This window comes from Amycolatopsis sp. WAC 01375, assembly GCF_003947325.1.
Lineage (GTDB): Bacteria > Actinomycetota > Actinomycetes > Mycobacteriales > Pseudonocardiaceae > Amycolatopsis.
In genome coordinates, this window is the sequence record NZ_QHHW01000054.1 from 169,614 (window position 1) to 525,597 (window position 355,984).

A 355,984-nucleotide genomic window follows, 5' to 3' on the forward strand; every position below is an offset into this window, starting at 1 on the left:
CGCCGTCGGGGCGTTGTTGATGAGCGTCGCCCGCGCGCACCTGCCGCCCGAGCGTTCGACAGCGACGATCGCCGCGTTGTCGGTCGCCTCGACCGTGGGCATCGGGGTCGGCTATCCGGTGATCAGCCTTCTCGACCAACTCGCGGGGCTGCGTGCCGCGTACGGGTTCGGATTCCTCCTGTCCGCCGTCGCGCTGGTCATCGCCTGGCGGGCCCTGCCCGCCGAGGCGCCGGGTGAGCCGCCCCGGATCGACGTCACGGGCGCGGTGCTCCTCGCGCTGGGCACTCTCGGGGTCCTGCTGGTCATCGCCGAACCCACGATCTGGTCGGCCCCATGGCTGGCCGCCGGCCTTCTCGCCGGTTCCGCCGCGGTCCTGGCGGCATGGGCCTTCATCGAACTGCGCACCGCGGTGCCGCTGGTGAACTTGCGGCTGCTCGGCCAAGGGCCTCTCCTGCGCGCGAACCTGGCGATACTCGTGGCAGGCGCCGGTTTGTACCTGCTGTTCAGCCTGTTCACCCGCTACGTGCAGACACCCGGCGGCGCCCACTACGGATTCGCGCTTCCCGGTGTCGCCGCGGGGGCGGCCCTGATCCCGTTCTCGCTGCTCGGGTTCGCCGCGGGAAAAGCGGTGCCGCGTCTCATCGCGCGCGTCACCGAGCGGTGGATGTACGCGGTCTCGATCGTGATCGCCGCGGCCAGTGCCCTGCTGTTCGCCGTCGGCAACCAGTCGCTCGCTCTCGTCCTCGTGGCGATCGCCCTGCTCGGCTTCGCCGTCGGAGGTGTCTTCGCGGTGATGCCCAAGCTCGTTCTCGTCGGTGTGCCACCGGAAGAAACGGCGAGCGTGCTTTCGATCAACCAGATCGCCCGCAGCATCGGCATGGCCGTGGGCAGCGCACTTGCCGGGTTGCTGCTCGCCGCGGCCACCCCGAGTGGCGCGTTGCTCCCCACGCGGAACGGCTACCTCACCACGGCACTGTGGGCGTTGCCCCCACTCGCCGTCAGCGCGCTGATCATCGCCACGAACGGCTCTCCGCGAACGTCCTGACCCGTCAGTGCGGTGCGCGCTCCCAGACCGACACGTGTTTGGTGCTCTCGGCGGTGAACTCCGAGCGATCCCAGCCCGCCCAGCGGTGCTTCAGGCGCATCCCGGCGAGGCGTGCCATGAGGTCCATCTCGGCGGGCCAGGCATACCGGAAGGGGATACGACGAAACCGCCCCTGCCCGTCCGGTGTCACGGTGACGTGGTTCGACGTGAACTCCTGGGTGACCACGTCGTACTGGTCGAAGCCGACATAGCCGGGCGCCATCGCGAACGGGACGATGTCCTGCCCGGGCGGCAGGCGGCGCAGCTCCGGCAGACCCACCTCGACGACGAACAGCCCACCCGGCCGCAGATGCGCGGCCGCGTTGCGGAAGATGTCGACCTGTCCGTCCTGGGTGGTCACGTTGCCGATCGTGTTGAACACCAGGTAGACCAACGAATACTGACCGGCCACCCGCGTCTTCGTCATATCGCCGATCGTGACCTCGACGGCGTCGCCACCCGGCTTGTCCGCGATCCGCGCCGCCATCGCCCGGCTCAGTTCGATACCGCGCACCGGCACGCCGCGCGCGGCCAGCGGGATCGCGATCCGCCCCGTCCCGACGGCGAACTCGAGCACCGGGCCGTCGGCCAGGTCTTCGAGGACGTCCACCGCGGAGGCCACCACTTCGGGCGCGTTCGCGCCGCCCGGCGCGTCATAGCCCGCGGCGACACTCTCGGGGAACCAGCCGTCCGCCGGATCGTCTTCCGTGTTCGTCTCATCGATCACGGTCGCCGACGCTACGCCCGCGACCGGGCGCTTCTCATCCCGTTTTTCCCGTCACCGGCCGCGATCCCGCCTTTGCGGCCACGCCGGATGGCTGTTCGGTTCGGCCAGGTCCTCGAGGTAGGTGTACTCGCTGAAGTCGTCGTCCGTCGTGGGTGCTCTACGGGCGCGACGGGGTTCGGCCGGTGCCGTCTCCGCCTCGAGGCCCGCGGCGACCTCGGCCAGCAGAGGCCATAGTTTCTCCTGCGCTCTGGGCACGAACAGCGCCTGCGCGATCGGGTGCTCGCAGTTCCCGGCGGCGACCTCCTCCCAGCTGAACTTGCCGTCCCGGACACAGTCGGCCGCCCGGGCCAGCCGCGGCGGGACGTCAGGCCGTTCCGCCGCGCGGCGGAACACCTCGGCCGTGAACTTCGACGCGTCGACCACGCGCGCCACCTCCGTCGTTCTCCCGTCGCCAAACCGGAGTAAGACCCTACCTAGGGTCCCGCACCGGAAATGCGGCACATGATTCGGCGGCCCAGCTTCCCGCCGGCGTCGCCGGTCCGCCCGAGTACACCCGGTACGAGGACGAACCGGCAACACCACCAGCGGAAACCTGGATCCACCGACTTGTGCACCGCATTTCCGGTGCACGACACCAGCGGGCGGTGAGCAGCGGAATTCCCGGTGAAGCGTCAGCTCGACCCGGCCCGGTACCGCAGCAGCACGATCCCGGAAGCGAACGGCCGCTCCTCCACCAGCCGGAGCTTCGGGACACCGGTGGCGCCCTCGAACAATCGACGGCCTTCGCCGACCACGACGGGATAGACGAACAGCCGGTACTCGTCGACGAGACCCTCGGCGATGAGCGCCCGCACCAGCGAGATGCTGCCGGTCGTCACGATGTCCTTGCCTTCGACGGCCTTCAACCGCTCGATCTCCGAACGCAGCTCACCGGAGAGTACCGTCGTGTTCTCCCACTCCGGCTCCGTCAGCGTGCTCGAAACCACGTACTTGCTCACTGAGTCGAGATAAGCCGAAATGCCTGTCGTGTCATCGGTTTGCTTCGGCCAGTACCCGCGCATGTCTTCGAAGGTGACGCGTCCGAGGAGTAACGCGTCGGCGTTCTCACGTTGTTCGCGGAGCGCGGCCGGCACATCCGACTGGTCGACGTCCGGATCGGTGTCGCCGGGGCTGAACCAGTCGCCCGCCAGTTCGATGACGCCGTCGATCGTGCTGTTCTCCGTGACGATCAGCTCTCGCATGAACCCGACCGTACCGCCGGCCACCGACAAGAACGGACCGATGACCGAGCCGCCCGCGGCCGACACGTCAGGAAGCCGAAGTGTGGGTGCGACGGCAGCAAGCGCTCGTGCCGAAGGCATCAGGATCGTGGGCTACTCGATCATCGAGCCGTGAACCGCGGCTCCGTCCGCGCGGCCGAGAAAGCGGGCTACCGCAACGATGGACTGCTGCCCGCCCATCACGAGATCGGTGGTGTCCTGCGGGACATGCTTCTCTACGTCTCGCCGTGAACGGCGCGCCTCGACGGATACCAGGCCTCACCCGCGGGTTCGCCCGCCATGTTCCAGCTCCACGACACCTTCGGCGTGACGCGCGCGTAGATGCCCGGGCCGACGGCTCCCGTCCGTTCGATCGGATCGGCGGCCTCGCCATAGACCCGGACGCCGCGGGCGATGAACGGATCGAGTGAGACCAGATCGTCTATGAGCAAGGCGACTTTGCGTTGCCCCGCTTGGATGTTGCGGAACTTCCGGGTCGCGAGGACCGACGTGCCCACGCCGCCGACCCAGAAGTGCGTCCCGTCGAACTCGAACGCCAATGGGACGACGTCGGGCTGTTCGCCGTCCTCGGACAGCGTCGCGAAGCGGGCCAAGGGTTGCGAGCGCAGGTATGCGATCTCTTCCTCTGTGAAAGCCATGGCACCATCCTCCTCGTTCAAGCCGTCAGAACCTGCGCGTGATTGAGCACCAGCATGTCGGTGACGAAGCAGACCGGCGTACCGTCGGCCGCCCGGCCGATCCAGGTCGGATAGCTCCCGTCTCCCCAGCCGGCGGAAAACGCGATGATGTTGCCCTCGACGCCGTCCAGGGTGATGTCGACGTGGGGATCCGTCTCGGCGAACCTCTCGATGAGGTCGTCGTCCACCTCCTCGGGGAGGGCGGTGGCATCGGCGAAACAGCCCGTCCCGCTGTCCACGCCGTAGCCGTAGAACTCACCGTCCCCGAGGAAGAGCGGGTCCTGCCCCGGCCAGAGCGCGGCTTCCCACGTGGCGGCCGGAACGTCGGCGATGACGAGTTTGGCGGCGGCGACCCGTTCGTGGGTGGGTTCGTCGACGAACCGGATCACGACTAGCTCGACCCGGTATTCCCCTGGCGGCACGGTGACCGTGAACTGCCCGGTCTCCCGATCCAGGAAGGCCGGATCCGAGGCGACGAGCCTCCCGCTGGGCATGCGCAGTTTCCCGGCTTCCCGAAGCTCGACCTCGACAACGCCATCGTCTTTGTTCAGCGAAAACCGCGTGCCCGCGGTGAACATCTGCTCCAGGGCGGAAGGGCGCAACGGAACGGACGGCCGCCACGGGCGCTGGTCGACGGGGAGGGGCGGATCGGTTTTCGGAGCGTCCGGCGTTCGGAGGGTCAGCTCCCGCGCATTCGTGAAAGGTTTCCAGTCGCCGAAGGCGGGCTTCGGCATGGTCAGCTCGGACACCGGCTTTTGCACGCGGCCATTGCTGGAACCGCCGCCGTAACCCTTGGGGGCTCGATACACCCACCCCTCGCCGTCGGGACCGAAGGACATTTCCACGCGGCCGGCGCTCTGTTCGTCGAACTCCTCCTGGTCATCGAAGTGGTAGGTCCACTGCTCGATCTTCACCAGGAACAGGTCGCCGGTTTCGAGTACGCGGAACTCGTACAAACCGCGGCGCCTGCTCCGCTCATCGAACTGCACCGCGCGGGCGAAGCGGTGCTTCCACGCGATTTCGAGCAGCACCAGCGGCACCTCGGTACCGGGGCGCGCCAGCGCGACGGCGTACTGCTCTCCGGCGGCGTCGCGTTCCCGCGCGGTGCCGGGCGAAAGCCTCCCGGTCAACGCGCGGGCGGCCGGATCCCAGCCTTCGCAGTAGACGACGTCCAGCAAGGTCCCCTCAGACATGAGCGAAACCTAGCGGGTACCCCCGACAAAACTCACGCTTTCTCACGGATCGCGTAGTCACCGAAGGCCGGTTCCAACAGTTCGAAAGCCCGCTTGGTCGCCTTCGTGAGTGCCCTGGCGATCTCCTCGTTGCTCTCGCCGTCGTGCGAGCGCCGGAGGACCTCGCGGAAGAGCACGCGGTCGATCGCGTTGAGCTCGGCGGCCGCCATGATCGGGGTGACGTCGTCCGCGTCGGCCCCGGTCTCGGTCGCGAGCAGTTCGGCGAGTGCCGCTTCCCGCAGTTCGTGCAGTTCACGCAGCCGTGCGGTCAGGGTCGGGCTCTCCAGCACCATTTTCGCGAAGACCGGCCCGGTGAAGCCGATCACGGGTGAGTGCTCCGCCACCGCGTCCAGGAAGGTGCGCCGTAGCGCGGCCAGGGCCGACTCATCAGCCTTCCGGTCGCGGACGGCGTTCGCCAGCCCGTTCGTGAACTCTTCGTGCTGGTCGAGCGCCAAGTCCTCCTTGCGGGCGAAGTAGTTGGTGACGGTCTTCTTCGCGACTCTCGCCGCCGCGGCGATCTCGGCGATCGTCGTCTCCTCGAAGCCCTTCTCGATGAAGAGGAGCGTCGCCTGGTCGGAGATCAGCTGCCGCGTCTCCTGCTTCTTGAGCTCTCGCAAACCCACATCCGTGCTGGTCATGAGCGAAGTTTACCACCGTCGTAAAAATACCCTTGACTTCCTGTAGGCCGGATGTAAACTTACGTCCGTACTACCGACCAGTGAGAGAAGAGGCTCCTTGACCGCTCGAATCCCCCAAGGCAACGAAGGCACCAACCGCGCCCAGATCCGCCGGAACGACCGCCGTCATCAGCAGCCGTTCCCCGGCCGCTCGATGCCGGCGCGCCGCTCGACCGGCGTCCCGCGCCGCCGGTCGTACTGACCGATCAGCTCATCCGTCACCGCACTGCCGACCGAAGGGGATAACCCATGAACGTCCTTGCCTCCACCGTCTCGCTGACCGTCGACGACGTCGCCGCCTCCAGCCGTTTCTTCACCGAGCACTTCGGCTTCACCGAGCAGATGGCCGCGGAGGGTTTCGTCTCCCTCGGGCACGAAACCGCGAAGGTGACCATCGTGCTGCTCCAGGCGGGCATCGAGGTCCTGCCGGAGAACCTGCGGCAGCAGCGCGCGTCCGGCGTGATCGTGGCCTTCACGGTCGAGAACCTCGAAGCCGAGGAGAAGCGCCTGCGCGACGAAGGTGTCGAGATCACGTTGCCGCTGCGGGAAGAGCCTTGGGGAGAACGCCTCTTCATGGTCACCGACCCGAACGGTGTGCCCGTGGAACTCGTGGAATGGGTGCAGCAGTAGGAAAACGCCCGTCTTTCAGTGAAGCGAAGCGGGGCTTGGTCCACAGTGGACCAAGCCCCGCTTTCCGTTGTCTGTCCTACTTCATCGTGGCGAGCTGGATGAGGTTGCCACAGGTGTCGTCGAAGACGGCGGTGACCACCGGCCCCATGTCGACGGCGTCCTGGGTGAACTCGACGCCCAGCCCCTTGAGCCGTTCGACCTCTGCGTACACGTCGTCGACGGCGAACTGGGTGAACGGGATGCCGTCGCTCGCCAGCGCCTTTTTGAACGGCTTCGCCGCCGGGTGGCCGTCCGGCTCCAGCAGCAGTTCGACGCCGTCGGGGTCGGCGGGGGAGACCACGGTGAGCCAGCGGGCGTCGCCGGTGGGCACGTCGTGCTTCTTGGTGAACCCCAGTTTCTCGGTGTAGAAGTCGAGAGCCTTGGCCTGGTCGTCGACGAAGACGCTGGTGATGTTGATCCGGATCACGGGTTCGGTTCCTCTCGGTCGATGGGCCACCGCTCGACGATCGACCGCAGCGGGCTCGTGTCGAGGTGGTGGAACTTGTAGCGGCCCTGTCGCCGGGTGTGCACCAGGCCCGCCTGTTCGAGCATCGCGAGATGCTGCGAGATGGCCTGCCTCGAAGAGCTCAGGCCATGTTTCATGGTCAGCCTGCCGCAGATCTCGAACAGGGTCTGACCGTCCTTTTCGGTCAGCTCGTCCAGGATTGCGCGCCGCGTCGCGTCGCCGATCGCCTTGAACAGGTCGCCGTCCACGACTCAGTTATAGGCAAGCCGTTGCTTGCCTGTCAACTCGGTGGTCAGGAACCGAGGTAGCGCAGGATCGCCAGGACGCGGCGGCTGTAGCCGGCGGTGGTGGCCAGTCCGAGCTTGTCGAAGATGGCGTTGACGTGCTTCTCGACGGCGCTCAGCGACACGAACAGCGACTCCGCGATCCCGGTGTTCGTGTGGCCCTGCGCCATTTTCTCCAGCACTTCACGCTCCCGGACGGTCAGCTTCGCGAGCGGATCGGTGTGCGTGGTCCGCGCGAGCAGCCGCCGGACCACCTCCGGATCGAACGCCGCCCCACCCGCGGCGACCCGGTCGAGCGCGTCCAGGAATTCGCCCACCTGGGCGACCCTGTCCTTCAGCAGATAGCCGACGCGTTCGCCGTCGCCGGTGATCAGCTCGGCGGCGTAGCGCTTCTCGACGTATTGGGAGAGCACCAGGACGCCGATCTCCGGCCAGCGCTTCCGGATCTCGAGCGCCGCGCGAAGGCCCTCGTCCGTGTGGGTCGGCGGCATGCGGACGTCGGTGACGATCACGTCCGGCCGATACGCCGCGGTCGTCGAGAGGAGCGCCTCGCCGTCGCCGACCGACGCCACGACCTCGTGTCCCTCTTCGACCAGCAACCGGACCAGCCCCTCGCGCAGCAGGGTCGAGTCCTCGGCGAGGATCACCCGCACGGCAGCACCGCCGTCACCACGGTCGGCCCGCCGAGCGGACTGTCCACAGTGAACTCGCCGTCCGCGGCCGCGACGCGCATCGCGAGGCCGGAAAGACCGCCGCCGGACTCCCGCGCCCCGCCCGTGCCGTCATCGGTGATCCGCACCCGCACCCTGTCCCCGTCCCGCTCGGCCTCGATGTCGATCCGCGTCGCCGCGGCGTGCTTGATCGTATTGGTGACCGCTTCGGACGCGACGAAGTAGACGACGGTCTCGATGGCCGCCGGTGGCCGTTCCGGCAGGTCGACCCGCAGGTGGACCGGTACCCCGGAGCGTTCCGCGAGCGCTTCCAGCGCGAGGTGCAGCCCGTCCGAGTCCAGCGCGATCGGATACACCCGCCATGAGACCTCCCGGAGGTCTTCGAGGGCGCGTTGGGATTCTTCGTGCGCCTGCCGTAGCAGCTCCGACGCGTGGCCCGGATCGCCGGCGCGCCGCGCCCGGCCGAGCAGCATCCCCAGCGCGACGAGCCGCTGCTGGACGCCGTCGTGCAGGTCCCGTTCGATTCGGCGGCGCTCGCCGTTGACCGCCTCGACCACCTCCGCCCGGCTGGTCGCGAGTTCGGAGACCCGGCGGCGCAGCTGTTCTTTCTTGCTGGGGCCGAAAAAGCTCATCGCCAGCTTCTGGTCCAGCGTCGCGGCACCGAGGAGTCCTTGCAAGGAAAGGAAAACGAGCAGTGCGCCGAAGAGCGACGTGGTGACCGGGTCGTACCAGTCGGCAGGGGCGTCGCCGCCGGGCGACCTGCCGTCGAGGAGCTGATATCCGATGATCAGGCCGGATGCGGCCCCCGCCAGGATCAGGCCGAAGATCGCGGCGCTGAGCAGCCCGACGACGCAACGCGGGATCAGGTAGGCCATCGCGCGGCGGTCGGTGTAATCCGTCGCGTTCTCCATGCCGAAGTACTTCTCCAGCCGCTGTCGCTCCATTTCGGACAGTGTGCGGGCGCCAGAGAAGACGGGCCGCCGCAACGCGGGGACCGCGAGCGCGATGCCGCCGAAGAGCAGGTAGAACAACTCCGCGACCGCTGTCATGGCGCCGATCGCCAGGCCCAGCGTGCCGCGGAGCATCTTGCGCAGGTAGCGGCGCATCGCTGCCGGAATGGGCATAGCGCCAGGTTAGCGGGGTATCCGAAGGTCGGTATTGCGGTTTTCCGCAGTGATTTATGCCGCTTCACCGCAGGGTGCGGAACCCGGGCAATTCGTACGTTCGTTGGTACCCGCAGACGACCACGAAAGGCCGCCATGAACCTCCTCCTCGCCGAAACCGCCAACGAATCGATGGGCGGCCTCGCCGGCTGGGCAGTGTCACTGATGGACTCACTGGGAGGTCCTGGTGCCGCGATCATCGTCGGACTGGACAACCTGTTCCCGCCGATCCCGAGCGAACTGGTGCTGCCGCTCGCCGGGTTCTCCGCGAGCCGGGGGACGTTCACCCTGGTGGAAGCGCTGGTGTGGACCACCTTCGGCTCGGTCGCCGGCGCGGTCATCGTGTATTACCTCGGCCTGCTGCTCGGTCGCGACCGCACGCGCCGCTGGATGGCGAAGATCCCGCTGGTCAGGACCTCGGACTTCGACAAGACCGAAGCCTGGTTCCAGAAGCACGGTGCCAAGGCGGTGTTCCTCGGCCGGATGGTGCCGATCTTCCGGAGCCTCATCTCCCTGCCCGCCGGGATCGAACGCATGCCTTTCTGGCGGTTCCTGGCGCTGACCACGCTGGGCAGCCTGATCTGGAACACCGGGTTCGTCCTGGCGGGTTACGGCCTCGGGGAGAGCTGGCACCTGGTCGAGAAGTACGCCGGGTTCTTCCAGTACTTCGTGATCGCCGCCGTCGCGATCGCGCTGGCCCTCTTCGTGCTGAGCAGGCTGCGTGAGAAGAACCGCACGAATGCCTGAGCCGGTGCGGGGCGCCCAGCGCGGGCGCCCCGCACACGGTGGTCAGGAACGGAAGGGGCCGGTCACCTCGTAGGTGATCCCGCCGGAGGACGAACCGGAGGTGCCGCGTTGCGACGAGAAATACAGCCTGTTCCCGGCGGGGGTGAACGCGGGACCGCAGATTTCCGACGAGCTCTGGCCGTTGATCCGCAGGAACGGTGCCACGATGTCGTTCGGCGTGATGATGCAGATCTCCATGTTGCCGCCGTCTTCGGCGACGTACAGGTCGCCGGACGAGGTGCCGGTGACGTTGTCGACGCCGGTCAGCGGCGCCGAACCGGGGCTGACCAGCGAGTCGTCGTAGGCGAGTTCGTAGGTGCTGTTCGTCAGGTTGAGCTGCCAGACGCGGTTGTCACCCTTGGTGGTGAACCACGCGGTGTCGTTGGCGTAGTGCAGCCCTTCGCCACCGCTGAACCGCTTGGCACCGGAGACCTGGTTGCGGGTGGCGGTGGGGGAGCCGTCGGGGTCGGGCACGTTCGCCCAGGTGAAGCTGCCCGATGTCGCCGTGCCCGCCTTCAGCACCTGCAGCGTTCCGGAGGAGAGATTGCCCCAGGTCGTCGGGACGAAGCGGTAGAAGCAGCCGTCCGAGGTGTCTTCGGTCAGGTAGACGACCTTGCGCACCGGGTCGGCCGCGGCGGCCTCGTGTTTGAACTTCCCCATCGCGGGCCGCTGGACGGCGGCCGTGGCCGGACCGTTCGGCTGGCACTCGTAGACGAATCCGAGATCGATCTCCTCGCAGGAAAGCCAGGTGTTCCAAGGAGTCTTGCCGCCCGCGCAGTTCTGGCGCGTGTTAGCCAGGATGCGGTGGGCGCCGGTGATGTTCCCGCTCGCGTCGAATTTGACCGCGCTCGCGCCGCCGCCGGGGGTGATCTCCGAGTTCGACACGTAGATCCAGCCGCTGCCGTCGGCGAACACCGCGCCGCCGTCCGGCGCGTTGTGCCAGGTATACCCGGTGCTCGCGACCGTCTGGCCGGACCGGGCGATGACCCGGCTGGTGAAGCCCGCCGGCAACTGGATCCCGTTCGCGTCGGCCGCCTGAAGCGCGCCGTACGGGCTGGGTCCGTTCTGGGCGGGTGCGGCGAGGGCCGCCCCCGAGAGCCTGTTTCCGAACGCCGTGACACCGGCGCCGACCACGGCCGCGCGCAGGAAATTCCGTCGCTTCACTCATGCCTCCGAGACATCCGCTGATGTGGTGGTGCGGGAAGGAGCGGATCGGAGAGTACGGGCGGAACGGGACTTCCAGGTGAATTCGGGGCGTATTCACCGCGAGAAGGCAACTTTCGTAGGGAACCCTCGCCCAGCACTATTTCCCGGGCTTTGCGGAGCCCGGGCGCCTCGGCCCCGCCGCGTTGTTCCGCGACGGCCAAAGCGAGCAGTATCCGATCGAGTGAAGCGTATCCGCCATTGCGGTGGTGACGACGTCCGATCAGGTGACGCCAGCCGTCGAGATGTTCGTCGAGCCCGGGCTCTCCCGGAACGGCGCGGAGCAGGACCCGAAGCAGGACTGTCATCTGGTTTTCGTTACTGGGCAAGGTGTCGCGGGCCAGCGTGTCGGCCAAGGTGCTGCGGGATTGACCGGTCGCGGCGGCCAGCGCGCGGATGCTGAGGCCGCTTCGGTCGCGGAGCTCGCGCAAATGCGCCATGAACGTCGATTCCGTGTTCATCGGCGTGCCCGTGCGGGCACGGTCCGGCCGAAGACGGCGCTGAAGAGCCCGATCGCGCCCCCCGCCGCGATCGGCGCGCTCGTACCGGCGAAGGTCAGCAGTGTGGTGAATGTGGCGAGAACGCTCAGGCAGACGATCTGACCGGTCGAAACGCACCTGCGCCTCGGCCGCAACGGGGAAAGAATTCCTTGACTCATGGCCTTGCCCTCTCAAGGGTCACGCACCCCGGCTGGGTGGCACGCAATACACGTTATCAAAACGTGATAGGGAGTTTAAGGCGAGTCAATGTCCGGGTTCGTCCGGATTCCGGAATGCCGAAAGCCCCGGACCCTTGGCGGGATCCGGGGCTTCAGGGCTGTCGGGCCTCGCGCTGTTACGCCGCCTGAGCGACCGGAGCCGTCGCCGGGGCCAACGCGATGTCCAGCACGTCGCGGACGTTCGCCACGGCGTGGACGTCCAGCTGTGCCAGCACTTCGGCCGGGACGTCGTCCAGATCGGGCTCGTTGCGCTGCGGGATGATCACCGTCTTCATCCCCGCCCGGTGCGCGGCCAGCAGCTTCTGCTTGACCCCGCCGATCGGCAGCACGCGTCCGGTCAGCGACACCTCACCGGTCATCGCGACGTCCGACTTCACGACCCGGCCCGAAAGCAGGGATGCCAGCGCGGTCGTCATCGTGATGCCGGCGCTCGGCCCGTCCTTGGGCACCGCGCCCGCGGGGACGTGCACGTGGATGCCGCGGTCCTTCAGGTCGGCGACCGGAAGTTCCAGTTCGGCGCCGCGCGAGCGCAGGTACGACAACGCGATCTGCACCGACTCCTTCATCACCTCACCCAGCTGGCCGGTCAGTTGCAGCCCGGTCGAGCCCGACTCCGGATCCGCCAGCGACGCCTCGATGTAGAGAACGTCACCGCCGGCGCCGGTCACGGCCAGCCCGGTCGCCACGCCCGGGGTCGACGTGCGCTGGGTCGACGCGGGCAGCGAAGACTCCGGCAGGTGCCGCGGGCGGCCGAGGTAGGTTTCGAGCCCGTCGGCGTCGATCGTCAGCGGCAGCTCGACCTCGTCCAGCGCGACCTTGGTCGCCACCTTCCGCAGCACCTTCGCGATGGTCCGGTTCGCGTTGCGCACCCCGGCTTCCCGCGTGTACTCGGCGGCGATGCGGCTGAACGCGCCGTCGGTCAGCGTGACGTCGTCCTTGCCGAGACCGGCGCGGTCCAGCTCACGGGGAAGCAGGTGGTCGCGGGCGATGGTGACCTTCTCGTCCTCGGTGTAGCCGTCGAGGGAGACCAGCTCCATCCGGTCCAGCAGCGGGCCGGGGATGGTCTCGAGCGCGTTCGCCGTCGCGAGGAACACGACGTCGGACAGGTCCAGTTCGACCTCGAGGTAGTGGTCGCGGAACGTGTGGTTCTGCTCCGGGTCCAGCACCTCCAGCAGCGCGGCCGTCGGGTCGCCGCGGTAGTCGGCGCCGACCTTGTCGATCTCGTCGAGCAACACGACCGGATTCATCGAACCGGCTTCCTTGATGGCACGGACGATCCGGCCGGGCAGCGCGCCGACGTAGGTGCGACGGTGACCGCGGATCTCGGCCTCGTCGCGGATGCCGCCGAGCGCCACGCGGACGAACTTGCGGCCCATCGCCTTCGCCACGGACTCGCCGAGCGACGTCTTACCGACCCCGGGAGGGCCGGCGAGCGCCAGCACCGCGCCCGAACGTCGTCCGCCGACCGGGCCGAGCCCCGATTCCGCGCGACGCTTGCGCACGGCCAGGTACTCGATGATGCGTTCCTTCACATCGTCGAGACCGGCGTGATCGGCGTCGAGGATGGCTCGCGCGGCGGCGATGTCGTGGACGTCGGTGGTGCGCTCGTTCCACGGCAGCTCGAGGACGGTGTCCAGCCACGTGCGGATCCAGCCGCCCTCGGGGGACTGGTCGGAGGTCCGCTCCAGTTTGTCCACTTCGGACAGTGCGGCCTTCTTGACCGCGTCCGGCAGTTCGGCGGCCTCGACGCGGGCGCGGTAGTCGTCGTCGTTGGCCGTGCCGTCGAGTTCGCCCAGCTCCTTGCGGATCGCTTCGAGCTGGCGGCGCAGCAGGAACTCCTTCTGCTGCTTCTCCATGCCCTCCTGGACGTCCTTGCGGATGGTGTCGGTGACCTCGAGTTCGGCCAGCTGCTCACGGCTCCATTCGAGCGCCTTTTCGAGCCGTGTCGAAACATCGAGTGCGGAGAGCAGTTCGAGCTTCTGCTCGGTGTTCAGGTACGACGAGTTGCCCGCGAGGTCGGCGAGCGCGGACGGGTCCTCGACCTCCTGGACGGCGTCGATCATCTGCCAGCCGCCGCGCTGCTGGAGGATCGCGAGGACGACGCTCTTGTACTCGGACGCGAGCTTCGCCGAGTTGTCGTCGGTGGTCTCGGTGGCGACCTCGGCGTGCACCCAGCGGGCGGCGCCGGGGCCGTCGGCGATGCGGCCGACGACGGCGCGGCGGGTGCCGCGCAGCAGCACCGCGGTCTTGCCGCCGGGCACGCGCCCGATGCGCTCGACGGTCGCGATGGTGCCGAGTTCGGCGTACTCGCCGTGGACGCGGGGGACGATCAGCACCTCGGCCTTGGTGGCGGCGCTGGACCGGATCCCCGGGAAGGAAGCCTGGGCAGGCGTGTTGGCCTGGGCGGACTCCACCGCGGCCCGCGTCTCCGTGTCGGCGAGGTCGAGCGGGACGATCATGCCCGGCAGCACGACGTCGTCATCGAGCGGGAGGACGGGCAGGAGGCGGTTGTCGGTCATCTGTGCACTCCTCGGTTAGTTGAGTCTGCCTAGCTCAACTCTCCGATCGACCCGTTTGTTTCCTTTCCGCGTTCGCCGTCAGCGATCACCCACTCCTCCGACCTCTGCCCGGGGCGCGTCGCGTTTAGCCCCCTAAACGCGACGCGTTTCGGCCAGAGGTCAGATGTCAGGGGTGGACGGCGACTCCGCACCAGGCGAACGGCCGGGCACCTTCCTCGTCCCGTCGCAGGTCCCGCACCGGCCGCCAGTCGGGCAGGTGGACGACGCCGGGCTCCAGCAGCGGCCAGTCCCCGAAGAGCGGCTCGATCTCTTCGCGGTCCCGCATCCACACCGGGTTGCTCGTCTTCCGGTACTGCTCGACCATCCAGTGGAGTCCGTCGGCGTCCTCGCCGGTCTGGCCGCCGAAGCTCATATGCGACAGCCCCAGCCAGCTGCCCGGCGCCAGCGCGTTGCGGTAGGTCGCGACCAGCGTTGGCGGATCGTCGTGTGGCCCGGCGAAATGCAGGACGGCCATCATCATCAGGCACACCGGCTGCTCGAAATCGATCAGCCGCAACGTCTCCGGATGCCGCAGGACGTCCTTCGGCCGCCGCATGTCCGCGTGGACGATCCCGGCCCAGTCGGTCGCCTCGTGCCGCTCGAGGATCAGCTCCGCGTGCGCCACCGCGACAGGCTCGTAGTCGACGTACACGACCTTCGCCGTATCACCAGGCTCCAGTTCCTCCTGGAGGATCTCGTGCACGTTCCCGGCTGTCGGGACACCGGAACCCAGATCGATGAACTGCCGGATTCCCGCGTTCAGCGCGGCGCGCACGACCCGGTTCATGAACTCGCGGTTGTGCCGCGCACCCGGTTTGACCCACCGCCACTGCTTTTCCAGCGCGCGGGCGAACTCGCGATCGACCGCCCAGTTGTGGGTCCCGCCGAGGAACCAGTCGTAGATCCTCGCCGCGGACGGCTTTTCGGTGTCGACCCCGGTGGGTGCCACCGGGGCCGCGTCATCGTCCCTCGTCACAGAAACCCCCTGATCCTTCTGTGAAAGAGCTTATCGGGATCAGTAGACCGCCGGCCGCCGCTGCCAGTAGGTCCAGAGCGGCCGGTAGCCCTGCGCGTACCAGAACGGTGTCGAGCGCGGGTTGGCCAGAGCGTGGTGCAGCAGCACGGCTTCGGTGCCGCATTCGTCGAAGATCTGGTGCGCGTGCGCGGCGAGCGCCGTCCCCACCCCGCTCGAACGCGCCGGTTCGGCCACCGCCAGCGACGACAGGTAGCCGACCCGGTCGGCCGCGACCCGGCCGCTGACCCACGCCGTCTCGCCGGGGAACTGCACCCGCACCATGCCCAGCGCCCGGCCGTACAACTCGGCGATCCACAACGTCGGGTTCTCCCGGCCCAGGTGTTTCGACAGGTCCGCGGCGATCGTTTCCTCCGCGCCCTCGCGCAAGGTGACAGAACCGAACTGCGCGTCGTAACGCTGCAATTCCAGTTCGAGTCCGACGGCGGTTTCGAGATCATCCGCTTCGGCGGGCCGGATGTGCACTCCGGGAGTGGCGGGCGGTCCCGTCACGGCGAGCCGGTCGGCCGGGCGGACCGCGATCACCAGCACGGGCGCGAAGCCGCGGCGCAGCAATTCGGCCGAGCCGGGGGAGTCCCGGCTCGGCCGCACCACGGTCGCCGCCGTCTCGACATCCCCTGGTGGGGCCACGGTCTTCAGATGTTCATCCCATCGGGTGAGTAATGCGTCAAAGGCCGCTTCCGGGCGAGGGCCGGTGAGCCGCGCTTCGAGGCGATGTTCGACGAGGGCCCGCCACGGAGAGTCAGCAGAATCGGGACCCGCTTCAGTCCGTACCGACAATCCGGCGGCGGCCGAGTCGCCTTCTGTTGCGGAGAGTGACACGGCGCCCTCGGCAGGCTCCAGTGCAGGCATTTCGGGGAGCAGGGCGTCCACGGTGGCGAGCCGCTCGGCATGCCCGGCGGCGATGGCGTGGCTATTCATAGGGCTATTGAAGCCCCTACTGACGGGTCCGCAGGGAACTTCACGAGATTGGCCGGGGTGTGGCGTCAGGTGACTTCCGGTAGTCGGAAGGAACGCGAATAACGCTCCCATTTCACCCCTTGGTCCACGCAGGTCAGCGCGACGCGCCCATTGTTAACCCTGGGGTGATCTCATACTGTCTCGAATGGGACTTGGGTACGCCCTCCGGGGTACTGTATTGCCCTCGTCCCCGAGGTCGCGGTGGGACAAGACCGGTTGGGCAGCCGGGAAGGAAGGTCGGATGCCGGACACGAACGGCAGGCCCGGGAGCGCCGCACAGGCGACAGCGGGCAAGGGAGGCGCCGTTACGGAGGCTCGTACCGACGAGCGACGGTTCCGCGTCTACACCTTCGCGGTACTCACCATGGGCATCGCCGCCGCGGCCGCGGTCAGCCTCTGGCTGGACTTCGAGGCCTCGGACGATCTGTTGTGGATCGGGCCGATCCTCGCGCTCGCGTTCCTGCTCGCCGAACAGCTCGGCATCAACGTCGACGTCCGCAGCGGCATCTCGTGGACGATCTCGTTCACCGAGATCCCGCTGGTCATCGGATTCTTCGTCGCTCCCTTCGAAGTCGTGCTCGCCGCCCATCTCGCGGCGGGCATCGGAACACTGCTGGCCCGCAAGGTCGCGGGCCGCGTCCTCTACAACGCCGGCGCCTTCCTGCTGGAGATCACCGGCGCGTTCGCCGTGGCAGGACTGGTGAAACAGGCCTCCGGCGCCCACGACATGACCTGGATCGCCGCGCTGGCAGGCACTTTGACCGCGCCGCTGGTCAGCACGCTGCTCGCGCTCGCCGCCGTCCGCGTGCTGCGCCGCCGGATGCGGGTCAGCACCGCGATCCGGCTGACCGGCCGCATCCTCGTCGTCGGCTTCGTCAACGCTTCGGTCGGTCTTTCCGGTTATCTGGTCATTTCCGGTACGCCGAAGGCCTGGCCGCTCGTGCTGGCCGTCTTCCTCGGGCTCACCGCGTTGTACTGGGCGTACTCGGATCTGCTCCGCGAACAGCGCGACATGGAAGCGTTGTCCGACGTCAGCCTGATGGTCGCGCGATCCGGTCAACAGGCCGCCGCGCGGCCCGCCGGACGAGCCGACGAACTCGTCGGCGGCGTCGACGTCCGCGAGTGGGCGACCATCGCCGAACGCATCAAGGATCAGCTGGCCGCCGGCCGTGTCGTGCTCAGGCTGCGGCTGGAACCGAAGGACACCATGCGGATGGTCGTCGCCGGCGACGAACTCCCGCCCGTCGACCCGGCCGCAGACGACCCGTTGCTGCGCCTGCCCGGCGCGCACGTCCGGCATTTCCGGATCACCGAAGCCAATCCCGACGTCCGCTCCGCGTTGCTCGACCGCGGCGCGCAGGAGGCGCTCGTCGTGCCGCTGCGCAGTGCGAACCAGCTCCTCGGCGTCGTCGAAGCGCACGACAGGCTGTCCCGCTGGCGTGGTTTCGGCAAGTACGACGTCCAGCTGCTCGGCACGATGGCCAGCCACCTCGCGACCTCGCTGGACAACCGGCGCCTGCTCGCGACCCTGCGCCACGACGCCTACCACGATCCGCTGACCGGCCTGCTCAACCGGCCGGGTTTCCGCCAGGTCGCCAAGGAACCGTTGCGGGAACAGGTCGACGCGGTCGTGCTCCGGGTCGACCTCGACGTCTTCTCCACCGTCAGCGACGCCCTCGGCTACGTGTGGGCCGATCGGATGGTCATCGCCGCGGGCCGCCGGATCCGCGACGCGCTCGGCCCCGACGTCCCGCTCGCCAGGCTCGAAGGCGCGTCCTTCGCGGCGCTCCTCGTCGGCTGCGCGCCGGAACGCGCCCAGGCCGCCGCGGAGCTGCTTCGCGCGGAACTCGTCGCCCCGTACCCGGTGGACCGGCTCTCCGTCGAAGCCAACGCGATGATCGGTTACGCCACCTCGTCGGCGGAAGACGACGACCAGGTCGACGTCGACGGGCTCCTGCAACGCGCCGACGTCGCCGTCCGCGCGACCAAGGGCGGCGAAGAGGTCCGCGGCTACATGGCCAGCATGGGCCAGATCTTCATGCGCCGGTTCCAGATGGTCACGCAGTTCAGGCAGTCGCTCGAAGAAGGCCAGCTGAGCGTCCATTACCAGCCGAAGATCACCTTGCCGAACCGGCAGATCCAGGGCGTCGAGGCGCTCGTGCGCTGGGTGCATCCGGAGTTCGGCAGGCTCGGCCCGGACGAGTTCGTCCCGGCGATCGAAGCGGCAGGCCTCATCGGCGTCCTGACGTCGTTCGTGCTCGAAGAGTCGTTGAAGCGCGTGCGGAAGTGGCTCGACGAAGGCCTGCGCATCTCCGCCGCCGTGAACCTGTCGGTGCGGAACCTTGCCGACGAGGACTTCCCGACGAAGGTCGCCCGCGAACTCGACCGCTTCGGCATCCCGCCCGAGTTGCTCACCTTCGAGCTCACCGAGTCCGGTGTGATGTCCGACCCACAGAAGGCGCTGCCGATCCTGCGGGAACTGCACTCCCTGGGCATCGTGCTCGCCGTCGACGACTTCGGCACCGGTTACTCGTCGCTGGCGTACCTGCGGCAGCTCCCGGTCGACCAGGTCAAGATCGACAAGAGCTTCGTCCTCGGCATGGGCACGGACCTCGGCGACCTCGCCGTCGTGCGCTCCATCGTCGAACTGGGCCACTCGCTCGGCCTCACGGTCGTGGCGGAGGGCGTCGAGGAGGACGTCGCGCGGGATCAGCTCGAGGCGATGGGATGTGACGTGGCACAGGGCTACCTCATCTCGCGGCCGCTGCCGGAGGACCGCCTGGAGGCGTGGCTGCAAGCCCGCACGGCGCGCTCGCCCGGACGACACTCCGAGACCGTTTTGACCCTGCTGACCTGAGGTTTCGCGGTTAACCACCCCCCTGTTCCGACCCCTTCGAGGACTTGGTAATCTTTCCAAGTCCTCGCGAGAGGCAAGGCCCCTTTAGCTCAGTCGGTAGAGCGTTTCCATGGTAAGGAAAAGGTCTACGGTTCGATTCCGTAAAGGGGCTCGCAACCTCAGCCGCGTCACGCCTGCGTGTCGCGGCCAGGGTTATGTAAGGGCGGTGTAGCTCAGCTGGCAGAGCAAGCGGCTCATAATCGCTGTGTCGCCGGTTCAAGTCCGGCCACCGCTACGCGGTAATCCTGGGTATCCCAGGCCTAGTAGAGAAGGAAATGCTGTGGCTGCCACTGACGTGCGACCGAAGATCACGCTCGCGTGTGAGGAGTGCAAGCACCGCAACTACATCACCAAGAAGAACCGGCGCAACAACCCGGATCGCCTGGAGATGAAGAAGTTCTGCCCGAACTGCGGTACGCACCGGACTCACAAAGAGACCCGCTGAGCGTCTAGCGGTTCTACCTGTCTCACCCGAAGCCGTCCTGGTCAACCAGGGCGGCTTCGGGCATTTCGGGGTTCGGTAGCCTGCTCGGGTGGCCTTGGACCAGTCGTTCACCGGGCGGGTGTACCCGCCGACCAGTACCTATGAAGTGAGTCGCGAGAAGATCCGGGAGTTCGCCGACGCGCTCGGCGACACGAACCCGCTCTACCGCGACACCGAAGCGGCGAAGGCGGCCGGGCACCCCGACGTCATCGCGCCGCCGACGTTCCTCACGATCATCAACCTCGCCTCGATCAACGCGATCGTCTCCGACCCGGAGCTGGGTCTCGACTATTCGCGGATGGTCCACGGCGACCAGCGGTTCACCTACACGCGGCCGGTGCACGCGGGCGACGTCCTGTCGCTCACCACGTACATCGACAACATCATGACCCGCGCCGGGAACGACTTCATCAACCTGCGCGCCGAGATCTCCGGCGCCGACGGCGGCCCGATCGCCACCACGTACGCCCAGCTCGTGGTCCGAGGGGAGGGCGCGTGAGCACGTTCACCGCCGGAGAAGAACTGACGCCGCTGACCGTCGACGTCACCAGGGAGCAGCTGGTGCGCTACGCCGGCGCTTCGCTGGACTTCAACCCCATCCACTGGAACGAGGCCTTCGCCAAGGAGGTCGGCCTGCCGGACGTCATCGCGCACGGGATGCTGACCATGGCGCTCGGGGCGCGGCTCGTCACCGACTGGCTCGGCGACCCCGGCCGCCTCGTCGACTACTTCGCGCGCTTCACGCGCCCCGTGGTCGTGCCGAACGAGGGCGCCGCGACGATCGAGTTCACCGGGAAGGTCGCCGTGGTCAACGACGACGGCACCGCTCGCATCGACATCACCGCCAAGTTCGAGGGCAAGGCCGTCCTGGGCAAGGCGCAGGCGGTCGTCCGCGCCTGACCTCGAAAGTGATAGCAAGGGACCTTTGCTAGCGTCGCTTAGCATGCCTAAGCAAGCGAGAGCAAAGGTCCCTTGCTCTCTTTCCGCAGGTCAGCGGCACTTGAGGAGACCTGCGGTGGCTCGCGTAGGGACGCGAAGGTGCTTCGCGAGCTTAAGAAAGCCTGCTTCGCGCGCTTAAGCGGCTGTAAGGCGCATGACCGGACCAATGACGCCCACCGTGTGGATTTTGAGGCGTTGGATGACCTGAAATCCACACAGTCCCGCGTGACAGGTCCAGTCATGCAAGCGCGGACCCCGCCAAGCGCGGACCCCGCCAAGGGCGCGAGCCACCACACCTCAAGCGAGCCTGAGCAGCTTCTCGATGACCTCCGCCATGCCTTCAGCGCCCCGGGCGTTCGGGTGCAGTGGCGCGGCGGGCACCGAAGGCGCGGGGCCTTCGACCCATCGCCGGTTCGCGGCGCTGCACATGTCCCGTCCCTTGCTCGCGGTCGACATATCGGCGAAGCCCGCTTCGTGCTCCTTCGCCGTCTCCTGCAGCGCCGTGTTCAGCCGCTTCAGCGAGTCGCGGAAGTAGGCCACGTCTCCCGCGCCGACCGGCAGGACCGGCCAGCAACCGGCGTCGTCGTCCGGAAGCACCGTCGGGTACCCGACGACCACGATGCGCGCCGAAGGGGCCTTCGAGCGGATCTGGTCCAGGATTCCGCCGAGCCGGTCCGCCGCCGCGGTGATCCGCTCGACGAGCTGGTCGCGGCCGCCCGCGGTCAGCTGGGTCTTGCAGGGCGAAGCCGTCTGCTGCTGCGTCGCGCACTGGCTCGCGAACCCGACGAAGCCCACGTCGTTGCCGCCGATCCCGACGGTCACCAGCGTCGTGTCGCCATTGATGGCGTCGAGCTGCGGAGCGTTCGTGCCGTCACGGGTCTTCTGCTCGCCGGTGAGGTGTTCGGTCGTGGCGCCACCGCAACTGGCATCGACGAACTCGGCCGGACGCAGCTTCGCGGCCAGGAGGCTCGGGTAGTTGTTGTCCGAACGGTCGCAGCCCGCCGGCGCGCCCACGGGCCGTCCGGTGCCCGGCGAAGCCGTATAGGAATCCCCCAGCGCCACGTACCGGCCCGAGCCCTCCGAAGTGGTGACCCCCGCCGGTCTCACCGACGTTCCACGCTCCCACAGGTGGTAGGCGATCCCCAGGACGGACAGCACGATCACCAGGAAGAGGCAGCCCCCGCCAGTTTTCCGCCGCGTCACCCGTTCGTTGTACGCGACCTGGGTCACTTTTGTCATCGGTCCGACCGTCGGTGAAGCTCGGGTGAACGGGTGATCTCGGGTTGCGTGAGACGTGGATCACATCCAAGGTGGGCGGGTACCTGGCACCGAGGAAAGGCGAAAACGTGAGCCTGAACTTGAACAAGCTGGTCGACAAGGCGTGGGAGGACAAAAGCATCGGCGAGCTGCTCGACGCCCCGCCGTCCGCGCTCGAGGGCCTGACCAAGAAGCACGACGAGCTCCTCGCGGAGCTCAAGATCAAGACGATCCGGGACCTCGGCAACTGGAAGTACGCCGCGAAAGCCCACGCACTCATTCAGCTCGCCGACGGCGAATCCTGACTTCTGAAGGCCCTTCCCGGCGGGGAGGGCCTTCAGGCTGTCGGGACGAGGTCGCGCAGCTCGGCGGCGAGATCGAGGGCATGGGTGACGTCTCGCGCGAGGTAGTGCGGGTCGACGAAGGCCTCGGTGATCCCGGTTTCGGCGGCCGCCGCCAGCTGCGCGGCGACGTCCTTGAGGTCGGTGCCGGGTTTCGGGTTGATCCGCAGCACCCGCCGCAGCGCACCTGGGTCGCGGCCCGCCTTCTCGGCCGCGCTCACCACGGTTTCCCAGAGCTTCGCGAGATAGGGCGCGGGCAGCCCGGCGGGCAACCAGCCGTCGGCGCGGCGGCCGACGCGGTCCAGTGCCGCCGCCGAAAGCCCACCAAGCAACACGGGCGGATGCGGATTCTGTGCCGGTCGCAGCCCCACCTTCGACGCCGGGATCCGCCAGCGTTCGCCTTCGTGCTCGACCGGATCGCCGGTCCAGAACTCCCGAAGGACGTCGAGGAGCTCCTCCAGCTGCTTGCCTCGGCCCTTCCATGGCGTGCCCGTCGCGGTGTACTCGTCGCGAAGCCAGCCAGTGCCCAGCCCGACATCCAGCCGGCCGCCGCTCACCTGATCCAGTGAAGTCAGCATCCGGGCCAGCACCACGGCGGGATACACCGTCCCGGTGAGCGTGCTGGTGCCGAGCCGGACCCGTCGGGTGACGGTCGCGGCAACCGTCAGCAGGATCAGCGGATCCGCGAACGTGACGAACTCCGGCGGGTACGGCCGTTCCGGGGTGCCGCCGGGGTAGAAGTCCGACGGTGAGACCGGGGCCAGTACCCGATCCCCGACCCACAACGACTCGTATCCGAGTTCCTCGGCGGCCGCGGCGAAACCGGGGACGGCGTCCAGGGAAGCGAGGGGACCGTACTGCGGAAGGGCGATTCCCAGGCGCATCACGGTCACCGTGCTTCCGTGAGCAGCCGGCCCATCCTGGAGATCCCTTCGGCGAGATCGTTTTCGTTCAACGCATAGGAGATCCGGAAGTACCCCGGCGTCCCGAACGCCTCGCCGGGCACCACGGCGACTTCGGCTTCGCGCAGGATCAGATCGGCCAACGCGGCCGTGTCGGCCGGCCGTTCACCGCGGATCTCCTTGCCCAGCAAGGCTTTCAGGGAGGGGTAAACATAGAAAGCGCCGAGCGGCACCGGAGTCTCCACTCCCGGGATCTCGGAAAGCAGTGAAAGTGCCTTCTTTCGCCGGGAATCGAACGCTTCGCGCATCGCGTGAACGGCGTCGAGCGGACCGCTCACCGCGGCCAGCGCGGCCCGTTGCGCGACGTTCGAAACGTTGCCGCACAAGTGCGATTGGTACGCCGTCGCCGCCTTGACCACGTCCTGCGGCCCGAGCAGCCAGCCCACCCGCCAGCCCGTCATCGAGTACGTCTTCGCGACACCGTTGAGCACGATCGTCCGGTCGGCGAGTTCCGGGACCAGGACGGGCATCGAGGGCGCTTCGGCACCGTCGTAGACCAGGTGCTCGTAGATCTCGTCGGTGATGACCCAGAGGCCGTTCTCGTGCGCCCAGCGCCCGATCGCCTCGACCTGTTCGCGCGGGTACACCGCGCCGGTCGGGTTCGACGGCGACACGAACAGCAGCACCTTCGTGCGCGGCGTCCTGGCGGCTTCGAGCTGCTCGACGGTGACCAGGTAGCCCGTCGCCTCGTCGGCCGTGACCTGCACCGGGACCCCTCCGGCGAGGGCGATCGACTCCGGGTACGTCGTCCAGTACGGCGCGGGCAGCAGCACCTCGTCGCCCGGGTCGAGCAGTGTCGCGAACGCCGAGTAGACCGCCTGCTTGCCGCCGTTCGTCACCAGGACGCGGCCGGGGTCGACCTCGTACCCGGAGTCGCGCACGGTCTTCGCCGCGATCGCTTCACGCAGCTCCGGCAGCCCGCCCGCGGCGGTGTAGCCGTGATTGACCTTGTCGCGGACGGCCGCTTCGGCGGCTTCGAGCACGTTGGCCGGGGTGGGGAAGTCCGGCTGGCCGGCACCGAAGCCGATCACCGGACGACCCTGCGCCTTGAGCGCCCGGGCCTTCGCGTCGACAGCCAGCGTGGCCGACGGCGTGATGCCGCCGATGCGGGCCGAGACGCGGGAAGCCGGCGAAGGCGAGGGTGCGGGAGCGCTCATGGCGACATCGTGGCACGATCATGGGGTCGGCCGTGGGGGAGTTTCCTCGCGGAAGGCTGCTCCGCGCCGCTTTGAGGGGCGCGGTTGCGAAGCTGTTCCGGGGTTGCCGTAGACTTCTGGTCTCGGAACGCACTACGGTCATCCCCGCCACGGCGGTGGGGACGATGGAATGCGTCCTCGGGAGCTCCAGAGCATCGGGGTTCCAAAGGGGTGTAGCTCAATTGGCAGAGCAGCGGTCTCCAAAACCGCAGGTTGCAGGTTCAAGTCCTGTCACCCCTGCGTAAGCGAACTGGTGAAGGCGGAGGAGTGGTCGTGAGCGACAGCGACGCCAGCGGTGAGAAGGCGCAGGACGGCGCCGGGCAGAAGCCCGACGAACAGTCCCGCCCGGTGACCGCCGCTGCCCGGCGTGAGCGCCGTGCGTCCGCGCGCCCGTCCGGTAAGGCCGACGCCAAGTCGGACGACAAGACCCGCCCCGCCGGCAAGGCGAAGGCCGGGGACAAGACCGAGAAGTCCAAGGACGCCAAGGGCACGGCGACTCCGAAGCGCGACCGCAAGCCGAAGCAGGCGTCGATCTTCGCCCGGCTGATGCGCTTCATCCGCGAGGTCTGGGCCGAGCTGCGCAAGGTCATCTGGCCGAACCGCAAGCAGATGGTCACCTACACCGCGGTGGTGCTGGTCTTCGTGGTGTTCATGGTGGCGCTGGTGAGCGGCCTCGACCTGGCCTTCAAAGAGGTCGTCGGTGCCGTCTTCGGCAGCTGAGGCAGCCGTTCGCGGTGCTTGAGCGCATCGCACGGTGGCCTGCGCCACGGCAACCGATCAACTGAGAGGACGGAACGTGACCTCCGACAACGGCACAGCAGCCGGTCATGAGCTGACCGAGCTTTCCGACGAGCAGGTGCACGCGGCACTCGGCGACGAGCAGTCCGAGCACCTGGACTCCGTCGAGGTGCCCGCCGCAGGCGACGAGGTCGACGAAGCCGGAGATGTCGCGGAGGCCGAAGAGGCGTCCGACGAGACCGACGACACCGCAGCCGACGACACCGCCGCCGAAGCCGACGAGGACGTCGACCCGGTCGCGAAGATGCGCGCGGAACTCAACGCCGCTCCCGGTGAGTGGTACGTCGTGCACTCGTACGCGGGTTACGAGAACAAGGTGAAGACCAACCTCGAAACCCGGACCCAGACCCTGGACGTCGAGGACTACATCTTCCAGATCGAGGTTCCGACCGAAGAGGTCACCGAGATCAAGAACGGCCAGCGCAAGCAGGTGCAGCGCAAGGTGCTGCCCGGCTACATCCTGGTCCGGATGGACCTGAACGACGCCTCGTGGAGCGCGGTGCGCAACACGCCGGGTGTCACCGGGTTCGTCGGCGCCACGTCGCGTCCGTCGCCGCTGACCGTGGACGAGGTGCTCAAGTTCCTCGCGCCCAAGGTCGAGACGGCCACGCCCGCCAAGTCCGGCAAGGGCGAGGCTGCCGCTTCCGAGTCGCAGCTGGGTGGCCCCGCGGTCGAGGTCGACTTCGAGATCGGCGAGTCGGTCACCGTCATGGACGGCCCGTTCGCGACGCTGCCCGCGACGATCTCCGAGGTCAACGTGGACGGGCAGAAGCTGAAGGTCCTGGTGTCGATCTTCGGCCGGGAGACCCCGGTCGAGCTGTCGTTCAACCAGGTCTCCAAGATCTGACGGCTGCCAGACGGCCGGCAGTCCCCGCGTACTGGCAGGTGTGCGGGGGACTCAAGTCAGTAAGAAGGAACAAACGAAATGCCACCCAAGAAGAAGAAGCTTGCGGCGATCATCAAGCTGCAGATCAAGGCGGGTGCGGCCAACCCCGCGCCGCCGGTCGGTCCCGCGCTGGGTCAGCACGGCGTCAACATCATGGAGTTCTGCAAGGCCTACAACGCCGCGACCGAGTCGCAGCGTGGGGACGTCGTCCCGGTCGAGATCTCCGTGTACGAAGACCGCTCGTTCGACTTCAAGCTCAAGACGCCGCCGGCCGCGAAGCTGCTGCTGAAGGCCGCGGGCGTGGAGAAGGGCTCCGGCGAGCCGCACAAGACCAAGGTCGCCAAGGTCACTTGGGACCAGGTCCGCGACATCGCGAAGACCAAGGAATCCGACCTGAACGCGCACGACGTCGACCAGGCCGCGAAGATCATCGCCGGCACCGCCCGCTCGATGGGCATCACGGTCGTCGACTGAGCTTCACCCCCGCACCACCGTGGGAGAGCCAGTGCTGGCTCCAACACCACACTGATCCGTTGAAGAGTTAAGGACAGAAGCAATGCCCAAGCACAGCAAGGCCTACCGCAAGGCTCTTGAGCTGGTGGACCGCGAGCGGCTCTACGCCCCGCTCGAGGCCGCGAAGCTGGCCAAGGAGACTTCCTCCGCGAAGATGGACGCCACCGTCGAGGTCGCGATGCGCCTCGGTGTCGACCCTCGCAAGGCCGACCAGATGGTCCGCGGCACCGTGAACCTGCCGCACGGCACCGGTAAGACCGCCCGCGTCATCGTTTTCGCCGTTGGTGACAAGGCCGCCGAGGCCGAGGCCGCCGGCGCGGACGTGGTCGGCACCGACGAACTGATCGAGCGCATCCAGGGTGGCTGGCTCGAGTTCGACGCCGCGATCGCGACGCCGGACCAGATGGCCAAGGTCGGCCGTATCGCCCGCATCCTCGGCCCGCGTGGCCTGATGCCGAACCCGAAGACCGGCACCGTGACCCCCGCGGTCGCGAAGGCCGTGGCGGACATCAAGGGCGGTAAGATCAACTTCCGCGTGGACAAGCAGGCCAACCTGCACTTCGTCATCGGCAAGGCCTCGTTCGACACCGAGAAGCTGGTGGAGAACTACGCGGCCGCGCTGGACGAGATCCTCCGCGCCAAGCCGTCGTCGGCGAAGGGCCGTTACCTGCGCAAGGTCGTCGTCTCCACGACGATGGGCCCGGGTATCCCGGTCGACCCGGCCCGGACTCGCAACCTCCTCTCCGAGGACGCGTGAGTCTGAGTTAGACATCACTGAGAAGGGGGCGGTCCCGCTACGGCGGGGCCGCCCCCTTTTCGTGTTTGCTTGAGGGCATGCCTACCTTCGCGTCGTTCGACGGGCTTCAGCTCAGCTACACCGTTTGGGAAGGTAAAGGGCGTCCGGTGCTGCTACAGCACGGCTTCGCCGCGGACACGAACGCCAACTGGATCGCGCCGGGCGTCGTCGACACCCTCCAGGACGCGGGGTTGACCGTGATCAGCCTGGACGCGCGCGGCCATGGACGGTCGGCGAAGCCGCACGACGAGGCGAGCTACGGCGACGACGCGATGGTCCGCGACGTGTCGGCGTTGCTCGACACGCTGAACCTCGACGAGGTGTCGATGGTCGGCTACTCGATGGGCGCGATGATCGCGCTCGGCGCGGTGGCCGCCGACCCGCGGATCCGGTGCCTCGCGATCGGCGGGGTCGGTTCGGGGATCGTCGACTTCGGCGGGGTGGACACCCGCGTCGTCACGCCGGAGGCGATCAGTGAGGCTCTGCTGACGGAGGACCCTTCGACGGTTCCGCCGTCCTCGGCGCCTTTCCGGATCCTCGCCGACGCGTTGCGGGCGGACCGGATCGCGCTCGCGGCCGTCGCCCGTGGGACGGCGAATCCGAAACTGGACCTGACGGCGATCGCCGTGCCGACCCTGATCCTCGCCGGGGACACCGACCCGCTGGCCGCGGAACCCGAACGCCTTGCCGCCGCCATCGCCGGTGCCCGCCTCGTCCGCGTCCCCGGCGATCACATGGCCGCCGTCATGCACCCCGCCTTCGGCTCGGCGCTGACCGGCTTCCTGACCTCTCACGACCTCTGACCCGCGTCGCGTTTAGCCCGCTAAACGCGATCGGGCGCGCACTTGCGTTTAGCCCCCTAATCGCGATCCGGCGGCGCACTTGCGTTTAGCGGGCTAAACGCGATCCGGCGGCAGGAAGCGCAGGTCAGTTGCCGGTCGGGGGAGCGGGGCAGGGCTCGGGGGAGTTCGCGTGCCCGGTGATCAGCCACTGGCCCATCTCGACTTCCTGGAGGGTGAAGCTGCCCAGCAGGGGGCCTCCGCGGATGTTGTACCAGCACGAGTGGATCGTCAGGTTCTGCCGCGGGACCACGCTCGACATCGGGCGTACCGCGTAGATGTACGGCGTGATGTCGGTGACCTTGGCGTTCAGGGCCGGGACGGCGGTCGCGCAGTCCGGGTAGCCGAGGTCGCGGGCGAACTGGGCCTGCGCCTGCTCGCTCATCGACAGGCAGACCTTCTCGACCCGGGTGGCCGGCGGGTACGGCTTGCCGATCGTGTCGTAGATGGCCCGCACGGCCTCCCAGGGATTGGTCGAAAGCACCTGGTTCGTGTGGTGCTTGCCGCCGCCGCCCTGGACGAACGTCGCCGTGTCCTCACCGGCGTCGCTGGGGAAGATCTGCCGGTAGGCGATGGTGGCCCCGATGCAGATCAGCAGGATCACGATCACCCAGGCGAGAAGCTTCCCGCCCAGACGTCGCAGCCAACGCGGCGCGCGCGGCCGAGAGGCTTTGACGAGTTCGCCGTGCGGCGGTCCCGGAGGCACGGGCGGCTGTCCACCGTAGTGCTGGGTCACGGGCTGCGTGGGCTGAGACGGCACGAGGCCCTGCTGCTGTGCCTCGGTGAACTTCAGATAGTCCTGGAACTGCTGAAACTGCTGGAACTGGCGCAGTTGCTCCTCGTCCAGCCGGGGCGCGGGCTGACCCCCCGCCTTGGGCTCGATGTCCGTGCCGGGCTCGTTGCCCGGCTTTCCGTCATCACGCTGCTCCGCCACGTCACCATGATGCCTCGCGAGCCCGCCCGTGCACTCCGCCGGTCGCGTTTAGCGGGCTAAACGCGATCCGGCAGGGGCCCGTGCGGAGGCCGAAACAGGGTCACGTACTCTTGTCAAGGTTCTACCGAAGACCGCTGGTCTTCTCCTGGTCATCTGGCCTGGAGAACGAAGGCCCCGCTAGGGCGGGCGACCCGCGCAGGAGGAACGAGGCTCGCCGCGACGTTCACCGTCGCGTGCCCTGACGCCCCGCGCCTGTCTGCGCTGGGGCGTTTCGTCGTTTCAGGGCTCTCAAGGCCAGTGGACCACTAGCCAAGAGAGGAGGCGACCATGGCGAAGCCTGACAAGGAGGCGGCCGTCGCCGAGATCGCGGAGCGTTTCCGCACCAGCTCGGCCACAGTCGTTACCCAGTACACCGGCCTCTCCGTGTCCCAGCTGTCCCAGCTGCGCCGCGCTCTCGGCACCAGTGCCAAGTACCGGGTCGCGAAGAACACCCTCGTCAAGCGTGCCGCCACGGACGCGGGCATCGAGGGCCTCGAAGACCTGTTCGTCGGCCCGACCGCCATCGCCTTCGTCGAAGGTGAAGCTGTTGACGCCGCGAAGGCGCTTCGCGACTTCGCGAAGGACAACAACGCGCTTGTGATCAAGGGCGGCTACATGGACGGCAAGATGCTGTCCGTGGACGAGATCACCAAGATCGCCGATCTCGACAGCCGTGAGGTCCTGCTCGCCAAGGCGGCGGGCGCGTTCAAGGCGAAGCTGTCCCAGGCCGCCGCGCTGTTCCAGGCGCCGGCGTCCCAGGTCGCTCGCCTGGCTGCCGCGCTGGAGGACAAGCAGCGCAACGCCGGTACCGAAGCAGCCGAAGCACCCGCCGAGAGCTGAACACCCCCCCCACCCCGAACTTTTAGTTCGTTTCAGAGAGGAAGCCACCATGGCGAAGCTGAGCACCACCGAGCTGATCGACGCCTTCAAGGAGCTCACCCTTCTTGAGCTGTCCGAGTTCGTGAAGGAATTCGAGACCACCTTCGACGTGACCGCGGCCGCCCCGGCTGCCGTCGTCGCCGCCGGCCCGGTCGGCGCCGCCCCGGCCGCCGCCGAGGAGCAGGACGAGTTCGACGTCGTTCTCGAGTCCGCCGGTGAGAAGAAGATCCAGGTCATCAAGGTCGTCCGTGAGGTCGTCTCGGGTCTGGGCCTGAAGGAGGCCAAGGAGCTGGTCGAGGCCGCTCCCAAGGCCCTCCTGGAGAAGGTCGACAAGGAGGCCGCCGAGGCCGCCAAGGAGAAGCTCGAGGCCGCGGGCGCCAAGATCACCATCAAGTGATCCCGGGCGCGTCAGCGCCTACCGCAGCACCGTCGAAGGGGCGGGCATCCAGCACGGATGCCCGCCCCTTCGCTGTCTCCAGCCTCCGGGCCGGAGCGCCTTTAGCCCCCTAATCGCGACGCGTAGCCACGCTAAGTACCCGAGCGCGCCCAGGGCGCCGGATCGCGTTTAGCCCGCTAAACGCGATCCGGCGCGACGTCGAGCGACACCCCCGCTGACCTGCGTTTAGCCCCCTAATCGCGATGCGGTAGCGCCCCGACCTGGGCAGGGCCCGGTTGTGGATCTGCGAGCGGGAGTGACGTGCACTACGGTGCTGCAAGCGGTGCACGGGCCGGTGGCGGACTGCGCGAAAAGTTACCCGCGGGTCTGGCCAGAAAAGAAAACTGGTGAGTAACCTGTTCGCACTCAGCTCGTTGCACCTGGTTGACGCGGGTATCGCTGCGCGAACGCATGCGTCCTCTCGGGCCAGTGGCACGGGACGGCAGTGCGCGACGACGCGGAACAGCTCCTGGAGGTGCGATGGGTGCCGAGGTGGTCATCGAAGGTCTTTCGAAGTCCTTCGGTAAGCAGGCCATCTGGCGGGACGTCACGCTGACCCTGCCTCCGGGCGAGGTTTCGGCGATGCTCGGTCCGTCCGGAACCGGTAAGTCCGTCTTCTTGAAGTCGATGATCGGTCTGCTCAAACCGGACCGTGGCCGTTGCATGATCAACGGCGTCGACATCGTGACGTGCTCCGAACACCAGCTCTACGAGGTGCGCAAGCTCTTCGGCGTCCTTTTCCAGGACGGCGCCCTGTTCGGGTCGATGAACCTCTACGACAATGTGGCGTTCCCCCTGCGGGAGCACACGAAGAAGTCGGAGACCGAGGTCCGCCGGATCGTGCTCGAGAAGCTCGAGATGACCGGTCTCAACGGCGCCGACAAGAAGCTGCCCGGCGAGATCTCCGGCGGTATGCGCAAGCGCGCCGGTCTCGCCCGCGCTCTGGTGCTGGATCCGCAGATCATCCTGGTCGACGAGCCGGACTCGGGTCTCGACCCGGTCCGCACGACCTATATCTCCCAGCTTTTCCTGGACGTCAACGCGCAGATCGACGCGACGTTCCTGATCGTCACGCACAACATCAACCTCGCCCGCACCGTGCCGGACAACCTTGGCATGCTGTTCCGCAAGGAACTGGTCATGTTCGGTCCCCGCGAGGTGCTGCTGACCAGCGAGGAGCCGGTCGTCAAGCAGTTCCTCAACGGCAAGATGGACGGCCCCATCGGCATGAGCGAAGAGAAGGACTCGGCCCAGCTCGCCGCCGAGCGCGCGATGTTCGAGGCCGGTCACCACGCGGGCGGTGTCGAGGACGTCAGCGGGGTGCCGCCGCAGATGCAGCCGACGCCCGGCGTTCCGACCCGGATGGGCGCGATCCGCCGCAAGGACCGGGTCATGCAGATCCTGCACGGCCTGCCGAACGAGGCGCAGCAGAGCATCATCGAGTCGCTCTCTCCGGAGGAACAGCAGCGCTACGGCGTCCGCCCGCAGCGCCTCGCGACCGCCGGGCACCGGTCGGTGCCCGCCGAGAGCTCGATTCCGAACCATCACCAGGGGCAGCTGCCCGACGACCAGGTCGCCCACATCCCGCACCCCGGGAGAGCAGGCAACCACCGCTTGCGGCCACAAGATCCGGGGTCAGGTGGCGCGTGAGCTCTTCCGCTTCATCGGCGAAGATCCCCGGGATCGGCATGTTGCGCGAGACCGGGAACCTGTTCGCTCTCGGCCTCGACATCGTTCGTGGCATCTTCCAGCGCCCGTTCCAGCTGCGGGAGTTCATCCAGCAGGCCTGGTTCATCGCGAGCGTGACGATCCTGCCGACGGCGCTCGTCGCGATCCCGTTCGGCGCGGTCATCTCGCTGCAGTTCGGTTCGCTCGCCCGCCAGCTCGGCGCCCAGTCCTACACGGGCGCCGGGTCGGTGCTCGCCACCGTGCAGCAGGCCAGTCCGCTGGTCACGGCGCTGCTGGTCGCGGGCGCCGGCGGTAGCGCCGTCTGCGCCGACATCGGCGCGCGGACGATCCGTGAAGAGATCGACGCCATGGAGGTGCTCGGTGTCTCCGCGGTGCAGCGGCTGATCGTGCCTCGTGTGCTCGCGATGATGCTGATCGCGGTCCTGCTCAACGGCATGGTCAGTGTCATCGGCGTGCTCGGCGGTTACTTCTTCAACGTCGTCCTCCAGGGCGGGACGCCGGGCGCGTACCTGGCGAGTTTCTCCGCGCTGGCCCAGCTTCCCGACCTCTGGGTCGGCGAGCTGAAGGCGCTGATCTTCGGCTTCATCGCCGGGGTCGTCGCCGCCTACCGGGGACTGCACCCGTCCGGCGGCCCGAAGGGCGTCGGGGACGCGGTGAACCAGTCGGTCGTCATCACGTTCCTCATGCTGTTCGTGGTGAACTTCGTGATCACGCTGATCTACCTGCAGATCGTGCCCGGAAAGCTGGACTGACGCATGACCTTCCTCCAGGGCGCCAAGCGGGTCGCCAACCGTCCTTTGCAGACTCTGGACAACCTCGGCGACCAGATGTCGTTCTACGGCCGCGCGTTGCTGTGGACGCCGAGGACGCTTCGCCGCTACATGAAAGAAGTCCTGCGGCTGCTGGCCGAGGTGAGCTTCGGTTCCGGCTCGCTCGCGGTCATCGGCGGCACGGTCGGCGTGATGGTCGGCTTGACGCTGTTCACCGGTGTCCTCGTCGGCCTTCAGGGTTATTCGGCGCTGAACTCGATCGGCACTTCGGCCTTCACCGGCTTCCTGACCGCGTTCTTCAACACGCGTGAGATCGCCCCGCTGGTCGCCGGCCTCGCGCTTTCGGCGACGGTCGGCGCGGGTTTCACCGCCCAGCTGGGCGCGATGCGGATCTCGGAGGAGATCGACGCGCTCGAGGTCATGGGCGTCCCGAGCCTGCCGTATCTGGTGACCACGCGGATCATCGCCGGTTTCGTCGCGGTCATCCCGCTGTACGTCATCGGCCTGCTGAGTTCGTATCTCGCGTCCCGGTTGGTCGTTATCTACATCTACAACCAGTCCGCGGGTACCTACGACCATTACTTCGATCTGTTCCTACCACCACAGGATGTGCTGTATTCGTTCATCAAGGTGCTGTTGTTCAGCGTCTTGATCATCCTGTCGCATTGTTATTTCGGTTACCGGGCCTCCGGTGGCCCCGCCGGTGTCGGCGTGGCGGTCGGTAAGGCGGTCCGGCTGAGCATCGTCACGGTGTCCATCATGAACTTCTTCATCGGTTTCGCGATCTGGGGAACCGACGTCACGGTGAGGATCGCAGGATGATCGCGACAGTCCGGCGCAGGCTTCTCGGTCTGTTGCTCGTCGCCGTGCTCATCGGTGGAGTGGTGCTGAGCATCGCGCTGTACCAGCGGGCGTTCACGCCCGTGGTGAGCGTGAAGCTCCAGTCGGGCAGCATCGGGAACCAGTTGCTGAAGCAGTCCGACGTGAAGGTCCGCGGCCTCATCGTCGGTTCGGTGAAGGAGATCGCCGCGACCCCGGACGGCGCCGAACTCACGCTCGCGCTGAATCCGGAGTCGGCGAAACTGATCCCTCAGAACGTTTCCGCGCGATTCCTGCCGAAGACGTTGTTCGGTGAGCGTTTCGTTTCACTGGAGATCCCGGACGTGCCTTCGTCGAAGACGATCGCCGAGGGCGACGTGATCACCCAGGACCGCACGTCCGGCGCTGTCGAGCTGGAGCAGGCGTTCGCGCATCTGATGCCGGTCTTGCAGGCCGTCCAGCCGCAGAAACTGTCGAGCACGCTTTCGGCGATCTCCACCGCGCTCAACGGCCGCGGTGACCAGCTCGGCGACACCCTCGCGCAGCTCGGCAGCTACGTCGGGGAGCTGAACCCGCACGAGCCCAAGCTCCAGCAGAACCTCAAGGAACTCGCGAAGTTCTCGGACAACCTCAACGCCGTCGCTCCGGATCTGGTGCAGACCTTGGACAACCTGAGCACCACCACCCGCACCGTGGTGGACCAGAAGATGAACCTCGCGAACCTTTACGGCAGCGTCACCCAGGCTTCGGTCGATCTCCAGACGTTCCTGCAGAACAACGCCGACAACCTGATCCGGCTCGCCGACACGGCCCGCCCGACGGCGGAGCTGCTGGCGAAGTACGCGCCGGAATACCCGTGCGTGATCGGGCAGATGGCGGCGAACCTGCCGAAGATCGACAAGGCCCTCGGCAAGGGCACCGACCGGCCGGGCCTGCACGCGACCATCGAGGTCACCGTCAACCGCGGGCCGTACCTGCCGGGTAAGGACGAGCCGCGGTTCGAGGACAAACGCGGCCCGCGCTGTTACGACCTGAAGCAGTTCCCGGACCCGTTCCCGCAGTACCCGCCGGACGGCCCGATCAAGGACGGCAGCACGGCCAAGCCGCCGGCGAGGTCGGCGAACGACGGCCTCTCGCCGTCGAACGGCTTCGCGAACTACGGCGGCTACAACGGCAACGGCGGCGGGGCGCCCGGCGGTAGCCCGTCCTACAGCGCGTCCGAATCGGACTTCCTCGCGCAGCTGGTCGCCCCGCAGGTCGGCATGTCCGCTTCGGACGTGCCCGGCTGGGGCTCGCTGCTCGTCGGTCCGCTCTACAGGGGAGCGGAGGTGCACGTCCAGTGACTGGAACGGTAGTTGCGCCCCTGCACGAGAAGGTGATCGAGGCGCGCGCGCTCCGGCCGAAGGCCTCGCTATCGCGGAGGCGGGCCGCCTTCACCGCGCGACCGCCTGTCATGGCTGGTAGCCGCGGCCTGGCTACGCGATCGCGATCGCGCGCGGACGGGGGGAAGGCATGAGGGGATTGCTCGCTCCGCTGATCAAGCTCTGCGCCTTCATCGTCGTGACCGTGCTGTTCACGACGATCCTCGGGATCAGCATCGCCAACGTGAACACCACCAGCACCAACGCCTACAAGGCACGGTTCAGCGACGCGACCCTGTTGCTGCCCAACGACGACGTCCGCATCGCCGGCGTCAGGGTGGGGCAGGTCAAGGACGTCCGCATCGTCGACCGGCGCCAGGCCGAGGTCGAGTTCGAGGTCGACGCCGGCCGCAAGCTGCCCGCCGGGGTCACCGCGCAGATCAAGTTCCGGAACCTGGTCGGCCAGCGCTACGTCTCGCTCGGCCAGGGCACCGACTCTTCCGGGAAGAACCTGGAGCCCGGCGGCAACATCCCGCTGGAGCGGACCACCCCCGCGCTCGACCTGACGCAGCTGTTCAACGGGTTCAAGCCGCTGTTCACCGCGCTCAACCCGGACGACATCAACAAGCTGTCCTACGAGGTCATCCAGGTCCTGCAGGGTGAGGGCGGCACGATCGAAAGCCTCCTGAAGCACACCGCCTCGCTGGCCACCACGATCTCCGACAAGGACAAGGTGATCGGCGAGGTCATCGACAACCTGAACTCGGTGCTCGACACGGTCAACGCGCACACCCCGCAGCTGAACGACCTGATCGTCAAACTGCAGCAGCTGGTCTCCGGGCTGGCCGCGGACCGCGAGCCGATCGGCGACGCCATCGAGTCGCTCGGCACCCTCGCCCAGACCACGTCCGGTCTGCTCGGGGAAGCCCGTGAGCCGCTGAAGCAGGACATCGCCGCGCTCGGCACGCTGACGAAGAACCTCAACGACAGCCAGCCGATCGTCGAGCACTTCATCCAGTTCCTGCCGCAGAAGGTGACGGCGCTGACCCGCACGGCCGACTATGGCTCCTGGTTCAACTTCTTCGCTTGTGAGATGACGGGAGCCGTCGCCCTGCCTCCGCTGATCAACGAACCGATCAACCTGCCGCTGCTGCCGGTGAACCGGGCGAGGTGCACGGCATGAAGTCGTTCCAGAAACGCAATCCGATCCCGATCGCGCTGGTCGGCATCTCGGTGCTGCTGCTCGGTTTCCTCGCCGCCCTCAACTCCGAAGACCTGCCGGTCATCGGTGGCGGGACGACCTACAGCGCGGACTTCAGCGAGACTTCCGGCCTGCAGGAGGACAACGACGTCCGGGTCGCCGGGGTGAAGGTCGGCAAGGTCTCCGAGATCAAGCTCGACGGGGACAAGGTCCGGATCTCGTTCAAGGTCAAGGACGCCTGGCTCGGCGACAAGACCAGCGCGGCGATCAAGATCAAGACCGTGCTCGGCCAGAAGTACCTGGCGCTCGACCCGCAGGGGCAGCGCACGCTCGACCCGAGCACGACCATCCCGCGCGAGCGCACGGCGTCGCCGTTCGACGTCCTCGACGCTTTCCGCGGGCTTTCGCAAACCGTCGACGACATCGACACGACGCAGCTGGCGAAGAGCTTCGACGTCATCACCGAGACCTTCTCCGACACCCCGGCCGACGTGAAGGGCGCTCTGAACGGCCTTTCCCGGCTCTCGGACACCATCGCCAAGCGTGACTCGCAGCTGTCGAGCCTGCTCGCGAACACGCGGCAGGTCTCGCAGACGCTCGTCGACCGCGACGCCGAGTTCCAGAAGCTCCTGGCCGACGGCAACAAGCTGCTCGGCGAGGTGGCCAAGCGCAAGGACGCGATCTCCGCGCTGCTGGACGGCTCGCGCAACCTCGCCACCCAGCTCAAGGGCCTTGTCGACGACAACGACGCGCAGCTCGACCCGGTGCTCACCCAGCTCGACCAGCTGACCTCGATGCTCCAGCGCAACCAGGACGCCCTCGGCCAGGGCATCGCGCGGTTCGCGCCGTTCATCCGGGTGTTCACGAACACGATCGGCAACGGCCGCTGGTTCGACAACTACATCTGCGGACTGGTCCTGCCGTCGTTCGGCCCGATCAACGACAAGGGGTGCTACGAGAAATGAGTACCCGTCTCTCAGCCGGTCTCGCGCGGGGCTTCACCATCGCGATCGTGCTCGCGCTGGTCGTCGCCGGCGCGCTGTGGTGGACGCTCAAGGACGCCGGCCGCAACCACGTGACCGCGTACTTCGCCGGCACGGTCGGCCTCTACGAAGGCAACAGCGTCCGCATGCTCGGCGTCGACATGGGCACGGTCACCAAGATCCAGCCGATGGGCAACCAGGTCCGCGTCGAACTCGAGTACGACCGTTCAGTGGCCGTGCCCGCGGACGCGAAGGCGATCATCGTGTCGCCGTCGCTGGTCAGCGACCGCTACGTGCAGCTCGCCCCGGCCTACAAGGGCGGCCCGCGGATCGCCGACGGCGCCGTCATCGGCCTCGACCGCACCGAGGTCCCGCTGGAGGTCGACGAGCTCGCCGCGAGCCTGTCCCGGGTCAGCAAGTCGCTCGGGCCCAACGGCGCCAACAAGAACGGTTCGCTGTCGAACCTGCTCGACACCGCCGCGAAGAACTTCGACGGCAACGGGCAGGCACTGCACGACACGATCACGAAACTCGGCCAGGCCGCGGGCACGTTGTCCGGCAACAAGGACGACCTGTTCAAGACCGTCGAGAACCTCGGCTCCTTCTCGCAGACGCTGGTGAACAGCGACAAGCAGGTCCGCGACTTCGAGCGGCAGCTCGCCGACGTCAGCGGATTCCTCGCGGGGGAGCGGGAAAACCTTTCGGCCACGGTGAAGCAGCTGTCCGACACGCTCACCGCGGTGCAGGCGTTCATCGAGAAGAACCGCGACCGGCTCAAGTCCAATGTGGACAAGCTGGCCAGTGTGACCAAGGTGCTCGTGGACCAGCGCGGCGCGCTCGCCGAGATCCTCGACATCGCCCCGGTCGGCCTCGGGAACCTGGTCAACACCTACAACGCCTCGTCGGGCACGCTCGACGCGCGGGCCAACCTCAACGAGCTCACCCAGCCGCCGCTGGTGATGGTGTGCAACCTGCTCAAGCAGACCCCGGACGCGCTCGACGCACTGGGCGACGCGTGCAAGGGAGTCGCCGGACTGGTCGACGGGCTGGTGCCGTTGCCGTCGATCGCGCAGGTGATCCAGTCCTCGCAGGCGGGCCAGCTGCCGCCACTTCCGCTGCCGATCGCCGGGCAGCTCTACGGAACGGCGGCGAAGTGATGAAGAAGTCTCTCGCTCTTTTCGCTTCGGGAACCGTCGCCGCGCTCACGCTGAGCGGCTGCGGATTCAACGGGATCTACGACGTCCCGCTGCCCGGCGGCGCCGAACTCGGCGACCACCCGTACACGGTCAAGGTGCAGTTCCGGGACGTCCTCGACCTGACGCCGCAAGCCGGGGTGAAGGTCAACGAGGTCGCCATCGGCCGCGTCGAAGCGATCGGGCTGACCCAGGACGGCTGGAACGCCGAAGTCACCCTCCGGGTCAACGGCGACGTGAAGCTGCCGGCGAACGCGCTGGCCAACGTCAAACAGTCGAGCCTTCTCGGTGAGAAGTACGTCGAGCTGGCCGCGCCCGCCGACGGACAGGGCAAACTCGCCGACAACGCCGTGATCCCGCTGGCCCGCACGAACCGCAGCGTCGAGGTCGAGGAACTGCTCGGCGCGCTCTCGCTGCTGCTCAACGGCGGCGGGGTGGAACAACTCAACACCATCACCAAGGAACTCAACAACGCCACCACCGGCCGCTCGCCGGAGCTCAAGGCGCTGCTGAACAACGCCAACGAGCTGGTCACGAACCTGGACAAGCAGTCCGCGAACATCACGCGGGCACTCGACGGGCTGAACCGGCTCTCGCTCACGCTGAACGGCCAGAAGGACAAGCTGGTCGGCGCGGTCGACAACCTCGGCCCCGGCCTCGGCGTGCTGGAGCAGCAGCGCGGCCAGCTGGTGACCATGCTGAACGCGCTCAACCACCTTTCCGGGGTCGCCGTCGACACGGTGAACAAGAGCAAGGAAGACCTCGTCGCCGACCTCAAGGCGTTGCAGCCGACGCTGCAGAAGCTCGGCGAGGCGGGGGCGGATCTGCCCAAGGCGCTGGAGATCCTGTTGACCTTCCCGTTCAGCGACGCCGCCTACGACGGGGTCAAGGGCGACTACTTCAACCTGTTCGCGAAGATCGACCTGAACCTGAACGAGATCCTCAAGAACCTCGGCCGCAGCCGGGAAAACCCGCTCAAGGACGCCATCCCGGTGCCGGGGCTGACCGGCGGGACGGAGGGGCCCGGGGCGAATCCGCCGCTGCCGATCCCGGACAGCGTCGGAGGTGTCGCCGGTGGCCAGGCGGGCGCGCCGCAGGGTGGCGGGCAGCCGCAACAGACCGGACCCGCCGGGATCTTCGGCGTGCTGTCGGGAGGTGCCGGCTGATGCTGGTCCGTAGGACGAAGATCCAGCTGGTCGCGTTCGCGATCATCTCCGTGGTCGCCATCGTGTACGCGCTGATCCGGTTCGCCGGACTCGGCCAGGTCTTCGGCGACGAGGGCTACACGGTGAAGCTGCAGCTCAAGCAGTCCGGCGGCATCTTCCAGAACGCCGAGGTCACCTACCGGGGCTTCAACATCGGCAGGGTCGGCGAGCTGCGCCTCACCAAGACCGGGCTGGAAGCCGACCTCAACATCGCGCCGGACGCCCCGCAGGTGCCCGCCGATCTGGACGCCGTGGTCGCGAACCGGTCGGCGGTCGGCGAACAGTTCGTCGACCTGAAGCCGAAGAGCGACAAGGGACCGTTCCTGAACTCGGGTTCGGTCATCCCGGCCGACAAGGTCAAGACGCCGGTGCCCACCGAGCAGCTCATCGGCGACCTCGACAGCCTCGCGGCGTCGGTGCCGACCGACTCGCTGCGCAAGGTCGTCGACGAGTCGTACAACGCCTTCAACGGCACCGGCCCGGACCTGCAGCGGCTGCTCGACACCGCGCGGAGCTTCACCGCGACCGCGCAGGAGTACCTGCCGCAGACCATTCAGCTGCTGGAAAAGGGCGGGCAGGTCCTCGAGACGCAGAACGACATGGCGAGCTCCATGAAGTCGTTCAGCGCGGACCTCAACAAGCTCTCCGGCACGCTGAAGAACTCCGACGCGGACATCCGGAAGCTGATCGGGATCACCCCGCAGGTGGCGAACCAGATCAGCTCGGTGCTCGCCGAATCCGGCCCGGGGCTCGGCGCGCTGACGGCGAACCTGCTCACGACGTCGAACCTCCTGGTGACCCGGCTCGACGGGCTCGAACAGGGACTGGTGACGTACCCGATGCTGGCCGCGGGCGCGAACAGCGTCGCCAACGACGGCACCGCGCACCTGGGCCTGGCGCTCAACCTGTTCAACCCGCCTTCGTGCACCAAGGGCTACATCGGCCTCGACAAGTACCGCGAAGGCACCGACACGACGCCTCGCGCGCCGAAGGACGACGCCTACTGCGCCGAGCCGAAGGGCAGCCCGATCAACGTGCGCGGTTCGCAGAACGTGCCGTACAACGGGGTCCCGCAGATCCCGTCGCAGGGCGACGTCGCGGCGAACGCCGGCCGCTCGGCCGAGGAACTGGCCAGCCTGCGCGCGGCGCAGGGCATGCCGAGCGTCCTGCAGAGCCCGGGGGTAAGCCTGCCCACCCTCGGCACGCTGCTGGGCCTGCCCGGCTGAGCCCGAGACCGTATACCTACCCTGGAGTGTCATGAGTTCTTCTCGATCGCGGACCCTCGTCCTGGGGGCGGCGGCGTTCGCGCTGGCCGCCTTCGTCGCCGCGGCGATCTTCGGTGTCATGTGGGCCGTGGCCGCGTCGGACGACAACGCCGACCTGGCGCGCTCACGCGACGAAGTGGCCAAGGCGGGCGGCACCGCGATCAAGGCCTACACCGAGGTCGACTTCGAGAACCTCGACGAGTTCTTCAACCGCCAGAAGGCCGTCTCCGACGACAAGATGGCGGAGCAGCTGAAGCAGCTGGAACCGACCTATCGCAAGGCACTCGGTGACGCGAAGACCAAGGTCGTGACCACCATCCAGGACATCGCGGTCGAGGAACTCGACGACCACGAGGGCAAGGCGAGCTTCCTCGCCGCTATCTCCACCCAGGTCACCCAGGGCGACAAGGCGAGCTCGAAGGCGTTGCGCCTGGAGGTCTCGATGACCCGGGTCGGCGATGAGTGGAAGCTGTCCGGGATCGACAACGTGCCCCTCGTCGCGGCCGGTCAGTAAGAGCGTCACCTAGAACGGAGCCTCGTAGTGCCCCCCTCCCGCCGCCAGCCCCCTCGCAGCACTCCGCCGGTGCGCCGCCCCCGGGTGGCCGGTCTGCGACGGCCCGCAGCGTCTCCTGCTCCCGCCTCTCCGGAAGGCTCTGCTTCAGAGGTCGAGGTCGACGAAACGCCGGCGCCGGTCCGTCGCCCGTCGCCGCGGCCTGCGCCTAAGCCCGCACCTGAGCCTGAGCCTGAGGCCCTTGAGGCTGCTGAGGCTGAGGGGGCCGCTGTCGAGGCGCCTGAAGAGGCTGAAGTTCCCGAAGTTCCCGAAGACGAGGTTGTCGCGAAGCCGAGCCCGCGTGCGAAGGTCCGCGCGGCCGCCAAGGCGAAGCCGGACGACATCGAAGAGGCCGAGGCCGAGGTCGCTACCGAAGCCGATGAAGCGTCGGAGTCTGAAGAGGCTTTGGAGGCTGAAGAGTCGTCGGAGAGCGAGAAGAAGTCAGGCTCTCGTCAGCTGATTCTGGCGGGCGCGCTGGTCGTCGTCGGACTCCTGCTGGCCGCGACCGCCGTGCTCTTCAAGATCCAAGCCGACGAGGTGTCCAGCTCGACGAACAACACGGCGCTGCTGGACGTCGCGAAGACCGCGCAGGTCAAGGACCAGGTCGCGAAGGCGACCGAGGCGCTGTTCTCATACGACTACAACAACATCGCGAAGACCGAGACCGCGGCAGGCGATCTGCTGGTCAACGACGAGGTGCGGGCGAAGTACAACCTGCTGATGGGCGAGGTCAAGCGGCTGGCCCCGCAGCAGAAGATGGTCGTGACCTGCAAGGTCACCCGCAGCGCCGTCATCCGGCTGGAAGGCGACCGGGCCGACGTGATGGTGTTCGTCGACCAGAGCTCGACGCGGGCCGACACGAACAAGACCACCGCGGGAAGCGCGCAACTGCACTTGAACGCGGAACTGCAGGGCGACAAGTGGAAGATCACGGCGATGAACACCTACGCCGCTCCGCCCAACCCGGCCGCTTCCTCCGCGCCCGCCTCACCCCCCGCTTCCCCGGCCCCCTCCAAGTAGCGCGTCGCGTTTAGCCCGCTAAACGCGCTCCGACGCTACCGGCGCCCGACTGTCCGTGAAGGCCTCCTTGAGGGACCCAGAGTCCCTCAAGGAGGCCTTCACGGCTTTTCGCCAGGCCCCCTGACCCACTGACCTGCGTTTAGCGGCCTAAGTGCGATCTGGAGCCCGCCCTAGGTACCCAGCGCGGGCGTGCCGGGATCGCAGGTCCGTGAAGGACTCCTTCCCTACTCTGAGGGTAGGGAAGGGGCCCTTCACCTCATGCCGGGCTGAGGCAGCCCGAGCCGAGGCGGCCCCGCGCGTGAAGGCCCCCTTCCCTCGACTCAGCCGAGGGAACTCGGCCTTCACACCTTCCCGCAGTACATGAAGGGGTCCTTCATGTACTGGGGAGACCAGGCCTCACGCAAGAAGCGCCGCAGGTACCTAAGAGGAAGCTCGCCAGAACCCGAGTCGCCACTCACGCCAACCTCGCCTCCGCAGCCGCCCGAGACGCGTCGCGTTTAGCCCGCTGAACGCGATCCCCGCGCCCTTCCTGTGCGCCGCACCAGCCGACCCACCGGCCACAACCGCCACACGCCCCGAAACGTCCTGAGGAGCCCCGAACCACCCCCGCCCCGACCCGGTGACCCTCCGAGACGCCGCCCGGGCGGGATCGCGTTTAGCCCGCTAAACGCAGGTCGGCGCCCCAACGTCGTCACCTGCGCGTACCGGTCGGTAACCAGGATGATCGTCCTGTGAGACGCCTGCCGCGGAGCTTCTTCGACGCTGCGCCAACCGGCGGGACCACCGCGCGGCATCTTGACTCAGAGCCCCTGTGGGGTCACGCTTACTGGCAACGGTGAGAACCGGCGGTGCCCTTGCGGGAGGGACGGTCCGGGGAGGCCGAGGAGAGGCATACCTGAAGACGTTGCGAAGCAGGCTGGGCCCCATCAGGAGCGCCCCCTGGACAGACCGTGACGTTCGGGCTAGACTGCTTCTTTGCGCTGCCCTCTTTCAGGCTGCCCGGAGCCGGTAGTTAGGATAGTGGGCACACGGCACCCTTGACAGACCGCATCAGCTGTTGCTGACGCGGCTGCTCACCGCTCATTGTCCCCGGAAGGACGCATCTTGGCAGTCTCTCCCGCGAACCAGGCCACTGCTGCGACCACCTCGGCTGTATCTCGCTCGGAGTCCACGGGAATCCCGGGAGCCCCCAAGCGGGTCTCCTTCGCAAAGATTCGCGAGCCGCTCAGCACCCCGAACCTGCTCGACGTGCAGATCAGGTCCTTTGAATGGTTCACCGGCGACGAGGCGTGGTTCGAACGCCGCGTCGAAGAAGGTGAAGAAAACCCGGTCGGTGGCCTGGAAGAGGTCCTCAACGAGATCTCGCCGATCGAAGACTTCTCCGGATCCATGTCGCTGTCCTTCTCCGACCCGCGCTTCGACGAGGTCAAGGCCTCCGTCGAGGAGTGCAAGGACAAGGACATGACGTACGCGGCCCCGCTGTTCGTGACCGCCGAGTTCGTGAACAACAACACCGGCGAGATCAAGAGCCAGACGGTCTTCATGGGCGACTTCCCGGTGATGACCGACAAGGGCACCTTCGTCATCAACGGCACCGAGCGTGTCGTCGTGTCCCAGCTGGTCCGTTCGCCGGGTGTGTACTTCGACACCAGCGTCGACAAGACCACCGACAAGGACGTCTTCAACGTCCGCGTCATCCCGAGCCGGGGTGCCTGGCTCGAGTTCGATGTCGACAAGCGCGACACCGTCGGCGTCCGTATCGACCGCAAGCGCCGCCAGCCGGTGACCGTGCTGCTGAAGGCGCTGGGCTGGACCACCGAGGCGATCCGTGAGCGCTTCTCGTTCTCCGAGACGCTGCTCGCCACCCTTGAGAAGGACCACACCGCCGGCACCGACGAGGCGCTCCTCGACATCTACCGCAAGCTGCGCCCGGGCGAGCCCCCCACCAAGGAGAGCGCGCAGACGCTGCTGGAGAACCTGTTCTTCAAGCCGAAGCGCTACGACCTGGCCAAGGTCGGCCGGTACAAGGTCAACAAGAAGCTCGGCCTGACCACGCCGTACGACACCGGGACGCTGACCGAAGAGGACATCGTCTCGACGATCGAGTACCTGGTCCGCCTGCACGCGGGCGAGGACAAGGCGACCGTCGGCGACCAGGTCATCCCGGTCGAGACCGACGACATCGACCACTTCGGCAACCGTCGTCTCCGCACCGTCGGCGAGCTCATCCAGAACCAGATCCGCGTGGGTCTGTCCCGGATGGAGCGCGTCGTCCGCGAGCGGATGACCACGCAGGACGTCGAGGCGATCACGCCGCAGACCCTGATCAACATCCGTCCCGTCGTGGCGGCGATCAAGGAGTTCTTCGGTACTTCGCAGCTGTCGCAGTTCATGGACCAGAACAACCCGCTGTCGGGGCTGACGCACAAGCGTCGTCTGTCCGCCCTCGGCCCGGGTGGTCTGTCGCGTGAGCGCGCCGGCATGGAGGTCCGTGACGTCCACCCGTCGCACTACGGCCGCATGTGCCCGATCGAGACGCCGGAAGGCCCGAACATCGGCCTGATCGGTTCGCTCTGCTCGTACGCGCGGGTCAACCCGTTCGGTTTCATCGAGACCCCGTACCGCAAGGTCGTCGAGGGCCGCGTCACCGACCAGGTCGACTACCTCACCGCGGACGAGGAAGACCGGTTCGTGAAGGCGCAGGCCAACGCACCGATCTCGGAAGACGGCACCTTCGTCGAAGACCGCGTCCTGGTCCGTAAGAAGGGCGGCGAGGTCGAGCTGATCGACCCGCTGGACGTGGACTACATGGACGTCTCGCCGCGGCAGATGGTCTCGGTCGCGACGGCGATGATCCCGTTCCTCGAGCACGACGACGCGAACCGCGCGCTGATGGGCGCGAACATGCAGCGTCAGGCCGTGCCGCTGCTCCGCAACCAGGCGCCGTACGTCGGCACCGGTGTGGAGCTGCGCGCCGCGGTGGACGCCGGTGACGTGCTCGTCGCCGAGCAGTCCGGTGTCGTCGAGGAGCTCTCGGCCGACCTGATCACGATCATGCACGACGACGGCACGCGGAAGAGCTACGGACTGTACAAGTTCCGCCGCTCGAACCACGGCACCTGCTTCAACCACCGCCCGATCGTCAACGAGGGCGACCGGGTCGAGCAGGGTCAGGTCATCGCCGACGGCCCGTCCACCGAAAACGGTGAGATGGCGCTCGGCAAGAACCTGCTCGTCGCGGTCATGCCGTGGGAGGGCCACAACTACGAGGACGCGATCATCCTCTCGGAGCGCCTGGTGCAGGACGACGTGCTCACGTCGATCCACATCGAGGAGCACGAGATCGACGCCCGCGACACCAAGCTGGGCGCCGAGGAGATCACGCGGGACATCCCGAACGTCTCCGAAGAGGTCCTGGCCGACCTCGACGAGCGCGGCATCATCCGGATCGGTGCCGAGGTCCGCGACGGCGACATCCTGGTCGGCAAGGTCACGCCCAAGGGCGAGACCGAGCTGACCCCGGAAGAACGTCTGCTCCGCGCGATCTTCGGCGAGAAGGCCCGTGAGGTCCGCGACACCTCGCTGAAGGTGCCGCACGGTGAGACCGGCAAGGTCATCGGCATCCGCGTGTTCTCGCGCGAGGACGACGACGAGCTGCCCCCGGGCGTCAACGAACTGGTCCGCGTCTACGTGGCCCAGAAGCGGAAGATCCAGCCGGGCGACAAGCTCGCCGGCCGCCACGGGAACAAGGGTGTCATCGGCAAGATCCTCCCCGCCGAGGACATGCCGTTCATGGAGGACGGCACGCCCGTCGACATCATCCTGAACACCCACGGTGTCCCGCGTCGTATGAACATCGGCCAGGTCCTGGAGCTTCACCTCGGCTGGCTGGCTTCGCAGGGTTGGAAGATCGAAGGCAACCCGGACTGGGCGAAGAACCTCAACGAGGAGCTCTACGACGTCGACCCCGGCACGAACACCGCCACCCCGGTGTTCGACGGTGCCAAGGAAGACGAGCTGACCGGTCTGCTCGGCGCCACCAAGCCGAACCGCGACGGTGAGCGCATGGTCAAGCAGAACGGCAAGGCCACGCTGCTGGACGGCCGCTCCGGCGAGCCGTACCCGTACCCGGTCGCCGTCGGCTACATGTACATCCTGAAGCTGCACCACCTTGTCGACGACAAGATCCACGCCCGGTCCACCGGTCCGTACTCGATGATCACGCAGCAGCCGCTGGGTGGTAAGGCGCAGTTCGGTGGTCAGCGCTTCGGTGAGATGGAGTGCTGGGCGATGCAGGCGTACGGCGCCGCATACACCCTGCAGGAGCTCCTGACCATCAAGTCGGACGACGTGGTCGGCCGCGTGAAGGTGTACGAGGCCATCGTCAAGGGGGAGAACATCCCCGAGCCGGGTATCCCCGAGTCGTTCAAGGTGCTCCTGAAGGAGCTCCAGTCGCTCTGCCTCAACGTCGAGGTGCTGTCGAGCGACGGCGCCGCGATCGAGATGCGCGACTCCGACGACGAAGACCTCGAGCGCGCCGCGGCCAACCTCGGCATCAACCTGTCCCGCAACGAGTCGCCCTCGGTGGACGACGTCGTGCACTGACGGCTGTCCGAGGCGGGGCCTGCCTCCCGTGGGCCCCGCCTCGACCGCCAACCCCTCTAGTCGACTCAACCCCAAGGGGATGCAAAGACGTGCTGGACGTCAACTTCTTCGATGAGCTCCGCATCGGCCTCGCGACCGCCGACGACATCCGTCAGTGGTCCTTCGGTGAGGTCAAGAAGCCGGAGACCATCAACTACCGGACGCTCAAGCCCGAGAAGGACGGCCTCTTCTGCGAGAAGATCTTCGGCCCGACCCGGGACTGGGAGTGCTACTGCGGTAAGTACAAGCGGGTCCGCTTCAAGGGCATCATCTGCGAGCGCTGTGGCGTCGAGGTCACCCGCGCCAAGGTGCGCCGTGAGCGGATGGGCCACATCGAGCTGGCCGCCCCCGTCACCCACATCTGGTACTTCAAGGGTGTTCCCTCCCGCCTGGGCTACCTGCTCGACCTGGCGCCGAAGGACCTCGAGAAGATCATCTACTTCGCGGCCTACGTGATCACCGGTGTGAACACCGAGCTGCGGCACAACGACCTGCCGACCCTCGAGAACGAGATCGGCGTCGAGCGCAAGAACCTCGAGACCAAGCGTGACGCGGACATCGAGGCACGGGCGCAGAAGCTGGAAGCCGACCTGGCCGAGCTGGAGGCGGAGGGCGCCAAGTCCGACGTCCGCCGCAAGGTCAAGGAAGGCGGCGAGCGCGAGATGCGTCAGCTGCGTGACCGCGCCGGTCGCGAGCTGGACCGTCTCGAGGAGGTCTGGACGACCTTCACCAAGCTCGACGTGCGTCAGCTGATCGCCGACGAGCTGCTCTACCGCGAGCTCGTCGACCGCTACGGCGAGTACTTCACCGGCGGCATGGGCGCGGAGGCCATCCAGAAGCTGGCCACCGAGTTCGACGTCGCGGCCGAGGCCGACAACCTGCGCGACACCATCCGCAACGGCAAGGGGCAGAAGAAGCTCCGCGCGCTGAAGCGGCTCAAGGTCGTCGCGGCCTTCCAGGCCACCGGCAACGACCCGCGCGGCATGGTGCTCGACGCCGTCCCGGTGATCCCGCCGGACCTGCGCCCGATGGTCCAGCTCGACGGTGGCCGGTTCGCCACCTCCGACCTGAACGACCTCTACCGCCGGGTCATCAACCGGAACAACCGGTTGAAGCGGCTGATCGACCTCGGCGCGCCCGAGATCATCGTCAACAACGAGAAGCGGATGCTGCAGGAGGCCGTCGACGCGCTGTTCGACAACGGCCGCCGCGGCCGCCCGGTCACCGGTCCCGGTAACCGCCCGCTGAAGTCGCTGTCCGACCTGCTCAAGGGCAAGCAGGGCCGGTTCCGTCAGAACCTGCTCGGCAAGCGTGTCGACTACTCGGGCCGTTCGGTCATCATCGTCGGTCCGCAGCTGAAGCTGCACCAGTGCGGTCTGCCGAAGGACATGGCGCTCGAGCTGTTCAAGCCGTTCGTCATGAAGCGGCTGGTCGACCTGAACCACGCGCAGAACATCAAGTCCGCCAAGCGGATGGTGGAGCGCTCGCGGCCGCAGGTGTGGGACGTGCTCGAAGAGGTCATCACCGGCCACCCGGTGATGCTGAACCGTGCGCCGACCCTGCACCGTCTCGGTATCCAGGCCTTCGAGCCGCAGCTGGTCGAAGGCAAGGCCATCCAGCTGCACCCGCTGGTCTGTGAAGCGTTCAACGCGGACTTCGACGGTGACCAGATGGCCGTGCACCTCCCGCTTTCCGCGGAGGCGCAGGCCGAGGCCCGCATCCTGATGCTGTCGGCGAACAACATCCTTTCGCCGGCGTCGGGCCGCCCGCTCGCCATGCCGCGTCTGGACATGGTGACCGGTCTGTTCCACCTGACCCGCCTCACCGAGAACGCCGAGGGTGCCGGCAACGCGTACTCCTCGCCCGCCGAAGCGATCATGGCGTACGACCTCAAGGCGCTGAGCCTGCACGCCCCGGTCAAGATCCGCATCGTCGACCGTCAGCCCGCCAAGGCCGACGAAGCGGCGCTCGCGGAGAAGGGCTGGGAGCCGGGCAAGGCCTGGCTGGCCGAGACCACCCTGGGCCGCGTGCTGTTCAACGAGCTGCTGCCGGCGGACTACCCGTTCATCAACGAGCCGATGCCGAAGAAGCGTCAGGCCCTGATCGTGAACGACCTCGCCGAGCGCTACTCGATGACGCAGGTCGCGCAGACCCTGGACCGCCTGAAGGACGCCGGTTTCTACTGGGCGACCCGTTCGGGTGTCACGGTCGCGATCTCCGACGTCCTCGTCCCGACCGGCAAGAAGGCCATTCTGGACGAGTACGAAGGCAAGGCCGACCAGGTCGAGAAGCGGTACCAGCGTGGTCAGCTGTCGCACGCCGAGCGCAACAACGAGCTCGTCAAGGTGTGGACGCAGGCCACCGAAGAGGTCCACAAGATCATGGAGACGGCGCTGCCGGACGACAACCCGATCGCGATGATCGTGAAGTCGGGCGCGGCGGGCAACATGACGCAGGTCCGGTCGCTGGCCGGTATGCGTGGTCTGGTGTCGAACCCGAAGGGTGAGTACATCCCGCGTCCGATCAAGGCCAACTTCCGTGAAGGCCTGTCGGTGGCGGAGTACTTCATCGCGACGCACGGTGCCCGTAAGGGTCTGGCGGACACGGCGCTCCGTACCGCCGACTCGGGTTACCTGACCCGTCGTCTGGTGGACGTGTCGCAGGACGTCATCGTCCGCGAGGTCGACTGTGGCACCACCCGCGGCATCAACATGCCGATCGGTGAGGACATCGGCGACGGCAAGGTCCTGCGCGACCAGCACGTCGAGACCAGCGTGTACGCGCGGAACCTGGCGACCGACGCGGTCGACGCCAAGGGCAACGTCGTGCTCAACGCCGGTGACGACATCGGTGACCCGGCGATCGACAAGCTCATTTCGAGCGGGATCGCCAAGGTCAAGGTGCGTTCGGTGCTGACCTGCGAGTCGGCCGTCGGTATCTGCGCCACCTGCTACGGCCGGTCCATGGCGACCGGTCAGCTCGTCGACGTCGGCGAGGCCGTGGGTATCGTCGCGGCCCAGTCGATCGGTGAGCCGGGTACGCAGCTGACGATGCGTACGTTCCACCAGGGTGGTGTCGCCGGTGACGACATCACGACCGGTCTGCCCCGTGTCCAGGAGCTGTTCGAGGCCCGGGTCCCGAAGGGCAAGGCGCCGATCGCCGACGTCGATGGCCGTGTGCGCATCGAGGAGAGCGAGCGGTTCTGGAAGATCACGCTGATCCCGGACGACGGCAGCGAAGAGATCGTCTTCGACAAGCTGTCCAAGCGTCAGCGGCTCGCGAACACCCCGAACGGCCCGCTGGGCGACGGTGACCGCGTCAACGTCGGTCAGCAGCTGCTCGAAGGTACGCCGGACCCGCACGAGGTTCTGCGGGTCATGGGGCCGCGCGAGGCGCAGATGCACCTGGTGGACGAGGTCCAGAAGGTGTACCGGGCGCAGGGTGTGTCGATCCACGACAAGCACATCGAGGTCATCGTGCGGCAGATGCTGCGCCGCGTGACGATCATCGACTCCGGTGCCACGGACTTCCTCCCGGGCGAGCTGCCCGAGCGGACCAAGTTCGAGGCGAAGAACCGGGCGTCGGTCGCCGAAGGCGGCGAGCCCGCCTCGGGTCGCCCGGTGCTGATGGGGATCACGAAGGCCTCGCTGACCACGGACTCGTGGCTGTCGGCGGCCTCGTTCCAGGAGACCACGCGTGTCCTGACCGACGCGGCCATCAACGGCCGTTCGGACAAGCTCGTTGGCCTCAAGGAGAACGTGATCATCGGTAAGCTGATCCCGGCCGGTACCGGGATCAACAAGTACCGCAACATCCAGGTGCAGCCGACCGAGGAGGCGCGGGTCGCCGCTTACGCGATCCCGTCCTACGACGACGGCTACTACACGCCGGATGTCTTCGGCTCCACTCCGGGTGCCGCGGTTCCGCTGGACGACTACGACTTCGGCCGCGACTTCCGCTGATCCACCCCGCTCCACCCGAAGCGCCCCTGGCTCCCGGCCAGGGGCGCTTCGCTTTGCCCGCCCGCTCCGCTCCTCCGGCCGGATCGCGTTTAGCCCGCTAAACGCGATCCGGCGCCGGGCGAGGGCGACTTGCGTTTAGTCCCCTAATCGCGATCTGCCCACGATTCCGCCCGACTTGCGTTTAGCCCCCTAATCGCGATCCGGCAGGGCGGAAGCGCAGGTCAGCGAGGATCGGGAGACGGGGAAGTCGAAGTAGGTGTCCGGGAACGGTTCCCCGTTGAACGTGTAGTGCCACCACTCCTCGGCGAGGTTCCGGAACCCTGCCGCCGCGAGCGTGTTCTTGAACAGTTGCCGGTTCGCGCGGGCCTCCCCGGGGATCCGCGGATCGTCGGTGTTCGAGAGCGTGTCGTACCCGGTGCCCATGTCGGCCGTGTTGTCCGGGAACCGGTCCGGCGCGAAGCAGGGCACGAGCGTCTCGCCCGGTCGATAGGGGCGCTGCGGCCGGGGCGGCAGTTCCACGATCGTCAGGTCCACCGTGCTCCCGCGGCTGTGCCCGGACTTCTCGCGATGTACCCGTCGGCGAACAGCCGGTCCTTCGCCACGTTCGGGTAGAACTCCGCCTTCATCTGCTCGTCCGAGAGGTCCTTGGCCCATCGGACGAAGTGGTCGACGGCGCGTTGCGGCCGGTAGCAGTCGTACACCTTGAGCGTGTAGCCCTGCCGCAGGAGTCGCCGTTGGGCCGCCCGCAATCCTTCCGCGGCCTGCCTGATCAGGAGGCACAGCGACTGCACGTATCCGTCGGTCTTCCGGCCAACGCCCGTCTGAACGTCTTCGACATGGCCATGTCCCAGCGCTCCAGTGAAGTCAGAGTTCCCGGGATTCCATAACGAAACCATAACGGGCCTGTGGTCGCCGGATTCGGGTTACTGGTCCGTTGTGACCTGCCGTAGTGCCGCCAGGTGGCCTAATTCCCAGTGCGCGGAAAACCGCCACCCGTTCGGCCCAATGGCCCATCCGCATCGTGGGAAATTCACCCGGCCGTGTCGTGTCCCATTCTTTGATCACGAGATTGACACTCCGACGGCTTCACACGAGTATTTCGCCCATGCAATCCCCAGTCGCCCTGGTGTGGCGCCGGCACGTTGATCTGCGACAGCAGGCAAGCGCGCTGTGTATGGATTCCTGACCTATTCCGGGTTTGTCGCGCCGTACTGAATCAGCGTATCCGACACGGATGCGTCCGTTCCTCGTGCGCTGACGTTTTCCACTGTGCCGCAACGGTTCCCTGCGTGAACCGGCGGTTGATTGCTTCCCTTTGAATCGCGCCGGTGACGCCTGCGCGGAATAGGGGAGAGGTGTGCCGAATGTCCGGCGCTTCGGTAGCGAAAACAGGGAGAAAGAATGCTATCCAACTCGCCAAAGTGGCGAAAAGTGGTGATCGGCGCCATGGCGGCGGCCCTGGCCGTGGGCACGGTGACCTACACCGGCTCCACGACCAGTGCCTACGCCGACGTCCAGGTCGTCAAAGACGCGAAGAAGGCGGCCGACGGCAAGGAGTACTGGGTCCAGAACCACCTGGTGTCCAAGGACATCGCGGCGTCCCGGAGTGCGGACGGCAAACGCAAGAAGTGGCTGCTGGTCTGGGCCGGCGACGAGAACATCGCCGACACCCTGGTCAAGGACGTCAAGAACCTGCCGGGTTCGCTCGGCGGGGGCCTGAACAAGATCAAGAACGCGTTGCCCGGTCCGGACTTCCTCGCCGTGATCGACGCGACGCAGGGTTCGCCGACCTACGGCAAGGTCGTCAACACCGCCACCGTCGGACCGCTCGTCGAGAACGAGCCGCACCACATGCAATACGTGTGGCACAAGGGCGACACGATCTACGCCGGCGCGCTGTTCGCCGCCGCGACGTACGCCTTCGACGTCTCCGCGTTGCCGCAGCTGAAGCTCAAGGGCGTCAGCCTCCCGACCCAGACCCTCGGCGGTTCCGTGCCCGACGCGTACTGGGTGCTCAAGGACGGCACCGCGTACGGCACGTACATGGGCGGTCCGGTCGTTCCCGGCCCGCACACCTACGCCAACGGTTCCACGGTTGTGGGCAACGGTTTCGCCGGCAGCCCCGGCGAGGTCGTCCGCTTCGACCAGAACGCGCAGGTGCTTTCCGAGTCCCCCGCGGCCACCCCGCAGGGCGACAACAAGAAGCTGTGCGACAACCTCCCGCAGCTGGACAAGCCGACCTGCGCCAACCCGCACGGCATCCAGGCCCGTGAGGACCTCGACACCCTGGTCACCAGTGACTACGCCGAGCCGCGCAACATCATCCTCGACCCGGTGAAGCAGCCGTCGCCGTATCTGCGGCGGCCGACCGTCCGCACCTGGGACATCTCCGACCGCAACAAGCCGAAGCTCAAGGCGGTCTCGTACCTGCCGGACGGTCCTCGCGCCGATCCCGCCGACCCGCTGCACGCCGAAAGCCGCGCGGTCATGGAGACCACGGTGACGAACCTGCCCGGTCACAAGGGCGCGTTCGCCCAGACCATGCAGGGCGGCGCGGTGTTCTACACGCCGGACATCACCGCCAAGGAGCCGCACTGGATCCAGGTGTTCGACGACGGCGCGGCGAACAAGGCGATCCACCCGAACAACGACTCCAACGGAGGCGGCTCGAACGGTGGCTGGATCCAGACCAGCCCCGACGACAAATACCTCTACCGCGCGATCACCGGCCGCCAGAAGGGCGCGCTCGGTCCGGACGACCCCGGCACCACCGGCGGCGTCTACGTCCTCGACATTCGGAAACTCGTCGCCGCGGGCGACAAGGTCGAGAACATCAAGGGCCGGATCGACACGAAGGAGAAGTCGCAGCAGGGCGGTGGCGGCGACCTGCCGACCGTCGTCGGCGCGGCGCCGATCAACCCCGGCACGTCCGGCGGTGGCCCGCACTGGGGCGCGTACGACAACTTCGTGCTCGGTGAAGACGGGTACTACCACGAAACCGACAAGCCGCGGCATCTCGCGGTGTCGAACTACTTCGTCGCACGGTCCGGTTTGGACGGTGACCACAAGGTCAACCTGCTGAACCTCGGCGAAGACGGGAAGGTCGGCGTCGACCAGAACTTCCGGGACGAGTTCACCGGACAGGTCGGGATCAACTTCAACCGGAAGACCTGGCCGCACGGGTCCTTCGGCAATGCCAAACCGCACTCCGAACTGTTCGTCGTGGCGGACGCGGATCTCAAGTAACCCTGTTCGGCGCGGAAGGTCGTGGGTGGCGGGCACAGTCCGCCACCCACGACTCCGCCGATCTGCTCGGAGAAGGTCCCTATGGATCACCACGTCATACCGGCGAGCTCGGGTTCGGCCGGAGTCGACATCGCACTGGTCGTGCTTCGGCTCGGCCTCCTGCTGGCGACCGCTTTCCTCGCCGGAACGGGAATCCTGCGCCCGCTCGTGGGCGAGCTGCCCCGGCGTCTCCACCTCACCATCGCCGTACTGGGCGGGGTTTCGGCCGCGCTGGCCGCGATCTCCGCCTTCGCGACCGACGTCAATGTCATCGCGCTGATCGTGCATCTCGTGCTCGCGCTGGCGATTCCCGTCCTGATCCGCTGGCCGTCGGCAGGCCGCTGGGCGTCCCTCGGGCTCGCCGCACTGGTGGTGCTCGAAACCTCGCTCGGGCGGACGGGCGTCGAATTCGCCATCGACACCGTCTACGTCGCCGCGGCGGCCCTGTGGTTCGGTGTCACCGTTCTGTCCGTCTGGGTGCCCGCCGGGCAGTGGCGTCAGACGAACTTCCGGCTCGGCCCGCTTTCGCTGACCCTGGGCGGACTTCTCGTCGTCGCGGGTGCGGTCCAGCTGTTCTCCTCCGGTCTGGGGTTCGACCGCCGGATCTACGGCACGCTCTTCGGCCTCACGTTGCTCGTGATCGCCTTGCTGCCGCTCTTCGCCACCGTGGTCGCGGGATTCTTCTTCACAGGAACCGATTCCACGCGGGCTTACCGGTTCGGCGCGGCCGCCGTGGCCATCGGTTTCCTCGCCTGGAGCGCCCTCGCGGCCATTCCCAAGCCGCCCGAATCGCCGGTTCCCGGTGTCGCGCTGCTCGCGGACGCCGCCATCGGCGACCAGCGGTTCCCGGTACTCGTGAGCCCGCAGCGGCCCGGCAAGAACCTCGTCCACTTTCCCGCGAGCGCGGGAGAAGACCTGTCCGCCGGAATCGAAGGCGGCCTGGTCGGCAAGGCCATCGTGCGGCCCGGCGCCGAGGGCACCTGGGCCGAGGTCGACCTGCCGAAGGGCCGCAGCGACCTGATCATCAGCCGTGGCGGGGAGAAGACGACCATCGAGGTCGACGCGGGCGACGAGCAGGGGCACCCCATCGCCGACACGGACGCGCCCGAGTGTGCCTCGGCCGCGCTGGGCGGCCTGATCGCCGACCGCCGCGAGGTTCTCACCTCCTGCCCCGCGGACGGACTTTCGAGTGAGGACAGCGGTTCTCTCGTGAAACTCGTCGAGTTCCTCGCCGGGCGCAAGCCTGCCGCGCTCACCCTTGTCGAGGACACCTCGCCGCGCAGTGTGGCCGCCGCGAAACTGGTCCGCGAGACCGCCGCACGCTCCGGACTCGCGGTGCGGACCGAGGCGGGCGCGAACACCGCGCTGGTCGTCGTGTCCGGCTGGGCGGGCGGCTACACGGCGATGACCCGTGCGGCCGAGTCCCAGCGGCTCAAGCCGACCCACCAGTACGGCCTGTATCTGGCGCCCTGGTTGCTCAACGGGCCGATCGTCAACTCCGTCGCGAGCTCCTCGCTGCCGCTGAGGTTCGACCCGCGCGAGCAGGTCGCCGTCAGTTTCGCGGTCGCCGCGAACAACGCCTTCGGTGGCGAAAGCCCCACGCTCGGCGGCTTCCGGAACTGGCTTGGCGACCAGTGGAGGTCGATGAACGGCGACGTCCAGATCTTCGCGGCCGCACAGGTCAACGCCATGCCGATGTACCCGGGTGAACCGCACGCCGTCGGGATGATCGCCGACCGGAACTACGCGGGGCAATGGATCCCCGACGGCACGATCGTGCCGATCAGTTCGGTTCTGCGGTGAAGGATTCCGCTCGCTTCCAGCGGCGGTGAAAGGAAAAGGGAGAAGAGATGAAGCGAATCGCGGCCCGTGTGCTGCTGCCGCTCGCCGTCGCGGGCGCGTTGTCCGGACTCGCCGGCGGGGTCGCCTCGGCCGACCCGTTGCCGGGACTGCCGACCGGTGGCGGCGGCCCGGCGCTCTGGCTGATCCCCGGCGTCGACCTCGGCGGACTACTCGGACCGACCGTTCCCGTGCCAACCGACGTCCTCGCCCCGATCTACGGGATCATCACGCCGATTTCGTAAAAACCGTTACCAGTAAAGGAGAATCTCATGAAGAAGACCTTCGTTCGCGCGGTCACCGGTGCCGCGCTCGCCGGTCTCGTCGTACTCGGCTCGGCCGCTCCGGCGCTTGCCGCGCAGGATGCCCCGAACGATGTCGTGGTCGTCGACGAACCCGACACGAGCGAGCTCAACAACATCTGGACGTTCGCGCCGCTCGGCGTCCCGGTGCTCGGCCTCGTCCAGTCCCTCAACGGCGTCCCCGGCCGGCTGCTGCCGTCCTGACTTCCGCGGCGGCGCGGCTCCTCCGGCCGCGCCGCCGCTTTCGGTGAGGAGAACCGATGGCCGACAGACAACTGATCGGGCGCATCGCCATCGCGGGGATCGTGGTGGCCGCGCTCGCGACCTGTGTGGTGCTGCTCAACGGCGACGAAGAGCCGCAGGCCGAAACCGTGGCCGTCGTCGGCGAGCCGACCGGCGCCGCGCCGTCGCGGGAGCCGGACCGCACGATCACGCGGACGCTGAGCCGGCCGCAGCCGCAGCCGGTGTCGAACGACTGGCGGATCGTCTACGAGCTCGCCGGGACGGGGACGGCGACCGTGGTCTACGACTCGAACGGGCTGGGGCTCGTGCATCAGGAGTCGCAGGTGACGCTGCCGTGGCGCAAGGAGCTCACGTGGAAGAACACCGGCACTCCGCCGACCGTCCAGCTGATGGGGCAGGGCGAGGGCGCGGTCGAATGCCGGGTGGCCGTGGGCGGCGCCGTCGTCACGTCGGAGAAGTCCGCTCCCGGTGAGGTCGCGACTTGCGCCGGTCGGCTCGCCCCCTCCTGACTTGCGTTTAGCGGGCTAATCGCGATCCGGGCCCGGGCGCGCTTTCCGGCCCCCGTGTCGACTTTAGCGGGCTAAACGCGATCCGGCGGCGGGCGAAATTCGCTGGCCGGGGTAGGCAGAATGTAGCCATGACCTGGAGCTTCGAAGTCACCCCCGTCGATCACCCGGACGCCGCCCAGCTGCTGCGTGAGTACCTCGACGAGATCGCGTCCCGCTACTACGGGCGCCAGGTCACCGAGGAGGAGCTCGACGCTCTGATCGAGGAGCACCACAGCCGGAACCTGGTCCCGCCGACCGGCGCTTTCCTGCTCGCTTGGCGCGACGGGGTGCTCGCCGGTTGCGCCGGGTTGCGGGTCGCCGCGCCGGACATCACCGAGCTCACCCGCGTCTTCCTGCGGAAGTCCGAACGCGGCAAGGGCGGTGCGGCGCTGCTCGTGGCCGCCGCCGAGGACGTCGCCAGGGGACTCGGCGCCACACAGATCCGCCTCGACACCCGCGACGACCTCGTCGAGGCGAGGGCCCTGTACGCCCGCCTCGGTTACGAGACGGTCGAGCCCTTCAACAACGAGCCGTTCGCGCATCACTACTTCGCGAAGTCCCTGGCCCAGGCGGTGCCGGATCGCGTTTAGCCCGCTAAAGGCGACGCGGCCGCGGGGTGAAGGTCGCCTTGCCGAGGAGGGCACCGGCGAGGACGGGGGCCAGTCCGATCAGCAGCAGGATGACGCCGGTGTCCTTGCCCTCGATCAGCGGATGCCACCACAGCGGGGTCACGGCGATGTCGACGACGTCACCCCGCTCCGGGAACGTCCCGAACGACATCCACCGCAGGTCCTTGACCTCATGCGTCTCGCCGTCGAGTTCGTAGGTGCCGTCCACCAGGTTTCCGTTGCCGCAGCTGGTGCAGGTCGACGTGCCCGCCTCCGCGCGCAGCGTCGCGGTCACGGTGAGCCGCGCCTCGGGGGCGAGCCCGGTCAACGCGGTCAGCGAGTTCACCGCGAGCGCCAGCCCCGGCAGCACCAGCGCGAGCGCGACGACCGTGCGCGCCACCAGTGAAAGCGACGACAGCGGCTGACGGCCCGCCGCTTCCCGGCGCCGGTTGAGCGGGCCGCGGAGCCCGGCGAGCGGGCCTCGCCTTCCGCCGAGCCATCCGGTGTCGCTGGTGTCGGAAGCCGCTGCGACAGCACGGAAATCCGCGTCTTCCCAGTCCACTGTGGACGCGAGTATGGCCAGTCGCCGGGAGTCGGCGAACATCACCTCTTCGGTCAGCGTCCCGGCTTCGGAGGTCCACAGCGAGCCGCCGTGGAAGGCGACTTCGCGGACCCGGAACCACGAGTCGCCCTCCAGTAGCGCGCGAACGCCGGGGGAGAGCAGTGTCTTGGCGAACTCCGGATCGGACGTCGTCACGGTGAACCGGCGGTCGAACTCCGTGCCGGTCTCGAACCGCTGGAGCAGCGCGTCCGGCTTCGGTGCCCCGATGGTGTTCCGTGTGATGCGGGCGTCCTCCAACGGTGTGAACCGCTCCGGCTCGAAGGCGCCCGTGACCGGGGTGATGACGACCGACGGCACCTCCGGCGTCCGCAGCTGGATCAGGGCGTATGTCCCATCGATCAGGTCAGCTGTCCTGGCCAGGTCCGGGAAGTCCGCCGAGCCGCCGAGCCCGTACTCGACTCCGAGCAGCCGATGTCCGTTGTGCTCGAACTCGACGGCCGTCGCCACCGACTCGGGAGAGGCGTGGGTGACGGCGATCCCGCGTTGGGGGAGCACGCCGAAGCTCGGCTCACCGGTCCCGTCGAGCCTGCCGGTCCACGTCTTCTGCCGATGCCCCCGCCACGCCGCCAAAGCCGCGATCACCACCGGGAAGGCGAACCAGAGCCAGCCGGGCACCGCGCTGCCGGACCCGGCCGAGAGCCAGTACAGCGACGTTTCGGAGACGAGGATCCCGCAGAGCGCGTAGCTGACGGCCGCCGCCGTTGGCCGCCGTCCGTCGAAGCGCCCTCCGAGCAGCAACAGCCCCAGGGCCAGGGTGTACCCACCGGCGATGAGCCACGGCCCGGCCAGCTGATCGTCCATCGGGCGACCCTACTGGTCCATGTCGAGGTTCTCGCGGGTCTCCTCTTCGCTGTGGCGACCGCCGGTCCGGCCGTATTCCTGCCCGGTCGTGGTGGTCCTGGTGTTGTCGATGGCCTTGTTCGCGAAGTCGAAGGCAGCCTTGCCCTGGTACGCCGATCCCTTCGACAGATCGGTGGGATTGACCCCGACCACCTGCTTGATCGCCTGGTTCGGCACACCCTTGAGGACGTCCTTCGCGGCATCGCCGAACGTGCCGAGCTGGGTCCCGGAGTCCTTGGCGAACGCGCCGACGATCGCCTTCTCCTGGCCGGGGGTCATCCCGACCTTGCCGGCCTTCGTCAGCTTCGAACCCTGTTTGACCAGGTCGTCCGTCCACTTGAGCAGGAAGCCCATGAACTTGTCGAGCAGCTTGCCGAGTTTGCCGAGGTGCTTGGTGATCTTGCCCATCGCGCTCGCGGCCTTGGCGATCGTCGCGGTCATCGCGGCGGCCACCGACGAGCCGAGGCTGACGACGGAGGCGGCCAGCGCGGGCAGCCAGATGTAGATCGCCCAGGTGACCAGCTCGGAGATGATCGACTTGACGACCTCTTCGATGACGGTCATCACCATCGACCACATCTGCAGCGTCTCGGCCACCGTCCCGGCGCTGTTGCCGATGCCCTTGATGCCGACGGCGAAGTCGCCGAGCGCGTTCCGGGCGGCGTCGCCCGCGTCGCCCACCCAGTCCTTCAGTGACTCGTCGCCGGTCTTGACGAAGTCGTCGGCCAGCGTCACGAAGCCCTTGGCGATGTTGCCGAAGTTGCCGGCCGCGGTCTTGAGCGCCGGACCGTCGCCCGTGACGAAGTGCAGCGCGTCCTGCAGTGGCTGGATCAGCTCGATCAGGATGTTCAGGCCGTTGCTGACCAGCCAGCCGACCGGGTCGAGCACGAAGCTCGCGAGGTCCGCGCCAGCCCCCGCGATGAACCCGGCGCCGTCCTGGATCAGCTGCCCGCCCGCGGCCACGACGTCGCCGGGACCCTGCGCGGCGCCGAACTTCTCGTAGGCGTTGGCGACGGTGGTGACGCCCTTGCCCGCGATCGGCACCTTCTTCGCCGCGTCGAGCGCGTTCTTGCCGAAGCTGTCGTCACCCGTGATCTTGACGCCGCCGGCGATACTCGCCTTCTCGTCGGTCATGCCGTCCCCCAGCTCACTTCGGTCCGTCGATCTTGGCTTCGTACTTTCCCAGGGTGATCGTCGCGTCGTTTTCGAAGCCGTTGTAGATCGACGCCGCCTGGGTCATCTTCCCGGAGAACGCGTCGACCCCGGTCTTCATCAGTTCGAGCAGTTCGCGCAGATCGGCGAGCTTGCCGGTGTAGGTCTGCTTCACCGCGAGCCCGATCAGGCCCCACGACTTGTCCGTGACGTCGGCCTGGTCGACGAGGTCGCCGAACTTCCCGGCCTCGTCCTTGTAGTAACCGAGTTTGTTCGCGTAGTCGATCAAGGCCTGCGTTTTGACCGCGTGCCCGCCTGGTCCGGTCATCGGTGATCCTCCTCGTCGAACAGGTTCTTGAGGAACTGGTCACCGGGCGAGTCCCCGGCCGACGGCGGTCGTCCGGGAGCCGGTTCGTCCGACCGCCGGAGCACCGTTTCCTCGCTGAAGTCGTCTTCGTTCCGAGGGCGGCGGGCGGTGCTCGGTGGTGGCTCCTCCGACATCTGAGACCGCAGATCGTCCGTTGTGGTTCCCAACGCTTCGGCTTGGGCTTCGAGAACCTGTTCTTCGACGTTCGTATGGAACGTCCCGCCGAACTGCGCGTCGACGATCCCCGCCTGCTTCCGCGCCGCGTCGGCCACCGCGGTGTGCAAAGTGGACAGAATGGCGGCGCCGAGCTGTTGTGGTTGCTGCCGAAGGGCTTCCGGGCTGAGGCGGATGTCCTTCACGGACCCGCCGGGGCCCGCGACGACGGTGACCGAACGGTCCGGTGACGTCGCCACCGACTCCAGTTCGGCCAGTTCACTCTGCATCTCGCCGACCTTCGCGAACTGCGTCTCGGCCTGTTTGATCTTGGACTGGAATTTCTCGAATTCCGCGACGAGTTGTTCGAACTCGGCCGACATGGAGCCTCCCCGTGCTTGCGGTGCGTCGTCCGGTCATCAGCGGCGGCACTGTGACCGGTGTCATCGTGACCCATTCACCGCTTTGACGCGATGGTGTCCTTTCCGGATCCATCCGGCTCACCCGATAGGGGAATAGGTAGCGTGGTTCGCCGAGCAGGGCGGAATCAGTACGAGTGAGGGGAGGGCGTCGTGGACGCCGAGCAGCAGGAAAGCATCGAAGAACCCCGGCGGGGGAGTCACGCGGCGCCGGAGGGGGCTCCCGTGCATCCGTTGATCGATCTCTCGAGGGACCCGCATCCGGGCCGGGCGGACCACGCCAAACCCGACGAGGAATGATGGCTGGGCGCGCGGCGCCTCCGTCGAGGGCGGTGGCGCGGGCACGGATGGAGAACCGGTCCGAAACGCCGTTCCATCAGGTTCGCCGCGGCGTGACGCCCGGCACGATATAGTTATAGACCCCCCGATTTGGCCGGTCCGGAAGAGGCCGGGTATCTTTGGAGACCGTGCCCGGCAGGCGTCGGGCCGTCCCGTGTGCCGTGCGGCATGGACGGGGTGCTCAGGCATCCGGTCCACCGGCTTCGCCCACACGGGATCCGACGGAAAATCCCTACGGGAAGTTACCGGTCGCAAGACCGTGACGCGGGCCGACACGCCCGACCGCGGGGGCCGGAGACAACACGTAGTAGCAAGATCGCGAACAGAAAGCTGGTCCATTGCCCACGATCCAGCAGCTGGTCCGTAAGGGCCGCCAGGACAAGGCTGCCAAGCAGAAGACCGCGGCCCTCAAGGGGAGCCCGCAGCGGCGTGGTGTGTGCACTCGCGTGTACACCACAACCCCCAAGAAGCCGAACTCGGCGCTTCGCAAGGTCGCTCGTGTGAAGCTGACCAGCGGCATCGAGGTCACCGCCTACATTCCCGGTGAAGGCCACAACCTGCAGGAGCACTCGATGGTGCTCGTGCGCGGTGGTCGTGTGAAGGACCTGCCGGGTGTCCGCTACAAGATCATCCGCGGTTCGCTCGACACCCAGGGTGTCAAGAACCGTAAGCAGGCGCGCAGCCGGTATGGCGCGAAGAAGGAGAAGAGCTAATGCCCCGCAAGGGTCCGGCCCCCAAGCGGCCGCTGATCTCTGACCCCGTCTACGCATCCCCGCTGGTCACCCAGCTGGTGAACAAGGTGCTGAAGGACGGCAAGCGGTCTCTGGCCGAGCGCATCGTCTACGGCGCCCTCGAAGGCGCTCGCGAGAAGACCGGCACTGACCCGGTCGTCACGCTGAAGCGCGCCCTTGACAACGTGAAGCCCACCATCGAGGTGAAGAGCCGCCGTGTCGGTGGTGCCACCTACCAGGTGCCGATCGAGGTCAAGCCGGGACGTTCCACCACGCTCGCGCTTCGCTGGCTGGTTTCCTTCTCCGCGGCTCGCCGCGAGAAGACCATGATCGAGCGCCTGCAGAACGAGCTGCTCGACGCGAGCAACGGCCTCGGCGCCAGCGTGAAGCGGCGCGAGGACACGCACAAGATGGCCGAGTCCAACAAGGCCTTCGCGCACTACCGCTGGTGATGACCGCCCGGCTGCCGATCAAAGCCTTGCCGGGCCCCAATTTTGAGACAGGGGAACACTCTCGTGGCACGTGAAGTGCTGACCGACCTGAACCAGGTCCGCAACATCGGCATCATGGCCCACATCGACGCCGGTAAGACCACCACCACCGAGCGGATCCTGTTCTACACCGGGGTCAACTACAAGATCGGTGAAGTCCACGATGGCGCCGCCACCATGGACTGGATGGAGGAGGAGCAGAAGCGGGGTATCACCATCACCTCGGCTGCCACCACCACCTTCTGGGCCGATCACCAGATCAACATCATCGACACCCCGGGTCACGTCGACTTCACCGTCGAGGTGGAGCGTTCGCTGCGCGTGCTCGATGGTGCCGTCGCGGTGTTCGACGGCAAGGAAGGTGTCGAGCCGCAGTCCGAGCAGGTCTGGCGTCAGGCGGACAAGTACGAGGTTCCTCGTGTCTGCTTCGTCAACAAGATGGACAAGCTCGGCGCGGACTTCTACTTCACCGTCCGCACCATCGAGGAGCGCCTCGGTGCCCGTCCGCTGGTCATCCAGCTGCCGATCGGCGCCGAGAGTGAGTTCGAAGGTGTCATCGACCTGGTCCGCATGAAGGCGCTGACCTGGCGCGGCGAGGTCCAGAAGGGCGAGGACTACGCCGTCGAGGAGATCCCGGCCGAGCTCGCCGACAAGGCGGCCGAGTACCGGGAGAAGCTGGTCGAGGCCATCGCCGAGACCGACGACTCCCTGATGGAGAAGTTCCTCGAGGGTGTGGAGCCGACGGAGGCCGAGCTGAAGGCCGGTATCCGGAAGCTCACCATCGCCCGCGAGGCGTACCCGGTGCTCACCGGTTCCGCGTTCAAGAACAAGGGCGTGCAGCCCATGCTCGACGCGGTCATCGACTACCTTCCGTCGCCGCTGGACGTCCCCGCCGTCGAGGGCACGCTGCCCGACGGTGAGACCCCGGTCCTCCGGAAGCCGTCCGTCGACGAACCGTTCTCCGCTCTGGCGTTCAAGATCGCCGCGCACCCGTTCTTCGGCAAGCTGACCTACATCCGGGTGTACTCGGGCAAGGTCTCCGCCGGCGCGCAGTTGATCAACGCCACCAAGGAGCGCAAGGAGCGCATCGGGAAGCTCTTCCAGATGCACTCCAACAAGGAGAACCCGGTCGACGAGGCCCAGGCCGGCCACATCTACGCGGTCATCGGCCTGAAGGACACCACCACCGGTGACACCCTCGCCGACCCGCAGAACCCGGTCGTCCTCGAGTCGATGACGTTCCCGGCGCCGGTCATCCGCGTCGCGATCGAGCCCAAGACCAAGGCCGACCAGGAGAAGCTGTCCCTGGCGATCCAGAAGCTGGCCGAAGAGGACCCGACGTTCCAGGTCAACCTGGACGAGGACACCGGCCAGACGATCATCGCGGGTATGGGCGAGCTGCACCTCGAGGTGCTGGTGAACCGGATGAAGTCCGACTACAAGGTCGAGGCGAACATCGGTAAGCCGCAGGTCGCCTACCGTGAGACGGTGCGCAAGACGGTCGAGAAGCTCGACTACGTGCACAAGAAGCAGACCGGTGGTTCCGGTCAGTTCGCGAAGGTCATCGTCAAGCTCGAGCCGCTCGAGTCCACCGACGGTGCCCTCTACGAGTTCTCCAACAAGGTCACCGGTGGTCGCGTGCCGCGGGAGTACATCCCGTCGGTCGACGCGGGCGCGCAGGACGCCATGCAGTACGGCGTGCTGGCCGGCTACCCGCTCGTCGGGTTGAAGTTCACCTTGTTGGACGGCGCGTACCACGAGGTCGACTCTTCGGAAATGGCCTTCAAGATCGCCGGCTCCATGGCGATGAAGGAAGCCGCGAAGAAGGCCGGTCCGGTCATCCTCGAGCCGCTGATGGCCGTCGAGGTCACCACGCCCGAGGACTACATGGGCGATGTGATCGGCGACCTCAACTCCCGCCGTGGCCAGATCCAGGCCATGGAGGAGCGCGCCGGTACCCGTGTCGTCAAGGCACTGGTCCCGCTGTCGGAGATGTTCGGCTACGTCGGTGACCTGCGGTCGCGTACCCAGGGACGTGCCAACTACTCCATGGTGTTCGACTCCTACGCTGAGGTTCCCGCGAACGTCGCGAAGGAAATCATCGCGAAGGCGACAGGGGAGTAGTTCCCTCTCGCTCGCGGGCATAAGGAAAACTCCTGAACGTCCGCACCACCCACCGAGAAACGAATCTCCGTCTGACGACAGCCACGTCGGCCGGTGAGTAAGCAAAACAGTCCAGGAGGACATTCCAGTGGCGAAGGCGAAATTCGAGCGGACCAAGCCGCACGTCAACATCGGGACCATCGGTCACGTCGACCACGGTAAGACCACTCTGACCGCGGCGATCACCAAGGTTCTGCACGACAAGTACCCCGAGCTGAACACGGCGTCGGCGTTCGACCAGATCGACAACGCGCCGGAAGAGAAGCAGCGCGGCATCACGATCAACATCTCGCACGTCGAGTACCAGACCGAGAAGCGTCACTACGCCCACGTGGACGCCCCCGGTCACGCGGACTACATCAAGAACATGATCACCGGTGCGGCGCAGATGGACGGCGCGATCCTCGTGGTCGCGGCGACCGACGGCCCGATGCCGCAGACCCGTGAGCACGTGCTGCTCGCGAAGCAGGTCGGCGTGCCCTACATCGTGGTCGCGCTGAACAAGGCCGACATGGTCGACGACGAAGAGATCCTGGAGCTCGTCGAGCTCGAGGTCCGCGAGCTGCTGTCCTCCCAGGACTTCCCCGGTGACGACGCTCCGGTCGTCAAGGTCTCCGGTCTGAAGGCCCTCGAGGGCGACGCCAAGTGGGGCGAGAGCGTTCTCGAGCTCATGGCGGCCGTCGACGAGAACGTGCCGGACCCGGTGCGCGAGCTCGACAAGCCGTTCCTGATGCCGATCGAAGACGTCTTCACGATCACCGGCCGTGGCACGGTCGTGACCGGCCGTATCGAGCGTGGCCGCGTCAACGTGAACGAAGAGGTCGAGATCGTCGGCATCAAGGAGAAGTCGACCAAGACCACCGTCACCGGTGTCGAGATGTTCCGCAAGCTGCTCGACCAGGGTGAGGCCGGCGACAACGTCGGTCTGCTGGTCCGCGGTATCAAGCGCGAGGACGTCGAGCGCGGCCAGGTCGTCGTGAAGCCGGGCACCACCACCCCGCACACGGAGTTCGAGGGCTCGGTCTACATCCTGTCGAAGGACGAGGGTGGCCGTCACACCCCGTTCTTCAACAACTACCGCCCGCAGTTCTACTTCCGTACGACGGACGTGACCGGCGTGGTGACCCTCAAGGAGGGCACCGAGATGGTCATGCCGGGCGACAACACGGACATCAGCGTTGTGCTGATCCAGCCGGTCGCCATGGACGAGGGTCTGCGTTTCGCCATCCGTGAGGGTGGACGGACCGTGGGCGCCGGCCAGGTCACCAAGATCAACAAGTGATTTAGACGCCCCGTCCGGGGTCAATACACCCCCGGGTTAGGGGCGTCAAATCACGTGTGCGACACTATTCAGGTTGCTCGTCCTGGGGCGGCCGAACCTTTCGAGGTTCCGGCCGCCCTGGTATGAGCGGCCACGGTCCGCGGAGCACTTCCTTCGGGTGAGGCTAGCGGGCAAGGGCGTTTGAGACGGCGATAAGCATTCCGCCGGCTCGACGCCTCCTCACGTTGAGGAAGACCAGGCAAGACGAAGATCCCGCGGGATCCGTCTGTGCGTCGGGCTCGACACGCCCGACCGCGTGGACCGGGGACAGGGCCGTTGAACTGGGAAAACCTCAGCCAGACTGAGGTTTGAAAAGACAAAAGCGGCACGAGACGACAAGGAACGAGCAGCCACCATGGCGGGACAGAAGATCCGCATCCGGCTCAAGGCCTACGACCACGAGGCGATCGACACCTCGGCGCGCAAGATCGTCGAGACGGTCACGCGCACCGGCGCCCGTGTTGTCGGGCCGGTGCCGCTGCCCACCGAGAAGAACGTTTACTGCGTCATCCGCTCGCCGCACAAGTACAAGGACTCGCGCGAGCACTTCGAGATGCGCACGCACAAGCGTCTGATCGACATCCTCGACCCGACGCCGAAGACGGTCGACGCGCTCATGCGCATCGACCTGCCGGCGAGCGTCGACGTCAACATCCAGTAGCGGCTGGCGAGCGGCGGAGAGTAAGAGACTCATGTCTGACAGGCAAATGAAGGGCATTCTGGGCACCAAGCTCGGTATGACCCAGGTCTTCGACGAGAACAACCGGGTCGTCCCGGTGACCGTCGTGCAGGCCGGCCCGAACGTGGTCACCCAGGTTCGGACCCAGGAAACCGACGGCTACAAGGCCGTGCAGCTGGCTTTCGGCGCGGTCGACCCGCGCCGGGTCAACAAGCCTCGCACCGGCCACTTCGACAAGGCGAGCGTGACTCCGCGTCGTTTCCTTGCCGAGCTGCGTACCACCGACGCCGAGACCTACGAGGTCGGCCAGGAGATCACCGCTGAGGTGTTCGAGGCCGGTATCGAGGTCGACGTGACCGGTACCAGCAAGGGCAAGGGCTACGCCGGTGTCATGAAGCGTCACGGCTTCAAGGGCCAGGGCGCGAGCCACGGCGCACAGGCCGTGCACCGCAAGCCCGGCTCGATCGGTGGCTGTGCCACCCCGGGCCGTGTCTTCAAGGGCCTGCGCATGGCGGGCCGGATGGGCAACGACCGGGTCACCACGCAGAACCTGACTGTGCACGCGGTGCGTGCCGAGGACGGCCTGCTGCTGATCAAGGGCGCCGTGCCCGGTCCCAAGGGCGGCCTGCTGTTCGTTCGCAGCGCCGCGAAGGGTGGTAACTGAACATGACCAGCGTCGAGCTGAAGACCCCGGCCGGTAAAGCCGACGGCACGGTCGAGCTCCCCTCGGAGATCTTCGACGTGCAGGCCAACGTGCCCCTCATGCACCAGGTCGTGATCGGCCAGCTGGCCGCCGCGCGCCAGGGCACGCATGACACCAAGACCCGCGGTGAAGTCCGCGGTGGTGGCAAGAAGCCGTACCGCCAGAAGGGCACCGGCCGCGCCCGCCAGGGTTCGACCCGTGCGCCGCAGTTCGTCGGCGGTGGTGTCGTCCACGGCCCCACGCCGCGTGACTACACCCAGCGCACCCCGAAGAAGATGAAGGCCGCCGCTCTGCGTGGCGCCCTCTCGGACCGGGCCCGCGCCGGACAGCTGCACGTCGTCACCGAACTGGTGACCGGCGAGAAGCCGTCCACCAAGTCCGCCAAGGCCGTCATCGCCGCGGTGACCCAGGCCAAGCGCGTTCTCGTGGTGCTGCACCGCGACGACGAGCTGAGCTGGAACTCGCTGCGGAACCTGGCCGAGGTCCACCTCATCACGCCCGACCAGCTCAACACCTACGACGTGTTGGTCAACGACGACGTGGTGTTCACCAAGGCCGCTTACGACGTGTTCGTCGCCGGCCCCGTCCGGGGCAAGGGCGCGAAGGCTTCGGCTCGGTCGAGCGAGGTTGAAGGGAGTGACGAGCAGTGAGTGCGATCGCCATCCCCGATCCCCGCGACATCTTGCTCGCGCCGGTGATCTCCGAGAAGTCCTACGGACTGCTTGAAGACCACAAGTACACGTTCGTGGTTCGCCCGGACGCCAACAAGACCCAGATCAAGATCGCGGTCGAGAAGGTGTTCGGCGTCAAGGTGGTCAGTGTCAACACCCTCAACCGCCAGGGCAAGCGTAAGCGGACTCGCGCCGGCTTCGGCAAGCGCAAGGACACCAAGCGCGCCATCGTGACTCTTTCGGCTGAGAGCAAGCCGATCGAGATCTTCGGCGGACCCACCGCGTAAAGGACTGAGCTGACACATGGGCATCCGCAAGTACAAGCCGACGACCCCGGGTCGTCGCGGCTCCAGCGTCTCCGACTTCGCCGAGATCACTCGGTCCACCCCGGAGAAGTCGCTGCTGCGTCCGCTGAGCAAGACCGGCGGCCGTAACTCCAGCGGCAAGATCACCACCCGTCACAAGGGTGGTGGCCACAAGCGTGCGTACCGGCTGATCGACTTCCGCCGGAACGACAAGGACGGCGTTCCCGCCAAGGTCGCGCACATCGAGTACGACCCCAACCGGTCCGCTCGTATCGCGCTCCTGCACTACGCCGACGGCGAGAAGCGCTACATCATCGCCCCGGAGAAGCTCAAGCAGGGTGACACGGTTGAGAACGGCCCCCGCGCCGACATCAAGCCGGGTAACAACCTGCCGCTGCGCAACATCCCGGTCGGCACCGTGATCCACGCGATCGAGCTCCGCCCCGGTGGCGGCGCGAAGATGGCGCGGTCCGCCGGTGCCAAGGTGCAGCTGGTGGCGAAGGACGGGCCTTACGCCCAGCTTCGTCTCCCGTCGGGCGAGATCCGGAACGTCGACGTGCGCAACCGCGCCACCATCGGCGAGGTCGGCAACTCCGACCACTCCAACATCAACTGGGGCAAGGCGGGCCGTAACCGCTGGCGCGGCAAGCGTCCCACCGTCCGTGGTGTCGTCATGAACCCGGTCGACCACCCGCACGGTGGTGGTGAGGGTAAGACCTCCGGTGGTCGTCACCCGGTGAACCCGAACGGTAAGCCCGAGGGTCGTACCCGTCGCCGCAAGGCTTCGGACTCGATGATCGTCCGACGTCGCCGTACCGGCAAGAACAAGCGCTGAGCAGGGAGGTAGAAGCACATGCCACGTAGCCTTAAAAAAGGCCCCTTCGTGGACGACCACCTGCTCAAGAAGGTGGACGTTCTCAACGAGTCGGGCAAGAAGACCGTGATCAAGACTTGGTCGCGTCGGTCCACGATCATCCCGGATTTCCTGGGTCACACGATCGCGGTGCACGACGGACGCAAGCACGTCCCGGTGTTCGTCACCGAGGCGATGGTGGGTCACAAGTTGGGCGAGTTCGCCCCGACTAGGACCTTCAAAGGCCACATCAAGGACGACCGCAAGTCGCGCCGCCGCTGAGCGGGCACGAGAGAACAAGGAAGCTAGCGATGAACGCCCAGAACGACGTGGCCGAGGCATTGCCGACGGCTTACGCGCGGGCTCGCTTCGTCCGGGACTCGCCTACCAAGGTGCGCCGGGTGATCGAGCTGATCAAGGGACGTAGCGCCGCCGACGCCTTGGCCGTGCTCCAGTTCGCCCCGCAGGCGGCAAGCGAGCCGGTCGCGAAGGTGCTCGCCAGCGCCATGGCCAACGCCGAGAACAACCTCGATCTCGATCCGGACACCCTCTGGATCAAGAACGCCTACGCCGACGAGGGCCCGACCCTCAAGCGCATCCGTCCGCGGGCCCAGGGCCGCGCGTACCGGATCCGTAAGCGGACCAGCCACATCACCGTCGAGGTGGAGTCGCGTCCGAAGGCCGAGGCCAAGAAGGCACAGGGCAAGAAGAAGGCAGGTGGCCGGTAGTGGGCCAGAAGATCAACCCGCACGGCTTCCGCCTGGGTATCACCACGGACTGGAAGTCGCGTTGGTACGCCGACAAGCAGTACGCGGAGTACGTGGCCGAGGACGTCAAGATCCGGAAGCTGCTGTCCACGGGCATGGAGCGCGCCGGGATCTCCAAGGTCGAGATCGAGCGCACCCGTGACCGGGTCCGCGTCGACATCCACACCGCCCGGCCGGGCATCGTCATCGGCCGTCGCGGCGCGGAGGCCGACCGCATCCGCGGCGCGCTGGAGAAGCTGACCGCCAAGCAGGTCCAGCTGAACATCCTCGAGGTCAAGAACCCCGAGGCCGACGCCCAGCTCGTCGCTCAGGGTGTCGCGGAGCAGCTGAGCAACCGTGTGGCGTTCCGCCGCGCGATGCGCAAGGCGATCCAGACCTCCATGCGCTCGCCGCAGGTCAAGGGCATCCGCGTGCAGTGCGGCGGTCGTCTCGGCGGTGCCGAGATGTCCCGCTCCGAGCACTACCGCGATGGCCGCGTCCCGCTGCACACGCTGCGTGCCGACATCGACTACGGCTTCTTCGAGGCCAAGACGACGTTCGGTCGCATCGGCGTGAAGGTGTGGATCTACAAGGGCGAGCTCGTGGGCGGCCTCAAGGCCAGGGAGGCGCGTGACGCCGCCGCGGCCGCCGAGCGTGCCCCGCGCCGTGACCGTGGTGACCGTCCGTCCCGCCCGCGCCGTTCCGGTGCGTCGGGCACGACGCCGACCTCGACCGAAGCCGGTCGGGCCGCTGCCGCCGCCAAGAGCGACGACACCGCCCCTGCGGCCGTTGAGGCCCCGGCTGCTGAGACTGCAGAAAAGACGGAGGGCTGACACGTGCTCATCCCGCGCAGGGTCAAGCACCGGAAGCAGCACTCCCCGAAGCGCCACGGTGCCGCCAAGGGCGGTACGAATGTGAGCTTCGGCGAGTACGGCATCCAGGCGCTTGAGCACAGCTACGTGACCAACAGGCAGATCGAGTCCGCTCGTATCGCCATGACGCGTCACATCAAGCGTGGCGGCAAGGTGTGGACGACCATCTACCCGGACCGCCCGCTGACCAAGAAGCCGGCGGAAACCCGCATGGGTTCCGGTAAGGGTTCGCCCGAGTGGTGGATCGCCAACGTGAAGCCGGGCCGCGTGATGTTCGAGATCTCGTTCCCGAACGAGGAGACCGCCCGCGAGGCGCTCCGTCGCGCGATCCACAAGCTGCCCATGAAGTGCCGCATCGTGACCCGTGAAGGTGGTGAGTTCTGATGGCGAAGGCAGGTGCTGCCCAGGCATCGGAGCTGCGTGAGCTCACCGCGGAAGAGCTCGTTCTGCGTTTGAAGGAATACAAGGAGGAGCTCTTCAACCTCCGCTTCCAGATGGCGACCGGACAGCTCGACAACAACCGCCGTCTGCGCACCGTCCGCACGGACATCGCGCGGATCTACACGGTCATGCGCGAGCGTGAACTCGGCCTGTCCGTTTCCCCTGACGCCGAGAGTGAAGGTGCCGCATGAGCGAGCAGCCCAACGCTGAGGCGGCCCCCCGTAACGACCGCAAGGTCCGTGAGGGTTACGTCGTCTCGGACAAGATGAACAAGACGATCGTGGTCGAGCTCGAAGACCGCAAGAAGCACCGTCGTTACGCCAAGGTTCTCCGCAGCACCAGCAAGGTCAAGGTGCACGACGAGAACAACGAAGCTGGCGTCGGCGACCGGGTCACCCTGATGGAGACCCGCCCGCTGTCGGCGACCAAGCGCTGGCGTCTGGTGCAGATCGTGGAGAAGGCCAAGTAAGTAGGGCTCTTTTTGAGTCCCTTAGTTCCGCAAGGCTCGCGTTTCAGCGCGAGAACCAGCGCGACATACAGGAGTAGACGTGATCCAGCAGGAGTCGCGGCTTCGGGTTGCCGACAACACGGGCGCGAAGGAAATCCTTTGCATCCGCGTTCTCGGCGGCTCGGGGCGGCGCTACGCGGGCATCGGCGACGTCATCGTCGCCACCGTGAAGGACGCCATGCCGGCTGCCGGCGTGAAGAAGGGTGACGTCGTCAAGGCCGTCATCGTTCGCACGCGCAAGGAGCGCCGTCGTCCGGACGGTTCTTACATCCGCTTCGACGAAAACGCTGCTGTGCTCATCAAGAACGACAATGAGCCTCGCGGCACCCGCATCTTCGGCCCGGTGGGCCGCGAGCTGCGCGACCGAAAGTTCATGAAGATCATTTCGCTCGCGCCGGAGGTGTTGTAGAGCATGAAGGTGAAGAAGGGCGACACGGTCGTCGTCATCGCCGGCAAGGACAAGGGTGCCAAGGGCAAGGTCATCCAGGCCTACCCCGAGCGTGAGCGCGTGCTGGTCGAAGGCGTGAACCGGATCAAGAAGCACACGCGGATCTCCCAGACCCAGCGCGGTGCGCAGTCCGGCGGCATCGTCACCCAGGAGGCGCCCATCCACGTCTCGAACGTGATGGTCGTCGACTCCGACGGCAAGCCGGCTCGCATCGGCTACCGCATCGGCGAGGACGGCAAGAAGGTCCGGGTCTCGCGCCGGAACGGTAAGGACATCTGATCATGACCACCGCAGAGAAGATCGCCCCGCGCCTCAAGGTGCGGTACCGCGAGGAGATCAAGGGACAGCTCCAGGAGGAGTTCTCCTTCGAGAACGTCCACCAGATCCCGGGCGTCGTCAAGGTCGTCGTGAACATGGGTGTCGGTGACGCCGCCCGTGACAGCAAGCTGATCGAAGGCGCCATCCGCGACCTGGCCGCGATCACCGGGCAGAAGCCCGAGGTTCGCAAGGCTCGCAAGTCCATCGCGCAGTTCAAGCTGCGTGAGGGCCAGCCGATCGGTGCGCGCGTCACGCTGCGCGGCGACCGGATGTGGGAGTTCCTCGACCGGCTGCTGACCATCGCGCTTCCGCGTATCCGTGACTTCCGCGGGCTTTCGCCGAAGCAGTTCGACGGCAACGGCAACTACACGTTCGGTCTCAACGAGCAGTCCATGTTCCACGAGATCGACCCGGACGCCATCGACCGCCCGCGCGGTATGGACGTCACTGTCGTCACCACCGCCAACACCGACGACGAGGGCCGCGCGCTGCTTCGCAAGCTCGGCTTCCCGTTCAAGGAGAACTGAGTCGATGGCCAAGAAAGCACTGGTCCACAAGGCCGCGAAGACGCCGAAGTTCAAGGTTCGCGGTTACACGCGTTGCCAGCGATGCGGTCGCCCGCACGCGGTGTTCCGCAAGTTCGGGCTCTGCCGGATCTGCCTTCGCGAGATGGCACACGCGGGCGAGCTGCCCGGCGTCCGCAAGTCCAGCTGGTAAGAGTCTTTTTTAACTCCCACTTCGCCACAGGCCTTGCAGTCGATGCAGGGAACCAGGGCGAGAAAGGTTGACAGGTCACCATGACGATGACCGACCCCATCGCAGACTTCTTGACCCGTCTGCGTAACGCGAACTCGGCTTACCACGACGAGGTCGTGCTTCCCCACTCGAAGATCAAGGCGAACATCGCCGAGATCCTCAAGCGCGAGGGCTACATCTCGGGCTACCGCGACGAGCCGGGCGAGAAGCACAAGAACCTCATCGTGGAGCTGAAGTACGGCCCCAACCGTGAGCGCAGCATCGCCGGCCTTCGCCGCGTGTCCAAGCCCGGCCTGCGGGTCTACGCAAAATCGACCGAACTGCCGTCGGTTCTCGGTGGCCTCGGCGTCGCGATCATCTCGACGTCGTCCGGCCTCCAGACCGACCGTCAGGCCAAGCGAAACAGCGTGGGCGGCGAAGTCCTCGCCTACGTCTGGTAAGGAAGGGGGCACAGACATGTCACGCATTGGAAAGCTGCCGGTCGCCGTCCCCTCCGGGGTCGAGGTGACCATCGATGGTCAGCAGATCAAGGTCAAGGGGCCCAAGGGCACCCTTGAGCACACCATCGCCGAGCCGATCACCGTGGAGCGCGCCGAAGACGGCACGCTGCAGGTGAAGCGGCCCGACGAGGAGCGCACCAGCCGTGCCCTGCACGGTCTCACCCGGACGCTGGTCAACAACCTCGTCGTCGGTGTGACCGAAGGCTACGAGAAGAAGCTCGAAATCCACGGTGTCGGTTACCGCGTGCAGGCCAAGGGTTCGGACCTCGAGTTCGCCCTCGGCTACAGCCACCCGGTGAAGATCGAGGCCCCGGAAGGCATCACCTTCAAGGTCGAGACCCCCACCCGGTTCTCGGTCTCGGGCATCGACAAGCAGAAGGTCGGCCAGATCGCCGCGGTCATCCGCAAGCTGCGCCGCCCGGACCCGTACAAGGGCAAGGGCCTGCGCTACGAGGGTGAGAAGATCCGCCGCAAGGTCGGAAAGACGGGTAAGTGATCATGAGCGACACGACTACGAAGCGCAAGCCGGTCGGCAAGGACATCTCGACCCGCCGCCGCGTCGCGAAGGCCCGTCGGCACTTCCGCCTTCGCAAGAAGATCAACGGCACGGACCAGCGCCCGCGCCTGGTCGTCAAGCGTTCGTCGCGGCACATCGCCGTGCAGCTGATCGACGACCTCGCCGGCAAGACCCTGGCGTCGGCGTCCACCCTCGAGGCGGACGTCCGCGCGCTCGACGGCGACAAGAAGGCCAAGGCCGCGAAGGTCGGGGAGCTTGTCGCCAACCGCGCCAAGAACGCCGGTGTCTCGACCGTGGTGTTCGACCGTGGCGGTAACGCTTACCACGGCCGCATCGCCGCTCTCGCTGACGCCGCCCGTGAAGCGGGGTTGGAATTCTGATGCAGATGCTCGTGAATGGAAGGAAAGCCTGATGCCGGGACGTACACGGCAATTCGGCGGCGGACAGGGCGGACCCGGCGGGCAGGGCGGCAACGACCGCAATGAACGTCGTGGTGGCGGCCGGGATCGTCGCGACAGCGGTCGTGGCGGGGCCGGCCAGGACAAGACCCCGCACCTCGAGAAGGTCGTGACGATCAACCGCGTCGCCAAGGTCGTCAAGGGTGGTCGTCGCTTCAGCTTCACCGCCCTGGTGGTCGTCGGTGACGGCGACGGTCAGGTCGGCGTCGGCTACGGCAAGGCCAAGGAAGTTCCCGCGGCCATCGCCAAGGGCGTCGAGGAAGCGAAGAAGAACTTCTTCCGCGTTCCCCGCGTCGGTGGCACCATTCCCCACCCCATCCAGGGTGAGGAAGCCGCCGGTGTCGTGCTGCTGCGTCCGGCTTCCGCCGGTACCGGTGTCATCGCCGGTGGTCCGGTCCGCGCGGTGCTGGAGTGCGCGGGTGTCCACGACGTGCTGTCGAAGTCGCTCGGCTCCGACAACGCGATCAACATCGTGCACGCGACCGTGGCGGCCCTGAAGGGTCTGCAGCGTCCCGAAGAGGTCGCGGCCCGCCGCGGTCTCCCGCTCGAGGACGTCGCCCCGGCTCGGATGCTGCGCCAGCGTGCGGGTCAGGGGGTCTGACATGACTCAGCTCAAGGTGACCCAGGTCAAGAGCAAGATCGGCACCAAGCACAACCACCGTGAATCGCTGCGTACCCTCGGGCTGCGCAAGATCCGGCAGTCTGTGGTGCGTGAAGACACCCCCCAGGTTCGCGGCCTCATCCACACGGTCCGCCACCTGGTGGAGGTCGAGGAGGTCAAGGCATGACTGCCATCAAGATCCACCACCTTCGTCCGGCTCCGGGCGCGAAGCGCGAGAAGATGCGCGTCGGCCGTGGTGAGGGCTCGAAGGGCAAGACCGCCGGTCGCGGTACCAAGGGCACCAAGGCCCGGAAGAACGTGCCCGCCGGTTTCGAGGGTGGGCAGATGCCCATCCACATGCGGCTCCCGAAGCTTCGCGGCTTCAAGAACCGCTTCCGTACCGAGTACCAGCCGGTGAACCTGGGCGACATCGCCCGCGTCTTCCCGGAGGGTGGCAAGGTCGGCAACGAGGAGCTCGTCGCGAAGGGTCTTGTTCGCAAGAACAAGCTCGTGAAGGTGCTCGGGAACGGTGACCTGAACGGCGTCAAGCTGGACGTCACCGCCGACGCTTTCTCCGGCTCCGCCAAGGAGAAGCTCTCCGCCGCCGGTGGCTCCGCCACCACGCTCTGAGCTTTCTTCGCTCGCTTCACCGAAAGGCCCGCCAGGCTCCGCCAGGCGGGCCTTTCGCTTGCGCTCACCCCGTGCGCCTTTAGCCCCCTAATCGCGATCTGGCCTTTCCGCCCGGCGCTCGCGCCGACTTGCGTTTAGCCCCCTAATCGCGATCCCGGTGCGGGCAGCCCGTCCGGCCCCCGGATCGCGATTAGGGGGCTAAAGGCGCTCTGGCCGAGGAGGCCGGAGCATGGCGGAGGGGGGCCTGACCTGGGAGGATCGTGGGGTGGCCATACCTCCAGGGCAGGATCCGCAGCCCCCTCAGCAGGCGGATGCCCCGCCGATCGTCGTATCGGTCCCGGGTCCCATGGATCCCGCGGAAAGGCCAGTGCGGTCCGGCCGGCTCGAGCCCCGCAGGCTCGTCGCGGCGGGACTGGCGGCCTTGTCCCTGGTGTTGACCCTCATGGGCTGTCTCTTCCCGTTCTTCAGCACCGAGCATCGACTCAGCTTCGATCCCAGCGCCGAGGTCGTGATCGAGGTCGTGCACGGTGCGTGGGACCTGAAGATCATCCAACCCGACCACCCTCCACAGACGACATCGACGTCGCCCGTCGGCATCCCGCTCCTGATCGCCGCGGCGTTCCTGCTGGTGGCCACGGTCGCCAGTGTCCGCGCCGCCCGCCTCCGAGGTCCGGGCACTTTGGACCGATGGTTCACCACCATCGCGGCGGTATTCCTCGCGGGCGTCGTCGTCACCGCCGTCACGTTGGGGCTCGGACGCCCGATGGGAGAGGGCACTGGGGTGACGCTGACGCTGGAGGCGGGCATGTGGGCGCTCTTCGCCGCGGTCGTGACCGCGGCGGGTGCGGCTGTGATGAGCCACCGCGTCCAGCACGACGAGGTCTCGATGAACGGCGACCCGAGCCTCGCGGACATGCCCACACCGAAAGACGGCATCTCCATCACGGTGCTTCCGCCGGAGGCACCGTCGTCGGCACCGGACTATTCGGCGTTCGCGCCTGCGCCGCAATCCGGCGCAAAAGAGCGCGATTAGCCCGCTAAACGCGCTCGCGGCCGCCGATACGGTGGGGGAGGAGGTGGCCGATGACTTGGGTAGCGGTCTTTTTCGGAGCGGCGGTGCTCGTGGCTTTTACGCCAGGGGCGAACAATCTGCTCGGCCTGCACCACGGCATGACACAGGGGGCGTGGAAAGGGCTCGCCGGCCTGTTAGGCCGTTTGGCCGCATTCACGGTGTTGATCGCAGCTGTCGCGGCAGGGCTCGGACAGCTCCTCGCGGCTTCCGAACTTGCACTCACGGTGATCAAGTGGGCGGGCGTCGCCTACCTGGTCTGGATCGGCGGGCGCCTGCTGTGGTCGACGTTCCGGGCCGGGCGAACCGCGCTGGTCCAGGCGCCGCAGGGTACTGAATCCATACCGGCGCTACGGATCGCGAGGAAGGAATTCGTCGTCGCGATCACGAACCCGAAGGCGATCCTCATCTTCACCGCGTTCGTGCCTCAGTTCATCGACGCAGCTCACGGCTCCTTTTCCAGCCAGATCGCGATCCTCGGCGTCGTCTACCTGCTCGCCGAGTTCGTCGCGGGTGCGACCTACATCGGGGCGGGAGCGCTCGTGAAGTCGCTCCGGCTGTCTCGCCGCGCGAGTCGGAACGTCGACCGCGGCACCGGCGTCGTGCTCCTCGGGATGGCGGGCGCGCTCGCCGCTTCGAGCTCCTGAACCCCGTCCCTGATCACAGCGCGTTTAGCGGGCTAAGTGTGATCCGGTGGGGCCAGGAAAGTGAGTGACGACAAGGTGATCTGTCAAGGTTCCGGAGCGAGAAGCGCGAGTCGATCAACCTCGCGGACCAACCTTCGTCCGGAAAACCCACACGCACTGCGGACACGCCCAGTGAAGCTGTTAGAGTCGGCGACACGCTTCGGGACGAGTGTGCCCCGAAGCGTTCCTGGCTTGTGCCAGAAAGCTGTGTGTTCCCGCCGGCCCCAGGCCGGCCAAGCCGATCGTCGGTAAGACAGCCGACGACGCCGAGGAGGTTCCCCGCGTGCTCAGCGCCTTCCGCTCGGCTCTAGCGACGCCGGATCTACGTAAGAAGATCCTGTTCACGCTAGCCATCGTCGCGGTCTACCGAATCGGTGCCACCATTCCGGCCCCGGGTATCTCGTATTCCGCCGTGCAGCAATGTACGGAGACCGGGTCGCAGGAGGGCGTCTATCAGCTGCTGAACCTGTTCAGTGGCGGTGCACTGCTGCAGCTGTCGCTGTTCTCGACCGGCATCATGCCGTACATCACGGCGAGCATCATCGTCCAGCTCCTCACCGTGGTCATCCCGCGGTTCGAGGAACTGAAGAAGGAAGGCCAGGCCGGCCAGGGCAAGCTGACCCAGTACACCCGGTACCTGACGATCGCCCTCGCGATCCTGCAGGCCACCGGTGTGGTGGCGCTCGCCGACCGCAAGCAGCTCTTCCCGCAGTGCGACACCGCGATCATCCCGGACAACAGTGTCTACACGCTGGCCATCATCGTCATCACGATGACCGCCGGTACCGCCGTCATGATGTGGCTGGGTGAGCTGATCACCGAGCGCGGCGTCGGCAATGGCATGTCCGTCCTCATCTTCCTGAACATCGCGGCCCGGATCCCGATCGAGGGTGGCAACATCCTCAGCAGCGCCGGCCCGGTGGTCTTCACCCTGATCTGCGTGTTCGGCCTGGTGATCATCGCCAGCGTCATCTTCGTCGAGCAGGGCCAGCGCCGGATCCCGGTGCAGTACGCCAAGCGCATGATCGGCCGTCGCATGTACGGCGGAACGTCGACGTACCTGCCGATCAAGGTGAACCAGGCCGGCGTCATCCCGGTCATCTTCGCCTCGTCGCTGCTCTACCTGCCGGACCTGATCAGCCGCCTCGTCGGTGACGCCAACAGCAACGCCGGCTGGCAGGTCTTCATCCAGAACTACATCGTCAACCAGTCCAGCTGGGCGCACGTCCTGCTGTACTTCGCGTTGATCATCTTCTTCACGTACTTCTACATCACGATCACGTTCAACGTGGACGAGCGTGCGGAAGAAATGAAGAAGTTCGGTGGCTTCATCCCGGGTATCCGTCCGGGCCGTCCCACCGCGGAGTACCTCAGCTACGTCCTCGGCCGCATCACCCTGCCGGGCTCGCTGTACCTGGGCATCATCGCGATCCTTCCGAACTTCTTCCTGTCCGTTACCGGTAGCGGGAACAACCAGAACTTCCCGTTCGGTGGCACGGCTGTGCTGATCATGGTCGGTGTCGGTCTCGACACCGTGAAGCAGATCGAAAGCCAGCTGATGCAACGTAACTACGAAGGGTTCTTGAAGTGACGCGCCTGGTTCTCGTTGGCCCTCCTGGCGCGGGCAAAGGTACTCAGGCGGTAGCACTGTCGGAGAAGCTCCGGATCCCGCACATCTCGACCGGCGATCTGTTCCGCGCCCACGTGGGCGAGCAGACGCCGCTGGGCCAGGAGGCCAAGCGCTACCTGGATTCCGGCGAACTCGTGCCCGATTCGGTCACGAACGAGATGGTGCGCGAACGCCTTGCCGAACCCGACGCCAAGGTCGGTTTCCTGCTGGACGGGTTCCCTCGGAACACCAAGCAGGCCGACGTTCTCGGTGAGATCCTCGGCGAGGTCGACACCAAGCTGAACGCGGTCATCCAGCTCCAGGTCTCGGAAGACGTCGTCGTCGAGCGGCTGCTGTCCCGCGGCCGCTCTGACGACACCGAAGAGGTCATCCGTCGTCGTCAGCAGATCTACGTGTCCGAGACGGCTCCGCTGCTCGAGTACTACGCGGACATCCTGGTCACCGTCGACGGCGTCGGCACGGTCGACGAGATCTCCGCCCGCGTGCTGGAAGCGCTGCGCGACCGCACGTGAACCTCGGAGGACTGCGTGTACTGCAACGGCTTCGTCGTGGGCGCATGATCGAAATCAAGACTCCTGGCGAGCTCCAGGCGATGCGGGCCGCCGGGCTGGTCGTCTGGCGCACCCTCACCGCGGTGCGCGAGATCGCCAAGCCGGGGGCGACCACGGCCGATCTCGACGAACTCGCCGAGCAGACGATCCGCGACGCCGGCGCGGTGCCCTCGTTCAAGGGGTATCACGGCTTTCCGGCGTCGATCTGCGCTTCGGTGAACGAGCAGATCGTCCATGGCATCCCGTCGAAGACGCAGGCCTTGAACGACGGCGACATCATTTCGGTGGATTGCGGCGCCATCCTCGACGGCTGGCATGGCGACTCCGCGGTCACCCTCGCGATCGGTGAGGTGTCGAAGGCGGATCTGGCGCTTTCGGCCGCCACCGAGGCGGCGATGTGGGCGGGAATCGCCGCGGTGTCGTCCGGCGGTCGGCTCACGGACATCTCGCACGCGGTGCAGACCGCGGCCGAGAACGCGAGCCAGGAAGACGGCATCGAGTACGGGATGATCGTCGAGTACGGCGGTCACGGTATCGGGCGCCAGATGCACATGGACCCGTTCCTGCCGAACCTGGGCAAACCGGGCAAGGGCCCGCGGCTCAAGACCGGCATGGCGCTCGCGATCGAGCCCATGCTGACCGGTGGCGGCGGTGAGACCGTCGAGCTCGACGACGGGTGGACCGTCGTGACCGCGGACGGCTCGCGAGCCGCGCACTGGGAGCACACCGTCGCGATCACCGACGACGGCCCATGGGTGCTGACCGCCCCCGAGGACGCCTGACCTGGGCCTCTCCGCTCTCGGATCGCGTTTAGCCCGCTAAACGCAAGTGCGCCCCGACCTGCGTTTAGCCTCCTAAACGCGATCACCGGAGCGCGTTTAGCCCGCTAAAGGCGAAGGCGCCCGGATCGCAGTTAGCCCGCGAAACGCAAGTCGGTCCGCAGGCCGGCGCAGCGCTCGGGTCGCGTCGGCAGGGCCGCCGCCCGCTACCCCTATCGGGTGCACCTCGCCCGCAGAACGCGCCAGGTCGCAGACCCGCCGGAGCGCGTTTAGCCCGCTAAACGCAGGTCGGCCGGGGGCGTACGATGGTTGAGGTCGCAGCAGGCGGACTCAGGGGTCGTCTAACACAGTCACCCCCCGTTTGGGGCTCACGACACGGGTTGCGTACACTGTCAAGTCGGTGTACTCATCGCGCCCGGATCCTGCGCGCTCGTGAATTCTCGCGGACGGACATTGGACCCGGGTTGGAGTGTGCCGATGCACCACTCAGCCAAGCACTCAAAGCTCTGACTGATAGCACAGCGTAGCGACAGGAAATGCGGAGGACATGGGCAAGAAAGACGGGGCCATCGAGGTCGAAGGCCGCGTAGTCGAGCCGCTCCCCAACGCGATGTTCCGCGTCGAGTTGGAGAACGGCCACAAGGTCCTTGCACACATCAGCGGCAAGATGCGGCAGCACTACATCCGCATTCTGCCCGAGGACAGGGTCGTCGTGGAGCTCTCGCCCTACGACTTGTCTCGTGGTCGCATCGTCTACCGCTACAAGTGATCACGACGAGTTAGCACAAGCAGGAGAGCAGGAGACGTGAAGGTCCAGCCGAGCGTCAAGAAGATCTGCGACAAGTGCAAGGTGATCCGCCGTCACGGCCGGATCATGGTGATCTGCGAGAACCTGCGGCACAAGCAGCGGCAGGGCTGATCACTCGCACTCGTACAGAGTGGATTGACGGCTACACAATCTCCCCGCACCTGCCGGGCCGTGCGAACGGCCCGGTTCACCCTCGGACTTCAGGCCGAGGCCGGGACACCCGAAGCGCAAGCCAAGGGCACGACAGGCGAGTCGGTCCCGGAACCGGACGGGGAGCAGACCTGAAGATGAATTCTATGAAGGAGCATCAACGCCAATGGCACGACTCGCTGGCGTAGACCTCCCCCGCGAAAAGCGGTTGGAGATCGCGCTGACTTACATCTACGGCATCGGCCGTACCCGCTCGAAGCAGCTCATCGCGGCTGCCGAGCTCAACGCGGACACCCGCGTCAAGGATCTGAGCGATGACGACCTCGCCAAGCTGCGGGTCTACATCGAGGAGAACTTCAAGGTCGAGGGTGACCTTCGCCGCGAGGTGAACGCCGACATCCGTCGGAAGATCGAGATCGGGTGCTACGAGGGCCTTCGCTGGCGTCGCGGACTTCCCGTCCGTGGTCAGCGCACCAAGACGAACGCCCGCACCCGTAAGGGTCCGAAGAAGACGGTCGCCGGCAAGAAGAAGGCTGGCAAGAAGTGAGCGTCCAGGGCAAGAAGGTCGTGCAGATGGGCGGCGTCCGCCGTCGTGGCTCGGCTTGTGTCTCGCCCAAGGCGCTCTACGCCCGCCCGATGGCGCTCCGCAACCTGTACACCGACGCCGGTTCGATCATCCGGCGCGGACAGGCCGAAGCGGTCGCCGCTCACCAAGAGAACGCGCGCTAACAGGAGAACCCTCAAAACATGCCACCGAAGTCTCGTACTGCGGCGGGGGCCAAGAAGGTCCGCCGTAAGGAAAAGAAGAATGTCGCGCACGGTCACGCGCACATCAAGAGCACCTTCAACAACACCATCGTCTCGATCACGGACCCGACCGGTGCCGTGATCGCGTGGGCGTCGAGTGGTCACGTGGGCTTCAAGGGCTCGCGTAAGTCCACCCCGTTCGCCGCGCAGATGGCCGCCGAGAGCGCCGCCCGCAAGGCTGCCGAGCACGGCATGAAGAAGGTCGACGTCTTCGTGAAGGGCCCGGGTTCGGGTCGCGAGACGGCGATCCGCTCGCTGCAGGCCGCCGGCCTCGAGGTCGGCACCATCCAGGACGTGACCCCGCAGCCTCACAACGGCTGCCGCCCGCCCAAGCGGCGCCGGGTCTGAGGAACGGGGAGGAGTAAGAAGAAATGGCTCGTTACACCGGCCCCGCGACGCGTATTTCGCGTCGCCTCAAGGTTGACCTCATCGGCGGCGACCAGGCTTTCGAGCGTCGCCCCTACCCGCCGGGCCAGCACGGCCGCGGGCGCATCAAGGAGTCCGAGTACCTCCTGCAGTCGCAGGAGAAGCAGAAGGCTCGCTACACCTACGGCGTTCTCGAGCGTCAGTTCGTCCGGTACTACAAGGAAGCCGTCCGGCGTCCGGGTAAGACCGGTGAGAACCTGCTGCAGATCCTCGAGTCCCGTCTGGACAACGTGATCTACCGCGCCGGCATCGCCCGCACCCGCCGTCAGGCGCGTCAGCTGGTGAGCCACGGTCACTTCGTGGTCAACGGCGTCAAGGTCAACGTGCCCTCGTACCAGGTCAGCAAGTGGGACATCATCGACGTGCGGCCGAAGTCGTTCGCGATGCTGCCCTTCGTCGCTGCCAAGGAGTCGTTCGGCGAGCGTCCCGTTCCCGCGTGGCTCCAGGTTGTTCCGTCCAACCTCCGTGTGCTGGTCCACCAGCTCCCGGAGCGCGCTCAGATCGACGTTCCGGTCCAGGAACAGCTGATCGTCGAGCTCTACTCGAAGTGATCCATCACCGGGCCGGGGAAACCCCGGCCCGGTGTGGGCACGGGCGGCGGCGCCCGGAGTGCGCCGCCGTTTCGCCATCCCTTTCGGTGTCATATGGCGGGCGCCGTTTGGAAAGGAATTAGGAAAGATGCTGATTTCCCAGCGGCCGGCTCTCGGCGAAGAGACGGTCAACGAGACTCGCTCCCGGTTCACCATCGAACCGCTGGAGCCCGGCTTCGGCTACACGCTCGGCAACTCGCTGCGTCGCACGCTGCTGTCGTCCATTCCGGGCGCGGCCGTGACGAGCATCCGCATCGACGGCGTGCTGCACGAGTTCACCACCGTTCCCGGGGTGAAGGAAGACGTCACCGACATCATCCTGAACCTCAAGGAGCTCGTGGTCTCCTCGGAAGAGGACGAGCCGGTCACCATGTACCTGCGCAAGCAGGGCCCCGGTGAGGTCACTGCTGCCGACATCGTGCCCCCGGCCGGTGTCACCGTGCACAACCCGGATCTGCACATCGCGTCGCTGAACGGCAAGGGCAAGCTCGAGATCGAGCTCGTCGTCGAGCGCGGCCGCGGTTACGTTCCGGCCCTGCAGAACAAGCAGGCGGGCGCGGAGATCGGCCGGATCCCGGTCGACTCCATCTACTCCCCGGTGCTGAAGGTGACGTACAAGGTCGAGGCGACCCGTGTCGAGCAGCGCACCGACTTCGACAAGCTGATCCTGGACGTGGAGACGAAGCCGTCGATCACGCCGCGGGACGCTGTCGCGTCGGCCGGTAAGACGCTGGTGGAGCTGTTCGGTCTCGCGCGCGAGCTGAACGTCGACGCCGAAGGCATCGAGATCGGCCCGTCGCCGCAGGAGGCGGACACCATCGCCGCCTACGCGATGCCGATCGAGGACCTGGACCTCACCGTCCGGTCGTACAACTGCCTCAAGCGCGAGGGCATCCACACCGTCGGCGAACTGGTCTCGCGCAGCGAGGCCGACCTGCTGGACATCCGCAACTTCGGTGCGAAGTCGATCGACGAGGTCAAGCTCAAGCTCGTCGGTCTCGGCCTCGCGCTGAAGGACAGCCCGCCCGGGTTCGACCCGACCGCGGCCGCGGCCAGCTACGACGGTGAAGGCTGGTCCGAGGGCGTCGACAGCATCACGGACGGAATTTCGGACAACGGCCACGACGATGGCCAGGACTACGCAGAGACGGAGCAGCTGTAAGGCCAGCTTCGGCTCCCTCACCGGTAGGGGTGGGGGAGCCTCGGCCTCCAGCTGTGAGCTGAACGAGGAGAACCGATGCCCACCCCCACAAAGGGACCCCGTCTCGGCGGGTCGCCCGCGCACGAACGGCTGATCTTGGCCAACCTGGCCACCCAGCTGTTCGAGCACGGCAAGATCACGACGACCGAGGCGAAGGCCCGGCGGGTGCGCCCGCTGGCCGAGAAGCTGATCACGAAGGCGAAGCGGGGCGACCTGCACAACCGTCGTCAGATCCAGCGCATCGTGCGCGACAAGGATGTCGTGCACAAGCTGATCGCCGAGATCGGTCCGTTCTTCGCGGAGCGTCCGGGTGGCTACACCCGGATCACCAAGACGATGGCGCGCAAGGGCGACAACGCCCCCATGGCCGTCATCGAGCTGGTTGCCGAGAAGACCGTCACCGCCGAGGCCGAGGCCGCGCGCAAGACGAAGTTCGCGAAGGACGAGCCGAAGGCTGCCGCCCCGGCCGCCGAGGAGACCACCGAGGCCCCTGAGGTTGCCGACACGGCCGCCACCGAGGCTCCGGAGGCCACCGAGGCTCCCGCCGCCGACGAGGCCGCTGAGGCCCCCGCCGCGGACGCGGACAGCAAGAAGGACTGACGTCCTGACGGCACCGAACACCCCGGACGAGCCCGCCACTCCCACTGCGGAGGGCGGGCTCGTTCGTCTGCGTCTGGATGTCGCCTACGACGGCACCGATTTCTCCGGCTGGGCACGGCAGCCCGGGCGGCGCACGGTGCAGGGAGTCCTCGAAGAGGCGCTCGCGAAGCAACCTCCAGGAGCATCGGTCCCGAAGTCCGTCGTCGTCGCCGGCCGCACCGACGCCGGTGTGCACGCGTCCGGCCAGGTGGTCCACGTCGACGTGTCGCCTTTAGCGGGCAAAACGCGATCCGGTCGCCTGGAACTGGACGAGCAGGGCATTCCTGACCTGGGGCGGATGCGTCACCGCTGGAATCGGTACCTGCCGGGGGACGTGCGGGTGTTGGACGCCCGGGTCGCGGCGCCTGGGTTCGACGCGCGGTTCTCGGCCGTGCGTCGTCACTACCTTTACCGTGTTTCGGATGCGCCATGGGGCGTGGATCCGTTGCGGCGTCACGACACCCTGGCCTGGCCCCGTCCGCTCTCGGTCGATGCGATGAACGAGGCGTCGTCGGCTCTCTTGGGGCTTCAGGACTTCGCGGCCTTCTGTAAGCAGCGTGAAGGCGGGACGACCATTCGCGAGCTGCAGCGGCTCGAATGGCGGCGGACCGGTCCGTACGCGGTCGAGGTCGCGGTCTCCGCTGACGCGTTCTGCCATTCGATGGTGCGTAGTCTCGTGGGGGCCCTGCTCTTGGTCGGCGACGGCCGTCGTCCGCTCGATTGGCCCGGCGACGTTCTGGAGAGCCGGACGCGTGACAGCGCTGTCGCTCCCGCACACGGCCTGACGCTGATGGCCGTCGACTACCCGCCGGACACCGAACTCGCCGCCCGTGCGGATCAAACGCGGGCCATGCGCACCTCCTCCTGATCCGGTCGCGGCGCGGTTAGCGGGCTAAACGCGCCCCGGCGGGCCTGCCAGACGGCCTCGACGATGCCTTTGAAGTCGTTCGCCAGGTCATCCGCGGTGACGATGACGAAACGCCAGCCCTCGGCCTCCGCCCGTCTTCGCCGTTTGCGATCGTGGGCTCGTTGCTTTGGAGTGTTGTGCCATCGGCCGTCGTATTCGATGGCGACCCGGTACGTCTCGTCGCCGAGGTCGAGACGAGCGACGAAATGGCCAGTTCGGGAGAAGACCTCGAGCTGGGGTGTCGCGGTAATGCCGCCGGCGGCCAGCACGATCCGCAGTTCCGATTCCGGAGGCGACTCCGCGCGAGGGTCGGAGAGGCGCAAAGCGTGCCTGGCCAAGCGGATTCCTCGATTGCGGCGACCGTAGAACTCTCCATTAAGGTGCAGGTCGGTCAGTTTCTCGGCTCTCATGAACTGGTCCAGATCGGGGACGCCGATGCGGAGCCGTCGTACCCATCCGGATTTGCGAGGAGAAAGCCGGAGGAGCAGGTCCAGTGCGATTCGACTTCTCCGCGCGATGCGAATTCCGTTCCACGGCCTCGATTCTTCGGGTTTGACCTCGGTCCGCCGAATCTTGATACCGACGATCGGGCCGAAGCGTTGTTTCTCCGGTACGACCATCTCGACCGGATCATGGGGCTTGGCCAGCTGGACGCCCTGGACGGTCGCGGCCGATCGCCCGGTCAGCACGGCTTCCGGCGGTGCCAGTAACGCGGCCCCGCGGCACCGTAGTTCATGCGTGACTTCGACGTCAGCGCGCGTGTAGACGTCCTGGAACAGTCGCCGGACGCTCGGGCCACGCAGACGGCTGGCCGTAATCAGACCCGCCTTGCGTGCGTCTGAGCCGCGGAAGACTTCGGGGAGGTGAGATGAATCGAAGGGCTTGGTCATGCCGATACGGTGATCGACAAGACCGACAAGGCACGTCCGTCACTGCCTCTCGGGGGCGATTTATCCACAACCCCCGGCTTATCCACAGCCTGCGCGATTCCCTCTTGACGCCTAAACCTCACGCCCAGGTCGACTTTAGCGGCCTAAACGCGACGCGCGGCGGACGCAAGACGGGGGCACTGTCCGATATGGACAGTGCCCCCGCAGAGCGCGGTTAGCCCGCTAAAGTCGCCGCGTCGGATTAGTCGCCGCGACGTACGGGGCCCAGGATCTGCTGCTCTTTCGCCGTGGTTACCAGGCGAAGAGGGCGCCAGAGGTTTCGGCCCAGAGCGACGACCTGGTCGTCCTTCAACGTCGTGAGCTGCTTCATCATCTGGGGCGGGAGCCGCCAGATTCGCGCGGCGAGTTCGGCCTGGCCCGGCGGGAGCCGCTGCATCAGCACGAGGTCGGCCGCGTTCGCGGTCGCCCCGGCCTGCGGATGCAGGTACGGCAGCACGTAGACCGTCGTCTGCCACGGCGACCGCGGCGGGAACAGGTCCTGCGGGGTCGGCCCCCCGTCGGTCACGACCAGCAGCGGCGCGTCCTCGGACGGGCGCGGGAGGTCCACCGGCGACAGCCGCCGGATCTGCACCAGCGGCGAAGGCCTGCCGTTGGGCTGATTTCCCGCGGCCTGCGGAAGAACCTGCCACGCGGCCGGACGCCCGGTCGCCACGACGACCCACGCCCCGACCGCCATCGCGCGCAGCGCCACCTGACGAGCCAGGTACAGGCCACCGACGAGCACGATCCGGGTCGGCGCCGAGCGCAGCGCGGAGATCGTCAGCGGCTCGCCCTTGAGCCCGGAGCCGAGGACGATCCCGCCGCGATCACCGGAAGGGCTGATCGCATCGAGCATCGCCGGGTCGACGGTGAATTCCGGGGCGACACCGGCGCTCTGGCCGGCATCGCGCATGCGGGTGCTCATGCCGTGCCTCCGATCGGCAAAGTCGCGGAGAACCCGGAGATCTGCAGGCCGCGCAGCGGCGTCAACGCCACTCCCAGCCGGTCCGAGATGCCCTGCAGCCGCTGGTCGGCGGCGTCCAGTTCACGGGGATTCCGCGCGCTCAGTCGAACGATTCCCCGAAGGCCGATCTTGCCTTCGTCGGCGGACGGCGAGATCGACATCGCCACCGTCGCCGACAACGCGCGGACACTGGTCAGCGCGTTCAGGCTGCCGCTGATCTTGCCCTTCGGCCAGCTGGTGATCGCGTAGCTCGCGTGCCCGATGCCCGCCGCGGTGACGCCGGTCCAGCGCTCCTGCAGGCCGACCTTCCCCTGCGAGCCGGCGACCGCGGTCAGCTCCGCGGCCGAAATGCTGGACCGCAGCAGCTCGTCCGGATCGAGCGGCCGGGTCGGCACGCCTTGCGACTCCAAGGCGTTGCGCACCCGCGACAGCGCGCCGATCAGCGCGCGATGCGCACCGACGACGCCGCCGCCACGTTCGCGGATGGCGGCCGGGCACCGGCGCGGGTCGAGCCGGATGGCGACCCACGTAGTCCGCCGCGCGGCAGCGGGCAGCGGGCCGAGCACCTCCATGTAAGAGCTGAGGGCCGGAGAGTCCGACGGAAGCGCGGCGCTGCCCGGGTAGCAGTGCCAGATCATCTGGATCGAGTCGAGGACCACACCGCGGTCTTCGAGGCACGGCGCGAGCGCGGACAGCGGCAGGCTCGGCGCGCCACCCGCCTGGGTGATCAGCGCGGGCGCGGGTTCGACGAGCAGGACGGCGGTCCACGTCCCGTCGTTCCACGCGAGGCCGACCTGCTGACGTTCGTGGTCCACACCGTGCGCGACGACGAGATCGGGAACGGCGAGGCGAAGCAGGTTCACCCGGGCGTCGTCAGGGCCGGTGACGGCGTCCTCTTCGGCGGCGAGCGACTCGATGCTGCTCGGCGGAAGCGGATTCGCCACACGATCGTGTGAACGGAACATGTACCGCAGGGTGAGCCCGGCCCATTGGGTGAACCAGCGGCCGCCCCAGCGCAGGAACGCGATGATGATCGCGACCCCGAGCACGCCGATCGCGACGTACTTGAGCTTCATGTTGATCGCGAGCAGGACGAGGCCGATCGCGAGCCCGAGTTCGAGCACGACCAGGTTCGCCACCGGGAGCGGGCCGAGGTTGATCCCGCCGGTCCGGCGCCGCGTCGGCGCGGCGATCCGCGCCGCTGGAGCGGGCGGAGGGCCGGACTGCGGGCCGGGGCCACCGGACGGAGGACCGCCCGGGCCACCAGGCCCACCAGGACCCCCCGGGCCACCAGGGCCCCCTGGCCCACCAGGCCCGCCGGGACCCTTGGGGCCTCCTGGGCCTCCTGGGCCACCGGGGCCGCCAGGACCCTGCGGTCCGCCAGGCCCTCCAGGGCCGCCGGGACCGCGAGGAACTCCGGGACCTCCCGGGCCTCCGGCCGGGCCGCCCGGACCACCCGGTCTGCCGGGCCTTGGCGGCGGTCCCGGCGGACGACCAGGAGGTTGCGGCCCCGGAGGGCCGGGCGGACGTGGAGGAGTGGTGACGGACATCCGCGCTTTCTCTTCCCCTCGTGCGTGCTGCGTACCCGGAAAGCCGGTCCCGAGGAACTTGACACTAGCTGGAGTTGGTAGAAACCCCACACCAGACGGTCCCCGTACGGCTATCCTGCGGAACCGTACCGCGACGGGGAGGACTGTAGGTCGAGAATGCCATCAACACCGACTACTAAGTCTCAAGTTCAGGCTTATCAGTTCGTTCTGCGACGGATGCAATCCGCGCTGGTCCGTCGCGACGCCGTCATGCTCCACGACCCGATGCGCACGCACACGCGGGCCACCATCGTGGGGGTCGTGCTGGCCGCGCTGGGCGTCCTGGTCTTCGTCATCTGGGGCCTGCTGAGCCCGAAGCCGTCCGTGCCGGACGCGGGAAACATCGTCATCGGCGAGCAATCCGGAACGGTGTACGTCGTGGCCGGGAACCCGAAGAAACTGATTCCGACCTTCAACCTCGCGTCCGCGCGGCTGCTGATCATCGCGCAGTCGAAACAAGGGGCGCAGCAGGCGGGGGCCAAGCCTTCCGGGCCGACGCAGGCCTCCGAAGTGAAGAACCCCACAGTCGTCTCGGACGAACAGCTGAAGAACATTCCCCGCGGTCAGCTCATGGGCATTCCGAACGGCCCGCAGCTGATGCCGACGGAAAGCCAGCGTGTCTCCGCGGACTGGGGCGTGTGCGACGAGGTCATGTACGACCCGTCGGTGCCCCAGCCGGATCTGTCGAAGACGGAGACGACCGTCTACGCGGGTGTGAAACAGCTCGGGAACCGCGAACTCGGCCAGAACGAGGCGTTGCTCGCCAAGGGCGCCAACGGCAGGGAGTACCTGATCTACCGGCAGAGGCCGGATCCCAACCTCCGGAACGCGAACGCGGTCAAGGCCGAGATCAAGCCGGACGCGAGCGCCGTCCGTTCCGCGCTGAAGCTGTCCGACCAGCCCCGCGGTATCTCCCAGGGGCTGCTCGACGCGATTCCCGAGGTGCCGGAGCTGAAGCTCCCGACCGTCCCCGGGGACGGCGAGACCCCCAACTTCGAAATCGAAGGCATGAAGGTCGGCGACGTCTTCTCCACCGAACAGGCCGAAGGGCGGAAGGACTTCTACCTCATCACGAAGGAAGGGATCCAGCCCATTTCCCCGGCCGTCGCGGACATCGTGCAGACCGGGAAGAACGACGGCAGCACTTCGGTCATGTCCGTGCCGCTGGGCAAGATCCGCAACCTCACGCGGGTCTCCCAGGTCGTCGAACTCGACGCCTACCCCCAGACGGTGCCGACGGTGCTCAACGCGACCCAGGGTTCCCGGGTCTCGTGCCTGAGCTGGTCCATCACGGGCGACGGCTCCAACCGGGACGGGCACACGGCGGTGTTCGTCGACGACAAGCTGCCGAAGGGCAGGAACGCCGACGGTTCCGCGCCCGGCGTCAAGATCGGCACTCCCGGCCCGGTGGGCGCCCCGATCAACAGCTTCTTCATGGAGCCCGGTTTCGCGGCCGTCGTCCAGTCGGCGACCGGCAAGGAGACCTTCGACAAGGGACCGATCCAGCTGATCTCCGATCGGGGGATCCGTTACGGCATCCCCGATGCGGTGACGGCGGACTCGATCGGGCTCAACAAGCGGGTGCCCGCGCCGGAGTCCATCATCAGGATCCTGCCCACCGGCGCTTCGCTGAACACGCAGGACGTGCTCCGGACGTTCGACACCGTGCCGATCGACGACCGGGCCGGTTCGGTCGCCACGCAATCGCAGCAGGCTCCGGCGGGTAACTGATCGCGGGAACCCGCCGGACGGCGCGAGCGTCTCAACGCCCAAGCGGTATCGGGTGAGTGGAGGGTGCAGTGGCCGGCCTGAAGATCGACGGCGTCGTCGTCGGTGACTATGCGAAGCGGGTGGACGTGGCCGCCGGAGAGCTCGAGCTGGCGGCCACGGACGTGACCGGGGACGGTGTCACCGTCGAGTCCCACGGAACGTTGGGTGAGGAACTGGGCCTCGGCGCGTCCTACGGGCGCGCGGCGGAGGCCATCCGACGTCAGCTGGTGGAAGGCGCGGCCGCGCTGAGGTCGGCGTCCGAGGCCCTGCACACGGTGACCGCGCGGCATGCCGGGCACGACGACGAGGCCGCGCAGATGATCAAGCGCGCCGTGGAGCTCTGAACCGCATGATCGCCGAATCGGAGAACCCGACGGATTCCCTCCCGCACCCGATGGCGGCCGCCCGTTCGGCTGCCGCTCCCGTGGCGCCCCAGAGCGCGTTTAGCCCGCTAAACGCGCCGGGCTCGGGTGGTGAGGAGCTGGTCGAGGCCGCTGCGCCGCATCTCGCCTTCGTTTCGGAACTGTCCGGCCATCTGGGGCTGATCGATCCGGTCGAGGCCTACCTGTCCCCGCTGGCGGGGCGCTGGGAGGACTTGAAGGACGAGGCGGACCGGCTCCGGAAAGCGGCGAAGGCCTCGGGCACCGTTTCGAAAGAACTTGCCGAGGACCTCGGGCGCCTCGACGCCGGGTGGGCAGGCAAGGACGCTGACGCGTTCGTCACGTACATCGTGGACATCAACGCCGCGGGCTCCGACGTCGAAGACGCCCTCACCACCCTGGCGGGTTCGCTGGACGAGCTGGTGTTGTCGATCCGTCGCATCCTGACCGACCTCGTCGAGATCCTGGTCGACACGGCGGAGCTGACCTCCGAGACCGCGATGCTGCCGGTCGGTGGTGTCCGGCGCGCGCGAACTCAGCTGGAGGAGGCGCAGGAGTCGGCCAAAGCCCTCTACGAAGCCGCGCGCGACGTCCTCGAGGGCTTCGTGCGGTTTTGCGACGGCGTCGATGATCCTGATGCCGGCTCGCGAAGCATCGAGATCGCCCACCGCTACCCGCAGGACGAGTTCAAACTCCACGACGATTCCGAAGCGCCGGGTTCGCCGGTGCCGGAGAAGGCCGCCGCTGAGGTGGATTCCGGCGCTGGGTCGGACGAACAGTCGACGTCGCCGTCCTCGGCCGACGGCAGGAAGACCGGGTCGCAGGAACCGCTGATCGAGCAAGGCCAGGCCCCGATCCCGGAGGTCGCGCCCGTTCAGACCGCTCCGGCCCATGGGCAGGGCGTCGCCGGGGCGGGATCGGCGATGATGCCGATGGGGATGGCCCCCATGATGGGCGGCATGGGCGGGGGAGGCCAGACGGCTCACCAGTCGAAGACGCGGCCCGCTTCGAAACCGTCCGACGTGGTCGGCGAGCCCGGCCAGGTCGTCCCGCCCGTGATCGGCGAGGACGACGCCCCGGCGAAACCCGCTCCGAAGCCCAAGCCCGCCAAGTAGGCCCCCAGCGGCGGAGCGACTTTAGCGGGCTAACCGCGATCTGGGCGGCTCGGAGGCGAGTCCCGCTCGGATCACGTTTAGCCCGCTAAAGTCGACGCCTACGGGGTTTTGCGGGCAGGGGCAGCCGGCCGGTTGCGGCGGACCGAGTGGACCACGAACAGCGTGACGAGCAGCGCCACCAGGCCCCCACCGGTTCCGGCGAGCGCGACGATCATCGGGGCCGGATCGCGGTCGTTCGCGGGCGGCAGATTCGCGGGCAGCGGGACCGGCTTGGCCTTGTCCGCCTCCGACGGAACGATCGCCGTCAGCGCCGCGATCGGGTCGACGACGCCGAAGCCGACGAAGTTGTCCCGCCCGCCCGGTGCGGCCGGATGCTGCGCCGTCGCCTTGATCCGGTTCATCACGTCACGAGCCGGCAGTCCCGGGAACTTCGCCCGCACGAGAGCGGCGAGTCCGGCGACGTACGGCGCGGCGAAGCTGGTGCCCTGGATGGCACCGGGCTTCCCGTTTCCCTCGATCGTCAGGTTGGCGAGGCTGCTCGACCCTTCGGCCGGGTCCAGCGAGATGATCTTGGTGCCCGGAGCGGCGACACTGACCCACGGCCCGTTGACGCTGAAATCCGCGACACCGCCGGTGTCGTCGATCGCCGCGACCGACAGGACGTCGTCGGAGAACCACGGCGGCGTGACGATCATCTTGGGGGACTTGGGGTCCGGCTGATCGTTCTGCGGGCATTTCTCACCGACGTTGCCCGCCGCCGCGACGACGACCACGTTGTTCTCGACGGCGTAGTTCACCGCCGCCTGAAGCTGCTGCTCGCCGAGGGTGATGTTCCCGTCCGCCCGACGACAGTTGTCGACCGACATGTTGATCACCTGGGCGCCCTTGTCGACGGCCCGGACCACGGCCTGCGCGAGCGTCTTCAGCGTGCCTGCGGTCTTGCCCTGTTCCTGCTGCCGCCCGCCCTTGTCCTGACCCGGTGCGGTGCCGCCGACGGCACCGTTTCCCTGTGAGGACGGCGGAAGCTGGGATCCCGGATTGTTCGGCGAAGACGGCGGAGCGGCGCTGGACGCCGGCGGCTCGGGCTTCTTCTCCGCTTCCTCGTAGTTCTGGCTCGACTGACGGATCGACAGGATCGTGGCGTCGGGCGCTACTCCCCGGAACCCGATGCTCGCGTCGGGCGGATTCGCGGCGATGATCCCCGCGACCTCGGTGCCGTGGCCGTCGCAGTCCTCGAGCCCCGGTGCCTTGCCGCCGCCGGGGGGCGCGACGTAGTCACCACCCGATTCGACACGGCCTCCGAAGTACGGGTGCGCGGTGACGCCGGTGTCGATCACGGCGACCTTGACGCCTCCGCCGACCGACTGGGTGGCGCCGCGCATCAGCTGGTGCACCTTTTCGATCTGCAGGTACTCCTGGCCCCACGGACGGTTCTTGATGTCGACCTGGTCGCCGCCGAGCTTGCTGCGCTGCACGCACTCGGTCTTCTTCTCGTAGTTCTTGTCCGGCTTGCCCTCGTCCGCCGGCTTCTTCGACTTGTCCACCGGAGGCGGGGTCGCGAAGTAGCCGTCGGCGTCCGCCGCGACGCTGCTTTGCTGCGCCCAGGCGGGAAGCGCCACCGACGCCGGAGAGAGAACACCGATACCGGCCGCCAGCAGCACCGTTCCGGTACGCCCGGCGAGGCCGATGTGGCGGACGCGCGTCCCCCTGGACTTCCGCGCTACGGCCATCAGAGCATCATCCGATCGGGTCGTCACTTGAAGTTGAGGTGGCGCAGCGTCGTGTAGAGATCCATGACGCCGAGCGCCAGCGGGAGCACCGTCGCGATGAAGATGGCCTCGAAGATCTCCACGGTCCGCCGCAGCGGCGGCGAGAAGCGCTGGTTCGGGAAGATCACGCCGACCACGAGCGCGCCGGCGCCGATCAGCAGCAGCGCGCCGAACACGAACAGGACGCGGTTCAGCGGGCTCGCCGACCACATCCAGCCGAGCAGGATGCCCGCGCCGGACACCATGCCGGTGGTCAGGAGGGCGATCGCTTGCGCGCCGTTCGCGTACGCCCGCGCCCGCAGGAGCAGGACCAGCGTGGCGATCACGCCGAGAATCGGGCCGAAGACCGACGGAGACGTCGAGGCGATGATCGCGAACAGCGCGGTGGCCGCGCCGCAGCCGGTCAGCAGGCCGGTCATGTACTCGTGCGCGACCGCGGTACGGCGTTCGATGGCGCGGTAGTCCGGGAAGCCCGAGTCTTCCTTGAGCTCTTCGGCGCTACCGGGAACGTGCGGCGTCGGGAGGGCCGCGAGTTTGATCGTCGCGCGCGGCAGCAGCGAGATGCACGCCAGCGAGAACGCGGTGGCGCCGGCCGCGATGCCGGCGATCGGAGTGTCGATGAGCGTCGCGGCCAGGAACGTCAGCGCCGAGATCGTGGCCGTCGTCGCGGCCGCGATGAACGTGGTGATGCCGTGCCCGATGACGAGGATGCAGACCGCCGCCACGATGATCACGAGAGTGCTCGCGAGAAGCAGGTTCGCCCACAGGGACAACCCCGGCACGATGTAGAAGCCGCTGACGAAGGCCAGCGGAAGTCCGCCCGCCGCGGCGATCAGCACGCCGGTCGCTTCGGCCTTGTAGGCCTTGGCCAGTGTCGCGCCGATCGCGACGCATGCGATCGCGCCGACACCGCCCGCGATCGCGGCGGCGAGTGCGTTTCCGCCGTAGAACGACCCGCTGGTGAAGAGCGCGAGTGCCGCGAAGAACAGCGCCAGCCCGCCCGCGATGTGCCCGAAGCGGCGCGCCGTCTCCTTGGTCCACGGACGGAAACTGTCCGGGGACGACTCGGCGATCGCGTCGACGACGTCGTCGTACAGCGGAGGCGGCGGGTTCTCGTTGCGCTTGCGCAGCTGGAGGAGCTCGCCGTCGACGACACCGAGGGACGCGAGGGTCCGGCTCGGGTCGAGCGGCGCGTCGCCCAGCTTCGCGAGTGCCCAGCCGCCGTGGCGGGCGCCGCCGTCCGGCGTCGCCTCCTTCGCCATCTCCAACAGCATGGGCAGCAGGTCCGCCACCGCGACGTCAGCCGGCAAAGCCACGTCGATCCGGGTGCGTGGCGCGACCACCGTCACCCTGCTGAATACCGTCGTGCCCGTTGCCACTGCCTTCCCCCTGCCCTGAGAGTCTGCTCCCGGGGGAACCTATACCGAACCCGGGCGCCCACATCATCGACTGTCGGAAAAAGACCGGCAAAAGTAAGAGAGGCGACCTCCGAGCCCCTCAGATCAGCTGCCGGCGCGTCGACTTTAGCGGGCTAATCGTGACGCGCCGGAGCCGTGGGCACCTGAGTGGACCCCGGCCGCCAGATCGCGATTAGGGGGCTAAACGCACGTCGGGCGTCTGGGCCGCCGGATCGCACTTAGCCCGCTAAACGCACGTCGGCGGAGCCGGAGCCTTACACTCCCGGCATGCGTACGGCCCTCGTCCGGGGTCGTTCTCGGCGTTGTCCGGATTTCACCGGCCACGTTCGATAGGTTGTCTCGCGCACCAGTACGCGCACCAACGGTGGCCGCCATCGTCGAGTTTGAAGAGGGGTCCTTCGATGAGCACGCTGCAGTTCAAGAAGTCACCGCGCCTGGCGGCGCCTCGGCCGCCGGGTGGCGAGGTGCATCTCGAACCGCCGCCTGAGGTGCCGCGCACCATCCCGGGCAACATCGTCATGAAGCTGCTTCCCGCGGTGATGATCGTCGCCTCCATCGGGATGATGGTCTTCATGTTCACCACGGGTGGACGCAATCCCATGATGATGATGATGGGCGGCATGATGGTGCTCAGCACCGTCGGCATGATGGCCGGTGGCGCGGGCAAGGGCGGTGGCGCCAAAAAGGCTGAGATGGACGAGGACCGCAAGGACTACCTGCGCTACCTCGGCCAGATGCGCGACAGGGCCCGCGAGGCCATGGTCGACCAGCGTGCCGCGCTCGAGTGGGTTCACCCCGACCCGCAGACGATGTGGTCGCTGGCCGCGAGCCGCCGCATGTGGGAGCGCCGCCAAAACGACCAGGACTTCCTCCACCTCCGCGTCGGCCGCAGCTCGCACCGGCTCGCGACGCGGCTGGTGCCGCCGCAGACCGGCCCCGTCGACGAGCTGGAGCCGATCGCCACGCTCGCCCTGCGCCGGTTCGTCCGCGCGCACTCGATCGTCCCGGACCTGCCGACCCAGATCACCCTCCGCGGGTTCGCCGCGGTCAGCATGCAGGGCGACCGCGGCCTCACCCGCGGTCTCACCCGGGCGATGCTGGCGCAGTTGGTCACCTTCCACAGCCCCGACGACGTCCTCATCGCGGTCGCGACGGCGGGCCGCGCCAAGGAGGAGTGGGAGTGGGCGAAGTGGCTGCCGCACGCCCAGCACCCGGCGCTCGCCGACGGTATCGGCCAGCTGCGGATGATGGCCGGCTCGCTCGCGCAGATCGAGCAGTGGCTCGACGAGGAACTCCGTGACCGCCAGCGGTTCTCTCGCAACGCGACGCCCGCCCCGGACCAGCCGCACGTCGTCATCATCGTCGACGACGCCGAGGTCACCCGCGAGGAGCAGATCATCCTCGAAGAGGGTCTGGTCGGCGTCACCCTGATCGATCTTTCCGACTCCATCGGCAACCTCGCGGCCCGCCGCGGTCTGCGGCTGGTCGTCGAAGAAGACCGCCTCGGCGCGCGCAGCGCCGGCGGCGTCGAATGGTTCGGCCGCCCGGACACGCTCAGCGTGGTCGAGGCCGAAGCCCTCGCAAGGCTCCTCGCCCCGTACCGCGTCGGCACCGCCGCGCAGGACGCCGCCGAGGAAGAACCGCTGCTGTCCAACCCCGGTCTGCTCGAACTGCTGGGCATCCCCGGCGACCCGATGACCTTCGACGTCCAGCAGTCCTGGCGGCCGCGCCCGGTGCGAGACCGCTACCGCGTCCCGTTCGGCGTCGGCGAGTACGGCCAGCCGGTCGAGCTGGACATCAAGGAAGCCGCGATGGAGGGCATGGGCCCGCACGGCCTGTGCATCGGGGCGACCGGTTCCGGTAAGTCGGAGTTCCTTCGCACCCTGGTGCTGGGCATGCTCGCCACGCACTCGTCGAGCACGCTGAACTTCGTCCTCGTCGACTTCAAGGGTGGTGCGACGTTCCTCGGTCTGGACGCGGCGCCGCACGTCTCCGCGGTCATCACCAACCTCGCGGACGAGGTCACGCTGGTCGACCGGATGAAGGACGCCCTGGCAGGCGAAATGAACAGGCGCCAGGAAGCGCTGAAGAACGGCGGTAACTTCAAGAACGTCTGGGAGTACGAGAAGGCCCGCGAGAACGGCGCCGACCTCGACCCGCTGCCCGCGCTCTTCATCGTCTGTGACGAGTTCTCCGAGCTGCTGGCCGCGAAGCCGGACTTCATCGACCTGTTCGTCGCCATCGGCCGTCTCGGCCGGTCGCTGCAGATGCACATGCTCCTCGCGTCGCAGCGGCTGGAAGAGGGCAAGCTGCGCGGTCTCGACTCGCACCTTTCCTACCGCATCGGTCTGAAGACCTTCTCCGCCGCGGAATCCCGTGCCGCGATCGGCGTGCCCGACGCGTTCGAGCTGCCGTCCGTGCCAGGTGGTGGTTACCTCAAGTACGACACCTCGACGCTGGTCCGCTTCAAGGCCTCGTACGTCTCGGGCCCGTACCGGCCCGCGGGGATCAAGGCGGCGGGCCCGGCCGCGACGGTGGTTCGCGCGGACAAGCGCCCGCAGCTGTTCGTCCCGGACTTCGTCGAACTGCCGAAGGAGCCGGAGCCGCAGCAGATCGAAGCCGCGCCGGTGGAAGAGGCCAAGCAGGAGGAGGCCGTCGAGCCCAGTGAGCTCGATGTGATCGTGTCCCGGCTGATCGGCCAGGGCCCGCCCGCGCACGAGGTCTGGCTGCCGCCGCTCAAGGAACCGAACTCGCTCGACACCCTGTTGCCGAACCTGAACCCCACCGACGACCGCGGTCTTTCCCCGGTCGGGTTCTTCGGCAACGGACGGCTGCAGGTGCCGATGGGCATCGTCGACCGTCCGTACGAGCAGCGCCGTGACCTGCTGTGGGCCGACTTCTCCGGTGGCGCCGGGCACGGTGTGATCGTCGGCGGTCCGCAGTCGGGCAAGTCGACCATGCTCCGGACGCTGATCATGTCGATGGCGCTGACCCACACCCCCGAGGAGGCGCAGTTCTACGCGCTCGACCTCGGTGGCGGTACGTTGGCCGGTCTCCAGGGCCTGCCGCACGTCGGTGGTGTCGCCGTCGCCCGCCGCGAGCCGGACAAGGCCCGCCGGATCGTGGCCGAGCTGACCACCCTGCTCACCGAGCGGGAAGGCCGGTTCGGTGCCATGGGCATCGACTCGATGAACGAGTTCCGCAACCGCAAGCGGCGCGGCGAAATCAAGCCTGAGGAAGACGCCTTCGGTGACGCCTTCCTGATCGTCGACAACTGGAAGGCGCTGCGGGACGACTTCGACGAGCTGGAGATCTCGATCACCAAGCTGGCCACCCAGGGTCTTTCCTACGGTGTGCACGTCATCATCGCGGCGAACCGGTGGGCGGACATCCGGCCGGCGATCAAGGACATGATCGGTTCCCGGTTCGAGCTGCGCCTCGGTGATCCGAGCGAGTCGGACATCGACCGCCGGGTCGCGGTGAACGTCCCGGCCGCACGTCCGGGCCGCGGTCTCACCAGGGACAAGCTGCACCTGCTGACCGGTCTGCCGCGGATCGACGGCTCGAGCAACGCGGACGACGTCGCCGCCGGTGTCGCCGACGCGGTGGCGAAGATCAAGGCGGCGTGGAAGGGCCGTCCGGCGCCGCAGGTCCGCCTGCTGCCGGAGATGGTCACCTACGACGAGGTCCTGTCCATCGACTCCAAGCGCAACTCGAAGCTGGTGCCGATCGGCGTCAACGAGGAAGACCTCCAGCCGATCTACCTCGACTTCGCCTCCGATTCGCACTTCTACGCGTTCGCGGACGGCGAGTCGGGCAAGACGAACCTGCTGCGCCAGATCACCCGAGGCATCACCGAGCGGTACACGACGCAGGAAGCGGTCATCATCCTCGTCGACTACCGGCGCACGATGCTCGGCTTCGTCGGCGGGGACCAGCTGCTCGGCTACGCGGTGTCCGCCGCGCAGCTCGACAGCATGGTCAAGGACGTCCACGGGTCGATGACCCGGCGGCTCCCCGGTCCGGACGTCACGCAGGAGCAGCTCAAGACCCGGTCCTGGTGGACAGGTCCGGAGCTGTTCGTCATCGTCGACGACTACGACCTGGTCGCCACCCAGACGAGCAACCCGCTGAAGCCGCTCGCCGAGTTCCTCGCGCAGGCGAAAGACGTCGGTCTGCACGTCATCGTCGTGCGCCGCAGTGGTGGCGCGAGCCGGGCGATGTTCGACCCGATCCTCGGCAAGCTCAGGGAGATCGCGGCGCCCGGTATGGTCATGAACGGCTCGCGTGACGAAGGCAACCTCGTCGCGAACGTGAAGCCGAGCCAGATGCCGCCGGGCCGAGGCAACCTCGTGACCCGGAAGCACGGCAAGCAGCTCATGCAGGTCTCGTGGATCCAGCCGGACTGACCTCCCGCGGAACCAGGTGAGGTCCCGGCTGGGCGAGGGGTGACGACGACGATCTGCGGGAGTGGCTAGTGACTGTGCGGGTAGCGGTGGACTTCGGGACATCGAGCACCTGCGTAGTCGCCTCGATCAACGGCCGCGAGCCGCAGGTGGTCGTGGTGGACGGGCAGCCCTTGATGTCGTCGGCGGTCTACGCCGCGCCGGATGGGACGCTGTTCGTCGGCCAGGAGGCGGAACGGCAGGCGGCGGTGGATCCGTCGCGCTACGAGCCGAATCCGAAGCGCCGGATCGACGAAGGCGACCTGCTGCTCGGCGACAACGTCCTCCGCGTGACCGACGTCGTCCACGCCGTGCTGAAACGCGCGGTGACCGAGGCGCGCCGGCTCGCCGGTGACGCCGAGGTCGAGCTGCTCGTCCTGACCCACCCCGCCGATTGGGGCGCGACCCGGACCCGGCTGCTCCGGCAGGCGGCGGGCGGGCTCGCGCGTCAGGTCGCGCTCGTGCCGGAGCCGGTCGCCGCGGCGGTCTATCACGCGGCGACGTTCGCTCCGGCCGACCTCAACTCCGAGCGCACCGTCGAGTTCAGCGGCCGCCCCGGCGACGCACTGGCGGTGCTCGACCTCGGCGGTGGCACCGTCGACGTCTCCGTGGTCCAGCGCATGCCCGGCAGCCCGGCGGATCGCAGTTCGCCCGCTAAACGCGCCGGGTTCCAGGTGCTGGCCACCCGGGGGGATCCGAGCTTCGGGGGAGCGGACGTCGATCAGGCGCTCCTGGAGCACGTGGGTTCGCTGGTGTCGTCCGTCGATCCGCCGGAATGGCGGAAGCTCGTCGAAGGCCGCGAACTCACCGATCGGCGGCGCCGCCGTGTGCTGCGGCAGGACGTGCGCGGCGCGAAGGAGACGCTGTCCCGGCACGCGTACACCGACGTTCCGATGCCGCCGCCGTTCGCCGACGCCCACGTGACCCGGGAGGACCTCGAGCGGATCATCGCGGGCCCGCTCGGGCGCGCGGTCGAGCTGACCGTGGCTGCGATCGGCGATTCCGGGCTGCGGCCGAAGCAGCTGACGGCGATCTTCCTCGTGGGTGGGTCGAGCCGGATCCCGATGGTGTCCCGGCTGGTGCACGAGCGGACCGGTGTCGTGCCCACCACGCTGGACCAGCCGGAGACGGTGGTCGCCCGCGGTGCCCTGCGCGCGGTGCTGATCGACCCGGACCGGACGGGGTCGCTCGCGGGTTCCGCGGTCTCGCGCGTCGGCGGTGCCCCCGCGCCCGCCCCCGCCGACCGGCGCCCCGAAACCCCGCGCCCCCAGTTCCCGCCCGGCCCGCCCCCGCAGAGCGCGTTTAGCCCGCTAAACGCGATGCGGCAAGGGCCGCCGTCGCCTCCGATGGGACAGCAGGGGATAGCGGCCCCGCCGCCGTGGCGGCCGGGTGAGCCTTCCCGCGAGACCAAACCCGCCGAGCGCGGCGGGAAGGGCAAGAAGACGCCCTGGATCATCGCCGCGGCCGTGGTCGCCATAGCGGCGGTCGTCGGTGGCGTCCTCTTCACCGTCAACAGCGGGGAGGCCGAGCCCGAAGGCCGGACGCTCGCCCAGTACGACTATCGCTTCATCGCGCCGATGGACTGGACGCAAACCGACGACCGCGTCGCCAAACGTCAGGTGGTGATCCACCCGAGCGACTCCCTCACCGGCGACGACCTCGTGGTCGCCCAGGAGTACGTGATGGCCTACGACGCGACGGCCGACAGACAGAAACTCGTCGACGAACTCAGCTCCGGGGCACGGATGGAACCGCATAAGTACAGTGGCTTCAACGGCTCCGCGAACTACGCCGGCCGGACCGTCATCTACTACCGCGAGACCAAGCCGAGCGCGCGCGTCGACTGGTACGTCGTCGCGCAGGGAAAGACTCGCGTTCACATCGGTTGCCAATACGGCACCGGCTCACCGCTCGAACAACGCGTGAGCGCGGCCTGCGAGCAGGTCGTCAAAACGATGGTGGTCGTCAACTGAAGGGGGAGGCGAATGCCACCCGAACCCGAGACCGCCGCCGAACACTTCGCCCGCACAGGGCGTGACGCGGTCACTTATGCCCGGCAGGTCGCCCGCACGGCCAAGGCACGGTACGAACGCCGCCGGGGCGAGAACGCGGAACTGGCGAAGCAATTCGGCAAGGGACGGCTCGCGGGCGGCGAGACAGCGCCGACCCCCGCCGCTGTCCGGAACGCCGCGAAACGGTTCCGCACGGGGGCCGGTCTTCCGGTTCCCGCTTTGCCCTCAGCGGCGGACTTGGTTCCCCTTCGGCCAGAGCCGGCGGCCAGAAGGCCACGTGTGGGTGACGACGACGAGGACTTTTCGCAGTCGCGAATCATGAGCCGAGGCGATTGACCGACCCCTGTGCGTTTGCTAAATCGCGTGGTGAAGGCCCTTTTCGGCACGCGATTCGCGGCGTGCCGTCCGGGTTTCCGCGTTCGGTTCCCGCCGCGAGCGTTAACGCAAGCAACTACTTGAAACCAACGAGCGACAAGAGGGAACCAGACGTGGCAGTGTCTCCGTCGTAGGTCCGTACCAAACGAACTTCACCAAGTACGGATAAACCACGAACGAAGGGGGTAGCTCCCATGGCTGGCGGATTTACCGGGACAGTTGAGCAGTTCACTCAGTCCGAGAAGCGCGTGACCGAGGTCCGCGTCTCGATGGACCAGAACCTGAGCAAGCTTCGCGACAACATCGAAGCCACTCGCGCGGGCTGGACCGGCGACGCGGCGCTCGCGTTCAACAACGTGATGACGCGCTTCGACTCGGCGGGCCGCGGGCTCAACCAGGCCCTCCAGAACATCGGTGACCTGCTCGAGCAGGCCGGTTCGAAGTACAACGCGACCGAGCAGCAGCAGCAGGAGCTCATCAAGTCGGTCAACCAGGGCTTCGGCGTCCTCGGCTGATTCGGCTACACCGCACCAAAACCAAGACTTCTTATATCTGACTGGAGGAACTCATGGGCGAGATGAAGGTCGATTACGCCACGATCCACGCGGCGGCCGACGACTGCAAGAACACCGGCGGTGAGCTGGAAGGCCTCTTCGGGCAGCTGAAGAGCGACCTGGCCCCGCTGGTCAACACCTGGGACGGTGACGCGAAGGTCGCGTACATGGCCGCTCAGCAGGAGTGGGACAACAAGTTCGAGGAGCTCAAGCAGCTGCTCGCGCAGGTCGCCGGCGTGCTGCCGCAGCTGGCCGACGGCTACCAGAGCACGGAGCAGGGCGTCACCGGCCTGTTCTGAGTCTCACGCTCGGAACGAGCAACGGCGGGCAGGCATCTTCGGATGCCGAGCCCGCCGTTTCGTTTGTGTCAAAGGAAAAGCCGCGACGGGTTCCGTCGCGGCTTTCCGTGTCGGTGGAGGTCAGTGCGGCGAGCCGACCTCGAATTCCGGAGTGGTGTTCAGCACCCGGACGGTGACCTTCTTCTGCTGTCCCGAAAGATCGATCGAGCAATCGAACGTGGTCCCGTTCTCCACCCGTTGGCCGGAAGGACATGTCACGTTCTTCACGTCCGGCTCCCCGTAGTGCTCGTTGAGCACGCGGACGACGCCGTCCTGGACCGACTTCTCGTCGAGAGTGTCACCCGCGAACGCGCCGAGCAGCCAAGCCCCGACGCCGCCCGCGATCACGACGGCCGTCGCGATCCCGCCGATCAGCAAGGTCTTCTTGGAAACCTTGGGTTTCTTCGGGGGCTCCGAGCCGAAAGCGCCGAGCCCGCCGTACTGCGACGACTGTGCCTGCTGGGCGGGCTGGAAGCCTCCGCCGTACTGTCCCTGCGGGGGAGTGCCCGGAACCTGTTGCGGTGCTTGCCAATCCTGCTGCTGCGGCGCGGGCTGCTGCTGCGGTTGCTGCCACGTCGTGCCCGGCGCGGGTGCGGCGTTCTGTTGCCAGGGCCCGGAAAACGAGCCGCTGACGCCGGGCTGCTGCTGCCATTGGCCGGTGTAGGAACCGGTGGTCGCGGCATTGGGATCGTTCTGCTGCCACTGCCCGGGATGCGGCCCGGTCGCCTGGCCTTCCTGCTGCCAGCCCTGCTGCTGGTTTCCGGGGTTCGCCGGCGGCTGCCACCACTGCTGCGGCTGTTGCGGCTGCTGTTCCGTCATGCCTCAGACGCCTTTCAACTCGTTGAACCGGCGGTTGAAGTCGTCCTTGGCCGCCTTGTCCGGCAGCACGGTGATCTGCGAGGCGTCCGGTAGCTTCGGCAGGTCCTGGGTGCTCGCTTTGCCGGTGAAGCGGAAGTCGTAGCGCAGTTCGAGCTTGTGCCCGCCGCCCTCGATCTTGGCGTCCATCACGATCTGGTTCAGCGTCCCGTCCGAGTTGAGGGAGACGGTGGTCCGAACCGGGGCTTTCTTCATGTCGCCGGTGATCGCCCCGCTGATCGACGGCGGCAGGATCTCCACCCGTCGCTCCATGAACTTCCCGAACGGGATGTCGGCGGTCAGCTCGATCCGGTTCTCCGGAAGACTTTTCGCGCCCTTCACGATCTTCTTGTCCGCGTTGTAGGCCACGGCGATCGCGTCGGCCATCTTGCAGGCGGTGATGATCCCGACCCAGGCGCAGGGGATGGTCAGCCCGGTCTCCGACTTCGGCATCGAAACCCACGGCGTCGGGGCGAGGCTCTTGTAGACGGGGCCGAGGTACACGTATTCGACGGTCCCGTCGCCCGGGGTGTACCAGTCGATGCTGTCGTCCGGGTTCTTCTGCGAGCGTTGACGGCTGACCCGGCCCTCCGGGGAACCGGTGCGGGCGGACGAGATCGTGCTGCGGATGTACTTCTCGTCGAAGCGGAAGTAGGCGCCCGACTCGCTGGTGACGTCGCGCTGGTCGCCGATGGTGTCCTGCAGCTTGTTCATCGCCGTCTGGAACTTCGTGCCGACGTAGGTCGCCGCGTCGTCGCCCTTCGGCACGGCCGTGCCCGCGCGCCCCTGGCCGCAGGCGGTGGTGAGCACCAGCACAGCGCTCAGCACGCACAAGATGGTCGTTGGACGTTTCTTCATCGCCGTTCCCCTGAATCGAGTCCCCCGCGCGCGGTGCGCGTCCGGATCGTCTCATCCTCTCCCGCGAAGGACGATGCCGTGGGCGGTTCCGCCACACCGGCGAGGTACAGTTGCGGGGCGCCCGCCGGGCGCCGGTCCTAGTATGGGACCCCGGACCGACCCCCGCTTCGCAGTAGGGTCGGGCGTGGGGGTATCTTCATATGTCGTTGTGCGCTGCGGCGCGTAAGCGCTAGGCCCGCACAGAACCCACACGCAATGTTGACGACGAGGTAGACCCTTGCCCACGTACAGCCCCAAGCCCGGCGACGTCACTCGTGCCTGGCACGTGATCGACGCCGAGGATGTCGTGCTCGGCCGGCTCGCGACCGAGGTCGCCACGCTGCTGCGCGGCAAGCACAAGCCGACCTACGCTCCGCACGTGGACACCGGTGACTTCGTCATCATCGTCAACGCCGAGAAGGTCGCGCTCACCGGTAACAAGCGCGAGCAGAAGTTCGCGTACCGGCACAGCGGTTACCCCGGTGGTCTGCGTAAGCGCTCCTTCGGTGAACTGCTCGACACCAAGCCCGAGCACCTGCTCGAGAAGGTCGTCAAGGGCATGCTCCCGAAGAACAAGCTCGGCCGCGCCCAGGCGAAGAAGCTCAAGGTCTACGCCGGCGCCGAGCACCCGCACGCCGCGCAGCAGCCGCAGGCGCGCGAGATCACCAAGATCGCGCAGGTCGCGCAGTGAGTGAGGAACAGTCTGTGACCAGCACCGAGGAGACCGCGACCGAAGCCGTCGCGACCACGGAGACCCCCGCCGTCGGCGAGGCCGTCGCGACGAGCGAGACCCCCGGCACCGCGCGCCCGTCGCGTGCCGCCGGTGGCAACGCCCAGACCGTCGGTCGCCGCAAGGAGGCCGTCGTCCGGGTGCGCGTCGTTCCCGGTACCGGTGAGTTCAAGCTCAACGGCCGCACGCTCGAAGAGTACTTCCCGAACAAGGTGCACCAGCAGCTCATCCGTGAGCCGCTGGTGACGGTCGACAAGCCCGACTCGTTCGACATCTTCGCCAACCTGCACGGTGGCGGGATCTCGGGCCAGGCCGGTGCGCTCCGTCTCGCGATCGCCCGTGCGCTCGTCGAGGTCGACGCCGACGACCGCCCGGCCCTGAAGAAGGCCGGATTCCTGACCCGTGACGCTCGCGCCACGGAGCGGAAGAAGTACGGCCTCAAGAAGGCCCGTAAGGCTCCGCAGTACAGCAAGCGCTGATCGCGCCTCTGGCGCAACCCGCGGAAGCGCCCATCCGTCTCTCGGATGGGCGCTTCCGTGTTTCCGGGGTCTCGGCGTGCCCGAGGACCCCGTTGTCACAGCAGTCCCACGTGCCCCACGCGTTCGCCTTTAGCGGGCTAAACGCGCTCCGCGCGTCGCGTTTAGCCCGCTAAAGGCGAAACCGGGGGTACTGGCTAGGTTGTCGTGGTGGTTTTTCAAGGAGGTCGACAGATGGCTCGTCTATTCGGTACCGACGGCGTACGTGGCCTCGCCAACGAGGAGCTGACCCCGGAGCTGGCGCTCTCGCTCGCCGCCAGCGCCGCCCGCGTCCTCGCGGCCCACGACCGTTCGCACCGTCCGGTCGCGGTCGTCGGCCGTGACCCGCGTGCCAGCGGCGAGATGCTCGAGGCCGCCGTCGTGGCGGGTCTCACCTCCGCCGGTGCCGATGTGCTCCGCCTCGGTGTCCTCCCGACGCCCGCCGTCGCGTACCTGGTCGGCGCGCTCGAAGCGGATCTCGGCGTGATGATCTCCGCCTCCCACAACCCCATGCCCGACAACGGCATCAAGCTCTTCGCGGCGGGCGGGCACAAGCTCCCCGACGGGATCGAGGACGAGATCGAAGCCGGTCTCACCGCTCCCGTCGCCCGCCCGACCGGCCTCGGCGTCGGCCGCGTCAAGGACGTCGCGGACGCGGGTGACCGCTACATCCAGCACCTGCTTTCGGCCACCCCGCACCCGCTCGCGGGTCTGCGCGTCGTCGTCGACTGCGCCAACGGCGCGTCGTCCTTCGCCGCCCCCGAGGTCTACCGCAAGGCCGGTGCCGAGGTCATCGCGATCCACGCCGACCCCGATGGCGTGAACATCAACGAGCACTGTGGCTCGAATCACCCGGACGCGTTGCGCGCGGCCGTCGTCGAGCACAGCGCGGACCTCGGGATCGCGCACGACGGTGACGCCGACCGCTGTGTCGCGGTCGACGCCGCGGGTGAACTCATCGACGGCGACCAGATCATGGCCGTCCTCGCGCTCGCTCTCGCCGAGACCGGCGAGCTGACCAAGAACACACTGGTCGCGACGGTGATGAGCAACCTCGGTCTGCACCTGGCCATGCGCGCGCACGACATCAACCTCGTCACCACCGCCGTCGGCGACCGTTACGTCCTGGAGGAGCTCCGCGCGAGCGGGTTCGCGCTCGGCGGCGAGCAGTCCGGCCACGTCGTCCTTCCCGCCTACGCGACCACCGGCGACGGTCTCCTCACCGCGCTGCGGGTGATGAGCCGCATGGCGTCCACCGGCAAGTCGCTCGCCGAACTCGCCGCCGTCATGAACCGCCTGCCGCAGGTGCTGGTGAACGTCCCGGTGGCGGACAAGGCGGCGGTCGCCGTCTCGGCCGCGGTCCGCGACGCCGTCGGCGCCGTCGAGGCCGAACTCGGCGAAGAAGGCCGTGTCCTGCTGCGCCCGTCGGGCACCGAACAGCTGGTCCGCGTCATGGTCGAGGCCCCCGCGCACGACACCGCACAGGCGGCCGCGGACCGGCTCGCGGGCGTCGTCTCCTCCGCCTCGTAAGCCCTCTCACGATCTTCCCAAGTCGCTGCGCCCGGGTTACCGGCCCGGTACATTCCGTGTGCGTATACCTAGGGGAGGGTGACGGTGACGGGCAACGGGCACAAGGTCGATCCGGCGCAGCTGAACGAGGCCGCCAAGGTCCTGCAGGACCTGCCCAAGCAGGCTTGCGAAGGGCCGATCGGGGCGGTCGAGCAGATCAACCTGAACGCCGGGAGTTTCGGGCCCGCGCACGGGGACTGCTTCACCGGCTATTCCGCGAGCATCCAGCGCTTGGCGAAGTGCGCGCGCAGTTACCTCGCGGCCTCGGACGAGTTCGGCCGCAAACTCGCGGCGTCCAAGGACCTTTACCAGTCCAATGAGGACTCCAACGCCGCCGAGATGAGGAAGCACTGATGCCTCTCGCAGATGTCGGCGGCGACACCGGGCACGACATTCCCAGCCGGGCCGAAGTCGAGAAGATCCTCAACGACCCGAACATCGATCGCGACACCAAACGCGAACTAGCCCTCAACTACATCGACTACATCGAGGACGAGACCCCGGAAAGCTGTGGGTTCGCCAGCGAAGCCGAGCGGAACGGCTTCCGGGACCACCTCAAGTCGATGAACGGTGACTGGATCACCGAGGGGGACCTCGACTTCAATGACGGTTCCCTCGAAGAGGTCAAAAAGGCATACAAGACCGCGCAAGAGAAGTACGACGCGAGCCAGGCCGCCGGGCGGCAGGGCGATCGCGACGCACTGAACAGGGACGCGGCGAAGACCCAGGAGATCGCCGGCCGCGCCACCGAGACCGACCCGGGCTGCGCGAATTCGAACGACATCATGGTCCCCGGTCTGTCGGGATTCAAGGTCTACGAGATCTTCCACCCGGCCTACCTCCGCGCGCTGAGCCTGGCGGGCGGCGGAGCGGCCGTCTCCCTCGGCGAACTCCAGCGGCTGTACCACGAACAGGACAACATCCCGTTCAACCTGTTCAAGGCGAGCGCCGACGAGTTGACCGCGGTCAGCACGGCCGTCGCCGGGTCGGCGCAGGACGTCTCCGGGAAGCTGGGGAACTCGCTCGGCACCTGGGAAGGCGCCGCGGCCGAGCAGGCGCGTGCCTACCAGAAGGCCTATTCGGACAAGACCGGTCTGGTCGCCGAGGCCTTCAAAGCCGCGGGCGACGGACTTCTGCGGACCAACGCCTCGGTGGGCAAGTTCTGCCGCGAAAAGGTCGAGTGGCTGCAGAAGTGGTACACCGACAACATCGACGGCGCGACGGCGCAGGACATCGAGCGGATCATCCGCATCGCGGACGGCTCGTGCAGTCAGAACGACATCATCCACTGCATCAAGTTCCTGAGCATCGAAGCCAAGGACGCGTTCAACGACGACGGCGGCGACATCGACCAGAGCACCATCGACGAGGTACTCAAACCTCAGGCGGTCGCCTGGCTGAAGAACGTCTTCCTCGCCTGGTTCGGCAAGCACATCGAGAACTTCCAGCTGGTGTGCAAGAACACGCGCGACGCGATCAACGGCGCGTGGAAGGCGTACTTCGATTCACTCGGCCAGGTGGTCGAGAACCCGTTCGCGGACTTGGGCAAGACCCCGGAGACGGGTGGCGAGAAGCCCGTCGAGAAGGGCGGTGGCGGCAAGGACACCGGCGGTGGCGGCGGTCCGTCGTCGGGTACTGGTGGCGGCCCGTCTTCCGGTGGGGGCGGGGCAGGCCGCATGACGCCGAGCAATCACGAGAACATCCAGCCGGAAAAGCCCGAAGTGCCGGGCCAGGAGAAGAACCCGGTCACGGACAAGCCGCTCGACGTCGACCCGGCCACCGGGGAGCCGTATCCGATCGACCCCCGGACGGGTGAGGCGATCAAGAACGGCACCGAGGCCACCCGGCCCGAGCCGGTGACGGTCGAGCAGGGCGACCGCAAGATCTCCATGGCCGAGCCCGGCGCCGACGGGAAGATGGGCATCTCGGTCCAGGACGGCACCGGCCAGGCCAAGGACTACGACCTCGACTTCGGTGACGGCAAGGCCACGCCGGCCGCCGAGCAGCCGGCCAACCCGGGTCAGGTCCATCAGCCGGGCCCTGACGGCAAGATCCGCATCGAAGACGGCGGGCTCAAGATCACCGCGGAACGGCCGAACGGTCCCGACGGGCCGACACTGGTGACCGTCGACGACGGGTCGGGGCAGCCGTCGAAGTACACCTTGGGTGAAGACGACCGGAGCCCGGACTCCGCGCCGCAGCCCGCTGGAAGGCATGCCGCGGAAGGTGCCGCCGCGGCCCGGCCGGTCGAAGAGGTCGCGCGTCAGCAGGCCGAGCAGGGTGTCCGCCCGCACGACACCACGTCCGGCGGGACCGGCGGCGGAGCGCCCGCGCCGGTGCCAGGCCAGCCGGCCGAACCGGTGGCGGTGGCCGCGGACGGTGGTTCCGAATCGACGACGGCGCAGTCGTTGAGCGACCCGTTCGCCGGTGGGGACAGCGGTCTCGGCGACACGTCGGATCCGGCCGGATCCGGCGGCGGCGCGTCCGCTCCGTCGGCGCCGTCCGGACTCGGTTCCGCCCCTGGCGGGGGCGCCCAGGACCCGGCCGCGGCCGGTGCGGGGATGATGGGCGGCATGGGCATGATGGGCGGCGGCGCGGCCGGAGGCGGACAAGGATCCGGCGAAGACCAGCAGCGCACGTCCAGCGGATACCGGGTCGACGGCGGCCTGTTCGACACCGCGACGACGGGCAGCCGGATCAGCGGCTCGCTCGACGACGACGGCGTCATCGGTTTCCGCTAGCGGTCAGGGGAGGGATCAGTGAATCCTGAGGAGGATCTCGCCAGACTCCGGCACAAGCTGGCCGGGTTGGAGCGCGAGAACGGCGACCGGATGTACCTGGTCGACAACCGCGCGACCAAGGCGATCGAGGAGACCCGGGCCGCCGGCGACCAGCTCAAGCAGGAGACGAGCGCGGCGCTGACGGCACGACTCGAGCAGAAGAAGCGAGCGGAGGCCGCGGGCGGCTGGGCGACCGAGTCGACTCTCAGCGAAAAGGTCGAAGACGACGGCGACTTCGGGTTCGAGGAGGACGAGGCCGAGAACGAGCGCCGCGCCGGGTACCGGACGGCCGACGAGCCGCCGATCGCGTACTGGGCCGCTCCTCCCGTGCCGCCTCCACCTCAGCCGCCTCCGGCACCGGTCGCCGAAGAGCGTCCGACAGGGCGGCATCGGCGGGCGGCCGCACGCGGTGACGACGACGATTTCGCCGACACCGACTGGCTGGCGACCTGAACGGTCAGGTCCGCAGCGCCACGATGGCCCGCTCGACACCGTGGAAGACGGCGTGCGTCTTGTATCGCACGTCTTCGGCGACATGGTCGGGAGTCAGGACCTCGGCAAGGGCGCGAAGCGCCACTTCGCCCTCGGCGACCGCGACTCGTGAGCCGGGACAGGTGTGCCGTCCGAGGCCGAACGCGAGTTCGGCGTCGGGGCCAAGCGGGATGGCCAGTTTGTCCCCGGCGGCGAAGTCCTTGCCCGCCAAGGAGAACGGCGCGATCACGCGGCGGGCGGCGAAGCGGGTCGGGGCGATTTCGTGGATCAGGCCGCGTACGTCGTCGAGGACGTCTGGGCGGCGTAGGAGTTCGAGGCCGGCGAGGGCGAGGAAGTTCATGGAATTCTCGTACGCCGCGTGGGCGAGCATCACGGGCGTGATCATCAGCTCGTCTTCGGTGATCCGGCCTGCTTCGTGCGCTTCGCGGAGCAGCGCCAGCCCGCCGCCTTCGACGGCCGTCGCCTTGAGGAAGAACATCGCGACCCTGAGCGCGGCGGTGTCGGCCCCGGCAGGCCCGCCCGACCAGACGTCCAGGTTCGCGGCGGTCTCCGAAAGGTTCGTCAGCAGCTTCTCGCCGAGTGGCTCGACCGTGCCGAGCATCGCCTCCGTCACCCTGGCCGCCACCGGCCTGGCGAAATCGGCCACCAGGTCGAACCGCGAGAGCGACTTTAGCGGGCTAATCGCGATCCGGAGGTCGGTGAGCACGGCGTCCGGCAGGGGCTCCACCAGGGCGATGACCTCCTTGACGACAGCGCGCAGCCGCCGGTGGTCCGCGCCGTCCATCAACAGGAGGTTCGGGGTCTCGGCGGCGGCGCCACCCGGGTTCGAGCTGAGCTCGCGGTCGCGCAGCGCCTTGACGCGATCCGCCGGATCGTCCAGCACGAAGAAGTCGTCCACGCTCGTATGATGCCCATGCCGCGGCCGGAGGATGTGCCAGTGCCCTCGAAACCGTCATCAGTAGTGCCCGACGAAGTGTTGCGAACCCCGCTCGTGCACCGTCTGCTCGAGCGCGCCGAGGTCGAGCGTCCGGCGTACACCCACCTCGACTGCTCGAACCGGCACGAACCCGTCGAGGACACGCTGACCTGGGCCGAGCTTCTCGGCCACGTCCGCGCTGTCGCGGCGAAGCTGCGCGAACTGATCCAGCCGGGAGACCGCGTCGCGATCACGGCGCGGCAGGACCTCTCTTACGTCGTCGCGTTCTTCGGCGCGCTGTACGCCGGCGCCGTCGCGGTTCCGCTGTCCGCTCCGGACGTCCGCGCTCACCGCGAGCGGCTCGTCGGGGTGCTCAACGACTGCGACGCCGACATCTGGCTCACGTCGGAAGCCCTGGTCGAACGGCTGACGGAGTTCGCCGAGGCCGAATCGGTTCCTGCGCCGCGCGAGATCGTCGCCGTCGACACCCTGCCGCTGGATCCGGCGGACCGATCCCTGCCGGCACCGGTTTCCCCCGAAGACCCCGCCTACCTGCAGTACACCTCCGGCACGACGCGATCACCCGCCGGCGTGATCATCACGCATCGGGCGTTGTCGGCCGCCTGCTGGCAGATCTGCGACGCCTACGACGTCGACGAGCACACCACGTGCGTCGGCTGGATCCCGTTCTTCCACGACATGGGGCTGGCGCAGTTGCTCGCCGGGACGATGCACGCCGGCGGCCGGACGGTGTTCATCGCGCCGCTGGAGTTCATCCGGCGCCCGGAGCGCTGGCTGCTGCTGATGTCGTCGTATCCGAACACGCTCACCGCGGCCCCGAACTTCGCGTACGACCTGGTGACGGAGGCCGTGCCCGAGGCGAAGCGTGCCGAGTACGACCTCTCGACCGTGGCGATCGCGCTCAGCGGCAGTGAACCGGTCCGCGGGGCGACCGTCCGGGATTTCCTCGCGGCGTACGAGCCCCACGGCTTCCCGCGGGGCGCGTTCCGGCCGTCCTACGGGTTGGCCGAGGCGACGGTCTACGTCGCCAGCGGCGATTCCAGCGGCCCGGTGGTGACCGAAGTGGACGGCCGCGAGGTCGTCGAGATCGGCCGGCCACGGGGCCAGCGGGTCCGCGTCGTCGCCCCGTCGGATCGCGTTTTGCCCGCTAAAGTCGACCTGGGCGGGACGGGAGAGATCTGGGTCAAGGGGCCCAACGTGGCGGCCGGGTACTGGCGGCGTCCGGAGCTGACCGCCGAGGTGTTCGACGCCGAACTCGACGGGGAAGGCGGCTGGCTCCGCACCGGCGACCTCGGCACGATCCGCGATGGCAGGCTCTCCGTGACCGGCCGCCTGAAGGATCTGATCATCATCGACGGCCGTAACCACAGCCCGCACGACATCGAAGAAACCGTCGCCGCCGCCCACCCCGTCCTCGGGCCGGAGCGGGTCGCCGCGTTCTCGGTCGACGGCGACGAAGGCGAGGGCGTCGTCGTGGTCGCCGAGCGTGCGCGGAAGGCCCTCGACTTCGACGAATCCGAGATCGCGCGGGCCGCCACCCGCGCCGTCGCCGAGCGCCACGACGTGCGTCTCCGGGCCTTCTTCCTGGTGAAACCCGGTGGCCTGCCGCGGACCTCCAGCGGCAAGGTCGCGCGTTCCGCGGCCAGAACGCGGTACTGGACGCCGGATGGGACAGAATCCCCCCATGGCAGCTGACGCGAGCGAGTACGTCGACGAGATCAAGGCCCTCGTCTGCGAGACCTTCGACGTCGATCCGGACACCATCGACGAGAACACGCCCTTCGCCGAGATGGGCGTCGACTCGCGGCGCCGCGTCCGGCTCCTCGCGACGGTCGAGGTGGAGTTCGGCATCGACATCGACCTCGACGAGCTGGATCGCCTTGTCGACATCCGGGGCGCGGCGACCGTTCTCGCCGAGGCCGTCGAAGCGGGCGCGAAACCGCGAAAACGCGGCCTACCAGGCTTCTTGCGCCGAAATCGTTTGAGTTAGCAAAGGTGTGAATGTTCCTGCGGCCTCGATGACCGGTGGGTACATTCTGTGTGCATATGCGACGGCACCTGAGGCCACCGGCGTGCGTCGTAGGTAGGACAACGAGGCGGATACAGCGGGACGAAGGGGGCACCGGTCATGCCGGACGGGGGCTACAAAGCCGATTCAGAGGCGATGCTCACGGCGTCGACGTCGTTGGAGCGCGCAGCTGAGAACACGACGTCCGAGGCAGGGAAGGTGGGGCCGACCCAGGTGCAGCCTGCGGACTTCGGCCGGGTGCACAAGGACTACCAAAAGGGCTACGCCACCGGGATTCTCGCCATTTCCGACGCGATGAAGGGCTACGCGGGCCAGCTCACCCAGCTCGCCGGAGGGGTCAGTACCGCGTCGACTCGCTACACCTCATCCGACCAGGCGAACGCCGCGGCTGCCAACAAGGCGGGGACGCAATGAGCAAGTACACGTGGGAGCAGAAGAAAGCCCTCCTCGACGACCCGTACATCACACAGGGCACGAAGGACAAGCTGCTCTTCGGTGGCGACGACGCCTACGAGAAGGCCATCGCCGAGCGTGATTCGAACGCGGCCGCGGACAAGAAGCAGAAGACCGCCGTGGAAAAGGCGGACAAGGATCTCGACGCCATGTCCAGGCCGGCCGCGGGCGGTTCGACGACCAAGTCCGACCAGGTGCTCGACCTCGGGAATCCGGCGCTGAGCTTCTTTTCCGACTGGGCCGAGCAGGTCTGGAACAAGATGCCCGACCGGCCGTACGAGATCAATTACAAGACCGACGTCTGGGACCGGTTCCACGAGAACCGTGAGATCAACTTCCAGAAGATGTTCGACGAGGTCGAGGATCTCGGCGACGCCAAAAAGGCCGTCGAGCAGACCAGGACGGACGCGACTTCGGCGCTGACCACGCTCTTCCACGATTGGAAGGGGGAGGGCGCGACGGCCGCGAAGGTCAAATACGAGCAGCGGATCCAGCCCGACGCGAAAGAACTCGTCGCGCAGATGGACGGCGCCATCAAATTGGTGCCTTCGACCATCGACAAGATCTACAGCGCGCTCAAGCTGAAGGTCGACGAAACGCTGAAGCTGCGTGTCGACAAAGTCGCCACGGCGCCGCTGTTCACGGCGAAGCAGGTCGTCGAGATCGCGAACGGCAAGGTCGATTCCAAAGAAAAGCTCATGGACGTCGCGTATTGGCTCGACTCCGCGTGTCCTGGCAACAACCTCGCCGAACGGCTGCGTGACGACGACTGCAAGCTGAACGACGAAAACAAGGACTACGCGATCGGGGCCGCGAAGCAGTGGCTGAAGGGTTCGTTCGCCACCGAGTTCGGTGAGCGGTTCGAGAACTTCAAAAAGCTCTGCAAGAACGCGACGGAAACGATCAACACGCAGTATCACGAGCTTTCGCGGTTCATGGAGGACTACACGAACCCGTTCCCCGCGCCAGGGGCCGAGAAGCCGCCCGCCGACGACGGTAAGGGCAACGACAACGGCGGCAACGGCGGAGGGAACGGCGGCGGAAGTGGAAGTGGGAGCGGGAGCGGGAGCGGCGGTGGAAGCGGCAGCGGGGGCGGTGCCAGCACGCCGCCCGCCGCTACGGTCCCCGAGACGCCGAAGCCGGAGGACAAGCCCGCCGAGGGCACGAACCCGGTGACCGGCAAGCCGCTCGAGCTGGACCCCGAGACCGGCAAGCCGTACCCGATCGACCCGGCGACGGGTGAGGCGATCAAGGACGGCATCGACGGTCAGGACACCATGACCGTCCAAAAGGGCGACAACAAGATCGAGATGACCGAGCCGGATAAAGACGGCAAAATGGACATCAAGGTCGACGATGGCAAGGGCAACGAGAAGGACTACAAGCTCGACTTCGACGACCCGAAGGGCGAAGAAGGCAAGGACGCCAAGCCCGGCGAAGAGGGCAAGGACGGCGACTTCGGCCCGAAGGGCGCGGTCAAGGAAGGCGAGCCCGGCGCCGACGGCGTCTACCGGCCCGGCCCGGACGGCAAGATCCACATCCAGGACGGCAACCTCAAGATCACCGCCGAACAGCCCGACGGCCCGAACGGTCCGACCGTGGTGACCGTCGACGACGGCAAGGGCGAGCCGACCACCTACACCCTCGACGAAAAGGGTGAGAAGAAGGAACTCAAGCCCGGCGACGTCCTCGAGACCGATGACCTCAAGAACGGTCTCGACGACCGGAATCCCGGCAATCCGCAGCCCGGCAAGGTCGAAGACGTCCAGGCGATGCCCGCCCCGGCCGATGGCATCGCGCCTCCCGGTGGTGGCTTCAGCGCTCCGGGCGGCGTCGAGGTCGGTGTGGGTGTCGGTGCGGAAGGGACCGCCGCGGGGTCCGCGGAGGCCGGTGGTGCCGCTTCGGGTGCTGGTGGCGACGGCACCGTGCCTGCCGCCAGCGGCGGCGGAGGCGGCGGCAGCTTCGAAGGCGCGCTCGGCGGCGCCATCGACGGCGGTGCGGCGGCTTCGCTGAACGAAGCCGGTTCCCTCGAAGCGGGCATTCAGACCGGAGGCGGCGCGCAGCCTGCCGGGGCCGACGCCGGTCTCGGGGTGGCTCCCGGCGGGATGGACCCGGCGCCCGCGGCTGCCGGTGCGGGTGCCGGAAGCTCGCCCGCCGGAATGGGCGGCATGATGGGTGGAATGGGTGCCATGGGCGGCGCGGCCGGTGGTGGCGGGGGTGACACGCAACGCGGGTCGAGCCAGTACCGCGTCGAGGGTGGCATTTTCGAGACCAGTGGCGCGGGCGGCCGGATCAGCGGCTCGCTCGACGACGATGGTGGCGACCGTTCGATCAGTTACGAGCGATGATCGGTAGCCGGGGAACGAGGGAGGACCGATGAGCGCTGTTGACCGGCTGGCGGCCGCCATGTCCAGGCAGGACGCCGCCATCACGGAGCAGGTGGAGCAGCGCGGGCTGCGGGAACGGCATCTCGCCGATGCCAAGGCCCAGGCGGCGGAGACCATGCAGAAGGATGCCGCCATCCATGACAAGTACGCCGCCCACATGCAGGAGCTGGGGAAGCGGAGCAAGGAGGCGGGTGGCTGGCTGACCGGCAAGACGACCGCCGACCGCAGCCACACGATCGGCTTCGACATCGAAGACGACGACAAGCCGGACGCCCGGTTCGCCGAGTTCGGCGCGCGGCCCGACGCTCCGCGTCCGGCGCCGCTGCCTCCGCCGCCTCCTCCGGTCGCGCCAGGGGTGCCTGGGATCCCGGCGACGGTGGACGTCCCGCCCGCGGCGCCGACGCCGGCACCCGCACCGAGTGCCGCGCCGCCGGAAGAACCTGGGACGCCCGCGCGTCGTCGAGGTCGGCACGCGCGCGACGACAAGGGATTCGACGACGACGACTTCTCGAACAACTCGTGGATGGTCGACTGATCGGCTTCACCGCACTTCAGGGCCCGGCTCGCCAGAGCCGGGCCCTTTCTTTCGCCCACCTCGCCCCGCGGCGACGCGTCGCCTTTAGCGGGCTAAACGCGATCCGGCGCCGCGGTGCCCTCGTTCGGGGACGCGTCGCCTTTAGCGGGCTAAACGCGACGCGTAGGCAGGCTAAGTAACCGGGAGCGCGTCCGGGGCCAGATCGCGTTTAGGGGGCTAAACGCGCTCCGGAGCGGGTCAGGCGGCGGGTTCGTCCTGGGCTTCGATCGGGGCGCGTTTGACGTCGGCGTCCAGCAGGGGCTGGTACTTCGTCGTCCCCGTCAGGTGAGTGAGGAAGAACGCGGTGAACAGCGCCCTCGTCAGCTGCTGGGTCCCGCGATGCGGCTTCCCGTGCAGCAGCAACTGGCTCCAGTGCCTGCCCTCGGTGACCCCGAGGTGCGACGACTTCCCGAGCGTCCGCAGCTGCACCGGCCCGCCCCACGCGTCCGCGATGGCCTCGGCGTGCCCGACCGGCGGCGCGACCAGGTCTTCGCCCGCCGCGAGATGCAGGCCGGGTGCGGTCACCGACCGGGCCGACACGGTCGCGGGCGGCAGTGTCTGCGCGGGGGTGATGGTCGCGACGGCGCGGATCTCGGGTCGCTCGTCGTTCTCGGCGGCCTGCGCGGCGGCCAGCACCGCCGAACCGCCGCCGGTCGAATGTCCGGCCAGGCCGAGTTTCGCCGGATCGACGCTGATGCCGTCCGGTCCGAGGCGGACCGTCGTGATCAAGTCGAGCGTGGTGAGGAGGTCGCCGGCCAGCAGCCGGTGCGAAGGCAGCGGCCCGCGCTGGGTGGCCGGGGCCGCCGCGACGATGCCCCAGCTCGCGAGGTGCCGGAGCAGGTGCCGGTAGCTCCCGGTCGGCTGCAACCAGCCGTGGCCGAACGCGATCGCGGGCAGACCGAGCCCGGAACGGGGCGTGAACACGACACCGGGGAGCCCGACCAGGGCGAGGTTGCCGCGCAGAACCTCGTGCGGACCTGGGTGGGACAGCTCCGCGAGCAGCTGCTTGGGCTTGCTGGCCATGCTCGTGACCTTACTGCCCGCACCCCCGTCCGGCCCGCGCGCCGCCCCGCGCATCGCGTTTAGCCCGCTAAAGGCGACGCGCGGGCGCCCGGGCGAAGGGGCCGAATTTCCGTCGTTAGGCTGGTGGCCGTGTGTGGAATCGTGGGATACGTCGGACACCGCCCGGCTCTGGACGTCGTCATCGGCGGGCTTCGCCGGATGGAGTACCGCGGCTATGACTCGGCAGGCGTCGCCGTCCTCGACGGCGCGGGAGCGCTGAACGTCGAGCGCAAGGCGGGACGCCTGGCCAACCTGGAGACCCAGCTCGACACGGTCGGCAGGGACACCTTCACCGGCACCGCCGGAATGGGGCACACCCGTTGGGCCACCCACGGCGCCCCGGTCGACCGCAACTCGCACCCGCACCGCGACGCCTCCCAGCGCGTCGCCGTCGTGCACAACGGCATCATCGAGAACTTCGCCGCCCTGCGCGCCGAGCTCGAGGCCGACGGCGTCGAGATGGCGAGCGACACCGACTCCGAGACCGCCGCGCACCTGATCTCCCGCGCCTACACCGAGGGCGACACGAAGGGCGACTTCCCGGCCAGCGTCGCCGCGGTCTGCCGTCGTCTCGAGGGCGCGTTCACCCTGGTCGTGACCATCGCCGACCAGCCGGACACCGTCGTCGCCGCCCGCCGTTCGTCGCCGCTGGTGGTCGGCGTCGGCGAGGGGGAGCACTTCGTCGCTTCCGACGTCGCCGCGTTCATCGAGCACACCCGCGAGGCGGTCGAGCTCGGCCAGGACCAGCTCGTCGTGATCACCCGCGAGGGTTACGAGGTCACCGACTTCCACGGTGACGCCGCCCAGGCCAAGCCGTTCACCGTCGACTGGGACCTGTCGGCCGCGGAAAAGGGCGGCCACGAGTACTTCATGCTCAAGGAGATCGAGGAGCAGCCGGAAGCGCTGGCGAACACGCTGCGCGGTCACTTCGACGGCGGCCGGATCATCCTCGACGAGCAGCGCATCTCCGATCAGGATCTGCGTGACGTCGACAAGGTCTTCGTCGTCGCCTGCGGATCCGCGTACCACTCGGGCCTCGTCGCCAAGTACGCCATCGAGCACTGGTGCCGCCTCCCGGTCGAGGTCGAACTGGCCAGCGAGTTCCGCTACCGCGACCCGGTGCTGGACCGCGCGACGCTGGTCGTCGCCGTCTCCCAGTCGGGCGAGACCGCGGACACCCTCGAAGCCGTCCGCCACGCGCGCGAGCAGAAGGCCCGCGTCCTGGCCGTCTGCAACACCAACGGCGCGCAGATCCCGCGCGAGTCCGACGCAGTCCTCTACACGCACGCCGGTCCGGAGATCGGCGTCGCCTCGACCAAGGCGTTCCTGGCGCAGATCGCGGCCAACTACCTGGTCGGCCTGGCGCTCGCACAGGCCCGCGGCACCAAGTACCCGGACGAGGTCGCCCGTGAGTTCGCCGAACTCGAGGCCATGCCCGCCGCAGTGCAGAAGGTCCTGTCCACTGTGGACCAGGTCCGTGACCTCGGCCGCCGGATCGCCGACTCGAAGGCCGTGCTGTTCCTCGGCCGTCACGTCGGTTTCCCGGTCGCCCTCGAAGGCGCGCTGAAGCTCAAGGAACTGGCGTACATGCACGCCGAGGGTTTCGCCGCGGGCGAGCTCAAGCACGGCCCGATCGCGCTGATCGAAGAAGGCCTGCCCGTCGTCGTGGTGATGCCGTCGCCGAAGGGGCGCGCGGTGCTGCACTCGAAGCTGGTGTCGAACATCAGCGAGATCCAGGCGCGTGGCGCCCGCACGATCGTGATCGCGGAGGAGGGCGACGAGACCGTCCGCCCGTTCGCCGACGAACTGATCGAGATCCCGGCCGTCCCGACCTTGCTGCAGCCGTTGGTTTCCACGGTGCCGCTGCAGGTGCTGGCCGCCGAGATCGCCCGCACACGGGGGTACGACGTGGACAAGCCGCGTAACCTGGCGAAGTCGGTCACCGTCGAATAGAGACCGGAGGCGTCGTGCAGGGAATCTGGACCACGGAACGGATTCGCGCGGCGGAGAACCGGTTGCTCGCCGTCACTCCCGACGGCGAGCTCATGCGGCGAGCGGCTTTCGGTCTCGCGGTGCACGCCGCCGAAATGCTGGCCGAGCATACGGGTTCGGTGTCGGGGCGGCGGGTGACGTTGCTCGTCGGATCGGGAAACAACGGCGGTGACGCCTTGTGGGCGGGTGCGTTCTTGCGTCGCCGCAATGTGGCCGTCTCGGCGATCTTGTTGAAGCCTGAACGCGCGCATGGCCCGGGTTTGGCCGCCTTGAAGCGATCCGGTGGCAAGATCGTGTCCCTTGAGGACGGTCCACAGTGGATCAGCCGGGCGGATCTCGTCGTCGACGGGATCGTCGGTATCTCGGCGCGCGGGCCTTTGCGGCCGGACGCCGCCGCGCTGCTGGAGCACGTGAGTTCGCCGGTGCTGGCCGTGGATCTGCCGAGCGGGGTGGATCCGGACACCGGCGCCGTCGACGGTCCGGCGGTCGTGGCCGACCGGACGGTCACCTTCGGCGCGCTCAAACCGGTGCACGCCCTCGCGCCCGCGTCCTGCGGCGAGGTGTCGCTGGTGGACATCGGACTCCGGCTCAGTAAGCCCGACCTACAGCGACTCGACACGGAGGACGTCGCCGCCGCCTGGCCGATGCCCGGGCCGAGTGACGACAAGTACAGCCAGGGCGTGGTCGGGGTGGCCGCCGGATCGGCGACGTATCCGGGGGCGGCCGTGCTCGCGGCCGGTGCGGCGGTGCGGGCGACGTCCGGGCTGGTGCGGTACGCCGGTCATGCCGCGGACGTGGTGCGAGGCCATTGGCCCGAGGTCATCGCGACGGGTTCGGTGACCGACGCGGGCCGGGTGCAGGCGTGGGTCGTCGGCCCAGGGATCGGCACCGGAAACGAGGGCCGGGACGTGCTGCGGTTCGTGCTCGGCCGCGGCGTGCCGGTGTGCGCGGACGCCGACGCGACGACGATCATCGCGGGTTCACCCGACGTGCTCGACGCGCGCGATCCCGACACGCCGCTCGTGCTGACCCCGCACGCCGGCGAGTTCGAGCGGCTGATGGGTTCGCCGCCGGGGGCGGACAGGGTCGCGGCGGCGCGTTCGGCCGCGCGGAAGTACGACGCGGTCGTGCTCTTGAAGGGGTACTGCACGGTGGTCGCGGCGCCGGACGGGCGCGCGCTGGTGAACACGCCGCGGGGATCGTGGCTCGCGACGGCCGGTTCGGGGGACGTGCTGTCCGGTCTGGTCGGCGCGCTGCTGGCCGCCGGGCTCGACCCGTGGCTTGCGGCCGGTGCCGCCGCGCACGTCCACTCGCTCGCCGGTTCGCTGGCCGCCGACGGCGCCCCCACCTCGGCGTCCGGCATCCTCGCCGCGATCCCGGACGCCATCCGGTCGGCTCGGTCTCTCGCCTCCTGACCAGGGCGCCGACGCGCCTTTAGCCCCCTAAGTGCGCTCTGCGGGCGGGTGCCCTCAGAGCGCACTTAGCCCGCTAAAGGCGACACGACGGGGTCAGAGGGCGAGGCGAGAAAAATGCGGGAGTTATCGAGTTACGTGTTAACTCCAGGCGAATAATCTGGTAAGAAGCAGGTGTGAGCGCCGACACCCACCCCGCCGAGACCGCGATGGTCCGGGTCGTGAACGGTGTCGCCCATGTCTAAGACCAGGCCTTCGGACGCCGCCGTCGAGCAGCGACGCCAGGAGATCCTCGACCACGTCATCGCCACCGGCGAAGTCCGCATCGACGACCTGACCACCCGGTTCGGCGTCAGCCTCATGACGATGCACCGCGACCTCGACGAACTCGCCGAGCGCCGGCTCCTCCGCAAACTCCGCGGCAAGGTCGAGGCGTACCCCGCGACGACCATGGAGTCGGCAGCCCGGTTCCGTGACACCTTCAACCAGGCCACGAAGGACGCGCTGGGCGAGGCCGCCGCGGCGCACGTCCACTCCGGCCAGACCGTCTTCGTCGACGATTCGACGACGCTTTTCCCGCTGGTCCGCCGTCTCGGCCGGATCGAAGACCTCACCGTCATCACCAACTCGCTCGAAGCCGCCCGCATCCTCGGCCCGGCCAAGAGCGTCGAGGTCGTGCTGGCGGGCGGCCGCTACCACCACGAGTTCGACTCGTGCGCCGGCCCGGACGTCATCGCGTTCCTCGACCGCACGCACGCTGACATCGCGTTCGTCTCGGTCGCCGCGGTCGCGGTCGGCCGCCTGTTCCACCCGGTCCAGGACTACGCCGAGCTCAAGAAGGCCGCGTTGCGCACCGCCGACCGCAGTGTCCTGGTGGTCGACAACTCCAAGTTCGGCCGCACCGCCACCTACGCGTACGGCGACATCGGCGACTACGACCTCCTGATCACCGACGAAGAGGCGCCGACCGAGGAGATCGAGGCGGCGCTGACCGCGGGAACCGCCATCGAGCAGGTCGAATGCGCACCGGAGGGCCCGGAATATGAGTTCTGAGCTGGTCGCCGGAATCGACTCGTCGACCCAGTCGACGAAGGTCGTCGTCTGCGACGCGAACACCGGCGAAATCGTCCGCACCGGCCGTGCCTCGCATCCCGACGGCACCGAGGTCGCCCCCGCCGTGTGGTGGGACGCGTTCCGCGAGGCCACGGGAGGCCTGCTCGACGGCGTCGGCGCCATCGGCGTCGGCGGTCAGCAGCACGGCATGGTCACCCTCGACGAGGCGGGTGAAGTCGTCCGGCCCGCGTTGCTGTGGAACGACACCAGGTCCGCGAAGGCGGCCGAGGACCTCGGCGTCGAACTCGGTCCCGAGAACTGGGCGAAATCCGTCGGCTCGCTGCCGGTCGCCAGTTTCACCGTCACGAAGCTGCGTTGGATGGCGGAGCACGAGCCCGAACTGGCCGATCGCGTCGCCCGCGTCCTGCTTCCGCACGACTGGCTGACCTGGCGGCTGCTGGGTGACGGCGCCGAGCCGGTCACCGACCGCGGTGACGCCTCCGGCACCGGCTACTTCTCGCCCGCCACCGGCGAATACCGCAAGGATCTCCTCGCCCACGCCTTCGGTGGCCGCACGCCCGAGCTGCCCAAGGTCATCGGCCCCGCGGAAGCCGCGGGCCACACCCCGGACGGGATCCTGGTCTCGGCAGGCACCGGCGACAACATGGCCGCCGCGCTCGGTCTCGAACTCGCCTCCGGCGACGTCGTGGTCTCGCTGGGCACCAGCGGCACCGTCTTCGGCGTCTCCGAAACCGCGAGCGCCGACCCCTCCGGCATCGTCGCGGGATTCGCCGACGCCACCGGCCGCTTCCTTCCGCTGGCCTGCACCCTCAACGCGGCCCGCGTGCTCACGGCCACGTCCGCGATGCTCGGCGTCGAACTCGCGGAGTTCGACAAGCTGGCGCTCGCGACCGCGCCCGGTGCCGGCGGCCTCACCTTCCTGCCATACCTCGACGGCGAGCGGACGCCGAACCTCCCGGACGCCAACGGCACGCTCTTCGGCCTGACCCGCGCGAACATGACGCCCGAAAACCTCGCCCGCGCCGCCGTCGAAGGCATGCTGTGCGGCCTTGCCGCCGGTCTCGACGCCCTGCGCGAGCAGGGGCTCGAAGTCCGCCGCGTGCTCCTGATCGGTGGCGGCGCGCAGTCGGCCGCCGTCCGCGCGGTCGCGCCGATCGTGTTCGGCGTGCCCGTCGTCATCCCCGAAGTCGCCGAGTACGTCGCGGTCGGTGCCGCGCGGCAGGCGGCCTGGGCCCTCGCTTCCAGCACGGAACCTCCCCGCTGGCAGGAACAGCACGGCTACACCCCACTCGAGCCGACCGAAGCGGACAGCGCCGCGGGGCGCCGGATCCGGCGACGGCATCTCGAAGCCCGCGAACTCGGGCACGGCATTTCCGCGAAACCGAAAGAGGACTGAACCGATGGCCACGATCACCTACGACAAGGCGACCCGGCGCTACGCGGGCTCCGAGCGGCCCGCCGTGGACGCACTCGACCTCGAGATCGCCGACGGCGAGTTCCTCGTGCTGGTCGGGCCCTCCGGCTGTGGCAAGTCCACCAGCCTGCGGATGCTCGCCGGCCTCGAGGACATCGACGAAGGCGCCGTGTGGATCGGCGACCGCGACGTCACGCAGCTGCCGCCGCGCGCCCGCGACATCGCGATGGTGTTCCAGAACTACGCGCTGTACCCGCATATGACCGTGGGCCAGAACATGGGCTTCGCGCTGAAGATCGCTGGACGTCCGGCTTCGGAGATCAAGCAGAAGGTGCTCGACGCGGCCAAGCTGCTCGACATCGAGGACTACCTCGACCGTAAGCCGAAGGCGCTCTCCGGCGGTCAGCGCCAGCGTGTCGCGATGGGCCGCGCCATCGTGCGTGAGCCGCAGGTCTTCCTCATGGACGAGCCGCTGTCGAACCTCGACGCGAAGCTGCGTGTCTCCACCCGTACGCAGATCGCCGCGCTGCAGCGCCGCCTCGGCGTCACCACCGTGTACGTCACGCACGATCAGGTCGAAGCCATGACGATGGGCGACCGGGTCGCGGTCCTCTCGGACGGTCTCCTGCAGCAGTGCGACACCCCGCGCGCCCTGTACGACCGGCCCGCAAACGCTTTCGTCGCCGGATTCATCGGCTCGCCCGCGATGAACCTCGTCACCGCGAAGCTCACTGAAGACGGTGCTGAGCTGGGTGGCGCGCGCGTGCCGCTGCCCCGCGAGATCCTCGCCAAGGCCGACGGCGACACGGTCACCCTCGGCTTCCGCCCGGAGTCGCTCGAGGTGACCACCAGCGAAGACGGCACGCTGCCGATCAAGGTCGACCTCGTCGAGGAGCTCGGCTCGGACGCGTACGTCTACGGCAAGCTCGCCGAGACCGACGCCGAGGGCTCGAAGTCGAACGTCGTCACCCGCGTCGACCCGCGCAAGCCGCCGGTCATGGGCGACACCCTGCACCTGCGGATCCGTCCCGACGAGCTGCACGTGTTCTCCGCCACCGACGGGGCGCGCCTGTCCTGAGCCGGTTCGTGGGAAACTGGTGGTCGTTATGACCGCCAGTTTCCCGCGTGCCGAGGTCGTCATCGACCTGTCCGCCATCCGGCACAACGTCGTCCTGCTCGCTTCCCGTGCCGCCGGTGCCCAGACGATGGCCATCGTCAAGGCCGATGGCTACGGGCACGGAGCCCTCGAGGTCGCCCGTGCCGCCATCGAGGGCGGGGCCACCTGGCTGGGCACCTGCTCCCTCGGCGAGGCGCTCGCGCTGCGCCGGGCGGGGATCGGGGTCCGGCTCTTCAGCTGGCTCGACACTCCCGAAGCCGACTTCGCACCCGCGGTCGCCGAAGACATCGACGTCGCCGTGAGCTCCCTCGACGAGCTCGCCCGCGTGGCCGACGGCGCGCGCCGGGCGAGCGACTTTAGCGGGCTAAACGCGATCGCGCGGGTGCACCTCAAGATCGACACCGGGCTGTCCCGAAATGGCTGCCCACCTGCGGAATGGCCGGCGTTGGTCCAGGCCGCCGCGGCCGCGAAGCCGCTCATCGAGGTCGTCGCCATCTGGTCGCACCTCGCCTGCGCCGACGAGCCCGGCCATCCCTCCATCGACGCGCAGGCGAAGCGGTTCGATGAGGCCTACGACATCGCCCGTGCGGCCGGCCTCACCCCGATGCGGCACATCGCGAACTCCGCCGCCGTGCTGACCAGAGCCGACCTCCATTTCGACCTCGTCCGCCCCGGGATCGCGATCTACGGGCTGAACCCGGTGCCCACCGCCGACGATCTGCGTCCGGCGATGACCTTCAAATCGTCCGTCGTGCTCACGAAGCGGATCCCGGCCGGCGAATCGGTCTCGTACGGCCACAGCTGGACGGCCGAACGCGACACCACCCTCGCGCTGGTCCCGGTCGGATACGCCGACGGTGTGCCGCGGTCGCTGTCCGGGCGGATGGACGTCCTGCTCGCGGGGAAGCGACGGCCGGTCGTCGGCCGCGTCTGCATGGACCAGCTGATCGTCGACTGCGGAGACGACGAACCGGCCGTCGGCAGCGAAGTGATCCTCTTCGGTCAGGGCACGTCCGGCGAGCCCACGGCCAGGGAATGGGCCGACAAGCTGGGAACGATCGACTACGAGATCGTCACTTCGATGTACCGCCCGCGAATCCACCGGACGTATCTGGAGGCAGGCTCGTGACACCTTCACGAAGACTGCTGGCCATCGTCGGCGGCGTCGGTGCGGTCGCCACCGGCACCGCCGCCGCGATCGCCGTCGCCGCACAGCAGCGGCGGCAGAGTGAGGATCCGTTCGTGGACGAGCCGTTGGGGGATCTTGAACCGGACCGGACCTCGACAGTGGCGGCGGAGGACGGCACGCCGCTCGCGGTAGAGGAGATCGATCCGGCCGATGGGGGAGAACCGGAGCTGACCGTCGTCGGCGTGCACGGTTTCGCGTTGTCGAAGCGCTGCTGGCACTTCCAGCGGCGAGACCTCGCGTCGCTGAAGCTGCCGCGGGTGCGTCAGGTCTACTTCGACCATCGCGGGCACGGGCAATCCGGCGCCGCGACCGCCGAAACCAGCACCATCGAACAGTTGGCGCGCGACCTCGACATGGTCCTGCGCTCGGTGGTGCCGGAGGGACCCATCGTGCTCATGGGGCACTCGATGGGCGGCATGGTGATCATGGAGCTCGCGGCGGAGCATCCAGAGCTGTTCGACGACCGCGTCTGCGGTGTCGCGTTCATCGCGACCGCAGCGGGCGAAGTCGGCGCTCGGGGCCTGCCGAGATCACTGCTCTCGAAGTACAACCCCCTCACGCGCGGTGTCGGCGGACTGGCCGGCTGGCAGCCGGGACTCGTCGAGTTCGTGCGCGCGGCAGGCGGGCAGCTGACCCGGCAAGCCGTGCGGAGGCTGGCTTTCGGCAGTCGTGACGTGTCTCCGCGACTTGTCGACTTCATGCTGGAAATGCTCGAAGTGACGCCGGTACGCGGGCTCGTGAACTTCGTCGACACGCTCGGCAGTCACAACCGGTACGCCGCGCTCGCCGGGCTGAAGCACGCGCACGTGCTGGTCGTCGGCGGGGATTCCGACCGGTTCACGCCCATCGCGCACGCCGAGCGGATCGCGGCGGAGCTGCCGGACGCGGAGCTGGTGCGCGTCCGCGGCGCCGGACACATGGTGCAGCTGGAACAACCCGAACTGGTGAACAGCCACCTGATCGACCTGATGCAACGGTGCACGGGCACCGATGGTGAGACTTCCGAACGGCGGACCTGGTGGTGGCAACGCTGATGAACTTCGCTTTCCCGACTCCCGAATCGACGATGGATTTCGGTCGTGAGCTCGGACGTTCGCTGCGCGCGGGCGATCTGGTGCTGCTCGCCGGGCCGCTCGGGGCGGGCAAGACGACGCTGACTCGCGGGATCGCGGACGGTCTCGGGGTCGGCGGGCGGGTCAGCTCGCCGACGTTCGTGCTCGCCAGGGTGCATCCGGCGGGCGAGGCGGGGATCGCGCTGGTGCACGTCGACGCGTACCGGCTCGGTGGGGATCTCTCGCAGCTGGACGACCTGGACCTCGATACCGAACTGGAGCGGTCCGCCCTCGTCGTCGAATGGGGCGAGGGGGCCGCCGAGCGCCTCTCGGATGACTACCTCGTCGTGCGGCTGGAGCGTCGTGAAGACGACGTCCGCATGGTCACCCTGGAGCCGCACGGCACCTGGACGTCCCGCACGCCCGACTTGCGTTTAGCGGGCTAAACGCGATCTGAGCCCCGGGACCGCCGGAGCGACTTTAGCGGGCTAAACGCGATCTGCGGGCCGACCTGCGTTTAGCCCCCTAATCGCGATTTGGGCCGACCACGGCGCGAGCGATTCCCAGGTCGACCAGGTCCTGGGGGCGTAACCGCAGGCGGTCCGCGAGAGCGGGGACTTCATCCGCGGGCAGCTTGAGGATCGCCGCGGCCGCTTCCGGAGAGGTGACCGAGAAGTACGCGTCGGGCGTCACCCAGGTCGACCCCGGCGCCGCGAACGCGAGCGCGCCACCGGAGCCGCCTTCCCCGATCACCAGCGTCGTGATCGGCACGGCCGCGCTCGCGACCGCCTCGAACAACTCCGCGATCGCCGCGCCTGCCCCGGCCTGCTCGGCAGCCTCGTCGTTCGCCGCGCCCGGGGTGTCGACGAGGGTGAGGACCGGGATCCCGAGTCGCGACGCGAGCCGCACCAGACGCGCCGCCGTCCGGAAGCCCGCGGGCAGCGTCGGCGTCCCGCACTGCGCCGCGTACGCGATCACGCGGCCGCCTCGCCAGCCGAAGCCGCACAGGACGCCGGAGTCGACTCCGCCGCACCTGTCGCCCGAGACGTCCTCACGCCAGTCGAAGTACGTGTCGAGGTACTCCGCGGCCCTCGGTCGCTCAGCGGAGCGCGCCGCCTGGACCGCGGCCCAGCCGCTGTCGGGCAAGTCCGTCGTTCCGAGTGCGCCGGGCGGCTCGGCGGCTTCCGTCGTCGGCGATGTCAGCAAGCGCAGCCACCGTTCAAGCACCGCGGGAAGGTCGGCGGTGGCCACGATCCGGTCGACCTGGCCCCACGCGAGCTTCGCTTCGGCCGTGTACGCCTCAGCGGGCGCGCCGGTAGGCCGCACTCGAGAGCCCGCGAAACCGACCTGGGCCTCAGGCAGCGCGAGAACGACATCGGCGCTCGCACCGAGTGTCGCCCAGCCGCCGCCGGTGGTCGGATCACGCAGCACCGAGATCTGCGGCACCGACCGGGCGCCCGCCGCCGCCCGCGCTATGCGCTGCAACTGCGTGAGCGCGCGCATGCCTTGCTGCATGCGGCTTCCGCCGGTCGCGATCAGCGACACCACCGGCAACCGCGACGCCACGGCCCGCGCGAACGCCGCCTCGACGCGATCGCCGGTCCGCTGGCCGATCGACCCACCCAGGAAGCCGAACTCGAAGGCGATCACGACCGCCTCGACGTCGCCGATCTCGGCGGTCCCGCAGAGCACGGACTCGTCCTCGCCGGTCCGCTCCTCGGCGGCCTCGCGTGCCGAGCGGTACCCCGGCCAGCCGATCGGCCCGTCGTCCGGCTCATCGGAACGAGGAACGTCCAGATCCTCGAAACCGGTCGCGATCTCCTTGACGACGGACCGCGCCGACGGCCTGTTCATCCGAGCGCCCGCTTCATGACCTTGCCCATGTCGTTGCGCGGCAACGCTTCCAGATAGCGGACGACCCGAGGTCGTTTGTGCGGCGACAACAGGCGCGAGACATGGTCGGCGAGTTCCGACTCGGTCGGGCGCTCACCGTCCGGCACCACCCAGGCCACGATGCGCTCGCCGAGGTCGTCGTCGGGCTCGCCGGTCACCGCGACCTCCGCGACACCGGGGTGCTCCATGAGCGCGTTCTCGATCTCACCCGCGCCGATCTTGTAGCCGCCGCTCTTGATCAGATCCGTCGCCTTCCGGCCGACGATCTTCACGTATCCGGCCGCGTCGCGGGTCGCCACGTCGCCAGTCCGGAACCAGCCGTCGTCGAAGGCGGCTCCGGTCGCGTCGGGGCGGTTGAGGTACTCGGTGAACAGGTTCGGCCCGCGGACCTGGATCTCGCCGACGGTCTCGATCTCTTCGACGGGCTTTCCCGCCTCGTCGACGAGCCGCAGCTCGACGCCGCGCAGCGGGACGCCGACAGTGCCGGGGACGTGCTCGCCGTCGGCGCGGATGCTGGTGTTCATGAGGGTCTCGGTCATCCCGTAGCGCTCGATCACCCGCTGTCCGGTCGCCGCGGTGATGCGCTGGTGGTCGTGGACGGGCAGCGCGGCCGATCCGGAGACGAGCAGCCGGGCGCTGCTCAGCGCCTCGGCGAGCGACGGGTCATCGCCGACTTCGCCCGCGATGCGGTGATACATGGTCGGGACGCCGAACATCATCGTCGCCCCGGTGGCGAGTTCGCGTGCGACGCCTTCGGTGGAGAACCGGCCGAGATGCCGGACCGAGCCACCGCGTCGTAACGGTCCGAGTATGCCGAGGATCAGGCCGTGTACGTGGAACAACGGAAGGCCGTGGACCAGGACGTCTTCGGCGGTCCACGCCCAGGCGTCCTCGAGCGCGTCGAGGGTGGTCGAGATCGCGCGGCGGGGGAGGACGACGCCCTTGGGCGGGCCGGTGGTGCCCGAGGTGTAGACGATGAGCGCCGGGGCTTCTTCGTCCGGTTCCGCGGGGAGATCGACAGGTGCGCCTTCGAGGGGGATGTCGCGGCGCGGCAGGCCGTCGAGGCCGGGGGGCAGGTCGGCGCCCGATTCGGCGAGTACGAGGACGGGCTCACCGTCGGCGAGGATGTGGGCGAGTTCGCGCTCGCCGATCTTCGGGTTGAGCGGGATGGCGGGGACGCCGGCGAGCAATGCGGCGACCACGGCGATGCTGGTGTGCACCGTCGGTGTCGCCCAGATGGCGACGCGGCCGCTCGGCAAGTCGCGCGCGAGCGTGCCGGCGACGGCCGCCAGATCGGTGTACGTCAGGGAGGTGTCGCCGAAGCGGAGCGCCTCCTTGCCGGAGCCGCTCGCCAGCGTGGGGAACAACCGATCGGGCACCGTGTGACCTCCTGCTCGACTTCGCCGGCCGGGGCACGTGGCCCTCGCAGGACCGTACCGCGCTGCCCACCCGCACCCCTGCGACCTGCTTCACACCCTGCCGCCGGAGCGCCTTTAGCGGGCTAATCGCGCTCTGGCGGTCCGGAGGGCGGGAGCGACTTTCGCGGGCTAAACGCGATCCGGCGGCAGGGGAGCGGCCCCGGTGCCGGATCGCCTTTAGCCCGCTAAACGCGATCCGGGGCGCTGGTCGTAGGCTGGGTAACCGTGCTGGTACTGGCCATCGACACCTCGACCCCGGCGGTCACCGCGGGCCTCGTCGCCCTGGACGGCGACGCCCTCGAGTCGCGCGGCGACCGCGTCACGGTCGACCCGCGCGCGCACGGCGAGCTGATCACGCCCCACGCCCTCGAAGCCGTCAAGGCCGCGGGCGTCACGCTTCGCGACCTCGACGCCATCGTCTGCGGCGTCGGCCCAGGTCCCTTCACCGGCCTTCGTGCCGGAATGGCCACTGCCGCGTCGCTCGCCCACGCCCTCGGCATCCCCGCCCACCCGGTTTGCAGTCTCGACGCGATCGCCGCCGACGTCGCTCCCGGCGAAGCGCCCTTCCTCGTCCTCACCGACGCGAGGCGCCGCGAGGTCTACTGGGCTGCGTACGCGGCTGACGGCTCTCGCACCGACGGGCCGCACGTTCAGCGCCCAGCCGAGCTCGAGACCACCATCAAGGTCGCGGCGGGGGACGGCGCCCTTCTTTACGCGGATGCCCTGGGCGTCCAGCCGATCGAGCCGCGCTTCCCGTCACCCATCGGGCTGGTCAAGGCGGCCGACTTCGACCACGAGCCCGCCCCGCTCACCCCGCTCTACCTCCGCCGCCCGGACGCCGTCGAACCGGCCGCGCGCAAGAAGGTGACCACGCCGTGAGGCTGGAACCCTTACGCCGCAAGGATATCTCCCGCTGTGTCGAGATAGAGAAGATCCTCTTCCCCGGCGATTCGCCGTGGACCGCCTACGCCTTCCACGCCGAACTGGACGCCGGCGGCCACTATCTCGTCGCCCGTCCGGATGAAAGCGACGAGGTCATCGGTTACGCCGGGCTCGCCGTCGTCGGCCGTCGCGGCGATTACGAGACGAGCATCCACACGATCGGTGTCGACCCAGATCACCAGCGCAAGGGCATCGGCACCACGCTGCTGAAGGCGCTCCTCGACCGCGCGGACGAACTCGCCGCACCGGTGTTCCTCGAGGTCCGCACCGACAACGAAGCGGCGATCACGCTCTACGAGCGGCACGGTTTCGAACGTATCGGCCTCCGGAAGCGCTACTACCAGCCTTCCGGCGCCGACGCCTACACGATGGCCCGCCCGCGGGCCCAGGTCCGAGACGAGGTGGCGGGCTGATGCCGCGCATCATCATGGGCATCGAGAGTTCGTGCGACGAGACCGGTGTCGGCCTCGTCCGCCTGCACGACGACGACACGGTCGAACTCCTCGCCGACGAGGTCGCCTCCAGCGTCGACCAGCACGCCCGTTTCGGCGGCGTCGTGCCCGAGGTGGCCAGCCGCGCGCACCTGGAGGCGATGGTCCCGACGGTCGAGCGCGCGTTCGACAAGGCCGGGCTGAAACTGTCCGATGTGGACGCCATCGCGGTCACCGCCGGACCAGGACTCGCCGGCGCGCTCCTGGTCGGCGTCGCCGCGGCCAAGGCGTACGCCGCCGCGCTCGACATCCCGCTCTACGGTGTCAATCATCTGGCCGGGCACATCGCCGTCGACACGCTCCAGCACGGGCCGCTGCCCGACCGCTGCCTCGCCCTGCTCGTTTCGGGCGGCCATACGCAATTGCTTCTGGTGGACGACATCGCGTCCGAGATCACCGAACTCGGGTCCACTGTGGACGACGCGGCGGGCGAGGCCTATGACAAGGTCGCCCGCGTCCTCGGCCTGCCGTACCCAGGCGGCCCGCCCATCGACAAGGCCGCCAAGAACGGTGACGGCGCGGCCATCGCGTTCCCCCGCGGGATGACCGGTCCGCGTGACGCGAAATTCGATTTCTCCTTCTCCGGCTTGAAAACCGCGGTCGCGCGCTGGGTCGAAGGTGCCGAACGCCGCGGCGAGGAGATCCCCGTCGACGACGTCGCCGCGTCGTTCCAGGAAGCCGTCGCCGACGTCCTGACCATGAAGGCGATCCGCGCGGCCAAAGAACACGGAGTGGACACGCTGGTCATTTCCGGTGGTGTGGCGGCGAATTCACGGCTGTCCGAACTCGCCGCCGAGCGCTGCGCCGAGGCCGGGATCACCCTGCGCGTCCCGCGACCGCGGCTGTGCACGGACAACGGCGCGATGATCGCCGCGCTCGGTGCCCACGTGGTCGCCGCCGGACGGCCGCGGGCGTCGCTCGATTTCTCCGCCAATCCGGCGCTGCCGGTCCAGATCGTCTCGATCTAGCGCGATTCGGCGGCGGTGCGCGGCGCCGGGGCGAGGTTGAGCAGCTCCTCCAGCGCCGCCACCGACAACGCGGCGGCATTGCCATCCCCGTAAGGGTTTCCGGCGTGCGTCGGGTGGAGATCGCCGCGCAGGATCTTCGCCGCGGTGTCGGCGATGAGGCCGGTGTCCGTCCCGACCAGCCAGGCGCAGCCCGCCTCGATGGCTTCGCGCCTTTCGGTGACGTCTCGGAGCACGAGGACGGGCGTGCCGAAGGTCGGTGCTTCCTCTTGGATACCACCGGAATCGGTCAGGACGAGCTCGGCGAGCCGCAGCGCGCGCACGAGATCGGGGTATTCGAGCGGCTCGGTGATCGTCACCCGCGGTGTCCCGCCGAGCGCGGTCACGACCTGCTCCCGCACGTCCGGATTGGGGTGCACGGGGAACAACACCTGGACGTCGCTGTGCTCCGCGACGATCAGTTCGATGGCCGCGAGCGTGCGGCTCAGCGGCTCGCCCCAGGACTCGCGCCGGTGTGACGTCACGAGGACGAGGCGTTCGCCCGCTTCGGCGATCTCCATCTCCAGCAACGCGAGTGCGGTGTCCCTCGCCGGGAGATCACGTTCGGCGATCGCGATCACGGCGTCGACGACGGTGTTGCCGGTGACGGCGATCCGTTGGCGTGGAACACCTTCCGTGCGCAGCGCGGCCGCGGCAGACGGCGTCGGCGCGAGGTGCAGGGCGGCGATGCGCGAGATCATCTGCCGCGTCCCCTCTTCGGGGAACGGCGCGGCGAGGTCGTGCGTGCGCAACCCCGCTTCCAGATGCACGACAGGGATACCCAGCCAGAACGCGGCGAGCGCGCCCGCCAGTCCCGTCGTCGTGTCACCCTGGACGACGACCGCCACGGGCGCGACCCGCCGAAGCAGCTCGTCGAGCGCGGGAAGCACCCCGGAAACGAGTTCCGCCTGGCTTCCGGTGGCGCGCGGCGGGATGTCGAGCCAGGCGTCGACAGGCAGACCGAACGGGATCAGCGCCTGTTCGACCATGCCCTGATGCTGTCCACTGTGGACGACGAAGGGCCGTAGCCGCGGGTGCTCCGCCAAAGCCAGTGCCAGCGGCGCGAGCTTGACCGCCTCCGGGCGCGTCCCGGCCAGCAACATCACATCCACGCGTTCGCGCTCCTCATCCACGAGTTCGATTGTCCCGCAAAACGCGGGTGGCGGCCGCCGGCGCACGAGGGGCACACGCCGGCGGCCGGTCCGTCCGGGAAGCGTCAGCTCCCCATTTCGCCGAGCCGTTTCGTGCGGCGGTAGCCGGCGATGACCGCGATGGTTCCGAGAACCAGCAGGATCACCCCGACGGCCAGCCACCAGCCGACATCGGCCCCGGTGGCGGCGAGGGCACCCACCCCGCCACCGGCGACGCCGACTCCGGCGCCAGGCAACTTGTACATTTCGACCTCACTTCACCCTGGTCAGGCGGTGGTCGCCGGACGCCGGTTGCGAACGACGCGGATACCGACCGGGACGGCGACGGCACCGAGCAGGCCGAGACCGATCCACAGCCCCGCGCCCGAAGCGAGCGGCACGGGCAGGCCCGCCGGACCGCAGGTGGCCGACGAGACGATCACGTCGCCGGAACCGAGCGGGGTGAGGGCATCGCCGAGCAGCTTCACGTGGACGGCGTTGACCGTGAGGCTGCCGTCGCTGTTCTTGATCTGCTCGTTCAGGATGATCGTCGCGACGTTGACGGTGCCGAGACCGACCTTGATCTGCGTGTTCGGCGCGGGCGTCGAGTCGACGGTCCCCGCGCTGCCGAGGTTCGCGCCGACGAGGTTCGTCGCGCCCTGCACACCCTTCTGGGTCGCGGTGCAGGTGGCCTCGACGACCTTGATGCCGACATTGCCGAGCGCGCCCTTGAGCAGCGGCAGGCCGACATCGGCGGTGCTCGCCTTGGCCGTCACCGCACCGGAGTTGTCGTCACGTCTGGCTTCGGTGTTGATGGCGCCCGCGGTGAGTACACCGGTGAGGTCGACCTTCGCGAGGCTGTTGGCGGTCGGCCCGGAGGTCTTCGCCTCGGCGAGCGGCCCGGCCTTCACCGCGTCGAGGCCGAGGAGCTTCACATCGACCTTGACGCCATACGCGGAGCCGTCACCGGGGGCCGCCGAGGCGGGCGCCGCACCGGCGAGAGCCACGCTCGCCACCACAGCGGCGAGCAATCCGCCTCGTCGCAAGAGGTGCGTGTTCTTCAACTGGTCCTCCGAATTGATTCGTGGGGGTTTCTCTCAACTGCGGTCGGCACTCGGGCACAACCGTCGCGGACGAATCCTCAACTGGCCTGACTCGGCTCGCGGATCGTCTATCGCCGAGTGTTTCCCAAATTGAACGGAAAACTGCGAGGATCACCGGATCAGGTGGTCTTGCGGTCATTTATCGCAGGTCGCCGAAGGTGTCACCCTTTCGGCCTAGTCAGTTTCTCCACGATCGTGCCGAAAGGGCTCTTGATCACGTTCGAAACGTGAACCCCGGTCGGAAGGGCCGGTTCTCGCTGTCTTACTCTCGTCGGCGAGGTCTCTGTCCGCTTCGCCGAATCCCGTCGTCTGCTGCGCCTTTCCTGAGAGGGTCACCGTGGCCGTTGCGAGCACTCCTTTACCGAGTTCCAGCCGGTTTCCGCTGCGTATGGCGGTGCTGGCGGTGATCGCTGTCGCGGTCGGCCTGGTGCTGGCCGAACGTCTGTACCGGGTGTTCGAAGTGCAGCTTTCCGGGCTGATACTGAGGGTTATCACCACTTCGGGTGTCTTTGTCGCCGGTGAACGCGAAACGGTCTACTTTGGGTTGTCCGGCGATACTCCACTCGGGTTAAGAATGACGCCGGAATGCTCTTCGGCATTCATGTTGCTACCCCTGTTGCTGGTGACCGCCGTCATGTTGTATTTCCGTCCCAAAAATGCGAAGAGGCTGTTCTCTTCGTTGGCGATTTCCGCGATCGTCGTCATTCTTGTCAATCAGATGAGGGTTTTGGCGATCGTGGGGCTCGTGAACATGATGGGAATCGACGAAGGTTATTACTGGGGGCACACTCTGCTCGGCTCGATGGTCAGCGTCATCGGCGGCGCGGTCGCCCTCGTGCTGTTCGTCTGGCTGAGCACCCGCAAGCCGCGGGCCGAGCGCGGGACCGCCTGATGGGCGGCGGCTCGATCAAGATCCTGCTCGCGATCACGCAGGCTTTCGCGCTCACCATGAGCGTCGCGTTCATCGTGTACGTGGTCGTGATCGTCGTGCCGTACCTGCGGCGCAAACCCGCGCCCGTCGGTGACGCCGCCGACTTCACCTGGCACTTCTTCGTCCCGTGCCGGGACGAACAGACCGTCATCCGCGAAACGGTGCGGTACCTGCGTTCGACGTTCCGGCACGCGCACGTCTGGGTCGTGGACGACGACTCCGAGGACCGCACGGCCCGCGTGGTCAAGTCGATCTGGCGGCGCAACGGTGGCTACGACCCGTACCTGCACCTCGTTCCCCGGCGCCGTCCGGAGGCGAGGACGGGCAAGGGAGACGCGCTCAACGCCGCCTACCAGGCGCTCAACGACTGGATGGGCCCGGACGCGAGCCGTGACGACGTCGTCGTCGTGGTCGTCGACGCCGACGGCCGTCCGGCGGAGAACTGCCTCGAAGTGTGCGCCGCGGACCATCTCTTCGGCGACGAGACGATCGGCGCGGTGCAACTCGACGTCCGGATGGGCAACGCCGGCACCCGCCCGCCGGGGAAGAACTGGTTCTCGCGCGCCTTCGGGCTGAAGCTCGCCCAGATGCAGGATCTCGAGTTCCGTACGGCCATCGCGGCGATCCAGACCTCGCGCGGGTTCACCGGCACGATCTCCATGGGCGGCAACGGCCAGTTCACGCGACTGTCCGCATTGGACTCGATCGCGGGCGAGGACGGGCAGCCGTGGCGCGGTTCGCTGCTGGAGGACTTCGAACTCGGCGTGCACCTGCTGACCGCGGGCTGGCGGACCGGGTACACGCCGGACTCCCATGTGCAGCAGGAAGGCCTGTACAGCCTGCGGCGATTCCTGGTGCAGCGCACCCGCTGGGGCCAGGGCACGATGCAGTGCTCGCGGTATCTCCGGCGGATCTGGGATTCGCCGCATGTGAGCACGCTGGGCGCGGCGGAGATGATGTACTACCTCGCGCAGCCGTGGATGCAGCTGCTCGGCTCGCTGCTGTACCCGATCCCGTTCATCCTGCTGCTGTTCACCACGGCGGGGGATCCGGCGCGGATGTGGACGTGGTTCGCCGACGACGGCGCGTGGATCCTGTTCGCCATCTACGGCTCGTTCGGGCTGCTGCCCTTCATCGTGTGGGGCCCGATCTACGAGTTCAAATGCCTGAAGAGCCGCAATCTCCTGCGCGGGCTCGGGATGGGCTTCGCCTACGCGCTGTACATCTACACGTTCTACATCACGTCGTGGCGGGCGCTGTTCCGGCTGGTGCGCGGCCGCAACGGCTGGTCGAAGACGCGGCGGAACACCGAGCACGCCCCCGGGGTCAAGGTCGCGCTGGACTCCTGACCCGCTCCGCGCGGATCGCGTTCAGCGGGCTAAACGCGATCCGCGCGAGGGTCAGGCGGCGGGGAGGATGCGGACGTCGTCCGCCTTCACGAAGGCGATCCGGTGTCCGAACTGGATCTGGACGTACCTGGTCTTGCCCTTGACGACCACGTGGTTCGCCGGGTCGAACGTCGTCGCCGAGTAGTACTCGGAGCCGAGCATGTTCCCGAGCGAGTACCGCTGCCCGGCCGAGAACGTGTACGGCAGCGGGACGACCTGCTGCACCGGCACGTTCGCCGGGTACGCCTCCGCCTCCGGATACGCGCGCCCGAAGACCGGCACGGTCGCCAGTCCGGGCTTCGGCATGACGACCAGGCCGAACGCCGGGCTCGTCGTGCGCTGGTCGCGGAACCAGCCCTTCTGGCCGAGGTACCAGATCGCCGTCCAGCCGTCACGCCGCTCCGCGACCACGTACCGCTGGCCGGTCTCCGCCCGGCTGCCGATGTCGGAGACGGCCATCGTGCTCGCCGAACCGTCCGGGCGCAGGCCGATGTCCTTGAGCAGCGGCGCCGAGTCGGTCGGCTCGCTACGCAGCACGACCGAACCGGAACCCCTTGCCGGGCAAGGCTTTCCGGCGGTCTCACAGCCCGTGAAGGCGGGCTGGTTCGTGGCGAAGTCCGGCGTGATGGTCACCAGTGGCGAACCGGGACGGCCGAAACCGGACAGCGGCGCGCCCATCAGGTCGAAGTAGTGCGCCCAGTCCCAGTACGGGCCCGGATCCCAGTGCATGCCCTTGATGGTCGAGGGGATCGTGCCCGGGACGTTGTCGTGGCCGAGGATGTGCGCGCGGTCGAGCGGGATGTCGTACTTCCGCGCGAGGTAGCCGACGAGCTTCGCGGAGGTGCGGTACATCGCCTCCGTGTACCAAGTGCCCTTCGCGGCGAAGCCCTCGTGCTCGATGCCGACGGACTTCGCGTTCACGTACCAGTTGCCGGCGTGCCAGGCGACGTCCTTGGTCGGCACGTGCTGCGCGATCTGGCCGTCGGACGAGCGGATCGTGTAGTGCCAGCTCACGTACGTCGGGTCGGTGACAAGGTCCATCGCCGTGTCCCAGTAGCCCTCGGTGTCGTGGATGATGATGTATTCGACCTTCTGGCTCTTCGGCCGGTCCGCCTTGTCGTGGTTGCCGTAGTCGTTGTCCGGCAACTCCTGGTACGGCGCCGGCACCGAAAGGCACGAGACCGTCTTCGGGCACTCCGTCTTCGGGTTGCCGGCCTGGGTGCGCACGGGGCTCGTCGGTGTCGCGGCGAGGGTGACGTTCTGACCGTCGTCGGTCGTCCGGCTGACGCCCTTGGAGATGGTGTCGAAGACTTCGTCGGCGAAGGACTGCGCTCCCGCCGCGTCCTTCGCGCCGCTGTAGCGCGCGACGGCTGCCTTCCAGTCGCCGGTTTCGTGCTGGTACTTCGCCAGCAGAGCGGCGCCACCGCGGATGTTCTGGGTGGTGTTCGTGCGCAGCGTCGCGACGTCCTGCCCGATCAGCGAGGCCGCTTCGTCGATGGTCTGGAGGCCCGGTGGGGGAGGCTTCGGCGCAGGTGTCACCGGGAGTTTCGCGCGGCGGGCGTCGTCTCCGCGCGGATCCTCCTCACCCTCGTCGTGATGCGTGCCCGTGCCCGCTTCGCGCAGGTCGGTCAGGTGCATCGGGCCGTAACCGGCGGACGTGCTCGGAGTGCCGGCGTTGAAATCCCAGCGCGACTCCAGGAACGACACGCCGAGAAGGACGTTCTCCGGAACGCCGAACTCCTGCGCGGCGGCCGCGAAGTCCCGCTGACGCTGCTGATCCGCAGGGGCGGCTTCGGCGGGGACGGCGGCGAGAAGGCCGGCGGCGAGAGCGAGGACCGCGAGTCCGGCGGTCCGTTTGGACCGGCGCCGGAGCGGTTCGAGGGCGATAGGACGGAAGGGACGCGGCATGGGCGTAAACCCCCAGTGACTAGGTCTGCTGAACAGGACCGACCCCAATGGTCGGAACCTAACCAGAAAGCGGCCTGCTCCGTAAGGTCCCTCCAGATCGCGATTAGGGGGCTAAACGCGCTCCGGTGGCAGGATGGGGGCATGGCTGGGGTGGAGGAGCTTCTGCAGGAGAAGGACCATGTCTTCCTCGATTTCGACGGTCCGGTGTGCGACGTGTTCGCCAGGTTGCCGTCGAGCGAGGTGGCGGACAGGCTCAAGCGTCTCGTCGGACCCGATCTGCCCGCGGACGTGAACGCCTCCGCCGATCCGTTCGACGTGCTCCGATACGCGGCCTCGTGCGGTCCGAACACCGCGCATGTCGTCGAGCGGCAGCTCAGCCGCTTGGAAGGGGAGGCCGTCGCGCTGATCTCGCCGGCGCCCGGCGTCGCGGAAGTCCTTCGCGAGTGGGTCGCGCAGGGGTTCACGGTGACGATCGTCAGCAACAACTCCGTCGACGCGATCCGGTCGTTCCTCTCGCTGCACGAACTCGCCGAGCAGGTTCGCGGGATCAGCGCGCGGACGACGAGCGACCCCGCGCGGTTGAAGCCGCAGCCGATGCTGCTCGATGCCGCGGTAAGGGCTCTCGGCACGTCACCTCGGCAGTGCGTCATGGTCGGCGACTCGGCCGCGGACATCCTGGCCGCTCGCGCCGCCGGCGTCGCTTCGATCGCTCTCGCGACGACGCCGGCGAAGCGCAGGGCCCTCGCCGCTCTCAGCCCGGACGCCCTGGTGACGGATCTGGCCGACTTGCGTTTAGCGGGCTAAACGCGATCCGTCGTGGTCCGGCGGAGCAAAAGGGCCGGTCAGGAGCTCGGAAGCAACGTGAGAGGACCCTCCTTGCGAAGCTGGCACTCACATGGCTAGAGTGCTAATTGCACGGCCCGAACACGCCCCGGCACCCGCGACGGCGGGGGTGGTAGGAGCCGTAACTCATCCTGCCAACGCTTTCGACGACCGTGGAGGTCAACCCGGTGAGCGTGAACATCAAGCCGCTCGAGGACAAGATCGTTGTCCAGACGAGTGAGGCCGAGGAGACGACCGCTTCCGGCCTCGTCATCCCCGACACCGCCAAGGAGAAGCCCCAGGAGGGCAAGGTTCTGGCCGTGGGCCCGGGCCGCATCGACGACAAGGGCAACCGTGTCCCGCTCGACGTTTCCGTCGGCGACGTCGTCATCTACTCCAAGTACGGCGGCACCGAAGTGAAGTACAACGGCGAGGACTACTTGATCCTCTCCGCCCGCGACGTGCTGGCCGTCATCAACTGACGTCCGCTCTCAGCGCATGACGCCCCGGGCCCCGCATTGCCGGGGAACGGGGCGTTCGTGTTTTCCGAGCTTTAGAACTGGAAGGTAAGCGGAACACGCCATGCCCAAGCAGATCAGTTTCGACGAGGACGCTCGTCGCGCGCTCGAGCGCGGGGTGAACAAGCTCGCCGACGCGGTCAAGGTCACCCTCGGCCCGCGCGGTCGCCACGTCGTACTCGACAAGAAGTTCGGTGGCCCGACCATCACCCTCGACGGCGTCACCGTCGCTCGTGAGATCGAGCTCGACGACCCGTTCGAGAACCTCGGCGCCCAGCTCGCCAAGAGCGTCGCCACCAAGACCAACGACGTCGCCGGTGACGGCACCACGACCGCGACCGTGCTCGCGCAGTCGCTGGTGAAGGTCGGCCTGCGCAACGTCGCCGCCGGTGCCAACCCGACCGCGGTCGGCCGCGGCATCGAGGCCGCCGCGGAGAAGGTCATCGCGGTGCTCAAGGAGAAGGCGACCCCGGTCAAGGGCCGCGACAACATCGCCCAGGTCGGTACCGTCACCTCGCGTGACGCGGCTATCGGCGCCCTGCTCGGCGAGGCCGTCGAGCGGGTCGGCGAAGACGGTGTCATCACGATCGAGGAGTCGTCCACGCTGGCGACCGAGCTCGTGATCACCGAGGGTGTGCAGTTCGACAAGGGTTTCCTGTCGGCGCACTTCGCGACCAACCCGGAGGAGCAGAAGGCGATCCTCGAGGACGCCTACATCCTGATCGTCCGCGAGAAGATCTCGGCGCTGGCCGACCTGCTCCCGGTGCTGGAGAAGGTCGTCGAGGCCAAGAAGCCGCTGCTGATCATCGCCGAGGACGTCGACGGCGAAGCGCTGTCGACCCTCGTGGTGAACTCGCTGCGCAAGACGATCACCGCCGTCGCGGTCAAGGCGCCGTTCTTCGGTGACCGCCGCAAGGCGTTCCTGGACGACCTCGCGGTCGTCACCGGCGGCGAGGTCATCTCGGCCGAGATCGGGCACAAGCTGTCCGAGACCACGCTCGCCCAGCTGGGCAACGCCCGCCGGATCGTCGTCACCAAGGACGACACCACGCTCGTCGACGGTGCCGGCACCAAGGACGACATCGCCGGGCGCGTTTCGCAGATCCGCAAGGAGATCGAGAACACCGACTCCGACTGGGACCGCGAAAAGCTGCAGGAGCGGCTGGCGAAGCTCGGCGGCGGTGTCGCGGTGATCAAGGTCGGCGCGGCCACCGAGACCGAGCTGAACGAGCGGAAGCACCGCATCGAGGACGCCGTGGCTTCGACCAAGGCGGCCGTCGAAGAGGGCATCCTGCCCGGCGGTGGCTCGGCGCTCGTGCACGCGGTCAAGGAGCTCGACGGCGGCCTCGGCCTCGAGGGCGACGAAGCGACCGGTGTGCGCATCGTCCGCGACGCGCTGTCCGCCCCGCTGTTCTGGATCGCGACCAACGCGGGCCACGAGGGTGCGGTCATCGTGAACAAGGTTCAGGAGCAGAGCTGGGGACACGGCTTCAACGCCGCCACCGGTGAGCTCACCGACCTGCTGGCCGCCGGCATCGTCGACCCGGTCAAGGTGACCCGGTCCGCGGTGGCGAACGCCGCTTCCATCGCCCGGCTCGTGCTCACGACGGAGAGCTCCATCGTCGAGAAGCCGGTCGAGGAGGAGCCCGCCGCGGCCGGTCACGGCCACGCGCACTAGTTCCACCCCTCGAAGCGGGGCGGTACTCCCTCCGGAGTGCCGCCCCGTTTTGCTGTCCCGGGCCCCCTTGTCGGAGCGACTTTAGGGGGCTAATCGCGATCCGCCGGCAGGTGAGCGTGACCGCGGGCGGAGCGACTTTAGCGGGCTAACCGCGCTCCGGTGCCCGGAGACGCGGCGGCCGGACAGAGCGCGTTTAGCCCCCTAAACGCGATCCGGCGAGGTGGGCACTCAGGCCCGGCCGGAGCGACTTTAGCGGGCTAACCGCGCTCCGGTGCCCGGAGACGCGGAAGGGCGGCACCCCACCCGGATGCCGCCCTTCCGCGTCGCCGACTCGGCCGGATCAGCCGTTCGACATGCTCAATGTGCGCTTGTCCGCCTTGATGATGTGCTCGCGTTCCGATTCCGACAGTCCGCCCCAGATCCCGTACGGCTCGTGCACGGCGAGCGCGTGGTTCCGGCACATGGCCAGTACCGGACAGGCCAGGCACACGGCTTTGGCCCTCGCCTCGCGGCGGGCTCTGGCAGGCCCGCGCTCGCCGTCAGGGTGAAAGAAGGACGCGCTGTCCATGCCTCGGCACGACCCTTCGAGCTGCCAGTCCCATACATCCGCGTTGGGCCCCGGGAGCCTGCGTGTGTCCGCCATCCTGACCGCCTCCGTCATCCGGTCGAAGCGTTTACCTGCTCTGCTGCGCTGCGGATACTCCATTCGGTGCAACGGCGGTAACGTTAGAAGCGCGCCAATACTTGTTCAAGAGATTCAAGACGATTCAGCCGTTAGGCATCCCCCGGATGTGTGAGCGGTACTTTCCGTTCCGGTTGCCCCGGTCCCTGCCTGCCTGGATATTGGGTCGAGTGGGATCTCGGATCAGCAGTGAAGAACCCACCCTGCCGGTGGCCTCGGTCGCTCGCCGGCTCGGGGTCGCACCGTCCACCCTGCGCACCTGGGACCGCAGATACGGCGTAGGACCGAGTCGCCACACCAACGGCCGCCACCGCCGCTACGGCAGCTCCGACATCGGCCGTCTCGAACTGATGCAGCGCGCGTTGCTCCGCGGCGCCTCGACGGCCGAAGCGGCGAAGTACGCGCTTGAGCAGATGCCCCGGACAGCTACGGAGCCTCCGGAGACCGCCGTGGTCCAAGTGGAGGAGCGGGTCGCCGCGCCGCCCGCCGAGGATCACGACGTCCCGTCCCGGCTCGCCAGGCGGTTGAGCACGGCCGCGCTCGCGATGGACTTCGGCGCGGTGCAGCGCATGCTCGCCGACACGATCCGCGAACTCGGTGTGCTGCCCGCCTGGACCGGCGTCGTGTCGCCGGTCCTGACAGCGCTCGGCGCGCGCTGGCGCGGTGTCAGCGCCGGCGCGGAGGTCGAGTACCTGCTCGCCGAGTGCGTGTACGCCGCCCTCGTCCGCGCGACGCCGGTGCTCCGCGAGCCACGTAACCAGCGGCCGGTCCTGCTGACCTGCGTGCCGGACGAGCGTGACAACCTGCCCATGTACGCGCTCGCCGCGGCGCTCGCGGGACGCCGGATCGGTGCCCAGCTGTTCGGCGCCTCCCTGCCCGCGGAGGTGCTCGCGGTGACGGTCCGCCGCAGTGTCCCGGCCGCGGTCGTGCTGTGGTCGGGACGGCGTGCGACCGCGGATCCGCGCCTGTTCGCCAGGGTCTCGCGCGGCCGTCAGCGCAGCAGGATGTTCGCCTGCGGTCCGGGCTGGGATCCCGCCGCGCTCCCGGACAAGATCGAACTGCTCGGCGAACTGACGACCGCCGCCGACCGGATCGAGCATGTTCTTGTCGGTGCGAGGCGATAGAAAGGACGTATGGAAGCGTCCTTGCGGTCCGCCGCGTTCGGCGACGGCGTGCCGCCGAACTCCTTCGCGGTGCCCGCGTCGCCTCGCGGACGGCTGCTGGCCGCGATCGGGCTCGGTGGCCGCGGCCGGTACGCGGCGGCGGCCACGCTGCTGAACGGTTTGCGCGCGGGCAAGGATCCGGTGGTCGCGTCGCTGGCCGCGAGCACGCTGGCGTCGCATCGACGGCAGCTGGGTGGGCACGCGGCGGCGCTCGTCCTCGACGGTGAAGCGCTCGCGCTGGCGATCTCGGAGCCAGGAGGTGAACCAGACCCCGACGGTCTGGACGCCGAGGGAGCGCGGGCGGACGCGCTCCTGGGTCTCGCGGCCGACAATCTCGGGCGCGGCAGGCTGACCGCCGCCCGCCGGCTGCTGGCCCGTGCGGGCGCGCACACCGGCGACTGGCGGACCCGGACCAGGGCCGGTTGGGTGAGCGCGGAAATCGAACTGGCAAGTAACATTTCCCATGCGGGGATCGCACCTGCGGAAATGGCGCTGGAAACGGCGCGAGCGAGGGGCGCGTCCCGGCACGTCGTCAAATCACAGCTTGTACTCGGGGTGACGATCGTGAATGCCGGTTCCGCTGAGCGGGACCGCGCGAAAGTGCTGGTCGAGAGCGCTCGCGAAACCGCCGAGAGATACGAATTCAATTCACTTCTGTGGGTGGCATGCCTGGTGTCGGCCGACTTCTCGGCAGGACACGCCGATGAGTATCGATTCAGAGCGGCCGAACTGTTGCACGCAGTGTTACGGCACGCAGATCCTTGCGGGAGGCGGCTCGCACGGGAATCTCCGTGGGTCCCCCGCTGAGGGCGTCTAGCCTGTTGGAGGGCCCATTCCGGCAACCGGGCTAAGAACTTTCAAAAAAAGCCACCGGATCGTGTCAAGGTTCGGGCTAAAGCGTCCGATAGGGGAAGTGGAATGTCACCCGGCTGCAGGAAGGAAACCCCGTGACGACGGTCTTGATCTGCGACGACCGACGCAGTGTCCGCGAAGGGCTCACTCGAGTGATGTCCGCGGTCCCAGGGGTCAGTCGCATCGACTGCGTAGCGCACGGTGACGAGCTGCTGGCCCGGTACTCCCGTCAGCCGGTCGACGTCGTGCTGGTCGGAACCCAGCGCGCTGTCCCGACTGGCGTCGAAGCCACCCGGCGGCTCGTCTCGGCGAACCCCCAAGCGAACGTGATCGTGTTCGGCGCCCCGGACGACGCGGGCAGCATCGCCGCGGCCATCGCCGGCGGTGCCCGCGGCTACCTGCGCTGGGACGCCTCGCGTCCCGAGCTGGTCGCCGCACTGGCTCACACGCTCGCCAGCACCTCGGTGCCGGCGCCGCGTCAGCCGTCCGACCCCGGCGTTCAGCTCACCGAGCGCGAGCTTCAGGTGCTCCGTGGGATGAGTCAGGGCAAGAGCAACGGACAGATCGGCCGCGAGCTGTACCTGTCCGAAGACACCGTGAAGACCCACGCGCGCCGCTTGTTCCGCAAACTCGGCGTTCGGGACCGCGCACAGGCGGTCGCCCACGGATTCCGCCGTGGACTTGTTTCCTGACAACGCTTTCTTGTTTTCATTGCTGAGATTGCACAACGGGTGACGAACGGGCCGGGGGGTGTACCCCTGGCCCGTACCTGTGTTCCCCGTCACGCTTGGCGCATTTATCCTCACCGCTCGGGCACCCTGGCCCGAGCGTGTCCGCCTCAGGGTGGACCGTCGTACCCCACTGCGTTCCGGCTCGTTGAAAGTTCGACTACGAGCGAAGGGGACCAGGAAGACCCGGGTTCAGCGCGCTCGCCGGAAGGGCGGCGCGCCGATGACGGCCGTCAGCGAAGGCGGCGGGCCCGGGCGGTACGGTAGCTGTCACCGGTAGTGGTCTCCGAAGTCACACGCCGGACTCTTTGCACGCCTATACGTAACACTGGGACTGTTGTCTGCGATGGCCAATGTGGGGGACGGACTGGATGAGCCGGTCGCCGCTGCTGTTGAGGGTGATCCTCAAGCGGTCGAGCGGTTGCTGGCGGCCATCCGTCCTTTGGTAGTGCGGTACTGCCGCGCTCGGGTTGGCAGGCAGGAGCGTTCGTTCGCTTCCGCAGACGACGTTGCTCAGGAGGTGTGTCTCGCGGTGCTCACGGCATTGCCTTCGTACCGTGATCAGGGCCGCCCGTTCCTGGCCTTCGTCTACGGGATCGCCCAGCACAAGGTGGCCGACGCGCATCGCGCCGCGGCCCGCAACCGTGCCGAGCCGGTCGCCGAAGTCCCCGACGAGATCGAGGGCGGCGTCGGCCCCGAGCAGCGTGCCCTCCAGGGCGAGCTGAACGAGCGCATGTCGCAGCTGCTGCGCGTACTTCCCGACAAACAGCGTGAGATCGTGGTCCTGCGGGTGGTCGTGGGATTGTCCGCCGAAGAGACGGCCGATGCCGTGGGGTCCACTCCCGGCGCCGTCCGGGTGGCTCAGCATCGCGCCCTCGCGCGCCTACGTAAGGTTCTGGCCGCTGAGGAGGTGATCTGAGTGACCGATCGCGACCATCGGTTCTCCCCCGAGACCGATCGTGAACTGACGGCTTTCGAAAGAGGGCTGACGCCCTCGGAAGCAGAGTTCGCAGCTGATCTGTCGGCCGTCCAGGCCGATGACGCGCTGCTCGACGCCCTTGGTGGCTCGGATCCGAAGATGGCCGACGACCTCGGCGATCAGGAGCTGAACGCGCTGCTGCTGGCCTGGCGGCGTGACATCGACAGCGAACCGCTCGCGGAACTCGTCGACGTCGACACCGCCGTCGTCACTGTGAAGACCGCCGCGCTCGCCCGCAAACACGGGGGAAGACGCCGGCTGCTGGTCCCGGTGGCCGCCGCCGCGGCCGTCCTGGCCATCGCCTTCGCCGGTACCGGTCTCGCCGCGAAGGACGCGCAGCCTGGTGACACGCTCTGGGGACTGACCAAGGTGCTTTACGCCGACCACGCCCGGTCGGTCGAGGCCGCCGCGGCGGCCAAACTCGATCTCGAAAAGGCGAACCTAGCGCTCGCCGGTGGACGTCTCGACGACGCGCGCAAGGCGCTCGACGAGGCACAGGCCGCGCTGAGCCAGGTGACCGACGAAGAAAACCGCGACCAGCTGCTCGAACAGCACCGCCAGTTGAGTGCTCAGCTGCAGAACCCTGGGCAGCAGCCGCTGCCGCCGGATCAGCAGTCACCGTCGCAGACTCCGGTCACGACCACGCCTCCGCCCAGCCCGCAGCCGACCGCCCCGCCGACGTCGCTGCCAGGAGGCGGCAACCCCGGCACGAGTCTGCCGGGCACCACGACTCCTTCGCCGACTCCGCCGACCTCGTCCAGCGAACCGCCGCCCCCCACGACGTCGACGACACCGCCGGCCTCGGGGAACGATCCCGGTGGCTCGCGGAACGAGCCGACACCCGGTGCCGGAGCGCAGGCGCCCGCCGCAGGCGAGACGACGTAGCACCCCGAAGACGCCGAAGGGCCTGGTGAGATCGCTCTCACCAGGCCCTTTCGTTATGCGGCTCAGATCGCGTTTAGCCCGCTAAAGTCGAGCGACTTTAGCGGGCTAAACGCGATCAGTAGGCGCTCTCGTTGGCGGTGACACCGTCCGCGAACCCGCGGCAGTAGTCCCAGCTCACGTAGTCACCGGGGTTCGGATCGAACGCGGGCTCGTGCGGCCGCATCCGGCCGTCGGCGAGCAGCTGCTCGAGACTGGCGCGCAGCAGATGCCAGTCGTGGTAGTGGGGTTCGTCGCATTCACCGCAGTCGACCACGATCCCGCGTACTCCGCGCGGTTCGAGAAGCGCCTGGTAGACGGCGAGATCGGAGAGATCGGCCAGCAACTCGGTGCGCTCGTCGTCGCTGATCGGCTCGTCGAGCCGGTCAGCGTCGTCGATGAACGCGCGGGCCGGGTCGTCCGGGTCATCCGCGAACGGGTCTGGGGGCAACGCATCTTGCGGCACGCCTGCACGCTACCGGGCGCCCACCCGGGCCGGGCGGCCGCCCGGCCCGGATATCATGAGGGGCAGGCCCTCGCCGTGATGCCAACAGCCACGGCGGCCCCCATTAGTCACCGCTAGGAAGGCCGTTCGCCTGCTATGACCAGCGACAGCGTCACTGCCCCCGTCCCGAGCAAGTTCGCCATGCTCGGGCTGACCTTCGACGACGTGCTGCTGCTGCCGGCCGAGTCCGACGTGGTGCCCAGTGCGGTCAGCACCCGCACCCGGCTCTCCCGCAACGTCACCCTGAACATCCCGCTGGTCTCCGCCGCCATGGACACGGTCACCGAAGGCCGGATGGCGATCGCGATGGCGCGCCAGGGCGGAATGGGCGTGCTGCAGCGCAACCTGCCGATCGACGACCAGGCCGCCGCCGTCGAGGTCGTGAAGCGTTCCGAGGCCGGCATGGTGACCGACCCGGTCACGTGCTCGCCCGAGGACACCCTCGCCGAGGTCGACGCGTTGTGCGCGCGGTTCCGGATCTCCGGTGTGCCGGTGACGGACGCGGCCGGAAACCTGGTGGGCATCATCACCAACCGCGACATGCGGTTCGAGGTCGACCACACCCGCCCGGTGCACGAGGTGATGACGAAGCCGCCGCTGGTCACCGCGCAGGTCGGCGTCACCGCGGAGGCCGCGCTCGGCTTGCTGCGCCGCCACAAGATCGAGAAGCTGCCGATCGTCGACGGGGCAGGCAAACTGCGCGGGCTGATCACGGTCAAGGACTTCGTCAAGACCGAGCAGTACCCCAACGCCTCCAAGGACACCAACGGCCGCCTGATCGTCGGTGCCGCCGTCGGCGTCGGCCCGGACGGCCACAAGCGCGCGATGGCGCTGGCCGACGCCGGGGTCGACGTGCTGATGGTGGACACCGCGCACGGGCACTCGCGCGCCGTCGTCGAGACCGTCGCGCTGCTGAAGAAGGAACTGGGCGACACCGTCGACATCGTCGGCGGCAACGTCGCGACCCGGGCCGGCGCGCAGGCGCTGGTGGAGGCGGGCGCGGACGGGATCAAGGTCGGCGTCGGCCCCGGTTCCATCTGCACCACCCGCATCGTCGCCGGGGTCGGCGTGCCGCAGATCTCCGCGATCTACGAGGCCGACCAGGCGGCGCGCCCGGCCGGGATCCCGGTGATCGGCGACGGCGGCATCCAATACTCGGGCGACATCGCGAAGGCGATCGCGTCCGGCGCGTCCACCGTGATGCTCGGCAGCCTGCTCGCGGGCACCGCCGAATCGCCCGGTGACCTGATCCTGGTCAACGGCAAGCAGTTCAAGACCTACCGCGGGATGGGTTCGCTGGGCGCCATGCAGTCGCGCGGCCAGGCGAAGTCCTACTCGAAGGACCGCTACGCCCAGGACGATGTGCTGAGTGAGGACAAGCTGGTCCCCGAGGGCATCGAGGGGCGGATCCCGTTCCGCGGGCCGCTCGCGAACGTCGTCCATCAGCTGGTGGGCGGGCTGCGGTCCGGCATGGGTTACGCGGGTGCGTCGACGATCCCCGAGCTGCAGGAGGCGCAGCTGGTGCGGATCACCGCGGCGGGGCTCAAGGAGAGCCACCCGCACGACATCACGATGACCGTCGAGGCGCCGAACTACACCACCCGGTAGTCCGCCCTTTAGGACGCTTACGCGTTCGGTTCCGTTCTCGGGAGACTTGGTCCGCTGATCAAGTCTCCCTGGGAGGAACCGATGTCCTTTACTTCGCGGCGCACCGCGCTGGCCGTCTTCGCCGCCGCGGCCCTCGGGCTCGGCGGCGGAGTGGCGGCTTCCGCCGTCCCCACCGCTTCCGCGGCGCCTTCCGCACCCGAGGCCGCCGCTCTCCAGGCGTCACCGGGTGAGCTGTGGAAGCGCACCGAGCTGTACTTCGGGACGACGAAGCCGGGCGGCGGGGAGCTGACCGACGCCGAGTTCGCCGCGTTCACCGACAAGGCCGTCACACCGAGGTTCCCGGACGGGTTCACCGAGCTGACCGGGCGCGGCCAGTGGCGCAGTTCGGACGGGGTGATCTCGCGGGAGAGGTCGAAGGTGATCATCGTCGTGTACCCGTTCACCGACCGCGAGGCGAACCGCGAGATCGAAGAGATCCGGACCGACTACAAGAAGGCCTTCTCGCAGGAATCCGTCCTCCGGACCGACTCCGTGGAGAAGGTCTCCTTCTGACCCTCGAGTCCCACGTGCCCCACCCGAGCGCCTTTAGCGGGCTAAACGTGAAACAGGTGGGGCACGTGGGGCCGGTGTGACTTCGGGCCCGGTTCGGGTGCCCCGTGCGCAGGTCACCCACGCGGCCTAGCGACAATGGGGTGTAACGGTCGTCGGTGAGAAGGGACTTGACGTGCGGGATCTGGTCGAGATCGGCATGGGCCGCACCGCGCGGCGGGCGTATGACCTCGATGACGTGGAGATCGTGCCGTCGCGGCGCACCAGGTCGTCGTCGGTCGTGTCCACCGCCTGGCAGATCGACGCGTACCGGTTCGAGCTGCCGCTGGTCACCCACCCCACCGACGCGATCGTGTCGCCGGGAACCGCGGTGGCCGTCGGCGAGCTCGGCGGGCTTGGCGTCCTCAACGCCGAAGGGCTGTGGGCGCGGCACCCGAACGTCGAGGACGCGATCTTCCGCCTCGTCCGGGCGGCCGAGGACACCGAGGACCCGACCGCGATCGTGCGTGAGCTGCAGGAACTGCACTCCGCCCCGATCCGGCTGGACCTGCTGTCCGAGGCGATCAAGACCGTCCGCGAGTCCGGGGTCACGGTGGCCGCGCGGGTCAGCCCGCAGCACGCCGCCGAGCTCACGCCGGACCTGCTCGCGGCGGGTGTCGAGATCCTGGTCGTGCAGGGCACGATCATCTCCGCGGAGCACGTCCAGCGTGACGTCGAGCCGCTGAACCTGAAGGACTTCATCGGACGGCTCGACGTCCCGGTGATCGCGGGCGGCGTCAGCGACTACCGCACCGCGATGCACCTGATGCGCACCGGCGCGGCGGGCGTCATCGTCGGCCACGGGGCCAGCCGCGGCGTGACGAGCACCGACAGCGTGCTCGGGATCGGGACGCCGATGGCGACCGCGATCGTCGACGCCGCGGCCGCGCGCCGCGACTACCTCGACGAGACCGGCGGCCGGTACGTCCATGTGCTCGCCGACGGCGGGATGAGCGTGTCCGGTGACATCGCCAAGGCCATCGCCTGCGGTGCCGACGCGGTCATGCTGGGCGCGCCGCTGGCCGCCGCCTCAGAGGCGCCGGGGCAGGGGCTGTACTGGACGTCGGCGGCCGCGCACCCGTCGCTGCCGCGTTCGCGCGTGGCGCTGGGGCCGGACTACGCCGTCGACCTGAAGACGCTGCTCTTCGGGCCGTCCTCGGACGCTGAGGGCGTCGTGAACCTCTTCGGCGCGCTTCGCCGCGCGATGGCGAAGACGGGCTACTCGGACCTGAAGGAGTTTCAGCGGGTCGGCCTGACCGTTCGCCGCTGACGCTCGCTCCCCGGCCCGGATCGCGTTTAGCCCGCTAAACGCGATCCGGGCCGCTTTGCGTTCACGTGCCCCAGGAGTCACAGCAGCCCCAGGCGTCCCTCCTGTGTCACGTTTAGCCCGCTAAAGGCGCTCTGGCGGCCGGGGGCGGTAGTGGGCCGAGCCGAGCGCTCGGGCGATCTTTCGCTGGAGGTCCCGCAGGATCGGGAGGGTTTCGTCGTCCGCGAAGCCGGTGGTGATCGACCAGTCCATACCGGAGCCGAAGACGTCGCTGGCGAACACGATCTCCGTGGCGATCAGGCTCTTGCGCCATTCCGAGGCGCGTAGCGGTTTTTCGTCGGCCAGCGCCGCGCGCAACCTTCGCGCCTGCTCGAAGAGGTCGGGCACGTCCTTGAAGCCCATCGCGACGGCGAGGTCGTCGGTGCAGGCGGCCGGTCCACCCCATTCCGCCAGGCCACAGCGCAGTACCGTGCGCTCGTCACGCGTCAGGTCGATCGTCACCGGGGTATCCGTATCCACCGATCGATGATGCCTCAGCCGCGTTCGCGCATCCGGGTGGAAGGTAACTGGCCGGTAACTTACCTCTGGTCAGAAGTGGTGGCCGAGGTTACAGTCCAAGGTGTGACTGCCAGTAACACCACCACTGAAGGCGACTTCGACTACGACGTGATCGTCGTCGGCTCCGGGTTCGGCGGGAGTGTCGCCGCCCTTCGCCTGACCGAGAAGGGCTACCGCGTCGCCGTCATCGAGGCGGGCCGCCGCTTCGCCGACGACGAGTTCGCGAAGACGTCCTGGGACCTTCGCCGCTACGTCTGGGCGCCTCAGGTCGGCTGCTTCGGCATCCAGCGCATCCACATGCTCAAGGACGTCATGGTGCTCGCCGGCGCGGGCGTCGGCGGCGGCTCGCTGGTCTACGCGAACACGCTGTACCGCCCGTTGAAGCCGTTCTACGTCGACCCGCAGTGGTCCCACATCACCGACTGGGAGTCCGAGCTCGGCCCGCATTACGACCAGGCCAGCCGCATGCTGGGGGTCGTCACCAACCCCAGCGTCACGCCGTCGGACGTCGTGATGAAGGGCGTCGCCGAGGACATGGGCGTCGCGGACTCGTACCACCCGACGCCGGTCGGCGTGTACTTCGGCAAGCCGGGGGAGCGCGCCGAGGATCCGTACTTCGGCGGCGCGGGCCCGGCGCGCACCGGCTGTACCGAATGCGGCGCCTGCATGACCGGCTGCCGCGTCGGCGCCAAGAACACGCTGGTCAAGAACTACCTGTACCTCGCGGAGAAAGACGGCGCGAAGGTCATCCCCCTGACCACGGTGAGCGCGATTAGCCCGCTAAACGCAGGTGGGTACGAGGTGAGCATCAGGAAGACCGGGACCACCTCGCGCAAGTTCCGGCACAAGCTCACCGCCGCGCAGGTGGTGCTCGCCGCCGGCACCTGGGGCACGCAGAACCTGCTCCACGGCATGCGTGACACCGCCAAGCTGCCGAAGCTCTCGCCGCGCCTCGGTGAACTGACCCGGACCAACTCCGAGGCCATCATCGGCGCGGCCCGCACCTCGGTCGACGAGGAACGGAACTTCAGCCGCGGCGTCGCGATCACGTCGTCGATCCATCCCGACGACAACACGCATATCGAGCCTGTCCGCTACGGCAAGGGCAGCAACGCGATGAGCCTGCTCCAGACCATCGCCACCGAAGGCGATTCGACGGTGCCGCGCTGGCGTCAGGCCGTGAACTTCATGGTCAAGCACCCGGTCCAGACCGTGAAGCTGCTCAACGGCTACCGCTGGAGCGAGCGCACGGTGATCCTGCTGGTGATGCAGAGCCTCGACAACTCCATCACCACGTACACCAAACGCGGGCTCTTCGGCCGCCGCAAGTACACCTCCAAACAGGGCCACGGCGAGCCGAACCCCAGCTTCATCCCCGCGGGGCACGAGGCCAACCTTCGCACCGCCGAGCGCATCGGCGGGATGGCGGGCGGCACCTGGGGCGAGATCTTCGACATCCCGCTGACGGCGCATTTCATCGGCGGCGCCCCCATCGGCACGTCGCCCGACAACGGCGTGATCGACCCGTACCACCGCGTCTTCAACTACCCCGGCCTGTCCATTGTGGATGGTTCGGCGATCACGGCGAACCTCGGCGTGAACCCCTCGCTGACGATCACCGCGCAGGCCGAGCGGGCCTTCTCGTTCTGGCCCAACAAGGGCGAGCGGGACAGCAGGCCGTCACAGGACTCGCCGTACGCGCGGCTCGAACCGATCGCACCGAAGAACCCGTCGGTTCCGGCGGACGCGCCCGCGGCGCTTCGGCGCTAGCCCGGACCCCACCCCGCCGCCACCCTCAACGGACAGGCTTCGCCTGACGGTAGATTCGAAGATGTGACAGCTTCCGAACGCGCACACGCCCTGCTGAACCGCGTCCGCGCCCTCCATGACGAGTGGGAGCGCGTCGTGCGCGGGATCGACGAGGAGGCCGTGCGCGGCCCCAGCGCGCTGCCCGGCTGGACGCGAGCGCATCTGCTGTCCCACCTGGCGCGGAACGCAGACGGCCTGGTCAACCTGCTCACCTGGGCGAAATCGGGTGTCGAGACGCCGATGTACGCCGGTGAGTCGGTCAGGGACCACGACATCGAGAAGGGTGCGTACCGGTCCGTCGAGGAGATCGCCGAGGACGTCGTCGGCTCCGCCGCGCGTTTGGTCGAGGTCGCGGAAAGCCTGCCGGACGGCGCGTGGCAGGCCCGGGTGCGCGCCAGGCAAGGACGTGACATCTCGGCGGAGTTCGTGCTCTGGCTCCGGCTCTCCGAAACCTCGATCCATCTCGCCGATCTTGACTTCGGCTACGACTTCGCCCGCGTCGCCGATCTGCTCGGCGACGAGTTCGACACCGTCGTCGGCAACGCCATCGGGATGTACGGCGGCGAACTGCCCGCCGTGCTCCTGGTCGCCGCCGAAGGCAACGGGTATCGCCACGAGTGGCGGATGAGCGAAGGGGAGCTGACGACGTTGACCGGGACCCGCGGCGAGGTATTGGCCTGGGTCACCGGTCGCGGCGATGGTTCCTCTTTGGACGGTGCCGTGCCCACGCTCCCGCGCTGGCTGTGACGGCACCGTCCAAAGAGGACGGCATCAGCTCCGGAACGAGTCGACGCCGAACTGCTTGGCGATGTCGTCGAGCATGGCGTTCGCACCCTGCAGGCTCACCGAGGTGAACCACGTGGTGTCGTTGACGTCGATCTTCTTTCCCTTGAGGGTGCCCCAAAGCGGGTTCGACTGGAACTTCGTCATGGGGTTCTCGGCCTGCTTGGTCTCATCGGTGTAGCTCGCGATGAAGATCGCCTCGGCGTCGAGCTTCCCGATCTCCTCCTGGCTCAGGTCGTTGGAGATCTTCGTCTTGTTGTCCGGCTGGCCCGCGGGACGCTGGATCCCGGCGTCGGCCATCACGCTCCCGGGGAACGACGCGGTGCTGTAGAGCCGCACCGTCGGCTCCCCTTCGATGAAGCGGACCACGGAGGCTGTCACCGGCTTGCCGAGCTTCGCCTTCACCGCGTCACCGACCTTGCGGGCCCGCTCCTCGTAGGACTTGATCTTCTGCTCCGCCAAGGCTTCCTTGCCCAGCGCCTTGCCGAGCATCCGGACGTTGTCCTTCCAGGTGGCCCCGGTGGTCTGGCTGAACACCGTGGGTGCGACCTTGCTGAACTCCGCGTAGAACTTCTCGTGCCGCACCTTCGCGGAAACGATCAGATCCGGCTTGATGTCGTACAGCTGCTCGATGTCCGGGCTCTCGAGTGCGCCGATCTCCTTGGCGCCCTCGGCGTACTTGCGGTCGTCGCCAAGGTAGTCCGGCAGCTTGTCGTAGTTGCGATATTTGGTGTACGCCACCAGTTTCGTCTCGAGCGCCAGCGTGGCATCGACGTAGCTCGAGTCGAGCGCCGCGACGGTGGCGGGCTGCTTCCCGATCTGGGTCGACCCCATCACGTGTTCGACGGTTCGCGGGAATCCACTTTGGCCGGTGCCGGTGGAAGCGGCTTCCTGTTCACCGCCACCGCATGCGGAGAGTGCCAGGCAGGCTGTCACGGCGAGGGCGAGGACTGCGCGCCGGGGTGGGGTCATGGGTCACTCTTTCTGTGCGGTTAGGCTTTCCTAACCGGAGCATAGGATGGCGGATGTCCACAGTGGAAGTTCGTGTTGGGAAGGCGACAGCGGGAGCCCTGCTCGTCACACTTCTGGCTGTGATCTGCGTCGCGAGCATCGCCCTCGGTGCGCGTTCGATTCCTTTGGGTGTCGTCTGGGACGCCATCTTCCATCCCACGGGTGTGCCGGATCATCTGATCGTCCGTTCGTTACGCGTCCCGCGCACGCTGCTCGGCGTACTGGCGGGCCTCGCGCTCGGCGCGGCCGGCGCGCTCATGCAGGGCCACACCCGGAATCCGCTCGCCGACCCCGGCTTGCTCGGTGTCACCCAGGGCGCGGCGTTCGCGGTCGTCCTCGCGGTCGTCGTGCTGGGCATCGACGACCTGTACGCGTTCATCTGGTTCGGCTTCGCCGGCGCCTTGATCGCGAGCGCCGTGGTGTTCCTGCTCGGCGCGGTCGGCGGCCGCGGCGCCACCCCGGTGACGCTCGCGCTGGCCGGAGCCGCGGTGAGCGCCCTGCTCAACGGCGTCATCTCCGCGATCGTGCTCGGCGACGACCGCGGGATGGAGACCTACCGGTTCTGGCACGTCGGTTCGATCGCCGGTCGCGACCCCGCGATGATCGGCCAGATCGCCCCGTTCGTGGCGGCCGGCCTGCTCCTCGCGGTCATCAACACGCCGGGGATGAACACGCTGGCGCTCGGTGACGACGTCGCCGTCGCGCTCGGACGGCGGGTCGGGCGCATGCGGTTGCTCGGGGTCGCCGCGATCACGCTGCTGACCGGTGCCGCCGTCGCCGCCTGCGGGCCGATCGCGTTCCTCGGCCTGCTGGTCCCGCATTTCGCGCGGGCGATCAGCGGCCCCGACTACCGGTGGCTGGTGCCGTTCTCCGCGGTACTCGGCGCGATCCTGCTGCTGGCCGCGGACCTCCTCGGCCGCGTCGTCGCCTCGGACAACCTGGAGGTCGGCATCATGCTGGCGGTGCTCGGCGTGCCGGTGTTCGTCCACCTGGTCCGCAAGAAGGGCTTGGCACGGATATGACGGCTCCCAAGGTGATCTCGTTCGGCCCGGCGGCCTGGACCGTCCGGCCGAGGACACTCGCCGTCGTGACCCTCGCGGCGGTCGCGCTGGTGCTGGTCGCGGCCCTGAACATCGGCATCGGCACCTCGCACATCGGCCTCGGTGACGTCCTGAAGACGCTGTTCGGTGGTGGCACCGCGCGGGAACGCGGGATCATCTTCGACCTGCGGATGCCGCGTACCTTGACCGCGATCGGCGTCGGCGCGGCCCTCGGGCTGTCCGGCGCGCTGTTCCAGACCATCGCCAGGAATCCGCTGGCCAGCCCGGACATCCTCGGCATCACCTGGGGCGCGGGTGTCGGCGCGGTCGGCGTGATCGTCGCGGGCGGCACCGGCGGCCAGGTCAGCGGACTGGCGAGCACGCTGGGCGTCCCGCTCGCGGGGTTGGCGGGCGGCGTGATCGCGGGAATCCTGCTGTACGCGCTTTCGTGGCGGCGCGGGATCGACGGCTACCGGCTCGTCCTGATCGGTATCGCGCTGTCGGCCGTCGGCTACAACCTCGTCTACTGGATGCTGACCATCGGAGACGTCGACAACGCCGCGCGGGCGACAACGTGGATCGTCGGCAGCCTCGCCGACGTCGGCTGGGAATCGGTCGCGCCGGTCCTGCTCGCACTGGCCGTGCTCGCGCCGATCACGCTGGTCGCCGGGCACACCATCGGCGGCCTGCAGTTCGGTGACGACACCGCGCGCGGCCTCGGTATCCGGGTCGACGCCGCCCGCGCGACCCTGCTGCTGCTCGGCGCGGCCTTGGCCGCCGTCGCCACCGCGGCCGCCGGCCCGATCACCTTCGTCGCGCTGGCCACCCCGCAGATCGCCTTGCGGCTGGTCCGCTCGGCGCAGCCGCCGCTGTTCGGATCGATGGTCCTCGGCGCGCTGCTGACCGTCGGCGCGGATTTCGCCGTCCGGGTGACGCCGGGCCTGTCCGGGCTGCCGGTCGGGGTGCTGACGGCGATCCTCGGCGCGCCCTACTTGATCTTCCTGTTCGTCCGCAGCCGTAAGGAGGAGCGCGCGTGAAAGCCAGACTGCGTGCCCGGGAATTGGAACTCGGCTACGGCGAAACGCCCGTCGTGACCGGCCTCGACCTCGACGTCCTCGACGGGACCGTCACCGCGATCATCGGCCCCAACGGCTGCGGCAAGTCGACGCTGCTGCGCGCGCTGGCCAGGTTGCTCAAACCGCGGCAGGGCGCGGTGCTGCTCGACGGCGAGCGGATCGAAAAGCTGCCGACCCGTGAGGTCGCCAAGATCATCGGCCTGTTGCCGCAGACGCCGTCCGCGCCCGAAGGGCTGACCGTCTCCGACCTGGTCCGGCGGGGGCGGCATCCGCATCAGAGCTGGTACCGGCAGTGGTCGTCCTCCGACGACGAGGCGATCGAGCGGGCGCTGCGGCTGACCGGGATGGACGAACACGCCGGCCGGGTCGTCGACCAGCTTTCCGGCGGGCAGCGGCAGCGGGCGTGGATCTCGATGACGCTGGCACAGGAGACCGGGCTGCTCCTGCTCGACGAACCGATCACCTACCTCGACCTCGCGCATCAGATCGACGTGCTGGACCTGGTGTACCGGCTGCACAACGAACGCGGGACCACCGTGGTGATGGTGCTGCACGACCTCAATCTCGCCGCCAGGTACGCGGACAAGCTGGTCGCGATGCGGGACGGCCGGATCGTCGCGCAAGGGCCACCCGCGGAGGTCCTCACCGAGCCGCTGCTCGACGAGATCTTCGGTCTGACGGCGAAGGTCATGGCCGATCCGGTGTCCGGCACGCCGCTGGTCGTGCCGGTGAGCGCACACCTTCGGGGGTAGGGCCGCAACCTGCCCGCCCGCTGGGCGTCTAACGGGCATGGAGAGAAGGGCGTTCCTCAAGCTCGCCGGCGCGACCGTGGCCGGGGCGGCCGCGACGGCGTGTTCCGCCGCCCCTCCCGCGCAGGCGCCCAGCTCGGCTCCGGGCACGTCCTTGCCGCCGAGCACCAGTGTCACGCCGCCGTCCGGCCCGCCGGACTGGGCGGCGTTGCGGAACAAAGTCTCGCTGCTCCTGCCCGGGGATTCCGGTTACGACAGCGCCAAGCGCGTGTTCAATCCGGCCTTCGACGGCCTCAAGCCCGCTGCCATAGCGAAATGCGCCAAGCCCGAAGACGTGCAGGCGGCCGTTTCCGCTGCCGCGAGACGGGTTCCCATCGCCGCGCGCAGTGGTGGGCACAGTTACGCCGGTTACTCGGTTCCCGACGGTGGTTTGATGATCGACCTCGGTGGAATGTCCTCAGTGGACGTTCAAGGTGAACAGGTCGTGATCGGCGCGGGCGCGAAACTAAAGGACGTCTATGCCACGCTCGGTGCCGCCGGCCGTTGCCTGCCCGCGGGTTCCTGCCCCAGTGTCGGGATCGCCGGGTTGACGCTCGGCGGCGGAATCGGCGTCCTGGCGCGAAAATACGGTCTCACCTGTGATCATCTGGTGTCCGCGCAGGTCGTCACAGCGGACGGGAAGCTCCGCACGGCGTCAGCGGACTCCGAACCCGAATTGTTCTGGGCGTTGCGTGGCGGGGGAGGCGGGAACTTCGGTGTCGTCACCTCGTTCGCCTTCCGCACGGATCCGGCGCCGTCGGCCGTTTCGGTGTTCTCCTTGCGTTTCCCGGCGGGCAGCGCGGACGATGTCGTCGCCGAGTGGCAGCGCTGGCTTCCCGAAGCCCCGCCGGAGTTGTGGGCGAATGTCGTGCTGTCTGGAGGTTCTCCGGTCGGCGCGCGGATTTCCGGTTGCTACGTGGGCGATTCCGCTTCCTTGGGCAAGCTGCTGAACGGATTCTCCGGTGCGACGCGTTCCGTCAAGCAGCTCGACTATCTCGGCGCCATGAAGTACTTCTCCGGCAGCGAGAACCGTCAGTCCTTTGTGGCCTCATCGCGGATTCTCGGCGAACCGGTGGATCCCGCGAAGCTGACGTCGATCCTCGACGGCAGGCGTGGCATGGACCTGCTGGTCGACGGTCTCGGCGGCGCCGTCGCCGACATCGCCCCGGACGCCACCGCGTTCTGGCACCGCAAAGCGATCGGCAGTGTGCAGATCTACAGCCAGGCGGACGCGCGCAACCGTTCCGTGGCAACGGATTCCGTCGCGGAAGTGGTGACGGGGCTCGGGCTGGACGGAGGTTACGTCAACTACATCGACCCCGCCCTGCCCGACTGGATGACCGCCTATTACGGCGGCAACGCCGCCCGCTTGAAGCAAGTGGCGAAGACCTACGACCCGGACAAGGTGTTCGGGTTCGCGCAGGCCGTCACCCCGGACTAGAGGTCGATGCCGGTGAAGACGGTGACCCTTTCCTCGGTGAGGTCGTGCATCGCGGCGAGGACGCCTTCCCTGCCGACACCTGATCCCTTCACGCCGCCGTACGGCATCTGGTCCGCGCGATAGGACGGGACATCGCCGATGATCACGCCGCCGACTTCGAGTTCGGTCGACGCGTAGAAGGCCAGATGCACGTCGCGCGTGAACACGCCGGCCTGTAAGCCGTACGCGGATTCGTTGACCGAAGCGAAAGCCTCGTCGACATCGTCCACAATGGACACGGCGAGCACCGGGCCGAAGATCTCTTCCGCCCAGGCCTTTGTGGACGGTGGCACGTCGGTGAGCACGGTCGGCTCCACCGTCGCGCCGTCTCGCTTGCCGCCGGTGAGGATCTTCGCGCCCGCGGCGACGGCCTCGTCGATCCAGGCGACGATCCGTTCCGCCGCGGCCTCGTCGACGACCGGGCCCACGTCGGTGTTCTTGTCGTACGGGTCACCGGTTCGCTGTGCCCGCACGGCTTCCACCAAGGCGGGCACGAACTCCTCGGCCACTTCGCGTTCGACGATTACCCGCTGCACGGCGATGCAGGACTGCCCGGCCTGGTAGTTGCCGAAGGTCGCGATGCGCTCCGCGGCGCCCTCCGGATCCGGCCAGTCGCGGAGCACGACGGCGGCCGCGTTGCCGCCGAGTTCGAGCACGACGTGCTTGCGCGGCGCGGCATCCGCGATCGACCAGCCGACCGGACCCGAACCGGTGAACGACACGACCGGCAGACGGGGATCCGCGACGAGCACCGACGTCTCCTCGTTGCCGAGCGGCAGCACCGAGAACGCGCCTTCCGGCAGATCCGTCTCCGCCAGGATCTCGCCGAGGATCAGCGCGGACAACGGCGTGCGCGGCGCGGGTTTGACGATGATCGGCGCGCCGACCGCGAGCGACGGCGCGACCTTGTGCGCCACCAGGTTCAGCGGGAAGTTGAACGGCGCGATACCCAGCACCGGGCCGCGCGGGATGCGCCGGGTCAGTGCCAGCCTGCCCTCGCCCGCCGGATCGGTGTCCAGGCGCTGCAGGTCACCGCTGAACCGGCGGGCCTCCTCGGCGGCGATCCGGAACACCGACACCGCGCGCCGCACCTCGGCGTCGGCCCACTTGAGCGGCTTGCCGTTCTCGGCGGTGATGACCTCGGCGATCTCCTCGGCCCGGCCGGCGATGACGCGCGAAACGTGGTCGAGCGCCGCGGCGCGGCTGTGCGCCGAGGAACGGCGAAACTCCTTCGCGACGCTCGCCGCCGCGCTCACCGCTCGTTCGACCTGCTCCGGTCCTGGCACCGCGACGGTGGCGACTTCGCTGCCGTCAAAGGGGTGATGCACGGTGACCGTCGAAGCGCCCTGCTCGGGGCGTCCGGCGATCCAGGCGGGGCGCGGCTCCGGGGTGATCATGTCCATGGGGACAAGGTATTCCAGCTATGGCTTGACGAGCACCTTGAGCGCTTCGCGGTCCGCCATGGCGCGGTAGCCGTCGGGGACCTCTTCGAGCCCGATGATCCGGTCGAAGACCTTGCCCGGCTGATACCGGCCCTCGACGACGTCTTCGAGCAGTTCGGGGATGTAGTGGCGCGCGGGCGCCACGCCGCCGGTGACGGTGATGTTGCGGCGGAAGAGCGACGGGCCGATCGGACCCTCGGCGTACTGCGGCACGCCGACGCGGCTGACCGTGCCGCCGGGGCGGACCGCGCCGACGCCCATCTCGAAGGCGGGCTTCGTGCCGACGCATTCGAGAACGGTGTGCGTGCCTTCGCCGTTTGTCAGCTCTCGGACCTTCTCGATGCCTTCGTCGCCGCGCTCGGCTACGACGTCTGTCGCGCCGAACTCGCGGCCGAGGTCCGTGCGGGTCCGGTGACGGCCCATCAGGATGATGCGCTCGGCGCCGAGCCGCTTCGCCGCGAGGACCGCGGAGAGGCCGACGGCGCCGTCTCCGATGACGGTGACGGTGGTGCGCTCGTTCACGCCCGCCTTCACCGCGGCGTGGTGGCCGGTCGCGAACACGTCGGAGAGCGTGAGGAACGAGGCGAGCAGGTCGTCGTCCTCGGTGTGCGGCAGTTTCACCAGCGTGCCGTCGGCCTGCGGGACGCGGACGGCCTCGCCCTGACCGGCGTCGACGCCCTTCGCGCCCCAGTTGCCGCCGTGCAGGCACGAGGTGTGGAGGCCTTCGCGGCAGAACTGGCACGTGTTGTCGGAGTAGACGAACGGCGCGACGGCCAGATCGCCCGGCTTGAGCGTGGTGACGTCGGAGCCGACGGCCTCCACGACGCCGAGGAACTCGTGGCCGATCCGGACGCCGCGGTCGCGCGCGGGCATGCTGCCGTACGGCCAGAGGTCGCTGCCGCAGATGCAGGAGCGGACCACGCGGAGGAGGGCGTCCGTCGGTTCGCTCAGCTTCGGGTCCGGGACGGTCTCGACGCGTACGTCGCCGGCGCCGTAGATGAGAGTCGCTCGCAAGACGGGGTCCTTTCCTCGGCTGGCCCCAGTATGGGCGCGTCGCGTTTAGCCCGCTAAACGCGCTCTGCTCGAGGACGGGACCGGTAGAGGTCTCGCAGGAGGAGGACCTCGGCGCCGTGATGGATGGCCTCGCGGTTGATGTGCAGGACGAGCGTCGCGAGCGGGTACTCCGCGTACGGGCCCTCGGCCTCGCCGCAGGGGCGCGCGAGGTCTTCGGCGGTGAGGCCGCGGACGCCGTCCCGCCAGCGCGCGTAGGCGTCGTCGAGCTGCTCCAGCGCTTCTTTCGCGGAGCCTGCGTAGGGGAAGGTCTGGTAGTCGGCGGGCGGGCCGCCGAAATGCGACGCGTTCCGCATCGCGAAGACGCCGATGACGATGTGGGCGAGCCGCCAGGCGATCGTCGTCACCGGCGGCGGCGACGGCTCCGGATACGCCCAGTCGATCGTGAAAGCGCCGTTCTCGTCCGGCCGTATCGTCCAGCAGTCCTCGACGGGCTCCCAGAGGTATTCGTCGTCGGTGAGGGTGTCCAGCCGGGGCCGGAGATGCCGCGTCCAATGCCAGTCGAGCTGTTCGGAGAGTTCCTTGCTCCAGTCGATGTCCATGTCCCGGACGGTAGGACGCCTCGCGGTCATCCGCTGTCCTGAATCGTGAGGGGGTTGGCGGCGAGGTGACCCGGCCCACCTGGGACGATGGTAGGGAAGCGTACTGCTCTGATCTGGAGGTTTCAGGTGCCAAGTCCCACCGGTCCGGTACTCGTCGTGGACTTCGGGGCGCAGTACGCGCAACTGATCGCGCGCCGCGTGCGCGAGGCGCAGGTCTACTCCGAGGTCGTCCCGCACACCGCCACCGCCGAGGACATCCTCGCCAAGGACCCCGCCGCGATCATCCTTTCCGGTGGCCCTTCCAGCGTGTACGCGGAGAACGCCCCCGCCCTCGCGCCCGGCCTTGTCGACGCGGGCGTGCCGATCCTCGGGATCTGCTACGGCCACCAGGTGCTCGCGCAGGCCCTCGGCGGCACGGTCGAACCGACCGGGATCCGCGAGTTCGGCCGCACCGAAGTCCGCGTCGCCGGTGAAGGCGGCGTGCTGCACGCCGGCCTCCCGAGCAACCAGCCCGCCTGGATGAGCCACAACGACAGCGTCACCAAGGCTCCCGAGGGCGCCACCGTGACCGCGTCGAGTGACGGCGCCGCCGTCGCCGGGTTCGAAGACGTCGAGCGCCGCTTCGCCGGCGTCCAGTACCACCCCGAGGTGCACCACTCGCCGCACGGCCAAGAGGTGCTCCGCCGCTTCCTGCACGACATCGCGGGTATCAAGCCGCAGTGGACGACGTCGTCCATCGTCGACGACCAGGTCAAGCGCATCGCCGAGCAGGTCGGCGACGGCCGCGCGATCTGCGGGCTCTCCGGCGGCGTCGACTCTGCTGTGGCCGCGGCGCTGGTCCAGCGCGCCATCGGTGACCGGCTGACCTGCGTGTTCGTCGACCACGGTCTGCTCCGCTCCGGCGAGCGCACCCAGGTCGAGCGTGATTTCGTCGCCGCGACCGGGGTCAACCTGGTGACCGTCGACGCACGCGACCGGTTCCTCGACGCGCTGGCCGGGGTCACCGACCCCGAGGAGAAGCGCAAGATCATCGGCCGCGAGTTCATCCGCGTGTTCGAGCAGGCCGAGCGCGACCTCAAGGCCAAGGGCGACTACAAGTTCCTTGTCCAGGGCACGCTATACCCGGATGTCGTCGAATCCGGCGGCGGCGAGGGCGCGGCGAACATCAAGAGCCACCACAACGTCGGCGGGCTGCCCGACGACCTGCAGTTCGAGCTGGTCGAGCCGCTGCGCCTGCTGTTCAAGGACGAGGTGCGGCGCGTCGGGCTGGAGCTCGGGCTGCCGGAGACGATCGTGCAGCGGCAGCCGTTCCCCGGCCCGGGGCTCGGCATCCGGATCATCGGCGCCGTCGACGCCGAGCGGCTCGAGACGCTGCGCGCGGCCGACGCGATCGCGCGTGAGGAGCTCACCGCGGCCGGGCTCGACGGGGAGATCTGGCAGTGCCCGGTGGTGCTGCTGGCCGACGTCCGCAGCGTCGGTGTCCAGGGCGACGGGCGGACCTACGGGCACCCGATCGTGCTGCGGCCGGTGTCTTCCGAGGACGCGATGACCGCGGACTGGACGCGGCTGCCCTACGAGGTGCTGGAGCGGATCTCGACCCGCATCACCAACGAGGTCGCCGAGGTGAACCGGGTGGTACTGGACGTCACGTCCAAGCCGCCGGGCACCATCGAGTGGGAGTGACCGCACCCGCTCCGACTTGCGTTTAGCGGGCTGAACGCGATCTGTCAGGCCCTGGGCACCCAGGCGACCGGATCGCGTTTAGCCCGCTAACTGCGCTCTGGCCTCTTGGGCACCCGCGCGGGCCGGATCGCGTTTAGCCCCCTAAACGCGATCCGGTGCGGTCGGAGCGCGGCGGCCGCCGGATCGCGATTAAGGGGCTAAAGTCGCTCCGCTCCGGGGTGCGGGCAAGGCGAAGGCCCCGGCGAGGGGCCGGGGCCTTCGGAGTGGGGTGGATCGTGAGCGGGGCCGCTAGCGGCGGCTCTTGCGCAGCGAAGCGGCGAGAAGCAGGACGCCGACGAAGATCGCCCCACCCGCCATGACCCACCGGAAGTCGAACTGCGGGAGCCACGAGGCGCCGTCCGAGAGGACGTAACCCGACACCAGCAGCGTCGCGATCCCGATGATCAGAGTGAAGACGTCCACCCCGCGCTTCGCGGGCTGCGACGATTGAGTCTGCGTGCTGTCGTAGTTGTCGTAGTCGTACTCAGCCACGACGCACCTCCACGTTCCCGACCCCGGTTTCGACCTTCACAGTGATCTTCTGTCCATTGGTGCCCGGCGACGTGAAGTCGACGACCTCCTCGCCGACCCCCGAACGCGACTGGCCTAGGCAGTCGATGTCGCCCGCTCCCGTCTCGCAGGAGACCTTCACTTCGGCACCCATCGGCACGAGCACCGTCGAGTTACCGGCTCCGTTCGAGACCGTCGTGCTCACCGAAGCCCCAGCGGGCAGCTTGGTCAGGTCGATGTCGATGTTCCCCGCCGAACGGTGGTACTCAGGCAGCACCTCGGACACCTGGCTCGGCGTGTCCTTCAGGTCGCCGACGCCGCCCTTCACGGAGAAGTTCTCGAACGGGACCGTGGTGAGCGCCATCCCGACGATCGCCAGCGGCACCGCCAGCCCGATCAGCCCGCGACCGCCCCGGACGAACGCACCGGCCACCAGCCCGATACCGACCACGCCAAGGGTGAGCCCGACGACGTGCTGCGGGGTGAACCACGCCTCGCCGTCCAGACCCAGAACGGTGCCGACCCCGCCGACCAGCACGGCGATCCCGAAGGTCGCGGCGCCGATCTTCGACTTCCGGCCGCGAGGCGCCGGCGGCGCGGGAGGCGGCGGAGGGGTCTGCGGCGGCAGCCCACCGGACGGCGAAGCGTTCGGCAGGTCCCAAGCCGACGGGTCGGCCGCGAGCGGGTCCCAGCCGCCTTCGGTCGCCGTCGAGGTGGAAGCCGCCGACGCCGACGCCATCGAGAACGCGGCCGTCGGATAGGCCGGAGCGGGCACCGTCGGCCGGTTGAACTGACCGCGGTTGCGGTGCAGCAGGTACAGCGCGACGGCCATCAGCGCCAAGCCGATCAAGCCGGTGCCGTCGGTCATCCAGCCGCCGCTCAAGGTCCAGGTGAGACCGGGGAAAAGCAGGAGCAGCAGCATCACCGCGAACGCGGGCGAGCTCGACGCGCGCCCCCGGCCGATCAGGCTCTCGAACGCGGAAACGGGGTCGCCCTCCTGCGGCAGGAACAGCCAGCCCAGCAGATAGACGAAGACGCCGAAACCGCCGAACACGGTCGCCGCGACCAGCGCGACACGGACCACGGTCGGGTCGATGCCGTACCGGTAGCCGATGCCGGCGGCCACACCGGCGAACTTGCGGCCCGCCACCGGGCGGACCGGCCTGCTCCGCCAGAAATCCTTGACGGTCTCCTCGAAGCCGGCCGCGGGGCCGCGCTTCGGAACCTGTGTCTCACTCCCACTCATGCCACAAAGAATGCGCTCCGGCGGGCCCTCGCCACATCCGGGAACGTCCCTGAGGTTTCCCCAGCGGGAAGAGTCAGGGGTTTCCCCGATGGATCAGTACCCCACTCCGTGTGACCATGGAGTACGTGCAGGAATCCGCCCCCAACGACCTCGCCGGACAGGTGAAGCCGACGATCATCGAGCGCCCGCTGGTGCCCGTCGCCGGCAGCCTGTCCCCGGCACCGTTCGAGCCGCCCAAGATGTACCGCCGCCGCTCCGGCCGCGCCATCGCGGGTGTCGCCGGCGGTCTCGCCGACCACCTCGGCGTCAAGGTGCTCTGGGTCCGGACCGCGTTCGCGTTGCTCGCCGCGCTGAACGGCGTCGGTCTTCTCGCGTACGGCCTGCTGTGGGTTTTCGTCCAGCAGCAATCCGGTGAGGTCGAGCCGGAGAAATCCGCGCCGAAGGACAAGCAGCAGGCTTTCGGCCTGATGGCGCTGGGTGTCGGCCTCGCCGTCGCCAGCGGCACGCTGACCGGCTTCATCAGCGGCTGGGTCGCCATTCCGCTGGCGCTCGCCATGATCGGCGCGGCCGTCGTCTGGCGGGAGGCCGACGAGTCGCAACGACGGCGCTGGCGCCTCGGCGCCAAGGGCGGTGTCGCCACGGCGTTCCTCGGCGGCGGGGGCTGGTCGGCCGCGATCCGCGTGGTCGCCGGCGTCGCGCTGGTGATGGCGGGCATCGGCGTCGTCGTCCTGCAGAGCGGCAGCATCGACCAGGTCAAGTTCGCGCTGGTCGCGGTGATCGCGACGCTGTTCGGGGTGGCCGTGCTGACCGTCCCGTTCTGGCTGCGCCTGGTTCGCGATCTGTCCGACGAGCGCACCGCCCGCATCCGCACCGACGAACGCGCCGAGATCGCCGCGCATCTGCACGACTCGGTCCTCCAGACCCTCGCGCTGATCCAGAAGCAGGCGGATTCGCCGCGTGAGGTCGCCCGGCTCGCGCGCGGTCAGGAACGCGAGCTGCGCGGCTGGCTGTACGGGCCGTCGGGGTACGGCAAGAACAAGAAGACCGAGGAAGAGGCCATCAGCGGTCAGCTGTCCGAAGTACTCGCTGCCGCGTGCGGCGAGGTCGAGGACGCGTTCGCGATCTCGGTGCAGCAGGTCGTCGTGGGGGAGGCAACGCTGAACGAGCCGCTGACCGCGCTGGTCCAGGCGGCGCGCGAAGCGATCGTCAACGCCGCCAAGCACGCGGGCGTCGACGAGGTCAGTGTGTACGCCGAGGTCGAGCCGACGGCGGTGACGGTTTTCGTGCGGGACAGAGGCAAGGGGTTCGACCCCGATGTCGTGCCGAGCGATCGGCACGGTCTCGCCGATTCCATCCGGGGGCGGATGGAACGGCACGGGGGCAAGTGCAAACTTCGTACCGCACCGGGTGAAGGAACCGAGGTCCAGCTGGAGATGCCGGTCAAGGCGGGGAAGGGCGCGGCGTGAGGTCGCTATGCTCACGGGACAGGGCGAGCGAGGGAGCATCGTGACGGAGAACCAGCAAACGCGGGAGCCGGTCAAGGTCTTCCTCGTCGACGACCACGCGCTCTTCCGCGCCGGAGTGCGCACCGAACTGGATTCGATCACCGACGACGTCCGCGTGGTCGGTGAGGCGGGCTCGGTGGCCGAGGCGGTCGCGGGCATCGCTCGGACCAAGCCGCAGGTCGTCCTGCTCGACGTGCACATGCCCGACGGTGGCGGCGCCGAAGTCCTGCGCCGGATCCGGCCGGAACTGCCGGACGTCGTGTTCCTCGCGCTGTCGGTCTCCGACGCCGCGGAGGACGTGATCGCCGTGATCCGCGCGGGGGCGCGGGGGTACGTCACGAAGACGATCTCGTCGAAGGAACTCGTGCGCGCCGTCGTGCGGGTCTCGGACGGTGACGCGGTGTTCTCGCCGCGGCTGGCGGGCTTCGTGCTCGACGCCTTCGCCGACCGGCCGGGTTCCGCGCCGATCAGCGACCCGGACCTCGACCTGCTGACGCCGCGGGAGCGCGACGTGCTGCGGCTGCTCGCGCGCGGGTACGCGTACAAGGAGATCGCGTCGGAGCTGTTCATCTCGGTGAAGACCGTCGAGACGCACGTGTCGAGCGTGCTGCGGAAGACGCAGCTTTCGAACCGGTACGAGCTTTCGCGCTGGGCTTCCGACCGGCGTCTCGTCTAGGTGGCGCCTGTCCTCATCGGCCTGGTGGCCGTGTTCTTCCTCGGCATGGGGCTGCTCGGGCTCGCCGCGCCGGGGCGGCTCATCCGGCCGTTCGGCATCACGCTGGAGTCGGCGACGGCGCGGACCGAAGTGCGCGCGGTGTACGGCGGCTTCGGTGTGGCTGTCGCGGTGCTGCTCGGGTTCGCGGCTTTCGACGTCGGCGGGATCCAGCGGGGTGCCGCGATCGCGGTGGCCGTCGCACTCGTCGGGATGGCCTTCGGGCGGCTGGTCGCGCGGTTCGCGGAACGACCGGAGCGGTTCTACCCGAGCTGGCTCTATTTCTGGGTGGAGCTGGTCATGGCCGCCCTGCTCGTCGTCGCGGTCGCGTCGCCTTTAGCGGGCTAAACGCGATCAGTGGAATTCGTGGGTCACTTCGATCTTCCCCACGATGTGCGTGTTGAACTCGGCGAGGTCCTCGGCCGGGACCCACAGCTCGAGGATGGTCTTCCCGCCGGCCTGCTGGACGGGGTACCGCTCGACGAACGAGGTCTCGACCTCGAACCGCGTCACGAAGCCCGCGCCGTCGTATCGCACGTTCCAGTCGCGGGCGATCTTGATCGCGTAGTCCTCGTTCAGCACCGGGTAGAAGATCGGCTGCTCCGGCAGTCGCGGTGGCCACTCGCGCCAGCCCGACTCGCGGACGAGGTCGAGCTCGACGGGCCCGGTCGGGCGCCACAGGGTCGTCGTGTCCGTCATGGCGCGACCTTATCGGCGGCGAGAGGGCGCTCGACCTGCGGAGTGTTGGCAAAGGTCCCTTGCTCCTTCGGCCGGAGCCGGGTCAGCGCGACCCCGCCCAGCACGACGACCATCCCGGCGATCACCCGGAAGTTCAGCGGCTCGGCCAGGAACACGGCCCCCAGCAGCACCGACACCACCGGCAGCAGGTATCCGACGATCGACGCCGCGACGGCGCCCTCGCTCGCGAGGAGCTGGTAGTTCAGCGCGAACGCGATCCCGGTCGACCCGATGCCCAGGATCACGACCGCGACGATCGCGCCGGTGCTCAGGTGCACCGGTTCGAAACCGCCCATCGGCATGGCGAGCAGCATGAACCCGGTCGCCAGCAGCATCTGCCCGCCTGCCAGCGCGAGCGGCGAGTCGCCGGTTCCGGTGAGGTACTTGCCCTCGTAGACGAACGCGAACCCGTAGCTCGCGGCCGCCGCGAGGCAAGCCAGCGCACCCCAGCTGACCAGGCCGGAGGCCTCCCACGGCGCGAAGATCAGCAGGATGCCGGTGAGGCCGACGACCAGCCCGGCGACCCGCAGTGCGGTCATCTTCGTCCGCGCGCCCATCATCGGCGCGGCCAGCAGCACCCACAGGGGTGTCGTCGAGTTCAGCACCCCGGTGATCCCGGAGTCGACGGTCAGCTCACCCCACGCGAACAGCAGGAACGGCAGCGCGTTGTGGAAGAACGCCGCGACGGCCAGATGTCCCCAGATCCGCCGCCCGGACGGCAGCCGGTCCCGGCCGAGGTAGCAGAGCCCGATCAGCACCGCCGCGCCGAGCGCCACCCGCGCCAGCACCAGCTGCACCGGCGAGAAAGCGCCGAGCCCCAGTTTGATCCAGAAGAAACTCGATCCCCACATGAGCGCCAGCGCGCCGATCCGCAGCAGGGTCTTCGTCTCGCCCACCCCAGTCCTCCTTAGTGCCTGGCTCAGCTTCGCCGCGCCGACGCGTAAGGACAAGCGAAAATAACTGCAGGGAGGCTTAAGAAGAACTGTAAGATCGGGCCATGCTGGACGTCCGCCGCATGCAGGTCCTCCGAGCTGTGATCAGCAGTGGTTCGATCACCGCCGCCGCCAGGAACCTCGGCTACACACCATCCGCGATCAGCCAGCAGTTGTCCACCCTGGAAAGGGAAGCGGGGGTCGAACTGCTCGAGCGCGTCGGCCGCGGCGTGCGCCCGACGCCCGCCGGTTCGCTGCTGTCCGAACACGCGGAAACGCTGAGCACGCAGCTCGCCAAGGCCGAAGCCGCGCTCAGCGAACTCAAGGAAGGCCGCACGGGCAGGCTCGCGATCCGCTACTTCGCGACGGCGGGTGCCTCGCTGGTGCCGTTGGCCGTCGCCGCGCTGCGCCGGGACTTCCCGGGTGTCCGTCTCGACCTGAAACTGGTCGAGCCCGACGATTCGATGCCCGAGATCGAGTCGGGCAAGGCCGACGTCGCGATGATCGTGCTCCCCAGCAGCACCCCCCGGGTCAAAGGTGTCGAGTACATCCACCTCCTCGACGACCCGTACCGCGCGATCCTGCCGAAGAACCACCGGCTCGCCCGCAAACGCGTCCTCGATCTCGGCGAACTCGCGGAGGATCCGTGGGTCGGCGTCGACGGTCTCCCCGGCGCCTGCCGAGACATCCTGCTCGACGCCTGCGGCGCAGCGGGATTCGCCCCGAACCACGTCGTCGAATCCGAGGATTACCAGACGGCACAAGGGTTCGTGGCCGCCGGGCTCGGCGTCGCGCTGATCCCGGAGCTCGGCCTCGGCGCCCCGCACCCCGGCGTCGCCATCCGCAAGGTCCGTCGTCCGGATCCGGTCCGGTCCATCCACGCGGCCGTGGCCGCGCACGCCAGGGATCACCCCGCGGTGCGACGGTTCCTCAGCGCGATCCGCGAAGGGGCCGGACAGGTAAGCGGGACTGGCCGAGTGGGCACGAAAACCGGCTGAGCTTGAACAGCCGCACCGGCGGTCGACAACCTGGCAGGGAACCCGCCAGCGAAAGGATCCCGGTGCGTCCCCTGATCGTCCTGCACGGCTCTTGGCACCAGCCCGCCCATTTCGACGACGTCGTCGAACGCCTGCGCCGGGAAGGCGCCGACGTCACCGTCCCCGACCTCGGCGGGCGTCCGATCGCCGAAACCACCCGGACCGTCCAGGAACTCGTCGACAGCGCGGCCGAGCCTCCGGTGGTGCTCGCGCACTCCTTCGGCGGGCTCACCGCGAGCGGGCTTCAGGGGGTCTCACACCTGATCTTCCTGGCCGCGATCGTCAGCGAGCCAGGGGAAACCGCTCAGTCCTGGATCGAGCGGATCAAGGAGGAAACCGGCCGCGAACCGGATCAGGTGCCCTTGACCTTCGACGACGCGGGCCTCACCCATCTCGACCTCGCGGCCGTCCGCGAGGCCATGTACGCCGACTGCACGGATGCCGTCGTCGAGCGCGCCACCGCGTTGCTGCGCCCGGAACCGGTCACGATCTTCGACGAGTCGCCGGAAGGCTCGGCGTGGAAGGACACCCCGACCACGTACATCGCCTGCACCGAAGACCGGGCGCTCGCGCCGGAACTGGTGGCGCACTGCGCTGCGCGCTGCGAAACGACGGTGACCTGGCGGGCGAGTCACAGCCCGTACCTCAGCCGTCCGGTGGAATTGGCGACGCTGGTCCGAGAGCGGCTTTAAATCAGGAACAGTTCCGCGAACAGCACACCGATGAGGATCGCCGCCACGACGGCACCCGCCACGATCAGCCACTTCCGGGTGTCGGGCGACTTCGCCGCGGCCGGTGCGGCGGGCGCGTACTGCTGCGCCGACGGCGTGTACTGCGGCTGCGGCGGCTGATACTGCTGCGGCTGGTGTTGGGGGAACTGCGGAACTGGCTGCTGCTGCGGGGCCTGGTTCATCGGCATCGGCATCGAGGCCGGAACCGTCGGCATGGCGGGCGCGGTCGGCGGGATGAACGCCGTCTGCCTGCCCTCGGTGATCGCGCTCAGCGAGCGGACCGTGTCGGCCATCGTCGGCCGCGAATCCGGTTCGGCCCGCAGCATCTTGCGCAGCGCGCCTGCCAGCGGGCCCGCGGTCTGGGGTGGCCGTTCCGAGGATTCACCGTCCTCACCGAACGGCGGCACCCCCTCGACGGCCGTGTACAGCGTCGCGCCCAGCGAGAACACGTCGGACGCCGAAGTCGCCGGCTCGCCGCGCGCCACCTCGGGCGCCCGGTACGCCGGGCTCGGTCCGCCACCGGTGATGCCGATGTCGGTGAGCTTCACGCCGCCGTCGTCGGCCAGCAGGACCGTGCCCGGTTCGACGGTCCGGTGCACCACCCCGGCCTCGTGCATCGCGGCCAGCGCGCGGCCGAGCACGATGCCCAGCCCGGCAGCCTGTTCCGCGGTCAGCCTGCCGTGCTCGGCGAGGAAGGTCGCCATCCCGCGGGACGGGATGTACTCCATCACCAGCCACACGTCCGCCCCGTCGGGCAGCACGTCGTACACCTTGATGGCGGTCGCGTGCTCGAACTTGGCCGCGTCCTTGCCTTCTTGGATGACGACGGCCTTGGCCTGCTCCGCCCGGTCCGGCGGCAGGCCGACGGGCAGGTACATGCGCTTCATCGCGACCGTGCGCAGCAGACGTGTGTCGAACGCCAGCCACACGATGCCCGCCCGGCCGCGCCCGATGGGCTGGTCCAGGCGGTACCGGCCGCCGACGATGGAACCTTCAGAACTCAATTGCAGCCTCGGATCATGCTCCGCCGGGCTCGCCCGTCTGACTGGTCGGGGTCGTCGGCGTAGTCGGCGTGGTCGGTGTCGTCGTAGGAGACGTCTTCGTCGGGGTCTTCGAAGGCGTCTTCGTCGGCGTCGGCGGATCCGGTTCCTGAGTCTGACTCGCCTTGCTCGACGTCTTCTTCGACGAGGTCGGAGTCTCCTTGGGCGGCTCGGCCGATTGCGTCTCCGTCGGCGTTTCCGTCGTCTCGGGAGCCGATGACGTCGCCGAAGGAGTCGGCTTCGTCGACGAGTTCCCGACCTGGGCGGGCGTCTCCGGGTTGTTCGGGCTCAGCAGCCAGAACCCTAGCGCGGCCAGCGCCACCACCACGACACCGCCGATGATCGCGGGTTTCTTCCACGCGCCCGGCTTCTCGTCGTCCTCGTCCACCGGGCTGGTCTGCGCGCGGGTGGGCGGCGGCGGGGGCGGGTCGTCGTAATCGTCGTCGTAGGGATCGTCGTCGTAGCTCGCGGGGATCGGGACGGCGCGGGTGGGCGCCGGGCCGCCGCCGGGGTGGCCGCGTTCGGCGAGCAACGCCGTCTCGTCGTAGTTGTCGTACCCGTCGTAGTCGTCTTCCGGGTAACCCGACGCGGGCGGCTGGTGGTAGTCGTCTTCGTCGTAGTACGAACCCGCCGCGGCCTGCTCGTCGAGGAGCGAGCCCGAATGACCGGCCGCTTCGCTGTCGAGCGCCTGGGTCGCGCCCGCGCCGGCGAGCGCCCCCGCGATCGGGGCGGAGAGCACGGTCTCGTCCGCGGGACCGCCCAGCGGCGTTTCACCCCGGGCGACAGCGGCGAGGAGTTCTTCGCACTCTTCGGCGGTGGGCCGGTGTCGCACCTCCGGGTGCAGCAGCACGGCCAGCACGCTGGCGAGCGGGCCGGACTGACGCGGCGGGATGATCTGGCCGGCCGCGACCGCGTGCAGCAGGCTCAGCGTGTTCTCGCTGAGGCCGAACGGCGGCTGGCCTTCGCAGGCCGCGTAGAGCGTCGAGCCGAGAGAGAAGACGTCGGATTCCGGGCCGGGATCGCCGCCGATGGCCACCTCGGGCGCCAGATAGGCGGGGGTTCCGGCGATCATCCCGGTCTTCGTGACCGTGACGTCGTCCTTGGCCCGCGAGATGCCGAAGTCGGTGATCTTCACGGTGCCGTTGGGCGCCAGCAGGATGTTGCCGGGTTTGATGTCCCGGTGCACGATGCCGACCGCGTGCGCCTCGGTCAGCGCCGCCGCGACCTGCGCGCCGATCCTGGCCACCTCCGTCGGCGGCAGCGTCCGCTCCTCCTGCAGCACCTGGGCGAGGCTGGTGGAGTTCAGGTACTCCATGATCAGGCACGGCTGGCCGTTGTCGTCGGTGACGACGTCGAACACCGAGATGGCGTTCGGGTGGTGCAGCCTGGCGGCGATCCGCCCTTCGCGCATCGTCCGCTGGCGGGCGTCTTCGGCGTCGTGAGCCTCAAGACCGGGTTGCAGCAGCAACTGCTTGATCGCCACCGTGCGGCCGAGTACCTCGTCGTGCGCTTGCCACACGGCCCCCATAGCGCCCGTGCCGATCCGCCCGGCGATGCGATATCGACCGGCGACCAGGCGACCCTCGTCGCTCACGCGACCTCCCTTTGGGCTCCGTCTTCACGTCGCGGAGTCGTCCGCGCACGCGGTGCGGCCTTCAGCACGCCACAGCGTTGGAGCGTATGCACATGTAGTGGTCTGTGTGCCGGCTTTTCCGAGACCGACTCGTGACAAGGCTAGGCGCTCACTCTGCGCACACACACGCGGCACACTCTGATCGCACTGGGTGGAGAGCCGTTACACGCGGGGTGTCCGTCACATGTGCTGCGCGGACAGCAGCCGCGCGTCGGTGATCAGACCGGTCGTTTCGTCGGCGAATTCCAGCACCTGCGTGACCCGAACCATGCCGCCGTCCGCGTTGCGCATGGTCACCACGGCGAGGATGGTGCCGTCGGCCTGCTCACGGAGATCCTGGATCTGGATGGCGTCCATGGCGCTCCACGCCTCGACCAGCCTGCCCATTTCGGACTCGGCCAATACCGGCGTGAGCAGCGACATCGCACCGTAGGGATCGGCGTCGACGGTCTGGTAGAACTTCCGGACCGCGTCGAGCTTGCCCTCGGACGTGGTGACCGCGGCCGGTTTGGAGACCGGCTGCGAACTGGCGCTGCTGGACGTCGAACCCTGTTGCGTGAGCGAGCCCGAGGCGGTACCCGAAGACGGCTGCGGCGTCGTGCTGGTGCCCGCGGACGTCGGCGTCTCCTGCTTCCGCTGCGGCTCCGTGGAGTCCGGCACGGCGAGCCCGCCGAGCGCGGCGGCCCCGCTCACCACCTCGGGTGCGGCGGCGCCGGGCGCCGTGCCTTGAGGCTGGGCGCCCGCGAGCACGCCCGCGGTGACGACGGCGCCCGCGACCAGCAGTCCGGCGGCCACCAGCCCGGCCAGCTTGGCCCGCCGGGCGGCGCGGCTTTCCGGCTCGTCCTCTTCGGGCTCGGGCCGCGGCGACGGCTCTTCACGGGTGCGGGCGGGAACGAACTTCTGCGGCTCGCGGAAGACCTGCTCGAGGAACTCGCGGTCCACACGGGTGTCGTTCAGGATCTCTTCCGGGATGACGTCCTCGACACGTACGGCGTCCTCACGCCGTATGCGCTGTCGATCAAGCACGAAATTCCTCGCTCTGGTCCGGGGCAGGCGCTGGGCCGTTCGGCCGACGCCTCTGGTCCGCGCGGCCGTCTTCTGAACGGTGCGGACCCTGCAGTCGTCAGGTAACCCTGTGCGGACGGTTCGCGGCCAGGCTCTATCGCCGGAATGCCGTCGCCATACGACGAACGGCAGCTTAGGTCACCCACCCGGACCAGGGACGACCGCTCAACGCACCGCACGTGCAGGGGAACAGACACCTGCACGTGCGCGGACGGCTACATGCCGTCGTCGACGATCTTGTCGTCGTCACCGAAGGTCAGTGTGCGCTGCTCCATGGTCTTCGTTCCGTCTTTGTGGGTGACCTCGACGGTGTTGACCGTGACGCCGCGGCGCTGGTCGATGCTGACCTTCTTCACCTCGAAGTAGGCGACGTCCGCGTAGCGCTCACGAAGACCCTGCGCGCCTTCTTCACTCAGGCTGCCGGACGTCACCGAAGAGGCCTCATTGGGATCGGTGGTGACGTTGTTGAGGAAGATTTCGGTGTTGTCGCCCATCGTCTCCGCGTCCGGTTGTGACGCGTACCAGGGAGACGTTGTGGTGGTGCGGTCCGCGGGCATGACCGGCGGCTTCTGCGGCCGGTCGCTCGACGACGGCGCGGGCCGCCCGGACGTGACCGGCCCGCCCGAATCCGGCTGGGATTCGCTGCTGCCGGAGCCGTCGTTGTCCGACGAGGTACCGGAGTTGGCGGAACTGCGGTCGTCCCTGGTGGAGGAGTCGGACTCGGAGCTGGACGGGTTGCCCGCCGCACCGCCCTGCGGCGGCGTGGCCGGATTGCCGGCGAGGCCTTCCTGCGTCAGCGGGCTGCCACCGCGGTATCCGGGCCAGCCGCCTTGGCTCTGCTGTTCCGGGAGAGGTTTGCCGACCAGGAACGAACCGGCGAAGAGCAGGCCGACGACGACCAGCGCGGACGCCGCCGCCGCGAACCAGGCGGCCTTGCGCCAGGTCTTGGGCGGGGTCACCGAGGCGGGCACCGAGCCGAGGTCGAAGGTGCTGAGGCCGTCGACAGGTGGGGCGAGGTAGACGCGGACGTCATCGGTGTCACCGTCGTGATCGTCGATCTCCACCGGCTCGGGCCGGCGGGGAGCGGGGGCGGTCAGCGTCACCTTCGTGCGCTGGGCGGCCTTCGCGCGCCGTTCCTCGGCGGAGGGCCGGACCGGTTCGGTGAACGAGACCTCGACGCGGGCCGGGCGTGCCGGGTGTTCTACGTGGACCTCGCGAGCGGGCTGGGGGAGCGGCAGACGGCCGCTCGATGGGGCGTAGCCGGGGCTCGGCGCCCTCCTGTTCCGCGGTGGCGGCAGCGGCAGGGAACCGGTGGAGGGCGGGGCGAACTCACGCTGTGCGTGATGCCCGTGCCCGGTAGGGCGCTGCCGCCTCGGCGGCACGGGTGGGGTCCAGCTCTCGGTACCGCCCGCCCGGTGGCGGCCCGCGTGCGTGGCGCCGTCCCGTCCTTGGTGTTCCGCCCAGCCGTTCATGTCCGAGCGACCCCCTCGCGGGCCGTCCCTGACGGCGATGTGACACCGGTTAAGCCGAACGGAGCAGCGCTTTCACGGGATCCCTCGCTTGCAGACTCCCGGGCACTCTCGTGAGCAAATGCACGCGCATGCGACTGTGGACGCGCGGGGCCATCGCCCCCGCGCGTCATACGGGCATCGCCCGACCCAGACGCAAGGGTCCTCACGGGATCCACACTAAAAGTTCGACACGCGCAAGTCTTCACCCACTCTGCAAGTTGCAGATGTTTCACTCGGTCGGGCGCGGCCGAACGGGCCTCGGTGACGTTACGCAGTGCTATCAGTGCTGGTGGAGCCGCTCAGTTGCCGCTGCGGTACTTCTGCTGGGTCGATTGCAGGGCTTTGGTGGCGGTGATCCCGCTACCCGCTGCAAGCAAAATGGCGATGATGTCGAGCGTCGTTCCCCCACTGGTGAGCAACCAGGCGAAAAGCGAGGCCGCGGTGGTACCCGCTGCGATCGGCCAGCGTGTCTTGACGTACTGGGCGATGGGCGTGCCGCCCGCGCGCTTACCCGCCGCGTTGTTCAGCATGGCTAGGTAACCGAGATGGCCCAATGTCGCCAGGACACCGGCGATCGCGATGATCACGGCGATGAGGTTAATCATGTGTCCAGTTTGCCCTGTCCCGCGTCGTCGTGGCTCGGGGAACACCCTGAGTTTCGCCTCACGGCACGAGATCGTGACGTGAGGCCGACGTCCGCATCACTCACCGGCCGGGTTCCGCGCCGAGTCGTCCGTCCAGTCACGCGTGCCGTCCATCCAGTCACGCCTGGCGTCCGTCCAGTCACGCGTGGCCGACACTCTCGCAGGGCGTCACGGCCCGTCCCACCGTCTGCCCCGGCGAAGGACGCCTTCGCCGCGTGCCATGCCGCGAAGGGTGCTTTCGCCACGTGAGACGTGGGGAAAGTCCTCTTCAGCGCCCCAGCCTGCCCCGGCCCAGATTCAGCAGCGCCATCGCCAGCTGCCGTCCCTCCGGCCCGAGTTCCCGGTAGCGCGCCAGGACGTCCATCTCACGGTTGTAGACGATCCTGGTGCCGCCCGCGGCCATCCTGGCCGCACCGATCGTCTTGGAGACTTCGACGCGGCGTTTGACCAGCCGCAGGATCTCGCCGTCGAGCCAGTCGATCTCCTTGCGGAGCTCACCGATCTCTTCGGCCGTGGCGATGGGTTCTTCGGCGTCCGGCTTCTGTGTGGTGTTCATCGGGACCTTTCTTCGGTCCGGATTCCCTGCTGGCCCCCGGAACAGCGTAAAGCCCCGGGGTCCGTGGACTCCGGGGCTTCGGGTGATGGCATTTCGGCACTATGCGATCACGGGAGCCGGAGTCCGGGTCCCGTAAAAAAATCGCGTCACGTGCCGCATGCCGATCATTATGCCACAGCGAAACCGTCCTCCCGCTCGAAGCGGCGGCGCGCCCCGCGGACGCGGGCGTGCACGAGCACGCTCATGGCCAGCCAGAACATCGGCATCGCCGGCCAGAAGAACGGCACCCCCGAAGCCGTCCAGCGGACGATCAGCAGCACCGAAAGCACGACGGCGACCGCGAGGTGGGCCCGCACCGCCGGATGTCCGAAGACGACAGGGCGCCGCTTCGGCACGGGTTTCGGCAGATCGGCCGTGAGCGCGGAGAGTTCGTCTGTGTACTTGGTGGAATACACAGTGCCGAGCCGCTCTTCTACTTCTTCGAGGGTGAGACGGCCTTCGCCGCCGGCGGCCTGGATGAGCGAGACGACCCGCTCCCGGTCGGTGTCGGCGGCCCTGAGCCGGGAGGGGATTCCGTTGGTGTCCATGGCATCCGATCCTCCGCCGCGAACACCGTCCGCGCGTCGGACGGCAGGCGGCAACACCGCCTACGCCCGGCGCTGTAGCGTGGACCGGCGATGAACACCCTCTTCGATCTCCCAGCGGACGGTCCGGCCAAGCCCCGGCACGCGGACCTGCTCGACGACCTGAACCCGGCACAGCGCGAAGCCGTGACCCACGCGGGCTCGCCGCTGCTGGTCGTCGCGGGCGCGGGTTCCGGCAAGACCCGGGTGCTGACCCGCCGGATCGCGTACCTGCTGGCCGAACGGGACGTGCACCCCGGCCAGGTCATGGCGATCACGTTCACCAACAAGGCGGCCGCGGAGATGCGGGAGCGGGTGAGCGACCTCGTCGGCCGCCGCGCGAACGCCATGTGGGTGTCGACGTTCCACTCCATGTGCGTGCGGATCCTGCGGCGTGAGGCCAAAACGCTGGAGATGTCGTCGAGTTTCTCGATCTACGACTCGGACGACACGAAGCGGCTCATCACCCTTGTCGCCCGCGATCTCGACATCGACCCGAAGCGGTACGCGGCGCGCACGCTGGCCGTGCACATCTCGAACCTCAAGAACGAGCTGATCGTTCCGGAGACGGCGGTCGCCGACGCGGGCAACGATCTCGAACGCCGCGTCGCCGAGGTCTACGTCGAGTACCAGCGGCGGCTGAACCAGGCCAACGCCTTCGACTTCGACGACCTCATCATGCGGACGGTCGAACTCCTGCAGACGTATCCGGACGTCGCCGAGTACTACCGGCGGCGGTTCCGGCACGTGCTGGTCGACGAGTACCAGGACACGAACCACGCGCAGTACACGCTGATCCGCGAACTGGTCGGCACCGAGGCGAACGAGGCCGGGATCGAGCCCGCCGAACTGTGCGTCGTGGGTGACGCGGACCAGTCGATCTACGCCTTCCGCGGGGCGACCATCCGCAACATCGAGGAATTCGAACGCGACTTCCCGAACGCGCGGACGGTGTTGCTGGAGCAGAACTACCGCTCGACCCAGACGATCCTGAACGCGGCGAACGCGGTCATCGCGCGAAACCCGAACAGGCGCGCGAAGCGGCTGTGGACCGATTCCGGTGACGGCGAGAAGATCGTCGGCTACGTCGCGGACAACGAGCACGACGAAGCGGCGTTCGTCGCGGGCGAGATCGACGCGCTGGCGGACAAGGGCGAAGCGGACTACTCCGACGTCGCGGTCTTCTATCGCACCAACAACCAGTCGCGTGTCTTCGAAGAGATCTTCATCCGCCTCGGCCTGCCGTACAAGGTCGTCGGCGGCGTGCGGTTCTACGAACGGCGCGAAGTCCGCGACATGCTCGCGTACCTGCGGGTGCTGGCGAACCCGGAGGACACGGTCAGCCTGCGCCGGATCCTCAACGTTCCCAAACGCGGCATCGGCGACCGCGCCGAAGCGGTCATCGCGACGTATGCCGAGCGCGAGCGCATCTCGTTCGCGCAGGCGCTGCGCGGCGCCGTCAACGGCGAGGTGCCGCTGCTGAACGCGCGCTCCGCCAAGGCGATCACCGGTTTCGTCGAGTTGATGGACGAACTCGGCGAGGTCGTCGAGAGCGGCGCCGAAGTCGCCGACATCCTCGAAGCGGTCCTGGAACGCACGGGCTACCGCGCGGAACTCGAGGAGTCCGACGACCCGCAGGACGCGTCGCGGGTGGAGAACCTGACGGAACTGGTCACCGTGGCGCGGGAATTCACCGAGTTCACCGCCGAGGTCGCCGGTCCGGATGGTGAACTCCCCGAAATCGAGGCCGTGGACCCCGGAGTGCCGGAGCCGGGCTCGCTGCCCGCGTTCCTGGAGCGCGTTTCGCTGGTGGCCGACGCGGATTCGATCCCCGCGGCCGACGGTGGCGATGACGGTGACGGGCACGACGCGGGCGTGGTCACGCTGATGACCGTGCACACCGCGAAGGGTCTCGAATACCCGGTCGTCTTCGGCACGGGCTGGGAAGACGGAATCTTCCCGCATATGCGTGCGCTCGGTGACCCGACGGAACTGGCCGAGGAGCGCCGGCTCGCCTACGTCGCGATCACGCGGGCGAGGAAGAGGCTTTACGTCTCCCGTTCGATGGTGCGCTCCGCGTGGGGCCAGCCGCAGATGAACCCGGCTTCGCGGTTCCTCGATGAGCTCCCCGCCGAGCTGGTCGATTGGCGCAGGCTCGCGCCTTCCTCGTCCTCCGGTGGTTTCGGTTCGTCGGGTGGTTCGCCGCGCGCCGCGACGACCTGGGGCAGCCGCGGTGGCGGTGGCGCCTCGCCGTCGAGGTCGACGGGCACGAGTCCGTTCGGCAAGGGCTGGAAGGAAACCGTCGCGCTCAAACTCGACATCGGCGACCGGGTCAGTCACGACAAGTACGGGCTGGGGACCGTCATCGCCTGCGACGGCGTGGGCCCGCGTGCCACGGCGACGATCGACTTCGGCGCCGCGGGCAAGGTCCGGCTGATGCTCATCGGCAGTGTCCCGATGGTCAAACTCTAGCTCTGACCTGCGGTTTCTTCACCGCGTACGAAAACTGTCGGACCCCTCCCGTATACCTGTGCCATCGAACACGAGTTCGATGCGCTGGGGTAGGCTGGAAGTGCCGGTGTGCCCCGTTCAGGAGGAGGGGGCGCACGGTGTGGACGGGGTCTTGTTTGGGGTTCTCTCGAGTGGGGTACTCGAGTACTTGCGGGGTGTTGAAGAAGGGGCGGGGACGGATCGGGGTCCGGAACCGCCGGAAGTACTCAGGCTGGTCGCGGCCTGGCGCGCGTTACTGCGGACGCACGAACCGGACGGGGCCGGACGGTGTGTCGTATGCGGGCACGCGCGGCGATGGCTGTTCGGGCCGCGGCCAGCCGGGTACCGAACTCTTTCCCGGGGACTTTTCGCCGGATGGCGGCCGCTCGCACGGCGCCCGGCCGGTCTCTGCACGGTATGGCAGATCGCTGTGGGGTACTTCGTCCGAAAGCTGCCCGACGGCGTCGCTTGAGGGCTTTGAGAGCCCGAAAGACCACACATGCTCCGGGCCGGATGGCCTGCGACGCTTCCCGGTGTCCTCGAGGTCGGTGTCCTTGAAACCGGTGTCCTCGAAGGGGGAAGCGGAGGCCCTGAAGGCGCGCCAGAGCGTCGTTGCCCGGCGCGCCCTTGCCGCGGGCGGTGTCACCGGTGTGGTGAAGGGGAAGGAATTCCGGTCAGCCGACGCTCACGCCACGGGCGGCGAGCCACGGGCGCGGGTCGATCTTCTTCGTGCCGTTCTGCCACACCTCGAAGTGCAGGTGCGGGCCGGTGCTCTGGCCACGGTTGCCGACCTCGGCGATCTCCTCGCCGCACTTGACCTTCTGGCCTTCGCGGACGGAGAACGAGTTCATGTGGCCGTAGACGTGGACGGTGCCGTCGGCGAGCTGGACCTTGACCCAGAGACCGAAACCGCTGGCGGGGCCGGCCTCGATGACCGTGCCGTCGGAAGCCGCGACGATCGGCGTGCCGATCGGGGCCGCGAGGTCGATGCCGAGGTGGCTCGTACCCCACCGGGCGCCGAAGCCCGAGGTGAAGGAGCCCTTGGTCGGCATGCAGGTCTTGGGCCGCTTGGCCTCTTCTTCTGCCTTGCGGGCCGCTTCGGCCTCACGCTTGACGCGGGCCTGGGTGATGCTGTTGTTCTCCGAAAGCTTCTGGGCTTCGGCGGAGGCGTTCGTCGACTGGCTCGTCGGCAGCAGTTCGGGGGCGCCACCACCGGCTCCACCGCCGAGAGCGAACGAGGCGCTCGCGTCCTGGGTGCTGGCCAGGGGGGTGACGGCGGCGTCGGAGGATTCCGAAACGGACTTCAGGGTCTGCCCGGCAGCGGCGGCCGCGAAGGCGCCGGCAGCGACGGCTGCGACCACGACACGACCGCGAAGGGCCGAGGACGGGGGCGACAGGCGGTGCGAGCCCCGGACGCGAACGACCGCACCATCGAGTGCGTTCTCGAGCGCCGGGGAAGGAGCTTGGCCGCCGGGGGAGCGGTGTGAAGCCAAGACGGGGCCTTCCATGTTCGGGGAGTCGGATCAAGAGCCCGGGCGGGGGAACCCGGTGAACGACCTCGGGGGTGGTTCGTTCGGTGCTCTCATTCGTGATCTGACTGTAATGGGGACCCCGGGACAGTAACGAAGCGGCACCCCGGACAGCAAGATCTGACGGCGCTCTCGGCCGATCGGGCGACGGCGATGTGGCCGTTGTCCAGTGAGGATTACCCAAAGTTAAACCAGGTTTACTCACAACCGTGTGACTTGCGTTACAAGATCATGGGGCCGTTCGGGGGTACCGAAGGGCCGGAAAGGGGGCAAACGAGGGAAATAAGCGGTTGCCCGACGGTGTTGAAGGAGGTTTACCCGGAGTAGGCCGCTTCCACGCCTCGCCTGCGCCTCTCTCCAGCTCGTCATCAGCTTGTCTTCAGTGGTCTGGTCGAACGCCGGTGAGACCTGCGGCGCCCCTGCTGCCGGGCCCGGCCGACCCGGGCTTGCTAGCGTCGCCGTCGATGACTTCGCGCTCACGGCACCCTGGCGGCGACTCCGCCGGGCAAGCCGTCCCCGGTACCGCGTCCGCCGAACTTCTCCGGAGCGAACCGGGCTCCCGCCCGCGAGCGCTCCTGCTGTCGGCGGGGCTGGTGTCGGCCGGTGCGGTCGCGCTGGCCGCCGGCGCACTGTTGCCCGTCATCCAGGGTGGTTCGCCTGGTTTCACCGCCGGTCCGCTGCTGGTCGTGCTGGCCTTGGCGCCCGCGGTGGCCGTGCTCTACGCCCTGTTCACCGGGCGCGCCGGGCTCACGGCCGGGCTGGTGCTCGGGCTCACCGCGCTCGCGCCCGGGCGGCTGCTGCTGGACCTGCAGCTGCTCGCGGACGGGTCCCTCGCCGCACGTCCGGAACTGTTCCTCGCCGACAGGCTGCTCGCGCTGCCTCCGGCCGGGCCGGGGCTGTGGCCGCTGGTGGTGGGCCACCTGCTCACCCTCGCCGCCGGGGCGTTCGCCGCCGGGACCGCACGTGACGAGGCGGAACTGGCGGGTGAACTCGACGGACGGCGCCGCTGGCGGCTGCTCGGGCCCGTGCTCGGCGTGGCGGGCGGGATCGGCCTGCTGCTCGCACCCCTCGGTTCGGGAAACGCGTATCTCCTGGCCAAGAACGCCTTCGAGGGTCCGACGGTCGCGATGGCCGGGTACCTGCTGATCGCGGCGATGCTTCCGTTGACCGTGCTCGTGGCCGTGAGTTCGCCTTCGGCGGGAGTCGGCAAGGGCGGGTTCGCCGGAGCCGGGCTGGCGTCACTCGCGGTCGGGGTCCCGGCGGTGGTCGCGGGGCTGGTCGTGGACCGGCTCTCGGTCGCGCCGGGTTCGGTGGTGGTGACCGTCGCGGGTCTGGCGCTGGTCGGGCTGGCCTTCACCCGGTTCGACGTCGCGGAAGCAGACGATGCCGTCACCGGTGACCTCGCCGGCGAGGCAAGGCTGCCAGGACTGTTCTGGTGGCGGCTGGCCACCGGCGGCCTGGCGCTGCTCGCCGCCGCGGCGGCGGTCGCGGGTGCGCTGGCCCCGGTCCTGAAGGCCAACGGTCCGACGCCCGTCCCCGAGACGCCGGCGCGCTGGCTGCTGCTCGGTGCCGCCGTCGTGCTCGCCGTGCCCGCGCTGTTCGTCTTCGTGCCGCGGCTCTCGGCGTTCGCCAGGGGAGTCGTCGCGGCGACGTGGGCGGGGGTGGTTCTCGCGGGCGCGGCCGTGCTCGGCGCGGCCTTGTCCGTGACCGAGGACAAGGCGGTGGACCCGGCGCTGTTCGGGGTCGACCTCCCGGTGCCGTCGCCGGACAAGGTCGGCTTCTCGGCGGGCCCCGGCGTCACGTGGACGTTCATCGCGCTCGTGCTGGCGGCCGTTGCCGCGCTCGCCGCGGTGGTCACCGGCGTCGTGGAACGCGATATCACCGATGACGCTGACGATGCCGTCGATGCCTCGACCGACAGTGGGCTGGACGGTTCGCGGGCGAACGGCACCGTGCTGACCCCGGTCGTCGCGGCGGCGGTCCTGGCGATCGCCGCGTTCGGCACCCCGGTGTTCACCGCGCCCGGCTACACCGCCCCCGGTCTGTGGTCGAACTTCGGCGCGGCGTCGTGGGGCCTGCTCGGCGCGCTCGCGGTCTTGCTCGGCCTGTACGCGCTCGTCGTGCGCTCGCGGCCGGTCGCGGCGGCGTCCGCCCTGGCCGGTGCCGCGCTGCTACTCGGGCTGCGCGCGGCGGAACTGCCGCTCGTCGGCTCGGAGTACGGCGGCTCGTCGGCGGGGATCGGGTTCTGGCTCGCACTGGGCGGCGCCCTCGTCTCCCTCGTCGCGGCCGGGATGGCCGTAGCGGGTGCGCGGCGGACCGGATGACGCGCCGCCTCCTTCGGATCGTGCTGGCCGAGTTCGACGTTCCGGACGGTTCGGCGGTCGCGCTCGGGAGGGCGCTGCGCGACGACGGAGTGGAGGTCGTCTACGCCGGGCGTCTCGACACCGTCGAACAAGTGGTCCGGACGGTCGAACAGGAGGATCCGGACATCCTCGGCGTCCTACGTGGCGAGAGTGAACCGGAAGGGCTCGCCGAAACGCTTCCCGGCGTTCTCCTCTTCGCGGTCGGTAACGGTCCGAGCGGGTTCGAAAACGCCTTCGAAAGCCTGGAAGAGGCGGCGAACTGGGTCTCCGGTGTGCGGTCTCACACCGTGGAAACACCGTCTGACCGCGTACGGTGACCGACTTCACCAGGTGCGGAGTGCCCTGCTTCTACGCAGGTCGCTAACCTCGACTGGTCCGACAGCGCGGTCCGGAAACGGACCACCACAGTGGCGTGTCGTCAGGAGACTGGAGTAGTGGACCTCTACGAATACCAGGCGAGGGATCTCTTCGCCGCCCACGGAGTACCGGTTCTGCCGGGTGCCGTGGCAAATACCCCCGAAGAAGCCAAGGCCACCGCCGAGAAGATCGGCAACCAGGTCGTCATCAAGGCCCAGGTCAAGACCGGCGGCCGCGGCAAGGCGGGCGGCGTCAAGCTGGCCCAGACGCCGGATGAGGCCGCCGAGAAGGCCGAGGCGATCCTCGGCCTGGACATCAAGGGCCACATCACGCGTCGCGTGCTGGTGGCCGAAGCCTCGGACATTTCCGAGGAGTACTACTTCTCCTTCCTGCTGGACCGTGCGAACCGCACCTTCCTCGCGATGGCTTCCGCCGAAGGCGGCGTGGAGATCGAGCAGCTGGCCGTCGAGCGTCCCGAAGCGCTCGCGAAGATCCCGGTCGACGCGATCATCGGTGTCGACAAGGCGAAGGCCGTCGAGATCCTGACCGCGGGCAAGTTCCCGGAGAAGGTCGTCGACGAAGCCGCCGACGTCGTCGTGAAGCTCTGGGAGACCTTCGTCTCCGAGGACGCCACGCTGGTCGAGGTCAACCCGCTGGTCCGTGACCCGCAGGACAAGATCATCGCCCTCGACGGCAAGGTCACCCTCGACGAGAACGCCTCCTTCCGTCAGCCGGGCCACGAGGCACTGGTCGACAAGGACGCGGAGAACCCGCTCGAGGCCAAGGCCAAGGCGAAGGACCTCAACTACGTCAAGCTCGACGGCGAGGTCGGCATCATCGGCAACGGCGCGGGCCTCGTGATGTCCACGCTGGACGTCGTGGCGTACGCGGGCGAGAAGCACGGCGGCGTCAAGCCCGCCAACTTCCTCGACATCGGTGGCGGCGCGTCGGCCGAGGTCATGGCGGCCGGTCTGGACGTCATCCTCAACGACACCGACGTGAAGAGCGTCTTCGTCAACGTCTTCGGTGGCATCACCGCTTGCGACGCGGTCGCGAACGGCATCGTCGAAGCGCTGAAGATCCTGGGTGACGAGGCCACCAAGCCGCTCGTCGTGCGGCTGGACGGCAACAACGTCGTCGAGGGTCGCCAGATCCTCGCCGACGCGAACCACCCGCTGGTCACCGTGGTGGACACAATGGACAACGCGGCCGACAAGGCCGCCGAGCTCGCCGCGGCAGGTGCGTGAGATGTCGATCTTCATCAACGAGAACAGCAAGGTCATCGTCCAGGGGCTCACCGGCTCCGAGGGCATGAAGCACGCGACCAAGATGCTGAAGTCCGGCACGAACATCGTGGGTGGCGTCAACTCCCGCAAGGCCGGCCAGACCGTCTCCATCGAGGGCAAGGACCTCACCGTGTTCGGCACGGTCGAGGAGGCCATCAAGGAGACCGGCGCCGACGTGTCGGTCATCTTCGTGCCGCCGAAGTTCGCCAAGGACGCGGTCATCGAGGCGATCGACGCCGAGATCCCGCTCGCCGTGGTGATCACCGAGGGCATCCCGGTGCACGACTCGGCCTACTTCTGGGCGCACGCGGTCGCGACGGGCAACAAGACCCGCATCATCGGGCCGAACTGCCCCGGCGTGATCAGCCCCGGCAAGTCGAACGCGGGCATCATCCCGGCCGACATCACCGGTGCCGGCCCGATCGGCCTCGTGTCGAAGTCCGGCACGCTGACCTACCAGATGATGTACGAGCTGCGTGACATCGGTTTCTCGACCGGTGTCGGCATCGGCGGCGACCCGATCATCGGCACGACGCACATCGACGCCCTCGAGGCGTTCGAGGCCGACCCCGAGACCAAGGTCATCGTGATGATCGGCGAGATCGGCGGCGACGCCGAAGAGCGTGCCGCGGCCTACATCAAGGACAACGTGACGAAGCCGGTCGTCGGCTACGTCGCGGGCTTCACCGCGCCCGAGGGCAAGACCATGGGCCACGCCGGCGCCATCGTCTCCGGCTCCTCCGGCACGGCCGCCGCCAAGAAGGAGGCCCTCGAGGCCGCCGGTGTCAAGGTCGGGAAGACCCCGAGCGAGACCGCCGTCCTGGCGCGCGAGCTGTACAACAGCCTCTGATCCTTCGGAGACTGAAGCTTTCCGCAGCAGCAGGCGCCGTCGCAGGCTCCCCCGCTGAACCTGGCGCTGCTGCTCGCGCTCGCCGTCGCCGTCCTCGGCCTGGTGCAGTTCTTCATCGGTTTCTCCGACGAGGCCGACGCCGCCGGGCAGGTCTCGGTCTTCCTCCTGGTCAGCGGTCTGCTCGCGGGCCTGCACGCGCTGCCGCGTGGCCCGAAGACGCTGCCGTTCGCCGCGTTGTTCAGCGTCCTCGGCGCGTTCGGCGCACTGGACCTGATCATCGGCTACGGGAGCGGTCGCGAGGAGGTCTCGGTCCCCGGCATCCTCACCGTGGTGCTGATCCTCGGCATCCTGCAGATGCTGGTCGCGGTCGCCGCGCTGCTGTTCGAGCACGACGTCATCAAGCTGCCCGCCGCGAAGCCGCAGCAGCAGGCGCCGCAGGCCCCGTACAGCCAGCAGTTCCCGCAGCAGGGCCCGCAGGGTCCGTTCGGCCAGCAGGGTCAGCAGGGCCCGGCCGCCACCCAGGTCCAGCCGTTCCCCGGCGCGGGCCAGCAGGGGCAGCAGGGGCAGCAGCAGGGCGAGCCGTCCGGCCCGTTCTCACAGCCGGGCGGGTTCCAGCCGCCGGTCACGCAGCCGCCGGGTCAGCAGGCCACGACGTACGCGCCGCAGCAGGGCCAGTTCTTCCAGCAGCCGCCGTCCTCCTCGTCGTCGGAGTCGGGCCAGAACCCGGGCACGCCACCCGGTGGTTTCGGCCAGCAGAGCTGATCTTCCGAACGCGAAACACCCGCTGTGACTCTCCGTGTCACAGCGGGTGTTTTCGTTTTTCCGGGTTACCCGACCGGGTGGGTTGGGCCACGTGCGCTGTCCGGTGGCGGCGTGCCTCACCCGGACGGCCCAGTCCGGATGTCATGGTGCGGATCATGAAGCTGCTCACCCGCGACGAACGCCCGCCGGGCGAAGAGCCGGTGAGCGACCTCGTCCCCGAGCCGGAGGTGTCCAGGGCGAAGCGGGTTCGTGTGTTGCTCGCCGCGGCTTGCGCGCCCCTGCTTTCTTCCTATACCGCCGTCGCGGCCGTCCTCGCCGTGGTGTCGTTCGCCGCCGACCGGTCCCGGTTCTCCGCCACCGGAGCGCTGCTCGCCGCCGGCCCGGGCTGGCTCGCTTCGTGGCAGGTGGAACTCGAACTCGGTGGTCATCCGCTCGGCGTGCTGCCGCTGCTGCCGACCCTCGTGGTCGGATGGCTCGTGGCGAGGACGGCCGCGCGCGCCGCCCGTCGCCTCGGCGGACGGACTCCGGCGGACGCTGTCCCGGTGGTGACGGTGATAGCCGGGGCGCACGCGTTGTTCGGTGTGTTCATCGCCCTGATGGCCGGCGGATCGCCGATCGGGGTGAACTCGCTGACCGCGTTCTGCGTGCCGGGGCTCCTCGCCGGGCTCGCCGCCGTCGCGGGAATCGCCAGGATCTGCGGGCTTCCGGCCGCGGTGCGGGACCGGTTCGACCCGGTCGCCGTCCACGGCCTGCGGGCGGGTGCGCTCGGCCTCGCCGCGTTGATCGCCTGTGGCGCGGTGGTGTTCACCGCGGCCACCGCGCTTTCTTGGTCCACTATGGACAGTCTGTTCGAGCCGGGTTTCGGCGCGAGCCTCGGCATGTTCGTGCTCTCCGTGGCCTACCTGCCGAACGCGGTCGTCGCCGCGCTGTCGTTCACCACCGGGCCGGGCTTCTCGATCGGCTCGGTGACCGTCGGCATGTTCGGCTACCAGGAAGGCAAGCTGCCAGGGGTGCCGGTGCTGGCGGGGATCCCGTCGCACCACGCGGTCTGGTGGCCGGCGTTGCTGCTCCTGCCCGCGCTGGTCGGTGCGCTGGTCGGCTGGCGGATCCGCGCGATCGACGAAGACCCGATGCTGCGGATGCGGGCGGTCGCCGTCGCGGGCGCCCTCGTCGCGTTCGGCTGCGTCATCCTCGGGACCCTGTCCGGCGGAAGGCTCGGTGACGGGCCGTTCGACCCGGTCAGCGTGCCGGTCGGGGTCGCGTCGGTGATCGCGTTCTGCTGGATCGTCGTCCCCGGCGGGTTCGTCGCGTTCTTCGCCGGACCGCACGAGGCTCCCGAACCGCCGGGTGAACCCGAGGACATCGCCGAAGTCGAAGAAGAAGCCGTCGAGCCCGAAGACGACGAACTCGCAGAGGAAACCGAAGCCGAAGCGGGCGAAGAAGCCGAAGAGGTCGAAGAATTGGCGGAGAACGTCGACGAGACCCCGGCGGAACCCGAGCCCGGAACCGAGCCTGAACCAGAGCCCGAAACCGAGCCCGAGCAGGACGGTGCCGTCGACGACGCTGTGACCGAGTCCACCGACGGGTCCGGCGACGAAAGCGCCCCCGGCGACGACCGTTAGGGTTGTCGCGACCAGGTGAAGCGCCGTACGCCCGAGTGCGTACCGCCGTGGCAAGGAGCCCGTTCTGGCTAGTCGGTTGGACCTGCCCACTCCGGTGAAGCTCGTCGTCCTCGCGTCCGGTTCCGGCACGCTGCTGCAGGCCGTGCTCGACGCGGTCGAAAAACCGAACTTCCCGGCGAAGGTGGTCGCCGTCGGAGCGGACCGCGCCGGGATCGCGGCGCTCACCCGTGCCGAACGCGCGGGCGTGCCGTCGTTCATCGTGCGGATGGCCGACCATCCGGACCGCGCCGCGTGGGACAAGGCGATCACCGAAGCCGTCGCCGCCTATCAGCCGGACCTGGTCGTCTCGGCGGGGTTCATGAAGATCCTCGGCGCCGAATTCCTCGCGCGGTTCCCCGGCCGCGTGATCAACACGCATCCGGCGTTGCTGCCGTCGTTCCCCGGCGCGCACGCCGTGGCCGACGCGCTGGCGATGGCCGTCAAGGTCACCGGGTCGACGGTGCATTTCGTCGACGCCGGAGTCGACACCGGGCCGATCATCGCGCAGGAGCCGGTGATCGTGGAGCCCGACGACGACGAAGACGTCCTGCACGAGCGGATCAAGGCCGTGGAACGCAGGCTCCTGGTGGAAACGATCGAAAAGCTCGGCCGGAGCGGGTGCGCGGTCGAGGGACGAAAGGTGAGGTTTTCGTGAGTACCGCACAGGGACAGCGTCCCGTCCGGCGCGCGCTGATCGGCGTCTCCGACAAGGCAGGCCTGCTCGAACTCGCCACCGGGCTGCACGCGGCCGGTGTCGAGATCGTGTCGACCGGCGGAACGGCGAAGGTCATCGCGAACGCCGGGGTGCCGGTGACGCCGGTCGAGCAGGTCACCGGGTTCCCGGAGTCCCTCGACGGCCGGGTCAAGACGCTGCACCCGCGCGTGCACGCGGGCCTGCTCGCCGACCGCGACCGCCCGGAGCACGTCGAGCAGCTCAAGCAGCTCGACATCGCGCCGTTCGACCTGCTCGTGGTCAACCTGTACCCGTTCACGCAGACCGTCGCCTCGGGCGCGAGCCCGGAGGACTGTGTCGAGAACATCGACATCGGTGGCCCGGCGATGGTGCGTGCCGCGGCGAAGAACCACAACAGCGTCGCCGTCGTGGTCGACCCTTCACGCTACGAGTGGGTGCTGGACCGCGTCGCCGCCGGTGGTTTCGAGCTGGCCGATCGCAAGCGGCTCGCCGCGCAGGCCTACGCGCACACCGCGGCGTACGACACCGCCGTCGCCTCGTGGTTCGCCAATGTCTACGCGCCCGCGGACGATTCCGGCTTCCCGGACTTCACCGGCGCTTCGTGGGAACGCGGCGACGTGCTGCGCTACGGCGAGAACCCGCACCAGAAGGCCGCGCTGTACAAGCACTGGCGGCCGGGTCTCGCGCACGCGGAACAGCTGCACGGCAAGGCCATGTCGTACAACAACTACGTCGACACCGACGCCGCGCGCCGCGCCGCCTACGACTTCGAGGCCCCGGCCGTCGCGATCATCAAGCACGCCAACCCGTGCGGGATCGCCGTCGGCGAGGACATCGCCGAGGCACACCGGAAGGCGCACGCGTGCGACCCGGTTTCGGCCTACGGCGGGGTGATCGCGACCAACCGGCCGGTGAGCCGCGAGGCCGCCGAGCAGATCTCCGAGGTGTTCACCGAGGTCGTCCTGGCGCCGGACTTCGACGCCGAGGCGCTGGAGATCCTGCAGCGCAAGAAGAACGTGCGACTGCTGAAGCTGCCCGCGATCACGGCGCCGGATCCGATCGAGTTCCGGCCGATCTCCGGCGGCGTGCTGGTGCAGACCGTCGACACGATCGCCGCCGAGGGCGACGACCCGGCGAACTGGACGCTGGCCACCGGCGCGCCCGCCGACGAGCGGACGCTGGCCGACCTCGAGTTCGCGTGGCGTTCGCTGCGCGCGGTGAAGTCGAACGCGATCCTGCTGGCGAACGACGGCGCGACCGTCGGTGTCGGCATGGGCCAGGTCAACCGGGTCGACTCCTCACGGCTCGCGGTCTCGCGGGCGGGCGACCGGGCGAAGGGTTCCGTCGCCGCTTCGGACGCCTTCTTCCCGTTCCCGGACGGACTCGAGGTCCTGCTCGAGGCCGGCGTCCGCGCCGTCGTCCAGCCGGGCGGCTCGATCCGCGACGCCGAGGTCATCGCCGCCGCCGAGGCCGCCGGGGTCACCCTGTACCTGACCGGCACGCGCCACTTCGCCCACTGACGCCGACTCGCCTTTAGCGGGCTGAACGCGATCCGGCCCGGACTTGCGTTCAGCCCCCTAATCGCGATCCGGGGACGTTTCCGGTGCCCGGCCGCGGCCGTCGTGCCATGCTGGCCGCGGATCGCGTTTAGCCCGCTGAACGCGATCCGGACGTACGTGAATCGGTAGGGGAGGATCGGTGCACCAGCCACCGCAGGGGTACGGCCAGGGACCGGGTTTCGGCCCGCCACCTGGGCAGGGCTACGGACAGCAGCCGGGTTACGGCGGCCCGCCCCAGCCCGGCTACGGACCGCCTCCCGGTTACGGCCCGCCTGGCTACGGGCAGCCTCCCAAGAAGAAAAAGACCGGGCTGATCGTCGGCCTGATCGTGGGCGGCGTCGTCCTGCTCGGGCTCGGCATCCCCGGCGGAATCTTCGCGTCGGAGTACTACTCGTCGGTCGGCAAGGCGCCGGTCTCGCAGCAGCCGCCCGCCGAGTGCCAGGTCTCCCCGGAGGTCCTGAACAAGACGGTCACCACCAGCTATCAAGGCGTCCGCGAGAACGAGATCAAAGCGGGCAAGACCGTCATCAAGCAGTACGGCTGTTCCTGGCTGCCGCCGGAGAGCGACAACGTCCACGACCGTTCCCTCCAGATCATGGTGTATCGCCACGAGGGGCCGGACGCCGAGAAGCGCACGGCGGAGTCGTCCGCCGGGTCGGCCGCGCCGTCCGAGCGTCAGCAGCAGGTGCAGGGCATCGGGGAGAAGGCGGTCCTCGTCACCCTGGACACCGACAGCGCCTTCAGTGGCGCCGAGCTGCGGTACACCCAGGGCGTGTACGTCGTCATCGTCACCTACAAGGGCTGGGACAAAGGGTTCTTCACGAACTCGCCGATCCCGCCGGCAGAGTCCGCCGAAGCGGCGAAGTCCGTCGGCGCCGAGATCGCGAAGAAACTGCCCCGCTAGCCGTACAGGCCGTTCAGCCAGGCTGTCCACGCCTCCTCGGCCTTGTCCGCGTCGGCGTCTTCGGCGAACAGGTGGTGCCCGATGCCGACAGACCAGCCCCAGACGTTCCGGCCGTAGAAGCGGTACAGCGCGTCTTCGGTCCGGACGCCGATGAAGGCCGGCGTCAGGTAGTCGACGACGCCTTCGACGCCGGGAACTTCGAGGTACACCCGGTCGCCGACGGCCGTCGCGCCGAGGGCCGCCCGCACGGCCTCGAACGCTTCCGGAGCCTTGGACGCTTCGGGCGCGTCGGTCTTGAAGTACTTCGCCTGACGTCGGTTGAAGTGCGTCAGGTACTCGCCCAGCGAGTGGTAGTAGAACGACGTGTGCTGCTCGCACGCGTCGTATTCGACGTCCCAGTCGTCGAGGACCGTGGTGTGCTCGAAGCGCAGGTATGTGCCGCCGTCCTTCGGTTCGAGGATGTACTCGAGCGTGTTGAACCAGCCGTTCTCGTCTTCGGCGTAGGTGACGAAGTGCTGTGACGGCTTCCAGACGGTCACCATGCCGCCGTTCGGGGTGAGGCCGGACTCGGCGCCGCCGTCGCGGGGTTCGTACCGGATCGGCCAGAGCCAGCCGCCGCTGCCCGTGGTGATCGCGGCCCAGGTGTCGGCGGGCGTGGTGGGCAGGAAGCCCTCGAAGCGGACCTCGGATTCCTTCGTCATGGCTGTTCCTCTCTCGTATGCCTTCAAGAGAGCGACGCCTGGCCGGGGGCCGTTTCGACAAACGGATCGCGTTTAGCCCGCTAAAGTCGACGTGACGCAGGTCACATTCGAGAGTGTCGAGGCCTGGGTGACGGCGGCGTCCCTGGTGTGTCCGCGAAGGCGGCGACCCGAGGAGAGCGACATGCAGCAGAGCACGATCGACGAGATCCTGAACCGCCCGCTCAGCCAGGAGCTCTTGGCCCGCGACCTGGCCCGGCTGGCCTACACCGCGCTCGACGGCACGCCGCGGTCGATCCCGATCGGCATCCACTGGAACGGCAAGGAGATCGTCCTGTGCACCCCGACGAACGCGCAGAAGTTGCCGGCGCTTCGCCGCAATCCCGCCGTCGCACTGACGATCGACACCGAATCCCACCCGCCGAAGATCCTGCTCATCCGCGGCACCGTCGAACTGGACCACGTCGACGGCATCCCCGACGAGTACATGCAGTGGAACGGCACCTACGAGATGACGTCCGAGCAGCGTGTCGAGTGGGAGGCGAACGTGCGGTCGCTCTACGACAGCATGGTCCGCGTCGTGGTGACCCCGACCTGGGTCAAGCTCATCGACTTCGAGACCACCCTTCCCTCCGCCGTCGAAGAGCTCCTGCGCCGGCAGGCAGCGCGTCAGAGCGAGCCGGCGGGGGAGCTCGTACGCCAGGAAGCGTAGGGGAGAAGCCGCGTCTCGACGGATTCCCGCGAAGTCTCGCGCTGTCAGCATTTCGCCATGACGTTGACAGGAATCCTGGCCGCCGCGCTGATCGTCACCGGCGCGCCCGCCATCGCCGCGGACGACGTCCGTGTGCACACCGGAGTGATCGAGGGTGCCCGATACCGGGTCGAGGTGCCAGCGAACTGGAACGGCAAATTGTTGCTGTACAACCACGGGATCTATCCGCCGGGCCATGTTCCCGAGGAGATCGAACTCGCCAACCGGGCGGAGGCGAAACCCGTTCTCCTCGGCGAGGGGTACGCGCTGGCCGCGTCGCTCTACAGCAAGCCGATCGGCTTTTCGGCCCGCGAAGCAGTGCACGATCAGACCGCGCTGCTGTCCTGGTTCGACCGCACCATCGGCCGACCGGCGCAGGTGCTCACCTGGGGAGCCTCCGGCGGCGGGCTCAACTCGGTCCTGCTGGCCGAGCGGCTCCCGCACCGGATCGACGGCACGCTGGCGATGTGCGGTCCCGTCGCGGGCGGTTCCGCGTTGTTCGCGCAGGCACTCGATCTGGGGTTCACGGTCCGGACGCTGCTGGCGCCCGAACTGGAGGTCGTCCGCATCGCCGACCCGGGGGCGAACCTCGCGAAAGCCCATCAGGTGGTCGCGAAGGCGTTGGAATCACCCGATGGACGGGCGCGGCTCGCCCTCGCCAACGCGTTCGCCGACGTCCCCGGCTGGTCGACGGCACACCGCCCCCGTTCCGCCGACGTCGCCGCGCAGATTCGTCAGCAGACGGAGTTCGTCCTGGCGGTCTACGACCAGTTCTCCTGGGGTGCTCACCGGGTCGATGTGGAGACACAGGCAGGCGGGAACCCGACCGGGAACACCGGAGTGGATTACCGCGGCCTGCTCGCCCGGTCCAGTGAACGCGATCTCGTGACCCAGGCCTACCGTGACGCCGGCCTGGATCTCGGCGCCGATCTGGCCGCGCTCGCCGCCGCGCCCCGGGTGAAGGCCGACAACGCCGCCGCCAGGTGGCTCGCCCGCGTCGGGACGCCGACCGGACACGGTCACCGGCCCGTCGTCACACTGCACCCGATCGGCGACGGCGTCGCCCCCGAACACGAGCGGACCTATGGCGACCGCGTCGATTCCGAGCGGATCCGGCAACTGTTCGTGAACCGGGGCGGTCACTGCCAGCACACCGCCGCGGAGGAACTGACGGCGTTGCGCGTGCTGCGGGACCGCGTCGAGAGCGGCCGCTGGCCGTCGACGTCGCCGGATCGGCTGAACGCCGAGGCGAACCGGTTCGGCCCGGAGTTCCGTTTCCTCTATGACTGGCTGCACGGTGAAGGGGGCACTGCCGCGCCCGGTTTCCGGCGGTACCACCCGGCGCCGCTTCCTCGCGTGGCCTGACGGTCCGGTGTCGTGAGTGGCCGGGTTATCGAGGGGTAAGGCGAAGGTGGCGTATGGGTCGCGGCACTCTCCGGTCCGTGAAGGCCTCCTTGAGGGACCCGGAGTCCCTCAAGGAGGCCTTCATTTGTGTGCCTACGTCTGACCTGCGGGTTGGCGGGTGGGTCGTGAGGTGATGTCACCACCAGGTCGATGGACGTCGCGCGTGATTGAAGGCGGAACTCGCGTGTTTAAACGCGGAACTCGCGTGATTGGAGGCCGATCTCGCCCGTGACCGGGTCCGCCGTGAGTTCCGCTTCCAATCACGCGAGTTCCGCTTCCAATCACGCGTGTCACGCCTAAGGCCACACGACGACCAAGGGGATCTCAGAGCGCGAGCCCCGAGTAGTGGGTAAGCAAATGCGGTGCCCCAAGGAGGCCTTCACGGACCTGCGGCCCACGAGGCTTCTCACTCCCCGTGGTAGTGCAGACCCGTGCGCTTCAGGACGACCCAGCGTTCGCCGGGCCGGTCCGCGACGACCGGATACCACCGCGGAGCGACCGCGGCGGTCAGTTCGTCCCCTCGTTCGATGAGGGAGTTCACCGCGGGTTCCCCCACCACGATGAGCGCGGACCAGTCGACGTGCGCCAGCAGATCGTCCTCGGTGACCCCGAACCGGTCATCCAGCAGGGTGACCAGGTCGTGCCCGGTGTCCGGGCCGGAGCGGACTTCGCCGACCTCGGGCACCTCTTCGACAACGGGCTCGTCGTCCTCGTCGTCCTCGTCGTCCTCGTCGTCCTCGTCGTCCTCCTCGTCTTCATCTTCTTCGTCGTCTTCGCGTTCTTCGGACCACACGTGGTGGTCGAGCCGCGAGATGGCGTTGCTCAGGTCGAAGGCCTGCTCGTCGGTCATGAACAGTGTCACGGTGTGCCCGTCGGTCAACGTGAACGTCAGTTCCGCTTCCGGGTAGCCCTTGGTGCCGGGTTCCGCTTCGACCATGCCTGCCACGGTCCCGGCCAGAGCCGAGTCCGCCGGGCTCGTGCCCCAGCCCAGCGACGGCAGGTTCGCGGCCATCTCCAGCACACAGGTCGCGGCGGTCCAGAACGCCTCCTTGTCCCGGAAGTCCTTGCGGCTGCTGGTCAGGGTCCGCCCGCCGCCCAGCGGCTCGGTGCGGGCGTCCACCTGGCCCCGCCCGGTGCCGTTCTCCCAGATCGCGGTGACCGTGATCTGGTTGGCCAGGCGTTTGCGGTAGTTCTCGATATGGCCTTCCCTGGCGAGTTCCCAGCCGTTCACCGTCTCGGGCCAAGCGTCGTCCACTGCGGGGTTCCTTTCCTGACAAGGGGATTCCCGGTATCGGACGTGACAGGTCCGGTGATCGTTCCCGGCTCGCTTGACAACCGCTGCGCCACCCGGTCTACTGGAGTCATCGAACAAGCGTTCGAAGTGCCGCCTTCCCCGTGGCGCGTCCGGTGCCGTCCACAAAGGACGGTCCAGATGTCGTGGGGAGGCGGGTCCGTTGACAGCGGAGGTGGTCGAGGCACGGGCCTTGCCGTTGGCGAGGCTGGCGGCTTTGCCAGGAGTGAGCACGGCCAGTGGCGTGGCTTCCGCGGCCGAACACGCGAGGACGACGGGAAGGGTGCTCCCGGTGTCCCCGGCGTTGTCCGGTCTGCTGCCCGCCGCGGGGCTCCGGCGCGGGAGCACCGTTTCGGTGCTGGGGTCCACGTCACTGATGCTCACCCTGCTGGCCGCCGCGACCGCCGGCGGTGCGTGGGCGGTCGCGGTCGGCCTGCCCGCGCTCGGGGTGGTCGCCGCCGCGGAACTCGGGGTCGAGGTGGGCAGGCTGGCGCTGGTCCCCCGCCCCGGTGCCGAGTTCCCGGCGGTGACCGCGGCCCTGCTCGACGGCTTCGATCTCGTGGTCGTCGGTCCGGGGCTGGCCCGGCCCGACGTGGCGAGGCGGTTGTCCGCCCGCGCGCGTAACCGTGGTTCGGTCCTGCTTTCGCTGGGGTCCTGGCCCGGTGCGGAGGTCGAGCTGAGCTGCCGTCGCTCGAGCTGGACCGGCTTCGACGGCGGGGGCGCGGGTCATCTGCGCGCCCGTGAGGTCGAGGTGCGGGCCGGTGGCCGGGGTGCGGCCGCCCGGCCGATGTCGGCCTTGCTGCGGTTCACCGGCGAGGGTGAAGTCGAGCGTGCCGACTTCCCCGCGACCAGGTGGGGGACGGCATGAACCCGCCTGTGCGCATGCTGGTGCTGTGGTGCCCGGACTGGCCGGCGGTCGCCGCCGCGGCCGTCGCGGGTGAACCCGTCGGCCGCCCGGCCGCGGTCTTCTCGGCGAACCGCGTGGTCGCGTGCACCGCGGTGGCCAGGGGATACGGGGTCCGTCGCGGGATGCGGCGGCGCGAGGCCCAGTCCTGCTGCCCGGAGCTGGCGGTCTTCGGTGAGGACGACGGCCGTGACGCCCGGCTCTTCGAGTCCGTCGCACGGGCGGTGGAGGAGCTGGCCGTCGGTGTCGAGGTGGTGCGCCCCGGGATCGTCGCCGTTCCGGTCGACGGCGCGGCCGGGTACTTCGGCGGTGAACACGGCCTCCTGGAACGGCTGGTGGACGAGGTGTCCGTGGCGGCGGGGGTGGAAAGCCAGGTCGGCGTCGCCGACGGCCTGTTCGCCGCGACGCTCGCCGCCCGTCGTTCGACGCTGGTCGAGCCCGGTGGGACGGCGGAATTCCTGGCTCCGCTGCCCATCCGCGAACTGGACCAGCCCGAAGCAGGCCGGACCGAGCTGGTCACCTTGCTCAAGCAGCTCGGCCTTCGCACGCTGGGCGCCTTCGCGGAGCTCGAAGAAAGCGACGTCTCCGCGCGCTTCGGGACAGAGGGCGTGCTCGCGCACCGGCTGGCACGAGGACGGTCCGAACGTCCGCCGTCGCGCCGACGTCCTCCGCCGGAGCTCTCGCTGGCGAAGGCGTTCGACCCGCCGATCGACCGGGTCGACGCCGCCGCGTTCGTGGCGAAAGGGCTCGGCGAACGGTTCCACGCCGGGCTCGCCGCGCACGGGCTGGCTTGCACTCGGCTCGGCATCTACGCGACGACCGAGACCGGTGAGCAACTCGGCCGGGTATGGCGGTGCGCCGAACCGCTGACCCCGCTCGGGGTCGCGGACAGGGTGCGCTGGCAGTTCGAAGGCTGGCTGAAAGCCAAGGATCGCCCCAATTCCGGCGTCGTGCGGCTGCGGCTGGAGCCGGAGGAGACCGTCGAAGGACGGTCGCTGCAGCTCGGGTTGTGGCAGGCCGGTGCGTCGGGCGTGCTGCGTCCGTCCACAGAGGACGAAGGCCTGTCCGGTGAGCGTGCCGGTCGCGCGCTGGTGCGGGTGCAGGGCCTGCTCGGCCCGGAGAGCGTCTTCACCGCGGTGCTCGACGGCGGCCGCGATCCCGCCGAGCGGGTCCGGCTGGTGCCGTGGGGCGACAGGCCGGAGAAGTCGGCGCAGGCGGACGCGAACTGGGCAGGGAGGCTCCCGTCGCCCTCTCCGGCCACGGTGTTCGTCCCGCCGGTTCCCGCTCAGGTGCTGGACGAGAACGGGCGCGCCGTGGAGATCACCGCGCGGCGCCGGGTCAGCGCCGCGCCGTTCCTCGTGAGTTTCGAGGGCGGTGAGCCGCGCGAGGTCATCGCCTGGGCCGGGCCGTGGTTCGTCGGTGTCCGGGCCGGGGCGGGGCACGCGCGGTCGGGGACCCGGATGCGGTTGCAGGTGCTGCTGGCCGACGGGGCCGACGCCGAGGAGGCGGTGCTGCTCCGCTTCGAACACCACAAGAATCCGATGTGGACACTGGAAGGGAAGTACGACTGAACATGGACGAGGAGTACACGCGGCTGGTGCGACGCTGGCTGGAGGAACCGGCCATCCCGGTACAGCGTGCCGAGTTGGACACCGCATGGGCGGCGTGTGTGCCGCGCGCGGAAGTGTTCGTCCCCGCGCCGAGAAGCTCGACAGAGAATCGGTGACCGATGGGCTGGAACAACCCTCCGCGGCCGTGGAAGGACCTCGCCCGCGAGCTCGCCGGCGAGGTCCCGCCCGGTGACGGCGGCGACAGCCCCGCGTGGAGTGCCAAACGTGAGGGCTATCAGCCGCCCGCGGACCTGTCCGGGCTGATCGGCGACGACGACGGGGCCACCGCGCGCCGGGTGCCGTACGCCGAACTGCACTGCCATTCGAACTTCAGCTTCCTCGACGGGGCGAGCCATCCCGAGGAACTGGTGGAGGAGGCCGCGCGGCTGGGCCTGGACGCGATCGCGCTCACCGATCACGACGGCATGTACGGCGTGGTGCGGTTCGCCGAAGCGGCGCGGGAGCTGGGTGTGCACACCGTCTTCGGCACGGAGCTCAGTTTCGGCCTGTCCGGGCCGCAGAACGGGTTCGCCGATCCCGAGGGCGAGCACCTGCTCTTGCTGGCCAAACAACAGGACGGCTACCTGAGCCTGAACCGGGCGATCACCGCCGGTCAGCTGTACGGCTTCGACAGGCAGTCGTTGTCCCCGAAGGAAAGGGCGGAGAAGGGCAGGCCGGTTTACGACCTGCGCGCGGTCGCCGAAGAGGTCCGCGGGAAGTGCGTCGTGCTCACCGGCTGCCGTAAGGGCTCGGTGCGCAAGGCACTCGTCACCGGAGGCCCCGCCGCGGCCGTCGAGAGACTGAAGGAACTCATCGACTGCTTCGGCCGCGAAAACGTCTATGTCGAGCTCATCGACCACAGCCTTCCCTTGGACAGCACGCACAACGACCTGTTGAGCGAAATGGCCAAGGAGTTCGGGCTCCCGACGGTGGCGACCACGGCCGCGCACTACGCCCGGCCGGAGCGGGCCCCGCTCGCCGACGCGCTCAGCGCCATCCGCGCCCGGCGAGGCATGGAGGACATGGAGGGCTGGCTGCCCGCCGCGGGAACGGCGTTCCTGCGGTCGGGGGAGGAGATGGCCGAGATCTTCGAGCGGTATCCGGGTGCGGTGCAGCGGGCGGCGCTGCTCGGCCGGGAGTGCGCGTTCGAACTCCACCACATCGAGCCGAAGCTGCCGCCGTTCGACGTTCCGGAGGGGCATACCGAAGCGTCCTACTTGCGGTACCTCACCAGGAAAGGCGCGGAGGAGCACGAGAAGAACAAGGACGAGGAGTACCGCGAAAAGGCCAGGAAGCTGATCGACCACGAACTGGAGGTCATCGAAGAACTGGGTTTTCCCGGCTACTTCCTGATCGTCTGGGACATCGTGCGGTTCTGCCGGGACAACAAGATCCTCTGCCAGGGCCGGGGATCGGCCGCGAACTCGGCGGTCTGCTACGCGCTCGGCATCACCAAGGTCGACGCCGTGCGCTACGGCCTGCTCTTCGAACGGTTCCTCGCCCCGGATCGCGACGGCTACCCGGACATCGACCTCGACATCGAATCCGACCGCCGTGAGGAGGCGATCCAGTACGTCTACGAGAAATACGGGCGGCTGAACACCGCGCAGGTGGCGAACGTGATCACCTACCGGGCCCGGTCCGCGGTCCGGGACGCGGCGCGGGCGCTGGGGTACTCGCCCGGCCAGCAGGACGCGTGGAGCAAGCAGATCGACCGCTGGGGTGCGTTGCGCGCCACGGAAAAGGACCACGATCACGACATCCCCGAGGAGGTCGTGGAACTCGCCTGCGCGCTCGAAGACTTCCCGCGGCATCTGGGTATCCATTCCGGCGGGATGGTGATCTGCGAGCAGCCGGTGAGCGAGGTCGTCCCGATCGAATGGGCCCGGATGGAGAACCGCAGTGTCGTGCAGTGGGAGAAGGAGGACTGCGCCGCGGCGGGGCTGGTCAAATTCGATCTGCTCGGCCTCGGAATGTTGTCGGCCCTGCATTATATGATCGACCTAGTCCGTGACCACAAAGGGGAAGAGGTCGACATCTCCGAATTGGATCTCAAGGATCAGAACGTCTACGAAATGCTCTGCCGCGCCGACGCGATCGGCGTCTTCCAGGTGGAGAGCCGTGCGCAGCTGGCCACCCTGCCTCGCTTGCGCCCTAAGAAGTTCTACGATCTGGCTGTCGAGGTAGCGCTCATCAGGCCCGGCCCGATCCAGGGTGGTTCGGTGCATCCCTACATCCGGCGCAAGAACGGCCAGGAGAAATGGGATTTCGACCATCCGAAGCTGGTCAACGCGCTGGAAAAGACCCTCGGCGTGCCGTTGTTCCAGGAACAGATGATGCAGATCGCCCTCGACGTCGCCGATTTCACCCCGGCGGAGGCGGATCGGCTGCGGCACGCCATGGGGTCCAAACGTTCCGAACAGAAGATGGAACGGCTCAAACGACGTTTCCTCGAAGGCGCCGCGAAGAACGACATCGGGGGAGAGCTCGCCGAGAAGATCTTCGGCAAGCTCAAGGCGTTCGCGAACTTCGGTTTCCCCGAGAGTCACGCGCTGAGTTTCGCCTTGCTGGTGTTCGCGAGCGCGTACTTCAAGTACTACCACCCGGACGCGTTCCTGGCGGGTTTGCTGCGCGCGCAGCCGATGGGGTTCTATTCGCCGCAGTCGCTGGTCGCCGACGCGCGGCGGCACGGGGTGCGGGTGCTCGGCCCGGACATCAACGCGAGCCTCCCGCACGCGACGCTGGAACCCTTGCCTGAAGAGGGAAAGCTGCTCGCCGTGCGGGGTGGCCTGTCCACCGTGCGGATGATCGGCGAGAAGCCGGCGAAGAAGATCGTCGAGGAACGGGAACGCGACGGCCCCTTCGCGGACCTGGCCGAGGTCGCCCGGCGTGTACGGCTGACCAAACCGCAGGTCGAGGCGCTGGCGGCGGCAGGCGCGTTCGGTTGTTTCGGCGAGACCAGGCGGAGCGCGCTCTGGGCGGCGGGTGCGGTCGCCGACGAAAGCCTGGCGAAACTGCCAGGGCTCACCACCGGGGTCAAGGCGCCGATGTTGCCCGGCATGGACGAAATCGACGTCGCGGCCGCGGACGTCTGGGCAACCGGGGTGTCGCCGGACAGCTTCCCGACCCAGTTCATCCGCGAGCACCTCGACGAGCTCGGCGTCATCACGGCGGCGGGCCTGCGCGAGGTCCCGCACGGCACCCGGGTGCTGACCGGGGGCGCGGTGACCCATCGCCAGCGGCCGGCGACCGCGGGCGGCGTCACCTTCCTGAACCTCGAAGACGAGACGGGGATGATCAACATCATCTGCACGATGGGGGTGTGGCAGCGCTATCACCGGGTCGCCCGCGGCAGTCCCGCGCTGCTGATCCGCGGCGTGGTCGAGCGCACCGGCGAGGTGGTGAACGTCCTCGCCGAACAGATCCGCCACCTGCCGTTGCGGATCACCGCCAAGTCCCGTGATTTCCACTGAGCACTCTTGACGATCATCCGGGGACTGTGCTGTAGTTCGATCAACGTCGCAGTGCACCCGGCAAAGAGACCGCCGTGGGCGCGGAGGCGTCGGACCATGGGAAATCATGGAAACCCCTTCTTCATCGAACGGCCGGTTGACGGCGTTCGGAAATCAACTCGTTCAGGTTCACAACTGGCTGCGTAAAGAGCTGGCCAGGCTGCATGACGACCTCGAGTCGGTAGCGGCCGGGCGCGCCGAGCGGCTGCGCGATCTCCGGGCTCATTGCCTCACCTTCTGCTCGGCGCTGACCAGGCATCACACCGGCGAGGACGGCGGCGCCTTCCTTGTGCTGGCGGAGAAATTCCCCGAATTGCGGCCGTCGCTCGAAGAGCTCGCGCACGACCACGAGGTCATGACCGGGATCATCGAACGGATCGAAGAGCTGGTCGCCGGCGTCGGCCCCGGGTCGAGTCAGGCCGAGATCCTTGACGTCCAACGGGAACTGGACGGGCTCACGGCGATCATGGAGACGCATTTCCGCTACGAGGAGAAGCGGATCGTCGAGGTGCTCAACTCGCTGGACATGCCGGAGTGGCAGGAGTCGAAGCCGCCTTTCCTGCTGAAAACGCATTAGGACACGATCTGTCCTATACGGGCTCTAGCGTTCTTCTCATCGCACACGACGACCGAGGAGAACTCCGATGAGCAACCCGATCCCCGACGGCTACCACACGGTCACCCCGTGGATCATCTCGCGCGACACCGCGAGCGTGATCGACTTCTTGAAGCGGGTCTTCGACGCGGAGCCGATCGGTGAACCGGTGTACGTCGAAGGCGGGAAGATCGGGCACGCGGAGGTCCGGATCGGCGACTCGGTCGTCATGCTGTTCGACTCGCGTGACGACTGGGTCGGCACCCCGGCGTATCTGCGGCTCTACGTCGAGGACAGCGTGGAGACGCAGCGCCGGGCCATCGAGGCGGGCGCCGAAGAGGTGACGAGGCAGACCGAACTCTTCTTCGGCGACCGTGTCGGCCGGGTCCGTGACCCGTTCGGCAACCTGTGGTGGATCCAGACCCGGCTGGTCGACCTCGACTTCCCGGAGATGGAACGCCGGATGAACGACCCGAAGTTCATCGAGGCCATGCGCTACGTCTCCGGCACGGAGATCATTCCAAGTCCCTGAAGTCGGTAGGGTGGCGATAGCGACGCGGAGGTGAGCCGGTGGATCGCCACCCACTCCGGGGCAACCCCGGGGAGTACGAAGACAGCGAGACAAGGCGCCCCGCGCGAGCGCGGCATGCTTCGCGTGCGAGTCCGCGCGGATGACAGGAGAAAGAGTCACCTCCGCGTCGCTCCTCGAACCCATGCCGGTCTGGCGATTCCAGGTGACCCGTTGGGCGACCTTCGACGACTGCGCCGCCGCCCTCGACCTGACGCCCGGCGAACTCTCGTGGTTCGCCGACGCGAAGGGCTGGAACAGGCGTGCGGCCGAGCCGATCCGGCACTACACCTACCGCTGGATCCCGACCGCTTCGGGCGGTGTGCGGCTCATCGAGCGGCCGAAGCCCCGGATCGCCGAACTGCAACGCCGGATCGTGCGGCACGTCGTCGAGGCGCTGCCGGTGCACGAGGCGGCGCACGGGTTCCGGCGCGGACGTTCGGCGATGTCCTGCGCCGCGCCGCACGCCGGGCGGGAAACCGTGGTCAGGATGGACCTCGAAGGGTTCTTCCCGACGGTGTCCGCGCGCCGGATCTCGGCGCTGCTCGCCCTCGCGGGGTATCCGCCCGCCGTGGCGGAGGCGCTGGCGGGTGTGCTCACCACGGCCGTTCCGCCCGATGTCCTCGCCACCGCGCCCGAGGGGCGGCGGGGTCCGGCGCGCGTGCGGCTGCTGAACAATCTGGCGGCCACACATCTTCCGCAGGGCGCGCCGTCGTCGCCTTCGGTCGCGAACGCGGTCACGCATCAGCTCGACCGGCGGCTCGACGGTCTCGCGCGTGTACTGGGCGCCGCCTACACGCGGTACGCCGACGATCTGGCGTTCTCCGGGGATTCCTTGCCGCTGCACCGGTTGCTGCCCGGTGTCCGGCGGATCGTGACCGGTGAGGGCTTCCGGCTGCGAGACGACAAGACCTCGATCGCCGGAGCGCACCAGCGGCAACGGGTCGCGGGCCTGGTGGTCAACAGCGCACCCGCCGCGACGCGCGCCGACTACGACGCCCTGCGCGCACTGCTGCACAACTGCGTCCGAACCGGCCCGGAGGAGCAGAACCGGACCGCGCATCCGGACTTCCGGGCTCACCTGCTCGGCCGGATCGGCTGGATCGCCGCGTCGTCCCCGGCGCGGGCGGCGAAGCTGCGGGACTTGTTCGGCGGGATCACCTGGACGTGAGCGGGTATGCGATCCTGGACGGGTGATCGAGACCGCGGAGGACTACCGAGAAGCCGTTCTTTCCGAGCAGTGGTGGGAAAAACGTAGTTTCGTCGGCTGTGATTTCACCGAAGCCGACCTGCGAGGGCTGCGCACCCAGGGCTGCACCTTCGACCAGTGCGACTTCACCAAGGTCGACTTCGAGGGCTCGCGCCACGAGGCGTCGGCGTTCCGGTCGTGCACCTTCGATCGCAGTGTGCTCGCGAGCACGCGGTGGAGTTCCTGTTCGATGCTCGGATCGTCCTTTGTGGACTGCCGGTTCCAGAAGGTCGCCTTCACCGAATGCGATCTCTCGCTGGTCTCGCTCAGCAAAGCCCGTCTGTCCAAAGTGGACCTCAGTGGCCTGCGACTGCGTGAGGCGAACCTGCTCGAAGCGGATCTGACCGGCGCCGACCTGCGTGGTGCGGATCTCACCGGTGCCCGGCTAGCCGGCGCGAAACTCGAAGGTGCCGATCTGCGTGGCGCACGGCTCGACGCCAACGGGCTGGTGCAGGCGAACCTCGCCGGTGTCCACGTGGACACCGAGACCGCGGTCGCCTACGCCGCCGCGCACGGCCTCGTCATCCACTGACCCGGTGCAATGAAAGGTCCTTTCCTCGCAAAATTTGCGAGGAAAGGACCTTTCATTGCAGAACGGACTAGTCGATCGGCGGTTCGCCCGGGTCCAGCTCGATGAGGTCGCCCTCGGCGAGCAGCTCCTCGATGGACGCCGGTAGCAGGTACGCCGAACCGCCACCGGGCTGGTTGAACCACGGGATCGCGACACCGGCGAGCGCTTCGAGCGGACGCTGCACGCGGTACACGTGGTACGGCCGGTTCACCCACTCCGGCACGAGCGAGCGCTCCTCGAACGGCGTCCCGGCCGCGTAAGTCAGATTGCCGTTCGGGCCACCGAAGCGGTCCAGCTCGCTGCCCGCGGGCAGCTCACGCAGCTCCTTGCCGCGGAACAGCGTCAGCGGCGGCTCGCCGTTGAGCGGCGAGATCGGCCAGTTCTGCTTGGCGTCGGGCGCCCCGGCGGCGTTCGCCGCGGCAGGCGGGCGGGCCGGTTCCTCGCGTCGCATCGGCGGCGGCGGAGGCGGCGTCACCGGCGGTTCGCGCCGCGGTGGCGCGGGCGGCGGGCTCGCCAGCACCGGGTTCGGCCGCACCGGGGGCGCGGGCGGGACCGGCGCGGGGGCGGGCTCGTCGTCCACATCGTCACCGAGCAGTTCCTCGGCCGTCGTGAACGCCGTCTGTTCCTGTGCCGGGATCGACTCCCGCGGCGGCACCGGATGCGAACCGGTCGCGATCTCGGGGGAGAGCGTCGCCAGCACGGGCGGCGCCGGAGCCTGCTCCTCGACCGGCCGCTCTTCGACAGCGGGCTCTTCCTCGGGCGGCGGAGCGCCGTTCGGGTTCAGCAGGACCTTGCCGAGCATGAACGCGGCCGCGTCCTCGGCGTCGCCGAACACGGCCGGGTTGGCCAGCTTCCCGTCGTACCAGCCGACCCGCCAGCCGCCGCCGTCGACCTGCTCGACACTCCAGCCGTGGTCGGTGGGGGAGCCGATGCGGTAGACGTCCTCGGGCACGTCGAGGTCGTCGAACTTCGCCTGCAGTTCGTTCAGCACCGGCACGGGGTGCTCGGCGCGCCGCGGCCGCTCCGGTGCCGCGCGGCGCGGGGCTTCCTCGCGCCGCGGCTCGGGCTCGGGGCGGGACACGGGCACGAGCACCGGTGCCGGGGCGTCGACCTGCGTGACCTCGTTATCCGACGGCGGGGGCAAGTCCGGCTCCGCGTCGTGCGTGAGGAGGGGCAGCTCAGGGCCGGCGTCGGCCTGCTCGACCGGCGTGTAACCGGTGGTCGTCTCCTCCTCGGGCGGCGCGTACGGCTGGTCCTCTTCCTGCCGGGCGTACGCGTCCTGCTCTTCCACGAGGGGCGGCGGCTCGTAGGCGTCGACCTGCGCGGGCCGCGCGTACGTGGTGGCCTCCGGGTCGGCGACCTGCGGTTCCGGCGCGGGTTCGGCGCGCTGATGCGACGCCTCGTCCTGCCGTTCCTCGTCGGTGTACACGTCCTGTTCGGACTCGTGGAACTGCGCCTGGTCGTGCGCGTACGGGTCTTCGTAGCGGCCTTCGTACTGCTGCTCGGCGGCGGCCTCGTGGAAGTCCTGCGCCTGGTAGTCCTGGGTGTCGTAGTCCTCTTCGTACCGCTGGGCCTGCTCGGCCTGATCGGGAACGGTGGACTCGGCGGCGGGGACGGCCGCGGCCGCCGCGACCGGTGCCGCGGCAGCCGCGGCGGCGGACGCCTGATCCGGGCCCTGCTGATGCGGCGGCGGGACGGGCGGCTGAGCGGGCTGGTTCGGGCCGGGGCCGGGCTGTCCGGGAGCGCCCTGGTTGGCCTGCTGAGGCGGCACCGGGCCGTTCTGCGGCGGGCCCTGCGGAGGAGGTGGGCCCGCGGGCATGCCGTTGGGGCCACCCGGCCCACCCGGGCCGTGGGGACGCTGCTGCGGGGGCTGATTCCCCCGGGTGAGGTACCCCGCCGCGGCCTGCAGCGTCGGGGCGTCGACCTCGGGCAGCGTGAAATCGTTCTGCCGGACGTGGTCGATCAGGTCGAGTTCCGGTGAGACGCCGTACTCGCGCAGGTAGAAGTTCACGGCGGCGGGCCAGATCCACTGCCCGTCGCTGTGGAAGGCGACCGGGACGGTGGCCTCGGGGGTCTGCGCGAGCCTGTCGATGTCGTAGCCGCGCTCGGTGACCACCAGCGGTGCGCGGTCGAGGTACTCGAGCAGCCTGTCCTGCTCCTCGATCTCCAGGTCGGGCCGGTTGATCACCGGACGCCCGGCCGGGCCGATGGTGTCGAAGATGCGGGCGATGCGGAAATGCGGCCCGGGCTGCTCGGGGCCGAGGCCGGACATGCGCCGGATCAGCCATTCGGGCACGTTCTCCTCGGAGCGGGGGAACATGCGCAGTTCGTCGGACAGCGCCTGCGGAGGCGGCGCGAGGCGCCATTGGGGCTCGTCGCGGTTGTACTCGAGGTTGTAACTGGACGGGTGATCGAGCTGGTAGCGGGCGTTGAACCAGGTGCCACGGCCGTCGCGATACATCCCGGCGCGGAGCCTGCCGAACAGTGTCGCGATGTCATGCGTCGCGACCCACTCGTGCGCGGTGCCGTCCTCGGTGATGATCTCGCCGGTCATCTCGTGGTACCTGCCGACGGCTCGGTACTCGGCGGTCACCTTCCGCCAGTCGCGCGGCGCGGCCCGCAGCAGGGCGAGGCCGATCTGTTTGACCAGGGTGTCCTGCTCGGTCGCGTTCAGCTGAGTCGTCGGTTGTGCCACGGTCACATTTTGACCGTATCCGCGCTCGCGTGCACCCCGCATGTGGGTTTTGCCGCTATTGACAATCCAGAAGACGCCCTGACCTGGTGTCGGCTCACTCACCCGGGATACTGACGGCGTGAACCGATCTGCCCCCGAGACCCTGAAGGACGAGGACTGATGGCGGTGGCCGGACAGCGGCGTGACCGTGGGGCACTGCTCCATCACCTGCCGTTCCTGGTGGTGATGCTGGTGGTGGCCGTCGCCGCCCTGCGGATCGGCCAGTACCACTGGCGGCAGGGCGCCGCGCTGATCGGCGGCGCGTTGCTGCTCGCCGGCCTGCTCCGGGCGGCCCTGCCCGAGGCGAAGGCCGGGCTGCTGGCCATCCGGGGCAAGCCGGTCGACGTCCTGACCTACGGCGCGCTCTCCGTCTTGATCCTGTTCATCGCGTTCACGATCACCGGCGGGCCCCTGTCCTGAGTCGGCTCAGGAGGCCATGGCGGGGCTGAGCCGGGCTTCGCGGCGATCCAGGCTGCCGGACACCACGGCCAGGGAGAGCCCCAGGACGGCCAGCGACGCGCCGACCCAGTTGGGTGCGACCAGGCCGAGGCCGCCCGCGATCACCAGTCCGCCAAGGTAGGCGCCGATGGAGTTCGCGATGTTGAACGCCGACTGCACGGCCGCGGAGACCAGCGACGGCGTCCCGCCCGCCTTCTCCATGATCCGGGCCTGCATCATCGGGCCGATCATGAACCCGGCGAGGCCGACGAAGAAGATCGTCACCGCCGCGCCGACCTTGCCGTTCGCGGTGAAGGTGAAGATCGCCAGTACCGAAGCGAGCGCGATCAGCGAGACGTAGAGGCTCGGCATCAGCGCCTTGTCGGCGAGCCTGCCGCCGAGGTAGTTGCCGATCGTCATGCCGACCCCGGCCAGCGAGAGCAGCAGGGTGACGTGCGATGGCGAGTAGCCGGTGACGTCGGTCAGCATCGGCGCGATGTAGGACAGGCAGGCGAACACGCCGCCGAGGCCGAAGGTGACGATCGCGAGCGCGAGCCACACCTGCGGGCGGCGGAAGGCGCCGAGTTCGCCACGCAGCGACGGCTCGACCGGTTTTCCCTGGTGGGGGACCAGTTTCGCGATCGCGGCCATGGCGAGCAGGCCGATCACGGCCACGACACCGAAGGTCGCGCGCCAGCCGACCTTCTGGCCGAGCAGCGTCCCGAGCGGCACGCCGACGACGTTGGCCAGCGTCAGGCCCATGAACATCATCGAGACGGCCTTCGCGCGTTCGCCCGGCTTGGCCAGGCTGGACGCGACGACCGCGCCGGCGCCGAAGAACGCGCCGTGCGGCAGGCCGGCGAGGAAGCGGAAGGCGACGCCGAACTCCTGGTTCGGCGAGAGCGCGAAGAGGGCGTTGCCGAGGGTGAACAGGCCCATCATCGCCAGCAGCATCGTCTTGCGCGGCAGCCGGACCGCGGCGGCGGTGAGCAGCGGGGCGCCGACGACGACGCCGAGGGCGTAGCCGGAGATGAGGTAGCCGGCGGACGGGATCGACACGCCGAAATCGGCGGCGGCTTCGGGCAGCACGCCCATCATGACGAATTCGGTGGTCCCGATGCCGAAGGCACCGATGGCGAGCGCGAGCAGCGCGACGGGCACGGCTCTCCTTCCGGGGGTCGTACTTGAGGTAAACGATTACTCGCCCAGCGTCGCGGACGGGAGCTGAATCGATTTAGGTCTCGGACACAAAAGAAGACAGCGCGTGCGGCACCGCTGTCCTTCGTCCAGTTCAACCGATCGAGGGGGCCTTTGTCATCCCGGTTTCGGGTGAGGCTGCCCACCCTCAGCGGCGCGCGGCGAGCACTCCCTGGAGCAGGCCGGGGAACAGCTCGTCGAGATCGTTGCGGCGCAAGGAGTTGTAGCGGGCGGTGCCCTGCTGGCGGCCCATGATGATGCCCGCTTCGCGCAGGGTGCGCAGGTGATGGGTGAGTGTGGACTTGGTCACGGCGACGTCGAAACCGCTGCACGAGATCTCGGTGCCGGATTCGGCCAGCTGGCGGACCATGTCGAGCCGGACCGGATCCGCGAGCGCGGCGAGGACCGCCTCGATCCGGATCTCGTCCTGTCCGGGATAGACGTACTGGGTGGTCGTCGTGGCCATCCGTCCATAGTACGACGCCCCTCGAACTTTCCGCGAGTTCGTAGTACGGTCACCATCGAACTACGACAACCATCGAACAACGACCCCAAGTCGACTTTCGCGGGCTGAACGCGATCTGGCACCGGCCAGGCGCCCCCGGGCCCGGATCGCCTTTAGCGGGCTAAACGCGATTTGTGAGGTCTGGAGCTGGGGAGTCATGACCTTCGCACCACCCAGGACCGCGGTGCTGGCGCTCGGCACCTTCGCGGTCGGCACCAGCGGATACGTCGTCGCCGGGCTGCTGCCCGCGCTGACCGGCGAGCTCGGGGTCTCCGAGACGGCCGCCGCGCAGCTGGTCACCGCCTTCGCCATCGCGTACGCGGTCGGTTCGCCGTTGTTCGCCGCCGTCACGGGCCGCTGGGAACGGCGCACGCTCCTGGTCGCCGCGCTCGTCGTCACGGCCATCGGCAACGCACTCGCCGCCCTCGCGCCCGGCTACGTGACCCTGCTCCTCGCGCGCGTGGTCACCGCGATCGGCGCGGCGGTCTTCACGCCGGCGGCGAGTGCCGTCGCCGCCGACCTCACCTCCCCGGAGCGCCGGGGCCGCGCGGTCGCGCTCGTCTTCGGCGGGCTGACCGTCGCGACGATCCTTGGCGTTCCGCTCGGCAGTGTCCTTTCGCAGAGCGTCGGTTACCAGGCCGTCTTCGCGCTTGTCGCGGTCTTCTCACTTCTCGGCGCCTTCGCGGTGCGGCTGGTCTTGCCCGCAGTCCCGGCGCCGCCACCGGTCCGGCTGGCCGAACGGTTCACCGTCGCGAAGGACCCGCGCGTACTCGCCATGCTCGGCGCGACCGTGCTCGGCTGTCTCGCCGCGTTCTCCGTCTACACCTTCATCTCGCCGGTCCTGTCGGCCACGGCGGGCGTCCACGGCACGACGGTCAGCCTGCTGCTGTTCGTCTACGGCGCGGGCGGTGCGCTCGGCAACGTCCTCGGCGGCCGTGCGGCCGACCGGTGGGGCGCCAGGGGACCGCTGCTGGTCGTGTTCGGCGGGATCACCGTCGTGCTCGCGCTGTTGCCGCTGGTGGCGACCACCGTCGCGGGCGCGGCCGTCGTCCTCTTCCTCTGGGGACTGGCCACCTGGTCGGTCAACCCGCCGATCCAGCACCGGCTGATCGAGCTCTCCCGTCAGAACGCCGGGCTCGTCCTCTCGCTCAACGCGTCCGCGATCTATCTCGGCGTCGGCCTCTCCGGCCTCGTCGGGGGTGCCGTGCTCAGCGGCGGCGGACCCCTCTTGCTGCCCGAGGTCGCGGCGATACTGACCGCGATCGGCGCGGCCGTGGTCGTGGCGGGCTGGCGGAGCCGCGTGAAGCAGCCCGCGCTGGCCGAGTGACGCCTATTCGGCGCGAGTCTGGACTTCGCAGTCGGGGCCGGGGAACACCAGCCCTTCGTGCCCGTCCGCGAACCGGACGAGATACGGCGGGGCACCGTGTTCTCCGCGTACCTCGAGGATTTCGCCGTGTCGCTCGGCCGAGCCGACCGTGCGTCCGTGCACGTGGATCTCGTCTCCGACGGTCGCCTGCATGAGAAATCACCTCCGACACTTCAAGGTTAGGAGTGTCGGAGGGGTTCGTACAGGTGCCCGCCACGATCGGTCGAGTGCGAAAGGGAAATCCGCGGGCCCGCCGTGATCGTCGTCGATAGGCTGGCCGGATGACCGACGTACTCGACAAGGTGGCCGGGAAGAGCGGCGAACTGGTGCTCCGCCGGGCCGGAGAAGATTTCGAGGTCATCGCCAACGGCGTCTTCCTGATGGACACCCGGAACGGTGAATCCGAACGGTTGCTCGTCTCGGTGGCGGCCGATCTGGTGCCGGGCAAGGCGCGAATGCTGATCGGCGGCCTGGGTGTCGGCTATTCGCTGCGCGCCGCGCTCGACCACCCCGGTGTCGGCGAGATCGTGGTCGTCGAGCGCGAGCCTGCCGTGATCAAGTGGAACCGCGAGGGCCCGCTGAAGGACGTCCATGGCGACGCACTGTCCGACGAACGGGTCACCGTTGTCGAGGCCGATCTGGTTAAGTGGTTGCGCCGTACGGAAGAGCGGTTCGACGCGCTGTGCCTCGACATCGACAACGGTCCTGAGTGGACGGTCACCGACGGCAACGCGAAGCTGTATCTGGACGACGGACTCGACATGCTCGCCGCGCGGCTGCGGCCCGGCGGCGTGCTCGGAGTGTGGAGCGCCGAGTCGGTGCCGTCGTTCGCGAAGCGGCTGCGATCGCGGTTCGGTGACGTGCGGGAGCTGAAGATCCCGGTGCCGCAAGGAGAACCGGACGTACTGTGGTTCGCGCGGGTGTAGCGGACGCGGCGTGGGTCAACGCGCGCTGGTGCGACGTGGTGTGCCGAACGGGTACTTTCACGGCCCACGTCTGGAAGTCGGCACACCGGACGCCGCCGTTGTACCCGGACGCGGTGACCCTGACACCGGACGTGACCGTGTCGGAGGTGCTGGACGGGATCGACACCTCGCCGGGCTGTTCGGTCAAGGACAGCTTCGCCTGCCTGGATCTTTCGCAAGCGGGCTTCGAGGTGCTCTTCGAGGCCACATGGATCACCCGTACGGCACAGGTGCCGCTCGAGCCGGGCTGGTGCCGCGTCGACGACCGGTTCGACGATCCGTCCGTCGCGGTGTGGTCCGACGGCGTCTCCAGCGTGACCGCCAACCGGGACGGCGACCTCGCCGGACTGTCCAATTTGTACACTCACGGCGATCCCGACGACGCATGGCGCGGCGCGACCTCGGCCGTCGCGGCGAGCTTCCCCGGGCTGCCGATCACCGGCTACGAACGCGGTGACGATCTCGACGCCGCTCTCCGCAACGGTTACACGGCTCTGGGGCCGCTGCGGGTCTGGCTGAAATGATCGCCGAATGGAGATCACCACCTGGCACCTCGAACAGACCTCGCCGGACGACCTGAGCGCGGCGAAACCGCCTGCCGTCCCGGTGACGGTCACCCGCTCCGAGCTGGTCAGCCCGGAGCTGAACCGCTATCTCTACACCGCCGTCGGCGGCGACTGGTTCTGGATCGACAGGCTCGGCTGGACCTGGACGCGGTGGACCGAGTGGCTGGACAGGCCGGGCGTCGAGACCTGGGTGGCGTACGCGCAGGGGACGCCGTGCGGCTACTTCGAACTCGACGGCGCTGTCGACGGCGAAGTGGAACTCGCGTACTTCGGCCTGATGTCTTCCTTCGTCGGGAAGGGCATCGGCGGGCACTTGCTGACCGTCGCGCTGCGGGAGGCGTGGGCACTCGCGGAGCGCTGGCCGGGCAAGGCGACGACGCGCCGCGTCACGGTCCACACCTGCACCACGGACGGCCCGGCCGCGCTCAAGAACTACCAGGCACGCGGCTTCCGGCTGTTCCGCACCGAAGTCGAGCAGGCGGAACTGCCCGCCGAGACGCCGGGACCGTGGCCGGGAGCCGGGAAGAAGTAGCTACTTCGCGGGAGCCTTGGCAGCGGCCTTCGCCGCCTTCTTGAACGCTCGCACCTCGCCGAGGGTTTTCGCGTCCACGACGTCGGCGATCGAACGCCGTGAGCCGCGGTCGCCGTACGAGCCGGTGGCCGCGCGCCAGCCCTTGGGCTGCACGCCGAGCTGCTTGCCGAGCAACGCGAGGAAGATCGAGGCCTTCTGGTCGCCGAAACCGGGCAACGCCTTGAGCCGCTTGAGGACCTCGGGGCCGTCCGGTTTGGGGCGCCCAGCGGTCCAGATCCCGGCTGCGTCGCCGTCGTAGTGTTCGACGACGTGCTCCGCGAGGTCCTTCACCCGCCGGGCCATCGAGCCGCCGTAGCGGTGGATCGCGGGCGGGACCACGCAGAGCTCGACGAAGGTTTCGGTGTCCATCGCGTGGATCTTCTTGATGTCGAAACCGTCCATCCGGTCCGCGATCTTCTGCGGGCCGCGGAACGCGTGTTCCATCGGGAACTGCTGGTCGAGGAGCATCCCGACGAGCAGGGCGAACGGGTCTTCGGTCAGCAGCCGGTCCGCTTCCTCGTCCCCGACCAGGTGCAATGCGCGCGTCATGCGCCAAGGATCTCACGACCGGGCCGCCGCGCGCGCCCTCATCCGTGCGGATCGACCAGCAGGTCGGCGGCCGCGGTGGTGATGGCGGCCGACACCGCCGCCAGCGCGGGCGAGTCGAGTTTCCACTGCTGCCAGAACAGCGGCACGTCGATCGGGTGATCCGGGTCGAGACAGGCGAACGTGCCGTCCCGCAGGCGGTCGCCGATCTGCGCGAGCGGCACCATGCCCCAGCCCATCCCGGCCGCGACGGCGTCGAAGAATCCTTCGGAAGAGGGAACGTAGTGCCGCAGCGGGCTCGCGATCGTGCCGCGCTCGCGGGCGAAGCGGTCCTGGAGGTCGTCACGCCGGTCGAAGACGACGACAGGTGCTTCGGCGAGGTCGAGATCCGTGCCGAGGGCCGGGCTCACGACGGCCAGGTAGCGCATGTGCCCGAGCCGGTGCACCGAACACCCGGCGACCGGATCGGGTGACGACGTCACCGCCGCCATCACCAGCCCCTCCCGCAACAGGGTCGTGGTGTGGTCCTGATCCTCACGGTGCAGTTCGAAGCAGATCTTCTGCTCGGGCGGCACCCGGGTGAGCGCCGGGAGGAACCACGTCGCCAGCGAATCGGCGTTCACCGCGATCGGCAGCCGGACCGGTTCGTCGCCCGCGGTCAGGCCGAGTTCGGCCCGCGTGTCGGCCTCCAGCAACGCCAGCTGACGGCCGAACCGCACCACCGCCTGCCCGGATTCGGTCAGGCGCACCGGTTTCGTGCGGATCAGCAGGACCCGGCCGGTGCGCTGTTCGAGCGCCTTGACGCGCTGGCTGATCGCCGACGGCGTCACGTGCAGCGCCGAGGCCGCCGCGTCGAAGGTGCCTTCGTCGGCGACGGCCAGCAGCGTGCGCACCAGGTCGAGGGGCAGATCTGTCGTCATGAGCGCTAATGTTACGTAAGAATCTTTAGCTGTACTGTTGACGCTGGGATTTCTACTGTTGTCGGCATGGGAGACGTTCTGTTCAGCGCGGTCGCCGGGTTCGGCGCGACCATGGCCCTCATCGTCGCGATCGGCGCGCAGAACGCCTTCGTGCTGCGTCAGGGCATCCGGCGCGAAGCAGTACTCGTCGTGGTGCTGATCTGCATCTTCTCGGACGCCATCCTGGTGAGCCTCGGCGTCGGCGGGGTCGGCGCGCTGGTGGGGACGTCACCCGAAGCGTTGACGATCGTCGCCCTGGTCGGCGGCGCTTTCCTGCTCTGCTACGGCGCTCTCGCGGCCCGTCGCGCGTTCAAGCCGGCGGCGCTGGAAACCGGGGGTCCGGAGACCGGCGGATCGCTGCGCCGCATCGTGCTGACCACGCTGGCGATCACCTGGCTGAATCCGCATGTCTACCTCGACACCCTCCTCCTGCTCGGCGCGGTCGCGGCCGGACACGGCAGCGACCGGTGGGCGTTCGGCGTGGGTGCGGTGTCGGCCAGCGTGCTCTGGTTCCTCGCGCTCGGTTTCGGCGCGCGGCTGCTCAGCGGGTTCTTTCGCAAGCCGTCGTCGTGGCGGGTGCTGGACGGCCTGGTCGCCGCGACGATGATCGCCCTCGGCGTGACGCTGGTGGTCAGCGCCTGATCACGGCAGCCGGGCGAGATCTTCGGCGGTGAGCACGAGATCGGCCGCGGCCGCCGAGTCCCGGATCGTCGCCGGCCTCGTCGAGCCGGGGATCGCGATCATCGACGGCGACTTCGCGAGCAGCCAGGCAAGGCACACCTGTTGCGGGCTGACCCCGAGCTCTTCGGCAACGGAAAGGAACTCCCCGCCGATCCCTCGGAGCGGGCCCCACGGCAGATAGGCGAGCCCGAGTTCGGTGCACAGGGCCAGTTCCGGTTCGTGCGAAAGCTGCGCGGGCGCGTGCTCGTTCTGCACCGAAACCAGCGTCCCGCCGAGGATTTCCCGCGCTTCCAGTATCTGTGCACTGGACACATTGGACAGTCCGGCGAGCCGGATCTTGCCTTCGTCGGCCAGCTCCTTGATCGCGCCGACGGATTCCGCCCACGGCACGTTCTCGTCGGGTTTGTGCAGCTGGTAGAGCCCGATCGTGTCGACGCCGAGCCGTTTCAGCGAGCCCTCGCAGGCGTTCTTGAGGTGCGCGGGTGTCCCGGTGACGGTCCACGAGCCGTCACCGGGACGGCCGCGGCCGCCCTTGGTCGCGACGAGCACCGCGTCCGAGCCGCTGTGGGCTGCCAGCGCTTCGGCGATCAGCACCTCGTTGTGCCCGGTTTCGCCCGCGTGCCAGTGGTAGGAGTCGGCCGTGTCGATCAGCGTGACACCGGCGTCGAGCGCGGCGTGGATCGTGGCGATCGCGCGGTCGCGGTCCGGTCGGCCCTCGATCGACAGCGGCATCGCGCCCAGCCCGATCGCGCTGACCTCGACGTCTCCGATGCTGCGGTAACGCATGTGCTCAGGCCTTTCTGGCGTTTTCGACGGCTTCGTCGAGCCAATCGGTGGTGGTGGAGAACGAAAAGCCGAGGCCGGTCGCACGCGAGGTGTCCAGGACCGCGTACCGGTCGAAGGAGAACGGCGAGGCGTCCCGATCGACGGTCCGGAACCGGGGCTCGACCGAGATCGCACGGGCGATGTCCACGGCGGAAAGCTCGCCGTGCGAACCGGCGTTGATCGGTCCCGTGAAGTCCGCGAGCACTGTCCAGGTCAGGAAGTCGGCGATCTCGCGCGCGTGGATGAACGTCGACGGCCGCGGTTTCGCGTGGATGTCCACGGCATCCCCCGCGTCCAGCCGTTCGACGTAGTGCCGTAGCCGTCCGGTGAAATCGTCGCCACCGAGGACGTGCGCGACCCGCACCGAAGCGAACGGCGTGTCTCCCGCCGCGAAGACCGCCTCGGCCTGCCGCTTGCCTTCGCCATAGTCGTACGAAGGTGCCCCGAGGTCGACCGGCACGGGCGCGACCAGCGTTTCGGCCATCGGGGTCTCCGTCCGGACCTGGTCGTAGACCTCGATCGTGGACGTCATCACGTACCGGCCCGAGCGGATGACCCGCCGCGCGATCGCCGCCTGGACCGGGGTGTAGCAGACCTGGTCCAGCACGACGTCGAAAGAACGCGAACCGAGCGCGGCCTTCAGCCCGCCTTCGTCGTCGCGGTCGGCGATCAGATGGGCGACGCCGGAGGGCGCCGGGGTGGAGCCGCGGTTGAGGACGGTGACGTCCAGTCCTCCGTCGCGCAGCCGCTCGACCACGTCGCGGCCGAAGTACCGGCTTCCGCCCAGAACGAGCACTTTCTTCATGTCCACCAGTGTTACGGTGGCGATCCGGGCGTTTGAAGGGGAGAACATGGGTGAATCGGCAGAATCGCTGAAAGAATCTCGGCCGAATCGCGGTTTCACTGAAAGCTCACTGGATGTGATCGACAGGCGACTCCTTGAACTCCTCCAGGAGGAAGGCCGCATCACCCTGAGCGAGCTCGGGCGCCGCGTTTCGCTGAGTCCCGCCGCTGTCGGCGAGCGCGTCAAACGGCTCGAAGCCGACGGCACGATCACCGGCTACGCGGCGCTCGTCTCGCCGTCCGGGATCGGACTCGGGCTGCGGGCGTTCGTGCGGATGGCGCCGCACAGCGGGTTCACCGTCCGGCATCCGCGCACCCGGAAGCTCATGGACCGGCCGGAGATCCTCGAACTGCACCACGTGGTGGGGGAGGACTGCTGGATCCTCAAGATCGCCGTACGCGACACCACGCACCTGGAAGACCTCCTGGAGGATCTGTCCACGCTGGGCGCCACGACGACGTCGATCGTCATGTCCAGTCCGATCGAGCGGCGCGTCCTCCTGCCCTTGTGATTCGGCACAAGGTGGGCCGGATAAGTCTGGTCGCTGTCCTGGTTCTGCCTGCCGGTTTGTGACGCATGATGACTCGTAGCGCACATACTGACGAGTAACCGGAGGCAGGGATGCGGGCCAGAAGGATCCTCACCACGCTTGTCGCGGCCTTGACGTTCACGATCGCCGTCCCGGCGGTGGCGAGCGCGGCGCCGTCGAGCGGCTGGAACGACTGGTCGTGCAAGCCCAGCGCGAGCCATCCCGAGCCCGTCGTGCTGGCGCACGGCCTCGGCGGCAACGCGACGACCAACTGGTTCCATCACGCGCCGAAACTCAAGGACGCCGGCTATTGCGTCTATTCGCTGACCTACGGCACCACCGTCCTGGGTGGACAGTTGTTCGGCGGGCTCGGCTCCATGCGGAAGAGCGCCGTCGAATTCGGCGCGTTCGTGGACCGGGTGCGAGCGAGCACCGGCGCGGACAAGGTCGACATCGTCGGGCATTCCGAGGGCACGACGATGCCCGCGTACTACCTCAAATTCGAGGGAGGTGCGGAGAAGGTGAAGCATTTCGTCGGGTTCGGTTCCAACTTCAAGGGCACGACGCTGAACGGCCTTTCCGGACTCGCCAGGACCGTGCTTTCGCTGCCCGGCCTCGATCTGCTCGCCGACGGCGTCTGCGGGGCGTGCCGCGAATACCTCGCGCCGTCGGACTTCCTCGACGACCTCGCCCGCGGTGGCGTGAGCGTGCCGGGGCCGACGTACACGAGCATCGTGAGCCGCCACGATCGAGTGGTCACGCCGTACACCAGCGGGGTGCTCGACGAACCGGGCACAACCGACATCGTGCTGCAGGACCACTGCGGCGCGGACATTTCCGGGCATCTGAGCCAGGCGATCGACCCGAACGTGACGAGCCTGATCCTCAAGGCGCTCGACCCGGAAGGCGCCCCCGCGCCGAAGTGCGTGCCGTTCTTCGTGCCGCTGTAGGCCTCAGGGCCTGGTCGCGTGCACCACGAACACCGACCGGATCCGGTCCGGCGTTTCGACGTCGACGCGTTTCACGGTCACCTCGGTGAAACCCGCTTCGGAGGCCAGTTCCGCCGCCTCGTCCTCGGTTTCCGGCAGCTTCAGGTCGGTGGGGACGATGGCGGCGAACGCCTCCGACGGCCGGAACGCCGACGCGAGCGGCAGACTGAAAGCCACCCTGCCACCCGGGCGCAGCGCCCGCAGCCAGTCGCGGAGCGCGGCCGCGCCGAGGAAATGCAGCGAAGACGCGCACAGGACGGCATCCGCGCCTTCGTCCTCCACCGGCGACGGAACCGCCGAGGCGACCTGCCAGGTGATGAGCCTGCCGGGATCGTGCGTCGCCGCCTTCTTCTCGGCCTGGGCGATCATGCCCGGCGAGATGTCGATCGCGAGCACTTCGCCCGGCTCCAGGCGCAGCGCGGCGAACGCGGCCACCCCCGTACCGGTCGCGACGTCGAGAACGCGTCCGGGCGCCATAAGGCCGAGGCCGTCGACGAGCGCGTCGGCGACCAGGCCGTGAAAAGTGTCTTCGTCGTAGTGCGCGGCGATGCCGTCGAACAGCCCGGCCGCGATTTCCTCGCTCACGGCGGCGACCCTATCCGGGAGGCGGCGCCTGCCGGCGAAACCCAGGTCGACGCGGTGATACCAGCACAACTCCGAGTCGCCTTCGAGCCAGCACAGCAGGACGTCGACGCCGTCGAGCTCGGCCGGGAAGTCGATCAGGAGCGGGGCGAACCCCTTCAGCTCGGCGCCCGTCCGCTGGACGGTCGTCATCAGGTCGTCCAACCGGGCCTGCGCGGCCTTCCATTCCGGCATCCCGCCGAGCGTGGTCGCCCGGCCGCCGGGACGCAGGGACGCGGCGAGTTCGGCCGCGTCGGCGCGAAGACGGACAAGCTCGTCGAGCACGGGGCGTAGCCGGGCGAGCTCGGCGCGGGCTTCGGGAACGGTGAACAAACCCATCCGCCGATGGTCCCAGCCCGCTCAGCGGCGCCGCCGGGCGAGTCTCGACGCGAGGCCCGCGCCGATCAGGAGGAAGCCCGTCGCGAGCAGGCCGCCGATGAAGAGCCAGCTCGTGACGCCGTAGGTGACGTCGTTCTGCGGCAGGTACTTCACCAGGCGGAAGCCCCATTCCGGGACGGCGATGGTCGCCACGCCCGGCGCGACGCCCCAGACGAGACCGCCGAGGATCGGGCCGGTCGCCGAGAGCGCGCCGAGCAGCCCGACCGCCAGCAACAGGAGTCCGCCGCCCACGAGCAGGCCGATGCTCAAGACGTCTCGCTGGGTGCTGAGCGTCGCCTGGACGAGCATCTGCTGCCGCAGACCGCCCCAAGACAACAGGCCGAGGGCGACCGGCGTCAGGATCAGACCGCCCGCGCCACTGAGGACGCGACGCACGCCTCGACCCGCGCGCGGGTCTTCGACGCCCAGGTCGTCGTCGAAGGGCGGCTCGTACGGTTCATACGACTCGACGTCCTGGTACGGCCTCCGCGGGTCCTTCGGTTCCTGCTCGTACTCGCCGTACTCCTGGTAGTCCTCGTCGTCGTACTCCGCTACGTACCGGTGCGATGACATGGGCGGGTCACCTCCCTTAATCGGACTACGGACGTCAGCCCCCTTCGGTTCACTTCGATCTCCGCGGAGCGCGTTTAGCCCGCTAAACGCGATTCGGGCGGCGCCGCGAGAGGGTGCCGACCAGGCCGGCCCCGATGAGCAGGAAACCGCTCGCGAACAGGGAACCCATCACCAGCCAGGTCACCAGGCCCGTCCCGAGGCTCGCCCCGGTCACGTCGTAGGTGAGCCTCATGATGTCTTGGGGGCTCAGCAGGAACGTCAGTCCCGGCAGCACGCCCCACATCAGGCCGCCCACCATGGGCCCGATCCCGGACAGCGCCCCGAGTAGCGCGACGCCGATCAGCAGCACGCCGCCGAGGACCAGCAAGAACAGGCTGAGCGGGTCTTCACCGACGGACAGGTACTGCGCGAGACTGCGCTGCAGCTGTGAGCCGCTGTAGATCACCAGGCCGAGAGCGACGGGTGTCAGCAGCACTCCGCCGAGCGCGCTGAGCACGCGCGGCACGGCCCGGCTCGCCTGCCTAGGCTGGGCGCCGTAGGGCTCCGGTGCCTGAGGCTGCTCGTACGGGGGCACGGCGTAGGGGTTGTTCGTCATGGGAGCGCCCTTTCCGGTGGGCCGGCAGAGGAGTTTTGTTCGATGATGTCGCGGCCCGCGCGGTTCCGTGACGGCCGGATGGCCGTCGTCCGACCGGGTGACGTCGGTCACAACGGCCTCGTGGAGACTTGATACCGACCACTACTGGAACCATCCAGGACCGTTAAGCAGTACGCTTGTACCGCTACCGGAGAGACTGAAGAAGAACGCGAAGATCCGCGGAAGGAGCACCGCTGCTCATGGCCAAGATCAAGGTCCAGGGCACCGTCGTCGAGCTCGACGGCGATGAGATGACCCGCATCATTTGGCAGTTCATCAAGGACAGGCTGATCCACCCGTACCTTGACGTGAACCTGGAGTACTACGACCTGGGTATCGAGGAGCGGGATCGCACCGACGACCAGGTCACCGTCGACTCGGCCAACGCGATCAAGAAGCACGGCGTCGGCGTCAAGTGCGCCACGATCACGCCGGACGAGGCGCGCGTCGAAGAGTTCGGCCTGAAGAAGATGTGGCTCTCGCCCAACGGCACGATCCGCAACATCCTCGGCGGCGTGATCTTCCGCGAGCCGATCGTCATCCAGAACATCCCGCGCCTGGTGCCCGGCTGGACCAAGCCGATCATCATCGGCCGTCACGCGCACGGTGACCAGTACAAGGCGACCAACTTCAAGGTCCCCGGTCCCGGCACGCTGACCATCAGCTACACCCCGGACGACGGCTCCGAGCCGATGGAGTTCGAGGTCGCGAAGTTCCCCGAGGGCGGCGGCGTCGCCATGGGGATGTACAACTACCGCAAGTCCATCGAGGACTTCGCGCGCGCCTCGCTGCAGTACGGCCTCGACCGTGAGTACCCGGTCTACATGTCGACCAAGAACACCATCCTCAAGGCCTACGACGGCATGTTCAAGGACGTGTTCGAGGAGATCTACCAGGCCGAGTTCAAGGCCGACTTCGACGCCAAGGGCATCTCCTACGAGCACCGCCTGATCGACGACATGGTCGCCGCGGCGATGAAGTGGGAGGGCGGCTACGTCTGGGCCTGCAAGAACTACGACGGTGACGTCCAGTCCGACACGGTCGCGCAGGGCTTCGGCTCGCTGGGCCTGATGACGTCGGTGCTGCGCACCCCGGACGGCAAGACCGTCGAGGCCGAGGCCGCGCACGGCACCGTGACCCGGCACTACCGCCAGCACCAGCAGGGCAAGCCGACCTCGACCAACCCGATCGCGTCCATCTACGCGTGGACCCGGGGCCTCGAGCACCGCGGCAAGCTGGACTCGAACCCGGAGCTGATCGGGTTCGCGAACAAGCTGGAGCAGGTCGTCGTCGAGACCGTCGAGAGCGGCAAGATGACCAAGGACCTCGCGCTGCTGATCAGCAAGGACCAGGCATTCCAGACCACCGAGGAGTTCCTCGCGACGCTGGACGCCAACCTGGCCAAGAAGATCGCCCAGGGCTGAGTTCCGCCTAGTACGTGAAGGCCCCCTTCCCTCGCCGGAAGGGGGCCTTCACGTACTTGTGACGGTGGGTAGTAGGCCCGCCGGCCGGTTGGCGCCTCCGGGTGGTTGGCAATCCGGGATCTGGGCGACCGCCCCGGCTTCTGCCACTCTGGACCGGACAGAAAACGATTCCCTTGTTCGAGGAGTGACCATCATGGCCATCTCGAAACCGGTCTTGTTCATCGGCGGCGGACTGGCGCTCATCGTCGTCGTCGCCATCTCGGGACAGGACAGGGAGTCCAGCGCGTCCAGCCCGGCCGGATGCCAGGTCGTGGTGACGGCCGACGTGCTCAACGCGCGCGACGCCCCCGGCGGGCAGAAGATCGTCGGCAAGTACGTCAAGGACGCGAAGATCGACGCGCAGCCGGTGGTCGAGAACGGCTTCCGCAAGATCGCCGAGGGCAAATGGGTCTCCGCCGAGTTCGCGCCCCCGGTCGAAGGCGCCAAATGCGGCCCGTGACCTGCGGCTTCGCGTTTAGCCCGCTAAAGGCGACAGGCCGGTGACCTGGGGGATCGCGGTTAGCCCGCTAAAGGCGACTCGGCACCCTGACCTGCGGGATCGCGGTTAGCCCGCTAAACGCAAGTGGGCGCCTTCCTCGGCCGCCAGCACCTCGCCGCTGAACTCCTTCCGCGCTTCGGCCACCGAGACCTCGCGGTCGGAGCCCGGCCAGAAGTGGGTCAGCAGCAGCCGCCGGGCACCCGCGCGCTCGGCCCAGTACCCGGCCTCGCCCGCCGTCGACACCAGGCGCGGCGTCGCGTCGGGAGAAGGGCCCTGCAGCGTGGCGTCCGCGATGAGCAGGTCGGCGTCGCGCGCCAGTTCCGCCAGGATCGGGCTCGGCCCGCTGTCGCCGGTGTAGGCGACGGTGAGCCCAGGCGCGGTCAGCCGGACGCCGTGGTTCGGCACATGGTGCGGCAGCAGGAACGTGGTCATCCGGAACGGCCCGACCTCGCGCGGCGTGCCAAGTTCGTACACGTCGAAGATCGTCGTCGGATGCGGTCGCGGTTCCATCGCTTCGAGTCGCCGCACCGTGCCCGGCGTGCAGTGCAGCGGGATCCTCGGCTCGTCCGGCAGCCCGTAGGCGCGGGCACGTCCGAGCGCGCTCACGTCGGCGCAGTGATCGGGATGTTCATGCGTCACCACCACCGCGTCGACCCGGCCGCCGGGGCAGTGTTCGAACAGCCGTGACGCGGCGCCGTAACCGAGGTCGAGTACGACCTTGAAACCCTCGTGGACCAGGAGGAAGCCGGCGCAGGCCCGACCCGGTTCCGGCCAGGCGCCACAGCTGCCCAGCACGGTCAACTCGCTCATACGGGCAGTCTCGCAGAGCGCACGCCGTGCCGGTTCTGTCGGACCCCCCGGGTAGCGTGCGACGGGTGCTGACCGTCTCCACTGTGAATGTCAACGGCCTCCGTGCCGCCGCGAAAAAAGGCTTCGTCGAGTGGCTGGGCTCGACGAAGGCCGACGTCGTCGCCTGCCAAGAGGTCCGGGCCGAGCTCAAGGAGCTTCCGGCCGGTGCCGCCGCGCCCGAAGGCTGGCACGTGGTGCACGCGCCGTCGGTGCAGAAGGGGCGCAACGGCGTCATGCTCTTCAGCCGGGCCGAGCCGGAAGAGGTCCGCATCGGGTTCGGCGAGCCCGAATTCGAGGACAGCGGCCGGTACGCCGAGATCCACCTGCCGAACGTCGTGGTCGCGAGCCTGTACCTGCCCAGCGGCGACGTCGGCACCCCGCGCCAGGACGAGAAGGAGCGCTTCATGGCGGCGTTCCTGCCGTACCTCGTCGACCTGCGCGCCAAGGCGGCGGCAGGCGGCCGTGAGGTCGTCGTCGTGGGCGACTGGAACATCGCCTACGACAAGACCGACCTGAAGAACTGGCGCGGCAACCAGAAGAGCTCGGGCTTCCTGCCGGAGGAGCGGGAGTGGCTCGGCCGCGTGTTCACCGAGGCCGGGTATGTCGACGTGCAGCGCAAGCTCGATCCGGAAGGCCCCGGCCCGTACACGTGGTGGTCGTACCGCGGGAAGGCGTTCGACAACGACTCGGGCTGGCGCATCGACTGCCAGATCGCCACCCCCGGCCTTGCCGAGCGGTGTACTTCCGTCGTGGTCGAGCGCGCCGAGTCCTACGACCAGCGTTGGTCCGACCACGCGCCGGTGACGGCGACCTACAGGAACTGAGGGATCGGCCGGTGACCCCGGAAGTCATGGCCTTCACCGTGACCTTCGGGATCCGGTCAGGCACGATCATGCTCAAGAGGCGGCGATCATGCGCGAGTCGATCGAACTCAAGAAACGTGAGATCGAGGAGCTTTGCCGAGCACACTCAGTGCGCCGCCTCGATCTGTTCGGCTCGGCTGTGAGTGACAGGTTCGACCTGCGGTCCAGCGATGTCGAAGTGCTCGTCGAGTTCGACGCGGGGCCCGGGTTCGACTACTTCGGGAACTACTTCGACCTGAAGGAAGGCGACCACGCGCCGGACTCCGGATAACCTGCGCGCACAAGATCCGGGGGTTGCGATGGAAACGAACGAGGCCAGGCGTATCGAGGCGACGAACGCCGAGCGCTACGCCATGTCCAGCCAGTACGGGTGGGAGTTCAGCCCGGACGCGCCGAACCTCCTGGAGCGGTGGACCGTGCTGCCGTTCAACCAGCGCGGGGACAAGCGGATCGCGTTCGGCGCACTGAGCGGCACGTATCAGGGGCTGCGGTTCAGCGTCTTCGACTACCACCGCCGCCCGACGGTCACGAGCGTGCACACGCGATGGACCAACAAGAAGGTCAACGAGCTCGACACGATCTCGATCGACACGGTCTGGGTGGTCACGTTGCCCGCGCCGATGCCGAACTTCCAGATCGTGTCGAGCATCGAGTCCGCCTGGGACGTCGAGCAGTACCCCGAGCCCGCCACGGCGGACCGGAAGTTCAACCGCTGGTACAAGCTCATCGACACCGACCCGAACGTCGCGGTCGGAGTGCTGACGCCGCAAGTGGCCGCCACGATGCGGTCCTCGAAGCTGCACACCTGGTCGCTGGTTGGCCCGGAATTGGTCTACGTCGAGAATCCGACGTTCGGCCGGACCAAGCCGGACGAGATCCTCGCGACGCTCGGCAAACTCACGCAACTGGTGTCGCTGCTGCCGTTCCACCTCGGCGGCGGACAGCCCGCCGCCCCGCCGCCACCACAACCGCAACCCCAGTACCCGCAACAACCCCAGTACCCGCACCAGCCGTATCCGCCGCAGAATCCCGGGTATCCGCAGCAGTATCCGCCCCCGCCGCAGTACGGCCCGCCGCCGTATCCGCCGCAACAACCGGGATATCCGCCGCCGCACTACCCGCAACCCGGGTATCCGCCGCCGGGTTACCCGCCGCGCGGTTACTGACGGGCCTTCGCGCTCTCCGTCCACACTGGACTTTCGACGAAGTGGTTGTCGAACTTTTCCTGGCTGTCCAAGAGATCCTGGACGGTCGCTTCGCCGTGTCCGACCTTTTCCAGTAGGCGGAAGTAGTCGAACCGTTCGACGCCGGGGATGAACACGATCAGGACGTCCGCGGGCGAGTCCGCGGCCGCACGGAAAGCGTGTGTGGTCAGCGGTGGGACGACGAGCATGTCACCCTTGGCGACGGTGACGATCTCTTCTCCCACAAGGACTTCGAGCTTTCCGTCGAGCATGAAGAACATCTCGGAGGAGCCGGTGTGATAGTGCGGCGCCGCTCCATCGGCGCCGACGCCCAGTTGTGTTCTCGCACTGCTCATGACTCCGCCTGTGGTCGAGACGTCGGCGAGCAGGGTGACGAGGGTGGGGGCCGCGCCGACGGTCTCGGCTTCGGCGGCGCGGACGAGGACGGGTGAGCGGGTTTCGACGCGTTGAGTCATGGAAGAGATAGTTTCACTGCTGATAGTTCGCTGTCAAACTATCTCCCGTCGAATAGACTGCGTCCGTGAGTGAAGAGCGAAACGTGGACGCGATCGACGCGGTGGTCGGCGCCTGGCGGCGCGAGCGGCCGGAATTGGACTTGACGGCGATCGGGGTCGCCGGGCGCCTCGGCCGGGTGGCGATGCTGACCACGCCGATGGTGGAAGCGGTGTTCGCGAAACACGGCCTGAAGCAAGGGGAGTTCGACGTGCTCGCGGCGCTCAGGCGGTCCGGGAAGCCGTACACGCTGATCCCGTCCGAGCTGTCCGCGACGCTGATGATGTCCAGGGCCGGGATGACCAGCCGCATCGACCGGCTCGAGGCGGCGGGGCTGGTCGAGCGGGCGCTGGACCCCGAAGACCGGCGCAGCTTCCGGGTCACGCTGACCGAGCGCGGATTCGAAGTCGTCGATGCCGCGATGACCGAGCACACGGCGAACGTCGCGAAGCTCCTGTCGCCGCTGGGTGAGGACCTCGGTGTCCTGGACGCCGCGCTGCGCCGCCTGCTGGTGTCTCTCGACGAACACTGAAGGGGCCTTTCGCCGCGTCAGATGCGGCGAAAGGCCCCTTCGGTTCCCTGAATGGATCAGCAGTACAGGTTGCCCCCGGGGCTGACGCCGAGGATCCCGGTGAACTGCTGGTACTTGTTCACGCGGCTCTGCACCTGGGCCGGGTTGCCGCCGTTGCACTCGATGCTTCCGTTGATGCTGCGGATGGTCTCACCGAAACCGCGGCTGTTGACCATCGCGTTGTGCGGGGTCATCGTGCCCGGGCCGTTCTGGGTCATCCAGTACCAGATGCCGGTCTTCCATGCGACCGCCGCGTCGTTCTGCACCAGCCACGGGTTGGTCAGCAGCGGCAGGCCCAGCGCGTCGCCGGCGGCCTTGTAGTTGAAGTTCCAGCTCAGCTGGATCGGGCCGCGGCCGTAGTACGCGGCGTTGCCCGCGGGGCAGCCGTAGGACTGGCTCGTGTCGCAGTAGTGCGGGTAGTTGGCCTCGTTCTGTTCGACGATGTGGACGAGGCCGCCGGTCTCGTGGCTGACGTTCGCCAGGAAGGCGGCCGCTTCCTGTTTCTTCACGGTGTCGCTGCCCGTGCCGGCGAAGGCCGGGTACGCGCTGAGGGCGGTGACCAGGCCGTTGTAGGTGTAGAAGGGGTTCCGGCTCGGGAACATCTGGTTGAACTGGGCCTCGCTGACCACGAAGCCGGACGGGTTCGGCGGGTTGGTCGTCCCGCCGCCGCAGGCGCCTTGATCGGCCCAGACCTGCGTGCTACCAGGCGTTTCGTTCTGTGTCCACCACTTCGCGGACCAGTTGTGCCCGTTGTGGGAGGCGGTGTTGCCGCCCCAGTAGACCGAGCTCGCGTTCCACGGCGCCACGCAGTCCGCGGCGGAGGCGGACTGGGCCGGGACCACCACGGCGACCGTGGTGGCGGCGAAGGTGGCGGCGACCGCCGCGAGAATACGTCGAAGAGACATCGGTGGCTCCTTCGTACGAGGGGACCATGCAGGGGATTGGTCTATACCTTTTAAGGGGTATGGCCAACAGGTATAGACCATTGCGCGCAAGAAACCAACCTGGGGAAGTCGGATCGTGCCTGTTCGGCCCCGTCGTGACAGCCGAATGGCGTAACGCTGTCCGGTTTTGTCAGAAACCGGCTCCGGCGGCGACAACTCTGAGAAGAGGGGTGCTCGAAAGATCCCCCCTGTGGGGGGCTAGTCTCGTGCCCCGAGTTGATCAGAACCGACAGGTCTTGACACGCTCGGTAGTTTTTTGACCAGCAGCCTGGAAATGCTCACTCGTTCGGGTTAGCGTTCCGGTTCGGCAAAGTCACGTCACGGGAGGCACTCCGGTGCGGAACCCAGTTCATCTCCTGATGCGATCGGCCCTGCCCGCGGCCAGGGCCGCGGCGGTCATCGCGATCCCGGTCGCGCTGCTCGTCGCGGGCGCCGGTCCGGCGTCGGCCGCGGAGTCGGCGTCGCGCTCGGAGATGGCGTTCGGTCTTCTCGGCCCGGTCGGCTTGATCGCCGTCGCGCTCGGCATCGTCGGTATGGCCTTCGGTGTGTTCCGCCAGCGCCGGAAGGCGCGTGCGGCCGCCGTCGCCCCCGCTCCCGTGGCCCCGGCCCAGCCGGCCGCCCCGCACGTCGCCGCGATGGCCGAGGCCGTGCTCGCGGACGACGGTCTCACCCGCCAGCAGCGCCCCTGACCTGCGTCTTCCCGGGCCAGATCGCGTTTAGCCCGCTAAAGGCGACGCGCCCCGGATCGCGTTTAGCCCGCTAAAGTCGCCAGGGCGTCAGGTCGGCCAGGATCGCGTTCAGCCCGCTAAAGGCGACGCGGCGGATTTCTTGGGTAGGTACACCTAGTCCCGCCCGGATTGTTTAGCCGCCCGCTGATCGCCACGCTCAGGTCCATGACGGTGACGCGGCGTCGCAGCCGGCCCGGTGACCCCTTCCCGCTCGCTCTGGACCGGGCGATCACGGACAGCGGTCTCGGCCTCGACCGGATCCGGCATCGGCTCGCCCGGCAGGGCGTCCGGGTCAGTGTCGCGACCTTGAGCTACTGGCGGACCGGAAGAAGCCGCCCCGAGCGGTGCGACTCCCTGAAGGCGGTCGCGCTGCTGGAGCGGCTGTTCGAGCTTCCGCACGGTTCGTTGCTGAACCGGCTGGGCCCGCGTCGCCCCCGGGGACGGTGGGGCGACGCGGGAACCGGATCAGACTCCGGAGTTGGTGCGGATCCAGCTGCGGAAGTAGGGGACGTCCACGTAGATCGACGGCCCGGTCGCGCAGGTGCTGCTGTTGTTCCCCGCGCGGCTGGTGGCGCCGACCAGCTGCCAGACACCGTTGACCTGCTTCACCTGCGGGCCGCCGGAGTCGCCGTAGCAGGCACCCGAGTTGCCGTTGGGGTTGTTGGTGCAGATCTCGCTGGCGCCGTTGATGCCGCTGCACCGGGTGTCGGCGACGATCGAGGTGTTCAGCTCCTGGAGGTTGATCGGAGCGCCACAGCCACCGCGGATGGGGCAGGTCTGGCCCCAGCCGATGATCCGCGTCGCGGTGCCAACGGCCCCGGACGAAGCGGCGATCGTGACCGGCGCCTGCGACACCGCCGTCGAGAGACGCAGCAGCGCCAGGTCGGCGCTCGGGTGGGCGATCCGCTGGGCCACGCGGGCGACGGTGCCGCCGCTGGTGCGGTTCGTGGTGCCGACCCGCACCTGGTACGGCGTGCCACAGTGCGCCGCGGTGACCACCCAGGTCGAGCTGATCAGTGAGCCACCACATTGGTGCCCGCCGCTGCTCGACTGCTGGGACGCCATGAACGAGTAGACCTGGGTCGCGTTGCCGCCGCCGACGATGTTCGGCTGGACGCCTCCGGTGGGCTCGGCGGCCGCCGCGACGCCGGAAAGCGAGAAGACGGCCGCAGCCGCCATGGCCAAGCCCATCAGTAGGGATCGTGCCTTCATCTGGGTTCTCCTTCGGTGTGGCCGGAAGATCCGGTGCCATGAACGCTAGGAATCGGGCACCGTGCTCAGAACCGTCGGAAGTATGTGGCGTTTAACCGTTTAGACCGTTCGGCCGGGGTGAGGCCGGATGACCCGCCGAGAGGTGGCCTGAGAGAATCCGGGCGTGTCCGACGAACTGAAGCGCCCGCGTGTGCTCTCCGGGATCCAGCCGACCGCCGACTCGTTCCACCTTGGCAACTACCTGGGTGCGCTGCGGCAATGGGTGCGGCTGCAGGACACCCACGACACCTTCTACATGGTCGTCGATCTGCACGCGATCACCGTCGAGCAGGATCCGAAGGTGCTGCGCGACCGCACTCGCCGCTCGGCCGCGCAGTTGCTCGCGCTCGGCGTCGACCCGGCCCGCAGCGCGCTGTTCGTCCAGAGCCAGGTGCCCGAGCACGCCCAGCTGGGGTGGGTGCTGGAGTGCCAGACCGGGTTCGGCGAAGCGAGCCGGATGACGCAGTTCAAGGACAAGGCCGCGAAGCAGGGCACGGATCGCGCCAGCGTCGGCCTGTTCACGTACCCGGTTCTGCAGGCCGCGGACATCCTGCTGTACCAGGCGAACGAAGTCCCCGTCGGCGAGGACCAGCGGCAGCACCTGGAGCTGACGCGCAACCTCGCGCAGCGGTTCAACAACCGCTACGGCAAGACGTTCACCGTGCCGGAGCCGCATATCGTCAAGGACACGGCGAAGATCTACGACCTGCAGGACCCGACCGCGAAGATGAGCAAGTCCTCGTCGACCGGCAACGGCCTCATCGAGTTGCTCGAAGACCCGAAGAAGTCGGCGAAGAAGGTGCGCTCGGCGGTCACCGACACGGGCCGCGAGATCGTCTTCGACACCGAGAACAAGCCGGGCGTCTCGAACCTGCTGACGATCCTTTCCGCGCTGACCGACCAGCCGGTCGCCGAACTCCAGAACGCCTACGAGGGCAAGGGGTACGGCGATCTGAAGAAGGGGGTCGCGGAGGCGTTCGTCGAGTGGGTGACGCCGGTGCAGGAGCGCGTCCAGTCCTACTTGGACGACGTCACCGAGCTCGACAAGGCGTTGGCCCTCGGCGCGCAACGGGCAAGGGAAGTCGCTTCGGTGACTTTGCGCAACGTCTACGAGAACATCGGGTTCCTTCCCCCGGCAGGCTGATTCGCGCTGCGCGGTCGCCGCCGCGTGGTTAGCGTTTCAAGGTGGCGAAAGATGACGGCGCGAAGCCGGAAGAGGACAAGCTGTTACCGCGGTTGAGGCGGAAGTACGGCTGGCTCGATCACCTCATCCGGGCGAACGACGCGTTCACCGAGCGCTACGGCAACCACTACGCCGCCGCCATCACCTACTTCAGCGTGCTTTCGGTGATCCCGATCTTGATGGTCGCGTTCGCGATCATCAAGATCGTGCTCGCGGGCGATCAGGTGGTGACGAACCAGCTCGTCGACGGCATCAAGAAGTCGGTCCCGGAGGGTCTCAGCGATCTGGTCGGCAGCATCATCAAGGCGGCGCTGGACTCCGGCGGCGGTATCGGCGTGTTCGGTCTGCTGCTCGCGCTGTACTCCGGCGTCGGCTGGATGTCGAACCTGCGTGACGCGCTGACCGCTCAGTGGGGGCAGGAAAAGCAGAAGCTCCCGCTGGTTTCGACGACCATCAAGGATCTGCTGTCCCTCGTCGGTCTCGGCCTCGCGCTGGTGGTCTCGTTCGGTCTCACCGCGGCGGGCAGCGGCGTCGGACGGTTACTGCTCGAACTCGTCGGCCTGGAAAAGCAGGGCTGGGCCGTGTTCCTGCTGAAGGTCGCGACGATTCTGCTCGGTCTGCTCGCGAACACGCTGGTGTTCCTGTGGGTCATCGCGAGGTTGCCTCGTGAACACGTCGCGTTGCGCAGCGCCGTCAAGGGCGCGGTCTTCGCCTCGGTCGGGTTCATCGTGCTCCAGCAAGCGGCGACCTTTTACCTCGGCAGCGTCACGAAATCACCGGCGTTCGCGTTGTTCGGCCCGGTGATCGGCCTGCTCGTGTTCGCGAACCTGGTTTCGCGGTTCCTGCTGTTCGTCACCGCGTGGACGGCGACGGCGACGGAGAACTTGAAGACGGTCATCGAGCCGCCGGCCCCGGTGCTGATCCACCCGAGGGTGACCGTTCAGCAGGGGCCGGGACTCGGTGCCGTCGGCGGGGCTTTCGCGACCGGCGCGCTCTTGGGCTGGTTCGGCCGCCGAAAGTCCTGACCTACCGGGCGGGCTCCTGCGGAGCCTGCTGCGCGACGGGCTGTGCCTGCGCGGCCTTCTTGTTCCGGACGAGGCCCGCGACGAGCAGGGCCACGCCGAGAACGCCGACGACGATGCCGAGCACCGGCTGGTAGTCCTCCGCCCACATCAGCAGGACGAACTGACGGTCGGTGTAGGTCATCGCGACCGAGCCGAAACCGAGCAGGATGAACAGGAACGCGAGTCTTTGCATGAAAAGGACACCTCGGAAACGAGTACGTGAAATAGGGGACACCCGCGGCCGTCCCCCGAACGGTTCACGAGTGGAGACCGAAGGGTAGCGGCCGAGGCGGCCGCTGTCCGCCGGTTTCGGCTACTCGCCCGCCATGGCCTTCCTGCGCTGGTGACCGACGACGAACGACGCCACGATGATCAGGAAGACGGCCAGCGTGATGATCCAGCCCGTCACCCCGAACGGGTCTTCCGCCGCGGCCGCCGCGCCACTGTTGGACGCGCCGTCGGCGTTCGGCACGGCATTGGCCGGATCCGCTTCCACCGCGGCCGCCGGCCGGTATTCGATGCGCCCCACCGATTCGGCCTTGGCCTCGCGCAGCGCGATGCCGTAATCGAGGAGCTTCGCGGCCTGTTCGGTGACCCGCGTCGGGCGCTGCTCGGCGCGGAGCATCACGATCCCGACCCGGTGACCGTTCCGGAGCGCGCTGCCGGCGTAGGTGTGGCGCGCGTCGTCGGTGAATCCGGTCTTTCCGCCGGTGAATCCGGGATAGCTACCGAGGAGTTTGTTGTCGTTGTAAATCGTGATGACCGGTTTTCCCGCGGTTGGCGGGATTTCGAAGCTCTTGGTCTTGACCACCTTCGCGAATTCGGGGTTCTTCATCGCGTGGTGGAAGATCAGGCTCATGTCGTAGGCGGAGGTCGACATGCCGGGGCCGTCGAGTCCGGACGGTGTCGCGGCCCGGGTGTCCGTGGCGCCGATGCGGGTGGCCAGCGCGTTCATCTTCGCGAGGGTCGCGTCCACGCCGCCGAGCACGGTGGAGAGCGCGTGCGCCGCGTCGTTCCCCGAGTGCATCAGCAGTCCGTGCAGCAGCTGGTCCACTGTGTACTGACCGCCCGCGGCGATGCCCATGCAGGTGCACTCCTGCTCGGCGTCCTCCTTGGTCGGCACGACGACCTTGTTCGGCGGCAGTTCGGTGACCACCACCAGCCCGAGCAGGACCTTGATCAGCGACGCCGGCCGCTGACGGGCGTGCGGGTCCTTCGCGGCGATGACGTCGCCGGTTTCGAGGTCCTGCAGCACCCAGGACGCGGCGGTGCTTCCCTCGGGCGGGTTCAGCGCGCGCTTCGGCAGCACGATCCCGCATTCGGCCATCCGGTCGCCCCCCACCGGGACCGGCGGGACCGGCAACGGCTCCGGCGCGGCCTCCCCGGGGCGCGGTTTCTCGGAGGTGTCGATCGGCGCGGGAGGCGTCGTCTTGTTCGCGCACGGCTGCGCCTGGGCTGGTGGCTTCGGAACGGCTGTGGCCACCGGCGTCACCGCGAGGGCGAGCACACCGGAAACGAGGACCATGAGCGACCGGGAGATAGCGCTGTGCACCCGAGCAATGTAGCGTCGCCAGGCTCGCTGCATACTCAGGGGCATGCGCATTTCGCGAGGTACTTCGATGTTCCTGCTGGGTTTCGGCGTGTGGTCGTGGATCATCTGGATCACGTTCGCCAAGAATCTCTGGGACAGCGACCGCGCCTGGGCCGCCGACGGCTCGCCGACCGCCTACTTCATCGTGCACGCGGTGCTGACGGTCGTCTCGTTCGTGCTCGGCACCATCATCGGCCTGATCGGTCTGCGCACGCTTCGTGGCGCCAAGTCACGGGACGCGGAAAAGGCTGACGCCTGATCGGGTTTGTCGTCCTTTTGACGGTGGTGGGCCCGGCGTCGGCTCCCTAACGTTCACCTCACCGAATCATGGAGGTTGAATGTCCCGGATCAGACGTCTGCTCGTCCCCGCGCTCGTCGCGGCGGCGGCGGGAAGCGTGTTCGCGGCCCCGTCGGCGAGTGCCGCGCCCGCGCCGCAGTGCGACACGGCGAGCGCGCCGTTCAACTACGTGGTGCTTTACGACCCGCGTACCCCGGAGCGCAAGGTCGACAGCGAGCTGCGCGCGAAGTGCGGCGAGAAGGTGGCCTACTACCCGGAGATCGGGGTCGCGGTCGCGACCTCGCGCAATGCCGACTTCCAGGCGAAGATCGGCGTCTTCCGCGCCTACTCGGGCGGCCGTGACGTGGCGTTCCCGCCGGCGGCCTCGTCCCGTTCGACCCGCTCCGCGGTGGTCGACACCAAGGAAAACGAAGAGACCACCAGCGTCGCCGTCGAAGAGGACCTGTCGGCCCAGCAGTGGGACATGCGGGCGATCCAGGCTCCCGAGGCGAACAAGGTCTCCGGTGGCAGCCGCTCGGTCACCGTCGGCGTACTGGACTCGGGCATCGAGCCCACCCACCCCGGGCTGAAGGACGCTCTGGACCCGAAGACGTCCGCGGGCTGCAACTCCGGCGCGCCCGACACCACGCCCGCCGCCTGGGCTCCGACGAACTCCGACCACGGCACGCACGTCGCCGGGACGATCGCGGGCAAGGACACCGCGCGCGGCTTCACCGGCGTCGCGCCCGGCGTCAAGCTGGCGTCGGTCAAGGTCGTGAACGACGACGGCCTGATCCTCCCCGAGGCCGCGGTGTGCGGGTTCATGTGGGCCGCGAAGCACCGCTTCCCGGTCACGAACAACAGCTACTACATCGACCCGGGCATGTTCTACTGCTCGAAGGAGCCGGGCGACGCGGCCGCGTTCGAGGCCGTCCGCCGCGCGGTGGCCTACTCGACCGGTCGTGGTGTCCTGAACGTCGCCGCCGCCGGCAACAGCGGCTTCGACCCGGACAAGCAGACCACCGACCCGAACCGCCCCCACCCCATCGACGAGAGCTGCGGCATCCTGCCCAAGGCCATCGACGGTGTCGTCAACGTCTCGGCCATCGGCTACGCGGGCACGAAGTCGTCGTACAGCAACTACGGTGACGACGTTTCGGTCACCGCCCCCGGCGGCGACCGCGCCCAGCTGCCGCCCGCCGGCCAGGGTGTGGGCTGCCCGCTGTCGACCATCTTCAACGGCGGCTACGGCGCCAAATGCGGCACCTCGATGGCGTCCCCGCACGTCGCCGGTGTCGCCGCGCTGCTGGCGTCCCGCTACCGCCACGCTCCGCCGCGGCTGCTGACCTGGCTGCTGGAGCACCAGGCCGACGCGGTCGAGTGCGGCACCGCCGCACCGGTCTGTGAAGGTCCGGCGAAGGACAACTCGTACTACGGGCACGGCCGCGTCAACGCGCTGGACGCGGTGAAGTAGATCTTTTCGGTTGCCGGGGCCCGTCCGCGTTTCGCGGGCGGGCCCCGTTTTCTTCGTTCGGTGACCGCCCGATCACGTGCCGGGTTTTTCGGTATTGACCCTGTCCGAACGGGGTAAGCTCGTGAGTGAAACTCAATGGAGTGACGCACTGCGCGCATCTCGATCGGCCTGCGTTAAGGTGCCCACCTCCACATCGCTCGATGGGGATGTCAGGTTCGACCTCGCGAATGGATACATGATGACCGGCGGTTCTGAGACGGGCGGCAACTAGCCCATCGCCTGGCTCCGGCATGAGGTCGAGCTTTCACCCGTGCCGGAGCGTCAGCCGTTACGCGTGTAGTCCGCGACGAAGCCCATCCGCTGGCTCAACTGGGGCTCGCGAGCGGAGAACTCGACTATCACGTCGTTGTTCCGCACCTTCTTCTTGAAATTCCGTGCGCCCTGATTGCGCACGGTGAGAGACGCGGGGTTCGGGACGTTGCGGAAGACGACGCGGTGGGTGAACTTGCAGACCTGCTTGTCGAAGACCACGTCGAACTCCTCCGGCTCCGCACCGCTCATCAGATCCGCCGACATCTTCGGCCACCACCACTCGACGGTCACGAGGTCGCCGTCCGCGACACGGTTTCCCAAGTGGACATAGATGTCGAGCCGCGGTTTACCGGTCTTCGAGTTCTTCCAGACTGACGTGGCCTTCGCCCGCGTGCGTTCGGACGCGCTTTCCGGTCTCGCGTGGTACGCCTTGCACGAGATGCGCCGTTTCGCCCTGGCGGTCAGGGGAGTCATCCCGTAGTAGGTCATCTTCAGCGAAACGTATCTCGGCTTACCGTCCGACGCGGCGTTGAGGATCATGTTGCGTTTGCAGTAGACGTCACCGTTGTTCTCGACGATGGTTTCCTGCCGCCACTCGCGGAGGACGATCGGTGAATCCGTGTGCATACTGTCGGCGTAGTCGTGAAGAATGTTCTCCACGTTGACGAGTTTGTTGCGTTGTCGTTGCGTTCCCGCGAACGAAACCAGTGCGGCCAAAACGAACAAGACGCCGGCGGCGGTGGCGAAAACCGTTCTGAGCCAGGCGATGCCGAGTACCTGGCCGAGCAGGCCGACAAACCCCAGCATCGTGACCGTGCCGCCGAAGACACGGATGTAACCGTGTTTGTAAACGAGTTCTTCGATTTCCGCGATCAAAGGTAGGAATCGCTGCGAAAGGAGCGCACGCAGCTCCGAACCTGCCGTCATCGCCTCGCCGCCCCTCGATCACCCGGCTTGGTGACTCTCCAGACTATCTCAGTCACGCACCGTTTCCAACGGCTCTCTTGGCGGTGAAGCGCCTTTCGTCGGATTCGCGATCGGGGTCCCGCTGGTTACGTTGTGAACACCTTCGACAGTGGGGAGTTCACGATGTCGGTGTTCGGTCGGTTGGTTCCCGTGGTGGTGGGGCTGGCGATGCTCCCGCTTGTCAGCACGCCGGCGGCGGTGGCCGCTCCGGTGGCACCCTGCAGCGAGGAGCCACGGGAGTTGCCCATCAACGAGTTCACCGACTATCGCGAGATGGTCCGCGAACTCGGCAGGCTCGAGCGCGTGAGCAAGGGGCGGGTGGCGGTCAAGGAGGTCGGGCGGTCCAATCGGGGGCGGGTGATCCACCAGGCGACCGTCGGGACCGGCCCGAAGGTCTTCGTGGTCTCCAGTGAGATCCACGGGAACGAGAAGACCGGCACCGACGCGCTGTTGCGCATCCTCGACTACCTCGGCACGTCGGAATCGCGGGACGCCGAGCGGCTGCGGAAGACCATCACCTTCGTCGCGGTCCCGAAGCTGAACCCGGACGGCGCCGAACTCGACCGGCGCGGCAACGACCTGTCATGGGCCGAAGTGCAGCGGAAGTTCCCGCAGCTCAAGGACCGGCCGCCCGCCTGGAACTACCTCAGCGACGTCCTCCAGGGCGACGACTACCGGAAACGGCCGGGATTCGACGTCAACCGCGACTTCAACCCGGACCTGAACTACGTCCCGCGCGCGGAGGACTTCCCCGGCGCGCCGGATCAGCCGGGCTGGTTCATCACGCCCGAGGCGCGGGCGCTGCGTTCGGTGTACACCGGGTTGACCGCTCAGCGGGGAAAGGTCCCCGACGTCTACGTCGATCTGCACCATCAGGGCGCGTGCGTGCGGCAGGAAGGCACCAACCGGCTCCTCGACGTCGGCATCGACTACCCGCCGCTGCCCGACAAGTTCTTCGAGCCCGGCCAGAAGTACGCGAAGTACCGCGATGTGTACACAAAGGACGAATCGCGGCAGCTGGCGATCAGCGCGTTCAACGGGATGACGTCGCGCGGGTTCGTCGGGGCGCGGTATCCGCACGGTGCCGATCGCGATCTGCCGGGGCAGGCCCGGTGTTCGTTCGCCCTGAACGGGACTGGAACGGTGCTGTTCGAGGTGCGCGGGCAGACGCAGACGCTGGGGCAGCAGCATCGCGAGCACTTCACGCGTGCCGTGATGGCCGGGCTGTACAACATGCTGCGGGACGTGAGCACGGGCGCTGTCGACTACATCGACCCGGAGGCTTTCGACCTGCTGCCCGGGACCGCCGACTCCTCCGCTGCCGCACTCGCTCGGGCGCTGGAGTAGCTCTGTCCGTGAAGGCCTCCTTGAGGGACCCAGGGTCCCTCAAGGAGGCCTTCACGGACCGTCATGCGGCACGGGAGGCCAGGTTGACGGGTGGGCGTGGACGGGCCGATGCGGCGAGACGAGCCGCTTCCAGTTCGGCTAGAACTCCGGCGGGATCCGTCAGCAGCCGCGAGGGCAAAGTCTGGACGACGGTGATCCCAGCGGTGGCGTAGCGGGTATTGCGCACGACGGTGCGCCGGTAGTCGTCGCGGTAGAAGTGAAAGTCGAACGAATCGATCTCCCAAGCGAGCGCCACATCGTCCCACCACGCGTCAGGGCGGCCGATGTAGCCGCCACGACTGTCACAGATCTCCGGATTCCAATGGCTCGGCTGAACAGTGAGGCTGCGGCTCAGGATCTTCGCCCGCGCCTCTGCGACCGAGTAGAGGTCCTTCCACTCACTCAGAATTCGGCGCGGAATCGCCGTACCTCGCTTCGAGCCCGTATTCAATTCGTGGGCCAACGCATCGGGCGAGCAGTGGCCGCGCTGAATCGCCTCGACGAGCAGACGGCCGACGGGCTCCACCGCCCGCAGGCGCCGGCACGTGTCCGTGGTCGCGCGAACTAGCGGAACCAAAGGGATACCTTCGCGGATCCGCGGCTCCGGCAGGCGATGGGTTCGCTCGACGGTCACGAATTCAGCGCTGCGGACCTTGTGTTCATGGGGGATGAGGACGTGGACGTCGTCGTCCGGCGGTAATTCGCGAGGGCGAAGACCGTGTCGGCGGCATGCCTCCGCTCCGGTCACGAGCGCGCGTGGGCCTGCATGCATCAGCGCGCCGATCACCCGTTCTTCGACTGTCGGAGCAGCCGGGTGCAGGAGAATGATCCCCGGTAGCAAGCGTTGCCAGGGACCGCCGGGCAGGCATCTTCGGTAAATGACCTTGCTGCTCATGTCGAGCGATTCCAAGGTCGTGGCCTTGATGACGCCGTGCCGGCTTCGCTGCTGGAGCAGTTCGGGATGCTCGGCCCATCTGCCGCGTTTGTTCATGACCACAGCGTGAACCGGCTTGGACCGCTTTCACCAGACGCACTTCACCAGCCTGTGGATAACCCAGGTCTTGTGGATAACTACCCCAGAAGTCCGTGAAGGCCTCCTTGAGGGACTCTGAGTCCCTCAAGGAGGCCTTCACGGACTTGCGCAGAAGCGAGGAAGCGTCAGACGCGCTTGAAGAGCAGAGCGCGCTTCACTTCCTGAATGGCCTTCGTGACCTGGATGCCGCGCGGGCAAGCGTCGGTGCAGTTGAACGTCGTCCGGCAGCGCCAGACACCCTCGGAGTCGTTCAGGATGTCGAGCCGTTCTTCGGCGCCTTCGTCACGCGAGTCGAAGATGAACCGGTGCGCGTTGACGATCGCGGCCGGGCCGAAGTACGAGCCGTCGTTCCAGTACACCGGGCACGAGGACGTGCAGCAGGCGCACAGGATGCACTTGGTCGTGTCGTCGAACCGGTCGCGGTCGGCCTGCGACTGGATCCGCTCGCGTGTGGGCTCGTTCCCGTACGCGATGAGGTACGGCTTCACAGCCTTGTACGCCTCGAAGAACGGGTCCATGTCGACGTAAAGGTCCTTGAGCGTGGTCAGACCCTTGATCGGCGCGATCGTGATGGTCGTCTTCTTGCCGTCCTGCGACAGCAGGTCCTTCATCAGGACCTTGCACGCCAGCCGGTTGATGCCGTTGATCTGCATCGCGTCGGAACCGCAGACGCCGTGCGCGCACGAGCGACGGAACGAGAACGTCCCGTCGATGTAGTCCTTCACGTAGAAGAGCAGGTTCAGCAGCCGGTCGGTGCGCTGCGCGGGGACGTCGTAGGACTCCCAGTGCGGCTCGGTGTCGACTTCGGGGTTGAACCGGAGGATCTTCAGTGTGACGGTGATCGGCGTGTGGTCGGAGGACACGGCCTCCGACTTCTCGGGGGTGGCCGTGGTCATCAGTACTTCCGCTCCATCGGTTCGTAGCGGGTGAAGGTCACCGGCTTGTAGTCCAGTCGGATGTCGGCGGACAGCTCAGAACCCTGCTTGTAGGCCATGGTGTGCCGCATGAAGTTCGTGTCGTCGCGGGTCGGGTAGTCCTCGCGCGCGTGCCCGCCGCGGGATTCCTTGCGCGCCAGGGCGCCGACGACCAGGACCTCGGCGAGTTCGAGCAGGAAGCCCAGCTCGACGGCTTCGAGGACATCGGTGTTGTACCGCTTCCCCTTGTCCGACACGGTGATCCGCCCGTACCGCTCCTTCAGCGCCTGCACGTCGGTCAGCGCCTGCTTGAGCGTGTCCTCAGTGCGGTACACGGAGGCGTGCGAGTCCATCGTCCGCTGCAGCTCGGTGCGGATGTCGGCGACGCGCTCGTCACCGTGCTCCGAGAGCAGGCCCGAGAGCTGCTCTTCCACGACGGTGGTCGGGTTCTCCGGCAGCTCGACGAAGTCGTGCGCCAGCGCGTACTCGGCGGCGGCGATGCCGGCACGACGGCCGAAGACGTTGATGTCCAGCAGCGAGTTGGTGCCCAGCCGGTTCGAGCCGTGCACGGACACGCACGCGACCTCACCCGCGGCGTACAGGCCGGGGATGACGTTCTCGTTGTCCCGCAACGCCTCGCCGTGGATGTTGGTCGGGATGCCGCCCATCACGTAGTGGCAGGTCGGGAACACCGGCACCGGTTCGGTGACCGGGTCGACACCCAGGTACGTCCGCGAGAACTCCATGATGTCCGGGAGTTTCGCGTTCAGCGTCTCTTCCGGGATGTGCGTGACGTCGAGGACGACGTAGTCCTTGTTCGGCCCGCAGCCGCGGCCCTGCAGCACTTCCTGCACCATCGACCGGGCGACGATGTCACGCGGCGCGAGGTCCTTGATGGTGGGGGCGTAGCGCTCCATGAACCGCTCGCCGTCGGCGTTGCGGAGGATGCCGCCCTCACCGCGCACAGCCTCGGAGATGAGGATGCCGAGCCCGGCGAGACCTGTCGGGTGGAACTGGAAGAACTCCATGTCCTCCAGCGGCAGGCCCTTGCGGAAGATGATGCCGAGGCCGTCACCGGTGAGGGTGTGCGCGTTCGACGTCGTCTTGAAGATCTTGCCCGCGCCGCCGGTGGCGAACACGATCGACTTCGCCTGGAAGACGTGCAGTTCGCCGGTCGCCAGCTCGTAGGCGACGACGCCGGAAGCGGCCGGGTTGCCGTTCTCGTCCGGGGTCAGCACCAGGTCGAGCACGTAGAACTCGTTGAAGAACTCGGTGCCGTGCTTGACGCAGTTCTGGTACAGCGTCTGCAGGATCATGTGCCCGGTGCGGTCCGCGGCGTAGCAGGCGCGGCGCACCGCGGCCTTGCCGTGGTCACGGGTGTGCCCGCCGAAGCGGCGCTGGTCGATCTTGCCCTCGGGCGTCCGGTTGAACGGCAGGCCCATCTTCTCGAGGTCGAGGACCGCGTCGATGGCTTCCTTCGCCATGATCTCGGCGGCGTCCTGGTCGACCAGGTAGTCGCCACCCTTGATCGTGTCGAAGGTGTGCCACTCCCAGTTGTCCTCTTCGACGTTCGCCAGCGCGGCGCACATGCCGCCCTGGGCGGCGCCGGTGTGCGAACGCGTCGGGTAGAGCTTGGTGAGGACCGCGGTGCGGGCACGCTGGCCGGATTCGATGGCCGCGCGCATCCCGGCGCCACCGGCGCCGACGATCACCACGTCGTACTTGTGGAACTGCATGAGGACTCCGCTTACCTGTGGTGGGGCGTCAGTTGGCCGAGATGCCGGGATCGAAGGTGAAGATCACCATCGTGCCGACGGCGAGGATCAGCACCATCGAGACGTAGAGCACGATCTTCAGCCAGAACCGGGTGCTGTCCTTGCGGGCGTAGTCGTCGATGATCGTGCGCAGCCCGTTGCCGCCGTGGATCTCGGCGAGCCACAGCATCGACAGGTCCCAGAACTGCCAGAACGGCGAGGCCCAGCGGCCGGCGACGAAACCCCAGTTGATGCGGTGCACGCCGCCGTCGAGGATGTTCATGATGAACAGGTGGCCGAGCACCAGCACGATCAGGGCGAGGCCCGAGATGCGCATGAACAGCCAGCTGTAGAGCTCGAAGTTGCTGCGGCGGGCAGCGGGGCGCTTCGGCGAACGCGGCTTGTCGAGTGCGAGAACTTCGGTCGCCATGGTCAGTGCCCCCCGAACATAACTTCGATGGTGCGCTTCAACATGAAGTAGGCACCGGGAATCATCACCACGACCCAGATGGCCAGGATCGTCCAGAGCATCGGCTTCTGGAACTTCGGTCCCTTCTCCCAGAAGTCGACCAGCATGACCCGGATGCCGTTGAGCGCGTGGAACAGCACCGCGCCGACGAGGCCGACCTCGAGCAGGTTGACTATCGGGGTCTTGTAGGTCTCGATGACCTCGTTGTACGTGTCGGGCGACACACGCACGAGCGCGGTGTCGAGCACGTGTACGAAGAGGAAGAAGAAGGTGGCTACGCCGGTGATGCGATGCAGCACCCAGGACCACATGCCGGGGTCGCCCCGGTAGAAGGTCCCCTGTCGGCGTGAGGCACCCGCCCGATCGCTCGCGGCCGCCTCGGTGGCGGTGCTAGCCGTGGTGGACATCGGTGAACGGCCTCCAACGTCATGGCTTGGGCCCGCTGACCGCTGGTTTCCGCGCCTGCCGCCGGGACGTCCACCTGGGGACGGCTCCGGCGACGGTGCCGAGATCATGGTCATCGAGCGTGGATGAAAAGGATGCTAGACCCGCACCTCACGGTGGGCTCACCTCCGGGTTCCTCTGTGTGATGGACCAGACATCGAGGCCGCTGCCCGATCGGGTGACGCGGGCCGGTAACTCACCGGTTCGTCCACTGTGGACGGGAGGGGGCGTCGCGGGGCGCTCTGAACGGTGCGTGACGATCTTGGGTCCTTCTCGCGGCCTGGGGGCCGGGTGCTGCCTGCGATTACTCCGTTGTGATCACCGTGCGTACTCCGTTCGTCGCGCGTACGACTCATGAGTAAACGTTTGTGTTACGTAGCGTGCCTTTCCTATGGCGGCTAAGCAGCCGTTAGGTACCGTCTCTCGGTCGAACCCGGCACTGTCGCCGGGTCGTTTCTTCGGACCATCCGCTGGATCAGCGGGGAGGGAGACACACGTTGCGTCGCATGCGTGGAACCGCGCTGGCCGCCGCCGCCATGGCCGGTGCTCTGGTACTGGCCGGATGCGCGAAGGATTCAGGTGCGGGGAACAACAACAACGCGGGCTCTGGGGATCAGTCCGCCAGCTGCGTGACGGCGCCGAAGCCGCCCGCCGCGGCGGCCGCCTCGACCAGCACCAGCCAATCCGGTGAGAAGGTCGACGGCAGCAAGCTCAAGGTCGCGCTGGCCTTCGACGTCGGCGGTCGTGGCGACGCGTCCTTCAACGACTCCGCCGCCGCCGGTACCGACAAGGCGAAGGCCGAGCTCGGCGTCACCACGGTCACCGAGAGCACCGCCGCCGCGACTGAGGACGAGGCCGCTAAGTCGCAGCGTCTCGACCAGCTCGCTACGCAGGGCTTCAGCCCGATCATCGCGGTCGGCTTCGCCTACGCCAAGGCCGTCGGCGCCATCGCGCCGAAGTACCCGAACACCCAGTTCGCGATCGTCGACGACGACTCCGTCAAGGCGCCGAACGTCACGTCGCTCGTCTTCGCCGAGGAGCAGGGTTCGTTCCTGGCCGGTGTCGCCGCCGCCTACAAGTCGAAGAAGTGTCACGTCGGCTTCGTCGGTGGTGTGAACACGCCGCTGATCCAGAAGTTCGAGGCCGGCTTCCTCCAGGGCGTGAAGGCCGCTTCGAGCAAGGCCAAGATCGAGGACGAGTACCTCACCCCGGCCGGTGACTTCTCCGGGTTCCAGGACCCGGCGAAGGGCAACGTGAAGGCCGCCGCGCAGATCGCCAAGGGCGCGGACGTGATCTACCACGCCGCCGGAGCCTCCGGTAAGGGCGTGTTCGAGGCCGCGAAGTCCAACAACGCCATGGCCATCGGCGTCGACTCCGACCAGTACAACCAGAAGACGGTCGAGGCGTCGAAGGACGTGATCATCACCTCGATGCTCAAGCGCGTCGACGTGGCGGTGTTCGACTACCTGCGCGCGCTGGCGAAGGGCGACCTGACGACACTGCCGAAGCGCTTCGACCTCAAGGTCGACGGCATCGGCTACGCCACCTCCGGTGGCAAGGTCGACGACATCAAGGACGTCCTCGACGGCTACAAGGCGCAGATCGTCTCCGGGGCGATCACCGTCTCGGACAAGCCGCAGAAGTAAGCTCCACCAGGCAGCGGGGCTCGGGAGGGTAACCCCTTCCGAGCCCTCACCTGTTTAACTCCCAGAACTGGATGGCTTTTCCATGAGCGCTCCCCAGGCCGAGGTCACCGACGCCCCCGACCGGGGTGAACCGGCCGTGCAGCTGACCGGGATCACGAAGCGGTTCCCCGGTGTCGTTGCCAACTCCGACGTCAACCTCACCGTCACCAAGGGCGAGGTGCACGCTGTCTGCGGCGAGAACGGCGCGGGCAAATCGACCCTGATGAAGATCCTCTACGGCATGCAACAGCCGGACGAGGGCGACATCGCGATCAACGGCGAACCGGTGAAACTGCGCAACCCGCAGGACGCCATCAAGACCGGGATCGGGATGGTCCACCAGCACTTCATGCTGGCCGACAACCTCACCGTCGGGGAGAACGTCTTCCTCGGCGCGGAGAACCTGCACGGCATCGGCCGCGCGGCGAGGGCGAAGCTGGCGGAACTCGCCGAACGCGTCGGCCTGCGCGCCCGCCCGGACGCGCTGCTGGAAGAGCTCGGCGTCGCCGACCGCCAGCGCGTGGAGATCGTCAAGGTCCTCTACCGCGGGGCGCGGATCATCATCCTCGACGAGCCCACCGCGGTGCTCGTGCCGCAGGAGGTCGACGCGCTGTTCGAGACCGTCCGCGCCATGCAGAAGGACGGATTCACCTTCATCTTCATCTCGCACAAGCTCGACGAGGTGCGCGCGATCGCCGACACGGTCACCGTGATCCGGCGTGGCACCACCGTCGGCACGGCGGATCCGAAGACGATCACGTCGCGGCAGCTGGCCGAGATGATGGTCGGTTCGGAGCTCCCCAGCCCGGAGACCCGCGAGTCCACTGTGACCGATCGGCCTGTCCTCCGCCTGGACGACGTGTGCCTGAGCGTCGAGGGTTCCGAGCGCAACGTGCTCGACCACATCTCCTTCACCGTGCACGCGGGTGAGGTGCTCGGGATCGCCGGTGTCGAGGGCAACGGCCAGACCGAACTCGTCGAGACGATCATGGGCATGCGCAAGGGCGGCGGCCGGATCGAACTGACCGAGGTCGACGGACGGGTCGTCGAACTGCACAAACTGGGGACGCTCGCCCGTCGCGAGGCCGGGATCGGCTACATCGCCGAAGACCGCACGCGGCACAGCCTCCTGCTCACGCAACCCTTGTGGGTCAACCGGATCCTCGGCTACCAGACCCGCGAGCCGGTCGCGAAAGGACAGTTGCTCGACATCGTCGGCGCGCGTGAGGACACCCGCCGCATCGTCGCGCAATACGACGTCCGCACGCCGGGCATCGACGTCCCCGCAGCCGCGCTTTCCGGTGGCAACCAGCAGAAGCTGATCGTCGGGCGCGAGCTTTCCGGCGATCCGGTGTTGCTGATCGCGTCGCATCCGACGCGTGGCGTCGACGTCGGCGCGCAGGCGCTGATCTGGGAGCAGATCCGCCAGGCCCGTGCGGCCGGGCTGGCCGTGCTGCTGGTTTCGGCCGACCTCGACGAACTGATCGGGCTTTCCGACACCATTCAGGTCATGCTGCGCGGACGACTGGTCGGCGAGGCCGACCCCGCGACCGTGACCCCGCAGGAACTGGGCTCCGCGATGACGGGTGCCTCCGAAGACTCCGAAGAAGGTGCATCGTGAGTTCCTGGCGTACGAGGCTGCTTCCGCCTCTGCTCGCGATCGTTTTCGCGGTCATCCTGACGGCCATCGCGCTGATCATCTCGGGCGCGGACCCGCTCCAGGCCTACGGCACGATGGTCGGCCAGCTCTTCAAGGGCTCGACGGCCGTCGACACGGTGAACCTCGCGACGGTCTACTACCTGTCCGGGCTCGCGGTGGCCATCGGCTTCCAGATGAACCTCTTCAACATCGGTGTCGAGGGCCAGTACCGGTTCGCCGCCATCGTCACCGCCATCATCGGCGGGGCGCTGCAGCTGCCGCCGGTGATCCACGTGCTGGCGATCCTGGTCGTCGCGGTGGCCAGCGGCATGCTGTACGCGGCCATCCCGGCCGTGCTGAAGGTGACCCGAGGCGTTTCCGAGGTCATCTCGACGATCATGCTGAACGCGATCGTCGGCGGCATCGTGGCGTTCCTGGTCAACGCGGACCAGTTCGGCGTGCAGACCGGCAACAACATCGCCACCCGCGAGATCGCCGAGACGGGCCGGATCCCGGGTATCCCGATCCTTTCGGGTGAGCTGTTCGGTTTCGTGTTCATCGCGGCGCTGATCGGCGGGGCCTACTGGTTCATGCTCAACCGGACCCGGTTCGGCTTCGAGCTCAAGGCCTCCGGCGAATCGACGACGGCGGCTGCCGCCGGCGGGGTGAACGCCAAGAAGATGACGCTGATCGCGATGCTGCTTTCCGGTGGCGTCGCCGGCCTGGTCGCGATGCCCGAACTGCTCGGCCGCGACTTCAGCTACGGCATCACTTCGACCCAGATGTACGGCTTCACCGGTATCGCGGTCGCTCTGCTCGGCCGCAACCACCCGGCGGGCATCGCGCTGGGCGCCCTGCTGTGGGCGTTCCTCGACCGGTCCGCGGTGTCGCTCGAACAGATCAACGTGTCCAAAGAGATCGCCACGATCATGCAGGGCGTGATCGTGCTGTCGGTCGTCATCGCGTACGAGATCGTGCGCCGCGCGGACCTGGCCGCCGAACAGCGTCGCGTCGGTCGCGCGCTGGCAGGCAACGGCCGCAAGGGATCGAGCGTTTCCGAGGGAGGTGCGGTGTGACCACCGCGGACGTTCTGTCGCCCAACACGGGCGGGACCACCATGCCGGTGAAGCCGCCGAAGCGCCGCATTCCCGGCTGGCTCAAGGGTGCGATCTGGGGGTTGCTGGCCGTCGGTGTGCTCGCGATCGCGTCGTACGCCACCGGCGTCAACACGCTGACCTCGACCAACACCGCGCACACCGCGCTGAGGCTGGCGCTGCCGATCCTGCTCTGCGCACTCGGCGGCCTCTGGGCCGAACGCGCCGGCGTGATCAACATCGGCCTCGAAGGCATGATGATCCTCGGCACCTGGGGTGCCGCCTGGGGCGCGTTCTACGGCGGCGTCTGGGCCGGATTGCTGGCGGCAGTGGTGTTCGGCGCGCTCGGCGGGTTGCTGCACGCCGTCGCGACGGTGACCTTCAACGTCAACCACATCGTCTCCGGTGTGGCGATCAACCTGCTCGGTCTCGGAGTCGCGAAGTACCTGGCGAACCTGGTGTTCACCCCGCTTTCGGGGAACCCGCGTCAGTCGCCGCCGGTCCCGAAGTTCGACACCTATTCGGCGACGTTCCTCTCGGACTGGCTTTCGGATCTGGAGAAGATGCAGCGCGTCTTCGTCTCCGACCTCGCCGGCATCCTCAACGGCCTGGTCACCGAGGTCGCGCCGCTGACGATGATCGCGATCGCGCTGGTCCCGATCAGCTACCTCGTGCTGTGGCGGACGCGGTTCGGCCTGCGGCTGCGGTCCTGTGGTGAGAACCCGGTCGCGGCCGAGTCCCTCGGCGTGAAGGTCTACCTGCACAAGTACATCGCCATGATCATCTCCGGCGGGCTCGCCGGAATGGGTGGCGCGTCGCTCGTGCTGCTCGCCGGCGGTGCGGACTACCTGGAGAACCAGACCAACAACCGCGGGTACATCGGCCTCGCGGCGATGATCTTCGGCAACTGGCGGCCGGGCGGCCTGCTCGGCGGCGCGGCGCTGTTCGGTTACGCGGACGGCCTCCAGCTCGCCGGTGGCGGCACCGCGGTGCTCGCGCTGCTGTACGGCGCGGTGATCCTGCTTGCCGTGATCGTGGCGGTGCAGTTGTTCCGCCGTCAGTGGATCGCTTCCGCGCTCGGTGTCGTCGGCGCCGTCGCGCTGTACGCGATCTACTGGACCAACGACGACCTGCCCAGCGACCTCATCCCGTACACCGCGCACTTCGTGACGCTGATCGTGCTGGCGGTGGCTTCGCAGCGGCTGCGGCCGCCCAAGGCGATCGGCGCCACCTATCGGCGAGGTGAGGACTGACATGGCGGAGTACGACTGGGAAGCCTTGCGGGCGCAAGCCGTCGAGGCTGCGAAGTCGGCGTACGCGCCGTACTCGGGCCTGCACGTCGGCGTCGCGGGAGTGGTGGACGACGGCCGGATCGTCGTCGGCTGCAACGTCGAAAACGCTTCGTACGGCTTGGGAATGTGCGCGGAATGCACGATGGCGGGGCAACTGCGGCTGACCGGCGGCGGCAAACTGGTCGCCGTCGCCTGCCGCAGTGGCGCCGGTGATCTCCTGATGCCGTGCGGGCGCTGCCGTCAGATCCTGTTCGAGCACGGTGGTGCGGAGTGCCTGGTGGACACTCCCAGCGGCATCCTGCCGATGTCCGCGGTGCTGCCGGACGCGTTCGGGCCGGACGACCTGCCATGAGCGCGTTCGCCGCTGTCGACGTCATCCGCGCGAAGCGGGACGGCGGACGGCTCACCGACGAGCAGATCGACTGGACGATCGACGCGTACACACGCGGCGACATCGCCGAGGAGCAGATGGCCGCGCTCGCGATGGCCATCTTCCTGCGGGGCATGGATTCCGGCGAGATCGCGCGCTGGACCGGCGCGATGATCTCGTCGGGGGAGCGGCTCGACCTGAAGGTCAGCCGCCCGACCATCGACAAGCATTCGACGGGCGGGGTCGGCGACAAGATCACGCTTCCGCTGGCGCCGCTCGTCGCGGCCTGCGGGGCGGCCGTGCCGCAGCTGTCCGGACGCGGGCTCGGGCACACCGGCGGGACACTCGACAAACTGGAGTCGATCCCCGGTTGGCGTGCCGCTTTGTCGACATCGGAGATCATCCGGCAGCTCGACGAGGTCGGCGCGGTGGTCTGCGCGGCCACCTCCGGGCTGGCTCCGGCCGACAAGAAGCTGTACGCGCTGCGGGACGTGACCTCGACGGTGGAGTCGATCCCGCTGATCGCGAGCTCGATCATGAGCAAGAAGATCGCGGAAGGTTCGGCCGGGCTCGTCCTCGACGTGAAGACCGGCTCGGGCGCGTTCATGAAGACGCTTCCGCAGGCTCGTGAACTCGCGCGGACCCTGGTGGAGATCGGGACCGCGCACGGCGTCGCGACGACTGTGCTGATCACGGACATGAACGTGCCGTTGGGATACGCCGTCGGCAACGCGATCGAGGTCGCGGAGTCGGTCGAGGTGCTGCGCGGCGGCGGCCCGGCCGACGTCGTCGAGCTGACCGTGGCTTTGGCCAGGGAGATGCTGGCGCTGGCGGGATTGTCCGATGTGGACCCGGCGGCGGTGCTCGCGTCGGGGAAGGCCTACGAGACGTGGTGCCGGATGATCGCCGCGCAGGGCGGGGACCCGGACGCTCCTTTGCCGCGACCTGAGCACGTCCACGTCGTCTCGGCGCCCGCCGATGGGGTTTTGTCGCGTTTGGACGCTTATTCGGTCGGAGTCGCCGCTTGGCGGCTCGGGGCCGGGCGGGCGCGCAAGGAGGATCCGGTGCAGGCCGCGGCCGGCGTGCTGTGCCTGGCGAAGCCGGGCGACGAGGTTTCGGCCGGGCAGCCGCTGCTGGAGCTGCACACCGATACGCCGGACGCTGTTCCTTCGGCTCTCGCTGCGCTCGCTGACGCCTACGCCGTCTCCTCGGAGGCCCCGGCCTCCGCTCCGCTCGTCCTGGAGACCGTGCGGCCCTGACCCACGCAATTCGTCATCTGGTTGCGGTAGTTGCACGCGCAACTAGCGCAACCAGGTGCCGAATTGCGGAGGGTCTTGCCGGGAGCGAGCGCCCCCAATGTGGCATTGGGGACGCTCGGTGTCCCCAATGCCACATTGGGGGCACCGACGTCGGCCGTCCAAGTGGGGCACCGGCGGACGCGTGGCCTCGTCGCGGTTGGCTCTGCCGCAACCAGATGACGAATTGCGGAGAGGGCCCGGCGGATCGCGATCAGGGGCTAAACGCAGGTCGGTGCCCGAGCACGAAGAGACCAGAGAAGCGTGAAGGCCCCCTTCCCTCGGCTGGTCATTCGGACCTGGGCCGAGGGAAGGGGGCCTTCACGCGCTACAAGCGGATCAGTCGGTGGTCTCGTCGGTGCCGTCGGCCTTGGCCTTGGCGTCGGCCGCCTTGGGCGCGCGGCCGTTGCGCGAGCTGCGGCGCGGCTGACGCGGGGCGGGCGGCGGCGGGGAGATCTGCTGCACGGCCGGGCCACCGCCGAGCATCAGCTCCGCGAAGGTCGCCATGGCCTCGTCCAGCTGGCCGCCGATGCGGCGTACGGACTCGTCGTTGCTCTTGCGCACCAGCGTGTCGACCGAGTCGGTGTCCGGCTGCTTCTGCAGCGTGCTCTCGACCTTCGACAGGCCGGAGCGGATCGAGCCGTCGAGGTCGCCGAGGCGGCCGGTGAAGCCGTCCTCGACCTTGTCGAGGCGCTCGGCCAGGTGGTCGAGGCGCGAGGTGACCTTTTCGAGGCGGTCGCCGAGGCCGTCGAGGCGGTCCGAAGCGTCGATCATCTCGCCGGTCTCGGTCAGCGCGGTCTTCAGCGCCTCGGTGTTCGCGGTGAGGCTTTCCTTGGTCGCCTTGTCGAGGTTCTCGACGCGGGTGCGCAGTTCGCGGTCGACGGTGTCGACGCGGTCCCGCAGGGTCGACTCGGCCTGCTCGACGCGCTCGCGCACCGGGCCGATCACCGACTGCGGCAGCGCGTCGGTCTTCACGTCCTGCTTGTCGAGGTGCGCGCCGAGTTCGTCGAGACGGCGGTGGATGTTCTGGAGCTTGTCCTCGAGCCCGTCCATCCGGCCCCCGACGCCTTCGAGGCGCGCGGCCATGCCGTCGAGGCGGCCGTCGAGCTGAGCGAACGGCTTCGCCAGCTTGTCGACGATGCTCTCGACGGCGCGGGTCAGCGCGGCGATCGCGGTGTCCTGCGCTTCGAGCCGCGACATGGTCTCGTCGAGACGTTCGGCGAGCACGCTCGTCTCGGTGCGGTCGGGCATCTCCGAGAGCCGCTTGCGCACCGCGCCGAGCGAGTCGACCGGGGCCAGACGTGCGTAGATGTCGTCGAGCGCGTCGAAGATCTGCTGCTGTTCGCTCTCACGCACTTCGGCCGCGCGCACCAGCATGTTGCGCATCCGGTCGAAGGACGGGGCTGCAATGTGGTTGTCAGTGGTCACTGCGGTGTCCTTCGTGGGCGGGGAAATGGGAGGGACGTGACGGCAAGCTTATCCATTGCGAAATTGCTCTGCGTATGGCCCCCGGGTATCGGACAATGTCGAGCTCTGACCCTGATGGCCGATTCAGCTCGTGATCGACAAAGCCTAGGGTTAACCAGAGCGTACGAGTTACCACCATGTAGGGGAATGACAGGCTGGTTACCGTTACGTATGTCCTCTGAAAGCAGCAGACCAAGCATCCCGGAGGCGGTACTGGCCCGCGCTCCGAAGGTTCTCCTCCACGACCACCTGGACGGCGGATTGCGTCCCGCCACGGTCGCCGAACTGGCCGAGCAGACCGGGTACACGGCCCTGCCGACCAGCGATCCCGCCGAACTCGGCCGATGGTTCCGCGACGCCGCCGATTCCGGCTCCCTCGTCTCGTACCTTGAGACGTTCGCGCATACCTGCGGTGTCATGCAGACCGAGGAAGCGCTGGTCAGAGTGGCCGCCGAGGCGGTGGAAGACCTCGCGGCCGACGGGGTCGTCTACTCCGAGGTGCGGTATGCCCCCGAACTCTTCGTCGAACGCGGGCTGTCACTCGATGCGGTGGTCGAGGCCATTCAGGCCGGATTCGCCGAAGGTGAACGGAGAGTGGCGGACGGCGGCGGCCGGATCCGCGTCGGGACGTTGCTCTGCGCGATGCGCCAGCACGCCAGGGCGCTCGAGATCGCCGGTCTCGCCGTCCGCTACCGCGACGCCGGCGTGGTCGGGTTCGACATCGCCGGACCGGAAGACGGATTTCCGCCTACCAGAAATCTCGACGCATTCGAGTTTCTGCGGACGAATAATGCGCATTTCACCATTCATGCCGGAGAGGCGTTCGGGCTGCCGTCCATTTGGGAGGCGATTCAGCATTGCGGTGCCGAGCGGCTCGGCCACGGGGTCCGCATCGTCGAGGACATCAAGACCGACAGTGACGGCACGGTCCATTTGGGACGGTTGGCCGCCTACGTCCGCGACCGCCGGATCCCGCTGGAGATCTGCCCCACGTCCAATGTCCAGACGGGAGCGGCGCGCTCGATCGGCGAACATCCCTTCGGCCTGCTCGCCAGGCTGCGGTTCCGGGTCACCGTCAACACCGACAACCGGCTGATGAGCGGCTGCTCGATGACCAGCGAATTCGCGGCACTGAGCGACGCGTTCGGCTACGGGGTGGCCGATCTCGAGTGGTTCACGATCAATGCGATGAAATCCGCCTTCCTCGATTTCGACCAGCGGCTCGACATCATCAACACGGTCATCAAGCCGGGCTACGCGTCCTTGCGTTCGTTAGCATAGACAACTATCGTTCACTATGTAGGAGAACCTTCTCGGATAGTGAAACGGTGGTCGTGATGACGCAGGTCGTGGACGTGGGGGTCGGCGGAAAACGACGCTGGCTCATCCTCGCGCTCGGCCTCGCCGCGCAGACCGCGAGCTGTTCGTTCCTCTACGGGCTCCCGTTCCTGGTGCCGACCATGCAACGTGCGGAGGGATTGACGCTCGCCGAAGCGGGAACCGTGGTCGCGGCGCCGAGTCTTGGCCTGCTGTTCACCTTGATCTTGTGGGGTGCGGCCGCGGACCGTTACGGAGAGCGTTTGGTAATGGCCCTCGGACTCGGCGTCTCGGGGTTACTCCTCGTGTACGCGGCCGTCGGCGACCACTCGCTCGGGATCCTCTTTGGGGTGTTCCTGCTCGCCGGTGCGAGCACCGCGTCAGTGAACGCCGCGAGCGGCCGGGCCGTCCTCGGCTGGTTCGGTCCGGCCGAACGGGGCCTCGCGATGGGCATCCGCCAGATGGCCCAGCCGCTCGGGGTGGGCGTCGCCGCCTTCGGTCTCCCGCCGCTCGCGGATCGCTGGGGATTCCAGGTCTCGCTCCTGCTGCCCGCGCTGACCGCGATCGCCGTCGCGCTCCTCGTCGCCTGGCTGCTGGTGGATCCGCCGCGTCCGAAGGTCGAAGCGGGCAAGCGGGAGAAGCCGCCGTCGCCGTACCGGAAGCCGGCGTTGTGGCGGGTTCACGGCGCGAGCGCGTTGCTCGTCGTCCCGCAGTTCACGGTTTCCGCCTTCACCCCCGTGTATCTGGTGACCATGCACGGCTGGACGGCCGCGTCCGCGGGCTGGTTCGTCGGCGCCGTCCAGATCCTCGGCGCGCTGGGCAGGATCGCGTCGGGTTACTGGTCCGACCGCGCCGGCAGCAGGCTGCGGCCGATGCGGCAGCTGGCGATCGCGAGTGCCGGGGTGATGCTGCTGGTCGCGCTCGGGGACGCGACGTGGCCGTGGCTGGTGCTGCTCGCGCTCGTGCTGGCCGCGGTGATCACCGTGTCGGACAACGGGCTCGGGTTCACCGCGTCGGCGGAGATGGCCGGGCTCGCGTGGGCAGGGCGGGCGATGGGCACGCAGAACACCGGACAGAACATCGCCGCGGCACTCACGCCGCCGCTGCTGGGTCTCGTGATCGGTGACAGCCGATACGCCCTGGCGTTCTGCGTGGCCGCGGTCTTCCCGGTACTGGCCATCGCCCTGGTGCCCGTCAAGCACGAGAGCCCCCAAGCGCTATGAAAGGCCCCTTCATTGCAAAATTTGCAATGAAGGGGCCTTTCATAGCGTCCCGTGGAAGGATCAGACGACCGTGAGGCGGTTCTCGAAGGTCTCGACGAGCTTGCGCCACTCGGACTGCTCTGCGTCGAACGGAGCGCTCGGTTCGAGCCGCGAGGGGTCCGGCCGCAGCACGAACGACACCAGCCAGCCGAGGCTTTCGTTGGACGCCAGCGCGGTCTCGACGCTGTCGTCCTCGGCCCATTCGGCGGCGTCGGTGATCAGCTCGACGGCCAGCTCCAGCTGGGTCGGGTCGATCGCCTCGGGGCCATCGGCGATGTCGTCGGCGATCCCGTTCAACACGTAGGTGTTCTCGGTGTCGACGTCGATTTCGAGCTCGCCCGCGGTGGCCTTCGTGGCCACCTCGTCCCAAGTGGACACTTGGGAGAGGTCGTTGTCCGCCAGGTCCTTGCCGTCCGCGATCGCGCGGATGAGGGCCTTCTCGGAGGTGAAGACGTCGATCTCGCCTTCGCTGCCGAGGAAGATCGGCTTGTCGTCGAGGTAGCAGCGCAGTGTGTAGTACTCGGCGCCGGAGGTGATGATCTTGATCGGGTCGATGCCGACCTCGCCCCAGAAACCGACGGGCTCGTCGTCTTCCTCGTCCTCGTCCTCGTCGTCATCGTCCACGAGGTCCTCGTCGGCGGCGGCCGCTTCGGCTTCGGCGGACTCCGCGAGGAAGGTCGCGAGCTCCTCCGCCGTCTGCTCCAGCACCTTCTCGTCGACGTCGGGAGCGGTCACCAGGCCGTCGATCGCGTCGAGGACGGTGTCCCACTTCTCGGAGACCGCCTGCGACAGGTCCGCCCAGAGACGCTCGCCGTCGCGGCCGGAGAAGGGCAGTGTGCCCTGATCCAGCAGCGAGAAGCTCTCGTGCGCGTCGAGGACTTCGTGGACCTCGTCGAGCTCGCACACGTCCGCGAGCGAACGCACGATGCCGATGATCTCGGCCAGCTCGCCGAGCGTCCACTGGTCCGGCTTCTCGGCGACCAGCTCGGGGACGCCCACCAGGTCGTAGGTGTGGTCGTCGTCCGGGATCAGCTCGGGCACGTTCAGCGCGGGCACGACCTCCCACGCCGGGTGGTCGAGCAGGTCGTGCTGCTCGGATGTCCGAACGAAGGCCGCGAGATGCGCCGCGTCCGGGAAGGCGTACAGGTCTTCCTCGTCGCCGAGGAAGGCTTCCCACTCCTCGCCGTCTTCCCGCCAGCGCGGCGCCCAGAGGGTGACGACGTCACCCTGAGGCAGGCCGAGTTCGATCGGGATGATGTCCTGTGCCATTCCTAAGCCCTCTCGGATTACCGCCTGTGTGCGCGACCGGGTGATGCTTGCCCGATAGGTGCGCGGTAACGCGAAGCCTACGGGTTTCCGGCGGAGGGCGCGATCACCCCTGGGCAAGAAGCGACCAACGGATGGCACGATAGGTCCTCTGATGACACTTACAGACCTCCTGCCTGCGCGTCCCGACCCCGACTCGCTGTTCGAAGCCTTCTCCACCTGGACGGCCGAGCGCGGGCTCGAGCTGTACCCGGCACAGGAAGAGGCCATCATCGAAGTGGTCTCCGGGGCGAACCTGATCCTGTCGACGCCGACGGGCTCGGGAAAGAGCCTGGTCGCCGTCGGGGCGCACTTCACCGCGCTCGCGCATGGCCGCCGCAGCTACTACACGGCCCCGATCAAGGCGCTCGTCTCGGAGAAGTTCTTCCAGCTCATCGAGATCTTCGGCGCCGAGAACGTCGGCATGATGACCGGCGACTCGGCGGTGAACGCCGACGCGCCGATCATCTGCTGCACGGCGGAAATCCTGGCGAACATGGCGTTGCGGTTCGGCGCCGACGCGCCGGTCGGGCAGGTCATCGCGGACGAGTTCCACTTCTATTCGGAGCCGGATCGCGGCTGGGCCTGGCAGGTGCCGCTGCTGGAGCTGCCGAACGCCCAGTTCGTGCTGATGTCGGCGACGCTGGGCGACGTCTCGTTCTTCGAGAAGGACCTCATCCGCCGGACGGGCCGTCCGACCGCGGTGGTCACCTCGGTGGAGCGGCCGGTGCCGCTGACCTTCCGCTACGCGCTGACGCCGTTGCACGAGACGATGTCCGAGCTGCTCCACGGCGGTCAGTCCCCGGTGTACGTCGTGCACTTCTCGCAGGCGGCGGCGATCGAACGCGCGCAGACGCTGATGAGCATCAACGTCACCTCGAAGGCGGAGAAGGAGGCCATCGCCGAGATGCTCGGCGGCTTCCGGTTCTCGGCGGGGTTCGGGAAGACGCTGTCGCGGCTGGTCCGGCACGGTATCGGCGTGCACCACGCCGGCATGCTGCCGAAGTACCGGCGCCTGGTCGAGCAGCTCGCGCAAGCCGGGCTGCTGAAGGTGATCTGCGGGACCGACACCCTCGGCGTCGGCATCAACGTACCTATCCGCACAGTGGTCTTCTCGGCGCTGACGAAGTACGACGGCGTGCGGCAGCGGCATCTCAAGGCGCGTGAGTTCCACCAGATCGCCGGCCGCGCCGGCCGCGCCGGGTACGACACCGACGGCTACGTCGTCGTACAGGCACCGGACCACGTCGTCGAAAACGCCAAGGCGCTGGAGAAGGCGGGCGACGATCCCAAGAAGAAAAAGAAGATCGTCCGCAAGAAGGCGCCAGAAGGGTTCGTCAACTGGACGGAGAGCACCTTCGACCGGCTGATCGCGGCCGAGCCGGAACCGCTGACATCTAGTTTCCAGGTCAGCCACTCGATGTTGCTGAACGTCGTCTCCCGGCCGGGCAACGCGTTCGACTCGATGCGGCATCTGCTGGAGGACAACCATTCCGACCGTCCCGCCCAGCGGAAACTGATCCTGCGCGCGATCGCGATCTACCGCGCGCTGCTCGCGGCGGGCGTCGTGGAACGGCTCGACGAGCCCGACGAGCAGGGCCGCATCGTGCGGCTCACCGTGGACCTGCAGTTCGACTTCGCGCTGAACCAGCCGCTTTCGCCGTTCGCGCTGGCCGCGATCGAGCTCCTCGACGTCGAGTCGCCGTCCTATCCGCTCGACGTCGTGTCCATTGTGGAATCCACTGTGGATAATCCGCGGCCGGTGTTGTCGCAGCAGCAGTTCAAGGCGCGCGGCGAGGCCGTCCAGGCGATGAAGGCCGAGGGCATCGAATACGACGAGCGGATGGAACTGCTCGAGAACGTCACGTACCCGAAGCCGCTCGAAGAACTGCTGGAGGCGGCGTATTCCCGCTACCGGCAAGGGCATCCGTGGGTCGAGGACTACGAGCTCAAGCCGAAGTCCGTCGTGCGCGACATGTACGAGCGCGCGATGAACTTCGTGGAGTACATCGGTTTCTACCAGCTCGCCCGTTCGGAAGGGCTGGTGCTGCGGTACCTCACCGACACCTACGACTCGCTGCGGCACACGGTCCCCGACGAGGCCAAGACCGAGGGGTTGCAGGACCTCATCGAATGGCTGGGCGAACTGGTGCGCCAGGTCGACTCCAGCCTCCTGGACGAGTGGGAAGCCTTGCGGCACCCCGAAGAGGAGGGTCCCGTTTCGGTGCGGCCGCCATCCGAGCCGCCCGCGGTCACGCGGAACGAGCGAGCCTTCCGTGTCCTGGTGAGGAACGAGCTCTTCCGCCGGGTGGAGCTGGCGTCGCGGCGGGCCTACGGGACGCTCGGCGATCTGGACGCCGCTTCGGGCTGGGACGCCGACGCGTGGGAAGACGCCATCGAGGACTATTTCGACGAGCACGAAACCCTTGGTATCGGGCCGGACGCGCGCGGGCCCAAGCTGCTGATCATCGAGCAGGAGACGGAGATCTGGCGGGTGCGGCAGATCTTCGACGATCCGGCGGGCGACCACGACTGGGGCATCAGCGCCGAGGTCGACCTGGCGGCTTCGGACGAGGCGGGCTCGGCGGTCATCCGGATCACGGCGGTGGACCAGCTCTGATTTTCGGCCGCTTACCCGTGCTAGGAAAGGACCGTTCCTTGCAAAATTTGCAAGGAACGGTCCTTTCCTAGCACGCGCGTGCGTGAAACGAGGCTTTCACGGACTCGGGACAGCGAGCAGTCGCCGGCGCCGCACCAGCTGGACGAACAGCACGATCAGCGACAGCGCGGGCAACGGATAGCCGAGCATCAAGCCCACCGTGATGTCGGTGAGCGGCGCGAGGACCGCGGCGACGAACACCCACGTCGGCGCGGTCGGCAGCTTCCCGCCGGAGCGGACCTTGCCCCACGGTTTCGCCACCGAAAGCCACGCCTGGAACGCGAGCGCGCTCGCCATCAGCGCGGTCCCGGCCACGAGCGCCACCGGTGCCGGCCCACCGGCCCGCGCCGCCACCACGGAATCCTGCAAAGCGCCGGACAGCAGGAAGATCCCGGCATAGAGCTGGACGAGCGTGATCGCGAACTTCGCCAGCACCCACCAATGCCGGGTGAAACCCCAGGCCGTCGCCGCGGCGAGCATGAAGCCGGTGAAGGCCGACGCGTTGGCGAGCGGCGCCAGCAGGAACGAGTCGATCTCGTGCGCCATGGACGTCGCGGCGACGCGGATCGCGCCGTCCTCGCTCGTGCGGCTGATCGTCAGGAGGGTGAACAGCGCCAAGGCCTGCCCCATCCAGCCCACCGACGTGATGACGTGCAGCCACACGGTCAGCTGCCGCCACGTCTTCGTCCCCATGTCGCACAGGCTCGCCCGCCTGCCCGGCCGGCACATCGGGGACGACCCTGAAATCACACCGGAAGGGGCGGGAAGCAGGCCTGGGCGTCGTGGCCGTCGAACCAGAGCCCGACCATGAACGCCATCGTCGCCTCCATGAGCGCCGCCCGGTCGAGGCCGCCCGCGACCAGGGGAGTGCACCCGAGGTCGCGGACCAGTTCGCTCACTTCGCCGACCTTGTCGCCGCAGATCGGCACCGCCAGCGGACGGCCGCCGAACACCGGCGGAGTCATCCGCCAGACGTCCACGTGGCACAGGTTGAACGCCTTGACCACGTGCGCGTCCGGTGCGGCTGCGGCGATCCGGGCGGCCTGGTCGGGGACCGTGAGCGAGGCGCCCGGGCCGACGGCGTTGGTGCAGTCGATCAAGACCTTCCCGGCGAGATCTCCGGCGACGGCAAGGATTTCCGTCACCGACGCGGCGGGAACGGCGAGCAGGATCACGTCACTGGCGCGGGCTGTCTCCTCCCAGGTTCCCACTCGCGGGGAGATCCTGGCGGCCTTGGCCCGGTCGCGGGCGGCGACCATCACCTCGTGCCCGGCCCTGGCCCACTGGCCGCCGAGCGCCTCCGCCATCCCGCCCGCGCCGAAGATACCGATACGCATGTGCCGCTCCCTAAGATCGAGTTACCCCATGACCGTAGTAAGCCGTGCAGGTACCGATTGGTTACCGGAGGTCCGATGAACGACGTCTTCCTCGCCGATTGCCGTGCCAGGCTGGCCTTCGACCTGATGGCGAACACGTGGAACCCGGTCGTGTTGTGGGCCCTGCGCGACGGGCCGCTGCGGCCGGCCGAACTGCGGCGACGGCTCGGCGGGATCAGTACGAAGGTGCTCACGGAGACCGTCCGGCGGCTGGAGTTCAACGGCCTGGTCGGCAGGCGCGACTGCGGCCGGACGGCGAAGGTCGAGTACTCGCTGACGGACCTCGGAGCCACGCTGCTCGCACCCATCGAAGCCTTCGGGGAGTGGGCGTTCAGGCACGGCGACGACGTGATGGCGGCTCAGGATCGGGCGACCCGGTCACGCGATCTCGCGTGATTGCAGACGGATCTCGCGTGATTGAAGGCGTAACTCGCGTGTTTGGAGGCGTAACTCGCGTGGGTGCGGCTAGGTGGGCGGGCGGGCATCGGCCAGCTTGAGGAGGGGGATGGCCGCGGCGGCGTCGGTGATCAGCGTCGAGACCATGCCGGAGCGCAGGACGGCGTCGATCGCTTCGGCTTTCGGTTCCGTGTAACCCAACGCGATCACTTCGGGGACGGCGAGCAGTTCCTCGGCGCTGATGGCGAGCACGTGGTGGGCCAGTCCGGTGGACATCGGGGTGCCGTCGGCGTCGAACAGCCGCGCCGAGACTTCTGCTTTGGCACCGCGTTTCGCTATGGCGCTGCGCTCGGCTTCGTCGAGAGCGTCGTAGACGGTCGATTCCTCGGGCTTCCACGCGCCGATGCTGACGACGGCCTTGGTCAGGTTTTTGAACTGCCCGAACGTCTCCGCGATCCCGGGCTGCCTGCGCAGCGTCTCGGTGGTGCGGCGGTCGGGGAGGACGAGCGGGCCGAAGATCGGGTACGCCTGCCCGCCGGAGACGGAGGCGACGCGGCTGACCGTCTCCACCGATCGGTCCCGCATGTCCATGCCCGCCTGCACCCCGCACAGTTGCACGACCGGGCACTTCGGCAGCGACTGGATCGCGTCGGTCATCGCGTTCACGGAACGTGCCCAGGAGAGGCCGAGAACGTCGCCGGGAGTGACGATTTCGGCCAGGAGCTGAGCCGTGAGAGTGCCGATCTTCCGTCGGGCCACTTCGCGGGACTCCGGCTCCGGCGCTCGTTCGAGCACTAGGACGCGGTCCAGCCGGTACGCGGAACGGATCTCTTCGGACAGCACGAGGTCGACCGGCGCGGGCAGGTGGAATTCGACCTTGACGATGCCGCTTTCCCTGGCTGTGTCGAGCATTCGCGCGACCTTGAACCGGCTGATGCCGAACTCGTCGGCGATCTCGAGCTTCGAGGCTCCCTGGTCGTAGAACCGCCGGGCCACCGCGGCCAGGCGCAGAGACTCCACTAGGCCCAGAGTCTGCTTCTTCGCGCTCATATGAGCATGATAACGCGAAATCTGCACGAAAGGTTGACGTAACACCAGGGAAAAGTTCACCATGCGGGGACATCAACAGCCCTGACATGCAGTTCGAAGCATAAGCCCGTCCCGCTCATTTGAGCGGAGAGAAGAGGAGCTGGCATGCGTGCCGCGATCGTGGACAAGCCCGGGGAGATCAGGGTCGGTGAGGTACCCGATCCCAAACCGGGGGATCGCCAGGTCGTCGTCAAGGTGGGTGCCTGCGGGATCTGCGGGACCGACCTCCACATCGCCGACGGGCACTTCCCGCCGACGCCGTATCCGATCGTCCCCGGCCACGAGTTCGCAGGCGAGATCGTCGAACTCGGCGCCGACGTGCCGGGTGGCTGGAAGATCGGCGACCGGGTGGCCGTCGACCCGTCGCTGTTCTGCGGTTACTGCAAGCCTTGCCGGTCCGGCCGCGGCAACCTCTGCGAGAACTGGAACGCGACCGGCGACACCGTGAACGGCGCCTTCGCCGAGTACGTCGCCGTTCCTTCCGCGAACTGCTACCGCATGCCGGACACGATGACCTGGGAACAGGGCGCCCTCGTCGAGCCGGTCTCCTGTGCCGTGCACGGTGTGCGCCGGATCGGCGTCGAGGCGGGGGAGCGGTTCCTCGTCGTCGGCGCGGGCACGATGGGGCTGATCATGCAGCAGTTGCTGCAGCGCGCGGGCGCCCACGTCACGGTGGTCGACCGCAACACCTCACGGCTCGGCCGTGCCATGGACCTCGGCGCGGCCGCGGTCGCCGGTGACGTGAAGGATCTCGACGACGAGAAGTTCGACGCCGCCGCGGATTGCACCGGCGCCGCGCCCGCCATCGAAGCCGCTTTCGACTCGCTTCAACGCGGAGGTCGGTTGCTGGTCTTCGGGGTCGCGCCCGCCGAAGCGCGCGTCGCGCTTTCGCCGTTCCGGATCTACAACGACGAGATCACTGTCGTCGGCTCGATGGCCGTCATGAACAGCTTCGGTGCCGCGCTCGACCTGGTCGCCGACGGCGCCGTCGACACCGCCGCGCTGCTCACCGACACCTTGCCGCTGGAGCAGTACCCCGACGCGCTCGCCCTCATGCGCAGCGGCGCCGGCCTGAAGGTGCAGGTCATACCGGGAGGCGAAAGTGCGTAAAGCAGCCGCTCTGCTCGCGGTTCTCCTGCTCACCCTCACCGGTTGCGCCGGTGCGGGCGCGCTCGGGACCGGCGACCGGACGCTCGTCGTCGCGATCGTCGCGAACCCGCAGATGAAGGACGCCATCGAGCTTTCCGGCGAGTTCGAGAAGGCGAACCCCGGCGTCACCCTCAAATTCGTGTCCCTGCCGGAAAACCAGGCACGCGCGAAGATCACCGCGTCGACGGCCACCGAGGGCGGCGAATTCGACGTCGTCATGATCAGCAACTACGAGGCGCCGCAGTGGGCCGCGAACGGCTGGCTGGAGAACCTCGAACCGCATATCGCGGCGAACCCCTCCTACGACGCGGACGACTTCATCCCGAGCATCAAAGAGTCCTTGTCTCACAACGGATCGCTCTACGCGGTGCCGTTCTACGGCGAGTCGTCCTTCCTGGCCTACCGGAAGGATCTGTTCGAGCAGGCCGGGCTCACCATGCCCCCCAAGCCGACATGGACGCAGATCGCCGAGTTCGCCGCGAAGCTCGACGACAAGGCCAAGGGCGTCGCCGGGATCTGCCTGCGCGGCAAGCCCGGCTGGGGCGAGAGCCTCGCGCCGTTCACCACGGTCGCCAACACCTTCGGCGCGCAGTGGTTCGACAAGGACTGGAACGCCAAGCTGACCAGCCCCGAATTCAAGGCCGCCGCCGACTTCTACGTGAACCTCGTGCGGAACCACGGCGAGGTCGGCGCGTCGAGCGCGGGCTTCTCCGAATGCGGCACGCGGTACACCCAAGGCCAGGCCGCCATGTGGTACGACGCCACGGTCATGGCGGGCACGAACGAGGACCCGTCGGCGAGCAAGGTCGTCGGGAAATCCGGCTACGCCCCGGCTCCGGTGGAAAAGACGCAAGCGAGCGGCTGGCTCTACACCTGGGCGCTGGCGATCCCGAAGGTGGCGAAAGACAAGGATGCCGCCTTCAAGTTCATGTCCTGGATGACCGACAAGGCCTACGTGCAGCGGGTCGCCCAGGAATACGGCGACTGGAACCGCGTCCCGCCGGGCGTGCGCAAGTCGACCTACGACATCCCCCAGTATCGCGAGGCAGCCAAGGCCTACGCGCAGCCGACACTGGACGGCATCGCGGATGCCGACCAGCGGAAGGCGATGGCGAATCCGGTGCCCTACCCCGGGATCCAGTTCGTCGGTATCCCCGAGTTCCAGGACCTCGGTACCCGCGTGAGCCAGCAGCTTTCGGCGGCGATCGCGGGCCAGATCACCGTGGACGAAGCACTCAAGCAGTCGCAGGAGTACGCGCAGACCGTCGGCAAGTCGTATCAGGAGGCGCAGTGATGTCCACGATCTCCGCTCCTGCCCGCCCCGAGCCCGCCCACGCCAAGAAGGCGACGGCTCCGAAGCGTGGCACCGATACGCCGTTCAAACGACGGCTGCCGTTGTTGCCCGCCTTGCTGTTCGTCGTCGCGGTGACGCAGTTGCCGTTCGTGCTGACGGTGTTCTACTCGTTCCAGTCGTGGAACCTGGTGCGGCCGGGCTCGCGGCATTTCGTCGGGCTGCAGAACTACATCGACGTCTTCGCCGATTCGACGTTCCTCGGGGCACTGCTGAACACCGTGGTGCTGACGGTCGTGTGCGTGTTCTTCTCGCTGCTGCTCGGCCTGGGGCTGGCGATCCTGCTGGACCGCAAGTTCCTCGGCCGCGGCGTGGTCCGGACCCTGCTGATCACGCCGTTCCTGATCCTGCCCGCGGCGGGTGCGCTGCTGTGGAAGACGACGATGTTCGACCCGACCTACGGGTTGCTGCACTTCGTCTTCGGCACCGACGTCGACTGGCTTTCGGAGTTCCCGCTGGCCGCGGTGATGGCCCAGGTCGTCTGGCAGTGGACGCCGTTCATGATGCTGCTGATCCTGGCCGGGTTGCAGAGCCAGCCGAAGGACGTGCTGGAGGCCGCGTCGGTCGACGGTGCCGGCCGCTGGCGGACGTTCACCGCCATCACGCTGCCGCATCTGAGCCGGTTCCTGCAGCTGGCGACGCTGCTGGGCGCGATCTACATCGTGAACAGCTTCGACGCGATCTTCCTGATGACACAAGGAGGACCGGGGACGGCCAGCACGAACCTGCCGTTCTACATCTATCAGCGGGCGTTCCAAGGCTTCGACATCGGGCAGTCGTCCGCGATGGGCGTCATCGTCGTGATCCTGACGATGATCGTCGCGACCTTCGCGCTGCGGCTGATGTTCCGCACGTTCTCGGTACAGGGAGGCGCGAAATGAAAAGCCGCTTCGGTCCGGGCGCGCTGACGGTCGCGACCTGGGTGATCGCGATCCTGTTCGTGTTCCCGTTGTTGTGGATGATCCTCACGGCCTTCAAACAGGAGGCCGACGCCTACACCGATCCGCCGCGACTGTTCTTCACCCCGACGCTCGACCAGTTCGCCGGCGTACTCGAACGCGGTTTCCTGCCGTACCTGTCGAATTCGGCGTTCGTGACCGTCGTTTCGACGCTTTTCGTGCTGCTGCTGGGGATCCCGGCGGCGTACGCGCTGTCGCTGGCGCCGGTGAAGGGGACGAGCAACGCGCTCGGCTTCTTCCTGTCGACGAAGATGCTGCCGATCGTGGCGGCGATCATCCCGCTGTACGTGATCTCGCAGAACACCCAGCTGCTGGACAACGTGTGGGCGCTGATCATCCTGTACACCTCGATGAACCTGCCGCTGGCCATCTGGATGATGCGGTCGTTCTTCCTGGAGGTGCCGCACGAGATGATCGAGGCGGCCCGGATCGACGGCGCGACGCTGCCGATCCTGCTCCGGAAGGTGATCATGCCGGTGGTCGCGCCCGGGGTGGCCGCGACCGCCCTGATCTGCGTGATCTTCTCGTGGACCGAGTTCTTCTACTCGGTCAACCTCACCGCCGCGCGGGCCGGGACGGTGCCGGTGTTCCTCGTCGGGTTCATCACCAGCGAGGGCCTGTACTGGGCGCAGCTGTCCGCGGCCGCGCTGCTCGCGTCACTGCCGGTGATGATCGTCGGCTGGATCGCACAGAATCACCTGGTGCGGGGGCTGTCGATGGGCGCGGTCAAGTAGGGCTTCGGTCCAGGTGGTCGTGAGTGGCGTTTCGGGTTAGAACCCGAAACGCCACTCACGACCCCCACCCCCTACGCGAGTGACAATGCCTGCCCAGGACAGATGTGCACGGCCGTCCGCGCGTTCTCCTCTGCCTCATCGCCTTCGGGCTCGGCGTTCAGCACGATGACCGTCCCGTCGTCTTCGCTCTGGTCGAACAGATCGGGGTCGGTGAGCACGCACTGGCCCGCGCCCACACACTTCCCGGTGTCCGCGATGATCTTCATGGCTCCTCCTACCAGGTGACCGGAAGGGCGTGGAGGCCGTAGATCGTCGAATCGTGCTTGAACTGCAGTTCGTCGACCGGAACGGCGATCCGGATGCCCGGCACTCGCCGGAACAACGTATCGAACACGATCTGGAGTTCCAACCTCGCCAAGTTCTGGCCAAGACACTGGTGCACACCGAATCCGAAGGCGACGTGATGCCGCGCGCCGCGTTCGATGTCGAAGGTGTCCGGATTCTCGAAGCCGTCCGGATCGTGGTTGCCCGCGTTGCTCAGGCCGACGACGCCCTCACCCGCGCGGATGAGCGTTCCGCCGATCTCGACGTCCGCCGTGGCGAAGCGTGACGTCGCCGTCTCCGCGATCGTGAAGACCCGCAAGAGTTCCTCGATCGCGGCGAGGGTCTTGCCAGGGTCCGCCTTGATCTTCGCCAGCTGATCGGGATTCTCCAGCAGGGTCACCGTGCCCAGCGAGATCATGTTCGCCGTCGTCTCGTGACCGGCGATGAGCAGCAGGAACGCCAGCCCGACGAGTTCGCCGTGATCGGCGTCGCCCGATTCCCGCTGCTTCAGGATCTGGCGGCCGAGGAGGTCTTCCTCGGTGGCGTTCGCTTCCTTTTTGGTGACGAGTTCGTCGAGATAGTTCTCGAGCTGCTCGAACGCGGTCATCCGTTCTTCGGCGGTGACTTCCCGGCTGAGCATCTTGGAACTGCACGACTGGAAGAACTCGTGGTCCGAATAGGGGACGCCGAGCAGTTCGCAGATCACCAGTGACGGGACCGGCAGGGAAAACGCCTGGACGAGATCGGCGGGTTTGGGGCCCGCGAGCAGGGCGTCGATGTGCTGGTCGACGATCTGCTGGATTCGAGGCTGGAGTGCCTTCATGCGCTTGACGGTGAATTCCCCGACCACGTCACGCCGGGCTTGGCTGTGCTCCGGCGGGTCCATCGCGATGAGGGACGGGCGGAACGGCTTGTCCTCGCGGCGGATCTGCCGCTCGACCATCAGTGGGAACGACTCGCTCTGCCGGTCGGAGCTGAAATGCGGGCTGCTCAGCATTTCGCGGATGTCTTCGAGCCGGGTGAGTGCCCAAGCCGTTTGGCCGGACGGCAGGCCGACCCGGGAAATCGGACTTTCCGCGCGAAGCGTCTCGTATTCGGGCGGCGGCGAAAACGGGCATTTCCGGGCCAGTGGCAGGGTCGCGGTGGTTTCCTCGACGTCAGTCATTCGGGTTGTCCTTCCCCAGGTGTCGGGTGGGCTCGGGCGATTTCGGACAGGGGACCCCAAAACGTATGCGGATGGTTTTATTCCGCTTATGACACCAAGGTACTCAAGTGGAGACAGGTCGTCCACTCGCGAAGGAGTGGTTTCCCGGGAGGCGTGAAGGGAACGCCCTTACGTGCGAGAATCACGGCCCTGAAGGACCCTTCGAGAGGCGAGGATCATGACTGCCGACCCCGAGACCCGCTTGCGCGCCGACGCGCGCCGGAACCGGGATCAGATCCTGGCCGCCGCGAGAGCCATCTTCGCCGCACAGGGCGCCGAGGTCCCGATGGAGGAGATCGCGCGCTCGGCGGGCGTCGGCGTCGGCACCCTCTACCGGCGATTCCCGGACCGGGACGCGTTGATCCGGGCGGTCGCCGTCGACAACTTCGACCGGGTCCTGAGGGACGCGAAAGCCGCGAGGGACCAGGAAGCCTCCGACTGGGACGCCCTGATCCGGCTCCTGCACCAGTCGATGGAGCTTCAGCTGAGCATCCAGCTCGCGATGGTGTCGCCACGGGCGCTGGTGATCCTGAAGAGTGACCCCGCGATCAAGGCCCTGCGTGACGAACTGGTCCTGGTGATGGACGCTTTCGTCCGGGGCGCGCAGGCGGAGGGGAGGCTCCGGGCGGACGTCGCCACCGGTGACGTCGCGATCCTGTTCGCGACGTTGCTGCGGCAGATGCCGGGCAAGGGCGAAGAGGTCGCGCGGTTGGCGACCCGGCGCTGCATCGGGATCATGATCGACGGCTTGCGGGCCGTCGGCGAGAACGAGCCGCTGCCGGGACGGCCGCTGACCGGCGCCGACCTGGACACGTGAGCCCCCCTGCGCATCTAGATGACTAATTGCGGAGGAACGTGAAGGCCCCCTTCCCTCGGCTCAGCCGAGGGAAGGGGGCCTTCACGCGCTTCAAGCTAGACGCCCAGCGGGTGCCAGACGGTCTTCGCTTCCAGGTACCGCCGCAGCCGCGCGATGTCGGCGTCGGCGGTCCAGTCCGGCTCGACGTCCGGGACGGTCAGGACACGCTTCACGGTGCCCGCGGCCTCGCGTGCCAGGTCCGCCCGCGCGGACGGCTCCGCGCCCGTCGGGTCGAGGGCGTTGACGTCCCCGTGCGAGGCCAGCCACGAACCCAGCTCCGACGCGCGGCCGGTCAGGATGTTCGCGACCCCGCCGGGCAGGTCGGACGTCGCCAGCACCTCCGAAAGCGTGATCGCGGGCAGCGGCCGGTCCGCACTGGAGACCACCACGGCCGTCGAACCCGTCGCCAGCACCGGCGCGAGCACGCTCACCAGGCCGAGCAACGACGACCGCTGCGGTGCCAGCACACCGACCACCCCGGTCGGTTCCGGGACGGTGAAGGAGAAGTACGGACCGGCGACCGGGTTCGCCCCGCCGAGCACGGTCGCGATCTTGTCCGTCCAGCCCGCGTACCAGACCCAGCGGTCGATCGAAGCGTCCACAAGGGACTGTGCCTTCTTGGCCGCGACGCCTTCGGACGCGGCGACCTCCGCGACGAACTGCTCGCGGCGGCCTTCCATCATCTCCGCGACCCGGTACAGCACCTGGCCGCGGTTGTACGCGGTCGCCGCCGACCAGCCGCCGAAAGCCTTGCGGGCGGCGGAAACCGCGTCGCGGACGTCCTTGCGGGAAGCGTGCGAGGCGTTCGCCAGGAACTTGCCCTTGGTGTCGGTGACCGGATACACCCGGCCCGACTCCGAACGCGGGAACTTGCCGCCGATGTAGAGCTTGTAGGTCTTCGCCACCGAAATACGGTCAGACATCGAGGTAGGCCTCCAGTCCGGTGCGTCCGCCTTCGCGGCCGAAACCCGACTCCTGGTAGCCGCCGAACGGCGCGGCGGGATCGAAGCGGTTGAACGTGTTGGCCCAGACGACGCCGGCTCGGAGCTGGTTCGCCATCCAGAGAATGCGCGAACCCTTCTCGGTCCAGATTCCGGCGGAGAGCCCGTACGGCGTGTTGTTCGCCTTGGTGACGGCCTCATCCGGCGTGCGGAAGGTCAGCACCGAAAGCACCGGCCCGAAGATCTCCTCGCGGGCGATGCGCATCGACTGCTGCACGTCGGAGAACACGGTGGGAGCGAAGAAGAAACCGCGTTCCGGCACCGGGCACGGGCTGGTCCAGCGCTGCGCGCCCTCGGTGTCGCCGGACTCCACGAGGCCCTTGATCTTCGCGAGCTGCTCGGCGGAGTTGATCGCCCCGATGTCGGTGTTCTTGTCCAGCGGGTCGCCCAGCCGCAGCGTCGAGACGCGGTAGCGGAGCTTTTCGAGCACCTCTTCCGCGATGGACTCTTGCACCAGCAGGCGCGAGCCCGCGCAGCAGACGTGGCCCTGGTTGAAGAAGATCCCGTTGACGATCCCCTCGACGGCCTGGTCCAGCGGAGCGTCATCGAAGACGACGTTCGCCGCCTTGCCGCCCAACTCCAGCGTCAGCTTCTTCGCGGTGCCCGCGATCTGGCGCTGGATGGCCTTGCCGACCTCGGTCGATCCGGTGAAGGCGACCTTGTTCACGTCGCCGTGGCCCACCAGCGCGGCGCCGATGTCCCCGGCGCCGGGCAGGATGTTCACCACACCGGGCGGGAGTTCGGCCTGCTGGCAGATCTCCGCGAACACCAGCGCGGTCAGCGGCGTGGTCTCCGCCGGTTTGAGCACCACGGTGTTGCCGGTGGCCAGCGCGGGCGCGATCTTCCACGCCAGCATCAGCAGGGGGAAGTTCCAGGGGATGACCTGGCCCGCGACGCCGAGCGGCTTCGGGTTCGGGCCGTAGCCCGCGTAGTCGAGCTTGTCGGCCCAGCCCGCGTGGTAGAAGAAGTGCGCGGCGGCCGTCGGCACGTCTGAATCCCGCGATTCCTTGATCGGCTTGCCGTTGTCGAGGCTTTCCAGCACGGCCAGCTCCCGCGACCGTTCCTGGATCAGGCGCGCGATGCGGAACAGGTACTTGGCGCGTTCGGAGCCCGGCATCTTGGACCAGACATTGTCGTACGCCTTGCGCGCGGCCTTCACCGCGGTGTCCACATCGGACACCGACGCGGTGCCGACCTCGGCGAGCACCTCTTCGGTGGCCGGGTTGATCGTCTTGAGCGGCTCACCCGAGCCGTCGACGAATTCGCCGTTCACGAACGGCCGGTAATGCGGTTTGAGGTTCGCGAGGTCGCGCGATTCGGGCGCGGGCGCGTACTCGAAGATGCCCATGGATCAGTCCACCGTCACGTAGTCGGGACCGCTGTAGTGGCCGTCGGCCTGGGTGCGGCGCTGCAGCAGGAGGTCGTTGAGCAGGCTGGACGCCCCGAACCGGAACAGATCCGGGGTCAGCCACTGCTCGCCGGCGACCTCGTGCACCGCGACCAGGTACTTGATCGCGTCCTTGGTCGTCCGGATGCCACCGGCGGGTTTGACGCCGCGCAGTTCACCGGTCTGGACGAACCAGTCGCGGACGGCCTGCAGCATCACGTGGGTGACCGGCAGGGTCGCGGCGGGCGACACCTTGCCGGTGGAGGTCTTGATGAAGTCGCCGCCCGCCAGCAGCGCGAGCCAGGACGCGCGGCGGACGTTGTCGTAGGTGGCCAGCTCACCGGTTTCGAGGATGACCTTCAGGTGAGCGCCGCCACAGGCGGCCTTGATGGCCTGGATCTCCTCGAAGACCTCCAGATAGCGGCCTTCCAGGAAGGCACCGCGATCGATCACCATGTCGATCTCGGCGGCTCCGGCGTCGACGGCGATCTTGGTGTCGGCCAGCTTGATCTCACGGCTCGTGCGGCCGGCCGGGAAGCCGGTGGCGACACTCGCGACGTGGATGCCGGTGCCGCGAAGCGCCTCGACAGCCGTCTCGACCATGTCCGGGTACACGCACACGGCCGCGACCCGCGGGGTGTCCGGGCGTTCCGGATCCGGCCGCATGGCCTTCGCGGCGAGCGCGCGGACCTTGCCCCGGGTGTCGGCGCCTTCGAGGGTCGTCAGGTCGACCATCGAAATGGCGGTGTCGATCGCCCAGAGCTTGGCGGCCTTCTTGATGCTGCGCGTGCCGAGGCCCGCCGCCCGCTGCTCGACGCCGACCTGGTCGACACCAGGCAGCCCGTGCAGGAACCGGCGCAGGCTCGCCTCGTCGCGAGTCGCGTCCGCCAGCGGCGACGGGGTGGCCGTCGCCGCTGACGAGCTGGTCGTAGCTGTCATACGGGTGAGTGTAGGCGGCCTACAAGCTGGGCACCGGGGCCTGGGCGGCGGCCTTGGCCGGGATCACCGGCGCGCAGAACTCGCTGACCATCGGCAGCTGACGCTTGAGCGCGGCCTCAGGCGACGCGGTGAGGTCGACGGTGGCCAGCGTGGAGATGTTCTTGCCGGACTCGTCACGGAAGCTGAGGGTGGCGAAGCCGGGCAGGTCGCCGCCGTGACCCCAGACGGTGACGTCTTCGGCGCAGATACCCGCGCTCTTGAGGTTGACCTTCATCAGGCCGAGGCCGTACTCCATGCCGCCGGCGGGAACCGTCTTCTTCATCTGCGCGAGCAGGTCCGCGGGCAGCAGACGGCCGCCGAGCAGGGCCTCGAAGAAGCGGTTGAGGTCCTTGCCCGAAGACACCATGCCGCCCGCGCCGTAGTAGCGCGAGTAGTTGTAGGTGGTGACGTCGGTGAGGCCGCGCGGCGCGTCGTACAGCTGCTCGTAGCCGCGGGCGGCCGCGCCGATCAGGAACGGGAAGTCGCGGGGCAGCGACGTGTCGCGCAGGTGCAGCGGCCCGGTGACGCGCTCGGCGAGCGCGCGTTCCAGCGGCTTCCGCGTGGTCTTCTCGACCAGCAGGGCGAGGACGTTGTAGCCGGTGTTGGAGTACGCCCAGCTCGTCCCGGGCTTGAACTGCAATGGCTGCTTCGTCACGCTCAGGCGGATCTGGTCGTCGCTGTCGAAGTGCTCGAAGCGTTCGGTGTCGATCTCCGGCCCCGTCGCCCAGGAATCCTCGGGAGCCAGATCGCGCGGGAGGCCGCTGGTGTGCTGCAGCAACTGGCGGACGGTGATCGGCTCCGGATACGGCAGCAGCCCTGGCAGGTAGCGCTCCACGGGCTCGTCCAGCCCGACGCGCTTTTCGGCCACTAGTTGCAGGACCAGTGTCGCGACGAACACCTTCGACACACTCGCGATCCGCCAACGGCCCGACGCGTCGGGCTTGCCCGGCCGGTCGATGTTCGCGACACCGCTGACACCGCGGAATCCGTCGGACACGGCGACCATGCCGGGGATGCCCGCGGCGACCGCCGCGTCCATCGCGGCTTGACGCGGATCGGTCTTCTCAGCGGCCACCGCCGGGAAGGCGGTGACGGAAAGCAGTGCGGCACAAGCGATCGCGACGAAACTTCGGCGCATGTGACGAACCCCCCAGTTCAGGTCAGGCGTCCAGTTCGGGTACGTCCTTTTTACGCGGTTTCCGCTTCACGACGACGCCACCCCAGAACGCCAGGCCGGTGATCTTCACCGTCGGCGCGGTCGGCGGCGCCGGGGGAGTCCCGGCGCGGTCCTCCAGTTCGAAGGCACCCATGAAGCCGATTCCGGTGACGTCCACGTTGATGTCGTCGGGCACGATGATGTCGATCCCGCCCATGATCGCGACCGCGGTGATCGTCGAATGCTTCTCGGCGAACCGCGCGTACCGCAGATCGAGTTCGGCGCCGCCCCAGAACGCGAAACTGTTGTGCTGCGGCGGGACGACCCAGCTGCCCTTGCGTGACGCGCCGGACATGACGGCGATCGACGCGCCGGAGCCCGGATGCCCGCCGATGCGATCGTCGGGCAGGCCGAGCGCGCGCGACGCCGACGGCTGGATCGCCGAACGGGACTGCGGCAGATCCGCGGTGACCGGCTTGAGGTCGCCGACGGTCTTGGCCGCGTACACGATGGTGAGCCGTTCTTCCAGCTCGTTGATGGTGATGCGCCCTTCGGACATCGCCGCGTGCAGCACCTGCGCGACCTGCTCACGGTCGGCGTCGGAGATGCGCATTTGTTCGGGGCCCGGCAGGGCCGGCTCTTCACTCACCTGGAGGAGCCTAGCGCCGACGGAAGGGGCAAGCGTCCATCTTATGGTCGACAGTGGCATCCTCCGTTGATGGGGAACTCGCTACCCGGCGCCGTGGAGCTGCCGGACGGGGTCGAAGTACGCGGACGGGGCCTGGGCCGCCCCTGGCCAGAGGGGCCTTCGCCGGATTTCGGCCTGTATTTGGGCGGCGCGAAGCTGCGCCGGAAGCACGATCACAAAATGGACTGGGAGCGGGCGTGGATCCGCTGGCCCGACTTCCTGCTGCCGACGGACTGGGCGGACGCGCGGCGCCGGATCGTCGATCTGCACACCCGGGCGGCGGCGGGCGAAGCCGTAGAGGTCGCCTGTTACGGCGGAGTGGGGCGGACCGGCACGGTGTTGTCCTGTCTCGCCACCCTTTCCGGGCTGAGCGCCGAAGAGGCGGTGGCGTGGGCGCGGGCCAACCACGACAAGCGTTCGGTGGAGACGCCGTGGCAGCGCCGCTGGGTCGGCTGGTTCGCGCGGCAGGCCTGACGGGCTAAATTGACCGGCATGGATGTGCACGTCGTTGATCACCCGCTGGCCAAGGCCAGGCTCTCCACCATGCGCGACGCGCGCACCGACAGCGCCGCCTTCCGCGCGGCGCTGCACGAACTGACCGTCATGCTGGTCTACGAAGCCACGCGCGACATGCCCGTGCGGATCGAGCGGATCCACACGCCGGTGGCGCGCACCGACGGCTACGCGCTGGCGAGCCCGCCGCTGCTGGTGCCGGTCTTGCGTGCCGGGCTCGGGATGGCGGATCAGGCGCACAAGCTGATCCCGGACGCCCAAATGGGTTTCGTCGGCCTCGCCCGCGACGAAGAGACGCTCAAGCCGACGCCGTACCTCGAGTCGCTGCCCGAATCGCTCGCCGACCGGCCGGTGATGGTGCTCGACCCGATGCTCGCGACCGGCGGCTCGATGGAATACACGATCCGGCTGCTCACCGACCGGGGCGCCACCGACGTCACCGCGATCTGCGCGCTCGCCGCGCCCGAGGGCATCGAGCACCTGGAGAAGACGGGGCTGCCGCTGCGGGTGGTGACCGCGAGCATCGACGAGCGGTTGAACGATTCCGGCTTCATCGTGCCGGGCCTCGGGGACGCGGGAGACCGGCAGTACGGGGCCGTCTGACGCCGCCGGATCGCGTTCAGCCCGCTAAACGCGATCCGGTGCTTCACGCGCTATGGGGAAGTACATGAAGGGGTCCTTCACGGAGCTAGGCGCAAGGAAGGGGTCCTTCATGTACTTGAGCGGGGTTCAGCGCGCCTGCGGATCGCATTTAGCCCGCTAAACGCGATCCGGTCACCGGCGCAGCCAGCCGGAGGCGTTCGCCCGCAGCGCGGTCTCGTAAGCGGTGCTCACGGTGAACTTCTCCGGCAGGTTCCCGTTCAGCTCCAGCGACACCAGTCCGTGCACGAAGCCCCAGCACGCCACGGTGACGACCTCGGGCGGCAGGTCGAGGAAGACGCCGTCGGCGATGGCTTTGCGGATCGTCTCCTCCAGCGGCGCCATCGTGGCGCGAGCCTGCTCGGAGGTCTCTTCCACCGGCTCGAAACCCGGCACCGACTTCGTGAACATGATCGCGTAAAGATGCGGGTCGGCCAGCGCGCTTTCCCGGTACGCGACGCCGAGCCGCACCAGGTCCTCGACCGGATCGCCGCTCAGCGTGACCCCGGACATCCGGCGGCCGAAACGCCGGAAGCCCTCGGCGAAGAGGGCGCCGACGAGGTCCGTTTTCCCGCCGAAGAGTGAATAGACCGCGGTGGTGGACGTGCCGACGTCGGCGGCCAGTTTGCGGAGGCTCAGTGCCTTCGGGCCGTCGGCCGAGATGAGTTCGCCGGCGCGGTCCAGTAGTTTCAGCCGGAGATTCTCGTCGTGTGTCCTGGGGCGGGGCATGCGCCCAGGGTAACGCAACGCTGTTATCAATCGCTCGGATTCGGAGTTGACCTGGAGCGCACTCCAGGTCGTAGTGTCGTTCGCATGAGCTACTCGATAGCGGAAGCCGCGCGACGTAGCGGACTGTCCATCGACACTCTCCGGTACTACGAGCGCATCAAACTCGTCGAGCCCCCGGCGCGGGACGCCGCGGGGCGCCGCGCCTACACCGACGACGACCTCGGGTGGCTGGGGTTCCTGACCAAGCTGCGCCTGACCGGCATGCCCATCAAGCGGATGCGGGAGTACGCCTCCCTGCGCCACCACGGGGCGGCCAGCGCGGGGCGGCGCAAGGCGATCCTGGTCGACCAGCGCAAATCGGTCGCCGACCGGATCGCCGAGTTGCAGACGTGCCTCGACATCCTCGACTACAAGATCGACCACTACGACCAGGTGGAGCGCAAGGTGCTCGGCACCGGAGCCACCGTGGAGGGAATTTCAGCGTGATCAGCACGAGGAGGCTCGGCGGCCTGGAGGTCGGGGCGCAGGGGCTCGGCTGCATGGGGATGAGCCAGGCCTACGGCGTCCGCGACGACGACACGGAGTCGATCGCCACCGTCCACCGCGCCCTCGAACTGGGGGTGACGTTGCTCGACACCGCGAACGTCTACGGCGCCGGAGCGAACGAGGAGCTGGTCGGCCGCGCGATCGCGGGCAAGCGGGACCAGGTCGTGCTGGCGACCAAGTTCGGCATCGTCTGGGACAAGGACGGCGGGATGTCCGCTCGTGGCGACGCGGCGTACGTCAGGCAGAGCTGCGAAGAGTCGCTTCGACGGCTGAACGTCGACCACATCGATCTCTTCTACCAGCACCGCGTCGACCCGAACACGCCGATCGAAGAGACCTGGGGCGCGCTCGCGGAGTTGGTCCAGGAGGGGAAGATCCGCTATGCCGGGATCTCCGAGGCCGGTGCCGAGACGATCCGCCGCGCACACGCCGTCCACCCGGTGACGGCGCTGCAGAGCGAGTGGTCCCTGTGGACCCGCGGTATCGAAGGCGAGATCCTCTCGACCGTTCGCGAGCTGGGCATCGGCGTCGTGCCGTTCTCGCCGCTGGGCCGCGGTTTCCTCACCGGCAGCGTGACGTCGGTGAAGGACCTTCCGGCGGACGACATGCGCCGCGGGCTGCCCCGGTTCGCCGAGGGCAACTTCGAGCGCAACATGGCGATCGTCGAGGCGTTGCGCGCGCTGGCCGAGCAGAAGGGCGTCACCGCCGGACAGCTCGCGCTGGCCTGGGTGCAGGCCCAGGGTGACGACGTCGTGCCGATCCCGGGCACCAAGCGGCGCAAGTATCTCGAAGAGAACGCCGCCGCGGCGGAGCTGGAACTGTCCGAAGTGGACATCGAAGCCATCGAAAAGGCCGCGCCCGCCGAGGCGATCGCCGGTGAGCGTTATCCCGAGCGGCTCGCCCGCGCCGCCGGCAAGTAACACCGAAAGAATTGCGAGAGAGATCATGACGGGTTCAATGCTGCCCACCCGCAGGCTCGGCACGCTGGAAGTCGGCGCGCAGGGGCTCGGCTGCATGGGCATGAGCGAGTTCTACGGCCAAGGTGACGACGCCGAATCGATCGCGACGATCCACCGCGCGATCGAACTGGGCGTCACCCTGATCGACACCGCCGACATGTACGGCTTCGGCCGCAACGAGGAACTGGTCGGCCGCGCGCTGGCGGGCAAGCGGGACCAGGTCGTGCTGGCGACCAAGTTCGGCATCGTGCGCGACGAGGAGGATCCCTCGAAGCGCGGGATCCGGGGTGACGAATTCTATGTGCGCCAACAGGTCGAGGCGTCGCTGCGGCGGCTGAACGTCGATCACATCGACCTCTACTACCAGCACCGCGTCGACCCGGAGGTGCCGATCGAGGAGACCGCGGGCGCGCTGTCGTCGCTGGTCGAACAGGGCAAGATCCGGCACATCGGGTTGTCAGAAGCCGGTCCGGAGACGATCCGGCGGGCGCACGCCGTGCATCCGGTGACGGCCGTGCAGACCGAGTGGTCGCTGTGGTCGCGCGACATCGAGAACGAGGTCGTCCCGGTCTGCCGAGAGCTCGGCATCGGGCTGGTGCCGTATTCCCCGCTGGGCCGCGGTTTCCTCACCGGCCGCTTCAAGTCCAAAGAGGACTTCGCGGACGGTGACTTCCGTCAGACGACGCAGCCGCGCTTCGCCGAAGGCAACCTGGAGCGGAATCTGGCGATGGTCGAGGCGTTGCGCGCGCTGGCCGAGCAGAAGGGCGTCACCGCCGGACAGCTCGCGCTGGCCTGGGTGCAGGCCCAAGGCGAGGACGTCGTGCCGATCCCGGGCACCAAGCGGCGCAAGTACCTCGAGGAGAACGTCGCGTCCGTCGGTCTGAAGCTGACCGCCGAAGACGTGGCGGCGATCGAGAAGGCGGTCCCGGCCGACGCGGTCGCGGGGGAGCGCTACCCCGAAGCGGCCATGCGCCTGTTGTCCCGCTGAACACGACAAAGCCGGCGCCCGATCGAAGGGCGCCGGCTTTGTCGTTGTCAGAGCAGGGCTCTGTCAGACTAAAGACGTGACCGCCGAGACCACGCCGTCGACGGCCACGGTCTGCTGTTCGCGGGTCGCGAGACCGCGGACGGTCACGTTCCCGGCGTCCCAGTCCTCCTGGCCGACGATCACCACGGCCCGCGCCCCGGCCTTGTCGGCCCGGGTGAGCTCCTTGCCCAGCTTGCGGAGTTCGACGGGCGTGGACGTGCGCAGACCGGCCTTCCGCAGCCGTCCCGCGACCTCGCGCGAGGCGTCCGTGAGCTCTTCGACCACCGGGATCACCACGACATCGACCTCACTGCGCGGCTTCGGGGTGAGGCCGTGGGTGTCCAGGAAGTCGATCAGCGTCACGTCACCCATGCCGAAGCCGATCCCGGGGATCTGCTGCGACGTGAACAGCGAAGCCAGGTCGCTGTACCGGCCGCCACCGAAAAGGGCCCGGCGGTTCTCCGGCGAGGTGTCGAAGACCTCGAACACGGTCGACGTGTAGTACGCGAGTCCGCGCACGATCATCGGGTCGAACTTGACCAGGTCCGCGGCACCGCTGTTGAGCACCTTGACCAGGTTCGAGTTCTCCTTGACCTGTTCCGGCAGCTCGTCGAGCAAAGCCGCGCCGGACGACAGGATCTCGGTCAGCTTCTCGAACTGCTTCTCGGTCAGGCCCGCCTCGGCCGCGGTGTCGCTCAGCTTCGTGCGGTCCGACTTCTCCCAGCGGTCCACCAGGGTGAACACCTGCGGGAGCTGCTCCGCGGTCACGCCGACGATGTCGGTGAGCGCGGACGAGAGCAGGTTCCGGTCGTTGGCCCGCACCTGGAACATGTCCGGGGTCGCCCCGAGCGCGCTCATCATGTCGTGGACGAGCTCGAAGATCTCGATCTCGCAGTTCGCGCTGTCCGAACCGAAGATGTCCGCGTTGATCTGCCAGTGCTCGCGGACCCGGCCACGCTGCGGCCGCTCGTAGCGGTGGCAGTTCGGGTGGCTGTACCAGCGCACCGGGAACTGCAGCGACTTCGCGTTGCCCGCGATCATCCTGGCGACCGACGGCGTCATCTCCGGGCGCAGCGCCAGCCGCTCGCCGCCCTTGGTGGTCAGCGTGTACAGCTGCTGGTCCGCGATCTCCTGCCCGGACTTCCGCTCGTAGATCTCGGCGGGTTCGAGGATCGGCCCGTCGTAGCGGAGGAAGCCCCGCAGTTCGAGCACGTCGTAGAGATGACCGAACACCTGCGTCCGGACGGACATCTCGGCGGGCAGGAAGTCGCGGGTCCCCTTGGCGGGGGCTGTCGGCAGGTATTCAGGCACGTCAGCAAGCTTAACGAGCCGTTTCCACCGCTTTTGTCAGGGGAAGGCCACGCCGTACGCGGTGGTCAGGATCGCCGCCCCGAGCAGGACCGCTCCGACGCTGGTGACCCTGCCGCCGAGCTTGCCTTTACCCGGCGCCAAGTGCAGGAAGAAGCCGCCTGACTGGGCGAGCACGCCGAACAGCAGCAGGAAGCACACGATCCACAGCGCGGTGTCCGGGAGTCCGGTCCGCGCGAGGATCTGCAGCGCGACGAGTGCCAGTACCAGCAGGACGCCGGCGTGCGCGTGCCCGGCGCGGAACATCCCGCGCTGGTGTTCGGTCAGTTTCTTGTCGCGCAGGACGCCCATCAGCGCGTAACCGCCGTACATCACGGTCGGCAGTGAAACGAGCGCGATGACCGTGAACAGTCTGATCGGTCCTTCCATGGCTTTCCTTTCGCTGGAGGTGAAGGCAACGATAACACTGTTTTAAAACACTGTCACCAAAGTTGTCGTCCCACTTTCGGGAGTCAGGCCCGCGCGCCGCGCGCAAGGACAAGGCGGACGTTCCGGAGCGCGGAAAGATCGGCGAGCGGATCGCCGTCGACCACCAGGACGTCGGCGCTCAGGCCCGGAGCGAGCCGCCCGGTCACGTCGCCGAGGCCGACGCCGGCGGCGCTGTCCTCGGTCGCGATCTCGAGGATCCGGCGCCGTCCGAAACCGAGCCATTCATAGAGTTCGAGAGCGCCGACGGGGTCGTCGAAGACCGAACCGGGCAGCCCGGCGTCCGTCCCCGCCAGGAGCGGGACGCCCAGCTCCTCCAGCCAGGACAGCCGGCCGTAGACGGTCTTCGCGAGCTCCTCGCCCATGCGCTCGGCCAGCATCCGCCAGTTGCGGCTGCTCGTCGAACACGCCGCGATGCCCTCGGCCGCCATCCGCTTGGCGACGTCTTCGCGCCTGTCCTGCCGCTGCGGCCCGGTCATCCAGGTGCAGTGCTCGATCGTGCGGACGCCCGCCTCCACCGACGCCTCGATCGCGTCGGCGCCGTGGGCGTGCGCCGCGACCGGAAGCCCGTGGCGTGCCGCGTGCTCGACGATCACGCGCAGCGCCCGGACGTCGAACTGCGACTCCCACATGTCCGCGCCGCCCTCGGTGATCTGGCCGCCGCTGGCCATCACCTTGATCACGTCCGCGCCGGCGGCCGCGTTGGCGTCGATCATGGCCCGGATCGCGTCGTCGTCCGCGACCTCGCCGCCGAAGAAATGGCAGTGTCCTTTGAGGACGGTCAACGGCGATCCCGCGGTCAACAGCCGCGGGGCGGCGGTGCCTTCGGCTTCGAGCTCCGCGCGGACCCGCGCGCCCAGCGCGTCGCGATCCCCGAGGTCCCGCACCGTCGTGACGCCGCTGCGCAGCAGCTGCCCCAAGCGGTCCTTGGCGCCTGCGCGCAGCGCTTCGTCTTCGCTCGCCAGGAAGTTCGGCAGCATCTCGCGGGTGGCGTCGAACGCCAGGTGCACGTGGGCGTTGAACAGTCCGGGCAGCAAGGTCGCGCCGGGGAAGTCGAGCCGTTCGGCGCCCGGTGCCGCCCGCGGGGCGACTTCGGTGCGAAGACCCGCCGCGAGGATCCGGTCGCCCTCGACGAGCACGGCGCCGTCTTCTAGCGGCGTGCTCGGGCGAGGCAGGATCCGGCTCGCCGTCACCAGCAACTGCGCTGTCATGCTTCGCTCCCGGAGACGGCGGCGGACAGGGCGAGCAGCGGCCGCACGTCGGATTCGATGTCCGCGGCGCCGCCGGGCAGCACGAGTTTCGCCCGCCCGTCGGTCTCCTCGCCCGCGGACTGCCTGGCGATCGCCGTCTTCAGCGCGGCCGCGGCCGCGCGGGGATCGTCGGCGGCGAGCGCGGTCAGATCGGTTTCCAGATAGGGACTCAGCTGGACAAGCCCGTCCCGGATCTCGATCACGCGGCGGTAGTACCGGCGATGGACGGTGCGCGGACGCCACCGCTCCCACCGTCCCTGAGGCGTGGTCCGCAGCACGATGTTCGGGTAGATCCCGGCCAGCGCGGTCCACAACGGGGTGAGCTCGTCGTGGTGTCGCCGGTGCTGGCGGCGGCGTCGCAGCGCGGCGAACCGCGCGCGGACGCCCGGATAGGTGATCCCGGCGAGGAAGAGCACGATCCCGAGGAGCACCAGCGGGACGGCGACGGTGAGCAGAAGTGGGATCGACGGCCCGAACGCCCACGCGATCACGATGTACAGCGCGCGGAAGACACTGCCGACCGAAAGGCAGATCAGCCCGGCCGCACTGAGTTTCAGCCCGGTCTTCAGATGGCGGTCCGCGGTGCGGATGTACCGGAAGATCCACCAGGCGCAGGCGGCGAGGCCGTAGATCAGGTAGATCCCGGCGCCAAGGTAGAACAGCGCCACCCCGGGCACGTGCACGAGCTTCGGGCTCAGCGCGAGTCCTCGCACCTCCGGCGGGGTGAAGGCCATCGCGACCAGCATCAGCGCGATCGCGCCGGACAGCGGGATCAGCTCGAACAGCACCCGCCCCGGCCTCCGCGGCCCCAGCGCGGAACCGAGGAACACGATCAACAGCGCGCAGACCCCGATGGCGAGCAGGATGTTGTTGACCAGGCGTCCGGTGCCTTTGCCGGTCAGCTCGTCCAGCCAGCCGGAGATCACCTTCTGCTGGGCGAGGAAGGAACCGGCGACACAGACGATCGTGATTGTGATCGCCCAGTTCGGCAGCAGCCGGGGCGCCCGGTACGTCTGGTAGATCCGCCAGGCGAGCGCGGTCGCGAACAGCACCATCGCCACGACGTTGAGAGGGGAGAACAGCGAGTTCACAGCCACCCTTGATGGTCGCCCAGCGCGCCTTGGACACGGCGGACGTCATCGTCGTCGGCGCGACGGGGAATCGTGTAGTTCAAGACCGACGCCCATTCCAGGATGATGGTCGCCACGGTCTCGGCTTCCCATTCGTGCGCCTCATCGTAGGAGGTGCGGCGTAAAGCCCGGTGTACCGCGTCGCTGTCCAAGCCGGTGGCCGGGCCGCGCAGGAAATCGGCGGGTTCGGCGTCGCCGCCGGGATGGTGATCGGCGAGCATATGCCCGAGTTCGTGCAGGATGATGTGGTCCTGATGGGACTTCGTGGTCTCCTGCTGGAAGAAGATGTAATCCGCCGAACCGGTGGCGATCCAGCAGCCGAAGGGGCCCGGCACCTCCAGCGGATACGGCATCAGCCGGATCGGCCTGCCCCGCTGCTCGCCGAGCCGCTCGCAGAGCACGCCGACGTCGAGCGGTGGTTCGATGTCGAGCTTGTTCAGCATCTTGCGGCAGCGTTTGCGGAGTTCCCGTTCCTTCATCGGCTTTCGCCCGGCTGGTCGCGTTCGGCGCGTTCGTACCGTTCGACGAGTTCCAGCAGGTCCATGACCTGACGACGGCCTTGCGGGGAGAGCTCCTGCGCGCGCATGGCCATGAGCTTCGCCTCTCCGACGGGTTGCGGTTCCTGATCTTCGAAGAAGTAGGTGATCGGGACCCCGAACAGTCTCGCCAGCGCTTCGACGTAGTGGATCTTCGGATTGACGCGTTTGCCCGTGGCGAGCTGCTGAAGGTACGCGGGCGACATGGTGGGCCCGCCGGCGCGATCGATCGCCGCGGACAGCTCGCGATAGCTGTGCGGGGCGCCTTCGTTCGCGCGCGCCGAATCGATCAGCGCGCTCAGTTTCTGGGCGAAGGTCTGGTACGGCGACATGACCCCCCATCCGTTCCAAGGTCCCGTTCCGTAGTGGGAGTGTAACGCGATTCGACCTGTCCGCAGCTGTTGACAGCCTACGTATGCAGTGGTTTACAGTTGTCAAGCGGTTTCGTACCGCGTCCCGGCCTCTTGCTCCGGAATCCGTGCCCTGGGGGTGCACGGACGCCGGAGTGAGAGGCGTTTTTCCGGGCGGGTGCACAAGATCGTGCCGGATGTAGTACGCTGAGGCAGCCAAGGTTGATCGCCATCACGGCGAACCCTTGGCCTAGGCCTGTTGCCGGAGGTCGACCCCCAGGGCTTCCGGTGACAGGCCCCTTACTTTTCCAGGGCAATTCGTCACCTACTTGCGCCGATCGCTGTCGCAAGTAGGTGACGAATTGCGTGGAGGGATCAGGGCATCAGGGTGGCGGCCAGGGTGCCGCCCAGTTCGAAACAGGCTTCCAAATCCGCTTTGCCCGGTTCTCCGGTGACGAGCACCGGAGACGCCGCGCTCTCCCAGCCGAGTCCGGTGGTGATGCTCTCGATTCCGCGCACGGTGCCCGAGGTGTCGTTGTTGCCGTGCACGAAGAAGCCGAACGGCCGTCCCCGCGTGGAATCCAGGCACGGGTAATAGACGGTGTCGAAGAAATGCTTCAGCGCGCCGGACATGTAACCGAGATTCGCCGGGGTGCCGAGCAGGTAACCATCGGCATCGAGGACGTCAGGCACGGTCGCGCCCAACGCCGCGCGGCGGACCACGTCGACGCCCTCGATGTCCGGATGGTTCGCGCCGGAGAGCACGGCTTCGAACATCGCCTGCGTCGAGGGCGACGGCGTGTGGTGGACGATCAGCAATCTCGGCATGGTCAGGCCAGCCGGGACTCGATGTCGGCCCGGAGCGTGGCCAGCCGCGCGTCCGCCGCGGTGTGTGCCTCGGCGAGATCGCCGGACACCGGTTCCTTCACCTGGAGATACGCCTTCAGTTTCGGCTCGGTTCCGGACGGCCTGATGACGACGCGCAGGCCTTCGCCGGTCAGGCGGAGGACGTCGGCGTCGGGCAGCAGATCCTCCATCGTGACATCGGTGCCGCCCAGCGACGCCGGGGGAGCGGCGCGCAGGCCGGCCATCAGCCGCTCCCGCACCGAGAGATCGGTGACTCGCAGCGAGACCTGATCCGTCACGTGGACCCCGTGCTTCACGGCCAGTTCGTCGAGGACGTCCAGCGGCCCGCGGCCCGCCGCGCGCAGGGAAGCGGCCAGTCCCGCGGCGAACACGGCGGCGGAGATGCCGTCCTTGTCGCGTACGAAACCGGGGTTCACGCAGAGGCCGAGCGCCTCTTCGTAGGCGAACACGAGGCCTTCGCCCGCGCGGACCAGCCACTTGAACCCGGTCAACGTCTCCGCGTAGCGCGCTCCGAATTCCTTCGCGATCTCGCCGAGCATCGACGACGACACGATCGTCGTGGCGACCAACGGGTCGGCATCCTTTGTGCTGTCTACAGTGGACAGAACGTGCCAGCCGAGCAGCGCACCGGTTTCGTCGCCGCGCAGCATCCGCCACGAACCGTCCCGCTCGCGCACGCCCAGCGCGCAGCGGTCGGCGTCGGGATCGAGCGCGACGGCCAGATCGGCGTCCACTTCGGACGCCAGCGCCAGCAAAAGGTCCGTCGCGCCCGGTTCCTCCGGATTCGGGAAGGCGACCGTCGGGAAGTCGGGATCCGGCGTGGCCTGCTCCGCCACCACGTGGAGATCGCCGAAACCGGCGCGCTCGAACGCCGCACGCAGGGTGTCCGCGCCGACGCCGTGCAACGCCGTCGCGGCGACCTTGACTTCGCGCTCCGGGCCGCGCGGCAGAAGCGCGACCTTCGCGAGGTACGCGTCGCGAAGTTCGTCGCCCAGCACCTCGGCGCCCGGCTCGCGCGGCACGCTGATCGCCGGGAGAGCGGCTTCGATGGCCCGCTCGATCTGACCGTCCGACGGCGGCACGATCTGGCCACCCGACGCGTCGTAAAGCTTGTAACCGTTGTCAGCGGGCGGATTGTGCGACGCGGTGATCTGGATCCCCGCGACCGCGCCGAGTTCCGGTACGGCGAACGCGAGCACCGGTGTCGGCAGCGGACCGGGCAGCACCTTCACCGCGAACCCGGCGGCCGTCAGCACCTCGGCCGCGGCCTTGGCGAAGGCCTCCGAACCGTGCCGCGCGTCGCGGCCGACCACCACGACCCCACCCGGATGTCCTTGCGCGGTCAGCCAGGCCGCGACCCCGGCCGTCGTCCGCGTGACGACCGCGACGTTCATCCCGTTGGGGCCCGCGCGCACCGGGCCGCGCAGCCCGGCGGTGCCGAATTCGAGCGGACCGGCCATCCGGTCCGCGAGTTCGTCCGTCGCGCCGGCTTCGCCACCCATCGCGCGGGCGAGGATGTTCTGCAGTTCGACGCGGGAATCGTCGTCCGGATCGTCGGCGATCCAGCGGAAGGCCCGATCCCGGAGATCCGAGGTCAAGGAAGTCGTCACCGAGTCAGCCTACGGGCCCGTTGGAGAGGGTGCGATTGATCTTCACTTCTCTGGTGAGTCATGGTCACCGCTATCCCCTGCTCCCGCTCGCCGTCGCTGCCGCAGGGGGCGGATCAGTTCTCCGGATGTCATGAAAGGGTCGTTCAGGACGAATAATGTCCTGAACGACCCTTTCATGACACTTCTCAGGCGCGGGCGACGAGTTCCTTGAGCAAGGTGCCCATACGGGTGGCCGACTGGCGGCCCGCTTCGAGGACCTCTTCGTGGTTCAGCGGCTCCCCGGTCATCCCGGCCGCCAGGTTGGTCACCAGCGAAAGCCCGAACACCTCGACCCCGGCGGCGCGGGCGGCGATGGCCTCCAGCACCGTCGACATGCCGACGAGGTCGGCGCCGAGCGTCCGCAGCATGTGGATCTCCGCCGGCGTCTCGAAATGCGGTCCGGTCAGCCCCGCGTAGACACCCTCTTCCAGCGAAGCGTCGATTTCGCGCGCGATGTCGCGCAGCCGCTTCGAGTAGAGATCCGTCAGGTCGACGAAGTTCGCGCCGACGATCGGCGAACGCGCGGTCAGGTTCAGGTGGTCGGAGATCAGCACCGGCTGTCCGACACGGAAGCCCTCGCGCAGACCGCCCGCGGCGTTGGTCAGCAGCACCGTCCTGGCGCCCGCCGCCGCGGCGGTGCGCACGTTGTGCACGACCGGGTCGATGCCCTTGCCCTCGTAGAAATGCGTGCGGCCCAGCAGGATCAGTGCGCGCTTCTCGCCGACGCGGACCGACCGGACGGTTCCCCCGTGCCCGACCGCGCCCGGTGCGACGAATCCGGGCAGTTCGCCCAGCGGGATCTCCGCCTCGGGCTCCCCGATGACGTCCGCCGCCGGGCGCCAGCCCGAACCGAGCACGACGGCGATGTCGTGCTTCTCGACGCCGGTGCGCTCGGCGATGGCGGCGGCCGCCGCGACCTCGTTCTCACTCATGCGACGAGCGTATCCGGACGGTTCGCACGAGCAGGAACGCCACCAGCCCGAACGGGGACAGGAAGATCGTGAGCGCCAGTATCGGGCCGGTCACCAGCGGATGGATCCGGTGCTCGCGGGATTCGAGGTACATCCAGCGGGCGATGAACAGGTCGAAGGCGATCAGATGGGCCCAGATCGCGGCCGCCCCGTACGGCGTGCCGGTGAACGCGCTGAGCACGTCGAGATCAGGTCGGCTGACCGCCGTCCAGAGTTCACCGAGATGCGTGAGGGCGAGCACGAAGTACGGGATCAGTGGCAGCAGCGGTGTCCACGGCGAGGACATGATCCGGCGGGTCCACGACCAGCCCGGCAGGAAGATCATCAGCAGCCAGAACGGTGTCGCCAGCGGGAAGGTCCAGGTGAACAGCGTCTCGACGCTCATCGCAGCGAGTCCTCCGGCTCCCGGTCCCTCGACGGCCGCCCGATCGCGATTAGCCCGCTAAAGGCGACGCCCGCCACGAGCAGGGCGAAGGCGGTCAGCGTCTGGGAGTCGGGGGAGACGATCGACTGGCCGCGCAGTGCCTGCCAGGTCAGCAGCGCGAGAAGGCCCGCGTAGCCGACGCCGGCGATCACCACGAGCCGCAGCCTGAGGACGTCGTCGCGAAGCCGCGGGTAGCGCGCGGCCAGGACGCCCAGGGCGAGCGCGAGCAGCGGGAGCGCCTGGAGGCCGTGCAGGCCGAGGAAATGCGGGATCCGCAGGTCGCCGCCGACCGTGCTCCAGCCGACGATCGGCAGGCCGGGGCCGCCGTCGGGGAGGCCGACGGTATGCGCGCCGATCATCGCGGACTGGCCGGTCGCGTCGAGCAGCGCCTGCTGGTCCGGGGTGGGACCGCTCATCAGCGTCGCCAGCGAAATCCCGATCATGCCGAGGATCGCGCCGATCCTGGCCGCCCATGCCGTCGCGCGGTCGGGGAGCCGGACGAACATGACCGCGATCGTCAGTACGAGGTTGACCATCCACAGCATGGCGATCATTCCGCCCATGACCTGGAAGATCGTGTTGTCCAGCGGGGTCGCGTTGTTGAAGTGGCTCGCGCGGACGCGGACGGCCTGGAAGATCACCAGCGCGTACTCGGCCGCGAAGATCACGACGAGCGCGTTCGCCAGCCAGTTCGCGGTGCGCCGGAACTTGGGCAGCAGTGAGACCAGCCAGCTCCAGGTGAAGAAGTACAGGACGGCGGTGACGGCGAACTTGAACGGCTTCGCCCAGAGCGGCGCGCCGTTCAGCGTCCGCTGGTCGATCAGCATGGCGAGTACGCACAGCACGGTGATCACGGCGAAGGCCTGGGCCAGGCGATAGGAACCCCGATGCCAGGTGCGGGTTCTCTCGCGGAGATCGGTCAAGATGGTCATGGATCCCTCCAGGAACGGATAGTCAAGCTCTCCGTTATGGGAAGCTAAACTATCCATCCTGAGGAATCTTCAGGGATGACCCTGGAACCGTCCCCGAGATCGGAGCAGGCACGCGTGCGGATGGCCGAACTGAGCGAAAAAGCCGGGGTCCCGGTCGCCACGATCAAGTACTACCTGCGGGAAGGGCTGGTCCCGCCGGGCGAGCGGACCAGCCCCAACCAGGCGAAGTACGACGACGGGCACGTCCAGCGGATCAAGCTGATCAGGGCGCTGATGGACGTCGGCGGCCTTTCGCTCGCGACGGTCGGCGAGGTGCTCGCCGAGGTCGACACCGGGGAAGCGAGCCCCCACCACGTCCTCGGCATCGCCCAGCAGGGCATCACCACCTCCCGGCAGGTCGTCGACGACGAAGCCAGGGAATGGGCGCTCGCCACGGTCCGTGACCTCACCGAACGCCGCGGCTGGCCCTGCAAGAAGGACGACGACCTGGTCGTCCAGGCCCTGGTCGGCGTCCTGTGCGCGATCCGCGAGGTCGGGCACGGCTGGTATCTCGACAAACTCGACGACTACGCCGAGATCGCCGACCGGATCGCCGATCTGGACCTGGAAGGGATCGCCGGGATCGAGTCGCTCGAGCAGATCATCGAGATCGCCGTCGTGGAGACCGTTCTCGGCGACAGGCTGCTTTCGGTGCTGCGCAGGCTGGCACAGCAGCGTGCCTCGAAGGCGTACTTCGCCGCGCAGGCCGACGAAGGCGAGTGATCGAAGGAGTCCGTGACCCGCCCACCGGTCCGGCTTCGGACCGGTGGGCGGTTTCAGCGGCGTGCCGATTCAGCCTTGGCCGGGCGTACGACCGAGGACCAGGGACACGAAACCCCAGGTGTCCCGGTAGACGCGCAACCACTCGGTCCGGCGAGTGCTCGCCGTCGAGAGCGCTTCCGCGCTGTCCGGGTCGGCGGGACGGTCGAGTGCCCACGCGGCCAGCGACCCCCAGCACGCCCATTCGTAGGCGTCCAGCTCGTGGCGGGCGCTGACATGGCCGTGGACCGGCGTCCACCCGTCGGCGACCACACGGTCCACTGTGGTGGCGAGGTCGGTGAACTCACCCAGCATTTCGACGGCCTCGGTGGTCGGGGTCCGATCCCAGAATCCTTCCCCGATCAGGACACGGCCGCCGGGGGCGAGATGCCGCCGGGCCGCGGCCAGGGTAGGGAGCAGACCGCCGAAAGCGTGGGTGGCCCCGACGCTGATCACCAGGTCGAATCGCCGGGCCGAGACGAAGCCGGCGGCATCCTGGTGGTGGAGGACGAGGCGGTCCGCGACGCCGCGACCGTTCGCCGCGTGGCGCGCCTGTGCCAAGGCGTCCTCGGAGACGTCCACGCCTTCGGCGAGCAGGTGCGGCCGCGTGGCCAGGGCGCGCAAAAGCCATTCCGCGCTGCCGCAACCGAGGTCGAGGACGTGCTCGTCGCCCCTGGGAAGCCCTCGGTCGAGGAGTCGATCGACCGAAGCGTCGTCGAGCGGCGACTTGATCGGGTGATCGGTGTGGGCGATACGGGAGATCTGTTCACGGTTCAAGGGTGAAGCCTTTCGATGGCAAAGGCTCACGCGGTGGCCGTCGCTCCGGCCCGACGATCCCGTGGGTCAGTATCGATCGGCGAGGTGATGGCGCGGGGCGATCCGGCTCCGTCGTGAGAGGACGAACGTCGGGTTCGACGGCTTCACACTTGTGCGCATGTGCTGCACACCTCCTCATCGACGATGGGCCTGCCCTGTCGCAGCCGGCCGAACCCTAGCCAGCTGGGAAGCAGACACGCAATCTCTTATCCGGACGGCGTGTCCACAATGGACGATGGTGGGGTTCAGCCGTCGACGATGAGGGACAGCGCCACGGGCTCGAAGATCCCGGTCTTCGCGGAGTTCTCCTGCTCGATCGTCGAGGTCACCGAGAGGATCCAGAGGTCCGTGCCGCCGCCGAACAGGTCCATGTACGTCGTGCGGGTCACGGAGTCCCTGTTGCCGGGGGCGCGCTCGGTCGTCCGGTAGGTGTACCGCTGGCTGCCGTCACCCCGGCCGGGGACGGTGGCCGGCCCGCCGATGGGGGCGATCTCCGGATGCTGGCTCTTCAGCCAGCTGAAGTAGGCGGGCGGCGGGCTGTCGGCCAGGAAACCGCTCAGCCGCTCGATCCGGATGACCTGGCGGCCGTCGGGCGAGACGTACTGCACCACGGTGCTCGGCACACCCTTGGTGACGTGCGGGGCGACGAACTTCTGCCAGCCCTCCGGCACACCGATGCTGAACCGGCCGCCCTTGAGGCCGTTCACCGTGCTGGCGTCACCCTGCTGCGTGATCAGTTTCGGCGGCGGCTGAGTGACGATGGTGTCGCCCTGCTGCACCTTCTCGGGCGGCCGCAGGTCCTGTCCGCCTGCGGTCCTGGCCAGCACGAACCCGCCGCCCGCGGCCAGCAGGAAGAGCACGATCGACGCGAGCGCCAGCACCACGGTGGCGGCAGGGGACCGGCCCGGCGTGCGAGGCCGCGGCGGGGTGACGGTCGGCATCGGCGGGAGTTCGGCCGGGGATGCCGGTGCCGCGGCGGGCTGGTTCAGGAACGGCAGCGGACCGGGGTCGGCGGCGAGTTCCGAACTCGTGCCCTCGCCCGGCTTTTCCGACTTGACCGGCTTGAGCACCTGGGTGTCGGTCGCGTCCAGATGCGCGGTGGTCTTCCTGCCGTCGGGCGTGTGGAACAGCTCCGCGGGGAAGAGGTCGATGAGTGTCTTGGCCTGCAACGGGTACAGGCGGCGCCGCACCTCGCGCAGCGTGATCCGCTTCGACGGCTCCTTCTTCATGAGCGCGCCGATCACGTCGGCCAGCGGACCGGGTCCGGGCTTCGGCACCTTCCCGTTGACGACCTTCCCGACCGTTTCGAGGGGGTCGCCGTCGGCGTCGTAGGGCGGCGAGCCCTCGATGGCGGCGAACAGCGTCGCGCCGAGCCCCCACAGGTCGGCGGCGGGAACGACGGCGCCGCCGGAGGCCACCTCGGGCGCGATGTAGGCGGGGGAGCCCAGCATCATCCCCGTGCGGGTCATGGTGGCTTCGGAGACGTTGCGCGCGATGCCGAAGTCGGTGAGCTTGATGCGGCCGTCCCCCGCGACCAGGACGTTCCCCGGTTTGACGTCACGGTGGGTGATCCCGGCGGCGTGCGCGGCTTCGAGCGCGGACGCCACCGCGATACCGACCGCCGCCGCCTGCTCGACCGTCAGCGCCCCGTGGTCGCGCAGGATGTGCGCGAGGCTGCGCGACGGCAGCAGCTCCATGACCACGAACGGTTCGTCGTTCTCGCGTGCGACGTCGTGCAGGATGATCACGTTCGGGTGACTCAGGACGGCGATCGCGCGGGCTTCGCGCAGGGTCCGTTCGCGCAGTTCGTCGGCCTGCGAAGCCGGGACGCCGGGCGGGAGGCGGACCTCTTTGACCGCGACCGGACGGTGCAGGAATTCGTCGTAGGCCGACCAGACCGTACCCATCGACCCTGATCCGATGACCGAGCGCAACCGATATCGCCCGGCGACCACACGCTTGTCGTCGCCGGGACTCTCGCTGGGCTCGGTGGTGTCGGACGGCACGGCCCAATTGTGGCGTATGCCCGCGTGACGGACCTATGCGCCGTGCCCTGTCGGAGTGAACAGGCGCGACTAGCGTCACAGGTAAGCGCTGTTGAGGGCCGTTAGCATCGTTGGTTATGACGGATGTGGCCGAGACGGAGTCAGTGCCGACCCCCGGCGAGCCCGACGCGCCCGAAGAGTTGAAGCTCGCCGCGGAGTTCCCGGAAGCGAGCCGGGACCAGTGGCGGGAACTCGTCGCCGGCGTGCTGCGCAAGAGCGGCGCCATCGACGAGTCCTTCGACGGCCTGCCCGAAAGCAAGCTCGTCACCCGGACGTATGACGGCCTGGAGATCCGGCCGCTCTACACCACCGAGGACGCCGTCGACGGAACGGGTTTCCCCGGCCTTCCGCCGTTCGTGAGAAGTGCGCGGCCCGAGGGCGCGGTGACGACCGGCTGGGACATCCGTGCCCGGTACGCGCGCCGTGACGCGAAGGCCACGAACGCCGCGATCCTCGCCGATCTCGAAGGCGGTGTCAGCTCGATCTGGCTGCGCGCCGGAGCGACCGGCGTCCCCGTCGCTGATCTTGGTGACGCGCTGAACGAGGTGTACGTCGACCTCGCGCCCGTCACGCTCGACGCGGGCGAAGAGTACGAAGCCGCCGCGAACGAGTTGCTCGCCCTCTTCGCCGAACGTGAGATCCCGGCGAGCGCGGTCACCGCGACCCTCGGCGCCGACCCGATCGGGTCGACCGCGCGCACCGGTTCGCCGCGGCCGCTCGCTCCCGCCGCGGACTTGGCGGCGCGGGTCGCCGTCAGTCACCCGAAGGTGCGGACGATCGTCGCCGACGGCCTGCCGTTCCACGAGGCGGGCGGCTCCGACGCGCAGGAGCTCGGCGCGACCATCGCCGCCGGCGTCGCGTACCTGCGGGCGCTGACCGAAGCGGGGCTGGACGTCGACACCGCGGCCGGGCAGCTCGAATTCCGGCTCGCCGCCACCGCCGACCAGTTCCTCACGATCGCCAAGTTCCGCGCCGCGCGGCGCCTGTGGTCCCGGGTCACCGAAGTGTCCGGTGGCAAGGGAACGGGCATGCGGCAGCACGCGGTCACCTCGCCCGCGATGCTGACCCAGCGCGACCCGTGGGTGAACATGCTGCGGACCACGCTCGCCTGTTTCGGCGCCGGGGTCGGCGGCGCGGACGCGATCACCGTGCTCCCGTTCGACGCCGCGATCGGCCAGCCGGACGCGTTCTCCGCGCGGATCGCGCGCAACACGCACGCCGTGCTGCTGGAGGAGTCCAAACTGGCCGGTGTCATCGATCCGGCGGGCGGCTCCTGGTACGTCGAGAACCTCACCGAAGACCTGGCCAAGGCCGCGTGGCGCGAGTTCACCGCCATCGAGGCGGCAGGTGGTATCGAGGCGGAACTGGCCTCCGGTGCGCTCGCCACACGGCTGGCCGAGACCTGGGAGAAGCGGTCGAAGCGGATCGCGACCCGTCGCGATCCGATCACCGGCGTCAGCGAATTCCCCAACCTGACGGAGAAAACCGTCGTCCGCGACGCCGTCGAAGACCTGCCGGACGGCGGTCTGCCCCGGCTCCGGTACGCCGAGGCGTTCGAGGCCCTGCGGGACCGGTCGGACGCGCATCCGAACCGTCCCCGCGTCTTCCTCGCCACGCTCGGCCCGGTCTCGGCGCACACCGCGCGGGCGAGTTTCGCGGCGAACCTGTTCCAAGCGGGCGGGATCGAGGCCGTGAACCCCGGTGCCCCCGAGGACATCGACGGCGTCATCGCGGAGTTCCGGGCCAGCGGAACGAAGATCGCCTGCCTCTGCGGAAGCAACACTTCCTACGCGGAGGAAGCCGACAGCGTCGCGAAGGCCTTGAAGGAAGCGGGCGCCACGTCGGTGCTTCTCGCCGGGAAACCCGGCGACCACCCGGACGTCTCGGGCTACCTCTTCACGGGCTGCGACGCCCTGGAAATCCTGACCGGCACGTTGAACGAGCTCGGAGTGCAGTGATGACCATCCCGAACTTCGCCGGAATCGACCTCGGTTCTCCCGAGCCGGGCGACCGTCCTCAGTGGACCGAAGCGCTGCACGCCGCCACCGGAAAGGGCCCCGACGCGCTCGCGTGGGAGACGCCGGAAGGCATCGGCGTCAAGCCGGTCTACACCGCCGACGATCTGTCCGGAGTGGACTTCCTCGGCACCTATCCTGGCATCGCGCCGTATCTGCGCGGCCCGTACCCGACGATGTACGTCAACCAGCCGTGGACCATCCGCCAGTACGCGGGTTTCTCCACCGCCGAGGAGTCGAACGCCTTCTACCGCCGGAACCTCGCTGCCGGGCAGAAGGGTCTCTCGGTCGCCTTCGACCTCGCGACACACCGCGGTTACGACTCCGATCACCCGCGCGTCGCCGGTGACGTCGGCATGGCGGGTGTCGCGATCGACTCGATCTACGACATGCGCCAGCTTTTCGACGGCATCCCGCTCGACAAGATGAGCGTCTCGATGACCATGAACGGCGCCGTCCTGCCGGTGCTCGCGCTGTACGTGGTCGCGGCCGAGGAACAGGGTGTCACGCCGGACAAACTGGCCGGGACCATCCAGAACGACATCCTCAAGGAGTTCATGGTCCGCAACACCTACATCTACCCGCCGCAGCCGTCGATGCGGATCATTTCGGACATCTTCTCGTTCACCTCGCGGAACATGCCGAAGTACAACTCGATCTCCATCTCCGGCTACCACATGCAGGAGGCCGGGGCGACCGCCGATCTGGAGCTGGCGTACACGCTCGCGGACGGCGTCGAATACCTGCGTTCCGGCGTCGAGGCCGGGCTGGACGTCGACAAGTTCGCCCCGCGCCTGTCCTTCTTCTGGGCGATCGGGATGAACTTCTTCATGGAGGTCGCGAAGCTCCGCGCGGCACGCCTCCTGTGGGCGAAGCTCGTGAAGGGCTTCGAACCCAAGAGTTCCAAGTCTTTGAGCCTGCGGACCCACTCGCAGACCTCCGGCTGGTCCCTGACCGCCCAGGACGTCTACAACAACGTCGTCCGCACCTGTGTCGAGGCGATGGCCGCGACCCAGGGGCACACGCAGTCGTTGCACACCAACGCCCTCGACGAGGCGCTCGCGCTGCCGACCGACTTCTCCGCCCGCATCGCGCGGAACACGCAGCTGCTGCTGCAGCAGGAATCCGGCACCACGCGCGTCATCGACCCGTGGGGCGGCAGCGCGTTCGTCGAGAAGCTGACCTACGACCTCGCGCGCAAGGCCTGGGCCCACATCACCGAGGTCGAGCAGGCGGGCGGGATGGCGAAGGCGATCGACGCCGGCATCCCCAAGCTACGCATCGAGGAGGCCGCCGCGCGGACCCAGGCGCGGATCGACTCCGGCCGCCAGCCCGTGATCGGCGTGAACAAGTACCAGGTCACCGACGACGAACAGATCGACGTGCTCAAGGTCGACAACGCCGGCGTGCGCGCGCAGCAGCTGGAGAAACTGCGTCGGCTGCGCGAAGAACGCGACGAGGACGCCACGCAGGACGCGCTTCGGCGGCTCACCGCCGGCGCCAAGGCCGACGGCAACCTGCTCGCGCTCGCCATCGACGCCGCCAGGGCGAAGGCCACGGTCGGCGAGATCTCCGACTCGCTGGAGAGGATCTGGGGGCGCCACTCCGGCCAGATTCGTACCATCTCCGGTGTGTACCGCGAGGAGGTCGGCAAGGCCGAGAACGTCGAGCAGGCGCGCGAGCTCGTCGAGAAGTTCGCCGAGGAAGAAGGCCGTCGTCCCCGGATCCTGGTCGCGAAAATGGGCCAGGACGGCCACGACCGCGGCCAGAAGGTGATCGCGACCGGCTTCGCCGACATCGGTTTCGACGTCGACGTCGGCCCGCTGTTCTCCACCCCCGGCGAGGTCGCGCGGCAGGCGATCGAAGCGGACGTGCACGTCATCGGCGTTTCGTCGCTGGCGGCGGGGCACCTTTCGCTGGTCCCCGCCTTGCGCGCGGAACTCGCCGAACAGGGCCGCGAGGACATCATCGTCGTGGTCGGCGGCGTCATCCCGCCGCAGGACTACGAAGAGCTGCGCGCGGCGGGCGCGGCGGCGATCTTCGGCCCCGGCACGGTGATCGCCGAAGCGGCGATCGACCTCATCGGACAGCTGACCGCCCAGGAGTCGTGAAACTTGCCGCGCAAGATCGACGTCGGAGCGCTGGCCAAGGGCGTCCTCGCGGGTGACCGCGGCCTGCTGTCGCGGGCGATCACGCTCGTCGAGTCGAACCGCGAGGACCACCGGGCGCAGGCGCAGGAACTGCTGGTCGAGCTGCTCCCGCACGCGGGCGGCGCGCGGCGCGTCGGCATCACCGGCGTCCCCGGTGTCGGCAAGTCGACTTTCATCGACCAGCTCGGCACGGATCTCACGGAGGCCGGGCACAAGGTCGCCGTGCTGGCCGTCGACCCGTCGTCGACGCGGACCGGCGGCTCGATCCTGGGCGACAAGACCCGGATGGCGCGGCTCGCGGTGGACCCGAAGGCGTTCATCCGCCCTTCGCCGACTTCGGGCACTCTCGGCGGTGTCGCTCGGGCGACCCGCGAAACGATCGTGCTGATGGAAGCGGCCGGATACGACATCGTGCTGGTCGAGACCGTCGGCGTCGGGCAGTCCGAGGTGACCGTGGCGAACATGGTCGACCACTTCCTGTTCCTGACCCTCGCCCGCACCGGCGACCAGCTGCAGGGCATCAAGAAGGGCGTCCTCGAACTGGCCGACGTCATCGCGGTCAACAAGGCCGACGGTGACCACGAACGCGACGCGAAACGCGCTGCCCGCGAACTCGCCGGCGCGTTGCGGATGATCTACGGGCGGGACGCCGAATGGACCCCGCCGGTGCTGACCTGCAGCGCGCTCACCGACGTCGGACTGGACGAGGTGTGGGCCGAAATCGGCCGTCACCGTGACGTATTGACCGCGTCGGGGGAACTCGACACCCGGCGACGGCGGCAGCAGGTGGAGTGGACCTGGTCGATGGTCCGCGAACAGCTGCTCGGCAGGCTCGCCGCGCATCCGGACGTGCGAGCGGTCGTCCCGGACGTCGAACGGGCTGTCCGGAACGGTGAACTGACCCCGACACTGGCCGCGCAACGGATTCTGGAGGCGTTCTCCGGTCCTCCGCGTGGCGGCTGACGCGGGAACCCGGCAGAGTGCAGAATCGGATTCGCGCCACGCCGTCGAAAGGGAGTCATGCCGAAAAGGTCTCGTCTCGGGCAGCTTGCCGGACTCGTCACCGCCGGGCTGGTCGTCTGCGCGCCTGTCGCGCAGGCCGTGGCGATCCAGGCGCCCGCGCCGGTGATCGCGCAGGCGGCGGCGGTGCACGAGGTGCCGCGGCAGGCGCCCCCCGGGCCGGTGCTCGACCCCGCCGAGACCGACAAGGCCAACAGCCAGGAGACCAAGAACAAGATCATCGCGGGCGTCGCCGCGGCCATCTTGCTCGGCCTGGTCGTCCTCGGCCGCCGCGCCCGTTCCAAGAAGAAGAAGTCCTGAACCGCGACCGGTAAGTAGAAGGACTCTCCGCTTAGCCCGGGCCGAATTCCCGTAGCCGTTCAACGCAGATCCACTACCGGCCATCTCCGGCTCGATCACTCGACGAGCGGCTTGTCATCTGCATGGTGCACGATCTATCGCAAATGCGTATCACAGATCGATCGGCACCCAGCGTGCCTTCAGCGACCACTCGTACGGTGGTAGACGAAGGCAACTGTGTTGCGGGAGGAGGTGCGGCGTGACGGTGCTCGATTCACGTCCGGACATTCCAGGCGACCCCGAGGGTCGCGTCGTTGCCCCTATAGAGGCGCCCACCGCGCTGATCTCCGAGGCCGGCGTCAGCATGGCACCTGTGCATGATCTGGGTGCCGGACGCGGCCCTTTCTGGCTTGACGACTGGCTCCGCGCGAACGCCACCGACGTCCTCGCGTGGCGTCGGCACATCCACGCGCACCCGGAACTCTCCCGCCACGAGTTCGCCACGACCGAAATGGTCATGTCCCTGCTCCGCGCGGTCGGGCTCAAGCCATGGGTGCTCCCCACGGGCACCGGCGTGGTCTGCGACATCGGCAGCGGGGACCGCTGCGTCGCACTGCGCGCCGACATGGACGCCTTGCCGCTGACCGAGGCCACCGGCCTCCCGTACGCCTCCAAGACCGAAGGCGCCGCGCATATGTGCGGGCACGACGCGCACACCGCGATCCTGCTTGGCGCGGCGCGGGCCCTGGCGGGCGCACCGGAGCTGCCAGGACGCGTGCGGCTGATCTTCCAGCCCGCCGAGGAGGTCATGCCCGGCGGCGCACTGGACATGATCGCCGCCGGCGCGATGGAAGGCGTCGAGCGGATCTACGGGCTGCACTGCGACCCGCGGCTCGAGGTCGGCAAGGTCGGTCTGCGCGAAGGCGCGCTGACCTCCGCCGCCGATCTCATCGAGCTGCGGCTCACTTCGCCGGGCGGGCACACCTCGCGGCCGCATCTGACCGCGGACCTGGTGCACGCGCTGGGCACCGTGATCACGTCGCTGCCCGCGGTCCTCTCGCGGCGCGTCGACCCGCGATCCGGGACCGTGCTGGTCTGGGGCGCGGTGCACGCCGGGCAGGCCGCCAACGCGGTCCCGCAGGACGGGGTGCTGCGCGGCACGCTCCGGACGGCGGACCACGAGGTCTGGACGATGCTGGAGCCGCTCGTCGCGTCTTCGGTGGAGTCGCTGCTCGCGCCGACCGGCGTCGGGTTCTCCCTCGACTACCGCCGCGGCGTCCCGCCGGTCGTCTCCGACCCGGAGTCGCACCTGCTGATGCGTGCCGGTGTCGAAGCCGCGCTGGGCGAAGCCGCCGTGGCCGGGACCGAGCAGTCGTCCGGTGGCGAGGACTTCGGGTGGTACCTGGAGCACGTCCAGGGCGCCTTCGCGCGCCTCGGCGTTTGGTCCGGTGAAGGCCCGATGGCCGACATCCACCGCCCGACCTTCGTCCTCGACGAGCGTTCACTCCTGTGCGGTGTCCGCACGCTGGTCCACACCGCCCTGGCCACCCTGGCCTGACGTCCATCCAGTCACGCGTGTCGGCCGTCTGATCACGCGAGTCGTCCACCTGGTCACAGGTGTTCGCCACATCGGTGTCGAACACCTGTCCACAGGTTATCCACAGGTGTGAAGTTATCCACAGGTGTGGATGAGGGGGCCTTTCCCCAGGCTGGAAAACCAACGATCCTCGAAGGCATGATCGATTGGGGAGGACGACATGGGGCGGTCTCGCGTAGTGAGGCCGACAAGGTCTTGGGGCGTCGGCTGGTCCTTGAAGGACTGGCCAGCGGTGTTCTCGCTCAGCCATGGCGAGGCGTGGTCGTTCATGCCGCGGATTCGCTCAAACTGACCACTCGGGCTCAAGCCGCGCTGCTCGTGGTGGGGGAGCCCGCGGCTCTGTCCGGAGCTACAGCCCTTGCGCTACATGGGATTTCGGCCGTTGACGACACGAGCATCCACGTGACGGTGCCCTACTCGCGACGGATCAAGTCGAAGCCGGGGCTGATCACTCACCAGGCCGATTTCGAGCCCTCGGATGTCGTCGAACTTGACGGGCTCGTCACATTTTCGTTGGATCTGGCGCTGGCGGATTTCCTCTGTGACGGGCACAAGCGAACCGCGTTCGCCGCGCTGGACGAGGCGATGCGCGGGCTTGTGCCGGACCACGTCCGAGCACTGCGTGCGAACGTTCGGGACAGGGTCGTGGATCGTCGCGACCGGCGAGGTATCCACAGGGCCCTGATGCTGCTCGACCTGGCGACCGGCAAGGCGGACTCCCCACCGGAAAGCATCATCCGGTTGGTCGTCGTCGAGGCGGGGTTCCCGGTACCGGAGGCACAGTACGAGATCACCACGATCGGAGGCCGGATGCTGTACGTCCTCGACATGGCGTGGCCGTCGCGGAGGATCGCCCTCGAGTATGACGGCTTCGCTTCTCACGAGGGGCGCCGCGACTACGACTCCGAGCGAGACGCGCGGATGGCTGGGCGGGGGTGGATCACGATCCGGGTGTCGGCGGCGGACCTGCGTGAACCTCGACGGTTCTTGGCCGAGCTGTCCAGGGCGTTCGAAAGACGCGCAGTCGCGTGATCTGATGACCGACTCGCGTGATCGGATGGCCGACTCGCGTGATCAGGCGGCCGACTCGCGTGATCAGCCGGAGATGCCCTGGCAGGGGCGGGTGCGGAGTGCGTCAACGTAGTCGGCGGGGGCGCCCGCGGCTTCGGCGGCGTCGGCCAGCACGCCGAGGTAGCGCGCCGATGGGAGGCCACCCTCGTAGCCGTCCAGGACGTACAACCAGGCCAGGACGGACCCTTCCATGGTCTGCACGCGCAGCCGGATCTTGTTGTGGATGCCCAGCTCGCCGCCTTCCCAGCGGTCGAGGCCGTCCTCGTCCAGCGACGTGACGTCGTACAACACCACGAAGACCCGGGAGCCAGGGTCTTCGACGATGGTCGCCAGCGCGCCTTCCCAGCCGATGTCCTCGCCGCCGAAGGTCAGTCTCCAGCCCTCCAGCCAGCCGGTGCCGGCCATGGGCGAGTGCGGAGCGCGCTCCAGCATCTGGGCGGGCTCCATATTGGATCCATACGCGGCATACAACGGCACGGCCACAGCCTAGCGACCCGGCGGTCACCCGGCTGGACGCGCATGCCGTGTCCGGCCACTCAATCCGCCCAGCGGTCGCCCGCGTACGGTAAACGCAGTCACAGACACCGCAGCGAGGAGGAGACCAGTGACCAAGATCGTGATCATGGGCGGAGGCCCCGCCGGTTACGAAGCGGCACTGGTCGCGGCCCAGCACGGAGCCGACGTCACCATCGTCGAACGTGACGGTCTCGGCGGCGCGTGCGTGCTCTACGACTGCGTCCCGTCGAAGACGTTCATCGCCTCCTCCGGCGCCCTCGCGAACATGCACGACCTCCGCGAGCTCGGCATCAACACCGACATGGCCGACACCAGCGTCGACCTGCCGACCGTCCACGGCCGGGTGAAGGGCCTCGCGCTCGCGCAGTCCGCCGACATCCGCGCCCGCGTCCAGCGCGAGGGCGTCCGCGTCGTCATCGGCCAGGCCCGCTTCGACGACGACGAGGCCGGGCTCGCCACGCACAAGGTCGCCGTCACCGCCCCCGACGGCTCGACGCAGGTGCTCGACGCCGACGTCGTCCTCATCTCGACCGGCGCCACCCCGCGTGTGCTGCCCGGCGCGGTGCCGGACGGCGAACGCATCCTCGACTGGCGTCAGCTTTACGACCTGCGCGAGCTGCCCGAGCACCTGGCCGTCATCGGTTCGGGTGTCACCGGCGCCGAATTCGCCTCGGCCTACACCGAGATGGGTGTCAAGGTCACCGTCGTGTCCAGCCGCGACCGCGTGCTCCCGCACGAGGACGCCGACGCCGCCGCCGTGCTCGAAGAGGTCTTCTCGCAGCGCGGCACCACGGTCGTCAAGCAGGCCCGCGCCGACAAGGTCGTGCGCACCGAAAAGGGCGTCGAGATCCACCTCTCCGACGGCCGCGTGATCGAAGCCAGCCACGCGCTGATGACCGTCGGTTCGGTGCCCAACACCACCGACATCGGCCTGGAGAAGGTCGGCATCGAGCCCGGCCCCGGCGGCTTCATCGGCGTCGACCGCGTTTCCCGCACCAGCGCGCCCGGGATCTACGCCGCCGGCGACTGCACCGGGGTGCTCATGCTCGCTTCCGTGGCCAGCATGCAGGGCCGCATCGCGATGTGGCACGCGCTCGGCGAGGGTGTCGCGCCGATCAAGCTCAAGACCGTCGCCGCGAACGTGTTCACCCATCCCGAGATCGCGACCGTCGGCATCAGCCAGCAGGCGATCGACTCGGGTGAGGTGCCCGCCCGCACCATCATGCTCCCGCTCGCGACGAACGCCCGCGCGAAGATGGAAGGCCTGCGACGCGGTTTCGTGAAGTTGTTCTGCCGCCCCGCCACCGGCGTGGTCGTCGGTGGGGTGGTCGTGGCGCCGACGGCGAGCGAACTCATCCTTCCCATCGCGCTCGCCGTCCAGAACCAGCTCACAGTGGAACACCTGGCACTGACATTTTCGGTGTACCCGTCGCTGTCGGGGTCGATCACCGAGGCGGGCCGCCAGCTCATGCGCCACGACGACTTGGACTGATCTCCGCCGTCGAAGCAACCCTCGCGGGGATGTCCGCGTCTAGCGCGTGTCGGTGTTTCGTTGACAGCTAGGGGTTTTCGTGGTTCGCAGGGTTCTCGCCGGGATGGTGGCGATCGGTGCGGCGGTGCTGGCGGGTTCGTCGGCCGGTTTCGCTCAGCAACCCGAGGCGGATCCCGGTGTCAGGGTGCAGCTCAACGACGACACCGCCTACGAACTCGGGCTCGTCAACAAGTACGTGCACGGCGACTCCAACGTGGCGCTGGCCCAATGCCCCGGCGACGGTCTGAAGGCGCCGAAGTCGACGACGTTCGCTTCGCCGGTGCTGAGCATCGGGAAGTACGACTACGGCCCGCTCATCGGGGTCCCGGCGAACATCAGTGCCGAGGTCACCCTCAAGGAGGGCACCGTCCCCGGCAGCTACCCGCTGACCGTCAACTGCAACGGAAAGTCTTATACGGCAACGTTTTCGGTTTCTTCCCGGCAGGTCGGCGCGGTGCCCGCCGGTGCCGCCCAGGCCGGCGACGGCAGCATGGCGTCCTGATCCTCCTCATCGCGATGATTTCGTGACCTTGGCGGGCAACCGTCCGGCCGCGCCCGGCGTCTGGCAGTCGTGGGGGTGAACGACGAGCCGGTCCTGTTCTGGGGGCCGGGACCGGTTCCGTCGCTCCCGCGCCGGTTCCGTGAGGGGTGAACATGAAGTCGACGTGGTGGCGAGGACGACGTGCGCCGTTGGTGCTCGCTGTCGTCCTGCTGGCCGTCCTGGCGACGCTGGCGATCGTCCTGTCCGGGCCGGGGGAGACCGGACAGGCCGCTCCGCCGCAGGTCGCAGCGCAGGCCGAGACCTCGACGCAGCCGAGTGCGGCGCCGGAGACCGGGCCGGAGCCTGCGGGCGGGGCCGTCGCCGAGGGGCTGCCCAAGGTCGATCCGCTCTCGATCGACGTGCCGAAGATCGAGGCGAAGTCCAGCCTGGTCCCGCTGGGGCTCAACGCGGACAACACCGTCGAAGTCCCGCCGATCACCCAGCCGATGCAGGCGGGCTGGTACGTGCACGGGCCGACCCCGGGGGAGGTCGGGCCTTCGGTGATCCTCGGGCACGTGGACGGGAACAAGCAGAAGGGCATCTTCTTCAGGCTGAAGGAGCTGGCGCCCGGAGACAAGGTCTCGATCGCCCGGAAGGACGGCAAGACGGCCGAGTTCGCGGTCACGAAGGTCGAGCGGGTGGCGAAGGACAAGTTCCCCACCGACGCGGTCTACGGCGACACCACCGAGCCGGAGCTGAGGCTCATCACCTGCGGCGGGGTCTTCGACAAGGCGTCGCACAACTATCTCGACAACATCATCGTTTTCGCCCGGTTGATCGCGAGGTGAGTTCCATGATCAGGTCCGCCTTGGTGGTGGCGTGCGGCGTGGCCTTGGCCGCCCCTGCCGTCGCGTACGCGCAGGACGACGTCCCGCCGACCACGACCTTCACCCCGCCGCCCACGCAGTACCCGTTCGTCGCCGTCTCACCGTCGAAGTCGACGGCGGGGGAGGACGTCCTGGTCTCGGTCGGCTGCGCGAAGGACGACTTCGGCGAGGTGAAGTCGATGGTGCTGGACCGGATCGGGACCTTCGAGGTGACCTCGGAGGATCCGGTGATCCTCGGCACCGTCGCGCATATCAGCGACAAGGCGAAGCCGGGTTTCTACGCGGTCAAGGCGACCTGCAAGACGACGACGGTGACGATCAACGTCGAAGTCGCGCCGGTCAAGACCCCGACCCCGACGCTGCCCCCGTCTCCGTCGGCCAAGCCGACGAAGGTGACGCCGCCGAAGGCGGTGCCCGCGGCCGGGCGGCGGCAGGTTTCGAGGATTCCGGTGGGGGCGCCGCAGACCGGTGGCGGGGCGTGAGTTGAGAGGTAAGGAAAACGTGTCGTGTCTCGGGCGAGACGGAGGGCTGGGTGACGCGACACCGCGTGTTGAGACTCCGGCACGAGCTACCGTCCCCAAGCACGCGAGTCACGCTTTGCCGAAGTACATGAAGGCCCCCTTCCTTGCGCTAGACGCAAGGAAGGGGGCCTTCATGTACTTCGCGACTGGCCGCCGAGGTCGCAGCCGTCTCGCTGTCACCAGGGATCACATCTGACGGTAGCGAAAGCCTCCTTCACTACCAGGAGAACGCGTACGCAGGAGCGACACTGGCCCCTCGGGATCAGCCCTCGTCGTCGACCCAGTCGAAGGTCTTCGTGACGGCCTTCTTCCAGTTGCGGTACTCGGATTCGCGGCGTGCCTCGTCCATCGACGGGTCCCACTGCTTGTCCTGCGCCCAGTTGTTGCGGATGTCGTCTTCGCTCTCCCAGAAGCCCACCGCGAGACCGGCCGCGTAGGCGGCGCCGAGCGCGGTGGTCTCGTTGACCACCGGACGGATCACCGGCACGCCGAGGATGTCGGCCTGGAACTGCATGAGCAGTTCGTTGACGACCATGCCGCCGTCGACCTTCAGCGACTTCAGCGGGACACCGGAGTCGGCGTTCATCGCGTCGATGACCTCGCGCGACTGGAACGCGGTCGCCTCCAGGACCGCCCGGGAAATGTGGCCCTTGTTGACGAACCGGGTGAGGCCGACGATCGCGCCGCGGGCGTCGGAGCGCCAGTACGGCGCGAAGAGGCCCGAGAACGCCGGCACGAAGTACGCGCCACCGTTGTCCTCGACGGTGCGGGCGTGCTGCTCGACTTCGGCCGCGGAGCCGATCAGGCCGAGGTTGTCGCGCAGCCACTGCACGAGCGAACCGGTGACCGCGATCGATCCTTCGAGCGCGTACACCGTGTCGTTCGAGCCGATCTTGTAGCAGACCGTGGTGAGCAATCCGTTGTCCGACATGACCTTCTCGGTGCCCGTGTTGAGCAGCATGAAGTTGCCGGTGCCGTAGGTGTTCTTCGCTTCACCCGGCGAAAGGCAGGCCTGCCCGAAGGTCGCCGCCTGCTGGTCGCCGAGGATGCCCGAGATCGGGACCCCGGCCAGCGCGCCCTTCTCGCGGACCTTGCCGTAGGTCTCCGAGGACGACCGGATCTCCGGCAGCATCGACAGCGGGACCGTCATCTCTTCGGCGATCCCGGCGTCCCATGCCAGCGTGTCGAGGTCCATCAGCATGGTCCGCGACGCGTTGGTCGGGTCGGTGACGTGCACGCCGCCGTCGACCCCGCCGGTCATGTTCCACAGCACCCAGGTGTCCATGTTGCCGAAGATGAGGTCACCGGCCTCGGCCTTCGCGCGGGCGCCCTCGACGTTGTCGAGGATCCACTTGATCTTCGGCCCGGAGAAGTAGGTCGCCAACGGCAGGCCCACCTTCGCGCGGTAGCGCTCCTGTCCGCCGCCCAGCGCCCCCAGGTCGCTGACGATCTTGTCCGTGCGGGTGTCCTGCCAGACGATCGCGTTGTACACCGGTTTGCCGGTGGTGCGGTCCCAGACCAGCGTGGTCTCGCGCTGGTTGGTGATACCGACCGCGACGATGTCGCCCGCGACCAGGTCACCCTTGGCCAGCGCGCCCGCGGCGACGGCCCGCGTGTTCTCCCAGATCTCTTCGGCGTTGTGCTCGACCCAGCCCGCCTTCGGGAAGATCTGCTCGTGTTCCCGCTGGTCGACGGCGACCACCCGCCCGGAGTGGTCGAAGATCATGCAGCGAGTCGACGTGGTGCCCTGGTCGATCGCGGCTACGTACGAAGTCATCGAAGCTCCAGTCTCAGGTCAGGTTGTGGACGGCGAGGAAGAGGAGGGCGGCCAGCGCACCGCCGACCAGCGGGCCGGCGACCGGGATCCAGGAGTAACCCCAGTTCGGGTTGGCCTTGTTCTTGATCGGCAGCAGGAACGCGTACGCGATACGGGGGCCGAGGTCTCGGGCCGGGTTGATGGCGTAACCGGTCGGGCCACCGAGGGACTGGCCGATGACCAGCACGACGAACGCTACACCCGCGTAGCCGAGCGCGGAGTTGCCGAAGTTCGGCGTGCCGCCTTCGCCCGTGGCGTTGGCGTAGACCGGGCTGAGCAGGATCCACGCGACCAGCACGAAGGTGCCGATGATCTCGGTGACGAGGTTCCACGCCTTGTTCGGGATCTGCGGCGCGGTCGAGAAGATGCCGAGCGTCTCGTCGCGTTGCGGATGGTCGTCGAACTGGAGTTTGTAGGCGGCCCAGCAGAGCACGGCGCCGAGGATCGCGCCGACCATCTGCCCGGCGAAGTAGATCGGGACGTCCGCCCACTTCGTCTTGTCCGCGATGGCGAGACCCAGTGTCACCGCGGGGTTGAGGTGCGCGCCGCTGGGCGCGGCGATGCTGGCACCGGCGAAGACCGCGAACGCCCACCCGAAGGTGATCATCACGACGCCACCGTTGTGGCCGTTGTTCTTGCGCAACACGTGGTTGGCGACCACGCCGTTACCCAACAGGATCAGGACCGCCGTTCCCAGCAGCTCCCAGACGAAGATGGCTCCCACACTCACCGCTTGACCTCCACTTTGGACATTCCGCGCAGGGTCGAACACGGTGTGCTACGGCGCCCTTGCCGACCCACGTCCGTGGCACGTTACCGTCGCGTATTTGTTCCTTCCAGGCATCGTGGGAACCAATCTTTCCAAGATCGACGAGGGTTACGCCACACGTGTCACCCGCATAACGGACCGGTCGCGGCCGATCGTGCGATGCTGGAGCCACAGCGGCACAAGGAGGAATGTCACGTGGCAAGCTCTCAGCGCGAAGCCGAAAACAGCCCCGCCAGGCTGGGACCGCTCAAGCGGGAAGAGTCTTGGCAGCGACTGGGTGAGGACAAGTTCGACCTCGTCGTCATCGGCGGCGGAGTGGTCGGGGCGGGCACGGCGCTCGACGCCGCCACACGCGGCCTGCGGGTCGCCCTCGTCGAAGCGCGCGACCTCGCTTCGGGGACGTCGAGCCGGTCCAGCAAGCTCTTCCACGGCGGGCTCCGGTACCTCGAACAGCTGGAATTCGGTCTGGTGCGGGAAGCCCTGCGCGAACGCGAACTGATGCTGACGACGATCGCCCCCCATCTGGTGAAGCCGGTCAGCTTCCTGTATCCGCTGACCCACCGGATCTGGGAGCGTCCGTACACCGCGGCCGGCCTGCTGATGTACGACACGATGGGCGGCGCGCGGTCGGTCCCCGGCCAGAAACACCTGAGCCGCGCGGGCGCGCTGCGGATGGTCCCGGCGCTGAAGCGGTCCGCGTTGATCGGCGGGATCCGTTACTACGACGCGCAATCCGACGACGCGCGGCACACGATGACCGTCGCCCGCACCGCCGCGCACTACGGCGCCGTGGTGCGCACCTCCACCCAGGTGGTCGGTTTCCTTCGCGAGGCCGACCGTATTTCCGGTGTCCGCGTGCGCGACGTCGAGGACGGCCGCGAGACCGAGATCCACGCCTCCGCGGTGGTCAACTGCACCGGCGTCTGGACCGACGAACTGCAGCGCCTTTCCGGCGGCCGCGGCCGGTTCCGCGTGCGGGCGAGCAAGGGTGTGCACATCGTCGTCCCGCGCGACCGGATCGTCTCGGAATCGGGCATGATCCTGCGCACCGAGAAGTCCGTGCTGTTCGTGATCCCGTGGCGCAACCACTGGATCGTCGGGACCACGGACACCGACTGGAACCTCGATCTCGCGCATCCCGCCGCGACGAAGCACGACATCGACTACCTCCTCGAACACGTCAACACCGTGCTCGCGACCCCGCTGACGCACGACGACATCGAAGGCGTCTACGCGGGACTCCGGCCTTTGCTGGCAGGGGAAAGCGAAGAGACGTCGAAGCTTTCGCGTGAACACGCGGTCGCCCGGGTCGCCCCGGGACTGGTCGCGATCGCGGGCGGGAAGTACACGACGTACCGGGTGATGGCGGCCGACGCCGTCGACGCCGCGGCCGTCGACCTTCCCGGCAGGCCGCAGTCGTCCATTACGGACAAGGTGCCGCTGCTGGGCGCCGACGGGTACCACGCGCTGGTGAACCAGGCCGACCATCTGGCGAGCGAGCACGGGCTGCACCCGTACCGCGTCCGGCATCTGCTCGACCGGTACGGCTCGATGGTGCACGAGGTCCTCGCGCTCGGCGAAGGACGGCCGGAGCTGTTGAAGCCGCTGGAGCATGCTCCGGACTACCTCGGCGTCGAGGTCGTCTACGCGGCCAGCCACGAGGGCGCGCTTCACCTGGAAGACGTGCTCGCGCGCCGGACGCGGATCTCGATCGAGTACGCGCACCGCGGTGTCGACTGCGCGGCGCAGGTCGCCACCTTGGTGGGCGAGGTCCTCGGCTGGTCGAAGGACGAGGAGAAGCGCGAGGTCGAGGTGTACAAGGCGCGGGTCGACGCGGAACGGAAGTCGCAGTCGCAGCCGAGCGACGAGGCCGCCGACGCGTTGCGTTCGGCCGCGCCGGAAGCGCGGTCCGGGATCATCGAACCGGTGAGTTGACCCCTGCTGCCGAGTCGTATGCCACGCGCGCAGAGATCGTTGCCTGATCAGGTGAATCTGGCATAGCGTCGGCCGTCCCGATACGGAAGGCGGCCTTGTGGTGTTTCTCGACTCGTCGACGTGGACGGACCGGATCTTCGCCGGGGGTTCCTGGGTGCCAGGGTCCGGTGGCGTCCGTGACGTCATGGAGCCCGCGACCGGTGCGGTGCTGGGAAGCGTGGGGATCGCCTCGGCCGAGGACGCCGCGAAAGCGGCCGAGACCGCGGCCGAGGCGCAGCGGGCCTGGGCCGCGACACCGCACGTCCAGCGTGCCGCCGTCCTGCGCAAAGCCGCTCGGCTGTGGTCCGAGTACGCCGACGAGATCCGCTGGTGGAACATCCGCGAGGTCGGCGCGGTGCCGGGAGTCGCGGGCTTTTCGCTGCACGTCGCCGAGCAGGAGTGCTACGAGGCGGCGGCCCTGCCCGGCCGTCCGTACGGCGAACTCCTGCCGAGTGAGGAGCCGCGGCTTTCGATGGCGCGCCGCGTCCCGGCCGGGGTCGTCGCGGTGATCTCGCCGTTCAACATGCCGATCATCCTGGGCATCCGTTCGGTCGCCCCGGCGCTCGCGCTGGGAAACGCGGTCATCCTCAAGCCGGATCCGCGCACCGCCGTCACCGGTGGCGTGGTCCTCGCCCGGATCTTCGAGGAAGCCGGTCTGCCGCCGGGCGTGCTGCAGATGCTGCCGGGCGGCGCGGACGTCGGCGAGACGCTGGTGACGCATCCGGCGGTGCGGGTCATCTCGTTCACCGGGTCGACCGGAGCCGGGCGCAAGGTCGGCGAACTCGCCGGAAAGCACCTGAAGCGGGCACATCTGGAACTGGGCGGGAACTCCGCGCTCATCGTGCTCGACGACGCGGACGTCGACGAAGCCGCCGGTGTCGCCGCGTTCGGCTCCTTCTTCCACCAGGGGCAGATCTGCATGACCACCGGGCGGCACCTCGTGCACGAGCGGCTCTACGACGACTTCGTCGAGCGGCTGGCGGCGAAGGCGGCCGCGTTGCGGGTGGGCGACCCGGCGCTGGACGAGGTCGCGCTCGGGCCGATCATCGACGCCGGACAGCGGGACAAGATCCACGAGCTGGTCACGTCCAGTGTCGCGGCGGGGGCGCGGGTCGCCGCCGGCGCCGAATACGACCGGCTGTTCTACTCCGCGACGGTGCTCGCCGACGTGCCGCCGACGGCGCCCGCGGTCGCCGAAGAGATCTTCGGCCCGGTCGCGCCGGTCGTGCGGTTCTCCGACGCCGAGGAGGCCATCCGCCTCGCCACGGCGAGCGAATACGGGCTCTCGCTGGGGATCGTCACTCGCGATGTCCTCAAAGGACTGGAGCTGGCCGACCGCGTCCCGACCGGGATCGTGCACATCAACGACCAGACCGTCAGCGATGAGGCGAACAGCCCCTTCGGTGGCGTCGCCGCTTCGGGCACCGGGAGCCGTTTCGGCGGCGCTGCGGCGAACATCGAGGCCTTCACCGAGACACGCTGGGTCACCGTCCGCAACCCGCCGCCCACCTACCCCTTCTGACCCCCTCGCAATTCGTCACCTACTTGCGAATCGCGGGAAAGGGTCAGGCGGTGCGGCGCCAGCGGATGAGGCGTTCCCCGGTCGGGGCCGGTTCCAGTTCGGGCCCGACCAGGGTGAACCCGCATTTGCGGGCGACCAAGGCGGAAACCTCGTTCGTCTCCTCGTAGCGGTAACTGACCTCGCGCAGGCCGAGCCCGCCGAAACCGAAGCGCAGGGCCGCGTTGAGCGCGGTGCTCGCGACGCCCTTGCCCCTGGACGCCGCACGCACCCAGACCGACGCCTCCGCGTACGCGGCGTCGAAATCGAGATCCCGCAGGCCGACCTCGCCCAGCAACTCGCCGGTCGTCGGCTCGGCCACCGCCCAGGAACAGCGTTCGTCACCGGCCCACTGGGCCGTGCGCAACGCGACGTACTCGGTCGCCTCGTCCAGATCCCGCAAACGGTAGTTCAGGACGTACTTGCGATGCGTCGGGTCGGCGAAGGCCGCGACCAGCGCCGGACGGTCGTCGAGTGCCTTGTCCGCCCGCAGCTGCCGCAGGTAGTACTCGCCCGCGTTGATCTCCACCGGTTCCACCCTTCGAGGGTAACCGGCCCTTCAGCGACGGCGGCTCATGATCAGCGCGACCGCCAGCGGCAGCAGGAAGACCAGGAACGTCCCCCGGGTGAAGAAGAACAGCGCGATCGCGACCGCCGCCGCGATCGGCACGGCGCTGGCCGTCAGCCATTTCGACGGCGGAGCGTCGTTCTTCGCGGACGCCTGCGCCACACCGGGCATCGGCGGCAGGGGGAGCAGCGCGCCGGGCCGGGGCGAGGGCAGGTCCGTGAACAGCGGTTCGAGATCACTCACCATCCGCGCGGCGCTGACCTTCGCCGACCGCGAACCGAACTCGTCGAGGTCGAGTCTGCCGGTGCGGACATGTTCTTCCAGCGCTTCGAGCGCGTCTTGGCGTTCGGCGTCGCTCAGCCGCATGTCCGGTCTCTCGGCACTCACGACCCGAGTCTACGGGCGGATCAGCCGTCCAGTTCCCGCCGACGTTGTTTCCCGAGCTTCTTGTGCGCGTTGTCCCAGCCCTTGCCCCAGATGCCTTCGCCGACGGCGCTGATCCCGATCGGGACGAGGATGAACCACCAGGTGACACCGGTGGTGATGATGAGCGCGATGGAGGCGATGAACAGGATCGGCAGGAGCGCGCCCATGATCCGTTGCATCGGCGGGATGTCCGCCCACGCCGGTTTCTCCGGTTCGCTCACGGCGACCTTGGGCGCGTCGAGAAGCGGATGTGGTTCGGGCAGGTCCGCGAAGATCCCGGACAGTTCGCCGCGGGTCTTGGCTGCGGTGACCTGTGCGGACCGCTCGCCGAACTCGTCGATGTCGATCCGGCCCACGCTCATGTGCTCGCCGAGCGCGGTCAGCGCGGACTCACGATCCTGATCACTGATCCGCAGCCGCGGAGACGGAACCTCGCTCACCTTTTCGATGGTAGGCCGAGCGAGGCCCCGTCAACCACGACAATCGTCAGTCTTTCAGCTCGAACAGCTGGGTTCCCTGGGTGACCGCCGCGCCGACCTCGACCGAAAGACCGGTCACGGTGCCCGCTTTGTGCGCGGTGACCGGGTTCTCCATCTTCATCGCTTCGAGCACGACGACCAGCTCGCCCGCTTCGACCTGCTGGCCCTCTTCGACGGCGACCTTGACGATGGTGCCCTGCATCGGCGCGGTGACCGCGTCGCCGCTCACCGCGGCCTTGGTGCCGCCCGCGCGCTTGCGCGGCTTGGCCTTCACGGCCGTCCCGCCGCCACCGGCGTCGAGCGAGAAACCGCCGGGAAGCGACACTTCGAGTCGGCGGCCGCCGACCTCGACGACGACGTTCTGGCGAGGCTGTTCTTCCTCGGCCTCGGCCGCTTCCGGTGCCACGAAGGGCTCGATCCGGTTGTCGAACTCGGTCTCGATCCAGCGGGTGTGCACGCTGAAACCGTTCTCGTCGCCGACGAAGGCCGGGTCGTTCACGATCACCCGGTGGAACGGCAGGACCGTCGCCATCCCGTCGGCGACCATCTCGGCCAGCGCGCGGCGGCTGCGCTCGAGCGCGTTCTGCCGGTCCGAGCCGGTGACGATCAGCTTCGCGAGCATCGAGTCGAACTGGCCGCCGATGACGCTGCCGGATTCGACACCCGAGTCGACCCGGACTCCGGGACCGCTGGGCGCGACGAACTTCGTCACGGTGCCGGGCGCGGGCAGGAACCCGCGGCCGGCGTCCTCGCCGTTGATGCGGAATTCGATCGAGTGGCCGCGCGGTTCCGGATCCTCGGTGATGCGCAGCTTCTCGCCGCGCGCGATGCGGAACATCTCGCGCACGAGGTCGAGGCCCGTGGTCTCCTCGGACACCGGGTGTTCGACCTGGAGCCGCGTGTTGACCTCGAGGAACGAGATCGTGCCGTCGACCGCGACGAGGTACTCGACGGTCCCGGCGCCGTAGTAACCGGCTTCCTTGCAGATCGCCTTCGCGGACTCGTGGATGCGCTTGCGCTGGTCGTCGGTCAGATACGGCGCGGGTGCCTCTTCGACCAGCTTCTGGTGGCGGCGCTGCAACGAGCAGTCCCGGGTGCCGACGACGATGGCGTTGCCGTGCTGGTCGGCGAGGACCTGGGCTTCGACGTGGCGCGGCTTGTCCAGGTAGCGCTCGACGAAGCATTCGCCGCGGCCGAAGGCGGAGATCGCCTCACGCGTCGCGGATTCGAAGAGCTCCGGGATCTCCTCGCGGGTGCGGGCGACCTTCAGCCCGCGGCCGCCGCCACCGAACGCCGCCTTGATCGCGACGGGCAGGCCGTGCTCGTCGGCGAAGGCGATGATCTCGTCGGCGTTCGCGACAGGGTCCTTCGTGCCGGGCACGAGCGGGGCTCCGGCGCGCAGCGCGATGTGGCGCGCGGTGACCTTGTCGCCGAGGTCGCGGATGGACTGCGGGCTCGGGCCGATCCAAGTCAGCCCCGCGTCGATCACGGCCTGCGCGAAGTCCGCGTTCTCGGAGAGGAACCCGTAGCCGGGGTGGACGGAGTCCGCGCCCGACCGCTTGGCGGCGTCGAGCAGCTTGTCGAAGACGAGGTAGCTCTCGGCGGCGGTGGTGCCGCCGAGGGCGAAGGCCTCGTCGGCGAGGCGGACATGGGGTGCGTCACGATCCGGATCGGCGTAGACGGCCACGCTGGTCAGCCCGGCGTCCTTCGCCGCCCTGATCACCCGTACCGCGATTTCCCCGCGGTTCGCGATCAGGATCTTGGTCACCGGACCACCTGTGCCGGCCTGCTCGGTCACGCCGTACCTCCTGCGTTCGCACGTCGGGCCGCCCCGATGCGGCTCCGCAGCAGTTTACGGAAATTCCCACCCCGATTAGTGAGAGCAAGGCCACCTAGTTGCCCCTGTTTATATCAGCGCGACAGGTCGGTCCGGTTCTTCTATCAGGCTTTACATCAGCGCGACGGGTCGGTCCGGTTCTTCTATCAGGCTTTACACCAGCGCTTCGCGGTGCCGCAGTTCTTCCGGAAGGTCGGAGTCGAGCACGATCAGGTCGTACGGCTGGGCCTGGTGGACCCGCCCGAGGTGCTCGGACTTGACCAGCGCCCACGGCTGATGCGGGCCGCAGCACTCGACAAGGCGCTGCACGGTGCTGAAGGCGATCAACGCCGTCCGGCCGTCCTTGGTCGTGCGAAGTTCGATCTCGGCGCTCGTGAAGTCCTTCGGCTTTTTCGCCGTGGGAAGGAACAGGGCGTTGGGCAGTCCGGGGTTCGTCACGGGAACAACATAGCCGTGCACTCTGCGCTAGATCACTTACGCTCTCGGATATGCGGACTCAGGAAGCGCGGGCGCCGCGATCCGTGCTGTTCACCGCGCTGCTGGCGGTGGTGGTGACGGCGGGCGTGATCGTGGCCGTGATCCTGCTCCGCCCGGCCGCACCGATGCCCGCCGGAGGCCCCGGCGTGCCTCCTGTTTCCGACGGCGCCTCGACCGCGCCCAGGGTCAACTGCGGCGACTCGGCCTGCCGGGAGATCGGCGCGATGACCGTCGGCGGGCTTCCCGTCGTGCTGCTGGCCGACGACGCGGGGAAGCAGGGCGTGGTCCGGATCGGCGCGGACACGGTGTACCCGCTGATCGTCAACGACATGGGGGTCACCCTCAAGGGTGATTCTTTGCGCTGCGTCGACGGCGCGACGCCGGTCTGTCTGGTGCGCGGCGAAGTGGGCGGCGGCTCGGCGGGCGAATTGTTCGTCGCGCGCGGCGGGATCTGGCGGGACACCGGGAAGCCGTACTTCTCCGACGCCGGGACGGTCGCCCTGAACGACGTGACCGCCGACGGGATCGCGGACGTCATCGTCGTGCGGCACGAGTGCCCCGGCGCGCAATCCGGTTCGGCCCGCTGTCAGGCGGCGCCGGTGCTCGCCGAGGTCTACGACGTCGCCCGCGGTTCGGTGGGCTGCACGCGGCGGTACACCGCGCCTTCGGAGCTGCGGGGGTGGCCGGACGTCCGGCTCACCAAGGCGGACCTGCGGGCTTGCCCCTGAAAGGGAGCAAGGGACCTTTGCTATCACTTCTCTCAATGTCGAGAGAAGTGATAGCAAAGGTCCCTTGCTGGCGTTGCTGAGCTTGCCTGAGTAACTGGCTTGTGGAGCCCAGAAGTCCGTGAAGGGCCTCCTGGTCCCTCAAGGAGGCCTTTACGGACCGTCGGATCGCCTCGGTGACCCCGGCACCCCCACACGTCACAGCGGTCCCTCCGCAAAACACCCGAATCGGGCACTGTCATCCCGGAACTGTCCCCTGTGGACAGTCGAGGAGGCGCCAGGTCGCCGTGACAAGCTCGCCCCGGCGGCTCCAGCACTCACTTGACCAGCGGTTTTGCGACTTGCCGGAACCCTGCGTCTAAGTACATGAAGGCCCCCTTCCTTGCGTCAGACGCAAGGAAGGGGGCCTTCATGTACTTAAAGAACCTCAAGCACCCGCAGCAGCAGGCGCCTTCGCAGAGGTAGTAGCCGCTTCGCCGTCGGAGGTGGGCGAAGGGTCCGTCGGCGAGTTGAGCACGTCGTCGTCCAGCAGGCCTTCGCTGCGGGCGACGACCACCGGCACGACGATCTGGCCCGCGACGTTGGTCGCGGTCCGCATCATGTCCATGATCGGGTTCACCGAGTAGATCAGCGCGATCCCGAGCGCCACCTGCTGCGCGTCGAGCCCGATGAACGCGGTGGTCAGGGTCAGCGCGGTCAGCCAGCCGGTGGTGCCCGCGGTGGCCAGCGCGCCGAGCACGGCGACCACGACGATGCCGGCGTACTGCCAGATGTTCAGCGAAACGCCGGACAGGTTCGCGATGAAGATGGCGCCGATCGCGGGGAACACCGCGGCGCAGCCGTCCATCTTCGTGGCGCTGCCCAGCGGAGTCGCGAAGGCGGCGTACGCGGGCTGGACGCCCAGGTTCACGGCGGACTGCCGGGTCAGGGGCAGCGTCGCGCCTGAAGACTGCGAAGCGAACGCGAACTGGATCGCCGTGCCGGCCTTCGAGAAGAACGTCAGCGGGCTGACCTTCGCCACGAACTGCAGCAGGATCGGGTAGACCACGAACAGCACCAGCAAGCAGCCGACGTACACCGCGAGAGTGGTGGACAACAGCGGCCGGAACAGGGCGTCACCGTAGTTCGAGACCGCGGCGCCGATCAGGCCGATGATGCCGATCGGGGCGAGCCGCACGACCCAGCCGAGGTAGCGCTGGATGATCTCGAAAACGCTCGTGGTGAAGTCGACGAACGGTTTGGCCTTGTCGCCGAGGCTGTAGGCCGCCGCACCGATCAGCACCGCGAGGAACAGCACCTGAAGTGTTTCACCCTCGGTGAAGGCGGTGAAGAAGTTCTTCGGCAGGAAGCCTTCGACGAAGGCGCTCCAGGAGCCCCAGTTGTCGACGCTCTTGGTGGCCTTGTCGGCGTTCTTCGCGGTCGCGGCGACACCTTCGCCGAGGCCGCCGCTGCCCGGGTTGAACAGCTTCGCGACGGCGATGCCGATCAGCGACGCGATGAACGAGGTGATCGCGAACCACAGCACGGTCTTGCCGCCCAGCCGCGCGGCCTTCTTGCCGCCGCCGAGGTTGCGCAGGCTGTTGATGCCGACCACGATCGCCGTGAAGACCAGCGGGATCACCGCGATCTGCAGCAGCGTCGTGAAGATCGTGCCGATCTGGTCGAGCAGGTCGGTCAGCCAGCTCGCCTCGGTCGTCCTGGCGAGCACGCCGAGCAGGGCGCCCACGACTAGCGAGCCGAGGACCGCCGCCGCGAAGACCTTTGGCCTTGTGTAGGTCCGAATGAAAGACACGGGGCGACTCCGGTGCGTGAAAGTTTCCTGATTTCCCGAACGTGAAGAACGTTCGGCGAGGCAGGACTCTTCCGGATCACCCGATCGTGTGGGAGTCGTCTCAGGATGCGGGACGGGTCCACAGGTCGATGACGCTGACGCCGACTTCGGTCAGCAAGCGTCGCGTCAGCGGCAGGCTGATGCCGATGACGCTCGAGAAATCGCCGTCGATGCCCTCGATGAACCAGCCGCCGAGCCCGTCCAAGGTGAAACCGCCCGCCACCTGAAGCGGTTCGCCGGACGCGATGTAGGCCTCGATCTCTTCTTGTGACGGCGTGCCGAAGCGAACAGTGGTGCCTTCGGTCCCGGAGGCTTCCTTCGTCCTCACGCCGTCCTCGACGCGGATGATCGCGTGGCCGGTGAGAAGTTCACCGGTCTTGCCCGCCATCGACGCCCATCGCTCGCGCGCGGCCTCCGGCGTGATCGGCTTCCCGACCATCTCGCCGTTGATCGACAGCATCGAATCGCAGCCCACGATGACCATGTCGGTGTGGCCGCCGAGTGCCTCGAAAACCGCTTCGGCCTTCGCGGCGGCGAGCGCGCGGACCAGCTCCTCCGGCGCCGGATCGGTCAGGGACGCGGCGACGGCGTCCTCGTCGACGCCGGAGACGACGACGCTCGGGTCGAAGCCGGCGGAACGCAGGACGCCGAGGCGGGCGGGGGACTGGGAAGCGAGGACGAAACGCACCTGGAGGAAGGTACTCGACGGCTTGCCGTTGCCTAATTGTGACCTGGAACACCCGAACGTGGAGCTAGTTTGTTGTGGCGCGCAACATATGGATTGTTCGAGCTACGGAGGAACCAATGCCGTCCCGCCTCCGCGTCAGAAGATCGCTTCGCACGACGCAAACCACAGTGCTCGCAGGACTGCTCCTGGCCGGTTCGGCCCTGGCGCCGATGGCGTCCGCCGCCCCCGGGCCGGTCTACAAGAATCCCCACGCTTCGACCTCCGCACGGGTGAACGACCTGCTCAAGCGGATGAGCCTCGACGACAAGATCGGCCAGATGACCCAGGCCGAACGCGGCGCGGTCACGCCCGATCAGGCCGCCGCGCTCAAACTGGGGTCCTTGCTCTCCGGCGGCGGCTCGGTGCCCGCCAGCAACACGCCGAACGGGTGGGCCGACATGGTCGACTCGTACCAGAAGGCGGCGATTTCGACGCCGCTCGGCATCCCCACGCTCTACGGCGTCGACGCCGTGCACGGCCACAACAACGTCTACGGCGCGACGATCTTCCCGCACAACATCGGCCTCGGCGCGGCCAACAATCCGCGCCTGGTCGAGAAGATCGGCCGTGCGACAGCGCTGGAAGTCGCCGGAACCGGTCCGCAGTGGGACTTTTCGCCGTGCCTGTGCGTCGCCCGTGACGATCGCTGGGGCCGGACCTACGAATCCTTCGGCGAATCCCCGCGCGACGCCATCGCCAACGCGTCGGCCATCACCGGCCTTCAAGGGCGCAGGCTCGGCGAGAAACCGGGATCGGTGCTCGCGACGGCGAAGCACTACGTCGGCGACGGCGGCACGGCGAACGGCATCGACCAGGGCGACACCGTGATCAGCGAACGCGAACTGCGCCAGATCCACCTGCCGCCGTTCCGCGAGGCGATCGACCGCGGCGTCGGTTCGGTGATGATCTCGTTCTCCAGTTTCCAAGGTGTGCGCATGCACGCCGAGAAGTACCTCATCACCGACGTCCTCAAGAAGGAACTCCGGTTCTCCGGCCTGGTGATCTCGGACTACAACGCGATCAACCAGATCGACGGCAAGGAAGGCTTCACTCCCGAAGAGGTGCGGCTCTCGGTCAACGCGGGCATCGACATGTTCATGGTCCCGTGGGACGCGCCGCAGTTCATCGCCTATCTCAAGGCCGAAGTCGAGGCGGGCCGTGTCTCACGCGACCGGATCGACGACGCGAACCGCCGCATCCTGGCGGAGAAGTTCAAGCTCGGCCTGTTCGAGCGCCCGTACACCGACCGTTCGCTCCAGAAAACGTTCGGCAGCAAGGAACATCGCGAACTGGCCAGGCAGGCCGTCCGCGAATCCCAGGTACTGCTGAAGAACAACGGTGTGCTGCCACTGGCGAAGAAGAACAACAAGATCTTCGTCGCGGGCAAGAACGCGAACGACATCGGTAACCAGGCGGGCGGCTGGACGCTCACCTGGCAAGGCCAGAGCGGCCCGGTGATCCCGGGCACGACCATCCTCGACGGCATCAAGTCGGGGGCGGGGAAGGGAACCACGGTGACCTATGACCGTGCGGGTAACGGAATCGACGGCAGCTACCGGGTCGCCGTCGCCGTGGTGGGCGAAACGCCGTACGCCGAAGGACAGGGAGACCGTCCGAACGGCTTCGGACTCGACGCGGAAGACCTCGCCACGATCGCCAAACTGAAGAGCACCGGGGTCCCGGTCGTCGTGGTGACCGTGTCCGGGCGCCCGCTCGACATCGCTCCGCAACTGCCGCGGTTCGACGGGCTTCTCGCCGCTTGGCTCCCTGGCAGCGAAGGCGCCGGCGTCGCCGATGTCCTTTACGGCGACTACAACCCGACCGGGAAGCTGACGTTCAGCTGGCCGACCAGTGCGGCGCAGGAACCGGTGAACGTCGGCGACGGCAAGAAGGCGCTGTACCCGTACGGCTACGGCCTGCGGTACCGCCGGTAGGTAGCTTCCGCCCTCCCGCGGATGAGGAACGGTCCTTTCCTTGCAAATTTCGCAAGGAAAGGACCGTTCATTGCGTCGGCGGTGGGTCCCGGTCACGCAAGTAGGTGACGAATTGCGGGCGGGGGCAAGGGGTCAGGCGGCGCTGGCGGCGGGTTCCAGGACGGGGGAGCGAGGCGCCCGCGAAGCGGGGCGGCGCATGGTGAGCGCCGCGAGCACGCCCAGCACCAGCACCGCGGCCGGGAGCAGCAGCGTCACCCGCGCCGCGTCGGTAAGTCCACTGTGGACGGCGTCGAGCGCGAGCCGTTGCGCCTGCTCGGCGACATCGGAAGACAGGCCGGGGAACGCCGTCGGCCCGGAAGAACCGAACTCCCCGGTCGACTCCGCGGCCTTCGCGACGCCTTCCGCGAACGGCGCCCGATACTGCTCCGGCAACGCGCTCGCGGCCGACGCCGCCTCGTCGGCGATCGAAGCGCTGATCCGCGCCTGCAGCAGCACGCCGACGGCGGCGCTGCCGAGTACGCCGCCGACCTGGCGGGCGGTGTTGAAGATGCCCGACGCGGTCCCGACGAGCCGCGGTTCGACCGAACTCATCGCCAGGTTGCCCATCGGCGCGAAGATGAACCCGATTCCGAGGCCGGCCACCAGCAGCGCCGGGGTGAGTGTCCACGCGTTCGTTCCCGCCCGCGCGATCAGCGCCACCAGGCCCAGCCCCACGGCCAGCGCCGCCAGTCCGATGATCAGCAGGAACTTGCCGTTGACCTTGTCCGAAGCGCGGCCGACGAACGGGCCGATCATGCCAGCCAGCAAGGACATCGGCGCGAACAGCAACCCGGACATCGTCGGTGATTCGCCGAGTACGGCCTGGATGTAGATCACCAGCGGCAGGAACATGCCGGTCATCGCGAAGCCGACGGTGACCGCGGTCAGCGCCCCGGCCGAGAAGTTGCGGTTCGCGAAGACACCCAGTGGCAGCAACGGTTCCTTGCGGTTGAACCGTTGCCACAGCACAAAAGCGACCAGCAGCGCGACGCCGGCGCCGATGATCTCGAATACGGTGATCGGCCCGAACACGCGGCCCCACTCGTAGTGCTGCCCATTTTGGACGCCGTAGACGACCAAGAACAAGCCTGCGCCGGACAGCAGGATCCCGGGAACGTCGAAGGAATGCGAGTGTTTCGGCTGCCAGTCCGGCACCTTGAGCAGCGCCAGCGCGAACGCGACCACGCCGACCGGCAGATTGACGAAGAAGATCCATTCCCAGCCGAGGTGGTCGACGAGCACGCCACCGAGCAGCGGTCCGGTGATGGCAGCGATGCCGGCGACACCGCTCCAGAGTCCCATCGCGGGGCCGCGTTTCGACGGTGGGAACAGGTGGCTGATGAACGCCAGCGTCTGCGGCGTCATCAAAGCGGCCCCGAGTCCCTGCACCGCGCGGGCCGCGATCAGCATCTCCACCGAACCGGACAGGCCGCACCACAGCGAGGCCAGGGTGAACACCACGAGCCCGGTCAGGTAGACGCGTTTCGGGCCGAAGCGGTCGCCGAGGCGGCTGGCGAACAGCATCGGCACCGCGTAGGTGAGCAGGTAGACGCTGATCACCCAGACGATCGCGTTCAGCCCGGCGCCGAGTTCGCGCAGCATCGCGGGAATCGCGGTCGAAACGATCGTGGTGTCCAGCAGGATCATGAAGAAACCCAGGCACAGCGCGGAAAGCGCCGCCCACGGGTTAGCTTGTCTTGCGTTCATCGGTGTCGTCCTCGGTGACCAGGTTGAGGTGCGGCGTGCAGTGGCCCTGGAACCCGATGCGACCGGATTCGAGGTCCTCGATCAGCTTCTGGGTCCACTCGAGCTCGAAGGCGCGCCGCGCGGTGGCATAGGACCAGTCGAGCCAGTAGACCTCGGGGAGCTTGTGCTCCTTGACCAGGTTTTCGAGCACGACCTGATCGGAAGCGATGGCGGCCTGTAGCCGCAGCACGCGGTGTTTGAGCTGGGTGAGCGTCATTTCCGGGCCGAGTTCGTCGATGACGGCGAGCGCGCTGAGGTACTCGGGGTACTCCTCGGCGGGCGTGGCCAGCATGTCCTGCGCCCGGTCGACGAACTCGTCGCGACCGGCCTCCGTCATCGCGTACAGGGTGCGCTCGGGGCGTTTCCCGTCCCGCTGTGTCTCGACGATCTCGACGAAACCGTTCTCCGCCAGGCGGTCGACCGTGTGGTAGAGCGAGCCGGCCTTCACTTTGACGCGCGTGCTGACGTAGCGCTCCTTCATCAGCTGCGCCATCTCGTACGGATGCATGGGCCGCTCGTGAAGGAGTTCCAGCACCGCCATGGCGAGCGGGGTGAGCTTCGCGGCCATGATGATCCTCTCGGAAGATTCCGTACTGATTATTCCGAGTGGACTATATGGCAGGGCGCGGCCGGGCTCAAGTACGGGGTTCGCGTGCTTGGAGGCGTGACTCGCGTGTCTGGAGGCGTAACTCGTGTGTCTGGAGGCGTAACTCGCGGGTCAGTTCAGCGGTCTCGGGCCGATTTCGCGTTCGAGGAAGCGGTGGTACTCGATGGCCGCGATCGAATTCTCCAGCTGTTCGAACGTCGGCGCGGGCAGCGCGCCGTTGAAGACGATGGTCAGGCTCTTCCGCGGGATGTTGATGACGTACGGATCGACGTCCAGCTCCGCGCAGTACTCGCGGAGGACGGCCGTCCAGCGGTCCAGGTCCTCGTCCTCACCGAGGTGTTCCCAGCGCGCGACGATCCAGTTGCCGTTGATCAGCTGGCCCGCCATCTCCCGTGGATGGTGGACCATGTACGGCTCGGCGACGTCGTTCATCGGCCAAGGTGCTCGAGGAGCGCGGCGAAGGACTCGGACGGCAGCACCAGGATGGGCCGGGTCTCGTCCGGCATCGCCCACTGTTTGGTGTCCCGGATGCCGACCAGGCCGGGCGCGGCGCCGACCTCGACGCAGGCGTTCTCTTCCCAGTGCGTGTAGGTCGACTTGTGCCAGCCGGTCATGTTCTCGTGCCAGGTGGTCATCGGAGGCCCTTTCCCCAGTGACTGTTTCGGCAAGTAGACGGGTTGCGCGGCAGCAAAGTTGGCGAGATCGGGTGATCTGTGCCCGCTGGTCGGTGAACGGCTTCGGTGATCGCGTTCGGCGCACGAAAGTGGGCCTTCACCGACAGCTGCTTTACTCACGATGCACTCTCGGAGTGCATAGCGCAAAGGGTCTTAGGTCACCGAAGTGGTTCGACCGCGAGCTGTCGGTAATCGGCCGCGATCCGCGTCAGATGCGAGCAGGCGACATCGCCATAAGTGGCGTAGCGCTCGACTTCGGCGAAGTTCTTCTCGTAGTCGGCGACTTCGCGTTCGTCCGTGACGAGCGCCGTGGCCGTCTGCGTCCCGAGGAGCACCGCGCGCGAGTCGTAGATGTCGAAACCGTGGAGCACGGCGACCGACACCGGCGTGGTCCACGGGATGACGCCGAGCCGCACCCGGCCGCGGCGGGACACCTCGATGAGGTGGCCGAGCTGAGCGAGCATGGTCGCCGCGCCGCCCATGTTCCAGCGCAGGGCGCCTTCGGTGAGCACGAAGTGGAAGTCACGGTTCGAGTCGAGGATCCGCTGGCGTTCCAGCCGGGCCTCGACGGTCTGGTCGCGTTCGTCCGACGGCAGGGAATCGTCGAACAGCGCGGTGATGTAGTCGCGGGTCTGGAGCAGGCCGAACACGATGGTCGGCTGGAAACTGCGGATGCGCGCGGACGCGGTCTCGATCTTGCCGATGCGCTGCTGCATCCGCCAGGCACCGCGCTGGAGGACGACGCGGGCCGACGACGCCTCTTCGCGAAGGTCCCGCGTGATCGCGACCAGCGCCCGCCGGACCTTCGCGGGTGCGCGGTACGCCCGGCACAGCGCGACGACCTGGTCCTCCGTCGGCATGAACGCGCCGGTTTCGACGCGCGAGACCTTCGACTGACTGAGACCGGTGAGCCTGGCCGCTTCGGTACCGGACAACCCGGCGGCTTTGCGCAGACGGCGCAACTCGGTGGACAGCTGATCCTGGTTCGTCACGCACGGCTTTCTGAGGGCGGATCCGGTCGGCAGGACTGTCACCATAGTCCGCGGAAACCGGATCCGCGCCGTCAGACGGGCCGTGTCAGCGAGGAAGCGCCGAAGCCCGCCAAGCGCCTTCACCGGGGGCGAGCGGGGCCCGCACGAGCGAAGCCTTGTCCGCCCACCACGAATCCCGTTTCGGCGCCGGTTCCGGCGCCCGCGCGCCGGCCGCCGCCGCGACCACGGCGGTCAGCGCGGCGAGTTCGGCGTCGTCCGGATTGCCGCGGACGACCTTCAGCAGCGGGGTTTCGGGCGTGCTCACAGCGGGATGTTCCCGTGCTTCTTGGGCGGCAGGCTTTCCCGCTTGCCTTGGAGCAGCGACAGCGCCTTCGCGATGTGGCCGCGGGTGTGCGCGGGCACGATCACCGAGTCGACGTAACCGCGCTCGGCCGCCGCGTACGGGTTCAGGAGCGTGTCCTCGTACTCCTGGATCAGCTCGGCGCGCAGCGCGTCGACGTCCTTGCCGTCGGCGGCGGCCGCGGCGAGTGTCTTGCGGTGCACGATGTTCGCCGCGCCCTGCGCGCCCATGACCGCGACCTGCGCCGTCGGCCACGCCAGGTTGATGTCCGCGCCGAGGTGCTTCGACCCCATGACGTCGTACGCGCCGCCGTACGCCTTGCGGGTGATGACGGTGACGAGCGGGACGGTCGCTTCGGCGTAGGCGTAGATCAGCTTCGCGCCGCGCCGGATGATGCCGTTCCACTCCTGGTCGGTGCCGGGCAGGAAGCCGGGGACGTCGACGAAGGTCAGCACCGGGATGTTGAACGCGTCGCAGGTGCGCACGAACCGCGCGGCCTTCTCGGACGCGTCGATGTCGAGGCAGCCCGCGAACTGGGTCGGCTGGTTCGCCACGATGCCGACGCTGCGCCCGTTCACCCGGCCGAAGCCGACCAGGATGTTGGGCGCGAACAGTTCGTGCACCTCGAGGAAGTCGCCGTCGTCCACGACGCGGTTGATGACCTCGTGCATGTCGTACGGCTGGTTCGGCGAATCCGGGATCAGCGTGTCGAGCTCGCGGTCGGTGTCGGTGACGTCGTCGAAGAACCCGCCGGGCGCCGAGTCGGTCTCGAACAGCGGCGCTTCGGACAGGTTGTTCGCCGGGAGGAACGCGAGCAGTTCCTTCACGTACGCGATGGCGTCCTCGTCGTCGGAACCGAGGTAGTGCGCGACGCCCGAACGGGTGTTGTGCGTGCGCCCGCCGCCGAGCTCCTCGAAGGAGACCTCTTCGCCGGTCACGGTCTTCACGACGTCGGGGCCGGTGATGAACATGTGGGAGGTCTTGTCGACCATCACCACGAAGTCGGTCAGCGCGGGGGAGTAGACGTGCCCGCCCGCGTTGGCGCCCATGATCAGCGAGATCTGCGGGATGACGCCGGACGCCTTGACGTTGCGGTTGAAGATCTCGCCGTACAGCCCGAGCGAGACGACGCCTTCCTGGATCCGCGCGCCGCCGCCTTCGTTGATGCCGACGATCGGACGGCCGGTCTTGATCGCCAGGTCCATCACCTTGACGATCTTCTCGCCGTACACCTCGCCGAGTGAACCGCCGAAGACGGTGACGTCCTGGCTGAACACGCACACCGGGCGGCCGTCGACGGTGCCGTAGCCGGTGACGACGCCGTCGCCGTAGGGCCGGTTCTTCTCCTGGCCGAAGTTCACCGAGCGGTGCTTCGCCAGCTCGTCGAGTTCGACGAACGAGCCTTCGTCCAGCAGCAGGTCGATCCGCTCGCGAGCGGTCTTCTTGCCCTTGGCGTGCTGTTTCTCCACCGCCCTCGCGGAACCCGCGTGCACCGCCTCGTCATACCGGCGGTACAGGTCGGCCAGCTTGCCGGCCGTCGTGTGGATGTCCGGTTCGTCCTCGGGCGGCGTCCCGAGCGGCTCCGTCGCACTGCTCATGAAACCGCAGCCTAGCTACTCGACGGTCACTTCGCGTGTGGCGTAGGCAACGTCTTTTGGGGCCGGGCGGTGGTCGTGAGTGGCGATTCGGGTTCTAACCCGAATCGCCACTCACGACCACGGGGACCCACCTGCTCACTGGACGGAGGCGCGCACCAGGCCGGACTCGTAGGCCGCGATCACGAGCTGCGCCCGGTCGCGTGCCGCGAGTTTGTGCAGGAGATGGCCGATATGCGTCTTCACCGTCGCCAGCCCGAGGTGCAGGGTTCCGGCGATCTCGTCGTTCGACAGGCCGCGCGCGATCAGGCCGAGGACCTCGCGTTCGCGGGTGGTGATGTTGTCCAGCGACGCCGCGACGCGCTGGCCCGGTTCGGGCAGCCGGGCGAATTCGGCGATGAGCCTTCGCGTGATCGAAGGGGCGAGCAGCCCTTCGCCCGCCGCGACGACTCGGATCGCGGTCAGCAGTTCGGCGGGCGGGGTGTCCTTCAGCAGGAATCCGCTGGCACCCGCGCGCAGGGCCGAATAGACGTAGGCGTCGAGGTCGAAGGTCGTCAGCATCAGCACGTGGACGCCTTCGGTGGCGGCCGACGCGCAGATCCGCCGGGTCGCTTCGATCCCGTCCAGCTCCGGCATGCGGACGTCCATCAGCACGACGTCGGGGCGTTCCTTCTCGGCCAGTTCCGCCGCCTCCACGCCGTCGCTCGCCTCCCCGACGACTTCGAGGTCCGGCGCGCTGTCGACGAGCACGCGGAAACTGCCGCGCAGCAACGCCTGGTCGTCGGCGATCAGTACGCGGATCATCGTGTCCCCACTTCCTTGGCGGCGTACGGCAGCCGCGCGAACACCCGGAAGCCCCCGGCGGGCAGCGGGCCCGCTTCGAAGTCACCACCGTAGACGGCGACGCGTTCGCGCATGCCGATCAAACCGTGCCCGCCGCCGGTCGACGGCGAGCCTTCACCGCGCCCGTCGTCGACGATTTCGACGCTGACCTCGCCGGCGCCTTCGGTGATCGTGACCCGGCAGGCCGACGGCCCCGCGTGCTTCACGACGTTGGTCACCGCCTCCTGGGTGATGCGGTAGACCGAAAGCGCGACGCCTTCGGGGAGGTCGTCCACCGCCTCGCCGGACAACTCGACGCGCACCCCGGCCTGTCCGGCCCGTTCGGCGAGGGTCCGCAGATCGGCGAGTTTCGGCGCGGGCCCGAGCGCCGCTTCGGGCGTCCCGTCACCCGAGCGGAGGACGCCGAGCATCCGCCGGAGTTCGACGAGGGTTTCTCGGCTGGTGAGTTCAATGACCCGCAACGCTTCGCGGGCTTCTTCGGGCTGTTCCTTCGCGACGTGGTTGCCGACGGCCGCCTTGACCGCGATCAGGCTCATGCTGTGCGCGACGACGTCGTGCATTTCGCGCGCGATGCGCAGCCGTTCGTCGGAAACCGCCTGATCGGCCTGGGTATCGGCGAGCTGGGCCAGATTCGCGCGCCGTTGCCGCGTCATCCAGCCCAGCGCCCACGAGCCCGCCACCCCGCCGCCCGCGAAGGCCGTCGACGCGATCGTGTTCGGCCCGAGCCGCAGGAACTCGAAGATCATGACGACGACCAGGCCGAGCCCCATCGCGATCAGCGAGCGGGGCCGCGGATGTTCCAGCGCCACGGTGTACAGGGCGCACGCGGTGGCCAGGAGCGCGGCCGGGCCAAGCCCGTTGCCGGCGAGCAGGGCCGGGATCAGGCTGCCGAGGCCGAGGCCGTAGGCGACCAAGGGCCGGTGGCGCCGCAACGCGATCGCGATGCCGCTGGCGGCGACCGTCGCCCAGGCGAGCCACATCGGGATGGCGATGAGGAACGTCCAGGTCCGCGCGGCGAGGTTCCCGCCGACGGCCACGACGAGGACCACCGCGAGAAGCGCGTCGATCAGGTACGCCACCCGCTGCGGGAGCGCCGACGGCTGTTTCATACGGCGAACTTAGCCGGACGGGTGGCGGGTGCGCGTCCGTCCGGCGGAGGTCATCCCCAGGGTGGAGATCAGCCTCCGTGAGCCGCCGCGAAGAACTCCTTCAGCTTCTCGCGCCAGCTTCGCAGCGCCTCGGGCACGACATCGTCCTGTCCGTCCGGGACGGTCTGCGTCAGCTCCACCATGGTGCCGTCGAGTTCGGAATGGCTGAACTCCCAGCGCACGACGCCGCCGCGCGGCAGGGAGAGCTCCAGCAGCCGCGGCGGTTCTTCGCGGATGACCGTGCCCGACGCCTTTTCGGGCGTGAGAAGCGGCCAGACGTCGTCGAGCGGTTTCCAGATCAGGTCGCGGCGGAAGCGGATCACCTTGCCCTCGCCGGTTTCCAGTACTTCGCCGTCGGCGAGCCCGAACTCCTCGATGTAGGCCTCGATGGGGCCGACCCAGTCCTGCGGCGGCTCGTGGTCCTCGCCGTCGAGCAGGGCGGTGAGCGCGACGAGGCAGCTGTCCCAGCCGGCGGCCGTGCGGCCCGCCGCGATCCTGGCGATCGCGGGTTCACCCCGGCCGAACGTATGGGTGAACAGCAGACGGCTGCCGTCGCCCTCCGGAGTGATCTCCCAGCGCAGCACGTCCTCGTTCCAGCTGAACGCGAACACGCGAGGCTCGTCGGCTTCGAGCACCTCGCCCGCTGTCGGAGTCTCTTCGCCTTCGAAAGTGAACTCGATGGTCCCGCCCGGTCGCAGGTCGACGGCGACCGCCGCGGGGAACCACTTCGCGAGCTCCGACGGTTCGGTGATCGCCCGCCAGACGCGCTCCGGCCGATGCGCGAGACGGCGTTCGATCCGCAGCGCGGGGCGCTCTCCGACGGTTTCCAACCGGGCGCGAGGGTTCACGGTTACCTCCTAATGTGCCTCAAGGGGAATATAACCGCGAAGTAATACAGGGTCAACCGGGCCGGAACTCGCGTGATTGGAGCCGTAACTCGCGTGATTGGAGCCGTAACACGGAGTTCCGCCTTCAATCACGCGAGTTCCGGCCTGGAGACGTGGACGCCGATGCCGCCCCGGCCGGGAGCGAGGTCGTCGCGCAGGACGAGGTTCTCGTCGTAGTCGCCGCCGTTCTGGGAGCGGAACGGGATCGGGTCGCGAGTGGACAGTGTTCGAAGCCGTTCGCGCAGTGTCTCGGCGGCGGCCTCGTACTGCTCGGGAGAAACGCGGTCGGCGCCGCAGACCGTGAGCGGAGGGAGGACGGACATCCCGGCGTACCAAAGGGTTCCGTGCTGTAGCGGGAACAACACGTCGTTGATCTCGCCGTTCACGCCGCGCGGTCCGATGGTGGCTTCCGGCGCGCCCGCGGTCAGCAGGACCATGGCGCGCTTTCCGGCCAGCACCCCTTCGCCATAGCGCGACGTCCGGCCGTCGGGGCGTTGCACGCCGTAAGCGAAACCCTTGACGAAAACGCGGTCGAACCAGCCCTTGAGGATCGCGGGCATCCCGTACCACCACAGCGGGAACTGGACGATCACCGTGTCCGCCCACGCCAGTTTCTCGTGCTCGGCGCGGATGTCTTCGCCGAGTTCGCCGGTCTCGAAGGCGTTCTTCGACGTCGAGCCGACGACGAGCCGGTCTGTGGAAGCGGCCCGGCCGAAGTCGTCGGCGTCGACGACGGCCTTCCACTTCATCGCGTACAGGTCGGATTCCCGGACGTCGGCGCCCTGCGCGCGAAGGGTGCGCACGCCTTCGTCACGCAGTGAGCCGCCGAGGGAGCGGGGTTCCGGATGGGCGAAGATCCACAACACGTTCATGTGTCCACCGTCGCGCGGCCCGGCGGTCGACGCGAGTGGCCCGATGGCCAACATGTGCAAGAATCAGGCCATGGGCTTTTTCGGGTATCCCGGCCGTCATCGGGTCGCCGTGCTAGTCCGGCACGGAATGCTGGTGATGGAGCTGGGCATCGTCATCCGGCTCTTCGGCACGGCCAAATCGGCCGACGGCGAGCCGCTCTACGAAGTCGTCACCTGCACGCCGGAACCCGGCCAGATCCGGACCGACGCCGATGTCGCCATCTCGGTCCCGCTCGGCCCGGAGGTGCTGGCCGAGGCCGACACCGTCGTCATCCCGGCCTCGTCCACCGAATACGAACCGTCGGGGCACGACCTCACCGAGCCGCTCGCGCGGGCGCTGGAGCTGATCCGGCCGGAGGCGAGAATCGCGTCGATCTGCACGGGTGCCTTCGTGCTCGCCGCCGCCGGACTGCTCGACGGCCGGAAGGCGACCACGCACTGGCGTTCGGCGCTGGATTTCCAGGCGAAGTTCCCGAAGGTCGACCTCGATCCCAACGTGCTCTACACCGACGACGGGAACGTCCTGACCGCGGCGGGTGTCGCGTCCGGGATCGACCTCTGCCTGCACATGATCCGATGTGATCACGGCGCCGCGGTCGCGAACGAGGTCGCGCGCGGCACGGTCGTCTCGCCGCATCGCGAGGGCGGGCAGGCGCAGTTCATCCGGCGTCCGGTGCCGGAACCGCAGTCCTCGTCGACGGCGGCGGCGCGGGCCTGGGCGCTGGAGAACCTCGACCGGCCGCTGACGCTGCGCGAGCTGGCGGCGAAAGAGGCGATGAGCACGAGGACGTTCACACGGCGGTTCCGCGACGAAGTCGGGATTTCGGCGCTGCAGTGGCTGACCCAGCAACGGATCGAACGGGCCCGTCAGCTGCTCGAAGAAACCGACCTGCCGGTGGACAAGGTCGCGGCCGAGGCGGGGTTCGGCACGGCCGCGTCGCTGCGGCAGCATCTCCAGGCCGCGTTGGGTGTCTCGCCGAGCGCGTACCGGAGTACCTTCCGTGAAGCCGTCTAGAAACGGCTGACTGCCTGGTAACTTACCCAGAAATAAGTTCCGGAGGTGGTCAGTGTCAACAGCGAAGGCCCTCAAGCTCGCCGAACGGATCCTGTTCGGCGCCGCCGCGATCGGCACGGTGTACTCCGCCAGGACAGGCAACCGGCGGTTGCAACTGGTGACGAAACCGGCCGCGGTCCCCGTGCTCGCGGCTCGCGTCGCCCGGGCACAAACGCTTGCACCAGGGGAGAAGGGGCTGCTCGTCGCCGCCTTGGTCGCGGCAGGCGCGGGCGACCACTTCATGGGCCGGTCGCATGAGGACCGTGAGCTGATCAAGGGCGCGACGTCGTTCGGCGTGATGCAGGTGCTGTACTCCGCGTTCCTGTGGCGCCGCGGCGCACGTCCGCGTGCCGCGACCGCGACGCCCCGGCTCGGGGCGTGGGCTGCGGCCGCCGTCGCGATGACGCTCCCGAAGCCGTCTCCGGTGTCTTCGGTGCTTTCGGTCTACGGAGGCCTGCTGAGCACGACGTCGACCCTCGCGGCCGACCCGGTCTTGGTGCCGAAGGCTCGCGTGTCGGGCGGGATGGTGGTCCCGTCGGGTGATCGCCGGACCTGGATCGCCGCCGGCGCGCTGCTGTTCTCCGCGTCGGATCTGGCGATCCTGATCCGCCGCAACTTCGTGACCAGTGAGCGGGTGCGGGCCAATCTCGAAACCTTCGTGCTGACCTCGTATCTGGCCTCCCAGTGGCTGCTCGTTGAGGGCATGACCGCGGAGAAGTAGAAAGTTAAGCAGATACTTGACTATTGCTCGGCATGGGTGCATAGTTAAGCATGTGCCTAACCAACAGATGGATCAGGTGTTCAAGGCGCTTTCCGACGGGACGCGCCGCGAAATGATCGAGCGCCTCACCCGGGGGCCCGCCTCGGTGGGGGAGCTCGCGCAGCCGTTGTCGATGTCGTTGCCCGCCGTGATGCAGCACCTCCAGGTGCTCGAAGCCTGCGGGCTGGTCCGGTCGGAAAAGGCGGGTCGCGTCCGCACCTGCCACCTCGAACCGGACGGCCTGCGGATGGCCGAGGACTGGCTCGGCGGGCAGCGCACCGGCTGGGAACACCGGCTCGATCGCCTTGGTGGCTTTCTGAACTCCGATGAAGGGAAACGGTCATGACCGTCAAACACGCCACTTTCACCCTCGAACGCGTCTATCCGGTGTCGCCGGAACGCGTTTTCGCCGCCTGGTCCGATCCCGCCGCGAAAGCGGGCTGGTTCACCGTGCCGGGCGGCGGGCATTCCTTGGATTTCCGTGTCGGCGGCCAGGAGGTCACCAGCGGTCCTCCCGATGACGGGAAGCGGATGGTCTTCGAAGCGCGCTACGAGGACATCGCCGAGAACGAGCGGATCGTCTACGCGGGCACACTCTCCGCGAACGACGTTCTGGCGACCGTGTCGGTCACGACGGTGCTGCTCGAAGCCGAGGCGGACGGAACCCGGCTGACGCTGATCGAGCAGGGCACCTTCCTTGACGGGCACGAAGAACCGAGCTGGCGGGAACAGGGAACGGGCGACTGGCTCGACAAACTGGGCAAAACACTGTCGCGATGATTTCCGGCAGGATGGGGACATGCTGACCGCTGAGCTGATCGTCGACAGCCATTTCCCGTCGGAACCCGTGCTTTCCCCCGACGGGAAATGGGTGGCCTACCAGGTCTCGACCATCACGAAAGGCGTCCCCGAGATCTGGCTCGCCGCTGTGGACGGCAGCGAAAAGCCGCGGAAGCTGGCCGAAGGATCCTCACCCCGGTGGTCCGCGGATGCTCTCTATTTCCTCCGGGACGGCCGTGTCTGTTCGCGGGACGAGGAGCTGTTCGCCTGGGGGAGTGAGATCACCGGATTCCTTCCGCTGCGCGACAGGATCGTGTTCATCGCCGAAGACGAGACGCCCGCTCCGGCCGTCTGGGTCTGGAGTGAGAGTCTTCGCCCGGCGCGGCTGCGGAGCTTCGACCCTCGAACCGGCGAGATCACGACGCTGATCGAAGACCACGTCGTCGACGTCGCCTGCCGCCAGGACGACAAAGCGCTCGCCGTCGTCACCTGGCCGACGCCGGAAGTCGACCCCGGCGGGCTCGAACCCCGGCTTTCCTTGCTGGACCTGGAAACCGGTGAGCGGCGTGATCTCGGCCGGGTCGCGTTCGAAGCCGCCGGCCCGGTTTGGTGGCGGGACGAGGGCGGCTGGCACATCGCGTACCTCGGGAACCCGGAACCGGTGGGTGGTCGGGCGGTCTTCGACGTTTCCGTGGAAACCGGGGAACATCGGAATCTGACCGAGGAATCGACCTGTCCGGTCAAGCTCGCGCAGGTGAATTCCGGTGCTCCTCTGGTGCTCGTCGCCGACGGGCTCGACTCGGCCCTCCATCGGCTCGGCGGCGGCGAAGTGTCGTTCTGGCGCGGGCAAGCCGACGCGCTCGCCTCGAACGGCGAGATCGTGGTCACCGTGCTGAGTACCGCGTACCGGCCGAAAGACGTCCATTGTGGACCGTTGGGCGGGGCGTTGACGCGAGTCAGCGACACGGCGCCGGAGTTCGCCGGGATTTCGTGGGGCTCCCAGGAACGGTTGTCCTACAAGGCGTCCGACGGCCTCGCGTTGGACGGCCTGCTCGTCCTGCCGCCGGGAAAGACCCGGGCCGACGGGCCTTTCTCGCTGGTCACGCGGGTTCACGGCGGACCGTACGATCGGCACGCGGACCGCTTCATGCTCAACTGGTACCCGTCCGCGCAGTGGCTGGCCCTGGCAGGGCACGCCGTCTTCCTGCCGAATCCCCGTGGGGGACAAGGCCATGGGCATGAATTCGCCGCTTCCGTCGCGGGACGGGTCGGCCTGGAGGAATGGAGCGATATCGAGACCGGGATCGACCTCCTCGTCGCCGAAGGGGTGGCCGATCCGGAGCGGCTCGGGATCGTGGGCGGGAGTCACGGCGGATATATGACGGCCTGGGCCGTCGGGCAGACCCGCCGGTTCGAGGCGGCGCTGATGGTCGCCGGGATCTGCGACTGGGGAATGCTCGCCGCGACCGGTGAACTCGGTCCGCTGGTGGAATCCGCGCACAGCGGGAGTATCGGCTGGGAAGGGGCAGGCCCGCACCGGCACGATCAGCTCAGCCCGATCTCCTTCGCGTCGAAGATCGAGACCCCCGTGCTGATCGTGCACGGTGCGGCAGACACGAACGTCCCCTTGTCCCAGGCGGAATTCTTCCACCGCGCGCTACGCCACTTCGGCGTCGAACACGACCTCGTCGTGTATCCCGGTGAAGGGCATTCGCTCCGCGGACGTGATCACCAGCTGGATCTGCTCCGCCGGACTCGCGAGTGGTTCGCGCGGTTGCTTTAGCTCCAATCGGTCTGCGGTTCTCCGGGGATGTGCGTGCCGAAAGTCCATTCGTAGCCTTCGAGATCGTCGACGCGGCAGCGGTAATTGCCCCATTCGGTGTTCTCCGGTTTCCAGACCGGAGTCGCGCCGGCTTCGACGGCGGAAGCGAAGACGGCGTCCACGGCCTCTTGCGTCGGAAGGCTCACGTAGAGGCCGTGGCCGACCGTCTCGCCCTTGCGGGCCGGGCGGTCGTAGTCCTCTTCCGCGCTGAACACGATGATCCCGACGCCGCCGAGCCGCAGCTCCGAGTGCTGGATCAACCCTTTGTCGTCGGCGAACTCCATGGTGGTCTCGAACCCGAAGGCGCGTTCGAGCCAGCGAAGCGCCTTCGGGGCATCGTGATAGGCGAGGTAGGAGTGGAGGGAGGCGAGGCGTTCCTTGGTTTCGGTCATGGGGGCAGCCTCGCAACCGATGCGGACAACTACGGTCCTGGATTGCCGGCCATCACGAAAGGAGACGGAGGCCGAGCACGGTGATGAGCGCACTGGACGCCAGCGCGGTCACCAGCCGTCCACGGCGTCCGGTCAACGCCTTGCCGAGGACGGCTCCGCCGCCCGCGAGGAACAGTTGCCAGCTGGCCGAAGCGGCGAACGCCGCGAGAACGAAGACCACGTGCTCCGCCCCGCTCGCCGCGGCCATGTCCTCGCTGCCGAGTACGAGCGCCGCGAAGTAGACCACCGTCGTCGGGTTCAGCAGCGTGATCCCGAGCAGGCTCACGTACGCCTTCGCCGGGCCGACCGCGACCGGCTGGCTCACCTCGGCTTTGGCGGAGGCGCGGAAGTTCCTGATCCCGGTGAGTCCGATGTGGACGGCCAGCCCGAGCAGCACCGCCACCGAAACCCAGCGCAACGGTTCGGCGATCGGCTCGATGATCGGGATCAGGCTGCCGCCACCGAGGACCGCGATCAGGGCGTACAGCCCGTCGGCCGTGGCGACTCCCAAGGCGGCGTACGCGCCGATCTTGAGCCCTGCCCGTGCTGTCAGTACCACCAGATAGGTCGCGACCGCGCCCACCGGGATGGCGATGCCATACCCGGCGAGCAGGCCCGCGACGAGCGCGGCGCTCACGGCAGGACTGGTGTCGGCCTCCGCCAGGACCCGGCCTGCTGCTGCACCCGCACCCGTCGGACGACGGAGGACGGGGACAGGAAGGTGCGGGTCGATGTCATGTGGTGAAGGATGCGAATGGACGGCCCGGCGCGCAACACAATTAACGGCCGGTTCGCGATGGGCCTCGTGAGTGGCGATTCGGGTTAGAACCCGAATCGCCACTCACGACCCCCGGCACCGGCCACGCCACCTTCGCCTTACCCCTCAACCGTCCCTGCCACTCACGAGTGGGCGGGCTGCAGAACGGCGTCCAGATCGGCCAGCAACTTGGCCTTCGGCCGGGCGCCGACGGTCGTCCACACCGGACTCCCGCCGCGGAAGAGGATCAGCGTCGGCAAGGACATGACCTGATAGTTCCTTGCCGTGAGCGGGTTCTCGTCGGAGTTGAGCTTGCGGATGAGCAGTGCGCCGGCACGCTCCTCGGCGATTTCGGCGAGCACCGGCGCGATCATGTGGCAGGGCGGGCACCATTGCGCCCAGAAGTCCACCAGGACGGGCTTGTCCTGGTCGAGGACGAGTTCTTGGAAGGTTTCGTCGGTGACGACGGAAAGGGACATTCAGGCCTCCTCGGTTCGCGGCACGACGACGCACGGTCCCGGCGGCGTTTTCAACGCGCCCGCCAGTTTGGTCAGCAGGCTGTCCCGCACGTCGTTGAGCCTGGCAAGACAGGCGTCCACCTCGGCGAGTTTGCGTTGGTAGACCTCGATCGAATCGGCGCACGAGTCGCCGGTCTCGTGCCCGGCGCGCAGGCATTCGACGAACGGCCTGGTGTCCTCGAGGCTGAGCCCGACCGCTTGCAGGGTCAGGATCTCGTGCACCAGGCGGTAGTCGTCCTCGTCGTACTCCCGGTAGCCGTTCGACGCGCGCCGTGCGTCGAGAAGCCCTTGTGACTCATAGAAACGCAGCGCGCGCGTGGTGGTCCCGGTGCGCGCGGCGAGCTCGCCGATCCGCATGGTCCGAGCGTAAACCTTGCCCTTGGCGTCAAGGCAAACGTTCAGTCGTCGAGATCGACGCGGATGGTGAGGAGGTTCGTGCCGATCGCCCGCACGGCGGCGCTGTTGACCGTGGGCAGGGTCTTCAGCCGGGCGCGGGGGTCGTCGTCGGGGAGCAGGAGCGCCGTGCCGGCGTGCCACCGGCCCTTGAGCCGGACCCGGACGCGCGGATCGGCCTGGATGTTGCGGACGTACTGCGATTTCTCCCCGAACTCGGAGACGATCCAGAACGAGCGGCCCACCCTGCGGCCCCCGAGCGGCGTCTGCCGGGGCACCCCGGACTTGCGGCCGGTGGTCTCCAGGACCGGCTGGTTCGGCAGGCGGACGAGGATCGGGTTGCCGACGTGGCGCTGGAAGGTCGTGGCCACCCGGTGCTTGATCTCGTGATAGCGGGACATGGTTCCAGGGTGCCCTACGCTCGGGCCATGGTGAACGAGTCCGACGTGGACCTGGGGGACGGGACCACCTTGCACACGTACGACACCGGCGGAGCCGGCCCGGTGGTCTTCTGGCACCACGGCACCCCGAACATCGGCGCCCCGCCTGCCCCGCTGCTCCCGGCCACAGCGCGGTTCGGACTGAGGTGGGTCTCCTACGACCGGCCCGGTTACGGCGGCTCGTCGCCGCGACCCGGCCGAGACGTCGCGTCGGCGGCGTCGGACGTCGAGAAGGTCGCCGATGCACTGGGGATCGAGCGGTTCGCGGTCTTCGGGCATTCCGGTGGCGGACCGCACGCGTTCGCCTGCGCGGCTCTGCTGCCGGAACGGGTCTCGGCGATGGTCGCCGTCGCGAGCATGGCCCCGTACGACGCCGACGGCCTGGACTACTTCGCGGGCATGAGTGCGGCAGGAGTGGGCTCGCTGACGGCCGCCTTGGCGGGGCGGGAGGCAAAGGCGGACTACGAGGCGTCGGCCGAATACGACGCCGAGATGTTCACCGCCTCGGACCACGCGGCCCTTGCCGGTGACTGGAAATGGTTCCTCGATGTCGTCGGCCCCGCGGTCGAGGGCGGCCCCGGCGGACTGATCGACGACGATCTCGCGTACGTCGCGCCATGGGGCTTCCAGCCGTCCGACGTCAAAACCCCGGTGCTGCTCCTGCACGGCGGCGCGGACCGGATCGCGCCGCTCGCGCACGGCGAGTGGCTGGCCCGGCAGTGCGCCGCGGCCGAGTCGCGCACTTTTCCCGAGGAGGGGCACATTTCGGTTCTTCGCCACGGGGAGGCCGCGCTCGAGTGGCTGGCCGAGCGGCCGTGAGCCGACCGTGACTTGGCGTCGGTGCGCGGGTGGCGATTTCGCGTGTCTGGATGGACGACACGTGTGATCCGATGGACGACTCGCGTGATCAGGCGGACGACTCGCGTGATCAGGCGGACGACTCGCGGCGGAATCCGGGCGTGCGCGTGTCGTCCGCCGGAACACGCGAAACCGCCAACGACAGCGCGTGAAGGTCCCCTTCACTCGGCTCGGCGGAGGAAACTCGACCTTCACACCGTTCGCGGTGGCGGCACCCAAGAGGGCTCGCCAGAATGCCCCAAGACACTCATGAGCCCACAGCACCGAAGGCGGCGTGCAGCGCCTCTTCGTACTGCTGCCGCGAGAACGTCAGTACACCGATGGCGTCGTAATTCCATTCCCGGTACGTATTGCGAAGCCCCGACCAAGTCACCGTCTCGTCGTCGGTCGCTATCTTCACCACCAACGCCCAGCATTCGACGATGCCGCACGAGCACCCCAGCAGCAGGTGTTCGTCGTCTTCGACGCCGTGCGGAACGTCATCCGGTGCTTCCCCGAGAAGATGCTCGGCGGAGCAACTGGTCACGGGGCCGTAATCCCCGGCGAGCAAGGGTGCGGGTTCCGGCGCGAACTCCTCGGCGCGCTCCCGCTGTTCCGCGAGCGCGCCGGGAAGTTCGGCCCGGCGCACCAGTTCCAGGAAGGAGACGCCATCGATCAGCAGCTCGAGCGCGGCTGTCGTTCTCCCCTTGGCCGATCGCCTTGTCACGTCGGAGATCCTGCGGAACTCGATCGAACGCATGGGCGCCAAGGTAACCGCCGGTGCCGGGGCCAGAGGGCGGTTTGGCCGGTTCAGGCCGCGGGCCGTCCGGCGCCGGTGTAGTCGTCGCCCTTCGAGTGGTACGTGTGGATCTGGATCGCCTGGCCCTGGGTGGGCGCGTTGATCATCAGGCCGTTCCCGAGGTACAGCCCGACGTGATGGATCCGTGTCGCCGGGTTGCCGTAGAACACGAGATCGCCGAGTTTCGGTTCGCCGGGCACCTGCGGCAGCGCCCGGAACTGGCTGTCCGCGGTCCGCGGGAGCGGGACTCCGGCTTCGTCGTAGGACGCCTTGGTCAGTCCGGAGCAGTCGAAGCCCGCCGCGCCGGCGTCCGGTCCGTTGCCGCCCCACACGTACGGGAGGCCCAGCTGGCCGAGGGCGAACCGCGTCGCCTTCACGGCGGGGCTGCCGGATCGCGCCGGGTCGAGGGACAGGGTCGCGTAGAGCTGCGCGTTGCCCAGGACCCGCTGGCGGAACAGTTCGGCCTCGTTGCCCTTGCCGCCTTGGTAGCCGGCGATCGCCTTCCACCAGCCGTTGCCGCCGCCGAGGTCGGTGCCGGAAGCGCACAGTGCGCGGCCTGCGGCGACCGACGCGGAGTCGGGGTCGGTGAGCGCGGGTTTCGCGATCCCGGGGATCGACGCGCCGTGCTTCTTCCACTGCTGTGCCGACAGGCCGAGGGGGTTGTCGCCGCCGCGTCCGTGGTTCGAGCTCGCCGCGCCGACTCCGGCCAGGGTGACCCACGACAGGTGGCAGTTCGGCTGCTCGCCGCGCAGCGCCAGTTCACCGTTCGCGTAGCCGATGAGCGACTTCGCCGGGATGTCGAGCGGCCCGGCCAGTTTCGCCGCCCACTCTTCGAGCGGCCGGACGCCCTTCGGTGTCTCTTGGGCCTTGACCGGTGCGCTGACTTCGAGGACCGAGGGACCCGCGCCGCCGCCGACGGTGGCCGGATCCTGTTTGGCGGCCGGTACCGGGACCGGCTGGTTGCCGTCGGCCGGTGCCGGATCGTTGCCGCCGGCGAGCAGCCAGCCCGCCGTCGCGAGCCCCGCGACCAGCGGGAGAGCGACCAGGCCGCGCATCGCCGCGCCGTGCGCCCACGACTTCTTCTTGCTGTTTTCGGGCGCGCTCGGGGCGGAATCGGGCTCGGTCACGCCGTCCAGGTTATTGGAGACCACCTCTGCGTAACGAGCGAACGCCTTGCACGTTAGGGGGACTCTCATATTCTGGACGAATGAGTGAGACGGGAGCGCTCGACGCCGGGCGTCTGAGTGCCGCGCTGTCCGGCCGGTACGCCGCGATCCAGGTCGTGGCGAGCACCGGGTCCACCAACGCCGACCTGCGGGAAGCCGCCGCGAAGGGGGCCGAAGACCGCACCGTGCTGATCGCCGAGGAGCAGACGGCCGGCGTCGGCCGCCGCGCCAGGCAGTGGTCCTCGCCGAAGGGATCCGGCCTCTACGTCAGTGTGCTGCTGCGGCCGGACGGGGTTCCGTTCAGCAATTTGGGTTCACTTTCCGTGGTCGCGGGTCTCGCGGTCCGGGAGGTCGCCGCGAGTGTGGGTGTCGACGCCGTCCTCAAGTGGCCGAACGACGTCTTGGCCGGTCCCGGGCGCGCGAAATGCGCGGGCATCCTGGCGGAGGCCGCCGCCGGTGACGAGACCACCGTGGTCCTCGGCATCGGCCTGAACGTGCTGCCGCTCGGCGAGAACGTTCCGGCCGGGCCCGGTGGCCTGCCCGCGACCTCGCTGGCCGAGCAGGGGGCGACGGAGACCGATCGCGCCGAGATCGCCACGCGGCTGCTCACCGGTTTCGACGAGCTCGAACGCCGTTGGCGGCTCGCCGGCGGGTCGCTGGCCGAGGCCGGTCTGCTCGGGGACTACCGGCGGCATTGCGCCACGCTCGGCCAGGATGTCGAGGTCCAGCTGCCCGACGGCTCGGCGCTGACCGGCCGTGCCGCCGACATCGATCCCGCCGGCCAGCTCCAGGTCGACGTTCCCGGTGGTGAGCGGTACACGGTGTTCGCCGGCGACGTCGTGCACGTCCGGCAGGCCGGGGCCTGATCCGTGCGTCTCGATTCCGGCGTCTCCTCTTCCACCGGGACCGTTCGCCGGTACGGTGAGCTCACCAGCGCCGAACATACTTTTGGGAGCGTCCGTCGTGGCCTATCCGGACGATTTGCTCAGCGAAAACGAGCACGTCGTGGTGCACAGTCACCCGCATTTCAAGATGCTGATCTTCCCGTTCCTCGCGCTGATCGTCACGCTCGGCGTGGGCATCTGGCTGGCTGTGATCGCGAGGGAGGCGACGGCCCCGTGGGACCTGATCTCGGAGATCGCGATCGCCGCGGTCGGGCTCGGTCTCGTCGTATGGCTCTTCCTCGCTCCGTTCGTCCGCTGGCGCACCACGCATTTCATCGTGACCACGGATCGGCTGATCGCCCGTGAAGGCGTGCTCAAGCGGACCGGGATCGACATCCCGTTGTCGCGGATCAACAGCGTCCAGTTCGAGCACGGCCTGCTGGACCGCGTGTTCGGCTGCGGCACGCTGGTGATCGAGTCCGCTTCGGACGAACCGCTGAAGTTCGACGACATCCCCAAGGTCGAGCGCGTGCACACGGTGATCTACCGCGAAGTCAACGACAACCCGTACGACGACTTCGCGCCGCCTGCCGCCGGCGCGCCGCAGCAGACCGAACCCCTGCCGCCGCAAGGGCCCCCGCCGCGCGGAAACCGGCGGCGTTGATGGGCACGCGAGAGCTGGGGCTGCCCGACCGCGTCCCGTCGGCCGCCGCGTTGCCGGAACGCGTGACGATCTGGGAGGTCGGTCCGCGTGACGGCCTCCAGAACGAGAAGTCGATCGTCCCGGTCGAGGTCAAACTCGAATTCCTGGACAAGCTCGCCGGTGCCGGGCTGACCACGCTCGAGGCGACCAGTTTCGTGAGCCCGAAATGGGTGCCGCAGCTGGCCGACGCCGAGCAGCTCTTGGCCGGGCTCGAAAAGCGCGAGGGCGTCCGGTATCCGGTGCTCGTCCCGAACGAGCGCGGGCTGGACAGGGCGCTGGAGGCCGGCGTCTCGCAGATCGCGATCTTCGCCAGCGCCACCGAGACCTTCGCCGAGAAGAACCTCAACTCGACGGTGGACGACCAGTTCGCGATGTTCGAGCCGGTCGTCACCCGGGCGCGGGCCGAAGGTCTCGACGTCCGCGGCTACGTGTCGATGTGCTTCGGCGACCCGTGGGAGGGCGCCGTCCCGGCCTCGCAGGTCGCCGGAGTGGGTAAGCGGCTCCTGGACCTGGGCTGCTCGCAGCTCTCGCTCGGGGACACCATCGGCGTCGCCACCGCGGGCCAGGTCGAGGCGCTGATCGGGCAGTTCGCCGATGTCGACGGGCTGGCCGTCCATTTCCACGACACCTACGGCCAGGCACTCGCGAACACGCTGGCGGCCCTGCGCTGCGGTGTGTCCACTGTGGACTCTTCGGCCGGTGGGCTCGGTGGCTGCCCGTACGCCGAATCGGCCACCGGGAACCTCGCCACCGAAGACCTCGTGTGGATGCTCGACGGTCTCGGCGTCGAAACCGGTGTCGACCTCGACGCGCTGGTGGCGACGAGCAAGTGGATGGCAGGGAAGCTGGGCAGGCCGAGCCCGTCCCGGGTGGTCAACGCGCTCGCCGGATGAGGTTCGCCGAACTCACGGACGAGACCTGGCCGCTTTTCGAGCGGTTGTCCGGGCCCGGCGGAGTGCAGGGCGGCTGCTGGTGCGCCTTCTCCGGCTGACCGGTCCCGAGTTCGAACAGGCGGGCAAGGACGGCCGCAAGGCACACGTGCGCGACGAGGTCACCGCCGGGAAACCGTTGGGGCTGCTGGCCTTGGCCGACGACGAGCCGGTCGGCTGGGTCGCCGTCCCGCCCCGGCTGGACAACCCCCGGCTGGCGACCAGACCGGGGTCTGGTCGGTGACGTGCTTCTACATCGGCAGGAAGAGCCGTCGTCAAGGGGTTTCCGTCGCCCTGCTGAAGGCCGCGGTCGACTTCGCGGCCGGGAGCGGATCTGTACCACGGCACGGTGAGCACGTTCACGAAGGCGGGTTTCGCCCTCGTCGAACGTCGCCCGCCCGCGCGGGCCTTGATGCGCTTTCGGGTATCCGCCGACGAGAACGCCGGTCGGCGCTAAGGTCGTAACGCGTCCTGTCCGCTGCCTCCCCCGTCACCGGTGGGGTTCGATTCCTTGGGGGAGGTGCGGTGACCGATCCGAGCGAGGCCGGAACGGGCCCGATCCGGCTGCCCGTCCAGTACGACGACGCGCCGACACCGCCGCACGGGGCGCGCGCTCCGTACGCGCCTTCGCCGTGGCCGCCCGCGATGGCGCCGCTGCGGGTGCCGTTCCCGCCCAGGCCCGTCGCCCCGCCGCCCATGGGGGCTTTGCGGACCGAACGGGAGAGCGTGATCGCGCTGTTCCTCGTGCACATGTTCCCCATCGGGCATCTGCCGGTCGCGATGGGGAAACCCGCGCGCCAGTTGCCGCTCCCCGAAGGCGGTTCCGGCCCGCAGGATCACCCCGAAGCGGACGTGCTGGACGATCTGGACGCGTTGTCGCACGTCAGCAGCGGCTTCCGGCGATCGCCGACGACTCCGGCCGTCGTGCCCCCGCCGGCGTTGACCAGGGGACACGACCCGTGGGGCGGAGCGTCCCAAGAGGACTGGACGGCGCGCTTCGCCGGAGAAGACGGTTATCTGTGGCCGCCCGCCGAGCTCTTTCCCGAGGGCGGCATCGATCCTGCGACGCCGACGATGCTCGAAGCCGGCACTCGTCTCGACCGCTTCGGGGATCAGCACGGCCGGGTGTTCGCCGAGGACGGGACCCTGTTCCCGATGCGTTCGCTGCCGCCAGACCAGGTCACCACGTACCGGCGTTACCGCGTCGTCCGGCCGCTGCCGGTCTGGCGGTCGGTGACCGCCGAATGGTTCGGCCAGCCGGGCGGCGGGGTGCGCTTTCGCACGGTGCTGGGCGCCGATGAACTCGTCACGCTGGGCTTCCTGGCGGACGTCACGGGGGAGGTTCGGTGAACACGGGGACGATCTTGCGGTGGCTGGCCGCGCTGGGTGTGCCCGCCGAGGTGGTCTCGGTCGGCGCGGAGACGGACAACGCCTGGTGCCTCATGCGCACCGAGGAAGAAGACGCCGAGCCAGCCTGGGAGGTCTTCTGGCGTGAGCAGGGCAACCGGTACGACTGGGCGCGGTTCACCAGCGAACAGGTCGCCTGCCACTACCTCTTCGGCCGCCTCGCCTGGTCTCAGGTCGCGCGCGGCGCGGTCGGCCTGCTGCCCGGGGCGCAGTGACTCCGCGCGTTCAGCGCTTCAGGATCGCCAAGACCTCGTCGTGGACCAGGCCGTTCGTCGAAAGCGCCGAGCCGTTGTCGTAGCGCGCCTCACCGTCGAGGTCGCTGAACCGGCCACCGGCTTCGGTGACCAGCACCTGGGCAGCCGCGACGTCCCACGGGTTCACGATGCATTCCGCGGTGACGTCGAGCGCGCCCTCGGCGACCAGGCAGTGGTGCCAGAAATCGCCGAAAGCGCGGCTTTCCCAGCACGCGTCGACGAGGTCGAGGTACTTCTCGCGTGAGTGGTAGTCCGACCACGAGTTCAGGTCCGTTGTGGACAGATACGCGTCTTCGAGGGACGCGACCTTCGACACCGAGATGCGGCGCTCACCGGCGGAGTCGCTCATCCAGGCACCGTCGCCGGCGGCGGCCCACCAACGGCGGCCGAGCAGGGGCGCGCTGATCATGCCCACGACGGGGTCGCCGTCTTCGACCAGCGCGATCAGCGTCGCCCAGACCGGGACGCCGCGCAGGAAGTTCTTCGTCCCGTCGATCGGGTCGAGCACCCAGGCGCGGCCGGTCGCCGCGGTGCCGCCGCGTTCCTCGCCGAGGACCGCGTCTTCCGGCCGGTCCGTGGCGAGGATCGCGCGGATGGCGTCTTCGACGGCGGTGTCGGCGTCGGTCACCGGCGTCCGGTCGGGTTTGCGCTCCACGGCCAGGTCGAGCGCGCGGAACCGGGCGGTGGTGATGGCGTCGGCGGCGTCGGCCAGCCGGGTGGCGAGTTCCAGATCATTCTCGTAGCCAGGCACGGTCACGATGCTTTCACGCCCGGCAGTCGTAGAGTTGGCCAGGTGAGCATGGTGCTACTCGCCGAGGACGACCCGGCCATCGCCGATCCGCTTTCCCGCGCACTCCAGCGGGAGGGGTATGACGTGCGTGTCGTCGGCGACGGTCCCGCCGCTCTCGACGCGACCGAGAGCGATCGGGTGGACCTGCTGGTCCTCGATCTCGGCCTGCCCGGAATGGACGGGCTCGAGGTGTGCCGCCGCCTGCGCGCCAGCGGCACCGAGGTGCCGGTGCTGATGCTCACCGCGCGCACCGACGAGGTCGATTTCGTGGTCGGGCTCGACGCCGGCGCGGACGACTACGTCGCCAAGCCGTTCCGGCTCGCCGAACTGCTGGCCCGCATCCGGGCGCTGCTCCGCCGCCGGGCCCCCGACGTGCTCGAAGCCGGGGGAGTGCGGATGGACCTCGGCGCCCGGATGGTCACCGTGGACCTGCACGAGGTGCAGCTGGCGAACAAGGAGTTCGAGCTGCTCCGGGTGCTGATGAGCCGCGCGGGCCAGGTGGTCAGCCGCGACGAGATCCTCGCCGAGGTGTGGAACGACCTCGAATCGAAGACCTCGAAGACCCTCGACATGCACATGTCGTGGCTCAGGCGGAAGCTCGCGATCGCGGCCGACGAAGCCGCCGGTCGAGCGGGTAAACCCGGCGGGAACGGCGACGGCGAACGGCGGATCGCCACGGTCCGCGGCGTCGGCTTCCGCTTCAACGCGGAATAGCATGCGCCGTCGCATCCTGCTGGCGATCCTGCTCGCCGTCGCGGTCACCGCGGCGGTGCTGGGCATCCCGCTGGGGATCACCGCCTGGCAGCTGGTCGAGAACCTCAACCGCGAGAACCTCGCTTCCTCGGCCCGCGGGATCGCGGCGACACTGGACAACGAGATCGCCGTCGGCCAGCCGATCAACCTCGACCTCGTCCGGGTCGCCGTCCCGCAGGGCGGTTTGCTGACCGTCCGCGCGCAGGGGCAGATCGAGAAGCGGTACGGCTCCGACCCCGGTTCGGACGTGGTGTCCGAGCGGGCGCCGATCGCGTTGCACGGCGAGGTCGAGCTGGCCGTGCCCGCCGGGCCGATGCGCACTCGCCAGACTCAGGTGACGCTGCTCGTGCTGTTGCTGGTCGTGCTGTCGGTGGGCACCGGAACGGTGGTCGCGACGGTGACCGCGCGAAGGCTCGCGAAACCGCTGAGACACGTCGCGGATCGCGCGGTCAAACTCGGCGGCGGCGACTTCCGGCCGGATCCCAAGCGCTACGGCGTCGGCGAGCTCGACATGGTCGCCGAAGCGCTCGACGCGTCCGGTTCGGCGCTCGCGCAGCTCGTCCAGCGGGAACGCCAGCTCGTCGGCGATGTCTCCCACCAGCTGCGGAGCCGGTTGACCGCATTGCAGCTGCGACTCGAACCACTCACCGTCTACCCCGACCAGGACGTCGTCGACGAGGCGAAGGCCGCGCAGGAACAGGCGGACCGGCTCGCCGAGGCCCTCGACGAGCTGCTGGCCGCCGCGCGGGCGGCGCGGGAGGTCGGCGCGGAGCCGGTCAGCCTGCAGGAAGTGCTTCCCGAGGTCTCCGAAGAGTGGCGACAGCTGCTTCGCGCCGAAGGCAGGCATCTGCGGATCCGGGTCACCGACGGGCTGAGGGCGAGGGCGACGCCGGGCCGGTTGCGCGAGGTCGTCGGCGTCCTGCTCGACAACGCGCTCCGCCACGGCGCGGGTACGGTCACGCTCGCCGCGCGGCGTGGCGACACCGAGGGCACCGTCGTCATCGAAGTCGCCGACACCGGCTCGGGCGTGCCCGACGAACTGGCGCCGCACATCTTCGAACGCGGCTTCTCCGGTGGCGGCTCGACCGGTGTCGGGCTCGCGCTCGCCCGCGCGCTCATCGAGGCCGACGGGGGACGGCTGGAGCTGTCGAGCAAGCAGCCGGCGGTCTTCAGTCTCTTCCTGAAGGTGCCCCGGCCGGGCGATGTGGCCGAAGTGCGCTGGCCGGCCGAGCGGGTCCCGCGCTAAGACCTCCCCAAGGATCTCCCGATCGGGCAATGCCGCGGAAGTGCGCCGACCTACCGTCGGGGGGTGCGTGCGACGGCGTTCCGGTACCGCCCACCGGTGAGTCCGGTGGCCGCGGCGACCCTGGAGATCGGCAAGGTGGCGATCTCCGTGCGGTTGTCCTTCGACGGCGCTCTGTACGCGTGCCGCAAACCGCCCGGCGTGGTGGAACGGATGGAGGCCGAAGCGCTGGACCTGCTCTCGAAGGGGCTGTTCGTCAGCGGGATCGATACCTCGGTCGCGACCGTCACCGGAGCGGCGGGCCACCGGTTCATCCAGGAGAGCGCGGTGTTCCAGCCGCCGGACAGCCGGCTCTACCGGGGCAGGTGCGGGGTCGGCGCCAGCCGGAACGGGCTGACGTTGACCGGGATGATCGGTTACCGGCTCGAAGTCCGCGCGGGGTGGGCCGGCCGGGCGGGTGACTGCGGGCCGCCCGGAACGGCCGCCGAATGGGCCGAACTCTTCGGCGGGCAGCTGGCGTCCATCGGCGGAGTGGTCCTGCGGCGGTCCTCGCTGCTCAGTCTCGGTACTCCGCCGTGACCGTGACGACGAAGGCCGCCCTGGCGGGCAGACCGAGGCTGACCCACAGCCCGGTCGGATCGGTCTCCCCGAGAGCCATCCGCAACGGCTGCTCGCCGACCATGAGGAACTCGGCCCCGAGCAGCGCCCGCAACGACCGGCCGAGCAAGGTGTGCTCGTCCCGGACCTTGTCCGCCCGCGCCGTGACCAAATAGGACAGTTCGCACCGCTTCGCCCGCACGGCGCCGGTTCCCGGGCCGGCGCCGTGCAGGGCGAAGAGGAACAGATCGACGCTCGACACCCGCGTCTCGGTCTGCCAGGTGGGTTTCGGCGGATCCAGCCGGACCACCGTCCCCTCCGGCAGATGAGGCGCGATGAGCAGGCACAACGCCTCGTCGACCTGGGTGATCACGGGGTCAGATCAATCCCTCACGCAGTGCGTACGCCACCGCGTGCGAGCGGTTCCGGAGCTGGAACCGGTTGGTCACGTCGTGCAGGATGCTCTTCACCGTGCGCTGTGAGTAGCAGAGCTGATCGGCGATCTCCTGCGTCGAGAACCCTGACGCGACCAGTTTGAGCACCTCGGTCTCCCGGCTGCTCATGCCACCGAATTGCAGGCCGCGCGGCTGCAGCACCTGGCGTTGCAGCCGTGAGACCCGGTGCAGCAACCTGCCGAGCAGGTCGGGCGGCAACGCGCCTTCCCCGGCCGCGGCCGCCTTGATCAGCCGGACCAGGACGTCGGCGCCCGCCTCGGAACGGCGGGCGACCGCGCAGACGCCGTGCTCGATGGCGCTGAGGATTTCGTTGTCGTCGACTTCACCCGCGACGAGCACGATGCGGGTGAACCCCTGGTGATGCAGTGCGGACAGCAGCTGCGTCATCGCCTCGTCGAGGCGGTCGGTGACCAGGAGGGCCACCATCGTCGGGTCGGCGGTCTCCCCGTCCACCAGCCAGACATCGTCACGGGAGCGGAGCGTCATGCAGACGCCGTTGTGCAAAATCGGATCGGTGGCGCGGACGACCACTGGCGTCCGGTTCGGTTCGAACATGTGATTCCCATTCCCCTCGAACGGTGCGAGGGTCCCACCCCTCGCACTGCTCACCCTGCCGGGTGAGGTGTCCCGGGCGCATGGGACTCCGGTCCCGACATTGCCCGAAAAGCCGCCCTTATCGGGGTTTTCAAATTCCGCTTTTCAACGACCCAGCCCGGCTTCGCGGGCGCGCACGATGGCTTCGGCGCGGTCGGCGACGTGGAGTTTGCTGAAGACGTTGGAAATATGGTTCCGCACGGTCTTCGGGCTGAGACACAAGGTGCTGGCGATGGCGGTGTTGCTGTGCCCGCCCGCGATGAGCGAAAGGACCTCTCGTTCGCGGACGGTCAGTTCCGGGAACACCGTGTCCGTACTCGGCTGAGTGTGGTTGAAGAAGCCGAGAACCCGCGTCGCGATGTCGGGCCCGAAGATCGCTTCGCGCCTCGCGACGGCGTGAACGGCACGGATGATTTCGTCGGGCTCGGCGTCTTTGAGCAGATATCCGCGGGCTCCGGCACGCATCGCGGAGAAAACCGATTCGCTTTCGTCCGCCATCGTCAGCATCAGCACCCCGACGCCGGGCCGTTCGGCGACGATGTGCCGGGTCGCTTCGGCGCCGCTGATGTCGGGCAGATGCAGATCCATGACCACGACGTCGGGCGCGAGGGCGCTCGCCGCGCTGATCGCGTGCGCGCCGTTCGCGGCCTCGCCGACCACGTCGATCCGCGGCTCGTTGGCGAGCAGCGTGCAGACCCCGAACCGGAACAACGGATGGTCGTCGACCACGAGCACGCTAAGGCGTTCGTTCATCTGGTTCCCCCTGTCTCCCCGACGCGGCACGTTAGCGAGAGGGCCGGACGTGGACAACGCGTGGTCCGGACAGCGGACCGGCGAGAATTAAACGCCTGATGAGTGTCGCGTATCGCCGGAGTACGCCCAACCCATTAACCCTTTCGGCGCAGTGTTAGGTCACAAGTACGCGAAGGGAGTCGCGGGCGGGTGGTAGCAAAGGTCCCTTGCTCTCGCGCCTGTCCCTCCCGCCCGTACCTCCCGCTCGCCGCCGATGCAATGAAAGGCTCCTTCCTTGCAAAATTTGCAAGGAAGGAGCCTTTCATTGCACGCGTGACCGTGAAGGCCTCCTTCCCTACTCTGAAGGTAGGGAAGGAGGCCTTCACGGACCCAAGAGCCAGGCGACAGCAAAGGTCCCTTGCTCCCTTTCCGCAGGTCAGGCGAAGGCGGCGGCGTGCTCGCGGGCCCAGTCGGCGAACGTCAGCGGCGCCCGGTCGAGCAGTTCGCGCACGGTGTCGAACACGATCTCCTCATTCCCGGCGGACTGCCGTTTGAGCTCGAAGATCCCGTCGACCGCGGAAGCGGGCCAGCCGTACCCGAGCATTCGAGCCCGAGAATCGGCTTCGGGCTCTTCGACGTACGTCAGCCGCCGCCCGAGCGCGTCGCCGAGGATTTCGACCTGCCGCCGCGTCGTGAGCGCTTCGCCGCCGGTGATCGGGTACGTCCTGCCCGCGTGCCCGTCGCTGGTCAGCACGGTCGCGGCGACTTCGGCGATGTCGCGGGCGTGCACCAGCGCGGACGACGGATCGCCCTCGGGGACGCGGATGACCCCGTCGCCGCGGACGGCGTGCAGCCACGCGAACCGGTTGTCCATGAAGGTGCCGGGACGCAGGATCGTCCAGGCCGGCCCGGCTTCGCGCACGGACTGTTCGGCCTCGGCGTGCACGAGGGAGATCGGGTCGGTCTGTCCGAAGTGGACTCCGGTGGTGGAGAGTTTGACGACGTGCGCGACACCGGCGGCGGCCTTGAGCACGGTGCGTTCCTGGGCGAGCGGGTCCGAACCGTGCCCGGAGGTCAGGACGAACACGCGGTCGACGCCGTCGAGCAGCGCGGGATCGAAAGCGTCGAGATCGCCGGCGGCGACCTCGGCACGCGGGTCGATCCTGGCGCGGGCGGGGTCGCGTGTCAGGGCACGCACGCGGGCGCCCTTGTCCAGCAGGGCGGGAACGAGTTCGCGGCCGATTTTGCCGGTGGAACCGAGTACGAGGATCATCGAAAGACTCCTTTAGTGGTTGCGCCGCAAGGAAACGCGCGGCAGGAAGAGGGAAGCGGCGAGTCCGATGGCCAGTGCGGGGACCATGACCCGGAACACGCCGCCGAGCGCGGACGCGTATCCGGCGGGACTGTCGTCGGTGAACGCCTGCGTGAACACCGCGCCGAAGACGGTCAACCCGGCCGTGGTGCCGAGTGAACGCAGGAAACCGACGGTCGCCGAAACGGCGCCGAGATCGGTCCGGGCGACGTCCTGCTGGGCCGCCATGGAAAGCACCTGCATGTTGAGCCCGGCCGCCGCGCCGAACAGGACGAGATAGGCGACGACGAGCGGCAGCGGCGTCGTTTCGTCCATTGTGGACATGGCGAGGGCGGCGGCGAGGCCGAGGGTCATGCTGAGGATCGGCGCCCAGCGGTAGGCGCCGGTCTTGGCGATGATCCGGCCCGCGACCATCGACGACGCGGCGACCGCGAGGGTCATGGGCAGCAGCAGGAGTCCGGCTTCCGAAGGTCCGGCGCCGCCCGCGGTCTGCAGGAAGAGCGCCAGGTAGTTGACCGAGCCCAGGAAGACGAACCCGGCCGCCGCACTGGCCAGGACGCTCAGGCCGAACATCCTGGCGCGGAAGAGCCGGAGCGGGATGACCGGTTCGGCCGCCCGGCGTTCGATGACCAGGAAGGCGACGAGCAGTACGGCGCCGATCGACGCCGAAAGCGGCGTCGCCAGGGTCAAGCCGACGATCGCGCCGGACAGCACGACGATGCCCGCGAAGTCGAACGGCGCGGTCTTGCGGCGTCGTTCGAGCCGCAGGAATCGCGCGACGATGCCGAACGCGACCACCCCGATCGGCACGTTGACCCCGAAGATCGATCGCCAGCCGGCGAGGTCGGTCAGGACGCCGCCGACGACCGGGCCCGCCAGCGAGGACCCGGCGAAACAGATCGAGAACCAGGCGAAGTAGCGGGCGCCTTCGCGACCCGGGAACAGTTCGCCGATGATCGCGGCGACCGCGACGAACAGGCCGCCGGAGCCGACGCCCTGCAGGACGCGGGCGGCGATCAGCAGCGGCATCGTCGGCGCGAGCGCGCAGGCGAGGGAGCCGAGGACGAACAACGCGATCGCGACGAGCACGACGCGCTTGCGGCCGAAGAGGTCACCGAGTTTTCCGTAGACGGGCGCGCTGACGCTGCCCGCCAGCAGGTAGGCGGTGGTGACCCAGGCGAACGACGTCGCGCCGCCGAGTTCGCCGACCATGCGCGGCAGCGCGGTCGCGACGACCTGGGCGTCGAGCATCGCCAGGAACACGGCGGCGAAGAGCCCGACGAGGGCAAGGGTGTTTCGGGCGCGCGGAGGCGCGCCGAGAGCGGTGCTCAAGAAAAGATCCGTTCACTGGAAGAAACGAGGGAACGCGAGGGACGCGGAGCGGTGCTCGAAAGCAGCCCCGGATCCCCGCCAAGACGGGAAAAGGCTCAACCGTCATCCGAACCGGATGCGGTCCTCTTCGCGCTTGGCGATCACCTCGGATTCGTCCCGCTCGACCGTACGAACCCGGCCGGCGTCATCAGTGAAGGAGCGTTGACATGGATGACCCTAGACAATCACATGTCGTTTGACAAGTACTTAGCGGAGAGGAACGACGTCGTCGTCCGGTTCGTCGCTGTCCCGGCGGCGTTTGCCCAGCTCATCCGGGAAGACCCACTTCTTGAAGCCCCAGAAGCGGAAGAACATCGCCAGGAGCATGCCGATGATCGACCCGCTCGTGAAGTCGGCGAACTCCTGGACGAACCGCGTCACATGCGGCACTTCGAGGTCGAAGATGTAGCGCGACGTGTAGAGCGGGATCAGGTTGACCACCACGGCGATCCCGCTGATCACGAAGAAGAGCGCCGCCTCGTGATGCCGCTCGCGGCCGCCGCGGGTCCGGAAGGACCACTCGCGGTTCAGGATGTACGACACGATCGTCGCGACGATGATCGCGATCGCCTTCGCCGTGGTCGGCTTCGACTCCAGCACGGTGAGTTTCAGCAGGTACCAGACGCCGTTGTCGACGAGGAACGTCGTGCCGCCCACGATCGCGAACTTCAACAGCTCACGGTGCTTGATCAGCACGGATCGGAACGGCTCGGGCGTCCTCGAAAGGACGGATTCGACCACGGTCACCGGATCAGTCTAATTCGCTTCGCCCGTCGAATGGGCCGGGAGGGGATGGACAGTGCGTTATATGACGCTTTGGGCGTTTCTGTGACGCGGGCTGATCGCCGGCCATGCCGCCGCTGATGTTGCGAAAGCCACTTTCGCAACGTTGAAGGTTGCGAAAGTGGCTTTCGCAACACGCCACCCGTGTGCCCGGCCGCCCGGGGGAGCAAGGGACCTTTGCTGCCACTCGGTCCGCTGACCTGCGGAAAGAGAGCAAGGGACCTTTGCTGTCGCGTGACGGTCAGGCGGCAGAGTCGTCGGGAATGTCGGAAATCTCCGGTCCGCCGCCCCGCAGCAGCCGCGGCCGCGCGTCGGCCTCCGGGAAGACCCACTTCTTGAACGACCACCAGCGGAACAGTGTGCCGAGCAGGGTCCCGATGAGCACACCGCTGACGAAGTCGGCGATCTCCTGGGTCAGCAGCCCGACATGCGGCTGCTCCAGGTCGAACACGTACCGCGAAACCAGCTGCGGAAGCGCGTTGAGGCCGAGCGCGATCGCGCTGATCAGGAAGAAAAGCGCCGCTTCGTGGGCTCGCTCACGGCCGCCGCGGGTGCGAAAGGACCATTCACGGTTCGCGACGTACGAAAAAACGGTCGCCACCAGCACGCCGATGATCAGCGCGGTCACCGGTTTGTCGGTCAGCACGGTGAACTTCAGGCCATAGGTGATCGTCATCGTGATGACGAAACTCGCGCCCCCGACCAAGACGAATCGCAGCAGTTCGCGATGCTTCCCCCGCATGCGCGCGACGCTACTGGAAAATACGGTCGACCACTCCGTTGGGGCGAGTGGACGGCTTCGTCTTGTCCGGCCGCGGCGGCGCGCTCGTGGTCGTGGTCGGCTCCGCGGGGGCGGGCTGCTGCTTCGCAGGCTCCGAAGGCGTCGCTGACGGCGAAGGCTTCTTCGACGGAGAAGGCCACCCTGGCCGGCCCGGCTTCGTCGTCTCAGGCGTGCCCGAGGGCTTCGAAGTGATCGAAGGCAGCGACGGCACCGTGGTCGGCGGAAGCAGCGCGTTGTCGTCACACCAGTGGTGCCAGCAGCCGAAGTAGACCGCGACCGGCTTCGCCTTGGCGACGCCGAGGGTGGCGTTCACCATCACCGGGACGTTTTCCGCCGGGCGGCCCTTCAACCGGACCAGCAGCCCCACCTCGCGGCCCGGGGCCAGCGAGCCGCGCGAAGTGCACGACGCGCCTTCGCCGGTCGGGGTGCAGCGGATGCCGTACGCGCTCCAGGAGTAGAACACGCGGTGGTCGATGGTGATCGTGACCGGCTTCGTCGTCTTGCCCGTGTTCTTCACCCGGATCTTCATCAGCGGATGGTGGTTCCACGGGAACGCCGACAGCCCGTCGCCCTCGGCACTCAGGTCGACGCCGTCCGGCGGGGCGGGCACCTTGACCTTCACCGCGACCGACACCTTGATCTGCGCGCCCGCCGTCACCGAACCGGTCACCACGCTGCCGTCCACGGCCGTTTCATCGGCGAGCAGCCGGAAGGTCAGCACCGCGGACTGCCCGGGTTCGAGGCCGGTACCGGTCCGGCAGGTCACCGTGCCGGTGCCGCCGGGGCAGCTGACCGCGATCGGAGCGGGCGCCTGCTGCCGGAAGCCGTTGACGCCCATCGCGCCGCCACCGGCGGCGGGAACGGCCCGCACACCCTTCGGCAGGTTCAGCGAGACCGCCACGGGCTCGGACTTCGATCCACCGTCGTTGCGCACGGTGATCGGCAGGCTGGCTTCTTCACCGGGCTGGAGCTGGACACCGCCGGCCGGGGTCGACGCCGTCATCACCGGAGGCGCCGGAATCACCGGCGAGGGCGCGGGCGGCTCGGCGGGCGCCGGGGTCGGCGCCGGGGGTGCGGCCGGAGGCGCCGGAGGCGGCACCTGCTGCGCGGGCGGCACGGGCTGCTGCGCCGGCGGGACGGCCGGAGGCACCACCACGGGCGGGGCCCCGG

General features: G+C 68.3%; 368 protein-coding genes, 3 tRNA genes and 1 pseudogene (1 of these 372 running past the window's edge). 224 read left to right on the top strand and 148 right to left on the bottom strand.

Annotated features, from left to right (window positions below):
• Positions 1-1,045, top strand: the 3' portion of a protein-coding gene (locus DL991_RS35750) for an MFS transporter (protein WP_125788767.1). 317 nt of this gene lie to the left of the window's left edge; only the last 1,045 of its 1,362 coding nucleotides appear in the window; its start codon lies beyond the left edge, outside the window; it ends in the stop codon at positions 1,043-1,045.
• A gap of 4 nt (positions 1,046-1,049) precedes the next feature.
• Here DL991_RS35750 and DL991_RS35755 read toward each other — a convergent pair whose 3' ends face one another.
• From DL991_RS35755 to DL991_RS35765, 3 genes are all read right to left on the bottom strand, one after another.
• On the bottom strand, positions 1,050-1,811 hold the full coding sequence (locus DL991_RS35755) for a class I SAM-dependent methyltransferase (protein WP_125788768.1): 762 nt from the start codon (positions 1,809-1,811) through the stop codon (positions 1,050-1,052).
• Positions 1,812-1,862: 51 nt separating this feature from the next.
• Positions 1,863-2,234: a hypothetical protein gene (locus tag DL991_RS35760; protein WP_125788769.1), complete on the bottom strand. Its 372-nt coding sequence runs from the start codon at positions 2,232-2,234 to the stop codon at positions 1,863-1,865.
• Between the two features lie 248 nt (positions 2,235-2,482).
• On the bottom strand, positions 2,483-3,052 hold the full coding sequence (locus DL991_RS35765; protein ID WP_125788770.1) for a dihydrofolate reductase family protein: 570 nt from the start codon (positions 3,050-3,052) through the stop codon (positions 2,483-2,485).
• On the opposite strand from DL991_RS35765, the gene DL991_RS43595 reads away from it, so the two are divergent.
• On the top strand, positions 3,051-3,206 hold the full coding sequence (locus tag DL991_RS43595) for a hypothetical protein (protein ID WP_233599192.1): 156 nt from the start codon (positions 3,051-3,053) through the stop codon (positions 3,204-3,206). The two genes, DL991_RS35765 and DL991_RS43595, sit on opposite strands and share 2 nt — an antisense overlap.
• A gap of 100 nt (positions 3,207-3,306) precedes the next feature.
• Here the strand turns inward: DL991_RS43595 and DL991_RS35775 are convergent, their stop codons facing one another.
• Genes DL991_RS35775 through DL991_RS35785 form a run of 3 tightly spaced genes read right to left on the bottom strand, consistent with a single transcriptional unit; the run spans position 3,307 to position 5,638 of the window.
• Positions 3,307-3,729, bottom strand: coding sequence for a PPOX class F420-dependent oxidoreductase (locus DL991_RS35775; protein ID WP_125788771.1), 423 nt, complete (start codon positions 3,727-3,729; stop codon positions 3,307-3,309).
• Between the two features lie 17 nt (positions 3,730-3,746).
• Positions 3,747-4,961, bottom strand: a complete 1,215-nt coding sequence (locus DL991_RS35780; RefSeq protein WP_125788772.1) for a DUF4241 domain-containing protein — start codon at positions 4,959-4,961, stop codon at positions 3,747-3,749.
• A gap of 32 nt (positions 4,962-4,993) precedes the next feature.
• Complete coding sequence (locus DL991_RS35785) at positions 4,994-5,638, bottom strand: TetR/AcrR family transcriptional regulator (RefSeq protein ID WP_125788773.1); 645 nt, start codon at positions 5,636-5,638, stop codon at positions 4,994-4,996.
• A gap of 97 nt (positions 5,639-5,735) precedes the next feature.
• Between DL991_RS35785 and DL991_RS42760 the strand changes: the two genes are divergently transcribed.
• Entirely contained in the window at positions 5,736-5,879 is a 144-nt protein-coding gene (locus DL991_RS42760) for a hypothetical protein (RefSeq protein WP_158632593.1), read from the top strand.
• Positions 5,880-5,926: 47 nt separating this feature from the next.
• A complete protein-coding gene (locus DL991_RS35790; protein WP_125788774.1) occupies positions 5,927-6,307 on the top strand; it encodes a VOC family protein in 381 nt (126 codons plus the stop codon).
• Positions 6,308-6,383: 76 nt separating this feature from the next.
• Here the strand turns inward: DL991_RS35790 and DL991_RS35795 are convergent, their stop codons facing one another.
• Genes DL991_RS35795 through DL991_RS35810 form a run of 4 tightly spaced genes read right to left on the bottom strand, consistent with a single transcriptional unit; the run spans position 6,384 to position 8,891 of the window.
• Entirely contained in the window at positions 6,384-6,773 is a 390-nt protein-coding gene (locus DL991_RS35795) for a VOC family protein (RefSeq protein ID WP_125788775.1), read from the bottom strand.
• Positions 6,770-7,060: a helix-turn-helix transcriptional regulator gene (locus tag DL991_RS35800; protein WP_125788776.1), complete on the bottom strand. Its 291-nt coding sequence runs from the start codon at positions 7,058-7,060 to the stop codon at positions 6,770-6,772. The genes DL991_RS35795 and DL991_RS35800 overlap by 4 nt, the downstream gene beginning before the upstream one ends.
• Before the next feature lie 44 nt (positions 7,061-7,104).
• Complete coding sequence (locus DL991_RS35805) at positions 7,105-7,749, bottom strand: response regulator transcription factor (RefSeq protein WP_125788777.1); 645 nt, start codon at positions 7,747-7,749, stop codon at positions 7,105-7,107.
• Positions 7,740-8,891: a sensor histidine kinase gene (locus DL991_RS35810; protein WP_233599194.1), complete on the bottom strand. Its 1,152-nt coding sequence runs from the start codon at positions 8,889-8,891 to the stop codon at positions 7,740-7,742. Before DL991_RS35810 ends, DL991_RS35805 begins: the two co-directional genes overlap by 10 nt.
• 135 nt (positions 8,892-9,026) lie before the next feature.
• Between DL991_RS35810 and DL991_RS35815 the strand changes: the two genes are divergently transcribed.
• Positions 9,027-9,677, top strand: coding sequence for a DedA family protein (locus DL991_RS35815; protein ID WP_125788778.1), 651 nt, complete (start codon positions 9,027-9,029; stop codon positions 9,675-9,677).
• A 42-nt stretch (positions 9,678-9,719) separates the two neighbouring features.
• On the opposite strand, the gene DL991_RS35820 is transcribed toward DL991_RS35815, so the two are convergent.
• The 6 genes from DL991_RS35820 to DL991_RS35840 form a co-directional block, all read right to left on the bottom strand.
• Complete coding sequence (locus DL991_RS35820) at positions 9,720-10,880, bottom strand: alkaline phosphatase PhoX (RefSeq protein ID WP_125788779.1); 1,161 nt, start codon at positions 10,878-10,880, stop codon at positions 9,720-9,722.
• The gene (locus tag DL991_RS44115; RefSeq protein WP_370308852.1) at positions 10,877-11,380 is read right to left on the bottom strand and encodes a helix-turn-helix domain-containing protein; all 504 of its coding nucleotides are present in this window, start codon (positions 11,378-11,380) and stop codon (positions 10,877-10,879) included. The genes DL991_RS35820 and DL991_RS44115 overlap by 4 nt, the downstream gene beginning before the upstream one ends.
• Positions 11,377-11,577, bottom strand: a complete 201-nt coding sequence (locus tag DL991_RS44120; RefSeq protein WP_125788780.1) for a hypothetical protein — start codon at positions 11,575-11,577, stop codon at positions 11,377-11,379. The genes DL991_RS44115 and DL991_RS44120 overlap by 4 nt, the downstream gene beginning before the upstream one ends.
• Before the next feature lie 176 nt (positions 11,578-11,753).
• Complete coding sequence (lon, locus tag DL991_RS35830; protein WP_125788781.1) at positions 11,754-14,156, bottom strand: endopeptidase La; 2,403 nt, start codon at positions 14,154-14,156, stop codon at positions 11,754-11,756.
• 166 nt (positions 14,157-14,322) lie between these two features.
• Entirely contained in the window at positions 14,323-15,171 is an 849-nt protein-coding gene (locus DL991_RS35835; RefSeq protein ID WP_125788782.1) for an SAM-dependent methyltransferase, read from the bottom strand.
• 39 nt (positions 15,172-15,210) lie between these two features.
• A complete protein-coding gene (locus DL991_RS35840) occupies positions 15,211-16,149 on the bottom strand; it encodes a GNAT family N-acetyltransferase (RefSeq protein ID WP_125788783.1) in 939 nt (312 codons plus the stop codon).
• A gap of 280 nt (positions 16,150-16,429) precedes the next feature.
• Here DL991_RS35840 and DL991_RS35845 point away from each other — a divergent pair, with 280 nt between their 5' ends.
• The 6 genes from DL991_RS35845 (at position 16,430) to DL991_RS35870 (ending at position 20,468) form a co-directional block, all read left to right on the top strand.
• Positions 16,430-19,045, top strand: coding sequence for a bifunctional diguanylate cyclase/phosphodiesterase (locus DL991_RS35845; RefSeq protein WP_125788784.1), 2,616 nt, complete (start codon positions 16,430-16,432; stop codon positions 19,043-19,045).
• 78 nt (positions 19,046-19,123) lie between these two features.
• A tRNA-Thr gene (locus DL991_RS35850) sits at positions 19,124-19,196 on the top strand.
• Positions 19,197-19,246: 50 nt separating this feature from the next.
• A tRNA-Met gene (locus DL991_RS35855) sits at positions 19,247-19,319 on the top strand.
• A 45-nt stretch (positions 19,320-19,364) separates the two neighbouring features.
• The gene (rpmG, locus tag DL991_RS35860) at positions 19,365-19,529 is read left to right on the top strand and encodes a 50S ribosomal protein L33 (RefSeq protein WP_005152047.1); all 165 of its coding nucleotides are present in this window, start codon (positions 19,365-19,367) and stop codon (positions 19,527-19,529) included.
• Between the two features lie 88 nt (positions 19,530-19,617).
• Positions 19,618-20,067 (top strand): MaoC family dehydratase N-terminal domain-containing protein, encoded by a 450-nt coding sequence (locus DL991_RS35865; RefSeq protein WP_125788785.1) that lies wholly within the window; start codon positions 19,618-19,620, stop codon positions 20,065-20,067.
• A complete protein-coding gene (locus tag DL991_RS35870; protein ID WP_125788786.1) occupies positions 20,064-20,468 on the top strand; it encodes a MaoC family dehydratase in 405 nt (134 codons plus the stop codon). Before DL991_RS35865 ends, DL991_RS35870 begins: the two co-directional genes overlap by 4 nt.
• Positions 20,469-20,804: 336 nt before the next feature.
• On the opposite strand, the gene DL991_RS35875 is transcribed toward DL991_RS35870, so the two are convergent.
• Positions 20,805-21,737, bottom strand: a complete 933-nt coding sequence (locus tag DL991_RS35875; protein WP_125789062.1) for an SGNH/GDSL hydrolase family protein — start codon at positions 21,735-21,737, stop codon at positions 20,805-20,807.
• A gap of 116 nt (positions 21,738-21,853) precedes the next feature.
• Between DL991_RS35875 and DL991_RS35880 the strand changes: the two genes are divergently transcribed.
• On the top strand, positions 21,854-22,069 hold the full coding sequence (locus DL991_RS35880; protein WP_125788787.1) for a hypothetical protein: 216 nt from the start codon (positions 21,854-21,856) through the stop codon (positions 22,067-22,069).
• 32 nt (positions 22,070-22,101) lie between these two features.
• On the opposite strand, the gene DL991_RS35885 is transcribed toward DL991_RS35880, so the two are convergent.
• Both DL991_RS35885 and DL991_RS35890 read right to left on the bottom strand, forming a co-directional pair.
• Positions 22,102-22,998, bottom strand: coding sequence for a TIGR03619 family F420-dependent LLM class oxidoreductase (locus tag DL991_RS35885; protein WP_125788788.1), 897 nt, complete (start codon positions 22,996-22,998; stop codon positions 22,102-22,104).
• On the bottom strand, positions 22,995-24,224 hold the full coding sequence (locus tag DL991_RS35890; protein WP_125788789.1) for a pyridoxal phosphate-dependent aminotransferase: 1,230 nt from the start codon (positions 24,222-24,224) through the stop codon (positions 22,995-22,997). Before DL991_RS35890 ends, DL991_RS35885 begins: the two co-directional genes overlap by 4 nt.
• Before the next feature lie 206 nt (positions 24,225-24,430).
• Here DL991_RS35890 and DL991_RS35895 point away from each other — a divergent pair.
• From DL991_RS35895 to DL991_RS35920, 6 genes are all read left to right on the top strand, one after another.
• Positions 24,431-24,503, top strand: a tRNA-Trp gene (locus DL991_RS35895).
• Between the two features lie 27 nt (positions 24,504-24,530).
• Positions 24,531-24,983: a preprotein translocase subunit SecE gene (gene secE / locus DL991_RS35900; RefSeq protein ID WP_007031001.1), complete on the top strand. Its 453-nt coding sequence runs from the start codon at positions 24,531-24,533 to the stop codon at positions 24,981-24,983.
• 76 nt (positions 24,984-25,059) lie between these two features.
• On the top strand, positions 25,060-25,908 hold the full coding sequence (nusG, locus tag DL991_RS35905; protein ID WP_125788790.1) for a transcription termination/antitermination protein NusG: 849 nt from the start codon (positions 25,060-25,062) through the stop codon (positions 25,906-25,908).
• A gap of 78 nt (positions 25,909-25,986) precedes the next feature.
• Positions 25,987-26,421, top strand: a complete 435-nt coding sequence (rplK, locus tag DL991_RS35910) for a 50S ribosomal protein L11 (RefSeq protein WP_076164368.1) — start codon at positions 25,987-25,989, stop codon at positions 26,419-26,421.
• Between the two features lie 82 nt (positions 26,422-26,503).
• On the top strand, positions 26,504-27,217 hold the full coding sequence (rplA, locus tag DL991_RS35915; protein ID WP_125788791.1) for a 50S ribosomal protein L1: 714 nt from the start codon (positions 26,504-26,506) through the stop codon (positions 27,215-27,217).
• 77 nt (positions 27,218-27,294) lie between these two features.
• Positions 27,295-28,059, top strand: a complete 765-nt coding sequence (locus DL991_RS35920; RefSeq protein WP_125788792.1) for an alpha/beta fold hydrolase — start codon at positions 27,295-27,297, stop codon at positions 28,057-28,059.
• 124 nt (positions 28,060-28,183) lie between these two features.
• Here the strand turns inward: DL991_RS35920 and DL991_RS35925 are convergent, their stop codons facing one another.
• Positions 28,184-29,029 (bottom strand): hypothetical protein, encoded by an 846-nt coding sequence (locus tag DL991_RS35925; protein ID WP_125788793.1) that lies wholly within the window; start codon positions 29,027-29,029, stop codon positions 28,184-28,186.
• A 327-nt stretch (positions 29,030-29,356) separates the two neighbouring features.
• Here DL991_RS35925 and rplJ point away from each other — a divergent pair, with 327 nt between their 5' ends.
• The 15 genes from rplJ (at position 29,357) to DL991_RS36000 (ending at position 51,045) form a co-directional block, all read left to right on the top strand.
• On the top strand, positions 29,357-29,908 hold the full coding sequence (gene rplJ / locus DL991_RS35930; protein ID WP_125788794.1) for a 50S ribosomal protein L10: 552 nt from the start codon (positions 29,357-29,359) through the stop codon (positions 29,906-29,908).
• A gap of 49 nt (positions 29,909-29,957) precedes the next feature.
• The gene (rplL, locus tag DL991_RS35935) at positions 29,958-30,344 is read left to right on the top strand and encodes a 50S ribosomal protein L7/L12 (RefSeq protein ID WP_125788795.1); all 387 of its coding nucleotides are present in this window, start codon (positions 29,958-29,960) and stop codon (positions 30,342-30,344) included.
• 519 nt (positions 30,345-30,863) lie between these two features.
• On the top strand, positions 30,864-32,033 hold the full coding sequence (locus tag DL991_RS35940; protein WP_125788796.1) for an ABC transporter ATP-binding protein: 1,170 nt from the start codon (positions 30,864-30,866) through the stop codon (positions 32,031-32,033).
• Between the two features lie 38 nt (positions 32,034-32,071).
• Positions 32,072-32,824: an ABC transporter permease gene (locus DL991_RS35945; RefSeq protein WP_125789063.1), complete on the top strand. Its 753-nt coding sequence runs from the start codon at positions 32,072-32,074 to the stop codon at positions 32,822-32,824.
• A gap of 3 nt (positions 32,825-32,827) precedes the next feature.
• Positions 32,828-33,664, top strand: coding sequence for an ABC transporter permease (locus DL991_RS35950; protein WP_016331063.1), 837 nt, complete (start codon positions 32,828-32,830; stop codon positions 33,662-33,664).
• A complete protein-coding gene (locus tag DL991_RS35955; RefSeq protein WP_125788797.1) occupies positions 33,661-35,004 on the top strand; it encodes an MCE family protein in 1,344 nt (447 codons plus the stop codon). Before DL991_RS35950 ends, DL991_RS35955 begins: the two co-directional genes overlap by 4 nt.
• A 169-nt stretch (positions 35,005-35,173) precedes the next feature.
• A complete protein-coding gene (locus DL991_RS35960; protein ID WP_125788798.1) occupies positions 35,174-36,205 on the top strand; it encodes an MCE family protein in 1,032 nt (343 codons plus the stop codon).
• Positions 36,202-37,188, top strand: a complete 987-nt coding sequence (locus DL991_RS35965; protein WP_125788799.1) for an MCE family protein — start codon at positions 36,202-36,204, stop codon at positions 37,186-37,188. Before DL991_RS35960 ends, DL991_RS35965 begins: the two co-directional genes overlap by 4 nt.
• Positions 37,185-38,363, top strand: a complete 1,179-nt coding sequence (locus DL991_RS35970) for an MCE family protein (RefSeq protein ID WP_125788800.1) — start codon at positions 37,185-37,187, stop codon at positions 38,361-38,363. The genes DL991_RS35965 and DL991_RS35970 overlap by 4 nt, the downstream gene beginning before the upstream one ends.
• On the top strand, positions 38,363-39,565 hold the full coding sequence (locus DL991_RS35975) for an MCE family protein (protein WP_125788801.1): 1,203 nt from the start codon (positions 38,363-38,365) through the stop codon (positions 39,563-39,565). The genes DL991_RS35970 and DL991_RS35975 overlap by 1 nt, the downstream gene beginning before the upstream one ends.
• Positions 39,565-40,830 (top strand): MCE family protein, encoded by a 1,266-nt coding sequence (locus tag DL991_RS35980; protein ID WP_125788802.1) that lies wholly within the window; start codon positions 39,565-39,567, stop codon positions 40,828-40,830. Before DL991_RS35975 ends, DL991_RS35980 begins: the two co-directional genes overlap by 1 nt.
• 31 nt (positions 40,831-40,861) lie before the next feature.
• The gene (locus DL991_RS35985) at positions 40,862-41,383 is read left to right on the top strand and encodes a hypothetical protein (RefSeq protein ID WP_125788803.1); all 522 of its coding nucleotides are present in this window, start codon (positions 40,862-40,864) and stop codon (positions 41,381-41,383) included.
• Positions 41,384-41,467: 84 nt separating this feature from the next.
• Complete coding sequence (locus DL991_RS35990) at positions 41,468-42,439, top strand: hypothetical protein (RefSeq protein WP_125789064.1); 972 nt, start codon at positions 41,468-41,470, stop codon at positions 42,437-42,439.
• A gap of 1,104 nt (positions 42,440-43,543) precedes the next feature.
• Positions 43,544-47,044 carry a DNA-directed RNA polymerase subunit beta gene (locus tag DL991_RS35995; RefSeq protein ID WP_125788804.1) on the top strand — a complete coding sequence of 1,167 codons (3,501 nt, stop codon included), beginning with the start codon at positions 43,544-43,546 and terminating at the stop codon, positions 47,042-47,044.
• Between the two features lie 89 nt (positions 47,045-47,133).
• On the top strand, positions 47,134-51,045 hold the full coding sequence (locus DL991_RS36000) for a DNA-directed RNA polymerase subunit beta' (protein ID WP_125788805.1): 3,912 nt from the start codon (positions 47,134-47,136) through the stop codon (positions 51,043-51,045).
• Positions 51,046-51,234: 189 nt separating this feature from the next.
• Here DL991_RS36000 and DL991_RS43605 read toward each other — a convergent pair whose 3' ends face one another.
• Positions 51,235-51,579, bottom strand: coding sequence for a M15 family metallopeptidase (locus DL991_RS43605; protein WP_233599196.1), 345 nt, complete (start codon positions 51,577-51,579; stop codon positions 51,235-51,237).
• Entirely contained in the window at positions 51,570-51,836 is a 267-nt protein-coding gene (locus DL991_RS43610; RefSeq protein ID WP_233599198.1) for a M15 family metallopeptidase, read from the bottom strand. Before DL991_RS43610 ends, DL991_RS43605 begins: the two co-directional genes overlap by 10 nt.
• A gap of 655 nt (positions 51,837-52,491) precedes the next feature.
• Here DL991_RS43610 and DL991_RS36010 point away from each other — a divergent pair.
• The 6 genes from DL991_RS36010 to DL991_RS36035 all read left to right on the top strand — a co-directional run bounded on the left by DL991_RS36010 (position 52,492) and on the right by DL991_RS36035 (position 57,852).
• Positions 52,492-54,291 carry a hypothetical protein gene (locus DL991_RS36010; protein ID WP_125789065.1) on the top strand — a complete coding sequence of 600 codons (1,800 nt, stop codon included), beginning with the start codon at positions 52,492-52,494 and terminating at the stop codon, positions 54,289-54,291.
• 81 nt (positions 54,292-54,372) lie between these two features.
• Complete coding sequence (locus DL991_RS36015; RefSeq protein WP_125788806.1) at positions 54,373-56,133, top strand: hypothetical protein; 1,761 nt, start codon at positions 54,373-54,375, stop codon at positions 56,131-56,133.
• Positions 56,134-56,180: 47 nt separating this feature from the next.
• Positions 56,181-56,414, top strand: a complete 234-nt coding sequence (locus DL991_RS36020; protein WP_125788807.1) for a hypothetical protein — start codon at positions 56,181-56,183, stop codon at positions 56,412-56,414.
• A 27-nt stretch (positions 56,415-56,441) separates the two neighbouring features.
• Complete coding sequence (locus DL991_RS36025) at positions 56,442-56,675, top strand: hypothetical protein (RefSeq protein WP_125788808.1); 234 nt, start codon at positions 56,442-56,444, stop codon at positions 56,673-56,675.
• A gap of 56 nt (positions 56,676-56,731) precedes the next feature.
• Entirely contained in the window at positions 56,732-57,223 is a 492-nt protein-coding gene (locus tag DL991_RS36030; protein ID WP_125788809.1) for an MmpS family transport accessory protein, read from the top strand.
• A 128-nt stretch (positions 57,224-57,351) separates the two neighbouring features.
• Complete coding sequence (locus tag DL991_RS36035) at positions 57,352-57,852, top strand: GNAT family N-acetyltransferase (protein WP_125788810.1); 501 nt, start codon at positions 57,352-57,354, stop codon at positions 57,850-57,852.
• 4 nt (positions 57,853-57,856) lie between these two features.
• On the opposite strand, the gene DL991_RS36040 is transcribed toward DL991_RS36035, so the two are convergent.
• From DL991_RS36040 to DL991_RS36055, 4 genes are read right to left on the bottom strand one after another with little or no spacing between them, the layout of a single operon-like run.
• Positions 57,857-59,293 carry a hypothetical protein gene (locus DL991_RS36040; RefSeq protein ID WP_125788811.1) on the bottom strand — a complete coding sequence of 479 codons (1,437 nt, stop codon included), beginning with the start codon at positions 59,291-59,293 and terminating at the stop codon, positions 57,857-57,859.
• A 9-nt stretch (positions 59,294-59,302) separates the two neighbouring features.
• A complete protein-coding gene (locus tag DL991_RS36045) occupies positions 59,303-60,466 on the bottom strand; it encodes a hypothetical protein (RefSeq protein ID WP_125788812.1) in 1,164 nt (387 codons plus the stop codon).
• 13 nt (positions 60,467-60,479) lie between these two features.
• Positions 60,480-60,812, bottom strand: a complete 333-nt coding sequence (locus DL991_RS36050) for a hypothetical protein (protein WP_125788813.1) — start codon at positions 60,810-60,812, stop codon at positions 60,480-60,482.
• Entirely contained in the window at positions 60,809-61,387 is a 579-nt protein-coding gene (locus DL991_RS36055; RefSeq protein WP_125788814.1) for a YbaB/EbfC family nucleoid-associated protein, read from the bottom strand. The genes DL991_RS36050 and DL991_RS36055 overlap by 4 nt, the downstream gene beginning before the upstream one ends.
• Positions 61,388-61,576: 189 nt before the next feature.
• On the opposite strand from DL991_RS36055, the gene DL991_RS43125 reads away from it, so the two are divergent.
• The 40 genes from DL991_RS43125 to truA all read left to right on the top strand — a co-directional run bounded on the left by DL991_RS43125 (position 61,577) and on the right by truA (position 86,678).
• The gene (locus DL991_RS43125; protein WP_199746243.1) at positions 61,577-61,723 is read left to right on the top strand and encodes a hypothetical protein; all 147 of its coding nucleotides are present in this window, start codon (positions 61,577-61,579) and stop codon (positions 61,721-61,723) included.
• A gap of 377 nt (positions 61,724-62,100) precedes the next feature.
• Positions 62,101-62,475, top strand: coding sequence for a 30S ribosomal protein S12 (rpsL, locus tag DL991_RS36060; protein WP_003102113.1), 375 nt, complete (start codon positions 62,101-62,103; stop codon positions 62,473-62,475).
• Positions 62,475-62,945: a 30S ribosomal protein S7 gene (gene rpsG / locus DL991_RS36065; RefSeq protein WP_005166770.1), complete on the top strand. Its 471-nt coding sequence runs from the start codon at positions 62,475-62,477 to the stop codon at positions 62,943-62,945. Before rpsL ends, rpsG begins: the two co-directional genes overlap by 1 nt.
• Positions 62,946-63,008: 63 nt before the next feature.
• Positions 63,009-65,108 (top strand): elongation factor G, encoded by a 2,100-nt coding sequence (gene fusA, locus DL991_RS36070; RefSeq protein WP_125788815.1) that lies wholly within the window; start codon positions 63,009-63,011, stop codon positions 65,106-65,108.
• 127 nt (positions 65,109-65,235) lie between these two features.
• A complete protein-coding gene (tuf, locus tag DL991_RS36075) occupies positions 65,236-66,429 on the top strand; it encodes an elongation factor Tu (protein WP_076162999.1) in 1,194 nt (397 codons plus the stop codon).
• A gap of 394 nt (positions 66,430-66,823) precedes the next feature.
• Positions 66,824-67,129: a 30S ribosomal protein S10 gene (gene rpsJ / locus DL991_RS36080; protein WP_003102098.1), complete on the top strand. Its 306-nt coding sequence runs from the start codon at positions 66,824-66,826 to the stop codon at positions 67,127-67,129.
• A 31-nt stretch (positions 67,130-67,160) separates the two neighbouring features.
• The gene (gene rplC / locus DL991_RS36085) at positions 67,161-67,811 is read left to right on the top strand and encodes a 50S ribosomal protein L3 (protein WP_125788816.1); all 651 of its coding nucleotides are present in this window, start codon (positions 67,161-67,163) and stop codon (positions 67,809-67,811) included.
• Between the two features lie 2 nt (positions 67,812-67,813).
• Positions 67,814-68,500, top strand: coding sequence for a 50S ribosomal protein L4 (gene rplD / locus DL991_RS36090; protein WP_125788817.1), 687 nt, complete (start codon positions 67,814-67,816; stop codon positions 68,498-68,500).
• Positions 68,497-68,808 (top strand): 50S ribosomal protein L23, encoded by a 312-nt coding sequence (gene rplW, locus DL991_RS36095; protein WP_101612167.1) that lies wholly within the window; start codon positions 68,497-68,499, stop codon positions 68,806-68,808. The genes rplD and rplW overlap by 4 nt, the downstream gene beginning before the upstream one ends.
• A 16-nt stretch (positions 68,809-68,824) precedes the next feature.
• Positions 68,825-69,661, top strand: coding sequence for a 50S ribosomal protein L2 (rplB, locus tag DL991_RS36100; protein ID WP_125788818.1), 837 nt, complete (start codon positions 68,825-68,827; stop codon positions 69,659-69,661).
• Positions 69,662-69,679: 18 nt separating this feature from the next.
• Entirely contained in the window at positions 69,680-69,961 is a 282-nt protein-coding gene (gene rpsS, locus DL991_RS36105; protein WP_026468892.1) for a 30S ribosomal protein S19, read from the top strand.
• 29 nt (positions 69,962-69,990) lie between these two features.
• Complete coding sequence (rplV, locus tag DL991_RS36110) at positions 69,991-70,407, top strand: 50S ribosomal protein L22 (RefSeq protein ID WP_125788819.1); 417 nt, start codon at positions 69,991-69,993, stop codon at positions 70,405-70,407.
• Positions 70,407-71,258, top strand: a complete 852-nt coding sequence (rpsC, locus tag DL991_RS36115; RefSeq protein ID WP_125788820.1) for a 30S ribosomal protein S3 — start codon at positions 70,407-70,409, stop codon at positions 71,256-71,258. The genes rplV and rpsC overlap by 1 nt, the downstream gene beginning before the upstream one ends.
• A gap of 3 nt (positions 71,259-71,261) precedes the next feature.
• Positions 71,262-71,681 (top strand): 50S ribosomal protein L16, encoded by a 420-nt coding sequence (gene rplP / locus DL991_RS36120; RefSeq protein WP_061979956.1) that lies wholly within the window; start codon positions 71,262-71,264, stop codon positions 71,679-71,681.
• Positions 71,681-71,929, top strand: a complete 249-nt coding sequence (gene rpmC, locus DL991_RS36125) for a 50S ribosomal protein L29 (protein WP_007031040.1) — start codon at positions 71,681-71,683, stop codon at positions 71,927-71,929. The genes rplP and rpmC overlap by 1 nt, the downstream gene beginning before the upstream one ends.
• Positions 71,926-72,207 carry a 30S ribosomal protein S17 gene (gene rpsQ, locus DL991_RS36130; RefSeq protein ID WP_007031041.1) on the top strand — a complete coding sequence of 94 codons (282 nt, stop codon included), beginning with the start codon at positions 71,926-71,928 and terminating at the stop codon, positions 72,205-72,207. The genes rpmC and rpsQ overlap by 4 nt, the downstream gene beginning before the upstream one ends.
• A 79-nt stretch (positions 72,208-72,286) precedes the next feature.
• Entirely contained in the window at positions 72,287-72,655 is a 369-nt protein-coding gene (gene rplN, locus DL991_RS36135) for a 50S ribosomal protein L14 (RefSeq protein WP_125788821.1), read from the top strand.
• A gap of 3 nt (positions 72,656-72,658) precedes the next feature.
• Entirely contained in the window at positions 72,659-72,973 is a 315-nt protein-coding gene (gene rplX, locus DL991_RS36140) for a 50S ribosomal protein L24 (RefSeq protein WP_125788822.1), read from the top strand.
• A gap of 2 nt (positions 72,974-72,975) precedes the next feature.
• Positions 72,976-73,539, top strand: a complete 564-nt coding sequence (gene rplE, locus DL991_RS36145) for a 50S ribosomal protein L5 (RefSeq protein ID WP_061979954.1) — start codon at positions 72,976-72,978, stop codon at positions 73,537-73,539.
• 4 nt (positions 73,540-73,543) lie between these two features.
• On the top strand, positions 73,544-73,729 hold the full coding sequence (locus DL991_RS36150) for a type Z 30S ribosomal protein S14 (protein WP_125788823.1): 186 nt from the start codon (positions 73,544-73,546) through the stop codon (positions 73,727-73,729).
• Between the two features lie 80 nt (positions 73,730-73,809).
• The gene (rpsH, locus tag DL991_RS36155) at positions 73,810-74,208 is read left to right on the top strand and encodes a 30S ribosomal protein S8 (RefSeq protein ID WP_005166791.1); all 399 of its coding nucleotides are present in this window, start codon (positions 73,810-73,812) and stop codon (positions 74,206-74,208) included.
• Between the two features lie 16 nt (positions 74,209-74,224).
• On the top strand, positions 74,225-74,764 hold the full coding sequence (rplF, locus tag DL991_RS36160) for a 50S ribosomal protein L6 (RefSeq protein WP_125788824.1): 540 nt from the start codon (positions 74,225-74,227) through the stop codon (positions 74,762-74,764).
• A gap of 2 nt (positions 74,765-74,766) precedes the next feature.
• Positions 74,767-75,165 (top strand): 50S ribosomal protein L18, encoded by a 399-nt coding sequence (rplR, locus tag DL991_RS36165; protein WP_037314970.1) that lies wholly within the window; start codon positions 74,767-74,769, stop codon positions 75,163-75,165.
• A 31-nt stretch (positions 75,166-75,196) separates the two neighbouring features.
• The gene (rpsE, locus tag DL991_RS36170) at positions 75,197-75,844 is read left to right on the top strand and encodes a 30S ribosomal protein S5 (RefSeq protein WP_076163010.1); all 648 of its coding nucleotides are present in this window, start codon (positions 75,197-75,199) and stop codon (positions 75,842-75,844) included.
• 1 nt (position 75,845) lies between these two features.
• Positions 75,846-76,031: a 50S ribosomal protein L30 gene (gene rpmD / locus DL991_RS36175; RefSeq protein ID WP_076163011.1), complete on the top strand. Its 186-nt coding sequence runs from the start codon at positions 75,846-75,848 to the stop codon at positions 76,029-76,031.
• Positions 76,028-76,474, top strand: coding sequence for a 50S ribosomal protein L15 (gene rplO / locus DL991_RS36180; protein WP_125788825.1), 447 nt, complete (start codon positions 76,028-76,030; stop codon positions 76,472-76,474). Before rpmD ends, rplO begins: the two co-directional genes overlap by 4 nt.
• Before the next feature lie 367 nt (positions 76,475-76,841).
• On the top strand, positions 76,842-77,507 hold the full coding sequence (locus DL991_RS36185) for a hypothetical protein (protein WP_233599200.1): 666 nt from the start codon (positions 76,842-76,844) through the stop codon (positions 77,505-77,507).
• Positions 77,508-77,557: 50 nt separating this feature from the next.
• The gene (locus DL991_RS36190; RefSeq protein WP_125788826.1) at positions 77,558-78,190 is read left to right on the top strand and encodes a LysE family translocator; all 633 of its coding nucleotides are present in this window, start codon (positions 77,558-77,560) and stop codon (positions 78,188-78,190) included.
• A gap of 322 nt (positions 78,191-78,512) precedes the next feature.
• Positions 78,513-79,820 carry a preprotein translocase subunit SecY gene (secY, locus tag DL991_RS36195; RefSeq protein ID WP_034304262.1) on the top strand — a complete coding sequence of 436 codons (1,308 nt, stop codon included), beginning with the start codon at positions 78,513-78,515 and terminating at the stop codon, positions 79,818-79,820.
• Complete coding sequence (locus tag DL991_RS36200) at positions 79,817-80,371, top strand: adenylate kinase (protein ID WP_125788827.1); 555 nt, start codon at positions 79,817-79,819, stop codon at positions 80,369-80,371. Before secY ends, DL991_RS36200 begins: the two co-directional genes overlap by 4 nt.
• Before the next feature lie 44 nt (positions 80,372-80,415).
• Positions 80,416-81,192 (top strand): type I methionyl aminopeptidase, encoded by a 777-nt coding sequence (gene map, locus DL991_RS36205; protein ID WP_125788828.1) that lies wholly within the window; start codon positions 80,416-80,418, stop codon positions 81,190-81,192.
• Between the two features lie 544 nt (positions 81,193-81,736).
• Complete coding sequence (gene infA / locus DL991_RS36210) at positions 81,737-81,958, top strand: translation initiation factor IF-1 (RefSeq protein WP_005166804.1); 222 nt, start codon at positions 81,737-81,739, stop codon at positions 81,956-81,958.
• Between the two features lie 36 nt (positions 81,959-81,994).
• Positions 81,995-82,108, top strand: a complete 114-nt coding sequence (gene rpmJ / locus DL991_RS36215; protein ID WP_004558882.1) for a 50S ribosomal protein L36 — start codon at positions 81,995-81,997, stop codon at positions 82,106-82,108.
• Positions 82,109-82,313: 205 nt separating this feature from the next.
• Positions 82,314-82,694, top strand: coding sequence for a 30S ribosomal protein S13 (gene rpsM / locus DL991_RS36220; RefSeq protein WP_005166805.1), 381 nt, complete (start codon positions 82,314-82,316; stop codon positions 82,692-82,694).
• Entirely contained in the window at positions 82,691-82,876 is a 186-nt protein-coding gene (locus DL991_RS36225; RefSeq protein WP_034304268.1) for a hypothetical protein, read from the top strand. Before rpsM ends, DL991_RS36225 begins: the two co-directional genes overlap by 4 nt.
• A gap of 18 nt (positions 82,877-82,894) precedes the next feature.
• On the top strand, positions 82,895-83,302 hold the full coding sequence (gene rpsK / locus DL991_RS36230; protein ID WP_020643222.1) for a 30S ribosomal protein S11: 408 nt from the start codon (positions 82,895-82,897) through the stop codon (positions 83,300-83,302).
• A 23-nt stretch (positions 83,303-83,325) separates the two neighbouring features.
• Positions 83,326-83,931: a 30S ribosomal protein S4 gene (gene rpsD, locus DL991_RS36235; RefSeq protein WP_037314696.1), complete on the top strand. Its 606-nt coding sequence runs from the start codon at positions 83,326-83,328 to the stop codon at positions 83,929-83,931.
• A 127-nt stretch (positions 83,932-84,058) separates the two neighbouring features.
• Positions 84,059-85,132: a DNA-directed RNA polymerase subunit alpha gene (locus tag DL991_RS36240; RefSeq protein ID WP_005166811.1), complete on the top strand. Its 1,074-nt coding sequence runs from the start codon at positions 84,059-84,061 to the stop codon at positions 85,130-85,132.
• 75 nt (positions 85,133-85,207) lie between these two features.
• Positions 85,208-85,771 (top strand): 50S ribosomal protein L17, encoded by a 564-nt coding sequence (rplQ, locus tag DL991_RS36245; RefSeq protein WP_020633327.1) that lies wholly within the window; start codon positions 85,208-85,210, stop codon positions 85,769-85,771.
• A gap of 73 nt (positions 85,772-85,844) precedes the next feature.
• A complete protein-coding gene (truA, locus tag DL991_RS36250; protein ID WP_233599223.1) occupies positions 85,845-86,678 on the top strand; it encodes a tRNA pseudouridine(38-40) synthase TruA in 834 nt (277 codons plus the stop codon).
• Here the strand turns inward: truA and DL991_RS36255 are convergent.
• The 3 genes from DL991_RS36255 to eccE all read right to left on the bottom strand — a co-directional run bounded on the left by DL991_RS36255 (position 86,648) and on the right by eccE (position 89,749).
• A complete protein-coding gene (locus DL991_RS36255) occupies positions 86,648-87,607 on the bottom strand; it encodes an endonuclease domain-containing protein (protein ID WP_125788829.1) in 960 nt (319 codons plus the stop codon). The genes truA and DL991_RS36255 overlap by 31 nt on opposite strands.
• Before the next feature lie 241 nt (positions 87,608-87,848).
• The gene (locus DL991_RS36260) at positions 87,849-88,571 is read right to left on the bottom strand and encodes a hypothetical protein (RefSeq protein ID WP_125788830.1); all 723 of its coding nucleotides are present in this window, start codon (positions 88,569-88,571) and stop codon (positions 87,849-87,851) included.
• A complete protein-coding gene (eccE, locus tag DL991_RS36265) occupies positions 88,568-89,749 on the bottom strand; it encodes a type VII secretion protein EccE (protein ID WP_199746244.1) in 1,182 nt (393 codons plus the stop codon). The genes DL991_RS36260 and eccE overlap by 4 nt, the downstream gene beginning before the upstream one ends.
• Before the next feature lie 567 nt (positions 89,750-90,316).
• Here eccE and eccB point away from each other — a divergent pair.
• The 3 genes from eccB (at position 90,317) to DL991_RS36285 (ending at position 93,464) form a co-directional block, all read left to right on the top strand.
• The gene (gene eccB, locus DL991_RS36275) at positions 90,317-91,930 is read left to right on the top strand and encodes a type VII secretion protein EccB (RefSeq protein ID WP_125788831.1); all 1,614 of its coding nucleotides are present in this window, start codon (positions 90,317-90,319) and stop codon (positions 91,928-91,930) included.
• A gap of 68 nt (positions 91,931-91,998) precedes the next feature.
• Entirely contained in the window at positions 91,999-92,313 is a 315-nt protein-coding gene (locus DL991_RS36280) for a hypothetical protein (protein WP_125788832.1), read from the top strand.
• 5 nt (positions 92,314-92,318) lie between these two features.
• The gene (locus DL991_RS36285; RefSeq protein ID WP_125788833.1) at positions 92,319-93,464 is read left to right on the top strand and encodes a WXG100 family type VII secretion target; all 1,146 of its coding nucleotides are present in this window, start codon (positions 92,319-92,321) and stop codon (positions 93,462-93,464) included.
• Positions 93,465-93,562: 98 nt separating this feature from the next.
• Here the strand turns inward: DL991_RS36285 and mycP are convergent, their stop codons facing one another.
• Both mycP and eccD read right to left on the bottom strand, forming a co-directional pair.
• Positions 93,563-95,194 (bottom strand): type VII secretion-associated serine protease mycosin, encoded by a 1,632-nt coding sequence (gene mycP / locus DL991_RS36290; protein ID WP_125788834.1) that lies wholly within the window; start codon positions 95,192-95,194, stop codon positions 93,563-93,565.
• A 23-nt stretch (positions 95,195-95,217) separates the two neighbouring features.
• Positions 95,218-96,582 (bottom strand): type VII secretion integral membrane protein EccD, encoded by a 1,365-nt coding sequence (gene eccD, locus DL991_RS36295; RefSeq protein WP_125789069.1) that lies wholly within the window; start codon positions 96,580-96,582, stop codon positions 95,218-95,220.
• Positions 96,583-97,052: 470 nt separating this feature from the next.
• Here eccD and eccCa point away from each other — a divergent pair, with 470 nt between their 5' ends.
• The 5 genes from eccCa to DL991_RS36320 all read left to right on the top strand — a co-directional run bounded on the left by eccCa (position 97,053) and on the right by DL991_RS36320 (position 104,336).
• Positions 97,053-101,060 carry a type VII secretion protein EccCa gene (gene eccCa / locus DL991_RS36300; protein ID WP_125788835.1) on the top strand — a complete coding sequence of 1,336 codons (4,008 nt, stop codon included), beginning with the start codon at positions 97,053-97,055 and terminating at the stop codon, positions 101,058-101,060.
• 68 nt (positions 101,061-101,128) lie between these two features.
• On the top strand, positions 101,129-103,069 hold the full coding sequence (locus DL991_RS36305; protein WP_125788836.1) for a type VII secretion-associated protein: 1,941 nt from the start codon (positions 101,129-101,131) through the stop codon (positions 103,067-103,069).
• A 12-nt stretch (positions 103,070-103,081) separates the two neighbouring features.
• On the top strand, positions 103,082-103,444 hold the full coding sequence (locus DL991_RS36310) for a hypothetical protein (RefSeq protein WP_125788837.1): 363 nt from the start codon (positions 103,082-103,084) through the stop codon (positions 103,442-103,444).
• Positions 103,445-103,677: 233 nt separating this feature from the next.
• Positions 103,678-103,998, top strand: coding sequence for a WXG100 family type VII secretion target (locus tag DL991_RS36315; protein ID WP_125788838.1), 321 nt, complete (start codon positions 103,678-103,680; stop codon positions 103,996-103,998).
• 53 nt (positions 103,999-104,051) lie between these two features.
• Entirely contained in the window at positions 104,052-104,336 is a 285-nt protein-coding gene (locus DL991_RS36320) for a WXG100 family type VII secretion target (protein WP_125788839.1), read from the top strand.
• A 120-nt stretch (positions 104,337-104,456) separates the two neighbouring features.
• Here the strand turns inward: DL991_RS36320 and DL991_RS36325 are convergent, their stop codons facing one another.
• Together DL991_RS36325 and DL991_RS36330 are read right to left on the bottom strand one after the other, a co-directional pair.
• Positions 104,457-105,194 (bottom strand): DUF4333 domain-containing protein, encoded by a 738-nt coding sequence (locus DL991_RS36325; RefSeq protein WP_125788840.1) that lies wholly within the window; start codon positions 105,192-105,194, stop codon positions 104,457-104,459.
• Between the two features lie 3 nt (positions 105,195-105,197).
• Complete coding sequence (locus tag DL991_RS36330) at positions 105,198-106,088, bottom strand: hypothetical protein (protein WP_125788841.1); 891 nt, start codon at positions 106,086-106,088, stop codon at positions 105,198-105,200.
• A 277-nt stretch (positions 106,089-106,365) separates the two neighbouring features.
• Here DL991_RS36330 and rplM point away from each other — a divergent pair, with 277 nt between their 5' ends.
• The 6 genes from rplM (at position 106,366) to DL991_RS36360 (ending at position 112,174) form a co-directional block, all read left to right on the top strand.
• Positions 106,366-106,818: a 50S ribosomal protein L13 gene (rplM, locus tag DL991_RS36335; RefSeq protein ID WP_005166833.1), complete on the top strand. Its 453-nt coding sequence runs from the start codon at positions 106,366-106,368 to the stop codon at positions 106,816-106,818.
• 14 nt (positions 106,819-106,832) lie between these two features.
• Positions 106,833-107,336: a 30S ribosomal protein S9 gene (gene rpsI, locus DL991_RS36340; RefSeq protein ID WP_125788842.1), complete on the top strand. Its 504-nt coding sequence runs from the start codon at positions 106,833-106,835 to the stop codon at positions 107,334-107,336.
• 231 nt (positions 107,337-107,567) lie between these two features.
• Positions 107,568-108,902 carry a phosphoglucosamine mutase gene (gene glmM / locus DL991_RS36345; protein WP_125788843.1) on the top strand — a complete coding sequence of 445 codons (1,335 nt, stop codon included), beginning with the start codon at positions 107,568-107,570 and terminating at the stop codon, positions 108,900-108,902.
• An 84-nt stretch (positions 108,903-108,986) separates the two neighbouring features.
• A complete protein-coding gene (locus tag DL991_RS36350) occupies positions 108,987-109,295 on the top strand; it encodes a type VII secretion target (RefSeq protein ID WP_125788844.1) in 309 nt (102 codons plus the stop codon).
• The gene (locus tag DL991_RS36355) at positions 109,295-111,682 is read left to right on the top strand and encodes a hypothetical protein (protein WP_125788845.1); all 2,388 of its coding nucleotides are present in this window, start codon (positions 109,295-109,297) and stop codon (positions 111,680-111,682) included. The genes DL991_RS36350 and DL991_RS36355 overlap by 1 nt, the downstream gene beginning before the upstream one ends.
• A gap of 18 nt (positions 111,683-111,700) precedes the next feature.
• Positions 111,701-112,174, top strand: a complete 474-nt coding sequence (locus DL991_RS36360; protein WP_125788846.1) for a hypothetical protein — start codon at positions 111,701-111,703, stop codon at positions 112,172-112,174.
• A gap of 4 nt (positions 112,175-112,178) precedes the next feature.
• Here DL991_RS36360 and DL991_RS36365 read toward each other — a convergent pair whose 3' ends face one another.
• Positions 112,179-113,111 carry a cytochrome P450 gene (locus DL991_RS36365; protein WP_125788847.1) on the bottom strand — a complete coding sequence of 311 codons (933 nt, stop codon included), beginning with the start codon at positions 113,109-113,111 and terminating at the stop codon, positions 112,179-112,181.
• A 15-nt stretch (positions 113,112-113,126) separates the two neighbouring features.
• Here DL991_RS36365 and DL991_RS36370 point away from each other — a divergent pair, with 15 nt between their 5' ends.
• The 5 genes from DL991_RS36370 (at position 113,127) to DL991_RS36390 (ending at position 118,554) form a co-directional block, all read left to right on the top strand.
• Complete coding sequence (locus tag DL991_RS36370; RefSeq protein WP_125789070.1) at positions 113,127-114,845, top strand: fatty acyl-AMP ligase; 1,719 nt, start codon at positions 113,127-113,129, stop codon at positions 114,843-114,845.
• Positions 114,835-115,140 (top strand): acyl carrier protein, encoded by a 306-nt coding sequence (locus tag DL991_RS36375; RefSeq protein ID WP_233599203.1) that lies wholly within the window; start codon positions 114,835-114,837, stop codon positions 115,138-115,140. The genes DL991_RS36370 and DL991_RS36375 overlap by 11 nt, the downstream gene beginning before the upstream one ends.
• Positions 115,141-115,278: 138 nt before the next feature.
• Positions 115,279-115,593, top strand: a complete 315-nt coding sequence (locus tag DL991_RS36380; protein WP_007031081.1) for a hypothetical protein — start codon at positions 115,279-115,281, stop codon at positions 115,591-115,593.
• On the top strand, positions 115,590-117,980 hold the full coding sequence (locus tag DL991_RS36385) for a hypothetical protein (protein WP_125788849.1): 2,391 nt from the start codon (positions 115,590-115,592) through the stop codon (positions 117,978-117,980). The genes DL991_RS36380 and DL991_RS36385 overlap by 4 nt, the downstream gene beginning before the upstream one ends.
• A gap of 28 nt (positions 117,981-118,008) precedes the next feature.
• Positions 118,009-118,554, top strand: a complete 546-nt coding sequence (locus DL991_RS36390) for a hypothetical protein (protein WP_125788850.1) — start codon at positions 118,009-118,011, stop codon at positions 118,552-118,554.
• Positions 118,555-118,791: 237 nt separating this feature from the next.
• On the opposite strand, the gene DL991_RS36395 is transcribed toward DL991_RS36390, so the two are convergent.
• Entirely contained in the window at positions 118,792-119,616 is an 825-nt protein-coding gene (locus DL991_RS36395; protein WP_125788851.1) for a dienelactone hydrolase family protein, read from the bottom strand.
• 129 nt (positions 119,617-119,745) lie between these two features.
• Here DL991_RS36395 and glmS point away from each other — a divergent pair, with 129 nt between their 5' ends.
• From glmS to tsaE, 8 genes are all read left to right on the top strand, one after another.
• Positions 119,746-121,608, top strand: a complete 1,863-nt coding sequence (gene glmS / locus DL991_RS36400; RefSeq protein ID WP_125788852.1) for a glutamine--fructose-6-phosphate transaminase (isomerizing) — start codon at positions 119,746-119,748, stop codon at positions 121,606-121,608.
• Positions 121,609-121,622: 14 nt separating this feature from the next.
• Complete coding sequence (locus DL991_RS36405) at positions 121,623-123,062, top strand: NAD(P)H-hydrate dehydratase (protein WP_125788853.1); 1,440 nt, start codon at positions 121,623-121,625, stop codon at positions 123,060-123,062.
• A 234-nt stretch (positions 123,063-123,296) separates the two neighbouring features.
• Positions 123,297-124,112, top strand: a complete 816-nt coding sequence (locus tag DL991_RS36410) for a DeoR/GlpR family DNA-binding transcription regulator (RefSeq protein ID WP_125788854.1) — start codon at positions 123,297-123,299, stop codon at positions 124,110-124,112.
• The gene (xylB, locus tag DL991_RS36415; protein ID WP_125788855.1) at positions 124,102-125,529 is read left to right on the top strand and encodes a xylulokinase; all 1,428 of its coding nucleotides are present in this window, start codon (positions 124,102-124,104) and stop codon (positions 125,527-125,529) included. Before DL991_RS36410 ends, xylB begins: the two co-directional genes overlap by 11 nt.
• A 4-nt stretch (positions 125,530-125,533) precedes the next feature.
• Entirely contained in the window at positions 125,534-126,625 is a 1,092-nt protein-coding gene (locus DL991_RS36420; protein WP_125788856.1) for an ABC transporter ATP-binding protein, read from the top strand.
• Positions 126,626-126,653: 28 nt separating this feature from the next.
• On the top strand, positions 126,654-127,793 hold the full coding sequence (gene alr, locus DL991_RS36425; protein WP_125788857.1) for an alanine racemase: 1,140 nt from the start codon (positions 126,654-126,656) through the stop codon (positions 127,791-127,793).
• Positions 127,790-128,887: an alpha/beta fold hydrolase gene (locus DL991_RS36430; RefSeq protein WP_199746245.1), complete on the top strand. Its 1,098-nt coding sequence runs from the start codon at positions 127,790-127,792 to the stop codon at positions 128,885-128,887. Before alr ends, DL991_RS36430 begins: the two co-directional genes overlap by 4 nt.
• Complete coding sequence (tsaE, locus tag DL991_RS36435) at positions 128,887-129,351, top strand: tRNA (adenosine(37)-N6)-threonylcarbamoyltransferase complex ATPase subunit type 1 TsaE (protein WP_199746246.1); 465 nt, start codon at positions 128,887-128,889, stop codon at positions 129,349-129,351. Before DL991_RS36430 ends, tsaE begins: the two co-directional genes overlap by 1 nt.
• A 79-nt stretch (positions 129,352-129,430) precedes the next feature.
• Here tsaE and DL991_RS36440 read toward each other — a convergent pair whose 3' ends face one another.
• Both DL991_RS36440 and DL991_RS36445 read right to left on the bottom strand, forming a co-directional pair.
• Positions 129,431-130,759, bottom strand: coding sequence for a carboxyl transferase domain-containing protein (locus DL991_RS36440; RefSeq protein WP_125788859.1), 1,329 nt, complete (start codon positions 130,757-130,759; stop codon positions 129,431-129,433).
• Positions 130,756-132,177 (bottom strand): acyl-CoA synthetase, encoded by a 1,422-nt coding sequence (locus DL991_RS36445; RefSeq protein ID WP_125788860.1) that lies wholly within the window; start codon positions 132,175-132,177, stop codon positions 130,756-130,758. Before DL991_RS36445 ends, DL991_RS36440 begins: the two co-directional genes overlap by 4 nt.
• Positions 132,178-132,441: 264 nt before the next feature.
• Here DL991_RS36445 and tsaB point away from each other — a divergent pair, with 264 nt between their 5' ends.
• The 3 genes from tsaB to tsaD are packed head-to-tail and all read left to right on the top strand — an operon-like array spanning position 132,442 to position 134,617.
• On the top strand, positions 132,442-133,095 hold the full coding sequence (gene tsaB / locus DL991_RS36450) for a tRNA (adenosine(37)-N6)-threonylcarbamoyltransferase complex dimerization subunit type 1 TsaB (protein WP_125788861.1): 654 nt from the start codon (positions 132,442-132,444) through the stop codon (positions 133,093-133,095).
• Positions 133,092-133,571 carry a ribosomal protein S18-alanine N-acetyltransferase gene (gene rimI, locus DL991_RS36455; protein WP_125788862.1) on the top strand — a complete coding sequence of 160 codons (480 nt, stop codon included), beginning with the start codon at positions 133,092-133,094 and terminating at the stop codon, positions 133,569-133,571. Before tsaB ends, rimI begins: the two co-directional genes overlap by 4 nt.
• Positions 133,571-134,617 (top strand): tRNA (adenosine(37)-N6)-threonylcarbamoyltransferase complex transferase subunit TsaD, encoded by a 1,047-nt coding sequence (tsaD, locus tag DL991_RS36460; RefSeq protein ID WP_125788863.1) that lies wholly within the window; start codon positions 133,571-133,573, stop codon positions 134,615-134,617. The genes rimI and tsaD overlap by 1 nt, the downstream gene beginning before the upstream one ends.
• Here the strand turns inward: tsaD and wecB are convergent.
• From wecB to DL991_RS36475, 3 genes are all read right to left on the bottom strand, one after another.
• A complete protein-coding gene (gene wecB, locus DL991_RS36465) occupies positions 134,614-135,765 on the bottom strand; it encodes a non-hydrolyzing UDP-N-acetylglucosamine 2-epimerase (RefSeq protein ID WP_125789072.1) in 1,152 nt (383 codons plus the stop codon). The genes tsaD and wecB overlap by 4 nt on opposite strands.
• A gap of 104 nt (positions 135,766-135,869) precedes the next feature.
• Positions 135,870-136,049: an LPXTG cell wall anchor domain-containing protein gene (locus DL991_RS36470; RefSeq protein ID WP_007031099.1), complete on the bottom strand. Its 180-nt coding sequence runs from the start codon at positions 136,047-136,049 to the stop codon at positions 135,870-135,872.
• Positions 136,050-136,070: 21 nt separating this feature from the next.
• On the bottom strand, positions 136,071-136,847 hold the full coding sequence (locus DL991_RS36475) for a choice-of-anchor P family protein (RefSeq protein WP_125788864.1): 777 nt from the start codon (positions 136,845-136,847) through the stop codon (positions 136,071-136,073).
• A gap of 427 nt (positions 136,848-137,274) precedes the next feature.
• Between DL991_RS36475 and xrtP the strand changes: the two genes are divergently transcribed.
• Positions 137,275-137,778, top strand: a complete 504-nt coding sequence (xrtP, locus tag DL991_RS36480; protein ID WP_125788865.1) for an exosortase P — start codon at positions 137,275-137,277, stop codon at positions 137,776-137,778.
• The gene (locus DL991_RS36485; RefSeq protein WP_125788866.1) at positions 137,778-139,166 is read left to right on the top strand and encodes a glycosyltransferase; all 1,389 of its coding nucleotides are present in this window, start codon (positions 137,778-137,780) and stop codon (positions 139,164-139,166) included. Before xrtP ends, DL991_RS36485 begins: the two co-directional genes overlap by 1 nt.
• Before the next feature lie 51 nt (positions 139,167-139,217).
• Here the strand turns inward: DL991_RS36485 and DL991_RS36490 are convergent, their stop codons facing one another.
• Entirely contained in the window at positions 139,218-141,113 is a 1,896-nt protein-coding gene (locus DL991_RS36490) for an N-acetylmuramoyl-L-alanine amidase (protein WP_125788867.1), read from the bottom strand.
• A gap of 141 nt (positions 141,114-141,254) precedes the next feature.
• Between DL991_RS36490 and DL991_RS36495 the strand changes: the two genes are divergently transcribed.
• The 3 genes from DL991_RS36495 (at position 141,255) to groL (ending at position 144,131) form a co-directional block, all read left to right on the top strand.
• Positions 141,255-141,917 (top strand): HAD family hydrolase, encoded by a 663-nt coding sequence (locus tag DL991_RS36495; protein ID WP_125788868.1) that lies wholly within the window; start codon positions 141,255-141,257, stop codon positions 141,915-141,917.
• A gap of 206 nt (positions 141,918-142,123) precedes the next feature.
• Entirely contained in the window at positions 142,124-142,417 is a 294-nt protein-coding gene (gene groES / locus DL991_RS36500) for a co-chaperone GroES (RefSeq protein WP_007031106.1), read from the top strand.
• A gap of 100 nt (positions 142,418-142,517) precedes the next feature.
• On the top strand, positions 142,518-144,131 hold the full coding sequence (gene groL / locus DL991_RS36505) for a chaperonin GroEL (RefSeq protein WP_125788869.1): 1,614 nt from the start codon (positions 142,518-142,520) through the stop codon (positions 144,129-144,131).
• Positions 144,132-144,471: 340 nt separating this feature from the next.
• On the opposite strand, the gene DL991_RS36510 is transcribed toward groL, so the two are convergent.
• On the bottom strand, positions 144,472-144,792 hold the full coding sequence (locus DL991_RS36510; protein ID WP_007031108.1) for a WhiB family transcriptional regulator: 321 nt from the start codon (positions 144,790-144,792) through the stop codon (positions 144,472-144,474).
• A gap of 230 nt (positions 144,793-145,022) precedes the next feature.
• Here DL991_RS36510 and DL991_RS36515 point away from each other — a divergent pair, with 230 nt between their 5' ends.
• The 5 genes from DL991_RS36515 to DL991_RS36535 all read left to right on the top strand — a co-directional run bounded on the left by DL991_RS36515 (position 145,023) and on the right by DL991_RS36535 (position 149,420).
• A complete protein-coding gene (locus DL991_RS36515; RefSeq protein ID WP_370309045.1) occupies positions 145,023-145,937 on the top strand; it encodes a MerR family transcriptional regulator in 915 nt (304 codons plus the stop codon).
• Positions 145,938-145,946: 9 nt separating this feature from the next.
• Positions 145,947-146,783, top strand: coding sequence for a hypothetical protein (locus DL991_RS36520; protein ID WP_125788871.1), 837 nt, complete (start codon positions 145,947-145,949; stop codon positions 146,781-146,783).
• 140 nt (positions 146,784-146,923) lie between these two features.
• Positions 146,924-147,520 (top strand): response regulator transcription factor, encoded by a 597-nt coding sequence (locus tag DL991_RS36525; RefSeq protein ID WP_003073605.1) that lies wholly within the window; start codon positions 146,924-146,926, stop codon positions 147,518-147,520.
• Positions 147,521-147,902: 382 nt separating this feature from the next.
• Entirely contained in the window at positions 147,903-148,475 is a 573-nt protein-coding gene (locus DL991_RS36530) for a sigma-70 family RNA polymerase sigma factor (RefSeq protein ID WP_125789073.1), read from the top strand.
• The gene (locus DL991_RS36535) at positions 148,476-149,420 is read left to right on the top strand and encodes an anti-sigma-D factor RsdA (protein WP_199746247.1); all 945 of its coding nucleotides are present in this window, start codon (positions 148,476-148,478) and stop codon (positions 149,418-149,420) included.
• A 115-nt stretch (positions 149,421-149,535) separates the two neighbouring features.
• Here DL991_RS36535 and DL991_RS36540 read toward each other — a convergent pair whose 3' ends face one another.
• Positions 149,536-149,922: a DUF5319 domain-containing protein gene (locus tag DL991_RS36540; protein ID WP_125788872.1), complete on the bottom strand. Its 387-nt coding sequence runs from the start codon at positions 149,920-149,922 to the stop codon at positions 149,536-149,538.
• A 135-nt stretch (positions 149,923-150,057) separates the two neighbouring features.
• Here DL991_RS36540 and guaB point away from each other — a divergent pair, with 135 nt between their 5' ends.
• From guaB to DL991_RS36555, 3 genes are all read left to right on the top strand, one after another.
• A complete protein-coding gene (guaB, locus tag DL991_RS36545) occupies positions 150,058-151,569 on the top strand; it encodes an IMP dehydrogenase (protein ID WP_125788873.1) in 1,512 nt (503 codons plus the stop codon).
• 81 nt (positions 151,570-151,650) lie between these two features.
• Positions 151,651-152,121 carry a DUF3574 domain-containing protein gene (locus DL991_RS36550; protein WP_125788874.1) on the top strand — a complete coding sequence of 157 codons (471 nt, stop codon included), beginning with the start codon at positions 151,651-151,653 and terminating at the stop codon, positions 152,119-152,121.
• Positions 152,122-152,293: 172 nt separating this feature from the next.
• Complete coding sequence (locus DL991_RS36555; protein WP_125788875.1) at positions 152,294-153,427, top strand: GuaB3 family IMP dehydrogenase-related protein; 1,134 nt, start codon at positions 152,294-152,296, stop codon at positions 153,425-153,427.
• Positions 153,428-153,547: 120 nt separating this feature from the next.
• On the opposite strand, the gene DL991_RS36560 is transcribed toward DL991_RS36555, so the two are convergent.
• Positions 153,548-153,943, bottom strand: a complete 396-nt coding sequence (locus DL991_RS36560) for a hypothetical protein (RefSeq protein WP_233599204.1) — start codon at positions 153,941-153,943, stop codon at positions 153,548-153,550.
• Between the two features lie 102 nt (positions 153,944-154,045).
• Here DL991_RS36560 and DL991_RS36565 point away from each other — a divergent pair, with 102 nt between their 5' ends.
• Positions 154,046-155,752: a GMC oxidoreductase gene (locus tag DL991_RS36565; protein WP_125788876.1), complete on the top strand. Its 1,707-nt coding sequence runs from the start codon at positions 154,046-154,048 to the stop codon at positions 155,750-155,752.
• Between the two features lie 63 nt (positions 155,753-155,815).
• Positions 155,816-156,538: a maleylpyruvate isomerase N-terminal domain-containing protein gene (locus tag DL991_RS36570; protein WP_125788877.1), complete on the top strand. Its 723-nt coding sequence runs from the start codon at positions 155,816-155,818 to the stop codon at positions 156,536-156,538.
• 24 nt (positions 156,539-156,562) lie between these two features.
• On the opposite strand, the gene DL991_RS36575 is transcribed toward DL991_RS36570, so the two are convergent.
• Positions 156,563-157,546: an ABC transporter substrate-binding protein gene (locus tag DL991_RS36575; RefSeq protein ID WP_199754216.1), complete on the bottom strand. Its 984-nt coding sequence runs from the start codon at positions 157,544-157,546 to the stop codon at positions 156,563-156,565.
• Positions 157,547-157,599: 53 nt separating this feature from the next.
• Between DL991_RS36575 and DL991_RS36580 the strand changes: the two genes are divergently transcribed.
• Genes DL991_RS36580 through DL991_RS36595 form a run of 4 tightly spaced genes read left to right on the top strand, consistent with a single transcriptional unit; the run spans position 157,600 to position 161,930 of the window.
• Positions 157,600-158,607 (top strand): iron ABC transporter permease, encoded by a 1,008-nt coding sequence (locus DL991_RS36580; RefSeq protein ID WP_233599205.1) that lies wholly within the window; start codon positions 157,600-157,602, stop codon positions 158,605-158,607.
• Positions 158,604-159,662 carry an iron chelate uptake ABC transporter family permease subunit gene (locus tag DL991_RS36585; protein WP_125788878.1) on the top strand — a complete coding sequence of 353 codons (1,059 nt, stop codon included), beginning with the start codon at positions 158,604-158,606 and terminating at the stop codon, positions 159,660-159,662. The genes DL991_RS36580 and DL991_RS36585 overlap by 4 nt, the downstream gene beginning before the upstream one ends.
• Entirely contained in the window at positions 159,659-160,453 is a 795-nt protein-coding gene (locus tag DL991_RS36590) for an ABC transporter ATP-binding protein (protein WP_125788879.1), read from the top strand. The genes DL991_RS36585 and DL991_RS36590 overlap by 4 nt, the downstream gene beginning before the upstream one ends.
• Positions 160,454-160,490: 37 nt before the next feature.
• Positions 160,491-161,930 carry an FAD-binding oxidoreductase gene (locus DL991_RS36595; RefSeq protein ID WP_233599206.1) on the top strand — a complete coding sequence of 480 codons (1,440 nt, stop codon included), beginning with the start codon at positions 160,491-160,493 and terminating at the stop codon, positions 161,928-161,930.
• On the opposite strand, the gene DL991_RS36600 is transcribed toward DL991_RS36595, so the two are convergent.
• From DL991_RS36600 to DL991_RS36610, 3 genes are read right to left on the bottom strand one after another with little or no spacing between them, the layout of a single operon-like run.
• Positions 161,927-163,372, bottom strand: a complete 1,446-nt coding sequence (locus tag DL991_RS36600) for an aldehyde dehydrogenase family protein (protein WP_125788880.1) — start codon at positions 163,370-163,372, stop codon at positions 161,927-161,929. The genes DL991_RS36595 and DL991_RS36600 overlap by 4 nt on opposite strands.
• A gap of 18 nt (positions 163,373-163,390) precedes the next feature.
• A complete protein-coding gene (locus tag DL991_RS36605) occupies positions 163,391-164,425 on the bottom strand; it encodes a zinc-dependent alcohol dehydrogenase family protein (protein ID WP_125788881.1) in 1,035 nt (344 codons plus the stop codon).
• Positions 164,426-164,478: 53 nt separating this feature from the next.
• The gene (locus tag DL991_RS36610; RefSeq protein WP_125788882.1) at positions 164,479-165,024 is read right to left on the bottom strand and encodes a DinB family protein; all 546 of its coding nucleotides are present in this window, start codon (positions 165,022-165,024) and stop codon (positions 164,479-164,481) included.
• Positions 165,025-165,150: 126 nt separating this feature from the next.
• Here DL991_RS36610 and guaA point away from each other — a divergent pair, with 126 nt between their 5' ends.
• On the top strand, positions 165,151-166,707 hold the full coding sequence (gene guaA / locus DL991_RS36615) for a glutamine-hydrolyzing GMP synthase (RefSeq protein ID WP_125788883.1): 1,557 nt from the start codon (positions 165,151-165,153) through the stop codon (positions 166,705-166,707).
• 288 nt (positions 166,708-166,995) lie between these two features.
• On the opposite strand, the gene DL991_RS36620 is transcribed toward guaA, so the two are convergent.
• Together DL991_RS36620 and DL991_RS36625 are read right to left on the bottom strand one after the other, a co-directional pair.
• The gene (locus tag DL991_RS36620; RefSeq protein WP_125788884.1) at positions 166,996-167,238 is read right to left on the bottom strand and encodes a hypothetical protein; all 243 of its coding nucleotides are present in this window, start codon (positions 167,236-167,238) and stop codon (positions 166,996-166,998) included.
• Positions 167,231-168,502 (bottom strand): PspC domain-containing protein, encoded by a 1,272-nt coding sequence (locus tag DL991_RS36625; RefSeq protein WP_125788885.1) that lies wholly within the window; start codon positions 168,500-168,502, stop codon positions 167,231-167,233. Before DL991_RS36625 ends, DL991_RS36620 begins: the two co-directional genes overlap by 8 nt.
• Before the next feature lie 110 nt (positions 168,503-168,612).
• On the opposite strand from DL991_RS36625, the gene DL991_RS36630 reads away from it, so the two are divergent.
• The 3 genes from DL991_RS36630 to DL991_RS36640 are packed head-to-tail and all read left to right on the top strand — an operon-like array spanning position 168,613 to position 171,067.
• On the top strand, positions 168,613-169,968 hold the full coding sequence (locus DL991_RS36630; protein WP_125788886.1) for an ATP-binding protein: 1,356 nt from the start codon (positions 168,613-168,615) through the stop codon (positions 169,966-169,968).
• A gap of 7 nt (positions 169,969-169,975) precedes the next feature.
• Positions 169,976-170,683, top strand: coding sequence for a response regulator transcription factor (locus DL991_RS36635; RefSeq protein WP_125680018.1), 708 nt, complete (start codon positions 169,976-169,978; stop codon positions 170,681-170,683).
• Complete coding sequence (locus DL991_RS36640) at positions 170,684-171,067, top strand: DUF4345 domain-containing protein (protein WP_125788887.1); 384 nt, start codon at positions 170,684-170,686, stop codon at positions 171,065-171,067.
• 6 nt (positions 171,068-171,073) lie between these two features.
• On the opposite strand, the gene DL991_RS36645 is transcribed toward DL991_RS36640, so the two are convergent.
• Positions 171,074-171,418, bottom strand: a complete 345-nt coding sequence (locus DL991_RS36645; RefSeq protein ID WP_125788888.1) for a hypothetical protein — start codon at positions 171,416-171,418, stop codon at positions 171,074-171,076.
• Positions 171,415-172,353 (bottom strand): DMT family transporter, encoded by a 939-nt coding sequence (locus DL991_RS36650; protein WP_125788889.1) that lies wholly within the window; start codon positions 172,351-172,353, stop codon positions 171,415-171,417. Before DL991_RS36650 ends, DL991_RS36645 begins: the two co-directional genes overlap by 4 nt.
• A 101-nt stretch (positions 172,354-172,454) precedes the next feature.
• Between DL991_RS36650 and DL991_RS36655 the strand changes: the two genes are divergently transcribed.
• Positions 172,455-173,387, top strand: coding sequence for a LysR family transcriptional regulator (locus DL991_RS36655; RefSeq protein ID WP_125788890.1), 933 nt, complete (start codon positions 172,455-172,457; stop codon positions 173,385-173,387).
• 62 nt (positions 173,388-173,449) lie between these two features.
• Positions 173,450-174,118 carry an alpha/beta fold hydrolase gene (locus tag DL991_RS36660; RefSeq protein WP_125788891.1) on the top strand — a complete coding sequence of 223 codons (669 nt, stop codon included), beginning with the start codon at positions 173,450-173,452 and terminating at the stop codon, positions 174,116-174,118.
• Here the strand turns inward: DL991_RS36660 and DL991_RS36665 are convergent.
• The 7 genes from DL991_RS36665 to DL991_RS36695 all read right to left on the bottom strand — a co-directional run bounded on the left by DL991_RS36665 (position 174,115) and on the right by DL991_RS36695 (position 181,193).
• Positions 174,115-175,161, bottom strand: a complete 1,047-nt coding sequence (locus DL991_RS36665) for a serine/threonine-protein kinase (protein ID WP_125788892.1) — start codon at positions 175,159-175,161, stop codon at positions 174,115-174,117. The genes DL991_RS36660 and DL991_RS36665 overlap by 4 nt on opposite strands.
• Before the next feature lie 13 nt (positions 175,162-175,174).
• Positions 175,175-176,791: a serine/threonine-protein kinase gene (locus tag DL991_RS36670; protein ID WP_125788893.1), complete on the bottom strand. Its 1,617-nt coding sequence runs from the start codon at positions 176,789-176,791 to the stop codon at positions 175,175-175,177.
• A 219-nt stretch (positions 176,792-177,010) separates the two neighbouring features.
• Positions 177,011-177,856, bottom strand: a complete 846-nt coding sequence (locus DL991_RS36675; RefSeq protein WP_125788894.1) for a hypothetical protein — start codon at positions 177,854-177,856, stop codon at positions 177,011-177,013.
• Positions 177,857-178,110: 254 nt separating this feature from the next.
• Positions 178,111-179,367 (bottom strand): hypothetical protein, encoded by a 1,257-nt coding sequence (locus DL991_RS36680; RefSeq protein ID WP_233599207.1) that lies wholly within the window; start codon positions 179,365-179,367, stop codon positions 178,111-178,113.
• A 338-nt stretch (positions 179,368-179,705) separates the two neighbouring features.
• Positions 179,706-180,011: a hypothetical protein gene (locus DL991_RS36685; protein ID WP_125788895.1), complete on the bottom strand. Its 306-nt coding sequence runs from the start codon at positions 180,009-180,011 to the stop codon at positions 179,706-179,708.
• 307 nt (positions 180,012-180,318) lie between these two features.
• Positions 180,319-180,606: a chorismate mutase gene (locus DL991_RS36690; protein ID WP_125788896.1), complete on the bottom strand. Its 288-nt coding sequence runs from the start codon at positions 180,604-180,606 to the stop codon at positions 180,319-180,321.
• Positions 180,607-180,773: 167 nt separating this feature from the next.
• Entirely contained in the window at positions 180,774-181,193 is a 420-nt protein-coding gene (locus DL991_RS36695) for a DUF1707 domain-containing protein (RefSeq protein ID WP_125788897.1), read from the bottom strand.
• A gap of 90 nt (positions 181,194-181,283) precedes the next feature.
• Between DL991_RS36695 and pcrA the strand changes: the two genes are divergently transcribed.
• On the top strand, positions 181,284-183,701 hold the full coding sequence (gene pcrA, locus DL991_RS36700) for a DNA helicase PcrA (protein ID WP_125788898.1): 2,418 nt from the start codon (positions 181,284-181,286) through the stop codon (positions 183,699-183,701).
• 692 nt (positions 183,702-184,393) lie between these two features.
• On the opposite strand, the gene DL991_RS36705 is transcribed toward pcrA, so the two are convergent.
• Positions 184,394-185,080 carry a M23 family metallopeptidase gene (locus DL991_RS36705; protein ID WP_125788899.1) on the bottom strand — a complete coding sequence of 229 codons (687 nt, stop codon included), beginning with the start codon at positions 185,078-185,080 and terminating at the stop codon, positions 184,394-184,396.
• Positions 185,081-185,712: 632 nt separating this feature from the next.
• Between DL991_RS36705 and DL991_RS36710 the strand changes: the two genes are divergently transcribed.
• The 9 genes from DL991_RS36710 (at position 185,713) to DL991_RS36750 (ending at position 195,684) form a co-directional block, all read left to right on the top strand.
• On the top strand, positions 185,713-187,572 hold the full coding sequence (locus tag DL991_RS36710) for a hypothetical protein (RefSeq protein ID WP_125788900.1): 1,860 nt from the start codon (positions 185,713-185,715) through the stop codon (positions 187,570-187,572).
• Complete coding sequence (locus DL991_RS36715; RefSeq protein ID WP_125788901.1) at positions 187,569-187,928, top strand: hypothetical protein; 360 nt, start codon at positions 187,569-187,571, stop codon at positions 187,926-187,928. Before DL991_RS36710 ends, DL991_RS36715 begins: the two co-directional genes overlap by 4 nt.
• A gap of 117 nt (positions 187,929-188,045) precedes the next feature.
• Positions 188,046-189,215 carry an ADP-forming succinate--CoA ligase subunit beta gene (gene sucC / locus DL991_RS36720; protein ID WP_125788902.1) on the top strand — a complete coding sequence of 390 codons (1,170 nt, stop codon included), beginning with the start codon at positions 188,046-188,048 and terminating at the stop codon, positions 189,213-189,215.
• Between the two features lies 1 nt (position 189,216).
• The gene (sucD, locus tag DL991_RS36725; protein ID WP_125788903.1) at positions 189,217-190,104 is read left to right on the top strand and encodes a succinate--CoA ligase subunit alpha; all 888 of its coding nucleotides are present in this window, start codon (positions 189,217-189,219) and stop codon (positions 190,102-190,104) included.
• 54 nt (positions 190,105-190,158) lie between these two features.
• Positions 190,159-190,866 carry a DUF5336 domain-containing protein gene (locus DL991_RS36730; RefSeq protein WP_125788904.1) on the top strand — a complete coding sequence of 236 codons (708 nt, stop codon included), beginning with the start codon at positions 190,159-190,161 and terminating at the stop codon, positions 190,864-190,866.
• A 143-nt stretch (positions 190,867-191,009) separates the two neighbouring features.
• On the top strand, positions 191,010-192,488 hold the full coding sequence (locus DL991_RS36735; protein ID WP_125788905.1) for a DUF6350 family protein: 1,479 nt from the start codon (positions 191,010-191,012) through the stop codon (positions 192,486-192,488).
• 76 nt (positions 192,489-192,564) lie between these two features.
• The gene (gene purN / locus DL991_RS36740) at positions 192,565-193,182 is read left to right on the top strand and encodes a phosphoribosylglycinamide formyltransferase (RefSeq protein WP_125788906.1); all 618 of its coding nucleotides are present in this window, start codon (positions 192,565-192,567) and stop codon (positions 193,180-193,182) included.
• A complete protein-coding gene (gene purH, locus DL991_RS36745) occupies positions 193,179-194,741 on the top strand; it encodes a bifunctional phosphoribosylaminoimidazolecarboxamide formyltransferase/IMP cyclohydrolase (RefSeq protein ID WP_125788907.1) in 1,563 nt (520 codons plus the stop codon). The genes purN and purH overlap by 4 nt, the downstream gene beginning before the upstream one ends.
• Positions 194,742-194,919: 178 nt before the next feature.
• On the top strand, positions 194,920-195,684 hold the full coding sequence (locus DL991_RS36750; protein ID WP_125788908.1) for a hypothetical protein: 765 nt from the start codon (positions 194,920-194,922) through the stop codon (positions 195,682-195,684).
• Here the strand turns inward: DL991_RS36750 and DL991_RS36755 are convergent.
• Complete coding sequence (locus DL991_RS36755; protein WP_125788909.1) at positions 195,681-196,385, bottom strand: SRPBCC domain-containing protein; 705 nt, start codon at positions 196,383-196,385, stop codon at positions 195,681-195,683. The two genes, DL991_RS36750 and DL991_RS36755, sit on opposite strands and share 4 nt — an antisense overlap.
• A gap of 181 nt (positions 196,386-196,566) precedes the next feature.
• Between DL991_RS36755 and DL991_RS36760 the strand changes: the two genes are divergently transcribed.
• Positions 196,567-197,094 carry a pyridoxamine 5'-phosphate oxidase family protein gene (locus tag DL991_RS36760; RefSeq protein ID WP_125788910.1) on the top strand — a complete coding sequence of 176 codons (528 nt, stop codon included), beginning with the start codon at positions 196,567-196,569 and terminating at the stop codon, positions 197,092-197,094.
• A 57-nt stretch (positions 197,095-197,151) separates the two neighbouring features.
• Positions 197,152-198,498: a hypothetical protein gene (locus tag DL991_RS36765; protein WP_125788911.1), complete on the top strand. Its 1,347-nt coding sequence runs from the start codon at positions 197,152-197,154 to the stop codon at positions 198,496-198,498.
• A gap of 445 nt (positions 198,499-198,943) precedes the next feature.
• On the opposite strand, the gene DL991_RS36770 is transcribed toward DL991_RS36765, so the two are convergent.
• The gene (locus tag DL991_RS36770; protein WP_125788912.1) at positions 198,944-199,792 is read right to left on the bottom strand and encodes a hypothetical protein; all 849 of its coding nucleotides are present in this window, start codon (positions 199,790-199,792) and stop codon (positions 198,944-198,946) included.
• A gap of 229 nt (positions 199,793-200,021) precedes the next feature.
• Between DL991_RS36770 and DL991_RS36775 the strand changes: the two genes are divergently transcribed.
• The 7 genes from DL991_RS36775 (at position 200,022) to DL991_RS36805 (ending at position 208,798) form a co-directional block, all read left to right on the top strand.
• Entirely contained in the window at positions 200,022-200,696 is a 675-nt protein-coding gene (locus DL991_RS36775) for a hypothetical protein (RefSeq protein WP_370309048.1), read from the top strand.
• Entirely contained in the window at positions 200,693-202,303 is a 1,611-nt protein-coding gene (locus DL991_RS36780; RefSeq protein WP_233599208.1) for a DNA polymerase Y family protein, read from the top strand. Before DL991_RS36775 ends, DL991_RS36780 begins: the two co-directional genes overlap by 4 nt.
• A 158-nt stretch (positions 202,304-202,461) precedes the next feature.
• Complete coding sequence (locus DL991_RS36785; protein WP_125788913.1) at positions 202,462-205,815, top strand: error-prone DNA polymerase; 3,354 nt, start codon at positions 202,462-202,464, stop codon at positions 205,813-205,815.
• A 106-nt stretch (positions 205,816-205,921) separates the two neighbouring features.
• Entirely contained in the window at positions 205,922-206,431 is a 510-nt protein-coding gene (locus DL991_RS36790) for a hemerythrin domain-containing protein (RefSeq protein ID WP_125788914.1), read from the top strand.
• Between the two features lie 67 nt (positions 206,432-206,498).
• Positions 206,499-206,981, top strand: coding sequence for a VOC family protein (locus DL991_RS36795; protein ID WP_125788915.1), 483 nt, complete (start codon positions 206,499-206,501; stop codon positions 206,979-206,981).
• Between the two features lie 139 nt (positions 206,982-207,120).
• On the top strand, positions 207,121-208,188 hold the full coding sequence (locus DL991_RS36800; RefSeq protein WP_255433417.1) for a reverse transcriptase family protein: 1,068 nt from the start codon (positions 207,121-207,123) through the stop codon (positions 208,186-208,188).
• Positions 208,189-208,210: 22 nt separating this feature from the next.
• A complete protein-coding gene (locus DL991_RS36805; protein WP_125788916.1) occupies positions 208,211-208,798 on the top strand; it encodes a pentapeptide repeat-containing protein in 588 nt (195 codons plus the stop codon).
• Between the two features lie 67 nt (positions 208,799-208,865).
• Here DL991_RS36805 and DL991_RS36810 read toward each other — a convergent pair whose 3' ends face one another.
• Positions 208,866-211,574 carry a glycohydrolase toxin TNT-related protein gene (locus DL991_RS36810; protein ID WP_370308953.1) on the bottom strand — a complete coding sequence of 903 codons (2,709 nt, stop codon included), beginning with the start codon at positions 211,572-211,574 and terminating at the stop codon, positions 208,866-208,868.
• Positions 211,575-211,691: 117 nt separating this feature from the next.
• Between DL991_RS36810 and DL991_RS36815 the strand changes: the two genes are divergently transcribed.
• Positions 211,692-211,991, top strand: a complete 300-nt coding sequence (locus DL991_RS36815) for a DUF3017 domain-containing protein (protein WP_125788917.1) — start codon at positions 211,692-211,694, stop codon at positions 211,989-211,991.
• 6 nt (positions 211,992-211,997) lie between these two features.
• Here the strand turns inward: DL991_RS36815 and DL991_RS36820 are convergent, their stop codons facing one another.
• Together DL991_RS36820 and DL991_RS36825 are read right to left on the bottom strand one after the other, a co-directional pair.
• On the bottom strand, positions 211,998-213,170 hold the full coding sequence (locus tag DL991_RS36820) for an MFS transporter (protein WP_125788918.1): 1,173 nt from the start codon (positions 213,168-213,170) through the stop codon (positions 211,998-212,000).
• Positions 213,171-213,354: 184 nt separating this feature from the next.
• Positions 213,355-213,672 (bottom strand): helix-turn-helix transcriptional regulator, encoded by a 318-nt coding sequence (locus tag DL991_RS36825; RefSeq protein WP_125788919.1) that lies wholly within the window; start codon positions 213,670-213,672, stop codon positions 213,355-213,357.
• Positions 213,673-213,868: 196 nt separating this feature from the next.
• Between DL991_RS36825 and DL991_RS36830 the strand changes: the two genes are divergently transcribed.
• Positions 213,869-215,038 (top strand): MFS transporter, encoded by a 1,170-nt coding sequence (locus DL991_RS36830; RefSeq protein ID WP_125788920.1) that lies wholly within the window; start codon positions 213,869-213,871, stop codon positions 215,036-215,038.
• Positions 215,039-215,041: 3 nt separating this feature from the next.
• Here DL991_RS36830 and DL991_RS36835 read toward each other — a convergent pair whose 3' ends face one another.
• Positions 215,042-215,230 (bottom strand): DUF1918 domain-containing protein, encoded by a 189-nt coding sequence (locus DL991_RS36835; RefSeq protein WP_125788921.1) that lies wholly within the window; start codon positions 215,228-215,230, stop codon positions 215,042-215,044.
• A gap of 128 nt (positions 215,231-215,358) precedes the next feature.
• Here DL991_RS36835 and DL991_RS36840 point away from each other — a divergent pair, with 128 nt between their 5' ends.
• From DL991_RS36840 to DL991_RS36850, 3 genes are all read left to right on the top strand, one after another.
• Positions 215,359-216,003, top strand: a complete 645-nt coding sequence (locus DL991_RS36840) for a spermidine synthase (RefSeq protein WP_125788922.1) — start codon at positions 215,359-215,361, stop codon at positions 216,001-216,003.
• Positions 216,004-216,116: 113 nt separating this feature from the next.
• A complete protein-coding gene (locus DL991_RS36845; protein WP_233599209.1) occupies positions 216,117-216,566 on the top strand; it encodes a hypothetical protein in 450 nt (149 codons plus the stop codon).
• A 7-nt stretch (positions 216,567-216,573) separates the two neighbouring features.
• A complete protein-coding gene (locus DL991_RS36850; protein ID WP_125788924.1) occupies positions 216,574-217,140 on the top strand; it encodes a GNAT family N-acetyltransferase in 567 nt (188 codons plus the stop codon).
• On the opposite strand, the gene DL991_RS36855 is transcribed toward DL991_RS36850, so the two are convergent.
• On the bottom strand, positions 217,141-217,728 hold the full coding sequence (locus DL991_RS36855) for an HhH-GPD-type base excision DNA repair protein (protein ID WP_125788925.1): 588 nt from the start codon (positions 217,726-217,728) through the stop codon (positions 217,141-217,143).
• 38 nt (positions 217,729-217,766) lie between these two features.
• Positions 217,767-218,645: a LysR family transcriptional regulator ArgP gene (locus DL991_RS36860; protein WP_125788926.1), complete on the bottom strand. Its 879-nt coding sequence runs from the start codon at positions 218,643-218,645 to the stop codon at positions 217,767-217,769.
• 66 nt (positions 218,646-218,711) lie between these two features.
• Between DL991_RS36860 and DL991_RS36865 the strand changes: the two genes are divergently transcribed.
• The gene (locus DL991_RS36865; protein ID WP_125788927.1) at positions 218,712-219,326 is read left to right on the top strand and encodes a LysE/ArgO family amino acid transporter; all 615 of its coding nucleotides are present in this window, start codon (positions 218,712-218,714) and stop codon (positions 219,324-219,326) included.
• Here the strand turns inward: DL991_RS36865 and DL991_RS36870 are convergent, their stop codons facing one another.
• A complete protein-coding gene (locus DL991_RS36870) occupies positions 219,327-220,151 on the bottom strand; it encodes an aldo/keto reductase (protein WP_125788928.1) in 825 nt (274 codons plus the stop codon). It lies immediately after the preceding gene.
• 4 nt (positions 220,152-220,155) lie between these two features.
• Complete coding sequence (locus tag DL991_RS36875; protein ID WP_125788929.1) at positions 220,156-220,995, bottom strand: NAD-dependent epimerase/dehydratase family protein; 840 nt, start codon at positions 220,993-220,995, stop codon at positions 220,156-220,158.
• Positions 220,996-221,110: 115 nt separating this feature from the next.
• Between DL991_RS36875 and DL991_RS36880 the strand changes: the two genes are divergently transcribed.
• On the top strand, positions 221,111-221,545 hold the full coding sequence (locus DL991_RS36880; RefSeq protein WP_199746251.1) for an Lrp/AsnC family transcriptional regulator: 435 nt from the start codon (positions 221,111-221,113) through the stop codon (positions 221,543-221,545).
• A 110-nt stretch (positions 221,546-221,655) separates the two neighbouring features.
• Positions 221,656-222,513 (top strand): triacylglycerol lipase, encoded by an 858-nt coding sequence (locus tag DL991_RS36885; protein ID WP_125788931.1) that lies wholly within the window; start codon positions 221,656-221,658, stop codon positions 222,511-222,513.
• A gap of 3 nt (positions 222,514-222,516) precedes the next feature.
• On the opposite strand, the gene DL991_RS36890 is transcribed toward DL991_RS36885, so the two are convergent.
• The 3 genes from DL991_RS36890 to DL991_RS36900 form a co-directional block, all read right to left on the bottom strand.
• Positions 222,517-223,512 (bottom strand): DUF2203 family protein, encoded by a 996-nt coding sequence (locus tag DL991_RS36890; protein WP_125788932.1) that lies wholly within the window; start codon positions 223,510-223,512, stop codon positions 222,517-222,519.
• 21 nt (positions 223,513-223,533) lie between these two features.
• On the bottom strand, positions 223,534-224,124 hold the full coding sequence (locus tag DL991_RS36895; protein WP_125788933.1) for a hypothetical protein: 591 nt from the start codon (positions 224,122-224,124) through the stop codon (positions 223,534-223,536).
• A gap of 82 nt (positions 224,125-224,206) precedes the next feature.
• The gene (locus tag DL991_RS36900) at positions 224,207-224,719 is read right to left on the bottom strand and encodes a hypothetical protein (RefSeq protein ID WP_233599211.1); all 513 of its coding nucleotides are present in this window, start codon (positions 224,717-224,719) and stop codon (positions 224,207-224,209) included.
• Between the two features lie 239 nt (positions 224,720-224,958).
• Between DL991_RS36900 and DL991_RS36905 the strand changes: the two genes are divergently transcribed.
• On the top strand, positions 224,959-226,182 hold the full coding sequence (locus DL991_RS36905) for an NADP-dependent isocitrate dehydrogenase (RefSeq protein WP_034304555.1): 1,224 nt from the start codon (positions 224,959-224,961) through the stop codon (positions 226,180-226,182).
• A gap of 193 nt (positions 226,183-226,375) precedes the next feature.
• On the top strand, positions 226,376-226,681 hold the full coding sequence (locus DL991_RS36910) for an SH3 domain-containing protein (RefSeq protein WP_125788934.1): 306 nt from the start codon (positions 226,376-226,378) through the stop codon (positions 226,679-226,681).
• A gap of 105 nt (positions 226,682-226,786) precedes the next feature.
• Here the strand turns inward: DL991_RS36910 and DL991_RS36915 are convergent, their stop codons facing one another.
• Complete coding sequence (locus tag DL991_RS36915; protein ID WP_125788935.1) at positions 226,787-227,530, bottom strand: MBL fold metallo-hydrolase; 744 nt, start codon at positions 227,528-227,530, stop codon at positions 226,787-226,789.
• 56 nt (positions 227,531-227,586) lie between these two features.
• On the opposite strand from DL991_RS36915, the gene DL991_RS36920 reads away from it, so the two are divergent.
• From DL991_RS36920 to DL991_RS36930, 3 genes are all read left to right on the top strand, one after another.
• Positions 227,587-228,393, top strand: coding sequence for an exodeoxyribonuclease III (locus DL991_RS36920; RefSeq protein WP_125788936.1), 807 nt, complete (start codon positions 227,587-227,589; stop codon positions 228,391-228,393).
• Between the two features lie 88 nt (positions 228,394-228,481).
• Positions 228,482-228,703: a nucleotidyltransferase family protein gene (locus tag DL991_RS36925; RefSeq protein ID WP_233599213.1), complete on the top strand. Its 222-nt coding sequence runs from the start codon at positions 228,482-228,484 to the stop codon at positions 228,701-228,703.
• A 28-nt stretch (positions 228,704-228,731) separates the two neighbouring features.
• Positions 228,732-229,598, top strand: coding sequence for a hypothetical protein (locus DL991_RS36930; RefSeq protein ID WP_125788937.1), 867 nt, complete (start codon positions 228,732-228,734; stop codon positions 229,596-229,598).
• Here DL991_RS36930 and DL991_RS36935 read toward each other — a convergent pair.
• Positions 229,592-230,092, bottom strand: coding sequence for a cupin domain-containing protein (locus DL991_RS36935; protein WP_125788938.1), 501 nt, complete (start codon positions 230,090-230,092; stop codon positions 229,592-229,594). The genes DL991_RS36930 and DL991_RS36935 overlap by 7 nt on opposite strands.
• A gap of 65 nt (positions 230,093-230,157) precedes the next feature.
• On the opposite strand from DL991_RS36935, the gene DL991_RS36940 reads away from it, so the two are divergent.
• Positions 230,158-230,661 (top strand): MarR family winged helix-turn-helix transcriptional regulator, encoded by a 504-nt coding sequence (locus tag DL991_RS36940; RefSeq protein ID WP_125788939.1) that lies wholly within the window; start codon positions 230,158-230,160, stop codon positions 230,659-230,661.
• 56 nt (positions 230,662-230,717) lie between these two features.
• Here DL991_RS36940 and DL991_RS36945 read toward each other — a convergent pair whose 3' ends face one another.
• Complete coding sequence (locus tag DL991_RS36945; protein ID WP_125788940.1) at positions 230,718-231,605, bottom strand: glycoside hydrolase family 19 protein; 888 nt, start codon at positions 231,603-231,605, stop codon at positions 230,718-230,720.
• Between the two features lie 398 nt (positions 231,606-232,003).
• Between DL991_RS36945 and DL991_RS36950 the strand changes: the two genes are divergently transcribed.
• Complete coding sequence (locus DL991_RS36950) at positions 232,004-232,333, top strand: hypothetical protein (protein WP_125789085.1); 330 nt, start codon at positions 232,004-232,006, stop codon at positions 232,331-232,333.
• Between the two features lie 504 nt (positions 232,334-232,837).
• Here DL991_RS36950 and DL991_RS36960 read toward each other — a convergent pair.
• Positions 232,838-233,584: a trypsin-like serine protease gene (locus DL991_RS36960; RefSeq protein WP_125788941.1), complete on the bottom strand. Its 747-nt coding sequence runs from the start codon at positions 233,582-233,584 to the stop codon at positions 232,838-232,840.
• A gap of 163 nt (positions 233,585-233,747) precedes the next feature.
• Here DL991_RS36960 and trpS point away from each other — a divergent pair, with 163 nt between their 5' ends.
• Positions 233,748-234,767: a tryptophan--tRNA ligase gene (gene trpS, locus DL991_RS36965; protein ID WP_125788942.1), complete on the top strand. Its 1,020-nt coding sequence runs from the start codon at positions 233,748-233,750 to the stop codon at positions 234,765-234,767.
• A gap of 41 nt (positions 234,768-234,808) precedes the next feature.
• A complete protein-coding gene (locus DL991_RS36970; protein ID WP_125788943.1) occupies positions 234,809-235,831 on the top strand; it encodes a YhjD/YihY/BrkB family envelope integrity protein in 1,023 nt (340 codons plus the stop codon).
• Between the two features lies 1 nt (position 235,832).
• Here the strand turns inward: DL991_RS36970 and DL991_RS36975 are convergent, their stop codons facing one another.
• A complete protein-coding gene (locus tag DL991_RS36975; RefSeq protein WP_125788944.1) occupies positions 235,833-236,063 on the bottom strand; it encodes a hypothetical protein in 231 nt (76 codons plus the stop codon).
• Positions 236,064-236,183: 120 nt separating this feature from the next.
• Positions 236,184-237,422 carry a D-alanyl-D-alanine carboxypeptidase family protein gene (locus tag DL991_RS36980; RefSeq protein ID WP_199746252.1) on the bottom strand — a complete coding sequence of 413 codons (1,239 nt, stop codon included), beginning with the start codon at positions 237,420-237,422 and terminating at the stop codon, positions 236,184-236,186.
• 43 nt (positions 237,423-237,465) lie between these two features.
• Here DL991_RS36980 and DL991_RS36985 point away from each other — a divergent pair, with 43 nt between their 5' ends.
• The gene (locus tag DL991_RS36985) at positions 237,466-237,720 is read left to right on the top strand and encodes an SCO4848 family membrane protein (protein ID WP_026467335.1); all 255 of its coding nucleotides are present in this window, start codon (positions 237,466-237,468) and stop codon (positions 237,718-237,720) included.
• Positions 237,721-237,799: 79 nt separating this feature from the next.
• On the top strand, positions 237,800-239,212 hold the full coding sequence (locus tag DL991_RS36990; protein ID WP_125788945.1) for a S8 family serine peptidase: 1,413 nt from the start codon (positions 237,800-237,802) through the stop codon (positions 239,210-239,212).
• A 321-nt stretch (positions 239,213-239,533) separates the two neighbouring features.
• On the opposite strand, the gene DL991_RS36995 is transcribed toward DL991_RS36990, so the two are convergent.
• On the bottom strand, positions 239,534-240,451 hold the full coding sequence (locus tag DL991_RS36995) for a DUF4064 domain-containing protein (protein ID WP_125788946.1): 918 nt from the start codon (positions 240,449-240,451) through the stop codon (positions 239,534-239,536).
• Positions 240,452-240,613: 162 nt separating this feature from the next.
• Between DL991_RS36995 and DL991_RS37000 the strand changes: the two genes are divergently transcribed.
• Entirely contained in the window at positions 240,614-241,837 is a 1,224-nt protein-coding gene (locus DL991_RS37000) for a M14 family zinc carboxypeptidase (RefSeq protein ID WP_233599215.1), read from the top strand.
• A gap of 61 nt (positions 241,838-241,898) precedes the next feature.
• Here the strand turns inward: DL991_RS37000 and DL991_RS37005 are convergent, their stop codons facing one another.
• From DL991_RS37005 to sdhC, 5 genes are all read right to left on the bottom strand, one after another.
• Positions 241,899-242,867: a hypothetical protein gene (locus DL991_RS37005; RefSeq protein ID WP_125788948.1), complete on the bottom strand. Its 969-nt coding sequence runs from the start codon at positions 242,865-242,867 to the stop codon at positions 241,899-241,901.
• A gap of 167 nt (positions 242,868-243,034) precedes the next feature.
• A complete protein-coding gene (locus DL991_RS37010; protein ID WP_125680091.1) occupies positions 243,035-243,805 on the bottom strand; it encodes a succinate dehydrogenase iron-sulfur subunit in 771 nt (256 codons plus the stop codon).
• The gene (gene sdhA, locus DL991_RS37015; protein ID WP_125788949.1) at positions 243,805-245,559 is read right to left on the bottom strand and encodes a succinate dehydrogenase flavoprotein subunit; all 1,755 of its coding nucleotides are present in this window, start codon (positions 245,557-245,559) and stop codon (positions 243,805-243,807) included. Before sdhA ends, DL991_RS37010 begins: the two co-directional genes overlap by 1 nt.
• A gap of 28 nt (positions 245,560-245,587) precedes the next feature.
• The gene (locus tag DL991_RS37020) at positions 245,588-246,007 is read right to left on the bottom strand and encodes a succinate dehydrogenase hydrophobic membrane anchor subunit (protein WP_034304594.1); all 420 of its coding nucleotides are present in this window, start codon (positions 246,005-246,007) and stop codon (positions 245,588-245,590) included.
• A 2-nt stretch (positions 246,008-246,009) separates the two neighbouring features.
• On the bottom strand, positions 246,010-246,453 hold the full coding sequence (gene sdhC / locus DL991_RS37025; protein WP_125788950.1) for a succinate dehydrogenase, cytochrome b556 subunit: 444 nt from the start codon (positions 246,451-246,453) through the stop codon (positions 246,010-246,012).
• 543 nt (positions 246,454-246,996) lie between these two features.
• Between sdhC and DL991_RS37030 the strand changes: the two genes are divergently transcribed.
• The 6 genes from DL991_RS37030 (at position 246,997) to DL991_RS37055 (ending at position 253,829) form a co-directional block, all read left to right on the top strand.
• Positions 246,997-248,136, top strand: coding sequence for a BMP family protein (locus DL991_RS37030; protein ID WP_125788951.1), 1,140 nt, complete (start codon positions 246,997-246,999; stop codon positions 248,134-248,136).
• Positions 248,137-248,218: 82 nt separating this feature from the next.
• Positions 248,219-249,796 (top strand): ABC transporter ATP-binding protein, encoded by a 1,578-nt coding sequence (locus DL991_RS37035; protein WP_125788952.1) that lies wholly within the window; start codon positions 248,219-248,221, stop codon positions 249,794-249,796.
• On the top strand, positions 249,793-250,890 hold the full coding sequence (locus DL991_RS37040) for an ABC transporter permease (protein WP_125788953.1): 1,098 nt from the start codon (positions 249,793-249,795) through the stop codon (positions 250,888-250,890). The genes DL991_RS37035 and DL991_RS37040 overlap by 4 nt, the downstream gene beginning before the upstream one ends.
• Positions 250,887-252,161, top strand: coding sequence for an ABC transporter permease (locus DL991_RS37045; protein ID WP_199746253.1), 1,275 nt, complete (start codon positions 250,887-250,889; stop codon positions 252,159-252,161). The genes DL991_RS37040 and DL991_RS37045 overlap by 4 nt, the downstream gene beginning before the upstream one ends.
• 1 nt (position 252,162) lies before the next feature.
• Positions 252,163-252,552 carry a cytidine deaminase gene (locus DL991_RS37050; protein WP_125788954.1) on the top strand — a complete coding sequence of 130 codons (390 nt, stop codon included), beginning with the start codon at positions 252,163-252,165 and terminating at the stop codon, positions 252,550-252,552.
• Positions 252,549-253,829, top strand: coding sequence for a thymidine phosphorylase (locus DL991_RS37055; RefSeq protein ID WP_125788955.1), 1,281 nt, complete (start codon positions 252,549-252,551; stop codon positions 253,827-253,829). Before DL991_RS37050 ends, DL991_RS37055 begins: the two co-directional genes overlap by 4 nt.
• Before the next feature lie 375 nt (positions 253,830-254,204).
• On the opposite strand, the gene DL991_RS37060 is transcribed toward DL991_RS37055, so the two are convergent.
• Positions 254,205-255,293, bottom strand: a complete 1,089-nt coding sequence (locus DL991_RS37060; RefSeq protein ID WP_125788956.1) for a PA containing protein — start codon at positions 255,291-255,293, stop codon at positions 254,205-254,207.
• A gap of 210 nt (positions 255,294-255,503) precedes the next feature.
• Here DL991_RS37060 and DL991_RS37065 point away from each other — a divergent pair, with 210 nt between their 5' ends.
• Both DL991_RS37065 and DL991_RS37070 read left to right on the top strand, forming a co-directional pair.
• Complete coding sequence (locus DL991_RS37065; RefSeq protein ID WP_125788957.1) at positions 255,504-256,613, top strand: adenosine deaminase; 1,110 nt, start codon at positions 255,504-255,506, stop codon at positions 256,611-256,613.
• Positions 256,614-256,669: 56 nt separating this feature from the next.
• Complete coding sequence (locus DL991_RS37070; protein ID WP_125788958.1) at positions 256,670-257,872, top strand: MFS transporter; 1,203 nt, start codon at positions 256,670-256,672, stop codon at positions 257,870-257,872.
• A gap of 60 nt (positions 257,873-257,932) precedes the next feature.
• Here DL991_RS37070 and DL991_RS37075 read toward each other — a convergent pair whose 3' ends face one another.
• On the bottom strand, positions 257,933-259,180 hold the full coding sequence (locus DL991_RS37075; RefSeq protein ID WP_125788959.1) for a primosomal protein: 1,248 nt from the start codon (positions 259,178-259,180) through the stop codon (positions 257,933-257,935).
• A 151-nt stretch (positions 259,181-259,331) separates the two neighbouring features.
• Here DL991_RS37075 and DL991_RS37080 point away from each other — a divergent pair, with 151 nt between their 5' ends.
• The gene (locus tag DL991_RS37080; protein ID WP_125788960.1) at positions 259,332-261,836 is read left to right on the top strand and encodes an RNA helicase; all 2,505 of its coding nucleotides are present in this window, start codon (positions 259,332-259,334) and stop codon (positions 261,834-261,836) included.
• Between the two features lie 96 nt (positions 261,837-261,932).
• On the opposite strand, the gene DL991_RS37085 is transcribed toward DL991_RS37080, so the two are convergent.
• The gene (locus tag DL991_RS37085; protein ID WP_125788961.1) at positions 261,933-262,568 is read right to left on the bottom strand and encodes a hypothetical protein; all 636 of its coding nucleotides are present in this window, start codon (positions 262,566-262,568) and stop codon (positions 261,933-261,935) included.
• A gap of 53 nt (positions 262,569-262,621) precedes the next feature.
• On the bottom strand, positions 262,622-263,212 hold the full coding sequence (locus tag DL991_RS37090) for an NADPH-dependent F420 reductase (protein WP_125788962.1): 591 nt from the start codon (positions 263,210-263,212) through the stop codon (positions 262,622-262,624).
• Positions 263,213-263,287: 75 nt separating this feature from the next.
• Here DL991_RS37090 and DL991_RS37095 point away from each other — a divergent pair, with 75 nt between their 5' ends.
• The gene (locus DL991_RS37095) at positions 263,288-263,647 is read left to right on the top strand and encodes a helix-turn-helix domain-containing protein (protein WP_125788963.1); all 360 of its coding nucleotides are present in this window, start codon (positions 263,288-263,290) and stop codon (positions 263,645-263,647) included.
• Between the two features lie 69 nt (positions 263,648-263,716).
• On the opposite strand, the gene DL991_RS37100 is transcribed toward DL991_RS37095, so the two are convergent.
• Positions 263,717-264,697 carry a sugar-binding transcriptional regulator gene (locus DL991_RS37100; protein ID WP_125788964.1) on the bottom strand — a complete coding sequence of 327 codons (981 nt, stop codon included), beginning with the start codon at positions 264,695-264,697 and terminating at the stop codon, positions 263,717-263,719.
• A gap of 144 nt (positions 264,698-264,841) precedes the next feature.
• Here DL991_RS37100 and DL991_RS37105 point away from each other — a divergent pair, with 144 nt between their 5' ends.
• From DL991_RS37105 to DL991_RS37120, 4 genes are read left to right on the top strand one after another with little or no spacing between them, the layout of a single operon-like run.
• Positions 264,842-265,846: a zinc-dependent alcohol dehydrogenase family protein gene (locus DL991_RS37105; RefSeq protein WP_125788965.1), complete on the top strand. Its 1,005-nt coding sequence runs from the start codon at positions 264,842-264,844 to the stop codon at positions 265,844-265,846.
• Positions 265,839-267,179, top strand: coding sequence for a sugar ABC transporter substrate-binding protein (locus DL991_RS37110; RefSeq protein WP_125788966.1), 1,341 nt, complete (start codon positions 265,839-265,841; stop codon positions 267,177-267,179). Before DL991_RS37105 ends, DL991_RS37110 begins: the two co-directional genes overlap by 8 nt.
• Positions 267,179-268,117, top strand: a complete 939-nt coding sequence (locus DL991_RS37115) for a carbohydrate ABC transporter permease (protein ID WP_125788967.1) — start codon at positions 267,179-267,181, stop codon at positions 268,115-268,117. The genes DL991_RS37110 and DL991_RS37115 overlap by 1 nt, the downstream gene beginning before the upstream one ends.
• On the top strand, positions 268,114-268,929 hold the full coding sequence (locus DL991_RS37120; RefSeq protein ID WP_125788968.1) for a carbohydrate ABC transporter permease: 816 nt from the start codon (positions 268,114-268,116) through the stop codon (positions 268,927-268,929). The genes DL991_RS37115 and DL991_RS37120 overlap by 4 nt, the downstream gene beginning before the upstream one ends.
• A 71-nt stretch (positions 268,930-269,000) precedes the next feature.
• On the opposite strand, the gene DL991_RS37125 is transcribed toward DL991_RS37120, so the two are convergent.
• Positions 269,001-269,195, bottom strand: a complete 195-nt coding sequence (locus tag DL991_RS37125) for a ferredoxin (protein ID WP_125788969.1) — start codon at positions 269,193-269,195, stop codon at positions 269,001-269,003.
• Between the two features lie 8 nt (positions 269,196-269,203).
• The gene (locus DL991_RS37130; protein WP_125788970.1) at positions 269,204-270,418 is read right to left on the bottom strand and encodes a cytochrome P450; all 1,215 of its coding nucleotides are present in this window, start codon (positions 270,416-270,418) and stop codon (positions 269,204-269,206) included.
• Between the two features lie 217 nt (positions 270,419-270,635).
• On the opposite strand from DL991_RS37130, the gene DL991_RS37135 reads away from it, so the two are divergent.
• Positions 270,636-271,274, top strand: coding sequence for a TetR/AcrR family transcriptional regulator (locus tag DL991_RS37135; RefSeq protein ID WP_125788971.1), 639 nt, complete (start codon positions 270,636-270,638; stop codon positions 271,272-271,274).
• Between the two features lie 95 nt (positions 271,275-271,369).
• On the opposite strand, the gene DL991_RS37140 is transcribed toward DL991_RS37135, so the two are convergent.
• From DL991_RS37140 to DL991_RS37160, 5 genes are read right to left on the bottom strand one after another with little or no spacing between them, the layout of a single operon-like run.
• Positions 271,370-272,236, bottom strand: coding sequence for an aldehyde dehydrogenase family protein (locus DL991_RS37140; RefSeq protein WP_125788972.1), 867 nt, complete (start codon positions 272,234-272,236; stop codon positions 271,370-271,372).
• A complete protein-coding gene (locus DL991_RS37145; protein ID WP_125788973.1) occupies positions 272,229-273,662 on the bottom strand; it encodes an aldehyde dehydrogenase family protein in 1,434 nt (477 codons plus the stop codon). Before DL991_RS37145 ends, DL991_RS37140 begins: the two co-directional genes overlap by 8 nt.
• A gap of 3 nt (positions 273,663-273,665) precedes the next feature.
• Positions 273,666-274,640: a deoxyribose-phosphate aldolase gene (gene deoC / locus DL991_RS37150; RefSeq protein WP_125788974.1), complete on the bottom strand. Its 975-nt coding sequence runs from the start codon at positions 274,638-274,640 to the stop codon at positions 273,666-273,668.
• Between the two features lie 19 nt (positions 274,641-274,659).
• The gene (locus tag DL991_RS37155; RefSeq protein WP_125788975.1) at positions 274,660-275,817 is read right to left on the bottom strand and encodes a serine hydrolase; all 1,158 of its coding nucleotides are present in this window, start codon (positions 275,815-275,817) and stop codon (positions 274,660-274,662) included.
• A 22-nt stretch (positions 275,818-275,839) separates the two neighbouring features.
• Positions 275,840-276,448, bottom strand: coding sequence for a DUF1707 domain-containing protein (locus DL991_RS37160; RefSeq protein ID WP_125789088.1), 609 nt, complete (start codon positions 276,446-276,448; stop codon positions 275,840-275,842).
• Between the two features lie 105 nt (positions 276,449-276,553).
• On the opposite strand from DL991_RS37160, the gene DL991_RS37165 reads away from it, so the two are divergent.
• Positions 276,554-276,997, top strand: coding sequence for a protein-tyrosine phosphatase family protein (locus DL991_RS37165; protein ID WP_199746254.1), 444 nt, complete (start codon positions 276,554-276,556; stop codon positions 276,995-276,997).
• Between the two features lie 18 nt (positions 276,998-277,015).
• Positions 277,016-277,639 (top strand): uracil phosphoribosyltransferase, encoded by a 624-nt coding sequence (upp, locus tag DL991_RS37170; RefSeq protein WP_037332384.1) that lies wholly within the window; start codon positions 277,016-277,018, stop codon positions 277,637-277,639.
• Positions 277,640-277,810: 171 nt separating this feature from the next.
• On the opposite strand, the gene DL991_RS37175 is transcribed toward upp, so the two are convergent.
• Positions 277,811-278,404, bottom strand: a complete 594-nt coding sequence (locus tag DL991_RS37175) for a TetR/AcrR family transcriptional regulator (RefSeq protein ID WP_125788976.1) — start codon at positions 278,402-278,404, stop codon at positions 277,811-277,813.
• A gap of 84 nt (positions 278,405-278,488) precedes the next feature.
• On the opposite strand from DL991_RS37175, the gene DL991_RS37180 reads away from it, so the two are divergent.
• From DL991_RS37180 to DL991_RS37190, 3 genes are read left to right on the top strand one after another with little or no spacing between them, the layout of a single operon-like run.
• Positions 278,489-278,890, top strand: a complete 402-nt coding sequence (locus tag DL991_RS37180; protein WP_007032012.1) for a MerR family transcriptional regulator — start codon at positions 278,489-278,491, stop codon at positions 278,888-278,890.
• Positions 278,887-279,870, top strand: a complete 984-nt coding sequence (locus tag DL991_RS37185) for an aldo/keto reductase (RefSeq protein ID WP_199746255.1) — start codon at positions 278,887-278,889, stop codon at positions 279,868-279,870. The genes DL991_RS37180 and DL991_RS37185 overlap by 4 nt, the downstream gene beginning before the upstream one ends.
• A gap of 25 nt (positions 279,871-279,895) precedes the next feature.
• Positions 279,896-280,897: an aldo/keto reductase gene (locus DL991_RS37190; RefSeq protein WP_125788977.1), complete on the top strand. Its 1,002-nt coding sequence runs from the start codon at positions 279,896-279,898 to the stop codon at positions 280,895-280,897.
• 63 nt (positions 280,898-280,960) lie between these two features.
• Here DL991_RS37190 and hisS read toward each other — a convergent pair whose 3' ends face one another.
• From hisS to DL991_RS37245, 11 genes are all read right to left on the bottom strand, one after another.
• Positions 280,961-282,247, bottom strand: a complete 1,287-nt coding sequence (gene hisS / locus DL991_RS37195; RefSeq protein ID WP_125788978.1) for a histidine--tRNA ligase — start codon at positions 282,245-282,247, stop codon at positions 280,961-280,963.
• A gap of 36 nt (positions 282,248-282,283) precedes the next feature.
• The gene (locus tag DL991_RS37200; RefSeq protein ID WP_125788979.1) at positions 282,284-282,673 is read right to left on the bottom strand and encodes a hypothetical protein; all 390 of its coding nucleotides are present in this window, start codon (positions 282,671-282,673) and stop codon (positions 282,284-282,286) included.
• Positions 282,674-282,756: 83 nt separating this feature from the next.
• Positions 282,757-283,941 carry an amidohydrolase family protein gene (locus DL991_RS37205; protein WP_125788980.1) on the bottom strand — a complete coding sequence of 395 codons (1,185 nt, stop codon included), beginning with the start codon at positions 283,939-283,941 and terminating at the stop codon, positions 282,757-282,759.
• The gene (locus DL991_RS37210) at positions 283,938-285,071 is read right to left on the bottom strand and encodes an MAB_1171c family putative transporter (RefSeq protein WP_125789091.1); all 1,134 of its coding nucleotides are present in this window, start codon (positions 285,069-285,071) and stop codon (positions 283,938-283,940) included. The genes DL991_RS37205 and DL991_RS37210 overlap by 4 nt, the downstream gene beginning before the upstream one ends.
• On the bottom strand, positions 285,068-285,589 hold the full coding sequence (locus DL991_RS37215) for a hypothetical protein (RefSeq protein ID WP_034304696.1): 522 nt from the start codon (positions 285,587-285,589) through the stop codon (positions 285,068-285,070). The genes DL991_RS37210 and DL991_RS37215 overlap by 4 nt, the downstream gene beginning before the upstream one ends.
• Positions 285,586-285,978: a helix-turn-helix domain-containing protein gene (locus DL991_RS37220; RefSeq protein WP_125788981.1), complete on the bottom strand. Its 393-nt coding sequence runs from the start codon at positions 285,976-285,978 to the stop codon at positions 285,586-285,588. The genes DL991_RS37215 and DL991_RS37220 overlap by 4 nt, the downstream gene beginning before the upstream one ends.
• A 393-nt stretch (positions 285,979-286,371) precedes the next feature.
• Positions 286,372-286,824 carry a flavodoxin family protein gene (locus DL991_RS37225; protein ID WP_125788982.1) on the bottom strand — a complete coding sequence of 151 codons (453 nt, stop codon included), beginning with the start codon at positions 286,822-286,824 and terminating at the stop codon, positions 286,372-286,374.
• 2 nt (positions 286,825-286,826) lie between these two features.
• Positions 286,827-288,473: a phospho-sugar mutase gene (locus DL991_RS37230; protein WP_199754225.1), complete on the bottom strand. Its 1,647-nt coding sequence runs from the start codon at positions 288,471-288,473 to the stop codon at positions 286,827-286,829.
• Positions 288,474-288,658: 185 nt separating this feature from the next.
• Entirely contained in the window at positions 288,659-289,444 is a 786-nt protein-coding gene (locus tag DL991_RS37235; protein WP_125788983.1) for a purine-nucleoside phosphorylase, read from the bottom strand.
• Positions 289,437-289,868, bottom strand: a complete 432-nt coding sequence (locus DL991_RS37240; RefSeq protein ID WP_125788984.1) for an ABA4-like family protein — start codon at positions 289,866-289,868, stop codon at positions 289,437-289,439. Before DL991_RS37240 ends, DL991_RS37235 begins: the two co-directional genes overlap by 8 nt.
• Positions 289,865-290,839, bottom strand: coding sequence for a hypothetical protein (locus DL991_RS37245; protein ID WP_125788985.1), 975 nt, complete (start codon positions 290,837-290,839; stop codon positions 289,865-289,867). Before DL991_RS37245 ends, DL991_RS37240 begins: the two co-directional genes overlap by 4 nt.
• Before the next feature lie 75 nt (positions 290,840-290,914).
• Here DL991_RS37245 and DL991_RS37250 point away from each other — a divergent pair, with 75 nt between their 5' ends.
• Positions 290,915-291,601 carry a MerR family transcriptional regulator gene (locus tag DL991_RS37250; protein WP_233599216.1) on the top strand — a complete coding sequence of 229 codons (687 nt, stop codon included), beginning with the start codon at positions 290,915-290,917 and terminating at the stop codon, positions 291,599-291,601.
• 69 nt (positions 291,602-291,670) lie between these two features.
• Here DL991_RS37250 and DL991_RS37255 read toward each other — a convergent pair whose 3' ends face one another.
• Positions 291,671-292,414 (bottom strand): cyclopropane-fatty-acyl-phospholipid synthase family protein, encoded by a 744-nt coding sequence (locus tag DL991_RS37255; RefSeq protein ID WP_125788986.1) that lies wholly within the window; start codon positions 292,412-292,414, stop codon positions 291,671-291,673.
• A gap of 284 nt (positions 292,415-292,698) precedes the next feature.
• The gene (locus DL991_RS37260; RefSeq protein ID WP_125788987.1) at positions 292,699-294,459 is read right to left on the bottom strand and encodes a serine/threonine-protein kinase; all 1,761 of its coding nucleotides are present in this window, start codon (positions 294,457-294,459) and stop codon (positions 292,699-292,701) included.
• A gap of 116 nt (positions 294,460-294,575) precedes the next feature.
• Here DL991_RS37260 and DL991_RS37265 point away from each other — a divergent pair, with 116 nt between their 5' ends.
• The 6 genes from DL991_RS37265 to DL991_RS37290 all read left to right on the top strand — a co-directional run bounded on the left by DL991_RS37265 (position 294,576) and on the right by DL991_RS37290 (position 302,591).
• A complete protein-coding gene (locus tag DL991_RS37265) occupies positions 294,576-296,456 on the top strand; it encodes a methylmalonyl-CoA mutase family protein (protein ID WP_125788988.1) in 1,881 nt (626 codons plus the stop codon).
• Positions 296,456-298,624, top strand: a complete 2,169-nt coding sequence (gene scpA / locus DL991_RS37270; RefSeq protein WP_125788989.1) for a methylmalonyl-CoA mutase — start codon at positions 296,456-296,458, stop codon at positions 298,622-298,624. The genes DL991_RS37265 and scpA overlap by 1 nt, the downstream gene beginning before the upstream one ends.
• A 3-nt stretch (positions 298,625-298,627) precedes the next feature.
• Positions 298,628-299,626: a methylmalonyl Co-A mutase-associated GTPase MeaB gene (gene meaB, locus DL991_RS37275; protein ID WP_125788990.1), complete on the top strand. Its 999-nt coding sequence runs from the start codon at positions 298,628-298,630 to the stop codon at positions 299,624-299,626.
• Positions 299,627-299,683: 57 nt separating this feature from the next.
• Positions 299,684-299,983, top strand: a complete 300-nt coding sequence (locus DL991_RS37280) for a hypothetical protein (RefSeq protein ID WP_125788991.1) — start codon at positions 299,684-299,686, stop codon at positions 299,981-299,983.
• Between the two features lie 238 nt (positions 299,984-300,221).
• A complete protein-coding gene (locus tag DL991_RS37285; RefSeq protein WP_125788992.1) occupies positions 300,222-301,520 on the top strand; it encodes an amidohydrolase in 1,299 nt (432 codons plus the stop codon).
• Between the two features lie 177 nt (positions 301,521-301,697).
• On the top strand, positions 301,698-302,591 hold the full coding sequence (locus DL991_RS37290) for a DUF559 domain-containing protein (RefSeq protein WP_125789094.1): 894 nt from the start codon (positions 301,698-301,700) through the stop codon (positions 302,589-302,591).
• A 63-nt stretch (positions 302,592-302,654) separates the two neighbouring features.
• On the opposite strand, the gene DL991_RS37295 is transcribed toward DL991_RS37290, so the two are convergent.
• Positions 302,655-303,107, bottom strand: coding sequence for a gamma-glutamylcyclotransferase (locus tag DL991_RS37295; protein WP_199746257.1), 453 nt, complete (start codon positions 303,105-303,107; stop codon positions 302,655-302,657).
• 127 nt (positions 303,108-303,234) lie between these two features.
• Between DL991_RS37295 and DL991_RS37300 the strand changes: the two genes are divergently transcribed.
• From DL991_RS37300 to DL991_RS37315, 4 genes are all read left to right on the top strand, one after another.
• A complete protein-coding gene (locus DL991_RS37300; protein WP_125788993.1) occupies positions 303,235-304,638 on the top strand; it encodes an NAD(P)H-quinone dehydrogenase in 1,404 nt (467 codons plus the stop codon).
• A gap of 79 nt (positions 304,639-304,717) precedes the next feature.
• Positions 304,718-305,179, top strand: a complete 462-nt coding sequence (locus DL991_RS37305) for a hypothetical protein (protein ID WP_370309007.1) — start codon at positions 304,718-304,720, stop codon at positions 305,177-305,179.
• A gap of 152 nt (positions 305,180-305,331) precedes the next feature.
• Complete coding sequence (locus DL991_RS37310) at positions 305,332-306,006, top strand: class F sortase (protein ID WP_125788994.1); 675 nt, start codon at positions 305,332-305,334, stop codon at positions 306,004-306,006.
• Between the two features lie 5 nt (positions 306,007-306,011).
• Positions 306,012-306,527 carry a hypothetical protein gene (locus DL991_RS37315; protein ID WP_125788995.1) on the top strand — a complete coding sequence of 172 codons (516 nt, stop codon included), beginning with the start codon at positions 306,012-306,014 and terminating at the stop codon, positions 306,525-306,527.
• A 301-nt stretch (positions 306,528-306,828) separates the two neighbouring features.
• On the opposite strand, the gene glpK is transcribed toward DL991_RS37315, so the two are convergent.
• On the bottom strand, positions 306,829-308,343 hold the full coding sequence (gene glpK / locus DL991_RS37320; RefSeq protein ID WP_125788996.1) for a glycerol kinase GlpK: 1,515 nt from the start codon (positions 308,341-308,343) through the stop codon (positions 306,829-306,831).
• A 13-nt stretch (positions 308,344-308,356) separates the two neighbouring features.
• Positions 308,357-309,112, bottom strand: a complete 756-nt coding sequence (locus DL991_RS37325) for an MIP/aquaporin family protein (RefSeq protein WP_199746258.1) — start codon at positions 309,110-309,112, stop codon at positions 308,357-308,359.
• Positions 309,113-309,346: 234 nt separating this feature from the next.
• On the opposite strand from DL991_RS37325, the gene DL991_RS37330 reads away from it, so the two are divergent.
• Together DL991_RS37330 and DL991_RS37335 are read left to right on the top strand one after the other, a co-directional pair.
• Complete coding sequence (locus DL991_RS37330) at positions 309,347-311,086, top strand: glycerol-3-phosphate dehydrogenase/oxidase (protein ID WP_199746259.1); 1,740 nt, start codon at positions 309,347-309,349, stop codon at positions 311,084-311,086.
• Positions 311,087-311,183: 97 nt separating this feature from the next.
• Positions 311,184-312,647, top strand: coding sequence for an aldehyde dehydrogenase family protein (locus DL991_RS37335; protein WP_125788998.1), 1,464 nt, complete (start codon positions 311,184-311,186; stop codon positions 312,645-312,647).
• A gap of 43 nt (positions 312,648-312,690) precedes the next feature.
• On the opposite strand, the gene DL991_RS37340 is transcribed toward DL991_RS37335, so the two are convergent.
• From DL991_RS37340 to DL991_RS37360, 5 genes are all read right to left on the bottom strand, one after another.
• On the bottom strand, positions 312,691-313,221 hold the full coding sequence (locus tag DL991_RS37340; RefSeq protein WP_125788999.1) for a GNAT family N-acetyltransferase: 531 nt from the start codon (positions 313,219-313,221) through the stop codon (positions 312,691-312,693).
• 21 nt (positions 313,222-313,242) lie between these two features.
• Positions 313,243-313,617 carry a DUF1707 domain-containing protein gene (locus DL991_RS37345; protein WP_125789098.1) on the bottom strand — a complete coding sequence of 125 codons (375 nt, stop codon included), beginning with the start codon at positions 313,615-313,617 and terminating at the stop codon, positions 313,243-313,245.
• 41 nt (positions 313,618-313,658) lie between these two features.
• Positions 313,659-314,117 (bottom strand): DUF1707 domain-containing protein, encoded by a 459-nt coding sequence (locus DL991_RS37350; protein ID WP_125789000.1) that lies wholly within the window; start codon positions 314,115-314,117, stop codon positions 313,659-313,661.
• A gap of 46 nt (positions 314,118-314,163) precedes the next feature.
• The gene (locus DL991_RS37355; protein WP_125789001.1) at positions 314,164-315,954 is read right to left on the bottom strand and encodes an acetyl/propionyl/methylcrotonyl-CoA carboxylase subunit alpha; all 1,791 of its coding nucleotides are present in this window, start codon (positions 315,952-315,954) and stop codon (positions 314,164-314,166) included.
• 192 nt (positions 315,955-316,146) lie between these two features.
• Positions 316,147-316,431: an SAV_915 family protein gene (locus DL991_RS37360; protein ID WP_125789002.1), complete on the bottom strand. Its 285-nt coding sequence runs from the start codon at positions 316,429-316,431 to the stop codon at positions 316,147-316,149.
• Between the two features lie 83 nt (positions 316,432-316,514).
• Between DL991_RS37360 and DL991_RS37365 the strand changes: the two genes are divergently transcribed.
• Positions 316,515-317,198 carry a hypothetical protein gene (locus DL991_RS37365; protein WP_125789099.1) on the top strand — a complete coding sequence of 228 codons (684 nt, stop codon included), beginning with the start codon at positions 316,515-316,517 and terminating at the stop codon, positions 317,196-317,198.
• Positions 317,199-317,622: 424 nt separating this feature from the next.
• On the opposite strand, the gene DL991_RS37370 is transcribed toward DL991_RS37365, so the two are convergent.
• Positions 317,623-318,987, bottom strand: coding sequence for a dicarboxylate/amino acid:cation symporter (locus DL991_RS37370; RefSeq protein ID WP_125789003.1), 1,365 nt, complete (start codon positions 318,985-318,987; stop codon positions 317,623-317,625).
• A gap of 100 nt (positions 318,988-319,087) precedes the next feature.
• The gene (locus tag DL991_RS37375) at positions 319,088-319,714 is read right to left on the bottom strand and encodes a nucleoside triphosphate pyrophosphatase (protein WP_125789004.1); all 627 of its coding nucleotides are present in this window, start codon (positions 319,712-319,714) and stop codon (positions 319,088-319,090) included.
• 167 nt (positions 319,715-319,881) lie between these two features.
• Here DL991_RS37375 and DL991_RS37380 point away from each other — a divergent pair, with 167 nt between their 5' ends.
• A complete protein-coding gene (locus DL991_RS37380; protein ID WP_125789005.1) occupies positions 319,882-321,687 on the top strand; it encodes a glycoside hydrolase family 3 protein in 1,806 nt (601 codons plus the stop codon).
• A 132-nt stretch (positions 321,688-321,819) separates the two neighbouring features.
• Here DL991_RS37380 and DL991_RS37385 read toward each other — a convergent pair whose 3' ends face one another.
• The 11 genes from DL991_RS37385 to DL991_RS37435 form a co-directional block, all read right to left on the bottom strand.
• Entirely contained in the window at positions 321,820-323,433 is a 1,614-nt protein-coding gene (locus DL991_RS37385; protein ID WP_125789006.1) for a DHA2 family efflux MFS transporter permease subunit, read from the bottom strand.
• Positions 323,414-324,040, bottom strand: a complete 627-nt coding sequence (locus DL991_RS37390) for a PadR family transcriptional regulator (RefSeq protein ID WP_125789007.1) — start codon at positions 324,038-324,040, stop codon at positions 323,414-323,416. Before DL991_RS37390 ends, DL991_RS37385 begins: the two co-directional genes overlap by 20 nt.
• Before the next feature lie 150 nt (positions 324,041-324,190).
• Positions 324,191-324,511, bottom strand: a complete 321-nt coding sequence (locus DL991_RS37395) for a hypothetical protein (protein WP_125789008.1) — start codon at positions 324,509-324,511, stop codon at positions 324,191-324,193.
• Positions 324,508-324,714, bottom strand: coding sequence for a DUF397 domain-containing protein (locus DL991_RS37400; protein ID WP_125789009.1), 207 nt, complete (start codon positions 324,712-324,714; stop codon positions 324,508-324,510). Before DL991_RS37400 ends, DL991_RS37395 begins: the two co-directional genes overlap by 4 nt.
• A gap of 197 nt (positions 324,715-324,911) precedes the next feature.
• Positions 324,912-325,745, bottom strand: coding sequence for a helix-turn-helix transcriptional regulator (locus DL991_RS37405; RefSeq protein WP_125789010.1), 834 nt, complete (start codon positions 325,743-325,745; stop codon positions 324,912-324,914).
• An 85-nt stretch (positions 325,746-325,830) separates the two neighbouring features.
• Positions 325,831-326,049 (bottom strand): acyl-CoA carboxylase subunit epsilon, encoded by a 219-nt coding sequence (locus DL991_RS37410; RefSeq protein ID WP_125789011.1) that lies wholly within the window; start codon positions 326,047-326,049, stop codon positions 325,831-325,833.
• Positions 326,046-327,683 carry an acyl-CoA carboxylase subunit beta gene (locus DL991_RS37415; protein ID WP_125789012.1) on the bottom strand — a complete coding sequence of 546 codons (1,638 nt, stop codon included), beginning with the start codon at positions 327,681-327,683 and terminating at the stop codon, positions 326,046-326,048. The genes DL991_RS37410 and DL991_RS37415 overlap by 4 nt, the downstream gene beginning before the upstream one ends.
• Positions 327,684-327,818: 135 nt before the next feature.
• Positions 327,819-328,484, bottom strand: coding sequence for a response regulator transcription factor (locus DL991_RS37420; protein WP_125789013.1), 666 nt, complete (start codon positions 328,482-328,484; stop codon positions 327,819-327,821).
• Complete coding sequence (locus DL991_RS37425; RefSeq protein ID WP_125789014.1) at positions 328,481-329,632, bottom strand: sensor histidine kinase; 1,152 nt, start codon at positions 329,630-329,632, stop codon at positions 328,481-328,483. Before DL991_RS37425 ends, DL991_RS37420 begins: the two co-directional genes overlap by 4 nt.
• A 68-nt stretch (positions 329,633-329,700) precedes the next feature.
• Positions 329,701-330,519, bottom strand: coding sequence for an SRPBCC family protein (locus DL991_RS37430; RefSeq protein WP_125789015.1), 819 nt, complete (start codon positions 330,517-330,519; stop codon positions 329,701-329,703).
• A 128-nt stretch (positions 330,520-330,647) separates the two neighbouring features.
• Positions 330,648-331,430, bottom strand: coding sequence for an NAD(P)H-dependent oxidoreductase (locus tag DL991_RS37435; RefSeq protein ID WP_125789016.1), 783 nt, complete (start codon positions 331,428-331,430; stop codon positions 330,648-330,650).
• Positions 331,431-331,473: 43 nt separating this feature from the next.
• Between DL991_RS37435 and DL991_RS37440 the strand changes: the two genes are divergently transcribed.
• The 5 genes from DL991_RS37440 (at position 331,474) to DL991_RS37460 (ending at position 335,846) form a co-directional block, all read left to right on the top strand.
• Positions 331,474-332,484 carry a GlxA family transcriptional regulator gene (locus DL991_RS37440; protein WP_199746260.1) on the top strand — a complete coding sequence of 337 codons (1,011 nt, stop codon included), beginning with the start codon at positions 331,474-331,476 and terminating at the stop codon, positions 332,482-332,484.
• Positions 332,485-332,536: 52 nt separating this feature from the next.
• Entirely contained in the window at positions 332,537-333,244 is a 708-nt protein-coding gene (locus tag DL991_RS37445) for a lysoplasmalogenase family protein (protein WP_125789018.1), read from the top strand.
• Positions 333,245-333,311: 67 nt separating this feature from the next.
• The gene (locus tag DL991_RS37450) at positions 333,312-333,629 is read left to right on the top strand and encodes a helix-turn-helix transcriptional regulator (RefSeq protein ID WP_125789100.1); all 318 of its coding nucleotides are present in this window, start codon (positions 333,312-333,314) and stop codon (positions 333,627-333,629) included.
• Positions 333,626-334,063: an SRPBCC family protein gene (locus DL991_RS37455; RefSeq protein ID WP_125789019.1), complete on the top strand. Its 438-nt coding sequence runs from the start codon at positions 333,626-333,628 to the stop codon at positions 334,061-334,063. Before DL991_RS37450 ends, DL991_RS37455 begins: the two co-directional genes overlap by 4 nt.
• A gap of 19 nt (positions 334,064-334,082) precedes the next feature.
• Positions 334,083-335,846, top strand: a complete 1,764-nt coding sequence (locus tag DL991_RS37460) for a prolyl oligopeptidase family serine peptidase (protein WP_125789020.1) — start codon at positions 334,083-334,085, stop codon at positions 335,844-335,846.
• Here the strand turns inward: DL991_RS37460 and DL991_RS37465 are convergent.
• From DL991_RS37465 to DL991_RS37485, 5 genes are all read right to left on the bottom strand, one after another.
• The gene (locus tag DL991_RS37465) at positions 335,843-336,277 is read right to left on the bottom strand and encodes a VOC family protein (RefSeq protein WP_125789021.1); all 435 of its coding nucleotides are present in this window, start codon (positions 336,275-336,277) and stop codon (positions 335,843-335,845) included. The two genes, DL991_RS37460 and DL991_RS37465, sit on opposite strands and share 4 nt — an antisense overlap.
• Positions 336,278-336,329: 52 nt before the next feature.
• On the bottom strand, positions 336,330-336,953 hold the full coding sequence (locus DL991_RS37470; RefSeq protein WP_125789022.1) for a LysE/ArgO family amino acid transporter: 624 nt from the start codon (positions 336,951-336,953) through the stop codon (positions 336,330-336,332).
• A gap of 263 nt (positions 336,954-337,216) precedes the next feature.
• Positions 337,217-337,552 (bottom strand): thioredoxin, encoded by a 336-nt coding sequence (gene trxA, locus DL991_RS37475; RefSeq protein WP_125789023.1) that lies wholly within the window; start codon positions 337,550-337,552, stop codon positions 337,217-337,219.
• A complete protein-coding gene (locus DL991_RS37480) occupies positions 337,553-337,948 on the bottom strand; it encodes a MerR family transcriptional regulator (RefSeq protein WP_125789024.1) in 396 nt (131 codons plus the stop codon).
• 41 nt (positions 337,949-337,989) lie between these two features.
• Positions 337,990-338,385 (bottom strand): nitroreductase/quinone reductase family protein, encoded by a 396-nt coding sequence (locus tag DL991_RS37485; protein WP_125789025.1) that lies wholly within the window; start codon positions 338,383-338,385, stop codon positions 337,990-337,992.
• Between the two features lie 27 nt (positions 338,386-338,412).
• Here DL991_RS37485 and DL991_RS37490 point away from each other — a divergent pair, with 27 nt between their 5' ends.
• The gene (locus DL991_RS37490) at positions 338,413-339,243 is read left to right on the top strand and encodes an alpha/beta fold hydrolase (RefSeq protein ID WP_125789026.1); all 831 of its coding nucleotides are present in this window, start codon (positions 338,413-338,415) and stop codon (positions 339,241-339,243) included.
• 50 nt (positions 339,244-339,293) lie between these two features.
• Entirely contained in the window at positions 339,294-339,434 is a 141-nt protein-coding gene (locus DL991_RS42770; protein ID WP_158634492.1) for a hypothetical protein, read from the top strand.
• Positions 339,435-339,529: 95 nt separating this feature from the next.
• Here DL991_RS42770 and DL991_RS37495 read toward each other — a convergent pair whose 3' ends face one another.
• Entirely contained in the window at positions 339,530-340,021 is a 492-nt protein-coding gene (locus DL991_RS37495; protein WP_125789027.1) for a hypothetical protein, read from the bottom strand.
• A 50-nt stretch (positions 340,022-340,071) separates the two neighbouring features.
• On the bottom strand, positions 340,072-341,187 hold the full coding sequence (locus tag DL991_RS37500) for a C40 family peptidase (RefSeq protein WP_199754227.1): 1,116 nt from the start codon (positions 341,185-341,187) through the stop codon (positions 340,072-340,074).
• Between the two features lie 80 nt (positions 341,188-341,267).
• Between DL991_RS37500 and DL991_RS37505 the strand changes: the two genes are divergently transcribed.
• The 6 genes from DL991_RS37505 to DL991_RS37530 all read left to right on the top strand — a co-directional run bounded on the left by DL991_RS37505 (position 341,268) and on the right by DL991_RS37530 (position 345,364).
• Positions 341,268-342,092, top strand: coding sequence for a biotin--[acetyl-CoA-carboxylase] ligase (locus DL991_RS37505; RefSeq protein WP_125789028.1), 825 nt, complete (start codon positions 341,268-341,270; stop codon positions 342,090-342,092).
• A 97-nt stretch (positions 342,093-342,189) separates the two neighbouring features.
• Positions 342,190-342,774 carry a PH domain-containing protein gene (locus tag DL991_RS37510; protein WP_125789029.1) on the top strand — a complete coding sequence of 195 codons (585 nt, stop codon included), beginning with the start codon at positions 342,190-342,192 and terminating at the stop codon, positions 342,772-342,774.
• Positions 342,774-343,706, top strand: a complete 933-nt coding sequence (locus DL991_RS37515; RefSeq protein ID WP_125789030.1) for a hydroxymethylglutaryl-CoA lyase — start codon at positions 342,774-342,776, stop codon at positions 343,704-343,706. Before DL991_RS37510 ends, DL991_RS37515 begins: the two co-directional genes overlap by 1 nt.
• A gap of 79 nt (positions 343,707-343,785) precedes the next feature.
• Positions 343,786-343,986, top strand: a complete 201-nt coding sequence (locus DL991_RS43615; protein WP_233599217.1) for a hypothetical protein — start codon at positions 343,786-343,788, stop codon at positions 343,984-343,986.
• 281 nt (positions 343,987-344,267) lie between these two features.
• A complete protein-coding gene (locus DL991_RS37525) occupies positions 344,268-345,092 on the top strand; it encodes a TNT domain-containing protein (RefSeq protein ID WP_125789031.1) in 825 nt (274 codons plus the stop codon).
• Positions 345,089-345,364, top strand: coding sequence for a hypothetical protein (locus DL991_RS37530; RefSeq protein ID WP_125789032.1), 276 nt, complete (start codon positions 345,089-345,091; stop codon positions 345,362-345,364). Before DL991_RS37525 ends, DL991_RS37530 begins: the two co-directional genes overlap by 4 nt.
• A gap of 10 nt (positions 345,365-345,374) precedes the next feature.
• Here DL991_RS37530 and hisN read toward each other — a convergent pair whose 3' ends face one another.
• Positions 345,375-346,160, bottom strand: coding sequence for a histidinol-phosphatase (gene hisN / locus DL991_RS37535; RefSeq protein ID WP_125789033.1), 786 nt, complete (start codon positions 346,158-346,160; stop codon positions 345,375-345,377).
• 42 nt (positions 346,161-346,202) lie between these two features.
• Here hisN and DL991_RS37540 point away from each other — a divergent pair, with 42 nt between their 5' ends.
• The 3 genes from DL991_RS37540 to DL991_RS37550 all read left to right on the top strand — a co-directional run bounded on the left by DL991_RS37540 (position 346,203) and on the right by DL991_RS37550 (position 348,768).
• Complete coding sequence (locus tag DL991_RS37540; protein ID WP_034304815.1) at positions 346,203-346,907, top strand: response regulator transcription factor; 705 nt, start codon at positions 346,203-346,205, stop codon at positions 346,905-346,907.
• Between the two features lies 1 nt (position 346,908).
• The gene (locus DL991_RS37545; RefSeq protein ID WP_125789034.1) at positions 346,909-348,192 is read left to right on the top strand and encodes an ATP-binding protein; all 1,284 of its coding nucleotides are present in this window, start codon (positions 346,909-346,911) and stop codon (positions 348,190-348,192) included.
• Positions 348,193-348,255: 63 nt separating this feature from the next.
• Positions 348,256-348,768 carry a hypothetical protein gene (locus DL991_RS37550; protein ID WP_233599218.1) on the top strand — a complete coding sequence of 171 codons (513 nt, stop codon included), beginning with the start codon at positions 348,256-348,258 and terminating at the stop codon, positions 348,766-348,768.
• On the opposite strand, the gene DL991_RS37555 is transcribed toward DL991_RS37550, so the two are convergent.
• From DL991_RS37555 to DL991_RS37590, 8 genes and pseudogenes are all read right to left on the bottom strand, one after another.
• Positions 348,746-349,159 (bottom strand): hypothetical protein, encoded by a 414-nt coding sequence (locus DL991_RS37555; RefSeq protein ID WP_125789035.1) that lies wholly within the window; start codon positions 349,157-349,159, stop codon positions 348,746-348,748. The two genes, DL991_RS37550 and DL991_RS37555, sit on opposite strands and share 23 nt — an antisense overlap.
• 4 nt (positions 349,160-349,163) lie before the next feature.
• On the bottom strand, positions 349,164-349,796 hold the full coding sequence (locus tag DL991_RS37560) for a response regulator transcription factor (protein WP_125789036.1): 633 nt from the start codon (positions 349,794-349,796) through the stop codon (positions 349,164-349,166).
• Positions 349,797-349,940: 144 nt separating this feature from the next.
• Complete coding sequence (locus DL991_RS37565) at positions 349,941-350,588, bottom strand: response regulator transcription factor (protein WP_125789037.1); 648 nt, start codon at positions 350,586-350,588, stop codon at positions 349,941-349,943.
• A 415-nt stretch (positions 350,589-351,003) separates the two neighbouring features.
• Complete coding sequence (locus tag DL991_RS37570) at positions 351,004-351,840, bottom strand: NAD(P)H-binding protein (RefSeq protein ID WP_125789038.1); 837 nt, start codon at positions 351,838-351,840, stop codon at positions 351,004-351,006.
• A 12-nt stretch (positions 351,841-351,852) separates the two neighbouring features.
• A complete protein-coding gene (locus DL991_RS37575) occupies positions 351,853-353,211 on the bottom strand; it encodes an MDR family MFS transporter (protein ID WP_125789039.1) in 1,359 nt (452 codons plus the stop codon).
• Between the two features lie 246 nt (positions 353,212-353,457).
• Complete coding sequence (locus DL991_RS37580; protein WP_125789040.1) at positions 353,458-353,997, bottom strand: GtrA family protein; 540 nt, start codon at positions 353,995-353,997, stop codon at positions 353,458-353,460.
• A 277-nt stretch (positions 353,998-354,274) separates the two neighbouring features.
• Positions 354,275-354,775 carry a GtrA family protein gene (locus DL991_RS37585; protein ID WP_125789041.1) on the bottom strand — a complete coding sequence of 167 codons (501 nt, stop codon included), beginning with the start codon at positions 354,773-354,775 and terminating at the stop codon, positions 354,275-354,277.
• Between the two features lie 10 nt (positions 354,776-354,785).
• A pseudogene (locus tag DL991_RS37590) lies at positions 354,786-355,984 on the bottom strand (DUF11 domain-containing protein); the annotation flags it as partial.

Excerpts from the sequence above, each read along its gene's own strand:
- DL991_RS37145 (WP_125788973.1), bottom strand. The coding sequence starts at position 273,662 with ATGGGCATCTTCGAGTACGCGCCCGCGCCCGAATCGCGCGACCTCGCG.
- DL991_RS37085 (WP_125788961.1), bottom strand. The coding sequence starts at position 262,568 with ATGGGGACGAAGACGTGGCGGCAGCTGACCGTGTGGCTGCACGTCATC.
- xrtP (WP_125788865.1), top strand. The coding sequence starts at position 137,275 with ATGGCGGTGCTGGCGGTGATCGCTGTCGCGGTCGGCCTGGTGCTGGCC.
- DL991_RS36635 (WP_125680018.1), top strand. The coding sequence starts at position 169,976 with ATGCTCACGGGACAGGGCGAGCGAGGGAGCATCGTGACGGAGAACCAG.
- DL991_RS36865 (WP_125788927.1), top strand. The coding sequence starts at position 218,712 with ATGGGAGACGTTCTGTTCAGCGCGGTCGCCGGGTTCGGCGCGACCATG.
- DL991_RS35785 (WP_125788773.1), bottom strand. The coding sequence starts at position 5,638 with ATGACCAGCACGGATGTGGGTTTGCGAGAGCTCAAGAAGCAGGAGACG.
- DL991_RS35780 (WP_125788772.1), bottom strand. The coding sequence starts at position 4,961 with ATGTCTGAGGGGACCTTGCTGGACGTCGTCTACTGCGAAGGCTGGGAT.
- DL991_RS36850 (WP_125788924.1), top strand. The coding sequence starts at position 216,574 with ATGGAGATCACCACCTGGCACCTCGAACAGACCTCGCCGGACGACCTG.
- rpsD (WP_037314696.1), top strand. The coding sequence starts at position 83,326 with ATGGCTCGTTACACCGGCCCCGCGACGCGTATTTCGCGTCGCCTCAAG.
- DL991_RS36835 (WP_125788921.1), bottom strand. The coding sequence starts at position 215,230 with ATGCAGGCGACCGTCGGAGACGAGATCCACGTGCACGGACGCACGGTC.
- DL991_RS37310 (WP_125788994.1), top strand. The coding sequence starts at position 305,332 with ATGAAGTCGACGTGGTGGCGAGGACGACGTGCGCCGTTGGTGCTCGCT.
- DL991_RS36870 (WP_125788928.1), bottom strand. The coding sequence starts at position 220,151 with ATGCGTTACCGCAGCATCGGAGACGTCGAGGTCAGCGCGATCGGGCTG.
- DL991_RS37250 (WP_233599216.1), top strand. The coding sequence starts at position 290,915 with ATGACCCTGGAACCGTCCCCGAGATCGGAGCAGGCACGCGTGCGGATG.
- DL991_RS37225 (WP_125788982.1), bottom strand. The coding sequence starts at position 286,824 with ATGCCGAGATTGCTGATCGTCCACCACACGCCGTCGCCCTCGACGCAG.
- DL991_RS37175 (WP_125788976.1), bottom strand. The coding sequence starts at position 278,404 with ATGCCCCGCCCCAGGACACACGACGAGAATCTCCGGCTGAAACTACTG.
- DL991_RS36050 (WP_125788813.1), bottom strand. The coding sequence starts at position 60,812 with ATGACCGGACCAGGCGGGCACGCGGTCAAAACGCAGGCCTTGATCGAC.
- DL991_RS37515 (WP_125789030.1), top strand. The coding sequence starts at position 342,774 with ATGGGCACGCGAGAGCTGGGGCTGCCCGACCGCGTCCCGTCGGCCGCC.
- rpsM (WP_005166805.1), top strand. The coding sequence starts at position 82,314 with ATGGCACGACTCGCTGGCGTAGACCTCCCCCGCGAAAAGCGGTTGGAG.
- DL991_RS36760 (WP_125788910.1), top strand. The coding sequence starts at position 196,567 with ATGCAGCAGAGCACGATCGACGAGATCCTGAACCGCCCGCTCAGCCAG.
- DL991_RS36390 (WP_125788850.1), top strand. The coding sequence starts at position 118,009 with ATGAGCGCTGTTGACCGGCTGGCGGCCGCCATGTCCAGGCAGGACGCC.
- DL991_RS36190 (WP_125788826.1), top strand. The coding sequence starts at position 77,558 with ATGACTTGGGTAGCGGTCTTTTTCGGAGCGGCGGTGCTCGTGGCTTTT.
- DL991_RS37020 (WP_034304594.1), bottom strand. The coding sequence starts at position 246,007 with ATGGCGACCGAAGTTCTCGCACTCGACAAGCCGCGTTCGCCGAAGCGC.
- DL991_RS35970 (WP_125788800.1), top strand. The coding sequence starts at position 37,185 with ATGAGTACCCGTCTCTCAGCCGGTCTCGCGCGGGGCTTCACCATCGCG.
- DL991_RS37070 (WP_125788958.1), top strand. The coding sequence starts at position 256,670 with ATGACGCAGGTCGTGGACGTGGGGGTCGGCGGAAAACGACGCTGGCTC.
- DL991_RS37345 (WP_125789098.1), bottom strand. The coding sequence starts at position 313,617 with ATGCGGCTGAGCGACGCCGAACGCCAAGACGCGCTCGAAGCGCTGGAA.
- DL991_RS37010 (WP_125680091.1), bottom strand. The coding sequence starts at position 243,805 with ATGACCACGGCCACCCCCGAGAAGTCGGAGGCCGTGTCCTCCGACCAC.
- DL991_RS36580 (WP_233599205.1), top strand. The coding sequence starts at position 157,600 with ATGTCCACAGTGGAAGTTCGTGTTGGGAAGGCGACAGCGGGAGCCCTG.
- DL991_RS36370 (WP_125789070.1), top strand. The coding sequence starts at position 113,127 with ATGCCGCGGCCGGAGGATGTGCCAGTGCCCTCGAAACCGTCATCAGTA.
- DL991_RS42770 (WP_158634492.1), top strand. The coding sequence starts at position 339,294 with ATGGACGACACGTGTGATCCGATGGACGACTCGCGTGATCAGGCGGAC.
- DL991_RS36710 (WP_125788900.1), top strand. The coding sequence starts at position 185,713 with ATGACTTCGCGCTCACGGCACCCTGGCGGCGACTCCGCCGGGCAAGCC.
- pcrA (WP_125788898.1), top strand. The coding sequence starts at position 181,284 with ATGAACACCCTCTTCGATCTCCCAGCGGACGGTCCGGCCAAGCCCCGG.
- DL991_RS36510 (WP_007031108.1), bottom strand. The coding sequence starts at position 144,792 with ATGACGGAGGCGGTCAGGATGGCGGACACACGCAGGCTCCCGGGGCCC.
- DL991_RS37245 (WP_125788985.1), bottom strand. The coding sequence starts at position 290,839 with ATGACCATCTTGACCGATCTCCGCGAGAGAACCCGCACCTGGCATCGG.
- DL991_RS37075 (WP_125788959.1), bottom strand. The coding sequence starts at position 259,180 with ATGGCACAGGACATCATCCCGATCGAACTCGGCCTGCCTCAGGGTGAC.
- DL991_RS35790 (WP_125788774.1), top strand. The coding sequence starts at position 5,927 with ATGAACGTCCTTGCCTCCACCGTCTCGCTGACCGTCGACGACGTCGCC.
- DL991_RS37065 (WP_125788957.1), top strand. The coding sequence starts at position 255,504 with ATGTCCTCTGAAAGCAGCAGACCAAGCATCCCGGAGGCGGTACTGGCC.
- rplB (WP_125788818.1), top strand. The coding sequence starts at position 68,825 with ATGGGCATCCGCAAGTACAAGCCGACGACCCCGGGTCGTCGCGGCTCC.
- sdhA (WP_125788949.1), bottom strand. The coding sequence starts at position 245,559 with ATGCAGTTCCACAAGTACGACGTGGTGATCGTCGGCGCCGGTGGCGCC.
- rpsE (WP_076163010.1), top strand. The coding sequence starts at position 75,197 with ATGCCGGGACGTACACGGCAATTCGGCGGCGGACAGGGCGGACCCGGC.
- DL991_RS37220 (WP_125788981.1), bottom strand. The coding sequence starts at position 285,978 with ATGTCGCCGTACCAGACCTTCGCCCAGAAACTGAGCGCGCTGATCGAT.
- DL991_RS36915 (WP_125788935.1), bottom strand. The coding sequence starts at position 227,530 with ATGAGCGAGTTGACCGTGCTGGGCAGCTGTGGCGCCTGGCCGGAACCG.
- sucD (WP_125788903.1), top strand. The coding sequence starts at position 189,217 with ATGTCGATCTTCATCAACGAGAACAGCAAGGTCATCGTCCAGGGGCTC.
- DL991_RS37415 (WP_125789012.1), bottom strand. The coding sequence starts at position 327,683 with ATGAGCAGTGCGACGGAGCCGCTCGGGACGCCGCCCGAGGACGAACCG.
- DL991_RS37180 (WP_007032012.1), top strand. The coding sequence starts at position 278,489 with ATGAGCTACTCGATAGCGGAAGCCGCGCGACGTAGCGGACTGTCCATC.
- glmM (WP_125788843.1), top strand. The coding sequence starts at position 107,568 with ATGGCTCGTCTATTCGGTACCGACGGCGTACGTGGCCTCGCCAACGAG.
- DL991_RS37215 (WP_034304696.1), bottom strand. The coding sequence starts at position 285,589 with ATGAAGGAACGGGAACTCCGCAAACGCTGCCGCAAGATGCTGAACAAG.
- DL991_RS36255 (WP_125788829.1), bottom strand. The coding sequence starts at position 87,607 with ATGACCAAGCCCTTCGATTCATCTCACCTCCCCGAAGTCTTCCGCGGC.
- DL991_RS36355 (WP_125788845.1), top strand. The coding sequence starts at position 109,295 with ATGCCTCTCGCAGATGTCGGCGGCGACACCGGGCACGACATTCCCAGC.
- rpsQ (WP_007031041.1), top strand. The coding sequence starts at position 71,926 with ATGAGCGAGCAGCCCAACGCTGAGGCGGCCCCCCGTAACGACCGCAAG.
- DL991_RS36440 (WP_125788859.1), bottom strand. The coding sequence starts at position 130,759 with ATGAACAGGCCGTCGGCGCGGTCCGTCGTCAAGGAGATCGCGACCGGT.
- rplD (WP_125788817.1), top strand. The coding sequence starts at position 67,814 with ATGACCAGCGTCGAGCTGAAGACCCCGGCCGGTAAAGCCGACGGCACG.
- DL991_RS36695 (WP_125788897.1), bottom strand. The coding sequence starts at position 181,193 with ATGGACACCAACGGAATCCCCTCCCGGCTCAGGGCCGCCGACACCGAC.
- DL991_RS37395 (WP_125789008.1), bottom strand. The coding sequence starts at position 324,511 with ATGAACGACGTCGCCGAGCCGTACATGGTCCACCATCCACGGGAGATG.
- DL991_RS36150 (WP_125788823.1), top strand. The coding sequence starts at position 73,544 with ATGGCCAAGAAAGCACTGGTCCACAAGGCCGCGAAGACGCCGAAGTTC.
- DL991_RS37385 (WP_125789006.1), bottom strand. The coding sequence starts at position 323,433 with ATGAACGCAAGACAAGCTAACCCGTGGGCGGCGCTTTCCGCGCTGTGC.
- DL991_RS37450 (WP_125789100.1), top strand. The coding sequence starts at position 333,312 with ATGGATCAGGTGTTCAAGGCGCTTTCCGACGGGACGCGCCGCGAAATG.
- DL991_RS36410 (WP_125788854.1), top strand. The coding sequence starts at position 123,297 with ATGTCTAAGACCAGGCCTTCGGACGCCGCCGTCGAGCAGCGACGCCAG.
- DL991_RS36790 (WP_125788914.1), top strand. The coding sequence starts at position 205,922 with ATGGAAACCCCTTCTTCATCGAACGGCCGGTTGACGGCGTTCGGAAAT.
- DL991_RS36470 (WP_007031099.1), bottom strand. The coding sequence starts at position 136,049 with ATGTACAAGTTGCCTGGCGCCGGAGTCGGCGTCGCCGGTGGCGGGGTG.
- DL991_RS36550 (WP_125788874.1), top strand. The coding sequence starts at position 151,651 with ATGTCCTTTACTTCGCGGCGCACCGCGCTGGCCGTCTTCGCCGCCGCG.
- DL991_RS36690 (WP_125788896.1), bottom strand. The coding sequence starts at position 180,606 with ATGAACACCACACAGAAGCCGGACGCCGAAGAACCCATCGCCACGGCC.
- rpsJ (WP_003102098.1), top strand. The coding sequence starts at position 66,824 with ATGGCGGGACAGAAGATCCGCATCCGGCTCAAGGCCTACGACCACGAG.
- DL991_RS36800 (WP_255433417.1), top strand. The coding sequence starts at position 207,121 with ATGACAGGAGAAAGAGTCACCTCCGCGTCGCTCCTCGAACCCATGCCG.
- DL991_RS36375 (WP_233599203.1), top strand. The coding sequence starts at position 114,835 with ATGGCAGCTGACGCGAGCGAGTACGTCGACGAGATCAAGGCCCTCGTC.
- DL991_RS36385 (WP_125788849.1), top strand. The coding sequence starts at position 115,590 with ATGAGCAAGTACACGTGGGAGCAGAAGAAAGCCCTCCTCGACGACCCG.
- map (WP_125788828.1), top strand. The coding sequence starts at position 80,416 with ATGATCGAAATCAAGACTCCTGGCGAGCTCCAGGCGATGCGGGCCGCC.
- DL991_RS37465 (WP_125789021.1), bottom strand. The coding sequence starts at position 336,277 with ATGACCGAAACCAAGGAACGCCTCGCCTCCCTCCACTCCTACCTCGCC.
- DL991_RS36935 (WP_125788938.1), bottom strand. The coding sequence starts at position 230,092 with ATGACTCAACGCGTCGAAACCCGCTCACCCGTCCTCGTCCGCGCCGCC.
- DL991_RS36655 (WP_125788890.1), top strand. The coding sequence starts at position 172,455 with ATGCTGGACGTCCGCCGCATGCAGGTCCTCCGAGCTGTGATCAGCAGT.
- DL991_RS37435 (WP_125789016.1), bottom strand. The coding sequence starts at position 331,430 with ATGAACGTGTTGTGGATCTTCGCCCATCCGGAACCCCGCTCCCTCGGC.
- DL991_RS37000 (WP_233599215.1), top strand. The coding sequence starts at position 240,614 with ATGTCGGTGTTCGGTCGGTTGGTTCCCGTGGTGGTGGGGCTGGCGATG.
- DL991_RS37200 (WP_125788979.1), bottom strand. The coding sequence starts at position 282,673 with ATGGAAGGACCGATCAGACTGTTCACGGTCATCGCGCTCGTTTCACTG.
- DL991_RS36035 (WP_125788810.1), top strand. The coding sequence starts at position 57,352 with ATGACCTGGAGCTTCGAAGTCACCCCCGTCGATCACCCGGACGCCGCC.
- DL991_RS36600 (WP_125788880.1), bottom strand. The coding sequence starts at position 163,372 with ATGGACATGATCACCCCGGAGCCGCGCCCCGCCTGGATCGCCGGACGC.
- DL991_RS37480 (WP_125789024.1), bottom strand. The coding sequence starts at position 337,948 with ATGCGGATCGGCGAGCTCGCCGCGCGCACCGGGACCACCACGCGCGCG.
- DL991_RS37505 (WP_125789028.1), top strand. The coding sequence starts at position 341,268 with ATGAGTGAGACGGGAGCGCTCGACGCCGGGCGTCTGAGTGCCGCGCTG.
- DL991_RS36930 (WP_125788937.1), top strand. The coding sequence starts at position 228,732 with ATGGAAACGAACGAGGCCAGGCGTATCGAGGCGACGAACGCCGAGCGC.
- DL991_RS37115 (WP_125788967.1), top strand. The coding sequence starts at position 267,179 with ATGTCCACGATCTCCGCTCCTGCCCGCCCCGAGCCCGCCCACGCCAAG.
- scpA (WP_125788989.1), top strand. The coding sequence starts at position 296,456 with ATGACCATCCCGAACTTCGCCGGAATCGACCTCGGTTCTCCCGAGCCG.
- DL991_RS37390 (WP_125789007.1), bottom strand. The coding sequence starts at position 324,040 with ATGGCCGCGAAGCTCACCCCGCTCGCCATGGCGGTGCTGGAACTCCTT.
- DL991_RS36795 (WP_125788915.1), top strand. The coding sequence starts at position 206,499 with ATGAGCAACCCGATCCCCGACGGCTACCACACGGTCACCCCGTGGATC.
- DL991_RS37160 (WP_125789088.1), bottom strand. The coding sequence starts at position 276,448 with ATGCGCATCTCCGACGCCGACCGTGAGCAGGTCGCGCAGGTGCTGCAC.
- tsaD (WP_125788863.1), top strand. The coding sequence starts at position 133,571 with ATGCCGCGCATCATCATGGGCATCGAGAGTTCGTGCGACGAGACCGGT.
- DL991_RS36860 (WP_125788926.1), bottom strand. The coding sequence starts at position 218,645 with ATGACGACAGATCTGCCCCTCGACCTGGTGCGCACGCTGCTGGCCGTC.
- eccB (WP_125788831.1), top strand. The coding sequence starts at position 90,317 with ATGCCATCAACACCGACTACTAAGTCTCAAGTTCAGGCTTATCAGTTC.
- DL991_RS36045 (WP_125788812.1), bottom strand. The coding sequence starts at position 60,466 with ATGACCGACGAGAAGGCGAGTATCGCCGGCGGCGTCAAGATCACGGGT.
- deoC (WP_125788974.1), bottom strand. The coding sequence starts at position 274,640 with ATGACAGCTACGACCAGCTCGTCAGCGGCGACGGCCACCCCGTCGCCG.
- DL991_RS37035 (WP_125788952.1), top strand. The coding sequence starts at position 248,219 with ATGAGCGCTCCCCAGGCCGAGGTCACCGACGCCCCCGACCGGGGTGAA.
- DL991_RS36890 (WP_125788932.1), bottom strand. The coding sequence starts at position 223,512 with ATGGGTTTGTTCACCGTTCCCGAAGCCCGCGCCGAGCTCGCCCGGCTA.
- DL991_RS36950 (WP_125789085.1), top strand. The coding sequence starts at position 232,004 with ATGCGATCGGCCCTGCCCGCGGCCAGGGCCGCGGCGGTCATCGCGATC.
- DL991_RS36395 (WP_125788851.1), bottom strand. The coding sequence starts at position 119,616 with ATGGCCAGCAAGCCCAAGCAGCTGCTCGCGGAGCTGTCCCACCCAGGT.
- DL991_RS35775 (WP_125788771.1), bottom strand. The coding sequence starts at position 3,729 with ATGGCTTTCACAGAGGAAGAGATCGCATACCTGCGCTCGCAACCCTTG.
- xylB (WP_125788855.1), top strand. The coding sequence starts at position 124,102 with ATGAGTTCTGAGCTGGTCGCCGGAATCGACTCGTCGACCCAGTCGACG.
- rplK (WP_076164368.1), top strand. The coding sequence starts at position 25,987 with ATGCCACCCAAGAAGAAGAAGCTTGCGGCGATCATCAAGCTGCAGATC.
- DL991_RS36055 (WP_125788814.1), bottom strand. The coding sequence starts at position 61,387 with ATGTCGGCCGAGTTCGAACAACTCGTCGCGGAATTCGAGAAATTCCAG.
- DL991_RS37140 (WP_125788972.1), bottom strand. The coding sequence starts at position 272,236 with ATGTCTGACCGTATTTCGGTGGCGAAGACCTACAAGCTCTACATCGGC.
- DL991_RS35945 (WP_125789063.1), top strand. The coding sequence starts at position 32,072 with ATGTTGCGCGAGACCGGGAACCTGTTCGCTCTCGGCCTCGACATCGTT.
- DL991_RS36875 (WP_125788929.1), bottom strand. The coding sequence starts at position 220,995 with ATGAAGAAAGTGCTCGTTCTGGGCGGAAGCCGGTACTTCGGCCGCGAC.
- DL991_RS36240 (WP_005166811.1), top strand. The coding sequence starts at position 84,059 with ATGCTGATTTCCCAGCGGCCGGCTCTCGGCGAAGAGACGGTCAACGAG.
- DL991_RS35890 (WP_125788789.1), bottom strand. The coding sequence starts at position 24,224 with ATGAGCGCTCCCGCACCCTCGCCTTCGCCGGCTTCCCGCGTCTCGGCC.
- tsaE (WP_199746246.1), top strand. The coding sequence starts at position 128,887 with ATGAACTTCGCTTTCCCGACTCCCGAATCGACGATGGATTTCGGTCGT.
- DL991_RS36625 (WP_125788885.1), bottom strand. The coding sequence starts at position 168,502 with ATGAGTGGGAGTGAGACACAGGTTCCGAAGCGCGGCCCCGCGGCCGGC.
- DL991_RS36895 (WP_125788933.1), bottom strand. The coding sequence starts at position 224,124 with ATGTCATCGCACCGGTACGTAGCGGAGTACGACGACGAGGACTACCAG.
- DL991_RS36815 (WP_125788917.1), top strand. The coding sequence starts at position 211,692 with ATGGCGGTGGCCGGACAGCGGCGTGACCGTGGGGCACTGCTCCATCAC.
- DL991_RS37205 (WP_125788980.1), bottom strand. The coding sequence starts at position 283,941 with ATGACAGCGCAGTTGCTGGTGACGGCGAGCCGGATCCTGCCTCGCCCG.
- DL991_RS36755 (WP_125788909.1), bottom strand. The coding sequence starts at position 196,385 with ATGACGAAGGAATCCGAGGTCCGCTTCGAGGGCTTCCTGCCCACCACG.
- DL991_RS35845 (WP_125788784.1), top strand. The coding sequence starts at position 16,430 with ATGCCGGACACGAACGGCAGGCCCGGGAGCGCCGCACAGGCGACAGCG.
- DL991_RS36595 (WP_233599206.1), top strand. The coding sequence starts at position 160,491 with ATGGAGAGAAGGGCGTTCCTCAAGCTCGCCGGCGCGACCGTGGCCGGG.
- DL991_RS36040 (WP_125788811.1), bottom strand. The coding sequence starts at position 59,293 with ATGGACGATCAGCTGGCCGGGCCGTGGCTCATCGCCGGTGGGTACACC.
- DL991_RS36810 (WP_370308953.1), bottom strand. The coding sequence starts at position 211,574 with ATGCGGGGTGCACGCGAGCGCGGATACGGTCAAAATGTGACCGTGGCA.
- DL991_RS36685 (WP_125788895.1), bottom strand. The coding sequence starts at position 180,011 with ATGATTAACCTCATCGCCGTGATCATCGCGATCGCCGGTGTCCTGGCG.
- DL991_RS37165 (WP_199746254.1), top strand. The coding sequence starts at position 276,554 with ATGGGGAACTCGCTACCCGGCGCCGTGGAGCTGCCGGACGGGGTCGAA.
- DL991_RS36420 (WP_125788856.1), top strand. The coding sequence starts at position 125,534 with ATGGCCACGATCACCTACGACAAGGCGACCCGGCGCTACGCGGGCTCC.
- DL991_RS36330 (WP_125788841.1), bottom strand. The coding sequence starts at position 106,088 with ATGAAGAAACGTCCAACGACCATCTTGTGCGTGCTGAGCGCTGTGCTG.
- DL991_RS36680 (WP_233599207.1), bottom strand. The coding sequence starts at position 179,367 with ATGAACGGCTGGGCGGAACACCAAGGACGGGACGGCGCCACGCACGCG.
- DL991_RS36315 (WP_125788838.1), top strand. The coding sequence starts at position 103,678 with ATGGCTGGCGGATTTACCGGGACAGTTGAGCAGTTCACTCAGTCCGAG.
- rpmD (WP_076163011.1), top strand. The coding sequence starts at position 75,846 with ATGACTCAGCTCAAGGTGACCCAGGTCAAGAGCAAGATCGGCACCAAG.
- DL991_RS37055 (WP_125788955.1), top strand. The coding sequence starts at position 252,549 with ATGAGCGCGTTCGCCGCTGTCGACGTCATCCGCGCGAAGCGGGACGGC.
- DL991_RS36785 (WP_125788913.1), top strand. The coding sequence starts at position 202,462 with ATGGGCTGGAACAACCCTCCGCGGCCGTGGAAGGACCTCGCCCGCGAG.
- DL991_RS37050 (WP_125788954.1), top strand. The coding sequence starts at position 252,163 with ATGGCGGAGTACGACTGGGAAGCCTTGCGGGCGCAAGCCGTCGAGGCT.
- DL991_RS37460 (WP_125789020.1), top strand. The coding sequence starts at position 334,083 with ATGCTGACCGCTGAGCTGATCGTCGACAGCCATTTCCCGTCGGAACCC.
- DL991_RS35975 (WP_125788801.1), top strand. The coding sequence starts at position 38,363 with ATGAAGAAGTCTCTCGCTCTTTTCGCTTCGGGAACCGTCGCCGCGCTC.
- DL991_RS35980 (WP_125788802.1), top strand. The coding sequence starts at position 39,565 with ATGCTGGTCCGTAGGACGAAGATCCAGCTGGTCGCGTTCGCGATCATC.
- DL991_RS37420 (WP_125789013.1), bottom strand. The coding sequence starts at position 328,484 with ATGATCCGCGTACTGATCGCCGACGACCAGGCGTTGCTGCGCGGCAGT.
- DL991_RS36780 (WP_233599208.1), top strand. The coding sequence starts at position 200,693 with ATGAACCCGCCTGTGCGCATGCTGGTGCTGTGGTGCCCGGACTGGCCG.
- DL991_RS36310 (WP_125788837.1), top strand. The coding sequence starts at position 103,082 with ATGCCACCCGAACCCGAGACCGCCGCCGAACACTTCGCCCGCACAGGG.
- DL991_RS36995 (WP_125788946.1), bottom strand. The coding sequence starts at position 240,451 with ATGACGGCAGGTTCGGAGCTGCGTGCGCTCCTTTCGCAGCGATTCCTA.
- DL991_RS36990 (WP_125788945.1), top strand. The coding sequence starts at position 237,800 with ATGTCCCGGATCAGACGTCTGCTCGTCCCCGCGCTCGTCGCGGCGGCG.
- rpsG (WP_005166770.1), top strand. The coding sequence starts at position 62,475 with ATGCCCCGCAAGGGTCCGGCCCCCAAGCGGCCGCTGATCTCTGACCCC.
- DL991_RS36905 (WP_034304555.1), top strand. The coding sequence starts at position 224,959 with ATGGCCAAGATCAAGGTCCAGGGCACCGTCGTCGAGCTCGACGGCGAT.
- eccCa (WP_125788835.1), top strand. The coding sequence starts at position 97,053 with ATGAGCACGCTGCAGTTCAAGAAGTCACCGCGCCTGGCGGCGCCTCGG.
- DL991_RS37235 (WP_125788983.1), bottom strand. The coding sequence starts at position 289,444 with ATGAGTGAGAACGAGGTCGCGGCGGCCGCCGCCATCGCCGAGCGCACC.
- DL991_RS37105 (WP_125788965.1), top strand. The coding sequence starts at position 264,842 with ATGCGTGCCGCGATCGTGGACAAGCCCGGGGAGATCAGGGTCGGTGAG.
- DL991_RS37005 (WP_125788948.1), bottom strand. The coding sequence starts at position 242,867 with ATGAACAAACGCGGCAGATGGGCCGAGCATCCCGAACTGCTCCAGCAG.
- DL991_RS35765 (WP_125788770.1), bottom strand. The coding sequence starts at position 3,052 with ATGCGAGAGCTGATCGTCACGGAGAACAGCACGATCGACGGCGTCATC.
- DL991_RS35985 (WP_125788803.1), top strand. The coding sequence starts at position 40,862 with ATGAGTTCTTCTCGATCGCGGACCCTCGTCCTGGGGGCGGCGGCGTTC.
- rpsK (WP_020643222.1), top strand. The coding sequence starts at position 82,895 with ATGCCACCGAAGTCTCGTACTGCGGCGGGGGCCAAGAAGGTCCGCCGT.
- DL991_RS37540 (WP_034304815.1), top strand. The coding sequence starts at position 346,203 with ATGGTGCTACTCGCCGAGGACGACCCGGCCATCGCCGATCCGCTTTCC.
- rplO (WP_125788825.1), top strand. The coding sequence starts at position 76,028 with ATGACTGCCATCAAGATCCACCACCTTCGTCCGGCTCCGGGCGCGAAG.
- DL991_RS36020 (WP_125788807.1), top strand. The coding sequence starts at position 56,181 with ATGAAGCGAATCGCGGCCCGTGTGCTGCTGCCGCTCGCCGTCGCGGGC.
- DL991_RS35920 (WP_125788792.1), top strand. The coding sequence starts at position 27,295 with ATGCCTACCTTCGCGTCGTTCGACGGGCTTCAGCTCAGCTACACCGTT.
- DL991_RS36380 (WP_007031081.1), top strand. The coding sequence starts at position 115,279 with ATGCCGGACGGGGGCTACAAAGCCGATTCAGAGGCGATGCTCACGGCG.
- DL991_RS35950 (WP_016331063.1), top strand. The coding sequence starts at position 32,828 with ATGACCTTCCTCCAGGGCGCCAAGCGGGTCGCCAACCGTCCTTTGCAG.
- rplL (WP_125788795.1), top strand. The coding sequence starts at position 29,958 with ATGGCGAAGCTGAGCACCACCGAGCTGATCGACGCCTTCAAGGAGCTC.
- DL991_RS43595 (WP_233599192.1), top strand. The coding sequence starts at position 3,051 with ATGAACCCGACCGTACCGCCGGCCACCGACAAGAACGGACCGATGACC.
- mycP (WP_125788834.1), bottom strand. The coding sequence starts at position 95,194 with ATGGCCGTAGCGCGGAAGTCCAGGGGGACGCGCGTCCGCCACATCGGC.
- DL991_RS37570 (WP_125789038.1), bottom strand. The coding sequence starts at position 351,840 with ATGATCCTCGTACTCGGTTCCACCGGCAAAATCGGCCGCGAACTCGTT.
- DL991_RS36645 (WP_125788888.1), bottom strand. The coding sequence starts at position 171,418 with ATGACGGACACGACGACCCTGTGGCGCCCGACCGGGCCCGTCGAGCTC.
- DL991_RS37290 (WP_125789094.1), top strand. The coding sequence starts at position 301,698 with ATGATCGATTGGGGAGGACGACATGGGGCGGTCTCGCGTAGTGAGGCC.
- DL991_RS37125 (WP_125788969.1), bottom strand. The coding sequence starts at position 269,195 with ATGAAGATCATCGCGGACACCGGGAAGTGTGTGGGCGCGGGCCAGTGC.
- DL991_RS37090 (WP_125788962.1), bottom strand. The coding sequence starts at position 263,212 with ATGCGTATCGGTATCTTCGGCGCGGGCGGGATGGCGGAGGCGCTCGGC.
- DL991_RS36945 (WP_125788940.1), bottom strand. The coding sequence starts at position 231,605 with ATGTCTCTTCGACGTATTCTCGCGGCGGTCGCCGCCACCTTCGCCGCC.
- DL991_RS36855 (WP_125788925.1), bottom strand. The coding sequence starts at position 217,728 with ATGACGCGCGCATTGCACCTGGTCGGGGACGAGGAAGCGGACCGGCTG.
- DL991_RS36495 (WP_125788868.1), top strand. The coding sequence starts at position 141,255 with ATGGCTGGGGTGGAGGAGCTTCTGCAGGAGAAGGACCATGTCTTCCTC.
- DL991_RS37265 (WP_125788988.1), top strand. The coding sequence starts at position 294,576 with ATGACGGATGTGGCCGAGACGGAGTCAGTGCCGACCCCCGGCGAGCCC.
- DL991_RS37490 (WP_125789026.1), top strand. The coding sequence starts at position 338,413 with ATGGTGAACGAGTCCGACGTGGACCTGGGGGACGGGACCACCTTGCAC.
- DL991_RS37030 (WP_125788951.1), top strand. The coding sequence starts at position 246,997 with ATGCGTGGAACCGCGCTGGCCGCCGCCGCCATGGCCGGTGCTCTGGTA.
- DL991_RS36285 (WP_125788833.1), top strand. The coding sequence starts at position 92,319 with ATGATCGCCGAATCGGAGAACCCGACGGATTCCCTCCCGCACCCGATG.
- DL991_RS36025 (WP_125788808.1), top strand. The coding sequence starts at position 56,442 with ATGAAGAAGACCTTCGTTCGCGCGGTCACCGGTGCCGCGCTCGCCGGT.
- DL991_RS37585 (WP_125789041.1), bottom strand. The coding sequence starts at position 354,775 with ATGCGGGGGAAGCATCGCGAACTGCTGCGATTCGTCTTGGTCGGGGGC.
- DL991_RS36825 (WP_125788919.1), bottom strand. The coding sequence starts at position 213,672 with ATGGCCACGACGACCACCCAGTACGTCTATCCCGGACAGGACGAGATC.
- DL991_RS36030 (WP_125788809.1), top strand. The coding sequence starts at position 56,732 with ATGGCCGACAGACAACTGATCGGGCGCATCGCCATCGCGGGGATCGTG.
- DL991_RS37080 (WP_125788960.1), top strand. The coding sequence starts at position 259,332 with ATGACACTTACAGACCTCCTGCCTGCGCGTCCCGACCCCGACTCGCTG.
- DL991_RS35815 (WP_125788778.1), top strand. The coding sequence starts at position 9,027 with ATGAACCTCCTCCTCGCCGAAACCGCCAACGAATCGATGGGCGGCCTC.
- rplJ (WP_125788794.1), top strand. The coding sequence starts at position 29,357 with ATGGCGAAGCCTGACAAGGAGGCGGCCGTCGCCGAGATCGCGGAGCGT.
- rplA (WP_125788791.1), top strand. The coding sequence starts at position 26,504 with ATGCCCAAGCACAGCAAGGCCTACCGCAAGGCTCTTGAGCTGGTGGAC.
- DL991_RS44115 (WP_370308852.1), bottom strand. The coding sequence starts at position 11,380 with ATGAACACGGAATCGACGTTCATGGCGCATTTGCGCGAGCTCCGCGAC.
- DL991_RS37120 (WP_125788968.1), top strand. The coding sequence starts at position 268,114 with ATGAAAAGCCGCTTCGGTCCGGGCGCGCTGACGGTCGCGACCTGGGTG.
- DL991_RS37155 (WP_125788975.1), bottom strand. The coding sequence starts at position 275,817 with ATGCGCCGAAGTTTCGTCGCGATCGCTTGTGCCGCACTGCTTTCCGTC.
- DL991_RS36900 (WP_233599211.1), bottom strand. The coding sequence starts at position 224,719 with ATGACGAACAACCCCTACGCCGTGCCCCCGTACGAGCAGCCTCAGGCA.
- lon (WP_125788781.1), bottom strand. The coding sequence starts at position 14,156 with ATGACCGACAACCGCCTCCTGCCCGTCCTCCCGCTCGATGACGACGTC.
- DL991_RS37400 (WP_125789009.1), bottom strand. The coding sequence starts at position 324,714 with ATGACCACCTGGCACGAGAACATGACCGGCTGGCACAAGTCGACCTAC.
- rplX (WP_125788822.1), top strand. The coding sequence starts at position 72,659 with ATGAAGGTGAAGAAGGGCGACACGGTCGTCGTCATCGCCGGCAAGGAC.
- DL991_RS36015 (WP_125788806.1), top strand. The coding sequence starts at position 54,373 with ATGGATCACCACGTCATACCGGCGAGCTCGGGTTCGGCCGGAGTCGAC.
- DL991_RS37240 (WP_125788984.1), bottom strand. The coding sequence starts at position 289,868 with ATGAGCGTCGAGACGCTGTTCACCTGGACCTTCCCGCTGGCGACACCG.
- rplC (WP_125788816.1), top strand. The coding sequence starts at position 67,161 with ATGTCTGACAGGCAAATGAAGGGCATTCTGGGCACCAAGCTCGGTATG.
- DL991_RS37130 (WP_125788970.1), bottom strand. The coding sequence starts at position 270,418 with ATGACTGACGTCGAGGAAACCACCGCGACCCTGCCACTGGCCCGGAAA.
- DL991_RS36735 (WP_125788905.1), top strand. The coding sequence starts at position 191,010 with ATGGTGCGGATCATGAAGCTGCTCACCCGCGACGAACGCCCGCCGGGC.
- rplQ (WP_020633327.1), top strand. The coding sequence starts at position 85,208 with ATGCCCACCCCCACAAAGGGACCCCGTCTCGGCGGGTCGCCCGCGCAC.
- glpK (WP_125788996.1), bottom strand. The coding sequence starts at position 308,343 with ATGACTTCGTACGTAGCCGCGATCGACCAGGGCACCACGTCGACTCGC.
- DL991_RS37495 (WP_125789027.1), bottom strand. The coding sequence starts at position 340,021 with ATGCGTTCGATCGAGTTCCGCAGGATCTCCGACGTGACAAGGCGATCG.
- DL991_RS36715 (WP_125788901.1), top strand. The coding sequence starts at position 187,569 with ATGACGCGCCGCCTCCTTCGGATCGTGCTGGCCGAGTTCGACGTTCCG.
- DL991_RS36960 (WP_125788941.1), bottom strand. The coding sequence starts at position 233,584 with ATGAAGGCACGATCCCTACTGATGGGCTTGGCCATGGCGGCTGCGGCC.
- rplV (WP_125788819.1), top strand. The coding sequence starts at position 69,991 with ATGAACGCCCAGAACGACGTGGCCGAGGCATTGCCGACGGCTTACGCG.
- rplF (WP_125788824.1), top strand. The coding sequence starts at position 74,225 with ATGTCACGCATTGGAAAGCTGCCGGTCGCCGTCCCCTCCGGGGTCGAG.
- upp (WP_037332384.1), top strand. The coding sequence starts at position 277,016 with ATGGATGTGCACGTCGTTGATCACCCGCTGGCCAAGGCCAGGCTCTCC.
- DL991_RS37190 (WP_125788977.1), top strand. The coding sequence starts at position 279,896 with ATGACGGGTTCAATGCTGCCCACCCGCAGGCTCGGCACGCTGGAAGTC.
- DL991_RS35955 (WP_125788797.1), top strand. The coding sequence starts at position 33,661 with ATGATCGCGACAGTCCGGCGCAGGCTTCTCGGTCTGTTGCTCGTCGCC.
- DL991_RS35840 (WP_125788783.1), bottom strand. The coding sequence starts at position 16,149 with ATGAATAGCCACGCCATCGCCGCCGGGCATGCCGAGCGGCTCGCCACC.
- rpmC (WP_007031040.1), top strand. The coding sequence starts at position 71,681 with ATGGCGAAGGCAGGTGCTGCCCAGGCATCGGAGCTGCGTGAGCTCACC.
- DL991_RS37560 (WP_125789036.1), bottom strand. The coding sequence starts at position 349,796 with ATGTTCGAACCGAACCGGACGCCAGTGGTCGTCCGCGCCACCGATCCG.
- alr (WP_125788857.1), top strand. The coding sequence starts at position 126,654 with ATGACCGCCAGTTTCCCGCGTGCCGAGGTCGTCATCGACCTGTCCGCC.
- sdhC (WP_125788950.1), bottom strand. The coding sequence starts at position 246,453 with ATGTCCACCACGGCTAGCACCGCCACCGAGGCGGCCGCGAGCGATCGG.
- DL991_RS37565 (WP_125789037.1), bottom strand. The coding sequence starts at position 350,588 with ATGAACGAACGCCTTAGCGTGCTCGTGGTCGACGACCATCCGTTGTTC.
- DL991_RS37280 (WP_125788991.1), top strand. The coding sequence starts at position 299,684 with ATGCCGAAAAGGTCTCGTCTCGGGCAGCTTGCCGGACTCGTCACCGCC.
- DL991_RS36520 (WP_125788871.1), top strand. The coding sequence starts at position 145,947 with ATGGAAGCGTCCTTGCGGTCCGCCGCGTTCGGCGACGGCGTGCCGCCG.
- DL991_RS35965 (WP_125788799.1), top strand. The coding sequence starts at position 36,202 with ATGAAGTCGTTCCAGAAACGCAATCCGATCCCGATCGCGCTGGTCGGC.
- DL991_RS36575 (WP_199754216.1), bottom strand. The coding sequence starts at position 157,546 with ATGACCCCACCCCGGCGCGCAGTCCTCGCCCTCGCCGTGACAGCCTGC.
- DL991_RS36320 (WP_125788839.1), top strand. The coding sequence starts at position 104,052 with ATGGGCGAGATGAAGGTCGATTACGCCACGATCCACGCGGCGGCCGAC.
- DL991_RS36485 (WP_125788866.1), top strand. The coding sequence starts at position 137,778 with ATGGGCGGCGGCTCGATCAAGATCCTGCTCGCGATCACGCAGGCTTTC.
- DL991_RS37425 (WP_125789014.1), bottom strand. The coding sequence starts at position 329,632 with ATGAAACAGCCGTCGGCGCTCCCGCAGCGGGTGGCGTACCTGATCGAC.
- DL991_RS36925 (WP_233599213.1), top strand. The coding sequence starts at position 228,482 with ATGCGCGAGTCGATCGAACTCAAGAAACGTGAGATCGAGGAGCTTTGC.
- DL991_RS44120 (WP_125788780.1), bottom strand. The coding sequence starts at position 11,577 with ATGAGTCAAGGAATTCTTTCCCCGTTGCGGCCGAGGCGCAGGTGCGTT.
- DL991_RS37440 (WP_199746260.1), top strand. The coding sequence starts at position 331,474 with ATGGCCAACATGTGCAAGAATCAGGCCATGGGCTTTTTCGGGTATCCC.
- DL991_RS36325 (WP_125788840.1), bottom strand. The coding sequence starts at position 105,194 with ATGACGGAACAGCAGCCGCAACAGCCGCAGCAGTGGTGGCAGCCGCCG.
- infA (WP_005166804.1), top strand. The coding sequence starts at position 81,737 with ATGGGCAAGAAAGACGGGGCCATCGAGGTCGAAGGCCGCGTAGTCGAG.
- DL991_RS36490 (WP_125788867.1), bottom strand. The coding sequence starts at position 141,113 with ATGCCGCGTCCCTTCCGTCCTATCGCCCTCGAACCGCTCCGGCGCCGG.
- DL991_RS36765 (WP_125788911.1), top strand. The coding sequence starts at position 197,152 with ATGACGTTGACAGGAATCCTGGCCGCCGCGCTGATCGTCACCGGCGCG.
- rpsH (WP_005166791.1), top strand. The coding sequence starts at position 73,810 with ATGACGATGACCGACCCCATCGCAGACTTCTTGACCCGTCTGCGTAAC.
- DL991_RS37455 (WP_125789019.1), top strand. The coding sequence starts at position 333,626 with ATGACCGTCAAACACGCCACTTTCACCCTCGAACGCGTCTATCCGGTG.
- DL991_RS36010 (WP_125789065.1), top strand. The coding sequence starts at position 52,492 with ATGGCGGCGGCCCTGGCCGTGGGCACGGTGACCTACACCGGCTCCACG.
- DL991_RS36530 (WP_125789073.1), top strand. The coding sequence starts at position 147,903 with ATGGCCAATGTGGGGGACGGACTGGATGAGCCGGTCGCCGCTGCTGTT.
- DL991_RS36985 (WP_026467335.1), top strand. The coding sequence starts at position 237,466 with ATGCGCATTTCGCGAGGTACTTCGATGTTCCTGCTGGGTTTCGGCGTG.
- DL991_RS36610 (WP_125788882.1), bottom strand. The coding sequence starts at position 165,024 with ATGGACATCGACTGGAGCAAGGAACTCTCCGAACAGCTCGACTGGCAT.
- guaB (WP_125788873.1), top strand. The coding sequence starts at position 150,058 with ATGACCAGCGACAGCGTCACTGCCCCCGTCCCGAGCAAGTTCGCCATG.
- DL991_RS36910 (WP_125788934.1), top strand. The coding sequence starts at position 226,376 with ATGGCCATCTCGAAACCGGTCTTGTTCATCGGCGGCGGACTGGCGCTC.
- DL991_RS36830 (WP_125788920.1), top strand. The coding sequence starts at position 213,869 with ATGACCTTCGCACCACCCAGGACCGCGGTGCTGGCGCTCGGCACCTTC.
- DL991_RS36260 (WP_125788830.1), bottom strand. The coding sequence starts at position 88,571 with ATGAGCACCCGCATGCGCGATGCCGGCCAGAGCGCCGGTGTCGCCCCG.
- DL991_RS37135 (WP_125788971.1), top strand. The coding sequence starts at position 270,636 with ATGACTGCCGACCCCGAGACCCGCTTGCGCGCCGACGCGCGCCGGAAC.
- DL991_RS37095 (WP_125788963.1), top strand. The coding sequence starts at position 263,288 with ATGAACGACGTCTTCCTCGCCGATTGCCGTGCCAGGCTGGCCTTCGAC.
- rplE (WP_061979954.1), top strand. The coding sequence starts at position 72,976 with ATGACCACCGCAGAGAAGATCGCCCCGCGCCTCAAGGTGCGGTACCGC.
- trxA (WP_125789023.1), bottom strand. The coding sequence starts at position 337,552 with ATGTCCCTTTCCGTCGTCACCGACGAAACCTTCCAAGAACTCGTCCTC.
- groL (WP_125788869.1), top strand. The coding sequence starts at position 142,518 with ATGCCCAAGCAGATCAGTTTCGACGAGGACGCTCGTCGCGCGCTCGAG.
- DL991_RS36840 (WP_125788922.1), top strand. The coding sequence starts at position 215,359 with ATGACCGACGTACTCGACAAGGTGGCCGGGAAGAGCGGCGAACTGGTG.
- DL991_RS37485 (WP_125789025.1), bottom strand. The coding sequence starts at position 338,385 with ATGTCCCGCTATCACGAGATCAAGCACCGGGTGGCCACGACCTTCCAG.
- DL991_RS37315 (WP_125788995.1), top strand. The coding sequence starts at position 306,012 with ATGATCAGGTCCGCCTTGGTGGTGGCGTGCGGCGTGGCCTTGGCCGCC.
- DL991_RS36885 (WP_125788931.1), top strand. The coding sequence starts at position 221,656 with ATGCGGGCCAGAAGGATCCTCACCACGCTTGTCGCGGCCTTGACGTTC.
- DL991_RS36975 (WP_125788944.1), bottom strand. The coding sequence starts at position 236,063 with ATGCAAAGACTCGCGTTCCTGTTCATCCTGCTCGGTTTCGGCTCGGTC.
- DL991_RS35960 (WP_125788798.1), top strand. The coding sequence starts at position 35,174 with ATGAGGGGATTGCTCGCTCCGCTGATCAAGCTCTGCGCCTTCATCGTC.
- DL991_RS37100 (WP_125788964.1), bottom strand. The coding sequence starts at position 264,697 with ATGAGCGCGAAGAAGCAGACTCTGGGCCTAGTGGAGTCTCTGCGCCTG.
- DL991_RS37545 (WP_125789034.1), top strand. The coding sequence starts at position 346,909 with ATGCGCCGTCGCATCCTGCTGGCGATCCTGCTCGCCGTCGCGGTCACC.
- rplR (WP_037314970.1), top strand. The coding sequence starts at position 74,767 with ATGAGCGACACGACTACGAAGCGCAAGCCGGTCGGCAAGGACATCTCG.
- rpsS (WP_026468892.1), top strand. The coding sequence starts at position 69,680 with ATGCCACGTAGCCTTAAAAAAGGCCCCTTCGTGGACGACCACCTGCTC.
- DL991_RS35810 (WP_233599194.1), bottom strand. The coding sequence starts at position 8,891 with ATGCCCATTCCGGCAGCGATGCGCCGCTACCTGCGCAAGATGCTCCGC.
- DL991_RS35940 (WP_125788796.1), top strand. The coding sequence starts at position 30,864 with ATGGGTGCCGAGGTGGTCATCGAAGGTCTTTCGAAGTCCTTCGGTAAG.
- DL991_RS36585 (WP_125788878.1), top strand. The coding sequence starts at position 158,604 with ATGACGGCTCCCAAGGTGATCTCGTTCGGCCCGGCGGCCTGGACCGTC.